This window comes from Pseudomonas sp. S2_C11 (assembly GCF_054668395.1).
Window position 1 is genome coordinate 795,113 of sequence record NZ_CP162765.1, and the last position, 461,373, is coordinate 1,256,485.

Genomic DNA, 461,373 nt, shown 5'->3' on the forward strand with positions numbered 1-461,373 from the left:
CCAGTTGCTGATTGGCGCGGGCGGCGTCTTCTTCCAGCGCCTGACTTTCCGCGTGGCGCATCGCGAGCGTCGCGGCAATGACCGTGCCGGCGATGATCAGCAGGGAATACAACGACAGACGCAGGGTACGGGAAGTCGGCAGCATGCTGGATGAAAGGTCGGCAGGACGGGCGGGCACGATAGCATGGGCCGAGGTGGCCGGGCGCGCTGTTCGCGCCGGCCGTGTCTGCTAGACAGCTGTCTCCTGTACCTGACGTCGATGCACAAGATTCAACCTCGGCTTCGGCACCGGTCTTGCCTTAGGTTCGGCAGCGAGCGAGCGCTCCAGTTGCTGCAGGCGTTCAGTCACGCCTTGCGCCTCGCTTGGCGCTTCGATAGTCGCCTGGGCGGTTTGCATGACCTTGTCGATGGCTTCGAACGGGTCTACACCATTCCTGGACAGCTTCATGACCTGACGCTGTTTTTCTGCATCCAGTGCGTCCAGTTGGGCGTAGAACATCTTCTGGATGTGCTCGGAGTAGCTGTTGAGGTTATCCGTGAAAGTCTTGATGCTGTCGATAAGCGCAGCACCTCCATTGAGAAGAGCCCCCGCGTCGTCGACGGCTTTTGCAGCACCGTCGCCCAGCGTTTTCAGCCCGTCCTTGAGCTCTTGGGTGTGCAGTGTCTGCGCTGCTTTCAAACCCTTCTTGAAAAAGTGGTAACGCAATACCGGGAACACAATCGCCCCCGCGATTGCTCCTGCGCCGGAACCGATGGCGTTGCCGATTCCGGGTACCACGGTGCCGATGACACTGCCGATGGCGATGCCTTTGCCGATACCGTAAAAGACCGATTTGATGCCGGCCCGGGAGGTGATGAATTTGCCGAACGTCATGCTTTTGCGCACCTCCTCGATGTTCTGGCCTTCAGGAATCAGGCCATCGAACTCGGTGGTCAGGTTGTGCAATTGCTCCGCCGCAGTTTGCGCTTTATCAAAAATACCCACCGCTTTTCTGATCAGGTCAAACACCACCTTGAAGGCACCGGTCTGGTCGACATGGACGATCGGGTTGTTACCGACAAAACCATACAGATTCAACCCATCCACATCCCCCGCCGGATCAGCACTGACCCAACGCTGTAACCACGGCGCGTAATAGCGGGCGCCGTAGTAGTACAAACCGCTGACATCCATTTCCTTACCGGAATAACGGATGAAGCGGTATTCGATTTCCGATTCCGGCGCCATCCATGCGGTTTCGCCGAACGGGTAATAGCCTTCTGCGCTGGTGACTACGGCGTCTTCATTGAGCTCCATCACGCAAGAGCCGAGGTGGTCTTCGAGGGTGTAACGCATCTGGTCGTCTATCGGCGCTGAACGTTGCGCCCAATGCAGGCAGCGCGCGTTACCGAGGCTGATGATGTGCAGCTCTTCGCCGTTGTCCTTGCTGCGAATTTCCAGCCCTGGCAGGTAACGCACCTGGTGGAAGTGGCGGACCTTGTCGGTGAACCATTCATGACATTTGAGGACCCGCTGGCCCGCGCTGTACTGGTAATACTCGGCATCGTTATCGCTGTCCTGACGGATAACCAGATCCACGCGCTCCAGCTCGTCACGGCTGTTCCAGTGCAATGACGGACCGTGGCGCAGCTTGCGTTGATTGCCGTGCGGGTCGAACCAGATGTCGAAGTCCGGCGGCTCGTCACCTGTTTGCCAACGCACCCCGCGATTGCTTTTCTGGTCGATGCACATCGTGCGGGTACGACTGTTGCCGTCGCGCTGATGACGCAACTCGGCCAGATTGCCGCCATCGTCGTAGCTATACGTCTGGATGTAATTGAGGCGGTTTCGCTCGTCGGGCGGTCGCGGCAGGCCGGGAATGTCCGGGGGCAGGGCGTCGTCATGACCGGTCGCGCGGATCAGGCGATACAGGGAGTCGTAGCTGAATTCACGGTGGCCGTCGACCCGTTGATTGGCGAACCAGGTTGGCTCGAAGACGTGGTCTTCGATGCGTGGATGATATTGCCGACGCGATCGTAGAGATATTGCAGATCCTGCAATCTGGGGTGAGCGGTTTTCTGACTGGTGCGCGTATGCAGGCGTCCATCGGCCGGGTCATACGTCCACTGACTCAGGACACCGTTACCGGCCAGTTGCGAGATGATCTGATTGTTGGCGTTGTACTGCGCATCCAGCAAGACCTGCGTGACTTTCGTCTCGACTTGCAGCTCCATTTGCCTGAGTTGCCCGGCAAGACCATAGCGCGATGCTCTGCGATGGCCGCCGGCATCGGTTTGCTCCAGCACCGTGCCCAGCGGGCTGAACACCTGATGGCTGGTGAAAGCCTGTGTGTCCTGGAAAGTTCGGGTTTCCTGCATCGGCTGGCCGGCGAGGGAATAGCTGGATATCGCCAGAACACCAGACGCATCGGTTTGCTTGATCAACCGTCCGCGCAGGTTGTGGTTGGTGGTGTCGGCGCCACCGGCGTAGAGGAAAGTTTCGACCTCTTCCTCTTCCTCCTCATCCTTTCTGGTGACCTGGAGTCTGACGACACGCAGCTGGTCGTCAAAGGTCGATCGCCAGACATGGCCGCGCTCGTCCCAACGTTGCCGAGGCTCACCGGCCAGTCCCGGCAGTACCAAACGCCAGCCGGCATCGACGCTGTCGATTTTCAACACGGTGCCGTTGAGCGAGTAGTGAGTAGTGAGGTTGGGTGCAGATAAGCGCGGATCCCGTTTTTCTAGCAGGCGCCCGGCAGGGTTGTGAGTCTGGCAGGTGATCAGGGGCTTGATTTCTCCATGCGTCGTTGCACACAGATAGGCAATATGCCTGACAACCAAAGCCCGAGGATCCTTGACCTGCACGCTTGGCGTATGGATATGCGTTGATCTATTCAAGGGCCAGGTGCTCATGATTTATCCAGGCGCAGAACCACGGCAAAACTGCCTGAAGGTAGGCGAACTTGTTTACGCCGTCTTTTGACCGCTGTATTGGCGATACCTGCCAATCAACTCAATACCGCGCCTTGCTTCAGCCATGCGCACGGAAATTTCTTTCTTGATCCGATCCCGGCTCATTGAGCTGGAGTTCTGGGTTCCGACGCTACCTTTTGCAAGATCCAGCGCAAAACCGAATGAGCCCACCAGGCCTTGGTCATAAAACTCGTTGACTCCGATTTCACTGAAAGCCGCATTGATGTCGCTTTGGTCCTGTTCAAGCATGTCGATAATCAAACCCAACGCTGTCTCGAGGTCATCAATTTCGATATCCCTTAAACCGGCCAGCGCTGTGGCTGTGTCCTTCCCCGCGTAAGCAATGGCCATCATGTCACTCGCAGCGGGTACCTGCGCAAACTTGCTGAGCGTTTTCTCGGCTACTGTTCCGATCAGCTTATTTGCTCCCTCGGAAGTCCGAGGATCATAAGATCTGGCTATTTTTTTTGCGTATCTCAGAGGGGTTAAAATGCTCGTTGTGGCGTTGCTGTGAATGCTCTCGGGATTCAGTTTTTTGGCATCGGGCAGGACGGGAGTGGAAACAGTTGTAATTTCGCCGAGTTTGTCCATTGCCGCGCCGGAGATTTTTGAGGCGACAATCCCTCCGATAAATGTCCCGACTCCGGGCAATATCAGCGTCCCAAGTGCTTCGCCGCCTTTCCCTGCTGTCGTGGTGGCAACTCCCTTGCCAATGTTGAAGCCTGTGTTTATGGCCATGCGTTTGGAAATGTCCGTAGCGCTGAACAGTCCGTTCAATTGCCGATTGTACGTTTGCAGCTCATTGCCCAGGTTATCCAGGACTTTTGCGTAGGTCGCGATGTCCTGTCTGACGTCAGACGGTAAGTCTTTTTTGTTACCGTCGTTATCGATGAACAGAATCGGGTTGTTACCGACAAAACCATACAGGTTCAACCCATCCACATCCCCCGCCGGATCAGCACTGACCCAACGCTGCAACCACGGCGCGTAATAACGGGCGCCGTAGTAGTACAAACCGCTGACATCCATTTCCTTGCCGGAATAACGGATGAAGCGGTATTCGATTTCCGATTCCGGCGCCATCCATGCGGTTTCGCCGAACGGGTAATAGCCTTCTGCGCTGGTGACCACAGCGTCTTCATTGAGCTCCATTACGCAAGAGCCGAGGTGGTCTTCGAGGGTGTAGCGCATCTGGTCGTCCATCGGCGCTGGCCGTTGCGCCCAATGCAGGCAGCGCGCGTTACCGAGGCTGATGATGTGCAGCACTTCGCCGTTGTCCTTGCTGCGAATTTCCAGCCCTGGCAGGTAACGCACCTGGTGGAAGTGGCGGACCTTGTCGGTGAACCATTCATGACATTTGAGGACCCGCTGGCCCGCGCTGTACTGGTAATACTCGGCATCGTTATCGCTGTCCTGACGGATAACCAGATCCACGCGCTCCAGCTCGTCACGGCTGTTCCAGTGCAATGACGGACCGTGGCGCAGCTTGCGTTGATTGCCGTGCGGGTCGAACCAGATGTCGAAGTCCGGCGGCTCGTCACCTGTTTGCCAACGCACCCCGCGATTGCTTTTCTGGTCGATGCACATCGTGCGGGTACGACTGTTGCCGTCGCGCTGATGACGCAACTCGGCCAGATTGCCGCCATCGTCGTAGCTATACGTCTGGGTGTAATTGAGGCGGTTTCGCTCGTCGGGCGGTCGCGGCAGGCCGGGAATGTCCGGGGGCAGGGCGTCGTCATGACCGGTCGCACGGATCAGGCGATACAGGGAGTCGTAGTCGAATTCACGGTGGCCGTCGACCCGTTGATTGGCGAACCAGGTGGGCTCGAAGGCGTGGTCTTCGATGCGGATGATATTGCCGACGCGATCGTAGAAATATTGCAGATCCTGCAATGCGGGTTGGCCGGGCTTATGGCTGATCCGGGTGCGCAAGCGTCCGTCGGCTGGATCGTAGGTCCATTCGCTGAGCACACCGTTGCCGTCCTCTTGCTCGATGAGCTGGCCATTGGCGTTGTAGTGCGCATCCTCCAGGACTTGCGTGATGTTTGCCTTCACTTGCAAGTGCATTTGCCTGAGTTGCCCGGCAAGACCATAGCGCGAGGTTCTGCGATGGCCGCCGGCGTCGGTCTGTTCAAGCACGGCGCCAAGCGGACTGAACACCTGATGGCTGGTGAACGCTTGGTGATCATCAAATGTGCGCTTTTCCACCAGTGTCTGTCCGGTGAGGGCATAGCTGGTGATATCCAGCGAGCCTGACGGATCTGTCTGCCGGATCAACCGGCCGCGCAGGTTGGAGTCTGCTCCGGCGGAGCCGGGGGCGTAAGTGAAGGTATCGAGCTGATTTTCGCCGTTTCCCGACACTTCGAGCTGCACCACGCGCAATTGCCCGTCAAAGGTCGATTGCCAGACATGGCCGCGCGCGTCCCAGCGGTGTCCGGGCTCCCCGGCCCTGCCCGGCAGCAGCAGGCGCCAGCCGCTATCCCGGCTGTTGGTAAACACGGCGATATCGTTCAGCGAAAACACGGTAGTTGTGTTCGCGATCGGCAGGCGCGGATCCTGTTGCGCGACCAGGCGCCCGGCGACATCGTGGTGCTGGCGGGTCACGAGTGCGCTAGGCGTGTCGCCCGCCACGGTACGCAAATAAGCGACCTGACGGACTGGCAGGCCACGTCCGTCGCTGGCTGTCAGCGAAGGCGTGCGCCAATGTGTGGAGGCGCTCATGCGCCTGACCCTCGCGTAGACACCACCTCTTCAGCGGTGTCGTTGAAGTCTTCGCTGGTGTGATACCAGGGATGATACGTCTCGCGGGAAAAGTCGCCCTTGGCGTTGATCAGCTTGATCGGACGCCCCGTTGCGTCATAGAACAGCTGATCGAAGAGCCCGAGTTGGCGCAGCGATTGATCATTGACGTAGCGGTGCGTGTTGGCGAAAAACGGCCGGTATTGGCGCTGCGGCAGACCTTTGTTGTTGTATTCGACGCGTTCACTGATGCGCCAGCGTGTCTGCGTCGGTTGCTCACCTTCTTCGATCAGCAATTGACCATCCTCACCCACCACATAAGCCAGCCCGGGGTCGACCTTCTGCTGGGTTTGCAGTACCCGACCAAAGCCATCGACGCAGGTTTTGACAATCTGGATCTGTGCCTTGACGGTGTCGTAGGGATAGCGGTCGGCGCTGAGCACCACGGTGTGTACCGGCTCCCGGTACGCCAGTTCAATGGCCTCGAGCAATTGCTGGTCTTCAGGCGTCAGATTGAGGCTTTGCGCGAGCCGGCGACGTGCGCTGGCGCGGATCTGCCCGCCGGGCAACAGATCGCCCTGCTTGATTGACAGGGTTTGAAGCGTGGAGGCGGGTATCAGGCCCATCCAGCTGAACAGGTTTTTGTGCAGGGTGCTGGCTGCGTTTTTTACAGTGTCCTCCGGATACTGGATGGCCTGTTCCGGACTGGGGGCCGGCAAGGTCCAGTCATCGGTCAGCTTGTCGAATCCGGCAGGTTTGCCATTCTCGGTACCGTGAAAGCTGATGACCAGCGGCTGACCGGAAGGCTCATGGATGACTTCTTCAGTGTTGTCGTTGGCGTCGGTGATTCGCTTGGGTTTCAGGGCGTGGTAATCGAATTCCGCGACCTGCACGGCACAACCGTCGGGCAACTCCATGCGCATGACCGTCAGCCAGTGTTGATCGTATTCGGCTTTGGTCACGCCATGGCTTGGCGTTTCGTTGAAATCGAGCACTTTATAGAACGCTTGCAAGTCGCCGTACCGAGCCAGATTGAACCGCGATGACCAGAGGTTTGGTTCTTCGCTGGGCGGTGCTTCGAACAGCAGCGGCATGGGTGAGTAACCAATTGCCTCGAGGGCTTCGCGAATGTTCAGATCCGGCACAATGCTGTAAGCGTCCAGCGCGTTCTTGTCCAGCAAGGCAAGCTCCAGAGAATGCGACAGGGCTTCGAATCCGGCGACGCCGTCGTCCAGTTCAATACCCTCTACGTCCACATAACGCTGTATGGATTGGGAAGTCAGTACCCGTTCGATGGCCCATTCTTGCGAATCCTGCAGCTTTCTCAACGATTCGAAAGATATCTGTGCCGGGTTCAGCTCGCCGGGTAGCGTACCTTTGGCCAATTTCAGCGCGTCGCCCCGTTCCTGATAGGGCAAGCCAAGTCGCCATTGCTGCGCCTCTGGCAGATTGATCAGACGCGCACGGGTTTCACTGATGTAAAAGTATTGCTGCGCCTCGTCGTGAGCGTCGGACCACCATTGATTCAGGTGGTCCTCGGTGAAGGGGGCGGGCTCTGGGCGGTCAACCTGCGCGCATAGCTCACCGTCAGTGCATGGGTCGCGGCGCCATAAGCGTCCCAGCGCAGGCTGACATCGTGGCGGCACAGCGGGTCATTGATAAAGCCGTCGTACTGATAACTGATTGCTTCAGCCTGAAGGGGCAGCAGAACGGCTGCGGCATATGGCCCCTGGGGCCGCACCTCGCGCACCAGATAACGCTTTTCCTCTACCGAGTACAGCATGGCAGCGCCAGGTACCTGCGAATCTTCCTGGTAGGCAAGCGTCTCCGTTCGGGCGACCGAGCCGACCAGTGCCTGCGCAATCCGGTAGCGACTGTCGGCATCTTCCGGGGTGACAGGCTCATCGATTTCACCTTTGGGGTGATAACGACTGAACAGGGTTTCGCCCAACGGGCAGGCGTCCACGTCCGCGTTGAAATAATCCTCGCGGGAACGATTCATTTCCTGCCCGTTGTGAAACCAGGTGCATGTTTGCACCGGCTCGTTGAAGCCAGGCTCTGAAGGATCGGCTCCAATCTCGCAGTCAAGTTGCTGCAAATAGCCGAACCCGCGAAACTCCCGTTCCCTGCCGTCGTAGAACCCTTCGCGCCAGGTGAATGACTGGGTCAACCGGTTGTCGGTGATCTCGTCGTGTTGCTCCTGTTTCTTCACCACGGGCAGCGGAAACGGCAGATGACATACCGGTGCACGCGCAAGTGCCAGCAGCCGCTCCTTTTCATCCAGCCATTCCTGAGCCGAACTGCGATAAGTCACGCTGCTGGAGTAACCCATGTTGTTGTTGCTGTTGACCAGCAGATAGGGCTTGGCTGCAACAAAATCGTAGCGCCAATGCCGAGGCTGGATATGCGGCACCGTCAGAATCAGGCTGGCGCAACCGAGGCCTTGCAGGTCGGCGAAACTGACCTGGCACAAGCGGTCATAACGCACCTCTTCAGGCCACGGCACGCTGACGGGAATCTGCTCCAGGCCGTTGCCGCCCCGGTTCAGGTAAATGTCGAATCCTTCGGATCGCAGATAGATCAGCGCGGGCGCGCCGGAGCCATCGAGGTCGGCCAGGCGCACTCGTGCGGCGTCGAATTCGTCGTAGGTGAAGGGCAGGGCACTGATCTTGCGACCTTGACCGAATTTGCCATGACCAAGATTCGGCCAACAGCGGACTTCGTCATGGCGGATGCGACACAGCTCGGGCATGTCGCTGCCGAGCAGATTGCCCAGAAGCACCAGTTCGGTTCGCGAGTTACTGAACACCGGCAGACGGTCGTCTTCGTATGCATGGGGGATTTCCTGTGCGGCGGCGAAGCCTTTTTCGCGCAGGCTGGCATAGAGCCGCACACGGTCGGGGCTGATGCTGGCCGCTGACATCAGGCCGTCGCCGCTGAAATCCCCCATGGTCAAAGTCAGATCCTGGTGTTCCCGGGGAAACGTGTCGAACGCGCTGAACAGTTCGAATTGGCGCTGCGCATTCAGCGCATGGAAACCGCAGTAACCCAAGCGGGCGATGATCAGGTCCAGGCGCCCATCACCGGTCAGATCCAGCAGTTGCGCCACGGCGCGGTTACGATCTGCCACCGGGATCTTGTCCAGCAGAGCCCATGGGCCGTAACCGATCAGTTCGGTACCAGGCGCCGCGCGCAGCGGCTCGCGGTAGTACCAGGCGTTGTCATAGCGGCAGAGAAAACCCGGCACGCCCTCGCCATACAGATCGACACATTGGTAGAACCCGCCGTCTTCGATGCCCGGTTGAGTCTCGTTTTCCAACAGGCGTGCAGCTGTCTTGTTGATCTCGAAGGGCGAGTATTCGAACTCTAGCGGCGGTGAATGCTCGACATTGCCTTGCGCATCGAAGGCCTGATAGTGCGCCGCGCTGATCTGGCTGTAGGCCCACGGCGCAGAGTTCTGGATAGGTCGATATTCCAGCAGCAGGCGACGTACAAGCTTCGCCTCTGTCGCCAGCCCTTCGGGGAAGTGATGAAACATCAACACTTGCTGGCACAGCCTGCGGGTGCTCAGTTCAAAACCCTGGCCATAGGTGGAAAACGGATCCGGTCGCAGCCGCCAGCGGTTCACTTCTTCGTAGCTCGGGGTCTCCGTCAGCGAACTGCTGCGTTCGCCGTAATCGAACACCAGTTGAAAATGCCAAGGCAAATCCGTCGGCCGGTCGGTGTCCCAGCTATAGAGACGGTCGCTCGCCGTGGCATTGCCGTAACACACCCGTCGCAGATAGCGCTGGGCGCGGTAGTCGTGAATCGGATCTTGCTCGTCAGGCTGATCGTCGGGCTTGTACTCGTAGCAGATGTGTTCGCCATGGGCGTTCATGCTTTCACACAGCAGCCAGCTACTGATGCGCGATTCGTCGTCGGGGTCGGCACGGCGTGAGGCGCTGGTTTTGCCGTAGACATGCAACGTGCCGTCGGCACCGTGGACCAGCCAGAAGGGGGTTCCACCGTCAGCCGGATGCCAGCATTCGCGCAGGGAAAAATCGCTTTCGATCCGCGCCCGGTAAGACACGACGTTGTGTTCGGGAATGGGGCGGTCTCTGTAGCTGTGTTCCGTGCGCGACTTCAAGTCTCCGGCATCATCGAGCTCCGGCATCCACACCTCGCCGTCATGCCCGATGATTTCATCGTGCTCGGTATACCGTGGAACACCTTTGTTGGTGCGGCGGCTGATCTGGCTCAGGCCCAGGTGGCAACCAAGGCCAAACGGACCGTTACCGCTCTGGCTGTTGATTGACAGGGGTATTTGCGGGCCGTAGCCACGACCGCTCGATAGCGGGATCAGCAATTCGCATCCAGCCGAGGCGGTCGGCCCGACGGCGCTCCAGCTCTTGCCGATGGTGGCGATCGATGAGCTCTTGGCGATGGAGGGAGCTGTGATGCTGAGGTCTTGATCGGCCATGGTCGAGTCCATTCGCGCTACATAGGGCGTATGGACAGACGCTAACAGGAGTGGGCCGGAGATGGACCTGTCAGATCTGACAGGTGCGCAAGATCGTTTTCTGTGCTTGGGCGATTCTTTTATCGCAATTGGTTTGAACAAGCAAAAACGGCCGGGGCATCTTTGCGGATGCACCGGCCGTTTTCATGACGCCAGAGGCTTACTGCACTTCTACCGCCAGGCTTTCGCTGATCTTCTGTTGCCAGATCGCCGGGCCAGTGATGTGTACCGACTCACCTTTGCTGTCCACCGCTACGGTGACCGGCATGTCCTTGACCTCGAACTCGTAGATCGCTTCCATGCCCAGCTCGGCAAATGCCAGCACCTTGGACTTCTTGATCGCTTGCGCAACCAGGTACGCAGCGCCGCCGACTGCCATCAGGTACACAGCCTTGTTGTCCTTGATCGCGTCGATCGCGGTCGGGCCGCGCTCGGACTTGCCGATCATGCCCAGCAGGCCGGTCTGCTCGAGGATCTGGCGGGTGAACTTGTCCATCCGCGTTGCGGTGGTAGGACCCGCCGGGCCAACCACTTCGTCACCGACCGGATCAACCGGGCCGACGTAATAGATGAAACGACCTTTCAGATCCACCGGCAGGGTTTCACCCTTGTTCAGCATCTCGACCATGCGCTTGTGCGCGGCGTCGCGACCGGTGAGCATCTTGCCGTTGAGCAGCACGGTTTCGCCCGGCTTCCAGCTCTGCACGTCTTCCGGGGTCAGGGTGTCGAGGTTGACACGACGCGCCGACGGGCCGGCTTCCCAGACGATTTCCGGGTAGGCGTCCAGCGGTGGCGCTTCCAGCGAAGCCGGGCCGGAACCGTCGAGCACGAAGTGTGCGTGACGAGTGGCGGCGCAGTTCGGGATCATGCACACCGGCAGCGAGGCGGCGTGGGTCGGGTAGTCCATGATTTTCACGTCGAGCACGGTGGTCAGGCCACCGAGGCCCTGGGCGCCGATGCCCAACTGGTTGACCTTCTCGAACAGCTCCAGACGCATTTCTTCGATGCGGTTCTGCGGGCCACGGGCCTTCAGTTCGTGGATGTCGATAGATTCCATCAACACTTCTTTGGCCATGACGGCGGCTTTCTCGGCGGTGCCGCCGATGCCGATGCCGAGCATGCCCGGTGGGCACCAGCCGGCACCCATGGTCGGAACGGTCTTGAGTACCCAGTCAACGATCGAGTCGGACGGGTTGAGCATGGCCATTTTCGACTTGTTCTCGGAACCGCCGCCCTTGGCCGCCACGTCCACTTCCACGGTGTTGCCCGGGACGATGGAGTAGTGAATCACGGCCGGAGTGTTGTCCTTGGTGTTTTTCCGAGCACCCGCCGGGTCGGCCAGGATCGAAGCACGCAGGACGTTTTCCGGCAGGTTGTAGGCGCGACGCACGCCTTCGTTGATCATGTCGTCCAGGCCCATGGTGGCGCCATCCCAGCGCACGTCCATGCCGACACGGACGAACACGGTGACGATACCGGTGTCCTGGCAGATCGGGCGATGGCCGGTGGCGCACATGCGCGAGTTGATCAGGATCTGCGCCATCGAATCACGGGCCGCTGGCGACTCTTCGCGCAGGTAGGCTTCGTGCATCGCCTGGATGAAATCCACGGGGTGGTAATAGGAAATGAACTGCAGGGCGTCGGCAACGCTCTGAATCAGGTCATCTTGCTTGATCACGGTCATGAGTCGCGCTCCTCTGAAACACGGGAACATTCTATGGGGCAGCTTGAGGCTTTCGGCTCACAGCTGATCCTCTGGCACGCCGGGGCTGCTGGCGCGACGCTAAAAAGGCGCGGCAGTATACCGCGCCTCGGTGGGGCGTACACGCGCCGGCAGTCATTCGTTGGTCGCATGGGTGGGCGAATATCGGACAGCGGGTTTGCACTTCAGGATCGCCCCCCTCACCCCAGCCCTCTCCCCCAGATGGGGCGAGGGGGAAAGGGAGCCTATCTTCATCTTGTTCAAAAACTAAGTCCGGCTCAGGAAAATGAAGCTGTTTTGTGCCGTTTCCAGACTCGAGTTCGGCGCGATGTTTGAAGTCGGTGTAACTCGGATAAACAACCCGGTCAGTCCCCTCTCCCTCTGGGAGAGGGCTAGGGTGAGGGGCTTTTGGCGGTGTCAGTAGGCCACACTTTTGACGTCAATTTTCGAGCCCGAAAATCGGTGGTCATTTAGCGACCGGCCCTCTAAAGTGGCATCCGGTCTGTAGAGTAGGACACTCGGTCAGCCTCCTATCGCACGGTGAGTCAACGATTGACCCATAACGCCATTCAACGCCTTTTGCTCAAACGCTTCGCCCTCGCTGCGGCCACCTACGGATTGGCTCTGCTGCTGCTGTGGCTGGCGTTTTTCACCGGGCATTACCAGCAATCGCTCAGTGGCGTGGCCATCGGCAGCGCGCTGGTAGTGATCAGTCAGGCGAGCCTTTTCGCCATGTTCTGGAGCGGGCGCAACCAGCGCTTCGCCGACCCGAGCCTGACCGAAGCGCAAGTGCTGATGGGCCTGGGCTGGCAAACGTGGCTGATCGCCCATGTCGACGAAGCGCGCGGCGCGTTTCTGGTGTTTTACGTGCTGATCCTGCTGTTCGGCCTGTTCCATCTCACCCGGCGGGTGTTCATCCGCTGTGCGCTGTTGGTGTTCTTCAGTTTTTCCGCGATTACCCTGTGGGACGCCTACCACTTCCGCTTGGCCGAGCCTGCGCTCGCAGCATTGCAGGTGTGCATTCTGGCGATGGTCTTGGCGTGGCTGGTGCTTTACGCACGTTTTGTCCAGGTTTCCCGACAACGTCAGCGCCAGCGTCGGTTTGCCTTGCAGGCGCATCAGGACACCCTGCGCGGGATGATGCGCCAGCTTGAAGATCTGGTCGCCACCGACGAACTGACCGGGCTGTTCAATCGCCGGCATTTCCTGCGCATCGCCTCGCGCGAGCTGAACGCGCTGGACAGCGACGTGATGCACGGGCTGGCGCTGATCGATCTGGACCACTTCAAGCGCATCAACGACCTGCACGGCCACGCCGCCGGCGATCAGGTATTGCAGGCGTTTGCCGGGGTGGCGCAAGCCTGTCTGCGCGACGGTGACGTGCTGGCGCGTTATGGTGGCGAGGAATTCGTCGTGCTGGTGCCCGACTGCGATGCCGAACGCCTGACCGCGTGTTGCGAGCGTTTGCGCATCGCCTTCAGTGAGGTGGAATTAATGGGCCTGCAAGTGCGCAACCTGAGCCTATCGGCGGGCATGACCCTGCTGTCCGTTGGCGATGATCTGGATGAGGCGTTGCAGCGTGCCGATCAGGCGCTGTATCGGGCCAAGCGTGACGGGCGCAATCGTTGTGCCGCCGCGTGGGAGAACGTCGATGCCTGAATTGCGTGTCGGTGATCGGCAGTGGACGGTTGAAGCGGGCAGCAACCTGCTCGACAGTCTCAATCAGAACGGCGTTGCCGTGCCCTACAGCTGCCGCGCCGGCAGTTGCCATGCCTGTCTGGTGAAATGCATCCGAGGTGTGCCCACCGACAATCGTCCGGATGCCTTGAGTGCCGAGCAACGTCAGGACGGTTGGCGCCTGGCTTGTCAGTGTCAGGTGGTCGAAGACTTGCAGGTACACACCTTCGACCCGATCAGCGACGGCCGCCCGGCCGTGGTCGAAGCGCTGGACTGGCTCAGCGACAGCGTCCTGCGCCTGCGCCTGACCCCGCAGCGGCCATTGCGCTACAGCGCCGGCCAGCATCTGGTGTTGTGGATCGGCCACATCGCCCGACCGTACTCGCTGGCGAGCCTGCCGCAAGAAGACCGCTTCCTCGAGTTTCACCTCGATTGCCGCCAGCCCGGCGAATTCATCGATGCCGCACGCCAGCTGCAGATCGGCGACTCGATCCGCCTTGGCGAACTGCGCGGCGGTGCCTTGCATTACGATCCGGACTGGCACGCCCGGCCGCTGTGGCTGCTGGCTGCCGGCACTGGTTTGGGGCCGTTGTTCGGGGTGCTGCGTGAGGCCTTGCGTGAGGATCACCAAGGCGCCATCCGCGTCATTCACCTGGCCCATGACGAACGCGAACACTATCTGGCCAAACCCCTTGCCGCACTGGCCGCGCAGCGCGAGAACCTCAGTGTCGAGCTGTGGGCAGCGGCCGACTCGGCCGCCGCTTTGGCACAACTGCGCCTTGTTTCCCGGCAGACCCTGGCCTTAGTCTGCGGCTCGACGACCAGTGTCGACGCATTCGCCAAGCGTCTGTATCTGGCCGGATTGCCGCGCAACCAACTGCTGGCCGATGTGTTTGTGAGCCGTGGTTGAGCGCTGATTTTCAGACGCGAGACTCGCCATGACCGAAGCCATCCTGCTGGAACGCGAGCGCGGTTTGCTGACCCTGCGCCTCAACCGCCCGGACAAGAAAAACGCCCTGACCCGCGCCATGTACAGCCGCCTCGCCGAAGCACTTAAACAGGCCGACAGCGACCCCGGAATCAACGCCGTGCTGATCAGCGGCAGCGCCAAATGTTTTACCGCCGGCAACGACATCGCCGACTTCCTCGAACAACCGCCGAGCGACCTGGACAGCCCGGTGTTTCACTTCATGCTCAATCTGCTCGAATGCCGCAAACCGGTGATCGCCGCCGTGGCCGGTGCCGCGGTGGGTATCGGCACGACCCTGCTGCTGCATTGCGATCTGGTCTATGTCAGCCGCGACGCCCGGCTGCGCATGCCGTTCGTCAACCTCGGGTTGTGCCCCGAATTCGGTTCAAGCCTGATCCTGCCGCGTTTGCTTGGGCAAGCGAAAGCGGCTGAGTTGTTATTGCTCGGTGAAGGCTTTAGCGGCGAGCAGGCTGCGCAATGGGGGATTGCCACACAAGCGCTGGACAGTGGCGCGGCTGCGTTGAGCAAGGCCCGGGAAATGGCGCTGCGGTTTGATGAGCTGCCGGCCGAAGCGGTGCACATCAGCAAGCAACTGATGCGAGCGCCCGATCGCGAGCTGCTGCGCAAAGTGATCGAGGAGGAGGGCGCATTGTTTACCCAGCGGCTGCGTTCGCCAGAGGCGGTGGCGGCGTTGAGCGGGTTCTTTCGCTGAGTGTCAAGACGCCTTCGCGAGCAGGCTCGCTCCCACAGGAGATTGCATTTCAAGTGTGGGAGCGAGCTTGCTCGCAAAAGGGCCTTACCAGACAAAATATCTGTTGAATCATAAGCAAAAAAGCCCCGCCATTCACATGGCGGGGCTTTTTGCGTTTCAGCTGCCGGTCACTCAGACCTGCGGATCACCGACATGCAGGATCTTCATGCCATTGGTGCCGCCAGTGGTGTGGTAGCTGTCGCCCTTGGTCAGGATGACCCAGTCGCCTTTTTCCACGACGCCGCGCTTGGTCAGCTCGTCGATGGCTTTCTGGCTGACTTCGTGCGGTTCCAGCGAGGCCGGGTCGAACGGGATGGTGTAGACGCCACGGAACATTGCTGCGCGGGCCTGGGCTTCGCGGTGCGGGGTGAACGCGTAGATCGGCACCGAGGAGCGGATCCGCGACATGATCAGCGGGGTGAAGCCGCTTTCAGTCAACGCGATGATCGCTTTGACGCCCGGGAAGTGGTTGGCGGTGTACATGGTCGCCAGCGCGATGCTCTCGTCGCAGCGGCTGAATTCCTTGCCGATGCGGTGGCTGGAGGTCTTGCCGGTCGGGTGTTTCTCGGCGCCGACGCAGATGCGCGCCATCGCCTGCACGGCTTCCAGCGGGTAGAGACCAGCGGCGGATTCGGCCGAGAGCATCACGGCGTCGGTGTAATCGAGCACGGCGTTGGCCACGTCGGACACTTCGGCGCGGGTCGGCATCGGGTTCTGGATCATCGACTCCATCATCTGCGTCGCGACGATCACGGCCTTGTTGTGGCGACGTGCGTGCAGAATGATTTTCTTCTGAATGCCCACCAGTTCGGCATCGCCGATTTCCACACCGAGGTCGCCACGGGCAACCATCACCGCGTCGGAGGCCTTGATCAGGCCGTCGAGGGTTTCGTCGTCGGCCACGGCTTCGGCGCGTTCGATCTTCGCCACCAGCCAGGCAGTGCCGCCGGCCTCGTCACGCAGTTGACGGGCGTATTCCATGTCGGCGGCGTCGCGCGGGAAGGATACGGCGAGGTAGTCGACTTCCATTTCGGCGGCGAGCTTGATGTCGGCCTTGTCTTTTTCAGTCAGGGCCGGCGCGGTCAGACCGCCACCGCGACGGTTGATACCTTTGTGGTCGGACAGCGGGCCGCCGATGGTCACTACGCAATGCAGTTCAGTGGCGGTGGCGGTTTCAACGCGCATCACCACACGGCCGTCGTCGAGCAGCAGCTCGTCGCCCACGCCACAGTCCTTGACCAGATCCGGGTAGTCGATGCCGACCACTTGCTGGTTGCCCTCGGTCAACGGATGGCTGGTGGAGAAGGTGAACTTGTCACCGATCTTCAGCTCGATCTTCTTGTTGGCGAATTTGGCGATACGGATTTTCGGGCCTTGCAGGTCACCGAGCAGGGCGACAAAGCGGCCGTGCTTGGCAGCGAGGTCACGCACCAGCTTCGCGCGAGCCTTGTGCTCGTCGGGGGTGCCGTGGGAGAAGTTCAGACGGGCGACGTCCAGACCAGCCAGAATCAGCTGTTCGAGAACTTCCGGCGAGTTACTGGCCGGGCCAAGGGTAGCGACGATTTTGGTACGACGGACGGACATGCAAAGACTCCTGAGTTCAAGCGCAGGCAGAGGCTACTATGCTCGAAGGGTGTAGTCATTGTTCGAATGCACTACTTATCGTTTTCTTTATTGAACGCGGCAACTTTGCGACCAGCGCGTCTGAAGTTTTCCGACCTGGGGTCGATACAGAGCACAAGACAGGAGAACCCCCATGCGATTGTTGCCCATTGCCGCCCTTGCCCTCAGCGCCCTCGCCGCGACGGGCTGCACCCGTTGGTCGATGAACCACCATTTGAACAACGCCTACAGCGCCTATGAACGCGGCAACTGCGAGCAGGTCATGCTCGAACTGTCCAAGGTCGAACGCGCCAGCCGCGCCCGCCCGTACGTGTGGCCGGAAGTGTCGATGATGCGCGGTCAGTGCCTGGAACGACAGAAGCTCTACATCGACGCGGTGCAGACCTACCAGTTCATCATCGCTTCGTACCCCAACAGCGAATACGCCTACCGCGCCCGCGCGCGTCTGGAAACGTTGCAGAGCCTGGGCCATTACCCGACACGCAGCGCCGCTGCGGTGGTACGGCCGACGCGCTTCTGACGCGGTTTTCGTACAAAATCTGGCCGTCTGTACAAGCTCCGCTATAGTCAAGGAAACCGTTTCGAGCCGTGTCTCGATAACGGCGCAACACCTGCGACTGGCAGTTACAAGGTGACGGCGATTGTCGCGACCGTCACACCGGAAGCGGGGAGAGCGGGCCTGTCGCACAGGTTCGTTCCGAAGCACAGGTGCGGCTCCGTGACGGAGCCCTGCATGGCGAACAGCACATCATGTTTACCGACCGCCGGATCGAACGGCATCAATTGCCGTATTACCTCAGAGTGTTCAACAGCGTCACCGACAAACCCGTCGGCTTTCTCGGCAATGTGTCTACGGACGGGCTGATGCTGATCAGCCAGTTGCCGATGATGATCGGGGTGGATTTTCAGTTACGCCTCAAGGTCCCCGCCCGCGATGGCAGCCAGCAAGTCATCGATTTCAGCGCCTGTTGCGTGTGGTGCCATGAAGACGCCACGCCGCTGCATTACGACGCCGGGTTCATCCTGCGCCGCGCTCCGCCGGAGTTTGGCCAACTGGTGCTGGCGCTGAAGCAGTATTTCAGTTTTCAGCCGCTGCCCGCTTCTGCCTGAACAGCAAAAGATCGCAGCCTTCGGCAGCTCCTACAGGGGGAGCGCATTCCAAATGTAGGAGCTGCCGAAGGCTGCGATCTTTTGATTTTTACGTCACGCCACCGCGATCGCCCGCTCCTGATCCAGCGCCTTTTCCGCCAGCAATAGGCCCATCTCGCTCAACTGATAGATCGCCATCGCCAGATGTCGCGGCTTGTCCTCGAGGCTGTCCGCCAGGTCGAGCAGCAGAATGCTGACCGAAGAAAAGGTTTCGTAGGTTTGAATGGCCATCGCTTCGGGGTTGATGTCGGGCGCGACCATGAACATCTGCATGCCGCGATCGACGGAATTGCACGACGGCGCAGCGGCGGCTTTTTTCAGGTAGTGATCGAGGGCTTTTTCAGCGGCCTCGTGGAGTCTGGTGGAATCGGGGGAAGCGTAGGGGGAGGTCGAGTCTTCGGTTTCGGGGGGATTGGGTGTTGGTTTGATCATTGTCTGCACACTCATAGTTGGGGCATCCACCTCTTCGCGACTAAACGAAAGGGTGGCGGCTGTAAGCAGGTTAGTCGACCGGGAGTGCACAAACCGGCGCGCCCTGAGGCGCCCTGCGAACAGCCACCATCGAGTGCGGGGATAGGGATTACCCGACTTGATGACGCTTATGCGCAATGCACGACCCGGGCGACTAAACCCGACCACTGATTGGCAGCGGCACGGATCAAGTTACGGGGCAGCTTCAAAGCGCACAAGCCGGCGGATTCTGAGTGATGTGTAGGCAACGGCGCAAGCCGATGTAGCCGCGTGTTAATGACTGAAGGACGTCTGCATGTTGCAGCGTGGGAATAGTTACCGCTGATCGGGACTGTCAGGTTTTACAGGTGTCATTTCGTGCTTACGGTTCTTCAATGAGGCACCCAGGTACCGACGGTATAAGGAAGCTCGATCATGTCCGACCATGAGAACCCAGGCTCCAATCCTCCAGAAGATGGCCCGTTTCCTGAGGACCATCGCCCTTCCCAAAAATCCGATGATCCGATTTCCGAAGAGCCGGGAATCCTGGTCGCGGATTTGGAGTATGAGGCCGGCTCCGAGTCACTGTTAGTAGATACCACGATGGACTTCAAGTTTCGTATACCGGTAAACGATGGCCGTTATCACAACGTTCATCTGGATTTTCACGGAGCCGATAATTACTACCGACGTATCACTGAAAGTGCATGGTTGGGGGGCGTCTGGCACAGTATTCGAGTCGAAGACCTTCCCGAGAGTGACCTGCAAGTCAGAGTTGATGGAAGATGGGATTACATTGATCAATGGTCAAGGTGGACACCGCGGACTTTGCTGGTCAGAAAGGCTGCTCGCATTGCCAGCAATCGTACTGTGACTACAACGGTTCCAGGCCTCGCCGGTAAAGGCAGCAAAATCACGCTTGTGCGTCCCAATTCAGGCACTGTACTGAGCACAACGGCCATTACCAATGGCTACGGAAATTGGACTGTCACGCTCCTTGATAATGTCCCCCAGGGTTTACAGGATTTCATTATCCGTGAGGAGTATGGAAATACGCAGGGGCGCTACGCGGGGAAAGCGTCACTGACCGTACTCAAGCCTGTAACGCTCAGTCCGTTGCCGCAGGTTATAAGTACACAAACGCCGCAATTTGCGGGTACAGGCGGTCTGCACCAAGAGTTGACAAGAGTGGATGTTTACATCAAAGACACATCGATCAAAGTATTGGCCTACGCAAAGATCGAAATTGATGGGTCATGGGGTGGTACCAGCACTTATAAGTTTGCGTTCGGCAAAAATTATTCTCTAGTCGCCAGTCAAAGATACGATGGCGCAACATCTGTGCCGTCAATCCAACGAAATTTTTATGTTATTGACCCCCCTCGAATAACGTCTCCTGGATTGACGCAGACGGTGGACATGACATCGACGTTCACAGGCACTGTCGTCGCCGGGATCTCCAGTGCTGTTGCTGTGCGTTCGGAAAACACCCAAGCTCAAATCAGCACCCCAACCGATGCCGCCACAGGCGCATGGTCTGCATCTTTCACGCTGACACCTGGTCCGCATTCAATTGTCGGCACGCATACCTATTTGGGAACGACATCACTGACCAGCCAACCCTTCGGCATACGGGTACGCACGGGCAAGCCGACGGTCACATACACGCAAGCCAATGAAACGATCACATTTTCCGGCACCGGACATTTCGACGAGAAGCTCAGAACCGAAATCGAGTTCACTATCCTCGAAAGTCCAGCCGACCCAATGCCGGTCGCGCCTCCAAATGCACAAGTACAGCGCAACGGCACTTGGAGCACCACCGTAACGGGCTGGAAATTTGGCACCTATAAAATCAACGCCGTCCAGAAGATCAGAGACAACGCCAGCGGCTGGATCGACTCGCTGCCGCTGACCTTCGAAGTAAAGAATGTCCTCCCCGATGTCAGTGATGTGCAATTCACCAACGACTACCAACCGACCTTCAGCGGCAAAGGTTTCAACAGAGCCTTGGTACAGCCACGCAGGCCCAATAGCCCATATCTTGAAGCGCCTGAAGTGGAGGTCGTCGGCGGGCGGTGGTCCACCCAGGCCTCGAGCGTTTGGGGACCCTCTTTCGAACGTGAAGTACACATAAAGCAATTTCTCGACGGGCACCAGTCGCCAAACTGGTTTGTCCTCAAAGTCACCATCCCGCCGCAGGCCCCTGGCTTGAACGAGCCTGAAGATGACGGACTTTCGCCCAGGTTCAGCGGCACGTGCTGGCCGGGTGCAACCGTGAACATTGAGTACAGCGACGAAACCGGCATTGTGCACAAGGGCATCGTCAGTGCTGACACGTGGCAGTTCAGGCGCGACAAAGAGTTTGCCCTGGATATCACACATACCGTCACAGTGACCCAAGTCGCCGCTCAGCAAACTTCGCAGCCGACGTCCACGACCTTCATTGTCAGGAGAGCGATGGTTACGCCAGTGATTACCCAGCCGGCGGACGGCTCGGAAGTCGGTCGTGCTGTAACGGTCGAGGGCACGATGGGTATGGTCGGCGCCACTTTGCAACTGCGCGACAAGCAGTTTGATCGTCCCTTGGGCGATCCGAAAATATTGAGCCAGGATGGCAACTGGTCGATTGACCTGAGCCTCGAGCAATTCAGGCTCTACACCTTTGACGCCCAGCAGACACTGGACGGTCGACCGTCGCTACACAGTGACGAGCATGAATTGACGGTGGTGCTGCTGCCGCCAGAATTTCTCCAGCCGATACAACACGGTAAGTTGCCACGAACCGCGTTGCTCAAGGGTACGGGCATGAGGGGCGGGGTTGTCGACGTCTGTCTGCAAGGGCTTGCCGAACCTCTGCTCAGTGATGTCATTGTGGATTGGGCGGGCAATTGGCAAGCCGAAGTGACGTTGCCGGTGGGCAGCAAAACGATCTGGGCCCGGCAGAGGTTCATGGATGAAAGCGGCAAACTGCAGGAGTCGAAAGACAGCGAGCCGCTGCACTTTGACATTGTGCCAGCGGCACCCTTCATTGAAACCCCGATCGAGGGCGATGCCATCGGGCAGCAGGTGGTGGTGTGCGGTTTTGGCGTGCCGGGCGATACGGTTACGGTGACCCTGGTCGGTGCCGCGCGTTCCGAGCCGGCAAGCGCCGTCGTGCAGGAAAATCGCACCTGGTCAGTGATGCTCGATGCGAGTCTGCTCGGCGGGGGGCTTTACCGGCTCGAGGCAGTCGCATCTCTGGACGAGTTCGAATCATTTGAAACCCTGCGCTCGGTCTTTCTGGGTACTTTCCGACCTGTGCTCGACGGGCCTGCAGCCGGACGCTGGGTCAGTCATCCAGTGCAGTTCAGCGGCAAGGGCCGTCCGGGCGTGGGCGCCATCGTGAGTTGGTACAACCCGGATGTTCAGTGGCTGGCTCAGGTACCCGTGGTCGATGAGCACTGGCGCGGGGCGGCGACAAGGGCACTGCCTCTGGCGGGCAACTGGTACCGATTCCGGCAGACGCTGACTGACGCGGCGGATGACGCAACGATGTCTGATTGGGCCGACAGTGCGCGTTTTGAAGTCGAAGCTGCGCGACTTATCAGCCATGCCGGGCGGCGTTATTCAGGTGTACAAGCTGGTGGACTCTGAGTGATGTGTGGCAACGACGCAAGCTGATGCAGTCGCGTTTAATGGCTGAAGGACGCAAGGATACTAAGGCGTGGAATAGTTACCGCTGGTCGGGACTGTCAGGTTTTACAGGTGTAGCGATGTGAGGCACCGGTATTCAATGAACTTACCTGTTGCATCAATCAGCCACCTTGCCCTTTCTGAGATCCGGCCATGGAACAAGATGATGGTATTAAAGATCCTTCCGACAGCTTGCTCCCGAAACAAGAGGTAGTCTGCGCTGAGGAGATCGGAACGGATGTGACATTTGTAACCCATGAGCTTCACGCGGAAGAAGACGGTAGGTGGGCGCAGCTTCGAGTGAGCTATGCCTACTCCTACGATGGTTCGACATTTACTTGCATCGTGTCAGCGTACAGAGCAAAAGAGAATCGACGTTATGAAGGGAATGTAAAATTCTATCTTTCTTTGGTTAGCGGTGAAGGTGATGTAAGAGAACTGACGGGCAGTGCTCGCCAGACCGGTGAGTGGATTGATCTTGATGAACCCTATCGAGAAACGATTATCGCCAATCAAAGAAACGTAACAGTGGGGTTTGATTATATTTATGATGTGGGTAACGCAAGTGATCCGGTTCTGAAAACCTACAAGGTTGCCAATTATCGGATGCCCATTCCAACCATCAGTGCAATCCGAAACTTCACATCTTCAACTTTCTCTGTCAAGGGCACGGGAGCAATATACCGTTATATTGTTGTCTTGGATGATGGGCGCGGTACGATTGGGGCAGAAGAGGCTTTCTACGATCCTTGGTCTGTGCCCGTCACCGTGGCAGACAACAAGAATTCTCTAAGTTTTCAAGCATATCAAATGTATGCCGGTAAGGTTTCCGAGCGGACGGCTTATGTAACAGTCTACCGCGCTCGAATTACTTTCCCGGCAGCTAATGCTTTGGTGTTGGCAAAGGATCTGGTTTGTTTCAGAGGTATGGCTGCGCCGGGTACTGTTATCAGAGTGGTTGGGCATTTGGATCATTATGAAAACTGGAGTGAGGTTATTACTGTCGGAAAGTCCGATACGACTTGGGAGGCTCCGGCAATAAAGGTCTCTGGCAGCGGGACGTTCTCGGTTGTCGCCCAACTTAAATCACCCAATATCAATCATTTTTATACCGATGCCATAACTTTCAGAGTCATGGGGCTGCCGTTAATATCCAAGCCACCTGCGGGAACAGTTTATGAACAAGACTTCCTTCTGACAGGAAGCAACGGCTTGGCTGGGGCGCGATTGAGAGCATTTTTTGATCTGACGAATGATCCTGTTCGTGATTGGGAAGTCGTTAGCAATGCAGACGGGGCGTGGGAGGGGATGATCAACGTGCCGCCAGGGCCGATCAGCCTGGTCGTCGAACAGGATCTGGATGACGTGTCATCCGGACGCAGTGCACCACAAGCCTTCAGGATTCGCCCCCCACTCTGAAACAGCCCAACGTCACCATCTCCGGCACCACGGTGACCTTTGCCGGTAACGGTTATTACGATCGCGATCTCAAATCTGAAATCCAGTTCACCGTCAGCGGGGGCGCGGTGCAAGTTCCCGCGCCTGCAAATGCTGAAGTGATGCCGGGAGGCATCTGGGAAACCGCAGCGCAGTGGCCTTTGGGTACCTACAACGTCTCTGTCATTCAAAAAATTGCCGACAACGCCAGCGGCTGGATCGACTCGCTGCCGCTGACCTTCGAAGTAAAAAATATTCTCCCCGATGTCAGTGATGTGCAATTCACCAACGACTACCAACCGACCTTCAGCGGCAAAGGTTTCAGCAGAGCCTTGGTTCAGCCACGCAGGCCCAATAGCCCATATCTTGAAGCGCCTGAAGTGGAGGTCGTCGGCGGGCGGTGGTCTACCAAGGCTTCAACGGTCTGGGGACCCTCGTTTGAGCGTCAGGTCCACATCAAGCAATATCTCGACGGGCACCAGTCGCCAAACTGGTTTGTCCTCAAAGTCACCATCCCGCCGCAGGCCCCTGGCTTGAACGAGCCTGAAGATGACGGACTTTCGCCCAGGTTCAGCGGCACGTGCTGGCCGGGTGCAACCGTGAACATTGAGTACAGCGACGAAACCGGCATTGTGCACAAGGGCATCGTCAGTGCTGGCACATGGCAGTTCAGGCGCGACAAAGAATTTGCCCTGGATATCACACATACCGTCACGGTAACCCAAGTCGCCGCGCAGCAAACTTCGCAGCCGACGTCCACGACCTTCATAGTCAGGAGAGCGATGGTCACGCCAGTGATTACCCAGCCGCCGGACGGCTCGGAAGTCGGTCGTGCTGTAACGGTCGAGGGCACGATGGGTATGGTCGGCGCCACTTTGCAACTGCGCGACAAGCAGTTTGATCGTCCTTTGGGCGATCCGAAAATATTGAGCCAGGATGGCGACTGGTCGATTGACCTGAGTCTCGAGCAATTCAGGCTCTACACCTTTGACGCCCAGCAGACACTGGACGGTCGACCGTCGCTACACAGTGACGAGCATGAATTGACGGTGGTGCTGCTGCCGCCAGAATTTCTCCAGCCGATACAACACGGCAAGTTGCCACGAACCGCGTTGCTCAAGGGTACGGGCATGAGGGGCGGGGTTGTCGACGTCTGTCTGCAAGGGCTTGCCGAACCTCTGCTCAGTGATGTCATTGTGGATTGGGCAGGCAATTGGCAAGCCGAAGTGACGTTGCCGGTGGGCAGCAAAACGATCTGGGCCCGGCAAAGTTTCATGGATGAAAGCGGCAAACTACAAGAGTCGAAAGACAGCGAGCCGCTGCACTTTGACATTGTGCCAGCGGCACCCTTCATTGAAACCCCGATCGAGGGCGATGCCATCGGGCAGCAGGTGGTGGTGTGCGGTTTTGGCGTGCCGGGCGATACGGTCACGGTGACCCTGGTCGGTGCCGCGCGTTCCGAGCCGGCAAGCGCCGTCGTGCAGGAAAATCGCACCTGGTCAGTGATGCTCGATAGTCTGCTCGGCGGGGGGCTTTACCGGCTGGAGGCAGTCGCATCTCTGGACGGGTTCGAATCATTTGAAACCCTGCGCTCGGTCTTTCTGGGTACTTTCCGACCTGTGCTCGACGGGCCTGCAGCCGGACGCTGGGTCAGTCATCCAGTGCAGTTCAGCGGCAAGGGCCGTCCGGGCGTGGGCGCCATCGTGAGTTGGTACAACCCGGATGTTCAGTGGCTGGCTCAGGTACCCGTGGTCGATGAGCACTGGCGCGGGGCGGCGACAAGGGCACTGCCTCTGGCGGGCAACTGGTACCGATTCCGGCAGACGCTGACTGACGCGGCGGATGACGCAACGATGTCCGATTGGGCTGACAGCGCGCGTTTTGAAGTCGAAGCTGCGCGCTTGCCCCACGCCGACTCCTGAAATCCAGCTTCCGACGAACGGCTATAAAAACTGTCAGAACTGACAGTGGACTTGACGGCGTTCGAAGCGCTCAATCGTACTCACTGAATGTGCAGCCTGACGAAGGACGTCAGGTTGCGCGGGCCAGTTGTCGCCTAAAGGAATCTGATCATGGTTGATTCGCGCCGTCCCGCCCTGCAACTGTTCGATGAGTTGTTCAGCGAGGAACAACGAGCACAGAACGTCGGACTGCAGAACCTCGAGACATACCTGCAAAACGGTGGATCAATTTATCCACTGGTTGAAAGGGGTGTTCAATGCATGGTCCAAGAGCATCAGCTCAGCGTTGAGCAAGCGCAACAATATTGGCGCGGCGCCAATAGCATAGCCACGTCTCAGCGGCGCCAATTTATCGAGCAGACGCTGCGGGGCACCAGGCCCGCGCCAAAGCGCAGCTCCAGCGGTTTGTTATCGATCGTGGACGGTCCCAATTATCACGCTCTGATCGGTACCGATTTTTCCGCGTTGTGCCCGCCAGATGCACTGGAGTCCATCTGGTCGCCAGTGGCGTATCTGATCGACTTGTTGCGCTGGGTTCGTGACCGTCTGGAGGGTATCAGAGAGGAAGACGATTTCTCGCTGCATAACCGGCGCACAGATCTCTTGGCACTGAAGGTCGACTTCAATGCGGTTTATCAATCGATCTCTTCTGTGGACATCATCGTTGAGGTGCTGGAGAAATTCATCGCGGCGCAAACGGATATCGAATCCATCGAAGACGCGCTGATCGCAGCCCGCTACCCCAATGGTCTGCCTTATTACCAGCATTGGGTCACAATTGATGGTATCGCGCAGTTTCATGACTTGTCGGTGGGCGACTTCGAGCACCGGGTCGACCTGGCTTATCCCTATTTTCTGCAAGCCAATGCTCGAGGTGCCAATACTGCACAGGGTTTCGCCCATGCCTCGCGGCTTGGCCCTTATCAGCGCCAGTTGCTGACCGAACCGCGTGCGGATTTCGCCCTTCGCGAAGATTTTTTTGCGCACAACTTTGGTACCTATACCGAGATGTATTCGAATCTCAATCAGGTGGAGTTTTTCGGTCAGCGCACCAAGCTCGACAGCCGACAGATCGAGGCTCTTCTGTCGATTGGCGACTTTGCTCCCGTGCGCTCGGCCAATGTGACCTACCCGGATGAAACGCCCAAGCAGCCTGAAAGCGAGCGCTCGGGTTCGGTTTACATCAATGACGGTACTGCGCCGGCGGTGGGTTTCGATCCTGCAACCATGCCTCGCATTCGAATGACGGCAATCCCCGACGAACTCATCGGGTTCAACCGCTATACCCGGATGAATCAGATGGTGCGTCTGGCCAACTGGACAGGATTGCCGTTCGAACAGCTGGACGCAGTGTTGACATCGGTCATCCGGGCAACAGGGCGCGGCAATTCAACGAAAGGTCACAGCAACGAGATGGACATCTCCAGTGGCGCGGTTCATGCGCTTGGGTTGTTCCAGACGTTGCGCGAGCGCTACGAATGCACCGCCGCGGACTTTGCTGTGTTTGTGGGTGAGCTGTCGGTTTATGGCCGCGGTGAAGCGCTCTCGCAATTCGATCAGGTGTTCAATTTTCAAACCGGTTATCGCGAGCCTTTCAAGCTCGACAACGATGAGTTTGCGGTGGCGCCGATACCGGGCGTGGTGGATCTGACGATCAGCCAGCTCTGCAGTGGTCTGGCGATTGATCCGCAGACTTATTACGTGCTGGCGAACGCTGTGGCCAAGGCTCATGGCTTGACCGACAAATTGAAGCGCAACGCAGCGATCATCTCGAGCTTCTACCGTTTGGTGAGGCTGGCCCGGCTGTTGAACATCACTCCGGTTGAAGGCGTGCTGATGCTATCGATCCTGGGCGGCGATGACTGGGTCAATGGCTTGGCCGGTACTCCTGTCATCCACGATGTACCGGACGGTTCACCGGATGCGCTGGAACTGATCGAGGCTATGCAAAGTTGCGTGCAGTGGTGCGCGCAAAACAATCTGCCGGTGTTGTGGGTGTTGCAGCATGCGGTCGCTGCGCCAGCGGCTCAGGATCCATCCGAACAGGATGAGCAGTTTTTCGAGCAGGTTCGCAATTTGCTGCCGACTGCACAGTTGTCCAATAGTACGTTTCTCATGGCAGGCGTTCCGGCAGCCGGGGCCGCGGACTGGATCGAATTTCTCGCGACATCCGCCGACAGCCTGGGGCCGATAACCGACGGGCATGGTTTGATCCTGCCTCCGGAGGGAAGCGCTGAGATGTATCTGGCCTCCGTCCATAAAAAAATCGCCTGGGCGGTCGACAGCGCCTTGGGTGAGATCGAGCCAGCGTTGCGGCAGAGCATCATCGACAGCATGGTCAGCGCGTTTTTACAGATGCGCGATGCGCAGACTTCGCTGGTCAAGGAGACGCTGGCGGCATACGCCGGCGTTGGCGTGGATCAGGCATTGCCGGTCCTGAACTGGGCAGACGTCACGGTGCATCAGTTACTGCTGCATGTGCTGGAGCAAGCGGATGCGGGGAGCGAAGGGGGCGGCCGAACTCGCCCCCGAGTTGCCGACACATCATTCGATCTACTGGCTGAAGTTCGCCGGCGCAGTGAGGTGGTGTCGACCCTGGGGTTAAGCGCGGCGCTGTTGCAGGATTATCTGGATAGCGGCTACAAGGACTGGCTGGTTCAGGACGACAAGCATGCGTTGACGGTGCGCACGCTTTATTACCTGACCATGCTCACTCGCGCTTTTGCCCTCGCCTCAGCCTCGAGCGGCCAACCGCCACAGAAGCTGTTGGACTACCTGCGCCAGGTCAACGCATTGCCGGATGTCACCGGAGATGCGAGATGGCTGGCACAACAGGCGGCGGCGATCAAACTGGCCGATTTTTTTGGCTGGAGCGTTCAGGAAGTGCGCGAATGTGTGAGCCGCATCGATCCCGACCTGAAGGTGTTGAAAAACCTTCCCCAGCTCGATTTGTTGATGCGCGTGCTGGCGCTGTCCACCGAGAGCGGCATGGATGCGTTAACGATTTTTCTCATTGGTAATCTGCCCGAAACCGTCGACAAAAAATCCTATGCCGATGCCGCCGAACATGCCCTGCTCGGCGAGTCCGATACTCGTGCCCCGATCGTGCATGTTCCAGGCGACGTCAAAGGGCTGGTCACAATCACGTGCGAAGTGGTGGATGACAGCACCGTCGTGGCTAACAAGCCAGACGAAAAAGTCACTTATAAAGTGACCCTCAAAGACGCCAATGGAAAGTCGCTGAGTGGCGTCAATGTTTATTGGCGCGCCACATTGGGCACCATTGAATACAAGGCGACGGGAACGGACGGGACACTTTTGGCCGAGTTTATCCCCGGCAAGGTCATGGGCCGCGACACGCCAATGCTTTGGTTGGACTTGTTCGAGCCGCAATACGCCCCTCCCATAGAAATAACTGCCGACTTCACTACGTTGTCGTTCCCTATTGCAGAACTTTCACCTACGCCTTTGGAAACAGTGAAATACGGTCATGAAGTAGAACTGTATGCGGTGCTGGAGGACGACTACGGAAACCGCGGACAAAACTCGCTCGTGGAGTGGTTCGGCAAGAGCGTTCCGCCCGCGAAGATGGATGCCGTCACTATTCGGCCGGCTCAGGGGTTCACTGATCAGCAGGGGCTTACCCGGGTTTTTGTCTCAAGCAAGACGGGCGGCACATTCGTGTTCAGCGTTCGCTCTCAGTCTGGGGAAAGCGAAAGAATATTCCCCCATGCCATTACCTTTGCCAGGGAGTAGCGGCAGGGCGTTGCATACCGCCTGGCGAACGTTTTTCCCCGGGCCATATTCCAAGGAGCAAGATCATGGCACTGAGTAATATTGGCGGGCTGCTGGAAAAACGTCGCTCGGCACTTCTTGAATACTGCATCGGTCAAGTGGCCAATGATAAATACCCTTTTCTGAAAACACCTGAAGACTTGTTTGAATTGCTGCGCATGGATCCTCTGGATACTTATCAGGTCAAGAGTTCCAGAGTTGCCGAAGCGATAAGTTGTGTGCAGCAGTACATCCATGCGGTGTATCGAAAGCTGGAACCAGGATTCCGGGATCACGAGTTCGACAAGCGTCATCTGCGCGAATGGGAGATTTTCAGCAATTATCCCGACTGGACCGTGCCCCACCAGATTTCATGCTATGCGGAAAACTTCATCGTTCCATCGGTGCGATTGCGCAAAACCAGTCTGTTCAAGAATCTGGAAAACAACCTGAACCAGGCCCGTCTGGACAAAGATACCGTGCAGGCGGCGCTGCAGGATTATTTGCAGGCATTCGAACAAGTCTGCGATCTCGATGTGATCAGCTGTTTCATGGACGGCGTGACACCGGCCAAAGCTGATTACTACTTTCTGGGGCGGCAGCGGGTGCAGCCGTTTCAGTATTTCTGGCGCAAGGCCGAGATCGAACTGGGCGCAACCAGCGTTTCGGTCAATCCGGCGGTCTGGAGTGAATGGCAGGCCGTGGAAATCCCGACCGCCGATCAGGTGCTGGATATCCGCCCCGTGTTCTGGAATGGCCGGTTGTGTGTGGTCTGGGCCGAATGGCGCGACGCGGTAGTCGCGAGTGCAGCGGAGTCGCTCAGCCCGAGCAAACTGGTGATCAATCTGGCATTCATGAAGCAGAACGGGCAGTGGTCTGCGCCGTTGTGTGTGCACAGTTCAGAACACAAGGACGAGGGTTTGGCGAGCTCCAGACTGATTGCGACGGTGCAGGTCGATTATCTGAATCCGAAGGGCAAGTTGGGGATTTTACTGACGGGCAACCTATCTTCGCCATCCGGCAGTCTGCGAGTGCATGGTGTCTACGACGTTCTGATGCGCCCCCTTCTGGACGGTGGCGCATGGCTGGATCTGGCGCTTGAGGAGCGATTTGTCAGCAACGATACGGTTCAGCACCCACTGAACAGTCAGGTGACTGTTGTCACTCGCATACAGACCCATGGTTCCCTGACGCCCTATCTCGACCTGCACGTTATGGCAACGCGCGCGGATGACAAAGATGTGCTGACGGTGCAGGGTTTTTGCAGCCCCACGGGCCTGGACAGCGCTCGGTTGAAAATGGAGCTGCAAATTGCAGGTCTGCCTTCTGATAGTGACCCGCCGCCGATCCTCGAAGAACAGGATGCAGGCGGGGGCTGGGTAACTCAGTCGTGGACTTCCTCGCGGACGAAAGGCACCTGGCCCACGCCAGTCATTTTTTCATTCGCCTCTCCCACTTCCCCGACAGGACAGAAAGAGTTCGACCTGACGATTGTCGATCTCATGGATTTCGTCCCGCCAGCTCTGCACAAGAACAGTACCGACGGGGCACAGTTTCTTTCATTCAATCAAACTGGACTGGCGTTGAAATTCATTCGGCTCAATTCCTTGTTTGGCTCGGAACTGGTGAGATGCTCGAATATTTCCGTGGACGCCGTGCTGGACTGGTCCAACCAGTTCATTCGCGAACCATCGCCGATCGGCGCAGAGTTCGTTGAACCACCCAATGGTGCCTTCGACGGTGCCAATGGTCTGAACTTCTGGGAGCTGTTTTTTCACCTGCCGCATTTGATTGCCACCCGGTTGCGCGACGAAGAACGCTTTCAGGAAGCGCAGAGCTGGCTGCATTACGTATTCGATCCACAGGCCACCGCAGATCCGGCCAATCCGCCGGTTCCGATCGCGAACCCGAAACCGGCGTATTGGCGTTGCCGGCCTCTGGATATCGCAACAGCGCCGGGCAATCCAGGGTGGGAAATCCAGAATCCCCTCGATCCGGATGCCATTGGCTATGCCGCACCCGCACATTTTCAGATCCTGATGTTCACCGACTACGTAGAAAACCTGATGGCGTGGGGCGATTGGTATTACCGACAATTGACCCGTGACAGTCTGGTGGCCGCCAAGCTTTGCTATGTCCAGGCCGGGTTTCTGATGGGCAAGGCGCCCACCGCCGACACAGCGACTCGTTGGCAGACCGACACCGTGGAAAACCTCTTGGACAATTGCGAATCGCGACCCCTGCTTGAAGCGCTTGAAAAAACGCTGGATTTCAACCTGGCAGATTACCCGATCGCTTCCGACACCCCGCCGATCCTGGGTTTGTTGGCCTGCGAACCTTTTAGAATTCCGATCAATCAATCGCTGCTCGACCTGTTCGCAAAGCCGCAGCAACGCCTTGATAACCTGCGCAACAATCTCACGATCGATGGCAAACCGCTGGACGTGTTGCTGTTCAGCCCGATGACCGATCCCAGGCAATTGCTCCGCGATCTGGCCGCTGGTAGCGCGGCCGGGCCCAGACCGATGGGCGGGCGCCTGGTGGTCAATGCGTATCGCTGGCGGGTCACGTTCGAAGTCGCGTTGCGCGGGGTACAGAGCCTGCGGGATTTCGGCAGTCTGGTGCTGCGTCTGCTCGAGCAACGCGACCGTGCCGAGCAGGAAGAATCGCAGCAGAACCATTTGCTTGAGCTGGGTCGCTATGCCGAAACGGTACAGGAACAATCCATCGCCCAATTGGAGGCGAATGTCACAGCGCTGAAGCAGAGTCGGGCAATGGCGCAGGACCGGGCCGACGCCTATGCAATGCGTTACAGCGAAAACGTTTCGCCGATCGAGTATCAGGTCATGGCCAGTCTGCAGCAGTCGAAGACATCAGCACTGCAGGCCAAAGTTGTCAGGGTGGCAGGGGGCGTCATCGCGGCGTTGCCAAAAATCTATGGTACTTCCAACGGTGGCTTCAAACCCGAACACACTTTCGATGCGGTGGCTTTCGGCCTGGAGGTTTCTTCGTCATTGCTGCAAATCGACGCCGACCGACAGGCCACCACTGAAGGTTATCGCCGTCGCCGCAGTGAGTGGGCGCTGCAACGCGATCAGGCGCTGGCGGAGGTGGGCGCAATCGATGCGCAGATCGAAGCGCAAAGCCATGCGATCAACGCGGCGAGATCCAGCCTTGAACAGACGCTCAGGGCCAACAGCCAAGCGTTGACCATGTACAACTTCCTTAAAAAACGCGCGAGCAATGCCGAGCTGTTCGGCTGGATGCTTGGCCAGCTCAAGGCTCTGCACTATCAGGCGTACGACGCAGTCGTCAGCCTGTGCCTTAGTGCTCAGGCTTCACTGGCTGCCGAAACCGGGGATTATGATGCCCCCGTCCCTTTGCCTCAGGCCTGGCTCGATCACCGTTATGGTCTGGGCTCGGGTGAACAACTGCATATGTACCTGCTGGACCAGGAGCGCAGGCGCTTGCAAAGCTACGAGCGGCGGCCGGAACTGATCAAAACCATTTCCTTGCGGCAGTTGTTCGACGACAGAATCGAGCCTCAAGAGGGCATAACCAGCTGGGCAGATGCACACGCGCAATTGATGGCAACAGGTGTGTTGGAGTTCAGACTGACCCAGTTGTTGTTCGACCGTGATCATCCTGGCCATTTCTGCCGGCAGATCAGTTCGGTGGAAGTCGATCTGCCTGTGCTGGCCGGTCCCTACGAGGATGTGCGGGCAACGTTGCTGCAGATCAGTAGCGTGACCGCGACCCGACCGACCACACAGTCTGTGCAGTATTTGCATAACCCCACCGCAATCGCACCTGGCGATCTGCTGTTCAACCTGCGCAGCGGTCAGCAGATCGTTTTGTCGGTCGGGCTTGGCGATAATGGCCAGACCCACCAGAAACCCGACGAAGGATTGCTCAACCCGTTTGAATACACGGGTGCCGTTTCCCATTGGCGGCTGAGTTTTCCTCGCCCGCTTAATCAGCCGCAAGCTGCAATGCTCAAATCCTTGACCAATATCATTCTTCGCGTGCGGTACTCCATCAAGGCCGGCGAGCCGACGTACGTCCAAAAGGTCACAGACCTGGTGACCGAGGCTGAAAACACCTACCTGGCGCGCCAACGCAACGGAGCCAGCGATCATGAATGAGCCCGTCGTGCAAAAAAATGAAAGCCTGCTGCTCAATGGTGACTTCAATGATCGGCTCAAAGAGTGGCGTACCAGCGGTAGGGTTGGCCTGGCGAGCGAGTTTTATGATGGCGAGTTAGTCAATTTCATGGAGGTCGGTGTCGGGGCTTCGGCCACACAGGAAGTCAAAGCTCCCAAAACCCCCGGTGCACAAGCCGGTTACGAACTGACGTTTCTATGTGAACTGCGGCCCGGCGTTTCATGGTCGGGCGAATCGGGCTGGTTGCACATCCGCAAGCGCGGTGAAGTGTTGATGAGCATCGAGCTCACGGCGCAAGAAGGTCGGAATCCGGAGCTCGAAAACGCCCGACGGCTGGCGGGACAGCCGCTTGAATTCAAGCCGCGCGCGTATCAACGGTCGCTGGATCAATTGGAATTCGTGAGCGATGACGCATTGAGCTTCGAGGTCAGCGGTGTCCCTGACAACGCAGGCGACAATCGTTCGGCAATCTGCATCACTCGAATCGACCTGCAACTGAAGCTTGAACCGCTGCAACTGCAGACGGTGCGACTGGATAGCGAAGGTCTGCCACCAGGCCAGACGTTATACCTTTGCCTGGGCGCTTCCCTTGGCGATGACCTGTTCATTCCCCACGGCCTGTCTTTTATTCCGGCAGACGGCAGCGCCTGGCTGGATACGAATATCGCATTGATCATTCACGGCAACCCGATGGAGTCAGTCAAGGCGACCCCCGACTGGGGCGCCTATCAACCGCTATTGTCGCAGTGGTCGCTCGATTGCCCGGATATGCAGGAGGAAAAGGCTCATGACTTCACGATAAGTCTGGTGAACCAGTACAACGCCGAGCCTTACACGATTGACGTGTCGTTGGGGCATCACCGATTAGCGCTTCGCGAAGTACAGAGCGCGGCTTATTACCCTGTCCTGGATTGTGCGCAAAGCGTCCGTTTGGGTGTGCAGGTTCTCTCGTACTACACCGGCCAGGCGATTGATGGCAGAGAAGTCAGGTGGACGACTGCCGGGCAAGGTATGCTGGGCACCGGCACTACCGATGAACAAGGCTTGGTCTACTTCGATTTCGTTCCTGAGCAAGCAGGCGATTTCATTCTCACAGCTTCGGTCGACAGTCCTTATTACCCAAGTGGCGAGGTGACTCTCGAGTTTTCGGTCACGGTGCTGGCGACCGATCCCTGGATGGACTTGCGTTGCGTTGTCGAAGGGCAGGTAACCCAGTGGAGCGCGACCGGTTATCCCAATCGCGGCACTGATTACCCCTTCATTGTGCGCTTGCCCGCCGACAGCCCTTTGCTGGCGACTGATCTATCGCTGCACTGGAGCGGCGTCGGGCATGAAGAGCTGAAGGTCACGGTCAACCCGCCACTCCAGCAACCGGTCGCTTTCGATGGGGACGATAGTCTCTGGACGCTGGCCTGCGAGGACTGGCTGGACGGTCGCTTCGAACTGTCATTGGTCTGCTCGAAGCTGTTACTGCCATCGCCGCGTAAACCCATGTCGCTGGCGCGCAACAAGGTCAGGATCGCTGACACGCGCGGCCCGAATATTTCACCGGTTGTCGAGGACTCCGAAAAGACGTTGATGCGGGTGCAGGTGGTGCATGTCACTGACAAAGGTGCCGGTGAGCCAGTGATTGATGCGATCGTCGACTGGCAAACCCCTGAGGGCATTGTCGAGTCTCGTACCGGCAGTGGGGGCTGGGCCAGCCTGTATTACCGACCGTTGACGGCTTTGAGCAACGAGACGATTACCGCCAGTGTGAGTGCCTACGAAGGCGGGCCGGCAGATGAACACTCATTTTCGGTCACGGCGTTTGCACGAGACGAATGGAAGGACAAGGTCAGCATCACGTTTGATGCCGTTCCGATTGCCCATGACGGAATCGCATGCAAGCGCGGCCAGAGGCATATCCTGACGGTCCGGGCATTAGCGGGCAGCCCGTTGATTGGCGAGGCAATTACGCTCGGATGGCGGAACGAAAATCCAGAGAACGGTCTGGCGGTGAGCGACCTTGACGTACCAAGAATATTGCGCGAAGGGGAAGATTTGAGTTGGTTGTTCAGCTCTGATCGTATCGAAAGTACCAGCAGTATTTTCGAGGTGAGTTTGCGCACCGACACTCTCACGAACAAGGATTTTTCTTGCCGACTGTTATCACCTGACCTCCATGAAGAAATGACCGTGGTCCTGGATCAGATGACCGATCTCAGGGGCCAGCCACTCTTTCCGTGTATCGGCGCTGTACATCGCTATATCTTCCGCACCAATGCGCTAAGCCCTTTAGTGGGTATTGCCATGGATCTGGTATGGAATGGAAGCCCGGCGGCAGAGCTCGGAATCGAATTGAGTCCACCCCGCGGAAGCGAAAATTTTGTGGATGACAGCGGGTTTATCTGGACGCTGGACTGTTCAAAAAGTACCAAACCCGGTGTCTTCGCACTTCGGTTCGTTATCGATACCCATGGTTTCAGCGACATCAATACGATGACCTTGGGCCACAATAAAATCACTATCGAAGACGCCCGTGCATCTGCGGTGGATCCGGTCATTGGGCAGGATCCTGCGTGGATGTGGCTGAAGGTACGCTCCCCTTATGGTCCCGACCTCGCTCTGGATCAAGTGCCTGTTCAATGGACAGGCGACGGCAGCACCGAAGAGCACAGGACGGCTGCCGATGGCTGGAGTGGTTTTCCCTTTGCGCCATCCACCGCAGGTGAACATGTGGTGACAGCGGCGGTTATCAGCCCTTATGACCGTTTTGAAGAGCGCCGAACCATGAAGGTTCTAGCGCTGGAAGGGGATCCCTGGGCCGGATTTGAATACAGTTTCGACTCCCAACCGTTTCAGCCACTGGGTCAAAGCGCTGAGTTCCCTCGGCGCAAGGGGCAGCACCAATTGCGCGTGAGTGCCCCGGCGGGCAGCGCGTTGTTTGACCATCACCTGACGCTGGGCATGACCGGCACCGGGCCGACGGAATTGGGCATGCGCTTCGAGGAGCCACGTCTGGGTGACCCCAGGCTTTTCTCGAGCGCTGGAATGACCTATCGGTTCAACGCGGGCGACATCAAGGACGGGCGTTTCGGCCTGCGCTTTTCCTCGGCGCGGTTGGCCAGGCTTTCTCCGGTTATTGCAATGTCGCTGGGGCAAGGCGCGCAGGTGGTAAAAATTGCGGATCGTTCACGCAGCAGTCAGACGCTGTTTTGGGGCGAGGCTGTATCTGAGCAGATCACCATTGTGTCGGGCATCAGTGGCAGACCGATGGTGGGGATGAAGGTTGTCTGGTGCAGTCCGGACCTTGGTGAGGTGACCACCACTACCAACTTCTACGGTGAAGCGCGGATACGGTTTGTGCCGACAACACCGGGTGCGGCGCAACTGACCGCCACGGTGGGCGATGCGCTGTATTCGGAGTCGATTTCTTTACCGTTTTTGCTGCACGAGCCCCGGGAGATCAAGGAACTGATCAGCGCTGATCCGAGCGGGTATCCGGGGCAGGTGATGACCGCGCAAGTCCTGGTAGTGTCAGCCAGTACCGCGCAACCCTTGGCCAATGTCGAAGTGATGTGGGAGTACGACCGCACCTCGCTGCCGACAACCCTGACGGATGCCGAAGGCAAGGCAACGGCGCGCATTGTCTTGGGAGGAGCAGGCGAGGCTGCATTGCGGGCGTCGGTAAAGGGTGGTTTGGCTGGCTGGGTGGTAAAAACGCTCTGGTTGACCGTCACTGAGTGTCCAGCAGCGGTGGAATCCGTTGTTGCGTCGCCTAATCCGGTTCCCTTGCAGACCTACGTCTCCATGACCGCGCTGATTGTGGCCAAGGAGGGGCGAGAGCCCATGCCCAGACGGAAAATCCTTGTTTCCACAAATGGAGCACCGTTCACTGAGTCGTTTACCGATCACCGCGGGCGATACCAGGCTCACTGGCGGCCGATGAACCTTACGGAGCAGATTTCGCTGGTCGTCAAAGTAGAAAACAGCGACGGCACTTCGGACAGCGGCGCTGTGTATGTTGCAGTCACCAACTGATCGAATCTGTCAGATCGCAGCGGTCTTTTTCCAGCTCATGTAACTTGTCACCAGTCCGGCCCCCAGCTCGGCGGGCCGAACATCCATCACTGCAACGCCATGAGCAGTCAGCCGCTCATGGAGTTGCGAGCGGGCATTGAGAAAATCGATGGTGCCGCAGTAGGCGAGTGCCTCGGGCAACGTTTGCACCGTGGTCTGGCGCAATGTATCCAACGCCTGTTCACGCAGGCTCGCCACCAGCACCCGATGTTGTGCGCTCAGGCGTTTGACTGCGGCCAGCAGTTGCTCGTCTTCATCGCGCAAATTGGTTACCAGCACTACCAGCGCCCGGCGCTTTTGGCGGGTTAATAGCTGGTTGGCGGCAGCCTGATAATCGGCGGGGCGCTGAGTGCTCCCAAGGTCATAAACAGCGTTGAGCAAGACATTCAGTTGGCCGCTGCCTTTGACCGGCGCGACATGGCGCGGCTTATCACCGGCAAAGGTACTCATGCCCACCGCATCCCCTTGGCGCAACGCCACATAACTGAGTAACAGGCAGGCATTGAGCGCGTGATCGAAGTGCGACAGCTCACCGTCCTGGCTGCGCATCTGCCGGCCGCAGTCGAGCATGAAAATGATCTGCTGATCTCTTTCGTCTTCGTACTCGCGGGCAATCGGTGTGCGCTGGCGGGCGGTGGCTTTCCAGTCGATCTGGCGCAGGCTGTCGCCCTCGCGAAATTCGCGCAACTGATGGAATTCCTGACCCTGACCGCGCCGTTGTCGCTGGCGCACGCCGAGCTGGCTGAGCCAGTTGTCGACGGCGCGCAACTCGCCGCCGTAAAGCCGGGCGAAGTCCGGGAAGACGCGGGTTTCGTCGCGGACGCTGAGCAGGCGTTTGCCGGACCATAATCCCAAAGGGCTGGGCAGGTTGACTTCGCACTGTTCGAAGCTGAAATGCCCGCGTTCGAGAGGGCGCAGACGGTAGCTGATCTGGCTGACATGGCCGGGTTGAAGCTCGACAAGCATCGGCAGATGGTCAAACGCCAGACCGTCGGGAACGTGGTCGAAGAGTCCAATGGCCAGTGGCTCGGCAAATTCATGGGCCACCTCCAGCTTCACCTCCGCCCAGCGCCCCAATGCCAGGCTGCCGGGCATCTGTCGCTTGATGCGCGGCGAGGGCAGGCGTCTGAGGCGCACAGCGTCGATCACCGCCAAGGCCAGCAGCGCCAGGAGCAAACCCCAGTTGATCGAAATCAGGCTGGACGGGAGGTCGATCTGCAACGCCTGCAACGCGCCGAGCACGATACTGATAACCACCAGCAGGGCCAGCCAGATCAGCAGCAGCCGAGACGGTTTCACAGGCGCGGCGCCGGCACTTGATCGAGCAATTGCGTGAGCACCTGATCGACCTGCAGGCCTTCGATATCCAGCTCCGGCGCGATGCGCACGCGATGACGCAACACCGCCAGCGCGCAGCCTTTGATGTCATCCGGGATTACAAACTCGCCGCCGCGCAACAACGCCCGGGCACGGGCACAGCGAACCAATGCAATCGAGGCGCGTGGCCCGGCGCCGAGGGTCAGCCCCGGCCAGGTGCGCGTGCTGCGCGCCAGGCGCACGGCGTAATCGAGGACCTGATCGTCCAGCGGCAAATCACTGGCGATGCGCTGCAAGGCTTGAACATCCTTGGCTTGCAAGACCGTGCGCAGCGGTTGCACATCGAGCATGTCGGCGCGGGTCGAACGACAGACCTGACGGACCATGTTCAGCTCCTGATCGGCGTCGGGGTAATCCATGCGCACCTTGAGCATGAAGCGGTCAAGCTCGGCTTCCGGCAGTGGATAGGTGCCTTCCTGTTCGATCGGATTCTGCGTCGCCAGCACCATGAACGGTTGCGCGATGGGCAGGGCGCGACCTTCGAGTGTCACCTGGCGCTCCTGCATGGCTTCGAGCAGCGCTGCCTGGGTTTTCGCCGGCGCGCGGTTGATCTCGTCGGCCAGCAGCAGGTTGGTGAACAGCGGGCCTTTGCGCAACTTGAACTGCTCGGTCTGCAAGTCATACACGGCGTGACCGGTGACGTCGCTGGGCATCAGATCAGGGGTGAACTGGATGCGCGCGAACTCGCCGCCGAAGCATCGCGCCAGTGCCCGCACCAGCAAGGTCTTGCCCAGGCCGGGCACGCCTTCAAGCAGCACGTGGCCGCCGGCAATCAGCGCGGTCAGCACGTCGTCGACCACTGCATCCTGGCCGATCAGCGCCTTGTTCAATTCGTTGCGCACCGCTTGCGCCAACTGGCTGGCACGCTGGCGCTGCTGGGCGGCGTGCGTCGCGCTGCCGGGCTCGATCTGTTCAGTCATAACGCGTTCCTCAAGGTTTGCAGATGAGCGACCTGACGGCTGAATTCGGCGCTGGACAAACGCTGCTTCGGTCGTGGGCTCAGGGCCTGGCTGATGGCGCGGGTGGGTTGCCGGGTCAGGCGCGATAACGCCAGCCATTGCTCGGCGACATTCAATTGATCGAAACCGGGATGGCGGCGGCGCGCGCGGCGCAGGATGTCTTGTTGCAAGGCTTGCAGCAGCGCCTGCTGGCCGTTGTGGCGCAGGAGGAAATCGGCACTGGCACGCAGATGCTCCAGCAGTTGGCGGCGACCCGCTGGCGCCGGCATTTGCACCGGGCCGTGACGCACGCCGGCCTGCCACAACCACAGGCCGATCAAGGCGAGCAGGGCGACGATGGCCTGCGGGAAGTAGCGCCAGAGCAACGTCCACAGACCATCGTGTGCGGTGTTGTAAATCAGCGTGACGTCGGTGTCGGCGCTCAGATACCAGAGCAGCCAGGCGTTGTCGTATTTGCCGATAGCCGGGGTTTTCCACAGCTCGGCATCGGTGACCACGGTGACCGTGCCGAGGCCGTACACCCGTTGCATCATGTGCGTGGCCTTGGCGCTGTTGGCCCAGGCTTGCGCGACATTGTTCGGGTCGTCGAGGTGGAAGTCGGTGTCGAAACCGGCGTAGGCCGGCGCGTCTTCATCTTCCAGATACAGTTTGGTCAGTTTCGGGAAGCGGTCCTTTTCCCCGTCCTCGGGAGGATCTTTCAAGTCCTTGCTCAGCGATTGGTGCAGTTGCACCTTGTCGAGCAGCAGATCATTGCTTTGCCCGGTTTGCGCATCCCACAACGATTCGGCGACGAACACCAGACGTCCTCCGGCGCGAGTCCAGTTCAGCACCTGATCGACTTCACGCGGCGTCATCCGTGCGCGCTCGCCGAACAACAACAAGGTGTGGCTGTGCGGATCAATCTGCGGCAGCACCGTCAAGGTCTCGGCGTGGCTGACCGCGAGGCCGCGCTCGCTCAGGAACATTTCTGCCGCAAGATAAGGATTGGCTTGCGCGGCAGGCGAGGGGCCGTGATCGATGACTTCCTGATAAGGGCGGGCTTTGAGGTAGAGGAACAGACTCAAGCCGCCAAGCAGCAAAAACGCCAGCGCAGCCAACGACCCGCCAATGCGCCGGTTCAATGCCCGGACCCTTTGCTGAACAATTCACGCCAGCCGTTACACAGCTCTGCTTGCAGGTGCGCGGCTGGAAGTCGGTGCCCGTAGGCCATGTTCTGCCAGTGAACAGTGAGGTTGCGGCTGTAGGCGAGCAGGTCCGGGCGTTGCAATTGCTCGATGCGGTTGAGGATCTGGCTCTCGGTGTCGGCGGCTTTGAGCGTCAGGTTGAAATCATGCAGCAGATGGCTGAGCAGGCCGCGATAGAGCAGGCCCAGCGCGGCGCGAGGTTCGCTCAGCCACAATTGTTCGGCACTGGCGGCGATGTCATCGGGAAGGGTTTCACGGTTCAGATCCAGCCCGAAGACGTGTGGCGGCGCCGGTGGTTTGCTGCGCGAGGGCAGGTTCGGGCGACGACTGACGAAGGCCCGGAGAAATTCGCGATAACGCCAGACCAGCCAGCCCAGCGCGGCAATCAGCGCGCCCCACAACAGCACTTCAATCACGTTCGCCAAGGCATCAAGGTGTCGACCGTCGAGCCAACCGAGAAGGGTTTTCAGCCACTGCGGAGCCTCACCCGGTTGCGCGTCCTTGGCCGGGCTTGCCGGGTCGTCTCCGAAACGATAGCGGGTGACGCTTTCCTTGTTCTTGAACGGCGGTTGTTCGAGCAGCGACTGGATGCTGTCGCGCGATGCCTGACTGGTCAGCGGCTGATTGAGCAACCGTGGAGCATCCGGCGTATCGCTGGCCCATACCGGTTGCAGGTTCGGCAGCAGCAGACACGCCGCCAGCAACACACCGAGCACGCTGCTGTTCAAACGCTGGCGCAAACGGCGGAAAACCAGCTCGATGTCCCAGGCTTCCAGTTGCGTGCGACGGTTCAGGTACAGGCTGAAGCCGCAGGCGACATACACCGGTCCCCAGGCCACCAGGATCAGCGCATAAAAAACGTTGGTCAGGTGCTCCAGCCAGCGCCAGTCCTGATCGGCGGCGAGCAGCAGCGACTGCCAGTCCCAGTCGGTTTCGATCTGCTGCGGCAAGAGCATGTAGAACAGCAGCATCAAGCCGATCCACAGTGCGGTTTCCAGATGCACGCCGATAATCGTCAGCCATTGCGCGGCGCCACCGTTGCGTTGCAGCAGCACCTGCAGACGTTGTTGTCTGGCCTCGCCATTCAGGCCTTCGAGTTGCGTCACCGGCAGCACAAAGCTGCGACTCAGACTCAGCCGTCGCCAGGTCAGACTGGCCAGCAGTTGCGGCTTGAGCAGGCGCGGCCACTCGCGCAAGGCTTGTCTGAGGGTTGGCGTTTCACCGAACAGCGCTTTGGAGAGGATGTACAGCGGCAGGCGTTCGTAGGCCGGTTTCAGCCACCAGAAAATGAACACCGCCAGTGATGGCCAATCCCACAGCAACAGGCTGAGCAGGGCGAACAGCGGCAGGGTGACGATCGCCCAACTGGTCATCAACAACCGGCGATGCTGCTGGCTCATCAACACGCCCAGGTCCATGGCTTCCCAGGTCGTGCGCGGGCGGATCACTACGCTGGCGTCACTCAGGCGCATGACGAATCCTTCCGGCCAACGACAGATAAACCGCGACGGCCAGCCACAGCGCGGCGCCGACGGCGTATTTGGTCAGCGGCGTGACACTGGTTTTCGACGACCAATAAGCCTCGATGAATGCTGCGATCAACAGGAACAACATCGCCCCACACACCAGCAACACGCTTTTGCGTGCGGCCAGACGCAGCGCCTCGCCCCATGTCAGACGTCCGGGGGCGATCAGCGCCCAGCCCAGCTTGAGGCCCGCCGCGCCGGCGAGGGCAATGGCGCTCAGTTCGAACGCACCGTGACCGATCACGAACGACCAGAAGGTCTGGCCGAAACCGATCTCGCTGAGATGCCCGGCCACCGCGCCGATGATCATGCCGTTGTAAAGCAGGAAAAAACCGCTGCCCACGCCCATCAGCAAACCGCTGGCGAACGTCTGAAAGGCGATGCCCGTGTTGTGCATCACGTAATAGCCGAACATTACCCAGTCTTCGCTGGCCGCACGTTCCGCCGAGCGGCCGAGGTGGCCGGCAACGGGGTCGTACATGCCTTGCATCTCGCGCACCTGCTCGGCCGGGATCAGGTTGTAGATCAGTTCCGGGAACAGATAAACCAGCACGCCAAAACCGATCAGGCTGCCGAAGAACAACAGGCTGGCGGCCGCAACGAAACGCCACTGTTCGCGCACCAGTCGCGGGAAGTCGGCGAGGATAAAGCTGATGATTTGCGCCCCGAGCCGACTGCGATGCCGATAGAGCTGTTGATGGCCGCGCAGTACTTGTTGTTGCAACGTATCGATCAGAAAGCTGCTGTAGCCGCGCGCCTGGGCCAGAGCCAGATGTTGGCAGAGACGCCGATAGGCCTTGGGAAAATCGCTGACTTGCGCTGTCTCCTTGCCTTTTTCCAGGCGTTCGAGCGCCACGGCGAAGCGCTCCCATTCGGCCTTGTGGCGACTTTCGAACAGGCTCTGCTTCATGCGCTCGGCCCCAACAGGCCGCGCGCGATGCCGTTGAGTTCAGACACGGCTTTGGGCGCAGAGATGTGCAACGGCTGCGCCAGCAATGCCGCCAGCTCGTTGACCCGTGCGGGAGAGAGCTCGGCCTGACGCTCGGCGAAACCGAGTACCGCGCGTTGTTCGCTCAAGGTCAGCGGAACGGGGCTGCGGCGAGGTTCAGCGTCAGGCAGTTGCGGGCGGCTCAGCGGGCGTTCGCTGTAAACCACCAAGGTGCCGGCGGCAATGTCGCCGAGGCGTTTGAAGGTTGGGTGTTGCAGGCAACTGAGCGCACCGAGGAAATAGCCGAAGGGCAGTAGATCGACAAAGCGCAGCAGGTTGCGCAATAGCGAGGCCGACCAGCCGATCGGCGTGCCGTCATCGTGCACCACGCGCAAACCCAGCCATTGCTTGCCCGGCGAACGGCCCTGACGCAGCACCTCGAACAGCACCATGTACCACCAGCTGATGGCAAACAGCAGCAAGGAACCGAGGCCCATGCCGAGCTTGCCGAGAAATGCCAGCGCGATAAACAGCACGCCGAGGATCAAGCCGCGAATGCCTAGATCGATGGCAAACGCCACGGCGCGCACCATCAACCCGGCGGGGCGCAGTGGCAGGTCGATGCCTTCCGGCGTTTCGACCTGATGCCGGGTATCCAGCGGTGCTTTCCTTCGCGGTGCTGTGGGCTCGAGCATGGGCTACCTGATGTTCGCCTGTTCGGGATGCAAGTGCGCCTGATGCTAGCAGCCTCTCGGGTGTGGGAGCGAGCCTGCTCGCGAATGTGGTGGATCAGTCAGCCTATGTGCACCTGACGGAAAGCCTTCGCGAGCAGGCTCGCTCCCACAAGGGCAATGCATTCCAGTTGTAGGAATCTGGAGAAATTGCTGTTCGAGGGCGACCAGGCTGGCCGTGGCAACCCTGAAACGCCTAGACTTCGCCGATCTTCTGTTCAGGATTCGCCCGTGACTTCAATCTTCTGGTACGACTACGAAACCACTGGCATCAATCCGCGCAACGACCGTCCGCTGCAGGTGGCCGGGATTCGCACTGACCACGCGCTCAACGAAATCGACGAGCCGGTCAATCTCTATTGCCAGCCCAGCGAGGACATCCTGCCGCACCCGGCGGCGTGCGCGATCACCGGCATCACCCCGGGCCAGCTCGCTGAAAAAGGCTTGAGCGAAGCCGATTTCATGACCCGCGTGCATGCGCAACTGGCCGCTCCGGGGACCTGTGGCGCCGGTTACAACACCTTGCGTTTCGACGACGAAATGACCCGCTACAGCCTGTATCGCAATTTCTTCGACCCCTATGCCCGTGAATGGCAGGGTGGCAACAGTCGCTGGGATCTGATTGATGTGGTGCGCGCCGCTTACGCATTGCGCCCCGATGGTCTGGTCTGGCCGACCGATGATGAAGGCCGCGTGACCCTCAAGCTCGAACGTCTCACGGCGGCCAACAATATCGATCACGGCCATGCCCACGAGGCGCTGTCGGATGTGCGCGCCACCATCGCGTTGGCGCGGCTGATTCGCGAGAAACAACCCAAGCTCTACGAGTGGCTGTTCCAGTTGCGCAGCAAACAGAAGGTGATGGATCAGATCCGCCTGTTGCAGCCACTGGTGCATGTGTCCGGGCGTTTCTCGGCGGCGCGCAGTTATGTCGGCGTGGTGTTGCCGCTGGCCTGGCACCCGAAAAATCGCAACGCCTTGATCGTCTGTGATCTGCATCTTGATCCGCAGGGGTTGCTGGACCTCGATGCGCAAGCCTTGCGTCAGCGTCTTTATACCCGTCGCGATGAGTTGGCCGAAGGTGAGTTGCCGGTGCCGCTCAAACTGATTCATATCAATCGCTGCCCGGTTGTAGCGCCGCTGGCGGTATTGCGCGCACAAGACCAGCAGCGCCTTGGGCTGGACATGGCGCTTTATCATGAGCGGGCAGTGCGACTAACTGACGCACAACAAGTCTGGAAAGATAAAGTCGCGGCGATTTATGCCAGCGAAGATTTCACGCCCAACGAAGATCCCGAGCAGCAGTTGTACGATGGATTTATCGGTGATCGAGATCGTCGTTTATGCGAACAAGTTCGAACGGCGGATCCTGCGCAGTTGGCGCAAGAGCAGTGGCCTTTCGATGATGAACGTTTGCCTGAATTACTTTTTCGATATCGAGCACGCAACTTTCCGGACACCCTGGACGTGGCCGAGCAAGAGCGCTGGAAATTATTTTGTCAGCAGCGCCTTACGCAACCTGAGGCCGGTGCGCCGAATACCGTGCAGTCATTTATCGAGGCGGCAGAGCAATGGTCGCTTAGTGCGACGCCAATGCAGCGAGAGGTACTCAATGACTGGCAGAATTATGTCCAGGCATTACGCAAACGTTTGAATCTATGAAATCGAACATACCCGTAATTAATCTGCGGGCATAAAAAAACGCCAGCGCTAGCTGGCGTTCTTTTGTTCGCGGATCGCTCTGCGAAGGTGTTGCGGCTTAGCCCAGCAGGGTAGCCCAGCCTTCAACCACGTCGCCGCCCCACTTGGCTTTCCACTCTTTCAGAGTCTTGTGGTTGCCACCTTTGGTTTCGATGACTTCACCGTTGTGCGGGTTTTTGTATTGCTTAACTTTGCGTGCACGCTTGGTGCCGGTAGTTTTCACTGCGCCGCCGCGTGGAGCCTTGGATTTGGCTTCCGGATCCAGCAGCGCGATGATGTCACGCAGGGACTTGGAGTATTCACCCATCAGCGTGCGCAGTTTGCCTTCGAATTCCAGTTCGGCTTGCAGTTTGTCGTCTTCGGACAGGTTCTTCAGACGGGCTTGCAGCTCTTTGATGGCTTCTTCGGTGGCGCGATATTCGTTGATCAAGGACATGAGTACTACCTTTTGTAGAATGCTGAATGACAGGGGACAGTGCCGCAATAATAGTCAGGCTGTTTCATCAAGTAAACATTTAGATCGGCTTTTTATTTAAATGAGTTACAGGAATTAGCCGCGCTTTGAATGTTCCGTTAAATAATGTGATGCAGTCAGCACAGATATTTACAGTTGTCTGACAAAAGCCCCGCTAAAGCGTCACGGTCTTGACGTAAGACCTGCGTCAGAAAGCCGTTTGACCATGCTTTGTCCCACCCGGCACGTATGCGTACTGCAGTTTTCCTGCGCAGTCGCTAGAATGGCGACCTTTGTGAAGTTCTGGAGTTTCCCCCTCATGCGCACTTTTCGGCTGGTGATCTCTTGCCCGGACCGCGTTGGCATCGTTGCCAAAGTCAGTAATTTTCTGGCCTCTCATAATGGCTGGATCACCGAAGCGAGCCACCACTCTGACAATCAAGTGGGCTGGTTCTTCATGCGTCACGAAATCCGTGCCGATTCCCTGCCGTTCGGTATTGAAGAATTGCGCGAGAAGTTCGCGCCGATCGCCGAAGAGTTCTCGATGGACTGGCGCATCACCGACACCGAACAGAAAAAACGCGTGGTGCTGATGGCCAGCCGCGAATCCCACTGCCTGGCCGACCTGCTGCACCGCTGGCACAGCGATGAACTGGATTGCGAAATCGCCTGCGTGATCTCCAACCATGACGACCTGCGCAGCATGGTCGAGTGGCACGGCATCCCTTACTACCACGTGCCGGTCAATCCGCAGGACAAGCAACCAGCATTCGACGAAGTATCGCGGCTGGTCAAACAGCACGACGCCGAAGTGGTGGTGCTGGCGCGCTACATGCAGATCCTGCCGCCGGACATGTGCCGCGAATACGCGCACAAAGTCATCAACATTCACCACAGCTTCCTGCCATCGTTCGTCGGCGCCAAGCCGTATCACCAGGCGTCCCTGCGCGGCGTCAAGCTGATCGGCGCGACCTGCCACTATGTCACTGAAGAGCTGGACGCCGGCCCGATCATCGAGCAGGACGTGGTGCGTGTCAGCCACAGCGACAGCATCGAAGACATGGTGCGTTTCGGCCGTGACGTCGAGAAGATGGTGCTGGCCCGTGGTCTGCGTTATCACCTGGAAGACCGCGTGCTGGTGCACGGCAACAAGACAGTCGTGTTCTGATCGAGCACGACACGCTTGAAAAACCAAGGGCCTAGGCGTTGAATCGCTCAGGCCCTTGTCATTTGAGCCCGAGGAAAAGTCATGAGCGATCCACTGGACAAAGCCACTTCCAAAGCGCCCGCCACTCTCGGCGAGGGTTGCCTGAGTCGTTACGACCCGGATGACATGAGCCCGGACGACGGCACCGAATTCCCCGGTGCCGCCGAGCTTTGGGAGCAGCTCCAGCAAGAGCAGGACGAACCTAAGAAGCCTGCCTGACGTTCATCAACTTCTTCAGCAACGGCTTGCCCAGCATCAACACGAACACCGGGCCGCCAACCAGCAGATAGAAGTAATACGTCACCACGCGCCAGATCAGGATCGCCGCCGCTGCGGTGGATTTGCCCACCATCGGCGCGAGCAGCGCAGCCGAGGTCAGCTCTGCCGCACCGGCACCGCCGGGTAACAGACTGAACTGGCCGGCGCCCAGCGAGAGCATCTGCACCAGAAAGCTCCACGCCCACTGCAAATCCGCGCCGAGCCCGCGCAGGGCCAGATACAGCACGCTGTAGCGCAGCAGCCAGTGCACGCAGGTCAGGGCGAACACCTGAACCAGCGTCTGCCAGGGCAACTTCAAGGTATCGGTAAACGCTGCGAGAAAGTGCAGCAACTTGCGCGCCCAGCGTCGACGAGTGCGTGCCGTCACGTTCATTCCTGCCAACAGCCGCCCGCTCAGGCGAATCAACGCTCGGTGATAACGCGCGATCAACACGCAACTGAACAACCCCCCAAACAACGAAACGGCGCTGACGGTCAGCAGCCACTCGAGGCGATCGCTCAGGTGCTGGAACAGCGCATAGATCAGAATCCCGCTGAGTGCGCAGAGAAAGAACAGCAGATCGCTGAGCTGATCCATGGCAAACACCGCGCTGCCCCGCGCCGGACGCACGCCGCACCGGGCGAGCAATGCCATGATCGTCAGCAGTCCGCCACTACCGCCGGGCGTGGCGCAGTACGCGAACTCGGCCGCCATCACCACGCCGAGGCTTTTCAAGGGCGCGACTTTTTCTCGCTGGTCGCCGAGCAACAAACGCAAACGCAGCGTATTGATCCCCCAGCAGAGCAGAATCATGCCGAACATGATCAACAGCCAGTGCAGCGGAAAACTGCGCAGGCGCGACCACGTCTCGCCGCCGCCGAGCAGTACCGGAATCAGCACCGCCGCCAGCAGGCCGATCAGCAACAACAGGCTGCGCTTCATGCTGCGCGTTCCAGCTGACCGCGCTGTCGGGCCAGCCAGTCGATCTTGGTCAGCGGCACGCGTCCCTCCGCCAGCAGTCGTTGCAGCGTGTGCAACCAGTAATCGCGAGAAAACCGGTGACGCATGTCCACCGGATGCAGGCCCAGACGAATCACCGATGCCTCGCGCCAGCGCTGTTCACGCTGGTCGCTGACGATTTTCGACACGCCGCGCCGCCAGGCACTGCGCGCACTCCACACCAGCCCCGGTGCATCTATGGCGCTGAAGTCGGGCAAGCGATAAAGATGCTGCGGATCGCTGGTGTAGCTGAGCGGTAATTCGCGCAAGGCCTGACGGGTGCCGTCGCTCATCAGCCAGGCCGGGGCGACGAAACCCTGCACCGGCCAGTCGTAGCGCTGAAACATGTCCAGACCTGCGTGCAGGCGGGCAAGGGCAGCTTCGCGGGACAGGCGGTAAAACTCGCCTTCATGGGTGTAGACCCGGCGCATGAACCAGTCGCGCGGGGTGTTTGGCATGGGTTCCTGATCGTCGTGGTAGTAGCCGTGCAGCGCCAGTTCATCGCCTCGGGCGACCCTGGCATCGAGCACTCGGCGAAACGCCGGGTTGGCGTCAAGCGCATCGTGGCGATGGAAATCCGGCACCACCAGCCACGTCATCGGCACATCACCCAAGGCATCGACAGCCTCGACGAAGGGCTGGTAATCCGCCCACGTCGAGGGCGCCACATCATGCAACACCAGACATACGGCTTTCATGTGTTCAACCATTGGCCACCCGGGGCAGCGTATGGCCGAGCACGGCGTGATAGTGGCTGAGCAGGCTGTCGACCACGGTGTCCCAGGCATAACGCCGTTCGACGTGCTGGCGCGCCTGTTGACCGAGGCGGGCGCAGCCGCGACTGAACAGCTCGCGCACGGCATTGGCCATGGCCTGCGGATTGTTCGGCGCACAGAGCAGGCCGCAGGAATCGTTGACGATCTCTTCAAACGCCCCGGCCGCCACCGCCACCACGGGAATGCCGCAGGCCATGGCCTCAAGGATGACCAGGCCGAAGGTTTCCTGGTCGCCGGCATGCAGCAGCGCATCGGCGCTGGCCATCAGCCGCGCGACTTTCGGCGCCGGGCAGAATTCGTCGATGACGCTGACGTTGTCCGGCACCGCCGCAGGCATCGACGAGCCGACCAACAACAAGTGATAGCGCGGACCGAGGCGTTGCATGCACTTGAGCAGCACCGGCAGGTTTTTCTCCTTGGAACCGCGCCCGGCAAAGATCAGCAGGCGCGTGTCTTCGGCAATGCCCAGCTCGGCCCGCAGCCCGGGGTCGCGGGCGTCGGGATGGAAGGTGTGCAGATCCACGCCTAGCGGTTGCACATGGACATTGCGTACACCAAGCCCGATGAGCTTGTCGGCCATGACCTGGCTCGGCGCGAGAACGCGGTCGAAATTGCCGTAGAGACGCGTGACATAAGCCTCGACATTCGGTGTGACCCAATGGCCCATGCGATTGCCCGCCAGCAGCGGCAGATCCGAGTGATAAAAGCCGATCACCGGAACGTCCAGCTGCCGCCGCGCATCCAGCGCCGCCCATGCGGTGAGGTAGGGATCGCCGACTTCGATCAGATCCGGCTGCAGATCCTGCAGGACGTTTCGCCATGGCGCCAGCCGCAGCGGGAAGCGATAGCCTTTGCCAAAGGGCAGGGCGGGCGCTGGAACCGTATAAATGCCGTCATGTTCACCCAGTCTCGCGCCGGGGATCAGCAGGCTGTGGCGAATGGCGTTGCGCTCGCCAAGGCGACGGTGTTTGGCATCCAGATAAGTCCGCACGCCTCCGCTGGCCGGGGCGTAGAACATGGTGATGTCGGCGATATGCACGGTGAGCAACCCTCCGCTGTGTTGTTCTCCCTTGATTGACCGTTATCCAGAATAGATGTTCGGTCGGGATTGCGCGGTGGGGTGTCACTCGGGTTTTGTTGAAACGTAGATATTCGCGAGCAGGCTCGCTCCCACAATGGAGTGCATTTTCCCTGTGGGAGCGAGCCTGCTCGCGAAGCGGCCAGTCGTCGCAGCTTAAATCCTGAAGCTGCCAACCAACTGTTTGAGACGCGAAGCCTGCTGCTCCAGATCCGAACAAGCGCGCAACGTCGCTTGCAGGTTCTCCACGCCTTCCTGGTTCAGCGTGTTGATCTCGGTGATATCGACATTGATCGACTCGACCACAGCGGTTTGTTCTTCGGTCGCTGTCGCCACCGACTGGTTCATCCCGTCAATCTCGCCAATGCGCAGGGTCACGCTGTTCAGGCGTTCGCCGGCGAGGTTGGCGATCTCGACGCTGTCCTGGCTGTGACGCTGGCTATCGCTCATGGTGCTCACCGACTCACGGGCGCCGACTTGCAGCTCCTCGATCATGGTCTGCACCTGTTGGGCCGATTCCTGAGTGCGGTGCGCGAGGTTGCGCACTTCGTCGGCCACCACGGCAAAACCACGACCGGCCTCACCGGCGCGTGCCGCTTCGATCGCCGCGTTCAGCGCCAACAGGTTGGTCTGCTGGGAAATGCTGGTGATCACTTCGAGAATCTGGCCGATGTTGACGGTCTTGCTGTTCAGCGACTCGATGTTGGTGCTCGACGCGCTGAGCATGCTCGACAGCTGGTTCATCGCTTTGATGCTGCGCTCCACCACTTGCTGGCCATCTTCGGCCAGACCCCGGGCGTCGCTGGCCTGATTCGACGCTTGCGCGGCGTTGCGGGCGATTTCCTGGGCGGCGGCGCCGAGCTGATTGATCGCGGCGGCAACACTGCTGGTGCGCGAAGCTTGCTGGTCGGAGTTGTACATCGACGAGTTCGACGCAGCGACCACGCGCAGGGCGACCTCGTTGACCTGGCCGGTGGCCGAGGACACTTCGCGGATCGAACCGTGAATACGCTCGACGAAGCGGTTGAATGCGGTGCCGAGGATGCCGAATTCATCGTTATTGACGATGTTCAGGCGTTTGGTCAGGTCGCCTTCGCCGTCGGCGATGTCTTCCATGGCGCGGGTCATCACGTGCAGCGGCTGGATCAGCAGGCGGATGAGCATGCCGAGCAGGGCAATGATGATTACCACGGCAATGATGGTTGCGATTACCGCTGAGGTGCGGAATTCGCTGAGCATCGCGTAGGCCTGGTCTTTATCGATCGACAGACCGATGTACCAGTTCACCGACGGCAGGCCCTTGATCGGGGCGAAGGTGACGATGCGGGTTTTGCCGTCGACGCTCACTTCGCTGAAATCGCTGCTGATGCGCGGCGTGTCTTGTGGGTAGGCTTCTTTGAGCGACTTCATTACCAGGGCCTTGTCCGGGTGGACGAGGATCTTGCCGTCAGCGCTGATCAGAAACGCATAGCCCATGCCGTCGAAATCCCGCGCGGCGAGGGTGTCGATCAGCGATTGCAGGCTGAGGTCGCCGCCGACCACGCCGACGCTCTGCCCGGCCTTTTTCGACGCGGTGGCGATGGAAATGATCAACTGGCCGGTGGCCGCATCGATGTAGGGTTCGGTCAGGGTCGACGTGCTGCTGCTTTCGGCACCTTTATACCAAGGGCGCACGCGCGGATCGAAACCGTCCGGCATCTTCACGTCCGGGCGGATGGTGAAGTGGCCAGTGGCATCGCCCAGGTAGGTGGCCATGAACGTCGAGGTCAGGCTTTTCTGTTCCAGCAGGCTGGCGACCGTGGCAGGTTCCGGGTTGATGGCGATGTTCTGCGCGGCGTTCTCGATCAGCAGAATGCGCCCGCTGAGCCAGGTCTGGATGTTGCCGGCGGTGACCTCGCCCATTTCATTGAGGTAGTTGTTCAGATCATCGCGGATCGCATTGCGCTGCAGCCAGTCGTTGTACAACGTGAACGAGGCAAAAGCGGCAATGACGATGAGAGCGGCGGCAAGCAAAATCTTATGGCTGAAGCGCAGGTTTTTGTTCATGGCTTGGGGTTCCGCTAAGGTCTTAATGTCCTGGGCGTGCTTTGATAGAGACGCGCACTATGGGCAAGGTTGAAAAATTGATATTTCCGGCTCTCCTTAGGGAAATGTCCGACCCGGTTTTCTGGCGGGTCTGTCCAATTTATGTATCGGCCATGTGTCATCAAAGATTAACCATTGGGTGAGAAAATGCCTGACTCCTCGCAACTCGTTATCGGCGCTGATCCGGCCGCGCAACCCATCGCTCAGGCCATGCGCCTGGCCAACCGCCACGGCCTGATCGCCGGCGCCACCGGCACCGGTAAAACCGTGACGTTGCAGCGCCTGGCCGAAGCGTTCAGCGACGCCGGTGTGGCAGTGTTCGCTGCCGACATCAAGGGCGACCTGTGCGGCCTCGGTGCTGCCGGCAACCCGCAGGGCAAAGTGGCCGAGCGCATCGCCGGCATGCCCTGGCTCGGTCACACGCCGCAGGCTTATCCCGTGACGCTGTGGGACATCCACGGCGAATCCGGACATCCGCTGCGCACCACGCTGAGCGAAATGGGTCCGCTACTGATCGGCAGCCTGCTCGAGCTGACCGACAGTCAGCAGTCGGCGCTTTACGCGGCCTTCAAGGTGGCGGATCGCGAAGGGCTGTTGCTGCTGGATCTCAAGGATCTGAAAGCGCTGCTCAATCACCTCAAGGACAATCCACAGTTGCTCGGCGAAGACGCCGCGCTGATGACCACCGGTTCCAGCCAGGCGCTGCTGCGCCGGTTGGCGACGCTGGAACAGCAGGGCGCCGAAGCCCTGTTCGGCGAGCCGGCGCTGCAACTCGAAGACATTCTGCAACCGGGCGCCGATGGCCGTGGACGTATCCATCTGCTCGATGCCAGTCGGCTGGTGCACGAGGCGCCGAAGGTTTACGCAACGTTCCTGCTGTGGCTGCTGGCCGAGTTGTTCGAGCAACTGCCCGAGCGCGGCGACGCCGACAAGCCGCTGCTGGCGCTGTTTTTCGACGAGGCGCACTTGCTGTTCAGCGACACGCCCAAAGCTCTGCAAGAACGGCTCGAGCAAGTGGTGCGTTTGATTCGTTCCAAAGGCGTTGGCGTGTATTTCGTCACCCAGTCGCCGGCGGATCTGCCGGATGACGTGCTGGCGCAGTTGGGCTTGCGTATTCAACACGGTCTGCGTGCGTTCACCGCCAAAGAGCAGAAATCCCTGCGCGCCGTGGCGGATGGCTTTCGGCCGAATCCGGCGTTCGACAGTCTGTCGGTACTGACTGAGTTAGGTATTGGTGAGGCGTTGGTGGGCACCTTGACCGAGAAGGGCACGCCGGAAATGGTCCAGCGTGTGTTGGTGGCGCCGCCGCAATCGCGGATCGGCCCGCTGACTGAAACCGAGCGCACCGTGCTGATCGCCGGCTCGCCGTTCAAGGGCCGTTATGACAAGCCGATCGATCGCGAGTCGGCCTATGAAATCCTGATGGGACGCAAAGGGCTGGCGCCCGAGGCTGAAACACCAGCGGGCAAACCAGCGGCCGCAGAGCCAAGCCTGGCTGACCGCGCTGGCGAATTCCTCGGCACGGCGGCAGGGCAGGCGCTGAAATCGGCGATGCGCCAGGCGGCCAATAATCTCGGCAAGCAGTTGGTGCGCGGGTTGATGGGGTCGCTGCTCGGCGGCAGCAAGCGCCGCTAAAAGCAAAGATCGCAGCCTTCGGCAGCTCCTACAGTTGAAACATTCATTCTGTAGGAGCTGCCGAAGGCTGCGATCTTTTGATTTTGCTTCAGGCTTTCCCCTTGGCATGCGCCGCCAGCCGCTCCAGCGCCGCGCGCAATCCCGGATCGCTGATCCCGTCGGCCGTCGACTGAATCGTCTCTGCCGCACTGCTGGACAGATCCATTGAGTGCCCAGTTGCCCGATGCTGCACGATGGGCGGGCGCACGCTGAATTTGATCCGCGTCAGGTTGGCGAACTCTTCGAAAAGTTGCAGTTGCCGTTGCAGGCGTTTCTGCTGATAGCGCAGGCGCGTCGCCCAATGGCCGTCAGTGACCACCAGTGACAGCTCGCCTTCGCGCCACTTGGCCACGCGGCAATGCTCGCGGGCGGCCGGTTGCAGCTGGCTTTCGAGCAGACGCTGCAAATGCTCCAGGCGCTGGGCATGGCCGAGGATGGCTTTGAGCGGTTTGGCTTCGCGTAGCAGAACGGCGGGTGCTCTGGCCGTAAGAGGGCGAAACGCCATGATCGAACACCTGAAAGTCACAGAGGCGCCATGGTAGCAGAAAGCTGCGGAACCTCTGGCCCATTGCTTTTGTCCCTGATTTGCTCATTAAATCAACGCCTGACTTCTTTCCCCCGACGGGTTGAAGTTGAGCAAAACGCCCCTATTTTAAGTGAGCCCCGTCAAAGCGCAGTGCCAGCATCGTGGAACATCGCCACTTTCCTCACCACCGTTTCCGGGTAGAATGCTCGTTCGCATGCGGCCATGAGGGCTGCACGGGCGACTCACGGGGCCGCCCTCCATCCCTTTAGTGTGGAAGATCCTGCCGATATGTTTGCGCCTTTGTTAAAGAAACTTTTTGGAAGCAAGAACGAGCGTGAAGTCAAACGCATGCTCAAGACGGTGCAGCTCGTCAATGCCTTCGAAGAGCAAATGGTGGCCCTTTCGGACGATCAATTGCGCGCCAAGACCGCCGAGTTCAAGGCCCGTATCGCCAAAGGGGAAACCCTCGACAAGCTGTTGCCTGAAGCCTTTGCCGTAGCCCGCGAGGCCGGCAAGCGTGTGATGGGCATGCGCCACTTCGACGTGCAACTCGTCGGCGGCATGACTCTGCACGAAGGCAAGATTGCCGAAATGCGCACCGGTGAGGGCAAGACCCTCGTGGCCACCCTGGGTGTTTACCTCAACGCACTGTCCGGCAAGGGCGTGCACGTTGTGACCGTGAACGACTACCTGGCCCGCCGTGACGCCAACTGGATGCGTCCGCTGTATGAATTCCTCGGCCTGACTGTCGGCGTCGTGACGCCGTTCCAGCCGCCGGAAGAAAAGCGTGCCGCCTACGCCGCCGACATCACCTACGGCACCAACAACGAATTCGGTTTCGACTACCTGCGCGACAACATGGCGTTCAGCATGGATGAAAAATTCCAGCGCGAACTCAACTTTGCCGTGATCGACGAAGTCGACTCCATCCTCATCGACGAAGCGCGTACCCCGCTGATCATTTCCGGCCAGGCCGAGGACAGCTCCAAGCTGTACATGGAGATCAACAAACTGATCCCGCAGCTGGAACTGCATGTCGAGGAAGTCGAAGGCCAGGTCACCAAGGCCGGTCACTACACCGTTGACGAAAAGACCCGTCAGGTCGAACTCAACGAAGCCGGTCACCAGTTCATCGAAGAAATGCTCACCCGCGTCGGCCTGCTGGCCGAAGGCGAAAGCCTGTACTCGGCGCATAATCTCGGTCTGCTGACCCACGTCTATGCCGGTCTGCGTGCGCACAAGCTGTTCAATCGCAACATTGAATACATCGTGCAGGACGGTCAGGTCGTACTGGTCGACGAACACACCGGTCGTACCATGCCGGGTCGTCGTCTGTCCGAAGGCCTGCACCAGGCTATCGAAGCCAAGGAAGGTCTGAACATCCAAGCCGAGAGCCAGACCCTGGCCTCGACCACCTTCCAGAACTACTTCCGTCTGTACACCAAGCTGTCCGGCATGACCGGTACCGCCGACACCGAAGCGTTCGAATTCCACCAGATCTATGGTCTGGAAGTCATGGTCATTCCGCCGAACAAACCGTTGGCGCGTAAAGACTACAACGACCTGGTGTTCCTCACCGCCGAAGAGAAATACGCGGCGATCGTCGCGGACATCAAGGAAAGCATGGCCGCCGGTCGTCCGGTGCTGGTGGGTACCGCGACCATCGAGACGTCCGAGCACATGTCCGAATTGCTCGTCAAAGAAGGCATCGAACACAAGGTTCTCAACGCCAAGTTCCACGAAAAAGAAGCTGAAATCATCGCTCAGGCCGGTCGTCCGGGGGCTCTGACCATCGCCACCAACATGGCCGGTCGTGGTACCGACATCCTGTTGGGCGGCAACTGGGAAGTGGAAGTCGCTTCGCTGGAGAACCCGACTCCTGAGCAGATCGCGCAGATCAAGGCCGACTGGCAGAAGCGTCACCAGCAAGTGCTGGAGTCCGGCGGCTTGCAGGTAATTGCTTCCGAGCGTCACGAATCGCGCCGTATCGACAACCAGCTGCGTGGCCGTGCCGGTCGTCAGGGCGATGCCGGTTCGAGCCGCTTCTACCTGTCGCTGGAAGACAGCCTGATGCGCATCTTCGCCTCCGACCGCGTGAAGAACTTCATGAAAGCCCTGGGCATGCAGCCGGGCGAAGCGATCGAGCACCGTATGGTGACCAACGCGATCGAGAAGGCGCAGCGCAAGGTTGAAGGCCGCAACTTCGACATCCGCAAGCAACTGCTCGAGTTCGACGACGTCAACAACGAACAGCGTAAAGTGATCTATCACATGCGTAACACGTTGCTGGCCGCTGACAACATCGGTGAGACCATCGCCGACTTCCGTCAGGACGTGCTCAACGCTACCGTCAGCGCGCACATTCCGCCGCAATCGCTGCCAGAGCAGTGGGACGTGGCCGGTCTGGAAGCGTCGATCGAAAGCGATTTCGGCGTGAAACTGCCGATCCAGCAATGGCTCGACGAAGACGATCACCTGTACGAAGAAACCCTGCGCGAGAAGCTCATGACCGAGCTGATGGCGGCTTACAACGAGAAAGAAGATCAGGCCGGTGCCGAGGCGCTGCGCTCGTTCGAGAAGCAGATCGTCCTGCGCGTACTCGACGACCTGTGGAAAGATCATCTGTCGACCATGGATCACCTGCGTCACGGCATTCACTTGCGTGGCTATGCGCAGAAGAACCCGAAGCAGGAATACAAGCGCGAATCCTTCACACTGTTCTCCGAGCTCCTCGATTCGATCAAGCGCGACTCGATCCGCGTGCTCTCGCATGTTCAGGTGCGTCGCGAAGATCCGGAAGCCGAAGAGCAACGCCTGCGTCAGGAAGCCGAAGCGCTGGCGGCGCGCATGCAGTTCGAACACGCCGAAGCGCCTGGGCTGGATCAGCCGGAAGCGTTGGGTGAAGAGGTCGATGTGGCACTGGCCACCGCCGCTGCCCCGGTTCGCAACGAGCAGAAGCTGGGCCGCAACGAACTGTGCTACTGCGGTTCGGGCAAGAAATACAAGCATTGCCACGGGCAGATCCAGTAAACCCGTTTCAATCGCTGAACACCCCGCGCCGCGACCGGCTCCTGCCGTCGCGGCGTTTTGCCATTTATCCCACCGTCCTTTCCCCTGGCGGTGCTGACATCATTGAGTAAGGAGCGCATTCATGGCTGTTGGTCTTGGTCCTTTGCCAACGTTGCACCCGGTTGCCGGTTTTGAACTCGGTATCGCCTCGGCCGGCATCAAGCGCCCGGGGCGCAAGGATGTAGTGGTGATGCGCTGTGCTGAAGGTTCCACCGTGGCTGGCGTGTTCACCCTGAACGCGTTCTGCGCCGCGCCGGTGATCCTGGCGAAAAAGCGCGTGCACAATGCTGTGCGTTACTTGCTGACCAATACCGGCAATGCCAACGCCGGTACCGGCGAGCCTGGCTTGGCGGCTGCCGAGCGCACCACCGCTAAATTGGCTGAGCTGACCGGCGTCGATGCCAGCCAGATTCTGCCGTACTCCACTGGCGTGATCGGCGAGCCGCTGCCGGTCGAGAAAATCGAAGGCGCACTGCAAGCCGCGCTGGATGATCTGTCGGAGAACAACTGGGAAGCCGCGGCCACCGGGATCATGACCACCGACACGCTGCCCAAGGGCGCCAGCCGCCAGTTCGAGCATGACGGCGTGACCATCACTGTCACCGGCATCAGCAAAGGCGCCGGGATGATTCGGCCGAACATGGCGACCATGCTGGGTTACATCGCCACCGACGCCAAAGTCTCCCGCGAGGTGCTGCACAACCTGATGCTCGACGGCGCCAACAAGTCGTTCAACCGCATCACCATCGACGGCGACACCTCGACCAACGATTGCTGCATGCTGATCGCCACTGGCAAGGCCGCGCTGCCGGAAATCACCCGCGCTGAAGGCGAGCTGTTCGCCAAGCTGAAACAAGCCGTGTTCGAAGTGTGCATGGACGTCGCCCAGGCCATCGTGCGTGACGGCGAAGGCGCGACCAAATTCGTTACCGTTGAAGTGAATGGCGGCGGCAACCATCAGGAATGCCTGGACGTTGGTTACACCGTGGCCCACTCGCCGTTGATCAAGACCGCGCTGTTCGCCTCTGACCCTAACTGGGGCCGTATCCTCGCTGCCGTGGGTCGTGCCGGCGTGCCGGATCTGGACGTGAGCAAGATCGACGTATTCCTCGGCGACGTGTGCATCGCCAGCCGTGGCGCCCGCGCCGCGACCTACACTGAAGCCCAGGGCTCGGCCGTGATGCAGCAGGAAGAAATCACCATCCGCATCGAACTGGGCCGCGGTGATTGCAGCGAAACCATCTGGACCACCGACCTGTCGCATGAGTACGTGAAGATCAACGCTGAATACCGTACTTGATTCAAGGTGTGGGAGTGGGCTGCCGGCCTCTTCGCGGGCAAGCCCGCTCCCACAGTGATTGCGGTCGTTCACAAATGCCGTGTACACCACCAAAACCTGTGGGAGCGGGCTTGCCCGCGATGACGGACGACCAGACGCCAGACATTCTGGATTGTTTCCCTGACGAAAAGGCGCCACACCATGTCCCTGCACCTGATCATCGGCGACAAACTGCTTTCCTCCTGGTCCCTGCGTGCGGCACTGGCGCTGGACCTGACCGGCGCACCCTACAGCGAAGAGCTGATCAAGCTCGGCAAACCCGACACCCGCGAGCGCCTGCTCAAGCACTCGCCGACCGGCAAGGTGCCGTTGCTGCAAACCACCCGTGGCACCATCGCCGATTCGCTGGCCATTGCTGAGTACCTCGCCGAACAGTTTCCGTCCGAGCAACTCTGGCCGAGCGATACCTTTGCCCGCGCCCAGGCCCGCTCGGCCTGCGCACAAATGCACAGCGGCTTCTTCGCCATGCGTAACCACATGCCGTTCAACCTGAGCCAGGACGCACCGCTGAACCCGGTGCCGCCAGAAGTGAAGGTCGATATCGAACGCATGCTCGCGCTGTGGGCCGAATGCCGCGCGGCAGCGACGGAAGAGGGGCCGTACCTGTTCGGTCGTGTCAGCCTTGCCGATGCCTTTTTCGCGCCGATCGCCGTGCGCTTGCGCACCTATCAGGTGAAGCTGCCGGCGGTCGACGAAGCCTATGTTGAAACCATCTACCAATGGCCCGCCTTCAAAGCGTGGCAAAAGGCTGGACTGGAGGAATTGAACCCGTGAAACGCGTCCACGTCGCCGCTGCCGTCATTCGTGACGGCGCCGGCAAAATCCTTATCGCCCGCCGTGCCGACACCCAGCATCAAGGCGGCTTGTGGGAGTTTCCCGGTGGCAAGGTCGAGGCTGACGAGTCTGTCGAATCGGCACTGGCTCGCGAGCTGCACGAAGAGCTGGGCATCATCGTTGATGCTGCCCGGCCGCTGATCAAGGTTCGCCACGATTACCCGGACAAACAGGTCTTGCTGGATGTCTGGGAAGTCTCGGCGTTCAGTGGCGAACCCCACGGCGCTGAAGGCCAGCCACTGGCCTGGGTCACTGCCAGGGAATTGATCAACTACGAGTTCCCGGCGGCCAATCAGCCGATCGTCGCGGCGGCGCGCTTGCCTGCCGAATACTTGATCACTCCCGAAGATCTGGAAGGCCCGGCCTTGTTGCGCGGCATCCAGAAGGCGATTGCCGGAGGCATCAAACTGATCCAGCTGCGCGCACCCAACGGCTACGACCCGAAATACCGGGATCTGGCGGTGGATGCGGTGGGCCTGTGCGCCGGCAAGGCGCAGTTGATGATCAAAGGGCCGTTCGAATGGCTCGGTGATTTCCCGTCTGCCGGATGGCACATCACCGCTGCCCAACTGCGTAAATACGCAGCGGCAGGACGTCCGTTGCCGGCGGAGCGCTGGCTCGCGGCGTCCTGCCATGACGCCGAAGAACTGGCGCTGGCCGAGCAGATGGGCGTTGATTTCGTCACTCTGTCGCCGGTGCAGCCGACGCTGACGCACCCGGATGCGCAGCCGTTGGGGTGGGAGCAGGCACAGGCGTTGATTGACGGTTTCAGTAAACCGGTGTTTCTGCTCGGTGGAGTAGGGCCGGCGGAGCGCGAGAAGGCTTGGGGTGCTGGGGCTCAGGGTGTGGCGGGGATTCGGGCGTTCTGGCCTGATCCAGTGTAAGGGCTACCGACCTCTTCGCGAGCAGGCTCGCTCCCACAGTGGATTGCATTTCTCCAGTCAGAATGCAGTCAAATGTGGGAGCGAGCCTGCTCGCGAAGGCGCCCTGACAGGCGCTACTTTCCTCCAGGTTTCGCAGCCGGCTGCCACAAAATCTCCGCCACCCCTTGCCGCCGCGCAATCAACCGCGCCACAACAAACAGCAAATCCGACAACCGATTGATATACGCCAGGCCAACCCCGGCCAACGGCTCCAGCGCATTCAAATGCTGACAGCGCCGCTCGGCACTGCGCGCCAGACTGCGGCAGACATGTGCCTGCGCAATCAACATCGAACCACCCGGCAAGATGAAGTTTTCCAGCGGCCCCAGCTCTTCATTCCACACATCGATGGCCGCTTCCAGCCGCTCGATTTCGGCCTCGTTCAACGCCTGATATTCAGGCATCGCCAGTTCGCCACCGAGGTCGAACAGGCGATGCTGACAAGGCGCCAACACTTCGATGATTTCATTCAGCGCCGGATGCACTTCGCGCTCGGCGAGCAAACCGGCGAGCAACACGCCGACCTGACTGTTCAGCGTATCGACCTCGCCGATCGCCTCGATGCGCGGGTGATCCTTGGGGACGCGACGGCCGTCACCGAGGCCGGTTTCGCCTTTGTCGCCGGTGCGGGTGTAGATCTTCGACAAGCGAAAGCCCATGGGTTACCTCGGTAGTGAATTGGTTTCGGTGGTCAACGGCGCAGGCTGCACCAGCGGCAGACGCAGAGTGAAGCAAGTGCCCTGGCCGGGCGCCGACTGCACTTCCATCTGGCCTTTGTGATTGTTGGTAATGATGAAGTACGACACCGACAGACCAAGCCCCGTGCCCTGGCCGATTTCCTTGGTGGTAAAGAACGGCTCGAAAGTGCGCTTGCGCACGTTCTCGCTCATGCCGATGCCGTTGTCCTCGACCTGAATCTCGGCCCACGGCGGATTGAGTCTGGTGCGCAAAATGATCCGGCCCGGCTCGCTGTCGTCTTCGCGCTGATGAATCGCCTGCGCGGCATTTTTCAACAGATTGAGCAGCACCTGTTCCAGTTCGTTGGCGGTGCCCGGCACTGGACCCAGGGCCGGGTCGAACTGGCGGATGATCGCCTGGCCCTTGAAGTCGAAACCGATGGCCAGATCGAAGTCGTTGCCGGCGATCTCAACGGCTTGATCGATCAGCGCCGGCAGATCGCAGGGCGCCATTTGCCGGGTGCTGCGGCGGCTGAAGCTGAGCATGTGCGTGACGATTTTCGCCGCGCGGGCGCCGGCCTGTTGAATGCCGTCGAGCAGTTGCGGGACTTCGCGGCCTTGCAGGTAGCGGTTCACAGTGTCCAGTTCGATGCCCAGTTGTTCGGCAGTCTCGATGTTCTTCGGCAGATCCGCCGACAGACGCCGGCGAATGTTCTGCACGTTGTGCAGGATCGCGCCGAGCGGGTTGTTGATTTCGTGGGCCATGCCGGCCGCGAGGCCACCGACCGAGAGCATCTTCTCCGACTGCACCATCATTTCTTCCAGCGACAGACGCTGAGTGATGTCGTCGATACGGATCACCACGCCACGCCCGGCACCGCCCATCAGCGGATAAAACGTCAGCGCATAATGCTTGGGTTCATCGTCCTTGAACCAGGTTACCCGGTCGACTTTGGCCACGGTGTGCTGTTCGACGGTGGCCTTGAGCTGCGGCAAAAACGGCTTGAGCGGTTCGAAGGCGAGGAAGATCGGCTGGTTCAAAGCCTCATCCAGGCGTGTACCGGAGAGCGCGCTGGCCTCCTGGTTCCATTGAGTGACGTAGAGCTGCTCGTCGAGGGCGATCAGCGCCGAGGGCATCGAGTCGATGATGCTGTTGAGGTAATTCTGGAAGCCGGTGAGTTTCTTTTCGATCTTGCTGCGCACCTGGACTTCCAGTTCCAGTTTGCGGTTGGTGTGGCGGGTTTCCTCGGCCAGGCCTTGCGCCTGATCGTAGGCGGCCTGCGAGTCGTCGCGGGCGCGTTTCAATTGCTGCTCGCGGGCTTCGATGCGCGAAAGCATGGTGTTGAACGCCTCGGCCAGACTGCCGATTTCGTCGTGGTTGCCGCGCGCGGCGCGCAGGGCGTAGTTCTCTTCGCGGGTGACCTGCCGGGACAATTCCTCAAGCTGGTGAATCGGTCGGGTAATCAGACGTTTGATCTGCCGGGCGATGACCAGCCACAGCAAGACGCTGAAGATCAGGATGCCGAGGCTTGCGGTCAGAGTGCCGGTGTAGAACGCCATCGGCAGTTCGCTGCTGGCGACCAGCAACAGATGCCCAGGTGCGGCGCCGGGGCGGGGTAGGGTGATCAATTGATTGCTGCGGAACTCGGTGAGTTGCCAGGCTTCGACATGGCGGTAGCGCTCGGGGAGGCTGAGTTTTTCGCCGCGCTGCACTTGCGCAAGACGTTCACCCTTGCCGTCATACAAGGCGGCGGCGCGCAGCGGTGAATAACTGTCGAGCTCCTTGAGCAGGCGCTCGGCGCTGCGCGGCGACTCCAGCGCATCGCTGACCAGACTCGGATTGGCGATCAGCCGGCCGATGGTCTGCAAGGCCTGTGGTGCCATGCTTTCCTGGGAAATGTAGTAGGCGGCGCTGATAAAGGTCAGGTTGGCGACCAGCAGAACCGTGGTCAACAACACCAGCAGGGCGGCCAGCAGTTTCTGGCCGACCGGCAGGTTTTCAAGGCGCTGGCGCAATGGCATCAGGTTTATCGCAGCAGGGGAACAAGTCGTCAGCCTAGCGGCTGCTCAGTCGCTGGGCAATCCACGCTTGTGCAGATGAGCGATCAGGCGTTGCTGCAACTGCTGCAGATGCGGCAGATGCAACTGATGGCGCTCGGCAACTTTGCAGGCGTGGCCCAACAGATAGCTGATCTCGGTGCGGCGCTGGTTGGCGACGTCCTGATACATCGAAGAGTAATTGGCGGCGGTGGCGTGGATCACTCGTTCGACTTCCGCTTGCAGGTTTTCCGCCGCAGCCGGCTGGCCGCAGCGTTCGAGCAGTTCGGTCAATTCGGCACAGAGTGTGGCAACTTCGCAGTGATGCTCGCTCAGCCCGCCGTTGCGGCAATCGTGGAGCACAGTCAGCGGGTTGATCGCGCAGTTCAGCGCCAGTTTGCGCCACAGGCGGGTGAGGATGTCAGCGCTCCATTCATGGGGGATGTTCGCCGCTTGCAGGTCGTCCAGCCAGACCGGCGCCAGCGGATTTGCGCCATCGCCCAGCCAGTTGAAACCGTGACCGGCAAACACCACGCGCCAATCGCCATCGCGGAACGCGCCCTCGGTGCTGGAGGCGCTGATGCAGCGCGCTTGCGGCACGCGCGCGGCGACGGCGTCCTGACTGCCAAGGCCGTTTTGCAGGAGGATCAGTTCGGCGTCTGGCGCGAGGCGTGAAGCGAGGCGGGCGACGGCCTCTTCGGCGTCATAGGCCTTGCACGCGACCAATAAACGGCGAATTGGCTCGGGGCTGTCCGGGGTTTCGCCGGGAACTGCATAGGTATGAGCTTGTCCGTTTTCTACCAGGGTCAAGCCGCCCACTGCCTCGTAGCTGTGCAAGCGCGCCGCATCGCGCAGGATCAGTTGCACAGGCAAGCCGGCCCGGGCCAGACGTGTCGCCCAGAGTGTGCCGAGGCTGCCGGCGCCGAGTACGTGCCAGGTGGTCGACATCAGTTTTTTGCTCGATTGCTTGCAGGCATGTGCGGCTCGCCGTATCGGTAGGAAAAGACCCGTTATAATGAGCCCGATTTTAACCGCAAGCCAAGCGCGCTCCATCCACATCGAGCGCGCCTTTTTATTGGAGAGATTACATGCCGTCGTTCGACGTGGTATCCGAACTGGACAAACACGAACTCACCAACGCGGTCGAGAACGCCGTGAAGGAACTCGATCGTCGTTATGACCTGAAAGGCAAGGGCAGCTTCGAGTTCAAGGAAAAAGACCTGACCGTCAGCCTCACCGCCGAAGCTGCTTTCCAGCTCGAAGCGATGATCGAAATCCTCAAGCTGGCGCTGACCAAGCGCAAGATCGACGTGCAGTGCCTTGAGGTCAAGGATGCTTACGCTTCGGGCAAACTGATGAAGCAGGACGCCATCCTCAAGGAAGGCATCGACAAAGAGCTGGCAAAGAAAATCGTCGGCCACATCAAGGAAGCCAAGCTCAAGGTCCAGGCCGCCATTCAGGGCGAGCAGGTGCGTGTCACCGGCAAGAAGCGCGACGATTTGCAGGAAGCCATCGCGGCCCTGCGTGCCAGGGAATTCGGCATGCCGCTGCAGTTCAACAACTTCCGCGACTAAGCTTGGTCTGAAGGCTATGTGGGAGCGAGCCTGCTCGCGAATGCGGTGTTTCATTCAGCGAAAAGTTGACTGACACGCCGCATTCGCGAGCAGGCTCGCTCCCACAGTTGTTTTGAATACACCCCGGGAAGCCGGAAATCAGGAGATAGAACATGGATTTGAATGCGGAAGTGGACCACCTGGTCAAGGCGTCCCAGGCGTGGATCCCGATGATCATGGAATACGGCAGCCGCGTACTGCTGGCAGTGATTACCCTGGCGATCGGCTGGTGGCTGATCAACAAGGTCACGCAAAAACTCGGCGGTCTGCTGGCCCTGCGCAATGCCGACCTCGCGCTGCAAGGCTTTATCAGCAGCCTGGCCAACATCATTCTCAAGGTGCTGCTGATTGTCAGCGTCGCGTCGATGATCGGCGTCGAAACCACCTCGTTCGTCGCGGCTATCGGTGCTGCGGGTCTGGCGATCGGTCTGGCCTTGCAGGGCAGCCTAGCGAACTTCGCTGGCGGCGTGCTGATTCTGCTGTTCCGCCCGTTCCGTATCGGTGACTGGATCGAAGCCCAAGGTGTAGCGGGTACCGTCGACAGCATCCAGATTTTCCACACCGTGCTGCGTACCGGCGACAACAAGACCATCATCCTGCCCAACGGCAACCTGTCGAACGGCATCATCACCAACACCAACCGCCAGCCAACCCGCAAAGTCGTGTTCGATGTGGGCGTGGATTACGAAGCGGATCTGCAGAAGGCCCGTCAGGTATTGCTGGATCTGGCCAAGGATCCCCGCGTCATGCAGGACCCCGAGCCACAGGCAGTGATTTCGACATTGGGCGACAGTTCGATCACGGTTTCCCTGCGTGTCTGGGTTAAAACTGCGGATTATTGGGATGTGATGTTCATGTTCAATGAACAGGCGCGGGATCGTTTGAAGGCTGCCGGGATTGATATTCCGTTTCCACAGCGGGTTATACGCGTAGTGCAGGAATCTGCCACGCAGTAAGCGTCTTTGAAGTTGGCTTGGCAGTCAGCAACTAATATAAAACCCGAGCAGTGTGCACACTCTCGGGTTTTTTATCGGCGCGATAAAACTATGCTGGCTAATAAGTAGCTGACTAATGTTTTTTCTGTTTGATCAGTTATTCATCCATAAAAAAACCGCCCTCCTGATTCAGGAGGGCGGTTTTGTTAGAGCAAAGCTCTACAGTACGTCAGCTTCGCAACCTTATTACAGGATGCTCAGTGGATATTCAACGATCAAACGCAGGTCGTTGTTATCACCACCGTTGTAAGAAGTGTTGGAGCGATACCAGGCGCTACGCAGGCGGAAAGACAAGTCTTTCGCTGGACCGTTTTGCATAACGTATTTGGATTCGAAGTCCAGTTCGTGCTCTTTGCCCTCTTCAGCGCCGGTGCTGATGTTGTCACCTTTGATGTAACGGGTCATGAAGCTCAGACCAGGTACGCCGAAGGTAGCCATGTTCAGGTCATAACGGCCCTGCCACGAACGCTCGTCTGCACCGTTGAAGTCAGAGTACTGCACGGAGTTGGCGAGGAAGATCGTGCCGCCGCCGTCCACGCCGTACACGTAACCGGTGTCACCGCTGGAGCGCTGGTGGGCGAGGGTGAATTTGTGCGCGCCGATGCTGTAAGCAGCGCTAAGGGACCAGATGCGGTTGTCGATGTCGCCGGACAGGTCTTGACCCTGGCTCTTGCTCTTGTACCCGTTGAAATCGAAGTTCAGCGACTGTTCGTCGTTGATCGGCAGGGTGTAGTTCAGATTGACGTATTGCTTCTTGAAGTGGTCTTCCACGTCGGATGCTGCAACACCGGCGACAAAACTGTCGGTGAACTGATAGGTAGCACCGGCGATGTCAGCGGATTTCAGGCCACCTTCAACGATGGAGTCACGACCCATCTGGCTTTGCGCGCTCAGCGCGGTAAAGCGACCTGCGCTCAGTTCCAGGCCCGGGATCTCTTTGGATACGAGCATGGTGCCGGTAGCGGTCTCAGGCAGCAAGCGGCTGTCGTCGGTGGAAAAAACCGGGCTGGCGACAAACTGGTTACCGTATTTCAGGACAGTGTCGGAAAGACGGAACTTGACTGCTCCACCGCTTTTCGACTGAGTGTCTTCAGCTCTGCCGTCGCTATCGGGAGCGAACAGACCGTTGCCAGTGCGGCCGCGTCCAGTGTCCAGCTTGATGGAGCCAAGACCGAAAGCATCTACACCTACACCGATGGTGCCTTGGGTGAAGCCGGACTCGTAAATGGCATGCATGCCAATACCGGTTTCTTCCCGATAGCCCTGGCGCTCACCCGACGGGCTGCTTTTCAGGTTTTCGTTCTTGAAATCACGGTTCATATACAGCATGCGAGTCTTGACGCTGAAGCTGCTGTCTTCAACAAAACCTTTCGATTCATCTTGAGAAGACGCCATTGCGAACTGCGAGGTGCCTGCTGCAACAGCCAGGGCGATCATGCTCCACTTCATCACGCGCATCGTGATTTGCTCCTTTGGTTTTTAGAAGAGTACTGCCGTCCCACCTGTTTTATTATCTGGGCGGCTCTTTCTTTTTGTGTCGGCGCAAACTTATATCACGCCGACATTGTTGGCGATACTTGCGAAATCAACCTTTCAGCTTCTTTACGGCGTTGTCGCAAAAGGAGCGCTGGATGTCGCAAATTCACAGTACCGATGCAGCCGGACTGACAACTTTATCGCTGTTTCCGGGCCTTTTTTGCATCGCTAAAAAAGAGTCCCTGGCAAAACACTTGAATCTCCATCGGGCAACCCTGCCACTGTTTTTATTGGCTTCAAGCGACCACTTCCAGTGGTGCGCTTATAGTCCATACGGTTACTAATGCAACAAGCGTGCACAAACCGCGAAAACGCTGCGGTTATTTTTCTATGGGCCGCTCGCAGATGTGAAAACCGTGTGAAAACGGGGCTCCGGAGCCTTTTTTGCTGCGGGCTTGACGAGGTTCTCCCAATGGTGTTGCAGCGTACCCAGGGTGCGCAGGACAGCAAAAAACGTTACCGGTTCACCCCTTACTGAGTATTTAGCGGATGCCCGACCCAGTGAGCGTAGTCGTGTTGTGCAGTTTTGGTGCAAAAAAATCATGAATCCAGCCTTGGGCAATCTGGCGGCGACTGACCTGAGGTACGGCAGATCAAGGATTTTCGTGCAGCTCTTCACGTCAAGGCTCATGTCGGGGCCTGTGTTGGTGCGCGGCCGGGATAAATGTTTCATGTCGGAGCGCCTGACGATTTACTGCTGGCAGCGGCGTGAAGCTCGCTGCATTCGCAGGTATGCTGCCGTTCTGTCGCTTGGCGCGCTGCTTCGAATGGGCCGCCGCTAAGCTGAGTTAGAGGATCAGCGGGAGTGCTCACAGTGTTTGCTTTGGATTCACGACTTCAACAGGACGCCCTGGTCATCGGCGACTTTCCGTTGTGCCGGCTGTTGCTGTCCAACGACAGCAATTACCCTTGGTTCATCCTGGTACCTCGTCGCGAGGATATAAGCGAGTTGTTTCAGTTGGATGTCGCCGATCAGCAGCAACTGTGGCAGGAAACCACCACCCTTGCCGAGTTACTCAAGGATTCGTTCGACGCCGACAAGCTGAACGTGGCAACCCTGGGTAACGTTGTCAGCCAGTTACATATGCATGTGATCGTGCGTAAGCGTGACGATGTCGCCTGGCCGGCTCCGGTCTGGGGCAGGCACCCGGCCAAGCCGTACAGCGCGGAACAGGTAGCAGCCATTCGCGAGCGCTTGCGTCTGGTGCTGACCGATGAATTCACTTTTTTGGAGGGCTGAGTCATGAGCCTTGAGGGACGCGTAACCGATCTGGAAAGCCGTCTGGCCTTTCAGGATGACACCATTCAGGCTTTGAACGATGTGCTGGTGGCCCAGCAGAAAGTCATCGAGCGCCTGCAATTGCAGATGGAAGCGCTGATCAAGCGTCACGAAGAAATGGTCGGGCAGTTCGGTGCTTTTGAGGAAGATGCACCGCCGCCGCATTATTGAGCCATTCGGCAGGCATAAAAAAACCGCGAACAGTCAGGCTGCTCGCGGTTTTTTTGCTTTGGATCAGCGACGCGGCAGGGCGGCGATCACGTCCTCGGCTTGCAGGCCCTTGTCGCGGTTCATTACCGAGAACTCGACGCGCTGGCCTTCGACCAGGACGCGGTGGCCTTCGCCACGAATGGCGCGAAAGTGCACGAAAATATCATCGCCGGAATCCCGGGAGATAAACCCGAAACCCTTGGAAGTGTTGAACCACTTCACGGTGCCGGTATCGCGATTGCTCATGTCATAGGTAGTCGGCGCAGCGGCCGGTGACGATTTGTAGAAGCTCACGGCCAGATGCAGCAGCACGGCAACCAGGGCGATCACCAGGCTGAACAACACCGCCGGCTGGCCAGCGATGACCGGCATCGGCGCGATCAGGGTCAAAGTTTGCAGGACGACAGTCAGTACCAGAAGGGCGCTGACCAGATTTTGCAGATGCTGCCGCGGGCCTTTGTTCCAGTAAGGAATCACTGGAGCGATGACCAGGTTCAGCAGGCCGAAAAAGGCCAGGTAAAGTGCATCGGGCTGTTGCAGGTAAGGAACGGCTTCGGCTTTCAGGCTGGGTATGAACGACAGCAGCAAGGCTGCTGCGCCCATTAGCAGGTGGACGATTTTCAACATTTTGATTGGCTCACGTTATGACGGCTCACAAGGAAGAGCTGAAGGCGCACGGTTCGCTTCAGGACAAAATAAGAGGCGGTGGACACGTACACGGCATCAGCCTATGCGCAACACCCCGGAAAATAGGGCATGGCGACACACTGCCTATTTAACAGCAAAGCCTGCGGCTACTCAAATCAGCCCGGCCAGCGGCAGAGAAACGGTCGATTTGTCGCAGTCTGACCACGGATTCATAGCTGCGAGCCGGCTCTTGCCTTGCTACAGTGGGACCGAACCTGCTGGATGAATTCAATCACTGTTAGGGGGCAAGCATGGCAATTGATATCGGTATCAGTGAAGAAGACCGCAAATCCATCGTCGAAGGGCTGTCGCGACTGCTGTCGGACACCTACGTGCTGTATCTGAAAACCCATAACTTCCACTGGAACGTCACCGGCCCGATGTTTCGCACGTTGCACCTGATGTTCGAAGAGCAATACAACGAGCTGGCGCTGGCCGTCGATTTGATCGCCGAGCGTATCCGTGCGTTGGGCTTCCCGGCGCCGGGTGCCTACGCGACCTACGCGCGTCTTTCTTCTATTAAAGAAGAAGTCGGTGTGCCGAGCGCCGAAGACATGATCAAGCAATTGGTCGAAGGTCAGGAAGCGGTGACCCGTACCGCGCGCGGCATTTTCCCGCTGCTGGACAAGGTCAGCGACGAGCCGACCGCTGACCTGCTGACCCAACGCATGCAGGTGCACGAGAAAACTGCGTGGATGCTGCGCGCGCTGCTCGAGGAATGACCCGGCCGCTGCGGACGGCCTGAGGTCGTCCGCATGCTCTCCAGACTCTTACCGTTGTCGTTGGCTTATCCTACGAGGCTGGTCAACAAGTCGTATGGCGCTAACTTTGTCACTGGGTTTTTATGAAGGCGCAGGATGTTGCCTTATAAATCAGCAGTCATGGCAAAGGAGTGTCAACGCTATGGTAGAAGGAGACAGGCGAAGCGACAGGATGTCGGCTTCGCGGCATGTAATAAAGGTCGATCCGTTCGTCAGCGAGTTCGACATGAATCTGATCCGGCCGCTGTCGCGGTCGATTCGCCTCAATGGTTTTGCGACCTGCCTGCGACTCGAGCAGGTCTACTGGAACATCCTCGGCGGCATGGCCGAGGACAATCATTGCTCGATCAGCACACTACTATCCCACGTTGATCGTGAGGTGCATCTGCGTTACGGCGGAGTGAAGAATTTCAGTGCGCTGGTGCGGGTGGTTTGCGTCATGAACGGGATCAAAGATCTCGCACCCGCAGTTTCGCGCTGAACGGCGGGTGCAACGAGGTTGCGGGCTGTGCAGCGTTACGGCTGCACAGCCCGCATTTAATCGATATAATCCCGCGCTTTCGCCGCAAAGCCCTTCGCGCGGCAGCAATCTGATCGCCGAGACACCTCCATGCCAATGTACGATTACCAATGTGCTTCCTGTGGTCATCAGTTGGAAGCCATTCAGAAGATCAGCGACGCACCGTTGGTCGATTGCCCTGCCTGCCAGGCGCCCGAACTGAAGAAGCAGCTGTCCATGCCGGGTTTTCGCCTCAGCGGCAACGGTTGGTACGAGACCGACTTCAAGACCGGAGCCAAGAAGAATCTGGCCGGTGGCGACAAAGCTGACTAGGGTTCAAACCCTGAACGAACGACACGCGTGAGTTTCCGCCCTGCTTGATGGCGGCGGGATCTCCACCGAATTTCGAATTACGAGAAGCGAACCACACCATGATGCGCAGCCACTATTGCGGCCAACTGAACGAAAGCCTGGAAGGCCAGGAAATTACCCTTTGCGGATGGGTTCACCGTCGCCGCGACCACGGCGGGGTGATTTTCCTCGATATCCGTGATCGTGATGGTCTGGCTCAGGTGGTGTTCGATCCGGATCGCGCCGAGAGCTTCGCCGCCGCCGACCGCGTGCGCAGCGAATACGTCGTGAAGATCACCGGCAAGGTGCGTCTGCGTCCGGCCGGCGCGACCAACGCCAACATGGCCTCGGGCATGATCGAAGTGCTGGGTTATGAACTGGAAGTGCTGAACGAGTCGGAAACCCCGCCGTTCCCGCTCAACGAGTTCTCCGACGTCGGCGAAGAAACCCGCCTGCGCTATCGCTTCCTCGACCTGCGTCGTCCGGAAATGGCCGAGAAGCTGCGCCTGCGTTCGCGCATGACCACCAGCATCCGTCGCTTCCTCGACGAGAACGGCTTCCTCGACGTCGAAACGCCGATCCTGACCCGGGCCACTCCGGAAGGTGCGCGTGACTATCTGGTGCCGAGCCGTACCCACGCCGGTTCGTTCTTCGCCCTGCCGCAATCGCCGCAGCTGTTCAAGCAACTGCTGATGGTCGCCGGCTTCGACCGTTACTACCAGATCGCCAAGTGCTTCCGTGACGAAGACCTGCGTGCCGACCGTCAGCCGGAATTCACCCAGATCGACATCGAGACCAGCTTCCTCGATGAAAAAGAGATCATGGGCCTGACCGAGCAGATGATCCGCAACCTGTTCAAGGAAGTGCTGAACCTGGAGTTCGGCGAATTCCCGCACATGACCTTCGAAGAAGCCATGCGCCGCTACGGTTCGGACAAGCCGGACCTGCGTATTCCGCTGGAACTGGTTGACGTTGCCGACCAGTTGAAAGAAGTCGACTTCAAGGTGTTCAGCGGCCCGGCCAACGATCCGAAGTGCCGCATCGCCGCACTGCGTGTTCCAGGCGGGGCGAGCATGCCGCGCAAGCAGATCGACGACTACACCAAGTTCGTCGGCATCTACGGTGCCAAGGGCCTGGCGTACATCAAGGTCAACGAGCGTGCCGCCGGTGTTGAAGGTCTGCAATCGCCGATCGTGAAGAACATCCCGGAAGACAAGCTCAACGTGATCCTCGATCGCGTTGGCGCAGTCGATGGCGATATCGTGTTCTTCGGTGCCGACAAGGCCAAGATCGTCAGCGAAGCCCTGGGCGCGCTGCGGATCAAGCTCGGTCACGACCTGAAGCTGCTGACCTGCGAGTGGGCGCCAATGTGGGTCGTCGACTTCCCGATGTTCGAAGAGAACGACGACGGCAGCTTCTCGGCGCTGCACCACCCGTTCACTGCACCGAAGTGCACCCCGCAGGAACTCGAAGCCAACCCGGCCGGCGCACTGTCCCGTGCGTACGACATGGTGTTGAACGGCACCGAGCTGGGCGGCGGTTCGATCCGTATCCACCGCAAGGAAATGCAGCAAGCGGTATTCCGCCTGCTGGGCATCAACGAAGCGGAACAGGAAGAGAAGTTCGGCTTCCTGCTCGACGCGCTGAAGTACGGCGCACCGCCGCACGGTGGTCTGGCCTTCGGTCTGGACCGTCTGGTGATGCTGATGACCGGCGCCCAGTCGATCCGTGAAGTGATCGCCTTCCCGAAAACCCAGAGTGCTGCCGACGTGATGACGCAGGCTCCGGGCGTAGTGGATGCCAAGGCATTGCGCGAGCTGCACATTCGCCTGCGCGAAACGCCAAAGGCTGAGTAAGACGGGCCTGAAGGCGCATCTTCGGATGCGCCTTTTTTCTTTCTCAGGTCGAATTTTTCAATTGCCGGCCGCTGCCTCGGCGGGGCGGGCAAGGTTTCAAAGAGCATTCGGAGCAAGTTATGGCAGGTCATTCCAAGTGGGCAAACATCAAGCACCGCAAAGAACGTCAGGATGCCAAGAGGGGCAAGATCTTCACCAAGTGGATCCGTGAACTGACCGTTGCGGCCCGTCAGGGTGGCGGTGATCCGGGTTCCAACCCGCGTCTGCGTCTGGCTCTGGACAAGGCGTTGAGCGCGAACATGAGTCGCGACATCATTGACCGTGCCGTCGCGCGCGGTGCCGGCGCCACTGAAGCGGACAACGTTGAAGAACTGACCTACGAAGGTTACGGCCCGGGCGGTGTGGCGGTGATGGTCGAGTGCATGACCGACAACCGCAACCGCACTGCGGCGGCTGTGCGTCACGCGTTCAGCAAGTGTGGCGGCAACCTCGGCACCGATGGTTCGGTGGCGTATCTGTTCGAGCGCAAGGGCCAGATCAGCTTCGCTCCGGGCGTCGATGAAGACGCACTGACCGAAGCGGCGCTGGAAGCCGATGCCGATGACGTGGTCACCCACGAAGATGGTTCGATCGACGTGTTCACCTCGTTCACCGGTTTCTATGCGGTGCGCAACGCGCTGGAAGCGGCCGGGTTCAAGGGTGACGATGCGGAAATCGTCATGCAGCCGACCACCAGCGCCGAGCTGGATCTGGAAGGCGCGGAGAAGGTGCTCAAGCTGATCGACATGCTTGAGGACCTGGATGACGTGCAGAACGTCTACTCCAACGCGGACATCCCGGAAGACGTCGCCGCTCAGCTTGGCTGATAAGCGACTAGTCTTCCTTGTGGGAGCGAGCCTGCTCGCGAAAGCGGTGTGTCATTCAGCACCTGTATCTGCTGACATACCGCCTTCGCGAGCAGGCTCGCTCCCACATTTGCTATTGGCTGTCAGGTAAATCGTTTTATGAATCTGCAGGCGTTATGACTTTAATCCTTGGTATCGACCCCGGTTCGCGCATCACCGGTTACGGGATCGTTCGCGATACCGGGCGGGGTGGCTGCATCTATGTGGCCTCGGGCTGCATTCGCACCGGTTCCGGCGAGCTGCATGAGCGTCTGCAGATCGTCTATCGCGGCGTGCGCGAAATCATCAAGACCTACGGCCCGGTGACCATGGGCATCGAAAAGGTGTTCATGGCGAAAAACGCCGACTCGGCGCTGAAGCTCGGACAGGCGCGGGGCGCTGCGATTGTCGCCGGCGCCGAAGAGTGTCTGGAAATCGCCGAGTACACCGCCACGCAAGTCAAACAGGCGGTGGTCGGCACCGGTGCGGCCAATAAGGAGCAGGTGCAGATGATGGTCATGCACATGCTCAAGTTGACCAGCAAGCCGCAGATCGACGCCTCCGACGCCCTCGCGATTGCCATTTGCCATGCGCACACGCGCTCAAGCCTGCTGCCGCACGGGCTGGGAACCGCACGCAGTCGTGGCGGGCGCCTGCGTCTCTGATAGCATCAGCATCAATTTTCTCGAAAGTGACTTCGCGGTGCCTGTGTTGTCGGCGCGCAAGCCACCTTCAATCGTCGCCAGCCCACGGCTGGCCAGCGCTCAAGGATTCAAAACGTGATTGGACGCTTGCGCGGCACCCTGGCTGAGAAACAGCCGCCGCACCTGATTCTCGATGTGAACGGCCTTGGCTATGAGGTGGAAGTGCCCATGACCACCCTTTATCGTCTGCCGTCGGTCGGCGAACCGCTGACCCTGCACACCCATTTGGTCGTACGCGAAGATGCGCAATTGCTCTATGGTTTTGCCGGCAAGCGTGAGCGAGACTTCTTTCGCGAGCTGATCCGTCTCAATGGCGTCGGACCGAAACTGGCGCTGGCGTTGATGTCGAGCCTGGAAGTCGACGAGCTGGTGCGCTGCGTGCAGTCTCAGGACACTTCGGCGCTGACCAAGGTGCCGGGGGTTGGCAAGAAAACCGCCGAGCGTTTGCTGGTGGAATTGAAAGATCGCTTCAAGGCCTGGGAAACTTCGCCGGCGATGTTCGCGCTGGTGCCGAATCAGCCGGACGGCCCGGCGCCGGTCAACAGTGCCGAGACCGATGCGGTCAGCGCGTTGATCTCGCTGGGCTACAAGCCGCAGGAAGCGAGCAAGGCGATTTCCGCGATCAAAGACAAGAACCTGAGCAGCGAAGACCTGATCCGCCGCGCTCTGAAGGGAATGATTTAAGTGATTGAAGCTGATCGTCTGATCGCCGCCGCGCACAGCCCGCGCGAGCGCGAAGAAGTCCAGGATCGGGCCATCCGCCCGGTCAGCCTGGCCGACTACATTGGCCAGCCGACCGTGCGCGAGCAGATGGAGCTGTTCATCCAGGCTGCCCGTGGCCGCAGCGAGTCCCTCGATCACACCCTGATCTTCGGCCCGCCGGGGCTGGGCAAGACCACGCTGGCGAACATCATTGCCCAGGAAATGGGCGTGTCGATCAAGAGCACCTCCGGGCCAGTGCTGGAACGCCCGGGTGATCTGGCCGCGTTGCTGACCAATCTTGAGCCGCACGATGTGTTGTTCATCGACGAAATCCATCGTCTATCGCCGATCGTTGAAGAAGTGCTGTATCCGGCGATGGAAGATTTCCAGCTCGATATCATGATTGGCGAGGGGCCGGCGGCGCGCTCGATCAAACTGGACCTGCCGCCTTTCACTCTGGTCGGCGCCACCACCCGCGCCGGCATGCTGACCAATCCGTTGCGTGATCGCTTCGGTATCGTCCAGCGCCTGGAGTTCTACAGCACGGCGGATCTGGCAACGATCGTCAGTCGTTCGGCGGCCATTCTCGGTCTGCCGCTGGATCCGGAAGGTTCGTTCGAGATCGCCCGTCGCGCCCGTGGCACACCGCGAATTGCCAACCGTCTGCTGCGGCGGGTGCGCGATTTCGCTGAAGTACGCGCCAAGGGCCACATCACCAAAGCGGTGGCGGATCTGGCGCTGAACCTGCTGGACGTCGATGAACACGGTTTCGATCACCAGGACCGGCGCCTGCTGTTGACCATGATCGAGAAGTTCGACGGCGGTCCGGTTGGTATCGACAGTCTGGCGGCGGCGATCAGTGAAGAACGCCACACCATTGAAGACGTGCTCGAACCGTATCTGATTCAGCAGGGCTATATCATGCGCACGCCACGGGGTAGGGTGGTGACGCGGCATGCCTATCTGCATTTCGGTTTGAATGTTCCGTCACGCATGGGCGAGATGCCCGTGGCAGACGAGTTTCTCGACGCCGTCGACGATTGATACACATTTGTTGGTGATTTATTCAGGGTTTGTACTGTCAGACGACGGTACTTTTGCGTTAAAGCTTTGAAACCACGAAAAACAGTTGTCTGGCCGGATTGGCAACCTGAGGAGTAAGCACTAGAGTATGCGCGCGCAAAACGGGCTTGAGCCGTTCGCACATCGTTGTCGCGTTTATTACGAGGACACCGATGCGGGCGGCATCGTGTATTACGTTAATTACCTCAAGTTTATGGAACGGGCTCGAACCGAGCGGCTACGGGAACTGGGTTTTGCCCAATCTGTGCTTGCCGGAGAGGACCTGTTGTTCGTCGTGCATTCCAGCGAAGCGCGCTACCACGCGCCGGCGCGACTGGATGACGAACTGCTGGTAAGCGCTGATGTAATCGAATTGAACCGTGCCAGCCTGCGCTTCAAACAGCAGGTCAGGCGGGCCACGGATAATGTGCTGCTCTGCGAAGGGCAGTTTTTGGTGGCCTGCGTGCGCACCGACAGTTTGAAACCCCGGGCCCTTCCCGAAGACCTGCGTGCGGCCTTCGCCGACGCGGTCGGCCCGGGTACACACTCAAAGCAGGAGATAAAGCGTGGAAGCTAACGTCGTCGACCATTCCTCCATGTGGAGCCTGGTCAGCAATGCCAGCATCGTGGTGCAGTTGGTAATGTTGACCCTGGTGGCCGCATCGGTGACCTCATGGATCATGATCTTTCAGCGCAGCAATTTGCTGCGTGCCGGTCGACGTGCCCTGGAGAGCTTCGAAGAGCGCTTCTGGTCGGGTATCGACCTGTCCAAACTGTACCGTCAGGCCGGCAGCAACCCTGATCCGGATTCGGGCGTGGAGCAGATCTTCCGTGCCGGCTTCAAGGAATTCTCCCGTCTGCGTCAGCAGCCAGGTGTCGATCCTGAAGCCGTGATGGAAGGTGTCGCCCGTGCCATGCGCGTGGCCATCTCGCGCGAAGAAGAGAAACTCGAGCAGAGCCTGCCGTTCCTCGCCACCGTCGGTTCGGTCAGCCCGTACATCGGTCTGTTCGGCACCGTGTGGGGGATCATGAACTCCTTCCGTGGTCTGGCCAGCGCCCAGCAAGCGACGCTCGCCACCGTTGCCCCGGGTATCGCCGAAGCCCTCATCGCCACCGCGATCGGCCTGTTCGCTGCGATCCCGGCGGTCATCGCTTACAACCGTTTTGCTGCGCGCAGCGAAACCTTGCTGGGCCGCTACTACACCTTCGCCGATGAATTCCAGGCGATCCTGCACCGCAAAGTGCACACCAGCGAAGAATAAGCAGGTATTTCCCGATGGCTTTAATCGCTCGAGCTCGCAAAAAGCGCAAGCCGGTCGCCGAGATGAACGTGGTGCCCTACATCGACGTGATGTTGGTGCTGCTGGTCATCTTCATGGTGACCGCGCCGATGCTCAATCAGGGCGTGAAAGTTGATCTGCCCAAGGTTTCCAGCGAAGCCTTGCCGCAGGACAACAACACTCAGGTCCTGACCATTTCGATCAAGGCTGACAAGACCTACTACTGGAACCTTGGCAGCGAAGTCGACACCGAGAAGCAACAGGACAGGGCCATGACCCTGCCACAGATGACGGACGCGGTGACCAAGATCATCCGCGCCGGCACCGAGGGCGGCAAACGCACCCAGGTGTTCATTCGTGGTGACAAAACTGTCGACTACGGCGCCGTCATGGGCGCCATGGGCGGGTTGCAGAAAGCCGGGGTCGGTAACGTTGGTCTGATTACCGAGGCCCCCTAATGCAGCAACAGCGAGAGCCGTCCGCCTCGGAAAGCTACTTCTGGCCTAGTGTTCTGGCAATCGTCCTGCACGTGCTGGTGTTCGGCATGCTGTTCGTCAGTTTTGCCTTCACGCCCGAACTGCCGCCGGCCAAGCCGATCGTCCAGGCGACTCTATACCAGCTGAAATCGAAAAGTCAGGCGACCACCCAGACCAATCAGAAGATTGCGGGTGAGGCGAAGAAATCCGCCGCGCGCCAGACCGAAGTCGAACAGATGGAACAGAAAAAGATCGAGCAGGAAGCGGTGAAGGCGGCGGAACAAAAGAAAGAGGAAGCGGCTCAAAAGGCCGAGGAAGCCAAGAAGGCAGACGAGGCGAAAAAAGCCGACGAGGCGAAAAAGGCTGATGAAGCCAAGAAAGCCGACGACGCGAAGAAAGCCGAAGCGAAAAAGGCCGAAGAGAAACAATTGGCTGATATAGCCAAGAAGAAGGCCGAAGACGAAGCGAAGAAGGCTGCTGAGGAAGAGGCGAAGAAGGCCGCTGCCGAAGAAGCCAAGAAGAAGATCGTCGAAGACGCGAAGAAGAAAGCCGCCGAAGACGCCAAGAAGAAAGCTGAAGCTGAAGAGGCGAAGAAGAAAGTCGCCGAAGACGCGAAGAAGAAAGCTGCTGCCGATGCTGCGAAGAAGAAAGCGCAGGAAGCGGCACGCAAATCCGCCGAAGACAAAAAGGCCCAGGCCCTGGCAGATCTGCTTTCCGACACGCCGCAGCGTCAGCAGGCCCTGGCAGATGAGCAGGGTGACGAAGTTGCCGGCAGTTTCGATGACCTGATTCGCGCTCGTGCAGCGGAAGGCTGGGCTCGTCCTCCTTCGGCGCGCAAAGGCATGACGGTCGTGCTGCAAATCGGCATGTTGCCGGACGGCACAGTGACTTCGGTCAGCGTCGCCAAGTCCAGTGGTGACGGTCCGTTCGATGCTTCGGCGGTCGCGGCAGTGAAGAATATTGGACGTTTGACAGAAATGCAGGGAATGAAGCCGAGCGATTTCGCTCCGTATCGTTCATTCAAGATGACATTCACACCTGAGGATCTAGCCTTGTGAGAAACCTTCTTCGAGGAATGCTGGTCGTGATCTGCTGCATGGCAGGGATCGCGACGGCAGATGAAAAGAACATTCTGGTCACCAGCGGCAGCGATCGGGCCACTCCGATCGCCGTCGTACCGTTCGGCATGCAGGGCGGCGCCGTGCTGCCTGACGACATGGCTGAAATCATTGGCAACGATTTGCGCAACTCGGGCTATTACTCGCCGATTCCGAAAGCCAACATGATCAGCCAGCCAAGCCAGCCGAGCGAAATCATCTTCCGTGACTGGAAGGCGGTGGGTGCTCAGTACATGATGGTCGGCAGCATCGCTCCAGCGGGCGGTCGCCTGCAGGTGCAGTGGGCACTGTTCAACGTCGCCACCGAGCAGAAAGTGGCGGACGGCAGTGTTTCCGGTACGACCGACCAGATCCGTGACATGGCGCACTTCATTTCCGATCAGTCGTTCCAGAAGCTGACCGGCATTGAAGGTGCCTTCTCGACACGTTTGCTTTACGTAACGGCCGAGCGTTTTTCCGAGAAGAACACTCGTTACACCCTGCAACGCTCCGACTATGACGGCGCACGCGCAGTGACTCTGCTGCAATCGCGCGAGCCGATCCTGTCGCCGCGTTTTGCACCGGACGGCAAGCGTATCGCCTACGTGTCGTTCGAGCAGAAGCGTCCGCGTATCTTCATGCAGAACATCGACACCGGTCGCCGTGAGCAGATCACCAACTTCGAAGGCCTCAACGGCGCGCCAGCCTGGTCGCCGGATGGCAATCGCCTGGCGTTCGTGCTGTCGAAAGACGGCAACCCGGACATCTACGTGATGAACCTCGGTTCGCGTCAGATCAGCCGCGTAACCAACGGCCAGGGCATCAATACCGAACCGTTCTGGGGCAAGGATGGCTCGACCATCTATTTCACCTCGGACCGTGGCGGCAAGCCGCAAATCTATAAAACCAGCGTCGGTGGCGGTGGTGCCGAGCGTGTGACGTTCGTGGGCAACTACAACGCCAACCCGAAACTTTCGGCTGATGAAAAGACTTTGGTGATGATTCATCGTCAGGATGGCTTCACCAATTTCAAGGTGGCAGCTCAGGATCTGCAGCGGGGTAGTGTAAAGATCCTCACTGATAGCACTCTGGACGAGTCACCTACTGTTGCGCCCAACGGCACCATGGTAATCTACGCCACCCGCCAACAGGGCCGGGGAGTCTTGATGCTCGTGTCCATTAATGGACGCGTGAGGCTCCCGCTTCCTACCGCTCAAGGCGAAGTCAGAGAACCGTCCTGGTCCCCTTACCTGAAGTGAGCGGGCGCTACACGTTTTACTTAACACACTGGGGTTCATTAGGAGTTTCACGATGGAAATGCTGAAGTTTGGTAAATTTGCTGCGCTGGCTCTGGCCATGGCTGTAGCTGTAGGTTGCTCGTCCAAAGGCGGCGACAACGCCGGTGAAGGCGCTGTTGATCCAAACGCTGGTTACGGCGCAAACACCGGTGCCGTTGACGGCTCCCTGAGCGAAGAAGCTGCTCTGCGCGCAATCACCACCTTCTACTTCGAATACGACAGCTCGGACCTGAAGCCAGAAGCCATGCGCGCTCTGGACGTTCACGCCAAAGACCTGAAAGCAAACGGCGCTCGCGTTGTTCTGGAAGGCAACACCGACGAACGTGGTACTCGTGAGTACAACATGGCACTGGGCGAGCGTCGTGCGAAAGCCGTTCAGCGCTACCTGGTACTGCAAGGTGTTTCCCCAGCTCAGCTGGAACTGGTTTCCTACGGCGAAGAGCGTCCAGTTGCTACCGGCAACGACGAGCAGTCCTGGGCCCAGAACCGTCGCGTCGAACTGCGTAAGTAATTCGATATGCGAACGTGCCGTCGTGCTGTAACTGTTCTGGCTCTCAGCCTCGCGCCGCTTGCGGCGTGGGCTGCGGTTCCTGTGGTCGATGACAACTCCGGTTATAACAATAGCGGGAGCAGTTATCCGCCTGCGGGTTACGGTACGAACGGCGCCTATGCCGGGGGAGCGGCTTCGGCCCCTGCCTCGGCACAAGGCATGCTGTTCAACCAATTGCAACAGATGCAGGATCAGATCTCGCGCCAACAGGGCGTGATCGAAGAACTGCAGAATCAGGTTTCGCGCATGAAGCAGGAATCCCTGGAGCGATACCAGGATCTTGATCGGCGCATAGGATCCGGCGTTGCACCAGCCGCGACTCCCGAGAATTCTTCTGCCGGTGGCGATGCAAGTGCTGCTGCCGGTGCTGCCGGTGCTGCCGCAGGCGCGGGTGCTGCTGCGGCAGCCCAGGCCCCTGCTGCGGGTAGCGAACCGGCTGATCCGGCCAAGGAAAAGCTGTATTACGATGCCGCTTTCGACCTGATCAAAGCCAAGGATTTCGACAAGGCCAGCCAGGCCTTCGCCGCTTTCCTGCGCAAATACCCCAACAGCCAGTACGCGGGCAACGCTCAATACTGGTTGGGCGAAGTGAACCTGGCCAAGGGTGATCTGCAAGGTGCAGGTCAGGCCTTTGCCAAGGTTTCGCAGCTGTATCCCAAGCACAACAAAGTGCCGGATTCGCTGTACAAGCTGGCTGACGTAGAACGCCGCCTCGGTCATACCGACAAGGTCAAAGGCATTCTGCAGCAGGTGGTGTCCCAATATCCGGGCACTTCCGCCGCGCAGCTGGCCCAGCGTGATTTGCAGCGCATGTAAGCCTGTTCATCCGCGTTTTGAAGAAACCCGCGTTTGTCGCGGGTTTTTTCGTTAGAATTCACGCCCTTTTTCTGAAACACGCTTCTTGTGGTCTACGCGTTGGCGGGATTGCCTGAAGTGCCTGACGGAGGCGGACAGCCTGTTTAGCTGTTACGCCCGTGGCGACTATGCAAGACACATTGAGAATCACCGAAGTTTTCTACTCGTTGCAGGGGGAAACTCGGACTGCCGGGCTGCCCACGGTTTTCGTGCGCCTGACCGGTTGCCCGTTGCGTTGCCAATACTGCGACAGCGCTTATGCGTTCAGCGGCGGCACCGTCCGTACCCTCGACGACATCCTTGAGCAAGTGGCCGGATATCGTCCGCGCTACGTCTGTGTCACCGGCGGTGAGCCGTTGGCTCAGCCGAACGCCATTCCTTTGCTTGAACGGTTGTGTGATGCCGGTTACGAGGTGTCGCTGGAAACCAGCGGCGCCCTCGACGTATCCGCCGTCGATCCGCGTGTCAGTCGCGTCGTCGACCTGAAAACGCCGGGCTCGAAAGAAGCCCATCGCAACCGTTACGAGAACATCGAACTGCTGACCCGCAACGATCAGGTGAAGTTTGTCATCTGCTCGCGGGAAGACTATGACTGGGCGGTATCGAAACTGATCCAGTACGGGCTTGATAGACGTGCGGGTGAAGTGCTTTTCTCCCCAAGTCATCATGACCTCAATGCCAGGGATCTGGCGGATTGGGTGGTGGCAGATAACCTGCCAGTGCGGCTGCAACTGCAGTTGCATAAATATCTATGGAATGATGAGCCGGGGCGCTGAGATGATTGAGCAACTGAACACTACCGAAAAACGTGCCGTTATCCTGCTTTCGGGCGGCCTCGACTCGGCCACCGTCGTGGCGATGGCACGCGCCGAAGGCTACGCCTGCTACACCATGAGCTTCGATTACGGCCAGCGCTCCCATGCTGAATTGCATGCCGCCGCCCGCGTTGCTCGCGATCTGGGAGTGGTCGAGCACAAGGTCATCGGATTGAACCTCAATGGCATGGGCGGCTCGGCGCTGACTGACACCAGCATCGATATTCCGGAAGAGCTGGGCGAAGGCATTCCGGTGACTTACGTGCCGGCGCGCAACACGGTGTTCCTGTCGTTGGCATTGGGTTGGGCCGAAGTGCTCGGCGCGCGCGACATCTTCATCGGCGTCAATGCAGTGGATTATTCCGGCTACCCGGATTGCCGTCCCGAGTTCATCGAGTCGTTCGAGCGCATGGCCAACCTGGCCACCAAAGCGGGCGTGGAAGGCAATGGCTTCCGCATTCAGGCGCCACTGCAAAACCTGAGCAAGGCGCAGATCGTCCAGGCTGGCGTGAAGCTGGGCGTGGATTATGGCCTCACGGTTTCCTGCTATCAGGCAGACGATGACGGCCGCGCCTGCGGCAAATGCGACAGCTGCCGCCTGCGTGCTGAAGGCTTCGCGGCGGCAGGTGTGAGCGATCCAACCCCTTATTTTTGATCTTTTTCAAAAAAGGTGTTGAATAGTCCTTAGAAATCAGTATTATACGCGCCACCACACAGCGGGTCGTTAGCTCAGTTGGTAGAGCAGTTGGCTTTTAACCAATTGGTCGTAGGTTCGAATCCCACACGACCCACCATATTTGGCGGTTTAGAAAATCCGGAAGGCCCACGAAAGTGAGGATTTCCGGGTTTTTTTTTGCCTGCAATTCGGGCGTTCGACGTTTCAGCGCGGGCGGCCTGACACAGGTCAGAATCATCTTTTGTATCAACGGGATATTCTGTAGCCTTGCGCAGCTTCAACGCTGTCCGTGCCTGATGATACTCACTCTCCCGGCGGTACCCTCTAACGGTCCGGAGCCGGGTGTATACTCGACTTTCGCGCGAATGCGCCTGCAGGTCTTGCGAACATGACGCAGATTTCCGAACGCCTTCTGGTTCAAGCCCACCTCGACGCCAAACAGCCCAAACCGCTGACGGCAGAAGAGGAGGCTTATTACCGTTCCGCCATCGCCGCCGAGCTCAAGGCTCAGGACGCGGTGCTGGTTGCCCACTTTTATTGCGATCCGGTGATTCAGGCCCTGGCCGAAGAGACCGGCGGCTGTGTATCCGATTCCCTGGAAATGGCCCGCTTCGGCAATGCCCATCCGGCCAAGACCGTGGTGGTCGCCGGCGTGAAGTTCATGGGCGAGACGGCAAAGATTCTCAACCCGGAAAAACGCGTGCTGATGCCGACCCTGGAGGCGACGTGCTCGCTGGACCTGGGATGCCCGGTCGATGAGTTCTCGGCGTTCTGCGACCAGCACCCGGAACGCACCGTGGTGGTGTATGCCAATACTTCCGCCGCCGTGAAGGCTCGGGCTGACTGGGTGGTGACTTCGAGCTGCGCACTGGAAATCGTCGAAAGCCTGATGGACAACGGCGAGACGATCATCTGGGGCCCGGACAAGCATCTGGGCACCTACATTCAGCGCAAGACCGGCGCCGACATGCTGCTGTGGGACGGTGCTTGCATCGTCCATGAAGAATTCAAGTCCAAGCAGCTCGAAGACATGAAGGCGCTGTACCCGGACGCGGCGATTCTGGTGCATCCCGAGTCGCCGACTTCGGTGATTGAGCTGGCGGATGCCGTCGGTTCCACCAGTCAGTTGATCGCGGCCGCGCAAAGCCTGCCGAACAAGACCCTGATCGTCGCTACCGACCGTGGCATCTTCTACAAGATGCAGCAGCTGTGCCCGGACAAGGTCTTTATCGAGGCGCCTACCGCCGGTAATGGCGCCGCGTGCCGCAGTTGTGCACATTGCCCGTGGATGGCCATGAACACCCTTGAGCGCACGCTCAAGAGCTTGAAAGAAGGCACCAACGAGATCTTTGTCGATCCGGCGCTGATTCCCCAAGCGATCCGCCCGTTGAAGCGCATGCTCGACTTCACCCAGGCAGCACGGATGAAATTGGCCGGTAACGCCTGAGTGAACCCCTTGTATGAGTGAGCCCTGTGGTGAGGGGATTTATCCCCGTTGGGTGGCGAAGCCGCCCTAAATCAAACACCGCGGCGTATCAGGGATACCGCGTGGGCTCCTTTACGACTACTACGCAGCCGGACGGGGATAAATCCCCTCACCACAGGCCGACTCTTGAGCATGGAAATTATTTGCTCTTCTTCGGGATCCGCACCACGCACGTATCCGAATAGATGTCGTGCCAGGTGCGTTTCTGCTTGTCGAACAGCGACCAGAAGAATCCCAGCCCGACACACAACCACGACGCGATCGACACCATAAAGCGCAGCAGCGCCTGCCACAGGCTGATCGCTGTGCCGTTGGCGTTCTGCACGCGGATCCCCCACACCTGCATGCCCAGTGTCTGCCCGCCATGGGTCCAGAACTTGGCAAAGAAGCCGAACAATACCAACAGCAGCACCGTGGAGTAGAGCGGATCACCATCCAGCTGGCCGGCGTCGGTCATCACTCGCAGACGCTCTTCGCCAATGATCGCCGCCTGGATCAACTTATAGATGAATCCGGTGACGATCAGCAGGGCGGTGCACAGCAGGAAGTCGTAGAACATCGCCGCCAGACGACGACCGAGAGCAACGGGAGGAAAGTCCCCTTGCGGCGTGAGCAGGTGTTTCGACATGGCAGCCTCGGGACGCGAATGGAAGCGCCATTTTACGGATAAGCGCGCACAAAAAAGCCCCTGATATCAATATCAGGGGCTTTTTCGTATCAGAAGATCAGGCTTCTGCTTGTACTTCGTCAGCCTGCATGCCTTTCTGGCCTTGCACGGCAACGAAAGTCACCTTCTGGCCTTCTTTCAGGCTCTTGAAGCCGTTGCCCTGAATGGCGCGGAAATGTACGAACAGATCCGGACCGCTTTCTGGAGTGATAAAACCAAAACCTTTCTCGTCGTTAAACCACTTGACGGTACCGCTCTGACGTGTGGACATTTCTTATTTCCTTTGACGCAAAAATTGATGACAGCCCCTTTCACATGAAAGAGTACTGGAGCTGGTTGCAAGGAGTAAGAAGACGTCGAGCGGGATGTAGCTAACTTGTAGGCTACTGCCCAGGTCACGATTCCAAGCTGACCCATGCAAACACAGTGGACAAACTCTACGCCAACTACGGGAGAAAAAACAAGCCCTGCGAAGGCCCCGGTTTTACTGCTCTTCGCGGCAATTAGTCAGTTCACTAGAGCAGTCTTAGACGATTGTCTGGTTCAGTTTTTTGCAGTCGTTATAAGCAACGTTCATATTCGAAACAGATGTTAAAAAACGCACTGTTTTATGGCGATTGCGTTACACATTAGTGCACGCATAACGCAATCGCGTTACTTATAGAAACAGTCGATCAACCGCGATAGTAGCGTTGTGGAACAAATGGCATTTTGCTTACAAGCATTTGCACCTTTTTCCCACGGACGATGGCCCACACAGGTGTATCGAGCGTGACGTAGGCGCTGTCGAGGTAACCCATCGCCAATGGCCCGCCCAAGGTTGGACCAAAGCCGCCGCTGCAGACGCTGCCGATGATCTCGCCGGCCTCGTTGACGATCTCTGCGCCTTCACGCACCGGGGTACGCTCCTGTGGCAGCAGGCCGACGCGTTTGCGTGCGACGCCGTTCTGTTGTTGCGCGAAGATCTGCTCGGCGCCCGGGAAACCGCCGGCCCGTGCGCCGTCGGCGCGGCGTGGCTTGGAGATCGCCCAAAGCAGGCTGGCTTCGATCGGCGTGGTTTCGGTGTTCATGTCATGGCCGTACAGGCACAGGCCGGCTTCCAGACGCAGCGAATCACGGGCGCCGAGGCCGATGGCCTGGACCTCTGGTTCGGCGAGCAGGGCGCGGGCGAGTTTTTCCGCTTCGGCGGCCGGTACAGAGATTTCGAAACCGTCTTCACCGGTGTAGCCCGAACGGCTGACAAAGCAGTCCACGCCCAGCAACGACACACGGTTGAACTGCATGAAGGTCATCTTCGTCACGTCCGGCGCAAGACGCGCCAGCACCGTGACGGCTGCCGGACCTTGCAGGGCGAGCAGGGCGCGCTCTTCGAACAGCGCCGTAATGGTGCACTGATCGCCGATGTGTTTTTGCAGATGCGCGAGATCCTGATCCTTGCACGCGGCGTTGACCACCAGGAACAACTCGTCATCGCCCAGATTGGCAACCATCAGGTCGTCGAGGATGCCGCCGCTTTCGTTGGTGAACATCGCATAACGCTGCATGCCCACCGGCAGGTCGATGATGTCCACCGGCACCAGGGTTTCCAGGGCTTTGGCCGCATTGGCACCGGTCAGACGAATCTGGCCCATGTGCGAGACGTCGAACAGCCCCGCCTGTTCGCGGGTGTGCTGGTGTTCTTTCATCACTCCGAGCGGATATTGCACGGGCATGTCGTAGCCGGCGAACGGCACCATGCGCGCGCCGAGTTCGAGGTGCAGTGCGTGCAGCGGGGTTTTCGAGAGTTGTTCGGTGGACATGCGTGGCTCCTTTGAATTTGGGTTGCGGGTGAGAGGCAAGATCAAGAGCCCCTCACCCCAGCCCTCTCCCGGAGGGAGAGGGAGCTAGTTACGTTTGGCTGAGTTGGTAATCAGCATTCGATAATGTTGACCGCCAGGCCGCCGCGGGCGGTTTCCTTGTATTTGCTTTTCATGTCGGCGCCGGTCTGGCGCATGGTGCGGATGACTTTGTCGAGGGAGACGAAATGCTGGCCGTCGCCACGCATGGCCATGCGCACGGCATTGATGGCTTTCACCGAACCCATCGCATTGCGCTCGATGCACGGGACTTGTACCAGGCCGCCGATCGGGTCGCAGGTCAAACCGAGGTTGTGTTCCATGCCGATTTCCGCGGCGTTCTCGACTTGCTGCACGCTGCCGCCGAGCACTTCGCACAGAGCGCCGGCCGCCATTGAACAGGCCACACCGACTTCACCCTGACAACCGACTTCGGCGCCGGAGATCGAAGCGTTTTCCTTGTAAAGAATGCCGATCGCGGCAGCGGTCAGCAGAAAACGCACGACACCGTCGTCATTCGCCCCGGGGATAAAACGCATGTAGTAATGCAGCACCGCCGGAATGATCCCCGCCGCGCCATTGGTGGGCGCAGTGACCACGCGTCCGCCGTTGGCGTTTTCTTCGTTGACCGCCAGTGCATAAAGATTGACCCAGTCGAGCACCGACAGCGGATCGCGCAGGGCCGATTCCGGGCTCTTGCACAATTGCCGATGCAGCGCCGCCGCCCGGCGTTTGACCTTCAAACCGCCCGGCAAGATACCTTCGTTACGACAGCCAGCAGCGACGCAGTCCTGCATCACCTGCCAGATTTTCAGCAGGCCGGCACGGGTTTCGGCTTCCGGGCGCCAGGCGCTCTCGTTGGTCAGCATCACCTGGCTGATCGACAGCCCGTACGTGGCGCAATGACCGAGCAAGTCCTTGGCGCTTTTGAAAGGGAAGGTCAGTGGCGTTGCATCTTCGACGATGCGATCGGCACCGGCTGCATCTTCATCGACAACAAAACCACCGCCAACCGAGTAGTACTCGCGACTGCGGATCTGAATCCCCGCCGCATCGAAGGCGCGAAAGATCATGCCGTTGGGGTGATAGGCCAACGGTTTGCGGATCATTGCCAGATGTTCTTTCTCGTTGAACGCAATGCTGTGTTCGCCGAGCAGGTTCAAGCAGCCGTTGCCGCGAATTTCCTGCAGGCGCGCGGCGACGGTTTCGGTGTCGACTGTGTCCGGGTGCTCGCCTTCAAGGCCGAGCAGCACGGCTTTATCGCTGCCGTGACCTTTGCCGGTAGCACCGAGCGAACCGTACAGCTCGACACGCACGCTGGCGGTGCTGGTCAGCAGGTTTTCCCGGCGTAAGCCCTCGGCAAAGCGCGCAGCCGCGCGCATCGGGCCGACGGTGTGAGAACTGGAAGGACCGATGCCAATCTTGAACAGGTCGAACACGCTTAACGACATGAGTGGTTCTCCGGTTTCTTGTTATAGGGATTGGCGCAGTTTTTGAGATCGGTGCAGATCCCTTGTGGGAGCGAGCCTGCTCGCGAAAGCGTCGGATCAGCCACCATTTACGTTGACTGAAATGGCGCCTTCGCGAGCAGGCTCGCTCCCACAGGGGGATCTAGGGTATTGCTGAAATCGGGGCCGATATTCAGCCCCTCATTCCATTAAGCGTAGCTTTCGATCGACGGGCAGGCACAGACCAGGTTGCGATCGCCGAAGACGTTGTCGACACGGCCGACCGGCGGCCAGTATTTGCCTTCGATCAGCGACGCGACCGGGTAAACGGCTTGCTCGCGGCTGTACGGGTGGGTCCATTCGCCGACCAGTTCCGCTGCGGTGTGCGGGGCGTTTTTCAGTGGGTTGTCTTCCTTGTCCAGGGTGCCGTTTTCCACTGCGCGGATTTCTTCGCGGATGCGGATCATCGCGTCGCAGAAGCGGTCCAGTTCTTCCTTGGATTCGCTTTCGGTCGGCTCGATCATCAATGTGCCGGCGACCGGGAACGACATGGTCGGCGCGTGGAAACCGAAGTCGATCAGGCGCTTGGCGACGTCATCGACGCTGATGCCGCTGCTGTCTTTCAGCGGACGCAGATCGAGGATGCACTCGTGCGCCACCAGGCCGTTGCTGCCGGTGTACAGCACTGGGTAATGCTCTTCGAGGCGACGGGAAATGTAGTTGGCATTGAGGATCGCCAGTTGCGAAGCGCGCTTCAGACCCGCGCCACCCATCATGCGGATGTACATCCAGGTAATCGGCAGAATGCTCGCGCTGCCGAACGGTGCCGCGCAGACCGCGCCTTCCTTGCGTTCCATCTGGCCGTGGCCCGGCAGGAACGGGGTCAGGTGCGACTTGACGCCGATCGGGCCAACGCCCGGGCCGCCACCGCCGTGCGGGATGCAGAAGGTTTTGTGCAGGTTCAGGTGCGAAACGTCGCCGCCGAACTTGCCCGGTGCGCAGAGGCCGACCATGGCGTTCATGTTGGCGCCGTCGATATACACCTGGCCGCCGTTGTCGTGAATGATCGCGCAGATCTCGCGAATGCCTTCTTCGAACACGCCGTGGGTCGACGGGTAGGTGATCATCAGCGCGGCGAGGTGTTCGCGGTGCTCGATGGCTTTGGCGCGCAGGTCTTCGATGTCGACGTTGCCACGGGCATCGCACGCGGTGACGACCACACGCATACCAGCCATTTGCGCGGTGGCCGGGTTGGTGCCGTGGGCCGACGACGGGATCAGGCAGATGTCGCGGCGCTCATCGCCACGGCTCTGGTGGTAGGCGCGGATCGCCAGGAGACCTGCGTATTCACCTTGCGAACCGGCGTTCGGTTGCAACGAGATCGAGTCGTAACCGGTGGCGGCGCAGAGCATCGCTTCCAGCTCGTCGGTCAGTTGCTGGTAACCGGCGCTTTGTGCGGCCGGGGCGAACGGGTGCAGTGCACCGAATTCGGCCCAGGTCACCGGGATCATTTCACTGGCGGCGTTGAGTTTCATGGTGCACGAGCCTAGCGGAATCATGGTGCGATCCAGTGCCAGGTCCTTGTCCGCCAGTTTGCGCAGGTAGCGCATCAGCTCGGTTTCCGAGTGATAACGGTTGAACACCGGGTGGCTGAGGATCGGCGACTGGCGCACCAGCGCAGCAGGGATGGTGCTCTGCACCGAGGCGGCCAGCGCAGCGAAGTCCGGGAGGGTCTTGCCGTCGGCGAACAGGCCCCACAGGGTTTCGATATCAGCCTGAGTGGTGGTTTCGTCGACCGACAGGCCCAGACGTTCGGCGTCGATCACACGCAAATTGATCTGCTCAGCATGCGCCTTGTCGTGCAGCGCAGCGGTGTCTGCGCCGGTAGCGATGGTCAGGGTGTCGAAGAAACTGGCTTGTTCAACTTGAGTGCCCAGCGCGGTCAGGCCCTTGGCCAGGATCGCGGTCAGGTGATGCACGCGGTTGGCGATCTGCGTCAGGCCTTTCGGGCCGTGGTACACGGCGTACATGCTGGCGATGTTGGCCAGCAGCACCTGGGCGGTGCAGATATTCGACGTGGCCTTTTCGCGGCGGATGTGTTGCTCGCGGGTCTGCATCGCCAGACGCAGGGCCGGCTTGCCGAAACGGTCAACCGAGACACCGACCAGACGGCCCGGCATGTCGCGCTTGAACGCATCTTTGGTGGAGAAGTAAGCGGCGTGCGGGCCACCGAAGCCCAGCGGCACGCCGAAGCGTTGCGCCGAACCGATGGCGACGTCGGCACCGAATTCGCCCGGTGCGGTGAGCAGGGTCAGGGCGAGCAGGTCAGCGGCCACGGCCACCAGAGCGTTGGCGGCGTGGAAGCGCTCGGTCAGTTCGCGGTAGTCGAACACATCACCGTTGCTCGCCGGGTATTGCAGCAGCGCGCCGAAGAACGGCGTGACGTCAGTCAGTTCGCGCTCATCGCCCACGACCACGTCAATACCGAGCGGCTCGGCACGGGTGCGCAGCACGTCGAGGGTCTGTGGATGGCTGTGGATCGAGGCGAAGAACTGGTGGCTGCCCTTGTTCTTGCTCAGGCGTTTGCAGAAGGTCATGGCTTCGGCAGCGGCGGTGGCTTCGTCGAGCAGCGAGGCGTTGGCGATCGGCAGGCCGGTGAGGTCGCTGATCATGGTCTGGAAGTTCAGCAGCGCTTCGAGACGGCCCTGGGAAATTTCTGGCTGGTACGGGGTGTAAGCGGTGTACCAGGCCGGGTTTTCCAGCAGGTTGCGCAGGATCGGCGAAGGCGTGTGGCAGTTGTAGTAGCCCTGGCCGATGTAGGTCTTGAACAGCTGATTCTTGCCAGCGATGGATTTGATCATCGCCAGGGCGTCGGCTTCGCTGAGGCCGTCATCCATGCCCAGCACGCTGGTGCCCTTGATGCTTTCCGGGATGACGCTGGCGCTCAGCGCTTCGAGGGAATCGAAGCCGAGGCTGTTGAGCATGGCTTGCTCGTCACCGGCGCGCGGGCCGATGTGACGGGCGATGAATTCGTTGGCGGTGCCGAGATTGATGGCGGTCATGGGATAATTCCTCAGGCTTCGGCTTGGGCTTTGATCAGGCGGTCATAGGCGTCCTGATCGAGCAGTTCGCCGACAGCGGCGGCGTCGCTTGGCTGGAAGCGGAAGAACCAGCCTTCGCCCAGCGGATCTTCGTTGACCAGTTCCGGGGCGTTTTCCAGCGCCGGGTTGACTTCCAGCACGTCGCCATCGAGCGGCATGTACACGCCGCTGGCGGCTTTCACCGATTCCACGGTGGCGGCTTCAGCGCCTTTTTCGTAAGCCTGCAGCTCAGGCAGTTGCACGAACACCACGTCGCCCAAGGCGTTCTGCGCGAATGCGGTGATGCCGACAGTAACGCTGCCGTCGGCTTCGGTGCGCAGCCATTCGTGATCTTCAGTAAAACGCAACTCGCTCATGGAAACTCCTCAGGGGCCAGACTCGTCTGGTGGACGAGGTGGAAAGCTTGGGGCGGGGAAGCCCTTAATAGATGAGGAGGCAGGTAGCAAGAATGCGGCCAAGGTTGATTTACCCATATAAATCAATGGGTTGCTTGGTTTTGACGTTTGTTGGGATGCTGGAGTTGTAGCGAAATCGCTACAGCTTGGGGCGGGGAGAAAAGCTGAACGGGATCAAAGCGTTGCGCAGCGCTGGTCACAGGCGACTGTAGCGATATCGTTCCGCTGTAGCGCTTTCGGTACAGGTGGAGGTCGTTTTTGAACGGATTTCGAATACACCATAAAACCCTGTGGGAGCGAGCCTGCTCGCGAATACGGTGTGTCAGGCGCCAGCTATTTTGCTGATAGACCGCTTTCGCGAGCAGGCTCGCTCCCACATGGGGAATTTCCTGCAATAGGGATGCGTGGTGAGTCAGGGTTTATTGGGAATGCCGTATTTGCGCAGGCGATGGGCGATGGCGGTGTGCGAGGTTTGCAATCGGCTCGCCAGTTGCCGGGTCGAGGGATAGCTGACGTAAAGCTTTTCCAGCAGCGCTCTTTCGAACGATTCGACCGCTTGTTCGAGACTTTCCACCTCAGTGTCGGTCTGGCGCGCGACGGAGGTGCCGGCGATGTCGAGGTCGCCGATGTCGACCAGGCTGCTCTCGCAAATCGCCGCCGCACGGAAAATCACGTTCTGCAGTTGCCGCACGTTGCCCGGCCAGCGATTGCCGAGCAGCGCCGGATAAGTGCCGGGCGCCAGGCGGCAGACCGGGCGCTGGATCTGCGCACAGGCCTGCTGCATGAAGTAGCGCGCCAGCAGCAAAATGTCCTGGCCGCGTTCACGCAGCGGCGGCACTTCGACGTTGAGCACGTTGAGGCGATAGAACAGGTCCTCGCGGAACAGGCCTTCGCTGACCATTTTTTCCAGATCGCGGTGGGTCGCGCTGAGGATGCGCACGTTGACCTTCACTTCACGATCACCACCGACGCGGCGGAAGCTGCCGTCGTTGAGAAAACGCAGGAGTTTGGCCTGCAAGTACGGCGACATCTCGCCGATTTCATCGAGGAACACCGTGCCCTGGTTGGCCAGTTCCATCAGCCCTGGCTTACCGCCACGCGCCGCACCGGTGAAGGCGCCGGGGGCGTAGCCGAACAGTTCGCTTTCGGCGAGGTTCTCCGGCAGCGCCGCGCAGTTGAGGGCGAGAAACGGAGCGCTGTGCCGTGCACTGATGGCATGGCAAGCGCGGGCGACGAGTTCTTTACCGGTACCGGTTTCGCCTTGAATCAACAACGGTGCATCAAGGGCGGCGACGCGTTGCGCGCGGGCCTTGAGTGTGCGGATCGCCGGAGACTCGCCGAGCAGCGCGTCGAAGCCTTCGGCGTGATCGTGGTGCAGTGCCGAGAGTTGTTCGCCGATGCGGTTCGGTTGATACAGGGTCAGCAGGGCGCCGGCGTCGGTGATCGGCGTGGCGTCGAGCAGCAGGGTCTGGCCGTTGACGGTGATTTCGCGCAGCGGCAGGCGAAAACCGTTTTCCAGCAGGGTATCGAGCAGGCCGGGATCATTGAACAGCGCCGAGACGCTTTCACCGGCCGGTTCGCGACCGTACAGGGCAATCAACGCCGGGTTGGCCAGCAGCACCTTGCCGGCGCTGTCGAGGGCCAGCACCGGGTCGGTCATCGCCGCGAGCAGGGCATCTAGCTGCAAGTGCCGGCGCTGGCCGGGGAGGATATCGACCACGGTCACCGCTTCCACGCCGAGCACGCGAAACAGCGCATCTTTCAGTTCTTCGAGCACTTGCGGGCTGAGGGTCGGCGCGTCGATGTAGACGTTCGGCGGGATCATCTCCACCGCATCCAGATTGAGATTGCGCCCACCGAGGATAGCCAGGACTTCCTGGGTGATGCCGACGCGGTCGATGAAGCTGACGTGGATACGCATGGGGGCGGTTCAGTGATCTGTAGTGCGGAGGGGGGCAAGTATGCCTTAAATCAAAAGCCCCCTCACCCCAGCCCTCTCCCGGAGGGGAGAGGGAGCCGACCGAGGTGTCTGGGGTTATGCATCGACCTGAAAGTACCGGGCGATTATGGATTCAGTGATGCAGGATCAGGCCGACGCAATGCTGCAGCATCCCCCAATCAGTCCCCTCTCCCTCCGGGAGAGGGCTAGGGTGAGGGGCTTTTGATTTTTATTCGAAATGCTCGAGGTTCACCGGATCCCCCGACTGCATATTCAACTTCTGCCGAATGTCTTCAAACATCAGATCGTAATGCTTGTGCACCGAGCCGATCTGGCTGTGGGTCTTGGGTATGCCGTACTTCTCGGCGATCCGCGTGACATCGCGGGCGAAGTTGTAGGCCTCTTCCTTGGGCAGGAAAAACGCCTCCTTCATGTCCTTGCCCTGCATGCTGCCGTGCAGGGTGAACTGAATCCCCTTGCCTTTCTGCGGGTCGGTGAACACTTCATAGTCCAGATGCACGTTGTAATTGACGTCATCGTCGGTCAACGCGTGCCGCTCGATGTGCAGATGACCAGGTTCGAACTGGGCCATTGAGCTACTCCTTTCAAGGCATGGAAGCGGAGCAGGCCTTGAGCCTGCCCCGGCGTTTATTGTTATCGGTAGCTGATCCCCGGCTTCGCCGTGCTGACCCGCGTACCGGCGGTGCCCTGGACGATGGCTTCGATATCGGCCAGCGAACCGATCACCGCGACCTTGCCAGTATGGCGCGCGAATTCGCAGGCTGCCTGCACCTTCGGTCCCATGGAGCCGGCGGCGAAACCAAGGCGTTCGAGTTCGTCCGGGTGGGCTTCGGCGATGGCTTTCTGCGTCGGCTTGCCGTAATCGATGAACGCTGCGTTGACGTCAGTGGCGATTACCAGCAGATCGGCTTCCAGTTGCTCGGCGAGCAACGACGAGCACAGGTCCTTGTCGATCACCGCCTCGATACCCTTGAGGTTACGGTTTTCGTCATACATGGTCGGAATGCCGCCGCCACCAGCGCAAATGACGATGCTGCCCTTGTCCAGCAGCCACTTGATCGGGCGGATTTCGAAGATGCGTTTCGGCCGTGGACTGGCGACGACGCGGCGGAATTTGTCGCCATCCGGGGCAATCGCCCAGCCTTTTTCGGCGGCGAGTTTTTCCGCTTCGGCTTTCTCGTAGACCGGGCCGATCGGCTTGCTCGGCTTCTTGAAAGCCGGGTCGTTGGCATCGACTTCAACCTGAGTCAGCAGGGTGGCGAACGGCACTTCGAAGTCGAGCAGATTGCCCAGTTCCTGTTCGATGATGTAGCCGATCATGCCTTCGGTTTCGGCACCGAGCACGTCCAGCGGGTATGGGGTGACAGAGGTGTAGGCCGCCGCTTGCAGCGACAGCAGGCCGACTTGCGGGCCATTGCCGTGGGCGATGACCAGTTGGTTGCCGGGATGGATCTTGGCGATTTGCTCGGTGGCGATGCGGATGTTGGCGCGCTGGTTGTCAGCGGTCATCGGCTCACCACGGCGGAGCAGGGCGTTACCGCCCAGAGCTACGACGATACGCATGGTGCAATCCTTCTAAGCAGAGGAATGACAAACGATTCGATCTCCCTGCTGGAACCGATATCCCTGTGGGAGCGAGCCTGCTCGCGAACGCGTCAGATCAGTCGACATCGCTGTTGAATGACCCACCGCTTTCGCGAGCAGGCTCGCTCCCACATTGGGTTTCCGGTTCCTTCAGTGGGAGCGCTGTGGCGTCAGAGATCAGCCAGGGTCGAGACCAGAATCGCCTTGATCGTGTGCATGCGGTTTTCCGCTTGCTCGAAGGCAATGCAGGCCGGCGACTCGAACACGTCATCGGTCACTTCAATACCGTTTTTCAGGTGCGGATATTGTTCGGCGATCTGTTTGCCGACCTTGGTGTCGCTGTTGTGGAACGCCGGCAGGCAGTGCATGAACTTGGTACGCGGGTTGCCGGTGGCCTTCATCAGCTCGGCGTTGACCTGATACGGCAGCAGTTGCTGAATGCGCTCGGCCCAGGCTTCCACCGGTTCACCCATCGATACCCAGACATCGGTGTGAATGAAGTCCACGCCCTTGACCGCTTCTTTCGGATCTTCGGTGAGGGTGATGCGTGCGCCACTTTCCTCGCCGTATTTTTTGCAGCGCGCGACCAGATCGTCCAACGGCCACAGCGCTTTCGGCGCGCAGATGCGCACGTCCATGCCCAGTTTGGCGCCGATCAGCAGCAGCGAGTTGCCCATGTTGTTGCGCGCGTCGCCCAAGTAGGCGTAGCTGATTTCGTGGATCGGCTTGTCAGCGTGCTCACGCATGGTCAGCACGTCGGCGATCATCTGGGTCGGGTGATATTCATCGGTCAGGCCGTTGAACACCGGCACGCCGGCGAACTTGGCCAGCTCCTCGACGATTTCCTGTTTGAAGCCACGGTACTCGATGGCGTCATACATGCGCCCGAGCACGCGGGCGGTGTCCTTCATGCTTTCCTTGTGGCCGATCTGCGAGGAGTTCGGGTCGATGTAAGTGACGTTGGCGCCTTGGTCATAGGCCGCCACTTCGAAGGCGCAACGGGTACGGGTCGAAGTTTTCTCGAAAATCAGGGCGATGTTGTTGCCCTTCAGGTGTTGTTGCTCGGTGCCGGTGTATTTCGCGCGTTTCAGATCGCGGGACAGGTCGAGCAAGTAACGCAATTCGCGAGGGGTGTGGTGTTCCAGGCTGAGCAGGTTACGGTTGTGAATGTTAAAAGCCATGATGGATCTCCTTGGGTTTCGGTTATCCCCTTGGCCGCGCTGGATAAGTCGCGGCGAAGGCTCAAAGATTAGTAGTCGATCGGGTCGCGGATGATCGGGCAGGTCATGCAGTGGCCGCCGCCACGGCCTCGGCCGAGTTCGCCGGCGCTGATGGTGATGACCTCCACGCCAGCCTTGCGCAGCAGGGTGTTGGTGTAGGTGTTGCGGTCGTAGCCGATGACCACGCCCGGCTCCATCGCCACCACGTTGTTGCCGTCGTCCCATTGCTCGCGTTCGGCGGCGAAGCTGTTGCCGCCGGTTTCCACCACGCGCAGTTTCGGCAGATTCAGCGCCGCAGCGACGGTGTCGAGGAAGCTGCCTTCTTCGCGGCGGATGTCGATGCCACCCTGTTTGCTTTCGTCAGGACGCAGGGTGAAGGCGACGATCTGGTTGACCACTTCCGGGAAGATCGTCACCAGGTCGCGGTCGCAGAAGCTGAACACGGTGTCCAGGTGCATTGCTGCGCGGGACTTCGGCAGGCCGGCGACGATGACTTTTTCCACCGCTTTGTTGTTGAACAGGTTCAGCGCCAGTTGGCCGATGGCCTGCCGCGATGAGCGCTCGCCCATGCCGATCAGCACCACGCCGTTGCCGATCGGCATGACGTCGCCGCCCTCAAGGGTGGAGTTGCCGTGGTCCTTGTCCGGGTCGCCGTACCAGATCTCGAATTCGGCGTTGGTGAATTGCGGATGGAATTTATAGATGGCGGTGGTCAGCAGGGTTTCCTGACGGCGCGCCGGCCAGTACATCGGGTTCAGCGTCACGCCACCGTAGATCCAGCAGGTAGTGTCACGGGTGAACTGGGTATTGGGCAGCGGCGGCAGGATGAAGCTGGAGTGGCCGAGGAAGTCGCGGAACATCTGGATGGTCTTGCCACCGAAGCTGTCCGGCAGATCATCGGCCGACACGCCGCCAATCAGGAATTCGGCGATGTGGCGTGGCTCGAGGCTTTTCAGCCAGGATTTCACTTCGCTGATCAGGCCCAGGCCCACCGAGTCGGCAGTGACTTTGCGCTCAAGAATCCAGTCCAGCGCTTCGGGGATGGCAACGATGTCGGTCAGCAGGTTGTGCATTTCCACCACGTCGATGCCGCGCTCGCGCATCTTGGTGACGAAGTCGAAGTGATCGCGCTTGGCCTGCGCCACCCACAGCACGTCATCGAACAGCAGTTCATCGCAGTTGTTCGGGGTCAGCCGCTGATGGGCCAGACCTGGGGAGCAAACCATGACTTTACGCAGTTTCCCGGCTTCGGAGTGGACGCCGTACTTCACTTTTTCCGTGGTCATTTCTGTGTTCCTCCAGATGACAATTCAATCAGGGGTTACAGCGTCAGGAAGCCATCGTAGAGACCATAGGCCGCCACCACGGCACCCACGACCACTGCGGCGAAAATCAGCTTCTCGACGTTGGTGAAAACCGGTTGTTTGAGTTCCAGCTTGGCCTTGGCGAACAGGATCGCGCCGGGCGCGTAGAGCAGGGCCGACAGCAGCAGGTACTTGACCCCGCCGGCGTACAACAACCACACCGCATAGATCAGGGCGATACCGCCGATGATCAGATCCTTGCGCCGCTCGGCGGCAAAGCCTTCGTAGCTCTCGCCGCGCACCGCCAGCAGCAGGGCATAGGCCGCCGACCACAGGTAGGGCACCAGAATCATCGAAGTGGCGAGGTAGATCAGTGACAGGTAAGTGCTGGCCGAGAACAGGGTGATGATCAGGAACACCTGCACCATCGCGTTGGTCAGCCACAGGGCGTTGACCGGCACATGGTTGGCGTTTTCCTTGCGCAGAAACTCCGGCATGGTGTGGTCTTTGGCGGCGGCGAACATGATCTCCGCACACAGCAGCACCCACGACAGCAGCGCACCGAGCAGCGAGATGATCAAGCCGACGCTGATCAGCACCGCACCCCAGTGACCAACCACATGCTCAAGCACGGCGGCCATCGACGGGTTCTGCAGTTTCGCCAGTTCCGGCTGGGTCATGATGCCCAGCGACAGCACGTTCACCAGCACCAGAAACAGCAGCACGGTGATGAAGCCGATCACGGTGGCCTTGCCGACATCCGAGCGTTTCTCGGCGCGGGCGGAGAAGATGCTCGCGCCTTCGATACCGATGAACACCCAGACGGTGACCAGCATCATGTTGCGCACCTGGTTCATCACACTGCCCAAGTCAGGGTTTTTCACGCCCCAGATGTCGGCGGTGAAGATGTCCAGTCTGAACGCGAAGACTGCGATCAACACGAACAGCAGCAGCGGCACGACCTTGGCGACGGTGGTCACCAGGTTGATGAACGCCGCTTCCTTGATCCCGCGCAACACCAGAAAATGCACGCCCCACAGCAGCAAGGACGCGCCGATCACCGCCGCCGGGGTATTGCCTTCGCCGAAGATCGGAAAGAAATAGCCGAGGGTGCTGAACAGCAGAACGAAGTAACCGACGTTGCCCAGCCAGGCGCTGATCCAGTAGCCCCAGGCCGATGAGAAACCCATGTAGTCGCCGAATCCGGCCTTGGCGTAGGCGTAGACTCCGCCGTCCAGATCAGGCTTGCGATTGGCGAGGGTCTGAAAGACAAATGCGAGGGTGAGCATGCCGACTGCGGTGATGGCCCAGCCGATCAGCACTGCACCGACGTCGGCGCTGGCGGCCATGTTTTGTGGCAACGAAAATATCCCGCCGCCAATCATTGAACCGACTACCAGTGCAACCAGTGCACCGAGTCTTAGTTTTCCGGGCGCTTCAGACATTTGCATGACTCCATTGCAGGAAAGGAGAGCTCACAGCCTAGTACCGTTGTCTGTTCGAATAGCTGACTTGGATCAGTGCATGGCCACATTCCATTGTTAATGAATGACTTATCCACCCGTTGCGGGCATAACACTGTGCTCTGGAAGGCCCGTCCCAGAGCCGTTTCGCTGACGCAATTGGGAATAGCAATTAATGCTTTGGAACTATGACGCTAGTTGCTTTTCCGCGTTTGGCAAATGTCCGTCATCTGTTTTCAGTACAGAATTGAATAATCAAGATTGGCGCACAAAACTGACTTAACGTGCTAAGCGTTATCGTGGTCGGCTATATATAACGGTGCGAAATTGGCCATTACCTGATAAACGTCATCTACCCTTAGGCTTTTAGTCGGCTGTTGTTACAAATAAACAACAACGGCTCTTTCAAGGAGATCTGCATGTCGCAACCGACGCAAAAGCTGCGCCTTGGTGCGTTGATCGCGCTGGTGGTGGGGTCGATGATCGGCGGGGGGATTTTCTCGTTGCCGCAAAACATGGCGGCGCGCGCCGATGCCGGGGCGATCCTGATCGGCTGGGGCATCACCGCGATCGGCATGCTGACGCTGGCCTTCGTCTTTCAGACCCTGGCCAATCGCAAGCCGGAGCTGGACTCGGGCGTCTACGCCTACGCCAAGGCCGGGTTCGGCGACTACATGGGCTTTTCGTCGGCGTGGGGTTACTGGATCAGCGCCTGGCTGGGCAACGTCGGCTATTTTGTGTTGCTGTTCAGCACTCTCGGTTATTTCTTTCCGGTATTCGGCCAGGGCAACACGCCGATCGCCATCGGCTGCGCCTCGCTGCTGTTGTGGGCGGTGCATTTTCTGGTGATGCGCGGGATCAAGGAGGCAGCGCTGATCAACCAGTTGACCACCGTGGCCAAGGTCGTGCCGCTGATCATGTTCATCGTCATCGCTGCCGTGGCATTCAAGGCTGACATCTTCACCCGCGACATCTGGGGCCGCAGCAACCCGAATTTCGGCGGGGTGATGGATCAGGTGCGCAACATGATGCTGGTCACCGTGTTCGTGTTCATCGGCATCGAAGGCGCCAGCGTCTATTCGGCTCGCGCAGAAAAACGCAGCGACGTCGGCCGTGCCACGGTCATCGGTTTTATCGGCGTGCTGGCGCTGCTGGTGCTGGTCAACGTGCTGTCGCTGGGCATCATGAGCCAGCCGGAACTGGCCAATCTGCAAAACCCATCACTGGCAGCGGTGCTCGAACACATCGTCGGGCCGTGGGGTGCGTTGCTGATCAGCGTCGGGCTGGCGATTTCGCTGTTGGGCGCGTTGTTGTCATGGGCTTTGCTGTGCGCGGAAATCCTCTTCGCCACGGCCAAAGACAAAACCATGCCGGCGTTCCTGAAGAAGGAAAACAAGAACCACGTGCCGGTCAACGCGCTGTGGCTGACCAATGTGATGATCCAGATTTTCCTGCTGATCACATTGTTCTCGGCGGGTACTTACACCAGTCTGATCTATCTGGCGTCGTCGATGATTCTGGTGCCGTATTTGTGGTCGGCGGCCTATGCGGTGCTGCTCAGCGGGCGCGGCGAAACCTACGAACACGCCTCGGCGGAACGTACCAAGGATCTGCTGATCGGCGGCATCGCCCTGGTTTACGCGGTGTGGCTGTTGTATGCCGGGGGAGTGAAATATCTGCTGCTGTCGGCGCTGCTGTATGCGCCGGGGGTGATCCTGTTTGCCAAGGCCAAGCGTGAACAGGGGCAGCCGGTGTTCACTACGGTGGAAAAGGGGATTTTTGCTTGCGTGGTGATCGGGGCGGGGCTGGCGGCGTATGGGTTGTATAGCGGGGTGTTGTCGTTGTGATCTGAAAAGCAGCCCCTCACCCTAGCCCTCTCCCAGAGGGAGAGGGGACCGACCGAGGTGTCTGGCGCTATACGTCGACCTGAGCGATCGAGTTGATTATGGATTCGACGAAAATCTTGCACGTCGGCGTAACTCTCCAATATCCCCCAATCAGTCCCCTCTCCCTCTGGGAGAGGGGACCGACCGAGGTGTCTGGCGCTATACATCGACCTGAGCGATCGAGTCGATTATGGATTCGACGAAAATCTTTCACGTCGGCGTAACTCTCCAATATCCCCCAATCAGTCCCCTCTCCCTCTGGGAGAGGGCTAGGGTGAGGGGCTTCTCATGGCCAACACGGAGGATGCGAGCCCAACTCCGTCGCCGGCCAATTCCACCGCACCGCCGTCCCGCTGATCTGCAGCGGCACGCGCAACCTCCGCGCCGGTCCCCACGCGGTGTGTTCAATCGCCGGATCCTGATCCAGCGCGTCTTCGGCCCGCAGCGGGTCATGCGTTCCCGGCCCATGCTCAAGCAACAGCTTCGCCGTCCGTGCCAGCGACAACCGCGCCGAACCCCCGCGACCGCTGGCCAGTCGTTCAGTCAGCAATCTGATCGCACTCGCCGCCATCAGATACCCGGTCGCATGATCCAGCGCCTGCACCGGCAGCGGCGTCGGTTTATCGCTGTGCCTCCAATGCTGTCCGGCCTCGGCAATGCCGCTGCTCATCTGCACCAGGCTGTCGAAGCCCCGGCGGTTCTGCCAGGGGCCGCTCCAGCCGTAGGCATTGAGGCAGACGTCGATCAGCCCCGGTGCCAGTTGCCTTCGGCGTTCAATACCAAACCCCAGATGTTCCAGCGCATCGGCGCGATAGCCGTGGAGCAAGATGTCGGCGTCTTGCAATAAACCTTCGAACACTGCGCGATCCGCTGGCACTTGCAGATCCAGCCGCGCACAGCGCTTGCCGACAGTCATTTCCGGAACGACGCCGGGTTCGTTCCAGCTCGGTGGATCGATGCGCAGCACGTTTGCGCCGAGCCCGGCGAGAAAGCGGCTGGCGCTGGGACCGGCGAGCACGCGGGTCAGGTCGAGCACCTTGATCCCGGCCAGAGGTCGTGCGAGCGAGCCTTGCCATGGGCTGCGGTTCTCGTCCGTCTGCTCGATGAATTGCACCAGCGCTTCGGCATTCACCGCCAGCCCCTGCGGATGCTGCTGCCACTGCGCCCAACTGCGCATCTCGGCGGCGCAGCCGTTGGCGTCGACCACTGCTTGTTCCAGATCCGCACTGTCCCATTGCGCGACTTTCGCCGCCATTGCGGCGCGGTCGGCGCAGGCACCGAGCACGCGTTCAGCGGCGGCGCGGTGATGCGGAGCGTTGGTGTGCAGACGGATCCAGCCGTCCCGGGTCGCATAGTCGCCGGCGATCGCGTCCCATAACGGCGGCACCTGCCAGCCGATCGGGCGAAGCGAGGTGGAGAACCAGAACGAGGCCAGGCGCCGGTCGACTGCAACCGCAGGCAAGTGCCCGGTTTGCTGGTGAAGCAATTCGCTGAGCGCTTGGCCGGCAGCGGCGATGCTGGCGCAGGCCAGTTCAGTGACTGCGAACGCCGAGGGCAACGCGCCGTCACCGTTGAAGGGGATCGGCGTGTGGGGCAGGTCGAGTGCGGTTTGGATGGACGTGAGCAGATCAGTCATCGAAGGCCCTCCGGAACGAGAGGGCGATGATAGTGCAAAAGAATCGCGGTTTAGATGAAACCAGGATGTGAACCCGTTTCCCCAGTGGGAGCGAGCCTGCTCGCGAAGGCGTCGTGTCAGTCAACACGGATGTTGGATATGACGACCGCTTCGCGAGCAGGATCGCTCCCACAGGGATTTATGCTGGATTGTTACACGCGGAACTGATCCATCAATTTCATCTGCTGGCTCGCCAGGCTGTTGAGCTGGCTGCTGATCGCTGCCGATTCGGTGGCCTGCTCGGTCAGGGTTTCGGTCACGGTGCGAATCGCCGAGACGTTGCGGTTGACCTCTTCGGCCACGGCGCTCTGTTCTTCGGCGGCACTGGCGATCTGCAGGTTCATGTCGCTGATCACCGTCACCGCGTCGCTGATCTTGCCCAGCGCATCAACGGCCTGACGAATCTGCCCGGCGTTGTTGTGCGCCTGGGTCTGGCTCGAATGCATGGTCGCGACCACGCCACGGGTGCCGGTCTGGATGCGCTCGATGACGATGCGGATTTCTTCCACCGAATCCTGCGTGCGCTTGGCGAGGTTGCGCACCTCGTCGGCGACCACGGCAAAACCGCGACCGCTTTCGCCGGCGCGGGCGGCTTCGATGGCGGCGTTGAGGGCCAGCAGGTTGGTTTGTTCGGCGATGCTGCGGATTACTTCCAGCACCGAGCCGATCTGCTCGCTGTTCACTGCCAGCGCTTCGACCTCGGTCACTGCTTTGCTGACCTCATCGGCGAGTTGATTGATGTCGCGGGTGCTGCGCTCGATGATCGCCATACCGTCCTTCGCGGACTGATCGGCACCCTTGGCCGCATTGGCCGCGTTCGAGGCACTGTTGGCGACGTCGTGGGCGGTGGCGCTCATTTCGTTGGAGGCGGTGGCGACCTGATCGATTTCGCGGAACTGCACCTGCATGCCTTCGCTGGTCTGGCGGGCAATTTCCGACGACTGATCAGCCGTGCCACGGGCTTCGGTGATGCTCTGTTTGATCTGCGCGATGGTCGGCTGAAGCTTGTCGAGGAAGCGGTTGAACCAGTTCACCAGTTCGCCCAGTTCGTCTTTCTTGCTGTAGTTCAGGCGCTGGGTCAGATCGCCTTCGCCGCTGGCAATGTTCTTCAGCATGTCGGCGACGCTGTTGATCGGACGGGTGACGCCGGAGGCGGTGAGCCAGATCAGCAGGAGGCCGACCAGACCGGCCACGCCCGCCACCAGCAGGGCAGTGATGACGCCGGTTTGTTGCGCGTCATCCAGCACCGCTTGCAGTTTCACCGAGTCGGCCAGCAGCACGTGCTCGGGCAGGTCGATGACCACGCCCCAGGCACGCGAATTGCCGATCGGATCGACCGGGTAAACCGCGCGAATCAGCTCGCCCTGTTGGAGAATTTTTGCCGTGCCGCTGCCGACCAGTTGCAATACATCCTTGCCGTCAGCGCCGAGGGTGTCGCCGATTTTTTTGCCGACCCGCGTCGCGTCAGCACTGTCGGCCGCCAGCACGCCGCTGCCGGAGACGATCAGCATATGCCCGGCGTTGTTGAACAGGCTGCGCTGCGAGTCGACGGCGGCGGCTTGCAGGGCGTCGAGCGCGATGTCGACACCGACCACACCGATCGCTTTGCCGTCGACCATCACTGGCACGGAAATGGTCGTCATGAGCATTTCCTTGCCACCGACGGTGTCGGCATACGGGTCGAGCAGGCAGGTGCGCTTGTTGTCGCGAGGGCAGGTGTACCAACTGTTGTACGGCGTGCCGCTGACGCTGAGGGTGGTCTTGGTCAGGTCATCTTCGACCATGATCGTATTCAGTGCGGCGCCGGCGGCACGACTCCAGTACGAGGCGAATCGCCCGGCTTCGTTGGACTGCCGCGCGGCATCGTTGGCGAATTCGCTGTCCTTGCCGTCGAGGCCGTTGGGTTCGAAGGCCAGCCAGATACCGAGGACTTTATCGTTGCGCTCGAAAGCGGTTTTCAGGCTCTGGTTCAACTCTTCACGAACAGCGCCGGCTTCGAGCGAACGCTTGGCCGCCATCGTCCGCAGATCCTTGATCTGGTCGGCGAGGGCGGTGACCACGAGCAGGCTTTCACCAAAGGTTTTCTGCACCCGCACCGCTTGCTCGGCGGCCTTGGCCTGCAGCAGGTTCTGCACGCTGGCGGTCAGTAACTGGTTGCTGGATTGACTGACCAGCGCGTCGTTCTGGTTGGTCTGGTAGATGTTCATGCTGACGATCAGCACCACCACTCCGAGCAGGCACAGGCCGGAGAGCAGGACGATTTTCAGGCGAATGGAAAGAGAGTCGAACATGGGGCGATCTCGCGAATGGAATAAACAGGTGGCTGGGCCTGAAGCCCGGTTTGCCAAATCCATTCAGCGCCATTCAATCCTCATCGGCGTCGAGCGAAACGGCATGAGGCGCTCGCCGACGGACGGTCGCCGCTAAACGTTTGCGCAGGGGAAAGTGCTGAAAAGGCTTTAATTACAGGGATGTTTCACTACCGCGGCGGGCGTCTCCGGGCGCGACCAGATCCACAGGTTGCCCAGGCCCATGCCGGCAATCGCCAGATAGATCGGCCAGCCGTGATCGAGCATCACCAGCATCAACGTCGCACACAGCAGCATGCTGACGGTGGCGCTGACTTTGGCCGTACGCGCGATGATCCTGCCGTTGCGCCAGTTACTGAGGATCGGCCCGAACAGGCGATGATTTTCCAGCCACGCACTCAGGCGCGGCGAACTGCGGGTCGCGGCCCACGCGGCTAAAAGGATGAACTCGGTGGTCGGCAGACCGGGCACGACGATGGCGACCAGGCCAATGCCGAGGCTGACATAGGCCAGCAGGCCGAACAGCAGACGGGCGAGTTTTGATGGGGCGGGTGCGGGCATGGGCTCGAGGTGGTTTCTGGAGCGGAACGGAGATCTTACAGATTTGTGGTGAGCTCTGTGGGAGCGAGCCTGCTCGCGAAAGCGGTTGATCAGGCACATTGATGTTGAATGTGCTGCCGTCTTCGCGAGCAGGCTCGCTCCCACAAGTGATAAGAGTTGCTTCAGGCCACTTCGGCTTCTATGGCATAAGCCCGTTCCAGCAGCACGGTGAAGCGGTTGAATGCATCCAGCGCACCTTGCTCAACTTCCGCCTCTTCCTCTGCCGTGAACGGCAACGCATCGAGGGTGCGTACGAAGCTTTTCCAGCCCTCGGCGCGGCCACCTTGCGGTTCAGCCAAATGCCGGGCACCGAAGCTTTCGCTCAGTTCCAGTGCCACCGCACGCTTGATCAAAAACGCCGCGCCGAGCTTGGAACCCTCGGAAACAAAGATCCAGCCCAGCGCCCGCGCCTTGCTCGGGTTTTTCAGCGCGCCGGCCACCGGGGCCGGAACCTCGGTGTCGAGGTCGGCAAGGTCAGCCCTGGCCGCTTCGGCGCGGCAACGGGCCGGCAGATCCGGGATGATCGCGGTCAGTTCGGCATCGTTGTACAGCTCGACCAGTTCCGCCTGGAACAGGTATTGCGCAACGACGAAACGAGCGAAGCTGGCGCGGGTTTCGAACGGTGCGTGGGCTTTGACCAGCGCATCGAGTTTGCTGTGCGGCTCATGGGTGATCTGGTTCAGGCGTTGCGAACGCAGGGCTTTTTCCGAAGTGGTCATGACATGTCCTTGATAAAAGAGGCGCTTGATAACGAGACGTACGGGCGGGCGCCGGACAGTAAAAAAACCTCACTGCGCGGCGAGAACTCGCGCAGTGAGGCCGGGCGGATCAGATGTCCCAGATCAGGTTGATCGCGAAGTTGCGCCCCGGTTGGGTCAGGCGATCAAGGTTGGCCGGTTGCGTCACCGACGCTTCGCCGACGCTGTCGTAACCGCGCACGTCATCCCACAGCCAGTACTTCTTGTCGGTCAGGTTGTAGACGCCGCCGCTGACGGTGAGGTCGTCGGTCACCTTGTAATAGCCGGCCAGATCGAGAATGCCGAAGCCCGGGGTCTTGAACTGACTGCTGACGCCGTCCGGCGACTTGAAGTTGCTGTCGTCGACGCGGTCCTTTTTCTTCACCACGGTCCAGCTCAGCAAACCGCCATAGTTGTCCTGGTCGTAACCGAGACCGAACACGCCGGTGAGCGGATTGACGCTGTTGATCGGCTCGCCGCTGTCGTTGTTGCGACCGTAGGCGTAGGCGATCGAGCCTTGGGTATACAGGCCTTGCGGCGCGCCCAGCGCATCCAGGTTCAAGCGACCTTTGACTTCCGCGCCCTTGATGGTGGCGCGCTTGATGTTGTTGCTCTGGAAGGTCAACTGATCGTCGCCCGGCTTGACCGCGTCCTCGTTGATGAAGTCGCGGTACTTGTTATAGAACACCGCGACGTCGAACGAACCCTGCTCGAAATTCCCGCGCAGGCCGGTTTCGAAGCCTTTGCTCTTTTCCGGCTCGAGGTCGGAGTTGGGCGCTACGGTGTAGCCGGTCGTGTTGTTCTCGAAACGCCCGTACAGCGATTTTGCCGTGGGCGTGCGGAAGCCTTCGGCGTACTGGCCGTACCAGGTGTAGTTTTCCGTCAACGCGTAGGTCAGGCCGAATTTCGGCGAGACTTTGTGCCAGGTCTTGTTCTTGTCGCTGACCGTGCCCTGGCCGTCGGCATTCACGGTGTTGAGGAATTCCTCGGTGATGTGCGGCTTGAGCTGGGTGTAGTCGTAGCGCAGGCCCGGCAGGAAGGTCCAGTCGTTCCAGCTGATCTGATCCTGAGCAAACAGGCTGTAGGTGTTGATGGTCGGATCGGGGAAATCAGAGGCCTTGGCCAGTACGTCCGCCGGACTCGTCGCGCCAATCGCCGTGCAGCCGCGACCGACGGCCACACAGGTGCCGTCGCCGCTGCGTGAGCCGGTGACTTTCTGCTGTTTGATCGTGGTGCCGTAAGTCAGCAGGTGATCGGTGTCACCGATCGCGAAAGACTTGTCCAGTTGCGCGTCGAACACCCACTGTTTTTCTTCGTAGAGCGTGTCGCGGGTACGCAGCACTTTACGAGTGATCGGGTAGTACAACTCTTCGGTGCTCTGGTCGGTCTTGGCGATCTGGTGATTGAGGCTCCACTTGACGTTATCGACCAGCAGGCTGCCGAGGGCGAACGCGTGTTCGATGCCGAAACGCTCGCGGGTGATGGTGTCGTTACCGGTGCGCCACTGGTACATGCCGCCGGGCAGTACGCTGCTCGGAATGGTCGGCGCGCCATTAAAGTACGGGCCGCCGTAGGCACTTTTCTGATCGGTGTCGCGATCGTCCTTGTACTTTTCGTAGGTCAGGCCCAGGCGCGAATCGTCGTTGTAGTTCCAGCCGAGCTTGGCCAGAACGTTGGTTGCGCGCACGTCTTCCGGGTTGGCGGCGGTGCGTTCCAGACCGGTGCCGTTGTGGCTGCCAAAGGATTCGGTTTCATGACCGTCGCGCTGGCTGTAATGCAGCAGACCGTCGAACTCACCGCTGCGGCCAGCGACGGTGGCGGATTTCAGCCAGCTGTCGTCGGCGGAGCTGTAACCGCTTTTCAGACGCGCGCCGACGTCCTTGCCCGGTTTGATGATGTCGTCGGCGTCCAGCGTGTAATAGCTGACCGCGCCGCCAATGGCGTTGCTGCCGTACAGCACCGAGGCCGGGCCGCGCAGAATTTCCACACGCTTGACGATTTCCGGGTCGACGTAGTTGCGCTGGCTTTTGGCGTAGGGGCCGTTGAAGAAGCCGTTGGGGATCTCCACGCCATCGACTTGAGTCAGGATGCGGTCGCCGTCGATACCGCGAATGTTGTAGCCACTGATGCCGCCGCGCTGGCCGGCACCGCCAACGGAAACGCCCGGTTCGTAGCGCACCAGATCCTTGATGGTGTTGACGTTGTTGCGGTCAAGCTCTTGGCGATCATGCACGCTGACCGTCGAGGGCACGCTGTTGACCGACTGTTCCTGGCGAGTGGCGCTGATGGTCACCTGATCGAGATTGAGCGTGCCGCTGCTGTTGCGTTTTTCCAGCACGACATTGTTGTTGCTCAGCTTGCGAAAGCTCAGGTTGGTCCCCACCAACAAGCGCTCGAGGGCTTTCTCCGGCGGCAGCGAACCGCGCACGCCCGGCGACGAAACGTTCTGCCCCAACTCTGCCGGCAAGCCGACCTGCCAACCGGTCACGGCGGTGAAGGCATTCAGTGCCGAAACCAGCGGTTGCTGGCCGATGGCGAAGGCGTAATCGCCCATGTTGCGTGTCGGTTGCTCGGCGGCGGCGAGCAGCGGCGCGGTGCCGGCCATGAGAATGGCCGCAGTCAGCAGCGACAGCACGCGGGAAGGGGAGGAAGTCTGGCGGGTAAGGCGTGAGGACATCGATAGCGCTCCGTGTCGCACGAATCTTTATAGGTGCTGATCGGCATGGTTAGATGCGAATCAATTGCATTGGCTATAACGAGACGTACTGTCGCTGACTATCGAGTAAAAATAATTCTCATTCAGTTAAGGATCACCAGCGCCGGGAATTCCTGCAGGCGCGCCGAGGTGATGTGGGCGAGGGAGCGGACCACGTCGAGCGGCTGGTCGAGACGGTAATTGCCGGTGACGGCGACGTCGGCCAGGTGCTCGTTGTTGTTGATGATCCAGCCCGGGTAGTAGCGGCGCAGCTCGGCCAGCACCTGATTCAGCGGGCAGTTCTCGAACACCAGACGGCCTTCAACCCAGGCCAGATCGGCATTGGCGTCGAGCTTGGCCGGGCGATCAAAACCGTTGGGGCCGATGCGAATGCTTTCCCCGGCACGCAGGCGCACCCGGGCATCGTTGTGGGTGGCGCGCAGATCGACATCGCCACGTTGCACATTCACTTGCGCGACCCCGTCGAGGTAGCGCACGGCGAATGCGGTGTCGTGGACGCTGGCCGTTACCGGACCTGCGTCGATCTCCAGCGGCTGATTGCGCCCGCTGGCGATCTCGAAAAACGCCTCGCCCTGAAACAGCCGGGCCACGCGTTGCTGATCGTTGATGGTGCTGGAAAACGCCGAATTGGTATTGAGCAGAACCTTCGAGCCGTCCTCCAGTTGCAGACGCTGACGCTCGCCGACCACGGTCAGGTGATCCGCTTGAATGCGCATCGGCAAGTTACTGAAACTGAACAGCCCAAGGATCAGCACCGCAGCGGTGGCCAGCGGTTTCCAGTGCGGGCGCAAGCGTTTGAGGAAGGTGATTTTTACCGGTTTTGCCGCCAGAGCCTCGGCGCACAGTGCGACTTGCGGGCCGTCCCAGATGGCCTGGGCCTTGGCGAATGCCTCGGCATTTAACGGATCAGCCGCCAGCCAGGCATGAAATTGCCGGGTCTGTTCCTCATCCGGGCTGCCGAGCACGATGAGCCAGTCCAGCGCCTGGTCCATTGCAGCTGCAGCGTCCCGCGCCGAATCGGGCGAAGGCGAGCGGTGGGTGTCCGTCACGGTGGTTCCTCAGGGCTTCTGGCGAAGCAGTTTCTAGCTTCAAGCTGCAAGCTGCAAGCCGGATGCGTTACCGCTTTTTGTTTTTACTTGTAGCTTGCAGCTCAAAGCTTGCCGCTGCCGTTATGTCGTTCGGCAACACCGATGCAGATCGACATGATCAGTTTCAGTTCTTTCTGCACGGTGCTCAGCGAAACATTAAGTTCATCAGCGATTTCCTGATAGCTGTGCCCGTGCAGGCGGCTGAGGATGAAGATCTGCTGCTGGCGCGGGCTGAGTTGGCTGAGGCTCACGTTCAAACGCTCCAGCAGTTGTTCGGCGTGGGCGGCGTCTTCAGCGCTGCTGGCGGGCGCGGCGATGCTCTGCACGACATCTTGCGGCACGTCGTCGACCATGGTCCGCGCATGAATCTTGCGCGCACGCAAATGATCCAGCGCCAGATTGCGCGCGGTCTGGAAGACAAAGGGTTCAAGGTGATCGATGGCCCGTTCGCTCAACGCCCGGGTCACGCGCAGGTAGGTCTCCTGCAACAGGTCTTCAGCGGTGCTGTGATTGTTGACCATCCGTTCCAGCGTGCGCAGCAGGGAAGTGCGCTGGGCGAGGAAGACATGGTTGAAGCGCGATTGACTCACGGGAGGACCTGATCCATTTCGAGCGAATGATAATGCTTATCATCCAGCTAAATGGTCAAGTGCTGATTTCGAATTGAAATCGGATCTCCTGTGGGAGCGAGCCTGCTCGCGAAGGCGTCGTGTCAGTCAATTCCATATCGACTGACAGACAGCTTTCGCGAGCAGGCTCGCTCCCACAGGGATTGGGGACCGGCCGGGATTATTCGGCGTTACACAACGCCAGGCAGTTATCCAGCATGCGGTTGGAGAAGCCCCATTCGTTGTCGTACCAGGCCAGCACTTTCAGCAACTTGCCGCTGACCTTGGTGTGGTTGGCGTCGAAGATCGACGACAGCGGGTTGTGGTTGAAGTCGCTGGAAACCAGCGGCAAGGTGTTGTAACCGAGAATCTTCGAGTGCTGGCTGGCAGCTTTCAGCAGGGCGTTGACTTCGTCGGCACTGGCTTCTTTCTTCAGTTGCACGGTCAGGTCGACCAGCGACACGTTGATCACCGGTACGCGCACAGCCATGCCGGTCAATTTGCCCGCCAGTTCCGGCAGCACCAGGCCTACCGCTTCGGCTGCGCCAGTCTTGCTCGGGATCATGTTTTGCGTGGCCGAGCGGGCACGGTACGGGTCGCTGTGATAGACGTCGGTGAGGTTCTGGTCATTGGTGTAGGCGTGGATGGTGGTCATCAGGCCGCTTTCGATGCCCAACTCGCGATGCAGCACCTGCGCCACTGGCGCGAGGCAGTTGGTGGTGCACGAAGCGTTGGAAATGATCTGGTGCGACTGACGCAGAATGTCGTGGTTGACGCCATAAACGACGGTGGCGTCGGCGCCTTTGGCCGGGGCAGAAATGATCACCTTGCGGGCGCCGGCGCTGATATGCGCGGCGGCTTTGGCACGGTCGGTGAACAGACCGGTGCATTCGAACACTACGTCGATTTTTTCTGCGGCCCAGGGCAGGTCGGCCGGGTTGCGAATGGCGCTGACCGCGATGCGGTCGCCATTGACCGTCAGGCTTTCGTTATCGTGCGCCACTTCGGCGTCGAAAGTGCCGTGAACGGTGTCGTATTTGAGCAGATGGGCATTGATCGAACTGTCACCCAGATCGTTGATCGCGACGATCTGCAGGTCTTGACGATAGCCTTGGGTATACAGTGCGCGCAGGACATTACGGCCAATGCGGCCAAAACCATTGATTGCAATTCGAAGAGTCATGGAACAGCGCCGCCGTCGTTTTGTTGTTGGAATTACAAGATTATTCGCATAAAAATAGAAAACAAGCCTTTTTAGTGGCAATATTTTGTTTTATCTACAACGAGTGACCTGAATCAACTGGTCCGAATGGTCAAAAAAGCCGTCTGTCATTCCAACAACAACGGCGTTTGATCAGCATAGACAATCAGGTCGCCACATCCGTTAGCCTGGAGTTCTACACATGCATCCCCGCGTTCTTGAGGTCACCGAACGGCTTATCGCCCGCAGCCGCGCCACGCGTCAGGCTTACCTTGCATTGATTCGCGGCGCCGCCACCGACGGCCCGATGCGCGGCAAGCTGCAATGCGCCAACTTCGCCCACGGCGTGGCCGGTTGCGGCACTGAAGACAAGCACAGCCTGCGGATGATGAACTCGGCGAACATCGCCATTGTGTCTTCGTATAACGACATGCTCTCGGCGCACCAGCCGTACGAAGTTTTCCCGCAACAGATCAAGAACGCCCTGCGCGAAATCGGCTCGGTCGGTCAGTTCGCCGGCGGCACTCCGGCCATGTGCGACGGTGTGACCCAAGGCGAGCCGGGCATGGAACTGAGCCTGCCGAGCCGCGAAGTGATCGCGATGTCCACCGCCGTGGCGCTGTCGCACAACATGTTTGACGGCGCGCTGATGCTCGGCATCTGCGACAAGATCGTTCCGGGCCTGATGATGGGTTCGCTGCGTTTCGGTCATCTGCCGACCATTTTCGTACCGGGCGGGCCAATGGTGTCGGGGATTTCCAACAAGGAAAAAGCCGACGTCCGCCAGAAGTACGCCGAAGGCAAGGCCACCCGCGAAGAGCTGCTGGAATCGGAGATGAAGTCCTACCACAGCCCGGGCACCTGCACCTTCTACGGCACCGCCAACACCAATCAGTTGCTGATGGAAGTCATGGGCCTGCACCTGCCGGGCGCCTCTTTCGTCAACCCGAACACACCACTGCGCGACGCCCTGACCCGCGAAGCCGCGCATCAGGTCACGCGCCTGACCAAGCAGAACGGCAACTTCATGCCGATCGGCGAAATCGTCGACGAGAAGGCGCTGGTCAACTCCATCGTTGCCTTGCACGCCACCGGCGGCTCGACCAACCACACCTTGCACATGCCGGCCATCGCCATGGCCGCTGGCATTCAACTGACCTGGCAGGACATGGCCGACCTTTCCGAAGTCGTCCCGACCCTGAGCCACGTCTATCCGAACGGCAAAGCCGACATCAACCACTTCCAGGCAGCGGGCGGCATGTCGTTCCTGATCCGCGAACTGCTCGGCGCCGGCCTGCTGCATGAAGACGTCAACACCGTGCTCGGCCATGGCCTGAGCCAGTACACCAAAGAGCCGTTCCTCGATAACGGTGAGTTGGTCTGGCGCGAAGGGCCGACCGACAGCCTCGACGAAAACATCCTGCGTCCGGTATCCCGTGCGTTCTCGCAAGAGGGCGGCTTGCGGGTGATGGAAGGCAACCTCGGTCGCGGCGTGATGAAGGTTTCCGCCGTTGCGCTGGAGAACCAGATCGTCGAAGCACCGGCGATGGTCTTCCAGGATCAACAGGATCTGGCGGACGCATTCAAGGCCGGTCTGCTGGAGAAGGATTTTGTTGCCGTGATGCGCTTCCAAGGGCCGCGCTCCAACGGCATGCCGGAGCTGCACAAGATGACGCCATTCCTCGGCGTACTGCAGGATCGCGGCTTCAAAGTGGCGTTGGTGACTGACGGGCGCATGTCCGGAGCGTCGGGGAAAATCCCCGCAGCGATTCACGTCAGCCCGGAAGCTTATGTCGGTGGCGCTTTGGCGCGCGTGCAAGAGGGCGATATCATCCGCGTCGATGGCGTCAAAGGCACCTTGGAACTGAAGGTCGACGCCGCCGAATTTGCAGCGCGCGAACCTGCCAAGGGCCTGTTGGGCAACAATATTGGCAGCGGCCGCGAGCTGTTTGGCTTCATGCGCATGGCCTTCAGCTCGGCGGAGCAGGGCGCCAGCGCCTTCACTTCTGCCCTGGAGACGCTTAATTGAAACTGGCTTTGGTCGGTGACATCGGAGGCACCAACGCGCGGTTCGCGTTGTGGCAAAACCAGCAACTGCAATCGGTTCAGGTGCTGGCCACGGCCGACTTCGCCAGCCCGGAAGAGGCAATCGCTCTGTACCTGAGCGGGCTCGGCCTGGCGCCGGGTTCGATCGGTTCAGTGTGCCTGTCGGTGGCAGGTCCGGTGAGTGGCGATGAATTCAAGTTCACCAACAATCACTGGCGGCTCAGCCGCAGCGCGTTTTGCAAGACCTTGCAGGTCGAGCAGTTGTTGCTGACCAACGACTTCTCGGCGATGGCGCTGGGCATGACCCGCTTGCAGCCGGGCGAATTCCGCGTGGTCTGCGAAGGCACGCCGGAGCCGTTGCGCCCGGCGGTGGTGATCGGCCCCGGCACTGGCCTGGGTGTCGGCACCTTGCTCGATCTCGGCGAAGGGCGCTTTGCCGCGTTGCCGGGCGAGGGCGGCCACGTCGACCTGCCGCTGAGCAGTCCACGCGAAACGCAACTGTGGCAACACATCTACAACGAAATCGGCCATGTCAGCGCGGAAACCGCGTTGAGCGGCGGCGGCCTGCCTCGACTGTACCGGGCGATCTGCGCGGTGGATGGTCATGAGCCTACGCTTGAAACGCCGGAAGCGATCACCGCCGCTGGCCTTGCCGGTGACCCGATCGCTTTGGAAGTGCTCGAGCAATTCTGCTGCTGGCTCGGCCGCGTTGCCGGCAACAACGTGCTCACCACCGGCGCGCGCGGCGGGGTGTTTATCGTTGGCGGGGTGATTCCCCGCTTCGCCGATTTCTTCCTCGCCAGCGGCTTCGCCCGCTGCTTCGCCGACAAAGGCTGCATGAGCGACTACTTCAAAGGCATCCCGGTGTGGCTGGTGACGGCGCCGTACTCCGGCCTGGTCGGCGCCGGCGTGGCGCTGGATCAATCAATCCCGACCTGAAATGCAATCCAATTGTGGGAGCGAGCCTGCTCGCGAAAGCGGTGTGTCAGTCAACAGATCTGTTGAATGTTAAAACCGATTCGCGAGCAGGCTCGCTCCCACAAGGGTTTCTGTAGTGTCTGTTAGTTTGATGCTTAAGGCATAATCCGCCCAACTCCAACAACAAGGATGCCTTCGAAGTGAGCTCAGTCAACAAGTCGATATTGTTGGTCGATGACGACCAGGAAATACGCGAGTTGCTGGAAACCTACCTGACCCGCGCCGGGTTCCAGGTGCGGGCCACCGCCGATGGTGCCGGTTTTCGTCAGGCGCTCAACGAGGCGCCGAGCGATCTGGTGATCCTCGATGTCATGCTGCCCGACGAAGACGGCTTCAGCCTGTGCCGTTGGGTACGCCAGCACCCGCGTCAGGCACAGGTGCCAATCATCATGCTGACTGCCAGTTCCGACGAAGCCGACCGCGTGATCGGTCTGGAACTCGGCGCCGACGACTACCTTGGCAAACCGTTCAGCCCGCGCGAACTGCAAGCGCGGATCAAGGCCCTGCTGCGCCGCGCACAGTTCGCCCACGAACGCAGCGGCAGCGAAGTGCTGGTCTTCGACGACTGGCGCCTGGACACGGTCAGCCATCGGCTGTTCCACACTGACGGCGAGGAAGTGATCCTTTCCGGCGCCGATTTCGCTCTGCTGAAACTGTTCCTCGATCATCCGCAGCAAATCCTCGACCGCGACACCATCGGCAACGCCACCCGTGGCCGCGATCTGATGCCGCTCGATCGCATCGTCGACATGGCCGTCAGCCGTTTGCGCCAACGCTTGCGCGACACCGAAAAACCGCCACGGTTGATCCGCACCGTGCGCGGCAGCGGCTATCAGTTGGCAGCCAATGTGGTTGCCGGCAATGCTCACTGAGTCGCTGCGCAAATTCGCCAGTCGCATACCGGTGCCGCGCTCGCTGCTCGGGCGGATGCTGCTGCTGACTCTGCTGGCGGTGCTGTTCGCGCAGACGCTGTCGAGCGTGATCTGGGTGTCGCAACTGCGCGCCACCCAGCTCGAAGGCCTGGTCACCAGTGCCCGCAGCCTGGCGCATTCGATGACCGCCAGCGTCAGCTATTTCCGTTCCTTGCCTGTGGCCTATCGGCCGCTGGTGCTCGATCAATTGCGCAGCATGGGCGGCACCCGGTTTGTCGTGACGCTGAACGACAAGCCGCTGGGCATGGACGTGCTGCCGGTGACGCCGCGCAAGGCTGCGGTGATGCAAGCGGTGGACGAAGTGCTGCGCCAGTCTCTGGGCCATGACACGGATATTTCGGTGACCTTCGTCAGCCCCGAAGACCTGCGCATTTTCAACGCAGGGCTGAAACTTGATGAATTGCCGCGCTCCTGGGCGCACTACGCGTTGACGCTTGAACCGGTGAATCCGCCGGTGCTGGTCACGCAGATTCAAATGGCCCCGGGCGAATGGCTGTACATCGCCTCGTTGCTGCCCGAGCCGTATACCAGTCTCGAAGAACAAGGCCTGCCGGCGCAGCAGGTGTGGTTTATCGTCCTCACCAGCGGCTTTCTGTTGTTGTTCATCGGCCTGCTGGTGCACTGGCAGAGCCGGCCGCTCAAGCGTCTGGCGCGGGCGGCGCGGGATCTGTCGCTGGGCGCGGATGTCGAGCCAGTGGCGGAGGGCGGTGGCAGTGAAGTGGTCGAAGTTGGCCGCGCGTTCAACACCATGCGCGAACGCATCAGCCGCTACCTGACCGAACGCAGCCAGTTGTTCAGCGCGATTTCCCATGACCTGCGCACGCCGATCACCCGTCTGCGCTTGCGCGTCGAACTGCTCGAAGACGAACAGCTGCAAGCCAAGTTCGGCCGCGATCTGGATGAGCTGGAGCTGCTGGTCAAAGGCGCGTTGCAATGCGTGAAAGACACCGACATCCACGAGAACATCGAGCCGGTGGATCTCAATCATGTCCTCGATTGCCTGGTCGAGCCGTATCTGGCGCCGAACGGCAATGGCCGCGTCACCCAGCATGGCCGCGCGCTGTCGGCATACCCGGGCAAACCGCTGGCGCTCAAGCGCTGCATCGGCAACCTGATCGACAACGCCTTGAAGTACGGGCAGAACGCGCATCTGCACATCGATGACGATGACAGCGCGTTCGTTTTGCACGTCGACGATGAAGGGCCGGGTGTGCCGCAGCAGCGGCTGGAGCAAGTGTTCGAACCGCACTTCCGTTTGGCGGGACAGCAGCAGGGCTACGGATTGGGACTGGGCATTGCGCGCAACATCGCCCATAGCCATGGCGGCGAGGTGACGTTGCAGAACCTGCGTGAGGGTGGGTTGCGGGTGACGTTGCAGTTGCCTCGGTCTGTGGATTAACCCCGAAAAGCCCCTCACCCTAGCCCTCTCCCAGAGGGAGAGGGGACCGATTGGGGGATGCTGCTGAGGTGCGCTGACCTGTAAATGCGGTGGTGAATCCATAATCGCCAATATTTTTCAGGTCGACGGAGGACGCAAGACACCTCGGTCGGCCCCCTCTCCCTCCGGGAGAGGGTTGGGGTGAGGGTGCTTTTGCTCTTCTCTTTTGTCACGAGCCAGTGACAAACCCCGCCCCCTTCGTTACAAGCCCGCCCCGGGCCGTTGTTTAGACTGCCCGCAGTCCTAACAACAAAAAAGGGTCACGCCATGGACACCTTTCACCCAGACTTCAGCAGTTGGCTGAACGCCCCTGCCCACCAGCAATGGCTAGCCGCCGAAGGCCTGCGTCTGCTGGATTTCGCCAAGGCATCACGACTGCCCGAAGGCTTCGGCAACCTCGACGAACGCGGCCGTTTGCCTGCGCACGCACAAGCCGAGACCATGAACACCGCGCGCATGACCCACAGCTTCGCCATGGCGCACATTCAGGGCCTGCCGGGGTTTGCCGAGCTGGTCGACCACGGTATCGCCGCGTTGCGCGGGCCACTGCGTGATGCGTTGCACGGCGGCTGGTTTGCAGTTGCCGAACACCGCGACGACAACACCGGCAAGAACGCCTATCTGCACGCCTTTGTCGCGCTCGCCGCCAGCTCCGCCGCCGTCGCGCAACGGCCCGGCGCCCAAGCTTTGCTCGATGACGCAATCGACATCATCGACACTTATTTCTGGAGCGAAGAAGAGGGCGCCATGCGCGAATTCTTCAACCGCGACTGGAGCGAAGAAGAAGCCTATCGCGGCGCCAACAGCAACATGCACGCGACCGAAGCATTCCTCGCGCTGGCCGATGTCACCGAAGATCCGCGCTGGCTGGTGCGCGCCCAGCGCATCGTCGAGCGGGTGATCCATGGCCACGCTGCGGCCAACGGTTACATGGTCATCGAACACTTCGATCGCGACTGGCAACCGCTGCGCGAATACAACCACGACAACCCCGCCGACGGTTTCCGTCCTTACGGCACCACGCCGGGCCACGGTTTCGAATGGGCGCGCTTGCTCCTGCATCTTGAAGCCGCGCGAGTGCAGGCCGGCATGCTCACGCCGGGCTGGCTGGCCCTGGATGCGCAAAAACTCTTCGAAAACAATTGCCGCCACGGCTGGAATGTCGATGGCGCGCCGGGCATCGTCTACACCCTCGACTGGGATAACCAGGTCGTCGTTCGCCATCGCCTGCACTGGACGCACGCCGAAGCCAGCGCCGCCGCCAGCGCCTTGCTCAAACGCACCGGCGACGCGCAATACGAAGCCTGGTACCGACTGTTCTGGGAATTCTGTGAGACGAATTTCATCGACCGTTGCAACGGCAGCTGGTACCACGAACTCAATCCGCAGAATGTGCCGAGTGCCGATATCTGGCCGGGCAAGCCCGATCTGTATCACGCCTGGCAGGCTGTGCTGATTCCACGATTGCCGCTGGCGCCAACCATGGCCACGGCTTTGGCGCAGTCGTCCCGGCCTGTTGCTGTGTAACCATGTCGTGACATTTACGCGTCCCTTCGTTACCTGCGAAGCGAAACGCTCTGTTTAAACTCCGTGCAGCGCAAGCACCAGACTTGCAATGCATAACAACAAGAAAGGTACATCTCGAATGAATGCGATTTCTCGCCTCGCTACTGTCATTTCTGTCGCCTCCCTGTTCCCGCTCGCAATCCTGCCGCTCAGTGTCTCCGCTGCCGATTCCAAAGGTTCGGTCGAAGTCGTGCACTGGTGGACTTCCGGTGGCGAAAAAGCCGCTGTCGATGTGCTCAAGGCCCAAGTCGAAAAAGACGGTTTCACCTGGAAGGACGGCGCTGTTGCCGGTGGTGGCGGTGCGACTGCCATGACCGTGCTGAAAAGCCGTGCCGTTGCCGGCAACCCGCCAGGCGTAGCGCAGATCAAAGGCCCGGACATCCAGGAATGGGCGTCGACCGGCCTGCTCGACACCGACGTTTTGAAAGACGTCGCCAAGTCGGAAAAGTGGGACAGCCTGCTCGACAAGAAAGTCTCCGATACCGTGAAGTACGACGGTGATTACGTGGCCGTGCCGGTGAACATTCACCGCGTGAACTGGCTGTGGATCAACCCGGAAGTCTTCAAGAAAGCCGGCATCACCAAGAATCCAACCACCCTCGAAGAGTTCTACGCGGCCGGCGACAAGCTGAAAGCGGCGGGCTTCATTCCGCTCGCTCACGGCGGTCAGCCTTGGCAGGACAGCACCGTGTTCGAAGCCGTGGTGCTCTCGGTCATGGGCGTGGATGGCTACAAGAAAGCCCTGGTCGATCTCGACAACAAAGCGCTGACCGGCCCGGAAATGGTCAAGGCGCTCACTGAGCTGAAGAAAGTCGCGACCTACATGGACGCGGACGGCAAAGGCCAGGACTGGAACCTCGAAGCGGCCAAGGTCATCAACGGCAAGGCCGGCATGCAGATCATGGGTGACTGGGCCAAGTCCGAATGGACCGCCGCCAAGAAAGTCGCCGGCATGGACTACGAGTGCGTAGCGTTCCCGGGCACCGACAAGGCGTTCACCTACAACATCGACTCGCTGGCCGTGTTCAAGCAGAAGGACGCAGGCACTGCGGCCGGTCAGCAGGACATCGCCAAAGTCGTGCTGGGTGAGAACTTCCAGAAAGTCTTCAGCATCAACAAAGGCTCGATCCCGGTGCGCAACGACATGTTGAACAACATGGACAAGCTCGGCTTCGATTCCTGCGCGCAGACCGCTGCCAAGGACTTCCTCGCGGACGCCAAGTCCGGCGGCCTGCAACCAAGCATGGCGCACAACATGGCGACCACGCTGGCGGTGCAGGGCGCGTTCTTTGACGTAGTCACCAACTACATCAACGACCCGAAAGCCGACCCGGCCGATGCGGCGAAGAAACTCGGCGCGGCAGTTCAGTCGGCCAAGTAATGCTTGGCCCCTGTAGGAGTGAGCCTTTGTGGTGAGGGGATTCATCCCCGATGGGTTGCGAAGCGACCCCGGAAAGTTGCAGCGGTGCAGTGTCTGAAATACCGCATGTAATGATTTCGCGACTGCTGCGCAGTCGATCGGGGATAAATCCCCTCGCCACAGGGCTCACTCCTGCAAGGGAATGCTTTCGTAAACCCTTATTGTGGATTTCCCCATGAGTTCTGTTGCTGTGTTCAGCAAGGCCTCGCCGTTCGATGCATTGCAGCGCTGGCTACCGAAACTGGTGCTGGCGCCGAGCATGTTCATCGTGCTGGTGGGCTTCTATGGCTACATCCTGTGGACGTTCATTCTGTCGTTCACCACCTCGACCTTCCTGCCCAACTACAAGTGGGCCGGTCTGGCGCAATACGCGCGGTTGTTCGACAACGATCGTTGGTGGGTGGCGAGCAAGAACCTCGCCGTGTTCGGCGGCATGTTCATTGGTATCACCCTGGTGATCGGCGTGTTGCTGGCGGTGTTCCTCGACCAGCGCATCCGTCGCGAAGGCTTTATCCGCACCATTTACCTGTACCCGATGGCGCTCTCGATGATCGTCACCGGTACCGCATGGAAATGGCTGCTCAACCCGGGCATGGGCCTGGACAAATTGTTGCGTGACTGGGGCTGGGAAGGCTTCCGTCTGGACTGGCTGATCGACCCCGATCGCGTGGTCTACTGCCTGGTGATCGCCGCTGTGTGGCAAGCCTCGGGCTTCATCATGGCGATGTTCCTCGCCGGCCTGCGTGGCGTCGATCAATCGATCATCCGTGCCGCGCAGATCGACGGCGCGAGCATGCCGCGCATCTACTGGAAAGTCGTGCTGCCAAGCCTGCGTCCGGTGTTCTTCAGTGCGGTGATGATCCTCGCGCACATCGCGATCAAGAGCTTCGACCTGGTTGCGGCAATGACCGCCGGCGGTCCTGGTTATTCCTCCGACCTGCCAGCGATGTTCATGTATTCCTTCACCTTCAGTCGCGGCCAGATGGGCATGGGCTCGGCCAGTGCGATTCTGATGCTCGGTGCGATCCTCGCGATCATCGTGCCTTACCTGTATTCCGAGCTGAGGACCAAGCGTCATGACTAGTCTTGCTGCCAAACCCGCCATCAGCTTGAGCCGCATCGCGATCTACGCGGTGCTGATCCTTGCGGTGTTTCTGTATCTGGTGCCGCTGGTGGTGATGTTGCTGACCAGCTTCAAGACCCCGGAAGACATCAGCACCGGCAACCTGCTGAGCTGGCCGACCGTGGTCAGCGGCATCGGCTGGGTCAAGGCCTGGGCCACGGTTGACGGCTACTTCTGGAACTCGATCAAGATCACCGTACCGGCCGTCATCATCTCCACCGCCATCGGTGCGTTGAACGGTTACGTGCTGTCGATGTGGCGCTTCCGTGGTTCGCAGTTGTTCTTCGGTCTGCTGCTGTTCGGCTGCTTCCTGCCGTTCCAGACTGTGCTGCTGCCGGCCTCGTTCACCCTCGGCAAGATGGGCCTGGCGAGCACCACCACCGGCCTGGTGTTCGTGCACGTGGTCTACGGTCTGGCGTTCACCACACTGTTCTTCCGCAACTACTACGTGAGCATTCCCGATGCGCTGGTCAAGGCTGCGCGTCTGGATGGCGCGGGTTTCTTCACGATTTTCCGCCGCATCATTCTGCCGATGTCGACGCCGATCATCATGGTCTGCCTGATCTGGCAGTTCACCCAGATCTGGAACGACTTCCTGTTCGGTGTGGTGTTCTCCAGCGGTGATTCGCAACCGATCACCGTGGCGCTGAACAACCTGGTCAACACCAGCACCGGCGCCAAGGAATACAACGTGGATATGGCAGCGGCGATGATCGCCGGCCTGCCGACCCTGCTGGTCTATGTGGTCGCAGGCAAGTATTTCGTGCGCGGGCTGACGGCCGGCGCGGTCAAGGGGTAATCATGGCTACGCTTGAACTTCGCAACGTAAACAAGACCTATGGGGCCGGCCTGCCGGACACCCTGAAGAACATCGAACTGTCGATCAAGGACGGTGAATTCCTGATCCTCGTCGGCCCGTCGGGCTGCGGCAAATCGACCTTGATGAACTGCATCGCCGGTCTGGAAACCATCACCGGCGGCGCGATCATGATCGGTGATCAGGACGTCAGCGGCATGAGCCCCAAGGATCGCGACATCGCCATGGTGTTCCAGTCCTATGCGCTGTACCCGACCATGAGCGTGCGCGAGAACATCGAGTTCGGCCTGAAGATCCGCAAGATGCCGCAGGCAGCGATCGACGAAGAAGTCGCCCGCGTGGCCAAGCTGTTGCAGATCGAACACCTGCTCAATCGCAAACCGGGCCAGCTCTCCGGTGGTCAGCAACAGCGTGTGGCGATGGGCCGTGCCCTGGCGCGGCGGCCGAAGATCTACCTGTTCGACGAACCGCTGTCGAACCTCGACGCCAAGCTGCGCGTCGAGATGCGTACCGAAATGAAACTGATGCACCAGCGTCTGAAAACCACCACGGTCTACGTGACCCACGACCAGATCGAAGCGATGACCCTGGGCGACAAGGTGGCGGTGATGAAGGACGGCATCATTCAGCAGTTCGGTACGCCGAAAGACATCTACAACGACCCGGCCAACCTGTTCGTCGCAAGCTTCATCGGTTCGCCGCCGATGAACTTCATCCCCCTGCGTTTGCAGCGCAAGGAAGGTCGCCTGCTGGCGCTGCTCGACAGCGGTCAGGCGCGTTGCGAATTGCCGATGAGCATGCAGGACGCCGGCCTCGAAGATCGCGAAGTAATCCTCGGCCTGCGCCCGGAGCAGATTGTTCTGGCGAACGGCGAGGGCAATGGTCTGCCGAGCATCCGTGCCGAAGTGCAGGTCACTGAACCGACCGGTCCGGACACGCTGGTGTTCGTCAATCTGAATGACACCAAGGTCTGCTGCCGACTGGCGCCGGACGTGGCACCGCAGGTGGGCGAAAGCCTGACGCTGCAGTTCGATCCATCGAAAGTGTTGTTGTTCGACGCCAATACCGGCGAGCGTCTGGGCGTTGCGGGCCAGGTGCAGACAGAGACCCGGTCGGCGAATGTGGCGCAGTTCAAAGGCCGCTGAAGTACAAAATGTGGGAGCGAGCCTGCTCGCGAAAGCGGTCTGACATCCAGCATTGATGTCGCCTGATACACCGCATTCGCGAGCAGGCTCGCTCCCATAGGGGGCAAGCAGTGCCCGGCCTGTCGAGCACTGCACTTTATGTAAACCGCGTTAGATAAAAACAGTTAATAACAATAAAGACGAGGATGTAGGGATGAAAAAGAAACACGTCAATGCCCGGTTGATCTGCCAGGTTTCAGCGGCAGCTGCACTGGTGCTGGCCGGTAATGCAATGGCGGCGGATGCGTTCAGCTCCGACTCCAAGTGGATGACCGGCGACTGGGGCGGTGAGCGCACCAAGCTGATCGAGCAGGGTATCGACATCAAGGCCGACTACGTTGGCGAGATGGGCGCCAACCTGAACGGCGGCTACAACGACGACAAGACCGCGCGTTACGCCGACCAGTTCGGTCTGGGCGTGGCCCTCGACCTGCAGAAGCTGTGGGGCTGGGACAACACCCAAGCGAAGATCCAGCTGACCAACCGTAACGGCTACAACATCTCCAACGACCGCGTTGGCGATCCGCGTGCCGGCACCCTCAGCTCCTCGCAGGAAGTCTACGGCCGTGGCCACATGGTGCGTCTGACCCAGTTGTGGATCCAGCACCAGTTCTTCGACAACAAGCTCGACGTCAAGGCCGGTTACTTCGGCGAAGGCGAAGACTTCAACACCTTCCCGTGCGACTTCCAGAATCTGGCGTTCTGCGGTTCGCAAGTGGGTAACTGGGCGACCAACATCTGGTACAACTGGCCCGTCAGCCAGGCCGCGATCCGTGTGAAGTACAACATCAACGACGAGCTCTACGCGCAGATCGGTGCGTACAACCAGAACCCGTCGCAACTGGAACACGGCAACGGCTTCAAGCTCAGCGGCAGCGGCACCAAAGGTACCGTGCTGCCGGTTGAGTTGGTCTGGTCGCCGAAGGTCAACAGCCTGCCGGGCGAATACCGCGTCGGTTACTACAAGAGCACGGCCGATGCCGACGACGTTCGCGAAGACGTCAACGGTCTCGATGCGGCAACCACCGGTGACGACTACAAGTCGCACAACAGCAAAAGCGGTTACTGGTTCGTTGCGCAACAGCAACTCACCAGCCACAACGGTGATGCGACTCGTGGTCTGAACATCGCCGCCAACGCGACTTTCCACGACAAGGACACCAACTTCATCGACAACTACCAGTCGGTGATGTTTGTCTACAAAGGCCCGTTCGACGCGCGTCCGAAGGATGACATCGGTATCGGCGCGGCGCGTATCCACGTCAACAAGGACGTCAAGCGCAATGCTGAACTGCTGAACGCTGCCAACGGTGTCTCCGATTACGACAACGCCGCGTTCTCGCCGATTCGTGAAACCGAATACAACTACGAGCTCAACTACGGCATCCATGTCACCAACTGGCTGACCGTGCGTCCCAACCTGCAATACATCACCCATCCGGGCGGTGTGGATGAAGTCGATAACGCTTTGGTCGCTGGCCTGAAAATTCAGTCAACGTTCTAACGCGTCTGCGATAAGCTCCTCTCTATGTGCGCATTTTGCGGACAGCCCAGGCTGTCCGCTTTTTTTGGAGGGTTCGCGCCGCCCATGAAAGTTGATTCGGAACCGTAGCCAATGCCTGAGCATCCGCTGCAACGCTTCTTCAAATCCCTGCGCGAGCGACCGGTGTTCGCCTGGGAGCGCTATCAGATGCGCGACGTGTTGGTGATCGATCATCCGCTGTGTCAGGCGGTGTTCAGTCGGCAGGGTGCGCAGTTGCTGCACTTTCAGCCGCGTGGGCAGAAGCCGTGGTTGTGGTGCGCGGCGAAGTGGCCGCATGTCGGCGCGATTCGCGGTGGCGTGCCGGTGTGCTGGCCGTGGTATGGCCGTCATCCGAGCGAAAACGCCTGGCCGTCCCATGGTTGGGCGCGACTGCTCGACTGGAAACTGCTCGACAGCAGCAGCGCCGAAGACGGCGTGCGCCTGCACTGGCAATTGCAGCTGTGCGATTGGCAGGTCGACCTGCACGCGCACCTGGGCGAACGCATGGAATTACGGCTGAGCACCGAGCATCAGGACGACATGCCGTGCCAGTTGAGCCAGGCTTTGCACGCTTACTGGCGTATAGGCGATGTTGGTGAGATAGCGCTGTCTGGGCTCGAAGGCGCTCAGGGTTATGACCAGTTGAATCGTCAGGTTTGCCAGCAGGAAGGCGAGTTGCGGGTCGATGGCGGCTGTCAGCGGGTGTTCCAGCATGACGGCGAATTGCAGCTCAAGGATCACGCCTGGCAGCGCGAGTTGTGCATCGATACCGGTGACAGCGGCGACACCGTCGTCTGGCATCCCGGCGCGCGGCCGTTACTGGGGGTAAGTTGGGACGAGATTTCCGAGTTCGTCTGCGTGGAAGCAGCGGCGGGTGGCACGGACAGCCTGCACCTGGCGCCGGGGGAGAAGGCGCATTTGAGTTTGCAGGCGTGGGCGGCGGCTTAGTGCGTCAAGTACACCGATACCCTCACCCTAGCCCTCTCCCAGAGGGAGAGGGGACCGAATGGGGGATGCTCAAGAATTACGCCGACGTGAAAGTGCAGTTCTGAATCCATAATCGACTGGATATTTCAGGTCGATGTACCGCGCAAGACACCTCGGTCGGCTCCCTCTCCCTCCGGGAGAGGGCTGGGGTGAGGGGGCTTTTGATCTTTAGTTGAATTCATCCCCAACCGGATACCGGCTCGCATTCAAGCTCTCTTTGATCTTGCGCAGATGCGGCTGGAAATCCACGCCACGGCGCAAGGTCATTCCCGTTGCCAGCACATCCAGCACGGTCAACTGAATGATCCGCGAGGTCATCGGCATATAAATGTCGGTGTCTTCCGGCAGCGGAATGTTCAGGCTCAAAGTACTGGCCTCGGCCAGCGGTGAATTCTCCGCTGTCAGGCCCAAAACCGAAGCGCCGTTCTCCCGGGCGATTCGCGCCACTTCCACCAGTTCGCGGGTACGCCCGGTGTAGGAAATGATCACGAACAGCTCGCCGGTGTGCGCCACCGAGGCAATCATCCGCTGCATCAGCACATCGGCGTGAGCAGTGACAGCGAGGTTGAAGCGGAAGAACTTGTGCTGCGCATCCAGCGCCACCGGGGCCGAAGCGCCGAGGCCGAAGAAGTGGATCTGCCGAGCCTGGATCAACAGGTCGACGGCGCGGCTGATCAGGTTCGGGTCGAGCGCCTGGCAAGCGCTGTCCAGGGAGGCGATGGCGCTGCCGAAAATCTTCTGCGTGTACGCCTCGGGATTGTCATCGGCCTCGACCGCGCGGCTGACATACGCCGCACCACTGGCCAGGCTCTGGGCCAATTGCAGCTTGAGTTCGGGGTAGCCGCTGACACCGAACGAACGGCAGAAACGGTTGACCGTCGGTTCGCTTACCGAGGCGGCCTGGGCGAGGGCGGCGATGCTGAAGCGGGTGGCCTGCTGCGGATTGAGCAGAATCACCTCGGCGACCTTACGTTCGGCCTTGTTCAGCTCTTCAAGGCGACTCTGGATCTGTTCCAGTAAATTTCGCACGCGGTCCATATGGAATTCCTGATTCACCGACGCAAAGTTGCGTCGGGCTATGCAAATTGGGCCTTTGATATGGCCCGTGACGGTGGCCTATCCTACTGATGCGTCCGGGCGACCACCACTCGGATTGAGTATTCTGCGAAAATGTTGTGGTTATTACTACATTTTCCCTTGAGTGATGCCTTGAAAAAAGGTATTTGTAGCTTAACTTGATAAAAGAACAAACATCATGCCTTCCATTACGGTTGAACCGTGCACCTTTGCCTTGTTCGGCGCGCTTGGCGATCTGGCCCTGCGCAAGCTGTTTCCTGCCCTGTATCACCTTGACGGTGCCGACCTGCTGCACGAGGACACGCGCATCATCGCGCTGGCCCGTGAGCCCGGCAGCGAGCAGCAGCACATGGCGTTCATCGCCGCCGAATTGCGCCGTTATGTCGGCAAAGAGCTGAACGAAACCGTGGCCGAGCGCTTCCTCGCGCGCCTGACCTATCTGCACGTCGACTTCCTCAAGGCTGAGGATTACGTGGCGCTGGCGGAACTGGCCGGCAGCAGCCAGCGCATGATTGCCTACTTCGCCACCCCGGCGGCGGTGTACGGCGCTATCTGCGAGAACCTCGAGAAAGTCGGTCTGGCCGAAAATACTCGCGTGGTGCTGGAAAAACCGATCGGCTCTGACCTGGAGTCGTCGCGCAAGGTCAACGACGCCGTCGCGCAGTTTTTCCCGGAAGACCGCACCTACCGCATCGACCACTACCTGGGCAAAGAGACCGTTCAGAACCTGATCGCCCTGCGTTTCGCCAACAGCCTGTTCGAAACCCAGTGGAACCAGAATTACATCTCCCACGTGGAAATCACCGTGGCCGAGAAGGTCGGCATCGAAGGCCGCTGGGGCTATTTCGACAAGGCCGGCCAGCTGCGCGACATGATCCAGAATCACCTGTTGCAGCTGCTCTGCCTGATTGCCATGGACCCACCGGCCGACCTGTCCGCCGACAGCATCCGTGACGAAAAGGTAAAAGTGCTCAAGGCGCTGGCGCCGATCAGTCCGGAAGGCCTGACCACACAAGTGGTGCGCGGCCAGTACATCGCCGGCCACAGCGAAGGCAAATCCGTTCCGGGTTACCTCGAAGAACCGAATTCCAATACCCAGAGCGACACCGAAACCTTCGTCGCCCTGCGTGCCGACATCCGCAACTGGCGCTGGGCCGGCGTGCCGTTCTACCTGCGTACCGGCAAGCGCATGCCGCAGAAGCTGTCGCAGATCGTCATCCACTTCAAGGAACCGTCGCACTACATCTTCGCCCCGGAGCAACGCCTGCAGATCAGCAACAAACTGATCATCCGCCTGCAACCGGACGAAGGCATTTCCTTGCGCGTGATGACCAAAGAGCAGGGCCTGGACAAGGGCATGCAACTGCGCAGCGGGCCGCTGCAACTGAATTTCTCCGACACCTGGCGTAGCGCGCGGATCCCCGATGCCTACGAGCGGTTGTTGCTGGAAGTGATGAACGGCAATCAGAACCTGTTTGTCCGTAAAGATGAAATCGAAGCCGCGTGGAAGTGGTGTGACCAGCTGATTGCCGGGTGGAAGAAATCCGGCGACGCGCCCAAGCCTTATGCGGCCGGGTCGTGGGGGCCGATGAGCTCCATTGCTTTGATCACGCGGGACGGGAGGTCGTGGTATGGCGATATCTGATGTGCAACTGCCGACGGGTGTGACTGCCCGCGAATTCAACAGCCCGGTGCTGCTGGCTGAAGGCCTGGCGCTGAACGTTGCCAATCAACTGAGCGACGCCATTGCCGCGCGCGGCAACGCGGTGCTGGTGGTGTCCGGCGGGCGCAGCCCGGTAGCGTTTTTCCAGCACCTGGCCAAGCAGGAGCTGGACTGGTCGAAGGTCGTTGTGACCCTGGCCGACGAACGCTGGGTACCGGTGGAACATGCCGACAGCAATGCCGGCCTGCTCAAGCAGTATCTGCTTAAAGGCCCGGCAGCCAAGGCGCAGTTCCTCAGCCTCTACAGCGCGGCGGCCAACGTCGAGCAGGCTGCTGAACAGGCCGATCGTCTGCTCGGCGAACTGCCGCCGATCGACGTGCTGGTGCTGGGCATGGGCGATGACGGCCACACCGCATCGCTGTTCCCCGACAGCCCGAACCTCGCCGAAGCCCTGCAAGCCGATGGCACGCGCCGTTGCTGGCCGATGCTGGCGCCAAGCGTGCCGCGTCAGCGCCTGACCATGAGCCGCGCGCTGCTGGCCTCGGCCCGGCACAAGATTCTGTCGATTTCCGGTCAATCGAAACTGACCACCCTGAATGCCGCGCTGGCATCCGATGACGTTGCGGCCATGCCGGTGCGCGCGTTTCTGCAACCTACGTTAGAGATTTACTGGTGCCCATGAGCCAAGGAACAGCCGCTATGACAACCCCATCCCCGACCGTTTCCATGGCGGACAAAGTTGCCCTGATCGACAGTCTCTGCGCCAAGGCGCGGATCCTGCCGGTGATCACCATCGCTCGCGAACAGGACGTGCTGCCGCTGGCCGACGCCCTCGCCGCCGGTGGCCTGACTGCGCTGGAAGTGACCCTGCGTTCGCAGTTCGGCCTCAAGGCCATTCAGATCCTGCGCGAACAGCGCCCGGAACTGATGACCGGTGCCGGCACCGTGCTCGACCGCAACATGCTCGCAGCGGCGGAAGCGGCAGGCTCGCAGTTCATCGTCACCCCGGGCATCACCCGCGACCTGCTCGAAGCCAGCGTCGACAGCCCGATTCCGCTGTTGCCGGGCATCAGCAACGCCTCGGGGATCATGGAAGGCTACGGTCTGGGCTATCGCCGCTTCAAGCTGTTCCCGGCGGAAGTCAGCGGTGGCGTGGCGGCAATCAAGGCCCTCGGCGGCCCGTTCGGCGAAGTGAAATTCTGCCCGACTGGCGGCGTCGGCCCGGCCAATATCAAGAGCTACATGGCGCTGAAAAACGTCATGTGCGTGGGCGGTAGCTGGATGCTTGATCCGGAGTGGATCAAGAACGGCGACTGGTCCCGCATTCAGGAATGCACTGCCGAAGCCTTGGCGCTGCTGGACTGATCGTTACCCGACACTTCGTTGTGTGCTTTACGGCTTTATGGTGCGCTTGGTCGGCGCACCTTTTTTTGCGCTGAAAAAACTGCCGATACATGCGGCGATACATAGTTACTGCACGCTGACTTTTTCACGGGGTTAATCTGCGTCCATCTTATGGAAGAGAGAACGCCTCATGGACGACCTTCAGTCTCTGACCCTTACGCCACAATCCCGTTATCAACCGAAGCAACTTCCCCTCGGCCGGCCCGCAGCTGAATCTCAAGTGCGCAATATCAGCCAAGGTGTCCAAGGCTTGCCGCTGGTCCTGCGTCTGTCGCTGGTCGATGCGATGACCAGCGAGCCGGTCATCGGCGCGCTGGTGCGCATTCAACAGCGTGTCGATGGCGACACCAGCCTGGGCGGCAGTCAATCGACCGACAGCCATGGCATCGTCCGTTTCACCAGTGTCTATCCGGATCGGCCGGCGCGCGGCGCTGCTTGCCTGAAGCTGAACGTATTCATTCCCGGCGACGAAGCAGGAGCGCAAGCTCACCACGAAGCCTGGGCCGGCACCTTGCACCTGCCCGGTCGCTGCGGCTGTGAAGGTGCCGCCGAGGACGCCTTGCGGTTGGTATTGCAGCCGATCGCCGGCGCGGATCTTGAAGACGGTGCTTTCGCCTGCCAGACCCTCGGCATCGACACCTTCGCCGTGTCGTCGCAGCTTGGCCTGGAAGGCTACGAAAAAAACTCCGGAGCGCCGTTCTAGCGCAGTTGGTCCAGCGCCCGAACCAGCTGCTCCATCTCGCCAGCCGTGGTGGTCAGCCCCGGGGTAATGCGAATGCACGGCCCGCACGCGGCGCCGGTGCGCACCACGGTGAACAGGTTGAACTCTCTGAGCAGACGCTCGGCCATGGCCTGCTGATCGGCATGCCGGGTGAAGCGCAGCGCGGTGATCCCGCAATACAGTTGCGGGTCGTCCGGCGTCAGCACCTCGATGCCCGGCAGGTGCCGGACCCGGCTGACCCACAGGTTGCGCAGGTAACTCAGGCGTGGGCTTTTGGCTGCGGCGCCGCCGAGGGCGTCGTGCTCTTCGAACACCAGCGGCAAGGTCATCAGTGCCGGGATGTTCGGCGTGCTGTACGAGGTCCGCGCGCGAATATCGCTGACCGGGTAATGCATCTCGCCCATGTCCGGATCGATGTCGGCGAGACGCTGCGGGGCGATATAGATGAAGCCAAGGGTCAGCGGTGCGCCGATCCATTTGTGCAGGTTGTAACCGGCGAAAGCGATGCCCAACGCTTGCAGGTCGAATTCAATCTGGCCGAGGGCGTGGGCACCGTCGAGGATGATGTCGACGCCATGCTCTTTGGCCAATGCAGCGATGGCCTGCACCGGCATGACCAGACCGGTGCGATGGGTGACGTGGGTCAGGGCCATCAGTTTGAGTTTTGGATGGCTGACGAAAGCCTCGCGGTAGCTTTCCAGCAGGCTGTCGAAACTGGCGGGATGGTGGTGGGCAATTTCGATGACCTCCACGCCACGCTGCTTCGCCAGCCAGCGCATGGCGCCCTTGACCGTGTCGTACTCGAGGTCGCAGATCAGTACCTGATCACCCGGTTGCAGACGATTGTAATTGCGGATCAGCGATTGCAGGCCTTCGGTGGCATTGCGGGTCAGGGCCACGCTTTGCGCGCGCACGCCAATCAGTTCGGCCAGTTGCGCGCGGATCTCAAGGTTGTCGTGCTGTTCAAAGCGCTGGCGTGCATAAATCGAGTTGCTGGTGTTGATCAGCTCGATGTTGCGCTGGTATTCCTCGATCACTGTGCGCGACATGCGCCCGAAGTAACCGTTTTCCAGGTTGACCGGGCCGGGCTGCACATCGTATCGGTCGGCAAAGGTTTGCCAGAAGGCTTCGTCACGGGCGCGGCGGGTGTTGTCAGGCATGGTCGGCAAGGCTCAAGAGGGAAGGGCGCGTCAGTGGCGCGGGGCGGGTTTGCCGTGTTTGGCGCGCAGCGGCTCGAGCAGGTCGGACAGGCCGTTATGGTCAATCTCCTGCATCAGCGCCAGCAGGCCACCGAGTTCACCGTGGGGAAAGCCTTCACGGGCAAACCAGTTCAGATAGGGGCCAGGCAGGTCGGCAATGATCCGCCCTTTGTACTTGCCGAAGGGCATTTCGCGGGTGATCAGTAGTTCGAGTTTTTCCGGATTCATCAGCACGCTTCAATCGATTCACATCACAGCCTGGAAAATACAGGCATTCTGCATGCAGGCCAAATGACAGATCATGCAAAAAACCAGCATGCAGATGGTTCAATCTTTTGTAAGTTGTTGAAAGTAAAGGTTTTTTATTCGATTAAAAAGCTGGCACGCACACTGCAATATCCCTTGCATCTTCAACCCATCGCAAGGAATTGAAAAATGACCGACATGAATAAAGAAGCCATTTCTGTACTCAACGACCTGATTGAAACCTGCAAGGACGGTCAGGAAGGGTTCAAGACTTGCGCTGAAGACATCAAGCACCCAGAACTGAAAACCCTGTTCGTGACTCGCTCCGCTGATTGCGCCGCTGCCGCAGCTGAGCTGCAAGCGGCCGTTCGTTCGCTGGGCGGCGATCCGGAAACTTCCACCAGCGTGAGCGGTGACCTGCACCGTCGCTGGGTCGACGTGAAAGCCATGTTCACCGGCAAAGACGAAGAGGCTGTGCTGAACGAAGCCGAGCGCGGTGAAGACCATGCCCTGAAGGCTTACAAAGAAGCGCTGGAAAAAATCACCAAGCACAATCTGGTGGGTATTCGTGACCTGGTTGAGCGTCAGTACCACGGCGTACAACGCAACCACGACCAGGTGAAAGCCCTGCGTAATCAGGCTCGTGCGAGCTCGTAAGAGTTAGTCGGCTGAAAAAAAACGCCAGCTTGTCTGGCGTTTTTTTGTGCCTGGCGAAAAGCCCCTCACCCTAGCCCTCCCGAAACGTCGGACCGCCCGGAGGGGAGAGGGGACTGACCGAGGTGTTCTTGAAAGTTACAGCGATGTGAAATATCCAGTCGAACTCAGGATTTGGAAAGCCAGGAAATCGGCTCCCTTTCCCCCTCGCCCCAGTGGGGGAGAGGGTTGGGGTGAGGGGGCAGCAATCTACCTGACACCCTACAATCCATCAGCCGATACTGATCGCCGGCAATGTCGGCAACGTCACCGTCTGCTGTTTGCGCGGCGCGAGAATCTCCGCTTCACCATCCACCACCAACTCATCACGTTGATTGAATACGCGAGTGGCAATGCGCACGCGGAATTTCGGCAGTTTCTCCAGAATCTCCAGGCGCACTGTCAGCGTGTCGCCGATCTTCACCGGCTTCTGAAAGCTCATCTGCTGACCGATATAAATGGTGCCCGGCCCAGGCAATTCGCATGCAACGGCGGCGCTGATCAGCGCACCGCTGAACATGCCGTGGGCGATGCGTTCCTTGAACATGCTGGCGGCGGCAAACTCGGCGTCCAGATGCACCGGGTTGTGGTCGCCTGACATCGCGGCGAACAGCTGAATGTCGCGCTCTTCGACAGTCTTGCTGTAGCTGGCGGTCTGGCCGACTTCGAGGGCTTCGTAAGGGATGTTGGTAACCTGGGTCATCGGTTTCGATTCCTGTGACGGATTTCAGTCAATCCACAAAAAATTATTCGCTGCGCTGCGGGCGCCGGTGGCTCAGGGCTTGGTCGATCCAGGCGAGCACATCGGTGGTCACTTCGTCGCGATTACTTTCATTGAACAATTCGTGCCGGGCCTGCGGGTAGATCTTCAGTTGCAGGTGCTGGCTGCCGGCCCTGCGCAAGGCATTGGCCAGATCTGTCAGACGCTTGCCCTCGCTCACCGGATCACATTCGCCACCAATCACCAGCAGCGGCAGGCCCGGATCGATCTGCGCGAGATTGGACGCTTTGCTGATTTGCTGCAACCCGCCGAGCAGGTCGACCCACAGCTGATTGGTGCAGCGAAAGCCGCATAACGGGTCGGCGGCGTACTTGTCGACTTCGGCCGGATCACGGCTCAGCCAGTCGAAACGGGTGCGCACCGGTTTGAATTTATTGTTGAACGAGCCGAACGACAGCCACTCGATCAACGCACTGCGGCCCTTGCCGCCCTGGCGCAGTTTTTCCAGCCGGGCAATCTGTCGAGCCATGCGATAGAGGGTCACTGGCTGATAATTCGAGCCGCTGAGAATCGCCCCGTGCAGACTGGCGCTGTGGTGCAACAAATAGCCCTGGGCGATGTAGCTGCCCATGCTGTGGCCGAGCAGGATAATCGGCACGCCGGGATGTTGCTGGCCGATATGCTGGTTGAGACTGGCCAGATCGCCAACCACCTTGCACCAGCCATCGTCATCGGCGAAATGGCCGAGGGTGCCGTTGTCGGCGGTACGACCATGGCCGCGCAGATCCGGGGCGTAGACGCCATAGTCTTTGTCGCAAAACGTGTCAGCGAGCCGCGTGTAGCGAGCGCTGTGTTCGGCCATGCCATGGGCCAGCAGAATCACCGCTTTCAATGGCGTGGCCGGTAGCCAGCGGTTGACGTACAGGCGGCTGCGGTCACTCGCGTCCAGCCAGAAGGTGTCGTGGGTCATGGCGATTCCTTTGCTCAGCATCGCCACAGTGTATAGCGCGTCTGATCAGCTCACGCCACGGCAGGAAGATTCACGGGATCAATGAGGGCTTGCGTCATATTTGCCTCAATGGCCATAGCTGCTAGTGTCCGTGAAGCTCCGCTTTGTGCTTTTCGCCTTCCATGGACGAAGCAGAAACGACAGAAAGCGGCTCCCGGATCGGCTCAGGTAAAGAGGACAAGAACAATGCAACCTGATTTCTGGAATGACAAACGCCCGGCCGGCGTACCGCTGGACATCGACATGGGCGAGTTCAAGTCGGTCATCGAAGTGTTTGAGCGTTCCTGCAAGAAGTTCGCTGACCGCCCGGCGTTCAGCAGCATGGGCATCACCCTGACCTACGCCGAACTCGAACGCCAGAGTGCGGCGTTCGCCGGTTACCTGCAGGCCCATACCGATCTGGTGCCGGGGGATCGCATTGCGGTGCAGATGCCCAACGTCCTGCATTATCCGATTGCCGTGTTCGGCGCGCTGCGCGCCGGGCTGATCGTGGTCAACACCAACCCGTTGTATACGCCGCGCGAGATGCGCCACCAGTTCAAGGATTCCGGCGCACGCGCGCTGGTCTACCTGAATCTGTTCGGACAGAAAGTCCAGGAAGTGCTGCCCGACACCGACATCCAATATTTGATCGAAGCGAAGATGGGCGACCTGATGCCCACCGCCAAAGGCTGGCTGGTCAACACCGTGGTCAGCAAAGTGAAGAAACTGGTTCCCGAGTATTCGCTGCCGCAAGCCACTTCGTTCAAAAGTGCGCTGCGCATGGGGCGTGGTCTGGGCATCAAGCCGCTGAACGTCGGCCTCGATGACATCGCCGTGCTGCAATACACCGGCGGCACCACCGGCCTGGCCAAGGGCGCGATGCTCACCCACGGCAATCTGGTGGCGAACATGCAGCAGGTGCGCGCCTGTCTGGCTCAGCTCGGCCCGGATGGTCAGCCGCTGTTGCGCGAAGGCCAGGAGGTGATGATCGCGCCGCTGCCGCTGTACCACATCTATGCCTTCACCGCGAATTGCATGTGCATGATGGTGTCGGGCAACCACAACGTGTTGATCTCCAATCCGCGCGACATCGCCGGCTTCATCAAGGAACTGAAAAGCTGGCGCTTCTCTGCGCTACTGGGTTTGAACACCTTGTTCGTTGCGCTGATGGATCATCCCGATTTCAAGACCCTGGACTTCTCCAGCCTGAAGCTGACCAACTCCGGCGGCACCGCGCTGGTCAAGGCCACCGCCGAGCGCTGGGAGCAGATGACCGGTTGCCGTATCACCGAAGGCTACGGCCTGACCGAAACCTCGCCAGTGGCCTGCACCAACCCCTACGGCGACCAGTCGCGCCTGGGCACTGTCGGCCTGCCGGTGCCGGGCACGCTGGTGAAAATCATCAACGATGACGGCGTCGAACAGCCACTGGGCGAACGCGGCGAGCTGTGCATCAAAGGCCCGCAGATCATGAAGGGCTACTGGAACAAACCCGAAGCCACCGCCGAAGTGCTGGACGCCGAGGGCTGGTTCAAGTCCGGCGATATCGCCGTGATCGACCCGGACGGTTTTGTGCGCATCGTCGATCGCAAGAAGGACATGATCATCGTCTCCGGCTTCAACGTTTATCCCAACGAAATCGAAGACGTGGTCATGGCCCACCCGAAAGTCGCTAACTGCGCGGTCATCGGCGTGCCGGACGAGCGTTCGGGAGAGGCGGTGAAGCTGTTTGTGGTAGCGCGGGAGAGCGGGGTCAGCCTGGAAGAGCTGAAGGCTTACTGCAAAGAGAATTTCACGGCCTACAAGGTGCCGAAACACATCGTGTTGCGTGAGTCGTTGCCGATGACGCCTGTAGGGAAAATTCTGCGGCGCGAGTTGCGGGATATCGCATAAAGGTTACAAGCGAAAAGATCGCAGCCTTCGGCAGCTCCTACAGGATACGCATTCCAAATGCAGGAGCTGCCGAAGGCTGCGATCTTTTGCTTTTACACCCCATGACTACGGGCTTTCACAGGGTAATAGGATTTTTGCTCTAAAATGACCGCTGGCAAGTCTTGAGTCATCAATATGACTGTAGGGGCCTCTTTTGGCTCTGGTCGACCCTTGGCAAAGCTGCTACTCTCGGCGCGCTTTGTGACTTCTCGGCCTGTAAAACGCCGGATTCACCAATACAAAACACACACCAATAATAATCGCATCAAATGCGGTGAAGAATTCGCGTTGCTGAGGAGTGGGCTTCCATGATCGAAGACTTTTGGAAGGATAAGTACCCGGCTGGAATCGCAGCCGAGATCAATCCAGACGAGTATCCGAACATTCAGGCAGTGTTGAAGCAATCCTGCCAACGCTTCGCCAACAAACCGGCTTTCAGCAACCTCGGCAAGACAATCACCTACGGTGAGCTGTACGAGCTGTCCGGTGCCTTTGCCGCGTATCTGCAACAGCATACCGACTTGCAGCCCGGTGATCGAATCGCCGTGCAACTGCCCAACGTCCTGCAGTACCCGGTCGCGGTCTTCGGTGCCATTCGCGCCGGGCTGATCGTGGTCAACACCAACCCGCTGTACACCGCGCGGGAAATGGAACACCAATTCAACGACTCCGGCGCCAAAGCGCTGGTGTGCCTGGCGAACATGGCGCACCTGGCCGAAGCCGTGGTGCCGAAGACCGGCGTCAAGCACGTCATCGTCACCGAAGTCGCCGACTTGCTGCCGCCAATCAAGCGCCTGCTGATCAACAGCGTCATCAAGTACGTGAAGAAAATGGTCCCGGCCTATCACCTGCCCAAAGCCATCAAATTCAACGACGTCCTGAGCAAGGGCCACGGCCAGCCAGTGGCCGAAGCCAATCCGGACAGCGGCGATGTCGCAGTGCTGCAATACACCGGCGGCACCACCGGCGTGGCCAAGGGCGCGATGCTCACGCACCGCAACCTGGTCGCCAACATGCTGCAATGCAAGGCGCTGATGGGCTCCAACCTCAACGAAGGCTGCGAGATCCTGATCACGCCGCTGCCGCTGTATCACATCTATGCGTTCACCTTTCATTGCATGGCGATGATGCTAATCGGCAACCACAACATCCTGATCAGCAACCCGCGCGACCTGCCGGCGATGGTCAAGGAACTGTCGAAGTGGAAGTTCAGCGGTTTCGTCGGTCTGAACACGCTGTTCGTGGCGCTGTGCAACAACGAAGGTTTCCGCAAACTGGATTTCTCCGCGCTGAAAGTTACCCTGTCCGGCGGCATGGCCCTGCAACTGGCGGCGGCCGAGCGCTGGAAAGCCGTGACCGGTTGCGCCATCTGCGAAGGCTACGGCATGACCGAAACCAGCCCGGTGGCCACGGTCAACCCGATCCAGCACATCCAGATCGGCACCATCGGCATTCCGGTGCCGTCGACCCTGTGCAAAGTCATCGACGATGCCGGTGTCGAGCAGCCGCTGGGCGAGATCGGTGAGCTGTGCGTCAAAGGCCCGCAAGTGATGAAGGGCTACTGGCAGCGTCAGGAAGCCACCGATGAAATGCTCGACAGCGACGGTTGGTTGAAAACCGGTGACATCGCGCTGATCCAGCCGGACGGCTACATGCGCATCGTCGATCGCAAGAAAGACATGATTCTGGTGTCTGGCTTCAACGTCTATCCGAACGAACTGGAAGATGTGCTGGCGACTTTGCCGGGCGTGTTGCAGTGCGCGGCGATCGGTGTGCCGGACGAGAAATCGGGTGAGGCGATCAAGATTTTCATCGTCGCCAAACCGGGCGTGACCCTGACCAAAGAGCAGGTCATGGACCACATGCGCGCCAACGTCACCGGCTACAAGGTGCCGCGCTCGGTGGAATTCCGCGATGCGCTGCCGACCACCAACGTCGGCAAGATCCTGCGCCGCGAATTGCGGGATGAAGAACTGAAGAAGATCAAGGCCAAGTCTGCCGCGTAAATAAAAAGCCCCGCAGATGCGGGGCTTTTTGTTGGGAAAGATTGGTGATTTGCAGCGTCTGGTAAATTCTACCCCCTCACCCCAACCCTCTCCCCCAAGGGGGCGAGGGGGAAGGGAGCCGATCTTCAAGCTTTTCAGAACCTGAGTTCGGCTCGATATTTCAGGTCGGCGTATTCCGTAAGAACAACCCGGTCGGTCCCCTCTCCCTCTGGGGAGAGGGCTAGGGTGAGGGGAAGGGCTGACGCCACAAATCCTACTGACGAAACGGCGCAAAATTCACGTTGGTCCCCGCCGGTCGCATGTCCTGCAGATAAGAATCCTTGTCCGCACTCAATTCCAGGCTCAGCGCCGCCTTGCGCTTGCCTTCGTTGCGAATCACCAGCCCTTCGAGCTTTTCGCGCAGGAATACCGTTGGCACTTTCAGGTGCAGCAACTCATCGGTGGCCGGGGTGTGCAGCAGCAAGTGAATCCACTCGTACTGACCGATGGCCAAGCGCGACACCGGCAGGTCGAACCACCAGATATTGCGGTTACGGTTCAGTTCGGCGAAGTGGCAGTTGTTGGTGCCGAGCACGGCGCCGCCCAGTTCCTGGTTGCGACGGGCGATGGCCTGGGTTTTATTGAGCTTCATGACATTCCTGCGAATCGGTGTGCCGGGCGCGACGCCCGTAGGCTGAGCATTCTCGGGGCAACGCCGGCAAACATAAAGCGCAACCTGCGCGCCACGACGAAATGCCGGCAAAATAAATGAAACTCGGCGCAAAGCGCACCGGTCAATCGTTACGTAATGACTTTTCTTCCCTATATGCATCACGGAGAAACACCATGAGTAGCACAGGCGATAAAGTAAAAGGCATGGCCAACGAAGCCGTCGGTAACGTCAAGCAAGGCGTCGGCAAGGTCACTGACAACGACAAGCTGCGCGCCGAAGGCAAGGTTCAAGAGAAAAAAGGCGAAGCCCAGCAAGCGGTTGGCAACGCCAAGGACGCTGTGAAAAAAGGCGTCGACAAGGCGTAAGCGAGCCTTGAACGAATCACACGAGCGGCCATCCAAGGATGGCCGTTTTTGTATCAGAACCCTGCGGTCATCCGCCAAAGGATCGCCAAGTAGGCTACCTTGAGGTAAAAAACGGCCCCTGAGTCGCCACGACTTCAACCTTTTGCGGCGCAAGGAGACGCGAATGATATTTCCGGACATGAAAGGTCTGCCCCTGCACCGGGTGATGGTGCGCACGGTCACTGAGTTCGTCGATGACGAAATGTCGACCTATGCCTCGGCATTGGCTTACCAGATGCTGTTCTCGCTGTTTCCGTTCATTCTTTTCCTGATTGCCCTTATCGGTTTCCTGCACCTGCCGGACTTCTTTTCCTGGCTGCGTCTGCAATCTGAACTGGTGCTGCCACCGCAGGCACTGGAGCAGGTCAACCCGGTGATCGACCAGTTGCAGCAATCCAAGGGTGGCCTGCTGTCCATCGGTATCGTGATCGCGCTGTACACCGCGTCCGCCGGCGTGCGCCTGATGATGAGCGCAATGAATGCCGCCTACGACGTGGTCGAAGGCCGGCCGATCTGGAAGCGCTTCCCGTTGTCGATCGTCTACACCGTCGGCATCGCCGGCATGCTGCTGATCGCTGCTGCGCTGATGGTGCTCGGGCCGCAGGTGATGGGCTGGATTGCCGCACAAGTGGGGCTGGAATACTTCATCGTCACGGTGTGGACGATCGCCCGCTGGCCGGTGATCGTGATTCTGATGATGGTCGCGGTGGCGCTGATCTATTACGTGATGCCCGACGTCAAACAGGAATTCCGTTTCATCACCCCAGGCTCGGTGCTGGCCGTGGTGGTGTGGATCCTCGCCTCGTTGGGATTTGCCTTCTACGTGAAGACCTTCGCCAACTACAACGCGATGTATGGCAGCATCGGGGCGATCATCGTGCTCTTGCTGTATTTCTACATTTCTTCCGCAGTCCTGTTGCTCGGCGCGGAGATGAATGCAGTGATCGAGCACATGTCCGCCGAAGGCAAGGAAAAGGGCGAAAAAGCCCCTGGCGAGCCTGACGAATCCCCCAAACAACACGTCTCGGGCCTGGGCCGCGATCATTCGCTCAAGCCGGACACTGATGAAGCGCGACCATGATTCGTGAAATTCTGAAAATGGGTGACGAGCGCCTGCTGCGCATCGCCGCGCCGGTACCACCGGAAATGTTCAACAGCGCCGAGCTCTGGCAACTGATCGATGACATGTTCCAGACGATGGAAAGCGTCGGCGGCGTTGGCCTCGCGGCGCCGCAGATCGGAGTCGACCTGCAACTGGTGATCTTCGGCTTCGAACACAGCGAGCGTTACCCGGATGCTGAAGCAGTGCCGCAGACGATCCTGATCAACCCGCTGATCACGCCGTTGAATCCGTTGATGGAAGAGGGCTTCGAAGGTTGTCTGTCGGTGCCGGGCCTGCGCGGCGCGGTGGAGCGCTATCAGCAGATTCGCTACGAAGGCTTTGATCCCAAGGGCGAGCCGATCGTGCGAGTGGCCTCGGGGTTTCATGCACGGGTGGTGCAGCATGAATGCGATCACCTGATCGGCCGGCTGTATCCGTCGCGGATTACCGATTTCAGCAAGTTCGGCTTTACCGAAGTGCTGTTTCCGGATCTTGATCCCAACGCTGACGACTGATTGTCAGAACACCATCAACCCCTGTGGGAGCGAGCCTGCTCGCGAACGCGGAGTATCAGAACCAAATTCGGCGCTGACACACCGCATTCGCGAGCAGGCTCGCTCCCACAGGGTTTCAGCGTAAATCTGCGGGATTGAGCCCCATCGCAATCATCGGCTTGCTCCGCGCATACCGGCTCAACCGCTCGGCCATCGCCTGCGGCAGCGGCGGATCGAAGCTGAACCCGCTTCGCTCATAAAACCCGCGCAAATCCGGATGGCAAAACAGCCACACCGGCTCGTCCACCTGGGCAACCGCCGCTGCAATCAACTGCGCAGCGACACCTTGTTCCCGACACTGCGGATCGACAAACAACCCCGTCAGCCAGTGCCCACCGGATACCGGCCGCAGACACAGCGCCGCAACGATCTCGCCGCGCCTTGCCACCCACAGCTGCGCCTCGCGCACGGCTTTCATCGACGACTGGTGGCTGCGGTAGAACTTGTTCATCAGCGGCCACAACGATTCGTCGAGCTGGCTGTAGTGGATGTCAGACATGGTTCGGGCTGTCGCTGCGAAAAGCGCCGATTATAAAAGAACGCGCGCTTCGGGATAGGTGTATACCTGAACTCACACCCCTGTGAGTGGAGTACCGATCATGTCCAAAGGTATGGATTCAAAGAAAGCCGCGAAGAAGAAGCCGGCCAAGACCGCGATTGAAAAACGCGCGGAGAAGAAAGCCAAGAAGGTCGATATTTTCGGCCACTGATCAAACTATGCGGAAGCCCGGTTCACGGGCTCCCGCCTCGCTGGCGAAAACGTCCGTTTTCACCACACTGTTTCCCGCGCTGAACCGTTTCTTGTGCAAAAAATGCCAGATACTGGCCGACTAGTGGCCTTGCGCCCGGCGTTCGGCTGGCTATGCTTGCAGGTAACTAACCATGTCGACCGTCATGCCAACAGGCGACGGCACAGGTTGGTCCGTGATTCATGCTGCCAGAGTGCGCAAATAAAGGCACCGACACTGAACCAACAAGGAGCGTCACCAACATGGAAGTTCTTCACGTTAGGGCTGGCCCGAGTGCGGGCTATCAAGAAAAGGATGTCTTGATCAGAGCGTCGCTGCAGGGACCCTCCGATTGATCATCATTTATTACCTGACAACTTCCTCCCGTGGAGGAAGGCGTGTGCCTGTTCTGTGGAACGTAGTGGTGGATCTTGAAAGACCTGAACTTTCATCAAATCAAAAGAACGCGCGGAAGGTGATACAACCATGTTCAACCTACATCACAAGGCTGACCTGCGGGAAATCGAGCGCTTCAGCTGTGCGCTGACCGAGGCCAACGCGAAAATCGAAGCGATCAGCCGCTCGATGGCGATGATCGAGTTCACTCCGGACGGCATCGTTCTCGACGCCAACGAGAACTTCTGCAAGACCATGGGCTACAGCGCCGAAGAAGTGCGCGGCAAACACCATCGGATTTTCTGTGAAGAAAGCTTTTATCGCAGCGAGGACTACGCGAAGTTGTGGCGCGACCTGGCCCGTGGTGAACCGCTCAGCGGTACTTTCCTGCGTCTGAACAAGAGTGGCCGGGAAATCTGGCTTGAAGCCAGTTACATGCCGGTATTCGGTCCCGACAAACAGGTCAGAAGTGTGATCAAGGTTGCGGCGGACATCACCGCACGCATCAACAAAGAACATGAAGAAGAAGCCATGCTCGCGGCGATCGGCCGTTCCATGGCGGTGATCGAGTTCACCCCCGAAGGCAATGTCATCCGCGCCAACGACAACTTTTTGCAGACCATGCAGTACGCGCACCCAGAAATTGTCGGCCAGCACCACAGCCTGTTCTGTCACCGCGCCGAAGCCGAATCCGCGCAGTACAAGGCGTTCTGGGCTTCGCTCAATCGCGGCGAATATCACTCGCACCGTTTCGAGCGCAAGAACAAATCCGGGCAGATGGTTTATCTGGAGGCTTCGTATAACCCGCTGTTCGACGCCAAGGGCCGCTTGTACAAAGTGGTCAAGTTCGCCAGCGACATCACTCGGCAAATGACCACTCTGCAGAACGCTGCGGAATCGGCCCACAGTACCTCGGTGCAAAACGACGCCTGCGCGCAGAAAGGTTCACAGGTGGTGCAGCAGACCGTGCAGATCATTCAGGACATTTCCCGCGATCTGAATGAAGCGGCGGTGAGCATCGATGCGGTCAGCAAACAGTCGGACATCATCGGCACCATCGTCCAGACCATTCGCGGCATTGCCGATCAGACCAATTTGCTGGCGCTCAACGCCGCGATCGAAGCCGCGCGTGCCGGTGAGCATGGACGCGGTTTTGCCGTCGTCGCCGATGAGGTACGCAGCCTCGCCGCGCGGACCAGTCAGGCCACTCTGGAAATTGTCGACGTGGTGCGCAAGAACCACGACCTGTCGCTGAGCGCAGTGTCGAGCATGCAGTCGAGTCTGAGCCGAACCGGGCTGGGCGTGGAACTGGCCAACGAAGCGGGTGAGGTGATCCTCGAGATTCAGCAAGGCTCGCGGCATGTGGTGGATGCGATCAGCCAGTTCAATGAAACCCTGCAATTGAACTGAGCTGTTTCAACGTCACCAATAACCAATGTGGGAGCGAGCCTGCTCGCGAAAGCGTTATGTCAGCCAGCACATGCCTTTCTGACACGACGCCTTCGCGAGCAGGCTCGCTCCCACAGGTGAGTCCCGTGTTGGCCGTCAGCGATGCGCAATGTTCTCCAGCGCCAGATTACGCGTACGCGGGCCGAACCAGCCGATGGTCAGCATCACGATCAGCATGCTGCTGACGATGAACGCCAGTACCCCCGGCGTGCCGAAGTTATCCAGGAACATGCCGATCAGCAGACTGCTGAACACCGTCGACAAGCGACTGAACGAATAGCAGAACCCGACCGCGCGGGCGCGGATGTTGGTCGGGAAAAGCTCGCTTTGATAGGAGTGATAACTGAAGCTCAGCCAGGCGTTGCAGAAGGTGATCATCACCCCGCAGAAAATCAGCCCGAAGGCGCTGGTCTGCAGGGCGAACAGCGTGCCGAAGGTCATCGCGCCGAGCGCCGAGCCGACGATTTGCCATTTGTTCTCGAAGCGGTTGGCGAACTTCACAAGCAGCAACGGCCCGAGCGGGTAGGCGAGGGTGATGATGAACGCATACATCAGACTGTGGGTGATGCTCACGCCTTGGCCCGAAAGCAGCGCCGGCAACCAGTTGCCGAAACCGAAGAAACCGATCGCCTGAAAGATATGAAAAACGATCAGCATCAACGCGCGGCGGCGGTAGGGCGGCTGCCAGATATCGGCGAAACGGCCCTTGCCTTCGACATCGACTAACACCGGTTCCGGCGCATCCAGCGCTTTGCCGTAATCCTTGGCGCAGCGCGCTTCGAGATGGTCGAGGATCCGATTGGCCTCATCGAAGCGACCGTGTTGCGCCAGCCAGCGCGGCGATTCCGGCAGACGCTTGCGCAGCCACCAGATAAACAGCGCGAACACCGCGCTGGCCAGCACCACCCAACGCCAGCCGGACACTCCGAACGGCGCTTGCGGCACCAGCCACCACGACATCAAGGCCACCGCCGGCACTGAGAGGAACTGCACGAAAAACGCAAAGGCGAACGCCGAGCTGCGCATGCGTTTAGGGACCAGTTCCGAGAGGTAGGCATCGATCGTCACCAATTCGATACCCAAGCCGATGCCGACCAGAAAACGCATGCCGATGATGCCCAGCGCCGAGGTCTGAATCCCCATCAGCACTGTCGCCGCCGTGTACCAGATCAGCGCGAAGGTGAAAATCGCCCGGCGACCGAACCGATCCGCCAGCGGACTGAGCAGGCTGGCGCCGAGGAACAGGCCGAGGAACGTCGCCGAGGCAAACGCCGCCTGATCGGAGAAACCGAACACGCCTTGCTTACCCGTGGCGAACAGGCCGTCGCGAATCAGCCCGGGACTGATGTAGGCGGTCTGGAACAGATCGTAGAGTTCGAAAAATCCGCCGATCGACAGCAGCGCCACCAGGCGCCAGATGGTGGCGACAGCGGGCAGCCGATCGATGCGGGCGGAAATTTCGGCGGCGCGTACCGGGTCGATGCCATCACTGGGCGCGGCGGCGGGAGTGTGAGCAGTCATAAGGTGATCCATTTTTTATTGATGGAAAAGCTTAGCCTGCTATCGGTGTTGGCGGATTGTGAATACCAGCGGTTTACCCGGTCAAACCGCTGATTTCTCGCAATATCTGCTTACGAATTAGCGATTTATGCCGCAGCGGCAGAATCCGGCAGCGCCGAGTTCGGCAGGCCGAAGATGCGGTCGAACAGCCAGTTGAATACGAAGGTGTAGCACGGGATGAAAATGATCAGCGCCAGATCAAGCAGGAACGCCTGCACCAGACTGATGTTCATCCACCACGCAATCAGCGGAATCAGGAACACGATCAGCGTCAATTGAAAGCCGACCGCGTGGGCGATACGCCGTCTGACCGTGCGGGTGCGCGAGACCTGGCGACTTTCCCAGCGCTCGAACAACGAGGTGTAGATGAAATTCCAGGTCACGGCGATGCTTGTGATGATCACCGCCAGCGGCCCGGTGCTGCCCGGCGACGTGCCCGACAGCAATGCCAAACCAAGGGCCGAGAAGGTCATGCCGATCACTTCGTAGAGCGACACGTAGACCAGTTTGCGTTTCACGCCTTGCATGCAGATTTGCCTCTTTCTTGCCGAATGTTGGCCAGCAGGGCTGGCGAAGGCGGCGAAAGATAGCTTCAATAGACCTGACAGAAAAAGTCGGTAGCTTTCAGTTTTATTGATAGGTGAGGCGTTTGAATTTCAACAGCGACAGCATCGAATTATTTCTCGCGGTGATTGAGCGCGGCTCGTTTTCCGCCGCCGCGCGGCAGTTGGGCAAGGTGCCCTCCGCGGTGAGCATGGGCATCGCCAATCTTGAAGCGGAACTCGGTTACCCGTTGTTCGACCGCAGCCACCGCGAGCCGCAACCCACGGCGATGGCGCAGTCGTTAGTGCCGCACGCGCGACTGATCGCCGAGCAGCTCAAGCAGTTGCAGGTGCACGCGGTGGAGCTGTCGCTGGGGCTGGAAAGCAGGTTGTCGATCGGCGTGGTCGCGGACATTGATCGGCGGCGCTTGCTGGCAGCGATCAAGGTGATTGCCGAGCGGCATCCGTTGCTCGATATCGAAGTGCTGACTGCGCCACAGGATGATGTGCTGGCGATGTTGCACAGTGGCCGGGTCAGCGTGTGTCTGGCGTTCGCCGGTTTGAGCGTGAATGCGCTGGAGCGGTTTCAGTTTGTCGGCAGCGAACGCATGATCGCCACGCTGGCGGCGGACAGTCCGTTGTTGCAGGGACGGGATGTGTATCTGGAAGATCTGGTGCAGGTGCGGCAGATCATCGTCGCCAGCCGTGACTTGCCGATCAGCGAAACGCGGCCGTTGGTGGCTGAGTCTTACTGGCGTACGGACAATCTTGAGACGGCAATGGAGATGGTCGAAGCGGGATTGGGCTGGGGTAATTTCCCGCTGTCGGTGGTACAGCCGTGGCTGGACGCGGGACGCTTGAAACGGCTGAATTTTCGCAACATCGAAAATGGCCTGGTGCTGCCGGTGCACGCGGTGTGGCTCAAGAGCCAGCCATTGCAGAAGGGTGCGCAGGCGTTGGTTGACCTGCTCAGCCATTGAACTTGGTAGAGATCCCCTGTGGGAGCGAGCCTGCTCGCGAAGGCGTCGTGTCAGCTGCATCAATGCTGACTGACCCACCGCTTTCGCGAGCAAGCTCGCTCCCACAAGGGTTGTGTTGCAACTCAGCATTTGTGAAGGGTCAGGTACTCTCGCGCACCTTCAGCTCAAACCCCATGTCCTCCACCGGCCGCGCCACTTTGTTACCCGCCATCAACGTCAGCATCTGCTCCGCCGCGCGCCGGCCGATCGCCTCGCGCGGGGTGTTGATGCTGCTCAGGCGCGGCACCATGTGTTCGGACATCGGCAAGTCGTTGAAACCGAGGATCGCCACTTGCTCGGGAATTTTGATGCCATTGCGCAACGCTTCCAGCAGCGCACCCTGGGCCAGGTCATCGTTGCCAAAGAAGATCGCATCGACGTCCGGATGCGCCGCCAGCAATTGCAGGAACAGCTCGCCGCCCAAGCCCACCGACGAAGCACGCGGTGTCAGCACTTCCAGATCCGGGTCGTAACGGCATGCCTTCTGCAATGCTTTGCGGAAACCCTCACCGCGCAGCAGGGTGCGCTGGTCCAGCTGCGCGCCGATGTACGCCAGACGCTTGCGTCCACGAGACAGGAGATGTTCGGCGGCAGTTTCGCCCGCGCTCAATTGTGAAAAACCCACGCAATTGACTCCGGCTGCACTGTCCAGCTCCATCATGTACACGCAAGGAATGTTGCTGGCCTCGATCATCCGCCGCGAACTTTCCGTGCGATCAAAACCGGTCAGCAGAAACCCGCGCGGCTGATAAGCCATGTAATTGCGCAGCAGGTTTTCTTCTTCATCGCGCGAATAGTGGAAGTTGCCGATGAGCACTTCGAAGCCTTTGGGCGTCAGCACCCGATGAATGGCTTCCAGCGTGTCGATGAACAGCAGGTTGGACAGTGACGGCACCAGCACCACCACCGAATGGCTCTGCGCCGAGGCCAGTGCGCGGGCGGCGGGGTTGACTACATAATTGAGTTCAAGCGCAGCTTTCTGCACTTTTTCCACCAGTTCGGTGGCCACCGTGCTTACCCCGCGCAAGGCGCGCGAGGCAGTGATCGGGCTGACGCCGGCCAGGCGGGCTACTTCGTTGAGGGTCGGACGGCCGGTGGTGCGGGTATTTTTATCGTTCTTGGGGGAGGTCATCGGGCGGCTTGCCAAACAAAAATCAAGGCACTAAGGTAGCGCTGTCCTGATGCAGCTGCAAATGCGTGAGCGCGGTCCTGCCTGATCTGTGCTCTTTGGCGTCGGGAACAAACCTGCTGCAACCCAAAAAAACGACAAGAAGGCGTCGGCAACTTCTGCCTGTGCACTAGAGTCATAGCTAGCAAAGGTAGCGCTGTCTGCGCGCTGAGGTGTTATATGAGTCATCCCATCACCGCCCTGGTCATCATGGGCGTTGCCGGTTGCGGCAAGACGTGCGTCAGCCAGGCCCTGTGCCATTTGAGCGGCGCCACTGCCATTGAAGGCGATACTTTCCATCCGGCCGCGAACATCGAAAAGATGAGCGCGGGGATCCCCCTGAACGACGAAGACCGCGCCGGCTGGCTCGACAGCCTGTGCGATGAACTGCGTCGCGTCGATGCCCAAGGCCAGCGCCCGGTGTTGACCTGCTCGGCCCTTAAACACAGTTACCGCGAACGTCTGCGCAGTGCCTTGCCGGGCCTGGGTTTCGTGTTTCTTGAATTGACTCCGGAAGTCGCCGCCGAGCGTGTATCGCACCGCCCGGGCCACTTCATGCCGGCGACATTGATAGAAAGCCAGTTCGCCACCCTCGAATCGCCCAAGGGCGAGCCGCTGACTCTGCCGCTCAATGCCTCGATTCACAGCGTCGAAGAGCTGGCCCTGCAGGCTCACGTCTGGTGGCAGGCCAACGGCCTGAAACAGGCGATATGAGCATGTTGAAAAAGACAGCGCTGTCCTCCCGACTTCTGTTCAACCCGCTTTAATAACAACAACAATCCAGGAGACACCCCCCATGTTTGGCATGTCCCACGAGACGTTCCTGCTGCTCGATGCGGTGGTCACGGTAATCGGCCTGATTATCCTGATCACCAAATTCAAGATTCACCCTTTTATCGCCCTGACCATCGCCGCCGCCTTCCTCGGCCTGACTTCCGGCATGCCGATCAACACCATCATCAAGGCGTTCCAGGACGGCTTCGGTGGCGTGCTCGGTTTCGTCGGCATCATCCTCGCCCTGGGCACCATGCTCGGCAAAATGATGGCCGAATCCGGCGGCGCCGATCAGATCGCCCAGACCCTGATTCGCGCCTTCGGCAAGGACAAGGTGCAGTGGGCGATGATGTTCGCTGCGTTCCTGGTGGGTATCCCGCTGTTCTTCGAAATCGGCTTCGTGCTGCTGATTCCACTGGTGTTCATCGTTGCGCGTCGCACTGGCGTATCGATCATCAAGATCGGTATCCCGCTGCTCGCCGGCCTCTCTGCGGTGCACGGTCTGGTACCGCCGCACCCAGGCCCGCTGCTGGCCATCGGCGTGTTCGGCGCTGACATCGGCAAGACCATTCTTTACGGTCTGATCGTCGCGCTGCCGACCGCCATCATTGCCGGTCCGATCTTCGGTACCTTCATCGCCAAGCACATTCCTGGCCACCCGAATCAGGAGCTGGTCGATCAACTGGCCCGCGAAAACGATTCGGCCAACCTGCCGAGCTTCAGCATCACTCTGGTCACCGTGCTGTTGCCGGTGTTCCTGATGCTGCTGAAAACCTTCGCTGACGTAGCGCTGCCGGACGGCAACTTCTTCCGCATCTGGATGGACATGATCGGCCACCCGATCTCCGCATTGCTGCTGGCGTTGCTGCTGTCGCTGTACACCTTTGGCTACAAGCAGGGCATCGGTTCCAACCAGATGCTCAAGTGGCTCGACGCGAGCCTGGCGCCAACCGCCGCGATCATTCTGATCATTGGTGCGGGCGGTGGCTTCAAGCAGATGCTGGTGACCAGTGGCGTGGGTGACGTGATCGGCCACATGGCGGTCAGCGCGCAGATCTCGCCGATCTTGCTGGCCTGGCTGGTGGCGGCGGTGATCCGTATCGCAACCGGTTCGGCGACCGTGGCGACCATCACTGGCGCCGGCATTGTGGTGCCGGTTGTCGGCATGATTCCGGGCGTCAACCGTGAGCTGCTGGTGCTGGCAACCGGCGCCGGTTCGCTGATTCTGTCCCACGTCAACGACGCTGGTTTCTGGCTGGTCAAGCAGTACTTCAACATGACCGTGGCCGAAACCTTCAAGACCTGGACCGCGATGGAAACCATTCTGTCGGTAGTGGGCCTGGGCTTTATCCTGCTGTTGTCGCTGTTCGTTTAAGCGGCAGTTTGCAGGCACAAAAAAACCGCAGTGATGCGGTTTTTTTGTGGGTGGATTTCGTGGTTCACCCAAAACCAATGTGGGAGCGAGCCTGCTCGCGAAGGGGCCAGGTCAGCCAGCCAATATGCTGACTGACCCACCGCTTTCGCGAGCAGGCTCGCTCCCACAGGGGGCAGGTGTCAGGCAGGAGATTTCGGATTGAAGCCATCCGCGCGGAACATCCCGCGAATCCCGCGCACGGCCTGACGAATGCGGTCCTGATTTTCGATCAGGGCGAAGCGCACGTGATCATCGCCGTACTCACCAAAGCCAACACCCGGCGAGACGCAGACCTTGGCCTCGGCCAGCAGTTTCTTGGCGAACTCCAGCGAACCCAGATGCGCATACGCCTCGGGAATCTTCGCCCAGACATACATCGACGCTTTCGGATTCTCGACCATCCAGCCCAGCTCATGCAGGCCCTTGACCAGCACGTTGCGCCGCTGACGATACTGCTCGGCGATGTCGCGCACGCACTGTTGATCGCCTTCCAGCGCGGCAATCGCCGCCACTTGCAGCGGGGTGAAGGTGCCGTAGTCGTGGTAGCTCTTGATCCGCGCCAGGGCGCTGACCAGTTCTGGGTTGCCGACCATGAAACCGATGCGCCAGCCGGCCATGTTGTAGCTCTTGGACAGGGTGAAAAACTCCACCGCAATGTCCTTGGCCCCTGGCACCTGCATGATCGACGGGGCTTTCCAGCCGTCGTAGACGATGTCGGCGTAAGCCAGATCGTGGATGACCAAAACGTCGTACTGCTTGGCGAGGGCGATCACCCGTTCGAAGAAATCCAGCTCCACGCACTGCGCGGTCGGATTGGACGGGAAACCGAGGATCATCATTTTCGGCTTGGGGATCGAGCCGCGAATGGCACGTTCCAGTTCATCGAAGAAGTCCACCCCCGGCACCAGCGGCACCGAACGCACCTGAGCGCCGGCAATCACTGCGCCGTAAATGTGGATCGGATAGCTCGGGTTCGGCACCAGCACGGTGTCGCCCTGGTCCAGGGTCGCCAGCATCAAATGCGCCAGGCCTTCCTTGGAACCGATGGTGACAATGGCTTCGCTTTCCGGGTCGATATCGACTTCGTAGCGCTGCTTGTACCAGTTGGAAATCGCCCGGCGCAGGCGCGGAATGCCCTTGGACGTCGAGTAACCGTGGGTGTCTTCACGCTGGGCGACCTGCACGAGTTTTTCGACAATGTGCGGCGGCGTGGCGCCGTCGGGATTACCCATGCTCAGGTCGATGATGTCTTCACCACGGCGGCGAGCGGCCATCTTCAGCTCGGCGGTGATGTTGAACACGTAAGGGGGGAGTCGATCTATGCGCGCAAAGCGGCGCGGCGAACCTTGTTCGGCCATTGTTGCCTCGGATAACGTAAGCGCCCGGAACCGTCCGAGCGACGCTGGTCACTGCGGTGACCTGTGGCGGAAGATAAGTGCAGTGATGGCATACTGTCCAGCGCGGTTGTAAACATTTTTTTCAAGGAAAATCGGTCAATGGAATTCACCAGCGGCTTCTTGCTGAGCCTTTCGCTGTGCCTGGATATCGGCGTAGCCAACATCGCGATGATCACCCTGGCCATGCAGCGCGGCTACTTTCAGGGCTTCGCCCTGGGCCTGGGCACCTGCGTCGGCGACCTGATTTACGCGGTGCTGGCCTTGGCCGGCATGACTGTTTTGCTGCAGTACGAAACCGTGCGCTGGGTGCTGTGGATTGGCGGTTCGGCGCTGCTGATCTACTTCGCGGCGAAGATGATTTATTCGGCGATCCACCACGAAGCGCTGCTGGCGGAAACCGCGGAAGTGGGGCAGAACTCCCATCGCAAGGAATTCGTTCGCGGCATCTTTCTCGCGATGTCGTCGCCGAGTGCGATTCTCTGGTTTGCTGCGGTCGGCGGCACGTTGATCGCTCGATCCGGTGGCGGTGGTCCGTTGAGTTCGGCGCTGTTTTTGGGCGGCTTTCTCTGCGCCGGGCTGCTGTGGTCGGCCGGTCTGTGCTTCGCGGCAAGCCACGGCGGCAAACTGCTGGGCGACAAGCTGCTGCGCTACTCCTATCTGGCATCGGCGGCGATCTTCTGCTATTTCGCGGTCTACGTGATCGTTTCCGGGTACAACGAGTTTGTCGGCTCGGGCGCCGTCGAGCAGTTGCATGCGCTGTAAACGTGCGAAACGGATCGGGCTTTCTATACTCCCAGCCGAACCCACTTTTGCGTTCTGAGGAGTCGCGTCATGGATGAACAACCACGCGTCGAATTGGCTGGGCCGCGCTTCGAACACGGGCAATTTCTGTTGATTGCCGGTTTCGGCGGGCGATTCACTCAGGAGACCACCGACAACATTCCCGCGTTGTGGGAAAAACTGATCCCGCACTTGGGAAAAATCCCCGCGCAAGTCAATGAAGTGACCTACGGCGTTTGCTGCAACGCGGACGGCGAGGGCGGTTTCGAATACATCGCCGGGGTGCAGATCGACAAGCTCGACGACCTGCCGGAAAAGTACCGCTGGGTTGAAATACAGCCGCAGAAATATGCGGTGTTCGAGCACAAGGGGTCACTGGCGCAACTCCCCGACACCTTTCAGTAAATCTGGAACACCTGGCTGCCGCAGTCCGCTTACGAAGCGGCGGATGCCCCGGAATTCGAGCGCTATAGCGAAGATTTCAATCCGAAGCTCAATACCGGCACCCTGGAAATCTGGCTGCCGATCAAGGCTTGAGCGGTGTAACAATCGAGGCGGAGCATGTCCGCCCCGGTGGTTCTGCTTTATGCTGGCGGGCCTTGTTTCCACAGATTTTTGAGCTGCCATGAACACCGTGATCCGCAACGTCAGCGCCGCCGACCTCGACCGCTGCTACGCCATCGAAACCGACGCCTATGAAGGCGACGAAGCTGCTACCCGCGAAAAGATCGCCACGCGCATCGCCACCTGGCCGGACGGCTTCATCGTCGCCGAGGTGGACGGTGTGGTCGCCGGTTTCATCAATTCCGGCGCGGCGTTCGACGTGCAGATGTCCGACGAGGCCTTCAAGGAGCTGATCGGCCACGACCCGAAAGGGCCGAACGTGGTGATCATGTCGGTGGTGGTGCACCCGGATTACCAAGGGCAGGGCCTGGCCAAGCGCCTGCTCGGCAAATTCATCGAGCGCATGCGTGCGATGGACAAAGCGACAATTCATCTGATGTGCAAAGAGCAACACATTGCGTTGTACGCCGGGTTTGGCTTTGCTTACATCAAACCGTCGGAGTCCGGCCACGGCGGCATGGCGTGGCACGAGATGATCCTGACCCTCTGAAGCCAACACCTATCGAAACTGCCTGATCGTTCCCACGCTCCGCGTGGTAATGCAGCCGGGGACGCTCCGCGTCCCAAAACCGTGACGCAGAACGTCACAAAGAGGCGTTCCCACGCGGAGCGTGGGAACGATCAGGGGATACTCAGAAGAACAGCCCCATCCGCCGCTCGTAACCGATCCGGCCCTTGTACGCCTCGCCGCTGTCGACATAGCCATGCTTGGCGTACAGCGCAATCGCCGCCTCGTTATCAGCGTCCACCGACAATTCCAGTCCTTTGATTTCCGGCCATGCTTCACGGGCGACAGCGGGCAGCGCTTGCAGGCAGGCCTTGCCATAACCCATGCCCTGTGCACGGCGATCGACCTGCAAGGCATGCAACGTGGCGCTGTGTTCGTCGGCCCAGTCGGGCAACACCGGCGGGCGCTTGAGCAGCAGAAACGCTACCGGTACGTCGTCCGCCAGCAGGGCAAAACCCTTTACGCCGGGGCCGGGTTTCGACAGCAGGGTGTGCAAGGCACCGTGGATGTCGCCGGAGAATTTGATCTGCTCGGGGTGGATTTCAATCGCCGCGACTTGCTCGCGCTGCAAAGGGCTGAGGCTGTCGTAAGGCACGAGTTGGGCTGACACGGGAATTTCCTTTTTCCTACAAAGAGTGAGCCTCGGATTCTAGCGAGATTGTCGTCGGCGAAATTTTTTTGTTTGCCCTGTCGATCCGCGCATTGGGCAAACGACTAAGGGTGTCTTCACAACAAAAACCACGGAGAACACCATGAGCGCACAAAGCGAGATCCAGACTCTGATCAACACCTATCGCGAAGCGGTAATGGCCAAGGACGTCGAGAAAGTCATGGCCCTGTACGCCGACGACATCGTCTCGTTCGATGCGATCAAGGCCCTGCAATTCAAAGGCAAAGCGGCCTACCGCGCGCACTGGGTCGAGTGCATGGAAATGTGCCCCGGCCCGCACATCTTCGAGTTCCACGAAATCGCCATCGAAAGTGCCGACAACATCGCTTTCGCCCATTGGGTGGCCAACTGCGGCGGCACCAATGACAAAGGCGAAACCCAGAGTTGCTGGATGCGTGTCACCGCCTGTTACCGGCAAATCGGCGGGGCGTGGAAGATTGCCCACGAGCACTGGTCGGCACCGTTCGATCCGATGAGCGGCGCGACGCTGTTCGATGTGCAGCCCTGATCTTCAGCCATAGTTGATCCGTTCGAATCAGGAGATCGCCATGAAATATCTATGCCTGGTCTACAGCGATGAACGCCTGCTGCACACCTCGCCCGACAGCCCGGAGGACGCCGAATGCTGGGCCTACGCCGAGTCGATTCAGGGCAGCGGGCGGATGATCGCCGCCGAAGCGCTGGAGTCGGTAGAGACCGCAACTACGGTACGGATGCGCAACGGCAAGTTGTCGATCACCGATGGGCCTTTCGCTGAAACCAAGGAGCAACTGGCCGGTTTCTACCTGATCGATGCCAAGGATCTCAACGAAGCCATCCAGGTCGCCGGCAATATTCCGGCAGCGCGGGTGGGCAGCGTTGAAGTGCGCCCGGTGCGGCAGTTGAATGTCTGACGTCAGGGCGCGGGTCGAGCAGGTCTACCGCGAGGATTCGCGGCGGATTCTGGCCACGCTGATCCGCCTGCTCGGTGATTTCGACCTCGCCGAAGAAGCCTTGCACGAGGCGTTCTTCGTCGCGGTCGAGCGCTGGCAGCGCGACGGCGTGCCGGACAACCCGCGCACCTGGCTGGTCTCGACCGGACGTTTCAAAGCGATCGATGTGCTGCGCCGGCGCGCGCGGTTCAAGGCGTCGCAACCGTTGCTGCTGGCACAACTCGATGAGCTGGAACAGGCTGACTGGAGTGGCGAAGACGTGGAAGACGATCGCTTGCGGCTGATCTTCACCTGCTGCCACCCGGCACTGGCGGCGGATGCGCAGGTGCCGCTGACCTTGCGCGAAGTCTGCGACCTCACCACCGAGGAAATCGCCCGTGCTTTTCTCTCGGCGCCGGCGGCGATTGCCCAGCGTATCGTCCGCGCCAAAGCCAAGATCCGCGACGCGAAAATCCCTTATCAAGTACCCACGCTGAACGAATTGCCCGAGCGCCTCGACAGCGTGTTGCGGGTGATTTATCTGGTGTTCAACGAGGGTTATTCGGCATCGGTCGGCACTGAGCTGACCCGCGAGGACCTGACGCGCGAAGCGATTCGCCTCGGGCGCTTGTTGATGGAGTTGCTGCCTGAGCCGGAAGTCATGGGTCTGCTGGCGCTGATGCTGCTGCACGAATCACGTCGACCGGCGCGCACTTCGCCGAGCGGTGAACTGGTATTGCTCGACGATCAGGATCGCTCGCTGTGGAATGCCGGGTTGATGGCTGAAGGCTGCGCGCTGGTCGAGCGCGCCCTGAGTACACAACGTTTCGGGCCATATTGTCTGCAAGCGGCGATTGCAGCGGTGCATGCGGAAGCGCCGTCGGCGGCGGAAACGGACTGGCAGCAGATTGTCGGTCTGTACGACGTGTTGCTGCGCGCGGTGCCGTCGCCGGTGATCGAGCTGAACCGCGCGGTGGCGGTGGCCAAGAGGGATGGGGCGTTGGCCGGGTTGTTGGTGATCGAAGGGATTCTGGCGCGGGGCGAGTTGCCGGATTACCACTTGGCGCATTCGGCTCGGGCGGAGTTTTGCCGGCAGTTGGGCCGAGTGGAGGAGGCGCGGGCAGCGTATCAGCGGGCGCTGGAGCTGACGCGGCAGGAGCCGGAGCGGCGGTTTATCGAGGGGCGACTGAGGGACCTGGGTTGATCTGGAAGCTGCGTCGGTGCGGCTGGCCCTTTCGCGAGCAGGCTCGCTCCCACAGGTGAGCGCATTTCAAGTGTGGGAGCGAGCCTGCTCGCGAATGGCAGCACCGCTTATTCGAGCATCTTGCTAAGCAACCAACTCCCCGCCGGCCCCGGCGGATACAAGCGCGACCACAAGGCGTCGACAAACACCGGTTTCGGCCAGCCGCGCACGTCGAGCTCTATCAGCAAATCATTGGCATAACGCTGCACCAGCCACCGTGGCAACGGTGCCCAGCCAAAACCCTTTTCAGCCATTTCCAGCAGCATCAGATAACTCGGCGCCGACCACACCCGGCCTTTGCCACGGCTGTCATACGGATTGACGATGGTCGCCAGACGCAACTCGCGATGTTGCTCGAGGATCTGCTGATCGACATGCTCCAGTTTCGCCAATGGATGCTCACGGCTGACGAACAGGGCAATCTCCGTGCGCTCGGCCACGGTCGAGGTGACCAGATCCGGCGGGTAGTTGTCTTGCATTTCCGCGAAGGCCAAATGCGCCCGGCCGCGCTGGACCAGTTCGATCAGGTCTTCGCATTCGGCAATCAGGCATTCCAGCTCAAGCTCCGGATAACGCTGCTCGAAATCCACCAGCGCCGCCTCGAAACGATAGGACTGATAAGTGTCGGAAATCGCCACGGTCAGTTTCGGTTCCACACCTTGGGCCAATTGCCGCGCGCTCATCTCCAAGCGACTGGTGGCGGCCAGAATCGCCTCGGCTTTCTGCAGCATCACGTGGCCGGCGGGGGTGAGCGTGGGCTTGCGGCTGCTGCGGTCGAACAGCTGCAGATCCAGATCGATCTCCAGGCTTGCCACTGCCGCGCTGATGGTCGACTGACTGCGCCCCAACTTGCGCGCCGCCGCTGAGAACGAGCCCTGCGTCGCTGCCTGGACAAATGCCAACAGCACTTCCTGCGAAGCCATGAACTATCGCCTTGGTCGATGGTTATTGGTTATGAAGTATCGGTATTCAGTTGGATCATGGCAACCATCGTCAAACAAGGAGTCAGGCCATGACCGCCCACAAGTCGCTCACCGAACGTGTTTTCCAGGCTGTTGGTTTCGAGTTTCTTGCCATCCTCATCTGCACACCGCTGCTCGCTTGGATCATGCAAAAACCGCTGCTCGACATGGGCGCGGTCACCGTGCTGATTGCGATATTGGCACTGGCGTGGAACGTGGTGTTCAACCGTTTTTTCGACCGTGCTCTGGCGCGGATGAATCTGCCGCACAACGCCTGGGTCCGTGTAGTGCATGCGCTGTTGTTCGAAGGTGGACTGATCGTGATGGGCGTGCCGCTGATAGCCTGGTGGCTGTCGGTCAGCCTGTGGCAGGCGTTGTTGCTCGACATTGGCGTGCTGCTGTTCTTCCTGCCGTACACCTACGTCTACCACTGGGGTTATGACGTCCTGCGCGAGCGCTTCATGACCCGCCGCGCATGTGAAAGCTGAGGTAAACCTGTGGTGAGGGGATAAATTCCCTCACCACAAAGGTGAGTCATCGGGCACAAAGTCAGAGAAACATGCCGCCAGACGCCTCGACCCGCTGACCATTGATCCACTGTCCACCCTCTGACAGCAGCAGCGCCAGTGCACCGCCAATATCATCTGGTTGGCCGACGCGACCCAGCGCAGTGTTGCTGGCAACCATCGCGTTGACCGCGCTGTTATCGCGCACCGTGCCACCGCCGAAGTCGGTTTCAATCGCACCCGGCGCCAGAACGTTCACGCCAATCTGCCGCGCACCCAACTCTTTCGCCTGATAACGCGTCAGCACTTCCATCGCACCTTTCATTGCCGCATAAGCGCCGTAACCGGGCAGGCTGAAGCGGGTCAGGCCGCTGGAGATATTGACGATGCGCCCACCGTCATTGATCAGCGGCAGCAGTTGCTGAGTCAGGAAGAACGGTCCTTTCAACTGCACGTTCATCAGCAGATCGAACTGCTCAGGGGTGGTCTCGCTGAACAGCGCATGCACGCCGACCCCGGCGTTGTTGATAAGGAAGTCAAAGCGCTGGCGCTGAAAAGTCTGTTCCAGTGCTTGTTCAACCTGCTCGGCAAACGCGGCGAAGTTTTCGCTGCGGCCGACGTCCAGTTGCAGCATCGCCGCGTTCGCGCCGCGTGCCTGTAATTCGCTGACCAGAGTTTGCGCCTCGTCGGCGCGGCTGTTGTAGGTGCCGATGATGTCGATGCCTTGCGCGGCGAGGTGCAGGGCGGCGCTGCGGCCCAGGCCACGACTGGCGCCGGTGATCAGTGCGATTTTGCGATTCATGCGGACTTCCTCGATTGCGTTGAGTGGGGATGGAAGAAGTTTATTTATCCGCCCTGAGGTGATAAACACGGCAAAAGCGGAATCACTGATCGGCTCAGCCGAACAATCACCGGGGCTTGTCATGAACAAACTGGAACTGCTGCGCACCTTCGTTCGGGTCAGCGAACTGTCGAGTTTCACTCTCGCCGGTGAAAGCCTCGGCCTGCCGCGCTCCACGGTGTCCGAACAGGTGCAGGCGCTCGAAGCCTTGCTCGGCACGCGGCTGTTGCAGCGCACCACGCGCAAGGTGCAGGCCACTCAGGATGGACTGGTGCTGTATGAGCGCAGCAAAGACTTGCTTTCGCACATGGATGAGATCGAAGGGCTGTTTCGTCAGGACGAGGCTTCGCTGACCGGACGCATCCGCGTCGATATGCCGAACATCCTCGCGCGACGGCTGATCCTGCCGCGCCTGCCGGAATTCATGGATCGCCACCCGAATCTGCAGATGGAAATCAGCAGCACCGACCGCCGTGTCGATCTGCTGAGCGAGGGTTTTGACTGCGTGTTACGCATCGGCGCGCAGCCGGATCAGTCGGTGGTCGCCCGGCATCTCGGCGACTTCCCGATGGTCAATTGCGCCAGCCCGGCTTACCTGCAACGTTACGGCGTGCCGCAAACGATCGAGGATCTGGCGCAGCATCGACTGGTGCATTACGTCGGCGTACTGGGCTCGCGTTCGGAAGGGTTTGTCTATGAGGAGGGTGGCGAAGTGCGGCGCGTGGCGATGGCCGGCAGTGTCACGGTCAACAGCACCGACGCCTATGAAGCGGCGTGCCTTGGCGGCTTCGGCCTGACGCAGGTCCCGCGCACCGGCATGCAGCCGCATCTGGAAAATGGCGAACTGGTGACCGTACTGCCGCAACACACCGCACCGCCGATGGCGATTTCCTTGCTGTACGCACGGCAACGGCATTTGCCGCTGCGGGTGCGGGTGTTTATGGATTGGCTCGGCGATGTCGTTCGTTCGACGCTCTGACTTCTCACCTTGGCCCGAACTGTGGGAGCGAGCCTGCTCGCGAAAGCGCCATGTCATTCAACATTGATTTATCTGACACACCGACTTCGCGAGCAGGCTCGCTCCCACATTTGCCCTACGGTGGCATTGCGTTTTGCGCTCAATAATCCCCACGCTTGCGAAACGCCCAGCGCCCGGCAATCACGGTGAACGTCGCCACCAACGCGACCAGCACCCAAAACCCGTGCGGGTCCTGGGACAGCGGCACACCGCCGACATTCATGCCGAAAAAACCGGCAATGATGTTGATCGGCAAGGCCAGCACCGTCACCACCGTCAGGGTGAACAGCGTGCGGTTGCTTTGTTCGTTGAGGTTGGTGGCGATTTCTTCCTGCAACAGTTTGATGCGTTCGCCGAGGGCGGTGAGGTCGTTGATGATCAGCGCAAACTCCTCGGTGGATTTGCGCAACTCCTTGACGTCCTCCTTCTGCAACCATGGCGGCGGGCGGTTGAGCAGGCGCAGCAACGACCCCGGCTCCAACGCCAGCAGCCGTTGCAGTCGCACCAGCACGCGACGGTTGGCGCCAAGTTCGGCGCGGTTGGTCGACAGGCGTGAAGACAGCAATTCGTCTTCGACCTGATCGACACTCAGGCTGGTCTTGCGCACGATCTGCGTCAGCACCTCACCTTGATCGCGCAGCAGATGCACGAGCAATTCCGAGGGCGAGCGAAAGCACTCGCCGGCCTTTACCGACGAGCGCAATTTATCTACCGAATGCAGCGGTTGCAGGCGCGCGCTGACGATCAGTTTGCTGCGCACGCAGACCCACAGCGTCGACACGTCGGAGGAGACCATGCTGCTGAGGTTGAACACCACATCGTTGACCACCGCCAGCAGCGCCGAATCGACATGCTCGATGCGTGTCGAACGCGAACCTTCGTGCAACGCCTCGAAAAATTCCTCGGGCAATTGCAGATGACTTTTCATCCAGCGCTCGCACGCGGCGTGGGCCAGGTTCAGGTGCAGCCAGAGAAATTCATCGCTCTCACCGTCATCCTGCAAACAGCGCAACGCCGTCGCCGAATCGATCTCGCGCCCGCGCTCCCCGGGCAGAAAACGAAAGCCGTAGAGCAAGCCAAACAGGTCCGGGTCGCGATGGCTGATATCGAGGCTGTGGTTCATGGCGGCTCGCTGCGAGGAGGGTGTCTGGGGCAGGATTTTCAGGTCCACCGGAGCGGCATCATCGCAAGCTCACATGACCGTTTTGTGACAGCAAAGTGACTGCAAATCAAAGCGTTACCGGCTGTCGGAAGTTTCTCAAGGAAGGCTCTGGCATGCCGATCACAGGTGAGTTAGGTTGCGCGCCATTGGCCTTGGTCATGGTACGTCGACAGGGAAGTCCGGCCATTTTTCACGTCCGTTCGGGCGTGCCTCATCCCTGCTTCGAGTACCTTGCAATGCTGCAAAAATCCCTGAGAGCGCAAATTCTCGCCCTGTTGAGCGGCAGTCTGCTGGCGATGCTGTTGATCGCTCTGGCCTGCTTTCATTTCCTCTCCAACGGCGTGCAAAGCTACAGCCAGTTGATCGCCGGCCCGCTGCACACTTCGCAACTGATCGATGAAGCCAACCTGCAATTCAAGGTGCAGGTGCAAGAGTGGAAAAACGTTCTGCTGCGCGGCAAGCAACCAGCGGATCTGGCGAAATACTGGAGCCAGTTCGAAGAGCGTCAGCGCGACGTGCAGAACATTCTCGGCGAACTCGCCAGCCAAAAAGGCATCGAGGCCAATCTCAAATCCCGCATCGAACGCTTGCGCGACGAGCATCGCCAGTTGGGTACTGCCTACCAGAAAGGCCGCGATGCCTACGTGGCTGCCGGTGGTGATCCGAGCGCTGGCGACGCAGCTGTCAAAGGCGTCGACCGCGCCACCAGCGAGCAGATGAGTGCATTGGTTGCCGAACTGCGCGAGCAGGGCACCGCGCAATCGGCGTTGATCAGTGCCAGCGCTGAGCGCACCGTGTGGCTGGGGCTGTTGGTGATGCTCGCGTCAGGCTTGTTGATCGGTCTGCTGAGCCTGTGGCTGGTCAGCCGCAACCTGATCGAACCGATCCGCAACCTCATCGATTACGTCACCCGCTTGAGCCGTGGCCAGTTGGCTGAACGTGTTGTCAGCGAGCGTCGCGATGAGCTGGGCAACCTCGCCGCCGCAGCGAACACTCTGCGCGATTTTCTGGCGGACACCTTCACTCGCTTGCAACGCAGCGCCGGTGATCTGGACAGCGCCAGCGGCGAGTTGAACGCCATTGCCACGACCATGGCCGGCGGCACCAGCGAGCAATTCAACCGCACGGATCAAGTGGCCACGGCGATGAATGAAATGTCCGCCACGGCGCAGGAAGTCGCCCGTCACGCCGCCGATGCCGCGCGTGCTGCGGACGATGCCGATCAGTCGGCGCAGCAGGGTGAAAAGGTCATGCAGACCACCATCCATTCCATCACGCAGATGCGCGGCGAAATCGCCAACACCGCCACGGTGATCCGTCGACTGGAAGCCGACAGCGGTCGTATCGGCAAGGTGCTGGAAGTGATTCGTGGCATTGCCGAACAGACCAACCTGCTGGCGCTCAACGCGGCCATCGAAGCGGCGCGGGCGGGTGAGGCCGGGCGCGGTTTTGCCGTCGTCGCCGATGAGGTGCGCAACCTCGCTCAGCGCACGGCGGAGTCGATCATCGAGATCAACCAGATCATTCAGAACGTGCAGACCGGCGCTGTCGATGCCGCGCAGGCTATCGAGAGCGGCCAGGCGCGCAGTGATGAAAGTGTCGAGCAAGTCACCCAGGCCGGCGCGATGCTGGAGCGCATCACCTTGGCGGTGGAGGCGATTCGCGACATGAACCGTCAGATCGCCACAGCGGCAGAAGAGCAGACTTCAGTGGCCGAGGATATCTCGCGCAACCTGACTGAAATCACCGCGATTGCCAGCACCAACCTGGACAACGTGCAGCGCACCGAAAGTGCCAGTCAGAATTTGCATGGGTTGTCGGGGCAGTTGAATGAGGTGACGGCGCGGCTCAGTGCCTGATTTTGGCTGGCGGTTTGTCAGCCCCTCACCCTAACCCTCTCCCAGAGGGGAGAGGGGACTGACCGTGTTGATTGTTCGAGATTCGCCGACCTGAAATGCCGAGGCGTACTCAGGCTGGTAGTCGTTTGTGATGGCTTTTTAATTTTGAGGCGAACTCAGGCTCCGAAATTTCCCCGATCTGCTCCCTTTCCCCCTCGCCCCCTTGGGGGAGAGGGCTGGGGTGAGGGGGATCGATTTCACAGACCACACAAAGTTTGCGCCTCAATCCGCAACCACAAAAAAGCCGCACGATCGTTAAATCGTGCGGCTCTTTAACAGCGGTCTATCAAGTGTCTTGCTTGTCGCTCAGCACTTTACCGGTGGTGGCATCAAAGTCCACGTCGAACTCTTTGCCGTCAGCAGTTTTAAGTTCAACTTCATACTCATAACCATTGAAGTGGTTATCCAGGTCGGTGTCGGTAATCGTTGCGCCCGGGTGCAGTTTCAGTGCTTCGGCGTTCATCGATTCCAGCGACTTGATCTTGCCGTCCTTGACCAGTTGCGGGATCTGGTCGATGCGAACATCAGCCTGAGCCAGGCCAGCGGTGAGGGTCAGGGCAGCGGCGGTAAACAGGGCAGTCAAAGTTTTCATCGGTTCATTCCTTGGCAGTGCGTTGAAGTGGTTGATCTGTGTAAGTGGGTTCAGATTAACCAGCGCAACTTAATTCACCCTTAAATCTCTGCTCCGCGATAAAACTGCTCTTTCCGGGAGCGAGCCTGATCGTGAAGCAGGCGACTCGATAACAAGTCAGAAACCGTTCTTCTTCAAAACATCGTCAATGCTGCCAGCCGCCGGACGCTTATAAAACTTCAACAGTTCACTGGCGCGGTTGGTAAAGATGCCGTCGACACCCGCCGCCATGACTTTCTCGTAGTCCACCGCCTCGTCGACCGTATAAACGTGCACCAGCATGCCCTGATCGTGGGTGTACTGATTCATCCACGGTTGCACCAGGTCGGAATAGCTCTGATCACCACCATGAGTCAGCTTCGCCGAAGGGCCGGTGCCGATCGCGCCCTGGGCCTTGGCGTAATCGACCCATTGCTTGAATTCCGCTTCGGATTTTGGCTCCTGCTTGCCGTAGAAAACGTTTTTGTCTTTCTCGCCGGACGCGGCAAACGTCACGGCGGATTTCGGCTCGATGCTGCCTTCGCCGACCCACAACAGCAGGATCTTCGGCACTTGCGGCATTTCCTTTTCCAGCAATTGCAGGCTGTTCTTATCGAAGGTCTGCAGGATCACCTTGCCTTTGCCCTGACCGACGCCCAACGCACTTTTCGCCAGTTTCGAGCCGGCCGGACTGAGCCAGCCGCGATCCTGCAGTTTTTCCTTCAGGTCATGTTCGATGCCGGGAAACAGCTGCGGCTCTTTGGTTTCGATGTACAGGCCCGGCTTGTGCTGCGGGTTGGCGCGGGCGATGTCGATGATTTCATCGAGGGTAAGAATTTTCAGCCCGGCGTAGGACGGGCGTGCGCGGTCAGGGTATTTGGTGTTGAACCAGCTGCCGGCATCGAGGGTTTTCAGTTCGGCCATGGTGAACGCGGTGGCCGGGCTGTCCTTGCGCTCGGGGAATTTGCTGGCGACGTCGGTGGTGCGTTGCAGGTTGTCGTCGTGCAGGGCGAAGAGCACGCCGTCCTTGCTGCGCTGCAAATCCATTTCCAGATAATCGGCGCCGAGGTCACGGGCCAGTTTGTAGGCCGCAGCGGTGGATTCCGGGGCATCGTACGACGCGCCACGGTGGGCAATCACCGCCGGATGCGGAATGCCATGGGCGGCAGCGATTGCCTTGGGCTCGGGGTGGCTGGCGGCATGCGCCTGACCGAGGCCGAACAACAGACTCAGCACCAGAGCGCTTCGGGTAAAAGTGGCAGGCATGGTCGAGTTCCTTTCGCAGGTTTTTTTCGAGACGTACCTTTTAACAATTGACGCGCCGCAGGGCTATCGCCAGACCGACATAAAGCGAGCAAAACGGAAATTTCCTGCACTTTTGTGGCGCTGTTTGCAGTACGCTTGCCCACGGCATATGCCCCGGCAGAGGGCGCGCCGCTACATTGCCCTGCGTGTAAACCATCATCATCTTTCGTGAGGTTTACCATGCGCATCACCTCCCAACTCATCTGCCAGGCCGCCGACGACCTCAAAGGCTTCGTTGGCCTCAACCGCAAGACCGGCCAATACATCGTGCGCTTCAGCGAAGATTCGTTCGGCATGGACGTGGCCGACGACGGCATCATCCCGGCCAGTGAATTCGTCTGGGCGAGGGCGTCGGAAACCACCATGACGCTCAAGCGCGAGTTGATTCAGTTGCTGCTCGATCAACACATCGACGACCGCATCAACATCACCGAACCCTTACGGGTTTACATGAGCAAGGTTGAAGTGCCGGAGATTGTTGCGGTGCGGAGTCTGGTGCGCGGTTGAGGTTTTGCTGTGTGGTTGCGGGCCTCTTCGCGAGCAGGCTCGCTCCCACAGGGATTTCGTGAACGCACAGATCCAATGTGGGAGCGAGCCTGCTCGCGAAGGCGGCCTTAGTTCTGGCACACGTGAGCGTGCAACTCGCTGGTCAGGCTTTCGATGCGCTCGGTGAGGGTTTTCGTCATTTCGGTGAGGCGGGTGTTTTGTTCCAGCAATGCCAGCAATTGCGCGGAATTCTTCGCCGCCTCTGCCTGACGTTCGGTATTGGCCAATGCCAGAGCTTCGCGGTGCTGCGCATCGGCGTCGGCCTGCGCTTTGTCGCGCGCGGCCTGACGGGTTTGTGCAAGCAGGATCAATGGCGCGGCGTAGGCCGCCTGCAGGCTGAAGGCCAGGTTCAGCAGGATGAACGGGTAAACGTCGAATTGAGTCACGCCCCATACGTTGAGGCCGATCCATACCGCAACGATCAAGGTTTGCGCTCCAAGGAACAGCGGCGTGCCGAAGAACCGCGCAAAGGCTTCGGCGCGCAGGGCGAAGGCATCGTTGCCGAAGGTCGTATTCAGGTGGGCGTGGGGGCGGTGGAAGCGCAGGTGATCGATCGGGGCGTTGGATACTTCGGGTTTTTCGTTATTCATGGGGCACTCGGCGGGGCTTGGGACGTGTCGTCACTATAGCTCTGCGTTGTGGCGGCCGACCTTCGCGGGCTGCCCACGAAGGTCGCGACTCGTTCTATCGACCCTGCACAAACCTCAATTTGGCACCCGCTCATTGGCAAACATGCTCACCGCATCCACCGCCTCACTGGCTCCGTCGCGAATCTGCAGAATCACCGTGCCGGCCTGATTGGCCAATTCCACGCCTTCTGCGGCGCGGTCGCGGGTGCCTTGCATGCTTTTGATCGCTTGCCGCGTTTCACTCTGGATCAGACTGATCATGTTCGAGATCTCGGCAGTAGAGCCGCTGGTGCGCGCTGCCAGTTGCCGCACTTCATCGGCGACCACGGCAAACCCGCGACCCTGTTCACCGGCGCGTGCCGCCTCGATGGCCGCGTTGAGGGCAAGCAGATTAGTCTGATCGGCGATCGCGCGGATGGTGTTGACGATGGCGGTGATCTGCTCGGAGCGGTCGCCCAGTTGTGCGATCAGCGTTGAGGACTGGCTGATGTCCTCGGCGATTTCGCGCATTTCGCTGGCAGCCTGTTGAATCACTTGCGTACCTTGCTCGGCGACTTTTCGCGTTGCTACCGAGATGTGGTAAGCGGTGCTGGCACTGCGCGCGTCCTGCTCGTGTTGCTCGACACGGGCGGTGACGTCAGACGCGAACTTCACGACTTTGTATAAGCGCCCCGAAGCGTCGTACACCGGGTTGTAATTGGCCTCCAGCCAGACGATCTGACCGCGCTTATCCACGCGCTCGAACTGTCCGTGGAAGAACTCGCCCTGATTCAGGCGCCGCCAGAAATCCTGATAGGCGCCGCTGTTGACCAGCGCCGGGGTGCAGAACAAGCGGTGATGCTGGCCCTTGAGCTCTGCGAGGCTGTAACCCATGCGCGTGAGAAAATTCTGGTTGGCGGTAAGAATGTTGCCGTCGAGATCGAACTCGATCACCGCCATCGCGCGATCAATCGCCTGCAGCTTGGCGTTGGCCTCGTTCTCCTGCTGCACCTTGGCGGTGACATCCATCGCGTACTTGACCACTTTGATCACCCGTCCCGACGCATCCTTGATCGGGTTGTAACTGGCCTCCAGCCAGATCGGCTGGCCCTTGCTGTCGACCCGTTCAAAGGTGCCGGACTGGAACTGACCGTTTTTCAGGCGCGACCACAGCTCAGTGTATTGGGCACTGCGACCGAACTCAGGTGTGCAGAAATGCCGGTGCGGCTGGCCAATCGCCTGGGCAGCCGTGTAACCCATGGTCTTGAGGAAATTGTCATTGGCACGCAACACCACGCCATCAAGATCGAACTCGATCACCGCCATCGAACGGTCGATCGCTTCGAGCATTGCAGCTTGGTCAAAAACGGTGTGTTGCAGTTCAGCGAGGGCGGCTTTCTGGCGATTGAAAAACATGCTTGCGGTACTCGGGAAGTGGGGGAAATCTAAAGGATTCAGTCCCTATTCCTGCGCCGGCAAACCGAAATGCACAGGCGGCATTCGGTGGTGACTGCTCAATGCCAACGTTCCGTTACTGGCAGATGGCTACTTATACAAAACTTAATAAAGTTGTACAAGAAAGGAATTTTTCGCGAGGTTGTATAACTTTTTGCGAAATTAGTTGTACGCGGCTCGACGAGCCGGTGATTCACCGCTGATACAGTGCCAGGAACATCTCCAGCGCCGACTCGGCAACTGCATTCTGCGCGTCTGGATCAAGGGCCGCGCGACCCAGCGAGATCTGCGGCCAGAACGCGAATGCCTTGAGCAAACCTTGCACTTGATGCGCGGCAAATTCCGGATCCACCGCTTTGAGCCGACCGTCGGCTTGCGCCGCGCGTATCCAGACGGTCAAGCCTTCCTCGCGCTCGCCCATGCGCTCGATCATGTTCTGTGCACGTTCGGGGGAATGAATGGTTGCGGCAATCGCTACCCGGGCGAGGGTGAGAAAATTCTCGTCAGCCATCATCTGCACTTTTTCTCGCAGCATCAGGCGCAGCTGCTCATGCAGTGGTTGCTCGCGGTTGTAGCTCACCGATGGCTCGGCAATGATCCGCGCCCACAACTGATTGAGGATCTCGGCGAACAGCTCTTCCTTGCTGGGAAAGTGGTTGTACACCGTACGCTTCGACACGTCGGCCGTAGCGGCGATCTTGTCCATGCTGGTGATTTCGAAACCGTGGGCACGGAATTCGGCGATCGCCGCCTGGATGATGGCTTCGCGTTTGCGGTCAGTGAGGCGTTGTGGAGCGGTCATGAGCGGGCTTCGGCAGAGAGGAATGAAATTACACTCGGCAGTTTACTTGGCGTCGGCTTTGATGCAACCTAGAAACTACACCGCTCAGTGTAATGTTGCGTTAATCCTCGCACCTTACAAACCAGAGCGTTTGGCCTTTGCGTGCAGCTTGGCCATTTTCATTTCCCGTGGAATACCGTGCAGCACACGGTTTTTCGGAGTCGTTCAGTCATGGCCAATCCAGTCTCACTCCCGGATAACACTCCCACGCCTGAGGCCTCGCGCCAGGATCAAGGGCTGTTTCGCAATCATGCGCCGGTGCAGCGCGAAGGGGTACGCAAAATGCTGCGGATCATGTGGAACATGATTTTCCACAAACCGCGCGACACCCGTCCGAGCGCCGCCATTCCTGTGCAGCCGCTGACCCGTGAAGATCTGCTCGCAGCGCCCAATCACAGCGTTTACCGCTTGGGGCACTCGACGCTGTTGTTGAAGATGCGCGACAAATTCTGGATCACCGACCCGGTCTTCGCCGAGCGCGCCTCGCCAGTGCAATGGGCTGGCCCGAAACGCTTCCACCAACCGCCGATCAGCATTGACGAGTTGCCACCGATCGAAGCGGTGATCCTCTCCCACAATCATTACGACCATCTCGACTACGAAGCGGTACTCAAACTCGCCAACAAAACCACGCACTTCCTGACCCCGCTGGGCGTGGGCGACACCCTGATCAAATGGGGTATCGACGCCAGCAAGGTGCGCCAGTACGACTGGTGGCAGGGCACCGAAATCGCCGGTATCCGTTTCGTCGCCACCCCTTCGCAGCACTTCTCCGGCCGTGGCCTGTTCGACGGCAACAGCACGCTGTGGGCGTCGTGGGTGATGATCGACGCCGACACACGAATCTTTTTCAGCGGCGACAGCGGTTACTTCGACGGCTTCAAACGCATCGGCGAACAATACGGCCCGTTCGATCTGACCCTGATGGAAACCGGCGCCTACAACGTCGAATGGCCCCACGTGCACATGCAACCGGAAGAAACCCTGCAAGCCCACATCGACCTCAAGGGCCGCTGGCTCTTCCCGATCCACAACGGCACCTTCGACCTGGCCATGCACGCCTGGCACGAACCTTTTGACCGCATCCTTGCGCTTGCATGGGAACGCAGTATTGCGATTACCACACCGCGGATGGGGGAGGCGTTCAACATTGCGCATCCACAACGGGGGAGTGCGTGGTGGATGGCGGTTGAAGAGGAGGGGGAGGCGCTAGTGCAGAACGCCTGACGATTTCATCCGGTTCGCCTCGGTGCGAACCGGATGAATCAGATTCCTATTTCCTTCATTCGCCGGTGGTAATCCTCCATCGTAGCGACTGACAAATCCCTGAATTTTCCACGAAGTATCTGACTTAGTGTTTCCAAGGTGATGCCAGTAATTTGCGCCGCTTCAGATTCGTTCAGGTTGGCAGTCTTGATCAACGCGGCCATTTTTGTCGCATATCCCGATTTGATCAGCATTTCATCTGCACCCTGCAGTCCCAAATCTGCGTAGACGTTGCCCGTGCTTCTTTCGATGTCCATCCTTAGCGCTCCTTATTCGGCCATCGCAAAATCCCCACGCCCCACCGATTCCCCCGCCATAGCCTGCGCCCTGACACTGCGCCCCGGTGCGAACCCCGGAAAAAACACCAACCCTTGCGCTTCGAACCGATAAGCCAGTGCCAGTCTTGCGGCGTCCGCCACGTCCTGCTGCGCTTCGAACCGCTGGATATCTGCCACCGCAACCTCGGCCTCGCGCGACAGTTGTTCAATGCTCCAGCCCAGCATGGCGCGGGCCTGGACGCAGTGGGTCGGGGTGAACTGGAAAAGGGCAATGCGTTCGAGGACGTGGTTCATCGCAAGAGAGGCCATGGTGTGCTCCGGGCTCAAAAGTGCTGATTGAAAATATACTGTGTTTTTGTACAGTTGTTTTCGGCCGGGATCAAATGCATTTTTCGAGTTTGCCTAGTTCGTCGGCTCCAACCAGACGGACGGTGCCTGTCCCAGCACTCGCCGAAACATCGTCGAAAACGCCGCCGGGCTCTCGTAGCCGAAGTCCAGGGCAATCCGCGTCACCGCTTCCCCCGCCGCCAACCGTGCCAACGCCTGCACGACGCACGCCTGCTGGCGCCACTGACGAAAGCTGAGCCCGGTCTGCTGCCGAAACAATCTGTTAAAGGTACGCAAGCTTATGTGTAACTGATCGGCCCAATCCTGCGGGGATTGATGGGTGTTGGGCATGTTCAGAAAGGTCTGACACAGACTGAGGAGCTTTCCTTCGGCGGGCATGGGAATGTGTAGGGCAAGGGGCGCGCTGCGTGCCAGTTCATGCAACAGCAAGTTGATAAGCACGCCGTCGCGTCCGGCCTGGTCGTACATCAGTGGCACGTCCACCGCTTCCATCAGCAAATGCCGCAGCAGCGGCGACACATTGAGCACTTGGCAGTCCGGCCCCAATTCCACGTTGCCCGGTTCGATGTAAAGGCTGCGCGTGCTCACCCCGAGCATCAACACCTCATGGGCGACGCCCGGCGGAATCCACACCGCGCGCTGGGGCGGCACCACCCAATTACCGTTCCGAGTGCTGACCTGCATCACGCCGGTGGCGCCATAGAGCAATTGCCCACGGCGATGCGTATGAAACGGGAGTAGGTGGCCGTGGGAATAATCGGTACCGATGGCCACGACCGGGCGAGGCGTGTCATCAAGTTGATTGATCGAAATGTTGCGCATCAGGCGTGTTCCAGCGATTGGCGTAAACGCGAACATTATTGGCCCAACTACTGAAGCCGGCCAATGCCTGCCGCACTAATGTCACGGCTCCCAGTTCTGGACGCTCACCATGTTCTACCTCCTGCTTACATTGTTCGGCTGCCTCACCGGCATCAGCACCGTGCTCTTCGGTTTCGGCGGCGGCTTCGTCATCGTGCCGCTGCTCTATCGCATGCTCACCGCCAGCCACGCAGCCGACGACCCCATCGCGCAATCGGCCATGCACATCGCCGTGGCCACCTCGACCTGCGTGATGGTCGTCAACGCCCTGATCGCCACACGCAAACACCAACGCGCTGGCAATCTGCTCCGAGAATACCTCTGGCCATTGGCCGGGGTTATCGGCGTGGGCGCGGTCGTCGGCGCCATCGCTGCGATGTGGGTCAGCGGCCAAGTGATCCGCTACGCCTTCATCGCCTACCTGGGCGTGACCATCGTCGATTGCCTGCTGCGCCGAGGATTTCTCACACAGTCCCAAACCACATTCCCACGGCGACTGACCACGACGGAAACATCCGCCGGCGGTGTAGGCATCGGCGCCATCGCGACCTTCCTAGGTGTAGGAGGAAGCGTCATGACCGTGCCGCTGCTGCGCCGTTGCGGGCTGAGCATGTCTCAAGCGACCTCCATGGCCAATCCGCTCAGCGTGCCGGTGGCGTTGGCCGGCACACTGACGTACATGGCGCTGGCCGGGTTCACTGAGTCTGATCTGGGGATTTGGTATATCGGGTATGTCGATGTGCTGGCGTTTGCGCTGCTGACGGTTGGTTCGTTGCTCGGGATCAGATTGGCTGCGCCGTGGATAGGGCGGATACCGGATCGGGTGCATGCGCGCGTGTACATCGGTTTACTTATGGTGGTGATGATCAGCATGTGCTTGAGCTGAGCGCGACGGCGCTCGATTCCAGCGCGCAAGCTCGCCATAATCCGCAGCTACTTTCGCGGGCAGTTGCTCGCTTATTCAAGGATGAAGTGATGTACCGAGGACTGTTACGTCTTTTTGCTGTTTTTCTTCTAACGGGTTCTTTTGTCTCGACGGCAACTTGGGCCGAGACCGGCGCGCAGTTGTTCACCGGCACGTTGGGTAAATCGTCAATCGTCCTCGAAATAAATCCTCGTACCGGAGAGGGACGTTACTTTTACAAGAAGTACCGCAAGGATCTACCACTCGACGGTGCTCTGGACGGGGAAACGCTTGTGCTGGAAGAAGGCTCGCGGATGGACGACTCACGCCCGACCTTGCGTCTGCAGCCGACAACTGATGGTTGGTATGGTGAGTGGACGAGCACCACTGGGAAAAGCCTGAAGATCGAGTTACAGCCAGCCGTCATCCCCGATGTAGCGGATGATGCCTTGCCATTTTTCACCACACTTCACGACAAGTACCCTTATGAATACCTGCGGCTGCAGGGCGTCACACTCAAAAAAGGCAACATCGACACCTTCATGGGCTACACGCTGCAGTGGTGGAGCGAGCCGAAGACAGGCACTTCTCTGTTTGAAGTGGTCTCGGGTTATTCCCTTGAAGAGCGTCGACGCATCAACCAACAATTGATGGCGCGTTTGTGGAGCGAGGTATTGTCGTCTTATGGATGTTCAGGCAGTTACGCGCAGTCGAGCCAACCACTGTGGATGTCGTCAAGAGTGATGAGTGTTCTGATTTCATCAGATTATTTCTGCGGCGGTGCCTATCCGGATCAAAGCCAGGATGCGCTCAACTTCGACACTAAAACAGGCAGACTCCTGACCCTTGATGATGTTTTGTGGGTGGGGCAGGGCAAGCCATTGCATTTCCAACGAGAGGGCGACTTCGGCGGGGAGGCGTCCGGCTCGTCTGATTCCTGGTCTAACTACCGCAGTGAGGAACTGGCACCTTGGCTGGTCGCGCAGTTGCTGAAACTCTACTCCAGTGAAATGACCGTTACCCCCGAAGGCGAAAACGACTGCAACTACGACGAGAGTTATCCCTGGCAATTTCCCGGTTGGCACTTCACGGAACTGGGCATCAAGCTCAAGCCATCATTTCCCCACGTCGCGGCGGTCTGCGGATTCGTCGACTGGAGCGTTCTGCCGTACACAATCGTCAAACAACATCCGGGCGGGGTTGCACTGCAACTGCCTTGATGTCGCGTTTACTTTCATGCGCAGCCCCTCGATTCCCGACCACAACCCCGCCATAATCGCCGCGAATTTATCCGCGCCGGCCCTCAAATGCCGGCGCGACCTCTGACTCTTTCAAGGAACGATCAATGCTCAAGGGACTGATGCGCCTGGCGCCATGCGCTGCTGTGCTGTTCTCGCTGATTCCAAGTGTCCACGCCGATGATGGCCGACGCGTGTTCACCGGCACGTTGGGCAAAATGCCGATCGTCGTAGAGCTCAATATCACGCAGCAGGACGAAGTAACCGGTCGGTACTTCTACGAAAAATACCATCGTGATTTGCCGCTCAGTGGCGCGTTGCAGAACAGCACGCTGACCTTGACCGAGGGCAATAATCGCTATGGTGACGACAAGCCGCTGTCAACGTTGGAACTTGAAGAAACCGGCAGCGGCTGGCAGGGCGAATGGAAAAGTCCGCAGGGCAAGAAGCTGCCAGTGAAACTCATCGAGGCCAGACTTACCGCCCCCACCTCATCAACTTTGCCGTTCATTGCTGCTTTGCCCTACAGCGAGCCTTACGAGTATTTGCGCCTGCAGGGACTCAAACTGAAACCGGCGAAGAAAGAAAACTTCATGGGCTACGACCTGCAATGGTGGACAGAGCCTGAGACAAAGATTTCCCTGTTCAGCGTGGAGTCCGGATTGTCGAAAGATGATCAGCAACGGGTTAACCAGCAGTTGCTTGGACGCCTCTGGAATGAAGTCATCAGTTACCACGGCTGCCAGCTGCAGGGCGGCGAAAACGTCGAATTTATGCAACAGGCGCAACCGAAAATGATCTCGCCAGCCGTGGTCAGCCTGAACATCTCGACCAGCTATTACTGCGGCGGCGCGCATCCAGACTTCGGCGATTCACCGCTCAACATTGACGTCAAAACCGGCCACCCGCTGTCCCTCGAAGATGTGCTGTGGGTCGGTGAGGGCAAACCACTTTTACATGCCGAACGCGACAGCTTGGGCGACGAACCTCTGAGCAAGGACGAAAGTAACGCGCGCTATCAGTACGTCAGCAAAGAGTTGGTGCCGTGGGTGATCAAACAATTCACGGCCCTGTACCCCACAGAAATGAAGACACCGACGGGAGATGACGACTGCAACTTCCAGGCCGAAAGCATCTGGGGGACTTCACCTTGGTACTTCACCGAGAAGGGCTTGTACCTCGGCGCGTACTTCGCTCGCGTGCAACGCTCTTGCGATAGACCTGACTGGTCGATCCTGCCGTACTCCCTAGTCAAACAACACCCTGGCGCCGTAAAACTGCAACTGCCCCAAGGCTAGCCATCACTCCAACCCCGGCGCTTCACGAATAATGAAGTGATCCAGGTTCTCGATATTGGCATTGAAGACCTCGAAAGGCTTTTCGGGGTTCTTCTTGCCGGGCACCTGCTTCAACTCCGGCGTCACCCCATAGAAGAAACAGAACAACGCCTTGTCGCTATCCACAGCGTGCTTGATCTCTTCCAGAAACGCCTTGCGCTTGCGGTAGTTGTCGATCAGCTTCTTGTTCAGATAAACGCTGACCGGATATGGCCTCTTCTTGTTGTCTTCGGGCTTCTTGAACCAGACCTTGTCCTCGAAATCGATACGAAAACTGGCGCTGTGGAAGTCCTCGATCTTCTTGATCCGCCCCCAGTAGATCAGCCCCTTGTTGTCCGTCAGATATTCGATCTTCTTGAAAAACGAACTGTACGGCGCCGTATGCTCGCCGACCTTCAACGGCATCCGCTTGAGTAAATCCTTGTCGGCGAAGTTCGAAACAAAACACTCCACCGGATGCGCAAACACACTGGTCTTATCCGGCGCCGACTCCCGACTCGCCGACTCTTTACCACCGTCCGCCGCCACCCGCACCGGGTCAGCGCGCAACACATCCGCCGCGCCCGCCGGCGCGACAGGCTTGCGCACATACTCACGCCGGGTCAGTAACAACTCTGATGGGAAGTGTTCCTCACGCCCGTCATCCACCTCGCCATCCGCCGTCTCAACGCCAGACGCCGACGCCTTCAAACTCACATACGGGCAACCCGCCACATGCTGCGTAGTGGGCAGATTCTTGAAGTGCGGCGTGCGAACGTAATTCACGTTCTTGGCATTGAACGTACCCAACTCATTGGAAGGCTCAAACGCTGAACGACAAGCATCGTTGGGGCACTGGAAGTGCTCCTTCGCCGAGTCGAACGCCACCGTCTCATCGAAATTGAGATCGCGAACGTCATAGATCGACAACTTGTCGTCGAGGCTGAGGCAGTAGGCGAGATCGAATTTCATGGTGGGGCTCGGATCCTTGAGTGGGAGGGGGGTATTAATAGCGGGAGGCGGCGCGGGTTGCACTGATTGTTTTCAGGATGGGTGATCGAACCTGAAGCTTGCCAATTTTATGTGGCGAGAGGAGAAGGCTCCTTCGCCACTAACTTAAATCAGCTCATCAAATAACGTTTTAGGCGTTTCACTTTTCCATAAAGCGACTCGGTGAACTCATCCTTGTCGCTTGAATAGTGACAACGGCGATGGCAATTCGGGCATAGGGCCACGGCATTGGTTGTCCAGTCTGGGCCATCATTGGCAAGGTGCTGAACATGGTGTACTTCGAGAAAGTGCAAACCATTTGGGAGCTTGAAAGGGGCGTCTAGCCCGCACCCTTCGCAAACACCGTTGGCGTTTTTCAGAACCCAGAGCTTGGTCAACGGATCGCGTAAAAATGATGTTGTAGTGCCGACTGTCCGTTGCGGTTTCTCGATACCGCGTGGGGTACCAACCATCTCACGTTGCTCCAGCCTTGAAACCTTGGCATTTAGGGCTTGGTCGTCAGCCGTTGGTGAGTAGTCGTCTGGATCGAAAGCACCCTTTGCAATCATCGCAGCGCGAACACGCTGTGCTACTCCAGCACCCAGATGCTTGGCAGGTAGGTAACCGATGATATATGGCAGACACAAATCATTGAGTTCGGTGGAGATGTTAAGCATGCGGAACTCAATAGAACCTCTACTACGATTTTTCAACACGCCTTCGCGCAGCAACCGGTTCTCGTGCGCCTTGTTCAGCCTTTGACCACTTTTTTCAAGCGCAAGCATCTTGAGGTAACCATCGACCGCTGCTTCTAGCTCTTCGTCGCTCCAATCAGTATTTTCTTTTTCGATGTCCATAAGATCGCCGAGGGTTGAAAACCCTCGGACGATACTGAGTGGCCATTACTGCTGTCTACGAAAATTCCTACAAAAAATAGCGACGGATCTCGCATGTGATCCTACAAACGTATCGCTTACCCCATCGAATGCTTCGACGACTGAAACGCCTGAGCGACCCTCCGCCACCAAGGCTTCGCCGGGGTAGCATTTCGCGGTATTTGATCGCTCAACAAATAGGGCATATCCCGCAACCGAATCCATCCTTCATTCTGCCAATGCAACAGGCTCAGAGACATCTCCGGCCAATCCAACAAACTCAACATCGGCCGTTCTGAATGTCCCGAGTGTTCGGCATCACGCAGGGCTGGCACCACCTGATGAGTCAGCCACTCACGCAACAACCGATTCCCTGGAACGTAGTGATACACCAATAACGCGTACACACCGGATTCGCTGAGCATCAGCTGTTTTTCGGGTTGCCGGAAATACTCAATCCACAAAACGCGACGCTGATCCTTGTCCAGTTTGTTGACCATGCGTTCGCTCAGATGGAGACCCATCAAACGGCCGATATCGCGGGCGCAGAACCATGGTTGATTTTCAAGGAGAAGGGCGTGGAGAGAGAGGTTGTGGCGGGTGAAGAGTGTGGGATTGTGTGAATCAGACATGATCTACCTCCTGATGCGGAAGCAGAATTTCAGTAGTAATGCTGTAGGTGATTTCGTTCAATGAGAAGGGAAAAGTCTTAGGCATATCCATTACCTCTACTTAATAGCTTTCTTAGGGCTAAGGCGCCGGGAGTTAAGAAACCCCAAGTAGAAGGCCGGACATATTCCCCTTGCGGGTCTTGTATTAGCCCACTCCCGACATAGCAGAGTGTTTTACGCCCACGAGCAATCCATAGGCACAAAAAAGCCGCATCTTTCGGGAGCGGTCAGGCCGCTACTTGAGGCGTTTCTTAGGCGCCGGAACAGTGATGGTATGTGGCTGCCGGTCGCTGGTCAAGCAGCACCTGTTTCTGTTTTCAATCTATTGAGTCGTTGATAAATTCTTTTAGCAGCACTTAGTTTTGAAATGATCCGTGCAAGCACAATGGAAATAATTAAAAAATAGAATCCCAGCAATGCTAGTGTCGCTTTTTGTTGTTTTAATTCTTTTTTAATTCGGTCAGTCTCCGTAGGGTTTTTTAGTGATTCACAGAGATCCAATATTCGTTCTTGGGGAAACTTATCCATGTCAATAAACTGATGGGAATGGTCAATGTTTTTACAGGTCTCTAGATTTAGTTCATGGTCGCTAAAGATTGAGAATATATACTTGTCTGGGGTTGCGTAGAAGGTAGGGGTGTCAGGAAAGCTGATAAATAAATATTTTGATGTCGTTAGTGAGATACATAGTGCCATTAAGGAGACAAAGAAGATAAGGAGTGCTGACGTAAAAATTTCAGATAGACGGAATTTTCTTGGTTTTATTTTAATTTTTGAAAAATTTGTCCAATCAATATGAGGCCTTGCCAAAGATATATCAGATATTAAGAGGTTGTTAGAGTGTATCCATTTTTCCGCTAATTCGGCTTCTTCTAGTGTAGTGGCGGGTATGTTGAACTCAAATTTAAAGTGCTCAAGCTCTCTCAAATCGTTTTTTAACTTCTCAAATCGAGGGTTTGAAAAACTTGGCTTGCCACCGAATAATCGCCAAATTTTATCTCTGGCGAAAAGGAATGATCGAGCACGCTTATAAATATATATAAAAAATGTGATTATTAGTAAAAAGTTGCTCAGGGTTAAAATAAGTGTTAGGTTTTTTGTTATCCAGTCTAAATTGTTCTCGATTATTGCTGTGGGCATAATTATTTCTTTCTGGGGATGTGGTAGGAAGTTTTTCTCGTGATATTTTCCTGTCTGATTTTACGAAGGTGCTTTATACATCTCTATCTGCTTCTCTATCTTGTCGGCGTGAATGTAATTCATTGATAAAGGCTATGTTTGAATATATTACGTTCGCTATTGCCTCGATTTGTAGGAGTGTTAGTGTGCACACGCAACTAAATGCAGCGATCTTTATCGTGGCCATGTTCAATTGATAAAATGCGGACTCTGAAATTGCTAGTTTCGAAAGATTTAGTAGCATAATAATAGTGACTACTAATGCAGATTTCAGAACGCTTGAGACGATTGCTTCGAGACGTCTCGTGTCTTTTAATGTTTCCGTAAAGTCCACGTTGCTTATTTGGTTAGAGCTCACTAGTTTCATTAGCGCGTTAGGGTATAAGAAAGCAATCCATATCCCCATGATGGTAAAAACCATTCCTGATACATTAAGTAATGTGTCAACGTAGTCTTTTAAGTACGTTGTATTTATTTTTAATGAGTGGTTGTAGCAGACTAAAAAAATTAATATGGATATGAATGTATAAATTATTAATTTAAGCTTCATGAGCCGGTTCCAGTTTCAGTAGGCTCGGTTACGTCGGAGCGGATTATCGGCGTTAAGTATCGTTCACGACTTTTACTTAACACATCATAAAGGAATGCTGCTGGCATTATGTCGGGGCTGTCAGATGGTAAGGTGATGTATTCTTTTAGCCTGTACTTGTCAACCCAGGTAATAGATTTGTCTTGAAGCTCAAAACCTACTCTATCCCACTCGCCAGCCAATCGTTGTTCTTTCGCATAAGTTTCTATAATTTTCTGTAGTTCGATCTTTGTAGGTTTTGCTTCTGCCTTGATCTCGATTCTACGTTTTTTGGCTTCGGGTTTAGTTCCTAGATATGGTAAGGAATCAAATATTTTTACCCATCCATCACGTTCGTCTTTGGTTGCAACTACAACAGTTTCTCTTTTTATCAGGTGAGTTATTTTCTGTTGAAGTTCAGAAAGCTCAACGCTTGCTGTGTTTAGGCTGCGAAGAGACATGTCAAAGCGATAGAGGTACTTGTATGGTTGGTCTTCTTGAGAGTCTGATATAGAAAGCCTGATATAGCCTGTTTCTGTTGTGTGCTTTATTCTGTTTGGATGCTTCACTCTGTTAGTGATCGCGCTCGTGATCCAGTCTTGAAACATCGCTGAGTCACATACTGAATTGTCAAATTTTATTGAAATTACGGTATTCAATGTCGGAATTACCCAGTAATAGCATGGTCGCCCCCAAATTACATCTTCACCTTTATAAGTGCTTGTATATTTTACAACTTTTCCTTTACTTGCTGAATGCGCTCCCCACAAAGTCCCCGCGCTATCAGTGTCGGATTTCCAAAGTACTAATACAAAGTCTCCTGTCGCTGGGTCTTTGTAAATGTCTTGGCAGTAACATTTAGTTCTACTGGTATTTTTTCTTGAGTCGTCCCAAGGTATTGTTTGCGGAAAAGGTGTTTCGGCGAGCCACTCTGTGATCAAATCTAGAGACTCTGAGATTTCGCATCCATTAGGGTCATGCTTTCCAACTTTGTAAAGGCCGCACTCATTGATTTTAAAAAAGTTCATGTGCCCGGAGTTCATATATGCCCCACCTCATCTATAAAAAAGCCCCGCATGGCGGGGCTTTTGTAAGACTCCCCTACATCCATGTTAGGAAGGCTCTTATATCATGGCTTTATGGCATCATCAATCCCAGCTCAACGCCCCACCAGTCTGATACTCAATAACCCGAGTCTCAAAGAAATTCTTCTCTTTCTTCAAGTCCATAATTTCGCTCATCCAAGGGAACGGATTCGTAGTCCCTGGATACTCCTCTTTCAAACCAATCTGCGACAAACGACGGTTAGCGATGAACTTCAGATAATCCTCCATCATCGCCGCGTTCATGCCCAACACCCCGCGAGGCATGGTGTCACGCGCGTATTCGATCTCCAGCTGCGTACCCTGCAGGATCATCTGGGTCGCTTCTTCTTTCATCTCAGCATCCCACAGGTGTGGGTTTTCGATTTTGATCTGGTTGATCACGTCGATGCCGAAGTTCAGGTGCATGGATTCGTCGCGCAGGATGTATTGGAACTGCTCGGCGACGCCGGTCATTTTGTTGCGGCGGCCCATGGAGAGGATTTGGGTGAAGCCGCAGTAGAAGAAGATGCCTTCCAGAACGCAGTAGTAGGCGATCAGGTTGCGCAGCAACTCTTTGTCGGTTTCCGGGGTGCCGGTTTCGAACTTTGGATCGGAGATCGAGCGGGTGTACTTCAGGCCCCAGGCTGCTTTCTTCGCGACCGATGGGATCTCGTGGTACATGTTGAAGATTTCGCCTTCATCCATGGCCAGCGATTCGATGCAGTACTGGTAGGCGTGGGTGTGGATCGCTTCTTCGAAAGCCTGGCGCAGGATGTACTGGCGGCATTCCGGGTTGGTGATCAGGCGGTACACGGCCAGGACCAGGTTGTTGGCAACCAGGGAGTCGGCGGTGGAGAAGAAGCCGAGGTTGCGCATGACGATGCGGCGCTCGTCGTCGGTCAGGCCTTCCGGGTTTTTCCAGAGGGCGATGTCGGCGGTCATGTTGACTTCTTGCGGCATCCAGTGGTTTGCGCAACCGTCCAGGTACTTCTGCCAAGCCCAGTCGTACTTGAATGGCACGAGTTGGTTGAGGTCGGCGCGGCAGTTGATCATGCGCTTTTCGTCAACGGCGACACGGGCGGAGGCGCCTTCGAGTTCGGCGAGGCCTTCGGCGACGTCGAGGGAGTTCAGTGCAGCCTTGGCGCGGGCCACGGCGGCCGAGTCGTCGGCGGTGACGGCGCGGGCTTCCAGCGCTGCGGCGCCGCCGGCGTTGTCGAGGCGGTCCATGTTGGCTTCGCTTGCGTGGCCGGCGTTGGCGCCTTTCACGGTTGCGACTTCACTGTCTTCTTTATCGAATTCGTCCCAGCTCAGCATGACGTGTCGTCTCCTGCGTGAGGGCTTGTGCCCGTGTGAAACCTGAAGGGTTGGTTTTTCACACGGCCAAACAAGCCGCGTTGGATGTCGTTTTTTGCAGCGCTGCACGCAGGCAAATAAACAGAAATTTTGACGGGTTCGGAGAGCCTCTGATGGGCGCAATCAGCGTCGGGCACTGTTGCGGGGCTTCAGAATGGCTTTTGCTCCCTGTAAGGGAATATTGCTGACCCGTATAGGGCGGCATTATAGGGAAATTTTTACCGGCGTGGTGCGGCGAATCGGCTCATGGCGAGGCCGAGGAGGGGGTGGATTTCGGTCCGACCGAGGGATTACAGGGCTTTGCGCGGAATCGACCCGAGCAGATTTTTTTTCGTTAATTTTTTGGCAGGTGGTTTTTTGTTTAAAAAATAGCCAGAAAAGTAGGTTTTTCACTATATCTAGTGTTTTGCAAGCGTTTTTCACGGCTCCAGACACAACTGAGCCCGACCGAAGCCGGGCTGGAATCGACCCTCAATGTAGCGCTGAGCGATCCGATTCGGTGCAGTCTGATTCAGTTCGTGCAGCCGTTGCCCATGATGCTGTAGCGCAAGATGTGGCGTTGACCTTTGGAGTCGTCGTATTCCATTTTTGCCGGTACAACTTCGCAGACGTTTGGAATTTCGCTCATCGATACAACTTTGGCGATGTCCAGGTGTGTGGAGTAAGTGTATTCCTCGATGACCGGTTGTTGCTGTGCGACATCAGTCGGGACCTCGTCTGCCATGGCGGTTGCGCACAGACTGCTTAGGGCCAGAACCAATAAAGCTTTCATTTCTAATTCACCTTTTTGAGGTCGAGTGGGGTCACGCAACCTTTTTAGGGTTGCGTGTGGAGCTTGAGTAGTTGATGCGTTACTTGGAGAGCTGGATTAACGGCCTTCGTGGGGGCTGTAACGTTGTTAATCGCGGTTGCCTTGTTGGCGAGGTGAATTTTAGGGCGGTGGGGCCGGGGTAAACAGAGCGGGTTTTGATAAACACTTTTGGCATATTTGGTAACAATCCCCCAAACACCCCATTCCCTGTAGGAGCTGCCGAAGGCTGCGATCTTTTGACTTTGATCTTGAAAACAGATCAAAAGATCGCAGCCTTCGGCAGCTCCTACAGGGGCGCGTGCGCAGGGGGAGGGTTGTTACTACCATCGTCGAATGGTTCTATGGGGCCCACCCGGCTACAACAGGGTCATACAAAAACAACTATTACACCGAGGTAGGAAAGATGAGTACGGCTTCTCTGTATCCCGTTCGTCCCGAGGTTCTGGCTAACACGCTGACTGACGAGGCGACCTACAAAGCCATGTACCAGCAGTCGGTCGTCAACCCTGACGGCTTCTGGCGCGAGCAAGCCAAGCGTCTGGACTGGATCAAGCCCTTCACCACGGTGAAACAGACCTCGTTCGACGATCACCATGTCGACATCAAGTGGTTTGCCGACGGCACCCTGAACGTTTCCTACAACTGCCTCGACCGCCATCTGGCCGAGCGCGGCGATCAAGTCGCGATCATCTGGGAAGGCGACGATCCTTCCGAGAGCCGCAACATCACCTACCGCGAACTGCATGAGCAAGTGTGCAAACTGGCCAACGCCCTGCGTGGTCAGGACGTGCACCGTGGCGATGTGGTGACCATTTACATGCCGATGATTCCCGAAGCCGTGGTCGCCATGCTGGCCTGCACCCGGATCGGCGCGATTCACTCGGTGGTGTTCGGCGGTTTCTCGCCGGAAGCCCTGGCCGGTCGCATCATCGACTGCAAATCGAAAGTGGTGATCACCGCTGACGAGGGTATTCGCGCCGGCAAGAAGATTTCCCTCAAGGCCAACGTCGACGACGCGCTGACCAACCCGGAAACCAGCAGCATCCAGAAGGTCATCGTGTGCAAGCGCACCGGTGGCGACATCAAGTGGAACCAGCATCGCGACATCTGGTACGAAGACCTGATGAAGGTCGCGGGCACCGTTTGCGCGCCGAAAGAGATGGGCGCTGAAGAGGCACTGTTCATCCTTTATACCTCCGGCTCCACCGGCAAGCCGAAGGGCGTGCAGCACACCACCGGCGGTTATCTGCTGTATGCGGCGATGACCCACGAGCGCGTGTTCGACTACCGTCCGGGCGAAATCTACTGGTGCACCGCCGACGTCGGCTGGGTCACCGGCCACAGTTACATCGTCTACGGCCCGCTGGCCAATGGCGCGACCACCGTGCTGTTCGAAGGTGTGCCGAACTACCCGGACATCACCCGGGTGGCGAAGATCATCGACAAGCACAAGGTCAACATCCTCTACACCGCGCCGACCGCGATCCGCGCGATGATGGCTTCGGGTCAGGCGGCGGTTGAAGGCGCCGATGGCAGCAGCCTGCGTCTGCTCGGTTCGGTGGGCGAGCCGATCAACCCGGAAGCCTGGGACTGGTACTACAAGAATGTCGGCAAGTCGCGTTGCCCGATCGTCGATACCTGGTGGCAGACCGAAACCGGCGGCAACATGATGAGCCCGCTGCCGGGTGCCCATGCGCTGAAGCCGGGTTCGGCGGCGCGTCCGTTCTTCGGTGTGGTGCCGGCGCTGGTCGACAACCTCGGCAACATCATTGAGGGCGAGGCTGAAGGCAATCTGGTGATTCTCGATTCGTGGCCAGGCCAGGCGCGTACGCTGTACGGCGATCATGATCGTTTCGTCGATACCTACTTCAAGACCTTCCGTGGCATGTACTTCACCGGTGACGGCGCGCGTCGCGATGCCGACGGTTACTACTGGATCACCGGGCGCGTAGACGACGTGCTCAACGTCTCCGGCCACCGCATGGGCACCGCCGAAATCGAAAGCGCGATGGTCGCGCATCCGAAGGTTGCCGAAGCTGCGGTGGTGGGTGTGCCGCATGACATCAAGGGGCAGGGCATTTATGTCTATGTGACCTTGAAGAACGGCGAGGAGCCGACCGAGCAGTTGCGTCTGGAGCTCAAGAATTGGGTGCGCAAGGAGATCGGCCCGATCGCTTCGCCGGACGTGATCCAGTGGGCGCCGGGGCTGCCGAAGACCCGTTCGGGCAAGATCATGCGCCGCATCCTGCGCAAGATCGCCACGGCGGAATATGACGGGCTGGGCGATATCTCGACCCTGGCGGATCCGGGTGTGGTGCAGCATTTGATTGATACGCACAAGACCATGAATGTTGCTTAAGCGTTAGAAGCATAGGAGCCCTGTCCGGTGATGCCGGATGGGGCTTTTTTGTGTCTGGTGGATTTGTGTCGATCGGGCTGGCCTCTTCGCGAGCAGGCTCGCTCCCACAAGGAATGGGCGCATTTCAAATGTGGGAGCGAGCCTGCTCGCGAAGGCGATCTGTCAGACACCGCAGTAGTCACCTGTAGGAAACCGCAACACCCCAACCAATAATTATCGATCTGCGCCGTCAGACCTTTCCCGCTGTTACCCGCCACAACCCAATGTGTAACCGCCCGCGCCAAACCGGGGCGAAGGGAAACGCGGTGCGCCGTTTCAGAGCCTCCAAAGCCCTGCTGAAAAATAAGACATAACGCTGCGCTTGCCGGATTAGAAGGGTTTACGAATAATAGGCCCGCAACTTGCAATATGTATCGGTTCACTGTCTTTTGCTCTTGCATGAAATTGCAGGGCTGTCAATGAGCTCAAACCGCTTTCTCGGTGCATCTGTAATTAGTTGTCGCATTGAAGAAATATCGGCTTCGGGCCTGTCGTTAGAATGCCGATCACTCGCTCATCGTGGCTGACGTTGAAATCGCCTGCGGTTCCAATGGGAAATTTCCGCCGATGCGCAACCGATTTCCGATTCACCCATTCGCATATTGGGCTGTCGCTCACTCTGCCGTTTTTGCCCTTTACCGATGGAGTCCCAAGATGAAGAAACTTGTGCTGCTTGGCGCCCTGGCACTGTCCGTGCTGTCGATGAATGCCTTCGCTGACGAAAAACCGCTGAAGATCGGTATCGAAGCGGCTTACCCTCCGTTCGCTTCGAAAGCACCGGACGGCAGCATCGTCGGTTTCGACTACGACATCGGCAACGCGCTGTGCGAAGAAATGAAGGTCAAGTGCGTGTGGGTCGAGCAAGAGTTCGACGGTCTGATCCCGGCTCTCAAAGTGCGCAAGATCGACGCGATCCTGTCGTCGATGTCGATCACCGAAGATCGCAAGAAGTCGGTCGACTTCACCAACAAGTACTACAACACCCCGGCGCGTCTGGTCATGAAGGCCGGTACTCAGGTCAGCGAAGGTCTGGCTGAGCTGAAAGGCAAGAACATCGGCGTACAGCGTGGCTCGATCCACGAGCGTTTCGCCCGCGAAGTTCTCGCTCCATTGGGCGCCGAGATCAAGCCGTACGGCTCGCAGAACGAAATCTACCTCGACGTGGCTGCCGGTCGCCTCGACGGTACCGTGGCTGACGCCACCCTGCTGGACGATGGTTTCCTGAAAACCGACGCCGGCAAAGGCTTCGCGTTCGTTGGCCCGGCGTTCACCGACGTCAAGTACTTCGGTGACGGCGTAGGTATCGCGGTGCGCAAGGGCGACGCCCTGAAAGACAAGATCAACACTGCCATCGCGGCCATCCGCGAGAACGGCAAATACAAGGCAATCCAGGACAAGTACTTCGCCTTCGATATCTACGGCAAGTAACACGTCTCTGCGACAAGTCCGAAATGGCGCAAGCAACAGAATCTCTGCGGTTTGCGCCATTTTTTCATCCCAACTTTCGAGGACCTGAATCATGTTGAAAGGCTACGGGGCTGTCATCCTCGATGGCGCATGGCTGACGCTTCAGCTCGCCTTGTCGTCCATGGCTCTGGCCATCGTTCTCGGGCTGATCGGTGTCGCGTTGCGCCTGTCGCCGGTGCGCTGGCTGGCGTGGCTGGGCGACCTGTATTCGACGGTGATCCGCGGCATTCCCGACCTGGTGCTGATCCTGCTGATCTTCTACGGCGGTCAGGACTTGCTCAACCGCGTTGCGCCGATGCTCGGCTATGACGACTACATCGATCTGAACCCGCTGGCCGCCGGTATCGGCACCCTCGGTTTCATCTTCGGTGCGTACCTCTCGGAGACGTTCCGTGGCGCGTTCATGGCGATCCCCAAAGGCCAGGCCGAAGCGGGCATGGCGTACGGCATGAGCAGTTTCCAGGTGTTCTTCCGGGTGATGGTGCCGCAGATGATTCGTCTGGCGATTCCCGGCTTCACCAACAACTGGCTGGTACTGACCAAGGCCACCGCGCTGATTTCCGTGGTCGGTCTGCAAGACATGATGTTCAAGGCCAAGCAGGCGGCAGATGCCACGCGCGAGCCTTTCACCTTCTTCCTCGCAGTGGCGGCGATGTACCTGGTGATCACCAGTGTTTCGTTGCTGGCATTGCGTCACCTTGAGAAGCGCTACTCGGTAGGCGTAAGGGCGGCTGATCTATGATCTTCGACTACAACGTCATCTGGGAGGCACTGCCGCTGTACTTCAGCGGCCTGCTGACCACCCTCAAACTGCTCGCGCTGTCGCTGTTCTTCGGTTTGCTCGCGGCGTTGCCGCTGGGGCTGATGCGCGTCTCGAAAAACCCGTTCGTCAACGGCGCCGCGTGGCTGTACACCTACGTGATTCGCGGCACGCCGATGCTGGTTCAGCTGTTCCTGATCTACTACGGTCTGGCCCAGTTCGAAGCGGTGCGCGAAAGCTTCCTGTGGCCGTGGCTGTCCAGCGCAACGTTCTGTGCCTGTCTGGCTTTTGCCGTCAACACCAGCGCCTACACCGCGGAAATCATCGCCGGCAGCCTCAAGGCCACGCCGAACGGTGAGATCGAAGCGGCCAAGGCCATGGGCATGTCGCGCTTCAAACTGTACAAGCGCATCCTGCTGCCGTCGGCCCTGCGCCGGGCGCTGCCGCAGTACAGCAACGAAGTGATCATGATGCTGCAGACCACCAGTCTGGCGTCGATCGTGACCCTGATCGACATCACTGGCGCGGCACGTACCGTCAACGCGCAGTTCTACCTGCCGTTCGAGGCGTACATCACTGCCGGCGTGTTCTACCTGTGCCTGACCTTCATTCTGGTCAAGCTGTTCAAACTGGCCGAGCGTCGCTGGTTGAGCTACCTCGCGCCACGGAAGCACTGATATGCAACGCATCGACCACGTATTGCCGTGGAGCCACCTGGGCAGCGAGCGCAAGGTTTCGGTTTTCCGGTTCGGTGAGGGCGAGCGCAAGGCCTACATCCAGGCCAGCCTGCACGCCGATGAACTGCCGGGCATGCGCACCGCCTGGGAGCTGAAAAAGCGCCTCGGCGAACTCGAAGCCCAAGGCTTGCTCAACGGCGTGATCGAGCTGGTGCCGGTGGCCAATCCGATCGGCCTCGGGCAATTGCTGCAAGGCAATTTCCAGGGCCGTTTCGAGGCGGGCAGCGGCAAGAATTTCAATCGTGATTTCGTCGAGCTCAGCGCGCCGGTCGCGGCGGCGCTGGGCGAAAAACTCGGTGATGATCCCCATGCCAACGTGCGCCTGATCCGTCAGGCAATGGCCGACCACCTGGCCGGATTGCCTGAAGCGAGCAGCCAGTTGCAAGGCATGCAACGTGTGCTGCTCAGCCACGCCTGCACCGCCGATGTGGTGCTGGATCTGCACTGCGATGCCGAAGCCGCGCTGCACATGTATGCGCTGCCGCAGCACTGGCCGCAGTGGCGTTCGCTGTCGGCGCACCTGAACGTCAAGGTTGGTCTGCTCGCGGAAGATTCCGGCGGCAGCTCCTTCGATGAAGCCTGCTCGTTGCCTTGGCTGCGCCTGTCGCGGCAGTTCCCCGAGGCGCAGATTCCGCTGGCGTGTCTGGCGACGACGATCGAGCTGGGCGGGCAGGCCGACACCGGCCGCGTCGAAGCCGAGGCTTATGCTGAAGGCATTCTGGCGTTCCTTGCCGAGCAAGGTCTGATCACCGGCGAGTGGCCGGACCCGGCCTTCGAACCGTGCGAAGGCATGCCCTTCGAAGGCACCGAATTGTTGTTCGCACCGCACCCCGGTGTGGTGAGTTTTTCCCGCAGGCCTGGCGAATGGGTCGAGGCGGGCGATGAGATTTTTCAAGTGATCGACCCTGTGTCCGATCGGGTCAGCACGGTATGTGCTGGTACGTCCGGGGTGCTGTTTGCCATTGAACGGCTGCGCTATGCCCAACCCGGTTTCTGGCTGGCCAAGGTGGCGGGGCGCGAAGCGCTGCGTCACGGGCGCTTGCTCAACGACTGACTGACTGTTTTTGTGAGAACCGACCGCATGTACAAACTTGAAGTCCAAGACCTGCATAAACGCTATGGCAGTCACGAAGTGCTCAAGGGCGTGTCCCTGAAAGCCGCCGCCGGCGATGTGATCAGCATCATCGGCTCCAGTGGCTCCGGCAAAAGTACTTTCCTGCGTTGCATCAACCTGCTCGAGCAGCCGCACGCCGGCAAGATCCTGCTCAACAACGAAGAGCTGAAACTGGTGGCGAACAAGGATGGCGCGCTGAAAGCCGCTGATCCAAAACAGCTGCAACGCATGCGTTCGCGCCTGTCGATGGTGTTCCAGCATTTCAATCTGTGGTCGCACATGACCGCGATTGAAAACATCATGGAGGCACCGGTGCACGTGCTCGGCGTACCCAAGTACGAAGCGCGCGAAAAAGCCGAGTACTACCTGAACAAGGTTGGCGTGGCCCATCGTAAAGACGCGTTCCCGGGGCACATGTCCGGCGGCGAACAGCAGCGCGTGGCGATCGCCCGTGCGCTGGCGATGGAACCGGAAGTGATGCTGTTCGACGAACCGACCTCGGCCCTCGATCCGGAACTGGTCGGCGACGTGCTGAAAGTCATGCAGGCGCTGGCGCAGGAAGGCCGCACCATGGTCGTGGTGACCCACGAAATGGGCTTCGCCCGTGAAGTGTCGAACCAGTTGGTGTTCCTGCACAAAGGCGTCGTCGAAGAAAGCGGCAACCCGCGCGAAGTGCTGGTCAACCCGCAGTCGGAGCGCTTGCAGCAGTTTCTGTCGGGCAGCCTGAAATAAATCAGGGCTGCCGTTGTGCACCAGATTAGGTCATGCTTCGCGACCTGAAGCCTGACCCAGATCCCCTGTAGGAGCTGCCGAGTGCAACGAGGCTGCGATCTTTTGATCTTGTTTTTCTAAAATCAAAAGATCGCAGCCTTCGGCAGCTCCTGCATGGATCTGCGTCGGACTCAGGATTTGTGTTCATTTCCGGGCTAGCATTGGCCCATGCCATCATCACCGTTGTTCGTTTCGGATTGCCCGCCCATGACTGCCCATCGAATTGGTTTCCTGATTTGGCCCAGCACTAAAGCGTTGACGCTGGCGCTGGCGGAGGAGGCCTTGCGTGTTGCGCAGCGGGTGCACCCGGACGTGGTTTACGAACTGTCGTTCTTGCAGGCCGAGCCGCAGACCGAAGGGGCCTGGCAATTGCCCGGCGAACCCTGGGCCGGCAAGCTCGAGAATTTCCAGAAACTGTTCCTGCTCGCCGACGAGCCGCCGACCACCCTGGCGCCGGCGCTGAGCAGTGCGCTCAAGCAACTGGTGCGTGCCGGTTGCGTGATCGGTGGTCTGTCGGCCGGTGTCTATCCGCTGGCCCAGCTCGGTTTGCTCGACGGTTATCGCGCCGCCGTGCACTGGCGCTGGCAGGACGATTTCGCTGAGCGCTTCCCGAAAGTCATCGCTACCAGTCATCTGTTCGACTGGGATCGCGATCGTCTGACCGCCTGCGGTGGCATGTCGGTGCTCGACCTGCTGCTGGCGGTGCTGGCCCGCGATCACGGCGCGGAACTGGCCGGTGCGGTGTCGGAAGAACTGGTCGTTGAGCGCATCCGCGAGGGCGGTGAGCGTCAGCGCATCCCGTTGCAGAATCGCCTCGGCTCCAGCCATCCGAAGCTCACCCAAGCGGTGTTGCTGATGGAAGCCAACATCGAAGAGCCGCTGACCACCGACGAAATCGCCCAGCACGTGTGCGTATCCCGTCGACAGCTGGAGCGGATCTTCAAGCAATACCTCAACCGCGTGCCGAGCCAGTACTACCTGGAACTGCGCCTGAACAAGGCCCGGCAGATGTTGATGCAGACCAGCAAGTCGATCATCCAGATCGGCCTCTCGTGCGGCTTCTCCTCGGGGCCGCATTTCTCCAGCGCCTATCGCAACTTCTTCGGTGCCACGCCGCGCGAAGATCGCAACCAGCGGCGCAGCAGCAGCCCGTTCGAATTGTCGTCAGTGCCGCCGGAGCGTGGCTGAGCGCGGATCGACCCTCAATCGGTTTCCATGCCGCCGGAGAAGTCATGGAAATCCTCAATCGTCTGATACGCGGTGTCGTTGCTCGACTGTTGCTCCAGCAGGCGCAATTGATACGCCGCCTCATACCGCTGCAGGCGCTGCAAACTTTCGGCAGTCAGCGGGTTGTCGCTGAAGTCGTATTCGGTCAGCACGTCGCCGGGCTGTAAAGGAAACTCGCCCGGCAACTCGGTGATCGCGTTTCCGGACAAGTCGGCGTACATCAATCGAGGCAGTCCGAACAGGCCGTCAGGCACCTTGCTCAAGGCACAGTTGCCCAGACGCACATCGGTCATCTGCGGGAAATGACTCAGATCCGGAGCGATGTTGAGCGGATTGTCGCTCAGGTCCACCGAACTCAGGTTTCTCAGCGTTGCGAATGCTTGCGCGGTCTGCGCAGTCAGCGTGATTTCACAGCCCGGCAGATACAGGCTGCGCAGCCTTTCCATGGCGAAAATCGGGACGGGAATCTCGCCCAGCGGATAATTGCGGATGTCGATGCCTTTGAGCTTCGGGAACAGCTCCAGCAGACGATCGATCCGAGGCGCAACAGACGCTGTGGTGGTCAGTTTCAATTGTTCGATGTGGTCGAAACGCGCGGTCAGCGGCGGCAGCTCACCGGTAAACGACAACTCGCAGCTGACCCTTGGCCCTGTCAGGAACGAGGGGGCACGGCGCAGGTCGTCTTCGAGGTTTTGCCTGAAGTGCTGGCGGTTGAGTCTTTCTCTGGCTGCCGCGTCGGTCGCAAGCGGCATCTGCGTGTGAGTATCGTTGGGAGTCTCGTTGGCCCAGCTATCCAGGCGTTCGAGCAGGCTGGTGAGCTCGGATTTGCGGCGCATCAGCTCAACACGTCCATCGGCCAGCGTGCCCGCAAGCTTGTAGACCAGATCGTTGGCATCGAAGCCGAACAGCGATGGATAAAGGCTTTGCGCCAGATCGATGTCTTGCTGTTGGACCCAGACACCGAAGTTGTCAGCCTTGGCCTGAAATGCGGCCTTGATCCGTTCTCTGGAAGCAACCGACAACGGGTTGCCGCCCAATTCAATACCGCGATCGGAGTACTGCGTCAGTTGCGCCGGCAATTCGCTGATGTTGTTGTCGCTCAGCAACGCGACTTCCAGGTGCGGCAGCTGTTCCAGCCCGGCGGGAACACTATCGATGCCGGTGTTGATCAGGTCGATGAACGTCAGGTTCTGCAGGGTCGATAGATCGGGCGTCACCTGCAGAGGGTTGCTATACAAGTCCAGAGATTTCAATCGGGTCATCGTGGACAGGATCGCTTGTCCGGCAGGATCCAGAGTGATCTGGCACTTGCTCAGCATCAATCTCTCAAGCAACGGCAGGCTTGGCAGCGATTGGGGTATCCGGCCCAAGGCGAAATCCTGCAGTTCCAGTCCGCGCAGCCCGCTGAAGCTTCGGAAAAAACCATCGGGAATGTTCAGCCCCGGATTGCCCTGAAGGTTGAGATGCGTGATGTGGCTGAAGTCAGCGGTCAGTTCCGGCAATTCGCCGGTGAATGTCGCATCGGCTTCGAAAGTATTGAACCGCAGGGCTGAGTTTTCGTTTTGCCGACCGCGCCAGAGTTTCTCAAGGTCGCTGCTGAATCTTTGTCTGGCGGCGAGTTCTGCAAATCTTTCCGGCGCAGTCCAGGGCAGCTCTGTCGAAGGGTTGTTGACCGGCAAGCGCGCGCTCCATGTGTTGAGATCACTGGTCATGCGGGCGATTTCCGCCTCCCATCTGATCAGTTGCGCCGTGCCGGTCTGTAATGTCCCGGGCAGGCGATAAATCATGTTGATCGCAGCGTTTTCGCCCAGTCGCGGGAACAGTCTCTGCGCCATGGCAATGTCAGCCGATGGCGGCTTGATCCGGAAGTTGCGCCCGTGATTGGCGTAGTAGAGCTTAATGCGGTCGCGGGCATTCATGGACAGAGGATTGTCGTTCAGATAGACGCTGTCGGCCCGCTCGGGATGCAAACTGAAGACAGCGTCGGGCAGCACGGTTATCTGGTTGTTATTGAGATGGAGCTCTCGCATTAGCGGATGCTCGGCGATGCCCTTCGGCACGCTCGTCAGTTCGCTATGGCCGAGTGAGAAGTTCGTCACCTTGGGCAGGATTGTCAGGTCTGGCGCGTTTGTCAGTGGGTTATGGCTCAGATCGAGCAACCGCAACTCGGGCAGCGCGCCAAGTACCTGCTGCCCGGCAGGGGTAAGCGTCAGCGCGCAGTCATTGAGTTTGAGCTCTTTGAGATAGTGCAGACGGCTGACGAATGAAGGGATGTCATAGAGTGTGAAAGCTTTCAGTTCCAGCATCTGAAGATTCGGGAACAAGGCAGCGAACGGCTCGAGTCCCGCGATCGTCACGTTGCCCGCCAGCTTGAGGCTGGTAACGTGATCGAAGTTGACCGTCAGGCGCGGCATTTCGCCGAGGAACTTGAGGTCTGCCGCGAAAGAAGTCGTGCGCCTGCCGGTACCCATCGATCTTTCGCCCCAGAAATCCTTTATCAATTGCTTGAAGTCCGAGCGTGCGGATCGTTGCGCCAAACGCTCGCTTGCGCTCAAGGCTTGACGCGTAACCGGGTGCGCAGACGGCGTTGCCAAGGCCCAGCGGGTCAGGTCATCGCGCATCTGTTGCTGTTCTGCTTGCCAGCGAAGCAGCTGTTGGCGACCGTCGGCCAGGTCGCCGGGCAAGTCGTAAATCATCTCGCTGGCCTCTTGCTTGTTCAAACCGGGAAACAACTGCCGGGCGAGGCTCACGTCCGGCTCGGCCGCCAGTACGTCGAAGTCGTTGCGATGGAGGCGGTAGTAGTTTTTGATCTGGTTGCGGGTGGCGGCCGATAGCGGGTTGTCGGCAAGGTCAATGCCGTCACTGCGCTCGGCGGGGAGGTCGAACAGCGCCTCGGGCAGTTGCGTGATGCGGTTGCCTGCGAGCACTGCGGTTCGCAACCCCGGATGGCTGGCCAGTCCTTCGGGAACGACGGTCAGCCCGCAGTTGGACAGATCGAGATAGATCAATTCGGGCAACAAATTCAGGTCGGGGAACGTACCCAACGGATTGTCGCTCAGGTCCAGTGAGTCGAGGCTGCCAAGTGACAGCAGCGCAGCCTGATTTTCCGGGGTCATGACCACGCCACAATTTTTCAGCTCCAGATCGCTCAGTTGAGGCAGTTTTGCTTCGCCCAGCGCAAGCGGTCCCAGTTCGAAACCGTTCATTTTCAGCTTGGCAAGGTTGGGGAAGCACTCCACGAAGCGCAGGGCGGCGGTGCTATTGGCGGTGCCGGTGAGGTTCAGCCGCGTCGCGCGCTCGAGACCGGCGCTGAGTATCGGCATATCCCCACTGAACGTCGCCGTTGCCCTGAGTTCTTCAAGGCGCGGGTACAGGGGCGGGCTGCGCCAGAATTGCTCGATCTGTTGCGCAAAGGATCGCCGGGCCTCCAGTTCGCGGGCCTGTGCCTCGAGGGGAAGACGTTCCCCCGACTCAGAGGCGGTCACGGTGGCCTGGTTGATCCATTGACTGAGTTCGAGATTCAGCACGCCGAGTTCATTTTCCCAGCGGGACAACTGTGCGCCGCACTCCGCCAATGGCCCGGGCAATCGGTACAACACCTGTGTTGCGCCTTCCGTGTCGAGGGATGGAAACAAGGCGATGGTGCGTTGCAGATCCTCCTGCACGGGCCGGACGCCGAAGTGCCTTCCGGTGTGCTCGTAGAACACTTTTACCCGCTCGCGGGAAGCCGCCGTCAACGGGTTATCGGCGAAGGTATAACCATCGCTGAGGGAGCTTGCCAGGTTGAAAAAACTGTCCGGTATCCGCGTGATGCGGTTGCGATCGAATTGCGCCGAAATCAGGCGCGGATGATCCAGCAGATCGTCGGGCACCGTGTGAATGCCGGTATCCGACAGGTTCACGTAGCGCAATGAAGGCAGTGTGTGCAGGTCCGGAGGCAGGCCCAGCGCATTGCCTTGCAGATCGAGCAGGGTGAGCTGCGGCATGGCCGCGAGCACTGACTCTGTGACCGTCGTCAGACTGATCCGACAATTGCGTAAGCGCAATTCGCGCAGCGAGCGCATCGAAGTCAGTGCTTGCGGCAGGCTCGACAGATTGAGATTGCGCGCATCGATATTCTGCAACTGGCTGAAGGACTGCAGAAAGCTGTCGACGGAGGTGGTCATCGGGCTGCCATCAATGGCGAGCGAGGTGATATGACTGAAGTCTGCTGACAACACGGGCAAGTCGCCCATCACCGCAGGTGTAAGGCGCAAGGCGTATCCGGCGGCAAAGCCCTGGTGGTTGATACCCGTGACGTGCTCCCGTCTCCAGGCTTTGAGCAATTGCTCCCGTAGCAGCCTGCGATTCTGGATTTCGGCGCGCTTCTCCAGCGAGGTGAGCGCCGTGCCGGTTTCCGGGTGCACGGCGGGCGGATTGTTGGCCCAGACATGCAGTTCGTTCTGCAATTGCAGGTAGTCATTTTGCAAACGAAGCATTTCGGCGCGCGGGCCTGCGGGACTGCTTCGCATGCTTTCGGCGAGGAAGCGCACTTCATGGTTCGACATGCGTGGATAGAGCACCCGGATGTCTTCTTCGAGGGTGTGCGGCTGGTAAGCGGGGCGTGGCGGACGCGGAGCATGGGCGTAACCGTCGGTACCGAGCAGGCGCAGGGTGTCGACAGCCGGCGCTCGGGACGGCGTATCGGCAATCACCTGACGCCACTCGTTGCGCTCGAGCGTGCGTTCACGAATGGCCGCCTTCAGCGCCTGACCCTGGCCGATCCGCATGTCCAGGCTCTGGCGCTCGCTGTCGGGCAATGCGTACAACAGGCTGGAATAGAAATCAGCGAACGAATGCAGCTGCTGCCCACGATCGTCATAAGGTTGGTATTGGCCATCGTCGCGGCGAACCAGCACCTTGTATTCGGGCGCATCGTCACGGCCGATCGTGTCCAGTAACCGGCCCTCGTAGCGCCCGTCGCGGATTTCGATGCGTACATCGCCGCTCCAGCCCGGCAACAATTTGAGGCTGTGCAGCGCCAGAGAATCAGAGTCGTGATTGCTCACCGAGGCCAGCTCAAGGCCTTCATACGCGCGGGTAAGGCGCACCTCGTCACTGGCCATCTGCATGAGTGCCTGCTGGCGCGGGGGCAATCGTCCTTCGCTGATCTGCAACAGTTCGCTGCCGGTCGCGGTATCGAGCAGTTCGCGGGTAATGCTGGCCGGCAATTGCGGAGGGTGAATCTTGAGTCGTGCAGCCAGCGGGTCGTCGAGGTGCTGGAGGGCTTGATAGCGCGACTCGAACAGCGCGCTGGTGTTGCGTCTGGCGAGGTCGGCCACTTGTTTGCGCAGGTTGTGGCTGCGGACCTCGATGGACGGCGTCGGTCCCGCGAAGGGCTCGTCCAGCAAGGTTTTGATCTGCGTCTCGTCGAGGGCTTGGAGCAGGGTTTTGAGCACGTCGCCACCGGCCAGCGTGTCGTGGCGTAGTTCGATTACCGGCAGGCTTGTGTCGGCAGACGATTGCCACAGTTGCTCGCCTTGGCGATCGAGCAGACGCAGGCACTGGTCGCCTGGCCAGCGGCCGTATTCGCTGAGCACCTCCAGTTGCATGGCCGGGTCGGCGCGCAAGAAAACTTCAGCGTCAGCGCTGTCGAGCTGGTCGATGAAGCGTTGCAACTGCTGATCAATCTTGAAGCGCTGGATGCTGTCGCCCAGCAGAGGCGGAACGCTTTCCTGCTCGACATGCATTTTGCGCAACGCGTCTTCGCTGGTTCCGCTGATCTGCAGCACGGTTTCGCGCTCGCTCGCGGACAAGCTCTCGACCGCAGGGCCGATACGGCGCAGCGCGGTTGCGCCATCCCATTCCAGCGGTTGCTCCAGTTCAGTGTGCCAGGCACCTTCGCCATTGTGGCGCAGCACCGGTTGGTATGCGTCGGGGCGACTCGGATGTTCGATGCGGTACTGCCCCGGCACCTGACTTTCCGTGACTGCAAAGTGCGCATCCTCCAGGGGCAGCAGGCGCTTGTCCTCATGCGCATGCAAACCCAGGGCATCGGGTTGCGAATCGGCAGTCGGGCGCTGCGGATGTTTGTAGCGTTCGAGATCCGGTTGCCAGTAGCGGATGTCACCATTGGCCAGTTGTACCGGTTTGAAGCGGTCGATGAACGACACGATTTCCTTGGGCAATACTTTGCGAAACTCGGCCGCGCCAATCGCACCGCCGACGGCGAACATGCCCAACTGGATCATCGATTCCACGGTTCCCATCAGGTGTTCGACCGCCTCGGTCGTGCGCCCCTGCGCCCACTCGACAATGCCTTCGAATACTTCATCGAGCATCTGATAGGCCATGTACGCCATCATCGCTTCACCGAGCACCGGCACGAACGGCGCGACGATCATTGCGGCGGTCTGGGCGATGGAAGAGAGGATGTTGACCAGCGAATCCCAGAACGCCCAGCGCGCCCTTTGATCAACCAGGGCAGTCGGTACGGCAATGGTTCGGGCGTCATTGAAAATCTTGTTCAGTTTTGCCTGGTACAGGTGTTGCCACACATCGTCGTAAAACGGCGTCAGCGCAGTCTGCAGATCGGGCCGCTCCACTGCGGCTTCGCGCCATGCCGGCCGAGGGTCGCCGGGTTCGTGCGGGTGCCAGCGGATTTCACTCAGCCGGCTGTTGAGGGTGCTGAAGAAGAAACCGCGCTGGTCGTGGTTGACGAAGCGGCTGAAGAATTGCTGATAGTCCCTGGCGCGCAACTGGCGCGTCAGCTCCACGACCATTTCCAATGGCGAGGCGTACTCCTTGAACGGATGTTCGGGGTCATCCGGGACGTAGGCGACGACGCGCGCTGCATTGCGTGTCATGTACAGGTCCGGGGCGAATACCACGATGCCGGTGAGCGGTGCGCAAAGCATCGTCATGTCATGACACAGCAGCGGGGCGCCGTGCACATGCAGGCCTTTCACACCGTCGAGCATGGCTTCGATCAGGCGTACCGCGTTTTCCGACACGTCGCGGTTCATCCGCGCCCATTGCAGGGCCGATTTCATCGCGGCCTTCTGGCTGGCGTCGATCTTGCCGCGCAAGACCGACGCGACCATCGGATCGGAGTAGCCCAGATTGTCTTCCAGACTGGCTTTGTATTTCGCGCCGATATCCAGTCGACGGCACAGTTTTGTGAAAGCGGAAATGCTCAGTTTCGCCTTGATCTCGGGCAGGGTTTCAAACTGTCCTGTAGCCGAAGGTGCGCTAGTGAATGTCGACTCGGCTTCGAAGGCGTCGTCTTCGGTTTCCCTTTCTTCGAAGTTATGCAGCGCCGCCTCAAGCAGTGACACGGACCAGGCGCGGGCGCCGGTGCGGATCGGAAACCACGGGGTGGTGGCGGGAATGTACAGGCGCACGTAGGTGTTTCTGACATCCAGTTCCAGATCGAAGCAGCTTTTCAGCTCGGCCTTGAGCAGGGGCTCGGCGAAGGCCGCAGCGTCCTGCAAGTGCTCAAGGCTTTTGTCGACCCGGCTCTGCGCGGTGATATGCGCCGCCCCAAGACTTTTCATCAACGCATGCTGTTCGGCTGGCGCGACCTGGAGCGCGGCCGGCTGTTGCGGGACGCTGTTCTTCAGCGCTTCGCGCCGCGTGGCTGAGGTGTCGCCCAGCCAGGCCGGAATCGCGTTTTTCAGTGGTTGGTAATGCTCGTCCGCATGTTGCGCGTCATGTGCGGCATCCGGGGTTGCCGATGGGGGTGCTTCAGACAAATGCATGGCCATTCCTTGGCGTTGGGAAGAACCCTCAGCAAATCAGCGGCAAGCGACCACCGTGCGGTAGATATTTATGTCTCTGCCGTGGGGGCTGACTTGGTATCCTGCGCGGCCTGCCGCAAATCGGCCGCGCCCGGTAAACTGCGCCTTTGCGACGCTATATGTCGCATTGCCGTAAACCCGGGAAAATCCGGGGTTTGCGCTATAAGAAGTTGTCGCTTGGCGACAAGGCCGGGCACCCAACTGTCCTTACAATCCCCTCATCGCTCGCCAGTTCCAGGCGGGTGTTCCTCTTCAGGAGACTCCGATGTCCGTTGAGCACGCTGCGGTACAACGCGCCGATTTCGACCAGGTAATGGTTCCCAACTACGCGCCTGCCGCTTTCATTCCGGTGCGTGGCGCCGGTTCCCGGGTCTGGGATCAGGCCGGCCGCGAGCTGATCGACTTCGCCGGCGGGATTGCCGTCAACGTTTTGGGCCATGCGCATCCGGCGCTGGTCGGCGCGTTGACCGAACAGGCGAACAAGCTGTGGCACGTGTCCAACGTGTTCACCAACGAACCGGCCCTGCGTCTGGCGCACAAGCTGATCGACGCCACGTTTGCCGAGCGCGTGTTCTTCTGCAACTCCGGCGCCGAAGCCAACGAGGCCGCGTTCAAGCTGGCCCGTCGCGTCGCATTCGACCGTTTCGGCACCGAGAAATACGAAATCATCGCCGCGCTGAACAGCTTCCACGGCCGTACCCTGTTCACCGTCAACGTCGGTGGCCAGTCGAAGTACTCCGACGGTTTCGGCCCGAAAATCACTGGCATCACCCACGTTCCCTACAACGATCTGGCCGCGCTGAAAGCCGCGGTGTCCGAGAAGACCTGCGCGGTCGTGCTCGAGCCGATCCAGGGCGAGGGCGGCGTGCTGCCGGCCGAGCTGGCTTACCTGCAAGGTGCCCGCGAACTCTGCGATGCGAACAACGCGCTGCTGGTGTTCGACGAAGTGCAGACCGGCATGGGCCGCAGCGGCAAGCTGTTCGCCTACCAGCATTACGGCGTGACCCCGGACATCCTCACCAGCGCCAAGAGCCTGGGCGGTGGTTTCCCGATCGCGGCAATGATGACCACCGAAGCGCTGGCCAAACATCTGGTCGTCGGCACCCACGGCACCACTTACGGCGGCAACCCGCTGGCCTGCGCCGTCGCCGAAGCGGTGATCGACGTGGTCAACACCCCTGAGGTGCTGAACGGCGTGAACGCCAAGCACGACAAGTTCAAGACCCGCCTGCAACAGATCGGCGAGAAATACGGCCTGTTCACTCAGGTGCGTGGTCTCGGTCTGCTGATCGGTTGCGTGCTGAGCGAAGCGTGGAAAGGCAAGGCCAAGGACATCTTCAACGCCGCCGAACAGGAAGGCCTGATGATTCTCCAGGCAGGCCCGGACGTAATCCGTTTCGCCCCGAGCCTGGTGGTGGAAGATGCCGATATCGATGCCGGTCTCGACCGCTTCGAACGTGCTGCGGCGAAGTTGACGCAAGCCTGATGGACCTTTCGGCGCCTGGAGTTTTTCCGGCGCCGAACCAATTTTTGATACCGGGCACATTCACCTGTTGGATTGAACCTGTGGTGAGGGGATTTATCCCCGATGGGCTGCGCAGCGGCCCCAGTTTTTGGGGGTGCTTCGCCCCCCAGCGGGGATAAATCCCCTCGCCACAAGTCCCATTCCTGCATCGATCTTTATGTGGGCCCGGTTTTTTCTGTGAATATTGAAGAGAAAGGAGTGACACCATGCTGGTGATGCGCCCCGCGCAAATGGCTGATCTGGGCGAGGTACAGCGTCTGGCTGCGGACAGCCCGATTGGTGTCACTTCCTTGCCGGATGACGTGGAACGTCTGAGCGACAAGATCGCCGCGAGCGAAGCTTCGTTCGCCGCCGAAGTGAGCTTCAACGGTGAAGAGAGTTACTTCTTTGTCCTCGAAGACTCGAGCACCGGCAAACTGGTCGGCTGCTCGGCCATCGTCGCTTCCGCCGGTTATTCGGAGCCGTTCTACAGCTTCCGTAACGAGACCTTCGTCCACGCCTCCCGCGAGCTGAAGATCCACAACAAGATCCACGTGCTCTCGCAGTGCCACGACCTGACCGGCAACAGCTTGCTGACCAGTTTCTATGTGCAGCGCGAGCTGGTCGGATCGCCGTGGGCCGAGCTCAATTCCCGTGGCCGTCTGCTGTTCGTCGCCAGCCATCCAGAGCGTTTTGCCGATTCGGTGGTGACCGAGATCGTCGGTTACAGCGACGAGAATGGCGACTCGCCGTTCTGGGATGCGATCGGGCGTAACTTCTTCGACCTCAACTACGCCGAGGCCGAGCGCCTGTGCGGGCTGAAAAGCCGCACCTTCCTCGCCGAGCTGATGCCGCATTACCCGATCTACGTGCCGCTGCTGCCGGACTCCGCCCAAGAGGCGATGGGCCAGGTGCACCCGCGTGCGCAGATCACCTTCGACATCCTGATGCGCGAAGGCTTCGAAACCGATCACTACATCGACATCTTCGACGGCGGCCCGACCCTGCATGCACGGGTTTCCGGGATCCGTTCGATCGCCCAGAGTCGCGTGGTGCCGGTGAAGATCGGCGAGCCGGTCAAAGGTGCCGGACGTCAGTACCTGGTGGCCAATGCGCAGTTGCAGGATTACCGCGCGGTGTTGCTCGAGCTGGATTACGCGCCGGGCAAACCGGTGACGCTGGATATGGAAGCGGCCGAAGCCCTGGGCGTCGGTGAAGGTGCCAGCGTGCGCCTGGTGGCGGTTTAACGCCTTAGCGAGTTTCACGGGTGGCGCGAGCGGCCCGTTTGAGGAGATAGCATGATTGTTCGTCCCGTACGCAGCAGCGATTTATCCGCGCTGATCGACCTGGCCCGCAGCACCGGCACCGGCCTGACCACATTGCCGGCCAACGAAGAGCGCCTGACCCACCGGGTCGGCTGGGCCGAGAAGACCTTTCGCGGCGAAGCCGGGCGTGGCGATGCGGACTATCTGTTCGTGCTCGAAGACGATGACGGCCGCGTGGTGGGGATTTCCGCCATCGCCGGCGCGGTCGGCCTGCGTGAGCCCTGGTACAACTTCCGCGTCGGTCTGACGGTCAGCGCTTCGCAAGAGCTGAACATCTACCGCGAAATCCCGACGCTGTTTCTGGCCAACGACCTGACCGGCAATTCCGAGCTGTGCTCGCTGTTCCTGCACGCCGATTATCGCAACGGCTTGAACGGCCGGATGCTATCCAAGGCGCGCATGCTGTTCATCGCTGAGTTCCCGGAGCTGTTCGGTAACAAGATCATCGCCGAAATGCGTGGCGTGTCCGATGACGCCGGGCGCTCGCCGTTCTGGGAAAGCCTCGGCCGGCACTTCTTCAAGATGGAATTCAGCCAGGCCGATTACCTGACCGGCGTCGGCAACAAGGCGTTCATCGCCGAACTGATGCCGAAATTCCCGCTGTACACCTGCTTCCTTTCGCCGGACGCGCGCAACGTCATCGGCCAGGTGCACCCGGACACCGAGCCGGCACTGGCCATGCTCAAGAGCGAAGGCTTCAGCTATCAGGGTTACGTCGACATCTTCGACGCCGGGCCGGCCATCGAATGCGAAACCAGCAAGATCCGCGCGGTGCGTGACAGCGAAGCGCTGGTGCTGGCCGTCGGCACGCCGGGCGATGACGCCACGCCGTTCATCATCCACAACCGCAAGCGCGAGGATTGCCGCATCACGGCTGCACCAGCGCGCCTGGCTGCGGGCACCCTGGTGGTCGATCCGCAGACCGCGAAACGTCTTCAACTCAGCGCCGGCGATCAGGTTCGCGCCGTGGCGTTGTCCGCTGCACGGGAGTCGAAATAATGAATTCGCTATACATCGCAGGTGAGTGGCTGGCCGGTCAGGGCGAGGCCTTTCAATCGCTGAACCCGGTGACCCAGCAAGTGCTGTGGGCGGGCGAGGGCGCCACTGTCGCGCAGGTCGAATCGGCGGTGCAGGCCGCTCGTCAGGCCTTTCCCGGCTGGGCGCGCCGTACGCTCGAAGAGCGCATCAGCGTCCTCGAAGCTTTCGCCGCTGCGTTGAAAAACCACGCTGACGAACTGGCTCGCACAATCGGCGAAGAAACCGGCAAACCGCTGTGGGAAGCTGCGACCGAAGTCACCAGCATGGTCAACAAGATCGCGATTTCGGTGCAGAGCTACCGCGAGCGCACCGGCGAGAAGAGCGGCCCATTGGGCGACGCCACCGCCGTGTTGCGCCACAAGCCGCACGGCGTGGTTGCGGTGTTTGGTCCTTACAACTTCCCCGGTCACCTGCCTAACGGTCATATCGTCCCGGCGCTGCTGGCCGGTAACAGCGTGCTGTTCAAGCCCAGCGAACTGACGCCGAAAGTCGCCGAGTTGACGGTCAAGTGCTGGATCGAAGCCGGCCTGCCGGCAGGCGTGTTGAACCTGCTGCAGGGCGCGCGGGAAACCGGTATCGCGCTGGCGGCGAATCCGGGCATCGACGGTCTGTTCTTCACCGGTTCGAGCCGCACCGGCAATCACCTGCACCAGCAATTCGCCGGGCGTCCGGACAAGATCCTCGCCCTGGAGATGGGCGGCAACAACCCGCTGGTGGTCGATCAGGTCGCTGATCTGGACGCGGCGGTGTACACCATCATTCAGTCGGCATTCATTTCCGCCGGCCAGCGCTGCACTTGCGCCCGGCGTCTGCTGGTGCCGCAAGGCGCGTGGGGCGACAGCCTGCTCAAGCGTCTGGTTGAAGTCAGTTCGACCATTGAAGTCGGTGCCTTCGATCAGCAACCGGCGCCGTTCATGGGCTCGGTGATTTCCCTCGGCGCGGCGAAAGCGCTGATGGATGCGCAAGAGCAATTGCTGGCCAACGGCGCGGTGGCGCTGCTGGAAATGACTCAGCCACAGGCGCAGTCGGCTTTGCTGACCCCGGGCATTGTCGATGTGACGGCCGTGGCTGAGCGTCCGGACGAAGAACTGTTCGGGCCGCTGCTGCAAGTGATCCGCTATGCCGATTTCGGCGCGGCGATCACTGAAGCCAACAACACCGCTTATGGACTGGCCGCCGGTTTGCTCTCCGATTCCGAAGCGCGTTACCAGCAGTTCTGGCTGGAAAGCCGCGCCGGCATCGTCAACTGGAACAAACAACTGACTGGTGCCGCGAGCAGCGCGCCATTCGGCGGTGTCGGCGCCTCGGGCAACCACCGTGCCAGCGCCTATTACGCAGCGGACTACTGCGCGTACCCGGTGGCGTCGCTGGAAACCCCGAGCCTGGTGTTGCCATCGGCTCTGACGCCTGGCGTGAAAATGGCGTAGCGCCCATTCGCGAGCAGGCTCGCTCCCACAGGTTCAGTGGTGTTCACACATTTTGTGTCCAACCTAAATCCTGTGGGAGCGAGCCTGCTCGCGAAGGCCGCACTGCGGTCTTAAAGAATAGTTACTGAAGCCTATAACAACAGATTCTCGTGGAGCCTCGCTGATGAAATCCTATGAAGTCAATTTTGACGGTCTAGTGGGGCCGACCCATAACTACGGTGGTCTGTCCTACGGCAACGTCGCCTCGCAGAGCAACAGTCAGCAATCCTCGAACCCGAAGGAAGCGGCGCTGCAAGGTCTGGCAAAAATGAAAGCGCTGATGGACATGGGCTTTCAGCAAGGCGTGCTGGCTCCGCAGGAGCGTCCCGACGTGGCGGCGCTGCGTCGTCTGGGCTTCAGTGGCACTGACGCGCAGGTGATCGAGCGCGCCGCCAAGGAAGCGATGCCGCTGCTGGTCGCCAGTTGCTCGGCGTCGAGCATGTGGGTGGCCAACGCCGCCACGGTCAGCCCGAGTGCCGACACCGCTGACGGCCGCGTGCACTTCACCGCCGCCAACCTCAATTGCAAATATCACCGCAGCATCGAACACCCGACCACCAGCCGCGTGCTCGGCGCGATGTTCGCCAATCAACAGCACTTCGCCCATCACGCCGCTTTGCCGGCAGTGGCGCAGTTTGGCGACGAAGGCGCGGCCAACCACACGCGTTTCTGCCGTGAGTACGGCGAGGCGGGCGTCGAGTTTTTCGTGTTCGGCCGCAGTGCGTTCGACAACCGTTTCCCGGCGCCGCAGAAATACCCTGCACGCCAGACCCTCGAAGCCTCGCAAGCCGTCGCGCGTCTGCACGGTCTGCGTGACGAAGGCGTGGTCTACGCGCAACAGAATCCCAACGTCATCGATCAGGGCGTGTTCCACAACGACGTGATCGCTGTGGGCAACGGTGAAGTGCTGTTCTATCACGAGGACGCGTTCCTCGAGACCGACAAGATGCTCGCCGAACTGCAAGGCAAACTGGCCAAGGTCGGTGGTAACTTCCAGTCCGTTTGCGTGCCGCGTTCGGCAGTCACCGTGGATGACGCGGTGCGTTCCTACCTGTTCAACAGCCAGTTGCTCTCGCGTCCTGACGGTTCGATGCTGCTGATCGTGCCGCAGGAATGCCAGGCCAACGAACGCGTCTGGGCTTATCTGCAAAGCCTGACCAGCTCCGGCGGAATGATCCGCGAAGTTAAAGTCTTCGATCTCAAGCAAAGCATGCAGAACGGCGGTGGCCCGGCGTGCCTGCGTCTGCGCGTGGCGCTGAATGAAACCGAACTGGCGGCGGTCAACCCAGGCGTTATCATGACGGCCCCGTTGTACGGTTCGTTGACCGCATGGGTTGAAAAGCACTACCGCGACCGCCTGAGCGAAACCGATCTGGCGGACCCGCAATTGTTGCTTGAATGCCGGACGGCACTGGATGAACTGACGCAAATCCTTAAACTGGGCGCGGTTTATCCCTTCCAGATCAATTGATCGCCAGCGCGCTGCCTGAACGTGGCGCGCGGCGTGTCACCCCAAGAGAGTAAAAACATGAGCGATTCCCTGCAGCTGATCCTTGAAGACACCGACGGCACGCAATTGCAAACCTCGTGCACCCGCGTTGCGGTCATGTGGCAAGGCAAAGAGCTGTGGATCCAGCAGGACGGCCGTGGCCAGCTGCTGATCGGCGTGGACGTCGAGGAAGGTGACGAAGAGTACGCCAACCTGCTGCTGCGCCCATTGGCGACTAATCTGGTAAGTCTGCAACTGGAAATGGAACCGGCTGACCTCGGCGCTGACGAGGATCACGTACACGGCCCGGATTGCAACCACGACCACTAAGGAAACCGCTCAATGCTCGCCCTCGGCAAACTGCTTGAACTGACCCTCGCCGGCCGCGAACCGGCGGAGAAGACTCAACTGACTGTCGAAGGCGTGCGCATGCGCTGGTTGAGCGAAGGGGCGCTGGAAGTGCGGCCCCCGGAAGCGCGCGACAATGGCCTGGACCTGCTGCTGTCGGCAGGCATCCATGGCAATGAAACGGCACCGATCGAGTTGCTCGATCGGCTGCTGCACGACATCGCACGCGGCGATCTCAAGCCGCGCGCACGCATTCTGTTCCTGTTCGGCAACCCGGAAGCGATTCGCAAGGGCGAGCGTTTCGTCGAGCAGGACGTCAATCGACTGTTCAACGGTCGCCACGAACAAAGCAGCGGCTCGGAAGCGTTGCGCGCCTGTGAGCTGGAACGGCTGGCGGCGAGTTTCTTCAGCAAGCCCGAGCGCCAGCGTCTGCACTACGACCTGCACACCGCGATTCGTGGGTCGAAGATCGAACAGTTCGCCTTGTACCCGTGGAAGGAAGGGCGCCAGCATTCCCGTCGCGAACTGGCGCGCCTGCGCGCCGCCGGCATGGAAGCAGTGCTGTTGCAGAACAAACCATCCATCGTGTTCAGTTCGTACACCTACGACAAACTCGACGCCGAGGCTTTCACCCTGGAACTGGGCAAGGCGCGGCCGTTCGGGCAGAACGACGGCGTTAACGTTTCACTGCTGGAAACCCGCCTGAAGCAGATCATCGAAGGCGCTGAGCCGGAGACAGAAGAAGGGCTGGATGGCTTGCAGCTGTTCAGCGTGGCGCGGGAAATCATCAAGCACAGCGATGCGTTCCGCCTGAATCTGCCGGCGGATATCGAGAACTTTTCCGAGCTGGAGCCGGGTTATGTGTTGGCCGAGGATCTGGCCAATACCCGCTGGGTGATCGAAGAGCAGGGCGCGCGGATCATCTTCCCCAACCCCAAGGTCAAGAACGGCCTGCGCGCCGGCATTCTGATCGTCCCGACCACCGACGAAAACCTCGCCTGACCCAGGTTGTGATCGTTCCCACGCTCCGCGTGGGAATGCAGCCCGGGACGCTCCGCGTCCCAACAGCGGACGCAGAGCATCCATTGAGGCATTCCCACGCAGAGCGTGGGAACGATCATGTGAGAATCAGACTGCTACCGCGCGCGGCTCCGTGCGACGCAACGCGCGAATCTTCTGCAACGTATCCGCGCAAGTCCGCGCCGCTTCCTGACCCTTGTGCACAAAGTGCTCGAAGAAGAACTTCTGATGCTCTTCGCCCGAATGGAAGTGGTGCGGGGTGAGCGACACCGAGAACACCGGCACTTCGGTTTCCAACTGCACCTGCATCAGGCCGGTGACCACCGATTGCGCGACGAACTCGTGACGGTAAATGCCGCCGTCCACCACCAGGGCGGCGGCGACGATGCCGGCGTAACGGCCAGATTTGGCCAGCAGCTTTGCGTGCAGCGGCATTTCAAAGGCGCCGCCGACTTCAAAAAAGTCGATGTCCGCTTCCTGATAACCCTGCACCAGCATTTCAGCGACGAAGCCTTTACGGCTCTGGTCGACGATTTCCTTGTGCCAGCAGGCCTGGATGAACGCGACGCGCTCGCCCTGGGGGTGTTTGCTTTTGCTGTCGATAGCGGTGGGTTGCATGTTCTGACTCCTGTTTGTGTGAAAAACAGGGCGTTATGAATCGAAAGGGATGCAAGGGTGCGAACGCAGGCACGGATGCACGCGGACGGCCCTTTGGCGTCGATCCCGTTCTCTCTTCATCCGGACTATGACCGTCGGCCCCGGAATCACACCGGGTCTGCTGACCTTGCCGACGCACCCGACTCAAGTCGTGTGCAGCGCCAAGCGCTCGCGGGCTATGCGCATTGCGCGCAATTACCGCCGGTGGGGAATTGCACCCCGCCCTGAGAACGTTTCGCCGCCCATAGGCGGGCGGCGGCAAGTTTGTAACACATATTTCCCGGCCATGCACATGACACTGCGAGAGCGAGCCCGCTCGCGAAAGCGGCTTCACATTCAACGAATATGCTGACTGTTACTCCGCTTTCGCGTTCAGGCTCGCTCCCACATGGGCTTTGTCTTCTCGAGGAAGAATGGGATTTTTCCTCGTTCTAGGGTTGATTAATCTGTGCGATGACCGCAGTAATCCCACTTCACAAAGGGATTTCCCATCTGACCAGAGGCCAGGTTCATGAGCGTTATCGATCTTCGCAGCGACACCGTCACCCAACCGACTCCCGCCATGCTCGACGCGATGACCGCAGCGGACACCGGCGACGATGTGTACGGCGAAGATCCGACGGTCAATCGCCTCGAGGCCGAACTGGCCAAGCGTCTGGGCTTTGCCGCCGCGCTGTTCGTGCCGACCGGGACCATGAGCAACCTGCTCGGCCTGATGGCGCACTGCGAGCGTGGCGACGAATACATCGTCGGTCAGCAGGCGCACACCTATAAGTACGAAGGTGGCGGGGCGGCGGTGCTCGGCTCGATTCAGCCGCAGCCGCTGGAGGTGCAGGCCGACGGTTCACTGGATCTGGATCAGGTCGCCGCCGCGATCAAACCGGACGATTTCCATTTCGCCCGCACGCGTTTGCTGGCGCTGGAAAACACAATGCAGGGCAAAGTGCTGCCGCTGGAATATCTGGCGCGCGCGCGACGCTTTACTCAGGAACACGGCCTGCAATTGCACCTGGACGGCGCGCGGCTGTACAACGCGGCGGTCAAGCTTGGCGTCGATGCCCGGGAGATCACCCAGCATTTCGATTCGGTGTCGGTGTGCCTCTCCAAAGGCCTCGGCGCACCGGTCGGTTCGGTGCTGTGCGGTTCCGAGCAACTGATCGGCAAGGCGCGGCGTTTGCGCAAAATGGTCGGTGGCGGCATGCGTCAGGCCGGGTTGCTCGCGGCGGCTGGCTTGTACGCGCTGGATCATCACGTCGAACGGCTCGCGGATGACCATGCCAACGCGCAGTTGCTCGCCGAGGGGCTGCGTGAGGCCGGTTTCGTCGTCGAGCCCGTGCAAACCAACATGGTTTATGTGCAAATGGGCGACAGGGCCGCAGCACTCAAGGATTTTGCCGGCGAACGCGGGATCAGGCTCAGCGCCGCTGCGCGCTTGCGCATGGTCACGCACATGGACGTCAGCCGCGCGCAAATCGAGCAAGTGATCGCGACATTCGTCGAGTTTTCACGCAAGTGACAGCGTCAGCCGTCCAATTGACCGTTTCTATCGTATAAACACGCTGTACCCCGCGCGCAGGGCCGATATAATGCGGCCCTTTGCCGTCGCTTCGTCTCATGACGTTTCGAACAGGCCTTTGGCCGCAGCCTCCGTGGAAGAACCTAATGAAAAGCGCAGAAATCCGTGAAGCCTTCCTTCGCTTCTTCGAAGAGCAAGGCCACACCCGTGTAGCCTCCAGCTCTTTGATTCCGGGCAACGACCCAACCCTGCTGTTCACCAACGCGGGGATGAACCAGTTCAAGGACTGCTTCCTGGGCCAGGAAAAACGTGCGTACACCCGTGCCACCAGCAGCCAGAAATGCGTGCGCGCCGGCGGCAAGAACAGTGACCTGGAAAACGTCGGTTATACCGCGCGTCACCACACGTTCTTCGAAATGCTCGGTAACTTCAGCTTCGGCGACTACTTCAAGCACGACGCGATCACCTTCGCCTGGACCTTCCTGACTGGCGTGCTCAAGCTGCCGAAGGAAAAGCTCTGGGTCACCGTCTACGCTACCGACGACGAAGCGTATGACATCTGGACACAGAAAATCGGTGTGCCGGCCGAGCGCATGATCCGCATCGGCGACAACAAGGGTGCGCCGTACGCTTCCGACAACTTCTGGACCATGGGCGATACCGGCCCGTGCGGCCCGTGCACCGAGATTTTCTACGATCACGGCGAGCACATCTGGGGCGGCCCGCCGGGCTCGCCGGAAGAAGATGGCGATCGCTACATCGAAATCTGGAACAACGTGTTCATGCAGTTCAACCGCACCGCCGACGGTGTGTTGCATCCGTTGCCAGCGCCGTCGGTGGACACCGGCATGGGCCTGGAGCGGATCAGTGCGGTGATGCAGCACGTCAACTCCAACTACGACATCGACCTGTTCAAGAACCTGCTCAAGGCTTCGGCTGAAGCGATCGGCTGCGAAAACGGCGATCAGTCGTCGCTCAAAGTCGTTTCCGACCACATCCGTTCCTGCGGTTTCCTGATCGCCGACGGCGTGCTGCCGTCCAACGAAGGTCGCGGTTATGTGCTGCGCCGGATCATCCGTCGGGCCTGCCGTCACGGTAACAAGCTGGGCGCCACCGGCAGCTTCTTCTACAAAATTGTTGCCGCACTGGTTGCCGAAATGGGCGAGGCCTTCCCGGAACTGAAGAAGCAACAGAGCAACATCGAGCGCGTGCTCAAGGCTGAAGAAGAGCAATTCTCCAAGACCCTGGAACACGGCCTGAAAATCCTCGAGCAGGATCTGGCCGAACTCAAAGGCACCGTGGTGCCAGGCGACGTGGTGTTCAAACTCTACGACACCTACGGCTTCCCGATGGACCTGACCGCCGACATCGCTCGCGAACGCGGCCTGACCGTCGACGAAGCCGGCTTCGAGCGCGAGATGGAAGCGCAGCGTGTGCGCGCGCGTTCGGCCAGCTCGTTCGGTCTGGACTACAACACCCTGGTCAAGGTCGACGTGGCCACCGAGTTCACCGGCTATGCCGCCACCAGCGGCTCGGCGAAAATCGTTGCCATCTATAAGGATGGCCAGTCGGTCGACGTGCTGAGCGAAGGTCAGGAAGGCGTGATCGTGCTCAACCAGACGCCGTTCTACGCCGAATCCGGTGGCCAGATCGGCGACTGCGGTTTCATTCAGGCCGGCAGCAGCCGTTTTGACGTGCGCGATACCACCAAGACCGGCGGCGCATTCCTGCACCACGGTGTGCTGGCCTCGGGCAGCCTGACCATCGGCGCGCCGGTGGAAACCCACGTCGACGCCGAAGTGCGTCACGCCACCGCGCTGAACCACTCGGCTACGCACTTGCTGCACGCCGCGCTGCGTCAGGTGCTCGGTGAGCACGTACAGCAGAAAGGTTCGCTGGTCGACAGTCAGCGTCTGCGTTTCGACTTCAGCCACTTTGAAGCAATCAAACCAGAGCAGATCAAGCAGCTGGAAGACATCGTCAACGCCGAGATTCGCAAGAACTCCGCCGTTGAAACCGAAGAAACCGACATCGAAACCGCGAAGAACAAAGGCGCCATGGCGCTGTTCGGCGAGAAGTATGGCGACAGCGTGCGCGTGCTGAGCATGGGCGACTTCTCGGTCGAACTGTGCGGCGGTATCCACGCCAACCGTACCGGCGACATCGGCCTGCTGAAAATCATCAGCGAAGGCGGTGTGGCATCGGGCGTGCGTCGTATCGAGGCAGTCACTGGCGCTGCGGCGCTGGCCTACTTGAACGCGGCGGAAGAACAACTCAAGGAAGCGGCCAGCCTGGTCAAGGGCAGCCGCGACAACCTGATCGACAAGCTCTCGGCGGTACTGGAGCGCAACCGTCTGCTGGAGAAACAACTCGAGCAGTTGCAGGCCAAGGCAGCCAGCGCGGCGGGCGACGATCTGTCGGCCTCGGCGGTGGACGTCAAGGATGTGAAGGTGCTGGCCGCCCGTCTGGACGGTCAGGATGGCAAGGCGCTGCTGGCGCTGGTCGATCAGCTGAAAAACAAACTCGGCCGCGCAGTGATCCTGCTCGGCGGTGTCCATGAGGAAAAGGTCGTACTGGTTGCAGGCGTAACCAAGGACCTGACTGGCCAACTCAAAGCCGGTGATTTGATGAAACAGGCTGCTGCGGCAGTGGGCGGGAAGGGCGGTGGTCGTCCGGACATGGCGCAGGGCGGCGGTGTCGATGCCGCTGCGCTGGATGGCGCACTGGCGCTGACCGTTCCATTCGTCGAGCAGGCTTTATAAGACGGCTCGCCAGGCCCGCAGTCTAGTGGCGGGCCTGGCGACTGTTCGAAAGATTATTGGGCGCCCTTCATGGGCAGAGGCGGCTTTGAAATGGCTTTGATCGTACAGAAATTTGGAGGCACCTCGGTCGGCACTGTCGAGAGAATCGAGCAGGTCGCCGACAAGGTTAAGAAATTCCGCGATGCCGGCGATGACCTGGTGGTTGTGCTGTCTGCAATGAGCGGCGAAACCAACCGTCTGATCGATCTGGCCAAGCAAATCAGTGGCGAGGCGCAACCGGTTCCGCGCGAGCTGGACGTGATCGTCTCCACCGGTGAGCAGGTGACGATTGCCCTGTTGGCCATGGCGCTGATCAAGCGCGGTGTGCCGGCGGTGTCGTACACCGGTAACCAGGTACGGATCCTGACCGACAGTGCGCACAATAAAGCGCGTATCTTGCAGATTGATGACCAGAAGATTCGCGGTGATCTGAAGGCTGGTCGCGTGGTGGTTGTCGCCGGTTTCCAGGGTGTCGACGAGCACGGCAACATCACCACTCTCGGTCGCGGCGGTTCCGATACCACGGGCGTGGCACTGGCGGCGGCCTTGAAGGCGGATGAATGCCAGATCTACACCGACGTCGACGGTGTCTACACCACCGACCCGCGTGTGGTGCCGGTCGCTCAGCGTCTGGACAAGATCACCTTCGAAGAGATGCTGGAAATGGCCAGCCTCGGTTCCAAGGTCCTGCAGATCCGTGCGGTGGAATTCGCCGGCAAGTACAACGTTCCGCTGCGCGTACTGCACAGCTTCAAGGAGGGTCCGGGCACCCTCATTACTATTGATGAAGAGGAAACCATGGAACAGCCGATCATTTCCGGCATCGCTTTCAACCGCGATGAAGCCAAGCTGACCATCCGTGGCGTGCCAGACACCCCGGGCGTGGCGTTCAAGATTCTCGGCCCGATCAGTGCCGCGAACATCGAAGTCGACATGATCGTGCAGAACGTCGCGCACGATAACACCACCGACTTCACCTTCACCGTGCACCGCAACGACTACCAGGCTGCACAGACCGTGCTGGAAAACACCGCTCGCGAAATCGGTGCCCGTGAAGTAGTTGGCGACACCAAGATCGCCAAGGTCTCGATCGTCGGCGTCGGCATGCGTTCTCACGCAGGCGTGGCCAGCCGCATGTTCGAATCCCTGGCAAAAGAAAGCATCAACATCCAGATGATCTCGACTTCGGAAATCAAGGTTTCCGTAGTGATCGAAGAGAAGTACCTGGAACTGGCCGTGCGCGCGCTGCACACGGCTTTCGAACTGGATGCTCCGGCCCGTCAGGGCGAGTAATCCGATTCTGTGAAGGGCGCGGTCTGACCGCGCCCTTTATTTTTGAATGGCGCGAGCCCCGGAACTGTTCTTTTGCTCGCGCTGGTCAATACTCAGGCATGTAGGGCTACGATCGCTGCGGTTGTAGGTCGGGTGCCTTTTTTTTGCAGACTGTTGTCCCTGAAATGAATGGCGTAAGGAGAAAGGTATGCTGATTCTGACTCGTCGGTGCGCGGAAAGCCTGATTATCGGTGACGGCGAAATCACCGTGACCGTGCTCGGCGTCAAAGGAAACCAGGTGCGTATCGGCGTCAACGCTCCGAAAGAGGTTGCGGTGCACCGTGAGGAAATTTACCTGCGTATAAAGAAAGAGAAGGACGAAGAACCAAGCCATTAATTTTTATCGATTTTTATGTTTGCAAACGGGGAAGAAGCTGGTTAATATACGCCCCGTGTTGCGGAGAGCTGGCCGAGTGGCCGAAGGCGCTCCCCTGCTAAGGGAGTACACCTCAAAAGGGTGTCGGGGGTTCGAATCCCCCGTTCTCCGCCATTATTTGCTTAGTACGTCGTAATCTGGCTTCTTCTGTAAGTTGTTGAAATTACTAGAAAAAGTGTTTGACATAGAGATTAGACGGCCTATAATGCGCGGCAACAAATGCACTCGTAGCTCAGCTGGATAGAGTACTCGGCTACGAACCGAGCGGTCACAGGTTCGAATCCTGTCGAGTGCACCATTTAAGAGTTATTTGCTGTAAGGTGAGTAACTCGGCTTCAGCCAGTTGTGGTCTGGTCTAAAAACACAAAATGCACTCGTAGCTCAGCTGGATAGAGTACTCGGCTACGAACCGAGCGGTCACAGGTTCGAATCCTGTCGAGTGCACCATATACCAAGAAGCCCGCGTTTAACGCGGGCTTTTTGCTGTCCGGGATTTGGCTTTTCCCTTCACGCAGCCTCTTTCATCAAAATCAATTTGAGCACTGCGGCCTCGCTTGAGGTCGTAACGATAGCTCGTGGTCGATGTGCGGGTGTTGATCTTGTCGGGCTTGCCCAGTGCGCTTTCGACGTCCCGCTGACTCATGCCGGCAATCACTCGGCGGTTGATGATCGCTTCGCGCCGCTGTCTGTTGTCGATCAGGTTTCCACATTTATGTTCAGTGCCGCCGACGATGCCCGGTTCGCGTCCGCTGTCTTTCATGCCGGTCACAGCTTCGTGATTGAACTCCGGCATGATTGCGACCCAGCCGGGTGAATACGGGTGGACCTCCTGAGTTGAGAGTTGCTCGCCAGTTGCGCAGCTCATCGACGTAAACGTGACGCTGCCGTCAGCAGCCTGGCAGCGATGAAGTGTGGTGGCGTTGGCAGGCGTGATGTGGAGCAGGGCGGTCAGTAGAAAAAGCGCTGGTTTTGCTGGCATTCGATGTCCTCCGTGACGATCTAAGCTCAAGGGTAGTCGCTGCTTTTTGCATTGCCGGTGTGTTTTCTTTTCAAGATGAGTCGTCGCATTTGCACGGGTCAGGCAGGCGCTCAGGTTTGTTTCGCAAGCGCTTGTTTCAGCCGTGATTTTTTCAACGTTTTAAACCGTCAGGCGTGTATCATTGCGCCCGTCAGCCCCGCCGGGGCTTATGGAAAACCTCCATGGACTTACCCAGTAGTTGTTCAGTAAACCGTTTCACCAATCATGAATTGACTGATTGATCCTTCCGGCGTGCCCCGCTGCTGGGAGTGGAGTTCGCCTATGTCCGAAATCGAAGTAAAGAAAACACAGGAAAGCCTGCAGGACCGCCTGGCTCAGGTCGTCGAGTTGCTGCAGCGCCAGCGTGTCGTTGAAGACCTGACTCATCGCCAGGAAGGTCCGCACCACGACCGCGTGGAAAACCTGGTTCACCGGCAAAACCTCGTCGAGCTGCAACGCAAGCTCGATGATCTGCACTCCGCCGACGTCGCCTACATTCTCGAAGCCTTGCCGCTGGACGATCGTCTGACGCTCTGGCAACTGGTCAAGGCCGACCGCGACGGCGACATTCTTCTCGAAGTATCCGATTCCGTCCGTGAAACGCTGATCGCCGACATGGACGATCACGAGCTCCTGGCTGCCGCCAAGGACATGGACGCCGACGAACTCGCTGACCTGGCCTCCGAGCTGCCGCGAGACGTTGTCCATGAGCTGATGGAGAGTCTGGATAACCAGCAGCGCGAACGCGTGCGCTCGGCGCTGTCCTATGACGAGGATCAGGTCGGTGCGCTGATGGACTTCGAGATGGTGACGATCCGTGAGGACGTCAGCCTTGAAGTGGTTCTGCGCTATCTGCGTCGCCTCAAAGAGCTTCCCGGTCATACCGATAAACTGTTCGTGGTTGATTACGACGGCGTGCTCAAGGGCGTGCTGCCGATCAAGCGTCTGCTGGTCAACGATCCGGAGAAGCAGGTGGCCGAAGTAATGGCCAGCGATCCGGTCAGTTTCCATCCGGACGAAGACGCCTACGACGCCGCTCAGGCATTCGAGCGTTACGACTTGATCTCGGCGCCGGTGGTCGATAAGAACGGCAAACTGATCGGCCGTCTGACCATCGACGAAATGGTCGACCTGATCCGTGAGGAAAGCGAAAGCGAAGTCCTCAACATGGCCGGTCTGCGCGAAGAGGAAGATATCTTCGCCTCCGTGTGGAAATCCCTGCGTAACCGTTGGGCGTGGCTGGCGGTGAACCTGATCACTGCATTTGTGGCATCGCGGGTGATCGGTCTGTTCGAAGGTTCGATCGAGAAATTGGTGGCACTGGCGGCGCTCATGCCGATCGTGGCGGGTATCGGTGGCAACTCCGGTAACCAGACCATCACCATGATCGTGCGCGCCATGGCGCTGGATCAGGTCAGCACCGGCAACACTTCGCGCTTGATGCGCAAAGAGCTGGCGGTCGGTTTGATCAATGGTCTGGTCTGGGGCGGGGTGATCGGTGTGGTCGCGTACATGCTCTACGGCAGTTGGTCACTCGGCGTGGTAATGACGGCGGCGATGACACTCAACCTGTTGCTGGCGGCGTTGATGGGGGTGTTGATTCCGATGACGCTGGCGAAGATGGGCCGCGATCCGGCGATGGGTGCCAGTGTGATGATCACCGCAATGACCGACAGCGGTGGCTTCTTCATCTTCCTCGGGTTGGCGACAATCTTCCTGCTCTGACCTTGTGCAATGAAAAGCCCGTCAAATCGACGGGCTTTTTTGTGCCTGCCAAACAAATACGGGCGCAAGTACAAGTAACGGTGGCGAGGGGATTTATCCCCGCTGGACTGCGCAGCAGTCCCATTGTTTTTGGGGCTGCCATGCAGCCCAGCGGGGATAAATCCCCTCGCCACACTCCATTGCCAAGCGGCCATCTGTCATATCGCGGGCAAAAAAAAGCCAGCAATCATGCTGGCTTCAATATGTTCGGTATAACTCAGGACGCGTCTGCGGCCATTTCAGCGTCGTGGGCGATCAGCGACACCAGGGCGTTCTGCTGACGGTGCGACAGCTGACGGAAGCGCTGCAACAGCTCGCGCTCGTGCAGCGACAGCTCCGGGCTGTCCAGGCGCATGCTCAGCTCTTCGCCCAGTGCGCCTTCCTGAATAAGACTCTGCTCAAGGCGCGCAATGATTTCGGAGTTCATGCTGCGATGATGATTGCGAGCCACCTCGGCAATGCGTTCACGCATTCCGTCTGGCAGACGTACGACAAACTTGTCAGCCGTACGGCTGGAATAAATTGCCTGTTTCAATGGGCGCATATATTTAACCGGTTAGTTCAGGGGAGCGGTTCTCGGGATTGGCCGCAGGATGTGTGGTAGGACAAGCATCCGGACCAATTGGTTCAACCTGAATTGTTAAGAGGCCGGCATCATGCCTCAAAATTGCCAGATCATTGGCGTCAATTCTGTGACAAATATTGAGCCGGGTAAAGGCGTAATGCCAGCACCAGTTGTCAGAAATGCGGACTGGTTGGAAAACTTTCCATCCTTCCGTATCGCTGCCCGCTTTCGCATGCACATCTGTTGATGTCCGAAGACCTTAGAACGTGCATGCTATGCGGCTCGCTATTCTTGATCCCTATGTGTACAGGATAGTGGCAATTTGCCGATTTACTAGAGGCAGGACCCGTCGGAGGGCGTTTTCGGGATGGATGGCAAGCTTTTTTACCTGATGGGGCCGTCCGGTTCGGGCAAGGACAGCCTGATCGAAGCAGCGCGTGAGCCACTGCGTGAGTTGAACTGTGAAGTGATGCGCCGGGTGATTACCCGATCGGCGGAGTCAGTCGGCGAAGATGCAATCGGCGTGACGCCTGAAGAGTTCGACCGGCGACAGCACGCTGGCGCTTTTTCCTTAGCCTGGCAAGCCAACGGCCTCTCTTACGGCATTCCAAGGGAAATGGATGAATGGTTGCAAGCGGGCCGGCACGTATTGGTTAACGGGTCGAGAGCGAACCTGCGTCAAGCAATGGAGAAATATCCAACCCTGGTGCCGATTCTGCTGACAGTCAACGATGAGGTCCTGCGCAAGCGCTTGCTCAGCCGTGGTCGGGAGACCCCTGAGCAAATCGACGCAAGACTCGCGCGCAACGCACTGTTCAAAGACCGCAGATCCAGCGACAGCCCCGTTCATCAGATCGAAAATTCTGTTGATCTTGCTGAAGCTGTCTCTGCATTACTTGAGCTGATCCGGCTCAACGCAGAACCGGATCAAACTTGATCTTGCGCCCTGCAATCAGCGCCAGCACAAACAGCACCGCAAACACGCCACAGCCAACCAGAGGCAAGGTGACTTCCGTCTCCTCGAACAGCGCCAGATGGGTAACGCCACTCAGTAAAGCGAGGATCAGAAATCCCGTCGCTGATTTGGACATGTTGTACTCCTGAAGATATTTCAAAAAACCAGACGTTCGGTGGTCGGCGCCGAGGCTAGCTCAGGCTCGCTGACCATTTGCGTAGAGGCATCGCTGCGATCACTCAGCACCGCCCACTGCGGCGCTTTCTGCACCTGCAAGTAATGCGGCATGCGCTGCGCCACTGGCTGCTCGATGTCCGCCTTGGGAAAAAAATGCGATCCGAGCAAGAAGGCCAATGCCGCTGCGTTTGCAAGCAAGAGGGTGCTGTTCATGGCACGACGCTCCAAATTGTTCTTTTTGATAGAACAGCCATAGCAGTCGCCGTGCCAACAGTGTAACGGCTGATAAGTCCTTTAAAAACAAGGGTTTGGTAAGGTTTTTCGGGCGGCACTGATTGCAAACTGCAATGACCGCTTTTTCGCGTAGTGCAAATTGCCCGGTAAAAGTTCCCGCAATCTTGCACGGCGCCTGCCTACACTTAAAAAGCCCTACGGACGACATGACAAAACAGGGGCCGGCCGTTAACATGCACGCCGTCTGTCGCCCCGCGTACAGCGCGCTTCAATCAGTGTCTCAGTAGCTCAATTGGATAGAGCATCCCCCTCCTAAGGGGAAGGTTGCAGGTTCGAACCCCGCCTGGGACACCACTTCTTGAAAACGAAAAGCCCCGTCGCATTTATCCATTGCGACGGGGCTTTTTGGTTTGGTCGACGAACAGGCGTTTTGCACTGTTACAAACTCCGGGGTCCCACCTCTGCCGTTGCATCGGGGCATTTGCGCCGGTGCTGACTGACGATCAGTCGCCGTTCAGTTCGACTTTGCCGAGAGTGCTGCTGACGTCGGTGACATGCCGACGGCCGTGGACTTCGTAAGTAGTCCCGCTCGCCTCGACGCCCGGCTTGCGCACGGCCAGTTGAGCGAATAACCCCGTCTTTTCGCTGTAACTGCCGAACCAGTCAATCAGCGCTCCGATGTAGCATTCGCCGCCGATCATTACCGGCAAATCAGCGATCTTTTCGATGGTGTAGTGCCCTGGACCGTAGCTGTAGTAATCGTCGTCTCCGGCACCCGTGGGAGGAATAGGGCAAAGGGGCGCGTTAGCGGTTGATTCCGATGCGACTTTCATTGCCTGGGTGATGGCGTGTTCGAGTGCCCCGTGCAGTTCCGCGTCAAGCTCGTAGGTGCTGGTGCCATCCTCTTTATGTTGAGTCGTGGGCACCTGCAGGGCGTAACTGTAACGCACGGACACCGTCGGCACCTGACGGTTGACCTTCAGCGGATTGAGCAGATACAGGTTGTCGACACCGTAGGCGCCGTTTCGGTAGGCGGCATAGATTCTGTCGTGAAGCTTGATCCAGCTGATTGCCTGATTGGCGCCACGGTCGTTGGTGTAGAACAGCGAGCTTTCCGGCTCGACCGATCTTTTGACGAACCGCTCGCCCGTGCGGCGCCAGGTTTCCACGTAGGTGAACAAGCCGGTGCCGCCTGCGTATGTGTCGACGATAAGGTCGCGCTGGCCATCATTGTCCAGATCCAGCAGTGCGTAGGAAGACCGTCCGGTCTCGGCGGCGCCGTCGATGCTTGAGGCGTTCAATGCTTTCCATTCGTCCTCGCTCACGCCTTTGGGACGCGACTTGGGGAAGCTGGTTTGCTCGCCGTAGCTGTCGACTGGATCGCCCGCGAACGATGTCTGCGAAGACTCGAAAGCCCGTGCGGCCAAGGCATGTTCCAGGGCAAATTCCGGGTGGTTTTTGCTCTCGGCACGAATGCTTTCCTGCAGATCGTTCATCGCCTGAACATCCACGGCGTCCGGCTGCCACATTGCGGCTTGCGTCCACTGTGCCTGCAATGCTTGCAGGCGCTGGCGGTAGCTGCCATCCAGGCAAGCGACATCGACTGCGCAGGCATTGCGGGTTTTTAGCCAGGCGCGCTGGGTGCGCTTGAGCTCAGGTTGCGTCGCTGTGGCAGTTGTCATCAGTTGGCGATACAGCGTGCCCATCTGCGCGTCTAGCTCATACAGCGATTTATTCGCGCAAATCATGTTTTCCACGTCGTTCGCCGCTTTTTTGCAATCCATCGCCGCCGCTGTCGCTTGCTGGATAAAGACAAGCAAACACGCTGACAGGATGTAGTGTCCCTTGATGTACACGATTCAGTCCTTATGCAAATCCTTGAGCAGGCGCGCAGAGTAATACTCCAGGCAACATTCTTGAAGCTCCACCCTCAGGCCCCGGCACTTTTGGCCGATAACCCGAACGGTGAGTTCAGGCTCGCGCGAAATCGCTTGATGGCGCATGGCCTCCAGCTATCATCTGCGCGCCTGAAATCGCCTCGGTTCGTTTTCTTCAATTGCCTGGAAATCTTCGATGTCGTCGTATCACCAAAAAAGCTTTCTGATCGTCGATGATTTTTCCGATTTCCGCAGTTCCGTGCGTTCGATGTTGCGTGAGCTCGGCGTCAAGGATGTCGATACTGCCGACACTGGCGAGCAGGCGCTGAAGATGTGTTCGCAGAAGTCCTACGATTTCATTCTTCAGGACTTCCACCTCGGCGACGGCAAGAAGAACGGCCAGCAGGTGCTCGAAGACCTGATGTCGGAAAAGCTCATCAGTCACGAAGCCGTTTTCGTCATGGTCACCGCTGAGACCAGTCAGGCGATGGTGCTCAGCGCGCTGGAGCACGAGCCGGATGCGTACCTGACCAAGCCGTTCAACCGTTCCGGGCTGGCCCAGCGCCTTGAGCGTCTGGAGCAACGCAAGACTTTGCTCAAACCGATTCTTCAGGCCCTTGATCGCGGTAAGCCGGTCGAGGTGCTCAATGCCTGTATTGCCTTGTGCAAGCAGGACATCCGCTATTCGCCGCTGTGCCTGCGTTACCGCGCCGATGCGCTGCGCGACATGAATCAGAACGAAGCGCTGGAGCGACTCTACGACGGCATCATTGCCGACCGGCCGTTGCCGTGGGCCTTCGCTGGATTGGGCAAATTATTGTTCAAGCGCGGGCAGGTCTCGCAGGCCAAAGAAGTTTATGAAAAAGCCTTGAAAGTCTTTCCGATGATGCCGGCGCTGTATGACGGCATGGCCGATGTGCTGGTGGCCGAAGGCGACAGCAAAGGCGCGCAGCGAGTGCTGGAAGAAGCGATCCGTCTGTCGCCGCTGGCGGTGCGCCGTCAGGCTCTGCTGGGCAAACTGGCGATGGCCAACGAAGATTTCGAAACCGCCTCGCGCGCTTATCGTCAGGCCGTGGCGCAGGGCGCGCAGTCGCGTTTCAAGGACCCGGAAAGCAATCTCGGCCTGGCGCACGCGCTGATCAGCAAGGGTAGCGATCGCGGGCTCGACACGCGTACGCGACTGGAGATCAACACCACCCTCAGCGCTGTGGCCAAAGAAAACCCGAGCGACCCCGGTCTGCAGATTCGCGCGCGTTTGATGAAAGCCACCAGCCTGTTGCTCAACGACGCCGAAACCGCCGACAAGCTCACCGAACAGGCGCTGATGCGCCTCGATGGCATGGAGCAATTCATGAGTCCCGAGGCGGCGTTGCTGGTGGCCAAGCAGTTGCAGATGCTCGGTCAGGCCGAGGCGGGCACTTCGATGCTCAAGAGTTGCGCGGAGATCTACGGTGATGACCCGGCGGTGATGAAAGACATCGCCAAGCTCACCGACGATCCGACGATTCTCAGTTCGAGCAACGCTGCGGCCGATCTCAACCGTCAGGGCGTGCGGGTGTACAAGACCGGCAATCTGGTCGAGGCCCGCGAAGTGTTCCGCAAGGCGCTCAAGCTGCAACCGAAAAACATCAGTATTGCGCTGAACCTGGCCCAGTCGCTGCTGCACGGCACCGACACCAGTGTGCCGTCGGCGGAGCTGGAAGAATGTCGGGCCTGCCTGAAACTGGTGGGCCTGATGCCCGACACCGACGCGCGGTTTGCGCGTTATCAGAAGCTGAAAAGCAAGGCGTTTGGCGAATGAACTCAATAGATCCGGCGCTGGATTTTTCTACGGTGATTGCCTCCACCGTTCACGACATGAAGAACTCTCTGGCCATGCTGATGCAGGCGCACAGCCAATGGCTGGCGCGTCTGCCGAAAGAGCTGCGCGACGGCTCGGAGCAGGGCGTGATCGACTTCGAGTTCGCCCACCTCAACGGCATGCTCGTGCAGTTGCTGGGGCTGTACAAACTTGGCGTGAATCAGTTGCCGCTGCAGCCGGCGTATCACGAACTCGACGATTTCATCGAGGCGCAACTGGCCGCGCATCAGGAAGTGTTTGCCAGTCGCGGCATCATCGCCACTTATGAAGTCGACCCGTTGAGCCCGCTGGGTTTCTTCGATCGCGAGCTGATCGCCTCGGTGCTCGGCAACTGCATCAACAATGCGATCCGTTACGCCCGCGAGTCGCTGCTGATCACCGTCAGCGACGAAGCCGGGCAATTGGTGCTGAGCATCAACGACGACGGCGACGGCTATCCAGCAGAGATGCTCGAGCGTCAGGCCGATTATGTGCAGGGCATCAATCACAGCAGCGGCAGCACTGGCCTCGGTCTGTATTTCGCCAATCGCATCGCGGCGCTGCATCAGCGCAACGGCGTGGAAGGGCGCACCGAAATCAGCAATGGCGGGCCGTTGGGCGGTGGGGTGTTCAGCCTCTACTTGCCCTGAGGTCTGGTGTTGGAGCTGCCGAAGGCTGCTATCTTTTGATTTTAAAAAGCAAGATCAAAAGATCGCAGCCTCGTTGTACTCGTCAGCTCCTACGGCTCCTGCACAAGATCGGGATTTTTGTGGGCGCTGCTTGATATTCCGAACAGCCGCAGCCTATTTTGTCCGGGTCGCCGTTCGCGGCTCGCACAACAACAAGGATTGCGTCATGACAACCGATGGCCAGGGTTCACTCGCGCAGCGATTGACCGGCATTGATGAGATTGAATGTGTCACCCCGGATCTGAACGGTGTGCCACGGGGCAAGGTGATGACCGCCGAGGGTTTCCTCGAAGGGCGGCGTTTGCAGTTGGCGCGGGGTGTGCTGCTGCAATGCATCATGGGCGGCTATCCGCCGGCGCGGTTCTATGGCAGCGATGACGGCGATCTGGCGCTGGTCGCCGATCCTGCGCAGATTCACCGTTTGCCCTGGAGCGACGAGCCGCGTGCCATGGCGATTTGCGACGCCGACGAACTGAGCGGGGGGAGCTCAAGTCTCTCGACCCGTGGCCAGCTCAAAGCGGTCATCGCCCGTTACGCCGCGCACGGTCTGGCGCCGGTGGTGGCGACCGAACTGGAATTTTTTGTCTTCGCACCGAACACCGATCCGACTCAGCCGTTCCGTCCGCCGGTGGGCCTCGACGGCCGCCGCGAGGATGGCCAGTCGGCCTTCAGCGTCAGTTCCAACAACGGCCTGCGGCCGTTCTTCAGCGAAGTGTATAAATGCATGGCCGCCCTCGGCCTGCCGCGCGACACCTTCATGCATGAAATGGGCGTCAGCCAGTTCGAGATCAATCTGCTGCACGGCGACCCGCTGCTGCTGGCCGATCAGACGTTCCTGTTCAAGCACCTGCTCAAGGAGGTCGCGCTCAAGCATGGCCTGAGCGTGGTGTGCATGGCCAAACCGCTGGCGCACACGCCGGGCAGTTCGATGCATATTCACCAGAGCATCGTTGAGATCGGCAGCGGCAAGAATGTCTTCACTGACTCGAACGGCGAGCCGACGTCGATGTTCCGCCACTTCATCGGCGGGCAACAGGCAGGCCTCGCCGATTTCACCGCACTGTTTGCGCCCAATGTGAATTCCTATCAGCGCCTGTGTCATCCGTACGCGTCGCCGAACAATGCCTGCTGGTCCCATGACAATCGCGCCGCCGGCTTGCGTATTCCCGCCAGCTCGCCGGCCGCACGTCGGGTCGAAAACCGCTTGCCGGGCGCCGACGCCAATCCGTATCTGGCGATCGCCGCCAGTCTGGCCGCGGGTTTGCACGGCATCGAACAGGAGCTGGAGCCGAGCGCAGCGATCCAGGGCGAATTCGCCGTGCCGGATAATCTGGCCTTGCCGTGTACCTTGCACGCCGCGCTTGAGCGTCTGAAACGTAGCCAGTTGGCGAGGGAACTGTTCGGGTCGGAGTTCATCGAAGGCTACATCGCTTCGAAGACCATGGAGTTGACCAGCTTCTTTGATGAAATCACTCCCTGGGAGCGCCGTGTGCTGGCCGCCCAGGCCTGACGTATCGCTGCTGCCGGGCTGTCGTTCTGACCGCCCGGTATTTACTGCAAGGAGCCGCTCGGAACGCCGATGCGCCAAATCTGGAAATCCTTTCGAGCGCTGTATTTCGCCTCGCTGATGATGTTGATCGGCTCAGGCCTTCTTTCTACTTATCTGGCTTTGCGTCTGGCCGCCGACAATGTCGACGGGCTGTGGGTCGGTGCGCTGATGGCGGCCAACTATTTCGGTCTGGTGCTGGGCGGCAAGATCGGCCATCTCCTGATCGCCCGGGTCGGGCATATCCGTGCCTACTCGGCGTGTGCGGGGATCGTCGGCGCGGCGGTGCTCGGTCATGGTCTGGTGGACTGGCTGCCGGCGTGGCTGGTGCTGCGGACGATCGTCGGTCTGGGCATGATGTGTCAGTACATGGTCATCGAGAGCTGGCTCAACGAGCAGGCCGATGCCAATCAGCGTGGCCTGGTGTTCAGCGGTTACATGATCGCCTCTTATCTGGGCCTGGTGCTGGGCCAGCTGATTCTGGTCATGCATCCCGGCCTCGGGCTGGAACTGCTGATGCTGGTGGCGCTGTGCTTTGCCCTGTGCCTGGTGCCCGTGACGCTGACTCGACGGATTCACCCGGCGCCTCTGCACCCCGCGCCGATGGAGCCGCGCTTCTTTATCAAACGTGTGCCGCAATCGCTGAGCACGGTGCTCGGCGCCGGTTTGATCATCGGTTCGTTCTACGGTCTGGCGCCGCTGTACGCCTCGCAACAGGGGCTGACGACCGAGCAGGTCGGTCTGTTCATGGGTAGCTGCATTTTTGCCGGCTTGCTGGTGCAGTGGCCGTTGGGCTGGTTGTCCGACCGTTATGACCGCGCATTGCTGATTCGCTGCTTTGCCGGGTTTCTGGCGGTGGCGGCGTTGCCGTTGGCGATCATGCCGCAGGTGCCGCTGGAGGTGTTGTTCGTCGTCGGCTTCTTCTGTTCGCTGGTGCAGTTCTGCCTGTATCCGCTGGCGGTGGCGTTCTCCAATGACCACGTCGAAGGCGATCGCCGGGTGTCGCTGACCGCGATGTTGCTGGTGACCTATGGCGTCGGCGCGAGCATCGGGCCGCTGCTCGCGGGTGTGCTGATGAAGTTTCTCGGCAGTCAGAGCCTGTATGCGTTCTTCAGTTTCTTCGCGCTGGTGCTGGTCTGGCGGATTCGTCCGAAAGCAGTGACCAACCTGCATCAGGTCGACGACGCACCGCTGCATCACGTGGCAATGCCGGACAGCATGTCGAGTTCGCCGCTGGTGGCGGCGCTCGATCCGCGTGTCGATGAGCAGGTGGTGCAGGAGCAGATGGTGCAGGATCCGGCGCCGGTCAATCCTGAGCCTGAGCCCGAAGCGCAGCCGGAAGCAGTCGTTGAAACCGAACAGGACAGTGGCGATGACGACAAGCCTGCGCCGGATATCAGTGGTGGCCGGCCTTGAGTCGCACATAAACATCGGCGCATAAAAAAGGGCAGTCCCGCACAGGACTGCCCTTTTTATTGGTCGCTGCGACTCAGAGATCGTCTTTGTCGAAACGCCGTGCTTCACGCTGCAACTGGTAAACGAAACGCTCGACGTTGCGCGCAGCCTGGCCACTGATGTTGTGGAAGCGCAGACCGGCGAAGGTGATGTTGAGTTTTTCTTCGAAGTGCAGGTAGCGCAGCTCGACCGATGTTGGCTGATTGCCGAACAGCGGCGGGGCGATCAGGCGATCGTAGACCTGGCCCAGTTGCAGGCGATCAGTGATGTCGCCTTCGAAGCGGAATTTGCAGCCGGTGGCGGAGATGTCCAGCAGCTTGCCGTGCAGAGGAACCTTGAGCTTTTCGCCGCCCAGTTCAACGCTGACCAGGTCGGTGAGTTTCAACGCAGCGCGGAAGGCGTTGCGGCGCTGGTGGTAGACCACTTCGCTCGGCAGGTCGCCGGTGTAGAAACGGTCGCCGTCGGATTCTTCGATGTTCAGTGTGCCGTTGCATTCCCAGGCGATGCGCACGCCGTCATGAAAGCCTTCGACCTTGAACGGCTCGCCAGCCTGGAGGAAGCGTTCGCCGTCGCGCGGGATCATTTCGTCCAGGGCGATCGTCGCGGTTTCGCGGTCGACCTTGATCAGGTAGCTCTGAAAGCGCTGGCTGCGTTCATGGAAGGTGATGATCAGCGGATCGTGGCTGTCTTGCAGCTGGCGCAGGTTGCTGGAGATTTCCAGTGGCGTGGTGAGCACCTTCGGAGGCTGCGGAGCATCATCCGCGCTTAGGGTGTTGGACACGGTTCTTCAATCTCCAGACAAAATAAGACGACTGGCCAGTATTTTGCCAGCATGTTGCGCAGGTGGATAGTGCAGGGTCAGCGAATGGCTCATGCCTGGCTGAGCGTTCGCGGCTTGACCGGTTTGGCAAAGGTCCCGCTGGCGTCGTAAAGCGCTGGCGGCTCACCGCCGGTGAGGATCTTCAGTTGATTGGCCGTGGTCGCCTGCTGGATCTGGATCGACTGGCCATTCTTGACGTTGGCAGCCTGGCACTGGGCGATCAGCGCGGTCAGGGCATCGCCCTGGGTCAGCAACTGGTCGCCAATGCTCGACTGGCTGGCCAGTTGCTCAAGGCCTGTGCGATCGGTCGGCAGGTTGAGGCTGGCGAGGATTTCGCTGCGCTTGCGGCCATGCTGCTCGAGCAGAATGATCAACGCTTGCTTGGTCGCCAGAATTTCTTCCAGCAACGGCATGTCGCGACCATGCAAAGCGAGGGATTCGGTTTGCAATAACTCCAGCAATTGTTGCGCTGGAGCAAAGTCGTCGTTGATCAGTTGCAATAAGTTAGTGTCGTGCATGGCTGGCCTTGGGGTTTAAGCGTCCAAAAGCCTGGCGCCGGCAAAAGCCTAGCGCTGGGCTTCGAAGTTGAGCAGTTTGCTGGCTACACGGTTGCTGTCGACTTTATAGCTGCCATCGGCAATCGCGGCTTTCAACTCGGCCACACGGGCTTTGTCGACAGCAGGCTGATCGCGCAGCTTGTCAGTGACCTTCTGCAACTGTTGAGCCTCATTGCTGAGGTGTACCGACTCCCCGCTTTTGGCGACATTGGCCTGTTCGGCCTGGGTATTCAGCGGCGCGGAGGGGCTGTTTTCAGCGCTTTCCTTGGCGTTGCTGGTACGTGTGCTGCCGGTTAGTGACGAGGAACTGTTCAATCGGTTGAAATCGATAACCATGATAAAAAACCTCTGGGAATTTGGACGCTTGCCATGTTTTCGGCTATCCCCTGAAAAACTTTAGGCCCAATCAACCATAAGCTTGCATGCGCCGTTGCGAGACCTGCTGCGGCACAGTTTAGGGAAGCGACGGGATCGGCGCCAGTTTTCTCCACAGGGCTTTTACATGGCCACTTCGACCTGTCCCGGCGCAATCACCTGCGCCTTGATAACTCTTTGAGAATTAAGGTTTTTTACTCGAATCTGTTCTTTCATTCCGCCATTGGAGAGCGCTTCCCCCGGCATGCGTACGGCAAGGGTGCCGCTGCGCGCAGTGATCACCACCTGGTCACCCTTGCGGACCACTTCGGCCTGTTCCAGATGCACCAGAGTTATGACCTGATCGGCGACCGTTGGTCGGGTAAGTTTCTGCCCGATCGCTTCGTCGACGGAGGTCAGGAAACCCTGGTTGATCGTGCTGACGTCGCGCTCGCGCAAGGTCACATCCTGCGGCTCGATAATGCCGGCGCGTTTCAGCGGACGAGTGGTCGTCACGATCTCGCGAAACAGGCGGACTTGAGCGGGTACGAACACCGTCCAGGGCGAACTGCCTTCGCAGCGAACCTTCACCGTGACGCGGCCCAGCGGGCGTGCCGGGCTCTCCAGCGTGGCTGTCAATTCCTTGTCGCACATGGGCATGCGCATGCGCGGGTCGAGCTGGTTGACTTCGATTTCGTAGCGGCCTTCGGTTTGACTGGAAGCCAAATAGTCTTCTACGGTGAATTCAAGAAAGCCCTGAGTCACGCCGATAAGCATATCAGGCAAGGTAACCGCATCTGCATGGGCAGGACTGCCAGCAAGCAAGCAGCAAACGGCGGACACCGCGCAAAGCCCTTTGCGAAGGGAAGATGTCAGGCGTCGGGAAAATGTCGTTTGAGCGTTCATACGAGTTAAAAAGCAAGCGCCGTGCCGTTTAGCAATGAATGTGCGTCGCAACAACACTTGGCGTTGGTGTAGGAGTCTGGGCATGGCTGGTGTAATGGATTCGGTGAACCAGCGCACGCAACTGGTAGGGCAGAATCGCCTCGAGCTGCTGTTGTTCCGTCTCGACGGGCCGCAGCTCTATGGGATCAACGTGTTCAAGGTACGGGAAGTGTTGCAATGCCCGTCCCTGACGTTGATGCCCAAATCCAGTCCTGTCGTGTGCGGGGTAGCGAATATACGGGGAGCGACCATTCCGATCCTGGATCTGGCAATGGCAACGGGCTCCGGTGCGTTGAAAGACAAGAACAGTCCGTTCGTGATCATCACGGAGTACAACACCAAGACCCAGGGTTTCCTGGTCCGCTCGGTGGAGCGCATCGTCAACATGAACTGGGAAGAGATCCATCCGCCACCCAAGGGTACCGGTCGCGATCACTACCTGACCGCTGTGACGCGGGTCGACAACCAGTTGGTCGAAATCATCGATGTCGAGAAGGTGCTGGCCGAAGTGGCGCCGACGCCGGAAGCGATTTCGGTGGGCGTGGTCGATGTCGAGACGCAGACCAAGGCGTTGTCGCTGCGGGTGCTGACGGTCGATGACTCGTCGGTGGCGCGCAAGCAGGTCACGCGTTGTCTGCAGACCATCGGTGTCGAAGTGGTGGCGCTGAACGACGGCAAGCAGGCGCTGGATTACCTGCGCAAGCTGGTCGACGAGGGCAAGAAGCCGGAAGAAGAGTTCCTGATGATGATTTCCGACATCGAGATGCCGGAGATGGACGGGTACACCCTGACGGCGGAAATCCGCGGCGACGCACGCATGCAAAAGCTCCATATCATCCTGCATACTTCGTTGTCGGGGGTATTCAATCAGGCGATGGTGAAGAAAGTCGGTGCTGATGACTTTCTGGCCAAATTCCGTCCTGATGACCTCGCATCCCGGGTAGTCGACCGGATCAAAGCAGCAGATATCAGCTAGGGGCCTTCTGCCCCTGGCGGTCAACACGATTTAAGAGGCGGCATCATTGTCTACGGGTAATTTGGATTTCGAACAGTTCCGGGTCTTCCTGGAAAAAGCCTGTGGCATTCTGCTCGGTGAAAACAAGCAGTATCTGGTCTCGAGCCGTCTCAACAAACTGATGGAGCAGCAAGGCATCAAGTCCCTGGGTGAGCTGGTACAGCGCATCCAGACCCAGCCGCGCAGCGGTTTGCGCGAGCAGGTGGTCGATGCCATGACGACCAACGAAACCCTGTGGTTTCGCGACACCTATCCGTTTGAAGTCTTGAAGAACAAGGTACTGCCGGAAGCGATCAAGGCCAGCCCCAACCAGCGTCTGCGGATCTGGTCGGCGGCCTGCTCGTCGGGACAGGAACCGTACTCGCTGTCGATGTCGATCGACGAGTTCGAGCGCAGCAACCTGGGTCAGTTGAAGATGGGTGTGCAGATCGTTGCCACCGATCTGTCGGGCCTGATGCTCAACAACTGCAAGACCGGCGAGTACGACAGCCTGGCGATCGGTCGCGGTCTGTCGCCGGAACGCCTGCAACGCTACTTCGACCCGAAAGGGCCGGGGCGCTGGGTGGTCAAGGCGCCGATCAAGAGCCGGGTGGAATTCCGCTCGTTCAACCTGCTCGACAGTTACGCAGCGCTGGGCAAGTTCGACATCGTGTTCTGCCGCAACGTGTTGATCTACTTCTCTGCCGAAGTGAAGAAGGACATCCTGTTGCGCATTCACAGCACGTTGAAGCCGGGCGGGTACCTGTTCCTTGGCGCTTCGGAGGCGTTGAACGGATTGCCGGATCATTACCAGATGGTTCAGTGCAGCCCGGGGATTATCTACAAGGCGAAGTAATCGGTTTGCGCTGATACAAAAAACGGGAAGCCCGCAAAGGCCTCCCGTTTTTTTATGCCCGAATTATTTTCCACAAACCCCCTGAGGGAGCGAGCCTGCTCGCGAAAGCGCTCTGTCCATAAGACAGTTGGCGCCTGACACGCCGCCTTCGCGAGCAGGCTCGCTCCCACAGGGATCTGCGCTGACCTGGCAAGGACGGCAAGCGGCAGAAAAGCGGCATCCGGCGGTAACCGGTTGCCGCTTTTCTGGCATTGCCGCTTAGCCTGTTCGGTGCAAAGCCCCGGAATACGGGGCTTTGATCATTTGGCACGGCGCTTGCTAAAGCTCAGATACGAAAAACCGGTCACCTGAAGGTTCCCGACATGAGCATCAGCTTCGACAAAGCGCTGGGCATTCACGAAAAGGCATTGGGCTTCCGCGCCCAGCGTGCCGAAGTGCTGGCCAACAACATCGCCAACGCCGACACCCCGAACTACAAAGCGCGGGATCTGGATTTCTCCAAAGTGCTCGAAGCACAGACCGAGAAGACCAAGACCGGCGGCCACTTTGCCCTGAACATGACCAACAGCCGGCACATCGAGGCTGAAGGGCTGGGCAACGGCGACGAGTCGCTGATGTATCGCACGCCGATGCAGCCTTCGATCGACCAGAACACCGTCGACGCTCAACTGGAACAGTCGAACTACGCGGAAAACGCTGTCGGCTTCCAGGCCAGCTTCACCTTGCTCAACAGCAAATTCAAAGGGCTGGTGTCAGCCCTGCGCGGAGAATAATCCATGTCCCTGTCCAGCGTTTTCAACATTGCCGGCAGCGGCATGAGCGCGCAGACCACGCGTCTGAACACCGTGGCTTCGAACATCGCCAACGCCGAAACCGTTTCGTCGAGCATCGACCAGACCTACCGCGCCCGTCATCCGGTGTTCGCCACCATGTTCCAGGGCGGCCAGGCCGGCGGCAGCAATTCGCTCTTCCAGAACCAGGACGCGGCCGGGCAGGGCGTGCAGGTGCTTGGCGTTGTCGAAGACCAGAGCAACCTCGAAGCGCGCTACGAGCCGAACCATCCGGCTGCCGACGCCAAGGGCTACGTCTACTACCCGAACGTCAACGTGGTGGAAGAAATGGCTGACATGATTTCCGCGAGCCGCTCGTTCCAGACCAACGCGGAAATGATGAACACCGCCAAAACCATGATGCAGAAGGTACTGACCCTCGGTCAGTAATAAGGGGCGACTGCCATGAGCGTTACGGATACCACCAGCAGCCTGAGCATGAACGACATCCTGGCCAACTCGTCGAAGAAGGCCAGCAGCACTACGTCGGGCGGCATCGCTTCGGCGACCAACAGTGCCACCGGCGGCCAGGCGCTGGGCAAGGATGCATTCCTGCAATTGCTGGTCACCCAGCTGAAAAACCAGAACCCGCTCGACCCGCAGGACAACAGCGCCTTCGTCGCGCAGTTGGCGCAGTTCAGCAGCCTTGAAGGCATCACCACGCTGAACTCCACTGTCAGTGGCCTTGCCGGCAACTACAACTCGTCGCAGGCGTTGCAAGCGTCGTCGCTGGTCGGTCGCAACGTGATCGTGCAGACCAACACCGCCCAGCTCGATGACCCGAGCAAAGGCCTGACCGGTTCGGTCACCGTGCCTTCGTCGATTGCCGGCGGCACCGTGACCATCACCGACAAGGACGGCAAGACCGTGCGCACCATCGACCTGGGCAGCCGCGCTGCCGGCGATGCCAGCTTCACTTGGGACGGCAAGGACACCGCCGGCACCGTGGTTCCGGTCGGCACTTACACGTTCAAGGCCAACGCACCGATCAACGGCACCGCGACCGACCTGGCGACTTACCTGCCAGCGACCGTCAACAGCGTGACGATCAGCCAGACCGGTGGCGAGCTGATGCTCAACCTGGCCGGCAAGGGCACCGTTGCCCTGTCCAAAGTACAAACCATTGGTATATAGAGCCGACTAACCCGGCACGAAGGAGTGGAACATGTCTTTTAACATCGGCCTTAGCGGTCTCTATGCCGCCAACAAACAACTCGACGTCACCGGCAACAACATCGCCAACGTCGCCACCGCCGGTTTCAAATCCTCGCGCGCAGAATTCGAAGACGTCTATTCGTCGACTCGTCTGGGCAGCGGCAGCAAAGTGATCGGCAACGGCGTGCGCCTGGCCAACGTTTCCCAGCAGTTCACCCAGGGTGACATCAACAACACTGGCAACGTGCTGGACATGGGCATCAACGGTTCCGGCTTCTTCACCATGAGCAACAACGGCTCGATCTCGTACACCCGTGCCGGTACGTTCAAGGTCGACAACGCCGGTTACATCACCAACACCGACTACACCTCGCGTCTGCAGGGTTACGGTGTGGATGCCAACGGCAAGATCATCAACGGCGTGTTGACCGATCTGAAGATCGACACTTCGAACCTGGCGCCGAAGTCGTCTTCTGCGGTGACCTCGAGCATCAACCTCAATTCGTCTTCGCCAGTGATCGTTGATACCGGCGCCAGCGCCGTCAAGTTTGATCCGTCGAAGCCTGAGACTTACACCAAGTCCTTCAGCACACCGATCTATGACACCCAGGGCAACGCCCACGTCATGGACCAGTACATGGTCAAGACTGGCGGGAACACCTGGAAGGTTTACACCCTGGTCGATGGCCGTAACCCGGACGCTACCGGCAGCAACCCTGTGACCACTGCGCCGGTTGCTTCGACATTGTCGTTCGACAGCTCCGGCAAGCTGGTTCAGGTGAGCACGCCTAACCCGGCGGATCCAGCCAACCCGATCATCAGCAGCGATCTGAAGATGACCGGCTGGGTGCCGGGCACTGTGACCAATGGCGTGTTTACGCCTAACGGCGCGGCAGCGAACCCGAATGGCGTGACCATCTCGATGGCCAACACCACTCAGTACAACGCTGATACCTCGCGTACGATCCCGACTCAGGATGGTTACGCCACTGGCCAGATCACTAACCTGACTATCGACGGCACCGGTACGCTGTTCGCCAACTTCAGCAACAACCAGAGCAAGGCGATTGGTCAGGTTGCACTGGCCAGTTTCACCAACGAACAGGGCTTGCAGGCTGTCGGTGGCACCAGCTGGAAAGAGACTTTCGCTTCGGGTATTCCGGGCTACGACGCGCCGAAGACCGGTACGTTGGGTGAGGTGGTGTCCAACTCGCTGGAAGAGTCGAACGTTAACCTGACCAATGAGCTGGTTGATCTGATCAAGGGTCAGAGCAACTATCAGGCGAACGCCAAGACTATTTCGACTCAGAGCACGATTATGCAGACCATTATTCAGATGACCTGATTCGGGTTTCTGACTGGTTTTTTGGGCCCCTCGGTTTTGAGGGGCTTTTTTTTGGTCGTGGCGGCCTTTGGGCCGACCAGGCTGTTGGGTTTTGGGTGAATATCCGTTGCTTCGGTAGCGGCTGCTGGCGGTTTCGCTTGACGGCGACTTACTTTTTTACAAGCGCCTAAAAAAGTAAGCAAAAAACGCTAGCTCCTGCGTTCGGCCCTCGCAGGCTCGGGTTCCTTCGCTGCGGGATCGATCCGGTCGCAGCGGCTACGGTTTGCTTCGCTGCACCTCCTTCCGCTGTGTCTGGCTGCGCCAGACGGTCGCTGCGCTCCCACGCCCGGATCAATCCCTCCGCTCAGCCTTCCGACGTCGCCGGTGGATCAAGATCAAGAGCACTCGAGCTTGCGCTCATTGTTGAGTGGGGCGGCTTCGCCGCGGGCAGCTGCGCTGCTTTTGCCTTTTTGTGGGAGCGAGCTTGCTCGCGAAGGCGGCATGTCAGCCGACCTGTTCTTGAAGTGGTACCCAATCCAACTGTAGGAGCTGCCGAAGGCTGCGATCTTTTGATCTGGCTTTTGCTTTTGCTTTTGCTTTTGCTTTTGCTTTTGCTTTTGCTCTGGCTTTTGATCCGGCTTTTGATCTTTTGCCCCTTCGGCAGGCTTCGTTACGGGATCGATCCGGGGGTGGGAGCGCAGCGACCGTACGACGCAGTCGTACACAGCGAGTGTAGGTGCAGCGAAGCCAACCGGAGCCGCTGCGCCCGGATCGGTCCCGTAACGAAGGTACCCCGAGCCCCAGCGAGCGGGCCGTACGCCGGGGCAAAGCCTTTTGGGTTACCTTTTTGGCGTCTGAAAAAGGTGACTCGCTGTAAGAGCGAAACCATAAGAAGCCGTTACCGCAGCAACGGATATTCACCCAAAACCCCAAGAGCCTGGTCGGCCCAGAGGCCGCCAAGGCCGCCAAAAAACAAAACCCCCGACAAACCAGAAGTCTGTCGGGGGTTTCTTTTGCCTGAAGATCCCAGGCGTCTCGCAACGCCTGATCTCAGCTCAGCTTATTGGCAAGCTTCGCAATCCGGCTCGTCGATCGCGCAGGCCTTTGGCACTGGCGCCGGACCTGCCGGAGCGGCCAGAACCGAATCGTCGCCGTGGTTGCCGCCGCTGGAAACAGCGTTCAGCTTACCGGTGTTGATGGTCGACTTCTCGGTGCTGGTCGCGGCCAAGGCACGGAGGTAGTAAGTGGTTTTCAGACCACGGTACCAGGCCATGCGGTAGGTCACGTCGAGCTTCTTGCCCGATGCGCCGGCGATGTACAGGTTCAGCGACTGGGCCTGGTCGATCCACTTCTGACGACGGCTGGCGGCGTCAACGATCCACTTGGTGTCCACTTCGAACGCGGTCGCATAGAGCTCTTTGAGTTCTTGCGGAATGCGCTCGATCTGCTGCACCGAACCGTCGTAGTACTTCAGGTCGTTGATCATCACCGAGTCCCACAGACCGCGAGCCTTCAGGTCGCGAACCAGGTACGGGTTGATCACGGTGAATTCGCCCGACAGGTTCGATTTCACGTACAGGTTCTGGTAGGTCGGTTCGATCGACTGCGAGACGCCAGTGATGTTGGCGATGGTCGCGGTCGGTGCGATGGCCATGATGTTCGAGTTACGGATGCCTTTCTGTACACGGGCGCGAACCGGTGCCCAGTCGAGGGTTTCCTTCAGGTCGACGTCGATGTACTTCTCGCCACGCTGTTCGATCAGGATCTGTTGCGAATCCAGCGGCAGGATGCCCTTGGACCACAGCGAACCGTTGAACGTCTCGTAGGCGCCGCGCTCGTCGGCCAGGTCGCAGGAAGCCTGGATCGCGTAGTAGCTGACCGCTTCCATCGACTTGTCGGCGAACTCGACGGCAGCGTCGGAGCCGTAGGCAATGTGCTGCAGGTACAGAGCGTCCTGGAAGCCCATGATGCCCAGACCGACCGGACGGTGGCGGAAGTTGGAGTTCTTCGCTTGCGGCACCGAGTAGTAGTTGATGTCGATCACGTTATCGAGCATGCGCACGGCGGTGTTCACGGTGCGTTGCAGCTTGGCGGTATCGAGCTTGCCGTCGACGATGTGGTTCGGCAGGTTGATCGAGCCCAGGTTGCAAACGGCGATTTCGTCCTTGTTGGTGTTCAAGGTGATCTCGGTGCACAGGTTCGAGCTGTGGACCACGCCGACATGCTGCTGCGGGCTGCGCAGGTTGCACGGGTCCTTGAAAGTCAGCCATGGGTGGCCGGTTTCGAACAGCATGGACAGCATCTTGCGCCACAGGTCTTTGGCCTGGATGGTCTTGAACAGCTTGACCTTGCCCGGGTACTCGGTCAGCGCTTCGTAGTACTCGTAGCGCTCTTCGAAGGCTTTACCGGTCAGGTCGTGCAGGTCCGGTACTTCGGATGGCGAGAACAGGGTCCACTTGCCGTCATCGAAGACGCGCTTCATGAACAGGTCAGGGATCCAGTTGGCGGTGTTCATGTCGTGGGTACGACGACGATCGTCACCGGTGTTCTTGCGCAGCTCGATGAACTCTTCGATGTCCATGTGCCAGGTTTCCAGGTAGGCACACACCGCGCCTTTGCGCTTGCCACCCTGGTTCACGGCCACAGCGGTGTCGTTCACTACTTTGAGGAACGGCACAACGCCTTGCGACTTGCCGTTGGTGCCCTTGATGTACGAACCCAACGCACGAACAGGCGTCCAGTCGTTGCCCAGACCGCCGGCAAATTTCGACAGCATGGCGTTGTCGTGGATCGCGTGATAGATGCCCGACAGGTCATCCGGCACGGTGGTCAGGTAGCAGCTCGACAGCTGTGGACGCAGGGTACCGGCGTTGAACAGGGTCGGGGTCGAAGCCATATAGTCGAACGAGGACAGCAGGTTGTAGAACTCGATCGCACGGTCTTCTTTCTGCTTCTCTTCGATCGCAAGACCCATGGCCACGCGCATGAAGAAGATCTGCGGCAGTTCGAAACGCACGCCATCCTTGTGGATGAAGTAGCGGTCGTACAGGGTCTGCAGGCCCAGGTAGGTGAATTGCTGATCGCGCTCGTGGTTGATCGCCTTGCCCAGTTTTTCCAGGTCGAAGGTGGCCAGCACAGGGTTCAGCAGTTCGAACTCGATACCTTTGGCGATGTAGGCCGGCAGTGCCTTGGCGTACAGGTCGGCCATTTCGTGATGGGTGGCGCTTTCGGCGACTTCGAGGAAGTTCAGGCCTTCGGCACGCAGGGTGTCCATCAGCAGGCGGGCGGTAACGAACGAGTAGTTCGGCTCGCGCTCGACCAGGGTACGGGCGGTCATCACCAGCGCGGTGTTGACGTCGGTCAGGGCCACGCCGTCGTACAGGTTCTTCAGGGTTTCGCGCTGGATCAGGTCGCCGTCGACTTCTTCCAGGCCTTCGCAGGCTTCGGTAACGATGGTGTTCAGGCGGCCCATGTCCAGCGGCGCGAGGCTGCCGTCGGCGCGGGTGATGCGGATCGACGGGTGCGCGTTGACTGCTGCTTCGGCAGGAGCGTGAGCTGCGCGCTCTTTCGAACGGCCGTCACGGTAGATCACGTAGTCGCGTGCAACTTTCTGCTCGCCGGCACGCATCAGGGCCAGTTCGACCTGGTCCTGGATTTCTTCGATGTGGATGGTGCCGCCCGATGGCATGCGACGCTTGAAGGTCGCAGTGACCTGTTCGGTCAGGCGCGCAACGGTGTCGTGGATTCGCGACGAAGCGGCAGCGGTGCCGCCCTCAACTGCGAGGAACGCTTTGGTGATAGCGACGGTGATCTTGTCATCGGTGTAAGGAACGACAGTGCCATTACGCTTGATCACGCGCAGCTGGCCAGGCGCGGTGGCTGCCAGATCCGAAGTCGAATCGGCGGCCTGCGGCAAGGTGCCCTGCGGGTTCTCGCGAGTTGTGTCGGTTTGCATGGGGGGTGGTCTCCACATTCTCTATGTTTGTTTGGCACCGTCATGGTGCTCACCGTTCTGTACCGAAGCACTGCAACCGACGGGCGTCGGCATTACAAACTTCGGAACAGTAGGAAAAAGGCTGCAACGCCGCATCCTTGCCGAAGTTTTGGTTACGAGCCGAAGCTCGCCACCGGATTCCTTCGCGGGTGGCAGTCATGACTGCAACACCCATACCGTTTTGTCCGTTTCGGACCAAATAAAACGGTGCCATCCGCCAGTGCGGTTTGGGCTTGAAAAAACTCGCTTGTTCTACCGGAAACCGGCCATAAAGCACTTGAGTTTCAGGTCTGAAATGTGGTTGGGCGTTTTAGGTGAAAACCCTATATGTAGGGTCTCCGTTTTCGCCGTGCTACAAGATAATGCGTTTCAGGGGGGGATTGCAATGTACTACCTGTGGATAAGCCTGTGCGTAATTTGTGTAAGAAACAGGGAAAACGCGTGTAGGCCGCGAACCTGCTGAGCCAGACCGTTTGTCACTGTTTTTTTGCCTGGAAAAACGCTTCAGCGGTTTTTTAAGGGCGCGAACCCTATCACAGAATTCCGCCTTGTCCGAACGCATTTACCGACTTGTTTTCCGGGTGATCGGCGTTTATACAATCGCTGGGTGCACGGGCATTTTTATCCTCCTGAAACATGACAGATGATCGGGAGATACACGCAGGATTGTGGGAGCGAGCCTGCTCGCGAATCGGTTGACCACTGAGCATTCAGGTTGAAGCAACAGACGCTTTCGCGAGCAGGCTCGCTCCCACAGGTTTTGTCCGTGTCAGGCGATTGTCTTTCTTCTTTTAATAAAAACAGCAAGCAGAGGTCACCGGTGGAGCAACAAACCTGGCAGGTATTGATCGTCGAGGATGACCAGCGACTGGCCGAGCTCACCCGCGATTACCTGCAAGCCAATGGCCTGCGCGTGGAGATCGAAGGCAACGGTGCGCTGGCGGCGGCGCGGATCATCAAGGAGCAACCGGATCTGGTGATCCTCGACCTGATGCTGCCCGGCGAGGATGGCCTGAGCATCTGCCGCAAGGTGCGCAGCCAGTACGACGGGCCGATCCTGATGCTCACCGCGCGCACCGACGACGCTGATCAGATCCACGGCCTCGACCTCGGTGCCGACGACTATGTGTGCAAACCGGTGCGTCCGCGCTTGTTGCTGGCGCGCATCCAGGCGTTGCTGCGACGCAGTGACACACCGGAGCCGGTCGCGGAAAAATCCCGGCGGTTGCAATTCGGTCCACTGGTGGTCGACAACGCATTGCGAGAAGCCTGGCTGAGCGACAACGGCATCGAGCTGACCAGCGCCGAGTTCGACCTGCTCTGGCTGCTGGTGTCCAACGCCGGGCGGATACTTTCCCGGGAAGAAATCTTCACTGCATTGCGCGGCATCGGCTATGACGGCCAGGACCGCTCGATCGACGTGCGCATCTCGCGCATCCGCCCGAAAATCGGCGACGACCCCGATCATCCGCGCCTGATCAAGACCATTCGCAGCAAAGGCTACCTGTTCGTCCCTGAGGCCTGCGCAGACCTGGCGCTGTGAATTCGATCTTCCTGCGCATCTACGGCGGCATGTGCGCCGCGCTGATTCTGGTGGCGGTGCTCGGCGTGCTGGCGCTGAACCTGCTCAATCAGGTGCGCAGCGAGCAATACCGCGAACGCCTGGCCCACGGCACCTTCTCGCTGATGGCCGACAATCTGCAACCGATGAACCAGACCGAACGCCATCGCGCGTTGCTGGTGTGGGAGCGGCTGCTCGGTATACCGCTGACGCTGAAGAAATTCTCTGAAACCGACCTTGATCTGGCCCAGCGCACCCGTGTGTTGCGCGGTCAGGCGCTGGTCGAGCAGACCGGGCCACATGCGGCCAAGGTCTATCGGCTGATCAGCGAAAAAGAGCAGCTTGTACTGGTAGGAGAGGTGCAGCAGATCAGCGAGCAACTGGCTCGGGCGACCATTTACCTGCTGGCCGATGAACTGGTGCGGGTACCGGTCGGCGAACAGCCCAAGCGTCTGGCGCAGATAAAGCAGGAAAAGGGCTTCGGCTTCGATCTGCGTCTGGTCACGGTAAATGACGCCGACATGGACGAAGACCAGAGTCGTCGCGTGGCCGAGGGCGATACGGTGATGGCGCTGGGCAAGGGCGGCGATTCGATCCGCGTGTTCGCCGGCATGGTTGGTACGCCGTGGGTGCTGGAAATCGGCCCGCTGTACCAGATGAATCCGTACCCGCCGGAATGGCTGGTATTGATTGCCGCGCTCGGTCTGACGCTGATCGGTCTCATCGTTTATCTGCTGGTGCGTCAGCTTGAGCGACGTTTGCGCGGCCTCGAAGCGGCGGCCACGCGCATTGCCAAGGGCAGCCTGGAAACCCGTGTGCCGGCGCGCGGCGCTGACTCGGTCGGGCGGCTTGCGTCGGCGTTCAATGGCATGGCTGAGCACTTGCAACAGTTGCTGGCGATCCAGCGTGAACTGGTGCGCGCGGTGTCTCATGAACTGCGTACCCCAGTGGCACGGCTGCGTTTCGGGCTGGAAATGATCGGCACGGCCACCACCCCGCAGGCACTGGAGAAATACCGTGAAGGCATGGATCACGACATCGAGGACCTCGACAAGCTGGTCGACGAAATGCTCACCTACGCACGACTGGAGCAAGGCTCGCCGGCGCTGACTTTCCAGCGAATCGATCTGGATGCGCTGGTCAATCAGGTGATCGCAGAATTGGCGCCGCTGCGCGCCGAGGTCACGGTGCAGCGCGGTTTGTGTCTTTCATCTGCCGACAATGACGGCGCCTGGGTCGAGGCTGAACCGCGTTATCTGCATCGGGCGCTGCAGAATCTGGTGGGCAACGCGATGCGCCATGCGCATTCGCAGGTGACGGTGAGTTATCAGGTCGGCCAGTTGCGTTGCCGGATCGACGTCGAGGACGACGGACCGGGCGTGCCGGAAGTGGCGTGGGAGCGGATCTTCACGCCGTTTCTGCGCCTCGACGATAGCCGCACGCGCGCCTCGGGCGGGCATGGTCTGGGGTTGTCGATTGTGCGGCGGATCATTCACTGGCACGACGGCCGCGCGATCATTGGCAAGAGCAAGAGTCTGGGTGGGGCGTGTTTCAGTCTGAGTTGGCCGAGGAATCAGGAGCGCCGGTAGGGTGTGTGGTGGCAGGGCTGGCCCCATCGCTGGCAAGCCAGCTCCCAGAGGTTTTGCGGGTGTACATTGTCTCTGTGTACACCGCGAATACTGTGGGAGCTGGCTTGCCAGCGATGAGGACCATGCAGGCAATGCAAAAAGTCAGGCAGGAATGCTGACCAGACTCAACAACTGCCCATCCTGCACGCCGAACTGCGCCTCCAGCTCCGATCCATTGCGCCATTCGCTCGACAGATCCGTCAACAACCGCAGCCTGACCTGTCCCGCCTCAGTCCACTCCAGCACTTCGGCATGTTCGAAATAAAAGCGCTGCTGCACGATCGGGTAGAGCGCCTTGAACAAACACTCTTTGACCGAAAACGTCAGGGTCACCCGCAGCGCCAGTTGCTCCTGAGAATCCGCCGCCATGCGTTGCAGTTCCGCTGGCGTGAGGATTTCCCCGGCCAAGCGTTCGGCGCGCTCATGGCTCAACAGGTTTTCCAGATCCATGCCCAAGCCGCGCCAGTGCTGCTTGTTGGCAACAATCGCCGCCGCACGGCCGGTGCTGTGAGTGATCGAACCGCAGATATGCGCCGGCCACACCGGGGCGCGGTCTTCGCCGATCGGCGGGACGATATTCAGGCCTTCGAGTTGTTGCAGCGCGGCACGGGCGCAAATGCGCCCGGCGAGAAATTCGGCCTGGCGCTTGGCCACCGAGCGCTGAATGCTCGGCGGCGCCAGCACAGCGCTGCGCTGGAAGTCATCGCCAAGCAGTCGGGCCGGGTCGAAGTGAGTACTGAGCAGCACGGTATCGGCCAGGACCGTCGGCAACGGCCAGTGGCTGTCGAGCGCAGTGCAGCAGGCGGGCAGGGCGGGGGTGAAGTTCATGGCGGGCATTTTGCCGGTTAGTCGGGGCGAGGTCGAGATCGGCGGTGAAGCCTTCGCGAGCAGGCTCGCTCCCACAAGGGATCTTCTGGGCGACAGAAATCCGGTGTGGGAGCGAGCCTGCTCGCGAAAGCCGCGCCTCGGTCGTTACTGACTCAACCGAAAATCTTCTTGAAGAACGCCTGCATATCCGCCCACGACTTCTCGTCTGCCGCCTTGTTGTAACCAATGTCCGGCCCGCCATGCTCGCCATGGCTCAAACGATCGGCATCCGGATTGCTGAAACCATGCTTGGCGCCATCCAGACTGACGAACTGGTAGTCCGCCCCGGCCTTGTCCATCTCTGACTTGAAGGCGGTGACGTGGTCCTGAGTGACCATGCTGTCCAGCGCACCGTGCTCGACGAGGATTTTCGCCTTGACGCTGCCCGGAGTCGCCGGGGTCTTGGTTGCCAGCGCGCCATGGAAACTCACCACACCGGCCAGCGGCACACCCTGACGCGCGGCATTGAGCACCACGGCGCCACCGAAGCAATAGCCGATGGCGGCGATTTTGTTCGGGTCGGTCTGCTTTTGCTTCTTCAACAGATCGAGCCCGGCGGCGAAGCGTTTACTGGCGGCATCGGCATCCTTGGTCGCCGCCTGCATGAAGGCCATGGCGTCTTTCGGGTGCTCGGTGTTCTTGCCTTCGCCATACATGTCGATGGCCAGCGCGCTGTAGCCGAGTTCGGCGAGATCCCGCGCGCGGCGCTTGGCGTAATCGTTCAGCCCCCACCATTCGTGGACCACGACAACGCCGGGGCGTGGGCCTTTGATCGCGTCGTCATAGGCGTAGTAGCCGATCAGTTGGCTGCCGTCGGCGCTTTGGTAGGGGATTTCTTCAGTCTTGATCGCAGCCTGGGTAAGGCTGCTGACTGCCAGCAAAGTGAGGGCGAGGAACAGGCGCATGGTCGGGTGTCCTTATTGAAAGTGGTCAGAACAGCCTAGTCGATCTGGTTCAGGTCAGGTTCAGAGACGGTTCAGGGGCCGTACAGGGGCGGCTCAGTAACCTTGCGCCATACCCAAACAGCACTGTGAAAGAGGAAATACCCATGACTCGTTTAAACAAATTGCTGCTGGCTTTTACCCTGTTAGGCTCCAGCATCGCGGCGAATGCCGACGACACCAGCAACTTCGCCGGCCTGACATTCGGCCAGACCAGCGACAAGATCGACAAGTCCCACGCGCTCAACAACAACCTCGGCAACCCCAACGTCACTGGGGCCATCGACGGCAACAACACCTACGGCATGCGCCTCGGTCAGCAAAACAGCCAGGGCCGCTACTACGCCACCTATGACAACGTTTCCGGCTCGCACAATGGCGTTAAACTGCGCCAGGAAAATCTGCTCGGCAGCTATGACCTGTTCTATCCAGTAGGCGGCAGCACCAAATTGTTCGGTGGCGCCACGGCCGGTCTGACCAAACTGACGCAGGATTCGCCCGGCTTCAGCCGTGACAGCGACATCGGTTACGCCATCGGTGGCCAGGTCGGTGTGTTGCAGCAAGTTTCGCAGAACACCTCGGTGGAACTCGGTTACCGTTACCTTCGCAGCAACGCCAGCACCGAAATGAAAGAAAGCGGCGGCAGCAAACAGGGCTCGCTGGACTTGACCGGCAGCGCGCAGACCTACCTGTCGGCCAACTACTATTTCTAAGCGGTTGTCGCAGTTTGAAGTGTGGGAGCGAGCCTGCTCGCGAAAGGGGTGTATCGGCCGACACTTGCTTGGCTGATCCACCGTATTCGCGAGCAGGCTCGCTCCCACAGGTAGTTGCCTGGAGAGTTCAAGTGATAGGGAGAAAGGCATGAAACTGTTGGTCGTCGAAGACGAGGCGCTGTTGCGTCATCACCTGCAAACCCGTCTGACGGAGAGCGGTCATGTGGTCGAGTCCGTGGCCAATGCCGAGGAGGCGCTGTACCAGACCGGCCAGTACAACTTCGATCTGGCGGTGATTGATCTCGGCCTGCCGGGCATGGGCGGCCTCGACCTGATCCGCCAGTTGCGCTCGGGCGGCAAGACCTTCCCGATCCTGATCCTCACCGCGCGCGGCAACTGGCAGGACAAGGTCGAAGGGCTCGCCGCCGGTGCCGACGATTACGTGGTCAAGCCGTTCCAGTTCGAAGAACTCGATGCGCGCCTGAACGCATTGCTGCGGCGCTCCAGCGGCTTCACCCAGTCGACCATCGTCGCCGGGCCGTTGCTGCTCGACCTCAATCGCAAACAGGCCAGCCTCGATGAACAACCGCTGGCGCTGACCGCTTACGAATACCGCATCCTCGAATACCTCATGCGCCACCATCAGCAAGTGGTGCCCAAGGATCGCTTGATGGAGCAGCTCTATCCGGACGATGACGAGCGCGATCCGAATGTCATCGAAGTGCTGGTCGGCCGTCTGCGCCGCAAGCTCGAAGGCCCGGCCGGGTTCAAGCCGATCGACACCGTGCGCGGCCTCGGCTACCTGTTCAATGAGCGCTGCACTTGATCCGTTCCCTTCGCGTTCGCTTGATGCTCGCCGCCACCACGTTGGCGGTGTTGTTCATGCTTGCCTTGCTGCCGGCGATGCAGGGTGCCTTCAGCCTTGCCTTGCAGGACTCGATCGAGCAACGTCTGGCCTCCGATGTCACCACATTGATTTCCGCCGCCCGGGTGGAAAACGGTCGGTTGGTGATGCCGTCGCAATTGCCGGACGAACGCTTCAACCTCACCGACTTCCGTTTGCTCGGCTATATCTACGACCGCGACGGCAAACTGGTGTGGCGCTCGAAAGCCACCCAGGAAGAACAGATCAACTACAAACCGCGCTACGACGGCCTCGGCAATGAGTTCGCGCGGATCCGTGAAGCCAGCGGTCAGGAGTTCTTCGTCTACGACGTCGAAGTCAAATTGCTCGGCGGCAAAAGCGCGGCATTCAGCATCGTCGCTCTGCAACCGGTGCGTGAATACGAAACCACCCTCGAAGGCCTGCGCGAAAATCTCTATCTGGGCTTCGGTGCGGCATTGCTGGTCTTGCTGGCGCTGCTATGGATCGGCCTGACCTGGGGCCTCAAGGCGCTGCGCCGATTGAGCCAGGAACTCGACGAAATTGAAGGCGGTACTCGCGAAAGCCTGACGGAAAAACACCCGCGTGAACTGCTGCGCCTGACCGGCTCGCTCAACCGCTTGCTGCTCAGCGAACGCCAGCAACGCAGCCGCTACCGCGACTCCCTCGACGACCTCGCCCACAGCCTGAAAACCCCGTTGGCGGTGCTGCAAGGCGTCAGCGAAGACATGGCCCAGCGTCCCGCAGACCGCGACCAGGCCTGGGTTCTGCAAAGCCAGATCGAACGCATGAGCCAGCAGATCAGCTACCAACTGCAACGGGCCAGCCTGCGCAAAAGCGGCCTGGTGCGCCATCAGGTGCGCCTGCAACCGGTGCTCAAAAGCCTGTGCGATACGCTGGACAAGGTCTACCGCGACAAACACGTGCGCGTGACCTTTGATCTGCCGGAGCACTGCTACGTGCCGATCGAGCAGGGCGCCTTGCTGGAAATGCTCGGCAACCTGCTGGAAAACGCCTATCGCCTGTGCCTCGGCGAAGTGCGGGTCAGCGTGCGCGAATCACTGGCCGGGATCGAGTTGTGTGTCGAGGATGATGGCCCGGGTGTTCCACTCGATCAGCGTGCGCGGATTCTCGAACGCGGCGAACGCCTGGATGCCCAGCATCCCGGGCAGGGCATCGGGCTGGCGGTGGTCAAGGACATCATCGAAAGCTACAACGCGCGTTTGGCCTTGGGTGATTCACCGATGGGCGGGGCGGCGTTCAGGATTGATTTTCCTGCGGTGTGATTGCGAGCTGCCCTCACCCTAACCCTCTCCCAGAGGTAGAGGGGACTGACCGAAGTGTCTTTGCAAAATTATCGACCTGAGCGATTTGCAGCGAATATGGATTCAATAGAGAGCTTGCAGGTCGGCGTATTTCTCAAGCATCCCCCAATCAGTCCCCTCTCCCTCCGGGAGAGGGTTAGGGTGAGGGGCTTTTGATTTAGCGCCTCATTGCTCCTGCGACCGATAAGCCCCCGGTGTCAGCCCCGTCCATTTCTTGAACGCCCGATGAAACGCCGAAGGCTCAGAGAACCCGAGCTGCTCGGCAATCTGTTGCAACGACAGCTCCGCCCGGCCCAGATGGTAGATGGCGATATCCCGCCGCAGCTGATCCTTGAGCTCCTGAAAACTGCTGCCTTCCTCGCGCAAGTGCCGGCGCAAGGTCTGCGGGCTGATATGCAGATGCGCCGCAACCGCTTCCAGATCAGGCCAGTGCGCAGCGTCGCGACTGAGCAAGCGGCGCAGGCGGCTGCTCAGGCTGTCGCCGTCGTCCGGGCGCGAGAGCAGGTCGGCGGGGGAGCGTTCGAGAAAATGCTTGAGCGTGCGTTCGTCCTGCAACAGCGGCATGGCCAGATAGCGACTGTGAAACAGCAGGCTGCTTTGCTCGGCATCAAAGGTCAGCGGGCAGGGGAACAGCAGGTCGTATTCGCTGCCGTGCTCGGGGCGCGGATAGCTGAAGGTTGCCTGCTCGAGGCGAATGCGCTGGCCGATCAGCCAACTGCCGAGGCGGTGCCAGATCACCAACAGGCTCTCGCTGAGAAAATGATCCGGGTCCCACGACTGCGCGTCGTCCAGGCTCAAACGCACCCATTCGTCTTCGCGACGCAGGGTCAGGCGTGGGGCGTCGGGGAACAGGCTGTAAAACAACAAGCCACGTTGCAGAGCCTTCTCCAGGTTACGGCAGTGAATCGAGGCGTGGCACATCATGGCGAAGCTGCCGGGCTTGCTCGGGGCGTTACCGAAACCCAGGTATTCGTCGTCCAGCGCCAGCCACAGCCCTTGAATCAGCCGGGTGAACTGCTCAGGGGCAATCCGCGCGCGGGGCTCGTCGAGCAACTCCGGGCTGATCCCCAGTTGCTGTAACAGGCCTGAATAATCCAGGCCGCGCCGGCGCGCACCGCCAAGGGCGGCACGGGCGAAATGGCTGGCGATGGTGCGTTCGCGCATAAGCGGCAATCCTTGTTCAGGCACCGATCGTAATGGCGGGCCGGCAACGCCACAAGGCGGATTTCCGCCAAATTGCAGGACGCTGAGCGCTCAGTTGGCGGAAATCCGCCATGACTCAAGTCGCTGCTTGGTGACAGGAAAATCCCGCAGGCCCTGATATCAAAAGGCTTGCTGCCATTCGCACCAATCTGGCACGACGTTTGCGATACAAGCGACAGAAGCGTGCATTCTCCGACCGGGAAAAATGCCGTTCCAACAACAAATCCCTCCAGTGCAGGAGGGTTCGCAATTAAGGTTCGGCGCTCGACAGATGGATGTTGCCGCTGGACGCTTGAGGAAACCTGCAATGACGACTCGTCAGCCACTGTACAAATCCCTGTATTTCCAGGTGATCGTTGCCATCGCCATCGGCATCCTGCTTGGTCACTTCTATCCGCAGACCGGTGTGGCCCTCAAGCCACTGGGTGACGGCTTCATCAAGCTGATCAAAATGGTCATCGCCCCGATCATCTTCTGTACTGTTGTCAGCGGCATCGCCGGCATGCAGAACATGAAGTCGGTAGGCAAGACCGGCGGCTACGCGCTGCTGTACTTCGAAATCGTTTCCACCATTGCCCTGCTGATCGGTCTGGTCGTGGTCAACGTTGTGCAACCGGGCGCCGGCATGCACATCGACGTCACCACCCTGGACGCCTCGAAAATCGCCACCTACGTGACGGCCAGTAAAGACCAGAGCATTGTCGGTTTCCTCCTCAATGTGATCCCGAACACCATCGTCGGCGCGTTCGCCACCGGTGACATCCTGCAAGTGCTGATGTTCTCGGTGATCTTCGGCTACGCCCTGCATCGCCTCGGCTCGTACGGCCGTCCGCTGCTGGACATGATCGATCGCTTCGCCCACGTGATGTTCAACATCATCAACATGATCATGAAACTGGCGCCACTGGGTGCGTTCGGTGCCATGGCGTTCACCATCGGTGCCTACGGTGTCGGCTCGCTGGTGCAACTGGGCCAGTTGATGATCTGCTTCTACATCACCTGCGTCCTGTTCGTCGTGCTGGTGCTGGGTGCGATCTGCCGGGCTCACGGTTTCAGCGTGTTCAAACTGGTGCGCTACATCCGTGAAGAGCTGTTGATCGTACTGGGTACGTCCTCGTCGGAATCGGCACTGCCACGCATGCTGATCAAGATGGAGCGTCTGGGCGCGAAGAAATCCGTCGTGGGTCTGGTGATCCCGACCGGTTACTCGTTCAACCTCGACGGTACTTCGATCTACCTGACCATGGCCGCCGTGTTCATCGCTCAGGCGACTGATACGCACATGGACATCACCCACCAGATCACTCTGCTGCTGGTGCTGCTGCTGTCCTCCAAAGGCGCGGCAGGTGTGACCGGTTCGGGCTTCATCGTTCTGGCCGCGACGCTGTCGGCCGTAGGTCACCTGCCGGTTGCCGGTCTGGCGCTGATCCTCGGTATCGACCGTTTCATGTCTGAAGCCCGCGCGCTGACCAATCTGGTCGGTAACGCTGTAGCGACCATCGTCGTGGCCAAGTGGGTCAAGGAGCTGGACACCGATCAACTGCAGACCGAGCTGGCTTCCGGCGGTCGCGGTATCTCCGATGAGCGTGAAGAAGACGACCTGGGTGTGGCTGAAGGCCCAACCCCGAGCAATGTGAAGTAAGCATCGCTTGCACAGAAAAACCCGCTTCGGCGGGTTTTTTCTTGCCCGGAATTTGAGCGCAACGGTCACACCTGCTGACATTTGCGGTGATTGCCGCATCGCCGATGGCTGCCTAGGCTGAGTACATCGCCCAAGGAGTTCGCCCATGTCTGCACCGCTGGCCTCACTGAAGATTCTCGATTTCTCGACCTTGCTGCCGGGGCCGTTCGCCTCGCTGCTGCTGGCGGACATGGGCGCCGAGGTGCTGCGCATCGAATCGCCGACGCGAATGGATCTGCTGCGGGTGCTGCCGCCGCATGATGGCGGGGTCTCAGCCAGCCACGCTTATCTGAACCGCAACAAGCGCAGTCTGGCGCTGGACCTGAAACAGCCCGAAGCGCTGCAGATCATCAAGCAACTGCTGGGCGAGTACGACATCGTCCTCGAGCAGTTTCGCCCCGGGGTGATGGAGCGTCTGGGCCTGGGTTATGAAGCGTTGAAAGCGATCAATCCAAAGCTGATTTATGTGTCGATCAGCGGTTACGGCCAGACCGGGCCGTACAAGGAGCGCGCCGGGCATGACATCAACTATCTGGCGCTGGCCGGGCTGGCTAGCTACACCGGTCGCGCCGACAGCGGGCCGTTGCCGCTGGGCATGCAGGTGGCAGACGTGGCGGGCGGCTCGCTACACGGCGTGATCGGCTTGCTGGCAGCGGTGATTGCCCGTCAGCAAACCGGGCAGGGCACCCATCTGGATGTGAGCATGACCGACTGCGCGTTCAGCCTGAACGCCATGGCCGGCGCTGGCTATCTGGCCTGCGGCGCGGAACCGGGCCGCGAAGATCAGATGCTCAATGGCGGCAGCTTTTACGATTATTACCGCACCCGGGATGGGCGCTGGATGTCGGTGGGCAGTCTGGAGCCGGCCTTCATGCAGCAATTGTGCACGGCGCTGGGCCGGCCGGAGCTGGCGGCGCAAGGGTTGTCGCCCAGGCCCGAGCAACAACAAGCCTTGAAAGAGGCGTTGCGCATCGAATTCGAGCGGCACGATTTTGCAGAACTGTGTGAATTGTTCGCCGGGGTCGATGCCTGTGTCGAGCCGGTACTGAGTCTGGGCGAGGCGTTGCGCCATCCGCAGTTACAGGCGCGGGAGCTGGTGACCCAGGTGCCGCGCGGCGATGGTACGACGCAGGCGCAGATGGCCTGTCCGTTGAAATTCTCTCAAGCATTGCCGGCGCCAAGGCATGTTGGCGCGGGGTTGGGGCAGCATACGGACGAGGTGTTGGGGGAGTTGGGACTTAGCCCTTCGAAAATTGAAGACCTGCGTCGCGCCAAAGTCATTCTTTAGCGCCTGTAACGGCCTCATCGCTGGCAAGCCAGCTCCCACAGGTTCCCAGGTGTTCACAAAACCTGTGGGAGCTGGCTTGCCAGCGAAAGGGCCAGTCAGGGCACCGCAGGAACTGACTATTCCACCCGCATCTCACCACTGAACACCAGCGTACTGCGGCAACGCCGGCATAAATACCGCCGCCCTTGCCGCACCAGGCCATGACGCTGGGCGGTAAACGGGAAATCACTGTCGGGGCACGGGCATTTGTAGATATAGCGGGTCACGCTGCGCCGCTTGATTTCATAGGTGTGGCAGCGATCCGGCGGTAGTTCGTAGACGCCGCGCATGATCAGTTGCCACTCCTCGCCATGGGGCTGGATGCGGTCGCCGAACAGTTGATGAGCGATCAGGTGGGCGACTTCGTGGGCCACGGTCTGCTTGAGGAAGTGTTCGGTGTTTTCCCGGTACAGCTGCGGGTTGAAGCGCAGCAGGTTCTCGTGCAGATGCGCGACACCGGCTTTCTGCCCGCGCAGCTTGAGACTGACCACGGGGCGTTTGAAGGAACGTTTGAAAAAGGATTCAGCGAGTTGGTAACAATCTTCGACGCGGGTATTGAGTTGCTCGGGCATGCTTGATGGATCTCCAGAGACGCCGAGTATGCCGCAACCCCGGCGACTTGCGAATCGCCGACCTGCCGAATGGTCGTCGCCCCAACGAGAAGGCCGCCTTGCGGCGGCCTGTATTGGCAGATGTTGTTTTTCTCAGGGAGGAAACAGGTCAGTTGGTATAGACCGGGCCGACACCCAGGCCCCAGACAATCACGGTGAACGCCATGATCGCCACCAGCACCACCAGCCCAACCGCGAGCACCGAGCTGGAAAACAGAAAACCTTCATCCGAAGGGATGTTCATGAACGTCGGCAAGCCGACGTACAGCAGATACACCGTGTAGCAGATGGCGGCCGTGCCGACGATCATCCCCAGCCACATGTGCGGATACAGCGCCGCCAGGCCGCCGACGAACAACGGTGTCGCCGTGTAAGTGGCAAACGCCACGCAACGGGCCAGGCTTGGATTGGCGTCATAGGTGCGCGCCATCCAGTGCACGAAAGCGCCCATCACCGCGACCCCGCCGAGCATCGCCAGGTACGACATAATGGTCATCCACAAGGCGCTTTCGAATGTGAGCATCACCGGCGCGCGATTGCCGATCACCCAGCCGACCTGGGTCGTGCCGATGAACGCCGAAACAGCGGGGATCGCCGCTAGAATCAGCGTATGCGTCAGGTACATGTGGCTGATGCTTTCCTCTTGGTCGCCACGGATCTCCTTCCATTCCTGATCGGGGTGGGTAAACAGTCCCACTACGTGATGGATCATGCCATTCACTCCTCTTGTCATTGCCATCGCCCCCCAACGGAGCGCCTACGGGCCAAGATGGCCGAGCAAATACAGGTCTTCAGATGTGTGCGACCTTATGTCGCAGTATAGAAAGGACTCCAACGCACCGGTATGCCGGGCTTAGAGCAAATCGCGCTGTAAACGGGATGGATAATCGCCTCGGGGTCTTGCGCGGGAAGGCATTTTTGGGGTTGAAACACTTTTTGTGGCGAGGGGATTTATCCCCGTTCGGCTGCGCAGCAGTCGCCAGCCCATTCAGCGCGCAGTGTCAGGCATTACGAGTTCCCAGGTTTTGGGGCTGCTTCGCAACCCAGCGGGGATAATTCCCCTCGCCACAGATGCTTCGCGCTACCGGGGTTTTTGCGTAAAATGCCGGCCTTTCGTCACACCTCACGGATTTCGCGTCATGGGCACTCTTACGGTCAACCAGAACAAACTGCAAAAGCGCCTGCGCCGCCTGGCCGGCGAAGCGGTCGCCGATTTCAACATGATCGAAGACGGCGACAAGGTCATGGTCTGCCTGTCCGGGGGCAAGGACAGCTACACCATGCTCGACGTGCTGATGCACCTGCAGAAGGTTGCACCGATCAAGTTCGACATCGTCGCGGTGAACATGGACCAGAAACAGCCGGGCTTTCCTGAGCACGTGCTGCCGGCCTACCTGAAAGAACTGGGCATCGAGTACCACATCGTCGAGAAGGACACTTACTCGGTGGTCAAGGAACTGGTGCCGGAAGGCAAGACCACCTGTTCGCTGTGCTCGCGCCTGCGTCGCGGTACCCTGTACACCTTTGCTGACGAAATCGGCGCGACGAAAATGGCCCTCGGTCATCACCGCGACGACATCGTCGAAACGTTCTTCCTCAACATGTTCTTCAACGGCACCCTGAAAGCGATGCCGCCGAAGCTGCGCGCCGACGATGGCCGCAACGTGGTGATTCGCCCGCTGGCGTACTGCAACGAGAAGGACATTCAGGCCTACTCGGACTTGAAGCAATTCCCGATCATCCCGTGCAACCTCTGCGGCTCGCAGGAAAACCTGCAGCGCCAGGTAGTCAAGGAAATGCTCCAGGACTGGGATCGCAAGACCCCGGGCCGTACCGAATCGATTTTCCGCAGCCTGCAGAACGTGGTGCCATCGCAACTGGCCGACCGCAACCTGTTCGACTTCACCAGCCTGAAGATCGACGAGACTGCAGCTTCGCGCTTCGTTAACGTCGTCAATCTGTAAACACCTTCAAATGTGGGAGCGAGCCTGCTCGCGAAAGCGGTGTGTCATTCAACTGATTGGTTGACTGAGACTCCCTCTTCGCGAGCAGGCTCGCTCCCACATTGGTTTCTTCGCTTCATTCAATAGGAGAGGGCATGCGCGATTACAAGTGGCTGCACGAATACTGTCTGAACCGTTTCGGTTCGGCGGCTGAACTGGAAGCCCATCTGCCCGTTCCCAAGACCCCCACGCAACTGCGCAAGATCCGCGATGACCGCTATCTCTCGACCATGGCCTTGCGGGTTTTTCGCGCCGGGCTCAAGCACAGCCTGGTCGACGCCAAGTGGCCGGCGTTCGAAGAGGTGTTCTTCAAGTTCGATCCGGAAAAAGTCGTGCTGATGAGCGCCGAGCACCTTGAGCGGCTGATGCAGGACGCGCGGATCATCCGCCATCTGGGCAAGCTGAAAAGTGTGCCGCGCAATGCGCAGTTCATTCTCGATGTGGAAAAGGACAAGGGCAGCTTCGGCGCATTGATCGCCGACTGGCCGGTGACCGATATCGTCGGCCTGTGGACGTACCTGAAAAAGCACGGCCACCAACTCGGCGGGCTGTCGGCGCCACGCTTTTTGCGCATGGTCGGCAAGGACACGTTCGTGCCGAGCTACGACGTGGTCGCGGCGCTTAATGCGCAGAAGATCGTCGACAAAGTGCCGACCAGCCAGCGCGATCTGGCGACGGTGCAGAACGCGTTCAACCAGTGGCATGAGCAGAGTGGCGGACGGCCGATGAGCCAGATTTCGATGATGCTTGCCTATACCGTCAACCATTAAAACCGCGTCGCTGCATTCGCGAGCAGGCTCGCTCCCACCTCTGGAATGCATTCCCTGTGGGAGCGAGCCTGCTCGCGAAAGCGGTTGGTCAGGCGACGCTGATCTCGCCTTCGCCAGCCAATTTGCGATTCAACTGATAGCGCCAGCGCACATACAGCAGCGCCGAGCAGAACACCGCCAGGCTCGCGGCCATTTCCAGCAGGCCGAACAGCTGCCGGTTGGGGTCGTACGCCGCCAGAGCGCCTTTGATGAAGTACAGGTTCACCACAAAACACATCCACGAATGGCCACGGGCGCTGCCCATGATCATCGACGGGGCGAGGACCAGCCACGGGATCAGTTCGACCAGCAGAATCACCCAAGGCCGCGCGCCATGCAGATCGGCGAACAGCAGGTAATAAACAGCGAGCAGACCGGCGAGGGCGAAAAAGCTCAGCAGGCTGAGCACGCGCATCGCCTTCACCCGTGGCTCTAGCCACTCTATCGAGGGCAGGACTTTCGGCTTCTTCGCCATCAGCCCACCAGCTTCTGTGCGGTTTTCGCCAGGCGCAGACCAAGTGCGCGACACAGCGCCACTTCATGCTGATCAAGACCGTTCTTGCCGTCGGCACCGGCATGATGGCTGGCCCCGTAAGGCGTGCCGCCACCTTCGGTTTCGAGCAGGGCCGATTCGCTGTAGGGCAGGCCGGTGATCAACATGCCGTGATGCAACAGCGGCAACATCATCGACAGCAGCGTGGTTTCCTGACCGCCGTGCAGGCTGGCGGTGGAGGTAAACACGCCGGCCGGTTTGCCGACCAGCGCGCCAGTCAGCCAGAGGTTGCTGGTGCCGTCGAGGAAGTACTTGAGCGGCGCGGCCATGTTGCCGAAACGCGTCGGACTGCCCAAGGCGAGGCCGGCGCAGTTCTTCAGATCATCGAGGCTGGCGTAGAGCGCGCCTTCAGCGGGAATGTCCGCCGCCACTGCTTCGCACTCGGTGGAAATCGCCGGCACCGTACGCAGACGCGCTTCCATTCCAGCCTGCTCGACGCCACGGGCGATTTGCCGGGCCATCTCGTTGGTCGAACCGTTGCGGCTGTAATAGAGAACCAGAATGTACGGCGTGCTCATGGCAACAACTCCAGCACGTTTTCCGGTGGGCGACCGATGACGGCCTTGTCGCCGACTTCCAGAATCGGCCGCTCCATGAGTTTCGGGTGCGTGGCGATGGCGTCGATCAGCTGCTGCTCGCTGAGACTGGCATCCGACAGATTCAGGGTTTTGTATTCCTCTTCACCGCTGCGCAGCAGCTGTCGCGCGCTGATCCCGAGCTTGCCGAGCAGGGCCTTGATCTGCGCGGCGCTGAGCGGCGTTTCCAGGTAGCGCACGACATTCGGATGCAAGCCGCGGGCTTCGAGCAGTTCCAGCGCGCCGCGGGATTTCGAGCAGCGCGGATTGTGATAAAGCGTCAGATCGGTCATGGCGGGTCGCTTCTGGCGTAAAGTGGCGGCTATTCTAACTGTGCGGCGCGCAATCCAGAACCGTCAGAGGCGATGGGTCGCAGGCGCTTTCGAATTTTCACAAGGAACACGACATGACACGGCGATTGGCAGCGGCATTGACGATTCTCGGGGCGTTGATGCTGGGGGGCTGCGGTAATGATTACGGCATCGACCAGAACGGCCAGAAGGTAGCGTCCGAACGTCTGGACAAGCAGTGGGTGGTGCTCAATTACTGGGCCGAATGGTGTGGCCCATGCCGCACGGAAATTCCCGAGCTGAATCATTTGGCTGATGAGCTCAAGAGCAAGAACGTCGGGGTGTTCGGGGTCAATTTCGACAACGTGCAGGGCGCGGAGCTGAAAGACGCAAGCGAAAAACTCGGCATCAAGTTCACCGTGCTGGCGCAGGATCCGGCCGAGCTGTTCGACCTGCCGCGCAGTGAGGCGCTGCCGGTGACGTTCATCATTGATGACAAGGGCAAGGTGCGTGAGCAGTTGCTGGGTGAGCAGACGGCGGCGGGGGTGATGGCGAAGCTGGAGGCGTTGCGGAACAAGTAACCTGTGGCGAGGGGATTCATCCCCGTTGGGTCGCGAAGCGGCCCCATGCGCAGTTCCAGGCGAACTGCAAACTCAGGGCTGCTACGCAGCCCAACGGGGATGAATCCCCTCGCCACAGGTAACCCCTGTGGGCACAGAAGGGGCTTAGCCCTCTTCCAGCCACCAGCGCAACGGTTTGCCTTGAGCCGGCCAGAAGCGTATCTGCTCGATGGGCGAAATGTCCCAGCGCTCGACTTTTTCCAGCGCCTGCAGGAACCGTTGTTCCTGCTCCATCAGCGCCGGGGCGCAGAGCTTGCGGGTCTTGCCGATCTTGCCGAAGCTCAGCTTGTCGCCGTCCTGCGTGTACGGCGCGAACCAATGATTACAGCCGCCGTTGCCGTAGGCGCGGCCGTCATCGCCGAGGGTCACGGTCAAATGGCTGTAATCCATCAGTGGCCGCTCGCCGATCCATTCCAGAATGTAGCTGCGGTTGTGCTGCAGTTGTACCGGCTCTGCGGCGCAACCAGCCAGGCCGACACCGATCAGTGCGGTCAGGGCGAGGCGTTTCATCATGCAGGCTCCTGGCATTTCGGGCACAGGTGCCTGTCGCCAGCGGTTTTCCAGCCGAGCTCGGCGATGCGCGCAGTGGCGGCGGGTTTCTCGGCGGTTTTGCCGAGTTTGGCATCCACGGCGAATTCGAAACTCAGCTCTTTCGCGCAGCTGTCGCAGTTGACCTGCCAGGTGTGAATGGCCAGTTCGCCAAACACCGGGCCTGTGGTCATTGCGGTCCATTGGCCTGGCGGATTGATCAAGTGGCGGACCGTGTCGACGGTCAGGCGCATGGACAAATCCTTGCTGCCTTTGAGGGTGACCAACAGGGCATCGCCGATGCGGATCGAGCCACCGTTACCGGTCACCTGATAGCGGCCCGGAACGAGGGCGCGGCATTCGGTGAGGGTGTGTTGCGGGTTCATCAGGGTGTAGCGGAAATCGTGTTCGACCATGGGTCCTCCAAATATGCGCGACATGCTAGCACGGGCTCGATTGCAGAATGATGCACGCGTGCGACCTTCGATCCGGTTCAAATGCGCCGACAGTCATGGCAAACTGCCGGCCCCCGAATCTGAAGGAACGGAACATGGCGCTGATCGAATGTTATGAATGCAAGCGGAGCATCAGCTCCGAAGCGCTGGTGTGCATTCACTGCGGCGCGCCGATGGCCGAGCACGCCGCCATGCAGGCGCAATCGACGGCGGCACCGGTGCAAGCCGCGACGATTTCCTTCGGCAGCCTGCCACGCAACAACGCAGTGCCCGAGGCGGTTGTGCCGCCAGTGTCCGAGCCTTTACCCAAAGTGATGCCGGCAGCGGCGGGGCGTCGCCGTCGTCAGCAGGCTGCGGAACAGGCGCGCCAGGAACAACAACCGCTCAACGCCGATGGCAGTCGCCCGGTGGAGGGCTGGCTGAAAATCATGGTGTTTCTGTTGCCAGCGTTTTTCGTCTGGTTCCTGCTGCGCAACGGCCATTCGAGCAAGCAGCGCCTGCTCGGTTTTGGCTGGCTGGGCTTGCTGATCCTGGCGTCTTCGCTGTCCAAGTAAAACGGTTCAACCCTCGACCTGGTTCTGCGGCGCACCTGCCGCCCAGGTCGCGATGTTGTGCAGGGTGGTCGCGGCAATCGCGCCCAGTGCTTCGCGGGTCAGAAACGCCTGATGCGCGGTGATGATCACGTTGGGAAACGTCAGCAGACGCGCCAACACATCGTCCTGCAACGGCAGGTCGGAGCGATCCTCGAAAAACAGCTGCGCCTCTTCCTCGTAAACATCCAGCCCCAGATACCCGAGTTGACCGTCCTTGAGCGCGTCGATCAGCGCTGGCGTGTCCACCAGCCCGCCACGCCCGGTGTTGATCAGCATCGCCCCCGCCTGCATGTGCGCCAGTGAGTCGCGATTGATCAGATGCTTGCTCTGCTCGTTGAGCGGGCAATGCAGGCTGATGATCCGTGATTGCGCGAGCAACGCCGGCAGGCTCAGATAACGTGCGCCCAACGCCAGCACCTCGGGATTGGGATACGGATCGTAGGCCAGCAATTCACAGCCGAAGCCGTGCATGATTTTCGCGAAGGTCGCACCAATCTGCCCAGTGCCGACGATGCCGACGGTTTTGCCGACCAGATCGAAACCGGTCAGGCCATGCAGGCTGAAATCGCCTTCGCGGGTGCGGTTGTAGGCACGGTGCAAGCGACGATTGAGGGCGAGGATCAGCGCCACCGCATGTTCGGCCACGGCATGCGGCGAGTAGGCCGGCACACGAACCACGGCCAGGCCGAGGCGTTTCGCCGCCGGCAGGTCGACATGGTTGTAACCGGCCGAACGCAGGGCAATCAGCCGCGTGCCGCCAGCCGCGAGGCGTTCGAGCACCGGGGCGCTGAGGTCGTCATTGATGAACGCGCAGACCACCTCGTGCTGCTCGGCCAGCGCCGCCGTATCGAGGCTCAGTCGCGCAGCTTGAAAATGCAATTCGAGCCCGGCCGGGCAGTCGGCGCCGAGAAAGCTGTCGCGATCGTAGGTCTGACTGCTGAAAAAGATTGTGCGCATGAATCCTCCTGGAACATCGACGCGGGCCGCAATTGCCCGCGACAACTGTAGCGCTTTGCGTGTGCAGCGCCTTGCCGTGGATCAGGCGCTGATGCGCGCCTGCGCCGCGAGTCGATTGATCGAGCGCTCCAGTTCATCCAGCGCGGCGGCGGCTTTCGGATCGTCCTGCTTGAGCAGGGTTTCGCTGCGCTGGCAGGCGGCGCGCAGTTGCGGCACGCCGCAATAACGGGTGGCGCCGTGCAAACGGTGCACGCGTTCAAGCAGGGCATTATGGTCGTGGCTGTCACGGGCGGCGCGAATCGCTTCGCGGTCGGCTTCCAGCGAGGCCAGCAGCATGGCGAGCATGTCTGTCGCCAGATCCGCTTTGCCCGCCGCCAGGCGCAATCCTTCTTCGTGATCGAGCACCGGCAGTTCCTGCTGACTCGCCGCGCTGTCGCCGTTGCGCTCCGGCGCCTGATTGCGCAGGGCCAGCCCGGTCCACTTCAACACCACCTGCGCCAGTTGCCGCTCGCTGATCGGTTTGGTCAGATAGTCGTCCATGCCGCTTTGCAGCAGCGCGCGTTTTTCGTTGGCCATGGCGTGGGCAGTGAGGGCGACGATCGGCAGCGGCGTGCAATGCCGCTCGCTTTCCCACTGGCGAATGGTTTCAGTGGTCTGGCGACCGTCCATGCCCGGCATCTGCACGTCCATCAGCACCAGGTCGAAAGATTCGCTCTGCACGGCTTTGACGGCCGCGTAACCGCTTTCGACCGCGAGCACTCGAGCGCCCATGTCTTCGAGCAGGGTCTGCACCAGCAACAGATTGGCCGGGTTGTCGTCGACACACAGCACGCGCGGCGCACGGCTGGACAGCGGCTCGCCCGGTTCGCTGCGGGTCTGGCGCGGATTGACCAGATCGGACAACGCCCGGCGCAGCTTGCGCGTACACGCCGGTTTGGCTTGCAGCTGGCTGTGCGGGTTGGGCACTGACAGATGAAACAGCGTCTGTTCGGTGGTCGGGCACAGCACCAGCACTTTGCAGCCCAGATGTTCAAGGTCCCAGATGTGCTGATTCAAACGCTCCGGGAGCATGTCGTTGCTGGTGATGCCGATCACCGCCAGATCGATCGCCTGATCGGTCTGATGCGCGCCGGTAACGCCATTGCTCAGGCTCTCCAAAGTATTGAACGGCGTAACTTGCAGTCCGCAGTCTTCCAGCTGATGTTGCAAGGCCTGACGCGCCAGTTCGTGATTTTCCAGTACTGCCACGCGGCGTCCGAGCAATGGCGCGGCGGGCAGGTCTTCGGCGTCGTCGCGAGTCTTGGGCAGGCTCAGGCTGATCCAGAATTCCGAGCCCTCGCCCGGCGTGCTGTCGACGCCGATCTCGCCGCCCATCTGCTCGATCAGGCGCTTGGAAATCACCAGCCCCAGCCCGGTGCCGCCGGGTTGGCGCGACAGCGAATTGTCGGCCTGACTGAAAGCCTGGAACAGCGCGCGGACATCCTGATTCGACAGGCCGATGCCGGTGTCCTGAATGCTGATGCGCAGTTGCACGCTGTCTTCGTGTTCGTCTTCGAGCATCGCCCGGGCGACGATGGTGCCTTCGCGGGTGAACTTGATCGCGTTGCTGACCAGATTGGTGAGGATCTGCTTCAGGCGCAGCGGATCGCCGACCAGCGACAGCGGCGTGTCGCGATAGACCAGACTGACCAGCTCAAGCTGCTTGGCGTGCGCGGCCGGGGCGAGAATGGTCAGGGTGTCTTGCAGCAGGTCGCGCAGGTTGAACGGAATGTGATCGAGCACCAGTTTGCCGGCCTCGATCTTCGAGAAGTCGAGAATCTCGTTGATGATTCCCAACAGGCTGTCGGCAGACTTTTCGATGGTGCCCAGATAGTCGAGCTGGCGCGGGGTCAGTTCGCTTTTCTGCAACAGGTGAGTGAAGCCGAGAATGCCGTTCAGCGGCGTGCGGATCTCGTGGCTCATGTTGGCGAGGAATTCGGATTTGATCCGACTGGCTTCCAGCGCTTCTTTGCGTGCCAAGTCCAGTTCGATGTTCTGGATCTCGATGGTTTCCAGATTCTGCCGCACGTCTTCGGTGGCCTGATCGACGCTGTGCTGCAATTCTTCGCGAGCATTCTGCAGGGTGCCGGCCATGCGGTTGATGCCCGAGGCCAGTTCGTCCAGCTCCTGGCTGCCGAGGGGCGGCAAGCGGGTTTCCAGATGACCGTCCTTGAGCTGCGCAACTGCTTGTTTGATCTGGCTCAGCGGACGGTTGATGGTGCGGCCCATGCGCAACGCGAGGAGGGCGGCGCCAGCAAGTCCGGCGGCGATCAGCAGCAGGCTGGCGAACAGGCTGCGATAGCCGCGCAGCAACATGCCGTTGTGCGACAGCTCCAGCTCGACCCAGCCGAGCAGGCGTTCGGATTCTTCGGGAATGATTTCGCCGGCGAGGTTGCGATGCTTGCCGAACACCGGCATCAGGTAGCGCGTCGCGTCATTGCCGCTGCGTCGTTGCAGCAGCGCGCTGTCGCCGCTCGGGGCCTGATTGAGCATGGTCGGGCCGGCGTGGGCCAGTGGCGAGCGGTCCGCCGCGAGGAAGGTCACCGCACGCACGTCGGGTTGTTCAAGGGACTGGGTGGCGATGCGTTCAAGCAGATCGGCGTCGCCGTGACCCATCGCCGGCGCCACCAGCGGCGCCAGTTGCTCGGCGATCATTTCGCCGCGCTGCATCAATTGGCTGTGCAGGTCGGTCTGCTGCGTCCAGGTGAAATAGCCACCCAGCACCAGCGCCATCAGGCTGGTCGGCAACAAGGTCAGCAACAGCACGCGACCTTTGATTCCCAGTTTCTTGAGCACGCCTATCTCCCGCATCCCGCTGATCTGTTGACACATGCGTGCATCCGGCACGCGACATGGGCGCAGTGTAGCGATTTGCAGGCGGGCAATCTTGCGGAAAATGCAGCGCCGCCGACGCACTCGTTCGTCCGACAGGCCAAGCTTGTGTTGCCCGCTGTCGGACAATCTTGAATAATCCGCCAACTGAGAATTACTTGCAGATACTCATGACTCCTGTTTCCGTTTGCCAGCCACGCATCCTTTCCATTGAAGACGACCCGGTCCTCGGCGCGTATGTGCACGAGCATCTGGGCCGCAGCGGTTTTCAGGTGACCTGGTGCCAGAACGGCCAAGAAGGTCTGAACATCGCCCAGCGCCAGCCTTTCGATGTAGTGCTGATGGATATTCTGCTGCCGGGGCTCGATGGTCTGCAGTTGTTGACGCAATTGCGGCAGAGCCATTCGACGCCAGTGTTGCTGATGTCGGCGCTGGGTGCCGAGGCCGACCGCATCAGCGGTTTCCGCCTCGGTGCCGATGACTATCTGCCCAAGCCGTTCAGCATGGCCGAGCTGCATGTGCGCATCGAAGCGATCCTGCGCCGGGTGGCCCTGGATCGGCGCCCGCCTGCGGTTACCGCTGCGGTGGTCAGCGGCACCCTGCGTTTCGATGACGAACACTGCGACGTGTTCTTCGGCGAGCAAGCGGCCGGGTTGACCCGCAGCGAATTCCGTCTGCTGGAAACCCTGCACCGCAACAACGAGGAGGTGCTGAGCAAAGCCTTCCTTTATCAGCATGTCCTGCAACGCGGCTTTGCGGCGCATGACCGCAGCCTCGACATGCACATCAGCCAGATCCGCCGCAAACTCAAAGCCATCGGTTACACCGAGCGCGAAGTGCGCACGGTGTGGGGCAAGGGCTATGTCTTGAGTGGCGCCAATGAAACTGTCTGAGCTGCCGGGGCGGCATTCGCTGTTCTGGAAACTGGCGTGCCTGCTGGTGGCGTTCTGTCTGCTGATGATCTGGCTGAGCTGGTCGTGGGGCCGCTACATGGAGGAGCGCAATCAGTTCCTCTCCAGTGACGCCCGCAGCACCCTCAGCCGTTATGCCGCGCAAGCCGAACAGGCGTGGCAGCGCGGCGGGCGCAATGGCGTCGATGACTGGTTGCAGAGCATGGAATTGCGCGAGGCCAGTTGGGTCGGGGTGATCGGCGCTGATTTGCAGTCGCTGAGCAGCCAGCCGTTGAACGCCGCGGAGGTGCAGCACCTGACCTTCCTGCGCGGCCTCGACTGGCCGATCCACAAGAAGGGCCGACCTTGGCTGCGGGTGCCGTTCCCGCAGGATCCGGCCGCCGGCATTCTGGTCATCGAGTTGCCCGAGCGCTTTGTTCCGGGCAAGTACCGGGTGTTCTGGCGGGTGATCACCAACGGCGTGATTCCCGGGCTGTTCACCCTGTTGCTCTGTGTCGGCCTGTATCGCCTGCTGGTGGTGCCGCTGAACAACCTGCGCGAACAGGCCAACGCCTGGCGCGCCGACCAGTTGAATGTGCGCCTGTCGAGCGGCATCACCCAGCGCCCGGATGAACTCGGTGAACTGGCGCGGGCCTTCGATTCCATGTCCGAGCGCCTGCAAACCACCGTCGCCTTGCAGCAGCAGTTATTGCGCGACTTGTCCCACGAACTGCGCACGCCGCTGAGCCGTCTGCGTGTGGCCAGCGAAAGCGAACAAGGTCTGCCGCAGCTACGCGAGCGCATCGGCCGCGAGGTCGACGGCATGCAGCGGCTGGTCGAAGACACCCTGCAACTGGCCTGGCTCGACACCGACCGCTCGCCGTTACCAAATGAAGCGATCCAGATTCAGGCACTGTGGGAAATGCTCACCGACAACGCCTGTTATGAAAGCGGCTGGCCGAGCCTGCAATTGCAATGCTCGGTCGAAGCTTCGTGTTGGGTGCGCGGCAACCTCAATACCCTCGCGCAAGCGCTGGAAAACATCCTGCGCAACGCCATTCGTCACTCGCCCGAGGGCGGCATCGTGCGGCTCGATGCACGGCGCGATGGCGAGTATTGGCATTTGTGGCTTGAGGATCAGGGCGGCGGCGTGGCTGACGAAGATCTGCAGCGGATCTTTTCGCCGTTCATTCGATTGGACGGATCGAGACCCGGGGATGGTGGCTTTGGCCTGGGCTTGAGCATTGCGCGTAATGCGGTGCAGCGCCAGGGCGGGTTGCTCTGGGCGCAAAACACCGGGGCGGGGCTGCGGTTGAATTTGCGCTTGCTGGCGGATGATGGCGTCGCCCATGCGGACGCCTTCGCGAGCAGGCTCGCTCCCACAATGGCTGTGCATTCACCGCAGATCGCATAAGCAAAATTCATCCCCTGTGGGAGCGAGCCTGCTCGCGAATTCAAGCATCACCACAAGAACTGAGTGTTACTCAAATAAAAGTCGCACCACTGGCGCGACTTTTATTTGCTTATTCCCATAAACCATAAGCACCGCACTTTGCGTGATATGGCCTGCGCGGGTTTGCCGGTATGATAGGCGCCCCCGCACGTCTGGATTGCGAATACGCCATGACCTTGCAGTACCCAACCATCGCCGATTGCGTCGGCAACACGCCGCTGGTGCGTTTGCAGCGCCTGCCCGGCGCCACCAGCAACACCCTTTTGCTCAAGCTCGAAGGGAACAACCCGGCGGGTTCGGTCAAGGACCGCCCGGCGTTGTCGATGATCACTCGCGCCGAGTTGCGCGGGCAGATCAATCCCGGCGATACGCTGATCGAGGCGACCTCCGGCAACACCGGCATCGCGCTGGCGATGGCCGCTGCGATCAAGGGTTACAAGATGATCCTGATCATGCCGGACAACTCCAGCGCCGAGCGTAAAGCGGCGATGACTGCTTATGGCGCCGAGCTGATTCTGGTGACTCAGGAAGAGGGCATGGAAGGCGCCCGTGATCTGGCCCAGCGTATGGAAGCCGAAGGCCGTGGCAAGGTGCTCGACCAGTTCGCCAATGGCGACAACCCCGAAGCGCACTACACCACCACCGGCCCGGAAATCTGGCGTCAGACCCAGGGCAGCATCACCCATTTCGTCAGTTCGATGGGCACCACCGGCACCATCATGGGCGTGTCGCGCTACCTCAAAGAGCAGAGCGACAGCGTGCAGATCGTCGGTCTGCAACCGATGGAAGGCTCGGCCATTCCCGGCATCCGCCGCTGGCCGCAGGAATACCTGCCGAAGATCTATCAGGCTGACCGCGTCGATCGCATCGTCGACATGGCGCAAAGCGAAGCCGAAGACGTTACGCGGCGTCTGGCCCGCGAAGAAGGCATCTTCTGCGGCGTGTCCTCGGGCGGCGCGGTGGCAGCGATGCTGCGCCTGTCCAGAGAAGTTGAAAACGCGGTGATCGTCGCGATCATCTGCGACCGTGGCGACCGTTACCTGTCGACCGGCATTTTCGACGCGCCGAACTGATGGCCAAACACGAGAGAGGCCTGCGCTTCCAGCCCACCGGCGGCAGCAAGGCGCCACAGATCCCGACCGGCAAAAAGCAGCGCTTGAACATCGAGCGCCTGGCCAATGACGGTCGCGGTATCGCGTTTTTCGAAGGCAAAACCTGGTTCGTCCTCGGCGCCCTTGCCGGTGAAGAGGTCGAAGCGCGGGTGCTCGGCGCCCACGGCAAAGTGGTCGAGGCGCGCACCGAACGCGTGTTCAAGGCCAGCGAGTTGCGGCGCCCGGCAGCATGCCCGCACTTTGGCCGCTGTGGCGGTTGCAGCGTTCAGCACTTGCCCCACGACGAACAGCTCGCCCTGAAACAGCGCATGCTCGCCGAGCAATTGTCGCGGGTGGCCGGTCTCGAACCTGAAGAGTGGGCGGCGCCGCTGAGCGGCCCGGAATTCGGTTACCGTCGGCGCGCGCGCATCGCCGTGCGCTGGGACATGAAGGCAAAAAACTCGAAGTGGGTTTCCGCGCTGCCGGCAGTCAGGACATCGTCGCGATCAGCGAATGCCCGGTGCTGGTACAGCCTTTGCAACCGATCATGACCCGCTTGCCAGAGATGCTGCGGCGCTTGAGCAAACCGCAGGCGCTGGGCCATGTCGAGTTGTTCAGCGGCTCATCTCTGGCGCTATTGCTGCGGCACATGGCGCCGTTGTCCGAAGCGGATCTGAGCATTCTCAAGGATTTCTGCCAGTTCCATGAAGCGCAGTTGTGGCTGCATGGCGAAGGTGAACCGCAACCGGTCGAAGCCGGTCAGAGCCTCGGCTATCGCCTGGAACAGTGGGATCTCGAGCTGGCGTACCGGCCGGGTGACTTCGTTCAGGTCAACGCCGGGGTCAACGAAGCGATGATCGCTCAGGCTCTGGACTGGCTTAAACCGACGGCTGAAGAACGCGTGCTCGACCTGTTTTGCGGGTTGGGAAATTTTGCGCTACCGCTGGCCAAAAGCGTCCGTGAAGTGGTGGCGGTGGAGGGTGTGCAGACCATGGTCGAGCGTGCCGCTGCAAATGCCATCAGTAACAATTTGCATAACACAAAGTTTTTTCAAGCCGATTTATCCCAGCCTTTGAGCGATGCCCAGTGGATCGGAAACGGCTTTTCTGCGGTACTCTTGGACCCACCGCGTGACGGTGCTTTCGAGGTGGTGCGCAAGCTCGCGACCCTGGGTGCCAAACGGTTGGTATATGTGTCGTGCAATCCGGCCACGCTGGCGCGCGACACGCAGGAATTGATCAAGCAGGGCTACCGGTTAAAACGTGCCGGGATTCTCGATATGTTTCCTCAGACGGCACATGTCGAGGCCATGGCGTTATTTGAAGCGAGCCAGGACGGCTCGTCTGAATCCGTCTGATCTGTCCGCGCAGCGCTCGCCTGAGCCCCGCGAGCGCGAACGGACGCTGAGGATCAGCGATTTGACGCATTGAATCTGCGTCGTAGGGAAGGTAAAGCAGCATGGTACAGGTGAGAGCACACCAGCCGATCAACACCGACGGCAGTATCAATCTCGAGGCCTGGCTCGATCACGCGGTCAGTGTCGATCTGGCACTGGATCGCGAGGCCTTGAAAGAGGCCTGCGAGTTCGCTCGCGAGGCCGAACAGCAGTCCAACGCGAAGAAGAATCTGTGGGCCGAAGGCTCCGGCAGTTTCAGCACTGGCCTTGAGATCGCCGAGATCCTCGCCGACCTCAAGCTCGACCAGGATTCGCTGGTCGCCGCCGTTTTGTATCGCGGCGTGCGCGAAGGCCAGATCGAGCTGGCGGCCATCGGCCAGCGCTTCGGTCCGGTGGTGGCCAAGCTGATCGACGGCGTGCAGCGCATGGCGGCCATCAGCGCCAGTCTCAGCCCACGGCAATCGATGGTCATGGGCACCCAAGGGCAGGTCGAGAACCTGCGCAAGATGCTCGTGGCCATGGTCGATGACGTGCGCGTTGCGCTGATCAAACTGGCCGAACGCACCTGCGCCATCCGTGCGGTGAAAACCGCCGACGATGAAAAGCGCAACCGCGTCGCTCGCGAAGTCTTCGACATCTATGCGCCACTGGCGCATCGCCTCGGCATCGGTCACATCAAATGGGAACTGGAGGACCTGTCCTTCCGTTATCTGGAACCCGATCAATACAAACAGATCGCCAAGTTGCTCCACGAGCGGCGGCTGGATCGCGAGCGCTTCATCAGCGATGTGATGACCCAGCTCAAGGACGAACTGCAGGCCACTGGTGTCGATGCCGACATCAGCGGCCGGGCGAAACACATCTACTCGATCTGGCGCAAAATGCAGCGCAAGGGTCTGGAATTCAGCCAGATCTACGACGTTCGCGCCGTGCGCGTGCTGGTGCCGGAAATGCGCGACTGCTACACCGCGCTCGGTATCGTCCACACCCTGTGGCGCCACATCCCGAAAGAATTCGACGACTACATCGCCAACCCGAAAGAGAACGGCTACCGCTCGCTGCACACGGCGGTGATCGGCCCGGAGGGCAAGGTCCTCGAGGTACAGATCCGCACCCACTCCATGCACGAAGAAGCCGAACTTGGCGTCTGCGCGCACTGGCGCTACAAGGGCACCGACGTCAAATCCGGCTCGAACCATTACGAAGAGAAAATTTCCTGGCTGCGTCAGGTGCTCGAATGGCATGAAGAGCTGGGTGATATCGGCGGTCTGGCCGAACAGTTGCGCGTCGACATCGAGCCTGATCGCGTTTACATCTTCACTCCCGACGGACACGCCATCGACTTGCCGAAAGGCGCGACGCCGCTGGATTTCGCCTATCGGGTGCACACCGAAATCGGCCACAACTGCCGGGGCGCGAAGATCAACGGGCGTATCGTGCCGTTGAACTACAGCCTGCAGACCGGCGAGCAGGTCGAGATCATCACCAGCAAGCACGGCACGCCGAGCCGCGACTGGCTGAACCCGAACCTCGGTTACGTCACCACCTCGCGCGCGCGGGCGAAGATCGTTCACTGGTTCAAGCTGCAGGCTCGCGATCAGAACGTTGCGGCCGGTAAAACCCTGATCGAGCGCGAACTCAATCGCCTCGGCCTGCCGGCGGTGGATTTCGACAAGCTGGCCGAAAAGGCCAACATGAAAACCGCCGAAGACATGTTCGCCGCCCTCGGTGCCGGCGACCTGCGTCAGGCGCATCTGGTCAACCTCGCGCAGCAACTGGTCGAACCGGAGCGCGGCAACGAACAACTGGAACTGATCCCGCGCAAGGCGACCGGTTACAAGCCGGGCAAGCGCGGCGATATCCAGATCCAGGGCGTCGGCAACCTGATGACGCAAATGGCCGGTTGCTGCCAGCCACTGCCGGGCGATGCGATTGTCGGTTACATCACCCAGGGCCGGGGCGTGAGCATTCACCGCCAGGACTGCGCCTCGGTGCTGCAACTGGGCGGGCGCGAGCCGGAGCGGATCATCCAGGTCAGCTGGGGCCCGGTGCCGGTGCTCACCTATCCGGTGGACATCATCATCCGCGCCTACGACCGTTCCGGGCTGCTGCGTGACGTCTCGCAGGTGCTGCTCAACGAGCGCATCAACGTGCTGGCGGTCAACACCCGCTCGAACAAGGAAGACAACACCGCGCTGATGTCGCTGACCATCGAGATCCCCGGTCTGGATGCGCTGGGGCGGCTGCTGGGGCGGATTTCGCAATTGCCGAACATCATCGAAACCCGGCGTAACCGTACCCCGTGATGCAATTGATTGTTCCCTGTGGGAGCGAGCCTGCTCGCGAAGAGGGCGTGTCAGTCGACATCTTTGTTGCAGACACAGCGCTTTCGCGAGCAGGCTCGCTCCCACAATGGTTTTGTGGTGAGACAGAAAAATGATGTACAGCCTCGAAGACCTGCTCCATCTGATGTCCCGTCTGCGCGATCCGCAGTTCGGTTGTCCGTGGGACATCAAGCAAACCTACGCGACCATCGTCCCGCACACCCTCGAAGAAGCCTATGAAGTGGCCGATGCCATCGAGCGTGGCGATCTCGACCATTTGCAAGGCGAGTTGGGCGATCTGTTGTTTCAGGTGGTGTATTACAGCCAGTTGGCCAAGGAAGAGGGACGGTTCGAATTCGCCGGGGTGATCGATAGCATCACGCGTAAACTGATCCGTCGTCATCCGCATGTGTTCCCGACGGGCGATCTGTACGCGCCGCTCGACGTGCCGCGCTTGAGCGAAGAGCAGGTCAAGCAGCGCTGGGAAGAGATCAAGGCCGAAGAGCGTGCCGAGAAAGCCTCCGCGCCCGAGCAGTTGTCCTTGCTCGACGACGTGCCGGCCACCTTACCGGCACTGTCGCGCTCAGCCAAGTTGCAAAAACGCGCCGGGCAGGTCGGTTTCGACTGGCCGGACGCTTTGCCGGTGCTCGACAAGGTTCGCGAAGAGCTCGATGAAGTGCTCGAAGCCATGTCCGAAAACGATCCGGTGGCGGTGGCCGACGAGATCGGCGATCTGCTGTTTTCCGTGGTCAATCTGGCCCGGCATCTGAAGGTCGATCCGGAAACCGCCTTGCGCGGCGCCAACGGCAAGTTTGAAAGACGTTTCCGTTTTATCGAACAGGCATTGCGCGACACCCACCGTCCCATGGAAGATTGCACCCTCGAAGAGTTGGACGCCCTGTGGGGCGAAGCCAAACGCCAGGAAAAGAATGAGCCCAGCTGCGGCTGAGCCGTTGCCCAAGTGAGTAAGCATTGATGAGCCTTTCCCTTCGCGACCAGTTGCTCAAAGCAGGCCTGGTCAACCAAAAGCAGGCCAAGCAGGTCAGCAAAGACAAGCAGAAGCAACAGCGCCTGGCTCACAAAGGCCAGGCCGAGCTGGACGATTCGCAGCAGCGCGCCGCCCAGGAAGCCATGGCCGAGAAGGTCAAGCGCGACCAGGAGCTTAACCGTCAGCAGCAGGAGAAGGCCGAGGCCAAGGCCCGCGCTGCGCAGGTCAAGCAGTTGATCGAAGTCTCGCGTCTGCCCAAGCTGACCACCGAGGACTACTACAACTTCGTCGACGACAAGAAGGTCAAGCGCATCTCGGTCAACACGCTGATGCGCAACAAGCTCAGCAGCGGTTCGTTGGCGATCGTGCACCACAACGGCGGCTATGAAGTGATCCCCCGTGAAGCGGCGCTGAAGATCCAGGAGCGCGACCCGCAGCGCATCGTCCAGCTCAACGTGCAGACCGAAGAGGTCAACGCTGAGGACGATCCGTATGCGGCGTACCAGATCCCTGATGATCTGATGTGGTAAAGCCTCGGCTGTAACAACGACGAACCCCGCTCATGGCGGGGTTTGTCGTTTTCAAATGCTGTGTTGTTTCAGGCGGACTTCAGTTCTCTTTGCTGTTCCTGCACTTCCAGTTCAGCCTTGTAGTTGTGGGCATCGATCTCGTTGTGGAACATGCCGACCAGCAAGTCTTGTTGATGCACATCCCAGATACGGATGCCGGCGGCCAGGCCTTCGTGGGACATGTGTGAATCGTCGCGTTCAGTTACTTTTACAGTCATCTGCTAGCTCCAGATCTCAAGTTACTGCACCAAGGCATGTGCAGGACTCTGTTATAGGATTTGGTAGCCAGCTAAGTAAACCGCCAATTGGCGCAAGGTGTTGTTGCGAATTTCGCAACAAAGCTGCAGGCCGCGTAAACCGCGACATTCGGTCGCAGGGCGGTAAGTTTCATGACAGAAGTTTCATCTCCCGACACCCGGAAACCCACTGTGGGAGCGAGCCTGCTCGCGAATTCGGTGGGTCAGACGACGATAGGGTGACTGGAATATCGCATTCGCGAGCAGGCTCGCTCCCACAGGGTTTTGCGGTGTACCTGCTATATTCTGCAGACGAAAAAAAAACGCCCCGAACCAGTCGGGGCGTTTTTTGTGTGGCTCAGCAGCGGGAAATTATTTGCCTTCCCAGCGCTTCAGCACCAGCGTGGCGTTGGTGCCGCCGAAGCCGAAGCTGTTGCTCATCACGGTGTTGATGGTGGCGTTCTCGCGGGTCTTGGTCAGCACCGGCAGATCGGCCACTTCCGGGTCGAGCTCGTCGATGTTGGCGGAGCCGGCAATGAAGTTGCCTTCCATCATCAGCATGCAGTAGATCGCTTCGTGCACGCCGGCGGCGCCCAGGGAGTGACCGGACAGGCTCTTGGTCGAGCTGATCGCTGGAGCCTTGTCGCCGAACACTTCACGCACACCTTTCATTTCCGCAACGTCGCCGACCGGAGTCGAAGTGCCGTGGGTGTTCAGGTAGTCGATCGGGGTGTCGACGGTGGACAGCGCCTGCTGCATGCAGCGGATCGCGCCTTCGCCGCTTGGGGCAACCATGTCGTAGCCATCGGACGTTGCGCCGTAGCCAACGATCTCGGCGTAGATCTTCGCGCCACGGGCCAGAGCGTGTTCCAGCTCTTCAACGACAACCATGCCGCCGCCGCCAGCGATGACGAAACCGTCGCGGTCCTTGTCGTAGGCGCGGGAAGCTTGTTCCGGGGTGTCGTTACGCTTGCTGGACAGAGCGCCCATCGCGTCGAACAGGAACGACTGGCTCCAGTGCTCTTCTTCACCGCCACCGGCGAAGACGATGTCCTGCTTGCCCATCTGGATCTGTTCCATGGCGGTACCGATGCAGTGAGCACTGGTGGCGCAGGCAGAAGCGATGGAGTAGTTCAGGCCCTTGATCTTGAATGGCGTGGCCAGGCAAGCGGAAACGGTGCTGCTCATGGTCCGCGTTACACGGTATGGGCCAACGCGCTTCACGCCTTTCTCGCGCAGGATGTCCAGCGCTTCCATCTGGTTCAGCGTGGAAGCACCACCGGAACCAGCGATCAGGCCAGTACGCGGGTTGGACACTTGCTCTTCGGTCAGGCCGGAGTCAGTGATGGCGTCTTTCATGGCCAGGTAGGCGTAAGCCGCTGCATGACCGACGAAGCGATAGATCTTGCGATCGATCAGCTCTTCAAGGTTGAGGTCGATGGAGCCGGAAACCTGGCTACGCAGACCCATTTCAGCATATTCCGGGTTGAACCGGATGCCAGGGCGGCTTGCACGCAGGTTAGCGGAGACGGTCTCTTTGTCATTGCCCAGGCACGAAACGATGCCCAGACCAGTGATAACGACGCGGCGCATGCGAATAACCCTTAGAAGTTGTCAGTGGAGGTGAACACGCCGACGCGCAGGCCTTCGGCGGTGTAGATTTCGCGTCCGTCGACACTGACCGAACCATCGGCGATGGCCATGTTCAGCTTGCCCTTGAGGACGCGTTTGATATGAATGTTGTAAGTGACTTTCTTGGCGGTCGGCAGCACCTGACCGAAGAATTTCACCTCGCCCGAACCCAGCGCACGGCCGCGGCCCGGCAGGCCTTGCCAGCCCAGGAAAAAGCCGACCAGTTGCCACATGGCATCCAGACCCAGGCAGCCCGGCATTACCGGATCGCCTTCGAAATGGCAGGCGAAGAACCACAGGTCAGGGTTGATATCCAGCTCGGCGACCAATTCACCTTTGCCGTACTTGCCGCCTTCTTCGCTGATATGGGTGATGCGATCCACCATCAGCATGTTCGGGGCGGGCAGTTGCGCGTTACCTGGGCCGAACAGCTCACCGCGACTGCAGCGCAGCAGGTCTTCCCGAGTAAAGGCGTTTTGTTTGGTCATGCGAGCTCCTCAATAATCCCATGCGGCAGGTGGGGCAGATCTTCCCGACCGTTCAAGGCATTCATGCCTCGAACCGGCAGCCTACTCATAGACTATTGCGTTGTGGTGAAAGTCACAGCACCAAGGACATGAATGTACACTTGTGCACTGAAATTTTTAATCAAGCCCCTTTTGGGGCTCGTTCGGGTGCCTAAGACTGCCGCACTTTCGCTTTTCACGCCAGTCGCAGATGGTCGAAAGGCCCACACTACGACACCCAGCGCTGCAAAATCTGCTGCAGGTCATTGCGTTTGAACGGCTTGGCCAGGTAATCGTTCATCCCCGCTGCCAGACAGGTTTCGCGATCGCCCTGCAAGGCGTTGGCGGTCAGCGCGATGATCGGCACATCGCGGCGTCCGGGCAGGTCGCGGATCTGCCGTGTGGCCTCGTAGCCGTCGATGATCGGCAGCCGGCAGTCCATCAAAATCACTTCGAACTCGCTGCCCTCGGCACTGCGCACCGCCTGCGCGCCATCGGTCGCCACACTGACGGCAAAACCCAGACTGCGCAGCATCGCTTCGATCACGGTCTGGTTGACCGGGTTGTCTTCGACCAGCAACACATGGCGTCCTTCACCCTGACCACTACCGTTCGGCGCTCGCGGCGCGGCCAGCGCTGGCATTGCCTGCTTATATAGCGCCAATGGAATTTCCAGAGTGAATACCGAACCGCGTCCTTCCTCACTCTGCGCGCGCAACGTACCGCCCATGCGTTCGGCCAGGGTCCGTGCGATCGGCAGACCAAGACCGGTGCCACCGTAACGACGGGAGATCGAACTGTCGGCCTGCTGGAAGGCATTGAACATCAGCTCCAGACTTTCCGAAGAAATGCCGATGCCGCTGTCACGCACCGAGCAGGTGAACCACAGCAGTTCATGATCCAGCGATTGCCATTGCGCCTCTATGCTGACCCGGCCCTGCTCGGTGAACTTCAAGGCGTTGCCGACCAGATTGACCAGAATCTGCCGGATCCGCGTCGGATCGCCCTGCACCTGCAAGCCGCGCATGTCGTCGGGAATGCGCAGATTCAGTGCCAGGCCTCGCTGCACCGCGCTGTGCTGGAACGATTGCGCGCAGGCGCCGATCAGCTCGGCGAGATTGAACGGGATGTGCTCCAGCTCCAGCTCCGAACGCTCGATTCGCGAGAAGTCGAGAATGTCATTGATGACCTTGAGCAAGTGCTCGGTCGACTCCGAAGCAAGCGCGGCGTATTCGACCTGCTCCTCGGTCATCTCGGTGGTTTCGAGCAACTGCAACATGCCCAGCACGCCGTTCATGGGCGTGCGCAATTCATGGCTCATCATTGCCAGAAAGTCGGATTTGGCGTTGTTGGCCTTTTCCGCTTCTTCGCGGGTCTGGATCAGTTGCGCCATCGCTTGCTGCTGTTCGCGACTGGCCTGCTCCAGCGCCTGGGCGAGGTTATTGATGTGCTGCGACAGCGCACCCAGTTCGGTGTCGTCGACAATCGGCAGCGGGGTTTTGTAATCGCCTTCCTGAATCGCCTTGACCGCATCGCCAATGTCACGGATCGGCTGCGACAGACTGCCGGCCAAACGACGGGCGACGACGAAGGTGAAGAGCAGGGCGAACAGCGCGAGAATCCCGGCCTTGAACAGGATCTCCTGCTGGCGCTGACTGAACGCATCGTTGGACAGGCCGACGATCACTCGCCCCAGATAATCCTCGCCGGCGGCGCTGTTGCTGACCTTGCCGTCCTGGAAGAAGTCGTTGTGCAAGGCGATCCGTTGCAGACGCACCGGGGCCTGGAACACTTCGACCTGGTGCGGGCGACTGTGGCTGTCGGCCGGTTGTTCGACATACACCAGAATCCGGTTGGCGCTGTCCTGCACTTCGAGAAAGCGCACGTTGGGCGTGGCGAGTGTCGCCTTGAGCAGGCTTTCCAGCACTTCGTTGTTGCCGGAGATCACTCCGTATTCCGTGGCCGGGGCGAGTTGGTTGGCGATCAGTTGGCCGGTGTGATTCAGCTCCTGACGCAAATCCTGGATGCGGACGAAGGTAAAGAAACTGATCAACAGCAGCGTCAGCAGCAGCGCCGGGCCGAGGCTGATCAGCTGCGTGCGGGTGTTGATGTCCCAACGGCGGCGAAAATTCATGGGCGGCGCTCTCCTTCGGCCAAGGCACTGGCGACAGATGCTTCATTCAACGGTTCGATGCCTAAGGAACGAGCCACCTGCGCATTACTTGAGACTTTGAAACGAGCGGGGTAAAGCGCTCGCGGCCAGGCGCTGGTGGGCTGATCGAGCAAATGGTCGAGGACCGCCAGCCAGTCGCTCTGGTCGCTGTAGGTACTGGCGAGGCTGCCAGCGCGAACGAATGCAATGTTGGGGCCGATCAGCGCAACCTGCCGCGAGTAGCTGCTGAGCAGGAGGTTTTTCGCCGTTTGCGAGTTGTACAGATCGGGGTCATCGAGGCCGAGCAAGACGTCGCTGCTTTTCAGCACCGCTTGCAGCGGACGGCTGTCGTGAATGTTGTCCCAGCGCTGACTGACAATCTCCAGGTTCAATGGCCGCGCAGCCACGCGCAGTTCGTCGAGCAGGAACTCGCCGTGCTCATCGAACAGCACACCGACCCGCCGGGCCTGCGGCAAGATTCGCCGGATCAGTTGCAATTGCCGGCTCAGCGGCGGGTCGCTCCAGAGCAGACTCAGGCGCGCCGGTTGGGCATCGGCGAAACGCTGGCGCGCCTGCAAGCGGCTGATGCGCAACACCAGCGTCGATGGGCCTTGTGAGTCTTGCAGACGCCAGTCGAGGCTGGGCAGGTCGAGCAGAATCAAGCGCAGACTGGCCGGTAATTTGCCCGGTGCCGGCAAACTGGCCAGCGGCTGGAACCGCACATTGTCGGTCGGGCGCAGTTCACTCAGTGCTTGTACGAAAGCCTGCACGCCGGGGCTTTCCTCGGCGCCGGTCAACAAAATATCCGCCGCTTGCACCGCGACCCCGTGCAGCCACGCGGTCAAGAACAGGCAGAGCCCCGCCAGCCAGTGGCCAAGGGTTGGCGTCTTCCGTGACGGGCCGTTGCGCATCCTAGAACTCCAGCTCGGCACTGAAATACATTACCCGGCGTTCATCGTAATTATTGTCGACGAAGGTATTCGGCTGATGATCGAGGCGCTGTTGCAGCACGCCGGCCAATTGCAGCTGAGCTTTGCCAATGGCGATGCGTTTGGCGATGCGCGTGTCGACGCGTTCGAAGCGATAGCCGTTGAGCGCGTTGTCACCGTAATAGAAGAGGGCGCTGTTCCAGCCATGCCCCCAGTTGCGCAGCCAACCGGCGGAACCGCTGTTGCGCGAGGTCAACTGCTGATCCAGCGGATTGCTCGCCTCGGCGTCGACGAAGGCGTAGGTCAAACGCAAACGGTCGGCGCTATTGAGGCGCCAGTCGAGTTGCGTTTCGGTGCCGCGAAAGCGCGAGCTGTTGGCATTGCTGGCGATGTACTGATTGTTGCGCAGCGGCTCGCTGATCATCCCAGTGATTTCGTCGTAGAACAGCTTCACGTCGACGGCCAGTCCGAGCTCGGCGAAGTAGCCGTTGTAGCCCAATTCCCGCGAGCGCATGTGTTCCTGATCGAGATCGCCGGGGCCACGGGTCTTGACGAAATACCGCGCCGACGACTGGCCATAGGCCGAGGGTCGCAGGTTGCTGACCTGATAGCTCCAGTTGACGTTGTTTTCGAACATGTCCGGCGAACGGATCGCCTCCGAGTACACCGCGCGCAGGCCGTGACGCGGGTTGATCAGGTAGTTGACCGCGAAGCGCGGGGTCAGCGAACTGCCGATCAGTTGCGTGTCTTCGAACATCGCCCCGCCCTGCACCAGCCAGTGCTCGGTAGCGCGCCATTCCAGTTGGCCGAAGGCGCGCCAGGTGGTGTCGTCGAGGGTGCCGTTGAAGTAGGTTTCGGAGTCGGCGCGGTCGTAGCGGTAATTCAGGCCGCTGACCAGACGCAGGCTGTCTGCCAGGCTGAGGGTGTCCTGCAGTTCGAGGTCGTAACGCGACTCGCGGGCGCTCTGGTCGATATCGCCGCACAAGGTCTGGCTGGCGCCGTTGCGCCATTGCTCGAGCACTTGATTGGCCAGCGCCATTTCCTGCGGCGTGCCGGGCGCCGCGCCGGGGCCGGTGAACCGGGTGATGTTGCGCGCCAGCCGTTCGGTGTAATTCGGGTTGAGCTGCCACAGATGCGTCAGTTCAGGGCTGAACGACACTTCGGCATCGCAGGCGCGCCAGACCTGCTGGCGATCCCAGTGCTGCGCCGAACCTTGCACATAAAGGCTGTGTTCGGGATTGATGTCGAGGTTCCAGCGCACCGAACCGGCGTAATCCTTGGCCACCACGTCGGAATTGTTCCCGGCGTCGGTAATCCCCGAGAACACCGGGCGGTAGGTATAAGGCCGCTGATTGCTGCCGTCTTTGGCGTTGAGCTGCCAGTCGAGGCTTTGATCTTCATTGAGATCATGGCTGACCGCCAAGCTCAGACGGTTCAAGCGCCGACTGTCGCGATAATCGGCGCCGTTGCGGTCGCTGTCGAAACCGTCGTCTTCCTGGCCGGACAGCGACAGGCGCAGATCGCCGCCATCCCAACCGGTGCCCTGGCTGGCATAAAAGTCGTTGATGCCACGCTGGCCACGGGTGATCTTCAGGCGCGTGCCGTGGCTGTCGGCCGGGTGGCGAGTGATGATGTTGATCACCGCCATCAATGCGTTGGCGCCGTAGCTGACAGTGTTCGGACCGCGAAACACCTCGATCCGCTCGATATCTTCCATCGCGACCGGAATATCGCTCCAGTCCACCGTCGCCAGCCCGGCGCGATACACCGAACGGCCATCGATCAACACCTGCATGCGCCGTGCTTCGCTGGCGTTGGTGCCGTGGTAATTCACCGCCGGCTGATTGCCGTTGATGCTGCCAACCATCATCCCCGGTACCAGTCGCAGCAATTCGCTGATGTCGCGGGCGCCGCTGGCGCTGATCAATTCGCTGTCGAGAACGGTCATGCTCCCCGGTACTTCGGCCGGGGTCTGCTTCAGGCGCGTGGCCGTAAGCACCGGCGGCAGCGTCTGGCTGTCGACGAACAGATCGTCCGCCAGCACCAGCGGGCTGAACATCAGCGCGAGTAACAGGGGCGAGCGCGGGGAAGGAGGGCCAGAAAACACGACACAGCCTGCAGAGAGAAGAATTGGCGCGCATGTTAACCGAGGGCTGCGACTTTTCCAGTGACGTTGCAGGCATTTTCCTAGGTTTTATTGGTCTTCTTCCTACAAATGTCGGTAATTGTTGCTGGGGCTGGCCGCCACCGGGTCGCCCCGTATAATGCCCGGCATCGCCACTGGTATGGATTAACGGATTGCATATGACTGAACAGCGCCCGATTGCGGTCCTGGGAGGCGGAAGTTTTGGTACCGCCGTGGCCAATCTGCTGGCCGAGAACGGCCATCAAGTCCTTCAGTGGATGCGTGACCCCGAGCAGGCCGAGGCCATCCGGGTCAACCGCGAAAACCCGCGTTACCTCAAAGGCATCAAGATTCTCCCGGGGGTGACCGCTGTCACCGACCTGCAGGCCACTCTCGATGCCTGCGATCTGTGCTTTGTCGCGCTGCCATCCAGCGCCTTGCGCACGGTACTCGCCGCCCACGCCGAGCGCTTGAGCGGCAAGATGCTGGTCAGCCTGACCAAAGGCATCGAAGCGCAGACCTTCAAGCTGATGAGCCAGATTCTCGAAGAGATCGCCCCGCAGGCGCGGATCGGCGTGTTGTCCGGGCCGAACCTGGCGCGGGAAATCGCCGAGCACGCGCTGACCGCCACGGTGGTCGCCAGCGAAGACGAAGAACTGTGCAAAGCGGTGCAAGCCGCCCTGCACGGGCGCACCTTCCGCGTTTACGCCAGCGCCGACCGTTTCGGTGTCGAGCTGGGCGGTGCGTTGAAAAACGTTTACGCGATCATCGCCGGCATGGCGGTGGCGCTGGAGATGGGCGAGAACACCAAGAGCATGCTGATCACTCGCGCCTTGGCGGAGATGACCCGCTTCGCCGTGAATCAGGGCGCCAACCCGATGACCTTCCTTGGTCTGGCCGGGGTTGGCGATCTGATCGTCACCTGTTCATCGCCCAAGAGCCGCAACTACCAGGTCGGCTTCGCCCTCGGTCAGGGCTTGAGCCTTGACGAAGCGGTGTCGCGTCTCGGCGAGGTCGCCGAAGGGGTCAACACCCTCAAGGTGCTCAAGGCCAAGTCCCAGGAAGTCGGCGTGTACATGCCGCTGGTCGCCGGGCTGCACGCGATCCTGTTCGAAGGACGCACGCTGGAGCAGGTGATCGGTCTACTGATGCGTGCCGAGCCGAAAACCGACGTCGACTTTATTTCCACCAGCGGTTTCAACTGATTCAGCTGTTACACGGACAGGAAGCAAGCCATGAGCGATCCGAAAAGCGAAACCCAGTACGAATCCATCCTCCTGCGGGTGTTGTGGATGATCGTTTATCTGCTGGTCTGGCAAGTCGCGCAATTCATCCTCGGCGCGGTGGTATTGGTGCAACTGATCTACCGCCTGATCTACGGCGCACCGAGCGCCAGCCTGATGAATTTTGGCGACAGCCTCAGCCAGTTCCTCGCGCAGATTGGCCGCTTCGGCACGTTTCACAGTGACCAGAAGCCCTGGCCGTTCGCCGACTGGCCGGCGCCGCGCACCCCGGAAGGTGAAGCGCCGCACACCGTCGCCCCGGCCGCGCATCCGGTGCGCGATGAGGAGCCCAAACTATGAAACTGTGGGTATTGCGTCATGGTGAGGCGGTGCCTCACTCGAAGATCGATTCCGAGCGCGAGTTGACCGAGCATGGTCGTAAAGAAGTCCTGAGCAGCGCCGCGCATCTCATGGGCCAGCCGCTGACGGCGATTTACGCCAGCCCTTATCTGCGCGCGCAGCAAACCGCGCAGATCGTGCGCGACGCATTGGGTTTCGAGCCGGAGATTCGCACGGTCGAGTGGCTGACGCCGGATAGCGATCCGGACAAGGTCGCCGAGCAATTGGTGTCCGTCAGTAATGTTTTGCTGGTCAGCCACAACCCGTTGGTGGGCAACCTGCTCAGCTATCTGCAGCACGGCGCCGGACATCCGCCGGAGCGGGTGAGTACGGCGGGGCTGGCGGAGCTTGAGCACAGCGAGCTGCTGATTGGCTCGATGAAGCTCAATAGCCTCAAGCACCCTTAACGCCATATCCCTGTGGGAGCGAGCCTGCTCGCGAAGGCGGCGTGTCATTCACCCTTTTTTGGGGCTGACATACTGCATTCGCGAGCAGGCTCGCTCCCACATTGATTTCTGCCAACCCATGAAATTATTTGTTTGAAAATTCCAACCAAGCACTTGCTTGGTTGACTACGCTTGCTCCAGACCAAAAAAACAGGAGCGAGTCGCATGTCTGCCGCCTTCCGTTTGCCGCTGGACGTGTTCTACGAACGGGAAGCCCGGCACCCGCGCCAGCGCTTTCTTGTGCAGCCCATCGGCGGCGGTCAGGTCGAGACGCTGACGTGGGCCGATGTCGGCCATCAGGCCCGCTGCGCCGCGCACTGGTTGCGGGCGCGGGAGTTGCCGCCCGGCAGCCATATCGCCCTGATCTCGAAAAATTGCGCGCACTGGATCATCGCCGACCTGGCGATCTGGATGGCCGGGCATGTGTCGGTGCCGCTGTACCCCAATCTCACCGCTGAATCCGTTGCGCAGGTGCTGACTCACTCGGAAAGTGCGCTGGCGTTCATCGGTAAGCTCGATGACTGGGCAGGCATGGCGCAAGGCGTGCCGACGGGTTTACCGACCATCAGCCTGCCACTGCATCCGCCGGGCGAGTTCGATTACAGCTGGGCGGATCTGCAGAGCTGTTCGCCAATCCAGGACGATCCACGTCCCGCCGCCGAGCAATTGGCGACGATCATTTACACCTCCGGCACCACCGGCCTGCCCAAAGGCGTGATGCACAGTTTCGCCAATCTCGGTTTCGCTACCAGTCGCGGCACGCAGTTGTTCGGGCTCAACGAGAACGATCGGCTGCTGTCGTATCTGCCGCTGTGCCACGTCGCCGAGCGCATGTTTGTCGAATTGGCCTCGATCTATACCGGCCAGACCGTTTTCTTCGCCGAAAGCCTCGAGACTTTCATCACCGATCTGCAGCGCGCGCGGCCGACGGCAATGTTCGGCGTGCCGCGTATCTGGACCAAATTCCAGATGGGTGTGTACAGCAAGATCCCAGCGCAGCGTCTGGACTTCCTCCTCGGGTTGCCCTTCATCGGCAAGCGGGTCGGCCACAAGGTGCTGGCCGGGCTCGGGCTGGATGCCTTGCGCGTGGCGTTGTCCGGTGCCGCGCCGGTGCCGCAGACCTTGCTCGCGTGGTATCAGAAACTTGGCCTCGATGTGCTGGAGGTGTACGGCATGACCGAGGGCTGCGGCTATTCGCATATCTGCCTGCCGGGGCGATACAAACAGGGCTGGATCGGCCAGCCGTGCCCGGAAGTCGAGGTGCGCATCGATGAGTCCGGCGAAGTGCAGGTGCGCAGCCAGGCCAACATGCTCGGCTATTTCAAGGAACCGCAGAAAACCGCCGAGACGCTGACCGCAGACGGCTTTCTGCGTACAGGCGACAAGGGCGAGCAGGACAGCGAAGGGCGCCTGCGCCTGACCGGGCGACTCAAGGAAATCTTCAAGACCAGCAAGGGCAAATACGTCGCGCCGGCGCCGATCGAAAACCGTCTGGCCGTGCATTCACGCATCGAACAAGTATGCGTGGTGGGCGATGGCCTGAGTGCACCGCTGGGGTTGTGCGTGCTGTCGGCGGTCAATCAGCAAGAGCCTCGTGCCAGCCTGCACGCGAGCCTGGAAAAATTGCTGCAGGAGGTCAACGCCGCCCTCGACAAGCACGAACGCCTGCACCGACTGGTAGTGGTCAAGGACAGTTGGGCGGTGGACAACGGCTTCCTCACGCCGACCCTGAAAATCAAACGCAACGTCATCGAAGACCGCTACGGCGCGCGTTTCGAAGAATGGAGCGCGCGCAGCGAGGCAGTGCTGTGGCAGGATTGAGCGTCGATTACAACAACAAAGGAAGTCTGCGATGAGCTTGTGGCGTACTACTCCCGACATTGAACAGTTGAACGCAATCCAGAAGAACACCATTGGCGAAGTGCTGGATATTCGCTTCGAAGCCTTCGACGAACAGTCGCTGACCGCGAGCATGGTCATCGACCATCGCACCCACCAGCCTTACGGTCTGCTGCATGGCGGCGCATCGGTGGTGCTGGCGGAAACCGTGGGTTCGATGGCCAGTTATCTGTGCATCGATGCCAGCAAGTTCTATTGCGTCGGCCTGGAGATCAACGCCAACCACTTGCGCGGCTTGCGCAGCGGAAGGGTGACGGCGGTGGCCACGCCAATTCATATCGGCCGCACCACGCATGTCTGGGACATCCGTTTGACCAGCGACGAAGGCAAGGCCAGTTGCGTGTCGCGCCTGACCATGGCGGTGGTGCCGCTGGGGGAACAGCCGCCGCTGCGTTGACAGGTTGTAGATCAAAAGATCGCAGCCTTCGGTGTTGTGGTCTTTTGCTTGCGAAGCGTCTCCACCACCATTTCTGGCAGTTATGGTCATTGCTGCGGCGCCGGCTCTTGCGGACAATCAACGCCACGATTCCCGCTCATGGATTTGCCCGCATGTCGCAACCGATTTTTTTCGCCCACGCCAACGGTTTCCCCTCGGGGACCTATGGCAAGTTGTTCGCGGCGCTGGCGCCGGAGTATCGGGTCGCGCATCTGGAACAGCATGCCCATGACCCGCGTTTTCCGGCGGACGACAACTGGTACAACCTGGTCGATGAACTGATCCATCACCTGAAGCAGCAAGAGCAGCCGGTGTGGGGCGTCGGCCATTCCTTTGGCGGTCTGCTGCACTTGCACGCGGCGTTGCGTTGTCCCGAGCTGTATCGCGGCGTGGTCATGCTCGACTCACCGGTGCTGACCCGCACTGATCAGTGGGTGATTCGCGCGGCCAAGCGCTTTGGTTTCATCGACCGGCTGACTCCCGCCGGGCGCACCCTCGGGCGCCGTGAAGAATTCGCCGATCTCGACAGCGCGCGCAGTTACTTTTCCGGCAAAACCCTGTTTCGCGGCTTCGATCCGGAATGCTTCGATGCCTACCTGCAACACGGTTTGCATCAGGTCGACGACAAGCTGCGTCTGCGTTTTGATCCGGCCACGGAAATCAGCATTTATCGCGGCGTACCGCACACCAGTCCCGGGCGCACCCGGCAGTTGCAGGTGCCGCTGGCCATCGTGCGGGGGCACAAGAGCCGCGTGGTCATGCGCCATCACACACGTTTCGTCTCGCGTCTGCCCCAGGGCGAGGCGCTGAGCATGCCTGGGGGGCATATGTTCCCGCTGGAGCGCCCGCAGGACACGGCTCGGCTGCTCAAGAATCTGTTCATGCGCTGGGAACAGCGACAGAACAAGGATTGCGCATGAGCCCGACCTGCGAAGAAGTGCGCCTGAACCTGCCGCACATCGAATTGGCCGCGCATATGTTCGGCCCCGAGGACGGCTTGCCGGTGATCGCGTTGCACGGCTGGCTCGACAACGCCAATAGCTTCGCCCGGCTGGCGCCCAAGCTTGATGGCTTGCGCATCGTCGCGCTGGACATGGCCGGCCACGGTCATTCCGCTCATCGACCAAGCGGCGCCGGTTATGCCTTGTGGGACTACGCCCATGATGTGTTGCAAGTCGCTGAACAACTGGGCTGGAAGCGTTTCGGCCTGCTCGGGCATTCGATGGGCGCGATTGTCTCGATGGTGCTGGCCGGTTCGCTGCCCGAGCGCATCAGCCATCTCGCGCTGATCGACGGCGTGATTCCTCCGACAGACAAGGGCGAAAACGCTGCCGAACGCATGGGCATGGCCCTGCAGGCGCAACTTGATCTGCGGGAAAAGCGCAAACCGGTCTACACCACCCTCGAGCGTGCCATCGAGGCGCGGATGAAAGGCCTGGTGGCGGTCAGTCGCGAAGCCGCTGAACTGTTGGCCCAGCGCGGGTTGATGCCGGTGCCCGGCGGTTACACCTGGCGCACCGACAATCGCCTGACTCTGCCATCGCCGCTGCGCCTTACTGAAGAACAGGCGATGGCGTTTGCCTCGCGCGTCAGTTGCCCGGCGCGTCTGGTGGTCGCGGCGGATGGCATGCTGGCCAGGCATCCTGAGTTGCTGGAGCGTCTACCCTTCAGCCACGAACAGTTGCCGGGCGGGCATCATTTGCACTTGAATGACGAGGCTGGCGCAGGTCTTGTAGCAGACTGTTTCAATCGCTTCTTCGCCATGCCTTGACTTGCAGCGGGCAACTGTCGAGGCTGGGCGGGTTGAAATGGGAGACAAACTCGATGGATTTCTATACCGCTGCGACCCCGACCCGCCCAGCCATGACCGTCCGGTGAGGCTGACTATGCGGTCACTCAGTCTCTTCGCGCTGTGCTGCTTCAGCTCCTTGTCCTTCGCTGCCGATGTGCCGGGCAGCCAGGATCTGCAAATCGTGCCGCGTCTGGCCGATGCTCAGATCGTCGACTATCGCCCGGCGGCCGAGCTGGAGCGCATCTACCCGCTGGGCTCGATCCGCAAGATCAGCGGCCAGTTGCGGTTCGACGGTCAGGTCACCGCCCGCGGCCAGACTACCTCGGTGACCTACGAGTTGCCGCCGGAACATTCCGCCACCGAAGCCTTTACTGCCGCCCGCGAAGCCCTGCAACAGCAGGATGCCGAATTGCTGTTCTGGTGCCAGGCCCGCGATTGCGGCGAAAGCAGCCTGTGGGCCAACGAGGTCTTCGGCAACGCCAAGCTGTATGGCTCTGACGAGCAACAGGCTTATCTGTTGTTGAGGCTGGCGGCGCCAAAGGACAACACGCTGGTGGCGCTCTACAGCATCACTCGCGGCAATCGCAAAGCCTATCTGCATGTCGAGCAATTCGAGGCTGCGGCGCCCTTGGGCGAATTGCTGCCGACCTCGGCGACCCTGCTGCGTCAGTTGAAAAGCACCGGCGAGCTGGATTTTCCGAAACTGGTCGATGAACCGGATGCCACCTGGCTGCGCCTGATTTCCCGTGGTCTGAATCTCGACACGACCTTGCGGGTTACGGTTTCCGGGCCCAAGGCCGAAGCCTGGCGCCAGGCGCTGATCAATCAGGGCGTACGGGCGGCACGTCTGGAAGCCGGCAATCTCGAAGGCTCTGGCCTGCGCATCGACTTGTTGCGATAAGCTGTGCCGGGCGAGCACGCACACAGTGTTCGCCTACTCTTTCGCTGACTGACTTTGCCGGGACTTCCCATGCTCAATAACGATCGCCTGCTGGTGCAGATTCTGCTGCTGGTGTTGTTTGGTGCCAGCCTTTGGGTGATGGCGCCGTTCTGGTCGGCGCTGTTCTGGGGCGCGGTGCTGGCGTTTGCCAGTTGGCCGCTGATGCGTTTGCTCACGCGCTGGCTCAATGGCCGCGAATCGCTGGCCGCGTTGATCCTGACACTGGGCTGGATGTTGCTGGTGGCGGCGCCACTGGTGTGGCTGGGTTTCAACCTCGCCGATCATGTGCGCGATGCCACGGCATTCATCAAGGATGTGCAGGTCGACGGTTTGCCGGAAGCACCGACCTGGCTTGGCAGCGTGCCTTTGGTTGGTGAGCGGCTGGTGTCGATGTGGGATAGCATCGATCAACAGGGCGCGGCGTTGATGGTCTCGATCAAGCCGTATCTGGGGCAGGTCGGCAACTGGTTGCTGGCACGCAGCGCGCAGATCGGCGGGGGGATTCTCGAGCTGACGCTGAGTCTGGTGTTCGTGTTCTTTTTCTACCGTGACGGGCCGCGACTGGCGGCGTTTGTGCACAGTCTGCTGCAGCGCTTGATTGGTGATCGTGCTGGCTATTACATCGAACTTGTCGCCGGTACGGTGCAGCGGGTGGTCAACGGTGTGATTGGTACAGCGGCGGCGCAGGCAGTGCTGGCGTTGATCGGCTTTTTCATTGCCGGGGTTCCCGGGGCGCTGGTGCTGGGGATCGTCACGTTTCTGCTGAGTCTGATTCCGATGGGGCCACCGCTGGTGTGGGTGCCGGCCACGGCGTGGTTGGCGTGGAAGGGCGAGTACGGGATGGCGGTGTTTCTCGGGATCTGGGGGACGTTCATCATCAGTGGCGTGGACAACGTGCTCAAGCCGTATCTGATCAGCCGTGGCGGTAATCTGCCGTTGGTGATTGTGTTGCTCGGGGTGTTTGGCGGGTTGATTGCGTTTGGCTTTATCGGGTTGTTTATTGGGCCTACGTTGTTGGCTGTGGCTTATAGTCTTTTGACGGATTGGAGTAAGAGTCAGGCTCGGGTCTAGGGGGGGCTTGGCGGCCTTTGGGCCGACCATGCTTGGGTTTGTTTGGTGTGAATATCCGAATGTTTCGCTGCGGGGGCTGGCGGTTCCGCCCTTACGGCGGGTCACCTTTTTCAAACGCCAAAAAGGTAACCCAAAAGGCTTGCTCCTGCGTTCGGCCCTCGCAGGCTCGGGTTCCTTCGCTGCGGGATCGATCTGGGCGCAGCGGCTCCGGTTTGCTTCGCTGCACCTACACTCGCTGTGTACGACTGCGTCGTACGGTCGCTGCGCTCCCACGCCCGGATCAATCCCTCCGCTCAGCCTTCCGACGTCGCCGGTGGATCAAGATCAAAAGCAGTACTCGAGCTTGCGCTCATTGTTGAGTGGGGCGGCTTCGCCGCGGGCAGCTGCGCTGCTTCGCTTTTGCTTTTGATTTTGTGGGAGCGAGCTTGCTCGCGAAGGCGGCCTGACAGCCGCCCCATCTCTCTCTGAAATCACTCGATCCCTGTGGGAGCTGGCTTGCCAGCGATAGCGCCCTCACATCCAGCCAATATCTACCGAATACAATCAGTTTCATTGTGGGAGCGAGCTTGCTCGCGAAGGCGGCCTGACAGCCGCCCCATCTCTCTCTGAAATCACTCGATCCCTGTGGGAGCTGGCTTGCCAGCGATAGCGCCCTCACATCCAGCCAATATCTACCGAATACAATCAGTTTCATTGTGGGAGCGAGCCTGCTCGCGAAGGCGGCCTGGCAGCTACCCATATCTCTCTGAAACCACTCGATCCCTGTGGGAGCTGGCTTGCCAGCGATAGCGCCCTCACATCCAACCAATATCTGCCGAATACACTCAGTTTCATTGTGGGAGCGAGCCTGCTCGCGAAGGCGGCCTGACAGCCGACCCATCTCTCTCTGAAATCACTCGATCCCTGTGGGAGCTGGCTTGCCAGCGATAGCGCCCTCACATCCAGCCAATATCTGCCGAATACACTCAGTTTCATTGTGGGAGCGAGCCTGCTCGCGAAGGCGGCCTGGCAGCCACCCCATCTCTCTCTGAAACCACTCGATCCCTGTGGGAGCTGGCTTGCCAGCGATAGCGCCTCCACATCCAACCAATATCTGCCGAATACACTCAGTTTCATTGTGGGAGCGAGCCTGCTCGCGAAGAGGCCGATACATTCAACCAAGGCATTGAATCATCAGACGCTTTCGCGAGCAGGCTCGCTCACACTTCAAGCCGGCTGAGCCTCAGCCCCGTGGCAAGCGGACAATGGCAGTCAGCCCGCCACCCGGCGTTTCTTCCAGATCCAACTGCCCACCCAGCCGCTGCGCGGCTTCGCGGGCGATGGTCATGCCCAGCCCTACGCCGCCGGAGTTGCGATTACGCGATCCCTCCAGTCGATAGAACGGCTCAAAAACCGCTTCCCGCTGTTCTTCAGCAATACCCGGTCCGTGATCAATCACCCGAATCAGCAGCTCTTCACGCTGTTCCAGCAGTTCAATCCGTGCCTGTCCGGCGTAGCGCAGGGCGTTGTCCAGCAGGTTGTTGATGCACGAACGCAGCGCCATCGGTTGCACTGGCAAAGGCGCGCAGTGGCCGCTGACCTGTACATCGGCGCCCTGGTCCTGGGCGTTTTCGCACAGCGATTCGACCAGCGCCTGCACGTCCAGCAACTGCAAGGCTTCGCTGGTGCGTTGTTCGTGCAGATAGGTGAGGGTGGCGTCGAGCATGCCGATCATGTCGTCCAGGTCCTGGCGCATCTGGCTTTGCAGTTTGTCGTCGCTGATGTTTTCCAGACGCAGTTTCAGGCGTGACAGTGGTGTGCGCAGGTCGTGGGAGACGGCGCCGAGCATGCGCGCGCGTTGCTGGACCTGTTCGCGGATGCGCCGTTGCATGAGGTTGAAGGTGTGCGCCGCTTGCCGGGCTTCGCGCGGGCCGGATTCGTCGAGGGGGGCGCTGTCGAGGTCTTCGCTCAGGCGCTCGGCGGCGTCGCTCAGGCGCTGGATCGGCCGGGTGAGCAGTTTGGCACCGTACCAGGCGGCGATCATCAGCGTGATGAATTGAAAGGTCAGCGGCACCACCGGGCCACCGAACCATGGGCGCGCTTGTCTCGGTGGATAAGCGGCGTCGTGCATGGGCGGTTGGCCGTCGATGTTCGCTGAGAACTCGGGCGGTGGTGGGGGCGGAGGAGGGCCGTAGAGCCTGAACCAGGCGAAGGCCAGCAGGTGCGCCAGGACAATCGCCGCGAACAGCACCCCGAACAGGCGACCGAACAGGGTGTCGAAGCGCGCCTTCATCAGCCGATGTCCCGCGCGTCGAACAGGTAACCCTCGCCGCGCACGGTCTTGATCAGTTGCGGGGCTTTCGGGTCGTCGCCGAGTTTTTGCCGCAGGCGCGAGACCAGCAGGTCGATGCTGCGGTCGAAGGCTTCGATCGAGCGACCGCGAGCGGCGTCAAGCAGTTGTTCGCGGCTGAGCACGCGGCGCGGGCGTTCGATGAAGACCCAGAGCAGGCGGAATTCGGCATTGGACAAGGGCACTACCAGGCCGTTGTCGGCGACCACTTGGCGCAGGACGCTGTTGAGGCGCCAGTTGTCGAAGCGAATGTTGGCGCGCTGGTCAGTGCGGTCGTCGCGCACGCGGCGCAGGATGGTCTGGATGCGGGCGACCAGCTCGCGTGGTTCGAACGGTTTGGCCATGTAATCGTCGGCGCCCAGTTCCAGGCCGATGATGCGGTCGGTGGGTTCGCAGCGGGCGGTGAGCATCAGGATCGGGATGTCCGATTCGGCGCGCAGCCAGCGACACAGCGACAGGCCGTCTTCGCCGGGCAGCATCAGGTCGAGGACGATGACGTCGAAATGTTCGCCCTGCAGCGCCTGGCGCATCGCCGCGCCGTCGGTGACGCCGCTGGCGTGAATGTTGAAACGGGCGAGGTAATCGATCATCAGCTCGCGGATCGGCACGTCATCGTCGACGATCAGCGCGCGGATGCTCCAGCGCTTGTCGTCTTTGCTTTCATCCGTCACGGTTGTCGGGGCGTTGTGCATGGGGCTGTTCACTGCCAGTGGTGGTTTCAGCATAGGCGTCCGGCCGGGGGGCGGGAAGTGCTGTTGTAAGGACGTGTTGCGCCGGGCGAGGCTAACCCGAATGCTTGTTGCGGGCGTGTCGGTTGTGTATCGGAGTCGACACAATAGCCGCGCCGGCTAAGCTGATAACCGCCAGCGCGACGATTTACCGATCATCGGGTGCCGCGCCGCCGCCGGTTCCGCTACAATGCGCGCCGTTTTCGACCAGCCTGAGAGCCCATCCATGTCCGCCTGCCAGACTCCTATCATCGTCGCCCTGGATTTCCCCACCCGTGACGCCGCACTGAAGCTGGCCGACCAGTTGGACCCGAAACTGTGCCGGGTCAAAGTGGGCAAGGAACTGTTCACCAGTTGCGCGGCGGAAATCGTCGGCACCCTGCGTGACAAGGGTTTTGAAGTGTTTCTGGATCTCAAATTCCACGACATCCCCAACACCACTGCTATGGCTGTGAAAGCCGCTGCCGAGATGGGTGTGTGGATGGTCAACGTGCACTGCTCGGGCGGTCTGCGCATGATGGCAGCCTGCCGCGAGGAGCTGGACAAGCGCAGTGGTCCGCAACCATTGTTGATTGGTGTGACCGTGCTGACCAGCATGGAGCGCGAGGATCTGGCCGGTATCGGTCTGGATATCGAGCCGCAGGAACAAGTGCTGCGTCTGGCGGCACTGGCCGAGAAGGCCGGGATGGACGGTCTGGTCTGTTCGGCGCTGGAAGCGTCGGCGCTGAAAACCGCGCACCCGTCGCTGCAACTGGTGACCCCGGGAATTCGCCCGGCGGGCAGTGCGCAAGACGATCAACGGCGCATTCTGACCCCGCGTCAGGCGCTGGATGCCGGTTCCGATTATCTGGTGATCGGCCGTCCGATCAGCCAGGCGGCGAACCCGGCGCAGGCGCTGGCGGCGGTTGTAGCGGAAATCGCCTGAACCTTATTGAAGATCCAACTGTGGGAGCGAGCCTGCTCGCGAAGAGGGAGTGTCAGTCGGCATCATTACCGACTGATCCACCGCTTTCGCGAGCAGGCTCGCTCCCACATTGGTTTCAGGCTGGCCTTAAACCTTCAGAACCAACTTGCCAAAGTTCTCGCCGTTGAACAGTTTCATCAGCGTCTCCGGGAACGTCTCCAGCCCTTCAACCACATCTTCCTTGCTCTTCAGCTGCCCGTTGACCATCCAGCCGGCCATCTCCTGCGCGGCGCTGGCGAACTGCGCGGCGTAGTCCATCACCACAAAACCTTCCATGCGCGCGCGATTGACCAGCAGTGACAGGTAATTGGCCGGGCCTTTGACCGCTTCTTTATTGTTGTACTGGCTGATCGCGCCGCAGATCACCACCCGCGCTTTCATGTTCAAGCGGCTCAGCACCGCGTCGAGAATGTCGCCACCGACGTTATCGAAGTACACGTCCACGCCTTTCGGGCATTCGCGCTTCAGACCGGCCACGACGTCTTCGGCCTTGTAATCGATGGCGCCGTCAAAGCCCAGTTCGTCGATGAGGAATTTGCACTTGTCGGCCCCGCCGGCAATGCCAACGACGCGGCAGCCTTTGATTTTGGCGATCTGCCCGGCCACGCTGCCCACCGCACCGGCCGCGCCGGACAGCACCACGGTGTCACCGGTTTTCGGTGCGCCGACGTCGAGCAGGGCGAAGTAGGCGGTCATGCCGGTCATGCCCAGTGCAGACAGATAGCGTGGCAATGGCGCGAGTTTCGGGTCGACCTTGTAGAAACCGCGCGGCTCGCCGAGGAAATAATCCTGCACACCGAGGGCGCCATTGACGTAATCGCCGACGGCGAAGCCAGGATTGTTCGAAGCGATGACTTTTCCCACGCCCAGTGCGCGCATGACCTCACCGAGACCGACCGGCGGGATGTAGGACTTGCCTTCGTTCATCCAGCCGCGCATGGCCGGGTCGAGGGATAGGTATTCGTTTTTCACCAGAATCTGTCCCGCCTGTGGCTCGCCGACCGGTACTTCCTGGTAAGTGAAAGTCTCGCGGGTCGCGGCGCCCACCGGGCGTTTGGCGAGCAGGAACTGGCGATTGGTCTGGTTGGTCATGACAGGCACTCGAATGGAATGAAGCCTTGTTGATAGCTCTTCAACGGCGATGTCGCAAGGTTGGCTGATACGGCGAATGCGAGTCCATCCAGTGCAGTGATGGTTACGGGGCGGGTTTCATCACTGCGGCGCATGCGCCGGTAAACAGCGATTGCATAGTGCTGACGTGCTTTCGCTGCCCTTGGCTATGCTGCGACGCCAACATCTCCCAGTTTTTTTGCATTCGAGGACATCTCCATGAGCATGACGTTTTCCGGTCAGGTGGTTGTAATCACGGGAGCCGCCTACGGCATCGGTCGCGCGACAGCCCTGGCGTTTGCCGCCGAAGGCCTGAAAGTGGTGGTGGCTGACCTCGACGCGGCTGGAGGCGAAGGCACGGTGGCGCTGATTCGTACCGCCGGTGGCGAAGCGTCCTTCGTGCGCTGCGACGTGACGGTGGAAAGCGATGTAAAAAATCTGATGGATGAGGTGATCAATACCTACGGTCGTCTCGACTATGCCTTCAACAACGCCGGGATCGAAATCGAGAAGGGCAAACTGGCCGACGGTACGCTGGACGAGTTCGACGCGATCATGGGCGTCAACGTCAAAGGCGTCTGGCTGTGCATGAAGTATCAATTGCCGTTGCTGTTGGCGCAGGGCGGTGGCGCGATCGTCAACACGGCGTCGGTAGCCGGGCTGGGTGCGGCGCCGAAGATGAGCATCTACGCGGCGTCGAAACATGCGGTGATCGGCCTGACCAAATCGGCGGCGATCGAATACGCGAAGAAGAAAATCCGCGTCAACGCAGTGTGCCCGGCGGTAATCGACACAGACATGTTCCGCCGCGCCTACGAAGCTGACCCGAAGAAAGGCGAATTCGCCAATGCCATGCATCCGGTCGGACGCATCGGCAAGGTCGAGGAAATCGCCAGCGCGGTGCTGTATCTGTGCAGCGATGGCGCAGCGTTCACCACTGGGCACTCATTGGCGGTGGACGGCGGCGTGACGGCGTTCTGAAAGTTGCCGAAATACAAAGAACCCGCCTGCGTGCGGGTTTTTTTGTACCTCGCGGTCGGTCCCTGTGAATACCGTTAAACAATGTGTATCAAACCGTTAGAACTGGCGCATTTGGCGGTGTTGTCGCACAGCCTCGGCGGTGCGGCTGTGATTTACTGCTGCCAGCAAAACTGACAGGAGTTTGCGAGCTCATGGAACTGAGAATTGACCGACAGGCAATGGTGCCGGTCGTGCAGCAGATCGTCGACGGAATGACTGACTGGATTGTGCAAAGCGGCATCCCGCCGGCCACCCGGTTACCCTCCGTACGGCAAATCGCCCGGGGGAATCTGCTCAGCCAGTCGTGCGTTGTCGAAGCCTGCGAGCGCCTGGTTTCGCAAGGCGTATTGACCACACGCCAGGGCGCGGGATTCATCGTCGCGGCCTCGCCGGCATTGCGCGAAACGGACTCGGAACTGGCAGTGTTCGAGGGCCGCCATGCGTGGTGCGATGAGGTGAGCGCTTCGACGGGTCGCTTGATCTTGGGGCAAGGAGGCTTGCCGCCGAGCTGGCGTGAGCCCGACGACCTCAGCTACGCGCTGCGCGAGGTGGCACGCACCGACATGGCCAGCCTGTTCAATTACAGCTCGCCACTGGGGTTGCCAGCGTTGCGCGAGCAAATTGCCAAGCGTCTGAAACTGCTGAATATCGACGCCTGCAATACCCGGCTTATGAGCACCAGCGGTGCCAGTCATGCGCTTGACCTGATCGTGCGCACCCTGTTCAAGGCTGGCGATTGCGTGGTGGTGGAAACGCCCGGTTATGCACCGTTGTTTGACCTGTTGCGTCTGCACGGCGTACAGATGCTCGAAGTTCGTCGTACGCCGAGCGGGCCGGACATCGACATGCTCGAGTCGGTGCTGCGTCAGTTTCGTCCCGGCGCCCTGTTCATCGGCAGTCATCACCACAATCCCACCGGCAGTTGCCTGACGCCTGCGGTGGCCCAGCGTATCGTGCAGTTGAGCAAGACCTACGACCTGCGCGTGATCGAAGATGACGTCTACGCTGATCTGCACACCGGCAACGGTACGCGGTTGGCGGCGCTGGACCATGGCGGCCGGGTCATTTATGTCGGCAGCTTCTCCAAGACACTGAGCAGCTCGTTGCGGGTCGGTTTTGTCCTGGCGGACAGCGAACTGCTGAAGCGCCTGGCGGAGGTCAAGATGATCAGCGGCCTGGGCTGTTCGAGGCTGGCCGAGGCGGTATTGGCCAGACTGATGGCGACCGGCGCCTATCGCAAACTGGTGCAGCGCCAGCGTCAGCGCTTGAATGCCGATCGCGCGGCGGCCTTGCAGGCACTGGAAGACGCCGAGTGGGAAGTGTTCGGCAAGCCGGTTGGCGGGCTGTTTATCTGGGCGCGGGCACGCTTGCGCGACCAGGCGTCGGTGCGCAGGCAGGCCCAGCACTGCGGGCTGGAGTTGTCAGCAGCGGACGCTTTCAGTCCCAGCGGTGAGTGCGGTGACTGGCAGCGCATCAATGTGGCCTGTGCCTGCGACCCACGGGCGCGGCAGTTTTTTCGCAATACCTGCGCGGATCGACCTCCAGCATTCTGAAAACGACGCGGGCGTAGCTTTTTGCCATTATTCCGACGCCAGAGTCTTGTGCTGGTTCGAGCCCGTTGCGAATCTTCGGCAACAGACTTTGGCAGGGGACTACGCGCAATGATTTCGGCCGTGCAAGGACGTTTTGCCAACCTCGGTATGGCGAAAAAACTGGGTATCGGATTTGTGCTCGTCTTGTTGCTGACTGCGTTGGTGGCGGCGATCGGCGTCTGGTCGCTGCAAACCATCAGTCTGCGTTTCGACGGCTTGAAGCAGATGTCCGCGCTCAACAGCGGCCTGCTCAAGGTGCGCCTGCTCGAGCAGGAATACGCCCTGCGCGGCAATCCGAAAACCGCCGATGCCTTGCGCGAAGGCGTCGATGGGCTGGTTGTTCTAGCCGGCGAGCTCAAGGCACATTCCCCGGCCAATGTGCCGGTGATGAGCGATGTCGAGCAAGCGCTGGGCGCGTATCGCAAGGCCTTCGATGAATTCGTCTCGCTGAGCCAGGCCAAGGACCTCGCGCTGGAGATGGCCAGTTGGTCGGTGTCCAGCGTGGCCAATAACCTCGACGTGTTGCAGAGCGGGCTGGCCGATGATGGCGCCTATACGTTGAAAGACACCGAGGGCAAGGACGGCGCCCAGTTCATCGAACAGGCGAATCAGGTCAGTCAGGTCTCGCGACTGATGCTGCAGGCGATGAACGAAGCGCGGGTGCGGCTGGATCAAAGCCGCAAGGGCGATGCCGACAATGCCGGCCAAGGCAACATCGAGCAGGCCGCGCAAGCGCAGGAGCAGGCCGAGGCGCTGAAAACCACGGTCAAGGACGAGGGCTATCTGACTGTGCTCAACGAAGTGTCGGGGCATATCGCCGGATTCAACGAGAAACTGGCTGAATACACCGGTTTGCTGGCGCAAGAAAAAACTGTGTACGAGCAACTGCATCAGCGCGCTGCGCAGGTGGTGGACCGGGTCAATCAGGCCTATGTCGCCGAAGATGCTTCGATGCAGGCGGAGCTGAAAAAGAACACGGTGTTGATCATTGGCTCTTCGGCGCTGGCCTTGTTGGTCGGATTGCTCGCCGCGTGGGTGATCACGCGCCTGATCGTGGCGCCGCTGCGCAGTGTGATTCGCGTGGCGCAGCAGATTGCTGCGGGTGATCTGACGGCGAAGGTCGAGGTGACGCGCCGCGATGAAATGGGGCAATTGATGTTGGCCATGCAGCAGATGGCTGCCGGTCTCGGCACGATTGTCAGCGGCTTGCAGGCCGGCATCGAGCGCTTGGCCGGTTCCGCGCAATCGCTGTCGGCAGTGACCGAGCAGACCAATCTGGAGGTCAACAGCCAGAAGGAGGAAACCGAGCAGGTCGCCACCGCCATGAACCAGATGACCGCCACCGTGCATGACGTCGCGCGCAATGCCGAAGAAGCAGCTCTCGCGGCGCAGACGGCGGATGACAAGGTCGAGAGCGGCCAGCAGGTGGTGCGTCAAAGCATGGCGCGGATCGAGCAGTTGGCGGATTCAGCGACCTCGGCCAGTTCCAGCATCGAGAGCCTCAGCGCCGAAATTCAGAATATCGGCACGGTGCTGGAGGTGATCAAGAGCGTGGCCGAGCAGACCAATCTGTTGGCGCTGAACGCGGCAATCGAAGCCGCGCGCGCCGGCGAGCAGGGCAGGGGGTTTGCGGTGGTGGCCGATGAGGTGCGTGCGCTGGCACGGCGTACGCAGCAATCGACCGAGGAGATCGAACGCTTGGTCAGTGCCCTGCGCGCGGCGGCGCAGTCGTCGGTGCAGCAGATTCGCAGCAGTGGCGAACTGGTGAAGCTGGCGGTCAGTGATGCGTTGCAGACCGAGAGTGCGCTGGGGAGTATTGCCGCGGCGGTGTCGTTGATTCAGCAGATGAATCAGCAGATCGCGGCGGCGGCGGAGGAGCAGAGTTCGGTGGCGGAGGAGATCAATCGCAGTGTTACGCAGATTCGTGCGAGTGCGGATCACTCTTCCGTGGCCATGCGCGGGAATGCGGCTTCGAGTGTTGAGCTGGCGCAGTTGGGTGGCGAGTTGCGCTCGATGGTTGGGCATTTTCGGCTTTGAGCCTTGGCGGCCCTCGGGCCGGCCAGGCTCTCGGCTTCGCCGCGTGGGGATGGCCCAGTCTTGCTTTTGCTGTTCTGTGGGAGCTGGCTTGCCAGCGACGGCGGCCTGACACCCGACCGATTTTTACCTGAGAACACTGCTTCCCAATGTGGGAGCGAGCCTGCTCGCGAAAGCGGCCTTCAATTCACATTCTCTTTCAAGTCGCCCACAAAAAAGCCACCAATAACGGTGGCTTCTCTTCCAGCATTCCCGCCTCAGTCGTAAATCACTTTTTTCTTCCAGTCCGCATCGGCTTCGACATCCTTCAAACCGGCGGTCAGTTGGTTTTCTTCACCTTCCACCGGGGCAATCTTGTCCATGACCTGGGCGTTCGCTCGGGCGAGGAGTTTTTCCAGGTATTGCAGTTGCTCCGCGTACATCTGCGGGTCCTGCTGTTTGCGCAGATATTGCACGCCGCGTTCGAAGGCGAGGCGGGCCTGGCCGGGTTGGTTTTGTTGCAGGGACTGTTGGCCGAGGTTGTTGAAGAATTCGATGTGCAGCAGCACGAGGATGTGGCGCACTTCGCGGATCCATTGTTTGGCTTCGTTCGGTGGCAGGAAGCCGTCGTGGGCGGCGCGGGTGATCTGGCCGTGCAGGGCTTCGAGGAGGAAGCGCACGTCTTTGGCTTTGGCTTCGGTGAGGATCGGCGCGGGCGGGTTGTTCACCGGGATCGATTCGCCTTGCGCAACGAGGGCGCTGAGTTCGGTGATGCGGGCCTTGGTGGTTGCGCTGGTCTTTTCCAGATTGAGCAGGCGCTGGCAGACGTTGAGTTCCAGGCGGGTCAGCAGCAACTTGAGCGCCGGGGTCATGAACTGGCCGGGGAAGGTTTCGGTCAGTTCGCCGCAGCGGCGCAGGCGGTCGTTGAGTTCGACTTTGGTGCGGGCCTTCTCCAGTTTGTTGTTTTCCACCACATGGTTCATGTAGCCAATGGCGATCAGAATTGCGATCCCGGCTACGACTAGCAGGGTGATCATGAGTGGTGTCACCGGTAAGACCTCTTTATAGGGTTCGCATGCGAGTGTAGTGGCTGGGCATTTAGGCGCCTAGCGCCGCTCGACGGGTTTGATCGGCTGCTGCAATCTGTATCGGCCGCCAGCGGTATAGATGAATGCTGGCGCTTGATGTGCAGATTGCCATCACTGTGCGGTGGACTATAACGTCTTGGCGAGTGGCGGAATATAGGCGTCAGGTTTCGGACGACGGAAAAGCCTTACGCGGCCCGTAATCCGGGTCGAAGTCATTGATTTAAATAAATTTATATCAGGGGGTTGACGACCTCTCAATCCATCCATAGAATGCGCGCCACTTGCAGCGTAAAGCACACAGCGAAACGCGGCAGGGAGTGAATGTTGTAGTGTGTCCCCTTCGTCTAGTGGCCTAGGACACCGCCCTTTCACGGCGGTAACAGGGGTTCGAGTCCCCTAGGGGACGCCAATGCGGGAATAGCTCAGTTGGTAGAGCACGACCTTGCCAAGGTCGGGGTCGCGAGTTCGAGTCTCGTTTCCCGCTCCAATTTTAAACAGCAGTGCTTTCGGGCGGTGCTGAGTGAAACCAGAACCAAATCTTCGGATGCGGATCTGGACACCGAAACACACACCATGTGTTCCGGGTAGCGTGTCCCCTTCGTCTAGTGGCCTAGGACACCGCCCTTTCACGGCGGTAACAGGGGTTCGAGTCCCCTAGGGGACGCCATTTGCGGGAATAGCTCAGTTGGTAGAGCACGACCTTGCCAAGGTCGGGGTCGCGAGTTCGAGTCTCGTTTCCCGCTCCAATTTCACAAAAACGCCGATCAGTGATGATCGGCGTTTTTGTTTGTGCGCGTTTTGTGGTGGCAATAAAAAAGGACCTTTTCACAGGTCCTTTTTTATTTTGAGCCCGGTCATCGGTGACTGGGCTCAGGCAGGGCTTTACAGCTTCGGCAACTGCCCGACACGCCCCATCATTTCCGTGACGATCTGCAGATCCAGCAGGAACTGGTCGACGGTCTTGAATTCGCCATCGGTGTGGCCGGTGTATTTGGCTTCCGGTCGCGCCAGGCCGAATTGCACACCGTTCGGCAATTCGTGAACCGAAGTCGCGCCAGCGGAAGTACCGAATTCCGACTTCATGCCGAGGTTTTCGCTGGCTACGGCAAGCAGCGCCTTGACCCACTCACCCTCGGGGTTGCGATACATCGGTTCGGCCACTGAGTAGTCGAACGCCACGGCAACGTGAGTCTTCTTGCTCCAGGCGTCCAGTTTCTCAGCGATCTCAGCCTTGAGCTTTTCCGGGGATTTACCCTTCGGCACCCGCAGGTTCACCGCCAGTTTGAAGGCTTTGTCGTCCTCGCCGACGTAGGTCAGCGAGGTGGTCAGTGGTCCCATGAACGAATCGGAGAAGCCCACGCCAAGTTTTTTGCCCAGATAATCCAGGCCCCAGTTGTCATCGGCATAACGTGCGGCATCGGTGAACTGGCTGTGCTTGAGCGCGACTTTGCCGTCCAGGCTGTTGATGAAGCTCAGCATCCGCGCGACCGGGTTGACGCCGGACTCTGGTTCGGAGGAGTGCGCAGAAACCCCCGTCACGGTCAGTTTGACGTTTTTGCCATCAACCTTTGCCGCGACTTCGAAGTCGCCGCCGTTGGCTTTGGCGTAGGCGTCGCCGGCTTTTTGCAGACTGGCGGCGAGCTTGGCAGGCTTGTCGGTTACCAGCGTGGCCACCGACGCGGACGGAATCTGGTTGGTCGCCTTGCCGCCGGTCATCGAAATGATTTCCGCGCCGTTGCCTTCGCCTTTGCGTTTGGCAAAGTTGGCCATGACGATGCCGTAACCTTTTTCGGCGATCACTACCGGATAACCGCCGTCCAGCGCCATGTTGTAGTTCGGCGTCGGGTTGCGCTCGAAGTAATAGGGAATGGCGTCGCCGCTGGTTTCTTCGGTGGTGTCGACCAGCAGCTTGAAGTTACGCGCCAGTGGCAGTTTCTCGTCCTTGATCACTTTCATGGCGTACAGCGCCACGACGATCGCGTTCTTGTCATCCTCTGTGCCACGACCGTACATGCGATCGCCAATCAGCGTGACTTTGAACGGGTCGAGTTTGGTGCCATCTTTCAGCACCCAGTTTTCCGGCGTCACCGGCACCACATCGGCGTGGGCATGAATGCCAACGACTTCGTCGCCTTTGCCATCCAGAGAGATTTCGTAGATACGGTTATCGATGTTGCGGAATTTCAAACCAAAGGATTCGGCGAGTTTCTGGATCTCGCCGGCAATCTTGATGAATTCCGGGTTGTCGTGTTGCTCCACGCCGTCCTTGCGGAAGGTCGGGATCTCGACGAGTTGGCGCAGGGTTTCCAGCGCGGCCTTGCCATATTTCACGCGGGTATAAATGCCCAGCAGACGGTGAATTTCATTCTGCTGTTCGGCGTTCAGGGTCTTGTTGTCGAGGAAGGCGCTGATGGACGGGTTGAGATTATCCGTCTTGGCCAGGTCGCTTTTCGCCAGGCTGCCAAGGAAGCTGCGGAAATCCGTCAAGCTCTTGCCGTCAAAGGATTTCAGGATCGCTGCACTTTGCTCGGCAGTGATGTTGGCTTGTGCGGCGCTGGTAAACGCGGTGAGGCTGGCCATGACCAGAGTGGCAGCGGCCAGTTTTTTCAGGGAAAAGACCATGTAACAGGCATTCCTTTGCTAGAGATTGGGAAAATATGTCTGACGCTTGCGGCAGAAACATTTTGCAACCTACCACCATGAGCAGGTGAAGAGGGAGTCACAAACTTGATCTGTCGCACAGAAATGCAAAAGAGACGCACAAATGAAAAAGTCCCGGCGGGTGATGGCCGGGACTTTTTTGTGTGGGTTACATCGACAGCATCAGGCGGCCGGCAAATAGAATGAGGATGACGCCCATGCTGCGCTCGAACCAGTGTCCAAGGCGCATGAACAGCAGGCGCACTTTGTTGCTGGAGAAAAACAGCGCGACGATCACAAACCACAGCGCGTTGACGAAGCACATCCACAATCCGTAGAACGCCTGGATCTGCAGCGGTGTGCTGGCGCTGATGATCGTGGTGAAGATCGCCAGGAAGAACAGCGTGGCTTTGGGGTTGGTCGCGTTGGTCAGAAAACCGGTGCTGAATGCCTTGAACAGTGACTGTTCAACCAGCGGCTCATCGGCGGTTTTTTCACCTTCGACGCTGCTCTTCGGTTTGCTGCGGATCAGGCTGACGCCCAGATAGAGGATGTAAGCCCCACCGACCACTTTGGCCACAGTCAGCAGCCACGGCGTGGTGTGCATCAGGGCGCCGACGCCGAGCAGGGTATACAGCACATGCACGGAAATCCCCGCGCCGATGCCCAGCGCGGTGCAGATGCCGACGAGGCGACCGAAGCGCACGCTTTGGCGGATGGTCACGGCGAAGTCCGGACCGGGCGCAACCACGGCGAGAAAGTGGATGGTGGCCAATGCGAGAAACTCGCCCAGGTAATTGGAAAGCATGTCAGCTCCAGAAAGTCAGAGGGGAGGCATTGCCGCGATAGCCGACAAAGAACGACAGGCTCAAACGCGGATCCGCGACGCCCGGAGTTACCGAGTGCATGCGCCGCGAATTGAACATGATGAAATCGCCGGGCTGCGGTCGTACCTCGAGGGCGGGCGGCCCCAGCAGCGACGGCTCGATGCCATAACTGTCGCCACGCATTTCGTCGAATTGATCGGGGGTGATGTGGTCATTCCACATCTGCAAGGCGCCACCCTCGGCGGGCATGTTCAGGTAGACGTTGCAGGCAAATTGCGCCTCGAGACTGCGAGCCTGAAAACTGTCCGGGGCGTCCTTGGCGAAGATGTCGTGATGAGCAAGAAAGCACACGCCGGGTCTGACCACCCGCGACAAACCGACATACATCTTGCGCCCGTAGAGATTTTCCAGATGCGCGCCGGCAGGCCAGGACTCGTCGAGCATGCAGCGCAGGGTGTCGATCGGCGAAGAGTAGGGCGCGCAGCGCTGGCGCAGTTCGTCGATGTTGCGGGTTGCGCGTTCGAAGTAATCCTCGATCAGCAGCGGCTGGTTTTCCGCCTCGTAGAAGGCCATGCCGATGCGGCCGATGCTCGGTGCGTTGATGTAGCCCTCAAAGCCCGGGGCGAGGATCTTGTCGCCAATTTCGATCGCCAGCGGCTCGGGCAGAAAGCGTTTGACGCGGATGGCGAGGACTTCTTCGTTGGCCAGTTTTTTTATGCACGTCTCATCGAGACGCTCGACGTCTAGCATCATTTTTTTAGGTCCATCTATCGATAGTCAACGGAACCGGCGAATGCGGTTCCCCGGCGTCGGACGCTGCGCGATGGCAACGTCCGAAATGCTCAATCCACGCTGTAGTGGACGGACAGCGTGCCCTTCTTCTGTGAAAGGGACGCGATCGTGACTGTGCCTAGATCCTTCAGGCTGCGTACGTGGGTGCCACCGCAGCCATAGGCTGGCAGCTCACCGAAACTGATTTCCCGCGCGCCTTCGCGCAGCGAGGTCAGACGCGGCAGATCATGTTCGATCCACTGCTCGATACCGGTTTGCACGGTCGGCGCATCGACTTCTTCAGCGCTATCGCCCGGCTTGAATTGCACCCGACCTTCGTCCGGCCAGTGGTGCGCCTTGATCGGCATCCAGCCCATGGCCTGAATGAAATGACCGATCAGGTGCCCGGCCGAGTGCATGCGCGTATTGAAGCGGCGGCGCTCTTCATCGATACGGATGACGGTCATGCCCAGCGGCAGCGGGCGGTCGACGAAATGCACAATGCGCTCAGGTTCCTGCACCACGCGCGACACCCGGCTTTCACCGATCCAGCCGGTGTCGCAAGGCTGACCGCCGCCCTGCGGGTGAAACAGGGTAGCGCGCAGCACTACGGCGAATTCGTTCTCGTGGGGTGTGCAGTCGAGGACTTCGACATTCGCCTTGAGGTCGTCACTGTGAAAAAACAGGCGAAGCGTCATATTCCATGCCCTGATCGAAGTTCTGTTTTTATTATATGAATCGTGCAATAACGTGATAATCCGTTCGAACATCAAAGGACTTGTGCGTCGTGAGCATCAATCTTCCGCTGCCGCTGCTGGGTGAAATGGCGATTTTCGTCAAGGTTGTCGAGACCGGCAGCTTCTCTGAAGCGGCGCGGCAGATGGGTTCCTCTCCCTCGGCGGTCAGTCGCAGTATTTCCCGCTTGGAAAAGGCGTTGGCCACGCGCTTGCTGCAACGCACCACGCGCAAACTGCGCTTGAGCGATGGCGGTGAGGAGGTGTTCAAGCGTTGCCAGGAAATGGTCAGCGCGGCCAGGTCGGTGATGGAAATAAGCGGTCAGTTCACCCACGAAGCTGAAGGCTTGGTGCGGGTCAGCGTGCCGAAGGCGGTGGGGCGTTTTGTGATTCATCCGCACATGCCGGAGTTTCTGCGCCGCTATCCCAAGGTTGATGTGGAGTTGCTGCTGGAAGATCGTCAGGTCGATCTGATCGATGATCATGTCGATCTGGCAATTCGCATCACTGATCGTCCACCGGCCGGTCTGGTCGGGCGGCAGTTGCTGACCATCGATCATTTGCTTTGCGCCACGCCGCAATACCTGGCCGAACATGGCACGCCGACGCATCCTCATGATTTGCTCAATCACAGTTGTATTTATCTGGGCGAAACGCCGAGCGATGCGCGCTGGAAGTTCAAGAAGGGCAGTAAAGCTGTCACGGTCGGGGTGCGTGGGCGTTATGCCGCCAATCACACGGGCGTGCGGTTGGGGGCGGTGTTGCAGCACATCGGGATTGGCAGTCTGCCGTATTTCACGGCGCGTTACGCCTTGGAGCAGAAGTTGATTGTGCAGGTGTTGCCGGACTGGACGTTTCTTGCCTCTTATCACGGTGGGTTGTGGCTGCTGCATTCGCCGACGCGGTATCTGCCGCCGAAATTGCGGGTGTTCATTGATTATCTGGTGGAGTGTTTGCAGAAGGAGCCGACGTTGGGTAGGCCCGGGAAATCTGCCGGTGGGAGCAATGCGGCTGTGGCGTATGAGCTGCCGGAGAGTGAGGGGTTGCTTTGAGGTTTTTTTGGGGGGGGGGCTTGGCGGCCTTTGGGCCGACCATGCTCTGGTGGTTTGGGTGAATATCCGTTTCTGCGGTAACGGCTGCTTAGGGTTTCGCCCTTACGGCGACTTACTTTTTTACAAGCGCCTAAAAAAGTAAGCAAAAAACGCTAGCTCCTACGTTCGGCCCTCGCAGGCTCGGGTTCCTTCGCTGCGGGATCGATCCGGGCGCAGCGGCTACGGTTTGCTTCGCTGCACCTACACTCGCTGTGTACGACTGCGTCGTACGGTCGCTGCGCTCCCACGCCCGGATCAATCCCTCCGCTCAGCCTTCCGACGTCGCCTGTGAATCAAGATCAAAAGCGGTACTCGAGCTTGCGCTCATTGTTTTGAGTGGTGAGGGGCGGGTGGTGTCTGGCTGTTTTTGTGGTGAATTTTTCCCTCACCCCAGCCCTCTCCCCGAGGAGAGGGAGCTGATTTGTGTGCTTTTCAAATCCTGAGTTCAACTCGGACTTTCACATCGACGTAACTCGCCCAAACACCTCGGTCAGTCCCCTCTCCCTCTGGGAGAGGGCTAGGGTGAGGGGGCTTTTGATCTTGAAAAAAAGGCCCGCATGGAATCACCAGTGCGGGCCTTTTCATTACCGTTTGAAAAATCAGTGCTTGCTGTCCTGCGCCGACATGGCCAGCAGTTGTTTTTCCTGGTTCCAGTCAAACGGTTCGTCGTTCTGTTCGGCTTCGTAGCGGCGTTCTTCGAGGGCCTGGTAGAGGTCGATTTCTTCGTCGGAGAGGTAGTGCAGGCAGTCGCCGGCGAAGAACCACAGCAGGTCGCGTGGGATCAGGTGGGCGATTTGCGGGTAGCGGGTGATGACTTGGGTGAGGATGTCCTGGCCCAGGTATTGGCTTTCGATAGGGTCGATAGGCAGGGAGGCCAGCAGTTCGTCGAAGCGCTCGAGGAACAGGGCATGGCTTTCTTCGGGCACTTGTTCGGCCTCACCTACGGCGACCAGGATACTGCGCAGGTGGTCGAGCAACACGAGATGATCGGCAACGACGTTGGACACGAGATAAGTCCTCAAGAGCAAAACGGGCGCGGGAGTATAAAGCCCTCGCGCCGTTTTTTCACATAAACCGGGATCAGCGGACTTTGCCCTCTGCCTGGGTCAGTTCTTCTTTGGCGAAATCGTCGACGTCGATCACCTTGCGGCGGGCCGCTTCGGCGTCGCGCAGGCTTTGCGCTTCGACGGCTTGCAGCACGCCGGCTTCCAGCGCGGCATCGATGGCGTGTTCGCCGGCTGCCGGTTTGACCTGGCCGCTCTTCAGTGCGGTGTGCAGTTTCTTGTGGAGCGGTTGCGCGGCATTGAGCAGGTCGCTGGCGTGTTGCAGCGCGCCCACGGCATCGTCCGCCGATTGCGGGCGGTAGCAGCCGGCGAGCAGTTCTTCGAGAGCCGGATCGCCTTTGGCGCGACCGATGACCGCAGCGACTTCGGCACCAAGTTTGTCCGATGGGCCTTTGTGCCGGCGACCGAACGGGAAGACGATGACCCGCAGCAGGCAGCCGAAGACTTTGTTCGGAAAGTTGCTCAGCAGTTCATCCAGTGCGCGCTCCGACTGGCCGAGGCTTTCTTCCATGGCCCAGCGGAACAGCGGCTCCATGTACGCCGGCGAATCCAGGTCGTGATAACGCTTGAGCGCCGCAGAGGCCAGATACAGGTTGCTCAGCACGTCGCCGAGGCGCGCCGACAGGCGTTCGCGGCGTTTCAGTTCGCCGCCCAGGAGCATCATGCTGAAGTCGGCGAGCATGGCAAATGCGGCGGCCTGGCGGTTGAGCGCGCGGAAGTAGCCTTGGCTGATCCTGTCACCCGGCGCATGTTCGAAATGGCCAAGGCCGAGGTTTAGCACCAGTGTGCTGGCCGCATTGCTGACGGCGAAACCGATGTGCTTGAGCAGCAGGCCATCGAATTCCTTGAGTGCCTGGTCTTTATCCTGGCGACCGGCCAAGGCCATTTCCTTGAGTACGAACGGATGGCAACGGATCGCGCCCTGACCGAAGATCATCAGGTTGCGCGACAGGATGTTCGCGCCTTCGACGGTGATGAAGATCGGCGCGCCGTTCCAGCTGCGGCCGAGGTAGTTGTTCGGTCCCATGATGATGGCTTTGCCGCCGTGCACATCCATGGCGTGGCTGATGCATTCGCGGCCGCGTTCGGTGAGGTGGTATTTGAGGATCGCCGACAGCACCGATGGTTTTTCACCCAGGTCCACCGCGTTGGCGGTGAGCATGCGGGCGGCGTCCATCATCCACGCGTTACCGCCGATGCGCGCCATGGCTTCCTGGATGCCCTCGAAAGCGGACAGCGGTACATTGAATTGCTCGCGAATCTGCGCGTATTGGCCAGTGACCAGACTGGTGAACTTGGCCGCACCGGTACCGACGGCTGGCAGCGAGATCGAACGCCCGACGGACAGGCAGTTCATCAGCATCATCCAGCCCTTGCCGAGCATTTCCTGACCACCGATGAGGTAGTCCAGAGGAATGAACACGTCCTTGCCGGAGTTCGGGCCGTTCATGAACGCGGCGCCCAGCGGCAGGTGCCGACGACCGATTTCCACACCTGCGGTATCGGTCGGGATCAGCGCCAGGCTGATGCCGAGGTCTTCTTCTTCACCGAGCAGGTGATCCGGGTCATAAGCCTTGAATGCCAGGCCAAGCAGGGTTGCTACCGGGCCGAGGGTGATGTAGCGCTTTTCCCAGTTCAGGCGCAGGCCGATAACTTCCTGTCCTTCCCACTGGCCTTTGCAGATGATCCCGGTGTCGGGCATCGCGCCGGCATCGGAACCGGCCAGCGGACCGGTCAATGCGAAGCACGGAATATCGTCGCCACGGGCCAGGCGCGGCAGGTAGTGATTACGTTGTTCGTCGGTGCCGTAATGCAGCAATAGTTCGGCAGGGCCGAGGGAGTTGGGCACCATCACGGTGGAGGCGAGGTCGCCGCTGCGTGTCGCCAGTTTCATTGCCACTTGTGAGTGAGCGTAGGCCGAGAAGCCTTTGCCGCCGTATTCCTTGGGAATGATCAGGGCGAAAAAGCCATGTTCCTTGATGTGCGTCCAGGCCTCGGGCGGCAGGTCCATGGACTGGCCGATCTGCCAGTCGCTGACCATTGCGCAGAGTTCTTCGGTCGGGCCGTCGATGAAGGCTTGTTCTTCTTCGCTCAGTTGCACTTTTGGATAGGACAGCAGTTTGTCCCAGTCCGGACGGCCGCTGAACAGCTCGCCGTCCCACCATACGGTGCCAGCATCGATCGCGTCGCGTTCGGTCTGTGACATGGGCGGCAGGGTTTTCTGGAACCAGTTGAACAGCGGCGCGGTGAAGTGCTTGCGGCGCAGGTCAGGCAGCAACAATGGCGCGGCGACCACCGCCAACAGGACCCAGAAGACAAACAGCAGCCAGCCCGGCGCGTGACTGAAAATCCCCATGGCGACCAGATAGGCCGCAACGATGCCCAACGCGGGCAGCGGGGCGATGCGTCGATGGGCGAGATACGCCACGCCGACGATCAAAACCAGTATCCACAACAACAGCATATTCAGTCCTCCGTGAACCAAGGCAAATCGACCCTCCACAGCTTAGACGGCATCTGCAAATAAGGGTGGTCAGAGCATGGTGATTGAAATCGTGGGAAACCCCGGATGGTTTTCGTAGGTTCGGTGGGCAACACGTGTGGGAAATCGTTCGTTGCTGCGCAGCTTTGCTTTCAGGTTTGGCCGAAACGTCGTTATCTCTGTGCTCAGGCTGTCGCTAGACTCGTGGCTTACCCAGGAGATTGCCGTCATGCACGAGTATCTGAGCCCCGGCCGCTTCATCGATAGTGACCACCCGGCGGTGGTGGAGTTCGCCGAGCAGCATCGCGGCGCCAGTAACGATCCGCGTGAGCAGGCGATCAGTCTGTATTACGCCGTGCGCGAGGCGGTGCGCTACAACCCCTACACCTTCAGTCGTGATCCGCAAACTTTGTGTGGCAGTTACGCACTGGCGGCGGGGGAGAGTTATTGCGTGCCGAAAGCTACGCTGCTCGCCGGTTGTGCCCGGCATTGCGGGATCCCGGCGCGCATCGGTCTGGCCGATGTGCGCAATCATTTGTCGACGCCGCGTCTGCTCGAGTTGCTGAAAAGCGACGTGTTCGCCATGCATGGCTACACCGAGCTGTTTCTCGACGGCCGCTGGGTCAAGGCGACGCCGGCGTTCAACCAGCAACTGTGCGAGCTGTTCAACGTCGCAGCGCTGGAATTCGACGGGGTCAACGACAGCGTTTTCCACCCGTTCAACCGTGATGGCGCGCAGTTGATGGAGTATCTGCTCGATCACGGCCAGTTCACCGATGTGCCGGAAACGTTCTTCTTCGAGCACCTGCAAAAGTGCTATCCGCATCTGTTCAGTGAGCAACTGCCGGTGCTGTTGGGCGACATGCAGACTGATTTGAGTCGCACCTGATCCGGCGTATGCTGGCCGTCCACTCACTTGCAAAGAGGCGGTCATGCTGAAGATCTGGGGACGGAAAAATTCATCGAACGTCAGAAAGCCCTTGTGGGCTGCCGAAGAGTTGGGCCTGGCTTACGAGGCCATCGATGCCGGCGGCGCGTTCGGTGTGGTCGATACGCCCGAGTACCGCGCGATGAACCCCAATGGCCGGGTGCCGGTGATCGAGGATGACGGTTTCGTGCTGTGGGAATCCAACGCCATCGTTCGCTATCTGCTGGCCAAACACGCCCCGGACAGCGCCTGGTATCCGGCGGATGCGCGAGCCCGCGCCACGGCGGACAAATGGATGGACTGGACCACTTCCAGTTTCGCCGGGCCGTTTCGCACGGTGTTCTGGGGTGTGCTGCGCACGCCTGCCGAGAAGCAGGACTGGAAGGCGATCAACGCCGCGATCAAGGAATGCGATGAACTGCTGAACATGGCCGACCACGCCTTGATCAGCCAGCCTTATCTCTCCGGCAATGACATCGGCATGGGCGACATCCCGTTGGGCAGTTTCATCTATGCCTGGTTCGAAATGCCCATCGAGCGCGCCCCGCAACCGCATCTGCAAGCCTGGTATGAACGTTTGAAGCAGCGCGTGGCCTATCAGAAAGCGGTCATGACCGCGTTGACTTGATAATTACTATCGACACACTTGACTGTACTTGTGCGGCGGCGGCAAGCACCATTGCGAACTTGCGCCGCGGTTGTTTCCCTCGCCGCCCGCCCTTATTTACTTCTTTCCTTCCTTCTTGGTGCGTAAATCCGATATGAGTTCCGCTCTGTCCATCCGGCAGCTAACCAAAACCTACGGCAACGGGTTCCAGGCCTTGAGTGGTATCGATCTGGACGTCGCCGAAGGTGACTTTTTCGCCTTGCTCGGCCCCAACGGCGCCGGCAAATCCACAACCATCGGCATCCTCTCGACCCTGGTCAACAAGACCAGCGGCACCGTGAATATTTTCGGCAATGACCTGGACAAGAACCCGGCGGCGCTCAAGCGCTCGATCGGCGTGGTGCCGCAGGAATTCAACTTCAACCAGTTCGAAAAGACCTTCGACATCGTCGTAACCCAGGCCGGCTACTATGGCATTCCGGCGAAAGTCGCCAAGGAACGCGCCGAGCAGTACCTGACCCAGCTCGGCCTGTGGGACAAGCGCGATGTGCCGTCGCGTTCACTGTCCGGCGGCATGAAACGTCGTTTGATGATCGCTCGTGCACTGGTGCACGAACCGCGTCTGCTTATTCTTGATGAACCGACTGCGGGCGTCGACATCGAGCTGCGCCGTTCGATGTGGACCTTCCTCACCGAGCTGAATCAGAAGGGCATCACCATCATTCTGACCACGCATTATCTGGAAGAGGCCGAGCAGCTGTGCCGCAACATCGGCATCATTGACCACGGCACCATTGTCGAAAACACCAGCATGAAACAGTTGCTGGGCCAGTTGCACGTGGAAACCTTTTTGCTCGACCTGAAACACGACTTGCACGCGGCGCCGCAATTGCTCGGCTACCCGGCCCGATTGCTCGACGGCCACACCCTGGAAGTGCAGGTCGATAAATCCATGGGCATCACGGCGTTGTTCACCCAGTTGGCGCAGCAGAACATCGAAGTGCTGAGCCTGCGTAACAAAACCAATCGCCTCGAGGAGTTGTTCGTGTCCCTGGTGGAGAAAAATCTGTCGAAGGTGGCGGTATGAGTTCCGAGTTCGGTCCCAACCTCGTCGCCCTGCAAACCATCGTCTACCGCGAGGTCAAACGCTTCATGCGGATCTGGCCGCAGACGTTGCTGCCGCCGGCGATCACCATGGTTCTGTACTTCGTGATTTTCGGCAACCTGATCGGCCGACAGATCGGCGACATGGGTGGCTTCACCTACATGGAGTACATCGTGCCGGGTCTGATCATGATGTCAGTGATCACCAACTCCTACGGCAACGTGGTCTCAAGTTTCTTCGGCAGCAAGTTCCAGCGCTCGATCGAAGAGCTGATGGTCTCGCCGGTGTCACCGCACACGATCCTGATCGGCTTCACCATTGGTGGGGTATTGCGCGGTCTGGCGGTGGGTCTGATCGTGACGATCCTGTCGCTGTTCTTCACCCATCTGCAGGTGCATCACCTCGGCGTGACCATCCTGGTGGTGGTACTGACCGCGACGATCTTTTCGCTGCTGGGCTTTATCAACGCGGTGTTTGCGCGCAACTTCGATGATATTTCGATCATCCCGACCTTTGTGCTGACCCCGCTGACTTACCTTGGCGGCGTGTTCTACTCGATCACTTTGCTGCCACCGTTCTGGCAGACCGTGTCGCTGGCCAACCCGGTGCTGCACATGGTCAACGCCTTCCGCTACGGCATCCTTGGCGTCTCGGATATCCGCATCGGCATCGCCATTACCTTCATGCTGGTGGCGACCGTGGTGCTGTATCTCGGCTGTGCGCGGTTGCTCGTAAGTGGACGCGGGATGCGCACCTGATCCCGACCGTGTCACCTTCTTCGCGAGCAGGCTCGCTCCCACATTGGAATGATGTTCTCTGTGGGAGCGAGCCTGCTCGCGAATGGGCCAGCCCAGACACAACAAAAAACGGCCTCCCATCGCGGAGGCCGTTTTGCATTCATTTCTGCCGACTTTGCTTGCGCCGCCGCCATTGCCGCGCCACCCACCAGCGCCAGTACAGCATCACCAGAAAGTACGCGAGAACGCCCAGCACCAGGCCGACAACCACCGAGCCCAATAAAAACGGCTGCCACAATGTCGACAGCTCACCGCTGATCCATTCCCAGGTCAACTCGTCCGGCAGATGCCGCGCCGGCACATCCATCAGGAACGCCCCGGCCTGGTAGGTGCAGAAAAACACCGCCGGCATGGTGATCGGATTGGTCAGCCAGACCAGGCTCACCGCGATTGGCATATTGCCGCGCACCATCACCGCCAATGCCGCCGCCACCAGCATCTGTGCCGGGATCGGCAGGAATGCCGCAAACAGGCCGACCGCCATCGCCCGGGCGACCGAGTGGCGGTTGAGATGCCAGAGGTTAGGGTCATGCAGCAACGTGCCGAGAAAGCGTAAGGATTTGTGTTCCCTGATGCTCGTCGGGTCGGGCATGTAACGTTTGAATAAGCGCCGGGGCATAGGGCTTCTCGGTCGGTTAAGGCGGCAAGTATGTCTGGATTCTACGAACCGCCCATTCAGACTTTGTGACAATTGTTGACGACGGTGGTGCCGCAGACCGGCTATGCCTAGTGGGGGGACTCTCAAGGACGGGCATATGCGCACAGGGATGATGGCGCTGGCAGTCGGTCTGCTGGCCCCGGTTTTTTTGCCGGCCTTGCCGCCGGTCGGTTGGTTGCTGGTGCTGCCAATGGTGGCGCTGATGTTGCTGCCGTTTCGCAGCTTTCCACTGGCATTTTTGCTGTTTGGCTTTACCTGGGCCTGCGTTGGCGCGCAGTGGGCGCTAAATGACCGCTTGCCACCGAGCCTGGACGGCGAAACCCGTTGGCTTGAAGGGCGCGTGGTCGGCTTACCGCAGCACAGCGATGGCGTGGTGCGTTTCGAGCTGGCTGATGCGCGCTCACGCCACGAAAAACTGCCATCGCTGCTGCGCCTGGCCTGGTACGCCGGGCCGCCGGTCAACAGCGGCGAACGCTGGCGCCTGGCGGTGAAGTTGAAGCGCCCGGGTGGCCTGCTCAACCCGCACGCCTTCGACTACGAGGCCTGGCTGCTCGCGCAACGGATCGGCGCAACCGGCACGATCAAGGATGGCCAGCGCCTGGCTGAGGCCCGGCATGCATGGCGCGACGGCGTTCGCCAACGCCTGCTGGCGGTGGATGCGCAAGGACGCGAGGGCGCGCTGGCAGCGCTGGTGCTCGGTGATGGCTCTGGGCTCAGTCGCGAGGATTGGCAGGTACTGCAAGACACCGGCACCGTGCATCTGCTGGTGATCTCCGGCCAGCACATCGGTTTGCTCGCCGCAGTGATGTATCTGCTGGTTGCCGGGCTGGCGCGTTTCGGAATCTGGCCGTTGCGCTGGCCCTGGTTGCCGTGGGCGTGTGGCCTGGCATTCGCGGCGGCGCTGGGTTACGGCTTGCTCGCCGGGTTCGATGTGCCGGTGCAGCGCGTCTGCGTGATGGTGGCGCTGGTATTGTTGTGGCGCCTGCGTTTTCGCCATCTCGGCGCGTGGTGGCCGTTATTGCTGGCGTTCAATGGCGTGCTGTTGTTCGATCCGCTGGCCAGTTTGCGTCCAGGTTTCTGGCTGTCCTTCGCGGCCGTTGCAGTACTGATTTTCACCTTCGGCGGGCGGCTTGGGGCCTGGCGGTGGTGGCAGACCTGGACCCGCGCGCAGTGGCTGATCGCGATCGGCTTGTGTCCGGTGTTGCTGGCGCTGAGCTTGCCCATCAGCGTCAGCGGGCCTGTAGCCAATCTGCTGGCCGTTCCGTGGGTCAGCCTCGTGGTGCTGCCGCCGGCATTGCTCGGCACGCTATTGCTGCCCGTGCCTTATGTTGGCGAAGGACTGTTGTGGCTGGCCGGTGGTTTGATCGACTGGCTGTTTATCGGGCTGGCGCTGATTGCCGGGCAATGGCCGGCGTGGATACCAGCCGCCATTCCACTCTGGGCGTTGATCCTGGGCAGCCTTGGCGCGATTTTATTGCTGTTTCCCCGTGGCGTGCCGATGCGTCCATTGGGCTGGCCGCTGATGTTGCTTTTGATATGGCCGCCTCAAGAGCGAATAGAAGAAAGGCGAGCCGATGTCTGGCAAATCGACGTCGGCCAAGGCTTGGCGATTCTTGTGCGCACGCGACATCATGCACTGCTCTATGACGCCGGCCCGCGCTTCGGCGATTTCGATATCGGCGAACGAGTGGTGTTGCCAGCGTTACGCAAACTCAACGTGCAACAGCTCGACCTGATGCTGCTCAGCCACGCTGACGCCGATCACGCTGGCGGCGCCCGGGCGGTCATGCGTGGATTGAACGTGCACCGCGTGGTCAGCGGCGATCCGCCAAACCTGCCGCCGGAGCTGAACGCCGAAGCCTGCGCAAGTGGCGAACAATGGCAGTGGGACGGCGTGCGGTTCCAGCTCTGGCAATGGTCGGCGGCAGATGACAGCAACCAGCGTTCCTGTGTGTTGCAGATCGAAGCCAACGGCGAACGCCTGCTGCTCACTGGCGATATCGACACTCATGCCGAGCGCGTCCTGCTCGACAGCGCCTTGGCCGTGCCGACGCAGTGGCTGCAATCGCCCCATCACGGCAGTCGCAGTTCATCGTCGATGGCCCTGCTCAAAACCTTGCAGCCCGAAGCGGTGCTGATCTCCCGTGGCCACGGCAACTCCTTCGGTCATCCGCATCCCACCGTGCTGGCGCGCTACCGCAAGCAAGGTCTGCCCATCTACGACAGCGCCGAACAAGGTGCCATTCATTTGCAACTGGGCAGCTTCAAGCCGCCGTGGACGATGCGGCAACAGCGGCGTTTCTGGCGCGATCCGCCGGTCCCGGGCCGTTGATCGGTGCCAGCATGGGTGCCACCTCACGGTCGTCGGGGCGGCGGGTCTTAATCGCGGATCGGTATGGTAAAGTGGCGCACTTTTTCGAGGGGACTGTCACTGTGTGGGAATTGGTCAAATCCGGCGGCTGGATGATGTTGCCGATCATTCTGAGTTCCATCGCGGCCATGGCGATCGTCGCCGAGCGCCTGTGGACACTGCGCGCCAGTCGCGTCACCCCCGAGCATCTGCTGGGTCAGGTCTGGGTCTGGATCAAGGACAAGCAGCTCAACAAGGAAAAACTCAAGGAATTGCGCGCCAACTCGCCGCTGGGGGAAATCCTCGCCGCAGGCCTGGCCAACTCCAAGCATGGTCGCGAGATCATGAAAGAGTGCATCGAAGAGGCCGCCGCGCGGGTCATTCATGAACTCGAACGCTACATCAACGCCCTCGGCACCATCGCCGCCATGGCGCCGCTGCTCGGCCTGCTCGGCACCGTGCTGGGCATGATCGACATTTTCAGTGCCTTCACCGGCTCTGGCATGACCACCAATGCCTCGGTACTGGCCGGCGGTATTTCCAAAGCGCTGATCACGACCGCAGCGGGCCTGATGGTCGGTATTCCGGCGGTGTTCTTCCACCGCTTCCTGCAACGTCGTATCGACGAGCTGGTGGTCGGCATGGAGCAGGAAGCGATCAAACTGGTGGAAGTGGTGCAGGGCGACCGTGATGTCGATCTGGCCGAGGGCAAAGCGTGAAATTCCGTCGCAAGCCCCGGGAAACCGTGGACATCAACCTCGCGTCGTTGATCGACGTGGTGTTTATCCTGCTGCTGTTTTTCGTGGTCACTACCACTTTCACTCGGGAAACCCAGCTGCGCGTGGATCTGCCGGAAGCGGTCAGCGGTTCGCCCGCCGAAGATCAGCAGGTCAAACAGCTGGACGTCGCGATCAGTGCCGAAGGCGTGTTCTCGGTGAACAACAAGATTCTGCCGAAGAATGATCTGCCGACGCTGATGGAAGCCATGCAGAAAGAATCCAACGGCGACACCAACATGCCGCTGTCGATCAGTGCCGATGGCAAGGCCCAGCATCAATCGGTGATCACCGCCATGGACGCGGCCGGCAAGCTCGGTTTCAGCCATCTGCGCATGACCACGGTCGAGGCGGCGCCGAAATCCTGATGAGCCTGTCCGATCGCCTGCTCGCCGCGTGGTATCAGGGGCATCCGGCCCTGACGCTGCTGCGGCCACTGGAAATGCTGTATCGCCGCGTGGTGATCAACAAGCGTCAGCGCTTTCTCGACGGTGAAGGTGAGATCTACCAATCGCCCGTGCCGCTGATCGTGGTCGGCAATATCACCGTCGGTGGCACCGGCAAGACGCCGATGATTCTCTGGCTGATTGAGCATTGCCGACGCCGTGGACTGCGCGTTGGCGTGGTCAGTCGCGGTTATGGCGCCAAACCGCCGCACCTGCCGTGGCGGGTCGAGGCCGAGCACAGCGCCGAGGTTGCCGGTGACGAGCCGCTGCTGATCGTCCAGCGCACCGGCGTGCCGCTGATGATCGATCCTGATCGCAGCGCCGCCGTCAAAGCTTTGATTGCCAGTGAGCCGCTGGACCTGATTCTGTCTGACGACGGCATGCAGCATTATCGCCTCGCGCGGGATCTGGAACTGGTGCTGATCGATGCCGCGCGCGGACTGGGCAATCAGCGCTGTCTGCCGGCCGGGCCGTTGCGTGAGCCGGTCGAGCGCCTGCAAAGTGTCGATGGCGTACTGTTCAACGGTGCCCTTGATGATCGCAACGATGGTTTCGCCTTCCGCCTGCAACCTACCGCGCTGGTCAATCTGCGCAGCGGCAAGCGTCAGTCGCTCGAGCATTTCCCGCCCGGGCAAGCGCTGCATGCGGTGGCCGGGATCGGCAATCCGCAACGTTTCTTCAATACCCTCGAAGCGCTAGACTGGCGGCCGATCGCCCATGCGTTCGCCGACCACGCCGAGTACAGCGTGCAGGCGTTGAATTTCACCCCGTCATTGCCGTTGGTGATGACCGAAAAGGACGCGGTGAAGTGCCGTGCCTTTGCTGCTGCCGACTGGTGGTATCTGGCGGTCGATGCCGTGCCGTCGCCAGCCTTCGTGGCCTGGTTCGACACTCAGCTGATGCGCCTGTTGCCGGATCGTCTGCTGCCTTAACTCTTTTATTTCTGGGAATGTTCATGGACACCAAACTGCTCGACATCCTCGCTTGCCCCGTGTGCAAAGGTCCGCTCAAGCTCAGTGCCGACAAGACCGAGCTGATCAGCAAGGGCGCTGGTCTGGCGTACCCGATCCGCGACGGCATCCCGGTGATGCTGGAAAGCGAAGCGCGCACCCTGACCACCGACGAGCGCCTGGATAAATGACCACAGCCTTCACCGTTGTCATCCCATCGCGGTTCGCCTCGACCCGTCTGCCGGGCAAGCCGTTGCTGGATATTGCCGGCAAGCCGATGATCCAGCATGTCTGGGAACAGGCGAGCAAAAGCAGCGCGACCCGCGTCGTGGTTGCCACCGATGACGCGCGCATCGTCGAGGCGTGCAAAAGCTTTGGCGCCGAAGTGGTGCTGACCCGTGAAGATCACAATTCCGGCACCGATCGTCTGGCCGAGGTCGCAGCGAAACTCGGTCTTGCGCCTGATGCGATCGTGGTCAACGTCCAGGGCGATGAGCCGTTGATTCCGCCAAGCGTGATCGACCAGGTCGCCGCCAACCTTGCTGCCCATACCGAAGCGCGCATGGCCACGCTGGCCGAGCCGATCGAAGACGTGGAAACCCTGTTCAACCCGAACGTTGTGAAGGTTTCCAGCGATATCAACGGTCTGGCCCTGACGTTCAGTCGTGCAACCTTGCCATGGGCACGCGATGCATTTGCCAAGAGCCGCGAGCAGCTGCCGGAAGGCGTGCCCTATCGTCGCCACATCGGTATTTATGCCTATCGCGCCGGGTTCCTCCACGACTTCGTGAGCTGGGGGCCGTGCTGGCTGGAAAATACCGAATCCCTTGAGCAACTGCGTGCCTTGTGGCACGGCGTACGCATTCATGTCGCCGACGCGCTGATCGCGCCGCCGACCGGTGTCGACACCGTCGAAGACCTTGAGCGGGTTCGTCGCCTGCTGGGGGCCTGATGCGCGTTCTGTTTGTGTGTTTGGGCAACATCTGCCGTTCGCCCACCGCCGAAGGCGTGTTGCGCCACAAGTTGCGTGAAGCCGGGCTGGCGGATGTGGTCGAAGTGGCCTCCGCCGGCACCGGTGACTGGCACGTCGGCAACCCGCCGGACAAGCGCAGCCAGGCGGCGGCGAAACTGCGCGGTTATGACCTGTCGACGCAACGCGCGCAGCAGGTCAGCCGGGCCGATTTCGCCAGCTACGACCTGATTCTCGCCATGGACAACAGCAATCTGCGCAACCTCAAGGCTTTGCAGCCATCCACCGGCAGGGCCGAGCTGGATCTGTTCCTGCGTCGTTATGCCGGGCTGGTCGATGAAGTGCCGGATCCGTATTACGACGGTGATCAGGGTTTCGAGCAGGTGCTGGATCTGATCGAAGCGGCCTGCGACCAGTTGCTGATCGAAGTGAAGGGCCGTTTATGAGTTTGCAGGTGCAACCGCAAGTATCGTTGCAGGCCTTCAATACGTTCGGCGTCGATGTGCGCGCGCAGCTGTTTGCCGAAGCCCACAGTGATGACGATGTCCGCGAAGCGCTGGCCTATGCCGAGTCCCATGACGTGCCGTTACTGGTGATCGGCGGCGGGAGCAACTTGCTGCTGACGGCGGATATTCCGGCGTTGGTATTGCGCATGGCCACGCGCGGCATCCGCCTGCTCAGCGATGATGGCAGTCGCGTGGTGGTCGAGGCGGAAGCGGGCGAACCGTGGCATCCGTTCGTGCAGCACACGCTGGCCCAGGGTTTTGCCGGGCTGGAAAACCTCAGCCTGATCCCTGGCACCGTCGGCGCCGCGCCGATGCAGAATATCGGTGCCTATGGCGTCGAGATCAAAGACGTGTTTGCCGGCCTGACTGCGCTGGACCGCGAGAGTGGCGAGCTGCGGGATTTCAGCCTGGAGCAGTGCAATTTCGGCTACCGCGACAGTGTTTTCAAGCAGCAGCCGGGACGTTGGCTGATCCTGCGGGTGCGCTTCAAGCTTGATCGCACAGCGCACCTGCATCTGGAATACGGCCCGGTCCGTCAGCGCCTGAGCGAGCAGGGCATCGAGCAGCCGACGCCCAGCGATGTCAGCCGCGCCATCTGCAGCATCCGCAGTGAAAAACTGCCGGACCCGGCGGTGCTCGGCAATGCCGGCAGCTTCTTCAAGAATCCGCTGGTGCCTGCCGCTGTGGTCACGCAGATCCAAGCGCAGCACCCGGATCTGGTGGCTTACCCGCAAGCCGATGGGCAGATGAAACTGGCCGCTGGCTGGCTGATCGAACGCGCCGGCTGGAAGGGTTTTCGCGATGGCGACGCCGGCGTGCACAAGTTGCAGGCGCTGGTGCTGGTCAACTACGGCACGGCCACCGGCCTGCAACTGCTCGACCTGGCGCAACGTATCCAGAAAGACATCGCCGAGCGCTTCCATGTCGAACTGGAAATGGAGCCCAATCGGTATTGAGGCTACGCTTGCCTGACGCCATCCAAAGCCCTGCACTGATGAAAAAAGTGCAGGGCTTTTTTGTTAATGCTGGGTTAACTTAGCGACCTAACGATATCTACCATTTGCTCCACCCAAAGGCCCGGTGCAGACGTTCCCGTCGGCGCAAGAGAGCCTGATTAGCCTGAGTCGATCTGCGCGAGCCCACCGCTGATTTTCCGGCGGCAGATTGCTCGACCCCATAACCACTAAAAAATATGCGGGCGTGCCCATGATTACCCTGAAACTCAACGGTCAAGACCACTCCCTCGATGTCACCGAAGACATGCCGCTGTTGTGGGCGATTCGTGACGTCGCCGGATACAACGGCACCAAATTCGGTTGCGGCATGGGCCTGTGCGGCGCTTGCACCATCCATATCGACGGCTTGCCGGCACGCAGTTGCATCACGCCGATCGGCTCGGTGATCGGCCAGAACGTCACCACCATCGACAATCTCCACGCCGACCCGGTAGGCAAGGTCGTGCAGCAGGCCTGGCTCGACAGCGCCGTGGCTCAATGTGGTTATTGCCAGGGCGGGCAGATCATGTCGGCCACCGCTCTGCTGAAAACCAATCCGAACCCGAGCGACGAGCAGATCGAAGAAGCCATGGTGGGCAACATCTGCCGCTGCGGCACCTACAACCGGATCAAAACCGCGATCCGCCAGGCCTCCACTCAACTGAAGGAGGTGAAGGCATGAGCCGCGTCCCGAATGATTTCGCCCTGAGCAACCTCAGCCGCCGTGGCTTTCTCAAAGGCGTCGGCGCTACCAGCGCGCTGGTCCTCGCCGCGAGCTGGGGCTGGCAGGATGCGCTGGCCGATGACGCGCCGAAGAAGTTTGGCGCCGATGGCATGCCCAATGGCTGGATCGACGATCCCAAGGTTTACGTGAGCATTGCTGCCGATGGCAGCGTCACCGTGGTGTGCAACCGTTCGGAAATGGGCCAGGGCGTGCGCACCAGCCTGAGTATGGTGGTTGCCGATGAGCTTGAGGCCGATTGGGCGCAGGTCAAAGTGCAGCAGGCGCCGGGCGACGAAGTGCGCTTCGGCAACCAGGACACCGATGGTTCGCGCAGCATGCGTCACTGGTACGAGCCGATGCGTCGTTGCGGCGCCGCCGCGCGGACCATGCTTGAACAGGCCGCTGCTGCGCAGTGGAAAGTGCCGGTTGGCGAATGCCATGCGCAGCTGCACAAAGTCATTCACAAACCGTCCGGCCGTGAATTGGGTTACGGCGAACTCGCCGCTGCGGCCAGTGCGCTGGCAGTACCGGCGCGTGACAGCCTGCGTCTCAAGCAGCCGTCGGAATTTCGCTACATCGGCAAGGAAGGCACCAAGGCCATCGACGGTGCCGATATCGTCAATGGCCGCGCAGTGTACGGCGCCGATGTGCATTTCGATGGCATGCTCTACGCCACCATCGCTCGCCCGGCGGTTTATGGAGGCAAGGTCAAAAGCCTCGATGACAGCGCCGCACTGAAAGTCCCTGGCGTGCTAAAAGTCATGCAGATCGAAGGACGGCCATTGCCGTCGGAGTTCCAGCCACTAGGCGGCGTCGCGGTTGTGGCCAGCAATACCTGGGCGGCGATCAAGGGCCGCGAGGCGCTGAAGATCGAGTGGGATGACGGCCCGAATGCCAGTTATGACTCGATTGCCTATCGCAAAGAGCTTGAAGCCGCGTCGCTGAAGGCCGGCAAAGTGGTGCGCAACACCGGTGATATCGACAAGGCCTTGAGCGGCGCTGCCAGCACTCTCGAAGCGTCGTATTACCTGCCGCACCTGGCGCAGGCGCCGATGGAACCGATGGTTGCTATCGCCCGTTACAAGGACGGCGTCTGCGAGGCTTGGGCGCCGAGTCAGGCACCGCAGGTCACCCGTGAGCGCATCGCCGAGCGTCTTGGCGTGCCGTTCGAAAAGGTCACCGTCAACGTGACATTGCTGGGCGGTGGTTTCGGTCGCAAGTCGAAACCGGACTTCGTCGTCGAAGCGGCGATTCTCGCCAAGGAATTTCCGGGCAAGGCTGTACGGGTGCAGTGGACGCGCGAAGACGACATCCACAACTCGTATTTCCACACCGTGTCGGCGGAATATCTGAAGGCGGGCATCGACAAGAACGGCATGCCGTCCGGCTGGCTGCATCGTACCGTGGCGCCGAGCATCACCGCGTTGTTTGCGCCGGACATGAACCATGAGGCGGCGTTCGAGCTGGGCATGGGCTTTACCAACATGGCCTACGCGATTCCCAACGTGCGCCTGGAAAACCCCGAAGCCAAGGTACACACGCGGGTCGGCTGGTATCGCTCGGTGTCGAACATTCCCCACGGCTTCGCGATTCAGAGTTTCGTCGATGAACTGGCGCACAAGGCCGGGGAGGATCCGCTCAAGTACCAGATCAAATTGCTCGGCCCGGACCGGCAGATCGATCCACGCACCTTGAGCGAAGAGTGGAACTACGGCGAATCGCCCGAGCGTTATCCGATCGACACCGGGCGCATGCGCACCGTGCTGGAAACTGCCGCCAAGGCCGCCGGTTGGGGGCGCAAACTGCCCAAGGGCCGCGGCCTCGGTCTGGCGGTGCATTACAGCTTCGTCACCTATGTCGCGGCGGTGATTGAAGTCGAGGTCAAGGATGACGGTTCACTGATCGTGCACAAGGCCGACATCGCCGTGGACTGCGGGCCGCAGATCAACCCTGAGCGCATCCGTTCGCAGTTCGAAGGTGCGTGCGTCATGGGCCTGGGCAACGCTGTGCTCGGTGAGATCAGCTTCAAGGACGGCAAAGTCCAGCAGGACAACTTCCATATGTACGAGGTCGCGCGCATGTCGCTGGCGCCCAAGGAAGTCGCGGTGCATCTGGTCACGCCGCCGGGTGACGTGCCGCTGGGTGGTGTTGGTGAGCCGGGTGTGCCGCCGATTGCTCCGGCGCTGTGCAATGCGATCTTCGCCGCCACCGGCAAGCGCATCCGCAATCTGCCGGTGCGGTATCAGTTGCAAGGCTGGCAGAAGGCGGAGGCGTAAATGGACAGCGTCGATCTCAACGTCCTGCGCAGCGTCCTCGAGTGGCGCCGCGCCGGGCAGCGGGTGGTGCTGTTCAGCGTGGTGCAGACCTGGGGCACCGCGCCGCGCTCGCCCGGCGCCATGCTCGCCTTGCGCGAGGACGGCGTGGTGATCGGCTCGGTGTCAGGCGGCTGTGTCGAGGATGACTTGATCGCGCGGCTGCACGATGGCCGCATCGCCACCGACGGCCCGCCGGTGCAGATGATCACTTATGGCGTGACCCGCGAGGAGGCCGCGCGTTTCGGCCTGCCTTGCGGCGGCACCCTGCGCCTGACCGAAGAGCGCGTCGGCGACCCGGCGTGGGTGGCCGAGCTCCTGCAGCGTTGCGAAAACCATGAAATCGTTGCCCGTGAACTGAACATCGAAACCGGCGAGGTGCGGCTGGCTCCGGCGAGCAAGTCCGATTCGCTGGTGTTCGACGGCAAGGTTCTGCGGGCGATTTACGGTCCGCGCTGGCGCTTGTTGCTGATCGGTGCCGGGCAGTTGTCGCGCTACGTCGCCGACATGGCGCGGCTGCTGGATTTCGAAGTGCTGATCTGCGATCCGCGCACCGAGTTCGTTTACGGCTGGGAAGAGCAGCATGGCCGTTTCGTCCCCGGCATGCCGGATGAAGCTGTGCTGAACATCCAGACCGACGAGCGCACGGCGATTGTCGCCTTGACTCACGATCCACGCCTGGATGACATGGCTTTGCTCACCGCGCTCGACTCGCCGGCGTTTTACGTCGGCGCGCTCGGTTCGCGGGTCAACAGCCAGAAGCGCCGGGAAAATCTGGCTCAGCTAGGCTTGTCGCAAGCATCGATTGATCGCTTGCACGGGCCGATCGGCCTGCACATCGGCAGTCATTCGCCGGCAGAGATTGCCTTGTCGTTACTGGCGGAAATTGTCGCGATCAAGAACGGTGTGGAGTTGAAGCAGAAAAAACCGCTGGAGGGTGCATGAGCCATTCCATCGCAGTGATCGTGCTGGCAGCAGGCGAGGGCAAACGCTTTCGCCAGATCGCCGGCCCCGACAAAGATAAATTGCTCGCTGACTGCACCGGGCGTGACGGCGCGGTGCGTTCGGTCATCGAGCAGGTGCTGGTGAACCTGCCGGCCAGTCTCGACAAGCGCGTACTTGTCACCACCGAAGCGCGACCCCAGGCGATGCGCATGGCCCAGGCATATGGCTGCGACGTGGTGTCAATCGAGTCGACCGGCATGGGCGACAGCATCGCCGCAGGTGTTGCTGCTTGTCCTGACGCGAATGGCTGGCTGATTGTTCTCGGCGATATGCCGTTTATCTTGCCTTCGAGTATCGAGAGAGTGGTCGCGGCGATGGCTGATGACGCTGTGAGTGTGCCGGTGCGGGGTGGCGAGTTTGGCCATCCGGTGGGGTTTGGTCGTTCGTTTGGCGCGCAATTGCAGGCGCTGACCGGCGATCGTGGCGCAAGGCCGTTGTTTGCGCAGGGTAGGGTGGTGGAAGTGGCGGTGGATGATCGGGGGGTGTTGTGGGATATCGATGTGCCTGAATCTTTGGTATTTCCTCGGCCCTGAGCCGTGTTGAAATTCCTTGTGGGAGCGAGCCTGCTCGCTCCCACAAAGGTTGTGGATGATGCTGGTATCTCAGGCAATAAAAAGCCCCGCCAGGCTTTCACCGGGCGGGGCTTTTTATTGGCTTCAGGAATTACACGAGTGGTTTAGGCTCGTGCTCTTTTTCCTGGGCTTCTTCGCGCTGTTCAACCGCGTCCTGAACGGAGCGTGGTGCTTCAGCGATCACCGCTTCAACCGATGCTTCTTCCGCGACCGGGGCAGGGGCTGCCTCGATCACTTCAGCCGCAGCGGCTGGTTCGGCAGCCACTGGCGCTGCAGCGGCAGCCAGTTCGGCTTCCTTCTGCAGGCGCTCGGCTTCACGCTTGCGACGACGCACTTCACGCGGGTCGTTTGGCGCACGGCCGTTTGGCGTCAGGGCGCTGACCGGAGCCGGAGCTTCAACCGCCGGGGCTGGCGCTTCGACTGCGGCTGGTGCTTCTTCAGCCTGAGCTTTTGCAACTGGTGCTTCGACAGCTGGTGCTTCAACCACTGGCTCTGGAGCCGGTTCGGCCGCTACAACTACTGGCTCGGAAACCATGGCCTGCGGTACTTCGGCTTCAGCGACTGGCGCTGGAGCTTCGGTGACGGCTGGCTCGGCAACCCAGTTGAACGCAGTCTGCTCTTCGCGAACTTCACGCACGGTTCTGGTCACGTTTTCGCTGACGGTTTCTACAGCTGGCTCAGTGATGGCCGCTGGTGCTTCGACGACAGCTTCCGGTTCGGCAGCCGCTTCAACCTGAGGCTGAGCTTCGCGGACCGGAGCGACTTCGATTTCCGGTGCAGCAGTCACTTCCACTGGAGTGGTGGCTTCGACAACCGGCGCTTCGACTGGAGCAGTTTCCAGTGTGGCGGCAGTGGCGCGTTCAGCCTGCTCGTGAGCTTCGGCTTCTGCCGGAGCGCTGATGGTGCTGCTGGCTACGGCGGCGGTGACGGCCAGGCCAGCGGCCAGATCGGCAGTGCTTGGCTCGCCAGCGTTTTCAGCGGACTCGGATTCTTCCGAACCTTCGATCACATTGCCGTTGGCATCACGTTGACGCTCGCGACGGTTGCTGCGACGACGCTGGCCACGGGAGCGACGACGTGGACGATCGCCTTCGGCGTTGTCCTGACCGTCTTCCGGCAGTTGCTCTTCGTTGTTGCTGTTCACTTCTTCTTCAGCAACGGCAGCAGCGGCCTGCTCGGCACGCGGTTGACGCTCTTCACGCGGCGGACGCGGGGCGCGTTCTTCGCGTGGCTGACGGGCCGGACGCTCTTCAGCGGTCACGGCAGCAACAGCAGCGGCTGCGGCTGGCACGGCGTCCAGTGGCTCGCGCAGTTCACGTACGCGTTCTTCACGCTCGCCACGCGGCTTGCGATCTTCACGCGGTGCACGCGGTGCACGTTCTTCACGCGGGGCACGTGGTGCGCGCTCTTCGCGGGCTACCGGCGCTTCGCTGCGGGTTTCACGCGGCTCGCGGGCTTCACGTGGCTGGCGCTCTTCGCGCGGCTCGCGTGGTGCGCGCTCTTCACGTGGAGCACGTTCTTCGCGCGGCTTGCGTTCTTCATCGCGGCGACCGTTGCGGTTGCGGCTCTGCTGACGACCGTTGCGGCGCTCTTCGTTGCGGGCAGGACGCTCGGTGGCAGCCGGTTTCGCAACAGCGACCGGTGCGGCTGGCTCTTCCTTGGTGGCGAACAGGCTGACCAGCGACTTCACCAGGCCCTTGAACAGGCTTGGCTCAGGTGCGGCAACCGGTGCCGGAGCAGGTGCGGCAGGTGCAACTTCAGTTGGCACCGGTGCGTTGGCACGGGCCGGCGCAGTTTTCACTGCAGCTTCCTGGCGAACCAGAGTGCGGGTCGCAGCGGCTGGCTGGACTTCTTCGACTTCGGCAGCGGCGGCAGCGATTTCGTAGCTGGACTGGTTGGTCGCGGCTTCCGGGCTGTCGTCACGCAGGCGCTGAACTTCGAAGTGCGGCGTCTCGAGGTGATCGTTCGGCAGAATGACGATACGGGCACGGGTGCGCAGTTCGATCTTGGTGATCGAGTTGCGTTTTTCGTTGAGCAGGAACGCAGCGACCGGGATCGGCACTTGCGCGCGAACTTCGGCGGTGCGGTCTTTCAGGGCTTCTTCTTCGATCAGGCGCAGGATGGCCAGCGACAGCGATTCAACGTCACGGATGATGCCGGTGCCGTTGCAACGCGGGCAGACGATGCCGCTGCTTTCGCCCAGCGATGGACGCAGGCGCTGACGGGACATTTCCAGCAGGCCGAAACGCGAGATGCGACCGATCTGCACGCGGGCGCGGTCAGCTTCCAGGCATTCGCGGACTTTCTCTTCCACGGCGCGCTGGTTCTTGGCCGGGGTCATATCGATGAAGTCGATGACGATCAGGCCGCCGATGTCGCGCAGGCGCAACTGACGGGCGATTTCTTCGGCGGCTTCAAGGTTGGTCTGCAGGGCGGTTTCTTCGATGTCGCTGCCTTTGGTGGCGCGCGCCGAGTTGATGTCGATGGACACCAGGGCTTCGGTCGGATCGATCACAATGGAGCCGCCGGAAGGCAGTTCGACGACGCGCTGGAATGCGGTCTCGATCTGGCTTTCGATCTGGAAACGGTTGAACAGCGGCACGCTGTCTTCGTACAGCTTGATCTTGCTGGCGTACTGCGGCATCACCTGGCGGATGAAGGTCAGGGCTTCGTCCTGGGCTTCAACGCTGTCGATCAGCACTTCGCCGATGTCCTGGCGCAGGTAATCGCGGATAGCGCGGATGATCACGTTGCTTTCCTGGTAGATCAGGAATGGCGCGGAGCGATCCAGCGAGGCTTCTTTGATGGCGGTCCACAGTTGCAGCAGGTAGTCGAGGTCCCACTGCATTTCTTCGCTGCTGCGGCCCAGGCCGGCAGTGCGCACGATCAGACCCATGTCGGCCGGAGCAACCAGACCGTTCAGCGCTTCACGCAGTTCGTTGCGTTCTTCGCCTTCGATGCGACGGGAGATGCCGCCGGCACGCGGGTTGTTCGGCATCAGTACGAGGTAACGACCGGCCAGGCTGATGAAGGTGGTCAGGGCGGCGCCCTTGTTCCCACGTTCTTCTTTCTCGACCTGAACGATGACTTCCTGGCCTTCGCTCAGGACGTCCTTGATGTTGACGCGGCCTTCGGGGGCTTTCTTGAAGTATTCGCGGGAGATTTCTTTGAGGGGCAGGAAGCCGTGGCGCTCGGAGCCGAAATCGACAAAGGCAGCCTCAAGGCTTGGTTCGATGCGAGTGATACGGCCTTTATAGATGTTGGCCTTCTTCTGCTCGCGTGCACCGGATTCGATGTCCAGGTCGTAGAGGCGTTGGCCATCTACCAGTGCAACACGCAACTCTTCGGGTTGAGTTGCGTTAATCAGCATTCTTTTCATGTAGTACCGTCGGTTTCCGGGCTGCCGGAAACGGCGTTCGGCACACACGACTTCTCACGGTCGGTGTCAGGTGCGTCGGGAGTGGTTGGCCATTCCCGTGTCCAGCGATGTGCGGCCAATTGGGCCGATACCGCGACGTACGCGTCCTGCTTGCTGTGGCTACTTAAGCACTCAGTCAGGAGGAGGAATCAACCAGCGGCTGTGGACGAGATGAAGCGTCTTGATCAAAGCTTGTTGCTACACAGTCCGGCGGTTGTGCATCTCCACCCTACACGTATCCCTGATAATTCGGGTGCTGCCGCGCGCAGAATCCGCAGCGGGTTGGCATTTACCGTGAGCTCCGAAAGGGGAGGTCACGCATCATGGCTAATTCAGGCGATGTTTCCGAAGCAATCGCTCGGGGTCATTCGCAGTCGACTGCACTTTGTGAACTGGCCTCGAATGTCGCCTGCCTGGCGAGTCAGAACTCTGCCCGGCGGTGTAATTCAGGCCTCATGTCACCTGCGCTCGTTACAACCGCAAACTCCACCGTTACGTAGCGAAAGCCCCGTAGGACGGCCTCGCGCCCTGGTGAATTGCGTTGGTCAGGGCCGGTCTTTGACCGTGGTTCCGCTGTCCAGGCCGCTTTTGGCGGCGTTCGCGACTATAGCAGCAATGATTAAGTGCTTCAATTCCATAAAAATTGTTATCATCCGCGGCATGACAACTACTGCCCCTTCGACTCCAGGCGTTCAACTGCTTGAAGTCTCGCCGGAGTATGCCGGCCAACGAATCGACAACTTTCTCCTCGCCCGGCTCAAAGGCGTGCCCAAGACCTTGATTTACCGCATTTTGCGCAAAGGCGAAGTGCGCGTGAACAAAGGTCGGATCAAGCCCGAATACAAGCTGCAGGCCGGCGACATCGTGCGCGTGCCGCCGGTTCGCGTGCCTGAGCGCGACGAACCGGTGCCGCTGGCCCAGGGGCTGTTGCAGCGCCTGGAAGCCTCGATTGTCTTCGAAGACAAGGCCCTGATCGTCATCAACAAGCCCGCCGGCATTGCGGTTCATGGCGGCAGCGGGCTGAATTTCGGCGTGATCGAAGCCTTTCGTCAGTTGCGTCCCGACGCCAAGGAACTGGAGCTGGTTCACCGTCTCGACCGTGACACCTCCGGCCTGCTGATGATCGCCAAAAAACGCAGCATGTTGCGCCACCTGCACGAGCAGTTGCGCGGCGATGGCGTAGACAAGCGCTACATGGCGCTGGTCCGTGGCAACTGGGCAACCTCGATCAAGCAGGTTCGCGCACCGTTGCTCAAGAGCAATCTGCGTTCCGGCGAGCGCATGGTCGAAGTCAATGACGAGGGCAAAGAAGCCCTGACGCTGTTCAAGGTGCTGCGCCGCTTCGGTGATTTTGCCACCATGGTCGAAGCTAAACCGGTTACCGGTCGTACCCACCAGATTCGCGTGCACACCTTGCATGCTGGCCATTGCATTGCCGGTGACAGTAAGTATGGCGACGAGGATTTCACCAAGGAAATCCGCGATCTGGGCGGTAAGCGTCTGTTCCTGCACGCTTACATGCTGACGGTGCCGCTGCCCGACGGCGGCAAGCTGAATCTGCAAGCGCCCGTCGATGAAATGTGGGCCAAGACCGTGGAGCGATTGAGTGCGCCCATCTGATTACAAGCTGCTGATTTTCGACTGGGACGGCACCCTCGCCGATTCCATCCATCGGATCGTCGAGGCCATGCACTCCGCGTCCGGGCGTTCCGGTTTCGAGCTGCGCGATGACTTCGCTGTCAAAGGCATCATCGGTCTCGGCTTGCCGGAGGCGATTCGCACGCTGTACCCGGAAATCAGTGACGCAGAAATGCTCGCGTTTCGTGAGTATTACGCCGATCACTACATCGCTGCCGAAGCCGTGCCGTCGCCGCTGTTCGAAGGCGTGGTCGAGTCGATGGAGTCGTTTCGCGAGCAGGGTTATCACCTGGCGGTAGCGACGGGCAAGAACCGTCGCGGACTGGATCGGGTGCTCAAGGCCAATGGCTGGGAAGATTATTTCGATATCACCCGCGCCGCCGATGAAACTGCCAGCAAGCCGCACCCTCTGATGCTTGAGCAGATTGTCAGCCACTGCGGCGTACGTCCGGAGCAGGCGTTGATGGTCGGTGATTCGTCGTTCGATCTGCTGATGGCACGCAACGCGGGGATGGATTCGGTGGCGGTCAGTTACGGCGCGCAATCGATCGAGTCCCTGCAACAGTTCGAGCCGCGCCTGTCGATCGACCGTTTTTCTGAATTGCACGCTTGGCTGGGTCAGCAGGCTTAATACGTTTTTGCTGGGGTAGATGGCATGACCGACGAATGGAAAGCACCGGCCAAGGCAAGTGCCGACGACGGTGACGCGAAAAGCTGGAAGCTGTTGGAAAAGACTTTGCTGGCCGGCGTGCAGGAACAACGCCGTTCGCGGCGCTGGGGGATTTTCTTCAAGCTGCTGACGTTTGTTTATCTGTTTGTTGCGCTGCTGCTGTTCACGCCGCTGATGGACATGGAAAAAACCGCCACCCGCGGCCCGAACTACACGGCGTTGATCGAGATCGACGGTGTAATCGCCGACAAGGAGCCGGCCAGCGCCGACAATATCGTTGGCAGCCTGCGTGCGGCGTTCGAAGACAAAAAGGTCAAGGGCGTGGTCCTGCGCATCAATAGCCCGGGCGGCAGTCCGGTGCAGTCTGGCTATGTCTATGACGAGATCAAGCGTCTGCGTGGGTTGCATCCGGAGATCAAGCTCTACGCAGTGATTTCGGATCTTGGTGCTTCGGGCGCCTATTACATCGCCAGCGCGGCGGATCAGATCTATGCCGACAAGGCCAGTCTGGTCGGCTCGATCGGTGTGACGGCGGCGGGTTACGGTTTCGTCGGCACCATGGAAAAACTCGGGGTTGAGCGCCGCACCTATACCTCGGGCGAGCACAAGGCATTCCTGGATCCGTTCCAGCCGCAAAAGCCTGAAGAAACCGCATTCTGGCAAAGCGTGCTGGACACCACGCACAAGCAGTTCATCAACAGCGTCAAGCAGGGCCGTGGCGATCGTCTGAAGGACAAAGAGCATCCGGAGCTGTTTTCCGGGCTGGTCTGGTCGGGTGAGCAGGCGCTGCCGCTAGGCCTGATCGATGGCTTGGGCAATGCCAGTTCGGTGGCGCGTGATGTGATTGGCGAGAAGGAGCTGGTGGACTTCACCGTGCAGGAATCGCCGTTCGATCGCTTCTCGAAAAAGCTCGGCGCCAGCGTGGCCGAGCAGTTGGCGATGTGGATGGGTTTCCACGGGCCTTCGTTGCGGTAATTGTTTCAAGGTCAGAAGATCGCAGGTCAACGGCAGCTCTTGCACAATCGGTGTCGGAGCTGCCGAAGGCTGCGATCTTTTGCTTTTAAGGGATTTGCACACCCTCGACCAACAACATATCGATCAGGCGAATCAGCGGCAGGCCGATCAGGCTGGTGGCATCCGGGCCTTCGGTCGATTGAAACAGGCTTACGCCGAGTCCCTCGGCCTTGAAGCTGCCGGCGCAGTCGTACGGCTGCTCGATGCGCAGATAGCGCTCGATGCGTGCCTGATCCAGCTGGCGCATGTGCACGGTAAACGGCACGCAGTCGACCTGGCATTGCCCGGTCTGGCTGTTGAGCAGCGCCAGGCCGGTCAGGAAGGTCACGCTCGCGCCGCTCGCCGCCATCAATTGCTCGCGAGCCTTCTCGAAGGTGTGCGGCTTGCCGATGATCTGTTCGCCGAGGACGGCAACCTGATCCGAGCCAATGATCAGATGAGCAGGGTGGCTGTCCGCCAGGGCGGGGCTTTTTCCTCAGCGAGGCGTTTGACCAGATCGATCGCGGATTCGCCCGGGCGGTGGCTTTCGTCGATGTCCGGCGAGCTGCAGACGAACGGCAGGTGCAGGCGGGCGAGCAATTCACGGCGATAAGTCGAGCTTGAAGCGAGTAATAAAGGCAGCATGGACGTCTCCTGAGGCAGGTGCGGATTCTAGCGGAGGCGCGCAAGTGACGGACAGGGCACAATTTCCTTTGACATGGGTGGGTGCATCCCTATAATGCTGCGCCTATGTTGAATGACCCGATTCCACCTCACGTTGACCCGCGCAAATTGGCTGACCGTGGCACCACCCTTCAAGGTGAACTGCTGCTGGCCGATTTGAAGAGACTCTGCGACCCGCTTTCCGACGATGTCGGTACGGTGCAGGCCAAATTCGTTTTTGAACGAGATGAACGTAAGTCTGTGGTCATCCACAGCTTTATCGACACCGAAGTCAAAATGGTTTGCCAGCGTTGTCTTGAGCTGGTCACCCTGCCGATCCACAGCGAATGCAGTTACGCGGTGGTGAAGGAGGGTGCGAATACCCAGTCGTTGCCGAAAGGTTATGACGTGCTGGAACTGGGCGAAGATCCATTGGATCTGCAGTCACTGATCGAGGAGGAGCTTCTGCTCGCCTTGCCCATTGTGCCTGCTCATCATCCGGAAGAATGCCAGCAGCCGGCGGGAGCAGATGAGCCCGAACCGAGCGAGGACGAGGTAACGCGGTCCAACCCGTTCAGTGTATTGGCGCAGTTAAAGCGTGACCCAAACGTTTAGGAGTTAATCAATTATGGCTGTTCAGCAGAACAAAAAATCCCGCTCTGCCCGTGACATGCGCCGTTCGCACGACGCTCTCGAGGCTAGCACCCTGTCTGTAGAAAAAACCACTGGTGAAGTTCACCTGCGTCACCACGTATCGCCAGAAGGCGTTTACCGTGGCCGTAAAGTGATCGACAAGGGCGCTGACGAGTAATCACTTGTCTGCTCAAGTCATCGCGATTGACGCAATGGGCGGGGACTTCGGTCCCCGCAGCATTGTTCAGGCCAGTCTCGCTTGCCTGTCTGCTACACCCTCGCTGCACCTGACCCTCGTCGGTCAACCCTCCCTTCTTGAAGAACTGATCCACGGCCAGTCGGCTGCCGATCGCGCGCGCCTGACGATTGTCGCGGCGAGCGAAGTCATCACCATGGACGAAAAACCCGCCCAAGCCCTGCGTGGCAAGCCGGATTCGTCGATGCGTGTAGCCCTTGAACTGCTGCGCGATGGCAAGGTGCAGGCCTGTGTCAGCGCCGGCAATACCGGTGCGTTGATGGCCTTGTCACGATTCGTGCTGAAGACATTGCCCGGCATTGATCGTCCGGCCATGGTCGCGGCGATTCCGACGCAGACCGGTTATTGCCAGCTGCTCGATCTGGGTGCCAACGTCGATTGCAGTGCCGAGCACCTGTTGCAGTTTGCGGTGATGGGCTCGGTCGCTGCACAGACCCTGGGTATCGCCCGTCCGCGTGTGGCACTGCTGAATATCGGCACCGAAGACATCAAGGGTAATCAGCAGGTCAAACTGGCCGCCACGCTGTTGCAGGCTGCGCGCGGGATCAACTACATCGGTTTTATCGAAGGCGACGGCTTGTATCGCGGTGAGGCCGATGTGGTGGTGTGTGACGGCTTCGTCGGCAACATCCTGCTCAAGTCCAGCGAAGGTCTGGCGACGATGATTGCTGCGCGGATCGAGGCTTTGTTCAAGAAAAACTTCGCTTCGCGCGCTGTCGGCGCTCTCGCGCTGCCGTTGATGAAGCGTCTGCAGGCCGACCTGGCCCCGGCGCGGCATAATGGCGCAAGCTTTCTCGGCTTGCAGGGCATCGTCGTGAAAAGCCACGGATCGGCCGGGGTACAGGGCTTTCAGAGTGCCATTCAACGGGCGCTGATCGAGATTCAAGAGAACCTCCCCGAGCGTCTCCACGGTCGTCTGGAGGAGCTGTTGTCTTAGGCGTTTTCGTCGGACAATGCTTAAATGTGACCGCCCGGTTCAAAGGGCCATCCAAACTGTCAGTTTCTGGCGTCCCCAACAGGGCGTTATTTTCCGACGACAAGATCATTAGGGGCTTGTTACATGTCTGCTTCCCTCGCATTCGTCTTTCCAGGACAGGGTTCGCAGTCCCTCGGCATGCTGGCCGAGCTGGGCGCGCAACATCCGCTGATCCTCGAAACCTTTCAAGAAGCCTCTGCTGCGCTGGGCTACGACCTGTGGGCACTGACCCAACAGGGTCCGGAAGAGCTGCTCAATCAAACCGACAAAACCCAACCAGTCATTCTGACCGCTTCGATCGCCCTGTGGCGTCTGTGGCTGGCCGAAGGCGGCGCGCGTCCGGCGTTTGTCGCCGGCCACAGCCTGGGTGAATACAGCGCGCTGGTTGCCGCCGGCAGCCTGACCCTGGCTGACGCGGTCAAGCTCGTCGAGCGCCGTGGCCAGTTGATGCAGGAAGCGGTGCCGGCCGGGCAAGGCGGCATGGCCGCGATCCTCGGCCTGGAAGATGCCGACGTGCTGGCTGCCTGCGCCGAAGCGGCGCAAGGCGAAGTCGTCAGCGCAGTGAATTTCAACTCGCCGGGCCAAGTGGTGATCGCCGGTGCCAAGGCGGCCGTCGAGCGCGCCATCGAGGGTTGCAAGGCCCGTGGTGCCAAGCGCGCCATGCCATTGCCGGTGAGCGTGCCGTCGCACTGCGAGCTGATGCGTCCGGCTGCCGAGCGTTTCGCCGAATCCATCGCCGCCATCGACTGGCAGGCGCCGCAGATCCCGGTGGTGCAGAACGTCAGCGCACAAGTGCCAGCCGATCTGGAAACCCTCAAGCGCGATCTGCTCGAACAGCTCTACAAGCCAGTGCGCTGGGTTGAATCGGTGCAGACTTTGGCCGCCAAGGGCGCGACCAATCTGGTTGAATGCGGCCCGGGCAAAGTCCTCGCTGGCCTGAACAAACGTTGCGCCGAAGGCGTTTCGACTTCCAATCTCAATATCCCAGACGCCTTCGCTGCCGCTCGCGCAGCGCAGGCCTGAATCAGGAGAAACTTGCATGAGTCTGCAAGGTAAAGTTGCACTGGTTACCGGTGCAAGCCGCGGCATCGGCCAGGCCATCGCGCTGGAACTGGGTCGTCAGGGCGCCATCGTTGTCGGCACCGCGACCTCCGCGTCGGGCGCCGAGCGCATTGCCGCGACCCTGAAGGAAAACGGTATTCAGGGCGCCGGTTTCGAACTCAATGTCACCAGCGACGAATCGGTCAGCGCCGTGCTGGCAGGCATTCAGGAGCAGTTCGGTGCGCCGGTGGCGATTCTGGTCAATAATGCCGGTATCACCCGCGATAACCTGATGATGCGCATGAAAGACGACGAGTGGTACGACGTGATCGATACCAACTTGAACAGTCTGTATCGCCTGTCCAAGGGCGTTTTGCGTGGCATGACCAAGGCGCGCTGGGGTCGAATTATCAGTATTGGCTCGGTAGTGGGTGCCATGGGCAACGCCGGCCAAGTAAACTATGCAGCCGCCAAGGCCGGTCTGGAAGGTTTCAGCCGGGCGATGGCGCGTGAAGTCGGTTCGCGTTCGATTACGGTCAACTCGGTAACCCCAGGGTTCATCGACACCGATATGACCCGCGAGCTGCCTGAAGCACAGCGTGAAGCCTTGCAGACGCAGATTCCGCTGGGTCGTCTGGGGCAAGCTCAAGAGATCGCGTCCGTGGTCGCTTTTCTTGCATCCGACGGTGCGGCATACGTTACCGGGGCTACAATCCCGGTGAACGGTGGGATGTACATGTAAGTAAAATGTGACGGATTGCTTCAAAAAAATGTCATACGAGCTGTCTAAAATCCGTTATAAAGCTGCAATCTATTTATAGGCAGAGGGCCGCAGGGTTTGAGGAGTGAAGCTTTCAGTTGAAAAACTGAAAAGGCTTTCTATACACTTACCCACTGGCCAGCTGCCTGAATTTGTCCATTAGGAGTGAAAACAAGGTATGAGCACCATCGAAGAGCGCGTCAAGAAAATCGTTGCCGAGCAACTGGGTGTTAAAGAAGAAGAAGTGGTCAACACCGCTTCCTTCGTAGAAGACCTGGGTGCCGACTCCCTTGACACCGTTGAGCTGGTGATGGCTCTGGAAGAGGAATTCGAGACCGAAATCCCTGACGAAGAAGCTGAAAAGATCACTACTGTACAAGCTGCAATCGACTACGTTACCAGCCACCAGGCGTAATAGTTTGTAATCGTTGCTTGCTGTCATGGAAAAACCGCACTGCCATCATGGCGTGCGGTTTTTTCTTTAGGCCTGATGCAAAGTCGTCATTTGAAAAAGGAGAGTGCTGTGTCGCGTAGACGCGTCGTAGTCACCGGTATGGGTATGTTGTCGCCACTGGGCACGGATGTGCCGAGCAGTTGGCAGGGCATTCTGGCTGGCCGCAGTGGCATTGGTCTGATCGAACACACCGACCTTTCTGCCTATTCGACCCGCTTCGGCGGTTCGGTCAAGGGCTTCAATGTCGAGGAATACCTGTCGGTCAAGGAAGCGCGCAAGCTCGACCTGTTCATTCAGTATGGCCTCGCCGCAGGCTTTCAAGCCGTGCGCAACGCCGGTCTGGAAGTCACCGATGCCAACCGTGAACGCATTGGCGTGGCCATGGGTTCGGGTATCGGCGGTCTGACCAACATCGAAGAAACCAGCCGCACCCTGCACGAGACCGGTCCGCGACGGATCTCGCCGTTCTTTGTGCCTGGCTCGATCATCAATATGATTTCCGGCTTCCTGTCGATCCATCTCGGCGCACAGGGACCCAACTACGCCATCGCCACCGCGTGCACCACCGGTACGCACTGCATCGGCATGGCCGCGCGCAACATCATGTACGACGAAGCCGACGTGATGATTGCCGGCGGCGCGGAAATGGCTGCCTGCGGTCTGGGCATGGGCGGCTTCGGCGCGTCCCGTGCGCTGTCGACCCGCAACGACGAGCCGACCCGTGCCAGCCGTCCATGGGACAAGGGCCGTGACGGCTTTGTCCTGTCCGACGGCGCCGGTGCGCTGGTCCTTGAAGAGCTGGAGCACGCCAAGGCCCGTGGCGCGACGATCTACGCCGAGCTGATCGGTTTCGGCACCAGTGGCGATGCGTTCCACATGACCTCGCCACCCGCCGATGGCGCCGGTGCCGCGCGCTGCATCACCAATGCCCTGCGTGACGCGAAGATCAATGTCGATCAAGTGCAGTACATCAACGCCCACGGCACCTCGACCCCCGCCGGCGACCTTGCCGAAGCCAATGCGATCAAGTCGGTGTTCGGCGATCACGCCTACAAGCTGGCCGTCAGCTCGACCAAGTCGATGACCGGCCACCTGTTGGGTGCGGCGGGCGCGGTCGAAGCGATTTTCAGCGTGCTGGCGATCAACAGCCAGGTGGCACCGCCGACCATCAACCTTGATGAACCGGACGAAGGCTGCGATCTCGATTTCGTTGCGCACACCGCGCGTAACATGGACATCGATGTCGTGCTGTCCAACTCCTTCGGTTTTGGCGGCACCAACGGCACTCTGGCGTTTCGCCGGTTCGCCGGCTGATGGACAGCTGGGTCGACGGTCAACCGGCTGACGTGCTGTCGCTGAAAGATCGCGGCCTGGCTTACGGCGATGGTCTGTTCGAGACCATTGCCGTGCGCAGTGGTCAGCCCGTCCTGCTGGATCGGCACCTGACGCGCCTGGCTGATGGCTGCGCGCGTCTGGCCATTGCGACCGATCTCGAGCTGGTTCGCCATGAGCTGCTCGGCTATGCCGCTGCGATGGGCGAGGGCGTGCTCAAGCTTATCCTCACTCGGGGTGACGGCTTGCGTGGTTATGCGCCCGATCCTGCGGCGCAGGGCCGACGCATCCTGCAAGGCAATCCGCCGGCAGCGTATCCCGCTGCCCATGCCGAGCACGGCATCCGCCTGTTTCCCTGCAACACGCGTTTATCTACGCAGCCGTTGTTGGCCGGGCTCAAACATCTGAATCGACTGGAACAGGTGCTCGCCCGCGCCGAATGGCAGGACAGCGAGCATGCCGAAGGCTTGATGCTCGATCAGGCCGGGCGCGTCGTCGAAGGTGTGTACAGCAATATTTTCCTGGTGCGCGACGGTGGCTTGATCACGCCCGACTTGAAGCGCTGCGGCGTCGCTGGGGTGATGCGCGCGGAAATATTGTTTCAGGCCGAGTCGCTGGCCATCCCCACGCAAATCGCCGATATCAGCCTCGAACAGCTGCAATGGGCTGATGAAGTGTTTGTCTGCAACAGCGTTTATGGCGTCTGGCCGGTACGCGCCTGTGCTGCACTGAGCTGGCCGGTTGGCCCGCTCACCCGTAAACTGCAAACCATTGCCCGCGCGCTACTGGATGCTTGATTCGTGAGACGTAAACTTTTGCTGCTGCTGGAAACCGGACTGGTTCTGGCAGGGCTGCTGTTGGGCGCCAGCGCCTGGAAAATTCATTCGGCGCTGGAACAGCCTCTGAACATCCCGCAGGAACAACTGCTGGATGTGCCGAAAGGCTCTACACCGACCCGTACCTTCCTTGAACTCGAAACCGATGGCGTCATCAAGGACGCGTTCTGGCTGCGCGTCTACTGGCGCTTCAATCTCGCCGGCACACCGATTCACAGCGGCGAATACCGCATGCAGCCGGGCATGACCGTCAACGGTCTGATCGACTCGTGGAAGCGTGGCGACGTGGTTCAGTACAGCCTGACCCTGGTCGAAGGCTGGACTTTTCATCAAGTGCGCGCCGCCCTGGCCAAGGACGACAAGCTCGAGCAGACCCTCAATGGCCTGAGCGACAGCGACGTGATGGCGAAGATCGGCCACAAAGGCTTGTTCCCGGAAGGTCGGTTTTTCCCGGATACCTATCGCTTCGTGCGTGGCATGTCCGATGCCGAGCTGCTGAAAAAGGCCTTTGATCGTCTCGATGAAGTGCTCGCCAAAGAATGGGCGCAGCGTTCTGCCGATGTGCCTTACAGCGAACCTTATCAAGCTCTGATCATGGCCTCGCTGGTCGAGAAAGAGACCGGCGTTCCGCAGGAGCGCGGGCAGATTGCCGGAGTGTTCGTACGGCGCATGGCGCTGGGCATGCAGTTGCAGACCGATCCGACAGTGATATATGGCCTCGGCGATCGCTACACCGGCAAGCTGACCCGCGCGCATCTGAAAGAACCGACACCCTATAACACCTACGTGATTCCCGGTTTGCCGCCGACGCCGATTGCGATGGTCGGGCGCGAGGCGATTCATGCTGCGCTCAACCCGGTTGAGGGCAGCAGCCTGTATTTCGTCGCCCGTGGCGATGGCAGCCATGTGTTCTCCGATGATCTGGATGCGCACAACAACGCGGTGCGCGAATACCAGCTCAAGCGCCGTGCCGATTACCGTTCCAGCCCGGCACCAGTAACCGCGCCGGCCACCGATGAGGCCATTCCGGCGGCCTCGCCGAACACCGCGCCCGAGGCGCTGCCGCAAGTGCCGCCGCAAGAACCTGCGCCAGCCCCGGAACCGGACGCCGCTGCACCGCAGAACGCGCAATGACTTTGATGAAGGACTGCCTGTGACTGGCTTGTTTATTACCCTGGAAGGCCCGGAAGGCGCGGGCAAGAGCACCAATCGCGAATACCTCGCCGAGCGCCTGCGCGCCGCCGGTATCGAAGTGCTGCTCACCCGTGAGCCTGGCGGTACACCGCTGGCCGAACGGATTCGTGATGTCCTGCTGACCCCGGCCGACGAAGTGATGCACCCGGACGCCGAGCTGTTGCTGGTGTTCGCCGCGCGGGCCCAGCATCTGGCAGAGGTGATTCGCCCGGCGCTGGCGCGTGGCGCCGTGGTGCTGTGCGATCGTTTCACCGATTCAACATACGCCTATCAGGGCGGCGGTCGTGGTTTGTCGCTGGAACGCATCGCCACCCTGGAGACTTTCGTGCAGGGCGACTTGCGGCCCGATCTGACCTTGATTTTCGACCTGCCCGTTGAAATCGGCCTGGCCCGCGCCAGTGCCCGTGGTCGGCTGGACCGGTTCGAACTCGAAGGCCGGGCGTTTTTCGAGAACGTGCGCAATGCGTTCCTGAAACGCGCCGAAGCCGACCCGTCGCGCTACGTGCGCATCGATGCCGGTCAGCCATTGGCCAAGGTGCAGCAATCGCTGGACACCTTGCTACCGAATTTGCTGGAGCTGGCCCGTGGCTGAGGCCTATCCATGGCAGGACAGCCTCTGGCAGCAACTGGCCGGCCGCAGTCAGCATGCTCACGCGTACCTGCTGCACGGTCCGGCCGGTATCGGCAAGCGTGCGCTGGCCGAGCGCTTGATGGCCAGCCTGCTGTGTCAGCGCCCTACGCCTGAGGCGTGCGGCGAGTGCAAATCCTGTCTGCTGCTCAAGGCCGGCAGTCATCCGGACAATTACATCCTGGAGCCGGAAGAGGCGGACAAGGCGATCAAGGTCGATCAGGTTCGTGATCTGGTCAGTTTCGTCGTGCAGACCGCGCAGCTCGGGGGGCGCAAAGTGGTGTTGATCGAGCCGGTCGAGTCGATGAATATCAACGCTGCCAACGCCTTGCTCAAAAGTCTTGAAGAACCGTCCGGCGATACCGTGCTGCTATTGGTCAGCCACCAGCCGAGCCGTTTGTTGCCAACCATCAAGAGCCGTTGCGTGCAGCAGGCCTGCCCGCTGCCGGGCGAGGCGATGAGCCTGCAATGGCTGGCCCAGGCGCTGCCGGATTGCGCGGAGGAAGAGCGCGTCGAACTGCTGACCCTCGCCGCCGGGTCGCCGCTGATGGCGGTCAGCCTGCAATCGCAAGGTGTGCGTGAACAGCGCGCGCAAGTGGTCGAAGGCGTGAAGAAGTTGCTCAAGGGCCAGCAATCGCCGACGCAACTGGCGGAAGAGTGGAAAAGCATTCCGATGCTGCGTCTGTTCGACTGGTTCTGCGACTGGTCGAGCCTGATCCTGCGCTATCAACTGACTCAGGACGAAGCCGGTCTTGGCCTGGCCGATATGCGCAAGGTTGTGCAGTACCTGGCGCAGAAAAGCCCGCAGGGTAAAGTGCTGGATATTCAGGATTGGATTCTCGCCCAACGGCAGAAAGTGTTGAGCAAGGCCAACCTCAATCCGGCCCTGTTGCTGGAAGCATTGTTGGTGCAATGGGTGGGATTGCCTGGTCAAAGATAAGAATGTGTACCTAGACTCTGAAGATCAGCAGTGGAGGTGAACATGATTGAACCTGTCAGCCCGGGGCCGCGTAACGGCATCTTGTCCCTGACCATCAAGGACAAGTCGGTGCTCTACGCCGCCTACATGCCGTTCATCAAGAATGGCGGACTGTTCATCCCGACCAACAAAAGCTACCGGTTGGGCGACGAGGTGTTCATGCTGTTGCACCTAATGGATGAAGCGGAAAAAATTCCGGTCGCCGGCAAAGTCGCCTGGATCACCCCCAAAGGCGCACAAGGCAATCGCGCCGCCGGTGTCGGCGTGCAGTTCAACGACGGCGACGACACCGCGCGCAGTCGCATCGAAACTCATCTGGCCGGAGCACTGAAATCCGACCGTCCCACTCATACGATGTAAGTTGCAGTCCTTTTTATGCTCGTAGATTCCCATTGTCACCTTGACCGTCTCGACCTCGCCGCCCATGACGGCTCGCTGGATGCCGCACTCGCTGCGGCCCGCGAGCGTGGGGTTGGACATTTTCTGTGCATCGGCGTCAGCGCTGACAACGCCGCCGACGTCAAAGCCCTCGCCGAGCGTTATGACGACGTCGATTGCTCGGTCGGCGTGCATCCGCTGGATGTGCAGCCGGGCGCCGCACCGGCGCTGGACTGGCTGCTGCACGAACTCGATCACCCGAAAGTGGTGGCGATCGGCGAAACCGGTCTCGACTATCACTACGAGCCGGAAGCTGCCGAGTTGCAGCAGGAGTCGTTTCGCCTGCATCTGCAAGCGGCGCAGCAGACCGGCAAGCCGGTGATCATCCACACTCGCGGCGCCCGTGCCGACACCCTCCAACTGCTGCGCGAAGCGGCGCTGCCCCAGGCCGGTGTGTTGCATTGCTTCACCGAGGACTGGGAAATGGCCAAAGCGGCGCTGGACATGGGTTATTACATTTCCCTGTCGGGCATTGTTACGTTCCGCAATGCCGACGCTCTGCGCGATGTGGCGAGCAAAGTGCCGGCCGATCGCCTGCTGGTGGAAACCGATTCGCCGTATCTGGCGCCGATTCCGTATCGCGGCAAGCCGAACCTGCCGCAGTACGTGCGCGAAGTCGCGGAGTTTCTGGCGATGCTGCGTGGTGAGAACTACGAGCGCTTTGCCGAGCAGACCACGGAAAACTTCAAGCGCTTGTTCCCGCTGGCGAGTGTTAAATCTGCCGTATGACCGCAGGCCAAATCGCAGGCAAAAAAAACCCGGGTTCTGGGGGGTGAATCCGGGTTAAGACCATTAGGAGTAAAACAAAGGCACGCGGTCCGTTGGTACCTTTACCGGCACGACACTTGGGGGAGATGTCGCCCGACAGTTCAAGTATTGATCAGTCTGGCGTGCAGTCCAGTGAGCGGGTCGGGGTTTTTAAACAAATTTGGAATACGTTTGCTTCAGTTGAGTTCTCATTGCACCCGATTCGTTCTCGAAATGAACAAGAAACACAGATTTGGTCGATGAACCGTGCTTTTTTGCGCAAGTTAGGCATAATACGCGGCTTCGAATTTTGACCCTTCAGACCTTTTTCTTATGCATAAAGAACCTCGTAAGGTCCGTGAATTTCGTCGCCGCGAGCAGGAAATTCTCGATACCGCGCTCAAGCTGTTCCTCGACCAGGGTGAAGACAGTGTCACCGTCGAGATGATTGCTGATGCCGTGGGTATCGGCAAAGGCACGATCTACAAGCACTTCAAATCCAAGGCCGAGATCTACTTGCGCCTGATGCTCGACTACGAGCGCGATCTGAACGAGCTGCTGCATTCGGCGGATGTCGACAAGGACAAGGAAGCGCTGTCCCGCGCCTACTTCGAATTCCGCATGCGCGACCCGCAGCGCTATCGCCTGTTCGACCGCCTCGAAGAGAAAGTGGTCAAGGGCAATCAGGTGCCGGAGATGGTCGAGGAACTGCACAAGATCCGTGCCTCGAACTTCGAACGCCTGACCCTGCTGATCAAGGGTCGCATCAGCGAAGGCAAGCTCGAAGACGTGCCGCCGTACTTCCACTACTGCGCATCCTGGGCGTTGGTGCACGGCGCGGTGGCGTTGTATCACTCGCCATTCTGGAGCAATGTGCTGGAAGATCAGGAAGGCTTCTTCCAGTTCCTGATGGACATCGGCGTGCGCATGGGCAACAAGCGCAAGCGCGACCCGGAAACGCCGAGCACATAAGTCATTCAGCGGGCTGATTGCGCCGTGTTTTCACAACATGGCGCAATAGCACAGGAATATACTCAGGCATAGGGCTTGCTAAAACCTGATTTCTCAGTCAAGTTTTGCTCGCTCGATTTTCTTTCGCCGGAGTGTTTCATGATCGTTGACCGTCAAGGCAGGCGTTTTCGCAATCTGCGCATCAGCCTGACCTCTGCCTGCAATTACGCCTGTACCTACTGCGTGCCCAACGGCAAGCGGTTGGTCGCTGCGCAGGATGAGCTGTCGGCCGAAGCCATGGCACGCGGCGTCGAATACCTGATCGAAGCGGCCGGCATCGAGCGCCTGCGCATCACTGGCGGCGAGCCACTGGTCAGCCCCAAACTCGAATCGTTCATGACTGCCGTCGGCCAGATGGGCCTCGACGACATCAGCCTGACCACCAATGGTCAACTCCTCGCGAAAAAACTGCCGCTGCTGGTCGATGCCGGTCTGCGTCGGATCAACGTTTCCCTCGACACTCTTGATGCCGCTGCTTTTCGCAGCATCGCTCGTGGCGGCGATCTGGCCAGCGTGCTCGATGGCATGGATCAGGCTGCCGCCGCCGGGATGAAGATCAAGGTCAACATGGTGCCGTTGCGCGGGCAGAACCTCGATCAGGTCATGCCGCTGCTCGACTACTGTCTGGAGCGCGGCTTCGAACTGCGTTTCATCGAGCTGATGCGCATGGGCCATCTGGCCAAGGATTCCAATGCCTTCCTGCAGCAGTTCGTCAGCCTTGAGCAGTTGCTCGGCCTGATCGGCGAACGTTATGAATACGCCCAGACCGACGCACCGGTGGACGCCACGGCTGTGCGCTATGCGATTCCCGGTCGCGGCACTTTCGGGGTGATCGCCAACGAAAGTGTGCCGTTCTGCCGCACTTGTTCGCGCTTGCGCCTGTCATCGACCGGTTGGCTGCATGGCTGTTTATCGTCGAGCAACCGCCACTATGTCGGCGATCTGCTCGACAAGCCGCGCCACCAGGCGTTGCCGGCGCTGCAACGTTTGCTGGTCAAGGCGTTGGGTGACAAACAGGAGGTGGCGTTCTCTGGCGGCGCTACTGTCATGAAGATTATTGGCGGTTGAACAACGGCTTTCGCGAGCAGGCTCGCCCCACATTTGGAATGCATTTCAATTGTGGGAGCGAGCCTGCTCGCGAATGCCTCTATCACTGAATTTGTCGAGCTGGCGCAAAAGCTGCATTCAACGGCCATTCGCCGGTTTTCCGACACCGGCTTCTGGAGGAATAGGATGCGTAGCCTGGTTTTGCTGCTGGCCGTTTTGGCGCTTGGCGGCTGCATGAATGTCAGCGATATGGCCGAAGGCACTCGCTATCACATGAGCGATGCGGGGCTTCTGGACCACAGTGACAGCCGCCGGGTGAACAATCTCCGCATTCAGCCGGACTCGTTCATCTTCATCGCCCAGGGCGCGTTCGCGCCACCGGGTGGTTCCTATCCACGGCCAAACGTGGTCGCCGAAGAAGCCTTCAAGGGCTTTGTCGAATACTTCCCGATGGTCCGCCGCGCCCGTGCGCCGGAAGGCCTCGACCAAGCCATGGGCGAAGCCCGTGATGCCGGGGCGCATTACCTGCTCTACACACGTTTCGCCAAGGCTGATGACCGCATCGGCAACTCCGACGAGTGGCTGGACCAGGAAGCCGTGGATCGCCTCGGTATCGATGGCGGCGTGATTCAGATCATGTTGATCGAGACCAGCACCCAGTATTTGATTGATACTGCACGGATCAAGAGTCGTGGCGGTTTACTGACGTTCCATGATTCCAAACCCGAAGACCTCATCGGTCCGCCGCTGGCGCAATACGCACGCAGCCTGCTGGGGATCGGCGACCAGTAATCAAGGAGTACGCCATGAGTGACCCGCAAACAGCCAATGACCTGCTGGGGCAGATCCCCAAGACCAAAGGCCTGCCACCGGTGCATTTGTGGAACCCGGATTTCTGCGGCGACATCGACATGCGCATTGCCCGTGACGGCACCTGGTACTACCTGGGTACGCCGATCGGGCGCAAGCCGATGGTCAAACTGTTCTCCACCATCATCCGCCGCGACGGCGATGATTATTTCCTGATCACCCCGGTCGAGAAGGTCGGGATCAAGGTCGATGACGCGCCGTTCGTGGCGGTTGCCGTTGACGTGGAGGGGGAGGGCGAGGCGCAGGTTTTGCGCTTTACCACCAACGTCGAGGAAACCACCGAAGCGGGGACTGAGCATCCGCTGCGTGTCGAGATCGATCCTGAGACCCAGGAGCCTGCGCCTTATGTGCATGTGCGCAGCAACCTTGAAGCGCTGATTCACCGCAATGTGTTTTACCAGTTGGTGGAACTGGCGGTGAGCCGCGAGATCGATGGTCAGCGCTGGTTGGGCGTGTGGAGCGGCGGCGAGTTCTTTCGCATCGGCCTGGAACCCTGACACAACATTAAAATGTGGGAGCGAGCCTGCTCGCGAACGCGGTGTATCAGTCGCCAGCAATGTTGACTGACACGACGCTTTCGCGAGCAGGCTCGCTCCCACAATGGTTTGTGCAAGCTAAAAAAAATCCGGTTGACTGTTATTCGTATGATGATTAGCGTAGGCACCCATCGCGATTCGCCTTGAGGTGTTCATGTCCAGCAGTTTTCATGCGTCGACCGTTGACTGGCTGGGCAGTTGGATTGCTGCCGGTCAGGTCAAGCCGGGGCAGACCATCAAGGTCGAGGCGGATCTGGGCGAGCAGCTTGGCGTCAGCCGCACGGTGATCCGCGAAGCAATCAAAACCCTCGTCGCCAAAGGCATGCTCGAAGTCGGTCCGAAAGTCGGCACGCGGGTGTTGCCAGTACGGCGCTGGAATCTGTTCGATCCGCAGGTGGTCGGTTGGCTATCGCGCAATGGGTTGCCGGAAAACTTCGTCGATGACCTGCTGGATTTGCGCCGCACCATTGAGCCGATGGCGGTGCGCTGGGCCTGTGAGCGGGCGACACCGGAGCAGATCGAAGCGGTACAACTGGCTTTCAATGCGCTGGAACGTGCAGTCGACAGCGGCGTTGATTACAACCGTGCCGACCAGGCCTTCCACGAATGCATTCTGGCCGCCAGCCATAATCAGTTCATCGAACAAATGGTCCCGGCCCTCGGCGCGTTGCTGGCGGTGTCGTTCGAAGTCTCCGCCGCCGACCCCGATGAACTGCGCCGCACCTTGCCGATCCATAAAGACATGGCCGATGCCATCGCCGCGCGCGATTCGACCCGTGGCGTGTGGGCGTGCATGACCTTGATCGACAATGCCGATCTGGCGATAAAACGCTTTTACCCGAAAGTCATGGCGGACCGCAAAGCCAGCTAAGATCGAAAATTCCCTGTGGGAGCGAGCCTGCTCGCGAATGCGTCAGGTCAGATGCATCATCATTGACTGACACGCCGCTTTCGCGAGCAGGCTCGCTCCCACATTGGAAACAACAAGAACATGAAGGATTCCAGATGACCTGCACCGCCCTGACCCAACACCGCGCGCAACTCGGCGAAGGCCCGTTCTGGGATGCGCCGACCCAGGCGTTGTACTGGGTGGATATCGCCGGTAGACAAGCGTTGCGCCTGATCGGCCAGAACGTGCAGATCTGGCAGATGCCCGAGCACATCTCCGCCTTCATTCCCTGCGCCAGCGGCGATGCGCTGGTGACATTGAGCAGTGGTGTCTACCGGCTCGATCTCGATTCGCCCGGCCTCGAGCCACGCTTGACGCTGTTCTGCGTCGCCGACCCGCAACCGGGCAACCGCCCCAACGAAGCCCGTTGCGATGCCTTGGGCCGGTTGTGGTTGGGCACCATGCAGAACAACATCGGCGAGCACGGCGAGGATCTGCCGCTGGCGCGCCGTTCCGGCGGCCTGTTCCGTATCGATCCCGATCAACGCGTCACACCGCTGCTGCTCGGCCTGGGCATCCCCAACACCCTGCTGTGGAGTGACGACGGCACCACGCTGTTGTTTGGTGAAAGCCTCGACAGCACGCTCAATCGATATTTCATCCGCACTGACGGCAGTCTCGATGCTCCGCAGGTGTTCTACTCGTCTGATCAACACGGTGGTCCCGATGGCTCGGCGATGGACGCCGAAGGCTACGTGTGGAATGCACGCTGGGACGGCAGTTGCCTGCTGCGCCTGACGCCGGACGGGCAGGTGGATCGCAAAATCGATCTGCCGGTCAGTCGCCCGACCAGTTGCGTGTTCGGTGGCGAAGACTTGAAAACCTTATTCATCACCAGCGCCAAGAGTCCGCTGAACCATCCATTGGATGGCGCGGTGCTGAGCATGCGCGTCGACGTTGCAGGAAAACTCTGTACGCGTTTTGCTGGTTAAATCCCATAATATGGGATGCAAAATTATATATTGAGATTATTTGGCGGTCGGGTTTATAGTCGGCTCCAGCAGTAACACGCACTCACACTTAAAAAGAACAAAACAGGTGAAGTGATGCAGCGAATTCTTGTCGCCCGCGCAAGCGGGATCCGCCTTTCGTCACGGCTCAATGCCGTTGACGACGCATGCCTGTCTGTTTTTCCCAGCCGTCAGAACCGGACATCCACCGATGGCCGGTTTTTTTGCGCCTGCGTGCAGGAGGCCTGAGCCATGGCTGAAGCGCTGACATTGCCGCAAGTGTCGGCCCCGCCGAAAGGCGAGCGTCTGAAAAACAAGGTCGTGCTGTTGACCGGGGCCGCTCAGGGCATCGGCGAAGCGATTGTCGCCGCCTTCGCCGCGCAGCAAGCCAGATTACTCATCAGCGACATCCAGGCCGACAAGGTCGAGCAGGTCGCCGCTCACTGGCGCGATCAGGGCCATGACGTGCAGGCGCTCAAGGTCGACGTATCGAATCAGCAGGATCTGCATGCCCTGGCCCGACGCGCCGTGGAATTGCATGGCCGCATCGATGTGCTGGTCAACTGCGCCGGGGTCAATGTGTTCCGCGATCCTTTGCAGATGACCGAAGAGGACTGGCGCCGCTGCTTCGCCATCGATCTGGACGGCGCCTGGTATGGCTGCAAAGCCGTGCTGCCGCAGATGATCGAGCAGGGCGTGGGCAGCATCATCAACATCGCCTCGACCCATTCCAGCCACATCATTCCCGGCTGCTTCCCGTACCCGGTGGCCAAGCACGGCTTGCTCGGCCTGACCCGTGCACTCGGCATCGAATACGCGGCCAAAGGCATTCGCGTCAACGCCATCGCACCGGGCTACATCGAAACGCAGCTGAACGTCGATTACTGGAATGGCTTTGCCGATCCGCACGCCGAGCGGCAGCGCGCCTTTGACCTGCACCCGCCCAAGCGCATCGGCCAGCCGATCGAAGTGGCGATGACGGCGGTGTTTCTGGCCAGCGATGAGGCACCGTTTATCAATGCTTCGTGCATCACCATCGATGGTGGCCGCTCGGTGATGTACCACGACTGAATAAAACGGATTTCCAGCGCTGAACTACGCTTGAAATCCAATCATCATACGATATGACTATTTTCAACCAGCTTCACTGAGAACACGCTTCAACGCTTTTCAAACCTTGCTCAAAAAAAATAACAAGGAGTCATCTGATGAAACGTCGTTTCGGGATTCGTACCCTGTGCAGCACTGCCCTGGCGGTCACTGCGTTCAGCCTGAGCAGTGCGCTGCTCGCCGCCGACGCGGTGAAGATCGGTTTTCTGGTCAAGCAGGCCGAAGAACCGTGGTTCCAGACCGAATGGGCTTTTGCCGAAAAAGCCGCCAAGGACAAAGGCTTTGAACTGATCAAGATCGCGGTACCGGATGGCGAGAAGACCCTTTCGGCCATCGACAGCCTGGCCGCCAACGGCGCCAAGGGCTTCGTGATCTGCCCGCCGGACGTGTCCCTCGGCCCTGCCATCATGGCCAAAGCCAAGATCAACGACTTGAAAGTGATTGCCGTCGACGACCGTTTTGTCGACGCCAACGGCAAGTTCATGGAAGACGTGCCGTACCTGGGCATGGCCGCGTTTGAAGTGGGTCAAAAGCAGGGCGCCGCCATGGCTGCCGAAGCGAAAAAGCGTAACTGGGACTGGAAAGACACCTACGCGGTGGTCAACACCTATAACGAACTCGACACCGGCAAGAAGCGCACCGACGGTTCGGTCGATGCCCTGAAGAAGGCCGGCATGCCCGAGGATCACATCCTCTTCGCCGCACTGAAAACCCTCGACGTACCGGGCAGCATGGACGCCACCAACTCGGCGCTGGTGAAACTGCCGAGCGCGGCGAAAAACCTGATCATCGGCGGCATGAACGACAACACCGTGCTCGGCGGCGTGCGCGCCACCGAAGCGGCCGGTTTTGCCGCGAGCAACGTGATCGGCATCGGCATCAACGGCACCGACGCCATCGGCGAGTTGAAAAAGCCTAACAGCGGCTTCTTCGGGTCGATGCTGCCAAGTCCGCACATCGAAGGCTACAAGACCGCCGAGATGATGTACGAGTGGATCACCGCCGGCAAAGAGCCGCCGAAGTACACCGCCATGGATGACGTCACCCTGATCACCCGCGAAAACTTCAAGCAAGAGCTGGAAAAAATCGGCTTGTGGAACTGAGGCAGCGACGGCCCGGGCAGCCGGGCCGTTTTTCGGTGTGAAGAGGTGGCTTTATGCACGCGCAAGTACAGACACAAGAACAACACGGCGCCAACGGCAGCCTGCGCTTCAACGGGATCGGCAAGACCTTTCCCGGCGTGAAAGCGCTCGACGGCATCAGCTTCGTCGCCCACCCCGGCCAGGTTCATGCCCTGATGGGCGAGAACGGCGCGGGCAAATCGACCCTGCTGAAGATTCTCGGTGGTGCTTACATTCCGAGCAGCGGCGAGCTGCAGATCGGCGAGCAGGCGATGGCGTTCAAGTCCACCGCTGACAGCATCGGCAGCGGCGTCGCGGTGATTCACCAGGAACTGCATCTGGTCCCGGAAATGACCGTGGCCGAAAACCTGTTTCTTGGCCATCTGCCGGCCAGTTTCGGCCTGATCAATCGCAGTGAGCTGCGCCAGAAAGCCTTGAATTGCCTGAAGGGGCTGGCGGACGAAATCGATCCGCAAACCAAGGTCGGACGCTTGTCGCTGGGTCAGCGGCAACTGGTGGAAATCGCCAAAGCGCTGTCGCGCGGCGCTCACGTCATCGCTTTCGACGAACCGACCAGCAGCCTCTCGGCGCGCGAGATCGATCGCTTGATGGCGATCATCGGGCGCCTGCGCGACGAAGGCAAAGTGGTGCTCTACGTTTCCCATCGCATGGAAGAAGTCTTCCGCATTTGCGACGCCGTCACTGTGTTCAAGGACGGCCGCTACGTACGTACATTCGACGACATGAGCCAGTTGACCCACGATCAACTGGTGACCTGCATGGTCGGTCGCGACATTCAGGACATCTACGATTACCGTCATCGCCCGCGTGGCGCCGTGGCGTTGAAGGTCGATGGTTTGCTCGGCCCGGGCCTGCGTGAGCCGATCAGTTTCGAAGCGCACAAGGGCGAAATCCTTGGCTTGTTCGGGCTGGTCGGGGCAGGGCGCACCGAGCTGTTTCGCCTGCTCAGCGGCCTGGAGCGCAACACCGCTGGCCGTCTCGAACTGCGCGGCCATGAGCTGAAACTGCGCTCGCCCCGTGACGCGATCGCCGCCGGCATTTTGCTCTGCCCGGAAGACCGCAAGAAGGAAGGCATCATCCCGTTGGCCAGCGTTGCCGAGAACATCAACATCAGTGCCCGCGGTGCGCATTCCGGGCTCGGCTGCCTGATTCGCGGCCTGTGGGAAAAGGGCAACGCCGACAAGCAGATCAAGGCCCTGAAAGTGAAAACCCCGCACGCCGGCCAGCAGATCAAGTTCCTTTCCGGCGGCAATCAGCAGAAGGCCATTCTCGGCCGCTGGCTATCGATGCCGATGAAAGTCCTGCTGCTCGACGAACCGACCCGTGGCATCGACATCGGCGCCAAGGCCGAAATCTACCAGATCATTCATAACCTCGCCGCCGACGGTATTTCGGTGATCGTGGTGTCCAGCGATCTGATGGAAGTGATGGGCATTTCCGACCGCATCCTGGTGCTGTGCGAAGGCGCCCTGCGCGGCGAAGTCAGCCGCGACCAGGCCAATGAATCCAACCTGCTGCAACTGGCTTTGCCACGCCACCGCGCTGACGGCGTGGCGAACTGAGAGGTGACTATGATGACTACGCAAAACGAAACCCTGCCGACCGAGCGCAAACCGCTGGACATGCGGCGCTTCCTCGATGACTGGGTCATGCTGCTGGCGGCGATCGGCATCTTCGTCGCCTGCACACTGCTGATCGACAACTTCCTCTCGCCGCTGAACATGCGTGGCCTGGGTCTGGCGATTTCCACCACCGGCATCGCCGCGTGCACCATGCTTTATTGCCTGGCATCCGGACACTTCGACCTCTCGGTCGGCTCAGTGATCGCCTGTGCAGGCGTGGTCGCGGCAGTGGTAATGCGTGACACCAACAGTGTATTTCTCGGGGTCAGCGCGGCGTTGGCGATGGGCCTGATCGTCGGGCTGATCAACGGCATCGTGATTGCCAAGTTGCGCGTCAATGCCTTGATCACGACGCTGGCGACCATGCAGATCGTGCGCGGCCTGGCCTACATTTTTGCCAACGGCAAAGCGGTCGGTGTTTCGCAGGAATCGTTCTTTGTTTTCGGCAATGGCCAACTGTTCGGTGTGCCGGTGCCAATCCTGATCACCATCGTTTGCTTCCTGTTTTTCGGCTGGCTGCTGAACTACACCACCTATGGGCGTAACACCATGGCCATCGGTGGCAACCAGGAAGCGGCGCTGCTGGCGGGTGTTAACGTCGACCGGACCAAGATCATCATCTTCGCCGTGCATGGTTTGATCGGTGCGCTAGCGGGTGTGATTCTGGCCTCGCGGATGACTTCCGGGCAGCCGATGATTGGTCAGGGTTTTGAACTGACAGTGATCTCGGCTTGCGTGCTGGGCGGAGTTTCGTTGAGTGGTGGCATCGGCATGATTCGCCACGTGATTGCCGGGGTGTTGATTCTGGCGATCATCGAGAATGCGATGAACCTGAAGAACATCGATACGTTTTATCAGTATGTGATTCGTGGTTCGATTCTGTTGCTGGCCGTGGTCATTGACCGCTTGAAACAACGGTAACGTCAAAAGCTACCCCTCACCCCAGCCCTCTCCCAAAGGGAGAGGGGGCTGACCGAGGTGTCTTGCGTTCTACATCGACCTGAAAGATCGGGTCGATTGTGGATTCGCTAAAGCAACATCATTTCGGCGCATTTCCTGAGCACTCCCCAATCAGTTCCCTCTCCCAAAGGGAGTGGGGGCCGACCGAGGTGTCTTGCGTTCTACATCGACCTGAAATATCGGGTCGATTGTGGATTCGCTAAAGCAACATCAGTTCGGCGCATTTCCTGAGCACTCCCCAATCAGTTCCCTCTCCCAAAGGGAGTGGGGGCCGACCGAGGTGTCTTGCGTTGTACATCGACCTGAAAGATCGGGTCGATTGTGGATTCGCTAAAGCAACATCAGTTCGGCGCATTTCCTGAGCACTCCCCAATCAGTCCCTCTCCCAAAGGGAGTGGGGGCCGACCGAGGTGTCTTGCGTTCTACATCGACCTGAAAGTTCGGGTCGATTGTGGATTCTCTAAAGCAACATCAGTTCGGCGCATTTCCTGAGCACTCCCCAATCAGTTCCCTCTCCCAAAGGGAGTGGGGGCCGACCGAGGTGTCTTGCGTTCTACATCGACCTGAAATATCGGGTCGATTGTGGATTCGCTAAAGCAACATCAGTTCGGCGCATTTCCTGAGCACTCCCCAATCAGTTCCCTCTCCCCTCCGGGAGAGGGCTAGGGTGAGGGGCTCTTGATTTTGCTCTCTCCACCGGTCACCTCCCTCAAATTTTTGTTGCCCGCCACGTCCCGTTTCGGTTATCAATTTGTACATGATTAGACAGGTACGATTCGACAAGAAACAACGGGTGGTCGACGAGCTCGTCCGACGCATCGAAAGCGGCCTCATGGAGGACGGCTTTCTGTTGCCCGGCGAACATCAGTTGGCTCAAGAATTCCAGGTCAGCCGTGGCACCTTGCGTGAGGCGCTGGCCGAACTGAAGCGGCGTAATTACATCGCCACGCAAAGCGGTGTCGGTTCCATCGTCACTTTCGACGGTGTCGCGCTGGATCAGCGCAGCGGCTGGGCGCAGGCGTTGGCCGACAGCGGGGCGCTGATCAATACCGAAGTGTTGCGCCTCGAAGCCGTGACTCGCCCGGATCTGCTGGTGCGTTTCGGCACCGATCAATTCATCACCCTTGACCGTCGCCGGCGCGCCACCGACGGTACGCTGGTGTCTCTCGAACGATCCTTGATGCCGGCCAACGGCGGCCTGGAAAGCCTGCCCCGCGTCGGCCTGATCGACAATTCCCTGACCATCACCCTGGCCGCCTACGGCTATATCGGCGAGCGCGGCGATCAGTGGATCGGCGCCGAGCCGCTGAATGCCGAAGACGCCGAGTTGCTCGGTCGCCCGGTCGGCACGGTGTTTCTCAAAGCCCTGCGCACCACCTACGACCGGCAGAACCGTTTCATGGAACAGGTCGAAAGCCTGCTCGACCCGGTGCACTTTCGTCTGCACCTGCAATTCGGAGAATCGAAATGACCGCGCTCAACCGTGCGCTTGGCGCTTTCTATGGTCTGGCTCTGGGTGACGCGCTGGGCATGCCGACGCAGTCGCTCGATCGTGAAACGATCAAGGCGCGCTTCGGCCAGATCACTGATTTGCAGGACGCAGGTCCCTTGCAACCGATCGCCGCGAACATGCCCAAAGGCTCGATCACCGATGACACCGAGCAGGCGATCCTGGTCGGCGAATTATTGGTCGAAGGTCACGGCCGTATCGAGCCGGCGGTCCTCGCCCAGCGCTTGATCGAATGGGAAGCCGAGATGCAGGCCAAAGGCTCGCAGGACTTGCTCGGCCCCTCGACCAAACGCGCCATTGAAATGATCCTCGCCGGGCATTCCCCGGAAGAAGCCGGGCGCTACGGCACCACCAATGGCGCGGCGATGCGCATCACCCCGGTGGGCATTGCCGCGAACGTGGCCGATCCGCAGCGCTTCATTGCGGCGGTCGTGCAGGCTTGCCAGGTGACGCATAACACCACGCTGGGGATTTCCAGTGCAGCAGCGGTGGCGGCGGTGGTCTCGGCCGGGATCAACGGCGTCGATCTGGGCGAGGCGCTGAATCTTGGCCAGCAGATTGCCCAGCAAGCCGAAGCCCACGGGCATTGGGTTGCTGGCGGGCGCATGGCCTCGCGCATCAGTTGGGCGCGCAGTATCAGCGTCGACAGTGACAAAGCACTGCTCGCCGATCTGCTCTACGACGTGATCGGCACATCGGTGGCGTCGCAGGAGTCGGTGGTGGTTTCATTCGCCCTGGCCCAGCAAGTGGCCATCGGCGAGATGACGGCATTCGAGGCGTTGTGCATGGCTGCCAGCCTGGGCGGCGACACGGATACCATCGCGGCGATTCTCGGCGCCATGCTCGGCGCTTGCCTGGGTCTTGAGTGCTGGCCGCAGCCGATGATCGAGACGGTGAAAGTCGTTAATCAACTTGAGCTGGAACCGTTAGTGCAGGGGCTGTTGGCCTTGCGTTGACTGGCTGGCCTCTTCGCGAGCAGGCTCGCTCCCACAATTGGAATGCATTTCCTTGTGGGAGCGAGCCTGCTCGCGAAAGGGGCGGCGCATTTCTAAAGAATTCACACAGCAATGGATCGCACAGACAGGCCTCGGAAGGCCGGTTGTCTTGTCGTTTTGCATCATTGCCACAACCACAAAAAAGGCAAACAGGAGCATTTTCATGAGTTCATCAACCGCCGGGCAGAGCGTCGGGCAACTGGAAACCCGGGGTATCGAGCCGGTGCCGGAAGCCGAGTGCAACGGTCATCCGCTGCAGCTGTTCTGGGTCTGGTTCGCCGCCAACATTTCCATCCTCGGCCTGCCGTTGGGCGCCACGCTGGTGGCATTTCGCGGGCTGGCAATCTGGCAGGCGATCATCGTCGCCATCCTCGGTGCCGCCGGCTCATTTGCCGTGGTCGGGATCATCTCGATTGCCGGGCGGCGTGGCCGCGCGCCGAGCTTGACGCTGTCGCGGGCAATCTTCGGCGTACGCGGCAACATCGGCCCGACGCTGGTTTCGCTGATGTCGCGTCTGGGTTGGGAAACCGTCAATACCACCACTGCGGCGTTTGTCCTGCTGTCGCTGTGTTCGATCCTGTTCGGCTCGCCGGTCGAGGCGAAAAGTGCGCCGGTCCTGACGCTGATCTTTATCGCCATCTTCGTCTTGCTGACCTTGTCGGTGTCCGGCCTCGGCCACGCGACCCTGCTGGTGATCCAGAAGTGGGCGACCTATGTGTTCGGTGCGCTGAACATTCTCGTCGGTGGTTTCCTCTGCGCGACGATCGACTGGAGTGCGGTGTTCAACGCCACGCCAGCACCGCTGAGCGCAATGATCATAGGCATCGGCACCATGGCCGCCGGCACTGGTATCGGTTGGGCCAACGCTGGTGCCGACATGTCGCGCTATCAGCATCGCAGCGTCAAGGCTGTGCGCCTGGTGGCGTCGGCGGCGTTCGGCGCAGGGATCCCGCTGGTGCTGCTGATCACCCTCGGCGGCTTGCTCTCTGTGGGCAACAATGATCTGGCGTCGGCGACTGACCCGATCGTGGCGATTCGCGACATGCTGCCGACCTGGATGGCCGTGCCGTACTTGATCACCGCGTTCGGCGGCCTGCTGCTGTCGAACAACCTGTCGGTATATTCCGCCGGCCTGACCACGCTGACCCTGGGCCTCAAGGTCAAACGCGTCTACGCGGTAGTGGTCGACATCGTCGCGATCTTCGCCGGCTCGATCTACTTCATGCTGATCGCCGACAGTTTCTACGGCCCGTTCATTACCTTCATTTCCCTGCTGGCAGTGCCGATCACTGCATGGGTGGGGATTTTCGTCGTCGATCTGATTCACCGTCACTACTACAGCCCCAAAGACCTGCTCGATGTCAGCCCGAGCAGCGCCTACTGGTATCGCGGCGGCATCGAGTGGCGCGCGTTTGGCGCCTGGGCGATCGCCATCGTCCTTGGTTTCAGCTTCACCACCATCGGCACCACGGCAGAAAACGTCTGGTTCAAGGGCTTTCTGTCCGACTCCTGGCTGGGCCACAACGGCCTCGGCTGGATCGTGACCTTCGTCGTCGCCGGTGGCATTTACCTGATACTTGGCGGTGCGAAAGATCGCCGCGCCGCGCACCCCGAGAATGCTCATGCCTAAGATGCTGCACACCGGCCAGGTCATCATCGACCTGGTCATGGCCGTGGATAAACTGCCGCAGATTGGCGGCGACGTGCTGGCGCAGTCGGCGGGGTTCGAAGCCGGCGGCGGTTTCAACGTGATGGCCGCTGCGGTGCGTAACGGTCTGCCGGTGGTTTACCTCGGTCGCCATGGCATGGGGCGTTTCGGTGACTTGGCGCGCCACGCGATGCAGGCGGAAGGTATCTGCATCGGCATCCGCGAACCGGCCGAGCGCGATACCGGTCTGTGTGTGGCGCTGACCGATGCGTCGGCTGAACGCAGTTTCATTTCCTACATCGGCGCTGAAGGTGAGGTGACCGAAGACGATTTGAACAATGTGGCTGCTGAGCCCGGCGATTACGTTTATCTCAGCGGTTACAGTCTGCTGCACGAGGGCAAGGCGCAGGCGTTGCTCGACTGGACGCTGGCGCTGCCGGCGTCGGTCAATGTGGTGTTCGACCCGGGGCCGTTGGTGGAGTCACCTGACGCGCCGATGATGCAGGCGTTGCTACCGCGCATCAATGTGTGGACCAGCAACAGTGTTGAGGCGCTGCGATTTACCGTGGCTGATGAAATTGGCGCGGCAATGGATCGGCTCGCGAAGCTCCTGCCGGAAAATGTGCTGATGGTGGTGCGCGACGGGCCGCAGGGTTGCTGGATTCAACAGCGTGGCGAGCGTCGACAAGTGCCGGGGTTTGCTGTCAATGCAGTGGACAGCAATGGCGCCGGTGATGCGCATGCCGGGGTGTTTGTTGCTGGATTGGCGCAGGGGCTGGATGCACTGGAAGCGGCGCGGCGGGCGAATGCTGCGGCGGCGCTGGCGGTGACGCGCTGGGGGCCGGCGACATCGCCGGGGGCGGGTGAGGTGGATGCGTTTATCCGCGAATCCTGCGGCGACTGATGCACCGCAATCGCTGGCAAGCCAGCTCCCACAGGGTCTTCGTGTGTAAGTGCAATAGTGCAACCACCCGAAAAATCTGTGGGAGCTGGCTTGCCAGCGATGAGGCCATCAGACTTAACCGGCCTTGCGCAACGCCTCGATCAACTCCTGCTTGCGCATCGACGAGCGTCCCGGAATATTCTTCGCTCGGGCTTCCTTCATCAGGCTATCGACAGTCTGCGCATTCTTCGAAGTCTCGCTATTGCGCGAATGGCCCTTGCGACTGGCCACCGCGCGGCGGGATGACTCTTTGCGCTCTTCCGACTTGGCACTTGCAGGCTTCTTGCGCCCTGAGCCGCCGGACTTTTCGCCACCGCCGGATTGCTTGTTCACCGTCGCCCAGGCACGCGCCTCAGCTTCATCTTTCGACACGCCCTTTTTCTCGTAGCTGTCTTCGATGTGCTCGGCTTTGCGCTTCTGTTCGCTGGTGTATTTGTCTTTGCTTCCACGAGGCATGGGATTTCTCCTTGCGTCAGGATGTGCTGCGTTACGCCGAAGGCTGCGAATCACTCGAGACGAATCGCCCGTTCGAAGTCGAAAGGTCCGCAGCCCCAACCAGCGTCAGCTATCGAGTTTCTTCGCCGCTTCAACGCCGGCTGAACTGAGCTTGATCGGCAGGTTCAGCGAGTGTTCGCCCGCTTCGCTGCAGGTCACATGACCATGGTGAATCAGCCCGCGATCCTGCAGGGCGGCGAGGGCGCTGGCCACGACTTTCTCGCCCCGGTAATTGTCCAGCACCTCCTTGCCCAAGCCATTGGGATGCGCGTGCAGCAGGCGGGTGAGAACTTCTTTTTCCAGGTCTTTGTCGACGTTCATGGTTACCTCTTCATGGGAGTGAATAGGGCGCTCGCGTCGGCGAACTACTGACCGGCACCTTCGGAACCGGAGCCACCGGTGGTGGTTTTCGAGCCGACACCGGGGCCGGCATTGTCAGGCGGAGTGGCAGGAGAGTCAGGCGTGTTCATGCCACCCTGACGGCCCGGATCGCTGCCTTGTGTGCGCGGATCGGTGCCGGTGGCGGGTGGCTGATTGATCAGCGGCACGCCGGAACCATCGGTATTCATACCGGGAGCACTGTTGATGGCGGGCGCGCGTGGCGGGGTCGGATCGGTAGGGCCAGTGCCCGCTGCCGTGGACGAGGCGGCGAACACCGCAGGGCAAAGCAGGGCGCTGAAGACTAAAGCGGTCAACCTTGACGGGATCATAGGGCTTCTCCAGTGATTGGAATCCTTACACTGGGTTGGTCAGCCCTGATGACGGATTGGTGCCTGATGATCGACGAACGGTCTTCGCCAGGGTCGCGTGTCTGCTGTTCAGACGATGCCGAGCTTTAGTGTTTCCATCGGTGCAAAACAGTTAACAGTCATAAGCATCCTTTCAGAGTGTGCGCTATCAAATGTGGGAGCGAGCCTGCTCGCGAAGGCATTCTGTCAGTTGACTCGGGGCTGACTGGAGGGACGCATTCGCGAGCAGGCTCGCTCCCACAGGGGCAACGGCGTTCGCCCGATCGGGCAGGTCAGTATGTTTGCCATGTGACGAGCGCCGCTGCGCGCCTTAGTATGGCGCTTTAATTTGCACACAAGGCCCGTCCATGACGATCGAAATCCGCCCGGCGACCCCCAGCGATGCGCCGCAAATCCTCGCCTTCATCACCGAACTGGCAGATTTCGAAAAGGCCCGTCACGAAGTCATCGCCAGCGTCGCCGACATCGAACGCAGCCTGTTCGGCGAAGGCGCGACCGCCCATGGCCTGATCTGCCTGCGCGACGGCTTGCCGATCGGCTTCGCGGTGTTCTTCTTCAGTTATTCAACCTGGCTGGGCAGCAACTGCCTGTACCTCGAAGACCTCTACATCACCCCCGAACAACGTGGCGGCGGCGCCGGCAAAACCCTGCTGCGCCACCTGGCGAAAATCGCCTGCGCCAACGACTGCGGCCGCTTCGAATGGAGCGTGCTGGAATGGAACACCCCAGCCATCGAATTCTACAAATCCCTCGGTGCGCAACCGCAGGAGGAATGGGTGCGGTATCGCATGGATGGCAAGGTGTTGCGCGAATTTGCCGAGGGCTGAGCACAATGATGGCAATCTACTGCTGATTCAGTTGTCGCCACCGCTCTGGTCCGGCATTCTGTGCGCCATTTTTGCGCGCTCACGGACGACACCTGCAATGCATCTGGCAAAATTTCTCCGCGCCTGTGGAGCCCTCGCTGCGTCAATGAGTGACCAGCTATGAGCGGACTGCAGGCGTCTATGCGTCTGTATGGTCTGGTGAAAACCACCGGCTCTGCTGACGATCCGAATCGACAGGCTGTCGAAATTCTCTGCATGGCCCAGCGCACCGGCGGCCTGGCTATTCGGGCTTTCGTGTCGCGGCTTGATGCCGAGTTGATGACGCGCAGTGCCGACCTTGGCGACTACCGCGTGGTAGCGCTGAGAACCTTTGATCCCACAGCGATTATCGACGCCCATCAAGGCTGGCTGATGCTGCACATCTGTTGCGGCTTCGTCGCTCTCGCCGGCCATTCTCTGTTGAAAAACGGTGCGTTGATCCCGATGGGCTGGCACGTCTACTCCGAAGTGGGGCGCTGGACCTCCAGGCATCATCTGGACCTTGGCGTGGAAATGGTCGAGTTGCTGCAACGACTTTCGAGCGCAATCACCTGCGCAACTACAACGCCTGGCTCAACGAACTTGATGATGCAACGCCTGCCGAGTTGAGTTGGCAAGCCAACGAAGCCTGGCGTGCCATACAAACCGCGACATCACCTGAAAGCCGTGAGCATTGTCATGCTCTGTTCGACCCGGTCGATAATCGCTGGCGCTTTGCCGCGACCGACATCGACATCTATCAGCCATCCCCGGCACTCCTTAAGCAAGGAGCTTTGAATTGAGTGGTAAACCCGCAGCTCGCGTCACCGACCCAACCGCCTGCCCACTGCCAGGTCACGGCACCAACCCGATTGTCTCCGGCTCGCCGGACGTATTCTTCGACGGCCTCGCTGCTGCACGCATGACCGATAAATCAGCGTGTGGCAGCCCTATCACCGGAGCGGTCTCCGGCACTGTTTTCATTAACGGCCTGAATGCCGCGATGCTCGATAGCACTGGTGGGCATGGCAATGTCGTGATCGGTGGCTCGGGCACGGTGATCATCGGCCAAAGTGGGGGAGGGGCCGCATTTAGTGGGCTGTTGCCGATGCCGGTGCATTTCACTGACAGGTTGCAAGTGACGAATGAAGCGACTGGACAGCCAGTGCCTTATCACGCCTACACCATTCAACGAGGCGACGGAAGTGAGGAACACGGTGTTACTGATGCGAACGGATTCACTCATATGGTCAGTTCGCACGTGGCAGAAACCATCAAACTATTCGTGGAATGATTGCTTATGTCCGAAGTCAATGCACCTACTGAAGTACCTCATGCGAAAAGGGAAGTCAAAGCGCATACACTTACATGCAAGACCGATCAGACCAATAAGCAGGTGGCCATATCTCTGCGGAATTTTGTGGTTTTTTTTATTGGTGGTGCTGGAGACCAGGAAAGTTATTACTTCAGTGGGCCAAATAATAATGTCGACGCGGTGCGCGAAATCTTTATCAGAGATGCCAAGGCGTTGAAATTTCCTGTGGGAAAATTTGAGTCGTGGCCTCTTGGCTATAATGATTTCATTACCGATAAAGACCTATCTGAAAAGGTACTGGCGAAGATCCCTGACTGCTCAACCGCTGTGTACATTGTGGGTCATAGTCTGGGAGGCTGGAATGGCGCCCACCTTTCAGCCAATCTCACGGAGAAGGGCTATACAGTGAGAATGTTACTGACCATCGATCCGGTTGGCGAAGGTGTAATGGTCTGGGGTATTTCCAATATCTACCGGTTGCCACCCAAGCCCAAGGCTCAGTACTGGGTTAATATTCGCGCTGCGCCGAAGATAACGAACGTATCAGATACGGTTGCTAGTTTTGGTGAACAATGGGAGGTTTCTACCGGGCCTAATGTAATGGGGCGCGTAGATGTGAATCATGCGGATGCAAATATTATGTATTTGCGGCCGTTGGATAACGGCAAGACTGCTCGTCAGATTTTTAACGAGTCGGTCTTGAGTTTTTTCAAGGAATGAACATCGTGTCTCGATTTTTTTTGATGGGTTTATTGGTCATATGTTCTGGATGTTCAATGAATCACGAAAAGCCGGCTGCGAAGCTGTTTTATTCCGGTGTTGATGAGTTGGAAGACACCGGAATCTATCAGGTTCACTTTCTCGCCGATGTGGAATTACTCGAGTTGTTCACATCACATATAAGCCAAGGGTTGGTATGTACTGTGGATGATGATGTGGACTTTTCTGTTGGGCACCAGATAAAACGCTCCGGTTTTGGCCTTGTTGAGCGCGATGAGAGTGGCGCTGCAAACGAGTACAAAGCCGACGTGATTTTCAGAGAGTCGACTGGCGAAAAGGGCGCGGAAATCTTTCCGGAGGGGCCGGTGCTCAATCGTTGGTTTACGAACAGACGTTTTATTTCCTGCGTGTTCCGCGTTCATACGACTCCTTACAAAACGTATTTTTCCCAAATCATGCGTGTGCCAACTGCCGACCTGGCGCGAGCTATCAACAGGGAGTGAATCCTTCATTCATCCAGGCTCCTTTTCTGGCGGGAGGGAGCCTGATCTCGATTGCTCCTCTGCCGCCTTTCAATGTCCGCTGAGCAGATGCATGCAGCGCCTTTCGCAGAGAATCCTTAATACCTTGGCTTTTTCTCCGTGGATCCTTACGGAGCACGATTTGTACCCGCGACAAGACAAGCTCGCCACTTGCGCTAATCCCAAAATATGGGATTGATATTTATATATTGAGATTTTAGTTCGCTCGGGTTTATAGTCCATCGCACTCACTGCCAAAAACAAAACAGGTGAAGCGATGCAGGCGCAATTGATCGCGCTCGATTGGGGGACGACCTCATTACGTGCTTACAAACTTGCGGCCGACGGTGTGGTGCTGGAGCAGCGTGCGCTGTCGTCCGGGATCATGCAGTTGCCCAAGACCCCGCGAATCATCCACGGCCGTGAATGCGCCGATGGTTTTGAACTGGCCTTCGACGAGGCCTGTGGTGACTGGCTCGATGCGCAGCCGGATCTGCCGGTGATCGCTTGCGGCATGGTCGGCAGTGCGCAGGGCTGGCGCGAAGCGCCTTACTGCGAAACGCCAGCCGACGTCGCCCATCTCGGAAATTCCCTACAAACCGTTGTCAGTCTGCGCGGTACGCCGGTGCATATCGTCCCGGGCGTGATCCAGCGTTCGCGTCTGCCGAATGTAATGCGCGGCGAAGAAACCCAAGTCCTCGGCGTGCTGCAAAGTCTGCCGGTCGAGGCGGGTGATGATCTGCTGATCGGCCTGCCTGGCAGCCACTCGAAGTGGGTGGAGGTGGTCGATGGCCGCATCACCCATTTCGACACGTTCATGACCGGCGAAGTGTTTGCCGTGCTCAGCGAGCACAGCATTCTCGGCCGTACCCAACAACCGAGCGCGACCTTCGATGCGCAGGCGTTCGATCGCGGCGTGCAAATCGCGCTGTCGACAGATGCCGAGCTAGGTGTGCTCTCGACCTTGTTCAGCGCCCGCACCCTCGGCCTGACCGGTGAATTGAGCCCGACTGCTCAGGCGGACTATCTGTCCGGCCTGATGATCGGCCATGAGCTGGCCGCGCTCGCCAATGTGCAGCGGCGCCGGCGCAATCAAGCGAATCTTCCAGCGATCGTGCTCATCGGCAATGCGCTTCTGTGCGCACGCTATCAACGCGCCCTCGACGCCTGCGGCTTTGCTCGGGTGACGCTGGCCGAGCAGGCCACCGAGCGTGGCCTGTGGCAACTGGCGCGTGCCGCCGGACTGATCGATTCCTCATCCCGTTAACCCTGACTGGAGGCCTGACATGCTCAAGCAAGCACTGGCACAAAACGGTCTGATCGCGATTCTGCGTGGCCTGCAACCGCAGGAAGCGGCGGCTGTCGGAGAAGTCCTGTATTCCGCCGGATTTCGTGTTATCGAAGTACCGCTCAATTCCCCATCGCCGTACGAAAGTATCCGCATCCTGCGCGACGCGCTGCCCGCCGATTGCCTGATCGGTGCTGGCACGGTGCTCAGCCCCGAGCAGGTCGAGCAGGTCAAAGCGGCTGGCGGACAAGTGATCGTCATGCCGCACAGCGATGCCAAGGTATTGCGCGCGGCGAAAGCGGCGGGGCTGTACCTGTCGCCGGGCGTGGCCACGCCGACTGAAGCCTTCGCCGCACTGGCTGAGGGTGCGGACATTCTCAAGCTGTTTCCGGCCGAACAAATGAACCCGGCGGTCGTCAAGGCCTGGCTGGCGGTGTTGCCAGCCGGCACGGTGCTGGCGCCGGTCGGCGGGATCACACCGGACAACATGCAGGCCTTTATCGATGCCGGTGTGAAAGGTTTCGGCCTCGGTTCCGGTCTGTTCAAACCGGGCATGACGCCCGAGCAGGTGGCGGTCAATGCCAAGGCCTACGTGACTGCCTGGAAAGCCCTGCGTTAAGAATTTTGGCGCTGTGTGCGCTGCATCTAATAAAAGCTGCATTTACAAAAGAGAGCAGAGATGAAAATCACCAAACTCACGACCTTCATCGTTCCGCCGCGCTGGTGCTTCCTCAAGGTCGAAACCGACGAGGGCGTGACCGGTTGGGGCGAGCCTGTGGTCGAAGGGCGCGCGCATACCGTAGCGGCTGCGGTGGAAGAATTGTCCGACTACCTGATCGGCAAAGACCCACGCAATATCGAAGACATCTGGACCGTGCTCTATCGCGGTGGCTTCTACCGTGGCGGCGCGATTCACATGAGCGCGCTGGCCGGTATCGACCAAGCGCTGTGGGACATCAAGGGCAAGGCCCTCGGCGTGTCGGTCAGCGATCTGCTCGGTGGCCAGGTGCGCGACAAGATTCGTGTGTATTCGTGGATCGGCGGCGACCGTCCGGCCGACACCGCGCGTGCGGCGAAAGAAGCAGTGAGCCGTGGTTTCACTGCGGTGAAAATGAACGGCACCGAAGAACTGCAGTTCCTCGACACTTTCGAGAAAGTCGACCTCGCCCTGGCCAACGTTGCCGCCGTGCGTGATGCGGTCGGGCCGAACGTCGGTATCGGCGTCGACTTCCACGGCCGCGTGCACAAGCCGATGGCCAAGGTGCTGATGAAGGAGCTCGACCCGTACAAACTGATGTTCATCGAAGAACCGGTGCTCAGCGAAAACTACGAAGCATTGAAAGAACTGGCGCCGCTGACCAGCACGCCGATTGCCCTCGGCGAGCGGCTGTTCTCGCGCTGGGACTTTAAACGGGTGTTGAGCGAAGGCTACGTCGACATTATCCAGCCGGATGCCTCTCACGCTGGCGGCATCACTGAAACCCGCAAGATCGCCAACATGGCCGAAGCCTACGACGTCGCGCTGGCGCTCCATTGCCCGCTGGGACCGATCGCGCTGGCTGCCTGTTTGCAACTCGACGCGGCTTGTTACAACGCGTTTATCCAAGAGCAGAGCCTGGGCATCCATTACAACGAGAGCAACGACTTGCTCGACTATGTGAAGGATCCGCGCGTGTTCGACTACGACCAGGGCTTCGTGAAGATTCCGAACGGCCCGGGGCTGGGCATCGAGATCAACGAGGAATACGTGATCGAACGCGCCGCCGTCGGCCACCGCTGGCGCAACCCGATCTGGCGTCATGCCGATGGCAGCTTTGCCGAGTGGTGATCTCCTGATTCAGCACTGATCCCTGTGGGAGCGAGCCTGCTCGCGAATGCAATGTCACATCCGCCATCCATGTGACTGACCCGACGCTTTCGCGAGCAGGCTCGCTCCCACAGTTTGATCTCCAGGGAGAGGAGATCTGCGTCATGACCTCAACAAACATAAAAAGAGGCTCTCCTCATGCAAACGCATACCCTCTCCGGGCAGGCGTCTTTAGTCACGCCTAGCCGCAAGCGATTTTTCATCATGGTGTTGCTGTTCATCACCGTGGTCATCAACTACCTGGACCGCAGCAACCTGTCGATTGCCGCGCCGGCGCTGACCAGTGAGCTGGGCATCGATCCGGTTCACGTCGGTCTGATCTTCTCCGCGTTCGGCTGGACCTACGCTGCCATGCAGATCCCCGGCGGCTGGCTGGTCGATCGCGTGCCGCCGCGCATCCTTTACAGTGTCGCGCTGCTGCTGTGGTCGCTGGCCACGGTGATGCTCGGTTTCGTCAGCAGCTTCATCGCCCTGTTCGTGCTGCGCATGGCCGTCGGTGCGCTGGAAGCGCCGGCCTATCCGATCAACAGTCGCGTGGTTACGACCTGGTTTCCCGAGCGCGAGCGCGCCACGGCGATCGGTTTCTACACTTCCGGACAGTTTGTCGGTCTGGCCTTCCTGACCCCGGTGCTGGCGTGGCTGCAACATGAATTCGGCTGGCACATGGTGTTCGTCGCCACCGGCGCGGTGGGCATTCTGTGGGCGCTGATCTGGTACGCGGTTTATCGCGAGCCGCGCGATTTCAAAGGCACTAACCAGGCGGAAATCGACCTGATCCGCGAAGGCGGCGGGCTGGTCGATATCCAGGCCGAGGCGGCCAAGGTCAAAGCCAAATTCAGCTGGACCGATCTGGGCATCGTCCTCAGCAAACGCAAGTTGTGGGGTATCTACCTCGGCCAGTTCTGTCTGAACTCGACGCTGTGGTTCTTCCTCACCTGGTTCCCGACCTATCTGGTGAAATACCGCGGCATGGACTTCATCAAGTCCGGCTTGCTCGCATCGCTGCCATTTCTTGCCGCTTTCGTCGGTGTGTTGTGCTCGGGATTCTTTTCCGACTTCCTGATCCGGCGCGGCTACACCGTGGGCTTCGCACGCAAGTTGCCGATCATTGGCGGTCTGTTGATTTCGACCTCGATCATCGGCGCCAACTTTGTCGAGTCGACGCCGCTGGTGATTGCCTTCCTCGCCCTGGCATTTTTCGGCAACGGGCTGGCGTCGATCACCTGGTCGCTGGTGTCGACGCTGGCACCGGCGCGGTTGCTCGGTCTGACTGGTGGCGTGTTCAACTTCATCGGCAATCTTTCGGCGATCGCTACGCCGATCGTGATCGGCTTCCTTGCCAGCGGCGATTCGTTCGCGCCGGCGATCACCTACATCGCCGTGCTCGCGCTGGTCGGTGCCTTGTCCTACGTGCTGCTGGTGGGCAAGGTCGAGCGTATCGAGTTGTAGTGCTCTGCGTCGGGCGACCATAATGCCGCCCGTTCCTTCGCTCAACGGTAAAAAGGCTGGATATGCAGGAAGACGCCCCGGAAAAAACCAAGGACGCCGCGCCCACCGGCACCCAGACGCTGCTGCGCGGCCTCGGTGTAGTCCAAGCGGTGGCCAGCGGCGCGCGTGATCTCAAGGAGATCGCCCGGCTGATCGGCACCACGCGCAGCACTACCCATCGTCTGGCCAGTTGTCTGGTCGACGAGCGTTATCTGCGCGTGGTGCCGCAAATCGGTTATCTGCTCGGGCCGAAGCTGATCGAACTGGGCTTTCAGGCCCGCGAAGAGTTGCCGCTGGTGACGTTGGCCGGGCCGTATCTGGATGAGTTGTCGGCGCTGACCGGCGACACGGTGCATTTGGGGATCAGGGAAGGCGACGAAGTGCTGTACCTGCTGAAGAATCCAGGGCGCAACGGGCCGGAAATGCGCTCGCGGGTTGGCCATCGCATGCCGCTGGTGCGCACCGGGATCGGCAAGGCCTTGATGCTCGATGATTCGCCGCAGGATTGGCGGCGGCTGTACGACATCAGCCTGCCGGCGGGGGGCAAAAGTCAGTTCTGGCCGCAGCATCCCCAGCAGTCGTGGGAACAGCTTGAGCAGCGCATGGGCGAATACGTTGCCGGTGGCTACGCGTTCGATCTGGAAGACAACGAACCGTCGATCCGCTGTGTGGCGGCGCCAATTCGTGATGCGAGCAAGGGCATAGTCGCGGCGATCAGTATCGCCAGCACCGTGCCGTACATGCCGCTGGAAAAAATGGCCGAGTTGATCCCCCTGCTCAAAGGGGTCACAACCCGGCTGTCGGCGGAGCTTGGTTTGAAGGTATAGCCCTAAGGTTTAGGCCTTCAGCGTCGCCATGTCGATGACGAAGCGGTACTTCACATCACCGGCAATCATCCGCGCATAGGCTTCATTGATATTGCGGATGTCGAGCATTTCGATGTCGCAGGTGATGTTGTGCTCGGCGCAGAAATCCAGCACTTCCTGGGTTTCGGCGATACCGCCGATCAGGGATCCGGCCAGTACGCGACGGCTCATCACCAGTTTGCCGGCGTGGACGGGCGGGTTCACCGGCTCGATCAGGCCTACCAGAATGTGCACGCCGTCGAAACGCAGGGTGTCGAGGTACGGGTTCAAATCGTGTTGCACCGGAATGGTGTCGAGCAGGAAGTCGAAGTAGCCGGCAGCGGCCTTCATCTGCTCGGCATCGGTGGAGACGATGACGTGATCGGCGCCCTGACGGCGACCTTCTTCAGCCTTGCTCGCCGAACGGGTGAACAGTGTCACTTCCGCGCCCATAGCCTTGGCGAACTTGATGCCCATGTGGCCGAGGCCACCCATGCCAAGAATGCCGACCTTGTCACCGGCCTTGACGCCGTAGTGCTTGAGCGGCGAGTAGGTGGTGATGCCGGCGCAGAGAATCGGTGCGGCGCTGGCCAGTGCGAGTTTCTCGGGGATGCGCACAACGAAGTGTTCGCTGACCACGATGCTGTCCGAATAACCGCCCATGGTGTTGCTGCCATCAACCCGATCCGGGGTGGCGTAGGTCATGGTCGGGCCTTCGAGGCAATATTGCTCGAGGTTCGCCTGACAGGCTTCGCAGCTGCGGCAGGAGTCGACCATGCAGCCTACGCCAACCAGATCGCCTACCTTGTGACGGGTGACATTCGCACCGACTGCGGTGACTTTTCCGACGATCTCATGGCCAGGCATCAGCGGATAAACGGCGATGCCCCATTCGTTGCGTGCCTGATGGATGTCGGAATGGCAGACGCCGCAGTAGAGAATTTCGATCGCCACGTCGTCGGCGCGCGGGCTGCGGCGTTCGAATTTCATCGGGGCGAGGGGCGTGGTGGCCGATTGGGCGGCATAGCCGATGGCGGTGTACATGAAGGACCTCGCAAAAACAGTGACAAGTGAGGCGGTGAATTCTGGCCGTCAGACGCGGGTGCGGCCATGACGATTTCTCCGGGTCTCATGCCTAATCCTCCGGCATGCGGGTTTCGGCGATCGCATTGGTCAGCGGATCTGCGATGATGTTTTCATCCCCTTTTCCGTGAATTTTACGAAGACCTATTCGATGCAGTTGACCCGTCATCTTGATGCCAATGCCCGGCTGGTTTCGCTGATCGAACCGCTGGCGCTGCGCGATGGCTACAGCCAGACCGGCCTGCCAGGTGTGCAGATCCTGCGCGCCAGTTGCGACGTCGCCCGTGGCCCGCACATTTACGAGCCGAGCCTGATGATCATCGCCCAGGGCAGCAAACTGGCGTTCCTCGGCCCACGAACCATGGAATACGGCGCCGGGCATTACCTGATCCAGGCGCTGCCGGTGCCGTTCGAATGTGAAACTTTTGCCTTGCCCGATGCGCCATTGCTCGGTGTGTCGGTGGCGATTGATCGCGTCCTGCTCGGCGAATTGGTGCTGGCTATGGGGCTGGCGCCGGGTCGGCATATTCCGGCGCAGACGCCGGAGTCGATGACCTCGGTGGTGCTCGACGATGCCATGCGCGGTTGTGTCGAACGGCTGCTCAGCTGTCTGCACGATCCGCTGGAATGCCAGATTCTCGGCCCGGCGCGGGTCCGCGAGTTGTTGTTCGTTGCGTTGCGCGGGCCGCAGGCGGATGTGTTGCGAGCGTTGGTCGAGCAACAAGGGCAATTCGCCCGGGTGGCGGCGTCGATCAGCCATCTGCATGCGCATTACACCGAGCCGCTCAATGTCGAGACACTGGCCAGTTGCGCGAACATGAGCGTGTCGACGTTTCATGAGCATTTCAAGCGCAGCACACTGTTGTCGCCAGTGCAGTATCTCAAGCGTTTGCGCTTGTTAAAGGCGCAGACGCTGCTGGTGGCGGAGGGGCTGGGTGTCGCGCAGGTGGCGCATCGGGTGGGGTATCAGAGCACGTCGCAGTTCAGCCGCGAGTACAAGCGTTACTTCGAACGCAGTCCGGGGGATGAGCGCGCTGCCTGATCCGCCGTTATTCCCTGTGGGAGCGAGCCTGCTCGCGAAGGCGCTGGATCAGTCGACATCATCTTCATATGACACACCGCTTTCGCGAGCAGGCTCGCTCCCACAGTTGTTTTGTGGTGTCAGGGGAATTTTGGGCAACAAAAAGGCCCCCATTTCGGGAGCCTTGTTGTTCAGCGTTTCGACTTACATGTTCGGGTAAGTCGGGCCGCCGGCACCTTCCGGCGCCACCCAGGTGATGTTCTGCGCAGGATCCTTGATGTCACAGGTCTTGCAATGCACGCAGTTCTGGGCGTTGATCTGGAAGCGCTTCTCGCCATCTTCCTTGGTAATCACCTCGTATACGCCGGCCGGGCAGTAACGCTGCGCCGGTTCGTCGTACAACGGCAGGTTTTTGCTGATCGGGATGCTCGGATCGGTCAGCTTCAAGTGGCATGGCTGCTCTTCTTCGTGGTTGGTACCGGAGATGAACACCGAGCTGAGTTTGTCGAAACTCAGTTTGCCGTCGGGTTTCGGATAGTCGATCTTCTTGCAGTCGGCCGCGAGCTTGAGGCAGGCGTAATCCGGCTTGGTGTCGCGCAGGGTGAACGGCAGTTTGCCGCCGAAGATGTTCTGGTCCAGCCAGTTGAAACCACCGCCGATGATCGCGCCGTACTTGTGGATCGCCGGGCCGAAGTTACGGCTGGCGAACAGTTCTTCATGCAGCCAGCTGTTCTTGAATGCGTCGACGTAAGTGGTCAGTTCGACGGTGCAATCCTGCTCGGCAAACAGCGCATCGGCTACCGATTCCGCCGCGAGCATGCCGGACTTCATCGCGGTGTGGCTGCCTTTGATCTTGGCGAAGTTCAGGGTGCCGAGGTCGCAACCGATCAGCGCGCCGCCCTTGAAGACCATTTTCGGCAGCGAGTTCAGGCCACCCTTGGCGATGGCGCGGGCGCCATAGCTGACGCGCTTGCCGCCTTCCAGATATTGCTTGAGCACCGGGTGATGCTTGAGGCGCTGGAACTCATCGAACGGCGACAGGTAAGTGTTGCTGTAGGACAGGTCGACGATCAGACCGACCACCACCTGATTGTTTTCCAGGTGATAGAGGAACGAGCCGCCGGTGTTTTCGGTGCCCATGATGTCCAGCGGCCAACCGGCGGTGTGCACCACCAGGCCTGGCTGATGCTTGGCCGGGTCGATTTCCCAGATTTCTTTCAGGCCGATGCCGTAGTGCTGAACGTCGGCATCGCTGTCGAGGTTGTAGCGTTTGATCAGTTGCTTGCCGATGTGGCCACGGCAGCCTTCGGCGAACAGCGTGTATTTGCCACGCAGTTCCATGCCTGGGGTGTACAGGCCTTCTTTCGGGTTGCCTTCACGGTCGACGCCCAGATCACCGGTGATGATCCCGCGCACCACACCGTTTTCATCGATCAGCGCTTCCTGAGCGGCGAAGCCCGGGTAGATTTCCACACCGAGGTTTTCCGCCTGCTGAGCCAGCCAGCGGCACAGGTTGCCCAGGGAGATGATGTAGTTGCCTTCGTTGTGCATGGTCTTGGGCACAAAGAAGTCAGGAATCTTCTGCGCACTGTCGGCGTTTTTCAGCACGAAAATGTCATCGCGTGTGACTGGCGTGTTCAGCGGTGCGCCGAGTTCTTTCCAGTCCGGGAACAGTTCGTTCAGGGCGCGGGGTTCGAACACCGCACCGGAGAGGATGTGCGCGCCGACTTCGGAGCCTTTTTCGACCACGCAGACGCTGATTTCCTTACCGGCGTCAGCGGCCTTCTGCTTCAAGCGGCAGGCGGCGGACAGACCAGCGGGGCCGGCACCGACGATGACGACGTCGAATTCCATGTATTCGCGTTCCACAGGCTATCTCCTACTCAAGGCTCAACAGTTTTTTTTCTAATATGGAGGTTTGATCTCGCATCCGTATTGCCTTTACGTTAACGTCAAAGGGAATATTGGCGAATCCACCTTTCTCTCTAGGCGGCGCATTATATCTACACCACTCCTAGCGTCCAATACAAACGTTTGTTTGAATCGCCTCCAGCCCTGATAAATCAAAGAAGCGCGGCTTATGACAGGGCATTTTGGCGTATTGACCAGAATGGGCGTTCCGGTCAAGATACGGGCGGTTTTGCGCTCGCCGTAGGCAGACTGGCGGTTTCAAGAGCACCTCTAAAGACAGGGCACAGGCAGTAGGCGGTGATGCGCAGCGCAAGTCCGGCGCGCAGTTTACACAGCGTGAGAATGAATGACCCGACAGTCACCCCTGACGAACGGTCACCGCTCTTCGCGAAGTGAATCACCTCACATTCAAGCCGGCGTTTTTAGAGGTGCCCTTGTCGCCCGATGAGCATCATCCGCCAGGTTCGCCTAGGCGACTTTCTTTTCACCGGAGAGTAACGAGGAATCCATGAAGGTTCTTGTAGCTGTCAAACGCGTTGTGGATTACAACGTCAAGGTCCGCGTCAAGGCGGACAATTCCGGCGTCGACCTCGCCAACGTCAAGATGTCGATGAACCCGTTCTGCGAAATCGCCGTGGAAGAAGCCGTACGCCTGAAAGAGAAGGGCGTTGCGACTGAAATCGTCGTCGTCTCGATCGGCCCGACCACCGCTCAGGAGCAGCTGCGTACCGCACTGGCTCTGGGTGCCGACCGCGCCATCCTCGTCGAATCCGCTGAAGACCTGACCTCGCTGGCCGTGGCCAAGCTGCTCAAGGCCGTTGTCGACAAGGAACAGCCTCAGCTGGTGATCCTTGGCAAACAGGCGATCGACAGCGACAACAACCAGACCGGCCAGATGCTCGCGGCACTGAGCGGCTACGGTCAGGGCACCTTCGCTTCGAAAGTCGAAGTCTCCGGCGACAGCGTTGCCGTGACTCGCGAAATCGACGGCGGCGCGCAGACCGTTTCGCTGAAACTGCCGGCCATCGTCACCACCGACCTGCGTTTGAACGAGCCGCGCTACGCGTCCCTGCCAAACATCATGAAAGCCAAGAAGAAGCCTCTCGAAGTGCTGACTCCGGACGCTTTGGGCGTTTCCACCGCCTCCACCAACAAGACCCTGAAAGTCGAAGCGCCGGCTGCACGCAGCGCGGGCATCAAGGTCAAGTCGGTGGCTGAACTGGTTGAAAAACTCAAGAACGAAGCGAAGGTAATCTAAATGACTATCTTGGTTATTGCTGAACACGACAACAAAGTGTTGGCCCCGGCCACACTGAACACCGTGGCTGCTGCGGCCAAAATCGGCGGCGACATCCACGTTCTGGTAGCAGGTCAGGGCGCAGGCCCGGTGGCCGAAGCCGCAGCGAAAATCGCTGGCGTGAGCAAAGTCCTGAATGCTGACAACGCCGCTTACGCGCATCAGCTGCCGGAAAACGTTGCTCCGCTGGTTGCAGAGTTGGGCAAGAATTACAGCCACATTCTGGCTGCCGCCACTTCCAACGGCAAAAACATCCTGCCGCGCGTTGCTGCTGCGCTGGACGTTGACCAGATCTCCGAGATCATCTCGGTAGAAAGCGCTGACACTTTCAAGCGTCCGATCTACGCCGGTAACGCCATCGCCACCGTGCAATCGACCGCCGCGATCAAAGTGATCACCGTGCGTGCCACCGGTTTCGATCCGGTTGCTGCTGAAGGTGGTTCGGCTGCCGTTGAAGCTGTTGGCGCTGCGCACGACGCCGGTACCTCGAGCTTCGTCAGCGAAGAGCTGGCCAAGTCCGATCGTCCTGAGCTGACCGCTGCCAAGATCGTCGTCTCTGGCGGCCGCGGCATGCAGAACGGTGACAACTTCAAACACCTGTACGCGCTGGCCGACAAGCTCGGCGCTGCTGTTGGCGCTTCGCGCGCTGCGGTCGACGCAGGTTTCGTACCGAACGACATGCAGGTCGGTCAGACCGGCAAGATCGTTGCGCCACAGCTGTACATTGCCGTCGGTATCTCCGGCGCGATCCAGCATCTGGCCGGTATGAAAGACTCCAAAGTGATCGTTGCGATCAACAAGGACGAAGAAGCGCCGATCTTCCAGGTGGCCGATTACGGCCTCGTGGCGGATCTGTTCGAAGCAGTACCTGAGCTGGAGAAGCTGGTCTAATCCGGCGTCTTCACTTATAAAGAGCCCGGCCTGTTGGTCGGGTTTTTTTTTGTCTCGAATTTCAAGCGGGAGCGTTTTGCCATGGATCTGCGCTGCGGATGGTTGTTGGGATGGGTGCTGTTGCCAGGTCTGGCCACGGCCGCTGGCAAGTGCGAGCGCCTGGTTGTCACCGGCAGCCCGGATGCGCCGCCCTATCTGTGGCAGGACCCGCAAAACCCCAAACGCCTGATCGGCGCTAGCGCCGATTTGCTGCAGCAAGTGGCCAAGGATCTGGGCATCAAAGTTGACCTGCTCTACGCCGGCAAACGCTCGCAGGCCCTCGATGAAGTGCGCAGCGGGCGCATGGACATGCTGGCCGACGCGCCGTTGACCGTGAATGAGCTGGAAAACCTCGACTACATCCATCCGCCACTGCTGGAAAACGACTACCTGGTGTGGACGCGCAAAGGCTCGACGCTGACCTATGCCGAGGCCAGCGACCTGAAAGGCCATGCCGGGGCGGTGTCGGAAAAGTCGCGGATGACCCAGGCATTCGGCACTTTCGCCGAACAGAATCTGACCCTGACCCGCACAGCAAACCTTACCGAGGCATTACAGAAACTGCTGTTGGGCGAGGTGGAATATGTCCTCGCCGGACGTTACTCAGGCCTGGCCGCCGCGCAGACATTGGGCATGACCAGCGATCTGTTGGCGTTCGAACAACCCATCGACCGGCCGGGTCTGTTCCTCGCGGTTTCGCATAACTCGGCCTGCAACGATCCGTGGTTGCGCGGACAGCTCGCCAAAAAGATGACAGAATTGCCCGCGTCCGGACTGACGGAAGCCGCGCTGCAACGCAACATCGAGCGCTGGAAGGCGCAACAGCAACAGTCGCCACAACCTGTCAGTGCCCCAAAACAGTAGGGATTCTTAGTGAGTATTCGACCTCTTTTCGCGGCTGTGGCCGTTCTGGCCCTGGCCGGGTGCGCATCCGATCCGGCACCCAGTGAACAAATGCGTCTGACCGAACAAGCCATCGTGCAGGCCAAGGCAGTCGGCGCCACCGCTGACGAAGTGCCGGAAATGCAACTGGCCGAAACCAAGTACAACCGCGCCAAAGGCAGCATGGCCGACGAGTCCTATCGCAATGCGCGCATGCGTGCCGAGCAGGCCGAACTGGATGCACGTCTGGCCGAAGCCAAGGTGCTGACGAAAAAAAGTGAAGAGCAACTCAATGTGCTCAATACCCGCATTGTCCGCCTGCGCAAGCAGCTGCAACTGGGGGAAGCGCAATGAGCCTCAAGTCCAACGCTTTGGGCATTCTGCTCCTCGCCGGTTGCGCCAGCCTGTACGGCTGCGCTGGCCAGCACAGCGAGGCGGCGCTGCAACAGGCCGGCGCTGATTTCCAGAAGGTCAAGGAAGATTCCAACGTCCTGCGCATTGCGCCGAAAGACGTGATCCGCGCCGGCGAATCCCTGGCCCGTGCCGATCGGCTGTCGACCTATTGGGGCAGCGGTGCGGACGTAGTGCATTACGCCTACTTGAGCCAGCGCTACAGCGAAATCGCCCGCGAGCACACCAACCAGGCGCTCAACGAGGAACGCGCAGCCAAGCTCGAGCTTGAGCGTCAGCGTCTGCAACTGGCTCTGCGCGAGTCGAAGCTGCTCAGTGTGCAGCAGCAGGGCAAGTGGCTGGAGGAACAGATCGAGGCGCTGGCCACCACACAGACCGATCGGGGGCTGGTCATGACCCTCGGCGACGTGTTGTTCGACACCGGCCAGGCGGAACTGAAAAACTCGGCCAACCGTGTCGTGCTGAAGATCGTCCAGTTTCTGCAACTCAACCCCAAGCGCGTGGTGCGCATCGAGGGTTACACCGACAGCACCGGTGGCAAACAGGAAAACCTCAAACTGTCCCGTGATCGTGCGCAGTCGGTGGCTGACGTGCTGGTCGATCTGGGCATCGATGAAAAACGCATTCAGGTCGAAGGTTATGGCGACCAGTTCCCGGTTGACGCCAACGCCTCCGAGCGCGGCAGGGCGCAGAACCGCCGGGTGGAAATCGTGTTCTCCGACGAAAAAGGCCAGCTCGGCGCCGCCCGTTGAGGGTTGCGTCTCTGGAAAGCCCGGACTGTCATGCAGTGCCGGGCTTTTTTATGTCTGTCGATTGCTGCGCAAAACCGTACAGATGGGGCAGACACCCCACTGTACGGTCGAGTAATCTGGCAACTGTCCCAGTACACTTCTAAACTGTTCCGGTATTGTTTCACACAAGAATAAAACGCCCGTGAAATCGAGTGCTGCGTCATGACCAATCTCTTGCTCTACCAACGTATTGCTCAGCAACTGGCCGAAGACATCCGCCGTGGTGTCTATCAACCGGGGGAGCGCGTGCCTTCGGTGCGCAAGATGAGTTCGCAGCTCAACGTCAGTCATGCGACGGTGTTGCAGGCTTACGCCAACCTTGAAGATCAGGGCCTGATCCGCGCTCGGCCGCAGTCGGGTTACTACGTGCACCAGACCCCAGCGCTGACCGCGCCGACGCCGGATATTGCCCGGGTCGAACGGCCGGGGCTGGTGACGCGCAGCAGCATCATTCAGCAGGTATTGGTCGAATCCCGCCGCGAAGGCGTGTTTCCGCTGGGCGCTGCGGTGCCGAGCGTCGATTATCTGCCGGTGCGCGCGCTGCATCAGCAACTGGCCAAGGTCACCCGGTTTCACAGTCCACGGGCGTTCAGCTACATGTTCAGCCCCGGCTTCGAACCGCTGCGTCGGCAAGTCGCGATCCGCATGCGTGACGCCGGCGTGGTGGTCGATCCGTCGGAAGTGGTGATTACCCACGGCTGTGTCGACGCCTTGCAGATGTCATTGCGTGTGCTGACCCGGCCGGGGGATCTGATCGCTGCCGAATCACCGACCTATTACGGCCTGCTGCAACTGGCCGATCTGCTTGGCCTGAAGGTCATCGAAATCCCCAGCGACCCCGCCACCGGCATGAGCCTGGAAGCCTTGCAACTGGCCGCCAACCAGTGGTCGATCAAGGCGCTGGTGCTGACCACGCGCCTGAGCAATCCCCTCGGCGGAACCATGCCGGAAGAGCGGCAGAAACAGTTGCTGCGGCTGGCCTCGGATTTCGACATTCAGATTGTCGAAGACGATATCTACGGCGAACTGATGTTCGAGCAGGGCCGTACCAAGGCGCTGAAGGCTTACGACAGGCTCGATCGGGTGATCTACTGCTCGAGCTTCTCCAAAACCTTGTCGCCAGGTGTGCGTATCGGCTGGATGATCGCCGGCAAATACCAACAGGAAATCCAGCGCCTGCAAACCTTCAGCACCCATTCGGCGTGCAGCGTCACGCAGATGGCGATTGCCGCGTATCTGGAAAACGGCGGTTATGACCGGCATTTACGCTACATCCGCCAGGAGTACCGGAAAAACCTCAGCGCGTTCCAGCTGGCGGTTCAACAGCATTTCCCTGAAGGCACGCAGATGTCCCGGCCAACGGGCGGTTTCATCCTTTGGGTGAGCTTGCCGGGGCGGGTCAACACCCAGGAATTACATGTCCGCGCACTGCAACAAGGCATCAGCATCGCGCCGGGGCTGATCTTCAGCAACACCGAGCAGTTCAACCACTGTATCCGGCTCAATTGCGGCATTCCGTGGAACCGCGAGGCGGAGCGCGCGCTGATGACGTTGGGTCTGTTGGCCACCCAACTGTGTCAGGAAATGGCTGGCGGATTCTGAACGGGGAGGGCGCTGAGGCTTGTCATGTGACGCACAACAAGCGAGCATGTGGCCCTCTGCCGTTAGTTCGTTGGGTCCATGAAAGCCATTGTTCCTGCCGCGTGGGTATTGCTGGGTTTGTTGATGATCGGTCAGGCACCGGGTGTCATGGCGGCCGCAGCCCAGGAAAAACCGGCAGCGACCAGTACGACGAAGAAAGCCGTCAAAACCGTGGCTCCGGCAAAAACAGCCCAGGCCAAAACAAACGCCACGGTGAAGAAGCGCCGCCCGGTTGCCTCGAAGTCGAAATCCGCGAGCGAAGTGGCCAAGACCAAATTGCCGCCGGCAAAACTCGATCTCAGCCTGCCCAAGGATATGGTTGAAGACCTGAAGCCACAGGGCACCGTAGAACTGCCCAAACGCGAGGCGATCCTGCCGCAGATGTTTGGCGAAAAAGATAACGGCTTCCAGCTCAACGGCCGCTTGCTCAGCAATGAAATGGAGTTGCAATTGCGCAACGAAGCGCGACGCGATGTGGAAGGCGCGGCGCTGGATTTCGAATTCAAGCAATAGATGCAGGCCTCTGCGACGCGCAGAGCAGACGCTTCGTCGGAGACTGCCCGGTCACTTTTACTTATCGTTGAAAAGCCGCTTGCAGCAATTTGAAACAGCTGTTTTAGCGGTTACTCTGTTCCCCGTCTCTTTACACATCGCCCGTCGCGAGGATCTGTTCGTCATGAAATGCCGTGAAGGCTGTGGCGCTTGCTGCATTGCCCCCTCCATCAGTTCGCCGATTCCCGGCATGCCCGATGGCAAACCCGCCGGCGAACGTTGCGTGCAACTGTCGGTCGATAACCTGTGCAGCATTTTCGGCCGTCCGGAACGTCCGGCTGTCTGCTCGGGTTTCGCTGCGGATGTCGAGGTTTGCGGCAGCAGTTCGCAAGAAGCGATCAGATTGATCGGCTGGTGGGAGCAGATGACGGCGGCGTGATGTGTTCACCAACGGAACTTCAACAATAAGGAATAAAACTATGGGTTCGCTGCACCGTATCGCTGTGTTGTGTGGTCTGACTGCCGTACTTGCCACCTCGGTCGTCCACGCGGAAGACTGGAAAGTTGCCAAGAACGAAGACGGCATCAAGGTTTCCCTGAGCGAAATACCCGGTTCGGATTACAAGTCCTACCAAGGCGTTGCGCTGATGAAAACAACCGTTGCCAAACTGCGCGCCTTGCAGGAAGACGTCTCCGGCGCCTGCGCGTGGATTCACGAATGCAAGAGCCAGAAACTGCTCAAGCACGAAGGCGATCTGAGCTGGACCTATTCGCAATTCAATACGCCGTGGCCGGTGACCCCGCGTGATTCGGTGTTGAAAATCACCACTGTTGAGGGCGCCGATGGCAGCCTGACCCGTAATCTTGAGGGCGTGCCGACCTATCTGCCGGAAGAAAAAGGCTTCGTGCGGGTCCAGCAAGTCAAAGGCTTCTGGAAGTTCGTGCCTAAAGGCGATCAGGTTGAAGTGACTTACCAGGTGCACACCGAGCCGGGCGGTAGCGTGCCGGCCATGGTCGCCAACAAATTTGTGGTGGATGCGCCATTCAATACCCTGAAAGCGCTGAAAGAACGCGCCGAGAAATAATCAGTTGGCTGTAAGCAAAACGCCCCGAACCATTCGGGGCGTTTTGTTTTGTCTCTAAATTGTATTTCCAGATATGCGTTGCACGAAATTTTCACAAAGTCTCCAAGACAATTCGCCCGCACTTGTTGACTGCCATTGCGTTGCCAGCCTTCGAATGAAAGTCTCGAAGGGCTGGGCAGTAATCAATGGCAATGGTGTGAACGATCGTGCAACATTTGCGCACCGCGCACGCCCCGGGGTCTGGATTGACCAATAGAGGGCATGGCGCCGCTGTATTTTTGCAACTTCAACTTCCAATGGGTCCTAAAACGACATGGCAAACCCGGACGCCCTGAGTCAGCAGCGATCTTCTGCTCGTCTGCTGCAACCGACCGTCAAATCGCATCTGGCCTACACGCTGCTGTGCGCGCTGGTCATGATGGTGATGTTTTCCGCGCTGCGCCTCGCGCTGCTGGTCTACAACCGCGAGATGATCCTCGACACCCCGGCCGCGACCTTCCTTGAAGCGTTCGTCAACGGTCTGCGTTTCGACCTGCGCCTGGTGGTCTACCTGTGCATTCCGCTGGTGCTGGCGCTGTTCAGTGCCCGGGCCATGGCCGCGCGCGGTTTCTTCCGTCTGTGGCTGACCGTCGCCTCGAGCATCGCGCTGTTCCTCGGCCTGATGGAAATGGACTTCTACCGCGAGTTTCACCAGCGCCTCAATGGTCTGGTGTTCCAGTACGTGAAGGAAGACCCGAAAACCGTAATGAGCATGCTCTGGTACGGTTTCCCGGTGGTGCGCTACGTGCTGGCGTGGGTGATCGGCACGGTCATTCTGACTCTGGCATTCAAAGGCGCCGACCGGGCCACCCGCCCGCGCGGACCGTTCAGCGGCGGCAGCGTCAGCTCCCGTCAGGTTGCGCCGTGGTACACCCGCCTGGCGGTGTTCGTGGTCTGCCTGCTGATCTGCGTAGTCGCCGCTCGCGGCACCTTGCGTCAAGGCCCGCCGATGCGCTGGGGTGACGTCTACACCACCGATTCCAACTTCGCCAACCAGCTCGGCCTCAATGGCACGCTGTCGCTGGTCGCCGCAGCCAAGGCGCGCATGGGCGAAGACCGCGACAATATCTGGAAAGCCACGCTGCCTCAGGAACAGGCGCAGCAAGTGGTGCGCGACATGCTGCTGATGCCGGACGACAAACTGGTCGATGCCGACATCGCCGCTGTTCGCCGCGACTACATGCCGCCGGCTGACAAGACCCTGCCGATCAAGAACGTTGTGGTGATCCTGATGGAAAGCATGGCCGGTCACTCGGTCGGTGCTTTGGGCGCGCCGGGCAATATCACCCCGTACCTGGACAAGCTGTCGAAGGAAGGTCTGCTGTTCGACCGTTTCTTCTCCAACGGCACCCACACCCATCAGGGCATGTTCGCGACCATGGCCTGCTTCCCCAACCTGCCAGGTTTCGAATACCTGATGCAGACCCCGGAAGGCAGCCACAAACTGTCCGGCCTGCCGCAGTTGCTCAGCGCCCGCGACTATGACGACGTCTATGTCTACAACGGCGACTTCGCCTGGGACAACCAGTCGGGCTTCTTCAGCAACCAGGGCATGACCAACTTCGTTGGCCGCAATGACTTCGTCAATCCGGTGTTCTCCGATCCGACCTGGGGCGTGTCCGACCAGGACATGTTCGATCGTGGCCTGCAAGAACTGAAGGCGCGGGAAAACGGCAAGCCGTTCTACGCGCTGCTGCAAACCCTGTCCAACCACACGCCGTACGCCTTGCCGACGCCATTGCCGGTCGAGCGCGTGACTGACCGTGGCAGCCTCAACGAACACCTGACCGCCATGCGCTACTCCGATTGGGCGCTCGGTCAGTTCTTCGAGAAGGCGCGCAAAGAGAAGTACTTCAACGAAACCCTGTTCGTCATCGTCGGCGACCACGGCTTCGGCAACGAGCGCCAGATCACTGAAATGGACCTGGGCCGCTTCAACGTGCCGATGCTGATGATTGCCCCGGGCATTCAGCAGAAGTTCGGTACCCGCGACCACACCGTGGGTACGCAGATCGACATCGTGCCGACCATCATGGGCCGTCTCGGTGGCGAAGTGCGTCACCAGTGCTGGGGCCGTGATCTGCTCAACCTGCCGCAGGGCGATACCGGTTTCGGTGTGATCAAGCCATCGGGCAGCGAACAGACCACCGCCATTGTCACCGCCGACCAGATTCTGGTGCTGCCGCGTGACAAGGACATGGGCCCGAAAATCTGGCAATACCAGCTCGGCGCCAACCCGCACGCCGAAGTAGTGCCGGACGCGCCGCGCACTGCCGAACTCAAACTCAAACTTGAGGCGTTCCTGCAAACCGCGACCAAGAGCCTGCTCGATAACACCGCCGGTGTCATTCACGGCAAGCCGGACTGATAACTGGTTAAAGTCCACGCAATAAAAAAGAGGCCCTTGAACAAGGGCCTCTTTTTTTACAGCTTCAAATCGTCATATCTTGCCGAGTAACAACAGCACCAGCAGCACGACCAACACCACGCCGATAATGCCCGACGGGCCATAACCCCAACTTCTGGAGTGCGGGAAGACCGGCAGACCACCGATCAGCAACAGGATCAGGATGATGATTAGAATTGTGCCCATGGGTGATTTCCTTGTTCAGAGTCTGGAAGAGTCTTGATGCTCAGTGGGCAGCTGGAGAGCAACTAAATTCCAGCCGGCTTACATGTTCCGACTTGCGCCGATGAAAAAAAATTCAATGTTTTTTTAATGTATTTGGATTGCTCGGTTATTTCCTTTCCAGCAAAAAGATCGCAGCCTCGTTGCACTCGTCAGCTCCTGCATGAGACCAACCGGAAAACAATGACGGCTGGAATCTTTTGATCCTCCATTCAGCAACTGGATGGAGCGTGGGCGAACGAAGTTCCTTCGCTACACTCGGCGCATCTCTCCCGGAACAACAAGGCTGTCCGCTATGCAAAATCGCATGATGATCACTGGTGCAGGCTCAGGCCTGGGTCGCGAAATCGCGCTGCGCTGGGCCCGTGAAGGCTGGCGGCTGGCTTTGTCCGATGTCAGTGAGCCCGGCCTGCAGGAAACCCTGAAGCTGGTGCGCGAGGCGGGCGGTGACGGCTTCATCCAGCGCTGTGACGTGCGCGATTACAGTCAGCTCACCGCCTTCGCCCAGGCCTGCGAAGAGAAGCTCGGCGGCATCGACATCATCGTCAACAATGCCGGCGTCGCCTCGGGCGGTTTTTTCAGCGAATTGTCGCTGGAAGACTGGGACTGGCAGATCGCGATCAACCTGATGGGCGTGGTCAAGGGTTGCAAGGCGTTCCTGCCGCTGCTGGAAGAGAGCAAGGGCAAGATCATCAACATCGCCTCCATGGCCGCGTTGATGCAAGGCCCGGCAATGAGTAACTACAACGTGGCCAAGGCCGGCGTAGTGGCGTTGTCGGAGAGTCTGCTGATCGAACTGGCGCAGCAGGAAGTGGCGGTGCATGTGGTTTGCCCGTCGTTCTTCCAGACCAACTTGCTCGATTCTTTCCGTGGCCCGACCCCGGCCATGAAAGCCCAGGTCGGCAAGTTGCTGGAAAGTTCGCCGATCAGCGCAGCCGACATCGCTGACTACATCTATCAGCAAGTCGCCGCCGGCGAATTCTTGATTCTGCCCCACGAACAAGGGCGCATGGCCTGGGCGCTCAAACAGAAGAATCCGCAACTGCTCTACAACGAAATGACTTCCATGGCCGAGAAAATGCGCGCCAAGGCCAAACAAAACAACGCTTGATCTTGTTCGATTCCCGCCGCGTCGTTAGGGTGGCCGCCACGGTCACCCTGTCGAGACGCCTCCATGCTCAATTACTTGTGGTTCTTCCTTGCGGCGCTGTTTGAAATCGCCGGCTGTTTTGCCTTCTACATGTGGCTGCGCCAGGGCAAGAGTGCGTTGTGGGTGATTCCCGCGTTGCTCAGCCTGACCCTGTTCGCGCTGTTGCTGACCCGTGTTGAAGCGGCCTACGCCGGGCGCGCCTATGCCGCGTATGGCGGGATCTACATCGTTGCTTCGATTGGCTGGCTAGCGGTGGTCGAGCGGGTGCGTCCGCTGGGCTCGGACTGGATTGGCATGGCCCTGTGCGTGGTCGGTGCCAGCATCATTCTGTTCGGGCCGCGCTTTTCCGCTGCCTGAGGCTTTTGTGCGAAGTGTCTGACAGCCGTGGGCGTGGGCGTCTGTAGGGCAAGACTGATTTGCTCGTCGTGGATTGTGAAGACGCTGTAAGCCGCGCATCTTCAGGGTTTGCCAGTCCTGAAGGATGAATCCCATGCTTGTACTCAGCCGTGTGGTCGGTGAGTTGATTTCAATCGGAGACGACATCACCCTGCGTGTTCTGTCGGTCAACGGCTCCAGCGTGCGCTTCGGCGTCGAGGCGCCGAAAAAGGTCCATGTACACCGCGCCGAGGTCTATGACCGGATCAAGCGCAAGGAGGCTGCGGCGAAGGCTGGCTGACGGCTTCAGTCGAACAGATGCTTGGGTACGTCGTGCTTGAGCATCAGCTGGCACTGCTCGCTTTCCGGATCGAACACGATCAATGCCTGGCCTTTGGTCAGTGCCTGACGCACGCGCAGGACGCGGGTTTCCAGCGGGGTGTCATCGCCGTTGTCGGTACCGTCGCGGGTGACGAAATCCTCGATCAGGCGGGTGAGGGTGTCGACTTCAAGCGCGTCGTGGGGAATGAGCATGGGCACCTCGGTCAAATCAATGTCGGGATGCTACGGGGAATGGGTTTTGCCTGCCAGTTTTGTATTGGCCGTGCCTGCCAATTCGCGAGCAGGCTCGCTCCCACCTTTGAAATGCGATCCCTGTGGGAGCGCGCCTGCTCGCGAAAGCGGTTATCTGTTCACCGAAGGTTCAACTGTCAGAACGCTGCCCCACCAGACTGTCCACCGGCGGCACCCGGGTTTCGCTTTCCATCTGCGTGTCATGCTCGATCTGATGGCTGAAGCGATCCAGTGAGGCATTGGCCGGCGCCGCATCGCTGGCAAAGACCGGCGGACTCAGAATGTACGCGCCAAGCAGTCGGCTGAGCGCCGCCAGGCTGTCGATGTGCGTACGCTCGTAACCGTGGGTGGCATCGCAGCCGAAGGCGAGCAGGGCGGTGCGAATGTCGTGACCGGCGGTGACCGCCGAGTGCGCATCGCTGAAGTAATAGCGGAACATGTCGCGGCGCACCGGCAATTCGTGTTCATCAGCCAGACGCAACAGATGCCGCGACAGGTGATAGTCATACGGCCCGCCCGAATCCTGCATCGCCACGCTCACCGCGTGTTCGCTGGAGTGTTGGCCGGGGGCGACGGGTGCGATGTCGATGCCGACAAATTCGCTGACGTCCCACGGCAATGCCGCCGCTGCACCGCTGCCGGTTTCCTCGGTGATGGTGAACAGTGGATGGCAATCGATGTTCAGTTCCTGGCCACTGTCGACAATCGCCTTGAGCGCGGCGAGCAGTGCGGCAACGCCGGCCTTGTCGTCGAGGTGGCGAGCACTGATATGGCCGCTTTCAGTGAACTCCGGCAGCGGGTCGAAGGCCACCACGTCGCCGACATGAATGCCCAGCGACTCGCAATCGGCCTTGGTCGTGCAGTAGGCGTCCAGACGCAGTTCGACGTGGTCCCAGCTGATCGGCATTTCATCGACCTGGGTGTTGAAGGCGTGCCCGGACGCCATCAGCGGCAGCACGCTGCCGCGAATCACCCCGGTATCGGTAAACAGGCTGACCCGGCTACCCTCGGCAAAGCGGCTCGACCAGCAACCGACCGGGGCGAGGGTCAGGCGACCGTTGTCTTTCACCGCACGCACAGCAGCGCCGATGGTGTCCAGGTGCGCAGACACCGCGCGGTCAGGGCTGCTCTTTTTGCCCTTCAACGTCGCGCGGATGGTCCCGCGCCGGGTCATTTCGAACGGAATGCCCAGCTCTTCGAGACGCTCGGCGACATAGCGCACGATGGTGTCGGTGAAACCGGTAGGGCTGGGAATGGCGAGCATTTCCAGCAGGACTTTTTGCAGGTAAGCCAGATCCGGTTCAGGGATTTGTGTGGTCATGGTCATGGAAACTCCTGATGGGTTGAGCACATCGATGGTTTCGATGAGGAAAATTGGTGGTGACGTTCAGGGCCTCTTCGCGAGCAGGCTCGCTCCCACATTTGGAATGCATTCCCCTGTGGGAGCGAGCCTGCTCGCGAAGGCGTCAGCCGGAACAACGATGGTTCAAGAGACAGCCGGCTGACTATGCGGAAACAACAGATCGACAAAGCGTTCCGCCGTCGGCTGCGGTTCGTGGTTGGCCAGGCCGGCGCGTTCGTTGGCTTCGATGAACACGTACTCGGGCTGATCCGCCGCCGGCACCATCAGATCGAGCCCGACCATCGGAATGTCCAGCGCCCGCGCCGCGCGCACTGCCGCGTCGACCAGGGTCGGATGAAGAATGTCGGTCACGTCTTCCAGCGTACCGCCGGTGTGCAGATTGGCCGTGCGCCGCACGAACAGATGCTCGCCGGCCGGCAGGATGCTGCTGTAGTCATAGCCGGCAGCGTGCAGCGTGCGTTGGGTTTCGTGGTCCAGCGGGATCTTGCTTTCGCCGCTGGTGGCCGCTTGCCGACGGCGGCTCTGCGCTTCGATCAGCGCACCGATCGAATGCTGACCATCGCCAACCACTTCCGCCGGACGGCGAATCGCCGCCGCTACCACTTCAAAACCGATCACCACGATGCGCAGATCAAGGCCTTCGTGGAAGCTTTCCAGCAGCACGCGACTGTCAAACTGCTTGGCGGTTTCGATGGCCTTCTGCACTTCTTCGATGGTGCGCAGATCCACCGCGACGCCGTGGCCCTGTTCGCCATCGAGAGGCTTGACCACCACCCGTTGGTGCTCATCGAGGAAGGCCAGGTTGTCGTCGGCGTTGCCCGCCAGTTGCTGCGCGGGCAGTTTCAGACCTGCGCCTTTCAGCACCTTGTGGGTCAGGCTTTTGTCCTGGCACAAGGTCATGCTGATCGCACTGGTCAGGTCGCTCAGCGACTCGCGGCAACGCACGCGACGGCCGCCGTGGCTGAGGGTGAACAGCCCGGCGTCGGCGTCATCCACTTGCACGTCGATACCGCGCCGATGCGCTTCTTCGACGATGATCCGCGCGTAAGGATTGAAATTCGCCTCCGGCCCCGGGCCGAGAAACAGCGGCTGGTTGATGCCGTTCTTACGCTTGATGGCGAACGTCGGCAGGTTGCGGAAACCCAGTTTGGCGTAAAGGTTTTTCGCCTGACGGTTGTCGTGCAGCACCGACAGATCCAGATAAGCCAGACCACGACTCATGAAGTGCTCGACCAGATGTCGCACCAGCACTTCGCCGACGCCGGGGCGCGAGCAATGCGGGTCGACCGCCAGGCACCACAGGCTGCTGCCGTGTTCCGGGTCGTTGAAGGCTTTTTCATGATTGAGACCCATGACACTGCCGATCACCGCGCCGCTGTCCTCGTCTTCCGCCAGCCAGTACACCGGGCCGCCCTGATGATGTGGGGTGAGCAACTCCTGATCGATCGGCAACATGCCGCGCGCCTGGTACAAACGGTTGATGCCCTGCCAGTCGGTTTCGCTTTGCGCACGACGAATGCGGAAGCCGCGAAACACCCGCGTGGCCTGCCGGTAATCGCTGAACCATAAACGCAGGGTGTCGGATGGATCGAGAAACAGCTGCGTCGGCTCGAGGCCGAGAATCTGCTGCGGTGCGGCAACATACAGGGCGATATCGCGTTCACCGGGCTGCTCGTTGAGCAGCTCCTGCGCGAGCGACGCCGGGTCGGGAAAGGTATGGCCGATCAGCAGCCGGCCCCAGCCGCAATGCACGGCAATCGGGGCGGTGGCAGGCTCGCTGCCGTCTTCGGCCAGGCGCGCCTGCAAACGTTCATACGAGGGGGCCTGACCACGCAACAGGCGTTGGTTGATGGACGTGGCATGGGGTTTCATCAATCAGATTCCTTGTTCACTGAGCCACAGGTTCAGGGCCGCCAGTTGCCACAGTTTCGAACCGCGCAACGGGGTCAGTTGGCCTTGCGGATCAGTCAAAAGCTTGTCGAGCATGGTCGGGTTGAACAGGCCGCGATCCTGGCTCGGATCCAGCAGCAGTTCGCGCACCCAATTGAGTGTGTCGCCCTGCAAGTGCTTGAGACCCGGCACCGGGAAATAGCCTTTCTTGCGATCGATCACTTCGCTTGGAATGACCCGACGCGCTGCTTCTTTCAGCACTTGCTTGCCGCCATCGGGCAGCTTGAATTGGCCCGGTACACGAGCCGACAGCTCGACCAGTCGATAGTCGAGAAACGGCGTACGCGCTTCCAGGCCCCAGGCCATGGTCATGTTGTCGACGCGTTTGACCGGGTCATCGACCAGCATCACCGTGCTGTCCAGGCGGAGGGCTTTGTCCACTGCGGCATCGGCGCCGGGCTGGGCAAAGTGCTGTTTGACGAAATCGCCGGCCGCGTCGTGGTCGACCAGCCATTTCGGCTGCACAGTCGCCGCGTAGTCGTCGTAGCTGCGATCGAAGAACGCATCGCGGTAGGCCGCGTATGGGTCCGCCGCGCCGTCGACCTGCGGATACCAGTGGTAACCGGCAAAGAGTTCGTCTGCGCCCTGGCCGCTCTGCACCACTTTGCAGTGCTTGGCCACTTCACGGGACAACAGATAGAAGGCGATGCAGTCATGGCTGACCATCGGCTCGCTCATCGCCCGGAACGCGGCGGGCAGTTGCTCGATGATTTCTTTCTCGTCGATGCGCAACTGATGGTGGCGCGTGCCGTAGTGCTTGGCGATCAGGTCCGAATACTGGAACTCGTCGCCGCGCTCGCCGCCGGCATCCTGGAAACCAATGGAGAAGGTCGACAGATTCTCTACACCGACTTCGCGCAACAGGCCGACAAGCATGCTCGAGTCGACACCGCCGGACAGCAACACACCGACATCCACCGCCGCACGCTGACGAATCGCCACCGCTTCGCGGGTGCTGTCGAGGACGCGATCGACCCAGTCTTCCAGATTGAGATTTTTCTCGTCCTCATTCGGGCCGTAAGGCAGGGTCCACCAGGTTTTCTGCTCGGTGCGGCCATCGGCTTCAACGCGCATCCAAGTGGCGGGCGGCAGTTTTTCGATACCGGCCAGCAAGGTGCGCGGCGCAGGCACCACGGCATGGAAATTCAGATAGTGATTGAGCGCCACCGGATCAAGAATCGGGTTGATGTCGCCGCCCTTGAGCAGCGCCGGCAGTGCCGAGGCAAAACGCAAGCGTTGGCCGGTGCGTGACAGGTACAACGGCTTTACGCCGAGACGGTCACGAGCGATGAACAGGCGCTGGGCATCGCGCTCCCAGATGGCGAAAGCAAACATGCCATTGAGCTTCGGCAGCAGCGCCTCGCCCCAGGCGTGATAACCCTTGAGCAGCACTTCGGTGTCGCCACCCGAATAGAAGGCATAACCGAGTGCTTCGAGTTCTTCGCGCAACTCCGGGAAGTTGTAGATCGCACCGTTGAACGCCAGGGACAAGCCCAATTGACTGTCGATCATCGGCTGCGCAGAGCCGTCCGACAGGTCCATGATTTTCAGGCGTCGATGGCCCAGGGCAATCGGCCCTTGGGCATGGAAGCCCCACGCGTCAGGGCCGCGAGGGGCCAGGTGATGGGTGATTCTCTCGATCGCTGCAAGGTCTGCAGGTTGTTGATCAAAACGTAACTCGCCAGCTAATCCGCACATAAAGTCCTTACCGGTTTTTCCGTTGGGGAAGGTCAAGCCGTACCGCGCGAAAAGTGCGGGTACTCAGAAACTGACCTGTCTCGGTAGGTGGAGTTTTAGATCGATAAGTTATAAGCCAGCCTGGCTGCCTTCTGCCGCAACGCTATCAGCGCGGATCGAGGATCGAGATTTGCCCACTTACCGTTACGCTTTTTTTGCATAAGCGCACAAGCGCGTGGACGTTCCGTGCGGGGTGGTGCAGGGCTATTTTTTCCATGCAAAAAAGCGTTTGGTCTACCTGGGTTTTGCGCAGCAATTTGAACTGTTATTGGCTGCCCGGCAGCGCTAGGGTCGAGTGTTCGAACCGCAATAAAGGACTATTGCCATGCTTAACCAAGACAAGACAAATCCACAGATTCAGGCCTCGGTCCTGAGCACCTTGTACGCCGCGACCGGTGACCTCGATACCGCTGAAAGCCTGGAAAAAAACCTGCCGGCGCATCTGCTCACGGCTTCTGCGGCCACGCTGAACAAGCTGGACGAAATCACTCGTGAACTGCACACCCTGCAAGTCAAAGTCGACAAGGATCTGACCCGGCTCAAACCATTGCACAGCTTCTGCATCAGCGAACTTAACGCGGCGCTGAGCGAGAAATGGCCAGCGGTCTATGACGTGAGCGAGGATCTGCTCAGCCTGCCCGGCGTCGATTGTGGCTGCGATGTGAAGGCGACGGTTCAGGCCGATGTCGGCTTGGTCAGACACGCGACGCAAAGCCTGTTGCAGGCAGCCATGCAAAACTTCACCGCAGACGAGGAGCAGGCCGACGGTTTCCCCGCCGGCAGCCTGGTGCGCGTCAAGAGTGTGCCCGCTGGCGTGAAGGATCTGACGCCGGCAGCGTTCGCAGCGTTGTGCCGCAAGCTGGATCTGGGCAAGAAATACCAGGAGCATCTGCAGCAAGTGTTCGGTCTGCGTGAGGACTGCGGCAAAGTCGTGGCGACCAGTGCCATGACCCGCAATATCGCCGCATTGAAGCAATCGCTGCTGGAGCTGGACGCTCATCTTGCGGAGCTCAAGGGCGATATCACCGCAGCTGGTTTGCGCATGCTGCAGGATCTGATGCTGGCCGAAGGCGTCGCTTCGGCGCAGCACCTGCGCTACGGCAAAGACCCGATGATCATGCAGGGCATCAGAATCCTCGACAGCTGCGTTTGGGGCGTGGTGGTATTTTCCAAACGCTCCGTGGAACAACACCCTGAGGACGGATGCATGGTGTATATGCCCGGCGAGCCCGAGCGCGCCGTGTATGAGTACCCGAGTTTCAATGCGTTCAAGCGCTACCTCGCGCAACAACTCAAGAGCACGGAATATCAGGGGTATTTCGCCGGCAGCCTTGATGAAGATGACAAGGCTGACTTCTTCAAGGCGTTGGCTGAGAAACCCGATCTGGGCGTCGTCGAACAATGGCCGATCAATGTGGCGCTTTTTGATTTCATGGTGCAAAGCCATGTCGGCAAGTTGCAGATCGACGCGCGCAAACTGGCGGTGCCAACCGCTGATATCGATGAAGAGATCCGACAGAAACGCCTGTTGGATTTCGTTCAGCGCGGGGTGACCGTGGCGTCGGTGGCGGGGCTGTTCGTGCCGGTCCTGGGGCAATTGATGATGGGCGTCGCGGTCGGGCAATTGCTCGGTGAGGTGTATGACGGCGTGGCGGACTGGCGCCGCGGTGATCATCAGGAAGCACTGTCACATCTGCTCAGTGTGGTAGAGAACATCGCATTGATGGGCGTTTTCGCCGGCGGTCAGAAGGTGCTGGGAACTGTGGGCAAAAAACTGCTGCGCACGCATCCGGAGTTCTTCGCGCAGTTCACCGCGATACTCGATCGGGCCGGCAAGCCACGCCTGTGGAAGTCCGATTTGAGCCCGTACGAGCATGCTTTGCCGGCCGGATTCACCATCGGTGCCGGTTCAAAGGAGTTCTACCAGATCGGCAACAAGACCATCGCCCGCTTCGAGCACCGCCTGTTGGCGGGCAACTTTGATATCGACACTCAGCACTGGCGCCTGGAACACCCCGCACGCGCACAAGCCTATGCTCCGGAACTGATCCGCCACGTCGAGGGCGGCTGGCGGTTCCCCGCTGAACAGCCCGAAGAATGGGGCAGCAGCGCCTACACGCTCAAGCGCATCGATCCGCAGTTGAGCGAATTTGCCGACAGCGACCTGGACATCCTTCGCCGGCTGAGCAACACCTCGCAGCAGACCTTGCTGGAGACCTTCAACGACAATCTGAGCCTGCCGGTACGCCTGCGCGATACCGTCGAGCGCGTGCGCATCGAGCGCCAGCTGCGTGAGTTGACCACGGAACTGGAAAACGGCGAGATCCACTCCGAGCAACCTCTGGAAGAACAGATGCACGCCTTGACGCAACTGCCGGGCTGGCCGACTGACCGATACCTTGAGGTCATCGGTCATGAAGGAGACGTCGAAACCACTTATCCTGCAAACAGCACGCTCGACGAAACCCTGGGAGTGCCGGTCACCCAAGGCCAGTTGGCACTCGGGCGCTTGCTGCAAACCGTCATCGATGGCCTCTACGAGCATGAAGTCGAGGCCTTGCTCGGCGGCAAAGTCGCGAAAAGCACGCAAGCCACCGGGCTGGCAAGAAAACTGGGTGCTGCGCTCAAATCCGATTACCGCGCGGCGTTCGAGCGGATGTACAAGCGCTATGACCACAGTGATGCGCAGGATCTGGGCAAATTACGCCAGGTCTTCGCCGACATTTCGGCGCGCCATGGTCAAAGGCTGATCGACCGCGCTTCGACTGTCGAGCGCCTGCACTTGCGCTCGACCGGGAGCGCGCCCTTGCGGTTGGGACAGCGGGCTCGGGCCGGCATTGCCGAGGTCCGGCTTGACCGGGCGCTGAGCGGGTTGCACTGGTCGTGGCTGGCCAATGCCGACACCGACAGGCTGGCCATGAAATTACTGCCGCGCCTCAGCGGCTGGAACGCGCAGCTGCGTCTGCAAGTACGCGACAAGGCCTTGACCGGACCGATACTCGAAGACATCGGCGATGGGTCGGCGACCTCGGAAAATACCGGCTATCTGGTGAAGTCCACGCAGGGCTATGAGGCGTTTGGCGGCGACAAAAAATCCTTGGGCAAGGTGGCATCCGGCCCCGACGCTTTGTACATGGCCATCCTTAAGGCATTGCCGCCACGTCAGCGGACCGCACTCGGGTTTGCCGATGCCGGACAGCTCAGTACGCAACAGTTACGCAAAAAGCTGCTCAACGTTGCCCTCGACGAACGCGAGGTCACTGCGCGGGCATTGCGCGGCGGCAGTACGGAATCACTTCCCGTCGAGCCGGCCTGCGTGCAAGGCGATCAGGTTCCCGCGACAGCTCATTCACGCACACTGCTGCGCAAAGCGCGCAGGCTTTATCCGCGTCTGAGCGAGCCGCAGCTCAATCAATTGCTCGATGCACTGGGCGATGATCCGTTGAGCCGTGCGACCCGCATCAAAGCCCTGCGTCAGGATCTGCAAACCCTGCGTGACGCGCTGTTTGTCTGGAGTGAAGATGGCGCCGCGCTGCAAGCCATGGGGGGCGATCTGGCTGAAGCGCGGCACAGTCGGAAAATGGCCGCCGAGCTGATCGAAGAAGCGTTTCGACGCTTTCATTGGGCCACCAACGAAGAGGGAAAAAACCTCTGTACCCTTGACCTTGACGGCATGCGCATCGGTAAGGTGCCGACGTTACCGTCGTCGGTGAGCTTCGACCATGTCGAGCAATTGTCGATGCGGAACATGGCGCTGGGGGATGATGTGGCGTACTTCCTCAAGTCCTTCAAACAGCTCGACTCGCTGGAACTGGGCAGCAACGCGATCACCCGGCTGCCTGAAATGTTGTCGCACATGCCGCGTCTGCAACGGCTGAGCCTGGCAAACAATCAGCTCAAGCTCACCGAGCAGACCCTGGCGAAGCTGAACAGGCTGAGCACTTTACGCTACCTGAATCTGGACAAGAATCCGTTGGGTGCCACCCCGGATTTCAGCCGAATGTCGCAACTGCGTCGCTTGTCGCTGAACGATACCGGCATCACCGAACTGCCAGAAGGCCTCGACCATTCTGCGCACATTGAACTGATGGATCTGAGCGCCAACAGCATCACGGAGCTGCCCGAGTGGTTATTCGAGAAATCACGACGTTTCACCGGCGCACTCAAGCTGGGACTGAACCCCTTTTCGGAAACGGCCAAAACGCATCTGGAGAACTATCGCGATAATTTCGGCGTTGGGATGGACTATGTCGCCGATGACATCGCACGGATGAACGAGCAAACGGCGCGCTCGCTCTGGTTGACCCAGGCCAGTGGCGAAGAGTGGGCAGAGCAGTCGCGCATCTGGGCGGCATTGCGCAGCGAGCGGACGGCCGATGGCTTGTTCACGTTGCTGGCGCAACTGGGCGATACCGCAGACGGCAAACAGGGTAGCGCCGACATGCAGCGACGCGTCTGGGCGGTACTGAAAACGGCGGAAGCTGACGAGCCGCTGGGTCGTCAACTGCTCGACATCGCGGCCGATCCGCTGCACTGCACCGATAACGCGGCGCTGGTTTTCAGTCGCCTTGAAGTCGCAGTGGAAGTCGAGCGGGTGAGCAGGGCTGCAAGCGGGAGCAGGGGTACTGCCAAGGCGTTGTTGGAACTGGGCCGCAGCCTGTTCAGGCTGGACAGGCTGGAAGAAATCGCCCGGGAGCATTCGCTCCGGGCGCCAAGGGTCGATGCGCTGGAAATGAACCTCGCTTACCGCATCGGTCTCACCGATGCGCTGGGACTGCGCGGTCAACCGAAAGATATGCTGTTCAGTGCCCAGAGTGGCGTGACGGCCGCTGATCTTGAGGTCGCAAAAAATCGCGTCTTCACCGCTGAACTCTCCCCGCAATGGCTGGAATACATGCAGGGGCGAACGTTCTGGCGTGACTATCTGCGACGCATATTTGTCCGCAAGTTTGCGCTGATCGATGACCTGTACGACCCGCAAATGAGCGCACTGTTCGACAAGAAGGACACGCTGCCCTCTGGCGATTATTTGAGTCAGAACCAGGCACTCAAGCTTGAAAAGGACCAGGCTGAAGACGTGCTGTTCAAGAGCCTGACCGAAGACGCGATACGGCTGATGGATCTGGGCATCTGCGAAATGCCCGATACGTGAAATTCACTTGCCGCGAATCAACTGCCGTAAGGCGAAACGATTGGGATGGCAGGCTTCGGCCACGCTGCGTGGCAACGGCAGCGGTTCGTTGTCCAGCCACGCGGCAAGCAGCTCGCCGGACAGCGGCGCGGTGATCAGCCCGCGAGAACCGTGGCCGCTGTTGACGTACAGACCATCGAGCCACGGGCAGGCGATGTCCGGCACCTGTCGGGCGTCTTTGCTCAACGCAGCGTAGGTCTGATTGAAGGTTTGCAGATCAGCGAGCGGGCCGACAATCGGCAGGTAATCGGGGCTGGTGCAGCGGAAAGCTGCCCGGCCCTCAAGGTTCGCAAGTGGCTGCTCGCTGATGTTGAAGCGTGTCAGCAGGTCGCTGGAAATTTCTTCGAGCATCGCCAGATTGCCTTGGTGCTCGGCAGTCGTGGGTGTCAGATCGTCATTGTTGAAGTCGAAACTGGCGCCCAGGGTGTGCTCGCCCAGACGCGCCGGGGCGACGTAGCCCTCGGCGCACACCACGGTGGCCAGCGCATGACTCTCTGCGTTTTCAGGCAGGCGCGTGATCTGCCCGCGAATGCGCTTGAGCGGCAATTCGGCACTCTGGGCAAAACGTTTGATTTCGGCGGCACCGGCCAGGATCACTGCCGGCGCACTGGCGAGCAAACGTTCGCCGTCGAAGGCTTGCCACAGGTCTGCGACTTTGCGCAGTTCCAAAGCTTCGTGATGGCTGAGCAACTCAATGTTGGTGTGGGTCGCCTGGGCCTGACACAGCGCCGGCGGATGCACCCAGCCGCCTTCGGGGTAGAACAAGCCGCCGTGGGCCACGCCGACACCGGCGCGATCCTGCGCTTGCGGCTGTTCCAGCCACTGCAAGAGATCTTCAGGAAACGCCGCCGCCAGTTGCGCGTGGCGCTCGGCTTCCTTGGCGTTGAACGCCAGTTGCAGCACGCCGCAGTCATCCCAGTCGCTGCCGCGTTGCAGGCTTTCCAGCAGGCGCCGGGTGTAACCGAAGCCGCTGACGATCAACTGCGACAACGCCGTGCCATGGGCGGACAGCTTGAGATAGAGCACACCTTGCGGGTTGCCCGAAGCTTCTTGCGCCACCGCCGCGTGACGCTCGAGCAGACTCACCTGCCAGCCGCGCGCCGCCAGACTCGACGCCGTCGCGCAGCCGGCCAGCCCCGCACCGATCACCATCGCCCGGCGCTCACCGCGCAACGGAGCAGGGCGGGCGAACCAGGGTTTCGCCGGTAGGGGCGCCGTCACCTCGGCGGGCCAGCCGAGAAATTCGCCACGCAGGATTTCCCACTTGTGGCCGATGCCCGGCGTGCGCTTCATCTTGAACCCGGCAGTATTGAGCAGACGGCGGACCCAACCGGTGCTGGTGAAAGTGCTGATGGTCGAGCCCGGCGCAGCCAGCCGCGCCAGTTCGACGAACAGTTCAGCAGTCCACATGTCCGGATTTTTCGCCGGGGCGAAACCGTCGAGAAACCACGCGTCGATCTGTGCGTCGAGATGCGGCAATTGCTCCAGTGCATCGCCGATCAGCAAGGTCAGCGTCACGCGGCCGTTGGCCAGAGTGATGCGTTGAAAGCCTTGATGAATCGCCACGTAATGCCTCAGCAACTGATCCGCCAACGGCATGAGTTCTGGCCACAGTGCCAAGGCCCGGCGCAGATCCGCAGGCGCCAGCGGGTACTTCTCGACGCTGACAAAATGCAAGCGCGCGCCGGCCACGGCGTGCTGTTCGAACAACTGCCAGGCGCAGAGAAAATTCAACCCGGTGCCGAAACCGGTTTCGCCAATGACCAGACGTCCATCCGCCGGCAGCGCAGCGAAACGCTCAGCCAGACGGTTCTGTTCGAGAAACACATAACGGGTTTCTTCCAGCCCCGACTGGTCGGAAAAATACACGTCATCGAACACTCGTGAACGTGGGCGTCCCTGGTCGTCCCAGTCGAGTTGGGCGTGGGGCATTTCGGCTTTCATGGCAGGCTCGGCAAACACAAGGCGGCCATTCTAGCCGATCGCGCGCGAGCTGCCTGATCCAGCACAAGACGGGATTTGGGCGTGTCAGGGAAAATTTCAAAAGATCGCAGCCTTCGGCAGCTCCTACAGGGAAACGCATTGCAAATGTAGGAGCTGCCGAAGGCTGCGATCTGTTCAGGTGCTGTAATCATCCGCTAGTCTTGCTGAACCCTGGAAGGAGCCGTCCAATGTTTGAATCCGCTGAAATCGGTCACGCCATCGACAAAGACACTTACGAGGCGGCCGTCCCTGCGCTGCGTGAAGCCTTGCTGGAAGCGCAGTTCGAGTTGCAGCAGCAGAAACGCTTTCCGGTGATCATCCTGATCAACGGCATCGAAGGGGCGGGCAAGGGCGAGACGGTCAAGCTGCTCAATGAATGGATGGATCCGCGCCTGATCGAAGTGCGCACCTTCGACCAGCAAACCGATGAAGAACTGGCGCGGCCACCGGCCTGGCGCTACTGGCGGATGCTGCCGGCCAAGGGGCGGATGGGCGTGTTCTTCGGCAACTGGTACAGCCAGATGCTCCAGGGCCGGGTGCATGGGCTGTTCAAGGATCCGCGTCTGGACCAGGCCATCGCCGGCGCTGAGCGTCTGGAAAAGATGCTCTGCGATGAAGGCGCGTTGATCTTCAAGTTCTGGTTTCACCTGTCCAAGAAGCAGATGAAAGCGCGGCTCAAATCGCTGGCCGACGACCCGTTGCACAGTTGGCGCATCAGTCCGCTGGACTGGCAGCAATCGCAGACCTACGACAAGTTCGTCAAATACGGCGAGCGGGTGTTGCGCCGCACCAGCCGCGATTACGCGCCGTGGCATGTCATCGAAGGTGCCGATGCCAATTACCGCAGCCTGGCGGTGGGCAAGATTCTCCTCGAAGGCCTGCAAAACGCGCTCAAGCGTGCCGACGTCAATCCTCACGAAGTCAGTGCCGCGCCGCTGGGTACGCCGGTCGATCAGTTGAACCTGCTCGACAGCCTCGACCTGACGCAGCGTCTGGACAAGAAAGACTATGAAGAGCAACTGATCACCGAGCAGGCGCGCCTGTCCGGGCTGATGCGCGACAAACGCATGCGTCGCCATGCGCTGATCGCGGTGTTCGAGGGTAACGACGCGGCGGGCAAGGGCGGGGCGATTCGCCGCGTGGCAGCGGCGCTCGATCCGCGTCAGTACAGCATCGTCCCGATTGCCGCACCGACCGAGGAAGAGCGCGCACAACCGTATCTGTGGCGGTTCTGGCGACACCTCCCGGCGCGGGGCAAATTCACCGTGTTCGACCGCTCGTGGTACGGGCGGGTGCTGGTCGAGCGGATCGAGGGCTTCTGCACCCCGGCCGACTGGCTGCGCGCCTACGGCGAAATCAATGACTTCGAAGAGCAACTGGCCGATGCCGGCGTCATCGTGGTCAAGTTCTGGCTGGCGATCGACAAGGACACGCAGATGGAGCGCTTTCAGGAGCGCGAGGAGATTTCCTTCAAGCGCTTCAAAATTACCGAGGACGACTGGCGCAATCGGGAAAAGTGGGACGACTATCGCCGGGCGGTCGGCGACATGGTCGATCGCACCAGCACCGAGATCGCGCCATGGACGCTGGTCGAAGCCAACGATAAACGCTGGGCACGGGTGAAAGTGTTGCGCACGATCAACCGCGCGCTGGAAGACGCGTTCGAGAAATCCGACAAGAAGGCCAAAAAGCACAAGGACTGAAGCGATGGCCGCGCATACGCCGGGTGAATGATCCTCGCGGTCGGCAAGAAGGTGGACTTATGCTCAAGTCCACTTTCAACCTACAACAACAATGAGGTATGCCATGCGTGAAGTGGTGATCGTCGACAGCGTGCGGACCGGCCTGGCCAAATCCTTTCGCGGCAAGTTCAACCAGACCCGCCCCGATGACATGGCGGCCCACTGCGTCAATGCGCTGCTGACCCGCAACGATATCGACCCGGCCAGCGTCGAGGACTGCATCGTCGGCGCCGGCTCCAACGAGGGCGCGCAGGGCTACAACATCGGCCGCAACGTCGCGGTACTGTCGCGCCTGGGCACCGGCACCGCCGGCATGACCCTCAACCGTTTCTGCTCGTCGGGTTTGCAGGCGATCGCGATTGCCGCCAACCAGATCGCCTCCGGTTGCAGCGACATCATCGTCGCCGGCGGCGTCGAGTCGATCAGCCTGACCCTGAAGAGCGTCAACACCGATCACCTGATCAACCCGCTGCTCAAGCAACAGACTCCCGGCATCTACTACACCATGGGCCAGACCGCCGAAGTGGTGGCACGACGTTATGGTGTCAGTCGTGAGGCGCAGGATCGTTATGCTCTGCAAAGCCAGATCCGTACCGCGCAGGCCCAGGCTGCCGGTCTGTTCGACGATGAAATCGTGCCGATGGCGGTGAAATACCGCGTCGAGGACAAGCACAGCGGCGAAGTGCAGATTGTCGACGGCGTCGTCGAGCGCGACGACTGCAACCGCCCGGACACCACCTACGAAAGCCTTGCCGGACTGAAACCGGTGTTCGCCGACGACGGTTCGGTGACGGCGGGCAATTCCTCGCAGCTGTCCGACGGTGCGTCGATGACACTGGTGATGAGTCTGGACAAAGCGCTGGAGCTGGGGCTCAAGCCGAAGGCGTTTTTCCGTGGCTTCACCGTCGCCGGTTGCGAGCCGGACGAAATGGGCATCGGCCCGGTGTTCTCGGTGCCGAAACTGCTCAAGGCCAAGGGCCTGCAAGTGGCGGATATCGATCTGTGGGAATTGAACGAGGCGTTTGCTTCGCAGTGCCTGTACAGCCGCGACCGGCTGGAGATCGACAACGACAAATACAACGTCAATGGCGGCTCGATTTCCATCGGCCACCCGTTCGGCATGACCGGCTCGCGTCAGGTCGGGCATTTGATCCGGGAATTGCAGCGGCGCAACCTGCGTTACGGCATCGTCACCATGTGCGTGGGCGGCGGCATGGGAGCGAGCGGGTTGTTTGAGGCGGTGCGCTAAAGGATTGGTTGCCCGTTCAGGCCCCTTCGCGAGCAGGCTCGCTCCCACAGGTGATCGCATTCCCCTGTGGGAGCGAGCCTGCTCGCGAAGGCAGCGCCACGGTTCAGCGGCTGGAATCCCGCCGTTGCATCCGCGCTATATAAGCCTGAATCTCCCGCTCGATCACCTGACCGTCAAACGGCCCCTCAAGGGTATTTTCCCGGGTGCTGAAATACAGCTCGCCATTGACCCGACATATGCGGTCGCTGCGAAAACGGGTGGCGGGGGCGCTGTCCTCGGCGCGCATGGCGTACATGTCGGTCTCCATGATTAATGCGCTGAAAAGTCTGCAATCAGCTTATGCCTGAAGCACTTGGTGCGCCTGCCCGGCCGATCAACGGCGGCGCGCCGGTTTACTGCTGCGACCTGCACAGTTTCATTCGCGGCCTGCCGGCAACTGTCCCTGTGTTGTGCGCAGTTGGACGCCTAGAATGAGTGTCCTTGTCAGCAGGCTTCTGGGGTTCGCATGCACATTTCATCGGGGCGCTGGGTGTACGGACTGTTCCTGGCGCTGCTGACCGCTTTTCTGTGGGGCATCCTGCCGATCAAGCTCAAACAGGTATTGCAGGTGATGGACCCGGTCACGGTGACCTGGTTTCGCCTGATGGTGTCCGGTGGCTGCCTGTTCATCTATCTGGCGTCGGTAAAGCGCCTGCCAAGTCGCAAGGTGCTCGGGCCGAAGGGGGGCTGGCTGGTGCTGATGGCGGTACTGGGGCTGGTCGGCAATTACGTGTTGTACCTGATGGGCCTCAACCTGCTCAGCCCCGGCACCGCGCAATTGGTGGTGCAAATGGGGCCGATCATGCTGCTGATCGCCAGTCTGTTCGTGTTCAAGGAGCGCTTCAGCATTGGCCAGGGCATCGGCTTGCTGGTGTTGCTGATCGGCTTCGGCCTGTTCTTCAATCAGCGCCTGGCCGAGCTGCTGACCTCGCTGTCCGACTACACCGCCGGCGTGCTCTTGGTGCTGCTGGCGTCGACGGTCTGGACCTTCTATGCGCTGGGCCAGAAGCAATTGCTCACGGTGTGGAATTCGTTGCAGGTGATGATGGTGATCTATCTGTTCTGCGGGCTATTGCTGACGCCGTGGGTGCATCCGCTTGAAGCGCTGAACCTGAGCCCGTTGCAGGGCTGGCTGTTGCTGGCGTGCTGCATGAACACCTTGATCGCCTACGGCGCATTCGCCGAAGCGCTGGCGCACTGGGAAGCCTCGCGAGTCAGCGCGACGCTGGCGATCACGCCGTTGGTGACATTCGTTGCGGTGGCGATTGCGGCGCGGATCTGGCCGGACTACGTGCATGCCGAGCAGATCAATGCGCTGGGCTATGGCGGGGCGGTGCTGGTGGTGCTGGGTTCGGCGCTGGTGGCGTTGGGCCCATCGTTGATTGCCGGGCTCAGGGCGCGGCGGGCCAGGGTTGTGCCAGGCTGACGATCGGCGGCGCCTGTATTCGCGAGCAGGCTCGCTCCCACTTTGCAATGCAATTTTCCTGTGGGAGCGAGCCTGCTCGCGAAGACGGACTTTCAGGCGCTACATGACTCAGCCCTTGGCCCCGGCCTCGATCATGTTCTCCGGGCGCACCCAGGCATCGAACTCTTCATCAGTCAGATAACCCAGCTGCAACGCCGCCTCACGCAAAGTCAGCCCTTCGCTGTAAGCCTTCTTGGCGATCTCCGCCGACTTGTCATAACCGATGTGCGGGTTCAGCGCGGTCACCAGCATCAGCCCACGTTCCAGATGCTTGGCCATGACCTCCGCATCCGGCTCGAGCCCGGCGATGCAGTGCTGCTGGAAGTTGCTGCAGCCATCACCAAGCAAACGGATCGATTGCAGCAGGTTGTGGATGATCACCGGTTTGAACACGTTCAGCTGCAAGTGCCCCTGACTGGCGGCAAAACCGATCGCCACGTCATTGCCGAGCACCTGGCAGGCGAGCATCGACAGCGCTTCGCACTGGGTCGGGTTGACCTTGCCGGGCATGATCGAACTGCCCGGTTCGTTGGCCGGCAGCTTCACTTCAGCAAAACCTGCGCGAGGACCTGAGCCCAGCAGACGCAGGTCGTTGGCGATCTTCATCAAGGCCACGGCGAGGGTTTTCAGCGCACCTGAAAGCGTTACCAGCGGTTCATGACCGGCCAGTGCAGCGAACTTGTTCGGCGCGGTGACGAACGGCAAACCGGACAGCGCGGCCAGCTCGGCGGCAATCGCCTCGCCGAAGCCGTGCGGCGAATTCAGCCCGGTGCCGACCGCAGTGCCGCCCTGCGCCAGTTCGCAGACCGCCGGCAGCGCGGCGCGGATGGCGCGCTCGGCATAATCCAGTTGCGCGATGAAGCCGGACAATTCCTGACCGAAGGTGATCGGCGTCGCGTCCATCATGTGCGTGCGCCCGGTCTTCACCAGTTTCATGTGCCGTGCCGCCAGTTCAGCGAGGCCGCCGGACAGCTCGGCAATCGCCGGCAGCAGTTGTTCCTGCACCGCTTTGGCGGTGGCGATGCTCATGGCGGTGGGGAAGCAGTCGTTGGAACTTTGCGAGCGATTGACGTGATCGTTCGGGTGCACCGGCGACTTGCCGCCGCGCGGGTTGCCGGCCAGTTCGTTGGCGCGACCGGCGATCACTTCGTTGACGTTCATGTTGCTCTGGGTACCGCTGCCGGTCTGCCAGACCACCAGCGGGAACTGCTCGTCATGCTCGCCGGCGAGCACTTCATCGGCGGCCTGTTCGATCAGGCGAGCGATGTCGGCGGGCAGGTCGCCGTTGCGGTCGTTGACCCGTGCGGCGGCTTTCTTGATCAGCGCCAGGGCGTGCAGCACCGGTAGCGGCATGCGTTCCTGACCGATTGCGAAGTTGATCAGCGAGCGTTGCGTCTGAGCACCCCAGTAAGCGTCGTCCGGGACCTCGATCTGGCCCAGGCTGTCGGTTTCGATACGGCTCATCGTGCACACTCCTGTTGGTCTGTTGGCGCAATTTAGGCCGGCATCGGCCCGGGTGGTTCCATCGGCTCGATTGTTGACCGCAAAACCCCGCCAATCAAGCGCGGCAAGGGCCGGGGGTTGAGCCATAGCGATTGTTAGGCGCAGAATGGTCGCCCTTGGGGTTCGACCTCGCTTTGCTTAAAGGAAACTCGATGACTCGTCTTCGCGCCATCTGTACCGCGGTTGCACTGGTTTGCGCCAGCGGCCAGGTGCTTGCCGATACCGCCAGCCACAACGCCAGTGCCGAAGCTTTCCTGACGCTGGCTCACGCTGACAAGCTGGGTACCCCGGTGTACATGCAAGTGCAGCAAATGTTCGCCCAGCGCTTTGAACAGACCAAAGCCCCTGAGTCGAAGAAAGCCGTGCTCGAAACCTACCAGGCCAAGGCCAACGCCGCGCTGGACCAGGCCATCGGCTGGAACAAGCTCAAGCCCGACATGGTCAAGCTCTACACCAGCAACTTCAGCGAATCCGAGCTGAAAGATCTGGTTGCCTTCTACCAGTCGCCACTGGGCAAGAAAGTCCTGGAAAAAATGCCGCAGCTGACCCAGCAGTCGGCGCAGATGACCCAGGGCAAACTGGAAAGCGCGGTGCCAGTGGTCAACAAGCTGCTCGACGACATGACCAAAGAGCTGACCCCGGCCGCGGCGCCAGCCAAGAAGAAGTAAGCGGAGTTCGTGATGACCATGCAACAACGCATCGAATCGACGCTGGCCCTGTTACAGCCTGAGCACCTGCAAGTGCTCGACGAAAGCCACATGCACAGTCGCGGGTCTCAGACCCACTACAAGGCGGTGGTGGTCAGCGCGCAGTTCGAAGGCCTGAACCGGGTCAAGCGCCACCAGAAAGTCTACGGCACGCTCGGCGAGCTGATGGGCGAGTTCCATGCGTTGGCGCTGCACACCTACACCCCGCAGGAATGGGCAGAGATCGACGGCGCTCCGGCGTCGCCGACCTGTGCCGGCGGTAGCAAACATTAAGATCAAAAGATCGCAGCCTTCGGCAGCTCCTACAGGGCACAGCCGCAGGCGGTGATGTTTTTTGCTAGAATCCGCAACGCGCCGCTTAGCCGGCGCGTTTTTTATTGAATCCGGTTCACCCTTTGCGAGGGTAGCCACCTGGAGAAATACCCATGACACAACCGATTGTCGTGGCGGCACTGTACAAGTTCGTCACCCTCGAAGATTACGTTGACCTGCGCGAGCCACTGCTGCAAGCGATGGTCGACAACGGCATCAAAGGCACTCTGCTGATCGCCGAAGAAGGCATCAACGGCACGGTTTCCGGCAGCCGCGAAGGCATTGACGGTCTGCTCGCCTGGCTCAAGAACGATCCGCGCATGGTCGACATTGACCACAAGGAATCGTACTGCGACGAACAGCCGTTCTATCGCACCAAGGTCAAGCTGAAGAAAGAGATCGTCACCCTCGGTGTCGAAGGCGTTGACCCGAACAAAAAGGTCGGCACTTACGTCGAGCCGCAAGACTGGAACGCGCTGATCAGCGACCCGGAAGTGCTGCTGATCGACACGCGCAACGACTACGAAGTGTCGATCGGTACCTTCGAAGGCGCCATCGATCCGAAAACCACCAGTTTTCGCGAGTTTCCCGACTACATCAAAGAACACTTCGACCCGGCCGTGCACAAGAAGGTCGCGATGTTCTGCACCGGCGGCATTCGCTGCGAGAAAGCCTCGAGCTACATGCTCGGCGAGGGTTTCGAAGAGGTTTACCACCTCAAGGGCGGCATCCTGAAGTACCTCGAAGAGGTGCCGCAGGAAGAAACCAAATGGCGCGGCGACTGCTTCGTCTTCGACAACCGCGTCACCGTGCGTCACGACCTGACGGAAGGCGACTACGATCAATGTCATGCCTGCCGCACGCCGGTCAGCGTTGAAGATCGCGCCTCCGAGCATTACGTCGCCGGCATCAGTTGCCCGCATTGCTGGGACAAGCTCAGCGAGAAGACCCGGCGCAGCGCCATCGATCGGCAAAAGCAGATCGAACTGGCCAAGGCACGCAATCAGCCGCACCCGATCGGCTACAACTATAAGCAAGCATCTTCCGAGGCTTAATCATGTCTGCGCGCCTGCTCTATGTGATGGATCCGATGTGTTCATGGTGCTGGGGGTTTGCTCCGGTGGCCAAGGCACTGGTCGAGCAGGCGCAGGCAGCCGGGGTCGAGCTGCATCTGGTGGTCGGCGGTCTGCGCACCGGCAGCGGTTCGGCGCTGGAGCCGACCACGCGGCGCTACATTCTCGAGCACTGGCAAGCGGTCACCGAGGCCACCGGCCAGCCGTTCAAGTTCGACGGCGCGTTGCCTGACGGTTTTGTCTACGACACCGAGCCTGCCTGTCGCGCCATTGTCACCGCGCGCAGTCTGGCGCCGGATTGCGCGTGGACATTGGTCGGGCTGATCCAGCAGGCGTTTTACGCCGAAGGTCGCGATGTCACCCAGGCCAGCGTGCTGGTCGAGTTGGCGGAGCAGGCCGGTGTGCCGCGTATCGAATTCGCGGCGTTGTTCGATCATGCCGATCAGCACAAGGCGACCCAGGCCGATTTCACCTGGGTCCAGGATCTGGGCATCGCCGGTTTTCCGACCCTGCTGGCCGAGCGCAACGGGCAACTGGCGCTGCTGACCAACGGTTATCAACCGCTCAGCGAGCTGTCGCCGTTGCTCGGCCGCTGGCTGGAGCGCGCGGCCTGTGTCTGACCGCGCCGATGACACGCCAGCCGTAGAGCGTGTCGACCGGCTGAGCTGGGCTGAAGTCCGGCGTCTGGCACTGCATCACAAGAAATCCCTGTGGATCGCCAACGGCGTGGCCGTGCTGGCGACGCTGTGCAGCGTGCCGATCCCGTTGCTGCTGCCGTTGCTGGTCGACGAAGTGCTGCTCGGCCACGGCGATGCCGCACTGAAAGTCATGAATCATTTTCTGCCAAGCATGTGGCAGCAGGCGGCGGGTTATATCGGCCTGATGTTGGTGGTGACCCTGACCTTGCGTTGCAGCGCCCTGTGTTTTGGCGTGTTGCAGTCGCGGCTGTTTGCGCGCCTGGCCAAGGACATCGTCTACCGCATTCGCGTACGCCTGATCGAGCGGCTCAAGCGCATTTCCCTTGGTGAATACGAAAGCCTCGGCAGCGGCACAGTGACCACGCACCTGGTCACCGATCTGGATACCCTCGATAAATTCGTCGGCGAAACCCTCAGCCGCTTCCTCGTCGCGATGCTGACCCTGGTCGGCACCGCCAGCATCCTCATGTGGATGCACTGGAAGCTGGCGCTGCTGATTCTGCTGTTCAACCCGTTGGTGATCTACGCCACGGTGCAGCTCGGCAAACGCGTCAAACACCTGAAAAAACTCGAGAACGACAGCACCTCGCGCTTCACTCAGGCGCTGAGCGAAACTCTCGATGCGATTCAGGAAGTGCGCGCCGGCAATCGTCAGGGCTATTTCCTCGGACGCCTCGGTGTGCGCGCGCAGGAAGTGCGCAACTACGCAGTCAACTCGCAGTGGAAAACCGACGCCTCGAACCGCGCCAGTGGTTTGCTGTTCCAGTTCGGCATCGACATCTTCCGCGCGGCGGCGATGCTCACCGTGCTGTTTTCCGACCTGTCGATCGGGCAGATGCTCGCGGTGTTCAGTTACCTGTGGTTCATGATCGGCCCGGTCGAACAGCTGCTCAATCTGCAATACGCCTATTACGCGGCGGGCGGTGCGCTGACGCGGATCAATGAACTGCTGGCGCGTGCCGACGAGCCGCAGTATCCCGGCGGCGTCGATCCGTTCAAGGGGCGCGACACCGTCGGCATCGAGGTGCAAGGCCTGAGCTTCGGTTACGGCGACGAGCTGGTTCTGGATCAGATGAACCTGTCGATCCTGCCCGGCGAAAAAGTCGCGATTGTCGGGGCGAGCGGCGGCGGCAAAAGCACCTTGGTGCAGTTGCTGCTGGGTCTGTACACGCCAGCGGCCGGGACCATCCGCTTCGGCGGATCGACCCAGCAGGAGATTGGCCTGGAGACGGTGCGCGAGAACGTCGCGGTGGTGCTGCAGCATCCGGCGCTGTTCAACGACAGCGTGCGCGCCAACCTGACCATGGGCCGCATGCGTAGCGACGAAGCCTGCTGGCAGGCGCTGGAAATCGCGCAAATGGCCGCGACCATCCGCGCGCTGCCCGATGGCCTCGACAGCATCGTCGGGCGTTCCGGCGTGCGTTTGTCCGGCGGCCAGCGCCAGCGTCTAGCGATTGCGCGGATGATTCTCGCCGAGCCGAAAGTGGTGATTCTCGACGAAGCCACCTCGGCCCTCGACGCTGCCACCGAGTACAACCTGCACCAGGCGATGGCGAAGTTTCTCCATGGCCGCACCACGCTGATCATTGCCCATCGCCTGTCGGCGGTGAAGCAGGCCGACCGCGTACTGGTGTTCGACGGCGGGCAGATCGCCGAGGACGGCGACCATCGCCAGCTGATCGCCGACGGCGGTCTGTACGCCAAGCTCTACGGCAACTTGCAACAGCACTGATCGAAACCCTCGCCGACCTGTCAGAGGTTCTGCGCGCGGTATAACGCCGCGCCTTGCCTTGAACGAGAACCCCACCTAGTCTCGTCATAGCGAATTCGCCCGGAAGGCGAGCGGGCAGTGCTCATGCAAGGAATCTCATGAAGCAAAAGCAGACTCTGGGAACACCACGGTTGTTGGGTATCGTCTGGCCCTTTATTGCTGTCGTGGTGTTCCAGGCATTACTGGGGGGCGTGAGCCTTTACGTGCTTTCGGCCGTGCGTGGCTACGTAGCTGGCGAAAGCCTGTGGTCCAAGGGCCAGAAAGACGCCATCTATTACCTCAACCTCTACGCCGACAGCCGCGACGAGGCGATCTACCGCAAATACCTGACGGCGATCGCCGTGCCCCAGGGCGGGCACCAATTGCGCCTGGCACTGGATCGTCAGCCGCCTGATCTGCAAGCGGCGCGCGAAGGCATTCTCAAGGGCGGTAATCATCCGGACGATGTCTCCAGCGTCATCTGGCTGTACCTCAATTTTCGCCACTACAGTTATCTGGAAACCGCGATCGATCGCTGGACGATTGGCGATGCCTATCTCGACCGATTGCACGAAGTCGCGCAGGAGATGCACCAGGGCATTGCGCAGAACCAGGCCAGCCCGGGCGATGTGCAGCGCTGGAAGTTACAGATCTTCGCCATCAACGATGCAGTCACCCCAGCGGCCAGGGCCTTCAGCGATGCCTTGGGCGAAGGCTCGCGGGTGATCATGCGCCTGCTGTTGTTCACCAACCTGGCCACCGCGCTGGGTCTGATCGCGCTGGCGCTGTGGCGCACGCACAAACTGCTCAGGCAACGGCATGAATTTGCCCAGGCGCTGCAACTGGAGAAGGATCGCGCGCACATCACCTTGCAATCGATTGGCGATGGCGTGATCACCACCGACGTCAACGGCGCGATCGATTACATGAACCCCGCCGCCGAGGCCATGACGCACTGGAAGGCCGAGCAGGCGGCGGGGCTGCCGTTGTCGGCGCTGTTCAACCTGCTTGACGATAACGCTCAGACCGAAGGGCTGACGTTGATCGAGCACATTCTCAGTGGTCAGCTCAGCGGCGGCAGCGAACATTCCAAGCTGATCCAGCGGCTGGACGGCAGCACCCTGTCGGTGACCCTGGTCGGCGCGCCGATCCGCAATGCCGGGAATGTCAGCGGCACGGTGCTGGTGCTGCACGACATGACTCAGGAGCGGCAATACATCGCCAATCTGTCCTGGCAGGCGACCCACGATGCGCTGACCGGTCTGGCGAACCGCCGCGAATTCGAATATCGCCTCGAACAGGCCTTGCACAACCTGACACGCCAGCCCGGCCGGCATGCCCTGATGTTCCTCGATCTGGACCAGTTCAAACTGGTCAACGACACCTGTGGTCATGCGGCGGGCGATGAACTGCTGCGGCATATCTGCACGCTGTTGCAATCAGACTTGCGCGAGGGCGACACCCTGGCGCGACTGGGCGGCGACGAATTCGGGATTTTGCTCGAGAACTGCCCGCCGGACATCGCGGAGAAGATTGCCGAAAGCCTGCGTCAGACCGTGCAGAATCTGCATTTTGTCTGGAAAGGACGGCCGTTCCTGACCACCGTCAGTATTGGCCTGGTGCATGTCGCGCAGAATCCGACCACTCTCGAAGCCTCCCTGCGTGCGGCGGACATGGCTTGCTACATGGCCAAGGAAAAGGGCCGCAACCGCGTGCAGGTCTATCATGCGGACGACTCCGAACTGTCCATGCGCTTCGGTGAAATGGCTTGGGTGCAACGGCTGCACATGGCGCTGGAAGAAAACCGCTTTTGCCTTTATGCCCAGCAGATCGCGCCGCTCAAGCCGCAACCCGGCCAGGCCGGACACATCGAAATTCTCCTGCGCCTGCATGATGAATCCGGACGAATGATTTTGCCTGACAGCTTTATTCCGGCGGCGGAGCGTTATGGTTTGATGACCCAGTTAGATCGCTGGGTAGTTCAAAACGTTTTCAAGGTTATTGCCCAGTGTATTGAACAGGAACATGAACTTCCTTTGGCAATGTGTGCGATTAATCTGTCAGGCATTACTATAGGAGATGACGCGTTTTTGCACTTCCTGCGGGAACAGTTTGTTAACTACGCTATACCGCCTGAAATGATTTGTTTTGAAATTACCGAAACCAGTGCAATTGCAAACCTTGGCAGTGCAATTCGTTTTATCAATGAACTCAAAGGCTTAGGTTGTCACTTTTCTCTGGATGACTTTTGTGCCGGAATGTCTTCATTCGCTTACTTGAAACATTTGCCTGTAGACTTCCTGAAGATCGACGGGAGTTTCGTAAAGGATATGCTGGACGACCCGATTAATCGGGCAATGGTCGAAGTGATCAATCACATCGGTCATGTTATGGGTAAGCAGACAATTGCCGAGTTTGTTGAAACTAACCAGATCGAACAGGCGTTGCTTGAAATAGGTGTGGATTACGCTCAGGGGTATGTCATCGAGCGTCCGCAGTTGTTTACCTGTGACAGTTTGCAAAGTCGTCCTGCCAGACCGCAGCCGTTGTTGTTCAAAGCGCCTGGCACGTTCCGTTGAAGTCTCTCGCCGATCCTTGCCATCACAACTCAAAAGGAGCCGAACAGTGATCGACACATTCAACCGAACCGGACCCCTCATGGAAGCTGCAAGTTATCCTGCCTGGGCGCAACAGCTCATCAAGGATTGCAGCGAGAGCAAGCGCCGGGTTGTCGAACATGAACTTTATCAGCGCATGCGTGACAACAGACTCAGCGCGAAAACCATGCGCCAGTACCTGATCGGTGGCTGGCCGGTGGTCGAGCAGTTTGCCTTGTACATGGCGCAGAACCTCACCAAGACCCGCTTTGCCCGCCATCCCGGCGAAGACATGGCGCGGCGCTGGCTGATGCGCAACATCCGCGTCGAACTCAATCACGCCGATTACTGGATGCATTGGAGTCGCGCCCATGGCGTCAGCCTCGAAGATCTCCAGGCCCAGCAAGTGCCGCCGGAGCTGCACGCGCTGAGTCACTGGTGCTGGCACACCAGCTCGGCGGATTCGCTGATCGTGGCGATTGCCGCGACCAACTATGCGATCGAGGGGGCGACCGGGGAGTGGTCAGCGGTGGTCTGCTCGACCGGGGTCTACGCCGCGGCGTTCCCGGAAGAAGATCGCAAACGCGCGATGAAGTGGTTGAAGATGCATGCCCAGTACGACGACGCTCATCCGTGGGAAGCGCTGGAAATCATCTGCACCCTGGCCGGCATGAACCCGAGCAAGGCTTTGCAGGCGGAATTGCGGCAGGCGATCTGCAAGAGTTATGACTACATGTACCTGTTTCTGGAGCGGTGCATGCAGCTGGAGACTTCGGAGCGCTTGCTGGTCAACCGCGAGCGCCGGACCGTAGCCGAAAGCTGATCGAACTGTGGGAGCGAGCCTGCTCGCGATAGCGGTGGGTCATGCAACGAATCGTTGTCTGACACTCCCTCTTCGCGAGCAGGCTCGCTCCCACAATGATTTTTAGCCGGCCATCGCCAGCCGGTTCCGCCCCTCGCGCTTTGCGACATATAACGCACTGTCGGCCCGGCGCAGCAAGCTGTCTGCCGACTCGCCCGGCAACAACGTCGAGCATCCCAGGCTCACGGTGATCTCGATCAACTGGCCATCGGCAAAATATTCCTCTGACTGCGTCGCCTGGCGCAAACGCTCGCCAACCATCGCCGCCGCTTCGCGACCGGTGTTGGACAGCAGGATCAGAAACTCTTCGCCGCCATAACGGAACACCATGTCGACGTTGCGCAGTTGCGCCTTGATCGACGCGGCAATGGCTCTGAGCACGTCATCACCGGCGCCATGCCCGTGGTCATCATTGACCCGTTTGAAGTGGTCGATGTCGAGCATCAGCACCGACAGCGGTTGCGCATGACGGCGCGACATGTCGATCTCGCGCTGCAAGGTCTGCTCCATGGCTACCCGGTTGCCAGCACCGGTCAACGGGTCGCGCAAGGCACTCTGGGTCGCGGCGCGATAGAGCAGGGCGTTGCGCATCGGGTACAGCAGGCAGGACAGTAACGACTCGAGGTCGCCCTGTTCCTTGTCGTTGAAACGCTGATTGCGGCGGAAGACCAGTTCGCCCATGTGCTCGCCTTCGTGGCTCAGGATGTAGCTGACCGAGTGGTGGCCGCGTGTGCCGAACTCCAGGCGCAAGTCACTGGCCTGATGCACATAGCTGAGCGCGTCCAGCGGCACCAGGCGTTGAATTTCGCGAAAGAACAGGCCAAGGATGCGCTGTGGCTCAAGGCTGGTTTGCAGTTGCAGGCTCATTTGCTGACGCAGTTGCGCCAGGCTGGTCGGGCGCTCGATCAGCGCCGGTAGTTGACCGAAGCCCAGGCGCTGCAATTTGGCACTGTCAAAGTCAATTGCATGGGTCTGGGAAGGAGATTTCATATGGCGTGAGCCCCTAAGCAGTAAGTCTGTCTTACAGGCTGGGTGAGAGCGGCTATGGGCTGCGCGTCGTACTGATCCATCAGTCCCGTAGGACGTTTGGCGTAAGTTTAGTCTGCCGCAAGACGATCAGTCAGCTATCGAAATCGGCGTTTGCCCCATGGCCATCACACGGCATGTTTTGAGGGAATTTAGAGCGAAAGGCGTGCCATTCGGTTCGATTTTATTTAAAGCTTTTCGAATCAATGACTTGCTGGCGAATGCCAAGCAGCCGCGCTGGGTTTTTGGCGGCTGTGTGACGGTTATGAGCGGCAATGGCTTGCCGCGACAGCATTCTGCCGCGGCAACAAATGCGACGTATGGCGTTATTGGGCGTTGAACGCCTGGCCATTAACGCCTGCGCTGTCGGGGCCCATCAGGTACAGATACACAGGCATGATCTCTTCCGGTGTCGGGTTGTTCAGCGGATTTTCCCCCGGATACGCCTGCGCGCGCATGCTGGTGCGCGTGCCGCCCGGGTTGATGCTGTTGGAGCGTACCGGCGCAACGCCTTCCACTTCATCGGCCAGGGTTTGCATCAGGCCCTCGGTGGCAAATTTCGACACACCGTAAGCGCCCCAGTACGCGCGACCCTTGCGCCCGACGCTGCTCGAGGTGAACACCACCGAAGCATCTTGCGAGAGCTTGAGCAGCGGCAGCAGGGTGCTGGTCAGCATGAACATCGCGTTGACGTTGACCTGCATGACACGCATGAAGTTCTCGCCGGACAGTTGCTCGATCGGCGTGCGCGGGCCGATGATCGAAGCGTTGTGCAGCAGGCCGTCAAGATGGCCGAACTCGGTTTCGATCATCGCCGCCAGCTCATCATATTGATGGGGCAGGGCGGTCTCGAGGTTGAACGGGATCACCGCCGGTTGCGGGTGGCCCGCTGCTTCGATTTCGTCGTAGACCTCGGTCAGATTGGCTTCGGTCTTGCCCAGCAGCAGCACGGTGGCACCGTGGGCGGCATAGGTTTTCGCCGCAGCCGCACCAATGCCACGGCCGGCACCGGTGACCAGAATGACCCGATCCTTGAGCAATTCAGGGCGAGCGGTGTAATCAAACATAAAAACCTCATAGTCCATTTCATGAAGACCTGCTTCACCCAGTGGCGAGGGGATTTATCCCCGTTCGGCGGCGAAGCCGTCGCAAAACCTGTGTGTCACATCGCCTGGATAAAAGCGGGGGCCGCTTCGCAGCCCGGCGGGGATAAATCCCCTCGCCACACAGGGAATTTGCAACAGTCAGGTCAGCAACTGCACAGCGCGCTATCGAGCACCTTGCGCAACTCCAGCGGGTGATCTACCACCACGTCCGCGCCCCAGTGCCGTGGGTTGTCGTCCGGGTGGATATAGCCGTAAGTCACCGCAGCGGTTTTGGTGCCGGCATCGCGGCCCGATTCGATATCGCGCAGATCATCGCCGATAAACAGCACGGTCGACGGATCCAGATCAAGCATCTTGCAGGCGAGGATCAGCGGCTCCGGATCCGGCTTGCTGTTCTTCACATGATCCGGGCAGATCAGCAGCGCCGAACGCTCGGCCAGCCCCAGACGCTGCATGATCGGCTCGGCGAAACGCAACGGTTTGTTGGTGACCACGCCCCAGATCAGGTTGGCCTTTTCGATGTCAGCGAGCAGTTCGCCCATGCCGTCGAACAGCTTGCTGTGCACTGCGCAGCCGACCAGATAGCGCTCGAGAAACTCCAGACGCAGCTCCTCAAAGCCCGGCGATTCCGGATCCATCGAGAACGTCACCGCGACCATGGCCTTGGCGCCGCCGGAAATTTCGTCGCGGATGTGCTTGTCGTTGATCGGCGGCAGACCGCGATCGACGCGCATCGCCTGGCAGATGGCGATGAAGTCCGGCGCGGTGTCGAGCAGGGTGCCGTCCATGTCGAAAAGTACCGCTCTGATGGCCATCGGCTTATTCCTCGCGCAGGGTCTGGATCATGTAGTTGACGTCAACGTCGTTGGCCAGCTTGTAGTGCTTGGTCAGCGGGTTGTAGGTCAGGCCGATGATGTCCTTGACGGTCAGGCCAGCCATGCGGCTCCACGCGCCGAGCTCGGAGGGGCGGATGAATTTCTTGAAGTCGTGGGTGCCGCGCGGCAGCAGCTTCATGATGTATTCGGCGCCGATGATCGCGAACAGATACGCCTTCGGGTTGCGGTTGATGGTCGAGAAGAACACCTGGCCGCCCGGCTTGACCATGCGGAAACAGGCGCGGATCACCGACGATGGATCCGGCACGTGCTCGAGCATTTCCAGGCAGGTGACCACATCAAACTGCTCGGGCATTTCGTCGGCGAGGGCTTCGGCGGTGATCTGCCGGTATTCGACGCTGACCCCGGATTCCAGCTGATGCAGTTGTGCGACCGCCAGCGGCGCTTCGCCCATGTCGATGCCCATCACGGTGGCGCCGCGCTGAGCCATGGCTTCGCTGAGGATGCCGCCGCCGCAACCGACGTCGAGGACTTTCTTGCCGGCCAGATTGACTCGTTCGTCGATCCAGTTGACCCGCAGCGGGTTGATGTCGTGCAGCGGCTTGAATTCGCTTTCACGGTCCCACCAGCGATGGGCAAGGGCCTCGAATTTGGCGATTTCGGCGTGGTCGACGTTGCTCATGTTAAATCCTCTAAAACTTGAAAAAGGCTGTAGCCGCGGATATTGCGCCGCGGTGTTTACGATTCGGTGTGGCCGCTGATGCGCTGGCCCCAGTGGCGGGCGGTCTCGCCCAGCTGTTGTTCGTCCATGCGGGTCAGGCGCCGGTCGTCGAGCAGTTGCTTGCCGGCAACCCACAGGTGTTTCACGCAATCACGCCCGGTCGCATAGATCAGCTGCGACACCGGGTCATACACCGGTTGCTGCGCCAGGCCGGACAGGTCGAAAGCGACGATGTCTGCGGCTTTGCCGATCTCCAGCGAGCCGACCTGCGCCTCGATCCCCAGCGCACGGGCGCCATTGAGAGTGGCCATGCGCAAGGCGCGATGAGCGTCCAGCGCCGTGGCAGAACCGGCAACGGCTTTGGCCAGCAGGGCGGCGGTGCGGGTTTCGCCGAGCAGGTCCAGATCATTGTTGCTCGCCGCGCCATCGGTGCCGACGGCAACGTTCACCCCAGCCTGCCACAAACGTTCGACCGGGCAGAAGCCGCTGGCCAGTTTGAGGTTGGATTCCGGGCAGTGGATCACGCTGCTGTTGCTTTCTACCAGCAGCGCGAGGTCGTCATCGCTGATCTGGGTCATGTGCACCGCCTGGAAGCGCGGGCCGAGCAGGCCAAGGCGGCCCAGGCGCGCCAGTGGCCGTTCGCCGGTCTGCTCGACGGCCTGCTGCACTTCGAATGCGGTTTCATGCACATGCATATGGATCGAAGCGTCCAGCTCCTCGGCGATCACCCTGATTTTCTCCAGGTTCTCATCACCAACGGTGTAGGGTGCGTGAGGGCCGAAAGTAATCTTGATGCGTTCGTGATGCTTGAGATCCCCGAACAATTCGACGCCCTGACGAATGGCTTCGTCGGCACTGCTGGCGCCGGGGATCGGGAAATCGAGGATCGGAATGGCGATCTGCGCACGGATACCGCTGTTGTGTACGCGCTCGCTGGCGACTTTCGGGAAGAAATACATGTCAGAGAAGCAGGTGATGCCGCCCTTGATCTGCTCGGCGATGGCCAGATCGGTGCCGTCGCGGACGAAATCCTCATCGACCCATTTGCCTTCGGCCGGCCAGATGTGGTTTTCCAGCCAGGTCATCAGCGGCAGATCGTCAGCCAGGCCACGGAACAGCGTCATCGCCGCGTGGCCGTGGGCATTGATCAGTCCCGGCGCCAACAGAACATCCGGCAGTTCACGGATTTCTGTCGCGTTACACTTCAACGCTTCGGCCCGTGGGCCGATAAATACGATGCAACCGTCACGGATGCCCAGGCCGTGCTCCTTGAGCACCACGCCTGCAGGTTCGACGGGGACCAGCCAGGTCGGCAGCAATAACAGGTCGAGCGCAATGGCAGGTTTCGGCATCGAGGGTCGGTTCCAGTGCTTTTGTAAAGGATGGCGAAGTATACCCGAGCGTCTTCGCGGGGGGATCGCTATAATCGGCGGCTTTTGTTCATGAGTGCGGGGTGTGGGATGCGCGATCGACTGTTGGCTGCGGAGAAAGTAAAGGCCATCGATTGGCGTGATGGCGCGCTGCACCTGCTGGATCAGCGTATTTTGCCGTTCGAGGAAACCTGGATCGCCTACACCAGCGCCGCCGGCGTGGCCGAGGCGATTCGCTCGATGGTCGTGCGCGGCGCGCCGGCTATTGGCATCAGTGCGGCTTATGGCATCGTCCTCGCGGCGCGGGCGCGGATTGCCGAGGGCGGCGACTGGTACACGGCACTGGAAGAGGATTTCGCGCTGTTGGCAGATTCGCGTCCGACCGCGGTCAATCTGTTCTGGGCGCTGGGCCGCATGCACGATCGCCTGGATCGCCTGAAAAGCAACGCCGATCCGCTGGCGGCGCTGGAAGCCGAAGCTATCGCCATTCATGAAAGCGACCGCGAGGCCAACCTGACCATGGCGCAGCTTGGCGTCGATCTGATTCGCAAGCATCAGGGCAACGCTCAAGCCATCCTGACCCACTGCAACACCGGCGCGCTGGCCACCGGTGGGTTCGGAACTGCGCTGGGAGTGATCCGCGCGGCTTATATAGAAGGCATGGTCGAACGCGTCTATGCCGACGAGACCCGGCCGTGGCTGCAGGGCTCGCGGCTGACCGCGTGGGAACTGGCCAACGAAGGCATCCCGGTGACCCTGAATGCCGACTCCGCTGCCGCGCACATCATGAAAACCAAAGGCGTGACCTGGGTGATCGTCGGCGCTGACCGCATCACCGCCAATGGCGACGTGGCGAACAAGATCGGCACCTATCAACTGGCGGTCAACGCCATGCACCACGGCGTGCGCTTCATGGTGGTGGCGCCGAGTTCGACCATCGACATGAACCTCGCCAGCGGCGATGACATCCCGATCGAAGAGCGTGATGGCGCCGAACTGCTTGAAGTTGGCGGTAAACGCGTCGGTGCCGATGTTGAAGCGTTCAACCCGGTGTTTGATGTCACCCCGGCGGATCTGATCGACGCGATCGTCACCGAGAAAGGCATCGTCGAACGCCCGGACACCGCGAAAATGGCCCAGCTGATGTGCCGCAAGCGTTTGCATTGAAAGGATGGAAGAAAACCTGGTCATGACAGTACGGGCTTCGGATCGCAGCCAGTACTGTCATGAATAGGGAGGTGCAGACGCGTCGGCTGACATTTTTTGCAGCCGTCAGCGCATTACTTGAACGACCAGCGTTTATGTCCCAAATAGCTGGTAAACACTGGAACTATGATGCCGACCGCATGAGCGATCTCGTTGGCAAAAAGTGTGATTCCCATCGCGGGAAGTAAATAGTGTGCAAGCCCCAGGCTGATCAACCAGGTTTGTGCCACCGCGACGAGATTCACCAGTATGAAAAAAAACGCCGATCGGTGCGTTGATTGGCTACTGTCGCGGAACACAAAAAGCCTGGCCAGTACAAACGCCGTAATCATCCCGGTGATGTAAGCCAGAATGACAGCTGTCGAAAAGTCGAACCAAAGGCTGTAGAGCAGTCTGGAGCAAAAGTTGACGGCGGCAGCGGTGCCGCCCGTCACAAGAAACGCCAGGAACTGCCGGCTCATCAGTGTTTCTTTCACTCTGCAGCATCCTTGGCCATTTTTCGCCCGAAATCGATACTTTCAGAGATGCCTCGATCTTCAGGGTAGTAATAAGACGTGTCCGCGACCCATAGACCCGTTACCGGTAACTGTACCGGTGGCAACCGATCGAGATAGCCAGGATCACAGATGGGTTGGGCGTAACGGTAGCGGCTGGCATAAATATCAATGAAGTCATCATCGGTCAGTGCCGGATTGATTTTCTTTAGATATCGACGAACTTTATCCAGGAACACTTCGTTAGGTTCCTGAAATTTTGGATGCTCGCCCGGTACGTAGAAAGGCACATAGACAATGTGTTCTTCCATCGGACGTAAGTTGCTGTATTCGACCAGCCCTGGAATATCCATTTCAGGGTCATTGGTGTTTAGCCAGAAGTTCTCTGTCAATGCCTTGCGCAATTTTACAATGACACACACTACCGCGATATTTTTCAGCGCCTTGAAACGCTGCAATATCTCGTCAGGCAGATCGGGCATGACTTTTGGCACGTAAGGTAGCGGAATGGTGCTGATGACTTTGTCGAATGGCTCGACCATGCCCTCAACCTCGACGCCTTTTACCGCGCCATTTTCGATCACTACTCGAGTGACTGGGGCTTTCAAGCGGATTTCACCACCGTGTTGGCGAATATCCTGTGCCAGCGCATTCAGCAGTGTTTCCGATCCGCCCTCCAGATAGCCCAGTTTCTCCTTGAAAAGGCTGTACCGGGATCTGCCAATGCGGCGAATGCGGCTCCAGATCCAAGCCGCGGAGAGGTTGCCAGTGTGGTCATAGAACTTATAGTCGAACAGGCGACGCCAAAGCACTTCCCACGCTTCGTTACCCACCCAGCGCTTGATCCAGCCAGTCGCTTCAACATTGTCCAGCGGCTTCCAGTCGTTGCGCTTGGTTGACAGAAACGCATGCAGACCGTAACGGAATTTGGCTGTCAGGCTCAGTCCTTTGAACTTCAGCAGCGCGATTGGGTTGCCCCAGGCCTGAAGTCGGTTCTGATACCAGTAGCCCATTTTGGTTTCGGTCCAGCGCATTTCCCCAGCCAGGCCCAGTTCGTCCAGAACTTTAAGAAAGGCGTGGTCGGAAATGCAGTGGAAGTGATAGTAGCGCTCAATACTCAGGCCCGAAAAATCGAAGGGCGCGGTCATCCCGCCTACACGGTCATCGGCTTCGAAAATGACGGGTGTATGGCCATCGCGTGCCAACTGATAGGCCACGGCCAATCCCATTGGGCCTGCACCAAGAACGGCAATTCGTTGCGCCATGCTTAAAACTCCAAAACAACTTTGCTGTACTTCGGATCATTGAAGGTTTCGTTCACGGCCGCAGCGAATGGGGTATAGGGCACGTTAAACGTACCGGGCCAATCGTTGACTTCGAACTCGTCTTTCGCGCTGAGAGATGCCAGCTGCTGTGTGGTAAACGGTGGGTTTTTGTCAAACAGGCTCCACGTCCAGATAAGGCCGTAAAAAATGCTGTAAGGTATTTTCGCAATAATGGTTTTAGCGTGTGTGGCGCGCTTTATTTCACGGATGATATCGATGTAATCAATTTTCTCATGGCCAGAGATATTGAATATTCCGTCATGAACTCGCTGTTCGATGCAACTGATGATGACATTGCAGAAGTCACCCACATACAGGGGCTGGCGCATATAACGGCCGTGGCCCGGGATCGGAAATACCGGAACCTTTTTCATGAAGCGGGACAGCCAGCCCAGATGCTTGCGGTCAAACCAGCCAAACATCAGCGTCGGCCGAAGTATCGGGCACGCAATGCCGCTGGCCAGAACCATTTGTTCCTGGTCTTTCTTTGTATTGGTATAAAAATCATCAGCCACGGATTCAACGACCGAGGAGCTGATATGTACCAGGTACGGGATGCTGTTGGTCTTGATCGCGTCAAGGATCAGGCGTGTTGCGTCCACATTATTGTGGACGAAGTCGCTGTAGTCGTTGCCGCCGATCTGTGCTTGCAGCATGACCACTACATCTGCCCCGATAAAATACTCTTGCCAGTCTCCTGGCGTGGAAAGGTCGGCAAGTACCGTGGTGATTTCCGGCTGTACCTGTTTGAGGATTTCCAGGTTCTTGACATGTTTGTCGATGACCACGATATTTTCGTAGCCCTTCGCTTTCAGGCGTGCGACCAGGTTTTGCCCAACGAGGCCAGCGCCGCCCGGAAGGATGATCCGCTCTTTGAGATTAATACTGGTCATTTTTTATTAACCTGAAGTTCTTTGCTGAATTGGCAAACCTGCATTTGTTGATCCACGACTCGTTCGACACCAACGGTATATTTTCCGGACAAGGTCGAGGTGTCGATGATTCTTCCAAAACCCGCATTGACTATGTCTCGGCGGTTGAACAAGTCGCCCACACCGTAGTAGTAGGATTGCACCGCGTTGTAGTACTTCACGGCTCCATTCGCGTCGGTCAGCGTTATGTAGACCTGCGACGGGATTGTATTCTGCGAACCATCAATCGTTGTCCAGCCTTTGAACTGAACAGTGTCAGGCGTCTTGCTCGTCGTATCGCCTACATAGTCCAGATTACCTTGGCAGTCTGTCTTTACCTTCGGCAAATCAAGGCCGATGGTTTTCTCGGGGAAGGCGACAATGCAGTTCCAGACTTCAGCAGCTTTCCATTGAGTGCCGTTGTGCTTCCAGTCAACCAGTTGGCGCACGGTGGGTACCGGCGCTTCGGGACAGGAGGAAATCGCGCCCAGAGGCAGGCCGCCCAGATAGGCTTCTGGCGTATTGATGACTTTGTTCAGGTTGCGGAACCGATCCGGTACGGTGAAGGATTTATGTTCGGCATAGTAGGCGATCGAGGAACTCCAGTCATTGCCATACACCACAAGCCCTTCGTCATGAGACATGTTCCTTTTAAGCGCCTCACCCAGCATCAGATCCCGAGAGTTGCCGATGTTGAGATCTTCATGAACCTTATTGAAATAGTCATTGGCGAAGGCGCCGTAGTTGTTCAGTACCAAGGCGAGGAAAACAATTGCCGAGATCACTGTCCGGCGTGCTCCCTCCAGACCCTCGGCAACGGCGACTGCCAGAGCGAATATGAGGAAAATGACATTGGCGGACTGGTAGTAGGTGTGCACAAGGTGGAGATTGGTGAAGATAAACAGAGGCAATATGCCCAGTGCACAGGCTGCAACGATAATGAATTTCAGCTTATTGCTTTTCGACAGAAGCAAAGCGCCCAGGATGATTGCAATGCCGAATATGCCCGACAGGTTACCCTTGATAATTCTCGACCAGATGACATCAGAGTAGAGCGGCATGGAGAGGCGCTGTGTCAGTGTTCCCCAGTTCCACGCAGACAGGCTTTGAGAGGTAATGCTCATCCCGAATTCATTTTTGGATTTAATGATATCGGTGTAGAACGTCCAACCGTAGCCAATGACAATCGGCAGCGCGAACAGGGTGACCGCCCAGATAATATTTTTGACGGAAATTGCGCCGATGATGCTCTTGTTTCTGTCAATTTCGTAAAACAGGAAGACGAAGGCAAGCACCGCGAGCACCGGCAAACCGGTTGTCGCTTTCTGAAGAATGGCCAGCGAAATGCAGACGAAAAAGCCTGCTGCCGCCCATTTTCCTTTTGCGTTGAGGAAGTCCAGAAAGTACTTGATCGCAAGAACGGCAAAGAACAGCGCCATTGTCTCGATCATGAATGTTCTGCCCCAGAACAGATAGATGGGGCTGGAAAAAAGCAGGCCAACAAATAGATAGAAGCTGCTTCGGCTCAGCTTGAGCGATTTGCAAATTTCGTTGACGGGGTAGAGACAAAGGACCAGGAAGGCAAAAGAAACCAGTCTTCCGGTTTTGCCAAGATCACTGTCAAGCAGCTGAGAAATAAACGCAACGATCGCTTGGTAGAGCGGGAATTCGAAAGGGATCGACCAGGGTGCACCGGAAACCGGAGTTTCATAGGCAAGTTTGTAGCCTTCCTGAATAAACCAGAAAGAGGTCAAGGCTGTTTGTGTTTGTCTGAAGCCAAAGAGCTCAATCAGCGGTTGTCCGGCGTAATTCAGGGCTATGTAAAATGCATAGACTAGCGTTGCCAGGCTGATTAACTGTATGCCGCGTATTGACGATAAATATTGACTTGAAAGTTTATAAAACTTCAAGGTGTCACCCCATTTCGAAAAAAATTAACTGAATTCAGAGATTTATTCTTTTGAACACAAAACTTGGAATCGAGCGAATGATCAGCATGATCAGCGCCCAGAAACCAGGTGCATAAAGCACATCTTTTTTCCGATCTATGCCGTCTGCAATTCTCTTTGCAACTTGGTCAGGTTGGGCTACCAGTGCCTTCGGCAGTTTTAAGCCTTGTGTCATTGGCGTATCGACGAAGCCGGGTTTGATGGTGATCACGTGAACACCGACTTTGAACATGCGGGCGCGCAATCCTTCGCAGAATGTCGAGACGGCAGCCTTGGCAGCGCCATACAGATAATTGGAGGGGCGGCCGCGATCACCGGCTACTGAAGAAATCACCGCGAGAGTACCGCAGCGCTGCGTTTCAAACTGGTTCGACAGCAATGTCAGTAATGCAATGACGGATGTTCCGTTATTGATGAACTCATGGAGCGCTACTGCAGGGTCTTGCTCGCATTGCTGCTGATCGGGGAGGGTGCCGTGTGCGATCAAGGCAACATCGATCTGGCGCATGGCGTCAATGCAGTGTTCAAGCATCGCGGCATGGGTACCTGTGTCAGTAGCGTCCATGGTGTGCAAAGCCGTCGCTTTGGCCCCTCGGCTCTCAAGGTCGGCGGCGGTTTGTTGAAGTTTTTCAAGGTTTCTGCCGACCAGAAAAAACTCACTACCTTCCGCGGCCCAGCGGCGTGCGCATGCCGTAGCGATCGCTGAGGTTGCGCCAATGATCAAAACTCGTTTCATTCAGTTACCCTTTTCCAAAAGCGGGAATTCATAGACGGGTCACGCAAGGCTTCAACCTGCTCCCACTCAGGGTAAGCGGTGCGGAAATCGCTACCGCTCATATGTGCATCCTTGGCTGGATAGATCCGGCCTCCGGCCTCTCTGACAATGACGTCCAGACGTGCGAAGAGCTTTTCCAGGCTTGCTGATTGCGGGAAATCCAGCGCAAGAGAGGCGCCAGGTAACGGAAAAGAGAGGAGACCGGGTGAATTGCATTCGCCGCAGCGTTTGAGCACAGCCAGAAAAGAACCGTTACCGGAGTCCGCAATGGTCTTGAGTAGCTGAGCCATGGCGATTTGAGCGTTGGCGTCGGGAATGACGCATTGAAATTGCTGAAACCCGGCGTTGCCGTAAATTCGGTTCCAGTGCAGCACTCTGTCGAGCGGATAGAAGAAGGGCTCATACTCGCTACGAATGCGGGTTCGCTTGACCGGGCTCTTGCGCCAGTAAGCTTCGTTGAAACCGCGCAAAGACAGATTATTGATAAGGGAAACCGGTGGCGTCAGCGGGACCGTCAGTTTGTTCCGCTTGTTCAGGGTCAATGAGCCATAAGGCGCATGGTCGCCGACGATGAAAATACCTCGTCCAAGTTGCTCTCCCTTGGCGAGGCAGTCGATCCAGGCAACGCTGTATTCATGCTGGTGGTCCAACTGACTGGAAAGCTCGAAGAACTCACTAAGATTGTTGAAACGTACAAGGGTGCTGTCGATCTGACTCGACTGGATTGGAATCAGCTGTATCTGCGCCCAGCTCACTACCCCGGTGAGGCCCAGGCCGCCAATCGTGGCACGAAACAGTGCTTGGTTTTGTGTCGGGCTGCAGATGAGCGTTTCGTTTTTATGCAGCAGGCCAAACTCCGTGACGTGATTGCCAAAGGTGCCGCGTACGTGGTGATTCTTGCCATGCACGTCGTTGGCTATCGCGCCTCCCAGTGTCACGAATTGCGTGCCGGGCGTCACCGCGAGGAACCAGCCGTTAGGGATGGATATCTCAAGGATTTGCGCGAGTGTTACGCCGGCTTCAGCCGTGATCCTGCCGTTTTGCCAGTCCACCTCAATGAAGCGATCAAGTGCACGAATATTCAGCACATGGCCACTGGCGGCCAGGCAGCTGTCTCCATAGCTGCGTCCGTTGCCGAACGGGAGTGTGCTGCCGTGGGTGCGGCTGACACTTTCTATCAGTGCGGGCAGATCCATTCGCCAGTTGGCGCTATGTCCCGATTGAGGCAGGCGGGGGTATCGCCCCCAGGATAAGAGGTCGGTATTCACGCGGCCACCCAGAACACCAGGCCCATCAAGAGGCCCGCAACGATGCTGGTGCGGTCAGACACGGCGAACATGACAGGGTCATCATGCATTTTTCCACGATGCGTCAGCATCCATATCCGGGAAATCCAGAACAATAGAATCGGGCAGGCAAGCCAGATGATCTGCGGGTGTGAATACAGGCGAGTGGTGGCGGGGTCGTGAATGTACATTGCCAATACCATTACAGCCAGATAGCCGGAAGCGGCTCCCAGAGAGGAAATCATTTCAAGGTCGTCAGGATAATACCCTCGGCCTCGGGTTTTTTCCGTGCGGCCACTGTGCTTGGCTTCACGCAGTTCGGCATAGCGTTTGACCAATGCCAGGCTCAGGAACATGAACATCGAGAACGCAAGAATCCAGAATGTGAGCTCCAGGTTCAATGCGCAGGCACCCGCAATGATCCGAATGGTGTAAAGCAATGCGAGCGAAATGACATCCACGACCATTTTGCGCTTCATGGAAAGCGAGTAGGCCAGCGTCAATATGTAGTATCCGATCAGGGTTGCTGTGAACTCCCAGGGCAAAAGGACCGCAGAGCCGATGAAGGCGATTCCCAATAACGAAGGAAAGGCCAGCAGTCCTACGCGTATGCTCAATTTTCCGGATGCAAAGGGCCGGTTCCGTTTGGATTTATGATGGCGGTCATCATTGAGATCCAGGAGGTCGTTCAGCAGATAGACGCTGGATGCGCAAAGGCCGAAGAACAGGAAGGCCAGTAGACCTTGCAGGACGAACGGAATGTTGGTCAGTAGGTGCGCAGTCAGCAGCGGCACGAAGATAAGTATGTTCTTCATCCACTGGTGAAGGCGCAGGGCTTTTATCCAGTCCTTGGGTCTGGTGGTGTTGGAGCGAATGATTTCCTCAACATTCCCCTGAGCCGCTGCGCGTTTCTCGACGCCGCGCTCCGGATTGACGACATAAGCTTTACGCGCGCTGGCCCAGACGACGATGTCATCCAGAGAGTTGCCGATGTAATCGAATCCTTCATTTCCATACTGCTCAACCAGCACGTCACGTTTGAGATGTGACGAGAGATTAAGACTGCCATTGGTCGCCACTACCTTATCGAAAATTTGCAAGTGGTCGGCGACTCTGTTCGCCAGGCTGATATGACTTGCAGTCGCCAAAACGATGCTGCGACCGCTCGCGCGCGCCTGTTCGATCAGCGTTATTACGGCAGGGTCATACGGCAATACCGTAACGTCAACGTGGCTGTCCTTGGCAAGGCCTTCCTTGAGCGAGGCTTTGCCTTTCAATAACCAGATGAATGGTTTCAACAGTTGGAGAGGGTTGCTTCTTAGAAAAGCAATGCCTGTCTCAAGCAAGAGGTCCGAACGAAGGAGAGTGCCGTCTAGGTCTACGACGAGCGGGGGGGCATTGGATGTCACGAAAGCTTATCCCTAAGAAATAAAACTACGCTTCTTTGCCATATGGCGAGTCGGCCGATTGGGCTCGCTAGAGCATTTCAGTCAGACACTTATTGCGATGCGTATAATCGAGCTGCGCATTTGAGCAAAAAAAGACTTCACCGTCACACTTTTTATGGCGCTACAAGAGCCACTCAAAATTCATTTTTGCTTATCTGAAGTCATCTCGGCGCTGAAAACGGAGCGGACGGGCGTTTTTCGAGAGGTAAAAAATGTCTTTGGATCACTGAAAACGGCGCAGAAGGCGTTCTGAGGCGATTTTGTGTCAGATTAATGGTTTCGGCAGGCTCTGGAGGGATAGGTGCGTGGCGGCCTTTGTGATAACATCCGGCGTTTTCCGAGGCGGCTCCAGGGAGCTGTCTTTACTGCGCAAATCCGCGATCCAATGTTGATTTGTCGTAAGTCGGCGCATGGCACTCGGCCCGCCCCGACGAGCTTCGTTGCTCCCACATGGATATGACGAAGTTTCACCAGAAAAAGGAATCAAGCTTCTCATGGGCGAACTGGCCAAAGAAATCCTCCCGGTCAATATCGAAGACGAGCTGAAACAGTCCTACCTCGACTACGCAATGAGCGTGATCGTCGGCCGTGCACTGCCGGATGCGCGCGATGGCCTCAAGCCCGTGCACCGTCGCGTACTGTTCGCGATGAGCGAGCTGGGCAACGACTACAACAAGCCGTACAAGAAATCTGCCCGTGTCGTCGGCGACGTGATCGGTAAGTATCACCCGCACGGTGACACTGCCGTATACGACACCATCGTTCGTATGGCCCAGCCTTTCTCCCTGCGCTACCTGCTGGTCGACGGCCAGGGCAACTTCGGTTCGGTCGACGGCGACAACGCTGCGGCCATGCGATACACCGAAGTGCGCATGACCAAGCTGGCGCACGAGCTGCTGGCTGACCTGCACAAGGAAACCGTGGACTGGGTGCCGAACTACGACGGCACCGAACTGATCCCGGCGGTCATGCCGACCCGTGTACCGAACCTGCTGGTCAACGGTTCCAGCGGTATCGCTGTGGGCATGGCGACCAACATTCCGCCGCATAACCTCGGTGAAGTCATCGACGGTTGCCTGGCCCTCATCGACAACCCTGAGCTGACCGTCGATGAGCTGATGCAATACATCCCCGGTCCGGACTTCCCGACGGCTGCGATCATCAACGGTCGCGCCGGCATCATCGAAGCCTACCGCACCGGTCGCGGACGCATTTACATGCGTGCCCGCTCGATCATCGAAGACATCGACAAGGTCGGTGGCCGTCAGCAGATCGTCATCACCGAGCTGCCTTACCAGCTGAACAAGGCGCGTCTGATCGAGAAGATCGCCGAGCTGGTCAAAGAGAAGAAGCTCGAAGGCATAACCGAGCTGCGCGACGAGTCCGACAAGGACGGTATGCGCGTCGTGATCGAACTGCGTCGCGGCGAAGTGCCGGAGGTGATCCTCAACAACCTCTACGCCCAGACCCAGCTGCAATCGGTGTTCGGTATCAACATCGTCGCGCTGATCGACGGCCGCCCACGCATCCTTAACCTCAAGGATCTGCTGGAAGCCTTCGTCCGTCACCGTCGTGAAGTGGTCACCCGTCGTACCGTGTTCGAACTGCGCAAGGCGCGCGAGCGTGGGCACATTCTCGAAGGCCAGGCCGTTGCCCTGTCGAACATCGACCCGGTGATCGCCCTGATCAAGGCGTCGCCAACGCCATCGGAAGCCAAGGAAGCGCTGATCAGCACGCCTTGGGAATCCTCAGCTGTGGTGGCGATGGTTGAACGTGCCGGTGCCGATTCGTGCCGTCCGGAAAATCTCGATCCGCAATACGGTCTGCGTGAAGGCAAGTACTTCCTCTCGCCAGAACAGGCGCAAGCCATTCTCGAACTGCGCCTGCACCGTCTGACCGGTCTGGAGCACGAGAAGCTGCTGGCCGAGTATCAAGAGATCCTCAACCAGATCGGCGAGCTGATCCGCATCCTCAACAGCGCTGTGCGCCTGATGGAAGTGATCCGCGAAGAGCTGGAAGTGATCCGCGCCGAATACGGCGATGTGCGCCGCACCGAAATTCTCGATGCCCGTCTCGATCTGACCCTGGGCGACATGATCCCGGAAGAAGAGCGCGTCGTGACCATCTCCCACGGTGGCTACGCCAAGACCCAGCCGCTGGCTGCGTACCAGGCTCAGCGTCGTGGTGGCAAAGGCAAATCGGCTACCGGCGTCAAGGATGAGGACTACATCGCTCACCTGCTGGTCGCCAACAGCCACACCACGCTGCTGCTGTTCTCCAGCAAGGGCAAGGTGTACTGGCTCAAGACCTACGAAATTCCGGAAGCCTCCCGCGCGGCCCGTGGTCGTCCGCTGGTCAACCTGCTGCCGCTGGATGACGGTGAATACATCACCACCATGCTGCCGGTCGAGGAATACACCGAAGGTCACTACATCTTCATGGCCACCGCCAACGGCACCGTGAAGAAGACCCCGCTGGAATCCTTCAGCCGTCAGCGCAGCGTCGGTCTGATCGCGCTGGAGCTGGACGAAGGCGACGTGCTGATCTCTGCAGCTATCACCGATGGCGAGCGCGAAGTGATGCTGTTCTCCGACGGCGGCAAGGTCACCCGTTTCAAAGAGTCCGACGTGCGTGCCATGGGCCGCACCGCTCGCGGCGTACGCGGCATGCGTCTGCCGGAAGGGCAGAAGCTGATTTCCATGCTGATCCCGGAAGAAGGCAGCCAGATCCTCACCGCTTCCGAGCGTGGTTATGGCAAGCGCACCGCGATCACCGAGTTCCCTGAGTACAAGCGTGGCGGTCAGGGCGTGATCGCCATGGTCAGCAACGAGCGTAACGGCCGTCTGGTCGGCGCGGTACAGGTGCTCGACGGCGAAGAAATCATGCTGATCTCCGATCAGGGCACCCTGGTGCGTACCCGTGTCGGCGAAGTGTCGAGCCTGGGCCGTAATACTCAGGGCGTGACGCTGATCAAGCTGGCCAAGGATGAAACCCTGGTCGGCCTGGAACGGGTTCAGGAGCCTTCGGAAATCGAAGGCGAAGAGCTCGAAGGTGAAGAGGGCGAGGAAATCGCAGGCACCGTCGGTATCGACGAGGCCGCAGACGACCAGCAACTCGACGCCGCAGCAGACGAAGAACCGCAGGAATAAGCGGACAAACGAGGGGGCGGATGAGAATTCGCCCCCTTGTTATTTGTCCGGTATGAAAATTTGCAACACTGCGGATGATCGTTCCCACGCTCTGCGTGGGAATGCCGCTGGGGACGCTCCGCGTCCCATGACGCAGAGCGTCATTGGATGCATCCCCACGCGGAGCGTTGGAACGATCAGCTGCAAACCAAAAGATTCAAGTGACCACCAAATCAGAGCGAGATTGGATGTGAGCAAGCGAGCCTATAACTTCTGCGCCGGTCCGGCGGCGCTGCCTGAAGCTGTCCTGCAGCGCGCCCAGGGTGAACTCCTTGATTGGCACGGCAAGGGTCTGTCGGTCATGGAAATGAGCCATCGCAGCGATGAGTTCGTGTCCATTGCCACCCAGGCCGAGCAGGATCTGCGTGACCTGCTGAATATCCCGTCGAACTACAAAGTGCTGTTTTTGCAGGGCGGCGCGAGCCAGCAGTTCGCGCAGATCCCGTTGAACCTGTTGCCTGAAGGCGGCTCGGCCGACTACATCGACACAGGTATCTGGTCGCAGAAAGCCATCGAAGAAGCCTCGCGCTACGGCCACGTCAACGTTGCTGCGACTGCCAAGCCTTACGACTATTTCGCCATCCCAGGCCAGAACGAGTGGAGCCTGTCGAAAGACGCCGCTTACGTTCACTACGCGCCGAACGAAACCATCGGTGGCCTGGAATTCCAGTGGATCCCGCAAGCCGGTGACGTGCCGCTGGTCGCCGACATGTCTTCGGACATCCTCTCGCGCCCGGTCGATATTTCGCGATTCGGCATGATCTACGCCGGCGCGCAGAAGAACATCGGCCCGAGCGGCATCGTCGTCAACATCATCCGCGAAGACCTGCTGGGCAAGGCCCGCTCGCTGTGCCCGACCATGCTCAACTACAAGGTCGCCGCTGATAACGGTTCGATGTACAACACCCCGCCGACGCTGGCCTGGTACCTGTCCGGTCTGGTGTTCCAATGGCTGAAAGAGCAGGGCGGCGTCGAAGCGATCGCCAGGCTCAACGACGTCAAGCAGCGCACCCTGTACGACTTCATCGACGCCAGTGGCCTCTACAGCAACCCGATCAACAAGTCGGATCGCTCGTGGATGAACGTGCCGTTCCGTCTCGCTGACGATCGTCTGGACAAGCCGTTCCTCGCCGGTGCCGACGAGCGCGGCCTGCTCAACCTCAAGGGCCACCGCTCGGTGGGCGGCATGCGCGCCTCCATCTACAACGCCGTCGACATCACTGCGGTCAACGCCCTGGTGGCCTATATGGCGGAATTCGAGAAGGAACACGGCTGATGTCCGAGCAAGAACTCAAGGCACTGCGCGTTCGCATCGACGCTCTGGACACCAAAGTCCTCGAGCTGATCAGTGAGCGTGCGCGTTGCGCCCAGGAAGTCGCCCGCGTGAAGATGGCCTCGCTGGCCGAAGGCGAAGTGCCGGTGTTCTATCGTCCCGAGCGCGAAGCTCAGGTGCTCAAGCGGGTGATGGAGCGCAATCAGGGGCCGCTGGGCAACGAAGAAATGGCGCGGCTGTTCCGCGAAATCATGTCGTCGTGCCTGGCGCTGGAGCAGCCACTGAAAGTGGCTTACCTCGGTCCTGAAGGCACCTTCACCCAAGCGGCAGCGATGAAGCACTTCGGTCACGCGGTGATCAGCAAGCCGATGGCAGCGATCGATGAAGTGTTCCGTGAAGTCGCCGCCGGTGCGGTGAATTTCGGCGTGGTGCCGGTGGAAAACTCCACCGAAGGTGCGGTCAACCACACGCTGGATAGCTTCCTCGAACACGACATGGTGATCTGTGGCGAAGTCGAGCTGCGCATCCACCATCATCTGCTGGTCGGCGAAAACACCAAGACCGACAGCATCAGCCGCATCTATTCCCATGCGCAGTCGCTGGCCCAGTGCCGCAAGTGGCTGGACGCGCATTACCCGAATGTCGAACGCGTCGCGGTGTCGAGCAACGCTGAAGCCGCCAAGCGGGTCAAGGGTGAGTGGAATTCGGCGGCGATCGCTGGCGACATGGCGGCAGGGCTGTACGGCCTGACGCGTCTGGCCGAGAAGATCGAAGATCGCCCGGACAACTCGACGCGCTTCCTGATGATCGGTAACCAGGAAGTGCCGCCTACCGGCGACGACAAGACCTCGATCATCGTGTCGATGAGCAACAAGCCCGGCGCGCTGCATGAGTTGCTGGTGCCGTTCCACGACAATGGCATCGACCTGACCCGCATCGAAACCCGACCGTCGCGCAGCGGCAAATGGACCTACGTGTTCTTCATCGACTTCGTCGGCCACCACCGCGATCCGTTGATCAAAGGTGTGCTGGAAAAGATCAGTCAGGAAGCAGTAGCACTCAAAGTGCTGGGTTCCTACCCGAAAGCAGTTCTCTAAGGGCGGTAGCAAATGAGTGGCAACTTCCTCGCTCTGGCACAGCCGGGCGTGCAACAACTTTCGCCGTACGTTCCGGGCAAGCCTGTGGACGAACTGGCGCGCGAGCTGGATCTGGATCCGGCAAAAATCGTCAAACTGGCGAGCAACGAAAACCCATTGGGCGCCAGCCCGAAGGCATTGGCGGCGATCCGCGAAGAGCTGGCCGAGCTGACCCGCTACCCGGACGGCAATGGCTTCGCCCTGAAATCGCTGCTCGCCGAGCAGTGCCGTGTCGAGCTGAATCAGGTCACGCTGGGCAATGGCTCCAACGACATTCTTGAGCTGGTTGCGCGTGCCTATCTGGCGCCGGGCCTGAATGCGGTGTTCAGTGAGCACGCCTTCGCGGTGTATCCGATCGCGACTCAAGCAGTTGGCGCTCAGGCCAAAGTAGTTCCGGCCAAAGACTGGGGCCATGACCTGCCGGCCATGCTCGCAGCCATCGATGCCAACACCCGCGTGGTGTTTATCGCCAACCCGAACAACCCGACTGGCACCTGGTTCGGCGCTGAAGCGCTGGATGAGTTCCTGCAAGATGTTCCCGAGCATGTGCTGGTAGTCCTCGACGAGGCTTACATCGAGTACGCCGAAGGCAACGATTTGCCGGACGGTCTCGACTTCCTCGCTGCGTACCCGAACCTGCTGGTGTCGCGCACCTTCTCCAAGGCCTATGGTCTGGCCGCGCTGCGCGTCGGTTATGGCTTGTCGACGCCTGTGGTGGCGGACGTGCTGAACCGTGTTCGCCAGCCGTTCAATGTCAACAGCCTCGCCCTGGCGGCGGCGTGTGCAGCGCTGAAGGACGAGGAATATCTGGCGCAAAGCCGTCAGCTCAACGAATCCGGCATGCAGCAGTTGCAGGCGGGTTTCCGTGAGCTGGGGCTGGGCTGGATCGAGTCCAAAGGCAACTTCATCTGCGTCGATCTCGGCGTGGTCGCGGCGCCGATTTTTCAGGGCTTGCTGCGCGAAGGCGTGATCGTGCGTCCGGTGGCCAATTACGGCATGCCGAACCACCTGCGGGTGACCATCGGTCTGCCGGCAGAAAACAGCCGTTTCCTTGAGGCGCTGCGCAAGGTTCTGGCTCGTGGTTGATGTCACTGCGCTGCAACCTGCTGCACCTATGATCGGTCGCCTCGTGGTGGTCGGTCTGGGGTTGATCGGTGGTTCGTTTGCCAAGGGTTTGCGTGAAAGCGGCCTGTGCCGTGAAGTGGTCGGCGTTGATCTCGACCCGCAATCGCGCAAGCTCGCGGTCGAATTGGGTGTGGTCGATCGCTGCGAAGACGACTTGGCGGCGGCTTGCGTCGGTGCTGACGTGATTCAGCTGGCGGTGCCGATTCTGGCCATGGAAAAGCTGCTCGCGCGTCTGGCTGTCATGGACCTGGGGCAGGCGATTCTTACGGATGTCGGCAGCGCCAAAGGCAACGTAGTGCGCGCGGCGACCGAGGCGTTCGGCGGCATGCCGGCGCGTTTCGTGCCGGGGCACCCGATTGCCGGTTCCGAGCAGAGCGGGGTGGAAGCCTCGAATGCCGAGCTGTTCCGCCGGCACAAGGTGATCCTGACGCCGCTCGAGCAGACCGATCCTGCCGCGCTGGCGCTGGTTGATCGTCTCTGGCGCGAACTGGGCGCCGATGTCGAGCACATGCAGGTCGAGCGTCACGACGAAGTGCTGGCCGCGACCAGTCATTTGCCGCATCTGCTGGCCTTCGGTCTGGTCGATTCGTTGGCCAAGCGCAATGAAAATCTGGAGATCTTCCGTTACGCTGCCGGTGGTTTTCGCGATTTCACAAGAATCGCCGGAAGCGACCCGGTGATGTGGCACGACATCTTCCTCGCCAACCGCGAGGCTGTCCTGCGCACACTCGATACATTTCGCAGCGACCTCGACGCCTTGCGCGACGCGGTCGATGCAGGGGATGGGCACCAATTGTTGGGCGTTTTCACGCGCGCCCGGGTTGCCCGCGAGCATTTCAGTAAAATCCTGGCCCGCAGGGCCTATGTGGACGCTATGAATTCCAACGATCTGATCTTCCTGGCTCAACCTGGTGGCCGCCTGTCCGGTCGGATTCGCGTACCGGGTGACAAATCGATTTCCCACCGTTCGATCATGCTCGGCTCGCTGGCCGAAGGCGTCACCGAAGTCGAAGGCTTTCTCGAGGGCGAAGACGCCCTGGCGACCTTGCAGGCGTTTCGCGACATGGGCGTGGTCATCGAAGGCCCGCACCACGGCCGCGTGACTATCCACGGTGTTGGTCTGCACGGCCTGAAACCTGCGCCGGGCCCGATCTATCTGGGCAACTCCGGCACCTCGATGCGTCTGCTCTCTGGCCTGCTGGCGGCGCAGAACTTCGACAGCACCTTGACCGGCGACGCTTCGCTGTCCAAGCGTCCGATGAATCGCGTGGCTAACCCACTGCGAGAAATGGGCGCCGTGATCGAAACGGCTGCCGAAGGTCGTCCACCGATGACCATTCGCGGTGGTCACAAGCTCAAGGGTCTGACCTACACCATGCCGATGGCCAGTGCCCAGGTGAAATCCTGCCTGCTGCTTGCCGGTCTCTATGCTGAAGGCAAGACCACGGTGACCGAGCCGGCACCGACCCGCGATCACACCGAGCGCATGCTGCGTGGCTTCGGCTACCCGGTCAGCGTTGACGGCGCCACGGCTTCGGTCGAGTCCGGCGGCAAGCTCACCGCGACTCACATCGAAGTGCCGGGCGATATTTCGTCGTCGGCGTTCTTCCTGGTTGCAGCCTCGATCGCCGAGGGTTCCGAGCTGGTGCTGGAGCACGTCGGCATCAACCCGACCCGTACTGGCGTGATCGATATCCTGCGTCTGATGGGCGCCGATATCACTCTGGAAAACCAGCGTGAAGTCGGCGGCGAGCCAGTGGCTGACTTGCGCGTGCGGGCAGCTAAACTCAAGGGTATCGAGATTCCGGAAGCGCTGGTGCCGCTGGCGATCGACGAATTCCCGGTCCTGTTTGTTGCGGCTGCGTGCGCCGAAGGGCGTACCGTGCTCACCGGCGCAGAAGAGCTGCGGGTCAAGGAATCCGACCGGATTCAGGTCATGGCGGACGGCTTGCTGGCGCTGGGCGTCAAGTGCGAACCGACCCCGGACGGCATCATCATCGACGGCGGCCAGATCGGCGGCGGTGAAGTGCACGGTCACGGCGACCACCGTATCGCCATGGCCTTCAGCGTTGCCTCGTTGCGCGCTACCGCACCGATCCGCATCCATGATTGCGCCAACGTCGCGACCTCGTTCCCCAACTTCCTCGCACTGTGCGGGCAAGTCGGCATTCGTGTGGCACAAGAGGCTCAGTCGTGAAAAACATTGCACCGGTCATCACCATCGATGGGCCAAGCGGCTCCGGTAAAGGCACGGTCGCCGGGATTCTGGCCAAGCGTCTGGGCTGGAACCTGCTGGATTCCGGTGCGCTTTATCGATTGCTGGCGTTTGCTGCGCACAACCATGGCGTCGACCTGACCAATGAAGAGCTGCTGAAGACATTGGCCGCTCATCTGGATGTGCAATTCATCGCCGCGACCGAAGGTCAGCTGCAGCGGATCATTCTCGAAGGCGACGAAGTCAGCGATGTCATTCGCACCGAAAGCGTCGGTTCCGGCGCCTCGCAAGTGGCTGCGCTGCCCGCCGTACGCGAGGCGCTGCTGCAGCGCCAGCGTGCGTTTCAGGAAGCGCCGGGTCTGGTGGCGGACGGTCGCGACATGGGCACGGTGGTATTTCCGGGTGCACCGCTGAAGATTTTCCTCACCGCCAGTGCCGAGGAGCGGGCGCGCCGTCGATATTTGCAGTTGAAGGGCAAAGTCGAGGGTGTTAGTCTGTCGAGTCTGCTAGATGAGATCCGTGCACGCGATGAGCGTGACACCCAGCGCGCAGTAGCCCCGCTCAAGCCGGCGGCCGACGCGATTCAGCTGGATTCAACGGAGCTTTCCATCGATCAGGTGCTTGAACGCATCATGAGCGAGATCGCCATTCGCGATATCGCCGGGTGACCAAGAAGGTCGCAGGGGACCAGTCATAGTCCTGCGGTGCTTCTTTTAAATGAAACTAACCCACACCGTCTGGGGTGTGGAGATGGGCGTTTACTTCGCCCTCATCTACAGGAATTAAAATGAGCGAAAGCTTTGCGGAACTCTTTGAAGAAAGCCTGAAAACCCTGAACCTTCAGGCAGGCTCCATCATCACCGGTGTTATCGTTGATATCGATTACCAGGCTCGCTGGGTAACCGTTCACGCTGGTCTGAAGTCTGAAGCACTCATCCCGCTTGAGCAGTTCTACAACGATGCTGGCGAACTGAACATCAACGTTGGTGATGAAGTTCACGTTGCTCTGGATTCGGTTGAAGACGGCTTTGGCGAAACCAAGCTGTCCCGTGAAAAAGCCAAGCGCGCTGAATGCTGGATCGTTCTGGAAGCAGCCTTCGCAGCCGAGGAAGTGGTCAAGGGCGTTATCAACGGTAAGGTTAAAGGCGGCTTCACTGTCGACGTTAACGGCATCCGTGCGTTCCTGCCAGGTTCCCTGGTTGACGTCCGTCCAGTGCGCGACACCACGCACCTGGAAGGCAAAGAGCTGGAATTCAAGGTCATCAAGCTGGACCAGAAGCGCAACAACGTTGTCGTTTCCCGTCGCAGCGTCCTCGAAGCCGAGAACTCCGCCGAGCGTGAAGCTCTGCTGGAATCCCTGCAGGAAGGCCAGCAAGTCAAAGGTATCGTCAAAAACCTCACCGATTACGGCGCATTCGTCGATCTGGGTGGCGTGGACGGCCTGCTGCACATCACCGACATGGCCTGGAAGCGCATCAAGCATCCTTCCGAGATCGTCAACGTTGGTGACGAAATCGACGTCAAGGTTCTGAAATACGATCGCGAACGCAACCGTGTTTCCCTGGGCCTGAAGCAACTGGGCGAAGATCCATGGGTTGCTATCAAAGCCCGTTACCCAGAAGGCACTCGCGTTACCGCTCGTGTTACCAACCTGACCGACTACGGCTGCTTCGCTGAGCTGGAAGAAGGCGTTGAAGGTCTGGTACACGTTTCGGAAATGGACTGGACCAACAAGAACATCCACCCTTCGAAAGTCGTACAAGTCGGCGACGAAGTGGAAGTCATGGTTCTGGACATCGACGAAGAGCGTCGTCGTATCTCCCTGGGCATCAAGCAGTGCAAGTCGAACCCATGGGAAGACTTCTCTGGCCAGTTCAACAAGGGCGACAAGATCTCCGGCACCATCAAGTCGATCACCGATTTCGGTATCTTCATTGGTCTGGACGGCGGCATCGACGGTCTGGTTCACCTGTCCGACATCTCCTGGAACGAAGTGGGCGAAGAAGCCGTACGTCGTTTCAAGAAGGGCGACGAGCTGGACACCGTCATCCTGTCGGTTGACCCAGAGCGCGAGCGCATCTCCCTGGGCATCAAGCAACTGGAAAGCGATCCGTTCTCCGAGTACGTCTCGGTTAACGACAAGGGCGCTATCGTGACCGGTACCGTGAAAGAAGTTGACGCCAAAGGCGCCATCATCGTTCTGGCCGACGACATCGAAGCTACCCTGAAAGCCTCCGAAATCAGCCGTGACCGCGTTGAAGACGCGCGCAACGTCCTGAAAGAAGGCCAGGAAGTTGAAGCCAAGATCATCAGCGTTGATCGCAAGAGCCGCGTAATCCAGCTCTCGATCAAGTCGAAAGACGATGCTGAAGAGAAAGAAGCCATCCAGAGCCTGAAAGCAGCTCCGGAAGGCGAAGCAGCTGACACCACTATGGCGGCACTGCTGCGTCAAGCAATGGCCAAACAGAACTGAGTTCTGCTTGATCATTAAAAAGGGCGACTTCGGTCGCCCTTTTTTGTGCCTGCGATTTGGCTCTTGTACGTCCGTGCATGAAACCAATGGCTTCGGCTGCGGGTCTGTTTCTTTAATCGGATCAATCGCCTATTCGCGACTAAGCTTGATCTTGAGCATTAGTCGTCAGGCTTGCCTGGCATAAGGAAGTGGATGAACAAGTTATTTGTTATTGCAGTGGTCTTGGCGCTGGCAGGGTGCACCACCAGTGCGAAAACCCATGCGGTGCGCGGCGTCAGTGGTATCGAGGTTGATTGCTCCGGGTTGGGTTCCGGTTGGGAAAAGTGCCAGAAGCGTGCAGCGAAGGAGTGTAAAGGCAAGGGCTATAAGGTCATCACCCGTTCTGACGATGCCAAAGATGAAGACGAATACCCGTTTGGCTTTAATCCGGCGGGCTTCGTGACCCGGACCATGCTGGTGATGTGTCGTTAGGGTAGCGGCGATCCGGCTCGCCACTGGAGTGCCCTGAAAATGGGCGTTTTGACCCCGGGAAAGATATGTCAATCCCTGGGCTGTTCAAAATCTTCCGGGCATGCTAAAACCTTTCAAGCGCTGATCTAGCTGCTTGAAAAAGAAGGGAAAAATATGACGAAGTCGGAGTTGATCGAACGAATTGTCACCCATCAAGGGCTACTCTCATCCAAGGATGTGGAGCTGGCCATCAAGACCATGCTTGAACAAATGTCTCAGTGCCTCGCCACCGGTGATCGTATCGAGATCCGTGGTTTCGGCAGCTTCTCCCTGCATTACCGCGCGCCACGTGTCGGCCGCAACCCAAAGACCGGCCAGTCTGTCAGTCTGGACGGTAAATTCGTTCCGCATTTCAAACCGGGCAAGGAATTGCGTGACCGCGTGAACGAGGAAGAGGAGGAGGGCGCTTGATCTTCGCTATTCAAATTCAAGGGGGCGTGGATGCGTAACCTCAAACGCATATTGCTTGGCGTTTTTCTTCTGCTGATGGTTCTGGTTGTTCTGGCGTTTGTGCTGGAAAACCAGCAATCGGTTTCGCTTTTGTTTCTGGGTTTTTCCGGCCCGCAGTTGCCGGTGTCGGTAGTTGCAGTGTTGGCGTTGCTGATTGGTATGCTCATCGGTCCAATTTTGGGCTGGTTTCTTGGACGTTCGTCCAGAGCTGCACGCAAGCGACTGGTCTGAAAACGACAGGCGCACGGCATCTGTCGAAATTGCGCCTCAGCCTGTCTTTATCCATTAGTAAAACCATCATTAAGCTGTAAAATGCGTCCCTTGTTCGATCGTGCCTTAATGCATGTCGATTCAGACTGACTCTGACGGATGCCAACTGATAGTGGCTTCTGCATTCATGGATTAGACCGCGCTCGCTGGCAGCGCTGTCCGCAGCTCAAGGGTATCGTTTCGCGTGAAAATTCTAGTTACCGGCGGTGCCGGCTTCATTGGCTCGGCAGTCATCCGTCACATCATCTCCAACACTTCCGATGCAGTCGTTAACGTCGACAAGCTGACGTACGCCGGCAATCTGGAGTCCCTGGCAGAAGTCAGCCAGAATTCGCGATACGCCTTCGAGCGCGTCGATATCTGCGATCGTGATCAGATCGACCGCGTTCTGCGTGAGCACCAACCGGATGCAATCATGCACCTGGCCGCTGAATCTCACGTCGACCGCTCGATCTCCGGCCCGTCCGAGTTCATCCAGACCAACATCATTGGCACTTACACACTCCTAGAAGCAGCGCGCCACTACTGGGCTGCGCTGGACGACACCCGCAAAGCCAATTTCCGCTTCCACCACATTTCGACTGACGAAGTTTACGGAGACCTCGAAGGTCCGGAAGACCTCTTCACCGAAACCACCCCTTACCAGCCAAGCTCGCCATATTCGGCCAGTAAGGCCAGCTCCGACCATCTGGTCCGTGCCTGGGCCCGCACTTACGGCCTGCCGACACTGGTCACCAACTGCTCGAACAACTACGGCCCATGCCACTTCCCTGAGAAGCTGATCCCGCTGATCATTCTCAATGCGCTGGAAGGCAAACCCCTGCCGGTGTACGGCAAAGGCAACCAGGTTCGTGACTGGCTGTACGTCGAAGATCACGCCCGCGCGCTATACAAAGTCGTCACCGAAGGTGTGATCGGCGAGACTTACAACATTGGCGGTCATAACGAAAAACAAAACATCGAAGTAGTGCATACACTGTGTGCATTGCTCGATGAATTGCGTCCTGATTCTGCTCACCGTCCGCATGCCAGCCTGATTACCTATGTTCAGGACCGTCCTGGTCATGATGTGCGTTATGCAATCGATGCGAGCAAGATTCAGCGTGAACTGGGTTGGACTCCGGAAGAGACTTTTGAGACTGGTATTCGCAAGACTGTTGAGTGGTATCTGAATAACACCGAGTGGGTTGAGCACGTTAAGAGCGGTAGCTACCAGCAGTGGATTGATCAGAACTATGCGGATCGTTCGAGCAAGGCATGAGAATCCTTTTGCTGGGCAAGAACGGCCAGGTCGGCTGGGAGTTGCAACGGTCCTTGGCGCCGCTTGGCGAGTTGATCGCCCTGGATCGTCACTCTGTCGATGGGTTGTGCGGTGATTTGTCCGATCTGGAAGCATTGCGGGCAACGATTCGGCAGATTAAACCCGATATCATCGTCAACGCCGCCGCATACACCGCAGTCGACAAGGCTGAGTCCGACGTAGAGCTGGCCGATCGTGTGAATGGTGAGGCAAGCCGGCTCTTGGGCGAAGAGGCCGCACTTTTGGGTGCCTTGCTGGTTCATTACTCCACTGATTATGTTTTCAGCGGCGAAGGCCACCGCCCCTGGCAAGAGACCGATGCGGTCGCTCCGGTCAATCGGTATGGCGCGAGCAAGCTGGCAGGTGAGCAGGCGATCACAGTGTCGGGATGCAAGCACTTGATCTTCCGTACAAGCTGGGTCTACGGCGCCCGAGGCAATAACTTTGCCAAAACCATGATGCGTCTTGCAGAAGATCGCGAGACACTGAGTGTTATTGCTGATCAGATTGGTGCGCCAACGGGTGCCGATCTGATTGCCGATGTCACTGCGTTAACGATTCGCCAAGTGCTCCAACGGCCGGAACTGTCAGGTTTATATCATCTGGCCGCCGCTGGCGAGGTGTCGTGGCACGGTTACGCAAGTTACGTTATCGAGTTTGCTCAGGCCAATGGCGAGCAGCTTGCGGTGACCACGATAAGTGCGATCGATACAACCGCTTATCCTACCCCCGCGCGTCGGCCTTTAAATTCACGCTTGAATACCCAGAAGCTGCGCGACAATTTTTCTCTACACTTGCCGGATTGGCAAAGTGGTGTGACCCGAATGCTTAGGGAAGTTCTGAACAAATGACCACGAAAAATCGTAAAGGCATTATTCTCGCCGGCGGCTCGGGCACGCGCCTGCACCCGCTGACTCTTGGCGTGTCCAAGCAGATGCTGCCAATCTACGACAAGCCGATGATTTTCTATCCGCTGTCGGTATTGATGCTGGCGGGTATGCGCGAGATCTTGATTATCTCTACGCCTGAAGACCTTCCATGTTTCCGCAAATTGCTGGGGGATGGTAGCCTCTATGGCATCAAGTTGGCGTATGCCGAGCAACCAAGCCCGGACGGGCTCGCTCAAGCGTTTATCATCGGTGAGGAGTTCATTGGCGAGGATCCTTGCTGCCTGATTTTGGGCGACAATATTTTCTACGGTCAGCACTTTTCGGACAATCTGCGTTCGGCAAGTTCTCAGCAGCAAGGTGCAACCGTATTCGGTTACCACGTGTCCGATCCAGAGCGTTTCGGCGTTGTAGAGTTTGACGCTTCCGGGCGCGCCTTGAGTATCGAAGAAAAACCACTGAAGCCGAAGTCTAACTATGCAGTCACTGGCCTGTATTTTTATGACAATGACGTTGTAGAAATAGCCAAAAATATTAAGCCTTCGGATCGCGGTGAGTTGGAAATCACTGATGTAAACCGCGCCTATCTGGAACGCAAGACCCTGAGCGTCGAGATGCTGGGGCGTGGATTTGCATGGCTCGATACGGGTACTCATGACTCGTTACTGGAAGCAAGTCACTTCGTGCACACGATCGAACAGCGCCAAGGACTGAAGGTGGCTTGCCTCGAGGAAATTGCCTTTCACAACGGCTGGATCTCCACAGAGCAATTAGCCCGTCAGGCTGATGCGCTGAAAAAGACTGGCTATGGTCAGTATCTGCAGAAGCTGCTGGATGCACCTTCTCACTAAAAGGTGTTCTTCGCCTTTTTCGGCGGCAACGCTCGAACAGCTTCTAACAGGATCGGTATGCCAGTGAAACATCCCAAGGTTGCAGTTTTGCTGGCTGCCTTTAATGGTATGCAATGGATTGAGGAGCAGATGGCCTCGATTCTTGAGCAGTCCGGGGTCGATGTGCAGGTGTTCGTCAGTATTGACCCTTCAACCGACGGCACTGAGGCTTGGTGCGCTCAGTATGGTCTTGTTCACCCCCGTGTAATCGTCTTGCCGCCAGCTGGTAGCTTTGGCGGTGCTTCGCGTAATTTTTTCAGGTTGATCCGTGACGTAGATTTTGACGGCTACGATTTGATCGCCTTTGCAGATCAAGATGATATTTGGGATAACAATAAGCTCCGCCGAGCGCACGAAAAGCTCAACGAATTGAAGGTGGATGGTTATTCGAGCAATGTTGTTGCGTTCTGGGAGGGTGGGAAAACACATCTGATTGACAAGGCACAGCCTCAAGTTGCCTGGGATTTTCTGTTCGAGGCTGCGGGGCCAGGTTGTACTTACGTCCTCAATCATCGACTGGCCACGAATCTAAAAGCGGCGGTATGTCTTCATTGGCAAGCATTGCAGGGCGTCAGTCTACATGACTGGTACTGCTATGCATTTGCTAGAAGTAATGGCTTTCGTTGGTTTACTGATCCCGTCCCTGCCATGCGATATCGTCAGCATGAGCGCAATCAGGTTGGTGCAAACATCGGCATCAATTCGCTCGCGGTACGCTATAAAACGATTCATGACGGTTGGTGGTTTTCCCAGGTACAACTCATCGCCGAGCTGGTGGGTAGGTACGCCGATCCCTTTGTTCAGTCATGGTTTTGCTTGCGGCGCAGGCAGTTGCTTAGGCTCTCTCTAAGTGCTTGGCGTTGTCGGCGGCGCGTTCGTGACAAGATATTTTTTTCCTCATCTGCTGGACAACGGCGATCGTCAGGAAAAAAGTTAAATGAACTCACCGAATGTTTTAGTCACAGGGGCTTCGGGTTTCGTTGGTGAGGGGGTAGTGATGCGCCTGCTACTCGATCGCAAGTTTACCCCCATTGCCGCCGTTCGCCGTGCCTCGCGCTTATCGGGGCTTTGTCGAGTATTGAACTGTCCGTTAGGCGGGCATTCGCAGCTGCCGGCCCTGGACGGAATTCAAGTTGTAATCCATTGCGCAGCTCGCGTTCATGTTATGAACGAGGTCGCGCAGGATGCATTGGCCGAGTTTCGAAAAGTAAATGTGGAGGGCACCGTTGCTTTGGCGCTCAAAGCAGCTGCGGCGGGTGTCAAGCGCTTCATATTTATCAGTTCGATAAAGGTGAACGGTGAGCGTACCGTGAGTGGGGCTCCTTTCAAGTACGACGACGCTCCGGCTCCTCATGATCCATACGCGCATTCCAAGCATGAGGCGGAGCAGCGCTTGCGAGAAATCAGTCTGGATACCGGTATGGAGCTGGTGATTATACGTCCGCCGCTGGTATACGGTCCCGGGGTGAAAGCCAACTTCTTGAGCATGATGAGCTGGTTGGACAAGGGTTTTCCGCTGCCATTGGGGGGGTGGACAACAGCCGCAGCTTGGTTTCGCTAGGTAATCTGGTGGATTTGATTGTTCATTGCGTTGATCATCCCGCTGCCCCGGGTAATACTTTTCTAGTCAGTGATGGTGTGACTATTTCGACTACCCAGTTGCTGAAAGTGATAAAAAAGTCGCTTAATCGCCCAACATTGTTGATCCCTGTCCCGATCTGGATGCTGAAGGGTTCGCTGATATTACTCGGCAAGAATCTCATAGCTCAGCGCCTTTTTGATTCTCTCGAAGTTGATATTGCCAGTACCCGCTCGGTTCTCGGATGGTCGCCTCCAGTGAGTGTGGATCGTGCAATTCTTCAGACGGTCAGGCACTACCTGGATGCTCAAATAAAATGATGTTTTGTGTGCTGTTGCTTTCAGTATTCGTGGTTTCGCTCTTGCTGACATATGTCTTGCGACGCTATGCCTTGGCCAATAGCCTGATTGATGTTCCAAACTCACGAAGTTCTCACACTCTGCCCACCCCGCGAGGTGGGGGCGTTGCAATAGTTGTTTCCTTTCTGGTGATGCTGCCCGTGTCGTATTACACGCAGTTGATTGACTTCCCCGCGATGGCCGGATTGTCTGGAGCCGGCGCTTTGGTCGCGATTTTGGGGTTCACTGATGATCATGGGCATGTTGCGGCCAAATGGCGACTTCTCGGACATTTCCTGGCAGCTGGCTGGGCCTTGTATTGGTTAGGCTCGGAAGTGCAAATATCACTGCTCGGTTGGCTGCTCGATTGGACGTGGTTTACCAGTTTGTTCTTTTCTATCTATCTCGTCTGGATGCTCAACCTGTACAACTTCATGGACGGAATTGATGGGTTGGCAAGTGTAGAGGCTATCACTGTCTGCTTGTCCGCTTGTCTCGTCTACTGGGTGAGTGGGCACCTAGAGTTGGCGTGGTTGCCTTTGTTGTTGGCCGGTGCTGTCTGGGGTTTTCTATGTTGGAATTTTCCTCCCGCCAGGATTTTTATGGGGGACGCCGGCAGTGGCTTTCTTGGATTGATTATTGGGCTGCTGACGATAATCGCGTGTGCTAAGGCCCCGGAATTACTCTGGTGCTGGCTGATTTTGTTGGGGGTGTTCATTGTAGATGCTACATGGACACTCGCGCAGCGCCTGCTTCGTGGGGATAAAATTTACGAGGCGCACCGAAGCCACGCTTATCAATATGCCTCTCGTCACTATGGAAGCCACAAGATAGTCGTCTATGGCGTATTGGCGATCAATCTGCTTTGGCTAGCGCCGCTTGCTCTCTTGACTGCAATCGGTGTGCTTCCTGGTGTCGTGGCGCTTCTCGTTGCTTATATTCCACTGGTGTTCATTGCTAAAAAATACAACGCCGGCATGTTGGAAGTTCCAGGATAACCGAGCGACTCCTCCGTGTTGGGTAGGTGACGAATCCTCAAGGAGGTAAACCGGGCCAGTCCTGTCTGGAAAGTAATCGATGACAGTCGTATATTTGCCGGTTATCTTGAAAGATAACGCATTGGATGCTGATTGAGCGCTGTTGAATAAATGAAATTATTCAAACTGATGGACGGTTTTTACGCAGGATCAAAGACTCGAAGTTTCGCAGTCAAGCGGTATACAGTTCAAAATATTCAAAATTGAAAAGTCGTTTTATAGGATAAATTGCTCGGTATGAGGTCTTCGAAAAAATCGTTTGTCAGCTGCTTCCTGACAGGGTCGCGCCAGTTACTCTCGAACCCAAAAGCGGCCCTTCGGCCGCTATATCAGAAATTTCCTTTTTTGGCGAGTCTTCGAGTGCGAGTCGGGCTATTTTCGCGCAGGGTTCGTTCGTGTCTTTTTGCTGTGATTGATTCCAAGAACAATTTGGAGGCACTCCAGGCATTAGCGGAGCGTCGTTTTTCGTATGCCGTACCTCGCTTAGGTAGTGGCGAGCAACCGGCTGTCGATATATCAATCGTTACCTACAACAGCGGAAAATGGGTTGACGGTTTCTTCGAGTCTTTGAAAGCGCAAAACTATCCTTGTGAAAAGCTGAATCTGTTTTTTGTAGATAACGGATCTTCGGATAATACGGTTGCTCAACTTGAAGGTTGGAAAACTCGTTGTGCCGACCTCTTTGGATGCTTCAGCATTACACAGGGAGAAAATATAGGGTTTGGCGCCGGGCATGATCGAGCCATTTCCCTGGGGTCGGCGGATTATTTTCTGGTGAGCAATATCGATATTCAGTTTTCGGTGGATGCGCTAGAAAAAGTTGTCGGCATGGCTTTAGCGTCAGGGCAGGACGATGTAGCGTCTTGGGAGATAAGGCAGGCGCCTTTTGAACACCCAAAATATTACGATCCGGTAACGCTCGAAACCAACTGGTCCTCACATGCTTGTATATTGATTCGTCGTGCTGCTTATGTTCAGGTAGGAGGGTATGAGCGTCAGATATTTATGTACGGGGAGGATGTCGAATTATCCTATCGATTCCGGTCCTACGGGTACCGACTTAAATATTGTCCTGGCGCGATGGTTTATCACTTCACCTATGAGCAGGAGAATCAGATAAAGCCGCTTCAATTTACCGGCAGCACTTTGGCGAATGCTTACCTGCGGCTGCGTTACGGCAATTTTATCGACAAGGTGGGTGGTATTGCATTGCAGTTTTTATTGCTGCTCAGGCCGCAGGTATATCCGGGATCCCGTCGAGATGTAGTGGGCAGTGTCTTCCGTTTGATAAAAAAGACACCTTGTTTCCTGGCGGGAAAAGGACTGCAAAAGAATGTCAGCTTTCCCTTCCGGGGGTTTGACTACGAAATGATCAGGGAAGGGGCTTTTTGGAATGTTGGCGAAACTTTTGTCGTGCAGCCGTTAGTCACTATTGTCACGCGCACTTATCAGAAGAGGGATGAGTTTTTGAGGCAGTCGATCATGTCGGTGCTCAATCAGACGTATCCTCATATTGAGCTGATTGTAGTTGAAGATGGAGGAGCGACAATGAAGTCGCTTGTCGAAAATACTCCGTTTTCTGAAGGGCGCAATGTACGTTTTTTCGGGTTGGAAAAAGTAGGACGCTCGGTAACCGGAAACTATGGTCTGGAAATGGCATCAGGCAAATACTGCATTTTTCTGGATGATGACGATCTGCTGTTTGCCGATCATGTGGAAGTTTTAGTTGCGGCTCTGCTACAGAATGAGGAAGCGGTGGCGGCCTATTCGCTGGCTATGGAAGTTGGTACGGTCAACGACAGTGGCGGGCGTTATGTAGAGCTTAGTTATGAAACGCCTGATTCGTTTAAGCAGCCATTTGATTATGAGGTGCTACTGGATCATAACTATATTCCGATTCAATCTATTATGTTTGAGCGTGAGTTGTATTTGGAGCGGGGTGGCTTCGAAACAGATATGAGCAACCTTGAGGACTGGAATCTCTGGTTGCGTTATGCTTACAGGAATAAATTTTTCTATGTTCCAAAGACCACCTCGTTGTTCCGAACTCCTGCACAGTCGGACGTGAGGGTTGCTCGCCACAAGCAGCTTCATGATGCCTATCTTGTCGCCAAGAGCCGCGCACTGAAGTCTTGCGAACGTTACCAGTGATTTTCTAGATTGGTTAGTCTTGGTGTCTAGGAGAAGCTGCCTTTTCAGGCAGCTTTTTTATTTTTGCGAATGGCTTGGCGCTCACGATTTAAATTTTTTGACTGGGTGCCGATAGGGTTTGGTCTTCTTGTGTTATGGCGCAGACGCTTGTGGTTTACCTATGAGATTCCCTCGCTTTGCGCCATAAACAATCGGGTAAAATTTGCGCGTTTCTTTGGGCCATGTGTCTACATCCGGCATACGTATTGCCAAGGGAAAACCCGTGTTTCTATGTCGTATTGAGTGATATCATCCGACAGAATATTGACCTCCATGATCATGGGCCAGTTGTCTGATTTTCAGTCGTCGGATTTGTCACGTAGGGCTGCAGGGCAAGGGGCTCAAACCATGCCATCGCTCCGACATGCTGCCTGGAAAGGTAGAGCCGGTTTTTATTCCGGCCACGGTTGTCACCGCCCCGCTGTCATGCGGTTTTGAGGAAGGAACAGTTTTGCCACGCCCTCTTTTCTATGCGACTAACGGTACTCTTGGAGTCAGTTGGTCTAATTTGCGGCGCAGCAGTGGAGCGGACTGTTTTTCCCAAGGAATCGTTTTCTCTCATGAATGGAATCCCCTGATTATGTACAGCTACACGCCGACGTACCTCGAACCGTACGCAGAGGAACGCGGTATTTTCCATCGAAGCTTCTGCTTTTTCTCCTTGGGTATGACCCCCACGCTCGCCGCTCGGTATGCGTGCCGACCTGCATTTTTTTTTGCTGAGGTTTTTGCTTGATGCGCCAGTTCTCTGCCAACCCATTGGAAATGTTCGTCAGTCTCTGGCGAAACGTTGCTCTGATCAAAGCGTCGACAATTCGGGAGGTGCTCGGCAGGTACCGCGGTTCTGCGATGGGGTTGCTTTGGTCGTTTTTTAATCCGTTGCTGATGCTCGCGGTTTATACTTTTGTATTCAGTGCCGTGCTTCGTGCCCGGTGGAGTGTGGACAGTGACTCGAAGACCGAATTTGCCCTCATCCTGTTTGCGGGGTTGATCATTTTCAACCTTTTTTCCGAGTGTATTAACCGCGCTCCTGGCCTGATTCTTGGCAAGGTCAATTTCGTGAAAAAAGTTGTTTATCCGCTTGAGATCCTTCCGGTGGTCGTGTTGGGTTCAGCGTTGTTTCATGCCGCCATCAGTCTCGGTGTATGGTTCATAGCCTACGGGATATTTTTCGGCATGCCACATGCAACGGCTTTTTACCTGCCGCTGATCGTCATCCCTTTTATAATGTTCATCATGGGCGTCAGTTGGGCATTGGCTTCGCTGGGCGTTTACCTGCGCGACGTGTCTCAATTCATAGGTATTTTGACAACTGTTCTGATGTTCCTGAGTCCGATTTTCTATCCAGCGACTGCGCTTCCCGAGGCGTACCGTCATCTGCTGTACCTTAATCCGCTGACGCCAGCGATCGAGATGACCCGGGATGTTTTGTTCTGGGGAAAATTGCCGAATTTTGAAATATTGGGAATCTATTGGATCGCCACTACTTGCATTGCCTGGTTGGGTTTTGCCTGGTTCCAGAAAACACGTAAAGGATTTGCTGATGTCCTCTGAAGTCGCGATTAAGGTTGAGAACCTGAGCAAGTGCTACGAAATCTACGATCAGCCGCGTGATCGGCTCAAGCAATTTATTGTGCCTCGCCTACAGGCCACGGTACGTATGCAACCTAGTCGGTTCTACCGAGAGTTTTGGGCACTGCGTGATGTTTCCTTCGAAGTGAAGAGAGGCGAAACGGTCGGAATAATCGGTTGTAACGGCAGCGGTAAGTCCACTCTTCTGCAGATGATTTGTGGAACGCTGAACCCTACGACCGGCACCGTGAAAACCCATGGGCGCATCGCTGCTTTGCTTGAGTTGGGGTCGGGTTTCGATCCCGAGTTCACTGGACGCGACAACGTTTACATGAATGCCGCAGTCCTTGGGCTGGCGCGGGAAGAGATTGATCAACGTTTCGATGAAATCGCGGCTTTCGCGGACATCGGTGAATTTATCGAGCAGCCTGTCAAAAGTTACTCAAGCGGTATGGTGGTGCGATTGGCATTTGCCGTCCAAGCAATGATTGATCCGGACATCTTTATTGTCGATGAAGCGCTTGCCGTTGGCGACGAAAAGTTTCAACGTAAATGCTTTGCACGAATGGAAGAGCTGAAAAGCCAGGGCACCTCCATCTTGTTCGTGTCGCACTCGGCTTCGAGCATTATTGAACTGTGTGACAGAACCTTGCTACTCGACCATGGCACCCGGCTTATGTACGGTGCGGCACCTCAAGCGGTAAGGGCCTACCAAAAGCTTATTTATGCTCCACAGGCGGAATACAAAAGACTGGTTGAAGCCTACCTCGAAGCGGATAAAACTGGAGAAAACGTTGATCTCCAGAAAACCACCCAGAAACCTCGTGTTGTCTCCGTGGATGTGTCGGAGGATTCGTTTGATTCGGGACTGGTGCCTGAAACCACTGCAATCTATCCAACCCAAGGGGCCGAGATTACGTCGTTCTCGATACTTGATGCCGATGGACGTCAGGTGAATGTTCTGCAGGCTGGCAGCACTTATCATATGCAGGTAGCCGGCCATTTCAGCGAAAGTTTTGACGCAACGTTCTGGGGCATCCATATACGTAATGTTTCTGGCTCTGTTGTAACAGGTCAGCGTTTTCCTGAGGATGGTGCCTATTTTGAACCTGTGAGTGCGGGAAGTGACTTTAATATAAAGTTTTCTTTTCATATGAGCTTGCTGCCGGGCGTTTACTTTGTAGGAGGCGGTGTCTGGTCAAATCAGGAACCAAGCTGCGCTCATCGAATCATGGATGCGATCATGTTTCGAGTTGTATCCGAGGACAAGCTGAACTCATTCGGTTATGTGGATTTGATGGCGAGCGTACCTCAAGCGGAAGTTGGTCGGAAAGCTACGATTTAGCGGTTGGCTGTCGGCTAAAGGAACTAGCCGACCGCTCGACGCAACGCGACGAGTCAAAGGCGACGTTGTTGACTTGTGTAATGGAATAATGGACTCGGAAGTTTGATGCTGCGCTGCAGCATATTCATAAGGTTTATGACGTAAATGTTAAATATCAGTGAATGGCCACCAAGTGACGAAGCCGCAGTGTTCAACTATCTCCGCTGGAGTGGCTATCGTTCGGAGCAGCACAAGCTCTTGTACGTGAGCACACCAAAAGTCGCGTGTACATCCCTTAAATGGTGGTTTGCATCGTTGGTAGGCTGCTCGAAAGCGCTTAACGAGATCACTGATAGTGCAGAAAGCAACCCGGATCAAATCGTGCATGAGATGCACAGGGTCGCACCCACTGTCACGGGACTTGCTCCAGAGGCATTACATGAAGCCCTGACCTCGGACTCGTATTTCCGATTTGCTGTGGTTAGAAACCCGTACAAGCGAATATTTTCGGCGTGGCAGTCAAAATTGCTGTTGCAGGAACCACAACAGGTTGGGCCCTATCTTCAGCGAGATTTTTATCATCAGCCGTTGAAAGATGCGAAGGATATCTCCTTGGCGTTCGAGGGGTTTCTTGAGCACCTTGCCAGTCAGGAAGCGCCAACATTCTGGGATCAACACTGGACTCCTCAAGTCATGTTGTTGCGCCCTGATCTGATCAACTATAGCGTGCTGGCCAAAATTGAAGAGTCATCCCGGCTCAGTAAGGCATTGTCCGAGCACCTCGGTGAGTTCCTTCCTGACCCTTTTGCCGAGCGTCGCGCAAACGAAAGTCTGATTCCTTATCTTCCTGAGTTCGTCACAGAGCGCAGTGCCAGTCTGATCCGGAGTTTGTATGCTGAGGATTTTGCGGTATTGGGTTATGACACCGAGCCACCTAAAGCCAAGGAATCATTTACCCACGATGAGCTCATGCTTGCTTTGCGCGCGATCAAGCTGATCAGGGGGCGCCACAAATCCCTCGGAGAGCGCACTGCGCGAATTGTCACCCTGGGTCAGACAGTTGGCATGCTCGAGGGAAAGGTCGGGTCGCTGAATGCTTCGTTAGTCGAGGGTGCCACACAAATTACCGAACTTCGTCTTCTTGCGGGCAAGCGTGAAGCCGAAATTGCGAACCTCACGCGTCAGATCGATATTCTGAAGGCTCAGGTTGTTGGGGGCGAGGAGAAGATTTCCAGCCTGCAACAGCAAAGGGATTCTGAAGTTGCTGCGGTAAGGCAAGAACTGCAAAAAACTCATAACTCGCACTCCTGGCGTGTGACTTCGCCGTTGCGTAGAGCCAGTGTGCTGGCTCGCCGGACAATCCGCAGGCTGAGCAATACGTCCTTGGGTAAAGCTATCGAAGTCCTGAAAAAACGGCGCTCTCCCGCAGGTGAATCCTCGATTGAACTACTGAACGCCAGTGAGCTTTTCGATGAGAGTTACTACCTTTCCAAGAATCCCGATGTAAAAGATCAGGGTGTTGATCCACTCATGCACTATTTGATCGATGGGTGGAAGGAAGGGCGCAACCCCTCTGCGTTATTCAATACCGAAAAATACCTGCGTGATTATCCAGACGTTGCCGCTGCGGCTGTGAATCCATTGGTTCACTACCTTAAAAGCGGTAGTTTGGAAGGACGGTCTATTGCTGGTCACGCACGCACCTGGACGCGAAAAAAACGTGTAGAGGTGGAGGCCATACCTCGCGTTTTCAAACAGGTTGCTCCGGACGTTATCGCAGAGCAAGTTGAAGTTATTAAGAATTCTGGGTTGTTTGATGCTGATTACTATCTGGCAATGTATCCAGAGTTAAAGAATATTGGTCTGGAGCCTGTTCGACATTATTGTAGTTTTGGCTGGTTTGAAGGGAAAAATCCTTCCGATGACTTCGATACTGTCGGTTATCTTGAGATGTACAAGGATATCGCCGCCGCCAATATAAATCCGTTTTGGCATTACGTTGTTTCAGGTGCCTCGGAACAACGGATCGCGGTGCCGGGAGCGATGATCCGTTATGAAGATGATATAAATTTTGGTCGTGCTAAAAACAGCATAAAACTTTTTGCTCTTTATGTTTTGCCGCAGTGGGATAAGTTTCGCGAGGCGCGTGCCGCCTCCAAAGGCGGGGCTCAGTTACTGCCGAATGACTATCTTGGATTTTATGATCCACTGGATAGCCAAGTTTTGGCCAAGCAGGTGGGACTGGCCAAAGCCCATGGATTGTACGGTTTTTGTTTCGAGTGGAATAGCAGCGAAGGCATTGAAGATAAGCGCCAGCCAGTAGACGTTTTTCTTGATCATAAAAACATTCAATTTCAGTTTTGCGTGAAAATTTCAGAGCAAGAAAAAAAGTGCCGGTACGTTTGCGTGAGGCTGTTCGCGATCGGCGATATCTGCGTATTGATGGACGTCCTGTCGTTGTAATCGAGTGCTCGGGACGCAACAATTTCGATGTGATCAATGAGCTACACGATCAACTCGTCCAACATGACATTGATGTGTATCTGATCGTTCAGTCGACACAGATTAATGAAACGGTGTGGAGCGAAAAGCTCTCATCGCTATGTGATGGCGTTCTGGAACTGCCAGTAGAGCCTGTTTCAGGTGAGATTGGCACTTTTGCTCCACAGCGTAAGAATGGTATATCCGCTGTTCCTTACTCGGTAATTGTGGCCAATGGCATTACACGAGCGGAAAACGCTCAATCACATTCGTTTCCGGTTTTTAACGGTATTACTTTGGCCAGAGATGAATCTGCATATGATGCAAATTCCCCGCTGGTTTATACTCGATTTTTAGCGCGCGAGTACCGTCGTTGGCTGGATGCGACAATAAAAAGTGCTAAGAATACACACTCCGAAGATCGGCAGTTGGTGTTCGTGAATGCTTGGAATGACTGGAGTCGTGGACTGTTTCTAGAACCTGACAAAATTGCAGGTTTTGGTCGCGTTAACGAGACGAGTCGTGCGTTGTTGGACATCAAGTCAGCGACGTTGATGCCGAAAGTTTCGGTTGTTGTGCCAAATTACAATCATGAACGTTTTCTGCGTAAGCGTTTGGATAGTATTTATGGCCAAACGTACAAGAATTTTGAAGTTATCTTGATGGATGACTGCTCGTCTGATCAAAGTCGCTCGATATTGAATGAGTATGCAAAGCGGTTTCCGGACGTAACCGTCACATTGTTCAACGAGAACAATTCTGGTGGCGTGTTCAGGCAATGGGCGAAGGGTATCAAGGCAGCAACGGGGGATCTTGTCTGGGTTGCCGAGAGCGATGATTACTGTGACGAAAACTTTCTTCAGGCTCTTGTTCGCTGCTTCGATGATGAAGCCGTCATGCTCGCCTATGCACGCTGCGAATTCGTCACCAGTGATGAGGTCGTCCAAGAGGGTGAGTTCCACAAGTATGTCAGTGACCTGGAATGCGCAGAGAAATGGACAGAATCGTACGTAGATACCGCTCACAGTGAAGTGCGTTATGCACTGGGGATTAAAAATACGATTCCTAACGCTAGCGGTGTCGTTTTCAAGCGGCCGATAGATTTACCGTTGCTTGATGATGAGGCCTGGCTCTCCATGCGAGTAGCGGGTGACTGGGTTTTTTACCTTCATCTCATTCGCGGAGGCAAAGTCGCTTACTCGGTCGAGGGGACGAATTTTTTCCGCCGTTACGTCGGCAGTGCTGCAGAGCTTACCTATAAGCGAGAAGTCTTTTATCGAGAACTCGGGATGGCAAGCCAGACAGTACAGGCTCTGTACAACGTCCCCCTTTCGGTTCTTGAAATGTGTGAAGAGAGTAGCCAGCGACTTTACGATATTAACGTTGGGAACTCACAACAAGAGTTCTACGCGTGGTATGGGCGCGATGCTATCTCTGAGGCTCGCGCCAATCGCACTCCGAACATCATGGTTTCAACGATTGGCTTTTACCCGGGTGGTGCGGAAATCTTGCCAATCCGCCTAGCGAACGAATTTAAGCGCCAAGGTTTTTCGGTGCTTCTGCTGAGTGCCGGACTTACAGCGCGAGAGGACGGCGTTCGCCGTATGCTACGTGCGGATGTTCCGCTCGTCGAAACGAACGACCTTCATGAGGTGAAGTCGCTTATTCACGAGTTCGGTATAGAAGCCTTGAACAGCCATCAATGGCATACGCAGAAGTATCCAATAAGTCTTCCTGGCGTATTTTCGGAGTTGGGTTCTCACGTTGCTTCCTTGCACGGAATGATCGAGCACGGTGAAGCCTTCGCTGTAACTCATGAACAGCTCAAGGCGGCAAATAGTGAGGTGACTACGTGGGTTTATACAGCTGAAAAGAATATCGTTCCTTTCGCTAATCTTTCTATCTGTGAGAAAGACCCTGAACGTTTCGTCAAAGTACCTAATGGCTTGCAGCCCCCAGCCGTGGTAGCTATCGAACGTGAGCAGTTGGGCATTGCGCAGGACGCTTTTGTACTTTGCTGTGTGAGTCGGGCAATACCTGACAAGGGCTGGGATGAGACCATACAGGCAGTAGCTTTGGCGCGTAACCTTTCGGGAGTCGACATACGTTTGTTGCTGGTCGGTAATGGACCTGTATACGACGAATATTGCCGTGTTGGGGCTCCTGATTTCGTCTGCTTGACGGGATTCAGTGATAACTCGGTCGGACATTATGCCGCGGCGGACATGGGGATTATGCTCACCAAGTTCAAGTCCGAGAGCTTCCCTCTGACAATTGTTGACTGCCTTTTCGCGGGCAAGCCATATATCGCATCCGATGTTGGCGATATTCGAAACATGCTGACGATAGGCGATCAGATGGCCGGTGAGGTAATCGTACTTGAAGACTGGGAGATCCCTATTGAGCATACTGCGAAAGTAATCGCCGATTTTGCCAGCAAAAAAGCAAGGTATGACGAGGTGCTGGGGTTGGTGAAAGAGGTCTCCAGTCGCTACCGAATCGACGCAGTTGCAGGACAATACATTCGTTTGTTCGAACGTGACATCAAAGCCCGCCGGGAAGAGCGAGCTGGCGACGAGTCTGCTTTGGTATCGCCGCCTGCTGTGTAGACGGCGATTAAGGGCTTGCCTTAGGCATGAAGGAGGTTCCACAGTTTGAGCTGGTCAGGCTGTGGAGCGCTTCGCGTCGTCTCATAGGCTCCTTTTGTGCTACATGGCCTGTCACTGCCCCTTTTTTCGCAAAGCTTTGAAACAGCTGATTATCGCAGGGCTACGTCAACTGCTCATCCGACAGCAAATCGAGCCTTTGAAGCATTGGAGATTAATGTTGAAAATATCCGAGAACACCTCCACCTCGAGAGCAATGCGGTCGGTGGTATTGGGCGGTCGCGGCTTCATCGGTACCCATCTGATCGAGGCATTGCTCGATCAAGGGCATACTGTGCGCTGCTTTGATCGCCCTAACGTCGTAGCGTTAGGAGATTCACACACCACCGATACACGTTTTGAGTTGTATGAGGGTGATTTCACCAGCGAGGCTGATATAAGCGAAGCGCTACGAGACTGCGACATTTGTTATCACTTGGTATCGACTACGCTGCCTAAATCATCGAACGCGGATCCGGTTTTTGATATCGAAAGCAATCTGGTTGGAACCATTCGCTTGCTGAATCTTGCCGTCGAGGCCGGTATCAAGAAGATTGTTTTCGTGTCATCGGGAGGAACCGTTTATGGGGATCCCGTTCAGGTACCTATCTCTGAAACGCATCCTACAGACCCGGCTTGTTCGTACGGAATTGCGAAGCTGGCAATCGAGAAATACCTGGCCCTTTTTCATCGCCTGCATGGTCTTGATTACACCGTCTTGCGATTGGCAAATCCATATGGAGAAGGGCAGCGGACACATTCAAGTCAGGGGGCTGTTGCGGTTTTTCTCGGTAAAGTATTGCGTGGTGAGCCTATTGAGATCTGGGGCGACGGGTCGGTGGTTCGTGACTACATCCACGTAGCGGATGTTGTTCAAGCTTTGCTAGCGTCTATTGAGCGCTCAACGGATGAACACGTGTTCAATATCGGCTCCGGACATGGACACAGTTTGAATGAGTTGCTGGATGCGATTGAAAAAATCACGGGACGTGTAGCTGATCGGCAGTACCAGGCTGCACGAGGGTTTGATGTGCCTGTAAGTGTTTTGTGTATCGAGCGAGCGAAGCGTTCGCTGGGATGGGCGCCCGCCGTCAGCTTCGAGCAGGGACTCAAGCAGTTTGTAGCATGGTTGGAGGAGAGTCCTTCCTCGCGAATTGCTTGACAGTCGGACGTCGATTCGCGGTGCAGCCAGACAATCGATTCAACCCGTTGAGGAGTCAACGGGTTGTTTTATTTCCAGCGCAAGAATATTCGCAACAGATTGCTGATGGCAGAAATTTTTTCAGTGTTGTTGCCGGCGGGTGTCGCAGATTTAGTGCATTGCGGTTCGCGGTGCTTATCTTGCAAGAGTAATGGCTTTAATAAAGGTTCGATCATCTTCGCATGCGCTGTCGGATCGTAGTGATGATCGCTGGGATCGGGGTTGCGGAGGGATTCTTTCAGACAACCCGTCTCATCAGTGGAAAGCGTGTCGAAATTCAGGTGGTTTATGCCTTCTTCAAGACAGAAGGCTTCCATCATTGAGTTGAATCTGATGGTCAACCGGGTTCTTTGAGACAGGGAGGCAGTTACTTCCTTTCTCAAGTTGGCAACATCGCCCCATTGCATATCGTCGCGGATAGTGGGGAGCGGAGTGCTGATACAGATTACCTGATTTGTTTTAGCAATCTGCTGCAAAAAGTTCTGGTAGTTACCAACGGCCTTCTCAAGCATTCGCTCCACCGAGCTGCCATGTTTTTGTGCTCGGTACCAGATTACAAAGCCGGTATCGACTTCTCCCAGCATCACTATGACTGTTTTCGCGGTAGTCGTTTGCAGCGCAGCAAGGTATTGCGGCAAGGCTTGAGTAACGGCATTAGGATTCTGCAATCCGGATACAGTTGCACCGCCCACTGATGTCACTTCGAATACATGGTCGGGAAATAGATCTCTCATGTGTTCTGAGCTGAATACCAAAGCGTGAGAGTCGCCGAGCACAAGTACAGAGTTCATTGTCTGGATGGATCCTGATGGGGGTTTCTTTGAGATCACCCGATAGCTGCTAGCTGTCGCGGATGACTCGAACCAGGGAGGCCAGCATGTGGCATGCAGGATGCGATGTGTTGGCGATCCCTGGGTCCGTTAATTACTCAAGGCCGGAATTTTCCGGATACGCTTCGGGCGAGCGAGCTGGCATGTATACGCAATTCGGGGACGGCTGTGGCTTCCCAGAGCCCGGCTTTGAGCATTGGGCCGACGTAACTCAGCCATGAGAGTGCTTTCCCGTCTTTGCACTGCACGCAGAGGCTGTCGTCGACTAGCAAACCCAAACCAAGATCGTCGACAGCAATCAGCCCGTCTCTTATCAATTGTTGAATCAGAGGCTCGTCAATCATGCCTGGATTGGAATTAGGTCCCGTACAGTTGATGATGCGATCAATCTGCAATTGCTCCGTATCACGATGACCGCGCCGCTGCAGAGTAATCAGCGTTTTTCCATCGAATGTTTCCATCGAGCGGATACGCCCGGCTAACGGTATGATTTTTTTCTGTTTGACTGCATCTGCGAAGAACTCATGCGTTTGCGGCGCTACACGATGGCGATGAACATCCCAATAGGGTTGCAGATGACGGAGAAACCTCTTGCGCTCAGTCGTCGGCAGGCGAGCCCACAGACGGGAAGTGATCGGGCGTATCGCAGCAACAACATCGCGCCAATTCAGTCCGAGCGTTTCGCCCGCTTCTACTTGCGATTTGAGGACGCGCAGGTAACTCAATATGGTGGGGGCAGCATTCAGCATTTCATCACGAAAGGGTATCGGTGCCTGCAATCCGCCCTTGTTTGCCCTGTGGGACAGTGGCAACAATCCTCGCCGCGACAGCAAATATATCCGACTGCCGTCGTTCACCTTTCCAAGGCTGGAAATGACGTCCAGAGCCGTGAGGCCGCTTCCGATCAGGAGCACCGATTCACCTTGTTGTTCCATGGCGCTGACCGATCCGCTCCAAGGATTTGCGATGTAGTGCGGTGACTCCAACAGGCTTGCCAGCGCAGCGGGCGTGCGCGGAGGGAAATGGCCAAAAGCCAGAATCACGTGATCGGCAAGGATTCTCTCACCCGAAGACAATTCAATCTGCGCTCCTTGATCTTGCGGTTTGAGCGATACCACTTCCGCACAGATACGTACTACATCGGTAGGGCGCCCGAAGTCTTTTTCTGCATCTTCCAGGAGTGTAGCAAGATAGTCGCCGTACAACTTTCTGGATACGAACGAACTGGAGGTTGTATCGGGTGCCCGGACCTGGCAGTAGCGCAGAAACGAGTCGGGATCATCGACAAGGGCGCTCATATTGCCTGCAGGAACATTCAGCAAGTGTTTTGAACTGCTGGTGCCATAAGCAAGACCCCGCGCAACTGCGCCAGATCGATTGATGATGATCAGTCGGGTGTCTTCGGCGGCAGAGCGCAGAAATTCGATGGCGGCCACAGTGCCACTGAATCCGGCACCGATAATAACTAGAGTTTTCATTAGCGTGATGGCTTGTTGATGAAGTCGATAATACGCCGGGCGGCAGTTTGCAGATCATCTTCCAGTGTGTTGATTACTATCTGCGGATCTTCCGGTGGCTCATAGGCCGAGTCGATGCCCGTGAAGTTGGCAATCAGTCCCTGACGGGCTTTCTTGTACAGGCCTTTCGGATCCCTGCGTTCACATTCATTGAGGGGAGTATCGATGAATACCTCAATGAAGTTTTCTGCGCCGATGACTTCGCGGGCCAACGCGCGGTCACGTTTGAACGGAGAGATGAATGCGGTGATAACGATCAATCCTGCATCAATGAAAAGCTTGGCGACTTCGGAAATGCGTCGTATGTTTTCGATGCGATCCTTGTCGCTGAATCCCAGATCATGGCAAAGACCCAATCGGACATTGTCACCGTCGAGGAGGTAGGTATGACGGTCTTCATTGCAAAGCGCCAGCTCCAAGGCATTGGCAATGGACGACTTACCCGCTCCGCTGAGTCCTGTGAGCCAAATGACAGTAGGTCGCTGATTTTTAATGAGGCTGCGGCGCTCTGCGTTCACTGCGGTTGTGTGAGCTACAAGATTTTCGGACATGTTTTCTCATTAAGCACTGAAAATTGGAAAATGATGTAGGCTTGATGGACGGAGATGCCTGCACGAGCGGTGCGGCCTCCGGTTCCGTGCTTTCATGATCTTTGCCGTGTGTTGATGAAGTGGATCGGCAGGCGAAGGGGGTTCGCAAATCTGAGAGCGCTTTACATTTTCGGTAATGGTGGATTGTAGCTATGCACCCGGCAAATTGCTCGTGCAGAATCGGCCGGAGTCGGTCGATCCAGTGCTAGGGTTGACATGGCGCAATCAACTATTCAGATGATCATTCAAATATTGGGAGTAGAATGCCAGCCTCGACTGCTTAAGGAGGGAGCTGCGTGCTCCGATGGGTGAATGGATAAGGTGCGGACGGTCTTGTTGGGGTTGCCTCGCAAACAAAAACGTTTGTTGCAGGTGCTTACCGATGTCGTATTGGTTTGGGTCGCTTTATGGCTGTCTTTCATTGTACGTCTGGGCGTCGATGATATGTATAACCCGATCAATGCTCATATATGGCTCTTCGCATGTGCGCCAGTTATTGCGATCCCGTTTTTTATACGCTTTGGCATGTACCGCGCTGTCATGCGCTACTTTGGCAACGACGCGCTTATCGCGATCGTCAAGGCGGTCAGTCTTTCCTCATTGATTCTGGCTGTAGTTGTGTTCTGGTACAGCAATCATGAATCTGTTGTTCCTCGTTCGATCGTTTTCAACTATTGGTGGTTGAGCATGGTCATCATCGGTGGCCTGCGTTTGTGTCTGCGACAGTATTTCATGGGCGATTGGTTCACGGCTGCGCAACACGTACCATTTGCAAGTCGTAATGATGGCTTGATAAAAGTTGCCATTTATGGGGCGGGGGTTGCGGGTAATCAGCTTGTAGCAGCGCTTCGCATGGGGCGGGTCATGCGCCCGGTCGCATTTATTGACGATGATCCCGGAATTTCTGATCGGTCGATTTCCGGACTTCAGGTCTATAAACCCAAACACATACAACAAATGATTGATGTGACCGGGGCACAAGAGATTCTTCTAGCTTTGCCATCATCTACCCGCGCACGACGTCGGGAAATTCTGAATGTTCTCGAAGGGTTTCCCCTGCATGTTCGCAGTGTGCCCAATTTCACCGATCTTGCCAGCGGTCGCGTCAAGGTTGAGGATATTCAGGAAGTCGATATTGCTGACTTGCTGGGACGCGATTCAGTTCCCGCGCAACCCGACCTGCTCGCTCGCTGCATTCACGGCAAAACCGTCATGGTCACCGGCGCCGGGGGATCGATTGGTTCGGAGTTATGTCGGCAGATCTTTGCGTTACGGCCTACGATTTTGATTTTGTTCGAGCACAGTGAGTTCAATCTCTACAATATTCTGTCAGAACTGGAGCAGCGGGTCTGTCGGCAGTCGGTCTCTATCAGATTGTTACCGATCCTCGGTTCAATTCGTCATCAAGACAAGTTGTTGGATGTCATGAAAACATGGAAAGTCGAGACGGTTTACCATGCGGCGGCCTATAAGCATGTACCTATGGTTGAGCACAATATTGCCGAAGGTGTGCTGAACAATGTGATCGGAACGCTCAACACAGCCCAGGCAGCTTTGCAGTCTGGTGTATCGAACTTTGTGCTGATCTCTACGGACAAGGCCGTTCGCCCGACCAATGTAATGGGCAGCACTAAACGTCTAGCCGAGTTGACTTTGCAGGCTTTGAGCCGTGAGGTTGCGCCTGTGCTGTTCGGAGACAAGTCCAATGTTTCCCGCGTCAACAAAACTCGTTTCACAATGGTGCGGTTCGGCAATGTGCTGGGTTCCTCCGGCTCTGTGATTCCGTTGTTCCACAGCCAGATCAAGTCCGGTGGTCCGCTGACGGTCACGCATCCCAAGATCACCCGGTACTTCATGACCATCCCCGAAGCCGCACAGTTGGTCATCCAGGCCGGTTCTATGGGGCAGGGCGGGGATGTCTTCGTTTTGGATATGGGTGAGCCGGTAAAAATCGTCGAACTGGCGGAAAAAATGATCCACCTGTCCGGCTTAAGCATCCGTTCCGAGCGCAATCCTCAAGGCGACATCTCCATAGAGTTCACCGGTTTGCGTCCAGGCGAGAAGCTGTACGAGGAGTTGCTGATCGGCGACAACGTCGCAGCCACGTCGCATCCGATGATCATGAGCGCCAATGAGGATCATCTTCCTTGGGATGTCCTAAAAGCCCGATTGAGTGAACTCCTGAAAGCCGTCGAGGCCGACGACTACACCCGCGTCCGCCAACTCCTGCGCGAAACCGTCTCCGGCTACACCCCCGATGGCGAAATCGTCGACTGGATCTACCAGCAACGCCGCCTCGAACCTTGATTATTTCACATCCTGTAACGCTCGCATTTTTGACTTCCCTCCATCATGACCTACGTTTGGAGAGCAGCTTGGGAAAAGCTGCTTTCTCAAACGATGATGGAGCGTCACTTATGCGTACCAGTTATTTCTACTCGCTGATTTTTGCTTTCCTCACCAGCGCCTCGATTGCTGCGATTGCTGCGCCTGTAGCGCCGACCGAGTCAACAAAAGCGCCGTTGCTGATGGATGCGGCTGCGCCCTCGGCAAGCGCGAAGGTCGATCTCAATGGCGCGGATGCGGCAACGTTGCAGAAGGAGTTGGCGGGTGTGGGGGAGGCGAAGGCGCAGGCGATTGTTGCGTATCGGGATACAAATGGTCCGTTCGCGTCAGTGGATGAGTTGCTGGAAGTGAAGGGGATTGGTAAGGCGATTCTGGATCGCAACCGCGACAAGCTGGAAGTGAACTAAGCTGACAGTTCAACGCCGAGAGGCCGGTCATTGACCGGCCTTTTTATTGAGTGCCGATCTGGTGGATGCCTGAACGCTGAAAATTACGGCTATCATATTGTGGTTTGATTATGCCTATAATAATTTCGCTCGGGACTGATTCAGCAGCCGAATCGCAGCACACCGATGCACGTCGAATTTTAAATTGATAAGGGGTAACCATGGTATGAACCAACGTCGAGTCGTCGTCACGGGCATGGGCCTGGTTTCACCCTTGGGCAGTGATGTTGAAATCGTCTGGCAGCGTTTGCTGGCCGGTCGTTCCGGATTGCGCAACCTGCCCGATGCGGTTGTGGCTGATCTGCCGACCCGGGTCGGCGGGAGTGTGCCGACGGTGGAGGAGGATGCCGAGGCCGGGTTTGATCCGGATCGCGCCACGCCGCCCAAGGAACAGAAGAAGATGGATCGCTTCATCATGTTCGCCATGGAAGCGGCGCGGCAGGCGCTGGAGCAGGCCGGCTGGCATCCAGCCGACGCTGAAAGCCAGGAGCGGACCGCAACAATCATCGGCTCGGGTGTCGGTGGTTTCGGTGCGATTGCCGATGCGGTGCGTACCACCGACAGCCGTGGTCCCCGGCGTTTGTCGCCGTTCACCATTCCATCGTTTCTAGTCAATCTCGCGGCCGGTCATGTGTCGATCCAGCACGGCCTCAAAGGGCCATTGGGTGCTCCGGTTACCGCATGTGCCGCCGGGGTTCAGGCGATCGGCGACGCAGCGCGGTTGATTCGCGCAGGTGAGGCGGACATCGCCGTATGTGGCGGTGCGGAGGCATCGATCGATCGCGTCAGTCTCGCTGGTTTCGCGGCGGCGCGGGCGCTGTCCAGCGGCTACAACGACACCCCGGAAAAAGCTTCGCGTCCCTTCGACAGTGGGCGCGATGGTTTCGTGATGGGCGAGGGTGCCGGTCTATTGGTCATCGAGTCGCTGGAGCATGCGCTTGCACGCGGTGCGAAGCCGCTGGCCGAACTGGTCGGTTACGGCACGACCGCTGATGCATATCATCTTACCGCCGGGCCGGAAGATGGCAGTGGCGCTCGCCGGGCGATGCAATTGGCACTGGCTCAGGGCGGTGTAAAGCCGGAGCAGGTGCAGCATCTCAACGCCCATGCGACGTCGACGCCGGTTGGCGATTTGGGCGAGCTGGCGGCGATCAAGGCGTTGTTTGGCACGCAGAACAAGATCGCCGTAACGTCGACCAAATCCGCTACTGGTCATTTGCTCGGCGCGGCCGGCGGGCTGGAGGCGATTTTCACGCTCCTGGCGATTCGGGATCAGGTAGTGCCACCAACGCTCAACTTTGAAAACCCGGATCCAGCGAGCGAAGGGGTGGACATTGTCCATGGTGAGGCGCGGTCGATGGCGATCGAATATGCATTGTCCAACGGCTTCGGTTTTGGCGGGGTCAATGCGAGCGTGTTGTTCAAGCGCTGGGAAGGTTAATCGCTCGATTGCTTGAGATGCTCGCGGGTGACGTCGAGGATGCGCTGGGCGAAGTCGGCATCCGCGACGCTGCGTGACAGCAGAAGAGCGCCGGCCAGGGTCGCCATGATGACAATGCTGCGATCGGCGCTGTTCTCGCCTTCGAGCGTGGCCTGAATTTGTTCGAGGCGAGCATTGAGGACTTCGTCACTGGTGGGGCTTGGCTGGCCGCGCAGGCCCAGCTCGGAGGAAATGGTCAGCAGCGGGCAGCCTTCGTGGGGCGAGGTCTGATGCCACTCCGACAGGTAGGTGTCGATAAAGACTTGCAGCGGGTTTTCCTGCGCGAAGATCTCTTCGCACAGGCCCGCGACTTGCTCGCCGGCTTCTTGCAGGGCTTTTTCGACCAGCTCTTCCTTGGATTTGAAGTGCGAGTAGAAGCCGCCATGGGTCAAGCCCAGGGCTTTCATCAAAGGCTGCAGGCCGGTGCCGCCGATACCGTCCTTGCGAAATCGGGCGGAAGCCTCCTTGATGATGCGTTGATGGGTCTGGGCTTTGTGATCTGGCGAGTAACGCATGTGGAGCTCTCCGCGACGATGCTGCCATCTTAACCACGGAAGATTAAATGGTGACTGTACTTCTAAAATCTAAACAGCCTGCGGGTAAGTCCGATTGTGCTGAAAAAACAAACCCCGCCATGCGGCGGGGTTGGTATCAGCGGTCTTGTGCATCCTTGGCATCCGCTTCGGCATTGCGCTGTGCGACGCGCTTGCGTTCTTCATCGGTCAGTTCGACCTTGTTGGCGGTGTCGCGCAACATCATCAATCCGCCGACAATCGAGCCGATCGCGACGACCAGAATCAACCAGGCATACCAGGGCATAACGGCTCTCCTTAATGGCAGCTCGACGGGCGAGGACTTCGCCGTGCGATGCTGCATACCACCTTTGAGCGAAACGACTTCGCAGTGGTTCCATTCTAGGCCGCTTATGCCCGGCACATCCGAACCGTGTTACAGACCGGTCAACATGGCATCCGCCGGCGCATCGGCGCGCAGTTGCCCGGTGAGCATGAAGTAGCAGAACCCCACCGCCATGAAACCGAGGAAAACCAGCCCGATCAGTGTGTTGAACCACGCCATCGCCACCAGGCAAACCACCGCCAGTACCAGCGCGATCAGCGGAACCAGCGGATAGCACGGCGCGCGGAAGGTGCGCTCCAGGTTTGGCTCGGATTTACGCAGTTTGAACAGGCTGAGCATGCTCATGATGTACATCACGATGGCGCCGAACACGGCCATGGTGATCATCGCGGCGGTGAGTGTCATGCCGCCGAGGTTGATCAGACCGTCGCTGTAGATCGCCGCGATGCCGATAAGGCCGCCAGCGATGATCGCGCGGTGCGGGGTCTGGAAGCGCGACAGTTTTGCCAATGAGGCGGGCAGGTAACCGGCGCGGGCGAGGGCGAAGAATTGCCGCGAATAACCAAGGATGATGCCGTGGAAACTGGCGACCAGGCCGAACAGGCCGATCCACACCAGCATGTGCAGCCAGCCGGAGTTGTCGCCGACCACGGTTTTCATCGCCTGCGGCAGTGGGTCGTTGATGTTGGACAAGGTGCGCCAGTCGCCGACGCCGCCAGCGAAGAACATCACGCCCATTGCCAGCAGCACCAGCGTCAGGATGCCGCTTATGTAGGCTTTCGGGATCGTGCGTTTCGGGTCCTTGGCTTCCTCGGCGGCCATGGCGGCGCCTTCGATGGCGAGGAAGAACCAGATCGCAAACGGAATCGCCGCGAACATCCCGGCAATCGCCGGCGCGCCGAAGACATCGGAACCGGCCCAACCATTCAGCGCGAAGTTGCTGAAGCTGAACGCCGGCGCGACCACGCCCATGAACACCAGCAACT

Annotated in this window: 395 protein-coding genes, 9 tRNA genes, 10 pseudogenes and 1 riboswitch (2 of these 415 only partly in view); of the genes and pseudogenes, 262 read left to right on the plus strand and 152 right to left on the minus strand. The window is 59.3% G+C overall.

Features of this window, described 5'->3' with window-relative positions:
* From AB4N48_RS03765 to AB4N48_RS03795, 7 genes are all read right to left on the minus strand, one after another.
* Nucleotides 1-145: the beginning of an ATP-binding protein gene (locus AB4N48_RS03765; RefSeq protein ID WP_460094830.1), read on the minus strand. Its footprint begins 1,616 nt before the window's first position; the window shows 145 of its 1,761 coding nt (coding positions 1-145); its start codon is at nt 143-145; its stop codon lies beyond the left edge, outside the window.
* Nucleotides 146-229: 84 nt separating this feature from the next.
* Nucleotides 230-1,702 carry an RHS repeat-associated core domain-containing protein gene (locus AB4N48_RS03770; protein ID WP_460094832.1) on the minus strand — a complete coding sequence of 491 codons (1,473 nt, stop codon included), beginning with the start codon at nt 1,700-1,702 and terminating at the stop codon, nt 230-232.
* A 197-nt stretch (nt 1,703-1,899) separates the two neighbouring features.
* Complete coding sequence (locus AB4N48_RS03775; protein ID WP_460094834.1) at nt 1,900-2,892, minus strand: hypothetical protein; 993 nt, start codon at nt 2,890-2,892, stop codon at nt 1,900-1,902.
* 54 nt (nt 2,893-2,946) lie between these two features.
* Complete coding sequence (locus tag AB4N48_RS03780; protein ID WP_460094836.1) at nt 2,947-5,673, minus strand: RHS repeat domain-containing protein; 2,727 nt, start codon at nt 5,671-5,673, stop codon at nt 2,947-2,949.
* A complete protein-coding gene (locus AB4N48_RS03785; RefSeq protein ID WP_460143626.1) occupies nt 5,670-7,109 on the minus strand; it encodes a hypothetical protein in 1,440 nt (479 codons plus the stop codon). Before AB4N48_RS03785 ends, AB4N48_RS03780 begins: the two co-directional genes overlap by 4 nt.
* 107 nt (nt 7,110-7,216) lie before the next feature.
* Nucleotides 7,217-10,150 carry a SpvB/TcaC N-terminal domain-containing protein gene (locus AB4N48_RS03790; RefSeq protein WP_460143627.1) on the minus strand — a complete coding sequence of 978 codons (2,934 nt, stop codon included), beginning with the start codon at nt 10,148-10,150 and terminating at the stop codon, nt 7,217-7,219.
* Nucleotides 10,151-10,349: 199 nt separating this feature from the next.
* The gene (locus AB4N48_RS03795; RefSeq protein WP_016773454.1) at nt 10,350-11,873 is read right to left on the minus strand and encodes a fumarate hydratase; all 1,524 of its coding nucleotides are present in this window, start codon (nt 11,871-11,873) and stop codon (nt 10,350-10,352) included.
* Between the two features lie 570 nt (nt 11,874-12,443).
* Between AB4N48_RS03795 and AB4N48_RS03800 the strand changes: the two genes are divergently transcribed.
* From AB4N48_RS03800 to AB4N48_RS03810, 3 genes are read left to right on the plus strand one after another with little or no spacing between them, the layout of a single operon-like run.
* Nucleotides 12,444-13,550, plus strand: coding sequence for a GGDEF domain-containing protein (locus tag AB4N48_RS03800; RefSeq protein ID WP_073471934.1), 1,107 nt, complete (start codon nt 12,444-12,446; stop codon nt 13,548-13,550).
* The gene (locus AB4N48_RS03805) at nt 13,543-14,478 is read left to right on the plus strand and encodes an iron-sulfur-binding ferredoxin reductase (RefSeq protein WP_252884757.1); all 936 of its coding nucleotides are present in this window, start codon (nt 13,543-13,545) and stop codon (nt 14,476-14,478) included. Before AB4N48_RS03800 ends, AB4N48_RS03805 begins: the two co-directional genes overlap by 8 nt.
* Before the next feature lie 28 nt (nt 14,479-14,506).
* On the plus strand, nt 14,507-15,250 hold the full coding sequence (locus AB4N48_RS03810) for an enoyl-CoA hydratase-related protein (protein ID WP_460094841.1): 744 nt from the start codon (nt 14,507-14,509) through the stop codon (nt 15,248-15,250).
* A 171-nt stretch (nt 15,251-15,421) separates the two neighbouring features.
* On the opposite strand, the gene pyk is transcribed toward AB4N48_RS03810, so the two are convergent.
* Entirely contained in the window at nt 15,422-16,873 is a 1,452-nt protein-coding gene (gene pyk, locus AB4N48_RS03815) for a pyruvate kinase (RefSeq protein ID WP_024014116.1), read from the minus strand.
* A gap of 172 nt (nt 16,874-17,045) precedes the next feature.
* Between pyk and AB4N48_RS03820 the strand changes: the two genes are divergently transcribed.
* Together AB4N48_RS03820 and AB4N48_RS03825 are read left to right on the plus strand one after the other, a co-directional pair.
* Nucleotides 17,046-17,432: a tetratricopeptide repeat protein gene (locus tag AB4N48_RS03820; RefSeq protein WP_095181453.1), complete on the plus strand. Its 387-nt coding sequence runs from the start codon at nt 17,046-17,048 to the stop codon at nt 17,430-17,432.
* Nucleotides 17,433-17,662: 230 nt separating this feature from the next.
* A complete protein-coding gene (locus AB4N48_RS03825; RefSeq protein ID WP_041479819.1) occupies nt 17,663-18,022 on the plus strand; it encodes a PilZ domain-containing protein in 360 nt (119 codons plus the stop codon).
* Nucleotides 18,023-18,115: 93 nt separating this feature from the next.
* Here the strand turns inward: AB4N48_RS03825 and AB4N48_RS03830 are convergent, their stop codons facing one another.
* A complete protein-coding gene (locus AB4N48_RS03830; protein WP_217851343.1) occupies nt 18,116-18,493 on the minus strand; it encodes a DUF6124 family protein in 378 nt (125 codons plus the stop codon).
* A gap of 453 nt (nt 18,494-18,946) precedes the next feature.
* Between AB4N48_RS03830 and AB4N48_RS03835 the strand changes: the two genes are divergently transcribed.
* The 6 genes from AB4N48_RS03835 to AB4N48_RS03860 all read left to right on the plus strand — a co-directional run bounded on the left by AB4N48_RS03835 (nt 18,947) and on the right by AB4N48_RS03860 (nt 37,545).
* Nucleotides 18,947-22,147, plus strand: coding sequence for a hypothetical protein (locus tag AB4N48_RS03835; RefSeq protein WP_256821761.1), 3,201 nt, complete (start codon nt 18,947-18,949; stop codon nt 22,145-22,147).
* Nucleotides 22,148-22,339: 192 nt separating this feature from the next.
* Nucleotides 22,340-23,605 carry a hypothetical protein gene (locus tag AB4N48_RS03840; RefSeq protein WP_460143628.1) on the plus strand — a complete coding sequence of 422 codons (1,266 nt, stop codon included), beginning with the start codon at nt 22,340-22,342 and terminating at the stop codon, nt 23,603-23,605.
* A 32-nt stretch (nt 23,606-23,637) separates the two neighbouring features.
* Nucleotides 23,638-25,545, plus strand: a complete 1,908-nt coding sequence (locus AB4N48_RS03845; protein ID WP_460143629.1) for a hypothetical protein — start codon at nt 23,638-23,640, stop codon at nt 25,543-25,545.
* 150 nt (nt 25,546-25,695) lie between these two features.
* Nucleotides 25,696-29,340 (plus strand): Tc toxin subunit A, encoded by a 3,645-nt coding sequence (locus AB4N48_RS03850; RefSeq protein WP_256809031.1) that lies wholly within the window; start codon nt 25,696-25,698, stop codon nt 29,338-29,340.
* Between the two features lie 65 nt (nt 29,341-29,405).
* On the plus strand, nt 29,406-33,503 hold the full coding sequence (locus AB4N48_RS03855) for a Tc toxin subunit A-related protein (RefSeq protein WP_252882576.1): 4,098 nt from the start codon (nt 29,406-29,408) through the stop codon (nt 33,501-33,503).
* Nucleotides 33,496-37,545 (plus strand): Ig-like domain-containing protein, encoded by a 4,050-nt coding sequence (locus tag AB4N48_RS03860; RefSeq protein ID WP_460094843.1) that lies wholly within the window; start codon nt 33,496-33,498, stop codon nt 37,543-37,545. Before AB4N48_RS03855 ends, AB4N48_RS03860 begins: the two co-directional genes overlap by 8 nt.
* 9 nt (nt 37,546-37,554) lie before the next feature.
* Here AB4N48_RS03860 and AB4N48_RS03865 read toward each other — a convergent pair whose 3' ends face one another.
* Genes AB4N48_RS03865 through AB4N48_RS03890 form a run of 6 tightly spaced genes read right to left on the minus strand, consistent with a single transcriptional unit; the run spans nt 37,555 to nt 44,253 of the window.
* Nucleotides 37,555-38,883 carry a DUF58 domain-containing protein gene (locus AB4N48_RS03865; protein ID WP_406227253.1) on the minus strand — a complete coding sequence of 443 codons (1,329 nt, stop codon included), beginning with the start codon at nt 38,881-38,883 and terminating at the stop codon, nt 37,555-37,557.
* Nucleotides 38,880-39,881: an AAA family ATPase gene (locus tag AB4N48_RS03870; RefSeq protein ID WP_133339789.1), complete on the minus strand. Its 1,002-nt coding sequence runs from the start codon at nt 39,879-39,881 to the stop codon at nt 38,880-38,882. Before AB4N48_RS03870 ends, AB4N48_RS03865 begins: the two co-directional genes overlap by 4 nt.
* Entirely contained in the window at nt 39,878-41,041 is a 1,164-nt protein-coding gene (locus AB4N48_RS03875; RefSeq protein ID WP_460094844.1) for a DUF4350 domain-containing protein, read from the minus strand. Before AB4N48_RS03875 ends, AB4N48_RS03870 begins: the two co-directional genes overlap by 4 nt.
* Nucleotides 41,038-42,576 carry a DUF4129 domain-containing protein gene (locus tag AB4N48_RS03880; protein ID WP_305381427.1) on the minus strand — a complete coding sequence of 513 codons (1,539 nt, stop codon included), beginning with the start codon at nt 42,574-42,576 and terminating at the stop codon, nt 41,038-41,040. The genes AB4N48_RS03875 and AB4N48_RS03880 overlap by 4 nt, the downstream gene beginning before the upstream one ends.
* The gene (locus AB4N48_RS03885) at nt 42,563-43,540 is read right to left on the minus strand and encodes a stage II sporulation protein M (protein ID WP_406227250.1); all 978 of its coding nucleotides are present in this window, start codon (nt 43,538-43,540) and stop codon (nt 42,563-42,565) included. Before AB4N48_RS03885 ends, AB4N48_RS03880 begins: the two co-directional genes overlap by 14 nt.
* Complete coding sequence (locus AB4N48_RS03890; RefSeq protein WP_041479810.1) at nt 43,537-44,253, minus strand: RDD family protein; 717 nt, start codon at nt 44,251-44,253, stop codon at nt 43,537-43,539. The genes AB4N48_RS03885 and AB4N48_RS03890 overlap by 4 nt, the downstream gene beginning before the upstream one ends.
* Before the next feature lie 267 nt (nt 44,254-44,520).
* On the opposite strand from AB4N48_RS03890, the gene sbcB reads away from it, so the two are divergent.
* Nucleotides 44,521-45,951: an exodeoxyribonuclease I gene (gene sbcB / locus AB4N48_RS03895; RefSeq protein ID WP_323621628.1), complete on the plus strand. Its 1,431-nt coding sequence runs from the start codon at nt 44,521-44,523 to the stop codon at nt 45,949-45,951.
* A 97-nt stretch (nt 45,952-46,048) separates the two neighbouring features.
* On the opposite strand, the gene mvaT is transcribed toward sbcB, so the two are convergent.
* On the minus strand, nt 46,049-46,426 hold the full coding sequence (gene mvaT / locus AB4N48_RS03900; protein WP_016773476.1) for a histone-like nucleoid-structuring protein MvaT: 378 nt from the start codon (nt 46,424-46,426) through the stop codon (nt 46,049-46,051).
* Between the two features lie 337 nt (nt 46,427-46,763).
* On the opposite strand from mvaT, the gene purU reads away from it, so the two are divergent.
* Both purU and AB4N48_RS03910 read left to right on the plus strand, forming a co-directional pair.
* On the plus strand, nt 46,764-47,612 hold the full coding sequence (gene purU / locus AB4N48_RS03905) for a formyltetrahydrofolate deformylase (RefSeq protein ID WP_041479808.1): 849 nt from the start codon (nt 46,764-46,766) through the stop codon (nt 47,610-47,612).
* A gap of 81 nt (nt 47,613-47,693) precedes the next feature.
* Nucleotides 47,694-47,870 (plus strand): hypothetical protein, encoded by a 177-nt coding sequence (locus AB4N48_RS03910; protein WP_016773478.1) that lies wholly within the window; start codon nt 47,694-47,696, stop codon nt 47,868-47,870.
* On the opposite strand, the gene AB4N48_RS03915 is transcribed toward AB4N48_RS03910, so the two are convergent.
* From AB4N48_RS03915 to AB4N48_RS03935, 5 genes and pseudogenes are all read right to left on the minus strand, one after another.
* Nucleotides 47,854-48,852 (minus strand): lysylphosphatidylglycerol synthase transmembrane domain-containing protein, encoded by a 999-nt coding sequence (locus AB4N48_RS03915; RefSeq protein WP_460094845.1) that lies wholly within the window; start codon nt 48,850-48,852, stop codon nt 47,854-47,856. The two genes, AB4N48_RS03910 and AB4N48_RS03915, sit on opposite strands and share 17 nt — an antisense overlap.
* A complete protein-coding gene (locus AB4N48_RS03920; RefSeq protein ID WP_406227245.1) occupies nt 48,849-49,619 on the minus strand; it encodes a DUF2334 domain-containing protein in 771 nt (256 codons plus the stop codon). The genes AB4N48_RS03915 and AB4N48_RS03920 overlap by 4 nt, the downstream gene beginning before the upstream one ends.
* On the minus strand, nt 49,612-50,703 hold the full coding sequence (locus tag AB4N48_RS03925; protein ID WP_460095546.1) for a glycosyltransferase family 4 protein: 1,092 nt from the start codon (nt 50,701-50,703) through the stop codon (nt 49,612-49,614). The genes AB4N48_RS03920 and AB4N48_RS03925 overlap by 8 nt, the downstream gene beginning before the upstream one ends.
* A 216-nt stretch (nt 50,704-50,919) precedes the next feature.
* A complete protein-coding gene (locus tag AB4N48_RS03930; protein ID WP_425375757.1) occupies nt 50,920-51,684 on the minus strand; it encodes a methyl-accepting chemotaxis protein in 765 nt (254 codons plus the stop codon).
* 141 nt (nt 51,685-51,825) lie between these two features.
* A pseudogene (locus AB4N48_RS03935) lies at nt 51,826-52,809 on the minus strand (HAMP domain-containing protein); the annotation flags it as partial.
* Between the two features lie 186 nt (nt 52,810-52,995).
* Here AB4N48_RS03935 and AB4N48_RS03940 point away from each other — a divergent pair.
* A complete protein-coding gene (locus AB4N48_RS03940) occupies nt 52,996-54,483 on the plus strand; it encodes a helicase HerA-like domain-containing protein (RefSeq protein WP_460094846.1) in 1,488 nt (495 codons plus the stop codon).
* Nucleotides 54,484-54,571: 88 nt separating this feature from the next.
* Here AB4N48_RS03940 and AB4N48_RS03945 read toward each other — a convergent pair whose 3' ends face one another.
* The gene (locus tag AB4N48_RS03945; protein WP_460094847.1) at nt 54,572-55,027 is read right to left on the minus strand and encodes a DUF721 domain-containing protein; all 456 of its coding nucleotides are present in this window, start codon (nt 55,025-55,027) and stop codon (nt 54,572-54,574) included.
* Between the two features lie 309 nt (nt 55,028-55,336).
* Here AB4N48_RS03945 and secA point away from each other — a divergent pair, with 309 nt between their 5' ends.
* The 4 genes from secA (at nt 55,337) to AB4N48_RS03965 (ending at nt 61,174) form a co-directional block, all read left to right on the plus strand.
* Nucleotides 55,337-58,078, plus strand: coding sequence for a preprotein translocase subunit SecA (gene secA, locus AB4N48_RS03950; protein ID WP_038861039.1), 2,742 nt, complete (start codon nt 55,337-55,339; stop codon nt 58,076-58,078).
* A 121-nt stretch (nt 58,079-58,199) separates the two neighbouring features.
* A complete protein-coding gene (gene argJ / locus AB4N48_RS03955; protein ID WP_041479803.1) occupies nt 58,200-59,417 on the plus strand; it encodes a bifunctional glutamate N-acetyltransferase/amino-acid acetyltransferase ArgJ in 1,218 nt (405 codons plus the stop codon).
* A gap of 180 nt (nt 59,418-59,597) precedes the next feature.
* Complete coding sequence (locus AB4N48_RS03960) at nt 59,598-60,230, plus strand: glutathione S-transferase family protein (RefSeq protein WP_024014096.1); 633 nt, start codon at nt 59,598-59,600, stop codon at nt 60,228-60,230.
* On the plus strand, nt 60,227-61,174 hold the full coding sequence (locus tag AB4N48_RS03965; protein WP_252882570.1) for a Nudix family hydrolase: 948 nt from the start codon (nt 60,227-60,229) through the stop codon (nt 61,172-61,174). Before AB4N48_RS03960 ends, AB4N48_RS03965 begins: the two co-directional genes overlap by 4 nt.
* A gap of 113 nt (nt 61,175-61,287) precedes the next feature.
* On the opposite strand, the gene AB4N48_RS03970 is transcribed toward AB4N48_RS03965, so the two are convergent.
* Genes AB4N48_RS03970 through AB4N48_RS03980 form a run of 3 tightly spaced genes read right to left on the minus strand, consistent with a single transcriptional unit; the run spans nt 61,288 to nt 64,875 of the window.
* On the minus strand, nt 61,288-61,872 hold the full coding sequence (locus AB4N48_RS03970) for a cob(I)yrinic acid a,c-diamide adenosyltransferase (protein WP_150637464.1): 585 nt from the start codon (nt 61,870-61,872) through the stop codon (nt 61,288-61,290).
* 3 nt (nt 61,873-61,875) lie between these two features.
* Nucleotides 61,876-63,912, minus strand: coding sequence for a sensor histidine kinase (locus AB4N48_RS03975; RefSeq protein ID WP_076563949.1), 2,037 nt, complete (start codon nt 63,910-63,912; stop codon nt 61,876-61,878).
* 45 nt (nt 63,913-63,957) lie between these two features.
* Nucleotides 63,958-64,875 (minus strand): putative 2-dehydropantoate 2-reductase, encoded by a 918-nt coding sequence (locus AB4N48_RS03980; protein WP_460094848.1) that lies wholly within the window; start codon nt 64,873-64,875, stop codon nt 63,958-63,960.
* Nucleotides 64,876-65,015: 140 nt separating this feature from the next.
* Here AB4N48_RS03980 and AB4N48_RS03985 point away from each other — a divergent pair, with 140 nt between their 5' ends.
* On the plus strand, nt 65,016-65,501 hold the full coding sequence (locus tag AB4N48_RS03985; RefSeq protein ID WP_056787899.1) for a YajQ family cyclic di-GMP-binding protein: 486 nt from the start codon (nt 65,016-65,018) through the stop codon (nt 65,499-65,501).
* A gap of 152 nt (nt 65,502-65,653) precedes the next feature.
* A complete protein-coding gene (locus AB4N48_RS03990) occupies nt 65,654-66,496 on the plus strand; it encodes a mechanosensitive ion channel family protein (protein WP_016773492.1) in 843 nt (280 codons plus the stop codon).
* A gap of 225 nt (nt 66,497-66,721) precedes the next feature.
* Here AB4N48_RS03990 and AB4N48_RS03995 read toward each other — a convergent pair whose 3' ends face one another.
* Nucleotides 66,722-67,993 carry an OprD family porin gene (locus AB4N48_RS03995; RefSeq protein ID WP_071173364.1) on the minus strand — a complete coding sequence of 424 codons (1,272 nt, stop codon included), beginning with the start codon at nt 67,991-67,993 and terminating at the stop codon, nt 66,722-66,724.
* 892 nt (nt 67,994-68,885) lie between these two features.
* Here AB4N48_RS03995 and AB4N48_RS04000 point away from each other — a divergent pair.
* Both AB4N48_RS04000 and AB4N48_RS04005 read left to right on the plus strand, forming a co-directional pair.
* Nucleotides 68,886-69,311 (plus strand): HIT family protein, encoded by a 426-nt coding sequence (locus AB4N48_RS04000; RefSeq protein WP_056787907.1) that lies wholly within the window; start codon nt 68,886-68,888, stop codon nt 69,309-69,311.
* A 3-nt stretch (nt 69,312-69,314) separates the two neighbouring features.
* On the plus strand, nt 69,315-69,521 hold the full coding sequence (locus AB4N48_RS04005; RefSeq protein ID WP_041479795.1) for a SlyX family protein: 207 nt from the start codon (nt 69,315-69,317) through the stop codon (nt 69,519-69,521).
* 63 nt (nt 69,522-69,584) lie between these two features.
* On the opposite strand, the gene AB4N48_RS04010 is transcribed toward AB4N48_RS04005, so the two are convergent.
* The gene (locus AB4N48_RS04010; RefSeq protein ID WP_016773496.1) at nt 69,585-70,187 is read right to left on the minus strand and encodes a cold-shock protein; all 603 of its coding nucleotides are present in this window, start codon (nt 70,185-70,187) and stop codon (nt 69,585-69,587) included.
* 311 nt (nt 70,188-70,498) lie between these two features.
* On the opposite strand from AB4N48_RS04010, the gene AB4N48_RS04015 reads away from it, so the two are divergent.
* The 19 genes from AB4N48_RS04015 (at nt 70,499) to nadA (ending at nt 85,560) form a co-directional block, all read left to right on the plus strand.
* The gene (locus AB4N48_RS04015; protein WP_041479794.1) at nt 70,499-70,969 is read left to right on the plus strand and encodes a Dps family protein; all 471 of its coding nucleotides are present in this window, start codon (nt 70,499-70,501) and stop codon (nt 70,967-70,969) included.
* 181 nt (nt 70,970-71,150) lie between these two features.
* Nucleotides 71,151-71,489, plus strand: coding sequence for a ribbon-helix-helix domain-containing protein (locus AB4N48_RS04020; protein ID WP_024014091.1), 339 nt, complete (start codon nt 71,151-71,153; stop codon nt 71,487-71,489).
* 129 nt (nt 71,490-71,618) lie between these two features.
* Complete coding sequence (locus tag AB4N48_RS04025) at nt 71,619-71,840, plus strand: FmdB family zinc ribbon protein (RefSeq protein WP_016773499.1); 222 nt, start codon at nt 71,619-71,621, stop codon at nt 71,838-71,840.
* 98 nt (nt 71,841-71,938) lie between these two features.
* Entirely contained in the window at nt 71,939-73,714 is a 1,776-nt protein-coding gene (gene aspS, locus AB4N48_RS04030; protein ID WP_041479793.1) for an aspartate--tRNA ligase, read from the plus strand.
* 119 nt (nt 73,715-73,833) lie between these two features.
* Complete coding sequence (locus tag AB4N48_RS04035; RefSeq protein WP_024014089.1) at nt 73,834-74,580, plus strand: YebC/PmpR family DNA-binding transcriptional regulator; 747 nt, start codon at nt 73,834-73,836, stop codon at nt 74,578-74,580.
* A gap of 155 nt (nt 74,581-74,735) precedes the next feature.
* Entirely contained in the window at nt 74,736-75,263 is a 528-nt protein-coding gene (ruvC, locus tag AB4N48_RS04040; protein ID WP_016773501.1) for a crossover junction endodeoxyribonuclease RuvC, read from the plus strand.
* A 114-nt stretch (nt 75,264-75,377) separates the two neighbouring features.
* Nucleotides 75,378-75,986 (plus strand): Holliday junction branch migration protein RuvA, encoded by a 609-nt coding sequence (gene ruvA, locus AB4N48_RS04045; RefSeq protein WP_024014088.1) that lies wholly within the window; start codon nt 75,378-75,380, stop codon nt 75,984-75,986.
* Nucleotides 75,987-77,048 carry a Holliday junction branch migration DNA helicase RuvB gene (ruvB, locus tag AB4N48_RS04050; protein ID WP_024014087.1) on the plus strand — a complete coding sequence of 354 codons (1,062 nt, stop codon included), beginning with the start codon at nt 75,987-75,989 and terminating at the stop codon, nt 77,046-77,048. It begins immediately after the preceding gene.
* 127 nt (nt 77,049-77,175) lie between these two features.
* Nucleotides 77,176-77,643 (plus strand): tol-pal system-associated acyl-CoA thioesterase, encoded by a 468-nt coding sequence (gene ybgC / locus AB4N48_RS04055; protein WP_041479792.1) that lies wholly within the window; start codon nt 77,176-77,178, stop codon nt 77,641-77,643.
* Nucleotides 77,633-78,328 (plus strand): protein TolQ, encoded by a 696-nt coding sequence (gene tolQ / locus AB4N48_RS04060; protein WP_008080223.1) that lies wholly within the window; start codon nt 77,633-77,635, stop codon nt 78,326-78,328. The genes ybgC and tolQ overlap by 11 nt, the downstream gene beginning before the upstream one ends.
* 23 nt (nt 78,329-78,351) lie before the next feature.
* Nucleotides 78,352-78,804: a protein TolR gene (tolR, locus tag AB4N48_RS04065; RefSeq protein ID WP_160767866.1), complete on the plus strand. Its 453-nt coding sequence runs from the start codon at nt 78,352-78,354 to the stop codon at nt 78,802-78,804.
* Nucleotides 78,804-79,880: a cell envelope integrity protein TolA gene (gene tolA, locus AB4N48_RS04070; RefSeq protein ID WP_016773505.1), complete on the plus strand. Its 1,077-nt coding sequence runs from the start codon at nt 78,804-78,806 to the stop codon at nt 79,878-79,880. Before tolR ends, tolA begins: the two co-directional genes overlap by 1 nt.
* Nucleotides 79,881-79,897: 17 nt before the next feature.
* Nucleotides 79,898-81,178 carry a Tol-Pal system beta propeller repeat protein TolB gene (tolB, locus tag AB4N48_RS04075; RefSeq protein ID WP_164488347.1) on the plus strand — a complete coding sequence of 427 codons (1,281 nt, stop codon included), beginning with the start codon at nt 79,898-79,900 and terminating at the stop codon, nt 81,176-81,178.
* 52 nt (nt 81,179-81,230) lie between these two features.
* Nucleotides 81,231-81,728 carry a peptidoglycan-associated lipoprotein Pal gene (gene pal / locus AB4N48_RS04080; RefSeq protein WP_003178634.1) on the plus strand — a complete coding sequence of 166 codons (498 nt, stop codon included), beginning with the start codon at nt 81,231-81,233 and terminating at the stop codon, nt 81,726-81,728.
* A gap of 6 nt (nt 81,729-81,734) precedes the next feature.
* A complete protein-coding gene (ybgF, locus tag AB4N48_RS04085) occupies nt 81,735-82,583 on the plus strand; it encodes a tol-pal system protein YbgF (protein WP_460094850.1) in 849 nt (282 codons plus the stop codon).
* A 167-nt stretch (nt 82,584-82,750) separates the two neighbouring features.
* Complete coding sequence (queE, locus tag AB4N48_RS04090; RefSeq protein ID WP_041479789.1) at nt 82,751-83,398, plus strand: 7-carboxy-7-deazaguanine synthase QueE; 648 nt, start codon at nt 82,751-82,753, stop codon at nt 83,396-83,398.
* Between the two features lies 1 nt (nt 83,399).
* Nucleotides 83,400-84,092 (plus strand): 7-cyano-7-deazaguanine synthase QueC, encoded by a 693-nt coding sequence (queC, locus tag AB4N48_RS04095; protein ID WP_041479788.1) that lies wholly within the window; start codon nt 83,400-83,402, stop codon nt 84,090-84,092.
* 63 nt (nt 84,093-84,155) lie between these two features.
* Nucleotides 84,156-84,231: transfer RNA gene (locus AB4N48_RS04100), tRNA-Lys, on the plus strand.
* 270 nt (nt 84,232-84,501) lie between these two features.
* Nucleotides 84,502-85,560 (plus strand): quinolinate synthase NadA, encoded by a 1,059-nt coding sequence (gene nadA, locus AB4N48_RS04105; protein ID WP_016773509.1) that lies wholly within the window; start codon nt 84,502-84,504, stop codon nt 85,558-85,560.
* Between the two features lie 178 nt (nt 85,561-85,738).
* Here the strand turns inward: nadA and AB4N48_RS04110 are convergent, their stop codons facing one another.
* From AB4N48_RS04110 to arcD (AB4N48_RS04165), 12 genes are all read right to left on the minus strand, one after another.
* The gene (locus AB4N48_RS04110) at nt 85,739-86,227 is read right to left on the minus strand and encodes an RDD family protein (protein ID WP_071173361.1); all 489 of its coding nucleotides are present in this window, start codon (nt 86,225-86,227) and stop codon (nt 85,739-85,741) included.
* Between the two features lie 97 nt (nt 86,228-86,324).
* Entirely contained in the window at nt 86,325-86,537 is a 213-nt protein-coding gene (locus tag AB4N48_RS04115; protein WP_003227496.1) for a cold-shock protein, read from the minus strand.
* 403 nt (nt 86,538-86,940) lie between these two features.
* Complete coding sequence (gene gcvT / locus AB4N48_RS04120; protein WP_236168321.1) at nt 86,941-88,065, minus strand: glycine cleavage system aminomethyltransferase GcvT; 1,125 nt, start codon at nt 88,063-88,065, stop codon at nt 86,941-86,943.
* Between the two features lie 110 nt (nt 88,066-88,175).
* Nucleotides 88,176-89,552, minus strand: coding sequence for an L-serine ammonia-lyase (locus AB4N48_RS04125; RefSeq protein WP_353188706.1), 1,377 nt, complete (start codon nt 89,550-89,552; stop codon nt 88,176-88,178).
* A gap of 206 nt (nt 89,553-89,758) precedes the next feature.
* Entirely contained in the window at nt 89,759-92,611 is a 2,853-nt protein-coding gene (gcvP, locus tag AB4N48_RS04130) for an aminomethyl-transferring glycine dehydrogenase (protein WP_236168323.1), read from the minus strand.
* Nucleotides 92,612-92,622: 11 nt separating this feature from the next.
* Complete coding sequence (gene gcvH, locus AB4N48_RS04135; protein WP_150741947.1) at nt 92,623-93,006, minus strand: glycine cleavage system protein GcvH; 384 nt, start codon at nt 93,004-93,006, stop codon at nt 92,623-92,625.
* 451 nt (nt 93,007-93,457) lie between these two features.
* Nucleotides 93,458-94,966, minus strand: a complete 1,509-nt coding sequence (locus AB4N48_RS04140; protein WP_095181474.1) for a sigma-54-dependent transcriptional regulator — start codon at nt 94,964-94,966, stop codon at nt 93,458-93,460.
* A 247-nt stretch (nt 94,967-95,213) separates the two neighbouring features.
* Nucleotides 95,214-95,576 (minus strand): DUF5064 family protein, encoded by a 363-nt coding sequence (locus AB4N48_RS04145; protein WP_041479784.1) that lies wholly within the window; start codon nt 95,574-95,576, stop codon nt 95,214-95,216.
* Between the two features lie 62 nt (nt 95,577-95,638).
* Nucleotides 95,639-96,568 carry a carbamate kinase gene (gene arcC, locus AB4N48_RS04150; RefSeq protein WP_056787936.1) on the minus strand — a complete coding sequence of 310 codons (930 nt, stop codon included), beginning with the start codon at nt 96,566-96,568 and terminating at the stop codon, nt 95,639-95,641.
* 191 nt (nt 96,569-96,759) lie between these two features.
* The gene (locus tag AB4N48_RS04155; protein WP_041479782.1) at nt 96,760-97,770 is read right to left on the minus strand and encodes an ornithine carbamoyltransferase; all 1,011 of its coding nucleotides are present in this window, start codon (nt 97,768-97,770) and stop codon (nt 96,760-96,762) included.
* 68 nt (nt 97,771-97,838) lie between these two features.
* Nucleotides 97,839-99,095 (minus strand): arginine deiminase, encoded by a 1,257-nt coding sequence (gene arcA / locus AB4N48_RS04160; protein WP_016773516.1) that lies wholly within the window; start codon nt 99,093-99,095, stop codon nt 97,839-97,841.
* Between the two features lie 35 nt (nt 99,096-99,130).
* Nucleotides 99,131-100,558 (minus strand): arginine-ornithine antiporter, encoded by a 1,428-nt coding sequence (gene arcD / locus AB4N48_RS04165; RefSeq protein ID WP_016773517.1) that lies wholly within the window; start codon nt 100,556-100,558, stop codon nt 99,131-99,133.
* A 437-nt stretch (nt 100,559-100,995) separates the two neighbouring features.
* On the opposite strand from arcD (AB4N48_RS04165), the gene arcD (AB4N48_RS04170) reads away from it, so the two are divergent.
* The gene (gene arcD / locus AB4N48_RS04170) at nt 100,996-102,423 is read left to right on the plus strand and encodes an arginine-ornithine antiporter (RefSeq protein ID WP_150637483.1); all 1,428 of its coding nucleotides are present in this window, start codon (nt 100,996-100,998) and stop codon (nt 102,421-102,423) included.
* A 325-nt stretch (nt 102,424-102,748) separates the two neighbouring features.
* Here the strand turns inward: arcD (AB4N48_RS04170) and AB4N48_RS04175 are convergent, their stop codons facing one another.
* The 9 genes and pseudogenes from AB4N48_RS04175 to gap form a co-directional block, all read right to left on the minus strand.
* Nucleotides 102,749-104,098 carry a CoA transferase gene (locus AB4N48_RS04175; protein ID WP_460094851.1) on the minus strand — a complete coding sequence of 450 codons (1,350 nt, stop codon included), beginning with the start codon at nt 104,096-104,098 and terminating at the stop codon, nt 102,749-102,751.
* Between the two features lie 191 nt (nt 104,099-104,289).
* On the minus strand, nt 104,290-105,045 hold the full coding sequence (locus tag AB4N48_RS04180) for a methyl-accepting chemotaxis protein (RefSeq protein ID WP_371699605.1): 756 nt from the start codon (nt 105,043-105,045) through the stop codon (nt 104,290-104,292).
* Nucleotides 105,046-105,195: 150 nt separating this feature from the next.
* Nucleotides 105,196-106,491 (minus strand): annotated as a pseudogene (locus AB4N48_RS04185) (methyl-accepting chemotaxis protein); the annotation flags it as partial.
* A gap of 105 nt (nt 106,492-106,596) precedes the next feature.
* On the minus strand, nt 106,597-107,007 hold the full coding sequence (locus AB4N48_RS04190) for a YbaN family protein (protein WP_423664060.1): 411 nt from the start codon (nt 107,005-107,007) through the stop codon (nt 106,597-106,599).
* Nucleotides 107,008-107,168: 161 nt separating this feature from the next.
* Nucleotides 107,169-107,765 (minus strand): biliverdin-producing heme oxygenase, encoded by a 597-nt coding sequence (locus tag AB4N48_RS04195; protein ID WP_423664062.1) that lies wholly within the window; start codon nt 107,763-107,765, stop codon nt 107,169-107,171.
* Between the two features lie 109 nt (nt 107,766-107,874).
* Nucleotides 107,875-110,460 (minus strand): TonB-dependent receptor, encoded by a 2,586-nt coding sequence (locus tag AB4N48_RS04200; RefSeq protein WP_423664064.1) that lies wholly within the window; start codon nt 110,458-110,460, stop codon nt 107,875-107,877.
* Between the two features lie 122 nt (nt 110,461-110,582).
* Nucleotides 110,583-111,548 carry a FecR family protein gene (locus AB4N48_RS04205; protein WP_423664066.1) on the minus strand — a complete coding sequence of 322 codons (966 nt, stop codon included), beginning with the start codon at nt 111,546-111,548 and terminating at the stop codon, nt 110,583-110,585.
* 101 nt (nt 111,549-111,649) lie between these two features.
* A complete protein-coding gene (locus AB4N48_RS04210) occupies nt 111,650-112,177 on the minus strand; it encodes an RNA polymerase sigma factor (RefSeq protein ID WP_095181483.1) in 528 nt (175 codons plus the stop codon).
* Nucleotides 112,178-112,376: 199 nt separating this feature from the next.
* Nucleotides 112,377-113,378 carry a type I glyceraldehyde-3-phosphate dehydrogenase gene (gene gap / locus AB4N48_RS04215; RefSeq protein ID WP_016773526.1) on the minus strand — a complete coding sequence of 334 codons (1,002 nt, stop codon included), beginning with the start codon at nt 113,376-113,378 and terminating at the stop codon, nt 112,377-112,379.
* Between the two features lie 220 nt (nt 113,379-113,598).
* Between gap and edd the strand changes: the two genes are divergently transcribed.
* The 11 genes from edd (at nt 113,599) to AB4N48_RS04270 (ending at nt 127,370) form a co-directional block, all read left to right on the plus strand.
* Nucleotides 113,599-115,425, plus strand: coding sequence for a phosphogluconate dehydratase (gene edd, locus AB4N48_RS04220; RefSeq protein ID WP_016773527.1), 1,827 nt, complete (start codon nt 113,599-113,601; stop codon nt 115,423-115,425).
* A complete protein-coding gene (locus tag AB4N48_RS04225; protein ID WP_056787957.1) occupies nt 115,422-116,381 on the plus strand; it encodes a glucokinase in 960 nt (319 codons plus the stop codon). The genes edd and AB4N48_RS04225 overlap by 4 nt, the downstream gene beginning before the upstream one ends.
* A 179-nt stretch (nt 116,382-116,560) precedes the next feature.
* Nucleotides 116,561-117,292, plus strand: coding sequence for a response regulator (locus AB4N48_RS04230; protein WP_016773529.1), 732 nt, complete (start codon nt 116,561-116,563; stop codon nt 117,290-117,292).
* Nucleotides 117,282-118,751: an ATP-binding protein gene (locus tag AB4N48_RS04235; RefSeq protein WP_056787959.1), complete on the plus strand. Its 1,470-nt coding sequence runs from the start codon at nt 117,282-117,284 to the stop codon at nt 118,749-118,751. The genes AB4N48_RS04230 and AB4N48_RS04235 overlap by 11 nt, the downstream gene beginning before the upstream one ends.
* A gap of 306 nt (nt 118,752-119,057) precedes the next feature.
* Nucleotides 119,058-120,317, plus strand: a complete 1,260-nt coding sequence (locus tag AB4N48_RS04240; RefSeq protein ID WP_460094853.1) for a D-mannose isomerase — start codon at nt 119,058-119,060, stop codon at nt 120,315-120,317.
* Between the two features lie 118 nt (nt 120,318-120,435).
* On the plus strand, nt 120,436-121,737 hold the full coding sequence (locus AB4N48_RS04245; RefSeq protein ID WP_460094854.1) for an ABC transporter substrate-binding protein: 1,302 nt from the start codon (nt 120,436-120,438) through the stop codon (nt 121,735-121,737).
* 214 nt (nt 121,738-121,951) lie between these two features.
* Nucleotides 121,952-122,860, plus strand: a complete 909-nt coding sequence (locus AB4N48_RS04250; RefSeq protein ID WP_016773533.1) for a carbohydrate ABC transporter permease — start codon at nt 121,952-121,954, stop codon at nt 122,858-122,860.
* Nucleotides 122,853-123,698 carry a carbohydrate ABC transporter permease gene (locus AB4N48_RS04255; protein WP_039758116.1) on the plus strand — a complete coding sequence of 282 codons (846 nt, stop codon included), beginning with the start codon at nt 122,853-122,855 and terminating at the stop codon, nt 123,696-123,698. Before AB4N48_RS04250 ends, AB4N48_RS04255 begins: the two co-directional genes overlap by 8 nt.
* 2 nt (nt 123,699-123,700) lie before the next feature.
* The gene (locus AB4N48_RS04260) at nt 123,701-124,861 is read left to right on the plus strand and encodes an ABC transporter ATP-binding protein (RefSeq protein ID WP_457262277.1); all 1,161 of its coding nucleotides are present in this window, start codon (nt 123,701-123,703) and stop codon (nt 124,859-124,861) included.
* A gap of 193 nt (nt 124,862-125,054) precedes the next feature.
* Nucleotides 125,055-126,404 carry a carbohydrate porin gene (locus tag AB4N48_RS04265; RefSeq protein ID WP_016773536.1) on the plus strand — a complete coding sequence of 450 codons (1,350 nt, stop codon included), beginning with the start codon at nt 125,055-125,057 and terminating at the stop codon, nt 126,402-126,404.
* A gap of 111 nt (nt 126,405-126,515) precedes the next feature.
* Nucleotides 126,516-127,370, plus strand: a complete 855-nt coding sequence (locus tag AB4N48_RS04270; protein ID WP_095181488.1) for a D-hexose-6-phosphate mutarotase — start codon at nt 126,516-126,518, stop codon at nt 127,368-127,370.
* Nucleotides 127,371-127,577: 207 nt separating this feature from the next.
* Here AB4N48_RS04270 and AB4N48_RS04275 read toward each other — a convergent pair whose 3' ends face one another.
* The gene (locus AB4N48_RS04275; protein ID WP_460095547.1) at nt 127,578-128,438 is read right to left on the minus strand and encodes a MurR/RpiR family transcriptional regulator; all 861 of its coding nucleotides are present in this window, start codon (nt 128,436-128,438) and stop codon (nt 127,578-127,580) included.
* 226 nt (nt 128,439-128,664) lie between these two features.
* On the opposite strand from AB4N48_RS04275, the gene zwf reads away from it, so the two are divergent.
* The 4 genes from zwf (at nt 128,665) to AB4N48_RS04295 (ending at nt 132,256) form a co-directional block, all read left to right on the plus strand.
* Entirely contained in the window at nt 128,665-130,131 is a 1,467-nt protein-coding gene (zwf, locus tag AB4N48_RS04280) for a glucose-6-phosphate dehydrogenase (RefSeq protein ID WP_016773537.1), read from the plus strand.
* On the plus strand, nt 130,118-130,831 hold the full coding sequence (gene pgl, locus AB4N48_RS04285; RefSeq protein WP_150637499.1) for a 6-phosphogluconolactonase: 714 nt from the start codon (nt 130,118-130,120) through the stop codon (nt 130,829-130,831). The genes zwf and pgl overlap by 14 nt, the downstream gene beginning before the upstream one ends.
* Nucleotides 130,832-130,848: 17 nt before the next feature.
* Nucleotides 130,849-131,514, plus strand: coding sequence for a bifunctional 4-hydroxy-2-oxoglutarate aldolase/2-dehydro-3-deoxy-phosphogluconate aldolase (locus tag AB4N48_RS04290; RefSeq protein ID WP_056787965.1), 666 nt, complete (start codon nt 130,849-130,851; stop codon nt 131,512-131,514).
* Between the two features lie 169 nt (nt 131,515-131,683).
* On the plus strand, nt 131,684-132,256 hold the full coding sequence (locus tag AB4N48_RS04295; RefSeq protein ID WP_457262279.1) for a peptidase associated/transthyretin-like domain-containing protein: 573 nt from the start codon (nt 131,684-131,686) through the stop codon (nt 132,254-132,256).
* Here AB4N48_RS04295 and AB4N48_RS04300 read toward each other — a convergent pair.
* Complete coding sequence (locus AB4N48_RS04300) at nt 132,253-133,434, minus strand: aminotransferase class V-fold PLP-dependent enzyme (RefSeq protein WP_150741959.1); 1,182 nt, start codon at nt 133,432-133,434, stop codon at nt 132,253-132,255. The two genes, AB4N48_RS04295 and AB4N48_RS04300, sit on opposite strands and share 4 nt — an antisense overlap.
* 30 nt (nt 133,435-133,464) lie before the next feature.
* Entirely contained in the window at nt 133,465-133,701 is a 237-nt protein-coding gene (locus tag AB4N48_RS04305; RefSeq protein ID WP_003227425.1) for a DUF3820 family protein, read from the minus strand.
* A 207-nt stretch (nt 133,702-133,908) separates the two neighbouring features.
* Here AB4N48_RS04305 and AB4N48_RS04310 point away from each other — a divergent pair, with 207 nt between their 5' ends.
* Complete coding sequence (locus AB4N48_RS04310) at nt 133,909-134,376, plus strand: PA2169 family four-helix-bundle protein (protein ID WP_252882552.1); 468 nt, start codon at nt 133,909-133,911, stop codon at nt 134,374-134,376.
* A 268-nt stretch (nt 134,377-134,644) separates the two neighbouring features.
* Here the strand turns inward: AB4N48_RS04310 and AB4N48_RS04315 are convergent, their stop codons facing one another.
* Together AB4N48_RS04315 and AB4N48_RS04320 are read right to left on the minus strand one after the other, a co-directional pair.
* On the minus strand, nt 134,645-135,115 hold the full coding sequence (locus AB4N48_RS04315; protein WP_003227420.1) for a MaoC family dehydratase: 471 nt from the start codon (nt 135,113-135,115) through the stop codon (nt 134,645-134,647).
* A 43-nt stretch (nt 135,116-135,158) separates the two neighbouring features.
* On the minus strand, nt 135,159-136,103 hold the full coding sequence (locus tag AB4N48_RS04320; RefSeq protein WP_460094855.1) for an alpha/beta hydrolase: 945 nt from the start codon (nt 136,101-136,103) through the stop codon (nt 135,159-135,161).
* Between the two features lie 225 nt (nt 136,104-136,328).
* Here AB4N48_RS04320 and fadD2 point away from each other — a divergent pair, with 225 nt between their 5' ends.
* Nucleotides 136,329-138,017 carry a long-chain-fatty-acid--CoA ligase FadD2 gene (gene fadD2, locus AB4N48_RS04325; RefSeq protein WP_460094856.1) on the plus strand — a complete coding sequence of 563 codons (1,689 nt, stop codon included), beginning with the start codon at nt 136,329-136,331 and terminating at the stop codon, nt 138,015-138,017.
* A gap of 347 nt (nt 138,018-138,364) precedes the next feature.
* Nucleotides 138,365-140,062, plus strand: a complete 1,698-nt coding sequence (fadD1, locus tag AB4N48_RS04330) for a long-chain-fatty-acid--CoA ligase FadD1 (RefSeq protein WP_024014053.1) — start codon at nt 138,365-138,367, stop codon at nt 140,060-140,062.
* A 253-nt stretch (nt 140,063-140,315) separates the two neighbouring features.
* On the opposite strand, the gene AB4N48_RS04335 is transcribed toward fadD1, so the two are convergent.
* A complete protein-coding gene (locus tag AB4N48_RS04335; RefSeq protein ID WP_016775519.1) occupies nt 140,316-140,693 on the minus strand; it encodes a hypothetical protein in 378 nt (125 codons plus the stop codon).
* A gap of 194 nt (nt 140,694-140,887) precedes the next feature.
* Between AB4N48_RS04335 and AB4N48_RS04340 the strand changes: the two genes are divergently transcribed.
* From AB4N48_RS04340 to def, 3 genes are all read left to right on the plus strand, one after another.
* A complete protein-coding gene (locus AB4N48_RS04340) occupies nt 140,888-141,079 on the plus strand; it encodes a CsbD family protein (protein WP_041479186.1) in 192 nt (63 codons plus the stop codon).
* Between the two features lie 163 nt (nt 141,080-141,242).
* A complete protein-coding gene (locus tag AB4N48_RS04345; protein ID WP_041479188.1) occupies nt 141,243-142,199 on the plus strand; it encodes a YihY/virulence factor BrkB family protein in 957 nt (318 codons plus the stop codon).
* Nucleotides 142,196-142,735: a peptide deformylase gene (def, locus tag AB4N48_RS04350; RefSeq protein WP_076563914.1), complete on the plus strand. Its 540-nt coding sequence runs from the start codon at nt 142,196-142,198 to the stop codon at nt 142,733-142,735. Before AB4N48_RS04345 ends, def begins: the two co-directional genes overlap by 4 nt.
* Nucleotides 142,736-142,850: 115 nt before the next feature.
* Here the strand turns inward: def and AB4N48_RS04355 are convergent, their stop codons facing one another.
* Complete coding sequence (locus AB4N48_RS04355; RefSeq protein WP_375122568.1) at nt 142,851-143,273, minus strand: GNAT family N-acetyltransferase; 423 nt, start codon at nt 143,271-143,273, stop codon at nt 142,851-142,853.
* Between the two features lie 820 nt (nt 143,274-144,093).
* Between AB4N48_RS04355 and AB4N48_RS04360 the strand changes: the two are divergent.
* A pseudogene (locus AB4N48_RS04360) lies at nt 144,094-144,714 on the plus strand (PAS domain-containing protein); the annotation flags it as partial.
* A gap of 168 nt (nt 144,715-144,882) precedes the next feature.
* Nucleotides 144,883-145,308 (plus strand): annotated as a pseudogene (locus AB4N48_RS04365) (methyl-accepting chemotaxis protein); the annotation flags it as partial.
* A gap of 135 nt (nt 145,309-145,443) precedes the next feature.
* Here AB4N48_RS04365 and AB4N48_RS04370 read toward each other — a convergent pair.
* Nucleotides 145,444-146,868, minus strand: coding sequence for an MFS transporter (locus AB4N48_RS04370; protein ID WP_460094858.1), 1,425 nt, complete (start codon nt 146,866-146,868; stop codon nt 145,444-145,446).
* A gap of 125 nt (nt 146,869-146,993) precedes the next feature.
* Complete coding sequence (locus AB4N48_RS04375; RefSeq protein WP_122691401.1) at nt 146,994-147,434, minus strand: PACE efflux transporter; 441 nt, start codon at nt 147,432-147,434, stop codon at nt 146,994-146,996.
* Between the two features lie 122 nt (nt 147,435-147,556).
* Between AB4N48_RS04375 and AB4N48_RS04380 the strand changes: the two genes are divergently transcribed.
* Nucleotides 147,557-148,429: a LysR family transcriptional regulator gene (locus AB4N48_RS04380; RefSeq protein WP_076563909.1), complete on the plus strand. Its 873-nt coding sequence runs from the start codon at nt 147,557-147,559 to the stop codon at nt 148,427-148,429.
* Nucleotides 148,430-148,568: 139 nt separating this feature from the next.
* Here the strand turns inward: AB4N48_RS04380 and gntR are convergent, their stop codons facing one another.
* A complete protein-coding gene (gene gntR, locus AB4N48_RS04385; RefSeq protein WP_460094860.1) occupies nt 148,569-149,600 on the minus strand; it encodes an HTH-type transcriptional regulator GntR in 1,032 nt (343 codons plus the stop codon).
* Nucleotides 149,601-149,816: 216 nt separating this feature from the next.
* Between gntR and AB4N48_RS04390 the strand changes: the two genes are divergently transcribed.
* Both AB4N48_RS04390 and AB4N48_RS04395 read left to right on the plus strand, forming a co-directional pair.
* The gene (locus tag AB4N48_RS04390; RefSeq protein ID WP_041479197.1) at nt 149,817-150,350 is read left to right on the plus strand and encodes a gluconokinase; all 534 of its coding nucleotides are present in this window, start codon (nt 149,817-149,819) and stop codon (nt 150,348-150,350) included.
* 82 nt (nt 150,351-150,432) lie between these two features.
* Nucleotides 150,433-151,785, plus strand: a complete 1,353-nt coding sequence (locus tag AB4N48_RS04395) for a GntP family permease (protein ID WP_016773551.1) — start codon at nt 150,433-150,435, stop codon at nt 151,783-151,785.
* Between the two features lie 179 nt (nt 151,786-151,964).
* Here AB4N48_RS04395 and alaC read toward each other — a convergent pair whose 3' ends face one another.
* Nucleotides 151,965-153,182 carry an alanine transaminase gene (gene alaC / locus AB4N48_RS04400; protein ID WP_056787993.1) on the minus strand — a complete coding sequence of 406 codons (1,218 nt, stop codon included), beginning with the start codon at nt 153,180-153,182 and terminating at the stop codon, nt 151,965-151,967.
* Nucleotides 153,183-153,320: 138 nt separating this feature from the next.
* Between alaC and AB4N48_RS04405 the strand changes: the two genes are divergently transcribed.
* The 3 genes and pseudogenes from AB4N48_RS04405 to AB4N48_RS04415 all read left to right on the plus strand — a co-directional run bounded on the left by AB4N48_RS04405 (nt 153,321) and on the right by AB4N48_RS04415 (nt 155,115).
* The gene (locus tag AB4N48_RS04405; protein WP_460094861.1) at nt 153,321-153,983 is read left to right on the plus strand and encodes a LysE family translocator; all 663 of its coding nucleotides are present in this window, start codon (nt 153,321-153,323) and stop codon (nt 153,981-153,983) included.
* Between the two features lie 69 nt (nt 153,984-154,052).
* Nucleotides 154,053-154,538: pseudogene (locus AB4N48_RS04410) on the plus strand (GyrI-like domain-containing protein).
* A gap of 88 nt (nt 154,539-154,626) precedes the next feature.
* Nucleotides 154,627-155,115 (plus strand): GNAT family N-acetyltransferase, encoded by a 489-nt coding sequence (locus AB4N48_RS04415; RefSeq protein ID WP_460094862.1) that lies wholly within the window; start codon nt 154,627-154,629, stop codon nt 155,113-155,115.
* A gap of 142 nt (nt 155,116-155,257) precedes the next feature.
* Here the strand turns inward: AB4N48_RS04415 and AB4N48_RS04420 are convergent, their stop codons facing one another.
* The gene (locus AB4N48_RS04420) at nt 155,258-155,743 is read right to left on the minus strand and encodes a GNAT family N-acetyltransferase (RefSeq protein ID WP_150741967.1); all 486 of its coding nucleotides are present in this window, start codon (nt 155,741-155,743) and stop codon (nt 155,258-155,260) included.
* A 142-nt stretch (nt 155,744-155,885) separates the two neighbouring features.
* Between AB4N48_RS04420 and AB4N48_RS04425 the strand changes: the two genes are divergently transcribed.
* Genes AB4N48_RS04425 through AB4N48_RS04435 form a run of 3 tightly spaced genes read left to right on the plus strand, consistent with a single transcriptional unit; the run spans nt 155,886 to nt 157,918 of the window.
* Entirely contained in the window at nt 155,886-156,311 is a 426-nt protein-coding gene (locus AB4N48_RS04425; RefSeq protein WP_056788004.1) for a YybH family protein, read from the plus strand.
* Nucleotides 156,312-156,351: 40 nt separating this feature from the next.
* Nucleotides 156,352-156,696: a YciI family protein gene (locus AB4N48_RS04430; protein WP_024014039.1), complete on the plus strand. Its 345-nt coding sequence runs from the start codon at nt 156,352-156,354 to the stop codon at nt 156,694-156,696.
* Nucleotides 156,689-157,918 (plus strand): RNA polymerase sigma factor, encoded by a 1,230-nt coding sequence (locus AB4N48_RS04435; RefSeq protein ID WP_460094863.1) that lies wholly within the window; start codon nt 156,689-156,691, stop codon nt 157,916-157,918. Before AB4N48_RS04430 ends, AB4N48_RS04435 begins: the two co-directional genes overlap by 8 nt.
* 107 nt (nt 157,919-158,025) lie before the next feature.
* Here AB4N48_RS04435 and AB4N48_RS04440 read toward each other — a convergent pair whose 3' ends face one another.
* The gene (locus AB4N48_RS04440; protein ID WP_076563901.1) at nt 158,026-158,880 is read right to left on the minus strand and encodes a LysR family transcriptional regulator; all 855 of its coding nucleotides are present in this window, start codon (nt 158,878-158,880) and stop codon (nt 158,026-158,028) included.
* A gap of 89 nt (nt 158,881-158,969) precedes the next feature.
* Here AB4N48_RS04440 and AB4N48_RS04445 point away from each other — a divergent pair, with 89 nt between their 5' ends.
* On the plus strand, nt 158,970-159,407 hold the full coding sequence (locus AB4N48_RS04445; RefSeq protein WP_460094864.1) for a multidrug/biocide efflux PACE transporter: 438 nt from the start codon (nt 158,970-158,972) through the stop codon (nt 159,405-159,407).
* Nucleotides 159,408-159,468: 61 nt separating this feature from the next.
* Here the strand turns inward: AB4N48_RS04445 and AB4N48_RS04450 are convergent, their stop codons facing one another.
* Nucleotides 159,469-160,227, minus strand: coding sequence for an SDR family NAD(P)-dependent oxidoreductase (locus AB4N48_RS04450; protein WP_252876767.1), 759 nt, complete (start codon nt 160,225-160,227; stop codon nt 159,469-159,471).
* A gap of 121 nt (nt 160,228-160,348) precedes the next feature.
* Between AB4N48_RS04450 and AB4N48_RS04455 the strand changes: the two genes are divergently transcribed.
* Nucleotides 160,349-161,245, plus strand: a complete 897-nt coding sequence (locus AB4N48_RS04455; RefSeq protein WP_095181506.1) for a LysR family transcriptional regulator — start codon at nt 160,349-160,351, stop codon at nt 161,243-161,245.
* Nucleotides 161,246-161,384: 139 nt separating this feature from the next.
* On the opposite strand, the gene AB4N48_RS04460 is transcribed toward AB4N48_RS04455, so the two are convergent.
* A complete protein-coding gene (locus AB4N48_RS04460; RefSeq protein WP_460094865.1) occupies nt 161,385-162,407 on the minus strand; it encodes a transporter in 1,023 nt (340 codons plus the stop codon).
* 275 nt (nt 162,408-162,682) lie between these two features.
* Here AB4N48_RS04460 and AB4N48_RS04465 point away from each other — a divergent pair, with 275 nt between their 5' ends.
* Entirely contained in the window at nt 162,683-164,305 is a 1,623-nt protein-coding gene (locus AB4N48_RS04465; RefSeq protein ID WP_460094866.1) for a methyl-accepting chemotaxis protein, read from the plus strand.
* A gap of 325 nt (nt 164,306-164,630) precedes the next feature.
* Here AB4N48_RS04465 and AB4N48_RS04470 read toward each other — a convergent pair whose 3' ends face one another.
* Together AB4N48_RS04470 and AB4N48_RS04475 are read right to left on the minus strand one after the other, a co-directional pair.
* A complete protein-coding gene (locus tag AB4N48_RS04470) occupies nt 164,631-164,936 on the minus strand; it encodes a PepSY domain-containing protein (protein ID WP_016773566.1) in 306 nt (101 codons plus the stop codon).
* A 156-nt stretch (nt 164,937-165,092) separates the two neighbouring features.
* Complete coding sequence (locus AB4N48_RS04475) at nt 165,093-166,220, minus strand: glycerophosphodiester phosphodiesterase (protein ID WP_460094867.1); 1,128 nt, start codon at nt 166,218-166,220, stop codon at nt 165,093-165,095.
* A gap of 219 nt (nt 166,221-166,439) precedes the next feature.
* Here AB4N48_RS04475 and AB4N48_RS04480 point away from each other — a divergent pair, with 219 nt between their 5' ends.
* A complete protein-coding gene (locus AB4N48_RS04480) occupies nt 166,440-166,766 on the plus strand; it encodes a DUF2025 family protein (protein ID WP_056788026.1) in 327 nt (108 codons plus the stop codon).
* A gap of 107 nt (nt 166,767-166,873) precedes the next feature.
* Here AB4N48_RS04480 and AB4N48_RS04485 read toward each other — a convergent pair whose 3' ends face one another.
* The 3 genes from AB4N48_RS04485 to AB4N48_RS04495 form a co-directional block, all read right to left on the minus strand.
* The gene (locus AB4N48_RS04485) at nt 166,874-167,395 is read right to left on the minus strand and encodes a DUF1003 domain-containing protein (protein WP_150743480.1); all 522 of its coding nucleotides are present in this window, start codon (nt 167,393-167,395) and stop codon (nt 166,874-166,876) included.
* A 114-nt stretch (nt 167,396-167,509) separates the two neighbouring features.
* Nucleotides 167,510-168,829 (minus strand): methyl-accepting chemotaxis protein, encoded by a 1,320-nt coding sequence (locus AB4N48_RS04490; protein WP_252884716.1) that lies wholly within the window; start codon nt 168,827-168,829, stop codon nt 167,510-167,512.
* A 232-nt stretch (nt 168,830-169,061) separates the two neighbouring features.
* Nucleotides 169,062-169,670 (minus strand): TetR/AcrR family transcriptional regulator, encoded by a 609-nt coding sequence (locus AB4N48_RS04495; protein ID WP_460094868.1) that lies wholly within the window; start codon nt 169,668-169,670, stop codon nt 169,062-169,064.
* Nucleotides 169,671-169,880: 210 nt separating this feature from the next.
* Here AB4N48_RS04495 and AB4N48_RS04500 point away from each other — a divergent pair, with 210 nt between their 5' ends.
* Nucleotides 169,881-170,936, plus strand: a complete 1,056-nt coding sequence (locus tag AB4N48_RS04500; RefSeq protein ID WP_460094869.1) for an MBL fold metallo-hydrolase — start codon at nt 169,881-169,883, stop codon at nt 170,934-170,936.
* Between the two features lie 38 nt (nt 170,937-170,974).
* Here the strand turns inward: AB4N48_RS04500 and AB4N48_RS04505 are convergent, their stop codons facing one another.
* The 3 genes from AB4N48_RS04505 to AB4N48_RS04515 form a co-directional block, all read right to left on the minus strand.
* On the minus strand, nt 170,975-171,232 hold the full coding sequence (locus AB4N48_RS04505; RefSeq protein ID WP_024014028.1) for a helix-turn-helix domain-containing protein: 258 nt from the start codon (nt 171,230-171,232) through the stop codon (nt 170,975-170,977).
* A 12-nt stretch (nt 171,233-171,244) separates the two neighbouring features.
* Nucleotides 171,245-171,562 carry a helix-turn-helix domain-containing protein gene (locus AB4N48_RS04510; protein WP_122507662.1) on the minus strand — a complete coding sequence of 106 codons (318 nt, stop codon included), beginning with the start codon at nt 171,560-171,562 and terminating at the stop codon, nt 171,245-171,247.
* A 93-nt stretch (nt 171,563-171,655) separates the two neighbouring features.
* Nucleotides 171,656-172,423 carry an AraC family transcriptional regulator gene (locus tag AB4N48_RS04515; protein WP_122507661.1) on the minus strand — a complete coding sequence of 256 codons (768 nt, stop codon included), beginning with the start codon at nt 172,421-172,423 and terminating at the stop codon, nt 171,656-171,658.
* 109 nt (nt 172,424-172,532) lie between these two features.
* Here AB4N48_RS04515 and AB4N48_RS04520 point away from each other — a divergent pair, with 109 nt between their 5' ends.
* The 3 genes from AB4N48_RS04520 to AB4N48_RS04530 all read left to right on the plus strand — a co-directional run bounded on the left by AB4N48_RS04520 (nt 172,533) and on the right by AB4N48_RS04530 (nt 175,902).
* The gene (locus AB4N48_RS04520) at nt 172,533-173,348 is read left to right on the plus strand and encodes a sulfite exporter TauE/SafE family protein (RefSeq protein WP_460094870.1); all 816 of its coding nucleotides are present in this window, start codon (nt 172,533-172,535) and stop codon (nt 173,346-173,348) included.
* Nucleotides 173,336-174,586 (plus strand): hypothetical protein, encoded by a 1,251-nt coding sequence (locus tag AB4N48_RS04525; RefSeq protein WP_460094872.1) that lies wholly within the window; start codon nt 173,336-173,338, stop codon nt 174,584-174,586. The genes AB4N48_RS04520 and AB4N48_RS04525 overlap by 13 nt, the downstream gene beginning before the upstream one ends.
* Before the next feature lie 125 nt (nt 174,587-174,711).
* On the plus strand, nt 174,712-175,902 hold the full coding sequence (locus tag AB4N48_RS04530; protein ID WP_460094873.1) for a hypothetical protein: 1,191 nt from the start codon (nt 174,712-174,714) through the stop codon (nt 175,900-175,902).
* 3 nt (nt 175,903-175,905) lie between these two features.
* On the opposite strand, the gene AB4N48_RS04535 is transcribed toward AB4N48_RS04530, so the two are convergent.
* From AB4N48_RS04535 to AB4N48_RS04565, 7 genes are all read right to left on the minus strand, one after another.
* Nucleotides 175,906-176,892, minus strand: coding sequence for a hypothetical protein (locus AB4N48_RS04535; protein WP_460094874.1), 987 nt, complete (start codon nt 176,890-176,892; stop codon nt 175,906-175,908).
* 149 nt (nt 176,893-177,041) lie between these two features.
* Nucleotides 177,042-177,767 carry an HNH endonuclease gene (locus AB4N48_RS04540; RefSeq protein WP_460094876.1) on the minus strand — a complete coding sequence of 242 codons (726 nt, stop codon included), beginning with the start codon at nt 177,765-177,767 and terminating at the stop codon, nt 177,042-177,044.
* 116 nt (nt 177,768-177,883) lie between these two features.
* Complete coding sequence (locus AB4N48_RS04545; RefSeq protein ID WP_460094877.1) at nt 177,884-178,417, minus strand: BRO-N domain-containing protein; 534 nt, start codon at nt 178,415-178,417, stop codon at nt 177,884-177,886.
* Nucleotides 178,418-178,750: 333 nt separating this feature from the next.
* The gene (locus tag AB4N48_RS04550) at nt 178,751-179,596 is read right to left on the minus strand and encodes a DUF6216 family protein (protein WP_460094878.1); all 846 of its coding nucleotides are present in this window, start codon (nt 179,594-179,596) and stop codon (nt 178,751-178,753) included.
* Between the two features lie 585 nt (nt 179,597-180,181).
* Complete coding sequence (locus AB4N48_RS04555) at nt 180,182-181,231, minus strand: hypothetical protein (protein ID WP_460094879.1); 1,050 nt, start codon at nt 181,229-181,231, stop codon at nt 180,182-180,184.
* A 120-nt stretch (nt 181,232-181,351) separates the two neighbouring features.
* Nucleotides 181,352-182,602, minus strand: a complete 1,251-nt coding sequence (locus tag AB4N48_RS04560) for a ribonucleotide-diphosphate reductase subunit beta (RefSeq protein ID WP_016773579.1) — start codon at nt 182,600-182,602, stop codon at nt 181,352-181,354.
* A 550-nt stretch (nt 182,603-183,152) separates the two neighbouring features.
* Nucleotides 183,153-183,413 carry a DUF2790 domain-containing protein gene (locus AB4N48_RS04565; RefSeq protein ID WP_016773580.1) on the minus strand — a complete coding sequence of 87 codons (261 nt, stop codon included), beginning with the start codon at nt 183,411-183,413 and terminating at the stop codon, nt 183,153-183,155.
* 442 nt (nt 183,414-183,855) lie between these two features.
* Between AB4N48_RS04565 and acs the strand changes: the two genes are divergently transcribed.
* The 7 genes from acs (at nt 183,856) to argR (ending at nt 191,887) form a co-directional block, all read left to right on the plus strand.
* Nucleotides 183,856-185,811: an acetate--CoA ligase gene (gene acs / locus AB4N48_RS04570; protein WP_460094880.1), complete on the plus strand. Its 1,956-nt coding sequence runs from the start codon at nt 183,856-183,858 to the stop codon at nt 185,809-185,811.
* 693 nt (nt 185,812-186,504) lie between these two features.
* A complete protein-coding gene (locus AB4N48_RS04575; RefSeq protein WP_041479236.1) occupies nt 186,505-187,278 on the plus strand; it encodes an ABC transporter substrate-binding protein in 774 nt (257 codons plus the stop codon).
* A 91-nt stretch (nt 187,279-187,369) separates the two neighbouring features.
* The gene (locus AB4N48_RS04580; protein ID WP_016773583.1) at nt 187,370-188,059 is read left to right on the plus strand and encodes an ABC transporter permease; all 690 of its coding nucleotides are present in this window, start codon (nt 187,370-187,372) and stop codon (nt 188,057-188,059) included.
* Nucleotides 188,056-188,754: an ABC transporter permease gene (locus AB4N48_RS04585; RefSeq protein ID WP_024014019.1), complete on the plus strand. Its 699-nt coding sequence runs from the start codon at nt 188,056-188,058 to the stop codon at nt 188,752-188,754. The genes AB4N48_RS04580 and AB4N48_RS04585 overlap by 4 nt, the downstream gene beginning before the upstream one ends.
* A gap of 1 nt (nt 188,755) precedes the next feature.
* The gene (locus tag AB4N48_RS04590) at nt 188,756-189,868 is read left to right on the plus strand and encodes a succinylglutamate desuccinylase/aspartoacylase family protein (RefSeq protein WP_056788052.1); all 1,113 of its coding nucleotides are present in this window, start codon (nt 188,756-188,758) and stop codon (nt 189,866-189,868) included.
* 27 nt (nt 189,869-189,895) lie between these two features.
* Entirely contained in the window at nt 189,896-190,660 is a 765-nt protein-coding gene (locus AB4N48_RS04595; protein WP_007912705.1) for an ABC transporter ATP-binding protein, read from the plus strand.
* Nucleotides 190,661-190,906: 246 nt separating this feature from the next.
* Complete coding sequence (gene argR, locus AB4N48_RS04600; RefSeq protein ID WP_041479242.1) at nt 190,907-191,887, plus strand: transcriptional regulator ArgR; 981 nt, start codon at nt 190,907-190,909, stop codon at nt 191,885-191,887.
* 14 nt (nt 191,888-191,901) lie between these two features.
* Here argR and AB4N48_RS04605 read toward each other — a convergent pair whose 3' ends face one another.
* Nucleotides 191,902-199,665, minus strand: a complete 7,764-nt coding sequence (locus AB4N48_RS04605) for a dermonecrotic toxin domain-containing protein (protein WP_460094882.1) — start codon at nt 199,663-199,665, stop codon at nt 191,902-191,904.
* Between the two features lie 304 nt (nt 199,666-199,969).
* Between AB4N48_RS04605 and AB4N48_RS04610 the strand changes: the two genes are divergently transcribed.
* The 7 genes from AB4N48_RS04610 to astE all read left to right on the plus strand — a co-directional run bounded on the left by AB4N48_RS04610 (nt 199,970) and on the right by astE (nt 207,876).
* Entirely contained in the window at nt 199,970-201,190 is a 1,221-nt protein-coding gene (locus AB4N48_RS04610) for an aspartate aminotransferase family protein (RefSeq protein ID WP_016773586.1), read from the plus strand.
* A gap of 245 nt (nt 201,191-201,435) precedes the next feature.
* Nucleotides 201,436-202,455 carry an arginine/ornithine succinyltransferase subunit alpha gene (aruF, locus tag AB4N48_RS04615; protein WP_024014015.1) on the plus strand — a complete coding sequence of 340 codons (1,020 nt, stop codon included), beginning with the start codon at nt 201,436-201,438 and terminating at the stop codon, nt 202,453-202,455.
* 51 nt (nt 202,456-202,506) lie between these two features.
* The gene (astA, locus tag AB4N48_RS04620; protein WP_024014014.1) at nt 202,507-203,532 is read left to right on the plus strand and encodes an arginine N-succinyltransferase; all 1,026 of its coding nucleotides are present in this window, start codon (nt 202,507-202,509) and stop codon (nt 203,530-203,532) included.
* Entirely contained in the window at nt 203,529-204,998 is a 1,470-nt protein-coding gene (gene astD, locus AB4N48_RS04625) for a succinylglutamate-semialdehyde dehydrogenase (protein ID WP_252880166.1), read from the plus strand. The genes astA and astD overlap by 4 nt, the downstream gene beginning before the upstream one ends.
* A 163-nt stretch (nt 204,999-205,161) precedes the next feature.
* A complete protein-coding gene (astB, locus tag AB4N48_RS04630) occupies nt 205,162-206,508 on the plus strand; it encodes an N-succinylarginine dihydrolase (protein WP_095181525.1) in 1,347 nt (448 codons plus the stop codon).
* A gap of 57 nt (nt 206,509-206,565) precedes the next feature.
* On the plus strand, nt 206,566-206,856 hold the full coding sequence (locus tag AB4N48_RS04635) for a hypothetical protein (protein ID WP_016773591.1): 291 nt from the start codon (nt 206,566-206,568) through the stop codon (nt 206,854-206,856).
* Between the two features lie 12 nt (nt 206,857-206,868).
* On the plus strand, nt 206,869-207,876 hold the full coding sequence (gene astE / locus AB4N48_RS04640; RefSeq protein ID WP_095181526.1) for a succinylglutamate desuccinylase: 1,008 nt from the start codon (nt 206,869-206,871) through the stop codon (nt 207,874-207,876).
* Between the two features lie 126 nt (nt 207,877-208,002).
* Here astE and AB4N48_RS04645 read toward each other — a convergent pair whose 3' ends face one another.
* Nucleotides 208,003-208,512: a 6,7-dimethyl-8-ribityllumazine synthase gene (locus AB4N48_RS04645; RefSeq protein ID WP_460094884.1), complete on the minus strand. Its 510-nt coding sequence runs from the start codon at nt 208,510-208,512 to the stop codon at nt 208,003-208,005.
* A 103-nt stretch (nt 208,513-208,615) separates the two neighbouring features.
* Nucleotides 208,616-208,787, minus strand: a riboswitch (FMN riboswitch).
* Between the two features lie 275 nt (nt 208,788-209,062).
* Here AB4N48_RS04645 and ltaE point away from each other — a divergent pair.
* From ltaE to AB4N48_RS04680, 7 genes are all read left to right on the plus strand, one after another.
* Nucleotides 209,063-210,067, plus strand: coding sequence for a low-specificity L-threonine aldolase (gene ltaE / locus AB4N48_RS04650; protein ID WP_110646700.1), 1,005 nt, complete (start codon nt 209,063-209,065; stop codon nt 210,065-210,067).
* Nucleotides 210,068-210,213: 146 nt separating this feature from the next.
* The gene (alaS, locus tag AB4N48_RS04655) at nt 210,214-212,829 is read left to right on the plus strand and encodes an alanine--tRNA ligase (protein ID WP_056788068.1); all 2,616 of its coding nucleotides are present in this window, start codon (nt 210,214-210,216) and stop codon (nt 212,827-212,829) included.
* Between the two features lie 90 nt (nt 212,830-212,919).
* Nucleotides 212,920-214,161: an aspartate kinase gene (locus tag AB4N48_RS04660; protein ID WP_016773595.1), complete on the plus strand. Its 1,242-nt coding sequence runs from the start codon at nt 212,920-212,922 to the stop codon at nt 214,159-214,161.
* 187 nt (nt 214,162-214,348) lie between these two features.
* Complete coding sequence (gene csrA, locus AB4N48_RS04665) at nt 214,349-214,537, plus strand: carbon storage regulator CsrA (RefSeq protein WP_002554426.1); 189 nt, start codon at nt 214,349-214,351, stop codon at nt 214,535-214,537.
* 62 nt (nt 214,538-214,599) lie between these two features.
* Nucleotides 214,600-214,690: transfer RNA gene (locus AB4N48_RS04670), tRNA-Ser, on the plus strand.
* A 107-nt stretch (nt 214,691-214,797) separates the two neighbouring features.
* A tRNA-Arg gene (locus AB4N48_RS04675) sits at nt 214,798-214,874 on the plus strand.
* Nucleotides 214,875-214,946: 72 nt separating this feature from the next.
* Nucleotides 214,947-215,023: transfer RNA gene (locus AB4N48_RS04680), tRNA-Arg, on the plus strand.
* Between the two features lie 19 nt (nt 215,024-215,042).
* Here the strand turns inward: AB4N48_RS04680 and AB4N48_RS04685 are convergent.
* Nucleotides 215,043-215,555 (minus strand): cell envelope protein SmpA, encoded by a 513-nt coding sequence (locus tag AB4N48_RS04685; protein ID WP_095181529.1) that lies wholly within the window; start codon nt 215,553-215,555, stop codon nt 215,043-215,045.
* A 321-nt stretch (nt 215,556-215,876) separates the two neighbouring features.
* Here AB4N48_RS04685 and mgtE point away from each other — a divergent pair, with 321 nt between their 5' ends.
* Nucleotides 215,877-217,319 carry a magnesium transporter gene (gene mgtE / locus AB4N48_RS04690; protein ID WP_016773597.1) on the plus strand — a complete coding sequence of 481 codons (1,443 nt, stop codon included), beginning with the start codon at nt 215,877-215,879 and terminating at the stop codon, nt 217,317-217,319.
* Between the two features lie 256 nt (nt 217,320-217,575).
* On the opposite strand, the gene AB4N48_RS04695 is transcribed toward mgtE, so the two are convergent.
* Complete coding sequence (locus AB4N48_RS04695; RefSeq protein ID WP_003178899.1) at nt 217,576-217,902, minus strand: Arc family DNA-binding protein; 327 nt, start codon at nt 217,900-217,902, stop codon at nt 217,576-217,578.
* 388 nt (nt 217,903-218,290) lie between these two features.
* Here AB4N48_RS04695 and phnN point away from each other — a divergent pair, with 388 nt between their 5' ends.
* Nucleotides 218,291-218,860 (plus strand): phosphonate metabolism protein/1,5-bisphosphokinase (PRPP-forming) PhnN, encoded by a 570-nt coding sequence (gene phnN / locus AB4N48_RS04700; RefSeq protein WP_150637557.1) that lies wholly within the window; start codon nt 218,291-218,293, stop codon nt 218,858-218,860.
* On the opposite strand, the gene AB4N48_RS04705 is transcribed toward phnN, so the two are convergent.
* Together AB4N48_RS04705 and AB4N48_RS04710 are read right to left on the minus strand one after the other, a co-directional pair.
* Complete coding sequence (locus AB4N48_RS04705) at nt 218,835-219,014, minus strand: PA3371 family protein (protein WP_016773599.1); 180 nt, start codon at nt 219,012-219,014, stop codon at nt 218,835-218,837. The genes phnN and AB4N48_RS04705 overlap by 26 nt on opposite strands.
* A gap of 20 nt (nt 219,015-219,034) precedes the next feature.
* A complete protein-coding gene (locus AB4N48_RS04710; protein WP_056788077.1) occupies nt 219,035-219,268 on the minus strand; it encodes a hypothetical protein in 234 nt (77 codons plus the stop codon).
* 298 nt (nt 219,269-219,566) lie between these two features.
* Here AB4N48_RS04710 and AB4N48_RS04715 point away from each other — a divergent pair.
* Nucleotides 219,567-219,643: transfer RNA gene (locus tag AB4N48_RS04715), tRNA-Arg, on the plus strand.
* A 149-nt stretch (nt 219,644-219,792) separates the two neighbouring features.
* Here the strand turns inward: AB4N48_RS04715 and AB4N48_RS04720 are convergent.
* Complete coding sequence (locus tag AB4N48_RS04720) at nt 219,793-221,145, minus strand: lysozyme inhibitor LprI family protein (RefSeq protein WP_252876750.1); 1,353 nt, start codon at nt 221,143-221,145, stop codon at nt 219,793-219,795.
* A 217-nt stretch (nt 221,146-221,362) separates the two neighbouring features.
* Here AB4N48_RS04720 and AB4N48_RS04725 point away from each other — a divergent pair, with 217 nt between their 5' ends.
* The 4 genes from AB4N48_RS04725 to AB4N48_RS04740 all read left to right on the plus strand — a co-directional run bounded on the left by AB4N48_RS04725 (nt 221,363) and on the right by AB4N48_RS04740 (nt 226,657).
* On the plus strand, nt 221,363-222,967 hold the full coding sequence (locus AB4N48_RS04725; protein ID WP_016773603.1) for a tetratricopeptide repeat-containing response regulator: 1,605 nt from the start codon (nt 221,363-221,365) through the stop codon (nt 222,965-222,967).
* The gene (locus tag AB4N48_RS04730; protein ID WP_076563863.1) at nt 222,964-223,656 is read left to right on the plus strand and encodes a sensor histidine kinase; all 693 of its coding nucleotides are present in this window, start codon (nt 222,964-222,966) and stop codon (nt 223,654-223,656) included. The genes AB4N48_RS04725 and AB4N48_RS04730 overlap by 4 nt, the downstream gene beginning before the upstream one ends.
* A gap of 307 nt (nt 223,657-223,963) precedes the next feature.
* Nucleotides 223,964-225,205 carry a glutamine synthetase family protein gene (locus tag AB4N48_RS04735; RefSeq protein ID WP_191637002.1) on the plus strand — a complete coding sequence of 414 codons (1,242 nt, stop codon included), beginning with the start codon at nt 223,964-223,966 and terminating at the stop codon, nt 225,203-225,205.
* A 69-nt stretch (nt 225,206-225,274) separates the two neighbouring features.
* On the plus strand, nt 225,275-226,657 hold the full coding sequence (locus tag AB4N48_RS04740; RefSeq protein WP_460094888.1) for an MFS transporter: 1,383 nt from the start codon (nt 225,275-225,277) through the stop codon (nt 226,655-226,657).
* Between the two features lie 73 nt (nt 226,658-226,730).
* Here the strand turns inward: AB4N48_RS04740 and AB4N48_RS04745 are convergent, their stop codons facing one another.
* The 4 genes from AB4N48_RS04745 to flgA form a co-directional block, all read right to left on the minus strand.
* Nucleotides 226,731-227,477 (minus strand): flagellar brake protein, encoded by a 747-nt coding sequence (locus AB4N48_RS04745; protein ID WP_041479276.1) that lies wholly within the window; start codon nt 227,475-227,477, stop codon nt 226,731-226,733.
* Nucleotides 227,478-227,566: 89 nt separating this feature from the next.
* A complete protein-coding gene (locus tag AB4N48_RS04750) occupies nt 227,567-228,034 on the minus strand; it encodes a flagella synthesis protein FlgN (RefSeq protein ID WP_041479278.1) in 468 nt (155 codons plus the stop codon).
* A gap of 48 nt (nt 228,035-228,082) precedes the next feature.
* Nucleotides 228,083-228,409: a flagellar biosynthesis anti-sigma factor FlgM gene (gene flgM, locus AB4N48_RS04755; RefSeq protein ID WP_016773609.1), complete on the minus strand. Its 327-nt coding sequence runs from the start codon at nt 228,407-228,409 to the stop codon at nt 228,083-228,085.
* Between the two features lie 162 nt (nt 228,410-228,571).
* Nucleotides 228,572-229,333: a flagellar basal body P-ring formation chaperone FlgA gene (gene flgA / locus AB4N48_RS04760; protein ID WP_073472167.1), complete on the minus strand. Its 762-nt coding sequence runs from the start codon at nt 229,331-229,333 to the stop codon at nt 228,572-228,574.
* An 82-nt stretch (nt 229,334-229,415) separates the two neighbouring features.
* Here flgA and AB4N48_RS04765 point away from each other — a divergent pair, with 82 nt between their 5' ends.
* From AB4N48_RS04765 to flgE, 6 genes are all read left to right on the plus strand, one after another.
* Nucleotides 229,416-230,348, plus strand: a complete 933-nt coding sequence (locus AB4N48_RS04765; protein ID WP_016773611.1) for a chemotaxis protein CheV — start codon at nt 229,416-229,418, stop codon at nt 230,346-230,348.
* 46 nt (nt 230,349-230,394) lie between these two features.
* Complete coding sequence (cheR, locus tag AB4N48_RS04770) at nt 230,395-231,222, plus strand: protein-glutamate O-methyltransferase CheR (RefSeq protein ID WP_016773612.1); 828 nt, start codon at nt 230,395-230,397, stop codon at nt 231,220-231,222.
* A 362-nt stretch (nt 231,223-231,584) separates the two neighbouring features.
* Entirely contained in the window at nt 231,585-231,995 is a 411-nt protein-coding gene (flgB, locus tag AB4N48_RS04775) for a flagellar basal body rod protein FlgB (protein WP_016773613.1), read from the plus strand.
* Nucleotides 231,996-231,998: 3 nt separating this feature from the next.
* Nucleotides 231,999-232,442: a flagellar basal body rod protein FlgC gene (gene flgC / locus AB4N48_RS04780; RefSeq protein WP_016773614.1), complete on the plus strand. Its 444-nt coding sequence runs from the start codon at nt 231,999-232,001 to the stop codon at nt 232,440-232,442.
* Nucleotides 232,443-232,457: 15 nt separating this feature from the next.
* Nucleotides 232,458-233,186 (plus strand): flagellar hook assembly protein FlgD, encoded by a 729-nt coding sequence (flgD, locus tag AB4N48_RS04785; protein WP_016773615.1) that lies wholly within the window; start codon nt 232,458-232,460, stop codon nt 233,184-233,186.
* 31 nt (nt 233,187-233,217) lie between these two features.
* Nucleotides 233,218-234,552: a flagellar hook protein FlgE gene (flgE, locus tag AB4N48_RS04790; protein WP_041479563.1), complete on the plus strand. Its 1,335-nt coding sequence runs from the start codon at nt 233,218-233,220 to the stop codon at nt 234,550-234,552.
* Nucleotides 234,553-235,591: 1,039 nt separating this feature from the next.
* Here the strand turns inward: flgE and AB4N48_RS04795 are convergent.
* On the minus strand, nt 235,592-238,486 hold the full coding sequence (locus AB4N48_RS04795; protein WP_024013986.1) for a ribonucleoside-diphosphate reductase subunit alpha: 2,895 nt from the start codon (nt 238,484-238,486) through the stop codon (nt 235,592-235,594).
* A gap of 859 nt (nt 238,487-239,345) precedes the next feature.
* On the opposite strand from AB4N48_RS04795, the gene AB4N48_RS04800 reads away from it, so the two are divergent.
* Nucleotides 239,346-240,068: a response regulator gene (locus AB4N48_RS04800; protein ID WP_056788095.1), complete on the plus strand. Its 723-nt coding sequence runs from the start codon at nt 239,346-239,348 to the stop codon at nt 240,066-240,068.
* A complete protein-coding gene (locus AB4N48_RS04805) occupies nt 240,065-241,675 on the plus strand; it encodes an ATP-binding protein (protein ID WP_041479566.1) in 1,611 nt (536 codons plus the stop codon). Before AB4N48_RS04800 ends, AB4N48_RS04805 begins: the two co-directional genes overlap by 4 nt.
* A gap of 141 nt (nt 241,676-241,816) precedes the next feature.
* Here AB4N48_RS04805 and AB4N48_RS04810 read toward each other — a convergent pair whose 3' ends face one another.
* A complete protein-coding gene (locus AB4N48_RS04810; RefSeq protein ID WP_460094890.1) occupies nt 241,817-242,542 on the minus strand; it encodes a 4'-phosphopantetheinyl transferase family protein in 726 nt (241 codons plus the stop codon).
* 152 nt (nt 242,543-242,694) lie between these two features.
* Complete coding sequence (locus tag AB4N48_RS04815) at nt 242,695-243,486, minus strand: dienelactone hydrolase family protein (protein WP_460058836.1); 792 nt, start codon at nt 243,484-243,486, stop codon at nt 242,695-242,697.
* Nucleotides 243,487-243,629: 143 nt separating this feature from the next.
* On the opposite strand from AB4N48_RS04815, the gene AB4N48_RS04820 reads away from it, so the two are divergent.
* The 3 genes from AB4N48_RS04820 (at nt 243,630) to AB4N48_RS04830 (ending at nt 246,404) form a co-directional block, all read left to right on the plus strand.
* Complete coding sequence (locus tag AB4N48_RS04820; RefSeq protein ID WP_305381344.1) at nt 243,630-244,235, plus strand: hypothetical protein; 606 nt, start codon at nt 243,630-243,632, stop codon at nt 244,233-244,235.
* A 148-nt stretch (nt 244,236-244,383) separates the two neighbouring features.
* The gene (locus tag AB4N48_RS04825; RefSeq protein ID WP_016773623.1) at nt 244,384-245,061 is read left to right on the plus strand and encodes a response regulator transcription factor; all 678 of its coding nucleotides are present in this window, start codon (nt 244,384-244,386) and stop codon (nt 245,059-245,061) included.
* Nucleotides 245,058-246,404: an ATP-binding protein gene (locus tag AB4N48_RS04830; RefSeq protein WP_095181576.1), complete on the plus strand. Its 1,347-nt coding sequence runs from the start codon at nt 245,058-245,060 to the stop codon at nt 246,402-246,404. The genes AB4N48_RS04825 and AB4N48_RS04830 overlap by 4 nt, the downstream gene beginning before the upstream one ends.
* A gap of 204 nt (nt 246,405-246,608) precedes the next feature.
* On the opposite strand, the gene AB4N48_RS04835 is transcribed toward AB4N48_RS04830, so the two are convergent.
* Nucleotides 246,609-247,607, minus strand: coding sequence for an AraC family transcriptional regulator (locus AB4N48_RS04835; RefSeq protein WP_056788106.1), 999 nt, complete (start codon nt 247,605-247,607; stop codon nt 246,609-246,611).
* Between the two features lie 346 nt (nt 247,608-247,953).
* Between AB4N48_RS04835 and AB4N48_RS04840 the strand changes: the two genes are divergently transcribed.
* Together AB4N48_RS04840 and AB4N48_RS04845 are read left to right on the plus strand one after the other, a co-directional pair.
* On the plus strand, nt 247,954-249,288 hold the full coding sequence (locus AB4N48_RS04840) for a dicarboxylate/amino acid:cation symporter (protein ID WP_024013978.1): 1,335 nt from the start codon (nt 247,954-247,956) through the stop codon (nt 249,286-249,288).
* 145 nt (nt 249,289-249,433) lie between these two features.
* Nucleotides 249,434-250,615 carry a CaiB/BaiF CoA transferase family protein gene (locus AB4N48_RS04845; protein ID WP_150743503.1) on the plus strand — a complete coding sequence of 394 codons (1,182 nt, stop codon included), beginning with the start codon at nt 249,434-249,436 and terminating at the stop codon, nt 250,613-250,615.
* Nucleotides 250,616-250,731: 116 nt separating this feature from the next.
* Here AB4N48_RS04845 and AB4N48_RS04850 read toward each other — a convergent pair whose 3' ends face one another.
* Nucleotides 250,732-251,226: a SprT family zinc-dependent metalloprotease gene (locus AB4N48_RS04850; RefSeq protein ID WP_024013976.1), complete on the minus strand. Its 495-nt coding sequence runs from the start codon at nt 251,224-251,226 to the stop codon at nt 250,732-250,734.
* A 148-nt stretch (nt 251,227-251,374) separates the two neighbouring features.
* On the minus strand, nt 251,375-251,977 hold the full coding sequence (locus tag AB4N48_RS04855) for a Yip1 family protein (protein ID WP_016773629.1): 603 nt from the start codon (nt 251,975-251,977) through the stop codon (nt 251,375-251,377).
* 427 nt (nt 251,978-252,404) lie between these two features.
* Between AB4N48_RS04855 and ttcA the strand changes: the two genes are divergently transcribed.
* Together ttcA and AB4N48_RS04865 are read left to right on the plus strand one after the other, a co-directional pair.
* Nucleotides 252,405-253,229, plus strand: coding sequence for a tRNA 2-thiocytidine(32) synthetase TtcA (gene ttcA, locus AB4N48_RS04860; protein WP_024013975.1), 825 nt, complete (start codon nt 252,405-252,407; stop codon nt 253,227-253,229).
* A gap of 134 nt (nt 253,230-253,363) precedes the next feature.
* Nucleotides 253,364-254,038: a DNA-3-methyladenine glycosylase I gene (locus AB4N48_RS04865; RefSeq protein ID WP_056788117.1), complete on the plus strand. Its 675-nt coding sequence runs from the start codon at nt 253,364-253,366 to the stop codon at nt 254,036-254,038.
* Nucleotides 254,039-254,126: 88 nt separating this feature from the next.
* On the opposite strand, the gene AB4N48_RS04870 is transcribed toward AB4N48_RS04865, so the two are convergent.
* From AB4N48_RS04870 to arsC, 3 genes are read right to left on the minus strand one after another with little or no spacing between them, the layout of a single operon-like run.
* Nucleotides 254,127-254,552 (minus strand): DUF2069 domain-containing protein, encoded by a 426-nt coding sequence (locus AB4N48_RS04870; RefSeq protein ID WP_056788119.1) that lies wholly within the window; start codon nt 254,550-254,552, stop codon nt 254,127-254,129.
* The gene (wrbA, locus tag AB4N48_RS04875) at nt 254,552-255,148 is read right to left on the minus strand and encodes an NAD(P)H:quinone oxidoreductase (protein ID WP_076563848.1); all 597 of its coding nucleotides are present in this window, start codon (nt 255,146-255,148) and stop codon (nt 254,552-254,554) included. Before wrbA ends, AB4N48_RS04870 begins: the two co-directional genes overlap by 1 nt.
* Complete coding sequence (arsC, locus tag AB4N48_RS04880) at nt 255,145-255,498, minus strand: arsenate reductase (glutaredoxin) (RefSeq protein ID WP_460094892.1); 354 nt, start codon at nt 255,496-255,498, stop codon at nt 255,145-255,147. The genes wrbA and arsC overlap by 4 nt, the downstream gene beginning before the upstream one ends.
* Nucleotides 255,499-255,611: 113 nt before the next feature.
* On the opposite strand from arsC, the gene AB4N48_RS04885 reads away from it, so the two are divergent.
* Nucleotides 255,612-256,076 (plus strand): TlpA disulfide reductase family protein, encoded by a 465-nt coding sequence (locus AB4N48_RS04885; protein WP_460094893.1) that lies wholly within the window; start codon nt 255,612-255,614, stop codon nt 256,074-256,076.
* Between the two features lie 144 nt (nt 256,077-256,220).
* Here the strand turns inward: AB4N48_RS04885 and AB4N48_RS04890 are convergent, their stop codons facing one another.
* On the minus strand, nt 256,221-256,625 hold the full coding sequence (locus AB4N48_RS04890; protein ID WP_073472192.1) for an META domain-containing protein: 405 nt from the start codon (nt 256,623-256,625) through the stop codon (nt 256,221-256,223).
* Nucleotides 256,625-257,059, minus strand: a complete 435-nt coding sequence (locus AB4N48_RS04895) for a hypothetical protein (protein ID WP_460094895.1) — start codon at nt 257,057-257,059, stop codon at nt 256,625-256,627. Before AB4N48_RS04895 ends, AB4N48_RS04890 begins: the two co-directional genes overlap by 1 nt.
* 134 nt (nt 257,060-257,193) lie before the next feature.
* Here AB4N48_RS04895 and AB4N48_RS04900 point away from each other — a divergent pair, with 134 nt between their 5' ends.
* Entirely contained in the window at nt 257,194-257,652 is a 459-nt protein-coding gene (locus AB4N48_RS04900; RefSeq protein WP_310217775.1) for a hypothetical protein, read from the plus strand.
* Nucleotides 257,653-257,658: 6 nt separating this feature from the next.
* Here the strand turns inward: AB4N48_RS04900 and AB4N48_RS04905 are convergent, their stop codons facing one another.
* Together AB4N48_RS04905 and AB4N48_RS04910 are read right to left on the minus strand one after the other, a co-directional pair.
* Nucleotides 257,659-258,648, minus strand: coding sequence for a 2-hydroxyacid dehydrogenase (locus AB4N48_RS04905; protein WP_460094897.1), 990 nt, complete (start codon nt 258,646-258,648; stop codon nt 257,659-257,661).
* Nucleotides 258,649-258,729: 81 nt separating this feature from the next.
* Nucleotides 258,730-261,483, minus strand: a complete 2,754-nt coding sequence (locus tag AB4N48_RS04910; protein ID WP_460095548.1) for a response regulator — start codon at nt 261,481-261,483, stop codon at nt 258,730-258,732.
* A 206-nt stretch (nt 261,484-261,689) separates the two neighbouring features.
* On the opposite strand from AB4N48_RS04910, the gene AB4N48_RS04915 reads away from it, so the two are divergent.
* The 7 genes and pseudogenes from AB4N48_RS04915 to AB4N48_RS04945 all read left to right on the plus strand — a co-directional run bounded on the left by AB4N48_RS04915 (nt 261,690) and on the right by AB4N48_RS04945 (nt 270,191).
* Nucleotides 261,690-262,412, plus strand: coding sequence for a response regulator transcription factor (locus tag AB4N48_RS04915; protein WP_460094898.1), 723 nt, complete (start codon nt 261,690-261,692; stop codon nt 262,410-262,412).
* Nucleotides 262,399-263,823, plus strand: a complete 1,425-nt coding sequence (locus tag AB4N48_RS04920; RefSeq protein WP_460094899.1) for a histidine kinase sensor domain-containing protein — start codon at nt 262,399-262,401, stop codon at nt 263,821-263,823. Before AB4N48_RS04915 ends, AB4N48_RS04920 begins: the two co-directional genes overlap by 14 nt.
* Before the next feature lie 209 nt (nt 263,824-264,032).
* Nucleotides 264,033-264,935, plus strand: coding sequence for a cysteine synthase CysM (gene cysM / locus AB4N48_RS04925; RefSeq protein WP_041479583.1), 903 nt, complete (start codon nt 264,033-264,035; stop codon nt 264,933-264,935).
* Nucleotides 264,935-266,310 (plus strand): annotated as a pseudogene (gene rlmD / locus AB4N48_RS04930) (23S rRNA (uracil(1939)-C(5))-methyltransferase RlmD). Before cysM ends, rlmD begins: the two are co-directional and overlap by 1 nt.
* Before the next feature lie 101 nt (nt 266,311-266,411).
* The gene (relA, locus tag AB4N48_RS04935; protein ID WP_041479585.1) at nt 266,412-268,655 is read left to right on the plus strand and encodes a GTP diphosphokinase; all 2,244 of its coding nucleotides are present in this window, start codon (nt 266,412-266,414) and stop codon (nt 268,653-268,655) included.
* 133 nt (nt 268,656-268,788) lie between these two features.
* Nucleotides 268,789-269,622, plus strand: a complete 834-nt coding sequence (mazG, locus tag AB4N48_RS04940; protein ID WP_024013963.1) for a nucleoside triphosphate pyrophosphohydrolase — start codon at nt 268,789-268,791, stop codon at nt 269,620-269,622.
* 26 nt (nt 269,623-269,648) lie between these two features.
* Nucleotides 269,649-270,191 carry a DUF2058 domain-containing protein gene (locus tag AB4N48_RS04945; protein WP_016773645.1) on the plus strand — a complete coding sequence of 181 codons (543 nt, stop codon included), beginning with the start codon at nt 269,649-269,651 and terminating at the stop codon, nt 270,189-270,191.
* 68 nt (nt 270,192-270,259) lie between these two features.
* On the opposite strand, the gene AB4N48_RS04950 is transcribed toward AB4N48_RS04945, so the two are convergent.
* The 6 genes from AB4N48_RS04950 to AB4N48_RS04975 form a co-directional block, all read right to left on the minus strand.
* Nucleotides 270,260-270,448, minus strand: a complete 189-nt coding sequence (locus AB4N48_RS04950) for a hypothetical protein (protein ID WP_016773646.1) — start codon at nt 270,446-270,448, stop codon at nt 270,260-270,262.
* Nucleotides 270,449-270,838: 390 nt separating this feature from the next.
* Entirely contained in the window at nt 270,839-272,059 is a 1,221-nt protein-coding gene (gene fabB, locus AB4N48_RS04955) for a beta-ketoacyl-ACP synthase I (RefSeq protein ID WP_016773647.1), read from the minus strand.
* 11 nt (nt 272,060-272,070) lie between these two features.
* Nucleotides 272,071-272,586 carry a 3-hydroxyacyl-[acyl-carrier-protein] dehydratase FabA gene (gene fabA / locus AB4N48_RS04960; RefSeq protein WP_024013962.1) on the minus strand — a complete coding sequence of 172 codons (516 nt, stop codon included), beginning with the start codon at nt 272,584-272,586 and terminating at the stop codon, nt 272,071-272,073.
* Between the two features lie 247 nt (nt 272,587-272,833).
* Nucleotides 272,834-274,738, minus strand: coding sequence for an ATP-binding protein (locus AB4N48_RS04965; protein ID WP_056788141.1), 1,905 nt, complete (start codon nt 274,736-274,738; stop codon nt 272,834-272,836).
* Complete coding sequence (locus AB4N48_RS04970) at nt 274,735-275,667, minus strand: ABC transporter substrate-binding protein (RefSeq protein ID WP_150637594.1); 933 nt, start codon at nt 275,665-275,667, stop codon at nt 274,735-274,737. Before AB4N48_RS04970 ends, AB4N48_RS04965 begins: the two co-directional genes overlap by 4 nt.
* A 1-nt stretch (nt 275,668) precedes the next feature.
* On the minus strand, nt 275,669-277,744 hold the full coding sequence (locus AB4N48_RS04975; RefSeq protein ID WP_460094900.1) for a TonB-dependent receptor plug domain-containing protein: 2,076 nt from the start codon (nt 277,742-277,744) through the stop codon (nt 275,669-275,671).
* Nucleotides 277,745-277,989: 245 nt separating this feature from the next.
* Here AB4N48_RS04975 and AB4N48_RS04980 point away from each other — a divergent pair, with 245 nt between their 5' ends.
* The 9 genes from AB4N48_RS04980 to AB4N48_RS05020 all read left to right on the plus strand — a co-directional run bounded on the left by AB4N48_RS04980 (nt 277,990) and on the right by AB4N48_RS05020 (nt 286,016).
* Nucleotides 277,990-279,015, plus strand: coding sequence for an NAD(P)H-dependent glycerol-3-phosphate dehydrogenase (locus tag AB4N48_RS04980; RefSeq protein ID WP_024013958.1), 1,026 nt, complete (start codon nt 277,990-277,992; stop codon nt 279,013-279,015).
* Nucleotides 279,016-279,045: 30 nt separating this feature from the next.
* Nucleotides 279,046-279,393: a DUF4389 domain-containing protein gene (locus tag AB4N48_RS04985; protein WP_041479590.1), complete on the plus strand. Its 348-nt coding sequence runs from the start codon at nt 279,046-279,048 to the stop codon at nt 279,391-279,393.
* Nucleotides 279,390-279,839, plus strand: coding sequence for a phosphohistidine phosphatase SixA (gene sixA / locus AB4N48_RS04990; RefSeq protein ID WP_150637596.1), 450 nt, complete (start codon nt 279,390-279,392; stop codon nt 279,837-279,839). The genes AB4N48_RS04985 and sixA overlap by 4 nt, the downstream gene beginning before the upstream one ends.
* A 204-nt stretch (nt 279,840-280,043) precedes the next feature.
* Nucleotides 280,044-281,699: an AMP-binding protein gene (locus AB4N48_RS04995; RefSeq protein WP_423664912.1), complete on the plus strand. Its 1,656-nt coding sequence runs from the start codon at nt 280,044-280,046 to the stop codon at nt 281,697-281,699.
* Nucleotides 281,700-281,730: 31 nt separating this feature from the next.
* Nucleotides 281,731-282,174, plus strand: a complete 444-nt coding sequence (locus tag AB4N48_RS05000) for a hotdog fold thioesterase (RefSeq protein WP_016773655.1) — start codon at nt 281,731-281,733, stop codon at nt 282,172-282,174.
* Nucleotides 282,175-282,326: 152 nt separating this feature from the next.
* Complete coding sequence (locus AB4N48_RS05005) at nt 282,327-283,133, plus strand: alpha/beta fold hydrolase (protein WP_460094901.1); 807 nt, start codon at nt 282,327-282,329, stop codon at nt 283,131-283,133.
* Nucleotides 283,130-283,984 (plus strand): alpha/beta hydrolase, encoded by an 855-nt coding sequence (locus AB4N48_RS05010; RefSeq protein WP_095181598.1) that lies wholly within the window; start codon nt 283,130-283,132, stop codon nt 283,982-283,984. Before AB4N48_RS05005 ends, AB4N48_RS05010 begins: the two co-directional genes overlap by 4 nt.
* 115 nt (nt 283,985-284,099) lie before the next feature.
* Nucleotides 284,100-284,906: a DUF4892 domain-containing protein gene (locus AB4N48_RS05015; protein WP_056788158.1), complete on the plus strand. Its 807-nt coding sequence runs from the start codon at nt 284,100-284,102 to the stop codon at nt 284,904-284,906.
* 69 nt (nt 284,907-284,975) lie between these two features.
* The gene (locus AB4N48_RS05020) at nt 284,976-286,016 is read left to right on the plus strand and encodes an AI-2E family transporter (RefSeq protein WP_041479597.1); all 1,041 of its coding nucleotides are present in this window, start codon (nt 284,976-284,978) and stop codon (nt 286,014-286,016) included.
* Nucleotides 286,017-287,238: 1,222 nt separating this feature from the next.
* On the opposite strand, the gene AB4N48_RS05025 is transcribed toward AB4N48_RS05020, so the two are convergent.
* Nucleotides 287,239-288,288 carry an ATP-binding protein gene (locus tag AB4N48_RS05025; protein WP_095181600.1) on the minus strand — a complete coding sequence of 350 codons (1,050 nt, stop codon included), beginning with the start codon at nt 288,286-288,288 and terminating at the stop codon, nt 287,239-287,241.
* A complete protein-coding gene (locus AB4N48_RS05030; protein ID WP_041479472.1) occupies nt 288,288-289,037 on the minus strand; it encodes a response regulator in 750 nt (249 codons plus the stop codon). Before AB4N48_RS05030 ends, AB4N48_RS05025 begins: the two co-directional genes overlap by 1 nt.
* 262 nt (nt 289,038-289,299) lie before the next feature.
* Here AB4N48_RS05030 and pyrF point away from each other — a divergent pair, with 262 nt between their 5' ends.
* Nucleotides 289,300-289,998, plus strand: a complete 699-nt coding sequence (gene pyrF, locus AB4N48_RS05035) for an orotidine-5'-phosphate decarboxylase (protein ID WP_041479471.1) — start codon at nt 289,300-289,302, stop codon at nt 289,996-289,998.
* A 126-nt stretch (nt 289,999-290,124) separates the two neighbouring features.
* Here pyrF and AB4N48_RS05040 read toward each other — a convergent pair whose 3' ends face one another.
* Nucleotides 290,125-291,129 carry an NADP-dependent oxidoreductase gene (locus AB4N48_RS05040; protein ID WP_460094902.1) on the minus strand — a complete coding sequence of 335 codons (1,005 nt, stop codon included), beginning with the start codon at nt 291,127-291,129 and terminating at the stop codon, nt 290,125-290,127.
* Between the two features lie 237 nt (nt 291,130-291,366).
* Here AB4N48_RS05040 and AB4N48_RS05045 point away from each other — a divergent pair, with 237 nt between their 5' ends.
* From AB4N48_RS05045 to AB4N48_RS05060, 4 genes and pseudogenes are all read left to right on the plus strand, one after another.
* Complete coding sequence (locus tag AB4N48_RS05045; protein WP_016773663.1) at nt 291,367-292,128, plus strand: SDR family oxidoreductase; 762 nt, start codon at nt 291,367-291,369, stop codon at nt 292,126-292,128.
* A gap of 191 nt (nt 292,129-292,319) precedes the next feature.
* Entirely contained in the window at nt 292,320-293,720 is a 1,401-nt protein-coding gene (locus tag AB4N48_RS05050; protein WP_056788172.1) for an aminotransferase-like domain-containing protein, read from the plus strand.
* A 990-nt stretch (nt 293,721-294,710) separates the two neighbouring features.
* A pseudogene (locus AB4N48_RS05055) lies at nt 294,711-294,887 on the plus strand (HAMP domain-containing protein); the annotation flags it as partial.
* Nucleotides 294,888-295,091: 204 nt separating this feature from the next.
* Entirely contained in the window at nt 295,092-295,796 is a 705-nt protein-coding gene (locus AB4N48_RS05060; protein ID WP_415763996.1) for a methyl-accepting chemotaxis protein, read from the plus strand.
* Between the two features lie 254 nt (nt 295,797-296,050).
* Here the strand turns inward: AB4N48_RS05060 and AB4N48_RS05065 are convergent, their stop codons facing one another.
* A complete protein-coding gene (locus AB4N48_RS05065) occupies nt 296,051-296,809 on the minus strand; it encodes a hypothetical protein (RefSeq protein ID WP_039764159.1) in 759 nt (252 codons plus the stop codon).
* Between the two features lie 384 nt (nt 296,810-297,193).
* Between AB4N48_RS05065 and AB4N48_RS05070 the strand changes: the two genes are divergently transcribed.
* The 4 genes from AB4N48_RS05070 (at nt 297,194) to AB4N48_RS05085 (ending at nt 297,606) form a co-directional block, all read left to right on the plus strand.
* Nucleotides 297,194-297,269, plus strand: a tRNA-Glu gene (locus tag AB4N48_RS05070).
* 2 nt (nt 297,270-297,271) lie between these two features.
* A tRNA-Gly gene (locus AB4N48_RS05075) sits at nt 297,272-297,347 on the plus strand.
* A gap of 104 nt (nt 297,348-297,451) precedes the next feature.
* A tRNA-Glu gene (locus tag AB4N48_RS05080) sits at nt 297,452-297,527 on the plus strand.
* A gap of 3 nt (nt 297,528-297,530) precedes the next feature.
* Nucleotides 297,531-297,606: transfer RNA gene (locus tag AB4N48_RS05085), tRNA-Gly, on the plus strand.
* A gap of 136 nt (nt 297,607-297,742) precedes the next feature.
* Here the strand turns inward: AB4N48_RS05085 and AB4N48_RS05090 are convergent.
* From AB4N48_RS05090 to AB4N48_RS05105, 4 genes are all read right to left on the minus strand, one after another.
* Nucleotides 297,743-299,482, minus strand: a complete 1,740-nt coding sequence (locus AB4N48_RS05090; RefSeq protein ID WP_460094903.1) for a dipeptidase — start codon at nt 299,480-299,482, stop codon at nt 297,743-297,745.
* 187 nt (nt 299,483-299,669) lie between these two features.
* Nucleotides 299,670-300,308 (minus strand): LysE family translocator, encoded by a 639-nt coding sequence (locus tag AB4N48_RS05095; RefSeq protein ID WP_016773667.1) that lies wholly within the window; start codon nt 300,306-300,308, stop codon nt 299,670-299,672.
* Nucleotide 300,309: 1 nt separating this feature from the next.
* Nucleotides 300,310-301,080, minus strand: coding sequence for a 2OG-Fe(II) oxygenase (locus tag AB4N48_RS05100; RefSeq protein ID WP_460094905.1), 771 nt, complete (start codon nt 301,078-301,080; stop codon nt 300,310-300,312).
* Between the two features lie 89 nt (nt 301,081-301,169).
* A complete protein-coding gene (locus AB4N48_RS05105) occupies nt 301,170-301,796 on the minus strand; it encodes an alanyl-tRNA editing protein (protein WP_252886651.1) in 627 nt (208 codons plus the stop codon).
* Between the two features lie 89 nt (nt 301,797-301,885).
* Between AB4N48_RS05105 and AB4N48_RS05110 the strand changes: the two genes are divergently transcribed.
* The gene (locus AB4N48_RS05110) at nt 301,886-302,884 is read left to right on the plus strand and encodes a LysR family transcriptional regulator (protein ID WP_024013940.1); all 999 of its coding nucleotides are present in this window, start codon (nt 301,886-301,888) and stop codon (nt 302,882-302,884) included.
* Between the two features lie 638 nt (nt 302,885-303,522).
* On the opposite strand, the gene AB4N48_RS05115 is transcribed toward AB4N48_RS05110, so the two are convergent.
* Nucleotides 303,523-303,930 carry a PA2817 family protein gene (locus AB4N48_RS05115; protein WP_007967565.1) on the minus strand — a complete coding sequence of 136 codons (408 nt, stop codon included), beginning with the start codon at nt 303,928-303,930 and terminating at the stop codon, nt 303,523-303,525.
* Between the two features lie 73 nt (nt 303,931-304,003).
* Nucleotides 304,004-306,451, minus strand: a complete 2,448-nt coding sequence (locus AB4N48_RS05120) for an acyl-CoA dehydrogenase (protein WP_150637617.1) — start codon at nt 306,449-306,451, stop codon at nt 304,004-304,006.
* A 247-nt stretch (nt 306,452-306,698) separates the two neighbouring features.
* Between AB4N48_RS05120 and AB4N48_RS05125 the strand changes: the two genes are divergently transcribed.
* The 4 genes from AB4N48_RS05125 (at nt 306,699) to AB4N48_RS05140 (ending at nt 309,867) form a co-directional block, all read left to right on the plus strand.
* The gene (locus AB4N48_RS05125) at nt 306,699-307,358 is read left to right on the plus strand and encodes a transglutaminase-like domain-containing protein (protein WP_122507604.1); all 660 of its coding nucleotides are present in this window, start codon (nt 306,699-306,701) and stop codon (nt 307,356-307,358) included.
* A gap of 43 nt (nt 307,359-307,401) precedes the next feature.
* The gene (locus AB4N48_RS05130) at nt 307,402-308,025 is read left to right on the plus strand and encodes a glutathione S-transferase family protein (RefSeq protein WP_056788196.1); all 624 of its coding nucleotides are present in this window, start codon (nt 307,402-307,404) and stop codon (nt 308,023-308,025) included.
* A 133-nt stretch (nt 308,026-308,158) separates the two neighbouring features.
* Nucleotides 308,159-309,091 (plus strand): ABC transporter ATP-binding protein, encoded by a 933-nt coding sequence (locus AB4N48_RS05135; RefSeq protein ID WP_041479460.1) that lies wholly within the window; start codon nt 308,159-308,161, stop codon nt 309,089-309,091.
* Nucleotides 309,088-309,867: an ABC transporter permease gene (locus AB4N48_RS05140; RefSeq protein WP_056788203.1), complete on the plus strand. Its 780-nt coding sequence runs from the start codon at nt 309,088-309,090 to the stop codon at nt 309,865-309,867. The genes AB4N48_RS05135 and AB4N48_RS05140 overlap by 4 nt, the downstream gene beginning before the upstream one ends.
* Nucleotides 309,868-310,006: 139 nt before the next feature.
* Here the strand turns inward: AB4N48_RS05140 and AB4N48_RS05145 are convergent, their stop codons facing one another.
* Complete coding sequence (locus AB4N48_RS05145) at nt 310,007-310,525, minus strand: DUF2062 domain-containing protein (RefSeq protein WP_039760200.1); 519 nt, start codon at nt 310,523-310,525, stop codon at nt 310,007-310,009.
* Between the two features lie 136 nt (nt 310,526-310,661).
* Here AB4N48_RS05145 and AB4N48_RS05150 point away from each other — a divergent pair, with 136 nt between their 5' ends.
* The 12 genes from AB4N48_RS05150 to AB4N48_RS05205 all read left to right on the plus strand — a co-directional run bounded on the left by AB4N48_RS05150 (nt 310,662) and on the right by AB4N48_RS05205 (nt 322,131).
* Entirely contained in the window at nt 310,662-312,896 is a 2,235-nt protein-coding gene (locus tag AB4N48_RS05150) for a DNA internalization-related competence protein ComEC/Rec2 (RefSeq protein ID WP_460094906.1), read from the plus strand.
* Nucleotides 312,897-312,997: 101 nt separating this feature from the next.
* Nucleotides 312,998-313,633, plus strand: a complete 636-nt coding sequence (locus AB4N48_RS05155) for a MotA/TolQ/ExbB proton channel family protein (RefSeq protein WP_016771007.1) — start codon at nt 312,998-313,000, stop codon at nt 313,631-313,633.
* A complete protein-coding gene (locus tag AB4N48_RS05160; RefSeq protein WP_041479458.1) occupies nt 313,630-314,058 on the plus strand; it encodes an ExbD/TolR family protein in 429 nt (142 codons plus the stop codon). Before AB4N48_RS05155 ends, AB4N48_RS05160 begins: the two co-directional genes overlap by 4 nt.
* Complete coding sequence (gene lpxK / locus AB4N48_RS05165; protein ID WP_252868095.1) at nt 314,058-315,068, plus strand: tetraacyldisaccharide 4'-kinase; 1,011 nt, start codon at nt 314,058-314,060, stop codon at nt 315,066-315,068. Before AB4N48_RS05160 ends, lpxK begins: the two co-directional genes overlap by 1 nt.
* 23 nt (nt 315,069-315,091) lie before the next feature.
* Nucleotides 315,092-315,277, plus strand: coding sequence for a Trm112 family protein (locus AB4N48_RS05170; protein WP_003179363.1), 186 nt, complete (start codon nt 315,092-315,094; stop codon nt 315,275-315,277).
* Nucleotides 315,274-316,038: a 3-deoxy-manno-octulosonate cytidylyltransferase gene (gene kdsB / locus AB4N48_RS05175; RefSeq protein ID WP_073472249.1), complete on the plus strand. Its 765-nt coding sequence runs from the start codon at nt 315,274-315,276 to the stop codon at nt 316,036-316,038. The genes AB4N48_RS05170 and kdsB overlap by 4 nt, the downstream gene beginning before the upstream one ends.
* Entirely contained in the window at nt 316,038-316,502 is a 465-nt protein-coding gene (locus AB4N48_RS05180; RefSeq protein ID WP_076563814.1) for a low molecular weight protein-tyrosine-phosphatase, read from the plus strand. Before kdsB ends, AB4N48_RS05180 begins: the two co-directional genes overlap by 1 nt.
* Nucleotides 316,499-317,518: a UDP-N-acetylmuramate dehydrogenase gene (gene murB, locus AB4N48_RS05185; protein ID WP_460094907.1), complete on the plus strand. Its 1,020-nt coding sequence runs from the start codon at nt 316,499-316,501 to the stop codon at nt 317,516-317,518. The genes AB4N48_RS05180 and murB overlap by 4 nt, the downstream gene beginning before the upstream one ends.
* Nucleotides 317,519-317,768: 250 nt before the next feature.
* Entirely contained in the window at nt 317,769-318,239 is a 471-nt protein-coding gene (locus tag AB4N48_RS05190) for a (2Fe-2S)-binding protein (RefSeq protein ID WP_041479453.1), read from the plus strand.
* Nucleotides 318,236-320,557 carry a xanthine dehydrogenase family protein molybdopterin-binding subunit gene (locus tag AB4N48_RS05195; protein WP_310217713.1) on the plus strand — a complete coding sequence of 774 codons (2,322 nt, stop codon included), beginning with the start codon at nt 318,236-318,238 and terminating at the stop codon, nt 320,555-320,557. The genes AB4N48_RS05190 and AB4N48_RS05195 overlap by 4 nt, the downstream gene beginning before the upstream one ends.
* On the plus strand, nt 320,558-321,538 hold the full coding sequence (locus tag AB4N48_RS05200; RefSeq protein ID WP_095181618.1) for an XdhC family protein: 981 nt from the start codon (nt 320,558-320,560) through the stop codon (nt 321,536-321,538).
* Entirely contained in the window at nt 321,535-322,131 is a 597-nt protein-coding gene (locus tag AB4N48_RS05205; protein ID WP_460094908.1) for a nucleotidyltransferase family protein, read from the plus strand. Before AB4N48_RS05200 ends, AB4N48_RS05205 begins: the two co-directional genes overlap by 4 nt.
* 130 nt (nt 322,132-322,261) lie before the next feature.
* Here the strand turns inward: AB4N48_RS05205 and rne are convergent, their stop codons facing one another.
* Nucleotides 322,262-325,549, minus strand: coding sequence for a ribonuclease E (gene rne, locus AB4N48_RS05210; RefSeq protein ID WP_460094909.1), 3,288 nt, complete (start codon nt 325,547-325,549; stop codon nt 322,262-322,264).
* A gap of 699 nt (nt 325,550-326,248) precedes the next feature.
* On the opposite strand from rne, the gene rluC reads away from it, so the two are divergent.
* Genes rluC through sppA form a run of 3 tightly spaced genes read left to right on the plus strand, consistent with a single transcriptional unit; the run spans nt 326,249 to nt 328,871 of the window.
* Nucleotides 326,249-327,208 carry a 23S rRNA pseudouridine(955/2504/2580) synthase RluC gene (rluC, locus tag AB4N48_RS05215; RefSeq protein WP_016770994.1) on the plus strand — a complete coding sequence of 320 codons (960 nt, stop codon included), beginning with the start codon at nt 326,249-326,251 and terminating at the stop codon, nt 327,206-327,208.
* Nucleotides 327,195-327,857 carry an HAD-IA family hydrolase gene (locus AB4N48_RS05220; protein ID WP_252868089.1) on the plus strand — a complete coding sequence of 221 codons (663 nt, stop codon included), beginning with the start codon at nt 327,195-327,197 and terminating at the stop codon, nt 327,855-327,857. The genes rluC and AB4N48_RS05220 overlap by 14 nt, the downstream gene beginning before the upstream one ends.
* A 24-nt stretch (nt 327,858-327,881) precedes the next feature.
* Entirely contained in the window at nt 327,882-328,871 is a 990-nt protein-coding gene (sppA, locus tag AB4N48_RS05225; RefSeq protein ID WP_056788236.1) for a signal peptide peptidase SppA, read from the plus strand.
* Between the two features lie 85 nt (nt 328,872-328,956).
* Here the strand turns inward: sppA and AB4N48_RS05230 are convergent.
* Nucleotides 328,957-329,534, minus strand: a pseudogene (locus AB4N48_RS05230) (Maf family protein).
* 105 nt (nt 329,535-329,639) lie between these two features.
* On the opposite strand from AB4N48_RS05230, the gene AB4N48_RS05235 reads away from it, so the two are divergent.
* The 27 genes from AB4N48_RS05235 (at nt 329,640) to AB4N48_RS05365 (ending at nt 355,080) form a co-directional block, all read left to right on the plus strand.
* Nucleotides 329,640-330,167 carry a YceD family protein gene (locus AB4N48_RS05235; RefSeq protein ID WP_003204262.1) on the plus strand — a complete coding sequence of 176 codons (528 nt, stop codon included), beginning with the start codon at nt 329,640-329,642 and terminating at the stop codon, nt 330,165-330,167.
* Nucleotides 330,168-330,180: 13 nt separating this feature from the next.
* Nucleotides 330,181-330,363 (plus strand): 50S ribosomal protein L32, encoded by a 183-nt coding sequence (rpmF, locus tag AB4N48_RS05240; RefSeq protein ID WP_003179396.1) that lies wholly within the window; start codon nt 330,181-330,183, stop codon nt 330,361-330,363.
* A gap of 4 nt (nt 330,364-330,367) precedes the next feature.
* Nucleotides 330,368-331,378, plus strand: a complete 1,011-nt coding sequence (plsX, locus tag AB4N48_RS05245; protein ID WP_081932528.1) for a phosphate acyltransferase PlsX — start codon at nt 330,368-330,370, stop codon at nt 331,376-331,378.
* Between the two features lie 123 nt (nt 331,379-331,501).
* A complete protein-coding gene (gene fabD, locus AB4N48_RS05250) occupies nt 331,502-332,440 on the plus strand; it encodes an ACP S-malonyltransferase (RefSeq protein ID WP_315436003.1) in 939 nt (312 codons plus the stop codon).
* A gap of 16 nt (nt 332,441-332,456) precedes the next feature.
* Nucleotides 332,457-333,200, plus strand: a complete 744-nt coding sequence (gene fabG, locus AB4N48_RS05255) for a 3-oxoacyl-ACP reductase FabG (protein ID WP_016770989.1) — start codon at nt 332,457-332,459, stop codon at nt 333,198-333,200.
* 196 nt (nt 333,201-333,396) lie between these two features.
* A complete protein-coding gene (gene acpP / locus AB4N48_RS05260) occupies nt 333,397-333,633 on the plus strand; it encodes an acyl carrier protein (RefSeq protein ID WP_003175607.1) in 237 nt (78 codons plus the stop codon).
* Between the two features lie 108 nt (nt 333,634-333,741).
* Nucleotides 333,742-334,986, plus strand: coding sequence for a beta-ketoacyl-ACP synthase II (fabF, locus tag AB4N48_RS05265; protein ID WP_038860467.1), 1,245 nt, complete (start codon nt 333,742-333,744; stop codon nt 334,984-334,986).
* Nucleotides 334,986-335,801: an aminodeoxychorismate lyase gene (pabC, locus tag AB4N48_RS05270; protein ID WP_095181623.1), complete on the plus strand. Its 816-nt coding sequence runs from the start codon at nt 334,986-334,988 to the stop codon at nt 335,799-335,801. The genes fabF (AB4N48_RS05265) and pabC overlap by 1 nt, the downstream gene beginning before the upstream one ends.
* A 3-nt stretch (nt 335,802-335,804) precedes the next feature.
* Nucleotides 335,805-336,974, plus strand: coding sequence for an endolytic transglycosylase MltG (gene mltG / locus AB4N48_RS05275; protein WP_315436004.1), 1,170 nt, complete (start codon nt 335,805-335,807; stop codon nt 336,972-336,974).
* Between the two features lie 19 nt (nt 336,975-336,993).
* The gene (gene tmk, locus AB4N48_RS05280; protein ID WP_016770985.1) at nt 336,994-337,626 is read left to right on the plus strand and encodes a dTMP kinase; all 633 of its coding nucleotides are present in this window, start codon (nt 336,994-336,996) and stop codon (nt 337,624-337,626) included.
* Nucleotides 337,619-338,602, plus strand: a complete 984-nt coding sequence (locus AB4N48_RS05285) for a DNA polymerase III subunit delta' (RefSeq protein WP_076563804.1) — start codon at nt 337,619-337,621, stop codon at nt 338,600-338,602. The genes tmk and AB4N48_RS05285 overlap by 8 nt, the downstream gene beginning before the upstream one ends.
* A gap of 42 nt (nt 338,603-338,644) precedes the next feature.
* Nucleotides 338,645-339,001: a PilZ domain-containing protein gene (locus AB4N48_RS05290; protein ID WP_016770983.1), complete on the plus strand. Its 357-nt coding sequence runs from the start codon at nt 338,645-338,647 to the stop codon at nt 338,999-339,001.
* Nucleotides 339,002-339,016: 15 nt separating this feature from the next.
* Nucleotides 339,017-339,808 carry a TatD family hydrolase gene (locus tag AB4N48_RS05295; protein WP_258707061.1) on the plus strand — a complete coding sequence of 264 codons (792 nt, stop codon included), beginning with the start codon at nt 339,017-339,019 and terminating at the stop codon, nt 339,806-339,808.
* Between the two features lie 351 nt (nt 339,809-340,159).
* Complete coding sequence (locus AB4N48_RS05300) at nt 340,160-340,798, plus strand: TetR/AcrR family transcriptional regulator (protein ID WP_016770981.1); 639 nt, start codon at nt 340,160-340,162, stop codon at nt 340,796-340,798.
* A gap of 138 nt (nt 340,799-340,936) precedes the next feature.
* Nucleotides 340,937-341,905: a GTP 3',8-cyclase MoaA gene (locus AB4N48_RS05305; RefSeq protein ID WP_041479439.1), complete on the plus strand. Its 969-nt coding sequence runs from the start codon at nt 340,937-340,939 to the stop codon at nt 341,903-341,905.
* A 165-nt stretch (nt 341,906-342,070) separates the two neighbouring features.
* Nucleotides 342,071-342,676, plus strand: a complete 606-nt coding sequence (locus AB4N48_RS05310; protein WP_016770979.1) for a DUF4823 domain-containing protein — start codon at nt 342,071-342,073, stop codon at nt 342,674-342,676.
* A gap of 14 nt (nt 342,677-342,690) precedes the next feature.
* Nucleotides 342,691-343,251, plus strand: a complete 561-nt coding sequence (locus AB4N48_RS05315) for a DUF1285 domain-containing protein (protein ID WP_252878696.1) — start codon at nt 342,691-342,693, stop codon at nt 343,249-343,251.
* 193 nt (nt 343,252-343,444) lie between these two features.
* The gene (locus AB4N48_RS05320) at nt 343,445-344,161 is read left to right on the plus strand and encodes a FadR/GntR family transcriptional regulator (protein WP_041479437.1); all 717 of its coding nucleotides are present in this window, start codon (nt 343,445-343,447) and stop codon (nt 344,159-344,161) included.
* Nucleotides 344,162-344,295: 134 nt separating this feature from the next.
* Entirely contained in the window at nt 344,296-345,171 is an 876-nt protein-coding gene (locus tag AB4N48_RS05325) for an SMP-30/gluconolactonase/LRE family protein (protein ID WP_460094910.1), read from the plus strand.
* Nucleotides 345,172-345,441: 270 nt separating this feature from the next.
* Nucleotides 345,442-346,260, plus strand: coding sequence for an SDR family oxidoreductase (locus AB4N48_RS05330; protein ID WP_056788270.1), 819 nt, complete (start codon nt 345,442-345,444; stop codon nt 346,258-346,260).
* A 137-nt stretch (nt 346,261-346,397) separates the two neighbouring features.
* A complete protein-coding gene (locus AB4N48_RS05335) occupies nt 346,398-347,402 on the plus strand; it encodes a substrate-binding domain-containing protein (RefSeq protein ID WP_016770973.1) in 1,005 nt (334 codons plus the stop codon).
* A 53-nt stretch (nt 347,403-347,455) separates the two neighbouring features.
* Entirely contained in the window at nt 347,456-349,003 is a 1,548-nt protein-coding gene (araG, locus tag AB4N48_RS05340) for an L-arabinose ABC transporter ATP-binding protein AraG (protein ID WP_310217675.1), read from the plus strand.
* A gap of 12 nt (nt 349,004-349,015) precedes the next feature.
* Nucleotides 349,016-349,984, plus strand: coding sequence for an L-arabinose ABC transporter permease AraH (gene araH / locus AB4N48_RS05345; RefSeq protein WP_101156425.1), 969 nt, complete (start codon nt 349,016-349,018; stop codon nt 349,982-349,984).
* 796 nt (nt 349,985-350,780) lie between these two features.
* Nucleotides 350,781-351,494 carry a GntR family transcriptional regulator gene (locus AB4N48_RS05350; protein ID WP_016770970.1) on the plus strand — a complete coding sequence of 238 codons (714 nt, stop codon included), beginning with the start codon at nt 350,781-350,783 and terminating at the stop codon, nt 351,492-351,494.
* On the plus strand, nt 351,491-352,489 hold the full coding sequence (locus tag AB4N48_RS05355; protein WP_056788274.1) for an ADP-ribosylglycohydrolase family protein: 999 nt from the start codon (nt 351,491-351,493) through the stop codon (nt 352,487-352,489). The genes AB4N48_RS05350 and AB4N48_RS05355 overlap by 4 nt, the downstream gene beginning before the upstream one ends.
* 202 nt (nt 352,490-352,691) lie before the next feature.
* Nucleotides 352,692-354,158, plus strand: a complete 1,467-nt coding sequence (locus AB4N48_RS05360; RefSeq protein WP_258707059.1) for a purine-cytosine permease family protein — start codon at nt 352,692-352,694, stop codon at nt 354,156-354,158.
* Nucleotides 354,151-355,080 (plus strand): PfkB family carbohydrate kinase, encoded by a 930-nt coding sequence (locus tag AB4N48_RS05365; protein WP_460094911.1) that lies wholly within the window; start codon nt 354,151-354,153, stop codon nt 355,078-355,080. The genes AB4N48_RS05360 and AB4N48_RS05365 overlap by 8 nt, the downstream gene beginning before the upstream one ends.
* A gap of 114 nt (nt 355,081-355,194) precedes the next feature.
* Here AB4N48_RS05365 and AB4N48_RS05370 read toward each other — a convergent pair whose 3' ends face one another.
* The 3 genes from AB4N48_RS05370 to AB4N48_RS05380 form a co-directional block, all read right to left on the minus strand.
* Nucleotides 355,195-355,575, minus strand: coding sequence for a Rho termination factor N-terminal domain-containing protein (locus tag AB4N48_RS05370; RefSeq protein ID WP_252878693.1), 381 nt, complete (start codon nt 355,573-355,575; stop codon nt 355,195-355,197).
* Nucleotides 355,576-355,680: 105 nt separating this feature from the next.
* Entirely contained in the window at nt 355,681-355,935 is a 255-nt protein-coding gene (locus AB4N48_RS05375; protein ID WP_041479421.1) for a hypothetical protein, read from the minus strand.
* 44 nt (nt 355,936-355,979) lie between these two features.
* Nucleotides 355,980-356,324 carry a hypothetical protein gene (locus tag AB4N48_RS05380; protein WP_076563793.1) on the minus strand — a complete coding sequence of 115 codons (345 nt, stop codon included), beginning with the start codon at nt 356,322-356,324 and terminating at the stop codon, nt 355,980-355,982.
* Between the two features lie 386 nt (nt 356,325-356,710).
* Between AB4N48_RS05380 and AB4N48_RS05385 the strand changes: the two genes are divergently transcribed.
* The 10 genes from AB4N48_RS05385 to AB4N48_RS05430 all read left to right on the plus strand — a co-directional run bounded on the left by AB4N48_RS05385 (nt 356,711) and on the right by AB4N48_RS05430 (nt 365,234).
* On the plus strand, nt 356,711-357,190 hold the full coding sequence (locus AB4N48_RS05385; RefSeq protein WP_041479417.1) for a GNAT family N-acetyltransferase: 480 nt from the start codon (nt 356,711-356,713) through the stop codon (nt 357,188-357,190).
* Between the two features lie 159 nt (nt 357,191-357,349).
* The gene (locus AB4N48_RS05390) at nt 357,350-357,838 is read left to right on the plus strand and encodes a hypothetical protein (RefSeq protein WP_460094912.1); all 489 of its coding nucleotides are present in this window, start codon (nt 357,350-357,352) and stop codon (nt 357,836-357,838) included.
* Between the two features lie 169 nt (nt 357,839-358,007).
* A complete protein-coding gene (locus AB4N48_RS05395; protein ID WP_041479413.1) occupies nt 358,008-358,502 on the plus strand; it encodes a PAAR domain-containing protein in 495 nt (164 codons plus the stop codon).
* Nucleotides 358,503-358,508: 6 nt separating this feature from the next.
* Complete coding sequence (locus tag AB4N48_RS05400) at nt 358,509-359,243, plus strand: alpha/beta hydrolase (RefSeq protein WP_460094914.1); 735 nt, start codon at nt 358,509-358,511, stop codon at nt 359,241-359,243.
* 56 nt (nt 359,244-359,299) lie between these two features.
* On the plus strand, nt 359,300-359,746 hold the full coding sequence (locus AB4N48_RS05405; protein WP_236168413.1) for a hypothetical protein: 447 nt from the start codon (nt 359,300-359,302) through the stop codon (nt 359,744-359,746).
* A gap of 295 nt (nt 359,747-360,041) precedes the next feature.
* Nucleotides 360,042-361,031 (plus strand): 2-dehydro-3-deoxygalactonokinase, encoded by a 990-nt coding sequence (locus AB4N48_RS05410; protein ID WP_150637665.1) that lies wholly within the window; start codon nt 360,042-360,044, stop codon nt 361,029-361,031.
* A gap of 19 nt (nt 361,032-361,050) precedes the next feature.
* Entirely contained in the window at nt 361,051-361,671 is a 621-nt protein-coding gene (locus tag AB4N48_RS05415; protein WP_150637667.1) for a 2-dehydro-3-deoxy-6-phosphogalactonate aldolase, read from the plus strand.
* A 60-nt stretch (nt 361,672-361,731) separates the two neighbouring features.
* Complete coding sequence (gene dgoD, locus AB4N48_RS05420; RefSeq protein WP_016770960.1) at nt 361,732-362,880, plus strand: galactonate dehydratase; 1,149 nt, start codon at nt 361,732-361,734, stop codon at nt 362,878-362,880.
* A 177-nt stretch (nt 362,881-363,057) separates the two neighbouring features.
* Entirely contained in the window at nt 363,058-364,368 is a 1,311-nt protein-coding gene (locus AB4N48_RS05425) for an MFS transporter (RefSeq protein WP_056788291.1), read from the plus strand.
* A 62-nt stretch (nt 364,369-364,430) separates the two neighbouring features.
* Complete coding sequence (locus tag AB4N48_RS05430) at nt 364,431-365,234, plus strand: IclR family transcriptional regulator (protein ID WP_016770958.1); 804 nt, start codon at nt 364,431-364,433, stop codon at nt 365,232-365,234.
* A gap of 9 nt (nt 365,235-365,243) precedes the next feature.
* Here AB4N48_RS05430 and AB4N48_RS05435 read toward each other — a convergent pair whose 3' ends face one another.
* Nucleotides 365,244-366,296: an NAD(P)-dependent alcohol dehydrogenase gene (locus AB4N48_RS05435; RefSeq protein WP_071173192.1), complete on the minus strand. Its 1,053-nt coding sequence runs from the start codon at nt 366,294-366,296 to the stop codon at nt 365,244-365,246.
* 190 nt (nt 366,297-366,486) lie between these two features.
* Here AB4N48_RS05435 and AB4N48_RS05440 point away from each other — a divergent pair, with 190 nt between their 5' ends.
* Entirely contained in the window at nt 366,487-367,377 is an 891-nt protein-coding gene (locus AB4N48_RS05440) for an AraC family transcriptional regulator (RefSeq protein WP_460094916.1), read from the plus strand.
* A 183-nt stretch (nt 367,378-367,560) separates the two neighbouring features.
* On the opposite strand, the gene AB4N48_RS05445 is transcribed toward AB4N48_RS05440, so the two are convergent.
* A complete protein-coding gene (locus AB4N48_RS05445) occupies nt 367,561-369,225 on the minus strand; it encodes an electron transfer flavoprotein-ubiquinone oxidoreductase (RefSeq protein ID WP_016770955.1) in 1,665 nt (554 codons plus the stop codon).
* 550 nt (nt 369,226-369,775) lie between these two features.
* On the opposite strand from AB4N48_RS05445, the gene AB4N48_RS05450 reads away from it, so the two are divergent.
* The 10 genes from AB4N48_RS05450 (at nt 369,776) to AB4N48_RS05495 (ending at nt 379,203) form a co-directional block, all read left to right on the plus strand.
* Entirely contained in the window at nt 369,776-370,525 is a 750-nt protein-coding gene (locus AB4N48_RS05450; RefSeq protein WP_007908338.1) for an electron transfer flavoprotein subunit beta/FixA family protein, read from the plus strand.
* A complete protein-coding gene (locus AB4N48_RS05455) occupies nt 370,526-371,455 on the plus strand; it encodes an electron transfer flavoprotein subunit alpha/FixB family protein (RefSeq protein WP_056788298.1) in 930 nt (309 codons plus the stop codon).
* An 81-nt stretch (nt 371,456-371,536) separates the two neighbouring features.
* Nucleotides 371,537-372,358 (plus strand): substrate-binding periplasmic protein, encoded by an 822-nt coding sequence (locus tag AB4N48_RS05460; RefSeq protein ID WP_457262380.1) that lies wholly within the window; start codon nt 371,537-371,539, stop codon nt 372,356-372,358.
* Nucleotides 372,359-372,367: 9 nt separating this feature from the next.
* Entirely contained in the window at nt 372,368-372,730 is a 363-nt protein-coding gene (locus tag AB4N48_RS05465; protein WP_038860459.1) for a DUF4398 domain-containing protein, read from the plus strand.
* On the plus strand, nt 372,727-373,539 hold the full coding sequence (locus tag AB4N48_RS05470; RefSeq protein WP_056788304.1) for an OmpA family protein: 813 nt from the start codon (nt 372,727-372,729) through the stop codon (nt 373,537-373,539). Before AB4N48_RS05465 ends, AB4N48_RS05470 begins: the two co-directional genes overlap by 4 nt.
* A 201-nt stretch (nt 373,540-373,740) precedes the next feature.
* Entirely contained in the window at nt 373,741-375,180 is a 1,440-nt protein-coding gene (locus AB4N48_RS05475; RefSeq protein ID WP_041478242.1) for an aminotransferase-like domain-containing protein, read from the plus strand.
* A 78-nt stretch (nt 375,181-375,258) separates the two neighbouring features.
* On the plus strand, nt 375,259-375,732 hold the full coding sequence (locus AB4N48_RS05480; protein WP_460094917.1) for a translation initiation factor 2: 474 nt from the start codon (nt 375,259-375,261) through the stop codon (nt 375,730-375,732).
* 163 nt (nt 375,733-375,895) lie between these two features.
* Nucleotides 375,896-376,150, plus strand: a complete 255-nt coding sequence (locus tag AB4N48_RS05485) for a YkgJ family cysteine cluster protein (RefSeq protein WP_071173185.1) — start codon at nt 375,896-375,898, stop codon at nt 376,148-376,150.
* 40 nt (nt 376,151-376,190) lie between these two features.
* Complete coding sequence (locus tag AB4N48_RS05490) at nt 376,191-376,796, plus strand: START domain-containing protein (protein ID WP_071173184.1); 606 nt, start codon at nt 376,191-376,193, stop codon at nt 376,794-376,796.
* 313 nt (nt 376,797-377,109) lie between these two features.
* A complete protein-coding gene (locus AB4N48_RS05495; protein WP_041478246.1) occupies nt 377,110-379,203 on the plus strand; it encodes an LTA synthase family protein in 2,094 nt (697 codons plus the stop codon).
* A 72-nt stretch (nt 379,204-379,275) separates the two neighbouring features.
* Here AB4N48_RS05495 and AB4N48_RS05500 read toward each other — a convergent pair whose 3' ends face one another.
* The gene (locus tag AB4N48_RS05500) at nt 379,276-379,428 is read right to left on the minus strand and encodes a DUF3309 family protein (RefSeq protein WP_003183939.1); all 153 of its coding nucleotides are present in this window, start codon (nt 379,426-379,428) and stop codon (nt 379,276-379,278) included.
* Between the two features lie 331 nt (nt 379,429-379,759).
* Here AB4N48_RS05500 and AB4N48_RS05505 point away from each other — a divergent pair, with 331 nt between their 5' ends.
* The 3 genes from AB4N48_RS05505 (at nt 379,760) to csrA (AB4N48_RS05515) (ending at nt 381,290) form a co-directional block, all read left to right on the plus strand.
* Nucleotides 379,760-380,575 carry an SDR family oxidoreductase gene (locus tag AB4N48_RS05505; RefSeq protein WP_041478247.1) on the plus strand — a complete coding sequence of 272 codons (816 nt, stop codon included), beginning with the start codon at nt 379,760-379,762 and terminating at the stop codon, nt 380,573-380,575.
* 63 nt (nt 380,576-380,638) lie between these two features.
* The gene (locus AB4N48_RS05510) at nt 380,639-380,971 is read left to right on the plus strand and encodes a YnfA family protein (protein ID WP_016770946.1); all 333 of its coding nucleotides are present in this window, start codon (nt 380,639-380,641) and stop codon (nt 380,969-380,971) included.
* Between the two features lie 133 nt (nt 380,972-381,104).
* The gene (gene csrA / locus AB4N48_RS05515) at nt 381,105-381,290 is read left to right on the plus strand and encodes a carbon storage regulator CsrA (protein WP_024013891.1); all 186 of its coding nucleotides are present in this window, start codon (nt 381,105-381,107) and stop codon (nt 381,288-381,290) included.
* A gap of 5 nt (nt 381,291-381,295) precedes the next feature.
* Here csrA (AB4N48_RS05515) and AB4N48_RS05520 read toward each other — a convergent pair whose 3' ends face one another.
* From AB4N48_RS05520 to AB4N48_RS05535, 4 genes are all read right to left on the minus strand, one after another.
* Entirely contained in the window at nt 381,296-381,523 is a 228-nt protein-coding gene (locus tag AB4N48_RS05520) for a YheU family protein (RefSeq protein WP_003172962.1), read from the minus strand.
* Nucleotides 381,524-381,692: 169 nt separating this feature from the next.
* Nucleotides 381,693-382,883: an osmoprotectant NAGGN system M42 family peptidase gene (locus tag AB4N48_RS05525; RefSeq protein WP_024013890.1), complete on the minus strand. Its 1,191-nt coding sequence runs from the start codon at nt 382,881-382,883 to the stop codon at nt 381,693-381,695.
* Nucleotides 382,884-383,048: 165 nt separating this feature from the next.
* Nucleotides 383,049-384,797, minus strand: a complete 1,749-nt coding sequence (gene ngg / locus AB4N48_RS05530; RefSeq protein ID WP_252868075.1) for an N-acetylglutaminylglutamine synthetase — start codon at nt 384,795-384,797, stop codon at nt 383,049-383,051.
* 3 nt (nt 384,798-384,800) lie between these two features.
* Nucleotides 384,801-386,573, minus strand: a complete 1,773-nt coding sequence (locus AB4N48_RS05535; protein ID WP_460094918.1) for an N-acetylglutaminylglutamine amidotransferase — start codon at nt 386,571-386,573, stop codon at nt 384,801-384,803.
* 364 nt (nt 386,574-386,937) lie between these two features.
* Between AB4N48_RS05535 and AB4N48_RS05540 the strand changes: the two genes are divergently transcribed.
* Nucleotides 386,938-391,764, plus strand: a complete 4,827-nt coding sequence (locus tag AB4N48_RS05540; protein ID WP_460094919.1) for an NEL-type E3 ubiquitin ligase domain-containing protein — start codon at nt 386,938-386,940, stop codon at nt 391,762-391,764.
* A 3-nt stretch (nt 391,765-391,767) separates the two neighbouring features.
* Here AB4N48_RS05540 and mnmC read toward each other — a convergent pair whose 3' ends face one another.
* On the minus strand, nt 391,768-393,747 hold the full coding sequence (gene mnmC / locus AB4N48_RS05545) for a bifunctional tRNA (5-methylaminomethyl-2-thiouridine)(34)-methyltransferase MnmD/FAD-dependent 5-carboxymethylaminomethyl-2-thiouridine(34) oxidoreductase MnmC (RefSeq protein WP_460094921.1): 1,980 nt from the start codon (nt 393,745-393,747) through the stop codon (nt 391,768-391,770).
* 227 nt (nt 393,748-393,974) lie between these two features.
* Between mnmC and pap the strand changes: the two genes are divergently transcribed.
* Both pap and AB4N48_RS05555 read left to right on the plus strand, forming a co-directional pair.
* Nucleotides 393,975-395,489, plus strand: coding sequence for a polyphosphate:AMP phosphotransferase (gene pap, locus AB4N48_RS05550; protein ID WP_252868071.1), 1,515 nt, complete (start codon nt 393,975-393,977; stop codon nt 395,487-395,489).
* 103 nt (nt 395,490-395,592) lie between these two features.
* Entirely contained in the window at nt 395,593-396,777 is a 1,185-nt protein-coding gene (locus AB4N48_RS05555; protein WP_024013885.1) for a thiolase family protein, read from the plus strand.
* Between the two features lie 103 nt (nt 396,778-396,880).
* Here the strand turns inward: AB4N48_RS05555 and AB4N48_RS05560 are convergent, their stop codons facing one another.
* Nucleotides 396,881-397,072, minus strand: coding sequence for a DUF6316 family protein (locus AB4N48_RS05560; RefSeq protein ID WP_150637689.1), 192 nt, complete (start codon nt 397,070-397,072; stop codon nt 396,881-396,883).
* 210 nt (nt 397,073-397,282) lie between these two features.
* On the opposite strand from AB4N48_RS05560, the gene AB4N48_RS05565 reads away from it, so the two are divergent.
* A complete protein-coding gene (locus AB4N48_RS05565; RefSeq protein WP_186567789.1) occupies nt 397,283-398,242 on the plus strand; it encodes a DMT family transporter in 960 nt (319 codons plus the stop codon).
* Between the two features lie 108 nt (nt 398,243-398,350).
* Here the strand turns inward: AB4N48_RS05565 and AB4N48_RS05570 are convergent, their stop codons facing one another.
* Complete coding sequence (locus tag AB4N48_RS05570; RefSeq protein WP_016770937.1) at nt 398,351-399,745, minus strand: class II fumarate hydratase; 1,395 nt, start codon at nt 399,743-399,745, stop codon at nt 398,351-398,353.
* A 191-nt stretch (nt 399,746-399,936) separates the two neighbouring features.
* On the opposite strand from AB4N48_RS05570, the gene AB4N48_RS05575 reads away from it, so the two are divergent.
* The 7 genes from AB4N48_RS05575 (at nt 399,937) to AB4N48_RS05605 (ending at nt 407,744) form a co-directional block, all read left to right on the plus strand.
* Nucleotides 399,937-400,452: a DUF2059 domain-containing protein gene (locus AB4N48_RS05575; RefSeq protein ID WP_016770936.1), complete on the plus strand. Its 516-nt coding sequence runs from the start codon at nt 399,937-399,939 to the stop codon at nt 400,450-400,452.
* Between the two features lie 12 nt (nt 400,453-400,464).
* Nucleotides 400,465-400,764, plus strand: coding sequence for a BolA family protein (locus tag AB4N48_RS05580; protein ID WP_016770935.1), 300 nt, complete (start codon nt 400,465-400,467; stop codon nt 400,762-400,764).
* Nucleotides 400,765-400,916: 152 nt separating this feature from the next.
* Nucleotides 400,917-401,858 carry an oxygen-dependent tRNA uridine(34) hydroxylase TrhO gene (gene trhO / locus AB4N48_RS05585; protein ID WP_041478261.1) on the plus strand — a complete coding sequence of 314 codons (942 nt, stop codon included), beginning with the start codon at nt 400,917-400,919 and terminating at the stop codon, nt 401,856-401,858.
* A 35-nt stretch (nt 401,859-401,893) separates the two neighbouring features.
* Nucleotides 401,894-402,496 carry a DsbA family protein gene (locus tag AB4N48_RS05590; RefSeq protein WP_177180902.1) on the plus strand — a complete coding sequence of 201 codons (603 nt, stop codon included), beginning with the start codon at nt 401,894-401,896 and terminating at the stop codon, nt 402,494-402,496.
* Nucleotides 402,489-404,306, plus strand: a complete 1,818-nt coding sequence (locus AB4N48_RS05595) for an ABC transporter ATP-binding protein (protein ID WP_252882471.1) — start codon at nt 402,489-402,491, stop codon at nt 404,304-404,306. The genes AB4N48_RS05590 and AB4N48_RS05595 overlap by 8 nt, the downstream gene beginning before the upstream one ends.
* Nucleotides 404,307-404,443: 137 nt before the next feature.
* Nucleotides 404,444-406,903, plus strand: a complete 2,460-nt coding sequence (locus AB4N48_RS05600) for an EAL domain-containing protein (protein WP_041478266.1) — start codon at nt 404,444-404,446, stop codon at nt 406,901-406,903.
* 79 nt (nt 406,904-406,982) lie between these two features.
* Nucleotides 406,983-407,744, plus strand: coding sequence for a TenA family transcriptional regulator (locus AB4N48_RS05605; protein WP_406226932.1), 762 nt, complete (start codon nt 406,983-406,985; stop codon nt 407,742-407,744).
* Between the two features lie 102 nt (nt 407,745-407,846).
* Here AB4N48_RS05605 and AB4N48_RS05610 read toward each other — a convergent pair whose 3' ends face one another.
* Entirely contained in the window at nt 407,847-408,773 is a 927-nt protein-coding gene (locus AB4N48_RS05610) for a GGDEF domain-containing protein (protein ID WP_151552915.1), read from the minus strand.
* A gap of 157 nt (nt 408,774-408,930) precedes the next feature.
* Here AB4N48_RS05610 and AB4N48_RS05615 point away from each other — a divergent pair, with 157 nt between their 5' ends.
* Nucleotides 408,931-409,149 (plus strand): hypothetical protein, encoded by a 219-nt coding sequence (locus tag AB4N48_RS05615; RefSeq protein WP_156388199.1) that lies wholly within the window; start codon nt 408,931-408,933, stop codon nt 409,147-409,149.
* On the opposite strand, the gene AB4N48_RS05620 is transcribed toward AB4N48_RS05615, so the two are convergent.
* From AB4N48_RS05620 to AB4N48_RS05635, 4 genes are all read right to left on the minus strand, one after another.
* Complete coding sequence (locus tag AB4N48_RS05620; RefSeq protein ID WP_024013876.1) at nt 409,136-409,876, minus strand: YciK family oxidoreductase; 741 nt, start codon at nt 409,874-409,876, stop codon at nt 409,136-409,138. The genes AB4N48_RS05615 and AB4N48_RS05620 overlap by 14 nt on opposite strands.
* A 182-nt stretch (nt 409,877-410,058) precedes the next feature.
* A complete protein-coding gene (gene mupP, locus AB4N48_RS05625; RefSeq protein WP_056788340.1) occupies nt 410,059-410,730 on the minus strand; it encodes an N-acetylmuramic acid 6-phosphate phosphatase MupP in 672 nt (223 codons plus the stop codon).
* 4 nt (nt 410,731-410,734) lie between these two features.
* Entirely contained in the window at nt 410,735-411,433 is a 699-nt protein-coding gene (ubiG, locus tag AB4N48_RS05630) for a bifunctional 2-polyprenyl-6-hydroxyphenol methylase/3-demethylubiquinol 3-O-methyltransferase UbiG (protein WP_024013875.1), read from the minus strand.
* A 56-nt stretch (nt 411,434-411,489) separates the two neighbouring features.
* Entirely contained in the window at nt 411,490-412,824 is a 1,335-nt protein-coding gene (locus AB4N48_RS05635) for a TRZ/ATZ family hydrolase (protein ID WP_041478271.1), read from the minus strand.
* 108 nt (nt 412,825-412,932) lie between these two features.
* Between AB4N48_RS05635 and mtnA the strand changes: the two genes are divergently transcribed.
* Nucleotides 412,933-414,009, plus strand: coding sequence for an S-methyl-5-thioribose-1-phosphate isomerase (gene mtnA / locus AB4N48_RS05640; RefSeq protein WP_406226929.1), 1,077 nt, complete (start codon nt 412,933-412,935; stop codon nt 414,007-414,009).
* Between the two features lie 113 nt (nt 414,010-414,122).
* Here the strand turns inward: mtnA and AB4N48_RS05645 are convergent, their stop codons facing one another.
* From AB4N48_RS05645 to AB4N48_RS05675, 7 genes are read right to left on the minus strand one after another with little or no spacing between them, the layout of a single operon-like run.
* Entirely contained in the window at nt 414,123-414,524 is a 402-nt protein-coding gene (locus AB4N48_RS05645) for a GtrA family protein (protein ID WP_224787285.1), read from the minus strand.
* On the minus strand, nt 414,521-415,807 hold the full coding sequence (locus AB4N48_RS05650; protein ID WP_150637697.1) for an NAD(P)/FAD-dependent oxidoreductase: 1,287 nt from the start codon (nt 415,805-415,807) through the stop codon (nt 414,521-414,523). Before AB4N48_RS05650 ends, AB4N48_RS05645 begins: the two co-directional genes overlap by 4 nt.
* A gap of 2 nt (nt 415,808-415,809) precedes the next feature.
* Nucleotides 415,810-416,760 (minus strand): NAD-dependent epimerase/dehydratase family protein, encoded by a 951-nt coding sequence (locus AB4N48_RS05655; protein WP_150637699.1) that lies wholly within the window; start codon nt 416,758-416,760, stop codon nt 415,810-415,812.
* On the minus strand, nt 416,757-418,688 hold the full coding sequence (locus tag AB4N48_RS05660; RefSeq protein WP_150637701.1) for a phospholipid carrier-dependent glycosyltransferase: 1,932 nt from the start codon (nt 418,686-418,688) through the stop codon (nt 416,757-416,759). Before AB4N48_RS05660 ends, AB4N48_RS05655 begins: the two co-directional genes overlap by 4 nt.
* Before the next feature lie 34 nt (nt 418,689-418,722).
* Nucleotides 418,723-419,463, minus strand: coding sequence for an SDR family oxidoreductase (locus tag AB4N48_RS05665; protein ID WP_150637703.1), 741 nt, complete (start codon nt 419,461-419,463; stop codon nt 418,723-418,725).
* A complete protein-coding gene (locus tag AB4N48_RS05670) occupies nt 419,460-420,770 on the minus strand; it encodes an FAD-binding oxidoreductase (protein WP_150637705.1) in 1,311 nt (436 codons plus the stop codon). The genes AB4N48_RS05665 and AB4N48_RS05670 overlap by 4 nt, the downstream gene beginning before the upstream one ends.
* Nucleotides 420,767-422,197, minus strand: a complete 1,431-nt coding sequence (locus AB4N48_RS05675) for a UbiA family prenyltransferase (protein WP_150637706.1) — start codon at nt 422,195-422,197, stop codon at nt 420,767-420,769. The genes AB4N48_RS05670 and AB4N48_RS05675 overlap by 4 nt, the downstream gene beginning before the upstream one ends.
* 533 nt (nt 422,198-422,730) lie before the next feature.
* Here AB4N48_RS05675 and gyrA point away from each other — a divergent pair.
* The 22 genes and pseudogenes from gyrA (at nt 422,731) to AB4N48_RS05785 (ending at nt 452,281) form a co-directional block, all read left to right on the plus strand.
* Entirely contained in the window at nt 422,731-425,385 is a 2,655-nt protein-coding gene (gene gyrA, locus AB4N48_RS05680) for a DNA gyrase subunit A (protein ID WP_095182243.1), read from the plus strand.
* Between the two features lie 229 nt (nt 425,386-425,614).
* Nucleotides 425,615-426,700, plus strand: coding sequence for a 3-phosphoserine/phosphohydroxythreonine transaminase (gene serC / locus AB4N48_RS05685; protein WP_150637710.1), 1,086 nt, complete (start codon nt 425,615-425,617; stop codon nt 426,698-426,700).
* Nucleotides 426,700-427,794 (plus strand): prephenate dehydratase, encoded by a 1,095-nt coding sequence (gene pheA, locus AB4N48_RS05690; protein ID WP_016770924.1) that lies wholly within the window; start codon nt 426,700-426,702, stop codon nt 427,792-427,794. The genes serC and pheA overlap by 1 nt, the downstream gene beginning before the upstream one ends.
* A gap of 12 nt (nt 427,795-427,806) precedes the next feature.
* The gene (gene hisC, locus AB4N48_RS05695) at nt 427,807-428,919 is read left to right on the plus strand and encodes a histidinol-phosphate transaminase (RefSeq protein ID WP_122603645.1); all 1,113 of its coding nucleotides are present in this window, start codon (nt 427,807-427,809) and stop codon (nt 428,917-428,919) included.
* Nucleotides 428,920-428,947: 28 nt separating this feature from the next.
* A complete protein-coding gene (locus tag AB4N48_RS05700; protein WP_041478484.1) occupies nt 428,948-431,155 on the plus strand; it encodes a bifunctional prephenate dehydrogenase/3-phosphoshikimate 1-carboxyvinyltransferase in 2,208 nt (735 codons plus the stop codon).
* The gene (gene cmk / locus AB4N48_RS05705) at nt 431,152-431,841 is read left to right on the plus strand and encodes a (d)CMP kinase (protein ID WP_056788351.1); all 690 of its coding nucleotides are present in this window, start codon (nt 431,152-431,154) and stop codon (nt 431,839-431,841) included. The genes AB4N48_RS05700 and cmk overlap by 4 nt, the downstream gene beginning before the upstream one ends.
* Nucleotides 431,842-431,960: 119 nt before the next feature.
* Nucleotides 431,961-433,646, plus strand: a complete 1,686-nt coding sequence (rpsA, locus tag AB4N48_RS05710; protein ID WP_016770920.1) for a 30S ribosomal protein S1 — start codon at nt 431,961-431,963, stop codon at nt 433,644-433,646.
* Nucleotides 433,647-433,838: 192 nt separating this feature from the next.
* A complete protein-coding gene (locus AB4N48_RS05715; RefSeq protein WP_122700170.1) occupies nt 433,839-434,117 on the plus strand; it encodes a hypothetical protein in 279 nt (92 codons plus the stop codon).
* Nucleotides 434,118-434,270: 153 nt separating this feature from the next.
* Nucleotides 434,271-434,567: an integration host factor subunit beta gene (ihfB, locus tag AB4N48_RS05720; RefSeq protein ID WP_007950920.1), complete on the plus strand. Its 297-nt coding sequence runs from the start codon at nt 434,271-434,273 to the stop codon at nt 434,565-434,567.
* A gap of 30 nt (nt 434,568-434,597) precedes the next feature.
* A complete protein-coding gene (locus tag AB4N48_RS05725; protein ID WP_076563762.1) occupies nt 434,598-434,837 on the plus strand; it encodes a LapA family protein in 240 nt (79 codons plus the stop codon).
* Nucleotides 434,838-435,060: 223 nt separating this feature from the next.
* Nucleotides 435,061-436,137, plus strand: a complete 1,077-nt coding sequence (rfbB, locus tag AB4N48_RS05730; protein WP_101155399.1) for a dTDP-glucose 4,6-dehydratase — start codon at nt 435,061-435,063, stop codon at nt 436,135-436,137.
* Nucleotides 436,134-437,027, plus strand: coding sequence for a dTDP-4-dehydrorhamnose reductase (gene rfbD / locus AB4N48_RS05735; protein ID WP_150637712.1), 894 nt, complete (start codon nt 436,134-436,136; stop codon nt 437,025-437,027). Before rfbB ends, rfbD begins: the two co-directional genes overlap by 4 nt.
* Nucleotides 437,024-437,914, plus strand: a complete 891-nt coding sequence (gene rfbA, locus AB4N48_RS05740) for a glucose-1-phosphate thymidylyltransferase RfbA (protein ID WP_150637714.1) — start codon at nt 437,024-437,026, stop codon at nt 437,912-437,914. Before rfbD ends, rfbA begins: the two co-directional genes overlap by 4 nt.
* 57 nt (nt 437,915-437,971) lie before the next feature.
* Nucleotides 437,972-438,894, plus strand: a pseudogene (locus AB4N48_RS05745) (glycosyltransferase).
* Nucleotides 438,891-439,852 (plus strand): annotated as a pseudogene (locus AB4N48_RS05750) (UDP-glucose 4-epimerase family protein). Before AB4N48_RS05745 ends, AB4N48_RS05750 begins: the two co-directional pseudogenes overlap by 4 nt.
* The gene (locus tag AB4N48_RS05755) at nt 439,849-440,868 is read left to right on the plus strand and encodes an MraY family glycosyltransferase (RefSeq protein WP_150637720.1); all 1,020 of its coding nucleotides are present in this window, start codon (nt 439,849-439,851) and stop codon (nt 440,866-440,868) included. The pseudogene AB4N48_RS05750 and the gene AB4N48_RS05755 overlap by 4 nt, the downstream one beginning before the upstream one ends.
* Nucleotides 440,869-441,315: 447 nt before the next feature.
* Nucleotides 441,316-443,058: a glycosyltransferase family 2 protein gene (locus AB4N48_RS05760; protein ID WP_460094927.1), complete on the plus strand. Its 1,743-nt coding sequence runs from the start codon at nt 441,316-441,318 to the stop codon at nt 443,056-443,058.
* 774 nt (nt 443,059-443,832) lie between these two features.
* Nucleotides 443,833-444,651, plus strand: coding sequence for an ABC transporter permease (locus tag AB4N48_RS05765; protein WP_252868062.1), 819 nt, complete (start codon nt 443,833-443,835; stop codon nt 444,649-444,651).
* Nucleotides 444,641-446,014 carry an ABC transporter ATP-binding protein gene (locus AB4N48_RS05770; protein ID WP_150637726.1) on the plus strand — a complete coding sequence of 458 codons (1,374 nt, stop codon included), beginning with the start codon at nt 444,641-444,643 and terminating at the stop codon, nt 446,012-446,014. The genes AB4N48_RS05765 and AB4N48_RS05770 overlap by 11 nt, the downstream gene beginning before the upstream one ends.
* Before the next feature lie 144 nt (nt 446,015-446,158).
* On the plus strand, nt 446,159-448,456 hold the full coding sequence (locus tag AB4N48_RS05775) for a sulfotransferase family 2 domain-containing protein (protein ID WP_460143630.1): 2,298 nt from the start codon (nt 446,159-446,161) through the stop codon (nt 448,454-448,456).
* Nucleotides 448,384-451,083 carry a glycosyltransferase gene (locus AB4N48_RS05780; RefSeq protein ID WP_460143631.1) on the plus strand — a complete coding sequence of 900 codons (2,700 nt, stop codon included), beginning with the start codon at nt 448,384-448,386 and terminating at the stop codon, nt 451,081-451,083. The genes AB4N48_RS05775 and AB4N48_RS05780 overlap by 73 nt, the downstream gene beginning before the upstream one ends.
* Nucleotides 451,084-451,297: 214 nt before the next feature.
* Nucleotides 451,298-452,281 carry an NAD-dependent epimerase/dehydratase family protein gene (locus AB4N48_RS05785; RefSeq protein WP_224787286.1) on the plus strand — a complete coding sequence of 328 codons (984 nt, stop codon included), beginning with the start codon at nt 451,298-451,300 and terminating at the stop codon, nt 452,279-452,281.
* A gap of 68 nt (nt 452,282-452,349) precedes the next feature.
* Here AB4N48_RS05785 and AB4N48_RS05790 read toward each other — a convergent pair whose 3' ends face one another.
* The 3 genes from AB4N48_RS05790 to cysC form a co-directional block, all read right to left on the minus strand.
* On the minus strand, nt 452,350-453,111 hold the full coding sequence (locus tag AB4N48_RS05790) for an SGNH/GDSL hydrolase family protein (RefSeq protein ID WP_224787287.1): 762 nt from the start codon (nt 453,109-453,111) through the stop codon (nt 452,350-452,352).
* Nucleotides 453,112-453,248: 137 nt separating this feature from the next.
* Complete coding sequence (locus AB4N48_RS05795) at nt 453,249-454,628, minus strand: FAD/NAD(P)-binding protein (protein ID WP_252868061.1); 1,380 nt, start codon at nt 454,626-454,628, stop codon at nt 453,249-453,251.
* On the minus strand, nt 454,628-455,218 hold the full coding sequence (gene cysC / locus AB4N48_RS05800) for an adenylyl-sulfate kinase (protein WP_150637731.1): 591 nt from the start codon (nt 455,216-455,218) through the stop codon (nt 454,628-454,630). The genes AB4N48_RS05795 and cysC overlap by 1 nt, the downstream gene beginning before the upstream one ends.
* A gap of 351 nt (nt 455,219-455,569) precedes the next feature.
* Between cysC and AB4N48_RS05805 the strand changes: the two genes are divergently transcribed.
* The 3 genes from AB4N48_RS05805 to fabF (AB4N48_RS05815) all read left to right on the plus strand — a co-directional run bounded on the left by AB4N48_RS05805 (nt 455,570) and on the right by fabF (AB4N48_RS05815) (nt 459,490).
* Nucleotides 455,570-457,564, plus strand: coding sequence for a polysaccharide biosynthesis protein (locus tag AB4N48_RS05805; RefSeq protein ID WP_150637733.1), 1,995 nt, complete (start codon nt 455,570-455,572; stop codon nt 457,562-457,564).
* A 110-nt stretch (nt 457,565-457,674) separates the two neighbouring features.
* Nucleotides 457,675-458,010: a ComEA family DNA-binding protein gene (locus AB4N48_RS05810; RefSeq protein WP_460094931.1), complete on the plus strand. Its 336-nt coding sequence runs from the start codon at nt 457,675-457,677 to the stop codon at nt 458,008-458,010.
* 205 nt (nt 458,011-458,215) lie between these two features.
* Nucleotides 458,216-459,490, plus strand: coding sequence for a beta-ketoacyl-ACP synthase II (gene fabF, locus AB4N48_RS05815; protein WP_073472389.1), 1,275 nt, complete (start codon nt 458,216-458,218; stop codon nt 459,488-459,490).
* Here the strand turns inward: fabF (AB4N48_RS05815) and AB4N48_RS05820 are convergent.
* From AB4N48_RS05820 to eat, 3 genes are all read right to left on the minus strand, one after another.
* Nucleotides 459,487-460,044, minus strand: coding sequence for a TetR/AcrR family transcriptional regulator (locus AB4N48_RS05820; RefSeq protein WP_460094933.1), 558 nt, complete (start codon nt 460,042-460,044; stop codon nt 459,487-459,489). The genes fabF (AB4N48_RS05815) and AB4N48_RS05820 overlap by 4 nt on opposite strands.
* Nucleotides 460,045-460,180: 136 nt before the next feature.
* On the minus strand, nt 460,181-460,348 hold the full coding sequence (locus tag AB4N48_RS05825; protein ID WP_016770901.1) for a DUF2897 family protein: 168 nt from the start codon (nt 460,346-460,348) through the stop codon (nt 460,181-460,183).
* A 129-nt stretch (nt 460,349-460,477) separates the two neighbouring features.
* Nucleotides 460,478-461,373: the 3' portion of an ethanolamine permease gene (eat, locus tag AB4N48_RS05830; RefSeq protein WP_460094935.1), read on the minus strand. 469 nt of this gene lie beyond the right edge of the window; 896 of the gene's 1,365 nt are visible here — the last part of the coding sequence; its start codon lies beyond the right edge, outside the window — the gene reads right to left on this strand; its stop codon occupies nt 460,478-460,480.

Excerpts from the sequence above, each read along its gene's own strand:
- AB4N48_RS05170 (WP_003179363.1), top strand. The coding sequence starts at position 315,092 with ATGGACACCAAACTGCTCGACATCCTCGCTTGCCCCGTGTGCAAAGGT.
- AB4N48_RS05610 (WP_151552915.1), bottom strand. The coding sequence starts at position 408,773 with ATGAAATCTCCTTCCCAGACCCATGCAATTGACTTTGACAGTGCCAAA.
- araH (WP_101156425.1), top strand. The coding sequence starts at position 349,016 with ATGACTACGCAAAACGAAACCCTGCCGACCGAGCGCAAACCGCTGGAC.
- gntR (WP_460094860.1), bottom strand. The coding sequence starts at position 149,600 with ATGACCTCCCCCAAGAACGATAAAAATACCCGCACCACCGGCCGTCCG.
- flgM (WP_016773609.1), bottom strand. The coding sequence starts at position 228,409 with ATGGTTATCGATTTCAACCGATTGAACAGTTCCTCGTCACTAACCGGC.
- AB4N48_RS04945 (WP_016773645.1), top strand. The coding sequence starts at position 269,649 with ATGAGCCTTTCCCTTCGCGACCAGTTGCTCAAAGCAGGCCTGGTCAAC.
- AB4N48_RS04190 (WP_423664060.1), bottom strand. The coding sequence starts at position 107,007 with ATGCCCGCACCCGCCCCATCAAAACTCGCCCGTCTGCTGTTCGGCCTG.
- AB4N48_RS05560 (WP_150637689.1), bottom strand. The coding sequence starts at position 397,072 with ATGTACGCCATGCGCGCCGAGGACAGCGCCCCCGCCACCCGTTTTCGC.
- AB4N48_RS04840 (WP_024013978.1), top strand. The coding sequence starts at position 247,954 with ATGACGACTCGTCAGCCACTGTACAAATCCCTGTATTTCCAGGTGATC.
- AB4N48_RS04810 (WP_460094890.1), bottom strand. The coding sequence starts at position 242,542 with ATGAACTTCACCCCCGCCCTGCCCGCCTGCTGCACTGCGCTCGACAGC.
- AB4N48_RS04490 (WP_252884716.1), bottom strand. The coding sequence starts at position 168,829 with ATGTTTTTCAATCGCCAGAAAGCCGCCCTCGCTGAACTGCAACACACC.
- AB4N48_RS05380 (WP_076563793.1), bottom strand. The coding sequence starts at position 356,324 with ATGATCCCGTCAAGGTTGACCGCTTTAGTCTTCAGCGCCCTGCTTTGC.
- AB4N48_RS04435 (WP_460094863.1), top strand. The coding sequence starts at position 156,689 with ATGTCTGACGTCAGGGCGCGGGTCGAGCAGGTCTACCGCGAGGATTCG.
- AB4N48_RS05305 (WP_041479439.1), top strand. The coding sequence starts at position 340,937 with ATGATCGTTGACCGTCAAGGCAGGCGTTTTCGCAATCTGCGCATCAGC.
- AB4N48_RS04445 (WP_460094864.1), top strand. The coding sequence starts at position 158,970 with ATGACCGCCCACAAGTCGCTCACCGAACGTGTTTTCCAGGCTGTTGGT.
- nadA (WP_016773509.1), top strand. The coding sequence starts at position 84,502 with ATGACGCAGATTTCCGAACGCCTTCTGGTTCAAGCCCACCTCGACGCC.
- AB4N48_RS05050 (WP_056788172.1), top strand. The coding sequence starts at position 292,320 with ATGGAACTGAGAATTGACCGACAGGCAATGGTGCCGGTCGTGCAGCAG.
- AB4N48_RS05040 (WP_460094902.1), bottom strand. The coding sequence starts at position 291,129 with ATGACCAACCAGACCAATCGCCAGTTCCTGCTCGCCAAACGCCCGGTG.
- rne (WP_460094909.1), bottom strand. The coding sequence starts at position 325,549 with ATGAAAAGAATGCTGATTAACGCAACTCAACCCGAAGAGTTGCGTGTT.
- AB4N48_RS03840 (WP_460143628.1), top strand. The coding sequence starts at position 22,340 with ATGGAACAAGATGATGGTATTAAAGATCCTTCCGACAGCTTGCTCCCG.
- AB4N48_RS05290 (WP_016770983.1), top strand. The coding sequence starts at position 338,645 with ATGATTGAACCTGTCAGCCCGGGGCCGCGTAACGGCATCTTGTCCCTG.
- AB4N48_RS04895 (WP_460094895.1), bottom strand. The coding sequence starts at position 257,059 with ATGGTCGAACACGATTTCCGCTACACCCTGATGAACCCGCAACACACC.
- AB4N48_RS05010 (WP_095181598.1), top strand. The coding sequence starts at position 283,130 with ATGAGCCCGACCTGCGAAGAAGTGCGCCTGAACCTGCCGCACATCGAA.
- AB4N48_RS04245 (WP_460094854.1), top strand. The coding sequence starts at position 120,436 with ATGAATGCGATTTCTCGCCTCGCTACTGTCATTTCTGTCGCCTCCCTG.
- fabG (WP_016770989.1), top strand. The coding sequence starts at position 332,457 with ATGAGTCTGCAAGGTAAAGTTGCACTGGTTACCGGTGCAAGCCGCGGC.
- fabB (WP_016773647.1), bottom strand. The coding sequence starts at position 272,059 with ATGCGCCGCGTCGTTATCACTGGTCTGGGCATCGTTTCGTGCCTGGGC.
- AB4N48_RS03930 (WP_425375757.1), bottom strand. The coding sequence starts at position 51,684 with ATGTACAACTCCGACCAGCAAGCTTCGCGCACCAGCAGTGTTGCCGCC.
- AB4N48_RS05335 (WP_016770973.1), top strand. The coding sequence starts at position 346,398 with ATGAAACGTCGTTTCGGGATTCGTACCCTGTGCAGCACTGCCCTGGCG.
- AB4N48_RS05145 (WP_039760200.1), bottom strand. The coding sequence starts at position 310,525 with ATGCCCCGGCGCTTATTCAAACGTTACATGCCCGACCCGACGAGCATC.
- AB4N48_RS04035 (WP_024014089.1), top strand. The coding sequence starts at position 73,834 with ATGGCAGGTCATTCCAAGTGGGCAAACATCAAGCACCGCAAAGAACGT.
- ruvC (WP_016773501.1), top strand. The coding sequence starts at position 74,736 with ATGACTTTAATCCTTGGTATCGACCCCGGTTCGCGCATCACCGGTTAC.
- AB4N48_RS05065 (WP_039764159.1), bottom strand. The coding sequence starts at position 296,809 with ATGATCACCCTGCTAGTCGTAGCCGGGATCGCAATTCTGATCGCCATT.
- AB4N48_RS04735 (WP_191637002.1), top strand. The coding sequence starts at position 223,964 with ATGACCGCCGAGGGTTTCCTCGAAGGGCGGCGTTTGCAGTTGGCGCGG.
- AB4N48_RS05095 (WP_016773667.1), bottom strand. The coding sequence starts at position 300,308 with ATGCTTTCCAATTACCTGGGCGAGTTTCTCGCATTGGCCACCATCCAC.
- AB4N48_RS05000 (WP_016773655.1), top strand. The coding sequence starts at position 281,731 with ATGAGCTTGTGGCGTACTACTCCCGACATTGAACAGTTGAACGCAATC.
- gyrA (WP_095182243.1), top strand. The coding sequence starts at position 422,731 with ATGGGCGAACTGGCCAAAGAAATCCTCCCGGTCAATATCGAAGACGAG.
- AB4N48_RS05360 (WP_258707059.1), top strand. The coding sequence starts at position 352,692 with ATGAGTTCATCAACCGCCGGGCAGAGCGTCGGGCAACTGGAAACCCGG.
- AB4N48_RS03780 (WP_460094836.1), bottom strand. The coding sequence starts at position 5,673 with ATGAGCGCCTCCACACATTGGCGCACGCCTTCGCTGACAGCCAGCGAC.
- AB4N48_RS05570 (WP_016770937.1), bottom strand. The coding sequence starts at position 399,745 with ATGAGCCGTATCGAAACCGACAGCCTGGGCCAGATCGAGGTCCCGGAC.
- AB4N48_RS05060 (WP_415763996.1), top strand. The coding sequence starts at position 295,092 with ATGACCGCCACCGTGCATGACGTCGCGCGCAATGCCGAAGAAGCAGCT.
- AB4N48_RS03825 (WP_041479819.1), top strand. The coding sequence starts at position 17,663 with ATGTTTACCGACCGCCGGATCGAACGGCATCAATTGCCGTATTACCTC.
- AB4N48_RS05125 (WP_122507604.1), top strand. The coding sequence starts at position 306,699 with ATGCACGAGTATCTGAGCCCCGGCCGCTTCATCGATAGTGACCACCCG.
- AB4N48_RS04260 (WP_457262277.1), top strand. The coding sequence starts at position 123,701 with ATGGCTACGCTTGAACTTCGCAACGTAAACAAGACCTATGGGGCCGGC.
- AB4N48_RS04020 (WP_024014091.1), top strand. The coding sequence starts at position 71,151 with ATGGTAGAAGGAGACAGGCGAAGCGACAGGATGTCGGCTTCGCGGCAT.
- AB4N48_RS04195 (WP_423664062.1), bottom strand. The coding sequence starts at position 107,765 with ATGACCACTTCGGAAAAAGCCCTGCGTTCGCAACGCCTGAACCAGATC.
- AB4N48_RS05410 (WP_150637665.1), top strand. The coding sequence starts at position 360,042 with ATGCAGGCGCAATTGATCGCGCTCGATTGGGGGACGACCTCATTACGT.
- secA (WP_038861039.1), top strand. The coding sequence starts at position 55,337 with ATGTTTGCGCCTTTGTTAAAGAAACTTTTTGGAAGCAAGAACGAGCGT.
- AB4N48_RS04460 (WP_460094865.1), bottom strand. The coding sequence starts at position 162,407 with ATGAACCACAGCCTCGATATCAGCCATCGCGACCCGGACCTGTTTGGC.
- AB4N48_RS04005 (WP_041479795.1), top strand. The coding sequence starts at position 69,315 with ATGAGCCTTGAGGGACGCGTAACCGATCTGGAAAGCCGTCTGGCCTTT.
- AB4N48_RS03970 (WP_150637464.1), bottom strand. The coding sequence starts at position 61,872 with ATGGGCTTTCGCTTGTCGAAGATCTACACCCGCACCGGCGACAAAGGC.
- AB4N48_RS03775 (WP_460094834.1), bottom strand. The coding sequence starts at position 2,892 with ATGAGCACCTGGCCCTTGAATAGATCAACGCATATCCATACGCCAAGC.
- flgD (WP_016773615.1), top strand. The coding sequence starts at position 232,458 with ATGAGCGTTACGGATACCACCAGCAGCCTGAGCATGAACGACATCCTG.
- AB4N48_RS05005 (WP_460094901.1), top strand. The coding sequence starts at position 282,327 with ATGTCGCAACCGATTTTTTTCGCCCACGCCAACGGTTTCCCCTCGGGG.
- AB4N48_RS04835 (WP_056788106.1), bottom strand. The coding sequence starts at position 247,607 with ATGCGCGAACGCACCATCGCCAGCCATTTCGCCCGTGCCGCCCTTGGC.
- AB4N48_RS03860 (WP_460094843.1), top strand. The coding sequence starts at position 33,496 with ATGAATGAGCCCGTCGTGCAAAAAAATGAAAGCCTGCTGCTCAATGGT.
- AB4N48_RS05500 (WP_003183939.1), bottom strand. The coding sequence starts at position 379,428 with ATGGGCACAATTCTAATCATCATCCTGATCCTGTTGCTGATCGGTGGT.
- AB4N48_RS05655 (WP_150637699.1), bottom strand. The coding sequence starts at position 416,760 with ATGACCAGTATTAATCTCAAAGAGCGGATCATCCTTCCGGGCGGCGCT.
- rfbA (WP_150637714.1), top strand. The coding sequence starts at position 437,024 with ATGACCACGAAAAATCGTAAAGGCATTATTCTCGCCGGCGGCTCGGGC.
- arcC (WP_056787936.1), bottom strand. The coding sequence starts at position 96,568 with ATGCGTATCGTCGTAGCTCTGGGCGGTAACGCCCTGCTCCGCCGTGGT.
- AB4N48_RS03855 (WP_252882576.1), top strand. The coding sequence starts at position 29,406 with ATGGCACTGAGTAATATTGGCGGGCTGCTGGAAAAACGTCGCTCGGCA.
- phnN (WP_150637557.1), top strand. The coding sequence starts at position 218,291 with ATGGATGGCAAGCTTTTTTACCTGATGGGGCCGTCCGGTTCGGGCAAG.
- mgtE (WP_016773597.1), top strand. The coding sequence starts at position 215,877 with ATGTCCGAAATCGAAGTAAAGAAAACACAGGAAAGCCTGCAGGACCGC.
- AB4N48_RS03885 (WP_406227250.1), bottom strand. The coding sequence starts at position 43,540 with ATGAAGCAGAGCCTGTTCGAAAGTCGCCACAAGGCCGAATGGGAGCGC.
- AB4N48_RS04430 (WP_024014039.1), top strand. The coding sequence starts at position 156,352 with ATGAAATATCTATGCCTGGTCTACAGCGATGAACGCCTGCTGCACACC.
- AB4N48_RS04155 (WP_041479782.1), bottom strand. The coding sequence starts at position 97,770 with ATGGCTTTTAACATTCACAACCGTAACCTGCTCAGCCTGGAACACCAC.
- fadD1 (WP_024014053.1), top strand. The coding sequence starts at position 138,365 with ATGATCGAAGACTTTTGGAAGGATAAGTACCCGGCTGGAATCGCAGCC.
- AB4N48_RS03805 (WP_252884757.1), top strand. The coding sequence starts at position 13,543 with ATGCCTGAATTGCGTGTCGGTGATCGGCAGTGGACGGTTGAAGCGGGC.
- AB4N48_RS04255 (WP_039758116.1), top strand. The coding sequence starts at position 122,853 with ATGACTAGTCTTGCTGCCAAACCCGCCATCAGCTTGAGCCGCATCGCG.
- AB4N48_RS04540 (WP_460094876.1), bottom strand. The coding sequence starts at position 177,767 with ATGGACATCGAAAAAGAAAATACTGATTGGAGCGACGAAGAGCTAGAA.
- AB4N48_RS03985 (WP_056787899.1), top strand. The coding sequence starts at position 65,016 with ATGCCGTCGTTCGACGTGGTATCCGAACTGGACAAACACGAACTCACC.
- cysC (WP_150637731.1), bottom strand. The coding sequence starts at position 455,218 with ATGTCCGAAAATCTTGTAGCTCACACAACCGCAGTGAACGCAGAGCGC.
- AB4N48_RS05020 (WP_041479597.1), top strand. The coding sequence starts at position 284,976 with ATGCTCAATAACGATCGCCTGCTGGTGCAGATTCTGCTGCTGGTGTTG.
- pheA (WP_016770924.1), top strand. The coding sequence starts at position 426,700 with ATGTCCGAGCAAGAACTCAAGGCACTGCGCGTTCGCATCGACGCTCTG.
- AB4N48_RS05510 (WP_016770946.1), top strand. The coding sequence starts at position 380,639 with ATGCTCAATTACTTGTGGTTCTTCCTTGCGGCGCTGTTTGAAATCGCC.
- AB4N48_RS05045 (WP_016773663.1), top strand. The coding sequence starts at position 291,367 with ATGAGCATGACGTTTTCCGGTCAGGTGGTTGTAATCACGGGAGCCGCC.
- AB4N48_RS05480 (WP_460094917.1), top strand. The coding sequence starts at position 375,259 with ATGAAAGCCATTGTTCCTGCCGCGTGGGTATTGCTGGGTTTGTTGATG.
- AB4N48_RS04375 (WP_122691401.1), bottom strand. The coding sequence starts at position 147,434 with ATGCAAGGCGTGAAACGCAAACTGGTCTACGTGTCGCTCTACGAAGTG.
- AB4N48_RS05205 (WP_460094908.1), top strand. The coding sequence starts at position 321,535 with ATGAGCCATTCCATCGCAGTGATCGTGCTGGCAGCAGGCGAGGGCAAA.
- AB4N48_RS03890 (WP_041479810.1), bottom strand. The coding sequence starts at position 44,253 with ATGCTCGAGCCCACAGCACCGCGAAGGAAAGCACCGCTGGATACCCGG.
- AB4N48_RS04845 (WP_150743503.1), top strand. The coding sequence starts at position 249,434 with ATGTCTGCACCGCTGGCCTCACTGAAGATTCTCGATTTCTCGACCTTG.
- AB4N48_RS04730 (WP_076563863.1), top strand. The coding sequence starts at position 222,964 with ATGAACTCAATAGATCCGGCGCTGGATTTTTCTACGGTGATTGCCTCC.
- AB4N48_RS04315 (WP_003227420.1), bottom strand. The coding sequence starts at position 135,115 with ATGACCCAGGTTACCAACATCCCTTACGAAGCCCTCGAAGTCGGCCAG.
- AB4N48_RS05150 (WP_460094906.1), top strand. The coding sequence starts at position 310,662 with ATGCGCACAGGGATGATGGCGCTGGCAGTCGGTCTGCTGGCCCCGGTT.
- AB4N48_RS03820 (WP_095181453.1), top strand. The coding sequence starts at position 17,046 with ATGCGATTGTTGCCCATTGCCGCCCTTGCCCTCAGCGCCCTCGCCGCG.
- AB4N48_RS03915 (WP_460094845.1), bottom strand. The coding sequence starts at position 48,852 with ATGAAGCGCAGCCTGTTGTTGCTGATCGGCCTGCTGGCGGCGGTGCTG.
- AB4N48_RS04645 (WP_460094884.1), bottom strand. The coding sequence starts at position 208,512 with ATGCAACCCACCGCTATCGACAGCAAAAGCAAACACCCCCAGGGCGAG.
- acpP (WP_003175607.1), top strand. The coding sequence starts at position 333,397 with ATGAGCACCATCGAAGAGCGCGTCAAGAAAATCGTTGCCGAGCAACTG.
- pyk (WP_024014116.1), bottom strand. The coding sequence starts at position 16,873 with ATGTCCGTCCGTCGTACCAAAATCGTCGCTACCCTTGGCCCGGCCAGT.
- AB4N48_RS04590 (WP_056788052.1), top strand. The coding sequence starts at position 188,756 with ATGCAACGCATCGACCACGTATTGCCGTGGAGCCACCTGGGCAGCGAG.
- aspS (WP_041479793.1), top strand. The coding sequence starts at position 71,939 with ATGATGCGCAGCCACTATTGCGGCCAACTGAACGAAAGCCTGGAAGGC.
- AB4N48_RS04335 (WP_016775519.1), bottom strand. The coding sequence starts at position 140,693 with ATGAAGCTCAATAAAACCCAGGCCATCGCCCGTCGCAACCAGGAACTG.
- AB4N48_RS05370 (WP_252878693.1), bottom strand. The coding sequence starts at position 355,575 with ATGCCTCGTGGAAGCAAAGACAAATACACCAGCGAACAGAAGCGCAAA.
- AB4N48_RS03945 (WP_460094847.1), bottom strand. The coding sequence starts at position 55,027 with ATGGCGTTTCGCCCTCTTACGGCCAGAGCACCCGCCGTTCTGCTACGC.
- AB4N48_RS03795 (WP_016773454.1), bottom strand. The coding sequence starts at position 11,873 with ATGACCGTGATCAAGCAAGATGACCTGATTCAGAGCGTTGCCGACGCC.
- AB4N48_RS05105 (WP_252886651.1), bottom strand. The coding sequence starts at position 301,796 with ATGACGCTTCGCCTGTTTTTTCACAGTGACGACCTCAAGGCGAATGTC.
- arcA (WP_016773516.1), bottom strand. The coding sequence starts at position 99,095 with ATGACCACGGAAAAAGTGAAGTACGGCGTCCACTCCGAAGCCGGGAAA.
- AB4N48_RS05825 (WP_016770901.1), bottom strand. The coding sequence starts at position 460,348 with ATGCCCTGGTATGCCTGGTTGATTCTGGTCGTCGCGATCGGCTCGATT.
- AB4N48_RS05810 (WP_460094931.1), top strand. The coding sequence starts at position 457,675 with ATGCGTACCAGTTATTTCTACTCGCTGATTTTTGCTTTCCTCACCAGC.
- AB4N48_RS03995 (WP_071173364.1), bottom strand. The coding sequence starts at position 67,993 with ATGCGCGTGATGAAGTGGAGCATGATCGCCCTGGCTGTTGCAGCAGGC.
- AB4N48_RS05325 (WP_460094910.1), top strand. The coding sequence starts at position 344,296 with ATGACCTGCACCGCCCTGACCCAACACCGCGCGCAACTCGGCGAAGGC.
- arcD (WP_150637483.1), top strand. The coding sequence starts at position 100,996 with ATGTCGCAACCGACGCAAAAGCTGCGCCTTGGTGCGTTGATCGCGCTG.
- AB4N48_RS03790 (WP_460143627.1), bottom strand. The coding sequence starts at position 10,150 with ATGGCCGATCAAGACCTCAGCATCACAGCTCCCTCCATCGCCAAGAGC.
- AB4N48_RS04395 (WP_016773551.1), top strand. The coding sequence starts at position 150,433 with ATGTTTGGCATGTCCCACGAGACGTTCCTGCTGCTCGATGCGGTGGTC.
- AB4N48_RS04470 (WP_016773566.1), bottom strand. The coding sequence starts at position 164,936 with ATGAAAACTTTGACTGCCCTGTTTACCGCCGCTGCCCTGACCCTCACC.
- AB4N48_RS04530 (WP_460094873.1), top strand. The coding sequence starts at position 174,712 with ATGCTCAAGGGACTGATGCGCCTGGCGCCATGCGCTGCTGTGCTGTTC.
- AB4N48_RS05405 (WP_236168413.1), top strand. The coding sequence starts at position 359,300 with ATGAATCACGAAAAGCCGGCTGCGAAGCTGTTTTATTCCGGTGTTGAT.
- AB4N48_RS05350 (WP_016770970.1), top strand. The coding sequence starts at position 350,781 with ATGATTAGACAGGTACGATTCGACAAGAAACAACGGGTGGTCGACGAG.
- rluC (WP_016770994.1), top strand. The coding sequence starts at position 326,249 with ATGACAACTACTGCCCCTTCGACTCCAGGCGTTCAACTGCTTGAAGTC.
- AB4N48_RS04855 (WP_016773629.1), bottom strand. The coding sequence starts at position 251,977 with ATGATCCATCACGTAGTGGGACTGTTTACCCACCCCGATCAGGAATGG.
- AB4N48_RS05580 (WP_016770935.1), top strand. The coding sequence starts at position 400,465 with ATGACCATGCAACAACGCATCGAATCGACGCTGGCCCTGTTACAGCCT.
- AB4N48_RS05235 (WP_003204262.1), top strand. The coding sequence starts at position 329,640 with ATGTTGAATGACCCGATTCCACCTCACGTTGACCCGCGCAAATTGGCT.
- AB4N48_RS05725 (WP_076563762.1), top strand. The coding sequence starts at position 434,598 with ATGCGTAACCTCAAACGCATATTGCTTGGCGTTTTTCTTCTGCTGATG.
- fabF (WP_073472389.1), top strand. The coding sequence starts at position 458,216 with ATGAACCAACGTCGAGTCGTCGTCACGGGCATGGGCCTGGTTTCACCC.
- AB4N48_RS04995 (WP_423664912.1), top strand. The coding sequence starts at position 280,044 with ATGTCTGCCGCCTTCCGTTTGCCGCTGGACGTGTTCTACGAACGGGAA.
- AB4N48_RS04265 (WP_016773536.1), top strand. The coding sequence starts at position 125,055 with ATGAAAAAGAAACACGTCAATGCCCGGTTGATCTGCCAGGTTTCAGCG.
- ltaE (WP_110646700.1), top strand. The coding sequence starts at position 209,063 with ATGAGCGTTATCGATCTTCGCAGCGACACCGTCACCCAACCGACTCCC.
- fabA (WP_024013962.1), bottom strand. The coding sequence starts at position 272,586 with ATGACCAAACAAAACGCCTTTACTCGGGAAGACCTGCTGCGCTGCAGT.
- AB4N48_RS04565 (WP_016773580.1), bottom strand. The coding sequence starts at position 183,413 with ATGAAAGCTTTATTGGTTCTGGCCCTAAGCAGTCTGTGCGCAACCGCC.
- AB4N48_RS05025 (WP_095181600.1), bottom strand. The coding sequence starts at position 288,288 with ATGAAGGCGCGCTTCGACACCCTGTTCGGTCGCCTGTTCGGGGTGCTG.
- AB4N48_RS04705 (WP_016773599.1), bottom strand. The coding sequence starts at position 219,014 with ATGTCCAAATCAGCGACGGGATTTCTGATCCTCGCTTTACTGAGTGGC.
- ubiG (WP_024013875.1), bottom strand. The coding sequence starts at position 411,433 with ATGAGCAACGTCGACCACGCCGAAATCGCCAAATTCGAGGCCCTTGCC.
- AB4N48_RS04865 (WP_056788117.1), top strand. The coding sequence starts at position 253,364 with ATGCGCGATTACAAGTGGCTGCACGAATACTGTCTGAACCGTTTCGGT.
- AB4N48_RS05015 (WP_056788158.1), top strand. The coding sequence starts at position 284,100 with ATGCGGTCACTCAGTCTCTTCGCGCTGTGCTGCTTCAGCTCCTTGTCC.
- AB4N48_RS05765 (WP_252868062.1), top strand. The coding sequence starts at position 443,833 with ATGCGCCAGTTCTCTGCCAACCCATTGGAAATGTTCGTCAGTCTCTGG.
- pabC (WP_095181623.1), top strand. The coding sequence starts at position 334,986 with ATGGACAGCTGGGTCGACGGTCAACCGGCTGACGTGCTGTCGCTGAAA.
- AB4N48_RS05795 (WP_252868061.1), bottom strand. The coding sequence starts at position 454,628 with ATGAAAACTCTAGTTATTATCGGTGCCGGATTCAGTGGCACTGTGGCC.
- AB4N48_RS04660 (WP_016773595.1), top strand. The coding sequence starts at position 212,920 with ATGGCTTTGATCGTACAGAAATTTGGAGGCACCTCGGTCGGCACTGTC.
- araG (WP_310217675.1), top strand. The coding sequence starts at position 347,456 with ATGCACGCGCAAGTACAGACACAAGAACAACACGGCGCCAACGGCAGC.
- queC (WP_041479788.1), top strand. The coding sequence starts at position 83,400 with ATGATTGAGCAACTGAACACTACCGAAAAACGTGCCGTTATCCTGCTT.
- zwf (WP_016773537.1), top strand. The coding sequence starts at position 128,665 with ATGCCTTCCATTACGGTTGAACCGTGCACCTTTGCCTTGTTCGGCGCG.
- AB4N48_RS05455 (WP_056788298.1), top strand. The coding sequence starts at position 370,526 with ATGACTATCTTGGTTATTGCTGAACACGACAACAAAGTGTTGGCCCCG.
- AB4N48_RS04685 (WP_095181529.1), bottom strand. The coding sequence starts at position 215,555 with ATGCCAGCAAAACCAGCGCTTTTTCTACTGACCGCCCTGCTCCACATC.
- murB (WP_460094907.1), top strand. The coding sequence starts at position 316,499 with ATGAGTTTGCAGGTGCAACCGCAAGTATCGTTGCAGGCCTTCAATACG.
- AB4N48_RS04270 (WP_095181488.1), top strand. The coding sequence starts at position 126,516 with ATGCCTGAGCATCCGCTGCAACGCTTCTTCAAATCCCTGCGCGAGCGA.
- rfbD (WP_150637712.1), top strand. The coding sequence starts at position 436,134 with ATGAGAATCCTTTTGCTGGGCAAGAACGGCCAGGTCGGCTGGGAGTTG.
- AB4N48_RS05295 (WP_258707061.1), top strand. The coding sequence starts at position 339,017 with ATGCTCGTAGATTCCCATTGTCACCTTGACCGTCTCGACCTCGCCGCC.
- AB4N48_RS03830 (WP_217851343.1), bottom strand. The coding sequence starts at position 18,493 with ATGATCAAACCAACACCCAATCCCCCCGAAACCGAAGACTCGACCTCC.
- AB4N48_RS04710 (WP_056788077.1), bottom strand. The coding sequence starts at position 219,268 with ATGAACAGCACCCTCTTGCTTGCAAACGCAGCGGCATTGGCCTTCTTG.
- AB4N48_RS04415 (WP_460094862.1), top strand. The coding sequence starts at position 154,627 with ATGAACACCGTGATCCGCAACGTCAGCGCCGCCGACCTCGACCGCTGC.
- AB4N48_RS04915 (WP_460094898.1), top strand. The coding sequence starts at position 261,690 with ATGACTCCTGTTTCCGTTTGCCAGCCACGCATCCTTTCCATTGAAGAC.
- AB4N48_RS05600 (WP_041478266.1), top strand. The coding sequence starts at position 404,444 with ATGAAGCAAAAGCAGACTCTGGGAACACCACGGTTGTTGGGTATCGTC.
- AB4N48_RS04870 (WP_056788119.1), bottom strand. The coding sequence starts at position 254,552 with ATGGCGAAGAAGCCGAAAGTCCTGCCCTCGATAGAGTGGCTAGAGCCA.
- AB4N48_RS05520 (WP_003172962.1), bottom strand. The coding sequence starts at position 381,523 with ATGCTCATTCCCCACGACGCGCTTGAAGTCGACACCCTCACCCGCCTG.
- AB4N48_RS04900 (WP_310217775.1), top strand. The coding sequence starts at position 257,194 with ATGGCGCTGATCGAATGTTATGAATGCAAGCGGAGCATCAGCTCCGAA.
- AB4N48_RS05615 (WP_156388199.1), top strand. The coding sequence starts at position 408,931 with ATGGCCATCACACGGCATGTTTTGAGGGAATTTAGAGCGAAAGGCGTG.
- AB4N48_RS04485 (WP_150743480.1), bottom strand. The coding sequence starts at position 167,395 with ATGAATAACGAAAAACCCGAAGTATCCAACGCCCCGATCGATCACCTG.
- AB4N48_RS05435 (WP_071173192.1), bottom strand. The coding sequence starts at position 366,296 with ATGTACACCGCCATCGGCTATGCCGCCCAATCGGCCACCACGCCCCTC.
- tolA (WP_016773505.1), top strand. The coding sequence starts at position 78,804 with ATGCAGCAACAGCGAGAGCCGTCCGCCTCGGAAAGCTACTTCTGGCCT.
- AB4N48_RS04585 (WP_024014019.1), top strand. The coding sequence starts at position 188,056 with ATGATCTTCGACTACAACGTCATCTGGGAGGCACTGCCGCTGTACTTC.
- astB (WP_095181525.1), top strand. The coding sequence starts at position 205,162 with ATGAAATCCTATGAAGTCAATTTTGACGGTCTAGTGGGGCCGACCCAT.
- AB4N48_RS04475 (WP_460094867.1), bottom strand. The coding sequence starts at position 166,220 with ATGCCTGCCACTTTTACCCGAAGCGCTCTGGTGCTGAGTCTGTTGTTC.
- AB4N48_RS04555 (WP_460094879.1), bottom strand. The coding sequence starts at position 181,231 with ATGAACTTTTTTAAAATCAATGAGTGCGGCCTTTACAAAGTTGGAAAG.
- AB4N48_RS05490 (WP_071173184.1), top strand. The coding sequence starts at position 376,191 with ATGGGTTCGCTGCACCGTATCGCTGTGTTGTGTGGTCTGACTGCCGTA.
- AB4N48_RS04740 (WP_460094888.1), top strand. The coding sequence starts at position 225,275 with ATGCGCCAAATCTGGAAATCCTTTCGAGCGCTGTATTTCGCCTCGCTG.
- AB4N48_RS05315 (WP_252878696.1), top strand. The coding sequence starts at position 342,691 with ATGAGTGACCCGCAAACAGCCAATGACCTGCTGGGGCAGATCCCCAAG.
- alaC (WP_056787993.1), bottom strand. The coding sequence starts at position 153,182 with ATGGCCGAACAAGGTTCGCCGCGCCGCTTTGCGCGCATAGATCGACTC.
- mvaT (WP_016773476.1), bottom strand. The coding sequence starts at position 46,426 with ATGTCCTTGATCAACGAATATCGCGCCACCGAAGAAGCCATCAAAGAG.
- AB4N48_RS05320 (WP_041479437.1), top strand. The coding sequence starts at position 343,445 with ATGTCCAGCAGTTTTCATGCGTCGACCGTTGACTGGCTGGGCAGTTGG.
- AB4N48_RS05715 (WP_122700170.1), top strand. The coding sequence starts at position 433,839 with ATGAACAAGTTATTTGTTATTGCAGTGGTCTTGGCGCTGGCAGGGTGC.
- pgl (WP_150637499.1), top strand. The coding sequence starts at position 130,118 with ATGGCGATATCTGATGTGCAACTGCCGACGGGTGTGACTGCCCGCGAA.
- flgB (WP_016773613.1), top strand. The coding sequence starts at position 231,585 with ATGAGCATCAGCTTCGACAAAGCGCTGGGCATTCACGAAAAGGCATTG.
- AB4N48_RS05440 (WP_460094916.1), top strand. The coding sequence starts at position 366,487 with ATGCAGTTGACCCGTCATCTTGATGCCAATGCCCGGCTGGTTTCGCTG.
- AB4N48_RS05300 (WP_016770981.1), top strand. The coding sequence starts at position 340,160 with ATGCATAAAGAACCTCGTAAGGTCCGTGAATTTCGTCGCCGCGAGCAG.
- AB4N48_RS04850 (WP_024013976.1), bottom strand. The coding sequence starts at position 251,226 with ATGCCCGAGCAACTCAATACCCGCGTCGAAGATTGTTACCAACTCGCT.
- AB4N48_RS05790 (WP_224787287.1), bottom strand. The coding sequence starts at position 453,111 with ATGAACTCTGTACTTGTGCTCGGCGACTCTCACGCTTTGGTATTCAGC.
- purU (WP_041479808.1), top strand. The coding sequence starts at position 46,764 with ATGCGCACTTTTCGGCTGGTGATCTCTTGCCCGGACCGCGTTGGCATC.
- AB4N48_RS03870 (WP_133339789.1), bottom strand. The coding sequence starts at position 39,881 with ATGACTGAACAGATCGAGCCCGGCAGCGCGACGCACGCCGCCCAGCAG.
- AB4N48_RS04975 (WP_460094900.1), bottom strand. The coding sequence starts at position 277,744 with ATGTTCAGCCCGCTGGTGCTGGCGGACGATCTGTTCGTCGACAGCCAG.
- AB4N48_RS05400 (WP_460094914.1), top strand. The coding sequence starts at position 358,509 with ATGTCCGAAGTCAATGCACCTACTGAAGTACCTCATGCGAAAAGGGAA.
- ybgC (WP_041479792.1), top strand. The coding sequence starts at position 77,176 with ATGCGCGCGCAAAACGGGCTTGAGCCGTTCGCACATCGTTGTCGCGTT.
- AB4N48_RS04500 (WP_460094869.1), top strand. The coding sequence starts at position 169,881 with ATGGCCAATCCAGTCTCACTCCCGGATAACACTCCCACGCCTGAGGCC.
- AB4N48_RS05635 (WP_041478271.1), bottom strand. The coding sequence starts at position 412,824 with ATGCCGAAACCTGCCATTGCGCTCGACCTGTTATTGCTGCCGACCTGG.
- AB4N48_RS04890 (WP_073472192.1), bottom strand. The coding sequence starts at position 256,625 with ATGAAACGCCTCGCCCTGACCGCACTGATCGGTGTCGGCCTGGCTGGT.
- trhO (WP_041478261.1), top strand. The coding sequence starts at position 400,917 with ATGACACAACCGATTGTCGTGGCGGCACTGTACAAGTTCGTCACCCTC.
- AB4N48_RS04405 (WP_460094861.1), top strand. The coding sequence starts at position 153,321 with ATGGAATTCACCAGCGGCTTCTTGCTGAGCCTTTCGCTGTGCCTGGAT.
- AB4N48_RS04240 (WP_460094853.1), top strand. The coding sequence starts at position 119,058 with ATGGACACCTTTCACCCAGACTTCAGCAGTTGGCTGAACGCCCCTGCC.
- AB4N48_RS04820 (WP_305381344.1), top strand. The coding sequence starts at position 243,630 with ATGACTCGTTTAAACAAATTGCTGCTGGCTTTTACCCTGTTAGGCTCC.
- AB4N48_RS04370 (WP_460094858.1), bottom strand. The coding sequence starts at position 146,868 with ATGACTGCTCACACTCCCGCCGCCGCGCCCAGTGATGGCATCGACCCG.
- argR (WP_041479242.1), top strand. The coding sequence starts at position 190,907 with ATGACTGCCCATCGAATTGGTTTCCTGATTTGGCCCAGCACTAAAGCG.
- AB4N48_RS04795 (WP_024013986.1), bottom strand. The coding sequence starts at position 238,486 with ATGCAAACCGACACAACTCGCGAGAACCCGCAGGGCACCTTGCCGCAG.
- AB4N48_RS04355 (WP_375122568.1), bottom strand. The coding sequence starts at position 143,273 with ATGTCTGACATCCACTACAGCCAGCTCGACGAATCGTTGTGGCCGCTG.
- AB4N48_RS05415 (WP_150637667.1), top strand. The coding sequence starts at position 361,051 with ATGCTCAAGCAAGCACTGGCACAAAACGGTCTGATCGCGATTCTGCGT.
- AB4N48_RS05575 (WP_016770936.1), top strand. The coding sequence starts at position 399,937 with ATGACTCGTCTTCGCGCCATCTGTACCGCGGTTGCACTGGTTTGCGCC.
- csrA (WP_024013891.1), top strand. The coding sequence starts at position 381,105 with ATGCTTGTACTCAGCCGTGTGGTCGGTGAGTTGATTTCAATCGGAGAC.
- AB4N48_RS04290 (WP_056787965.1), top strand. The coding sequence starts at position 130,849 with ATGACAACCCCATCCCCGACCGTTTCCATGGCGGACAAAGTTGCCCTG.
- AB4N48_RS05200 (WP_095181618.1), top strand. The coding sequence starts at position 320,558 with ATGGACAGCGTCGATCTCAACGTCCTGCGCAGCGTCCTCGAGTGGCGC.
- AB4N48_RS05120 (WP_150637617.1), bottom strand. The coding sequence starts at position 306,451 with ATGCTGTTGTTGTGGATACTGGTTTTGATCGTCGGCGTGGCGTATCTC.
- AB4N48_RS05450 (WP_007908338.1), top strand. The coding sequence starts at position 369,776 with ATGAAGGTTCTTGTAGCTGTCAAACGCGTTGTGGATTACAACGTCAAG.
- AB4N48_RS05100 (WP_460094905.1), bottom strand. The coding sequence starts at position 301,080 with ATGATGCTAGACGTCGAGCGTCTCGATGAGACGTGCATAAAAAAACTG.
- gcvT (WP_236168321.1), bottom strand. The coding sequence starts at position 88,065 with ATGTCCACCGAACAACTCTCGAAAACCCCGCTGCACGCACTGCACCTC.
- AB4N48_RS04480 (WP_056788026.1), top strand. The coding sequence starts at position 166,440 with ATGCGCATCACCTCCCAACTCATCTGCCAGGCCGCCGACGACCTCAAA.
- AB4N48_RS05460 (WP_457262380.1), top strand. The coding sequence starts at position 371,537 with ATGGATCTGCGCTGCGGATGGTTGTTGGGATGGGTGCTGTTGCCAGGT.
- AB4N48_RS04440 (WP_076563901.1), bottom strand. The coding sequence starts at position 158,880 with ATGGCTTCGCAGGAAGTGCTGTTGGCATTTGTCCAGGCAGCGACGCAG.
- AB4N48_RS04965 (WP_056788141.1), bottom strand. The coding sequence starts at position 274,738 with ATGAATTTTCGCCGCCGTTGGGACATCAACACCCGCACGCAGCTGATC.
- pap (WP_252868071.1), top strand. The coding sequence starts at position 393,975 with ATGTTTGAATCCGCTGAAATCGGTCACGCCATCGACAAAGACACTTAC.
- arcD (WP_016773517.1), bottom strand. The coding sequence starts at position 100,558 with ATGTCTGAAGCGCCCGGAAAACTAAGACTCGGTGCACTGGTTGCACTG.
- AB4N48_RS05755 (WP_150637720.1), top strand. The coding sequence starts at position 439,849 with ATGATGTTTTGTGTGCTGTTGCTTTCAGTATTCGTGGTTTCGCTCTTG.
- AB4N48_RS05805 (WP_150637733.1), top strand. The coding sequence starts at position 455,570 with ATGGATAAGGTGCGGACGGTCTTGTTGGGGTTGCCTCGCAAACAAAAA.
- gap (WP_016773526.1), bottom strand. The coding sequence starts at position 113,378 with ATGACTCTTCGAATTGCAATCAATGGTTTTGGCCGCATTGGCCGTAAT.
- AB4N48_RS05485 (WP_071173185.1), top strand. The coding sequence starts at position 375,896 with ATGAAATGCCGTGAAGGCTGTGGCGCTTGCTGCATTGCCCCCTCCATC.
- AB4N48_RS04450 (WP_252876767.1), bottom strand. The coding sequence starts at position 160,227 with ATGAATCGCAAAATCGCACTGATCACCGGCGCCAGTCGTGGCCTGGGC.
- AB4N48_RS04985 (WP_041479590.1), top strand. The coding sequence starts at position 279,046 with ATGAGCGATCCGAAAAGCGAAACCCAGTACGAATCCATCCTCCTGCGG.
- edd (WP_016773527.1), top strand. The coding sequence starts at position 113,599 with ATGCATCCCCGCGTTCTTGAGGTCACCGAACGGCTTATCGCCCGCAGC.
- astE (WP_095181526.1), top strand. The coding sequence starts at position 206,869 with ATGCTCGCCCTCGGCAAACTGCTTGAACTGACCCTCGCCGGCCGCGAA.
- AB4N48_RS04390 (WP_041479197.1), top strand. The coding sequence starts at position 149,817 with ATGAGTCATCCCATCACCGCCCTGGTCATCATGGGCGTTGCCGGTTGC.
- AB4N48_RS04250 (WP_016773533.1), top strand. The coding sequence starts at position 121,952 with ATGAGTTCTGTTGCTGTGTTCAGCAAGGCCTCGCCGTTCGATGCATTG.
- AB4N48_RS04025 (WP_016773499.1), top strand. The coding sequence starts at position 71,619 with ATGCCAATGTACGATTACCAATGTGCTTCCTGTGGTCATCAGTTGGAA.
- AB4N48_RS04495 (WP_460094868.1), bottom strand. The coding sequence starts at position 169,670 with ATGACCGCTCCACAACGCCTCACTGACCGCAAACGCGAAGCCATCATC.
- AB4N48_RS04515 (WP_122507661.1), bottom strand. The coding sequence starts at position 172,423 with ATGCGCAACATTTCGATCAATCAACTTGATGACACGCCTCGCCCGGTC.
- AB4N48_RS04015 (WP_041479794.1), top strand. The coding sequence starts at position 70,499 with ATGGCAATTGATATCGGTATCAGTGAAGAAGACCGCAAATCCATCGTC.
- acs (WP_460094880.1), top strand. The coding sequence starts at position 183,856 with ATGAGTACGGCTTCTCTGTATCCCGTTCGTCCCGAGGTTCTGGCTAAC.
- cysM (WP_041479583.1), top strand. The coding sequence starts at position 264,033 with ATGACCTTGCAGTACCCAACCATCGCCGATTGCGTCGGCAACACGCCG.
- AB4N48_RS04920 (WP_460094899.1), top strand. The coding sequence starts at position 262,399 with ATGAAACTGTCTGAGCTGCCGGGGCGGCATTCGCTGTTCTGGAAACTG.
- argJ (WP_041479803.1), top strand. The coding sequence starts at position 58,200 with ATGGCTGTTGGTCTTGGTCCTTTGCCAACGTTGCACCCGGTTGCCGGT.
- AB4N48_RS03940 (WP_460094846.1), top strand. The coding sequence starts at position 52,996 with ATGCCTGACTCCTCGCAACTCGTTATCGGCGCTGATCCGGCCGCGCAA.
- AB4N48_RS05470 (WP_056788304.1), top strand. The coding sequence starts at position 372,727 with ATGAGCCTCAAGTCCAACGCTTTGGGCATTCTGCTCCTCGCCGGTTGC.
- AB4N48_RS04010 (WP_016773496.1), bottom strand. The coding sequence starts at position 70,187 with ATGTTGAAAATCGTCCACCTGCTAATGGGCGCAGCAGCCTTGCTGCTG.
- AB4N48_RS05770 (WP_150637726.1), top strand. The coding sequence starts at position 444,641 with ATGTCCTCTGAAGTCGCGATTAAGGTTGAGAACCTGAGCAAGTGCTAC.
- AB4N48_RS05820 (WP_460094933.1), bottom strand. The coding sequence starts at position 460,044 with ATGCGTTACTCGCCAGATCACAAAGCCCAGACCCATCAACGCATCATC.
- AB4N48_RS04545 (WP_460094877.1), bottom strand. The coding sequence starts at position 178,417 with ATGTCTGATTCACACAATCCCACACTCTTCACCCGCCACAACCTCTCT.
- csrA (WP_002554426.1), top strand. The coding sequence starts at position 214,349 with ATGCTGATTCTGACTCGTCGGTGCGCGGAAAGCCTGATTATCGGTGAC.
- AB4N48_RS05385 (WP_041479417.1), top strand. The coding sequence starts at position 356,711 with ATGACGATCGAAATCCGCCCGGCGACCCCCAGCGATGCGCCGCAAATC.
- AB4N48_RS05190 (WP_041479453.1), top strand. The coding sequence starts at position 317,769 with ATGATTACCCTGAAACTCAACGGTCAAGACCACTCCCTCGATGTCACC.
- AB4N48_RS03980 (WP_460094848.1), bottom strand. The coding sequence starts at position 64,875 with ATGTCGACCACCTGGCACGTACTCGGCGCCGGCAGCCTCGGCACACTC.
- AB4N48_RS05475 (WP_041478242.1), top strand. The coding sequence starts at position 373,741 with ATGACCAATCTCTTGCTCTACCAACGTATTGCTCAGCAACTGGCCGAA.
- wrbA (WP_076563848.1), bottom strand. The coding sequence starts at position 255,148 with ATGAGCACGCCGTACATTCTGGTTCTCTATTACAGCCGCAACGGTTCG.
- AB4N48_RS05495 (WP_041478246.1), top strand. The coding sequence starts at position 377,110 with ATGGCAAACCCGGACGCCCTGAGTCAGCAGCGATCTTCTGCTCGTCTG.
- mazG (WP_024013963.1), top strand. The coding sequence starts at position 268,789 with ATGTACAGCCTCGAAGACCTGCTCCATCTGATGTCCCGTCTGCGCGAT.
- AB4N48_RS05030 (WP_041479472.1), bottom strand. The coding sequence starts at position 289,037 with ATGCACAACGCCCCGACAACCGTGACGGATGAAAGCAAAGACGACAAG.
- AB4N48_RS04145 (WP_041479784.1), bottom strand. The coding sequence starts at position 95,576 with ATGGCCCAGTTCGAACCTGGTCATCTGCACATCGAGCGGCACGCGTTG.
- dgoD (WP_016770960.1), top strand. The coding sequence starts at position 361,732 with ATGAAAATCACCAAACTCACGACCTTCATCGTTCCGCCGCGCTGGTGC.
- AB4N48_RS05375 (WP_041479421.1), bottom strand. The coding sequence starts at position 355,935 with ATGAACGTCGACAAAGACCTGGAAAAAGAAGTTCTCACCCGCCTGCTG.
- AB4N48_RS04580 (WP_016773583.1), top strand. The coding sequence starts at position 187,370 with ATGTTGAAAGGCTACGGGGCTGTCATCCTCGATGGCGCATGGCTGACG.
- AB4N48_RS05135 (WP_041479460.1), top strand. The coding sequence starts at position 308,159 with ATGAGTTCCGCTCTGTCCATCCGGCAGCTAACCAAAACCTACGGCAAC.
- AB4N48_RS05775 (WP_460143630.1), top strand. The coding sequence starts at position 446,159 with ATGTTAAATATCAGTGAATGGCCACCAAGTGACGAAGCCGCAGTGTTC.
- AB4N48_RS03835 (WP_256821761.1), top strand. The coding sequence starts at position 18,947 with ATGTCCGACCATGAGAACCCAGGCTCCAATCCTCCAGAAGATGGCCCG.
- AB4N48_RS04535 (WP_460094874.1), bottom strand. The coding sequence starts at position 176,892 with ATGAAATTCGATCTCGCCTACTGCCTCAGCCTCGACGACAAGTTGTCG.
- AB4N48_RS05605 (WP_406226932.1), top strand. The coding sequence starts at position 406,983 with ATGGAAGCTGCAAGTTATCCTGCCTGGGCGCAACAGCTCATCAAGGAT.
- sppA (WP_056788236.1), top strand. The coding sequence starts at position 327,882 with ATGACCGACGAATGGAAAGCACCGGCCAAGGCAAGTGCCGACGACGGT.
- pal (WP_003178634.1), top strand. The coding sequence starts at position 81,231 with ATGGAAATGCTGAAGTTTGGTAAATTTGCTGCGCTGGCTCTGGCCATG.
- AB4N48_RS03910 (WP_016773478.1), top strand. The coding sequence starts at position 47,694 with ATGAGCGATCCACTGGACAAAGCCACTTCCAAAGCGCCCGCCACTCTC.
- AB4N48_RS04320 (WP_460094855.1), bottom strand. The coding sequence starts at position 136,103 with ATGACCCACGACACCTTCTGGCTGGACGCGAGTGACCGCAGCCGCCTG.
- AB4N48_RS04575 (WP_041479236.1), top strand. The coding sequence starts at position 186,505 with ATGAAGAAACTTGTGCTGCTTGGCGCCCTGGCACTGTCCGTGCTGTCG.
- fadD2 (WP_460094856.1), top strand. The coding sequence starts at position 136,329 with ATGCAACCTGATTTCTGGAATGACAAACGCCCGGCCGGCGTACCGCTG.
- AB4N48_RS04125 (WP_353188706.1), bottom strand. The coding sequence starts at position 89,552 with ATGTCGTTAAGCGTGTTCGACCTGTTCAAGATTGGCATCGGTCCTTCC.
- aruF (WP_024014015.1), top strand. The coding sequence starts at position 201,436 with ATGCTGGTGATGCGCCCCGCGCAAATGGCTGATCTGGGCGAGGTACAG.
- hisC (WP_122603645.1), top strand. The coding sequence starts at position 427,807 with ATGAGTGGCAACTTCCTCGCTCTGGCACAGCCGGGCGTGCAACAACTT.
- AB4N48_RS04980 (WP_024013958.1), top strand. The coding sequence starts at position 277,990 with ATGACTGAACAGCGCCCGATTGCGGTCCTGGGAGGCGGAAGTTTTGGT.
- rpmF (WP_003179396.1), top strand. The coding sequence starts at position 330,181 with ATGGCTGTTCAGCAGAACAAAAAATCCCGCTCTGCCCGTGACATGCGC.
- AB4N48_RS05535 (WP_460094918.1), bottom strand. The coding sequence starts at position 386,573 with ATGTGCGGATTAGCTGGCGAGTTACGTTTTGATCAACAACCTGCAGAC.
- ihfB (WP_007950920.1), top strand. The coding sequence starts at position 434,271 with ATGACGAAGTCGGAGTTGATCGAACGAATTGTCACCCATCAAGGGCTA.
- AB4N48_RS03810 (WP_460094841.1), top strand. The coding sequence starts at position 14,507 with ATGACCGAAGCCATCCTGCTGGAACGCGAGCGCGGTTTGCTGACCCTG.
- AB4N48_RS04305 (WP_003227425.1), bottom strand. The coding sequence starts at position 133,701 with ATGAATCCGGAAAAACTCGAACTACTGATCACCCGCGAAATGCCCTTC.
- gcvH (WP_150741947.1), bottom strand. The coding sequence starts at position 93,006 with ATGAGCGAGTTGCGTTTTACTGAAGATCACGAATGGCTGCGCACCGAA.
- AB4N48_RS05355 (WP_056788274.1), top strand. The coding sequence starts at position 351,491 with ATGACCGCGCTCAACCGTGCGCTTGGCGCTTTCTATGGTCTGGCTCTG.
- def (WP_076563914.1), top strand. The coding sequence starts at position 142,196 with ATGATTCGTGAAATTCTGAAAATGGGTGACGAGCGCCTGCTGCGCATC.
- AB4N48_RS05390 (WP_460094912.1), top strand. The coding sequence starts at position 357,350 with ATGAGCGGACTGCAGGCGTCTATGCGTCTGTATGGTCTGGTGAAAACC.
- AB4N48_RS04110 (WP_071173361.1), bottom strand. The coding sequence starts at position 86,227 with ATGTCGAAACACCTGCTCACGCCGCAAGGGGACTTTCCTCCCGTTGCT.
- astA (WP_024014014.1), top strand. The coding sequence starts at position 202,507 with ATGATTGTTCGTCCCGTACGCAGCAGCGATTTATCCGCGCTGATCGAC.
- AB4N48_RS05620 (WP_024013876.1), bottom strand. The coding sequence starts at position 409,876 with ATGTTTGATTACACCGCTCGCCCTGAATTGCTCAAGGATCGGGTCATT.
- AB4N48_RS05555 (WP_024013885.1), top strand. The coding sequence starts at position 395,593 with ATGCGTGAAGTGGTGATCGTCGACAGCGTGCGGACCGGCCTGGCCAAA.
- AB4N48_RS03920 (WP_406227245.1), bottom strand. The coding sequence starts at position 49,619 with ATGGTTGAACACATGAAAGCCGTATGTCTGGTGTTGCATGATGTGGCG.
- AB4N48_RS05665 (WP_150637703.1), bottom strand. The coding sequence starts at position 419,463 with ATGAAACGAGTTTTGATCATTGGCGCAACCTCAGCGATCGCTACGGCA.
- AB4N48_RS05090 (WP_460094903.1), bottom strand. The coding sequence starts at position 299,482 with ATGGTCTTTTCCCTGAAAAAACTGGCCGCTGCCACTCTGGTCATGGCC.
- ngg (WP_252868075.1), bottom strand. The coding sequence starts at position 384,797 with ATGAAACCCCATGCCACGTCCATCAACCAACGCCTGTTGCGTGGTCAG.
- AB4N48_RS05365 (WP_460094911.1), top strand. The coding sequence starts at position 354,151 with ATGCCTAAGATGCTGCACACCGGCCAGGTCATCATCGACCTGGTCATG.
- AB4N48_RS05310 (WP_016770979.1), top strand. The coding sequence starts at position 342,071 with ATGCGTAGCCTGGTTTTGCTGCTGGCCGTTTTGGCGCTTGGCGGCTGC.
- flgA (WP_073472167.1), bottom strand. The coding sequence starts at position 229,333 with ATGAACGCTCAAACGACATTTTCCCGACGCCTGACATCTTCCCTTCGC.
- rpsA (WP_016770920.1), top strand. The coding sequence starts at position 431,961 with ATGAGCGAAAGCTTTGCGGAACTCTTTGAAGAAAGCCTGAAAACCCTG.
- AB4N48_RS05130 (WP_056788196.1), top strand. The coding sequence starts at position 307,402 with ATGCTGAAGATCTGGGGACGGAAAAATTCATCGAACGTCAGAAAGCCC.
- sixA (WP_150637596.1), top strand. The coding sequence starts at position 279,390 with ATGAAACTGTGGGTATTGCGTCATGGTGAGGCGGTGCCTCACTCGAAG.
- AB4N48_RS05525 (WP_024013890.1), bottom strand. The coding sequence starts at position 382,883 with ATGACCACACAAATCCCTGAACCGGATCTGGCTTACCTGCAAAAAGTC.
- AB4N48_RS05430 (WP_016770958.1), top strand. The coding sequence starts at position 364,431 with ATGCAGGAAGACGCCCCGGAAAAAACCAAGGACGCCGCGCCCACCGGC.
- AB4N48_RS04340 (WP_041479186.1), top strand. The coding sequence starts at position 140,888 with ATGAGTAGCACAGGCGATAAAGTAAAAGGCATGGCCAACGAAGCCGTC.
- relA (WP_041479585.1), top strand. The coding sequence starts at position 266,412 with ATGGTACAGGTGAGAGCACACCAGCCGATCAACACCGACGGCAGTATC.
- AB4N48_RS04725 (WP_016773603.1), top strand. The coding sequence starts at position 221,363 with ATGTCGTCGTATCACCAAAAAAGCTTTCTGATCGTCGATGATTTTTCC.
- AB4N48_RS05650 (WP_150637697.1), bottom strand. The coding sequence starts at position 415,807 with ATGGCGCAACGAATTGCCGTTCTTGGTGCAGGCCCAATGGGATTGGCC.
- AB4N48_RS04560 (WP_016773579.1), bottom strand. The coding sequence starts at position 182,602 with ATGCTGAGCTGGGACGAATTCGATAAAGAAGACAGTGAAGTCGCAACC.
- AB4N48_RS04200 (WP_423664064.1), bottom strand. The coding sequence starts at position 110,460 with ATGTCCTCACGCCTTACCCGCCAGACTTCCTCCCCTTCCCGCGTGCTG.
- mupP (WP_056788340.1), bottom strand. The coding sequence starts at position 410,730 with ATGGCCATCAGAGCGGTACTTTTCGACATGGACGGCACCCTGCTCGAC.
- AB4N48_RS04765 (WP_016773611.1), top strand. The coding sequence starts at position 229,416 with ATGGCTGGTGTAATGGATTCGGTGAACCAGCGCACGCAACTGGTAGGG.
- AB4N48_RS04825 (WP_016773623.1), top strand. The coding sequence starts at position 244,384 with ATGAAACTGTTGGTCGTCGAAGACGAGGCGCTGTTGCGTCATCACCTG.
- AB4N48_RS04905 (WP_460094897.1), bottom strand. The coding sequence starts at position 258,648 with ATGCGCACAATCTTTTTCAGCAGTCAGACCTACGATCGCGACAGCTTT.
- AB4N48_RS04550 (WP_460094878.1), bottom strand. The coding sequence starts at position 179,596 with ATGCCCACAGCAATAATCGAGAACAATTTAGACTGGATAACAAAAAAC.
- AB4N48_RS04510 (WP_122507662.1), bottom strand. The coding sequence starts at position 171,562 with ATGGCCTCTCTTGCGATGAACCACGTCCTCGAACGCATTGCCCTTTTC.
- AB4N48_RS04310 (WP_252882552.1), top strand. The coding sequence starts at position 133,909 with ATGACCGACATGAATAAAGAAGCCATTTCTGTACTCAACGACCTGATT.
- AB4N48_RS04520 (WP_460094870.1), top strand. The coding sequence starts at position 172,533 with ATGTTCTACCTCCTGCTTACATTGTTCGGCTGCCTCACCGGCATCAGC.
- fabD (WP_315436003.1), top strand. The coding sequence starts at position 331,502 with ATGTCTGCTTCCCTCGCATTCGTCTTTCCAGGACAGGGTTCGCAGTCC.
- AB4N48_RS04505 (WP_024014028.1), bottom strand. The coding sequence starts at position 171,232 with ATGGACATCGAAAGAAGCACGGGCAACGTCTACGCAGATTTGGGACTG.
- gcvP (WP_236168323.1), bottom strand. The coding sequence starts at position 92,611 with ATGACCGCCATCAATCTCGGCACCGCCAACGAATTCATCGCCCGTCAC.
- AB4N48_RS04180 (WP_371699605.1), bottom strand. The coding sequence starts at position 105,045 with ATGCAGGTGCAGTTCCGCGAAATCGATCAGGTCGCCACCGCCTCCAAC.
- AB4N48_RS04970 (WP_150637594.1), bottom strand. The coding sequence starts at position 275,667 with ATGCGCAACGGCCCGTCACGGAAGACGCCAACCCTTGGCCACTGGCTG.
- AB4N48_RS05565 (WP_186567789.1), top strand. The coding sequence starts at position 397,283 with ATGCACATTTCATCGGGGCGCTGGGTGTACGGACTGTTCCTGGCGCTG.
- AB4N48_RS05785 (WP_224787286.1), top strand. The coding sequence starts at position 451,298 with ATGTTGAAAATATCCGAGAACACCTCCACCTCGAGAGCAATGCGGTCG.
- ybgF (WP_460094850.1), top strand. The coding sequence starts at position 81,735 with ATGCGAACGTGCCGTCGTGCTGTAACTGTTCTGGCTCTCAGCCTCGCG.
- AB4N48_RS03990 (WP_016773492.1), top strand. The coding sequence starts at position 65,654 with ATGGATTTGAATGCGGAAGTGGACCACCTGGTCAAGGCGTCCCAGGCG.
- flgE (WP_041479563.1), top strand. The coding sequence starts at position 233,218 with ATGTCTTTTAACATCGGCCTTAGCGGTCTCTATGCCGCCAACAAACAA.
- arsC (WP_460094892.1), bottom strand. The coding sequence starts at position 255,498 with ATGACCGATCTGACGCTTTATCACAATCCGCGCTGCTCGAAATCCCGC.
- AB4N48_RS05195 (WP_310217713.1), top strand. The coding sequence starts at position 318,236 with ATGAGCCGCGTCCCGAATGATTTCGCCCTGAGCAACCTCAGCCGCCGT.
- AB4N48_RS05590 (WP_177180902.1), top strand. The coding sequence starts at position 401,894 with ATGTGTTCATGGTGCTGGGGGTTTGCTCCGGTGGCCAAGGCACTGGTC.
- mnmC (WP_460094921.1), bottom strand. The coding sequence starts at position 393,747 with ATGAAAGCCGAAATGCCCCACGCCCAACTCGACTGGGACGACCAGGGA.
- AB4N48_RS05700 (WP_041478484.1), top strand. The coding sequence starts at position 428,948 with ATGATCGGTCGCCTCGTGGTGGTCGGTCTGGGGTTGATCGGTGGTTCG.
- flgC (WP_016773614.1), top strand. The coding sequence starts at position 231,999 with ATGTCCCTGTCCAGCGTTTTCAACATTGCCGGCAGCGGCATGAGCGCG.
- AB4N48_RS04455 (WP_095181506.1), top strand. The coding sequence starts at position 160,349 with ATGAACAAACTGGAACTGCTGCGCACCTTCGTTCGGGTCAGCGAACTG.
- AB4N48_RS04345 (WP_041479188.1), top strand. The coding sequence starts at position 141,243 with ATGATATTTCCGGACATGAAAGGTCTGCCCCTGCACCGGGTGATGGTG.
- AB4N48_RS03975 (WP_076563949.1), bottom strand. The coding sequence starts at position 63,912 with ATGCCATTGCGCCAGCGCCTTGAAAACCTGCCGGTCGGCCAGAAACTG.
- AB4N48_RS04885 (WP_460094893.1), top strand. The coding sequence starts at position 255,612 with ATGACACGGCGATTGGCAGCGGCATTGACGATTCTCGGGGCGTTGATG.
- AB4N48_RS05180 (WP_076563814.1), top strand. The coding sequence starts at position 316,038 with ATGCGCGTTCTGTTTGTGTGTTTGGGCAACATCTGCCGTTCGCCCACC.
- AB4N48_RS05330 (WP_056788270.1), top strand. The coding sequence starts at position 345,442 with ATGGCTGAAGCGCTGACATTGCCGCAAGTGTCGGCCCCGCCGAAAGGC.
- AB4N48_RS04750 (WP_041479278.1), bottom strand. The coding sequence starts at position 228,034 with ATGCACGACACTAACTTATTGCAACTGATCAACGACGACTTTGCTCCA.
- AB4N48_RS04465 (WP_460094866.1), top strand. The coding sequence starts at position 162,683 with ATGCTGCAAAAATCCCTGAGAGCGCAAATTCTCGCCCTGTTGAGCGGC.
- AB4N48_RS05540 (WP_460094919.1), top strand. The coding sequence starts at position 386,938 with ATGCTTAACCAAGACAAGACAAATCCACAGATTCAGGCCTCGGTCCTG.
- AB4N48_RS04605 (WP_460094882.1), bottom strand. The coding sequence starts at position 199,665 with ATGCATTTGTCTGAAGCACCCCCATCGGCAACCCCGGATGCCGCACAT.
- AB4N48_RS03925 (WP_460095546.1), bottom strand. The coding sequence starts at position 50,703 with ATGTTCTACGCCCCGGCCAGCGGAGGCGTGCGGACTTATCTGGATGCC.
- AB4N48_RS04815 (WP_460058836.1), bottom strand. The coding sequence starts at position 243,486 with ATGCGCCTGTTCCTCGCCCTCACTTTGCTGGCAGTCAGCAGCCTTACC.
- lpxK (WP_252868095.1), top strand. The coding sequence starts at position 314,058 with ATGAGCCTGTCCGATCGCCTGCTCGCCGCGTGGTATCAGGGGCATCCG.
- AB4N48_RS05425 (WP_056788291.1), top strand. The coding sequence starts at position 363,058 with ATGCAAACGCATACCCTCTCCGGGCAGGCGTCTTTAGTCACGCCTAGC.
- AB4N48_RS04950 (WP_016773646.1), bottom strand. The coding sequence starts at position 270,448 with ATGACTGTAAAAGTAACTGAACGCGACGATTCACACATGTCCCACGAA.
- pyrF (WP_041479471.1), top strand. The coding sequence starts at position 289,300 with ATGTCCGCCTGCCAGACTCCTATCATCGTCGCCCTGGATTTCCCCACC.
- ttcA (WP_024013975.1), top strand. The coding sequence starts at position 252,405 with ATGGGCACTCTTACGGTCAACCAGAACAAACTGCAAAAGCGCCTGCGC.
- AB4N48_RS04595 (WP_007912705.1), top strand. The coding sequence starts at position 189,896 with ATGTACAAACTTGAAGTCCAAGACCTGCATAAACGCTATGGCAGTCAC.
- kdsB (WP_073472249.1), top strand. The coding sequence starts at position 315,274 with ATGACCACAGCCTTCACCGTTGTCATCCCATCGCGGTTCGCCTCGACC.
- AB4N48_RS03960 (WP_024014096.1), top strand. The coding sequence starts at position 59,598 with ATGTCCCTGCACCTGATCATCGGCGACAAACTGCTTTCCTCCTGGTCC.
- AB4N48_RS04635 (WP_016773591.1), top strand. The coding sequence starts at position 206,566 with ATGAGCGATTCCCTGCAGCTGATCCTTGAAGACACCGACGGCACGCAA.
- AB4N48_RS05505 (WP_041478247.1), top strand. The coding sequence starts at position 379,760 with ATGCAAAATCGCATGATGATCACTGGTGCAGGCTCAGGCCTGGGTCGC.
- alaS (WP_056788068.1), top strand. The coding sequence starts at position 210,214 with ATGAAAAGCGCAGAAATCCGTGAAGCCTTCCTTCGCTTCTTCGAAGAG.
- AB4N48_RS03880 (WP_305381427.1), bottom strand. The coding sequence starts at position 42,576 with ATGCGCCTGAGTGACGCCAGCGTAGTGATCCGCCCGCGCACGACCTGG.
- AB4N48_RS04610 (WP_016773586.1), top strand. The coding sequence starts at position 199,970 with ATGTCCGTTGAGCACGCTGCGGTACAACGCGCCGATTTCGACCAGGTA.
- AB4N48_RS04695 (WP_003178899.1), bottom strand. The coding sequence starts at position 217,902 with ATGCGCCCATTGAAACAGGCAATTTATTCCAGCCGTACGGCTGACAAG.
- AB4N48_RS04425 (WP_056788004.1), top strand. The coding sequence starts at position 155,886 with ATGAGCGCACAAAGCGAGATCCAGACTCTGATCAACACCTATCGCGAA.
- queE (WP_041479789.1), top strand. The coding sequence starts at position 82,751 with ATGCAAGACACATTGAGAATCACCGAAGTTTTCTACTCGTTGCAGGGG.
- AB4N48_RS04295 (WP_457262279.1), top strand. The coding sequence starts at position 131,684 with ATGGACGACCTTCAGTCTCTGACCCTTACGCCACAATCCCGTTATCAA.
- AB4N48_RS04140 (WP_095181474.1), bottom strand. The coding sequence starts at position 94,966 with ATGCGTATCCACGTCAGCTTCATCGACCGCGTCGGCATCACCCAGGAA.
- mtnA (WP_406226929.1), top strand. The coding sequence starts at position 412,933 with ATGCGCGATCGACTGTTGGCTGCGGAGAAAGTAAAGGCCATCGATTGG.
- tolB (WP_164488347.1), top strand. The coding sequence starts at position 79,898 with ATGCTGGTCGTGATCTGCTGCATGGCAGGGATCGCGACGGCAGATGAA.
- AB4N48_RS04175 (WP_460094851.1), bottom strand. The coding sequence starts at position 104,098 with ATGACTGATCTGCTCACGTCCATCCAAACCGCACTCGACCTGCCCCAC.
- AB4N48_RS04300 (WP_150741959.1), bottom strand. The coding sequence starts at position 133,434 with ATGCCTGACAACACCCGCCGCGCCCGTGACGAAGCCTTCTGGCAAACC.
- AB4N48_RS04115 (WP_003227496.1), bottom strand. The coding sequence starts at position 86,537 with ATGTCCACACGTCAGAGCGGTACCGTCAAGTGGTTTAACGACGAGAAA.
- AB4N48_RS05140 (WP_056788203.1), top strand. The coding sequence starts at position 309,088 with ATGAGTTCCGAGTTCGGTCCCAACCTCGTCGCCCTGCAAACCATCGTC.
- AB4N48_RS03850 (WP_256809031.1), top strand. The coding sequence starts at position 25,696 with ATGGTTGATTCGCGCCGTCCCGCCCTGCAACTGTTCGATGAGTTGTTC.
- AB4N48_RS04235 (WP_056787959.1), top strand. The coding sequence starts at position 117,282 with ATGCTCACTGAGTCGCTGCGCAAATTCGCCAGTCGCATACCGGTGCCG.